The organism is Mycobacterium sp. (assembly GCF_965229105.1).
Classification (GTDB): domain Bacteria; phylum Actinomycetota; class Actinomycetes; order Mycobacteriales; family Mycobacteriaceae; genus Mycobacterium.
Map to the genome: position 1 here is coordinate 1079740 of NZ_OZ245858.1, position 451782 is coordinate 1531521.

General features: G+C 64.6%; 441 protein-coding genes, 3 tRNA genes and 6 pseudogenes (2 of these 450 cut by a window edge). 263 read left to right on the forward strand and 187 right to left on the reverse strand.

Translation table 11 applies throughout. The features are described 5' to 3' along the window. The 5 genes in view from ADBZ9O_RS05160 to ADBZ9O_RS05180 are tightly spaced (at most 13 nt apart) and all read right to left on the reverse strand, a layout consistent with a single transcriptional unit that may run on beyond the window. Positions 1–1322, reverse strand: the 5' portion of a protein-coding gene (locus ADBZ9O_RS05160; protein WP_526529032.1) for a DUF58 domain-containing protein. Its footprint begins 1 nt before the window's first position; the window shows 1322 of its 1323 coding nt (coding positions 1–1322); its start codon is at positions 1320–1322; the stop codon is cut by the window's left edge — 2 of its three bases fall inside, at positions 1–2. Further along, entirely contained in the window at positions 1322–2314 is a 993-nt protein-coding gene (locus ADBZ9O_RS05165) for an AAA family ATPase (RefSeq protein ID WP_526529034.1), read from the reverse strand. Before ADBZ9O_RS05165 ends, ADBZ9O_RS05160 begins: the two co-directional genes overlap by 1 nt. Next, positions 2311–3459 (reverse strand): DUF4350 domain-containing protein, encoded by a 1149-nt coding sequence (locus ADBZ9O_RS05170; RefSeq protein WP_526529036.1) that lies wholly within the window; start codon positions 3457–3459, stop codon positions 2311–2313. Before ADBZ9O_RS05170 ends, ADBZ9O_RS05165 begins: the two co-directional genes overlap by 4 nt. Further along, positions 3456–4112 (reverse strand): DUF4129 domain-containing protein, encoded by a 657-nt coding sequence (locus ADBZ9O_RS05175; RefSeq protein ID WP_526529038.1) that lies wholly within the window; start codon positions 4110–4112, stop codon positions 3456–3458. Before ADBZ9O_RS05175 ends, ADBZ9O_RS05170 begins: the two co-directional genes overlap by 4 nt. 13 nt (positions 4113–4125) lie before the next feature. Further along, positions 4126–5535, reverse strand: a complete 1410-nt coding sequence (locus ADBZ9O_RS05180) for a DUF7847 domain-containing protein (RefSeq protein WP_526532847.1) — start codon at positions 5533–5535, stop codon at positions 4126–4128. Between ADBZ9O_RS05180 and ADBZ9O_RS05185 the strand changes: the two genes are divergently transcribed. Next, positions 5503–5967, forward strand: coding sequence for a GatB/YqeY domain-containing protein (locus ADBZ9O_RS05185; protein ID WP_526532849.1), 465 nt, complete (start codon positions 5503–5505; stop codon positions 5965–5967). The genes ADBZ9O_RS05180 and ADBZ9O_RS05185 overlap by 33 nt on opposite strands. 7 nt (positions 5968–5974) lie before the next feature. Here the strand turns inward: ADBZ9O_RS05185 and ADBZ9O_RS05190 are convergent, their stop codons facing one another. Next, positions 5975–6769, reverse strand: coding sequence for an acyl-CoA thioesterase (locus ADBZ9O_RS05190; protein ID WP_526529040.1), 795 nt, complete (start codon positions 6767–6769; stop codon positions 5975–5977). A gap of 59 nt (positions 6770–6828) precedes the next feature. Next, a complete protein-coding gene (locus ADBZ9O_RS05195; protein WP_526529042.1) occupies positions 6829–7320 on the reverse strand; it encodes an SRPBCC family protein in 492 nt (163 codons plus the stop codon). 822 nt (positions 7321–8142) lie between these two features. Here ADBZ9O_RS05195 and ADBZ9O_RS05200 point away from each other — a divergent pair. After that, positions 8143–8505, forward strand: a complete 363-nt coding sequence (locus tag ADBZ9O_RS05200; protein WP_526529044.1) for a hemophore-related protein — start codon at positions 8143–8145, stop codon at positions 8503–8505. Between the two features lie 58 nt (positions 8506–8563). Here ADBZ9O_RS05200 and ADBZ9O_RS05205 read toward each other — a convergent pair whose 3' ends face one another. Continuing rightward, entirely contained in the window at positions 8564–9397 is an 834-nt protein-coding gene (locus ADBZ9O_RS05205; RefSeq protein ID WP_526529046.1) for a hypothetical protein, read from the reverse strand. Between the two features lie 774 nt (positions 9398–10171). Here ADBZ9O_RS05205 and ADBZ9O_RS05210 point away from each other — a divergent pair. Further along, entirely contained in the window at positions 10172–12676 is a 2505-nt protein-coding gene (locus ADBZ9O_RS05210) for a hypothetical protein (protein ID WP_526529048.1), read from the forward strand. 41 nt (positions 12677–12717) lie between these two features. Here ADBZ9O_RS05210 and ADBZ9O_RS05215 read toward each other — a convergent pair whose 3' ends face one another. The 5 genes from ADBZ9O_RS05215 to ponA2 all read right to left on the reverse strand — a co-directional run bounded on the left by ADBZ9O_RS05215 (position 12718) and on the right by ponA2 (position 18670). Beyond that, positions 12718–13581: a cyclopropane mycolic acid synthase family methyltransferase gene (locus tag ADBZ9O_RS05215; RefSeq protein WP_526529050.1), complete on the reverse strand. Its 864-nt coding sequence runs from the start codon at positions 13579–13581 to the stop codon at positions 12718–12720. Between the two features lie 180 nt (positions 13582–13761). Beyond that, positions 13762–13835, reverse strand: a tRNA-Pro gene (locus ADBZ9O_RS05220). 273 nt (positions 13836–14108) lie between these two features. Continuing rightward, positions 14109–15203 (reverse strand): L-cysteine desulfhydrase Cds1, encoded by a 1095-nt coding sequence (cds1, locus tag ADBZ9O_RS05225; protein ID WP_526529052.1) that lies wholly within the window; start codon positions 15201–15203, stop codon positions 14109–14111. After that, positions 15200–16168 carry a metallophosphoesterase gene (locus ADBZ9O_RS05230; RefSeq protein ID WP_526529054.1) on the reverse strand — a complete coding sequence of 323 codons (969 nt, stop codon included), beginning with the start codon at positions 16166–16168 and terminating at the stop codon, positions 15200–15202. Before ADBZ9O_RS05230 ends, cds1 begins: the two co-directional genes overlap by 4 nt. A 57-nt stretch (positions 16169–16225) precedes the next feature. Then, positions 16226–18670 carry a transglycosylase/D,D-transpeptidase PonA2 gene (ponA2, locus tag ADBZ9O_RS05235; protein WP_526529056.1) on the reverse strand — a complete coding sequence of 815 codons (2445 nt, stop codon included), beginning with the start codon at positions 18668–18670 and terminating at the stop codon, positions 16226–16228. A gap of 300 nt (positions 18671–18970) precedes the next feature. On the opposite strand from ponA2, the gene ADBZ9O_RS05240 reads away from it, so the two are divergent. Further along, positions 18971–19324, forward strand: a complete 354-nt coding sequence (locus ADBZ9O_RS05240; RefSeq protein WP_526529058.1) for a WhiB family transcriptional regulator — start codon at positions 18971–18973, stop codon at positions 19322–19324. On the opposite strand, the gene bagB is transcribed toward ADBZ9O_RS05240, so the two are convergent. Further along, positions 19321–20445, reverse strand: coding sequence for an ATPase BagB (gene bagB / locus ADBZ9O_RS05245; protein WP_526529060.1), 1125 nt, complete (start codon positions 20443–20445; stop codon positions 19321–19323). The genes ADBZ9O_RS05240 and bagB overlap by 4 nt on opposite strands. A gap of 2 nt (positions 20446–20447) precedes the next feature. Next, positions 20448–21467 (reverse strand): ATPase BagA, encoded by a 1020-nt coding sequence (bagA, locus tag ADBZ9O_RS05250; RefSeq protein WP_526529062.1) that lies wholly within the window; start codon positions 21465–21467, stop codon positions 20448–20450. A 43-nt stretch (positions 21468–21510) separates the two neighbouring features. Here bagA and sp36 point away from each other — a divergent pair, with 43 nt between their 5' ends. From sp36 to ADBZ9O_RS05265, 3 genes are read left to right on the forward strand one after another with little or no spacing between them, the layout of a single operon-like run. Next, positions 21511–21672, forward strand: coding sequence for a Sp36 family protein (sp36, locus tag ADBZ9O_RS05255; RefSeq protein WP_526529064.1), 162 nt, complete (start codon positions 21511–21513; stop codon positions 21670–21672). After that, positions 21669–22124, forward strand: coding sequence for a RidA family protein (locus ADBZ9O_RS05260; protein ID WP_526529066.1), 456 nt, complete (start codon positions 21669–21671; stop codon positions 22122–22124). The genes sp36 and ADBZ9O_RS05260 overlap by 4 nt, the downstream gene beginning before the upstream one ends. Then, a complete protein-coding gene (locus ADBZ9O_RS05265; protein WP_526529068.1) occupies positions 22121–22927 on the forward strand; it encodes an MBL fold metallo-hydrolase in 807 nt (268 codons plus the stop codon). The genes ADBZ9O_RS05260 and ADBZ9O_RS05265 overlap by 4 nt, the downstream gene beginning before the upstream one ends. Before the next feature lie 48 nt (positions 22928–22975). Here ADBZ9O_RS05265 and crp read toward each other — a convergent pair whose 3' ends face one another. Together crp and ADBZ9O_RS05275 are read right to left on the reverse strand one after the other, a co-directional pair. Further along, positions 22976–23650, reverse strand: a complete 675-nt coding sequence (crp, locus tag ADBZ9O_RS05270) for a cAMP-activated global transcriptional regulator CRP (RefSeq protein ID WP_005138643.1) — start codon at positions 23648–23650, stop codon at positions 22976–22978. Positions 23651–23754: 104 nt separating this feature from the next. Next, positions 23755–24102 (reverse strand): hypothetical protein, encoded by a 348-nt coding sequence (locus ADBZ9O_RS05275; RefSeq protein ID WP_526529070.1) that lies wholly within the window; start codon positions 24100–24102, stop codon positions 23755–23757. 176 nt (positions 24103–24278) lie between these two features. Here ADBZ9O_RS05275 and nth point away from each other — a divergent pair, with 176 nt between their 5' ends. Genes nth through marP form a run of 4 tightly spaced genes read left to right on the forward strand, consistent with a single transcriptional unit; the run spans position 24279 to position 27594 of the window. Further along, positions 24279–24959 (forward strand): endonuclease III, encoded by a 681-nt coding sequence (gene nth, locus ADBZ9O_RS05280; RefSeq protein ID WP_526532851.1) that lies wholly within the window; start codon positions 24279–24281, stop codon positions 24957–24959. A gap of 19 nt (positions 24960–24978) precedes the next feature. Further along, a complete protein-coding gene (locus tag ADBZ9O_RS05285; protein WP_526529072.1) occupies positions 24979–25635 on the forward strand; it encodes a TlpA family protein disulfide reductase in 657 nt (218 codons plus the stop codon). Next, positions 25625–26410 (forward strand): NUDIX hydrolase, encoded by a 786-nt coding sequence (locus ADBZ9O_RS05290; RefSeq protein ID WP_526529074.1) that lies wholly within the window; start codon positions 25625–25627, stop codon positions 26408–26410. Before ADBZ9O_RS05285 ends, ADBZ9O_RS05290 begins: the two co-directional genes overlap by 11 nt. Next, on the forward strand, positions 26407–27594 hold the full coding sequence (gene marP, locus ADBZ9O_RS05295) for an acid resistance serine protease MarP (RefSeq protein WP_526529077.1): 1188 nt from the start codon (positions 26407–26409) through the stop codon (positions 27592–27594). Before ADBZ9O_RS05290 ends, marP begins: the two co-directional genes overlap by 4 nt. Here marP and ADBZ9O_RS05300 read toward each other — a convergent pair. Together ADBZ9O_RS05300 and ADBZ9O_RS05305 are read right to left on the reverse strand one after the other, a co-directional pair. Next, the gene (locus ADBZ9O_RS05300; RefSeq protein ID WP_526529079.1) at positions 27587–28570 is read right to left on the reverse strand and encodes an alpha/beta fold hydrolase; all 984 of its coding nucleotides are present in this window, start codon (positions 28568–28570) and stop codon (positions 27587–27589) included. The two genes, marP and ADBZ9O_RS05300, sit on opposite strands and share 8 nt — an antisense overlap. Beyond that, the gene (locus ADBZ9O_RS05305) at positions 28570–29079 is read right to left on the reverse strand and encodes a phage holin family protein (RefSeq protein ID WP_526529081.1); all 510 of its coding nucleotides are present in this window, start codon (positions 29077–29079) and stop codon (positions 28570–28572) included. The genes ADBZ9O_RS05300 and ADBZ9O_RS05305 overlap by 1 nt, the downstream gene beginning before the upstream one ends. A gap of 219 nt (positions 29080–29298) precedes the next feature. On the opposite strand from ADBZ9O_RS05305, the gene ADBZ9O_RS05310 reads away from it, so the two are divergent. Further along, positions 29299–29973: a chymotrypsin family serine protease gene (locus ADBZ9O_RS05310; RefSeq protein WP_526532853.1), complete on the forward strand. Its 675-nt coding sequence runs from the start codon at positions 29299–29301 to the stop codon at positions 29971–29973. A 73-nt stretch (positions 29974–30046) separates the two neighbouring features. Here ADBZ9O_RS05310 and acs read toward each other — a convergent pair whose 3' ends face one another. Continuing rightward, complete coding sequence (acs, locus tag ADBZ9O_RS05315; protein ID WP_526529083.1) at positions 30047–32002, reverse strand: acetate--CoA ligase; 1956 nt, start codon at positions 32000–32002, stop codon at positions 30047–30049. A 127-nt stretch (positions 32003–32129) separates the two neighbouring features. Here acs and ADBZ9O_RS05320 point away from each other — a divergent pair, with 127 nt between their 5' ends. Then, a complete protein-coding gene (locus ADBZ9O_RS05320) occupies positions 32130–33743 on the forward strand; it encodes a peptide ABC transporter substrate-binding protein (RefSeq protein ID WP_526529085.1) in 1614 nt (537 codons plus the stop codon). A gap of 40 nt (positions 33744–33783) precedes the next feature. After that, positions 33784–34542: a Fic family protein gene (locus ADBZ9O_RS05325; protein ID WP_526529087.1), complete on the forward strand. Its 759-nt coding sequence runs from the start codon at positions 33784–33786 to the stop codon at positions 34540–34542. 468 nt (positions 34543–35010) lie between these two features. On the opposite strand, the gene ADBZ9O_RS05330 is transcribed toward ADBZ9O_RS05325, so the two are convergent. After that, entirely contained in the window at positions 35011–35868 is an 858-nt protein-coding gene (locus ADBZ9O_RS05330) for an HAD-IB family hydrolase (RefSeq protein ID WP_526529089.1), read from the reverse strand. A gap of 418 nt (positions 35869–36286) precedes the next feature. On the opposite strand from ADBZ9O_RS05330, the gene ssd reads away from it, so the two are divergent. Genes ssd through ADBZ9O_RS05365 form a run of 7 tightly spaced genes read left to right on the forward strand, consistent with a single transcriptional unit; the run spans position 36287 to position 40858 of the window. Next, positions 36287–37375: a septum site-determining protein Ssd gene (gene ssd / locus ADBZ9O_RS05335; protein WP_526529091.1), complete on the forward strand. Its 1089-nt coding sequence runs from the start codon at positions 36287–36289 to the stop codon at positions 37373–37375. Then, positions 37372–38553, forward strand: coding sequence for a TadA family conjugal transfer-associated ATPase (locus ADBZ9O_RS05340; RefSeq protein ID WP_526529093.1), 1182 nt, complete (start codon positions 37372–37374; stop codon positions 38551–38553). The genes ssd and ADBZ9O_RS05340 overlap by 4 nt, the downstream gene beginning before the upstream one ends. Beyond that, positions 38550–39356, forward strand: coding sequence for a type II secretion system F family protein (locus ADBZ9O_RS05345; protein WP_526529095.1), 807 nt, complete (start codon positions 38550–38552; stop codon positions 39354–39356). Before ADBZ9O_RS05340 ends, ADBZ9O_RS05345 begins: the two co-directional genes overlap by 4 nt. Further along, positions 39353–39931: a type II secretion system F family protein gene (locus tag ADBZ9O_RS05350; protein ID WP_526529097.1), complete on the forward strand. Its 579-nt coding sequence runs from the start codon at positions 39353–39355 to the stop codon at positions 39929–39931. Before ADBZ9O_RS05345 ends, ADBZ9O_RS05350 begins: the two co-directional genes overlap by 4 nt. 60 nt (positions 39932–39991) lie before the next feature. After that, positions 39992–40183, forward strand: coding sequence for a DUF4244 domain-containing protein (locus tag ADBZ9O_RS05355; RefSeq protein WP_526529099.1), 192 nt, complete (start codon positions 39992–39994; stop codon positions 40181–40183). Between the two features lie 35 nt (positions 40184–40218). Next, complete coding sequence (locus ADBZ9O_RS05360) at positions 40219–40509, forward strand: TadE family type IV pilus minor pilin (RefSeq protein WP_526532855.1); 291 nt, start codon at positions 40219–40221, stop codon at positions 40507–40509. Between the two features lie 40 nt (positions 40510–40549). After that, positions 40550–40858 carry an Rv3654c family TadE-like protein gene (locus ADBZ9O_RS05365; protein ID WP_526529101.1) on the forward strand — a complete coding sequence of 103 codons (309 nt, stop codon included), beginning with the start codon at positions 40550–40552 and terminating at the stop codon, positions 40856–40858. Positions 40859–41385: 527 nt separating this feature from the next. Here the strand turns inward: ADBZ9O_RS05365 and sftH are convergent. Then, positions 41386–43704: a DNA 3'-5' helicase SftH gene (gene sftH / locus ADBZ9O_RS05370; RefSeq protein WP_526529103.1), complete on the reverse strand. Its 2319-nt coding sequence runs from the start codon at positions 43702–43704 to the stop codon at positions 41386–41388. Between the two features lie 217 nt (positions 43705–43921). On the opposite strand from sftH, the gene ADBZ9O_RS05375 reads away from it, so the two are divergent. From ADBZ9O_RS05375 to topA, 3 genes are all read left to right on the forward strand, one after another. Beyond that, positions 43922–44125 carry a cold-shock protein gene (locus tag ADBZ9O_RS05375; RefSeq protein WP_006243848.1) on the forward strand — a complete coding sequence of 68 codons (204 nt, stop codon included), beginning with the start codon at positions 43922–43924 and terminating at the stop codon, positions 44123–44125. A 130-nt stretch (positions 44126–44255) separates the two neighbouring features. Further along, complete coding sequence (locus ADBZ9O_RS05380) at positions 44256–44834, forward strand: hypothetical protein (protein WP_526529105.1); 579 nt, start codon at positions 44256–44258, stop codon at positions 44832–44834. Positions 44835–44964: 130 nt separating this feature from the next. Further along, on the forward strand, positions 44965–47799 hold the full coding sequence (topA, locus tag ADBZ9O_RS05385) for a type I DNA topoisomerase (protein WP_526529107.1): 2835 nt from the start codon (positions 44965–44967) through the stop codon (positions 47797–47799). A 12-nt stretch (positions 47800–47811) separates the two neighbouring features. On the opposite strand, the gene ADBZ9O_RS05390 is transcribed toward topA, so the two are convergent. After that, entirely contained in the window at positions 47812–49404 is a 1593-nt protein-coding gene (locus ADBZ9O_RS05390; RefSeq protein ID WP_526529109.1) for an adenylate/guanylate cyclase domain-containing protein, read from the reverse strand. A 93-nt stretch (positions 49405–49497) separates the two neighbouring features. Between ADBZ9O_RS05390 and ADBZ9O_RS05395 the strand changes: the two genes are divergently transcribed. The 3 genes from ADBZ9O_RS05395 to ADBZ9O_RS05405 all read left to right on the forward strand — a co-directional run bounded on the left by ADBZ9O_RS05395 (position 49498) and on the right by ADBZ9O_RS05405 (position 51346). After that, positions 49498–50706: a DNA polymerase III subunit delta' gene (locus tag ADBZ9O_RS05395; RefSeq protein ID WP_526529111.1), complete on the forward strand. Its 1209-nt coding sequence runs from the start codon at positions 49498–49500 to the stop codon at positions 50704–50706. 86 nt (positions 50707–50792) lie between these two features. Continuing rightward, positions 50793–50868 (forward strand) — tRNA-Thr (locus ADBZ9O_RS05400). A 61-nt stretch (positions 50869–50929) separates the two neighbouring features. Continuing rightward, positions 50930–51346: a helix-turn-helix domain-containing protein gene (locus ADBZ9O_RS05405; protein ID WP_526529113.1), complete on the forward strand. Its 417-nt coding sequence runs from the start codon at positions 50930–50932 to the stop codon at positions 51344–51346. A gap of 104 nt (positions 51347–51450) precedes the next feature. Here the strand turns inward: ADBZ9O_RS05405 and ADBZ9O_RS05410 are convergent, their stop codons facing one another. Continuing rightward, entirely contained in the window at positions 51451–52653 is a 1203-nt protein-coding gene (locus ADBZ9O_RS05410; protein WP_526529115.1) for an alkane 1-monooxygenase, read from the reverse strand. A 293-nt stretch (positions 52654–52946) separates the two neighbouring features. Between ADBZ9O_RS05410 and ADBZ9O_RS05415 the strand changes: the two genes are divergently transcribed. Beyond that, positions 52947–54569 (forward strand): GMC oxidoreductase, encoded by a 1623-nt coding sequence (locus ADBZ9O_RS05415; protein WP_526529117.1) that lies wholly within the window; start codon positions 52947–52949, stop codon positions 54567–54569. A 116-nt stretch (positions 54570–54685) separates the two neighbouring features. Here the strand turns inward: ADBZ9O_RS05415 and ADBZ9O_RS05420 are convergent, their stop codons facing one another. Further along, the gene (locus ADBZ9O_RS05420; protein WP_526529120.1) at positions 54686–56602 is read right to left on the reverse strand and encodes a PGRS repeat-containing protein; all 1917 of its coding nucleotides are present in this window, start codon (positions 56600–56602) and stop codon (positions 54686–54688) included. Between the two features lie 308 nt (positions 56603–56910). Between ADBZ9O_RS05420 and ADBZ9O_RS05425 the strand changes: the two genes are divergently transcribed. The 3 genes from ADBZ9O_RS05425 (at position 56911) to ADBZ9O_RS05435 (ending at position 58989) form a co-directional block, all read left to right on the forward strand. Beyond that, positions 56911–57276, forward strand: coding sequence for a helix-turn-helix domain-containing protein (locus ADBZ9O_RS05425; protein ID WP_526529122.1), 366 nt, complete (start codon positions 56911–56913; stop codon positions 57274–57276). A gap of 440 nt (positions 57277–57716) precedes the next feature. Next, positions 57717–57941, forward strand: coding sequence for a hypothetical protein (locus tag ADBZ9O_RS05430; RefSeq protein ID WP_526529124.1), 225 nt, complete (start codon positions 57717–57719; stop codon positions 57939–57941). Positions 57942–58047: 106 nt separating this feature from the next. Next, positions 58048–58989, forward strand: a complete 942-nt coding sequence (locus tag ADBZ9O_RS05435) for an acyl-ACP desaturase (protein ID WP_526532857.1) — start codon at positions 58048–58050, stop codon at positions 58987–58989. Positions 58990–59064: 75 nt separating this feature from the next. On the opposite strand, the gene mbp1 is transcribed toward ADBZ9O_RS05435, so the two are convergent. The 3 genes from mbp1 to ADBZ9O_RS05450 form a co-directional block, all read right to left on the reverse strand. Next, positions 59065–59295 (reverse strand): microaggregate-binding protein 1, encoded by a 231-nt coding sequence (gene mbp1, locus ADBZ9O_RS05440; RefSeq protein WP_526532859.1) that lies wholly within the window; start codon positions 59293–59295, stop codon positions 59065–59067. A 77-nt stretch (positions 59296–59372) separates the two neighbouring features. Then, entirely contained in the window at positions 59373–59756 is a 384-nt protein-coding gene (locus tag ADBZ9O_RS05445) for an STAS domain-containing protein (protein WP_526529126.1), read from the reverse strand. Between the two features lie 92 nt (positions 59757–59848). Continuing rightward, the gene (locus ADBZ9O_RS05450; RefSeq protein WP_526529128.1) at positions 59849–60004 is read right to left on the reverse strand and encodes a DUF6131 family protein; all 156 of its coding nucleotides are present in this window, start codon (positions 60002–60004) and stop codon (positions 59849–59851) included. Between the two features lie 125 nt (positions 60005–60129). On the opposite strand from ADBZ9O_RS05450, the gene ADBZ9O_RS05455 reads away from it, so the two are divergent. Further along, positions 60130–60798, forward strand: a complete 669-nt coding sequence (locus ADBZ9O_RS05455) for a response regulator transcription factor (RefSeq protein ID WP_526529130.1) — start codon at positions 60130–60132, stop codon at positions 60796–60798. Positions 60799–60825: 27 nt separating this feature from the next. On the opposite strand, the gene ADBZ9O_RS05460 is transcribed toward ADBZ9O_RS05455, so the two are convergent. Genes ADBZ9O_RS05460 through ADBZ9O_RS05470 form a run of 3 tightly spaced genes read right to left on the reverse strand, consistent with a single transcriptional unit; the run spans position 60826 to position 61840 of the window. Beyond that, positions 60826–61074: a hypothetical protein gene (locus tag ADBZ9O_RS05460; RefSeq protein WP_526529132.1), complete on the reverse strand. Its 249-nt coding sequence runs from the start codon at positions 61072–61074 to the stop codon at positions 60826–60828. A gap of 21 nt (positions 61075–61095) precedes the next feature. Beyond that, positions 61096–61449, reverse strand: a complete 354-nt coding sequence (locus tag ADBZ9O_RS05465; protein WP_526532861.1) for a hemophore-related protein — start codon at positions 61447–61449, stop codon at positions 61096–61098. A 49-nt stretch (positions 61450–61498) separates the two neighbouring features. Continuing rightward, positions 61499–61840: a hypothetical protein gene (locus tag ADBZ9O_RS05470; protein ID WP_526529134.1), complete on the reverse strand. Its 342-nt coding sequence runs from the start codon at positions 61838–61840 to the stop codon at positions 61499–61501. 253 nt (positions 61841–62093) lie between these two features. Between ADBZ9O_RS05470 and ADBZ9O_RS05475 the strand changes: the two genes are divergently transcribed. Genes ADBZ9O_RS05475 through ADBZ9O_RS05485 form a run of 3 tightly spaced genes read left to right on the forward strand, consistent with a single transcriptional unit; the run spans position 62094 to position 65007 of the window. After that, on the forward strand, positions 62094–62651 hold the full coding sequence (locus ADBZ9O_RS05475) for a hypothetical protein (protein ID WP_526529136.1): 558 nt from the start codon (positions 62094–62096) through the stop codon (positions 62649–62651). Positions 62652–62656: 5 nt separating this feature from the next. Next, the gene (locus ADBZ9O_RS05480; RefSeq protein ID WP_526529138.1) at positions 62657–63973 is read left to right on the forward strand and encodes a Dyp-type peroxidase; all 1317 of its coding nucleotides are present in this window, start codon (positions 62657–62659) and stop codon (positions 63971–63973) included. A 14-nt stretch (positions 63974–63987) separates the two neighbouring features. Then, on the forward strand, positions 63988–65007 hold the full coding sequence (locus ADBZ9O_RS05485; RefSeq protein WP_526529140.1) for a hypothetical protein: 1020 nt from the start codon (positions 63988–63990) through the stop codon (positions 65005–65007). A 15-nt stretch (positions 65008–65022) separates the two neighbouring features. On the opposite strand, the gene ADBZ9O_RS05490 is transcribed toward ADBZ9O_RS05485, so the two are convergent. Together ADBZ9O_RS05490 and ADBZ9O_RS05495 are read right to left on the reverse strand one after the other, a co-directional pair. Then, a complete protein-coding gene (locus ADBZ9O_RS05490) occupies positions 65023–65403 on the reverse strand; it encodes a carboxymuconolactone decarboxylase family protein (protein ID WP_526529142.1) in 381 nt (126 codons plus the stop codon). 31 nt (positions 65404–65434) lie between these two features. Continuing rightward, positions 65435–67219: a hypothetical protein gene (locus tag ADBZ9O_RS05495; protein ID WP_526529144.1), complete on the reverse strand. Its 1785-nt coding sequence runs from the start codon at positions 67217–67219 to the stop codon at positions 65435–65437. 32 nt (positions 67220–67251) lie between these two features. On the opposite strand from ADBZ9O_RS05495, the gene ADBZ9O_RS05500 reads away from it, so the two are divergent. Further along, entirely contained in the window at positions 67252–68193 is a 942-nt protein-coding gene (locus ADBZ9O_RS05500; protein WP_526529146.1) for a GDP-mannose 4,6-dehydratase, read from the forward strand. Between the two features lie 68 nt (positions 68194–68261). Here ADBZ9O_RS05500 and ADBZ9O_RS05505 read toward each other — a convergent pair whose 3' ends face one another. From ADBZ9O_RS05505 to ADBZ9O_RS05520, 4 genes are read right to left on the reverse strand one after another with little or no spacing between them, the layout of a single operon-like run. After that, positions 68262–68618, reverse strand: a complete 357-nt coding sequence (locus tag ADBZ9O_RS05505) for a DUF2304 domain-containing protein (RefSeq protein ID WP_526529148.1) — start codon at positions 68616–68618, stop codon at positions 68262–68264. Beyond that, the gene (ppgS, locus tag ADBZ9O_RS05510; RefSeq protein WP_526529151.1) at positions 68615–69316 is read right to left on the reverse strand and encodes a polyprenyl-phospho-N-acetylgalactosaminyl synthase PpgS; all 702 of its coding nucleotides are present in this window, start codon (positions 69314–69316) and stop codon (positions 68615–68617) included. The genes ADBZ9O_RS05505 and ppgS overlap by 4 nt, the downstream gene beginning before the upstream one ends. A gap of 43 nt (positions 69317–69359) precedes the next feature. After that, positions 69360–70217 carry an LLM class flavin-dependent oxidoreductase gene (locus ADBZ9O_RS05515; protein WP_526529153.1) on the reverse strand — a complete coding sequence of 286 codons (858 nt, stop codon included), beginning with the start codon at positions 70215–70217 and terminating at the stop codon, positions 69360–69362. 13 nt (positions 70218–70230) lie between these two features. After that, entirely contained in the window at positions 70231–70974 is a 744-nt protein-coding gene (locus ADBZ9O_RS05520) for an SDR family oxidoreductase (RefSeq protein WP_526529155.1), read from the reverse strand. A 98-nt stretch (positions 70975–71072) separates the two neighbouring features. On the opposite strand from ADBZ9O_RS05520, the gene ADBZ9O_RS05525 reads away from it, so the two are divergent. Next, positions 71073–72083, forward strand: a complete 1011-nt coding sequence (locus tag ADBZ9O_RS05525) for an Lrp/AsnC family transcriptional regulator (RefSeq protein ID WP_526529157.1) — start codon at positions 71073–71075, stop codon at positions 72081–72083. Positions 72084–72141: 58 nt separating this feature from the next. Here the strand turns inward: ADBZ9O_RS05525 and ADBZ9O_RS05530 are convergent, their stop codons facing one another. From ADBZ9O_RS05530 to ADBZ9O_RS05540, 3 genes are read right to left on the reverse strand one after another with little or no spacing between them, the layout of a single operon-like run. Continuing rightward, the gene (locus ADBZ9O_RS05530; RefSeq protein ID WP_526529159.1) at positions 72142–73407 is read right to left on the reverse strand and encodes a polysaccharide biosynthesis protein; all 1266 of its coding nucleotides are present in this window, start codon (positions 73405–73407) and stop codon (positions 72142–72144) included. Next, positions 73404–74738, reverse strand: a complete 1335-nt coding sequence (locus tag ADBZ9O_RS05535; RefSeq protein WP_526529161.1) for a M1 family metallopeptidase — start codon at positions 74736–74738, stop codon at positions 73404–73406. Before ADBZ9O_RS05535 ends, ADBZ9O_RS05530 begins: the two co-directional genes overlap by 4 nt. Beyond that, on the reverse strand, positions 74735–78664 hold the full coding sequence (locus ADBZ9O_RS05540; RefSeq protein ID WP_526529163.1) for a Pls/PosA family non-ribosomal peptide synthetase: 3930 nt from the start codon (positions 78662–78664) through the stop codon (positions 74735–74737). Before ADBZ9O_RS05540 ends, ADBZ9O_RS05535 begins: the two co-directional genes overlap by 4 nt. A gap of 374 nt (positions 78665–79038) precedes the next feature. Here ADBZ9O_RS05540 and ADBZ9O_RS05545 point away from each other — a divergent pair, with 374 nt between their 5' ends. Both ADBZ9O_RS05545 and ADBZ9O_RS05550 read left to right on the forward strand, forming a co-directional pair. Then, positions 79039–80091 carry a TerC family protein gene (locus ADBZ9O_RS05545; RefSeq protein WP_526529165.1) on the forward strand — a complete coding sequence of 351 codons (1053 nt, stop codon included), beginning with the start codon at positions 79039–79041 and terminating at the stop codon, positions 80089–80091. Positions 80092–80152: 61 nt separating this feature from the next. Beyond that, positions 80153–80593: a hypothetical protein gene (locus ADBZ9O_RS05550; protein ID WP_526529167.1), complete on the forward strand. Its 441-nt coding sequence runs from the start codon at positions 80153–80155 to the stop codon at positions 80591–80593. Here the strand turns inward: ADBZ9O_RS05550 and ADBZ9O_RS05555 are convergent. Genes ADBZ9O_RS05555 through ADBZ9O_RS05565 form a run of 3 tightly spaced genes read right to left on the reverse strand, consistent with a single transcriptional unit; the run spans position 80590 to position 82558 of the window. After that, positions 80590–81270 carry a hypothetical protein gene (locus ADBZ9O_RS05555; protein ID WP_526529169.1) on the reverse strand — a complete coding sequence of 227 codons (681 nt, stop codon included), beginning with the start codon at positions 81268–81270 and terminating at the stop codon, positions 80590–80592. The genes ADBZ9O_RS05550 and ADBZ9O_RS05555 overlap by 4 nt on opposite strands. A gap of 41 nt (positions 81271–81311) precedes the next feature. Next, positions 81312–81986 (reverse strand): sensor domain-containing protein, encoded by a 675-nt coding sequence (locus tag ADBZ9O_RS05560; protein WP_526529171.1) that lies wholly within the window; start codon positions 81984–81986, stop codon positions 81312–81314. A gap of 5 nt (positions 81987–81991) precedes the next feature. Further along, positions 81992–82558 (reverse strand): Rv2240c family protein, encoded by a 567-nt coding sequence (locus ADBZ9O_RS05565; RefSeq protein WP_526529173.1) that lies wholly within the window; start codon positions 82556–82558, stop codon positions 81992–81994. Positions 82559–82960: 402 nt separating this feature from the next. Between ADBZ9O_RS05565 and ADBZ9O_RS05570 the strand changes: the two genes are divergently transcribed. From ADBZ9O_RS05570 to ADBZ9O_RS05585, 4 genes are all read left to right on the forward strand, one after another. Next, a complete protein-coding gene (locus ADBZ9O_RS05570; RefSeq protein WP_526529175.1) occupies positions 82961–83650 on the forward strand; it encodes an MspA family porin in 690 nt (229 codons plus the stop codon). Positions 83651–84064: 414 nt separating this feature from the next. After that, positions 84065–84754, forward strand: a complete 690-nt coding sequence (locus tag ADBZ9O_RS05575; RefSeq protein WP_526529177.1) for an MspA family porin — start codon at positions 84065–84067, stop codon at positions 84752–84754. A gap of 2 nt (positions 84755–84756) precedes the next feature. After that, the gene (locus ADBZ9O_RS05580; RefSeq protein ID WP_526529179.1) at positions 84757–85458 is read left to right on the forward strand and encodes a hypothetical protein; all 702 of its coding nucleotides are present in this window, start codon (positions 84757–84759) and stop codon (positions 85456–85458) included. A gap of 252 nt (positions 85459–85710) precedes the next feature. Next, a complete protein-coding gene (locus tag ADBZ9O_RS05585) occupies positions 85711–87393 on the forward strand; it encodes a hypothetical protein (protein WP_526529181.1) in 1683 nt (560 codons plus the stop codon). Positions 87394–87439: 46 nt separating this feature from the next. On the opposite strand, the gene alc is transcribed toward ADBZ9O_RS05585, so the two are convergent. The 3 genes from alc to ADBZ9O_RS05600 form a co-directional block, all read right to left on the reverse strand. Continuing rightward, a complete protein-coding gene (alc, locus tag ADBZ9O_RS05590) occupies positions 87440–88483 on the reverse strand; it encodes an allantoicase (protein ID WP_526532863.1) in 1044 nt (347 codons plus the stop codon). Positions 88484–88512: 29 nt separating this feature from the next. After that, complete coding sequence (locus ADBZ9O_RS05595) at positions 88513–89034, reverse strand: 2-oxo-4-hydroxy-4-carboxy-5-ureidoimidazoline decarboxylase (RefSeq protein ID WP_526529183.1); 522 nt, start codon at positions 89032–89034, stop codon at positions 88513–88515. A 212-nt stretch (positions 89035–89246) separates the two neighbouring features. Next, positions 89247–89735 carry an inorganic diphosphatase gene (locus ADBZ9O_RS05600; protein WP_526529185.1) on the reverse strand — a complete coding sequence of 163 codons (489 nt, stop codon included), beginning with the start codon at positions 89733–89735 and terminating at the stop codon, positions 89247–89249. A gap of 172 nt (positions 89736–89907) precedes the next feature. On the opposite strand from ADBZ9O_RS05600, the gene dacB reads away from it, so the two are divergent. From dacB to ADBZ9O_RS05630, 6 genes are read left to right on the forward strand one after another with little or no spacing between them, the layout of a single operon-like run. Further along, a complete protein-coding gene (dacB, locus tag ADBZ9O_RS05605; RefSeq protein WP_526529187.1) occupies positions 89908–91293 on the forward strand; it encodes a D-alanyl-D-alanine carboxypeptidase/D-alanyl-D-alanine endopeptidase in 1386 nt (461 codons plus the stop codon). Beyond that, positions 91290–92369 (forward strand): Rv3626c family coenzyme F420 biosynthesis-associated protein, encoded by a 1080-nt coding sequence (locus ADBZ9O_RS05610; protein ID WP_526529189.1) that lies wholly within the window; start codon positions 91290–91292, stop codon positions 92367–92369. Before dacB ends, ADBZ9O_RS05610 begins: the two co-directional genes overlap by 4 nt. After that, a complete protein-coding gene (tilS, locus tag ADBZ9O_RS05615; RefSeq protein WP_526529191.1) occupies positions 92348–93322 on the forward strand; it encodes a tRNA lysidine(34) synthetase TilS in 975 nt (324 codons plus the stop codon). Before ADBZ9O_RS05610 ends, tilS begins: the two co-directional genes overlap by 22 nt. Before the next feature lie 21 nt (positions 93323–93343). After that, a complete protein-coding gene (hpt, locus tag ADBZ9O_RS05620) occupies positions 93344–93961 on the forward strand; it encodes a hypoxanthine phosphoribosyltransferase (RefSeq protein WP_526532865.1) in 618 nt (205 codons plus the stop codon). Positions 93962–93991: 30 nt separating this feature from the next. Next, positions 93992–96211 carry a molybdopterin-dependent oxidoreductase gene (locus tag ADBZ9O_RS05625; RefSeq protein WP_526529193.1) on the forward strand — a complete coding sequence of 740 codons (2220 nt, stop codon included), beginning with the start codon at positions 93992–93994 and terminating at the stop codon, positions 96209–96211. Between the two features lie 2 nt (positions 96212–96213). Continuing rightward, positions 96214–96729 carry a cupin domain-containing protein gene (locus ADBZ9O_RS05630; protein WP_526529195.1) on the forward strand — a complete coding sequence of 172 codons (516 nt, stop codon included), beginning with the start codon at positions 96214–96216 and terminating at the stop codon, positions 96727–96729. A gap of 8 nt (positions 96730–96737) precedes the next feature. Here ADBZ9O_RS05630 and ADBZ9O_RS05635 read toward each other — a convergent pair whose 3' ends face one another. Both ADBZ9O_RS05635 and ADBZ9O_RS05640 read right to left on the reverse strand, forming a co-directional pair. Beyond that, positions 96738–97475, reverse strand: a complete 738-nt coding sequence (locus ADBZ9O_RS05635) for an SIMPL domain-containing protein (protein ID WP_526529197.1) — start codon at positions 97473–97475, stop codon at positions 96738–96740. Between the two features lie 95 nt (positions 97476–97570). Further along, entirely contained in the window at positions 97571–98452 is an 882-nt protein-coding gene (locus ADBZ9O_RS05640) for an alpha/beta fold hydrolase (protein ID WP_526529199.1), read from the reverse strand. Positions 98453–98661: 209 nt separating this feature from the next. Between ADBZ9O_RS05640 and ftsH the strand changes: the two genes are divergently transcribed. The 10 genes from ftsH (at position 98662) to ADBZ9O_RS05690 (ending at position 108078) form a co-directional block, all read left to right on the forward strand. Next, entirely contained in the window at positions 98662–101031 is a 2370-nt protein-coding gene (gene ftsH, locus ADBZ9O_RS05645) for an ATP-dependent zinc metalloprotease FtsH (RefSeq protein ID WP_526529201.1), read from the forward strand. 60 nt (positions 101032–101091) lie between these two features. Next, on the forward strand, positions 101092–101661 hold the full coding sequence (gene folE / locus ADBZ9O_RS05650) for a GTP cyclohydrolase I FolE (protein WP_526532867.1): 570 nt from the start codon (positions 101092–101094) through the stop codon (positions 101659–101661). Then, positions 101658–102497: a dihydropteroate synthase gene (folP, locus tag ADBZ9O_RS05655; RefSeq protein ID WP_526529203.1), complete on the forward strand. Its 840-nt coding sequence runs from the start codon at positions 101658–101660 to the stop codon at positions 102495–102497. Before folE ends, folP begins: the two co-directional genes overlap by 4 nt. Further along, on the forward strand, positions 102490–102891 hold the full coding sequence (gene folB / locus ADBZ9O_RS05660; protein WP_526529205.1) for a dihydroneopterin aldolase: 402 nt from the start codon (positions 102490–102492) through the stop codon (positions 102889–102891). The genes folP and folB overlap by 8 nt, the downstream gene beginning before the upstream one ends. Next, positions 102888–103421 (forward strand): 2-amino-4-hydroxy-6-hydroxymethyldihydropteridine diphosphokinase, encoded by a 534-nt coding sequence (gene folK / locus ADBZ9O_RS05665; protein WP_526529207.1) that lies wholly within the window; start codon positions 102888–102890, stop codon positions 103419–103421. The genes folB and folK overlap by 4 nt, the downstream gene beginning before the upstream one ends. After that, positions 103421–103897 (forward strand): DUF3180 family protein, encoded by a 477-nt coding sequence (locus ADBZ9O_RS05670; protein WP_526529209.1) that lies wholly within the window; start codon positions 103421–103423, stop codon positions 103895–103897. The genes folK and ADBZ9O_RS05670 overlap by 1 nt, the downstream gene beginning before the upstream one ends. A gap of 87 nt (positions 103898–103984) precedes the next feature. Further along, positions 103985–105340 carry a DUF6779 domain-containing protein gene (locus tag ADBZ9O_RS05675; protein WP_526529211.1) on the forward strand — a complete coding sequence of 452 codons (1356 nt, stop codon included), beginning with the start codon at positions 103985–103987 and terminating at the stop codon, positions 105338–105340. A 93-nt stretch (positions 105341–105433) separates the two neighbouring features. Continuing rightward, complete coding sequence (locus ADBZ9O_RS05680; protein WP_526529213.1) at positions 105434–106345, forward strand: Rossmann-like and DUF2520 domain-containing protein; 912 nt, start codon at positions 105434–105436, stop codon at positions 106343–106345. Further along, positions 106342–107262: a pantoate--beta-alanine ligase gene (panC, locus tag ADBZ9O_RS05685; protein WP_526529215.1), complete on the forward strand. Its 921-nt coding sequence runs from the start codon at positions 106342–106344 to the stop codon at positions 107260–107262. The genes ADBZ9O_RS05680 and panC overlap by 4 nt, the downstream gene beginning before the upstream one ends. After that, positions 107263–108078 (forward strand): type III pantothenate kinase, encoded by an 816-nt coding sequence (locus ADBZ9O_RS05690; RefSeq protein WP_526529217.1) that lies wholly within the window; start codon positions 107263–107265, stop codon positions 108076–108078. 6 nt (positions 108079–108084) lie between these two features. On the opposite strand, the gene ADBZ9O_RS05695 is transcribed toward ADBZ9O_RS05690, so the two are convergent. After that, positions 108085–109350, reverse strand: coding sequence for an alanine racemase (locus ADBZ9O_RS05695; protein WP_526529219.1), 1266 nt, complete (start codon positions 109348–109350; stop codon positions 108085–108087). A gap of 108 nt (positions 109351–109458) precedes the next feature. Here ADBZ9O_RS05695 and lysS point away from each other — a divergent pair, with 108 nt between their 5' ends. The 6 genes from lysS to ADBZ9O_RS05725 all read left to right on the forward strand — a co-directional run bounded on the left by lysS (position 109459) and on the right by ADBZ9O_RS05725 (position 116040). Further along, complete coding sequence (gene lysS / locus ADBZ9O_RS05700; RefSeq protein WP_526532869.1) at positions 109459–110937, forward strand: lysine--tRNA ligase; 1479 nt, start codon at positions 109459–109461, stop codon at positions 110935–110937. 122 nt (positions 110938–111059) lie between these two features. Further along, positions 111060–111401: a histone-like nucleoid-structuring protein Lsr2 gene (gene lsr2 / locus ADBZ9O_RS05705; RefSeq protein ID WP_526529221.1), complete on the forward strand. Its 342-nt coding sequence runs from the start codon at positions 111060–111062 to the stop codon at positions 111399–111401. Between the two features lie 263 nt (positions 111402–111664). Continuing rightward, positions 111665–114211 (forward strand): ATP-dependent Clp protease ATP-binding subunit, encoded by a 2547-nt coding sequence (locus tag ADBZ9O_RS05710; protein WP_526529223.1) that lies wholly within the window; start codon positions 111665–111667, stop codon positions 114209–114211. Positions 114212–114454: 243 nt separating this feature from the next. Then, positions 114455–114670, forward strand: a complete 216-nt coding sequence (locus ADBZ9O_RS05715) for a CbtB domain-containing protein (RefSeq protein WP_526529225.1) — start codon at positions 114455–114457, stop codon at positions 114668–114670. A 21-nt stretch (positions 114671–114691) separates the two neighbouring features. After that, positions 114692–115498 carry a CbtA family protein gene (locus ADBZ9O_RS05720; protein WP_526529227.1) on the forward strand — a complete coding sequence of 269 codons (807 nt, stop codon included), beginning with the start codon at positions 114692–114694 and terminating at the stop codon, positions 115496–115498. Continuing rightward, the gene (locus tag ADBZ9O_RS05725) at positions 115495–116040 is read left to right on the forward strand and encodes a histidine phosphatase family protein (protein WP_526529229.1); all 546 of its coding nucleotides are present in this window, start codon (positions 115495–115497) and stop codon (positions 116038–116040) included. Before ADBZ9O_RS05720 ends, ADBZ9O_RS05725 begins: the two co-directional genes overlap by 4 nt. On the opposite strand, the gene ADBZ9O_RS05730 is transcribed toward ADBZ9O_RS05725, so the two are convergent. Continuing rightward, a complete protein-coding gene (locus tag ADBZ9O_RS05730) occupies positions 116037–117434 on the reverse strand; it encodes a serine hydrolase (protein WP_526529231.1) in 1398 nt (465 codons plus the stop codon). The genes ADBZ9O_RS05725 and ADBZ9O_RS05730 overlap by 4 nt on opposite strands. Then, complete coding sequence (mhuD, locus tag ADBZ9O_RS05735) at positions 117409–117726, reverse strand: mycobilin-forming heme oxygenase MhuD (protein ID WP_526529233.1); 318 nt, start codon at positions 117724–117726, stop codon at positions 117409–117411. Before mhuD ends, ADBZ9O_RS05730 begins: the two co-directional genes overlap by 26 nt. Positions 117727–117782: 56 nt before the next feature. Here mhuD and ADBZ9O_RS05740 point away from each other — a divergent pair, with 56 nt between their 5' ends. After that, the gene (locus ADBZ9O_RS05740) at positions 117783–118550 is read left to right on the forward strand and encodes an alpha/beta fold hydrolase (RefSeq protein ID WP_526532871.1); all 768 of its coding nucleotides are present in this window, start codon (positions 117783–117785) and stop codon (positions 118548–118550) included. Here ADBZ9O_RS05740 and ADBZ9O_RS05745 read toward each other — a convergent pair. After that, on the reverse strand, positions 118527–118724 hold the full coding sequence (locus ADBZ9O_RS05745) for a hypothetical protein (protein WP_526529235.1): 198 nt from the start codon (positions 118722–118724) through the stop codon (positions 118527–118529). The genes ADBZ9O_RS05740 and ADBZ9O_RS05745 overlap by 24 nt on opposite strands. Before the next feature lie 71 nt (positions 118725–118795). Here ADBZ9O_RS05745 and ADBZ9O_RS05750 point away from each other — a divergent pair, with 71 nt between their 5' ends. Beyond that, positions 118796–119761: a GlxA family transcriptional regulator gene (locus ADBZ9O_RS05750; RefSeq protein ID WP_526529237.1), complete on the forward strand. Its 966-nt coding sequence runs from the start codon at positions 118796–118798 to the stop codon at positions 119759–119761. A gap of 33 nt (positions 119762–119794) precedes the next feature. On the opposite strand, the gene ADBZ9O_RS05755 is transcribed toward ADBZ9O_RS05750, so the two are convergent. The 3 genes from ADBZ9O_RS05755 to ADBZ9O_RS05765 form a co-directional block, all read right to left on the reverse strand. Next, a complete protein-coding gene (locus ADBZ9O_RS05755) occupies positions 119795–120760 on the reverse strand; it encodes a DDE-type integrase/transposase/recombinase (protein WP_526524875.1) in 966 nt (321 codons plus the stop codon). A 35-nt stretch (positions 120761–120795) separates the two neighbouring features. Then, positions 120796–121230: a hypothetical protein gene (locus tag ADBZ9O_RS05760; RefSeq protein ID WP_526528211.1), complete on the reverse strand. Its 435-nt coding sequence runs from the start codon at positions 121228–121230 to the stop codon at positions 120796–120798. 80 nt (positions 121231–121310) lie between these two features. Further along, the gene (locus ADBZ9O_RS05765) at positions 121311–122195 is read right to left on the reverse strand and encodes an iron-sulfur binding domain-containing protein (protein WP_526529239.1); all 885 of its coding nucleotides are present in this window, start codon (positions 122193–122195) and stop codon (positions 121311–121313) included. 37 nt (positions 122196–122232) lie between these two features. Between ADBZ9O_RS05765 and ADBZ9O_RS05770 the strand changes: the two genes are divergently transcribed. Next, positions 122233–122850 carry a carbonic anhydrase gene (locus ADBZ9O_RS05770; protein WP_526529241.1) on the forward strand — a complete coding sequence of 206 codons (618 nt, stop codon included), beginning with the start codon at positions 122233–122235 and terminating at the stop codon, positions 122848–122850. Between the two features lie 82 nt (positions 122851–122932). After that, complete coding sequence (locus ADBZ9O_RS05775) at positions 122933–123724, forward strand: hypothetical protein (RefSeq protein WP_526529243.1); 792 nt, start codon at positions 122933–122935, stop codon at positions 123722–123724. A gap of 11 nt (positions 123725–123735) precedes the next feature. On the opposite strand, the gene disA is transcribed toward ADBZ9O_RS05775, so the two are convergent. The 3 genes from disA to ADBZ9O_RS05790 form a co-directional block, all read right to left on the reverse strand. Further along, positions 123736–124812 (reverse strand): DNA integrity scanning diadenylate cyclase DisA, encoded by a 1077-nt coding sequence (gene disA, locus ADBZ9O_RS05780; RefSeq protein ID WP_526529245.1) that lies wholly within the window; start codon positions 124810–124812, stop codon positions 123736–123738. A 29-nt stretch (positions 124813–124841) separates the two neighbouring features. Further along, positions 124842–126317 carry a DNA repair protein RadA gene (gene radA / locus ADBZ9O_RS05785; protein ID WP_526529247.1) on the reverse strand — a complete coding sequence of 492 codons (1476 nt, stop codon included), beginning with the start codon at positions 126315–126317 and terminating at the stop codon, positions 124842–124844. 69 nt (positions 126318–126386) lie between these two features. Continuing rightward, positions 126387–126950 (reverse strand): copper chaperone PCu(A)C domain-containing protein, encoded by a 564-nt coding sequence (locus ADBZ9O_RS05790; RefSeq protein WP_526529249.1) that lies wholly within the window; start codon positions 126948–126950, stop codon positions 126387–126389. Positions 126951–127194: 244 nt separating this feature from the next. Here ADBZ9O_RS05790 and carD point away from each other — a divergent pair, with 244 nt between their 5' ends. The 8 genes from carD (at position 127195) to ADBZ9O_RS05830 (ending at position 134076) form a co-directional block, all read left to right on the forward strand. Next, positions 127195–127683, forward strand: coding sequence for an RNA polymerase-binding transcription factor CarD (gene carD / locus ADBZ9O_RS05795; RefSeq protein ID WP_526529251.1), 489 nt, complete (start codon positions 127195–127197; stop codon positions 127681–127683). Between the two features lie 26 nt (positions 127684–127709). Then, positions 127710–128372: a 2-C-methyl-D-erythritol 4-phosphate cytidylyltransferase gene (gene ispD, locus ADBZ9O_RS05800; RefSeq protein WP_526529253.1), complete on the forward strand. Its 663-nt coding sequence runs from the start codon at positions 127710–127712 to the stop codon at positions 128370–128372. Beyond that, on the forward strand, positions 128369–128869 hold the full coding sequence (ispF, locus tag ADBZ9O_RS05805) for a 2-C-methyl-D-erythritol 2,4-cyclodiphosphate synthase (RefSeq protein WP_526529255.1): 501 nt from the start codon (positions 128369–128371) through the stop codon (positions 128867–128869). Before ispD ends, ispF begins: the two co-directional genes overlap by 4 nt. Positions 128870–128928: 59 nt before the next feature. After that, a complete protein-coding gene (gene cysS / locus ADBZ9O_RS05810) occupies positions 128929–130302 on the forward strand; it encodes a cysteine--tRNA ligase (protein WP_526532873.1) in 1374 nt (457 codons plus the stop codon). Then, entirely contained in the window at positions 130302–131249 is a 948-nt protein-coding gene (gene rlmB / locus ADBZ9O_RS05815; RefSeq protein ID WP_526529257.1) for a 23S rRNA (guanosine(2251)-2'-O)-methyltransferase RlmB, read from the forward strand. Before cysS ends, rlmB begins: the two co-directional genes overlap by 1 nt. A gap of 70 nt (positions 131250–131319) precedes the next feature. Beyond that, positions 131320–132351 (forward strand): glycerophosphodiester phosphodiesterase family protein, encoded by a 1032-nt coding sequence (locus ADBZ9O_RS05820; protein ID WP_526532875.1) that lies wholly within the window; start codon positions 131320–131322, stop codon positions 132349–132351. Further along, complete coding sequence (locus tag ADBZ9O_RS05825) at positions 132351–133505, forward strand: RES family NAD+ phosphorylase (RefSeq protein ID WP_526529259.1); 1155 nt, start codon at positions 132351–132353, stop codon at positions 133503–133505. The genes ADBZ9O_RS05820 and ADBZ9O_RS05825 overlap by 1 nt, the downstream gene beginning before the upstream one ends. Positions 133506–133527: 22 nt before the next feature. Continuing rightward, the gene (locus tag ADBZ9O_RS05830; protein ID WP_526529261.1) at positions 133528–134076 is read left to right on the forward strand and encodes a cupin domain-containing protein; all 549 of its coding nucleotides are present in this window, start codon (positions 133528–133530) and stop codon (positions 134074–134076) included. Between the two features lie 93 nt (positions 134077–134169). Here the strand turns inward: ADBZ9O_RS05830 and ADBZ9O_RS05835 are convergent, their stop codons facing one another. Genes ADBZ9O_RS05835 through ADBZ9O_RS05845 form a run of 3 tightly spaced genes read right to left on the reverse strand, consistent with a single transcriptional unit; the run spans position 134170 to position 137092 of the window. Further along, positions 134170–135414: an SLC13 family permease gene (locus ADBZ9O_RS05835; protein ID WP_526532877.1), complete on the reverse strand. Its 1245-nt coding sequence runs from the start codon at positions 135412–135414 to the stop codon at positions 134170–134172. Continuing rightward, a complete protein-coding gene (locus tag ADBZ9O_RS05840; protein WP_526529263.1) occupies positions 135414–136334 on the reverse strand; it encodes an MBL fold metallo-hydrolase in 921 nt (306 codons plus the stop codon). Before ADBZ9O_RS05840 ends, ADBZ9O_RS05835 begins: the two co-directional genes overlap by 1 nt. After that, positions 136334–137092, reverse strand: coding sequence for a LamB/YcsF family protein (locus tag ADBZ9O_RS05845; protein ID WP_526529265.1), 759 nt, complete (start codon positions 137090–137092; stop codon positions 136334–136336). Before ADBZ9O_RS05845 ends, ADBZ9O_RS05840 begins: the two co-directional genes overlap by 1 nt. Before the next feature lie 74 nt (positions 137093–137166). Between ADBZ9O_RS05845 and ADBZ9O_RS05850 the strand changes: the two genes are divergently transcribed. The 4 genes from ADBZ9O_RS05850 to ADBZ9O_RS05865 all read left to right on the forward strand — a co-directional run bounded on the left by ADBZ9O_RS05850 (position 137167) and on the right by ADBZ9O_RS05865 (position 140903). Continuing rightward, positions 137167–138123, forward strand: a complete 957-nt coding sequence (locus ADBZ9O_RS05850) for a metal ABC transporter solute-binding protein, Zn/Mn family (protein WP_526532879.1) — start codon at positions 137167–137169, stop codon at positions 138121–138123. Beyond that, the gene (locus ADBZ9O_RS05855) at positions 138110–138886 is read left to right on the forward strand and encodes a metal ABC transporter ATP-binding protein (RefSeq protein ID WP_526529267.1); all 777 of its coding nucleotides are present in this window, start codon (positions 138110–138112) and stop codon (positions 138884–138886) included. Before ADBZ9O_RS05850 ends, ADBZ9O_RS05855 begins: the two co-directional genes overlap by 14 nt. Positions 138887–138951: 65 nt before the next feature. After that, on the forward strand, positions 138952–139791 hold the full coding sequence (locus tag ADBZ9O_RS05860) for a metal ABC transporter permease (RefSeq protein WP_526532881.1): 840 nt from the start codon (positions 138952–138954) through the stop codon (positions 139789–139791). 11 nt (positions 139792–139802) lie between these two features. Next, on the forward strand, positions 139803–140903 hold the full coding sequence (locus ADBZ9O_RS05865) for an Rv3575c family transcriptional regulator (RefSeq protein ID WP_526529269.1): 1101 nt from the start codon (positions 139803–139805) through the stop codon (positions 140901–140903). Between the two features lie 13 nt (positions 140904–140916). On the opposite strand, the gene otsB is transcribed toward ADBZ9O_RS05865, so the two are convergent. Together otsB and kstR are read right to left on the reverse strand one after the other, a co-directional pair. Then, on the reverse strand, positions 140917–141663 hold the full coding sequence (gene otsB, locus ADBZ9O_RS05870; protein ID WP_526529271.1) for a trehalose-phosphatase: 747 nt from the start codon (positions 141661–141663) through the stop codon (positions 140917–140919). A 4-nt stretch (positions 141664–141667) separates the two neighbouring features. Further along, entirely contained in the window at positions 141668–142276 is a 609-nt protein-coding gene (gene kstR / locus ADBZ9O_RS05875) for a cholesterol catabolism transcriptional regulator KstR (protein ID WP_526532883.1), read from the reverse strand. Between the two features lie 319 nt (positions 142277–142595). Here kstR and ADBZ9O_RS05880 point away from each other — a divergent pair, with 319 nt between their 5' ends. Beyond that, complete coding sequence (locus ADBZ9O_RS05880; RefSeq protein ID WP_526532885.1) at positions 142596–144716, forward strand: acyl-CoA dehydrogenase family protein; 2121 nt, start codon at positions 142596–142598, stop codon at positions 144714–144716. Positions 144717–144726: 10 nt separating this feature from the next. Here the strand turns inward: ADBZ9O_RS05880 and ADBZ9O_RS05885 are convergent, their stop codons facing one another. Both ADBZ9O_RS05885 and ADBZ9O_RS05890 read right to left on the reverse strand, forming a co-directional pair. Next, on the reverse strand, positions 144727–145266 hold the full coding sequence (locus ADBZ9O_RS05885) for a hypothetical protein (protein ID WP_526529273.1): 540 nt from the start codon (positions 145264–145266) through the stop codon (positions 144727–144729). Positions 145267–145288: 22 nt separating this feature from the next. Then, positions 145289–146347 (reverse strand): 2Fe-2S iron-sulfur cluster-binding protein, encoded by a 1059-nt coding sequence (locus ADBZ9O_RS05890; RefSeq protein ID WP_526529275.1) that lies wholly within the window; start codon positions 146345–146347, stop codon positions 145289–145291. Between the two features lie 188 nt (positions 146348–146535). Between ADBZ9O_RS05890 and hsaA the strand changes: the two genes are divergently transcribed. Genes hsaA through hsaB form a run of 4 tightly spaced genes read left to right on the forward strand, consistent with a single transcriptional unit; the run spans position 146536 to position 150078 of the window. Next, on the forward strand, positions 146536–147720 hold the full coding sequence (hsaA, locus tag ADBZ9O_RS05895) for a 3-hydroxy-9,10-secoandrosta-1,3,5(10)-triene-9,17-dione monooxygenase oxygenase subunit (protein ID WP_526529277.1): 1185 nt from the start codon (positions 146536–146538) through the stop codon (positions 147718–147720). Then, complete coding sequence (hsaD, locus tag ADBZ9O_RS05900; RefSeq protein ID WP_526529279.1) at positions 147720–148604, forward strand: 4,5:9,10-diseco-3-hydroxy-5,9,17-trioxoandrosta-1(10),2-diene-4-oate hydrolase; 885 nt, start codon at positions 147720–147722, stop codon at positions 148602–148604. The genes hsaA and hsaD overlap by 1 nt, the downstream gene beginning before the upstream one ends. Before the next feature lie 3 nt (positions 148605–148607). Then, the gene (hsaC, locus tag ADBZ9O_RS05905; protein ID WP_526529281.1) at positions 148608–149507 is read left to right on the forward strand and encodes an iron-dependent extradiol dioxygenase HsaC; all 900 of its coding nucleotides are present in this window, start codon (positions 148608–148610) and stop codon (positions 149505–149507) included. A gap of 4 nt (positions 149508–149511) precedes the next feature. Beyond that, positions 149512–150078: a 3-hydroxy-9,10-secoandrosta-1,3,5(10)-triene-9,17-dione monooxygenase reductase subunit gene (gene hsaB / locus ADBZ9O_RS05910; RefSeq protein WP_526529283.1), complete on the forward strand. Its 567-nt coding sequence runs from the start codon at positions 149512–149514 to the stop codon at positions 150076–150078. 116 nt (positions 150079–150194) lie between these two features. On the opposite strand, the gene ADBZ9O_RS05915 is transcribed toward hsaB, so the two are convergent. From ADBZ9O_RS05915 to ADBZ9O_RS05965, 11 genes are all read right to left on the reverse strand, one after another. After that, a complete protein-coding gene (locus ADBZ9O_RS05915; protein WP_526529285.1) occupies positions 150195–150482 on the reverse strand; it encodes a tryptophanase in 288 nt (95 codons plus the stop codon). Between the two features lie 144 nt (positions 150483–150626). Further along, positions 150627–151274, reverse strand: coding sequence for a TetR/AcrR family transcriptional regulator (locus ADBZ9O_RS05920; protein WP_526529287.1), 648 nt, complete (start codon positions 151272–151274; stop codon positions 150627–150629). A 150-nt stretch (positions 151275–151424) separates the two neighbouring features. Further along, positions 151425–152888 carry an aldehyde dehydrogenase gene (locus ADBZ9O_RS05925; protein WP_526529289.1) on the reverse strand — a complete coding sequence of 488 codons (1464 nt, stop codon included), beginning with the start codon at positions 152886–152888 and terminating at the stop codon, positions 151425–151427. Continuing rightward, positions 152888–155242 (reverse strand): CaiB/BaiF CoA-transferase family protein, encoded by a 2355-nt coding sequence (locus ADBZ9O_RS05930; RefSeq protein ID WP_526529291.1) that lies wholly within the window; start codon positions 155240–155242, stop codon positions 152888–152890. Before ADBZ9O_RS05930 ends, ADBZ9O_RS05925 begins: the two co-directional genes overlap by 1 nt. Positions 155243–155251: 9 nt before the next feature. After that, entirely contained in the window at positions 155252–156775 is a 1524-nt protein-coding gene (locus ADBZ9O_RS05935; protein WP_526529293.1) for a class I adenylate-forming enzyme family protein, read from the reverse strand. Positions 156776–156785: 10 nt separating this feature from the next. Then, complete coding sequence (locus tag ADBZ9O_RS05940) at positions 156786–157952, reverse strand: thiolase family protein (RefSeq protein ID WP_526529295.1); 1167 nt, start codon at positions 157950–157952, stop codon at positions 156786–156788. After that, entirely contained in the window at positions 157949–158701 is a 753-nt protein-coding gene (locus ADBZ9O_RS05945) for a Zn-ribbon domain-containing OB-fold protein (RefSeq protein ID WP_526529297.1), read from the reverse strand. The genes ADBZ9O_RS05940 and ADBZ9O_RS05945 overlap by 4 nt, the downstream gene beginning before the upstream one ends. Further along, positions 158698–159594: a hypothetical protein gene (locus ADBZ9O_RS05950; protein WP_526529299.1), complete on the reverse strand. Its 897-nt coding sequence runs from the start codon at positions 159592–159594 to the stop codon at positions 158698–158700. The genes ADBZ9O_RS05945 and ADBZ9O_RS05950 overlap by 4 nt, the downstream gene beginning before the upstream one ends. Before the next feature lie 7 nt (positions 159595–159601). Continuing rightward, positions 159602–160783 carry an aromatic ring-hydroxylating oxygenase subunit alpha gene (locus ADBZ9O_RS05955; RefSeq protein WP_526529301.1) on the reverse strand — a complete coding sequence of 394 codons (1182 nt, stop codon included), beginning with the start codon at positions 160781–160783 and terminating at the stop codon, positions 159602–159604. Then, on the reverse strand, positions 160780–162018 hold the full coding sequence (locus tag ADBZ9O_RS05960; protein WP_526529303.1) for a cytochrome P450: 1239 nt from the start codon (positions 162016–162018) through the stop codon (positions 160780–160782). Before ADBZ9O_RS05960 ends, ADBZ9O_RS05955 begins: the two co-directional genes overlap by 4 nt. A 25-nt stretch (positions 162019–162043) precedes the next feature. Continuing rightward, the gene (locus ADBZ9O_RS05965; protein WP_526529305.1) at positions 162044–162910 is read right to left on the reverse strand and encodes an SDR family NAD(P)-dependent oxidoreductase; all 867 of its coding nucleotides are present in this window, start codon (positions 162908–162910) and stop codon (positions 162044–162046) included. A 295-nt stretch (positions 162911–163205) separates the two neighbouring features. On the opposite strand from ADBZ9O_RS05965, the gene ADBZ9O_RS05970 reads away from it, so the two are divergent. Further along, positions 163206–164672, forward strand: a complete 1467-nt coding sequence (locus ADBZ9O_RS05970; RefSeq protein WP_526529307.1) for an acetyl-CoA acetyltransferase — start codon at positions 163206–163208, stop codon at positions 164670–164672. Between the two features lie 5 nt (positions 164673–164677). Here ADBZ9O_RS05970 and ADBZ9O_RS05975 read toward each other — a convergent pair whose 3' ends face one another. Further along, positions 164678–164872 (reverse strand): ferredoxin, encoded by a 195-nt coding sequence (locus ADBZ9O_RS05975; RefSeq protein ID WP_526529309.1) that lies wholly within the window; start codon positions 164870–164872, stop codon positions 164678–164680. 168 nt (positions 164873–165040) lie between these two features. Between ADBZ9O_RS05975 and ADBZ9O_RS05980 the strand changes: the two genes are divergently transcribed. From ADBZ9O_RS05980 to ADBZ9O_RS06045, 14 genes are all read left to right on the forward strand, one after another. Continuing rightward, positions 165041–166615: an aldehyde dehydrogenase family protein gene (locus tag ADBZ9O_RS05980; RefSeq protein ID WP_526529311.1), complete on the forward strand. Its 1575-nt coding sequence runs from the start codon at positions 165041–165043 to the stop codon at positions 166613–166615. Positions 166616–166863: 248 nt separating this feature from the next. Continuing rightward, positions 166864–167517 carry a TetR/AcrR family transcriptional regulator gene (locus ADBZ9O_RS05985; RefSeq protein ID WP_526529313.1) on the forward strand — a complete coding sequence of 218 codons (654 nt, stop codon included), beginning with the start codon at positions 166864–166866 and terminating at the stop codon, positions 167515–167517. 464 nt (positions 167518–167981) lie between these two features. Then, positions 167982–168734 carry an MlaE family ABC transporter permease gene (locus ADBZ9O_RS05990; protein ID WP_526529315.1) on the forward strand — a complete coding sequence of 251 codons (753 nt, stop codon included), beginning with the start codon at positions 167982–167984 and terminating at the stop codon, positions 168732–168734. Further along, entirely contained in the window at positions 168731–169585 is an 855-nt protein-coding gene (locus tag ADBZ9O_RS05995) for an MlaE family ABC transporter permease (RefSeq protein ID WP_526529317.1), read from the forward strand. The genes ADBZ9O_RS05990 and ADBZ9O_RS05995 overlap by 4 nt, the downstream gene beginning before the upstream one ends. Before the next feature lie 4 nt (positions 169586–169589). Further along, on the forward strand, positions 169590–170954 hold the full coding sequence (locus ADBZ9O_RS06000) for an MCE family protein (RefSeq protein ID WP_526529319.1): 1365 nt from the start codon (positions 169590–169592) through the stop codon (positions 170952–170954). A 28-nt stretch (positions 170955–170982) separates the two neighbouring features. Further along, complete coding sequence (locus ADBZ9O_RS06005) at positions 170983–172011, forward strand: MCE family protein (RefSeq protein WP_526529321.1); 1029 nt, start codon at positions 170983–170985, stop codon at positions 172009–172011. Continuing rightward, positions 172008–173315 (forward strand): MCE family protein, encoded by a 1308-nt coding sequence (locus ADBZ9O_RS06010; RefSeq protein ID WP_526529323.1) that lies wholly within the window; start codon positions 172008–172010, stop codon positions 173313–173315. Before ADBZ9O_RS06005 ends, ADBZ9O_RS06010 begins: the two co-directional genes overlap by 4 nt. A gap of 2 nt (positions 173316–173317) precedes the next feature. Further along, positions 173318–174628, forward strand: a complete 1311-nt coding sequence (locus tag ADBZ9O_RS06015) for an MCE family protein (protein WP_526532887.1) — start codon at positions 173318–173320, stop codon at positions 174626–174628. Further along, complete coding sequence (locus tag ADBZ9O_RS06020; protein ID WP_526529325.1) at positions 174625–175776, forward strand: MCE family protein; 1152 nt, start codon at positions 174625–174627, stop codon at positions 175774–175776. Before ADBZ9O_RS06015 ends, ADBZ9O_RS06020 begins: the two co-directional genes overlap by 4 nt. Before the next feature lies 1 nt (position 175777). Next, positions 175778–177235, forward strand: a complete 1458-nt coding sequence (locus ADBZ9O_RS06025; RefSeq protein ID WP_526529327.1) for an MCE family protein — start codon at positions 175778–175780, stop codon at positions 177233–177235. Continuing rightward, complete coding sequence (locus ADBZ9O_RS06030) at positions 177205–177744, forward strand: Rv1363c family protein (RefSeq protein WP_526529329.1); 540 nt, start codon at positions 177205–177207, stop codon at positions 177742–177744. Before ADBZ9O_RS06025 ends, ADBZ9O_RS06030 begins: the two co-directional genes overlap by 31 nt. Positions 177745–177788: 44 nt before the next feature. Next, a complete protein-coding gene (locus tag ADBZ9O_RS06035; RefSeq protein WP_526529331.1) occupies positions 177789–178343 on the forward strand; it encodes an Rv1363c family protein in 555 nt (184 codons plus the stop codon). 5 nt (positions 178344–178348) lie between these two features. Continuing rightward, the gene (locus tag ADBZ9O_RS06040; RefSeq protein ID WP_526529333.1) at positions 178349–178813 is read left to right on the forward strand and encodes a CAP domain-containing protein; all 465 of its coding nucleotides are present in this window, start codon (positions 178349–178351) and stop codon (positions 178811–178813) included. Next, complete coding sequence (locus ADBZ9O_RS06045; protein WP_526529335.1) at positions 178810–179088, forward strand: fibronectin-binding protein; 279 nt, start codon at positions 178810–178812, stop codon at positions 179086–179088. The genes ADBZ9O_RS06040 and ADBZ9O_RS06045 overlap by 4 nt, the downstream gene beginning before the upstream one ends. A 46-nt stretch (positions 179089–179134) precedes the next feature. On the opposite strand, the gene ADBZ9O_RS06050 is transcribed toward ADBZ9O_RS06045, so the two are convergent. Together ADBZ9O_RS06050 and ADBZ9O_RS06055 are read right to left on the reverse strand one after the other, a co-directional pair. Further along, entirely contained in the window at positions 179135–179374 is a 240-nt protein-coding gene (locus ADBZ9O_RS06050; protein WP_526529337.1) for a fibronectin-binding protein, read from the reverse strand. Between the two features lie 358 nt (positions 179375–179732). After that, positions 179733–180206, reverse strand: coding sequence for a hypothetical protein (locus tag ADBZ9O_RS06055; RefSeq protein ID WP_526529339.1), 474 nt, complete (start codon positions 180204–180206; stop codon positions 179733–179735). A 7-nt stretch (positions 180207–180213) separates the two neighbouring features. Between ADBZ9O_RS06055 and ADBZ9O_RS06060 the strand changes: the two genes are divergently transcribed. Next, on the forward strand, positions 180214–181254 hold the full coding sequence (locus tag ADBZ9O_RS06060; RefSeq protein WP_526529341.1) for a cadherin-like domain-containing protein: 1041 nt from the start codon (positions 180214–180216) through the stop codon (positions 181252–181254). Next, a complete protein-coding gene (locus tag ADBZ9O_RS06065) occupies positions 181251–181532 on the forward strand; it encodes a hypothetical protein (protein ID WP_526529343.1) in 282 nt (93 codons plus the stop codon). Before ADBZ9O_RS06060 ends, ADBZ9O_RS06065 begins: the two co-directional genes overlap by 4 nt. A 15-nt stretch (positions 181533–181547) precedes the next feature. Here the strand turns inward: ADBZ9O_RS06065 and ADBZ9O_RS06070 are convergent, their stop codons facing one another. Together ADBZ9O_RS06070 and ADBZ9O_RS06075 are read right to left on the reverse strand one after the other, a co-directional pair. Next, the gene (locus ADBZ9O_RS06070; protein ID WP_526529345.1) at positions 181548–182318 is read right to left on the reverse strand and encodes an alpha/beta hydrolase; all 771 of its coding nucleotides are present in this window, start codon (positions 182316–182318) and stop codon (positions 181548–181550) included. Between the two features lie 44 nt (positions 182319–182362). Further along, complete coding sequence (locus tag ADBZ9O_RS06075; protein ID WP_526529347.1) at positions 182363–183283, reverse strand: LysR family transcriptional regulator; 921 nt, start codon at positions 183281–183283, stop codon at positions 182363–182365. A gap of 110 nt (positions 183284–183393) precedes the next feature. On the opposite strand from ADBZ9O_RS06075, the gene ADBZ9O_RS06080 reads away from it, so the two are divergent. Further along, entirely contained in the window at positions 183394–184758 is a 1365-nt protein-coding gene (locus ADBZ9O_RS06080) for an MFS transporter (RefSeq protein ID WP_526529349.1), read from the forward strand. Further along, a complete protein-coding gene (locus ADBZ9O_RS06085) occupies positions 184755–185501 on the forward strand; it encodes a 3-hydroxybutyrate dehydrogenase (protein ID WP_526529351.1) in 747 nt (248 codons plus the stop codon). Before ADBZ9O_RS06080 ends, ADBZ9O_RS06085 begins: the two co-directional genes overlap by 4 nt. Here the strand turns inward: ADBZ9O_RS06085 and ADBZ9O_RS06090 are convergent. Genes ADBZ9O_RS06090 through fadD3 form a run of 5 tightly spaced genes read right to left on the reverse strand, consistent with a single transcriptional unit; the run spans position 185498 to position 191254 of the window. Next, positions 185498–186610: a pyridoxal phosphate-dependent aminotransferase gene (locus tag ADBZ9O_RS06090; RefSeq protein WP_526532889.1), complete on the reverse strand. Its 1113-nt coding sequence runs from the start codon at positions 186608–186610 to the stop codon at positions 185498–185500. The genes ADBZ9O_RS06085 and ADBZ9O_RS06090 overlap by 4 nt on opposite strands. 51 nt (positions 186611–186661) lie before the next feature. Next, a complete protein-coding gene (gene ipdE2 / locus ADBZ9O_RS06095) occupies positions 186662–187633 on the reverse strand; it encodes an acyl-CoA dehydrogenase IpdE2 (protein WP_526529353.1) in 972 nt (323 codons plus the stop codon). Next, positions 187630–188586: an acyl-CoA dehydrogenase family protein gene (locus tag ADBZ9O_RS06100; protein WP_526529355.1), complete on the reverse strand. Its 957-nt coding sequence runs from the start codon at positions 188584–188586 to the stop codon at positions 187630–187632. The genes ipdE2 and ADBZ9O_RS06100 overlap by 4 nt, the downstream gene beginning before the upstream one ends. Next, entirely contained in the window at positions 188583–189719 is a 1137-nt protein-coding gene (locus tag ADBZ9O_RS06105) for an acyl-CoA dehydrogenase family protein (RefSeq protein ID WP_526529357.1), read from the reverse strand. The genes ADBZ9O_RS06100 and ADBZ9O_RS06105 overlap by 4 nt, the downstream gene beginning before the upstream one ends. Further along, complete coding sequence (fadD3, locus tag ADBZ9O_RS06110) at positions 189719–191254, reverse strand: 3-((3aS,4S,7aS)-7a-methyl-1,5-dioxo-octahydro-1H-inden-4-yl)propanoate--CoA ligase FadD3 (protein ID WP_526529359.1); 1536 nt, start codon at positions 191252–191254, stop codon at positions 189719–189721. The genes ADBZ9O_RS06105 and fadD3 overlap by 1 nt, the downstream gene beginning before the upstream one ends. Before the next feature lie 112 nt (positions 191255–191366). Here fadD3 and ipdE1 point away from each other — a divergent pair, with 112 nt between their 5' ends. The 4 genes from ipdE1 to fadA6 all read left to right on the forward strand — a co-directional run bounded on the left by ipdE1 (position 191367) and on the right by fadA6 (position 195100). Continuing rightward, positions 191367–192518, forward strand: a complete 1152-nt coding sequence (gene ipdE1 / locus ADBZ9O_RS06115; protein WP_526529361.1) for an acyl-CoA dehydrogenase IpdE1 — start codon at positions 191367–191369, stop codon at positions 192516–192518. After that, on the forward strand, positions 192515–193303 hold the full coding sequence (ipdF, locus tag ADBZ9O_RS06120; protein ID WP_526529363.1) for a (5R,7aS)-5-hydroxy-7a-methyl-1-oxo-2,3,5,6,7,7a-hexahydro-1H-indene-carboxyl-CoA reductase: 789 nt from the start codon (positions 192515–192517) through the stop codon (positions 193301–193303). The genes ipdE1 and ipdF overlap by 4 nt, the downstream gene beginning before the upstream one ends. Positions 193304–193401: 98 nt before the next feature. After that, on the forward strand, positions 193402–193950 hold the full coding sequence (locus ADBZ9O_RS06125) for a TetR/AcrR family transcriptional regulator (protein ID WP_526532891.1): 549 nt from the start codon (positions 193402–193404) through the stop codon (positions 193948–193950). Between the two features lies 1 nt (position 193951). Continuing rightward, positions 193952–195100 carry a steroid 3-ketoacyl-CoA thiolase FadA6 gene (gene fadA6, locus ADBZ9O_RS06130; protein WP_526529365.1) on the forward strand — a complete coding sequence of 383 codons (1149 nt, stop codon included), beginning with the start codon at positions 193952–193954 and terminating at the stop codon, positions 195098–195100. Between the two features lie 71 nt (positions 195101–195171). On the opposite strand, the pseudogene ADBZ9O_RS06135 reads toward fadA6, so the two are convergent. Beyond that, positions 195172–196041: pseudogene (locus tag ADBZ9O_RS06135) on the reverse strand (putative endonuclease domain-containing protein). Between the two features lie 115 nt (positions 196042–196156). Between ADBZ9O_RS06135 and ADBZ9O_RS06140 the strand changes: the two are divergent. Together ADBZ9O_RS06140 and ADBZ9O_RS06145 are read left to right on the forward strand one after the other, a co-directional pair. Beyond that, on the forward strand, positions 196157–196819 hold the full coding sequence (locus tag ADBZ9O_RS06140; RefSeq protein WP_526529367.1) for a SatD family protein: 663 nt from the start codon (positions 196157–196159) through the stop codon (positions 196817–196819). Beyond that, a complete protein-coding gene (locus tag ADBZ9O_RS06145; protein WP_526529369.1) occupies positions 196816–197535 on the forward strand; it encodes a hypothetical protein in 720 nt (239 codons plus the stop codon). Before ADBZ9O_RS06140 ends, ADBZ9O_RS06145 begins: the two co-directional genes overlap by 4 nt. A 69-nt stretch (positions 197536–197604) precedes the next feature. Here the strand turns inward: ADBZ9O_RS06145 and ipdC are convergent, their stop codons facing one another. From ipdC to echA20, 4 genes are read right to left on the reverse strand one after another with little or no spacing between them, the layout of a single operon-like run. Then, positions 197605–198675: a (3aS,4S,5R,7aS)-5-hydroxy-7a-methyl-1-oxo-octahydro-1H-indene-4-carboxyl-CoA dehydrogenase gene (gene ipdC / locus ADBZ9O_RS06150; RefSeq protein WP_526529371.1), complete on the reverse strand. Its 1071-nt coding sequence runs from the start codon at positions 198673–198675 to the stop codon at positions 197605–197607. Continuing rightward, complete coding sequence (gene ipdB, locus ADBZ9O_RS06155) at positions 198672–199433, reverse strand: cholesterol ring-cleaving hydrolase subunit IpdB (RefSeq protein ID WP_526529373.1); 762 nt, start codon at positions 199431–199433, stop codon at positions 198672–198674. The genes ipdC and ipdB overlap by 4 nt, the downstream gene beginning before the upstream one ends. Next, positions 199430–200323 (reverse strand): cholesterol ring-cleaving hydrolase subunit IpdA, encoded by an 894-nt coding sequence (gene ipdA / locus ADBZ9O_RS06160; RefSeq protein WP_526529375.1) that lies wholly within the window; start codon positions 200321–200323, stop codon positions 199430–199432. The genes ipdB and ipdA overlap by 4 nt, the downstream gene beginning before the upstream one ends. After that, a complete protein-coding gene (gene echA20, locus ADBZ9O_RS06165; protein WP_526529377.1) occupies positions 200320–201078 on the reverse strand; it encodes a (7aS)-7a-methyl-1,5-dioxo-2,3,5,6,7,7a-hexahydro-1H-indene-carboxyl-CoA hydrolase in 759 nt (252 codons plus the stop codon). The genes ipdA and echA20 overlap by 4 nt, the downstream gene beginning before the upstream one ends. Before the next feature lie 77 nt (positions 201079–201155). On the opposite strand from echA20, the gene ADBZ9O_RS06170 reads away from it, so the two are divergent. Together ADBZ9O_RS06170 and ADBZ9O_RS06175 are read left to right on the forward strand one after the other, a co-directional pair. Further along, positions 201156–201935, forward strand: coding sequence for an SDR family oxidoreductase (locus ADBZ9O_RS06170; protein ID WP_526529379.1), 780 nt, complete (start codon positions 201156–201158; stop codon positions 201933–201935). 17 nt (positions 201936–201952) lie between these two features. Next, positions 201953–202858 (forward strand): SDR family oxidoreductase, encoded by a 906-nt coding sequence (locus ADBZ9O_RS06175; RefSeq protein ID WP_526529381.1) that lies wholly within the window; start codon positions 201953–201955, stop codon positions 202856–202858. Positions 202859–202909: 51 nt separating this feature from the next. Here ADBZ9O_RS06175 and ADBZ9O_RS06180 read toward each other — a convergent pair whose 3' ends face one another. The 4 genes and pseudogenes from ADBZ9O_RS06180 to ADBZ9O_RS06195 form a co-directional block, all read right to left on the reverse strand. Further along, complete coding sequence (locus ADBZ9O_RS06180) at positions 202910–204211, reverse strand: histidine phosphatase family protein (RefSeq protein WP_526529383.1); 1302 nt, start codon at positions 204209–204211, stop codon at positions 202910–202912. A gap of 194 nt (positions 204212–204405) precedes the next feature. After that, positions 204406–204882 (reverse strand): nitroreductase family deazaflavin-dependent oxidoreductase, encoded by a 477-nt coding sequence (locus ADBZ9O_RS06185; RefSeq protein WP_526532893.1) that lies wholly within the window; start codon positions 204880–204882, stop codon positions 204406–204408. A 15-nt stretch (positions 204883–204897) separates the two neighbouring features. Then, positions 204898–205296, reverse strand: a pseudogene (locus ADBZ9O_RS06190) (DUF8021 domain-containing protein); the annotation flags it as partial. Then, complete coding sequence (locus ADBZ9O_RS06195; RefSeq protein ID WP_526529386.1) at positions 205296–206459, reverse strand: steroid 3-ketoacyl-CoA thiolase; 1164 nt, start codon at positions 206457–206459, stop codon at positions 205296–205298. The pseudogene ADBZ9O_RS06190 and the gene ADBZ9O_RS06195, both read right to left, overlap by 1 nt. Positions 206460–206603: 144 nt before the next feature. Here ADBZ9O_RS06195 and ADBZ9O_RS06200 point away from each other — a divergent pair, with 144 nt between their 5' ends. The 8 genes and pseudogenes from ADBZ9O_RS06200 to ADBZ9O_RS06235 all read left to right on the forward strand — a co-directional run bounded on the left by ADBZ9O_RS06200 (position 206604) and on the right by ADBZ9O_RS06235 (position 213718). After that, positions 206604–207839: a cytochrome P450 gene (locus ADBZ9O_RS06200; RefSeq protein ID WP_526529389.1), complete on the forward strand. Its 1236-nt coding sequence runs from the start codon at positions 206604–206606 to the stop codon at positions 207837–207839. A 36-nt stretch (positions 207840–207875) separates the two neighbouring features. Further along, positions 207876–208895 carry an acyl-CoA dehydrogenase family protein gene (locus ADBZ9O_RS06205; RefSeq protein ID WP_526529391.1) on the forward strand — a complete coding sequence of 340 codons (1020 nt, stop codon included), beginning with the start codon at positions 207876–207878 and terminating at the stop codon, positions 208893–208895. Then, entirely contained in the window at positions 208880–210043 is a 1164-nt protein-coding gene (fadE29, locus tag ADBZ9O_RS06210) for an acyl-CoA dehydrogenase FadE29 (protein WP_526529393.1), read from the forward strand. Before ADBZ9O_RS06205 ends, fadE29 begins: the two co-directional genes overlap by 16 nt. Further along, on the forward strand, positions 210040–211008 hold the full coding sequence (locus ADBZ9O_RS06215; protein ID WP_526529395.1) for an OB-fold domain-containing protein: 969 nt from the start codon (positions 210040–210042) through the stop codon (positions 211006–211008). The genes fadE29 and ADBZ9O_RS06215 overlap by 4 nt, the downstream gene beginning before the upstream one ends. After that, complete coding sequence (locus ADBZ9O_RS06220) at positions 211005–211406, forward strand: MaoC family dehydratase (RefSeq protein WP_526529397.1); 402 nt, start codon at positions 211005–211007, stop codon at positions 211404–211406. Before ADBZ9O_RS06215 ends, ADBZ9O_RS06220 begins: the two co-directional genes overlap by 4 nt. Next, on the forward strand, positions 211406–212575 hold the full coding sequence (gene ltp2, locus ADBZ9O_RS06225; protein WP_526529399.1) for a 17-hydroxy-3-oxo-4-pregnene-20-carboxyl-CoA lyase: 1170 nt from the start codon (positions 211406–211408) through the stop codon (positions 212573–212575). The genes ADBZ9O_RS06220 and ltp2 overlap by 1 nt, the downstream gene beginning before the upstream one ends. A gap of 6 nt (positions 212576–212581) precedes the next feature. Further along, positions 212582–212734 (forward strand): annotated as a pseudogene (locus tag ADBZ9O_RS06230) (lipid-transfer protein); the annotation flags it as partial. Positions 212735–212870: 136 nt separating this feature from the next. Further along, positions 212871–213718: pseudogene (locus ADBZ9O_RS06235) on the forward strand (hypothetical protein). Between the two features lie 55 nt (positions 213719–213773). Here the strand turns inward: ADBZ9O_RS06235 and chsH3 are convergent. Both chsH3 and kstD read right to left on the reverse strand, forming a co-directional pair. Beyond that, positions 213774–214634: an enoyl-CoA hydratase ChsH3 gene (chsH3, locus tag ADBZ9O_RS06240; RefSeq protein ID WP_526529401.1), complete on the reverse strand. Its 861-nt coding sequence runs from the start codon at positions 214632–214634 to the stop codon at positions 213774–213776. A gap of 1 nt (position 214635) precedes the next feature. Continuing rightward, positions 214636–216318, reverse strand: coding sequence for a 3-oxosteroid 1-dehydrogenase (kstD, locus tag ADBZ9O_RS06245; RefSeq protein ID WP_526529403.1), 1683 nt, complete (start codon positions 216316–216318; stop codon positions 214636–214638). A gap of 72 nt (positions 216319–216390) precedes the next feature. Between kstD and ADBZ9O_RS06250 the strand changes: the two genes are divergently transcribed. The 8 genes from ADBZ9O_RS06250 (at position 216391) to ADBZ9O_RS06285 (ending at position 224490) form a co-directional block, all read left to right on the forward strand. Further along, entirely contained in the window at positions 216391–217176 is a 786-nt protein-coding gene (locus ADBZ9O_RS06250) for a 2-keto-4-pentenoate hydratase (RefSeq protein WP_526529405.1), read from the forward strand. Positions 217177–217188: 12 nt separating this feature from the next. After that, positions 217189–218106 carry an acetaldehyde dehydrogenase (acetylating) gene (locus tag ADBZ9O_RS06255; protein WP_526529407.1) on the forward strand — a complete coding sequence of 306 codons (918 nt, stop codon included), beginning with the start codon at positions 217189–217191 and terminating at the stop codon, positions 218104–218106. After that, on the forward strand, positions 218103–219155 hold the full coding sequence (gene dmpG / locus ADBZ9O_RS06260; RefSeq protein WP_526529409.1) for a 4-hydroxy-2-oxovalerate aldolase: 1053 nt from the start codon (positions 218103–218105) through the stop codon (positions 219153–219155). The genes ADBZ9O_RS06255 and dmpG overlap by 4 nt, the downstream gene beginning before the upstream one ends. 18 nt (positions 219156–219173) lie before the next feature. Further along, positions 219174–220157 carry a permease gene (locus tag ADBZ9O_RS06265; protein WP_526529411.1) on the forward strand — a complete coding sequence of 328 codons (984 nt, stop codon included), beginning with the start codon at positions 219174–219176 and terminating at the stop codon, positions 220155–220157. Beyond that, positions 220154–220888 carry a TIGR03943 family putative permease subunit gene (locus ADBZ9O_RS06270; protein WP_526529413.1) on the forward strand — a complete coding sequence of 245 codons (735 nt, stop codon included), beginning with the start codon at positions 220154–220156 and terminating at the stop codon, positions 220886–220888. The genes ADBZ9O_RS06265 and ADBZ9O_RS06270 overlap by 4 nt, the downstream gene beginning before the upstream one ends. A 62-nt stretch (positions 220889–220950) precedes the next feature. Next, positions 220951–223050, forward strand: coding sequence for a RecQ family ATP-dependent DNA helicase (locus tag ADBZ9O_RS06275; protein WP_526529415.1), 2100 nt, complete (start codon positions 220951–220953; stop codon positions 223048–223050). Positions 223051–223181: 131 nt separating this feature from the next. Then, positions 223182–223595 carry a hemophore-related protein gene (locus ADBZ9O_RS06280; protein ID WP_526529417.1) on the forward strand — a complete coding sequence of 138 codons (414 nt, stop codon included), beginning with the start codon at positions 223182–223184 and terminating at the stop codon, positions 223593–223595. A gap of 88 nt (positions 223596–223683) precedes the next feature. Continuing rightward, positions 223684–224490: a hypothetical protein gene (locus tag ADBZ9O_RS06285; RefSeq protein ID WP_526529419.1), complete on the forward strand. Its 807-nt coding sequence runs from the start codon at positions 223684–223686 to the stop codon at positions 224488–224490. A gap of 93 nt (positions 224491–224583) precedes the next feature. Here ADBZ9O_RS06285 and ADBZ9O_RS06290 read toward each other — a convergent pair whose 3' ends face one another. Further along, positions 224584–225477, reverse strand: coding sequence for an IclR family transcriptional regulator (locus ADBZ9O_RS06290; RefSeq protein ID WP_526529421.1), 894 nt, complete (start codon positions 225475–225477; stop codon positions 224584–224586). A 121-nt stretch (positions 225478–225598) separates the two neighbouring features. On the opposite strand from ADBZ9O_RS06290, the gene ADBZ9O_RS06295 reads away from it, so the two are divergent. The 3 genes from ADBZ9O_RS06295 to ADBZ9O_RS06305 are packed head-to-tail and all read left to right on the forward strand — an operon-like array spanning position 225599 to position 228665. After that, on the forward strand, positions 225599–226726 hold the full coding sequence (locus ADBZ9O_RS06295; RefSeq protein ID WP_526532895.1) for a hypothetical protein: 1128 nt from the start codon (positions 225599–225601) through the stop codon (positions 226724–226726). Positions 226727–226728: 2 nt separating this feature from the next. Next, a complete protein-coding gene (locus ADBZ9O_RS06300) occupies positions 226729–227523 on the forward strand; it encodes an SDR family NAD(P)-dependent oxidoreductase (RefSeq protein ID WP_526529423.1) in 795 nt (264 codons plus the stop codon). Further along, positions 227523–228665, forward strand: a complete 1143-nt coding sequence (locus ADBZ9O_RS06305) for a sulfotransferase (RefSeq protein WP_526529426.1) — start codon at positions 227523–227525, stop codon at positions 228663–228665. Before ADBZ9O_RS06300 ends, ADBZ9O_RS06305 begins: the two co-directional genes overlap by 1 nt. Positions 228666–228752: 87 nt before the next feature. Here the strand turns inward: ADBZ9O_RS06305 and ADBZ9O_RS06310 are convergent, their stop codons facing one another. The 8 genes from ADBZ9O_RS06310 to ADBZ9O_RS06345 form a co-directional block, all read right to left on the reverse strand. Continuing rightward, positions 228753–229217, reverse strand: coding sequence for a hypothetical protein (locus ADBZ9O_RS06310; RefSeq protein ID WP_526529428.1), 465 nt, complete (start codon positions 229215–229217; stop codon positions 228753–228755). Continuing rightward, positions 229218–230384, reverse strand: coding sequence for a 3-ketosteroid-9-alpha-hydroxylase subunit A (locus ADBZ9O_RS06315; RefSeq protein WP_526529430.1), 1167 nt, complete (start codon positions 230382–230384; stop codon positions 229218–229220). It lies immediately after the preceding gene. A 95-nt stretch (positions 230385–230479) separates the two neighbouring features. Continuing rightward, the gene (locus ADBZ9O_RS06320; RefSeq protein WP_526529432.1) at positions 230480–231118 is read right to left on the reverse strand and encodes a hypothetical protein; all 639 of its coding nucleotides are present in this window, start codon (positions 231116–231118) and stop codon (positions 230480–230482) included. An 84-nt stretch (positions 231119–231202) separates the two neighbouring features. Continuing rightward, positions 231203–231556 carry a nuclear transport factor 2 family protein gene (locus ADBZ9O_RS06325; protein WP_526532897.1) on the reverse strand — a complete coding sequence of 118 codons (354 nt, stop codon included), beginning with the start codon at positions 231554–231556 and terminating at the stop codon, positions 231203–231205. A gap of 127 nt (positions 231557–231683) precedes the next feature. Further along, positions 231684–232574, reverse strand: a complete 891-nt coding sequence (locus ADBZ9O_RS06330) for a TIGR03619 family F420-dependent LLM class oxidoreductase (RefSeq protein WP_526529434.1) — start codon at positions 232572–232574, stop codon at positions 231684–231686. Further along, entirely contained in the window at positions 232571–233761 is a 1191-nt protein-coding gene (locus ADBZ9O_RS06335; protein ID WP_526529436.1) for a thiolase family protein, read from the reverse strand. Before ADBZ9O_RS06335 ends, ADBZ9O_RS06330 begins: the two co-directional genes overlap by 4 nt. Positions 233762–233818: 57 nt before the next feature. Further along, complete coding sequence (locus ADBZ9O_RS06340) at positions 233819–234877, reverse strand: beta-ketoacyl-[acyl-carrier-protein] synthase family protein (RefSeq protein WP_526529438.1); 1059 nt, start codon at positions 234875–234877, stop codon at positions 233819–233821. A gap of 12 nt (positions 234878–234889) precedes the next feature. Beyond that, on the reverse strand, positions 234890–235894 hold the full coding sequence (locus ADBZ9O_RS06345; RefSeq protein WP_526529440.1) for a Zn-ribbon domain-containing OB-fold protein: 1005 nt from the start codon (positions 235892–235894) through the stop codon (positions 234890–234892). 55 nt (positions 235895–235949) lie between these two features. On the opposite strand from ADBZ9O_RS06345, the gene ADBZ9O_RS06350 reads away from it, so the two are divergent. The 3 genes from ADBZ9O_RS06350 (at position 235950) to ADBZ9O_RS06360 (ending at position 238996) form a co-directional block, all read left to right on the forward strand. Then, positions 235950–236981, forward strand: coding sequence for an LLM class F420-dependent oxidoreductase (locus ADBZ9O_RS06350; RefSeq protein ID WP_526529442.1), 1032 nt, complete (start codon positions 235950–235952; stop codon positions 236979–236981). 97 nt (positions 236982–237078) lie between these two features. After that, positions 237079–237768, forward strand: coding sequence for an acetoacetate decarboxylase family protein (locus ADBZ9O_RS06355; RefSeq protein WP_526532899.1), 690 nt, complete (start codon positions 237079–237081; stop codon positions 237766–237768). A 1-nt stretch (position 237769) separates the two neighbouring features. Continuing rightward, a complete protein-coding gene (locus ADBZ9O_RS06360) occupies positions 237770–238996 on the forward strand; it encodes a cytochrome P450 (RefSeq protein ID WP_526529444.1) in 1227 nt (408 codons plus the stop codon). 78 nt (positions 238997–239074) lie between these two features. Here the strand turns inward: ADBZ9O_RS06360 and ADBZ9O_RS06365 are convergent, their stop codons facing one another. Continuing rightward, complete coding sequence (locus tag ADBZ9O_RS06365) at positions 239075–239875, reverse strand: crotonase/enoyl-CoA hydratase family protein (RefSeq protein WP_526529446.1); 801 nt, start codon at positions 239873–239875, stop codon at positions 239075–239077. 69 nt (positions 239876–239944) lie between these two features. On the opposite strand from ADBZ9O_RS06365, the gene fadD19 reads away from it, so the two are divergent. The 3 genes from fadD19 to ADBZ9O_RS06380 are packed head-to-tail and all read left to right on the forward strand — an operon-like array spanning position 239945 to position 244332. Beyond that, positions 239945–241597: a medium/long-chain-fatty-acid--CoA/3-oxocholest-4-en-26-oate--CoA ligase gene (fadD19, locus tag ADBZ9O_RS06370; protein ID WP_526529448.1), complete on the forward strand. Its 1653-nt coding sequence runs from the start codon at positions 239945–239947 to the stop codon at positions 241595–241597. Then, positions 241597–242718 (forward strand): NAD(P)H-dependent flavin oxidoreductase, encoded by a 1122-nt coding sequence (locus ADBZ9O_RS06375; protein ID WP_526529450.1) that lies wholly within the window; start codon positions 241597–241599, stop codon positions 242716–242718. The genes fadD19 and ADBZ9O_RS06375 overlap by 1 nt, the downstream gene beginning before the upstream one ends. 54 nt (positions 242719–242772) lie before the next feature. Next, positions 242773–244332, forward strand: a complete 1560-nt coding sequence (locus ADBZ9O_RS06380) for an acetolactate synthase large subunit (protein WP_526529452.1) — start codon at positions 242773–242775, stop codon at positions 244330–244332. Between the two features lie 28 nt (positions 244333–244360). Here the strand turns inward: ADBZ9O_RS06380 and ADBZ9O_RS06385 are convergent, their stop codons facing one another. From ADBZ9O_RS06385 to ADBZ9O_RS06410, 6 genes are read right to left on the reverse strand one after another with little or no spacing between them, the layout of a single operon-like run. Then, on the reverse strand, positions 244361–245500 hold the full coding sequence (locus ADBZ9O_RS06385; RefSeq protein WP_526529454.1) for an aromatic ring-hydroxylating oxygenase subunit alpha: 1140 nt from the start codon (positions 245498–245500) through the stop codon (positions 244361–244363). Next, positions 245497–247053 carry an FAD-binding protein gene (locus ADBZ9O_RS06390; protein WP_526529456.1) on the reverse strand — a complete coding sequence of 519 codons (1557 nt, stop codon included), beginning with the start codon at positions 247051–247053 and terminating at the stop codon, positions 245497–245499. Before ADBZ9O_RS06390 ends, ADBZ9O_RS06385 begins: the two co-directional genes overlap by 4 nt. Positions 247054–247065: 12 nt before the next feature. Next, entirely contained in the window at positions 247066–248694 is a 1629-nt protein-coding gene (casI, locus tag ADBZ9O_RS06395; protein ID WP_526532901.1) for a steroid-22-oyl-CoA synthetase, read from the reverse strand. 10 nt (positions 248695–248704) lie between these two features. Beyond that, the gene (fadD17, locus tag ADBZ9O_RS06400) at positions 248705–250237 is read right to left on the reverse strand and encodes a long-chain-fatty-acid--CoA ligase FadD17 (RefSeq protein WP_526529458.1); all 1533 of its coding nucleotides are present in this window, start codon (positions 250235–250237) and stop codon (positions 248705–248707) included. 15 nt (positions 250238–250252) lie between these two features. Beyond that, the gene (locus ADBZ9O_RS06405) at positions 250253–251350 is read right to left on the reverse strand and encodes an acyl-CoA dehydrogenase family protein (protein WP_526529460.1); all 1098 of its coding nucleotides are present in this window, start codon (positions 251348–251350) and stop codon (positions 250253–250255) included. A gap of 30 nt (positions 251351–251380) precedes the next feature. Continuing rightward, positions 251381–252562, reverse strand: coding sequence for an acyl-CoA dehydrogenase family protein (locus ADBZ9O_RS06410; protein WP_526529462.1), 1182 nt, complete (start codon positions 252560–252562; stop codon positions 251381–251383). Between the two features lie 207 nt (positions 252563–252769). Here ADBZ9O_RS06410 and ADBZ9O_RS06415 point away from each other — a divergent pair, with 207 nt between their 5' ends. The 12 genes from ADBZ9O_RS06415 (at position 252770) to ADBZ9O_RS06470 (ending at position 264613) form a co-directional block, all read left to right on the forward strand. Further along, positions 252770–252961 (forward strand): ferredoxin, encoded by a 192-nt coding sequence (locus tag ADBZ9O_RS06415; RefSeq protein ID WP_526529464.1) that lies wholly within the window; start codon positions 252770–252772, stop codon positions 252959–252961. Positions 252962–252974: 13 nt separating this feature from the next. Then, positions 252975–253892 (forward strand): 3-oxoacyl-ACP reductase, encoded by a 918-nt coding sequence (locus ADBZ9O_RS06420; RefSeq protein ID WP_526529466.1) that lies wholly within the window; start codon positions 252975–252977, stop codon positions 253890–253892. Positions 253893–254169: 277 nt separating this feature from the next. Continuing rightward, a complete protein-coding gene (locus ADBZ9O_RS06425) occupies positions 254170–254934 on the forward strand; it encodes an MlaE family ABC transporter permease (protein WP_526529468.1) in 765 nt (254 codons plus the stop codon). Further along, positions 254931–255785, forward strand: coding sequence for an MlaE family ABC transporter permease (locus ADBZ9O_RS06430; protein WP_526529470.1), 855 nt, complete (start codon positions 254931–254933; stop codon positions 255783–255785). Before ADBZ9O_RS06425 ends, ADBZ9O_RS06430 begins: the two co-directional genes overlap by 4 nt. A gap of 9 nt (positions 255786–255794) precedes the next feature. Beyond that, on the forward strand, positions 255795–256997 hold the full coding sequence (locus tag ADBZ9O_RS06435; RefSeq protein WP_526529473.1) for an MCE family protein: 1203 nt from the start codon (positions 255795–255797) through the stop codon (positions 256995–256997). Next, positions 256997–258031 (forward strand): MCE family protein, encoded by a 1035-nt coding sequence (locus tag ADBZ9O_RS06440; RefSeq protein WP_526529475.1) that lies wholly within the window; start codon positions 256997–256999, stop codon positions 258029–258031. The genes ADBZ9O_RS06435 and ADBZ9O_RS06440 overlap by 1 nt, the downstream gene beginning before the upstream one ends. Continuing rightward, positions 258021–259082: a virulence factor Mce family protein gene (locus tag ADBZ9O_RS06445; protein ID WP_526532903.1), complete on the forward strand. Its 1062-nt coding sequence runs from the start codon at positions 258021–258023 to the stop codon at positions 259080–259082. The genes ADBZ9O_RS06440 and ADBZ9O_RS06445 overlap by 11 nt, the downstream gene beginning before the upstream one ends. Next, positions 259079–260512 (forward strand): MCE family protein, encoded by a 1434-nt coding sequence (locus ADBZ9O_RS06450; RefSeq protein WP_526529477.1) that lies wholly within the window; start codon positions 259079–259081, stop codon positions 260510–260512. Before ADBZ9O_RS06445 ends, ADBZ9O_RS06450 begins: the two co-directional genes overlap by 4 nt. After that, complete coding sequence (locus ADBZ9O_RS06455) at positions 260513–261691, forward strand: MCE family protein (protein WP_526529479.1); 1179 nt, start codon at positions 260513–260515, stop codon at positions 261689–261691. Then, complete coding sequence (locus tag ADBZ9O_RS06460) at positions 261691–263406, forward strand: MCE family protein (protein ID WP_526529481.1); 1716 nt, start codon at positions 261691–261693, stop codon at positions 263404–263406. Before ADBZ9O_RS06455 ends, ADBZ9O_RS06460 begins: the two co-directional genes overlap by 1 nt. Then, positions 263406–264119, forward strand: a complete 714-nt coding sequence (locus ADBZ9O_RS06465; protein ID WP_526529483.1) for an Rv1363c family protein — start codon at positions 263406–263408, stop codon at positions 264117–264119. Before ADBZ9O_RS06460 ends, ADBZ9O_RS06465 begins: the two co-directional genes overlap by 1 nt. Beyond that, entirely contained in the window at positions 264119–264613 is a 495-nt protein-coding gene (locus tag ADBZ9O_RS06470; RefSeq protein WP_526529485.1) for a mammalian cell entry protein, read from the forward strand. Before ADBZ9O_RS06465 ends, ADBZ9O_RS06470 begins: the two co-directional genes overlap by 1 nt. On the opposite strand, the gene ADBZ9O_RS06475 is transcribed toward ADBZ9O_RS06470, so the two are convergent. The 5 genes from ADBZ9O_RS06475 to ADBZ9O_RS06495 all read right to left on the reverse strand — a co-directional run bounded on the left by ADBZ9O_RS06475 (position 264600) and on the right by ADBZ9O_RS06495 (position 267663). Then, positions 264600–266099 carry an alpha,alpha-trehalose-phosphate synthase (UDP-forming) gene (locus ADBZ9O_RS06475; protein WP_526532906.1) on the reverse strand — a complete coding sequence of 500 codons (1500 nt, stop codon included), beginning with the start codon at positions 266097–266099 and terminating at the stop codon, positions 264600–264602. The genes ADBZ9O_RS06470 and ADBZ9O_RS06475 overlap by 14 nt on opposite strands. 33 nt (positions 266100–266132) lie before the next feature. Then, the gene (locus ADBZ9O_RS06480) at positions 266133–266297 is read right to left on the reverse strand and encodes a hypothetical protein (RefSeq protein WP_526529487.1); all 165 of its coding nucleotides are present in this window, start codon (positions 266295–266297) and stop codon (positions 266133–266135) included. Between the two features lie 84 nt (positions 266298–266381). Then, positions 266382–266774 (reverse strand): intersectin-EH binding protein Ibp1, encoded by a 393-nt coding sequence (locus ADBZ9O_RS06485; RefSeq protein ID WP_526529489.1) that lies wholly within the window; start codon positions 266772–266774, stop codon positions 266382–266384. Positions 266775–266861: 87 nt separating this feature from the next. Continuing rightward, a complete protein-coding gene (locus ADBZ9O_RS06490) occupies positions 266862–267224 on the reverse strand; it encodes an intersectin-EH binding protein Ibp1 (protein WP_526529491.1) in 363 nt (120 codons plus the stop codon). 79 nt (positions 267225–267303) lie between these two features. Beyond that, positions 267304–267663, reverse strand: a complete 360-nt coding sequence (locus tag ADBZ9O_RS06495; RefSeq protein ID WP_526529493.1) for an intersectin-EH binding protein Ibp1 — start codon at positions 267661–267663, stop codon at positions 267304–267306. Positions 267664–267873: 210 nt separating this feature from the next. Between ADBZ9O_RS06495 and ADBZ9O_RS06500 the strand changes: the two genes are divergently transcribed. Further along, entirely contained in the window at positions 267874–268803 is a 930-nt protein-coding gene (locus ADBZ9O_RS06500) for an enoyl-CoA hydratase/isomerase family protein (protein WP_526529495.1), read from the forward strand. Between the two features lie 90 nt (positions 268804–268893). Next, positions 268894–269724 (forward strand): SDR family oxidoreductase, encoded by an 831-nt coding sequence (locus ADBZ9O_RS06505; RefSeq protein WP_526529497.1) that lies wholly within the window; start codon positions 268894–268896, stop codon positions 269722–269724. Positions 269725–269860: 136 nt separating this feature from the next. Here ADBZ9O_RS06505 and ADBZ9O_RS06510 read toward each other — a convergent pair whose 3' ends face one another. Beyond that, complete coding sequence (locus ADBZ9O_RS06510; RefSeq protein ID WP_526529499.1) at positions 269861–270754, reverse strand: NAD(P)-dependent oxidoreductase; 894 nt, start codon at positions 270752–270754, stop codon at positions 269861–269863. Between the two features lie 67 nt (positions 270755–270821). Here ADBZ9O_RS06510 and ADBZ9O_RS06515 point away from each other — a divergent pair, with 67 nt between their 5' ends. Together ADBZ9O_RS06515 and ADBZ9O_RS06520 are read left to right on the forward strand one after the other, a co-directional pair. Then, positions 270822–270998 (forward strand): hypothetical protein, encoded by a 177-nt coding sequence (locus ADBZ9O_RS06515; RefSeq protein WP_526529501.1) that lies wholly within the window; start codon positions 270822–270824, stop codon positions 270996–270998. Continuing rightward, the gene (locus tag ADBZ9O_RS06520) at positions 270995–271636 is read left to right on the forward strand and encodes a M15 family metallopeptidase (RefSeq protein ID WP_526529503.1); all 642 of its coding nucleotides are present in this window, start codon (positions 270995–270997) and stop codon (positions 271634–271636) included. Before ADBZ9O_RS06515 ends, ADBZ9O_RS06520 begins: the two co-directional genes overlap by 4 nt. A gap of 11 nt (positions 271637–271647) precedes the next feature. Here ADBZ9O_RS06520 and ADBZ9O_RS06525 read toward each other — a convergent pair whose 3' ends face one another. Then, positions 271648–272733 (reverse strand): NAD(P)H-dependent amine dehydrogenase family protein, encoded by a 1086-nt coding sequence (locus ADBZ9O_RS06525; protein WP_526529505.1) that lies wholly within the window; start codon positions 272731–272733, stop codon positions 271648–271650. Positions 272734–272737: 4 nt separating this feature from the next. Further along, complete coding sequence (locus tag ADBZ9O_RS06530; RefSeq protein ID WP_526529507.1) at positions 272738–273769, reverse strand: Rieske 2Fe-2S domain-containing protein; 1032 nt, start codon at positions 273767–273769, stop codon at positions 272738–272740. Positions 273770–273903: 134 nt separating this feature from the next. On the opposite strand from ADBZ9O_RS06530, the gene ADBZ9O_RS06535 reads away from it, so the two are divergent. From ADBZ9O_RS06535 to ADBZ9O_RS06550, 4 genes are all read left to right on the forward strand, one after another. Continuing rightward, positions 273904–274527, forward strand: a complete 624-nt coding sequence (locus ADBZ9O_RS06535) for a TetR/AcrR family transcriptional regulator (protein ID WP_526529509.1) — start codon at positions 273904–273906, stop codon at positions 274525–274527. Positions 274528–274615: 88 nt separating this feature from the next. Further along, a complete protein-coding gene (locus tag ADBZ9O_RS06540; RefSeq protein WP_526529511.1) occupies positions 274616–275935 on the forward strand; it encodes a glycosyltransferase in 1320 nt (439 codons plus the stop codon). Continuing rightward, positions 275928–277157 carry a glucosamine kinase gene (locus ADBZ9O_RS06545; protein ID WP_526529513.1) on the forward strand — a complete coding sequence of 410 codons (1230 nt, stop codon included), beginning with the start codon at positions 275928–275930 and terminating at the stop codon, positions 277155–277157. The genes ADBZ9O_RS06540 and ADBZ9O_RS06545 overlap by 8 nt, the downstream gene beginning before the upstream one ends. Continuing rightward, positions 277154–278122, forward strand: coding sequence for an SIS domain-containing protein (locus ADBZ9O_RS06550; protein ID WP_526529515.1), 969 nt, complete (start codon positions 277154–277156; stop codon positions 278120–278122). The genes ADBZ9O_RS06545 and ADBZ9O_RS06550 overlap by 4 nt, the downstream gene beginning before the upstream one ends. 5 nt (positions 278123–278127) lie before the next feature. Here ADBZ9O_RS06550 and phoU read toward each other — a convergent pair whose 3' ends face one another. Together phoU and ADBZ9O_RS06560 are read right to left on the reverse strand one after the other, a co-directional pair. Then, a complete protein-coding gene (gene phoU, locus ADBZ9O_RS06555) occupies positions 278128–278769 on the reverse strand; it encodes a phosphate signaling complex protein PhoU (protein ID WP_526529517.1) in 642 nt (213 codons plus the stop codon). 89 nt (positions 278770–278858) lie between these two features. Beyond that, positions 278859–279296 (reverse strand): cupin domain-containing protein, encoded by a 438-nt coding sequence (locus tag ADBZ9O_RS06560; protein ID WP_526529519.1) that lies wholly within the window; start codon positions 279294–279296, stop codon positions 278859–278861. Between the two features lie 173 nt (positions 279297–279469). Here ADBZ9O_RS06560 and ADBZ9O_RS06565 point away from each other — a divergent pair, with 173 nt between their 5' ends. Both ADBZ9O_RS06565 and ADBZ9O_RS06570 read left to right on the forward strand, forming a co-directional pair. Beyond that, positions 279470–280462: an Acg family FMN-binding oxidoreductase gene (locus ADBZ9O_RS06565; RefSeq protein WP_526529521.1), complete on the forward strand. Its 993-nt coding sequence runs from the start codon at positions 279470–279472 to the stop codon at positions 280460–280462. A gap of 82 nt (positions 280463–280544) precedes the next feature. Beyond that, positions 280545–281537 carry a GGDEF domain-containing protein gene (locus ADBZ9O_RS06570; protein ID WP_526529523.1) on the forward strand — a complete coding sequence of 331 codons (993 nt, stop codon included), beginning with the start codon at positions 280545–280547 and terminating at the stop codon, positions 281535–281537. A gap of 83 nt (positions 281538–281620) precedes the next feature. On the opposite strand, the gene ADBZ9O_RS06575 is transcribed toward ADBZ9O_RS06570, so the two are convergent. Further along, the gene (locus ADBZ9O_RS06575; protein ID WP_526529525.1) at positions 281621–282112 is read right to left on the reverse strand and encodes a MarR family winged helix-turn-helix transcriptional regulator; all 492 of its coding nucleotides are present in this window, start codon (positions 282110–282112) and stop codon (positions 281621–281623) included. A 108-nt stretch (positions 282113–282220) separates the two neighbouring features. On the opposite strand from ADBZ9O_RS06575, the gene ADBZ9O_RS06580 reads away from it, so the two are divergent. The 3 genes from ADBZ9O_RS06580 to ADBZ9O_RS06590 are packed head-to-tail and all read left to right on the forward strand — an operon-like array spanning position 282221 to position 284435. Continuing rightward, a complete protein-coding gene (locus tag ADBZ9O_RS06580) occupies positions 282221–282736 on the forward strand; it encodes a VOC family protein (protein WP_526529527.1) in 516 nt (171 codons plus the stop codon). Next, complete coding sequence (locus ADBZ9O_RS06585) at positions 282729–283160, forward strand: DoxX family protein (protein ID WP_526532909.1); 432 nt, start codon at positions 282729–282731, stop codon at positions 283158–283160. Before ADBZ9O_RS06580 ends, ADBZ9O_RS06585 begins: the two co-directional genes overlap by 8 nt. A 57-nt stretch (positions 283161–283217) precedes the next feature. Next, positions 283218–284435: a M20 family metallopeptidase gene (locus tag ADBZ9O_RS06590; RefSeq protein ID WP_526529529.1), complete on the forward strand. Its 1218-nt coding sequence runs from the start codon at positions 283218–283220 to the stop codon at positions 284433–284435. On the opposite strand, the gene ADBZ9O_RS06595 is transcribed toward ADBZ9O_RS06590, so the two are convergent. Then, complete coding sequence (locus ADBZ9O_RS06595) at positions 284402–285889, reverse strand: flavin-containing monooxygenase (RefSeq protein WP_526529531.1); 1488 nt, start codon at positions 285887–285889, stop codon at positions 284402–284404. The two genes, ADBZ9O_RS06590 and ADBZ9O_RS06595, sit on opposite strands and share 34 nt — an antisense overlap. An 80-nt stretch (positions 285890–285969) precedes the next feature. On the opposite strand from ADBZ9O_RS06595, the gene ADBZ9O_RS06600 reads away from it, so the two are divergent. From ADBZ9O_RS06600 to ADBZ9O_RS06610, 3 genes are all read left to right on the forward strand, one after another. Continuing rightward, the gene (locus tag ADBZ9O_RS06600) at positions 285970–286593 is read left to right on the forward strand and encodes a flavin reductase family protein (protein WP_526529533.1); all 624 of its coding nucleotides are present in this window, start codon (positions 285970–285972) and stop codon (positions 286591–286593) included. 230 nt (positions 286594–286823) lie between these two features. After that, entirely contained in the window at positions 286824–287900 is a 1077-nt protein-coding gene (locus tag ADBZ9O_RS06605) for a 3-deoxy-7-phosphoheptulonate synthase (protein WP_526529535.1), read from the forward strand. 109 nt (positions 287901–288009) lie between these two features. Then, a complete protein-coding gene (locus tag ADBZ9O_RS06610) occupies positions 288010–288432 on the forward strand; it encodes a nitroreductase family deazaflavin-dependent oxidoreductase (protein ID WP_526529537.1) in 423 nt (140 codons plus the stop codon). 65 nt (positions 288433–288497) lie between these two features. Here the strand turns inward: ADBZ9O_RS06610 and ADBZ9O_RS06615 are convergent, their stop codons facing one another. Together ADBZ9O_RS06615 and ADBZ9O_RS06620 are read right to left on the reverse strand one after the other, a co-directional pair. Next, positions 288498–288878 (reverse strand): PPOX class F420-dependent oxidoreductase, encoded by a 381-nt coding sequence (locus ADBZ9O_RS06615; RefSeq protein WP_526529539.1) that lies wholly within the window; start codon positions 288876–288878, stop codon positions 288498–288500. Between the two features lie 79 nt (positions 288879–288957). Further along, the gene (locus tag ADBZ9O_RS06620) at positions 288958–289587 is read right to left on the reverse strand and encodes a TetR/AcrR family transcriptional regulator (RefSeq protein WP_526529541.1); all 630 of its coding nucleotides are present in this window, start codon (positions 289585–289587) and stop codon (positions 288958–288960) included. 108 nt (positions 289588–289695) lie between these two features. Between ADBZ9O_RS06620 and ADBZ9O_RS06625 the strand changes: the two genes are divergently transcribed. The 5 genes from ADBZ9O_RS06625 (at position 289696) to ADBZ9O_RS06645 (ending at position 296247) form a co-directional block, all read left to right on the forward strand. After that, entirely contained in the window at positions 289696–291282 is a 1587-nt protein-coding gene (locus ADBZ9O_RS06625; protein WP_526529543.1) for an FAD-dependent oxidoreductase, read from the forward strand. Further along, a complete protein-coding gene (locus ADBZ9O_RS06630; protein WP_526529545.1) occupies positions 291279–292142 on the forward strand; it encodes an alpha/beta fold hydrolase in 864 nt (287 codons plus the stop codon). The genes ADBZ9O_RS06625 and ADBZ9O_RS06630 overlap by 4 nt, the downstream gene beginning before the upstream one ends. After that, positions 292139–293113 carry a VOC family protein gene (locus tag ADBZ9O_RS06635; RefSeq protein WP_526529547.1) on the forward strand — a complete coding sequence of 325 codons (975 nt, stop codon included), beginning with the start codon at positions 292139–292141 and terminating at the stop codon, positions 293111–293113. Before ADBZ9O_RS06630 ends, ADBZ9O_RS06635 begins: the two co-directional genes overlap by 4 nt. Continuing rightward, the gene (locus ADBZ9O_RS06640) at positions 293110–294921 is read left to right on the forward strand and encodes a sulfatase family protein (protein WP_526529550.1); all 1812 of its coding nucleotides are present in this window, start codon (positions 293110–293112) and stop codon (positions 294919–294921) included. The genes ADBZ9O_RS06635 and ADBZ9O_RS06640 overlap by 4 nt, the downstream gene beginning before the upstream one ends. A 120-nt stretch (positions 294922–295041) precedes the next feature. Continuing rightward, a complete protein-coding gene (locus tag ADBZ9O_RS06645) occupies positions 295042–296247 on the forward strand; it encodes a Bcr/CflA family efflux MFS transporter (RefSeq protein ID WP_526529552.1) in 1206 nt (401 codons plus the stop codon). A 24-nt stretch (positions 296248–296271) separates the two neighbouring features. Here ADBZ9O_RS06645 and ADBZ9O_RS06650 read toward each other — a convergent pair. Together ADBZ9O_RS06650 and ADBZ9O_RS06655 are read right to left on the reverse strand one after the other, a co-directional pair. Continuing rightward, a tRNA-Thr gene (locus tag ADBZ9O_RS06650) sits at positions 296272–296346 on the reverse strand. Between the two features lie 46 nt (positions 296347–296392). Continuing rightward, positions 296393–297118 carry a hypothetical protein gene (locus ADBZ9O_RS06655; RefSeq protein WP_526529554.1) on the reverse strand — a complete coding sequence of 242 codons (726 nt, stop codon included), beginning with the start codon at positions 297116–297118 and terminating at the stop codon, positions 296393–296395. Between the two features lie 149 nt (positions 297119–297267). Here ADBZ9O_RS06655 and ADBZ9O_RS06660 point away from each other — a divergent pair, with 149 nt between their 5' ends. Beyond that, a complete protein-coding gene (locus tag ADBZ9O_RS06660) occupies positions 297268–297984 on the forward strand; it encodes a response regulator transcription factor (RefSeq protein WP_526529556.1) in 717 nt (238 codons plus the stop codon). Between the two features lie 44 nt (positions 297985–298028). Continuing rightward, the gene (locus ADBZ9O_RS06665) at positions 298029–299501 is read left to right on the forward strand and encodes a sensor histidine kinase (protein ID WP_526529558.1); all 1473 of its coding nucleotides are present in this window, start codon (positions 298029–298031) and stop codon (positions 299499–299501) included. Here ADBZ9O_RS06665 and ADBZ9O_RS06670 read toward each other — a convergent pair. Beyond that, on the reverse strand, positions 299476–299877 hold the full coding sequence (locus ADBZ9O_RS06670) for an HIT family protein (RefSeq protein WP_526529560.1): 402 nt from the start codon (positions 299875–299877) through the stop codon (positions 299476–299478). The two genes, ADBZ9O_RS06665 and ADBZ9O_RS06670, sit on opposite strands and share 26 nt — an antisense overlap. 99 nt (positions 299878–299976) lie before the next feature. On the opposite strand from ADBZ9O_RS06670, the gene ADBZ9O_RS06675 reads away from it, so the two are divergent. Further along, the gene (locus ADBZ9O_RS06675) at positions 299977–301203 is read left to right on the forward strand and encodes a bifunctional glycosyltransferase family 2/GtrA family protein (protein WP_526529562.1); all 1227 of its coding nucleotides are present in this window, start codon (positions 299977–299979) and stop codon (positions 301201–301203) included. Further along, the gene (locus ADBZ9O_RS06680) at positions 301200–303200 is read left to right on the forward strand and encodes an ArnT family glycosyltransferase (protein ID WP_526529564.1); all 2001 of its coding nucleotides are present in this window, start codon (positions 301200–301202) and stop codon (positions 303198–303200) included. Before ADBZ9O_RS06675 ends, ADBZ9O_RS06680 begins: the two co-directional genes overlap by 4 nt. A 47-nt stretch (positions 303201–303247) precedes the next feature. On the opposite strand, the gene ADBZ9O_RS06685 is transcribed toward ADBZ9O_RS06680, so the two are convergent. From ADBZ9O_RS06685 to ADBZ9O_RS06715, 7 genes are all read right to left on the reverse strand, one after another. Further along, a complete protein-coding gene (locus ADBZ9O_RS06685) occupies positions 303248–304375 on the reverse strand; it encodes an NDMA-dependent alcohol dehydrogenase (protein ID WP_526529566.1) in 1128 nt (375 codons plus the stop codon). Between the two features lie 94 nt (positions 304376–304469). Next, positions 304470–305009 carry a nuclear transport factor 2 family protein gene (locus ADBZ9O_RS06690; protein WP_526529568.1) on the reverse strand — a complete coding sequence of 180 codons (540 nt, stop codon included), beginning with the start codon at positions 305007–305009 and terminating at the stop codon, positions 304470–304472. Positions 305010–305011: 2 nt separating this feature from the next. Continuing rightward, positions 305012–305218: a ferredoxin gene (locus ADBZ9O_RS06695; protein WP_526529570.1), complete on the reverse strand. Its 207-nt coding sequence runs from the start codon at positions 305216–305218 to the stop codon at positions 305012–305014. Between the two features lie 4 nt (positions 305219–305222). Then, positions 305223–306587: a lanosterol 14-alpha demethylase gene (gene cyp51 / locus ADBZ9O_RS06700; RefSeq protein WP_526529572.1), complete on the reverse strand. Its 1365-nt coding sequence runs from the start codon at positions 306585–306587 to the stop codon at positions 305223–305225. Beyond that, positions 306584–307408 (reverse strand): SDR family oxidoreductase, encoded by an 825-nt coding sequence (locus tag ADBZ9O_RS06705; RefSeq protein WP_526529574.1) that lies wholly within the window; start codon positions 307406–307408, stop codon positions 306584–306586. The genes cyp51 and ADBZ9O_RS06705 overlap by 4 nt, the downstream gene beginning before the upstream one ends. 14 nt (positions 307409–307422) lie before the next feature. After that, a complete protein-coding gene (locus ADBZ9O_RS06710) occupies positions 307423–308634 on the reverse strand; it encodes a cytochrome P450 (RefSeq protein ID WP_526529576.1) in 1212 nt (403 codons plus the stop codon). Next, the gene (locus ADBZ9O_RS06715; protein WP_526529578.1) at positions 308631–309221 is read right to left on the reverse strand and encodes a TetR family transcriptional regulator; all 591 of its coding nucleotides are present in this window, start codon (positions 309219–309221) and stop codon (positions 308631–308633) included. The genes ADBZ9O_RS06710 and ADBZ9O_RS06715 overlap by 4 nt, the downstream gene beginning before the upstream one ends. Before the next feature lie 183 nt (positions 309222–309404). Here ADBZ9O_RS06715 and ADBZ9O_RS06720 point away from each other — a divergent pair, with 183 nt between their 5' ends. From ADBZ9O_RS06720 to ADBZ9O_RS06735, 4 genes are read left to right on the forward strand one after another with little or no spacing between them, the layout of a single operon-like run. Continuing rightward, positions 309405–310874 carry an aldehyde dehydrogenase gene (locus ADBZ9O_RS06720; RefSeq protein WP_526529580.1) on the forward strand — a complete coding sequence of 490 codons (1470 nt, stop codon included), beginning with the start codon at positions 309405–309407 and terminating at the stop codon, positions 310872–310874. Positions 310875–310882: 8 nt separating this feature from the next. Beyond that, on the forward strand, positions 310883–311647 hold the full coding sequence (locus tag ADBZ9O_RS06725) for an SDR family oxidoreductase (RefSeq protein WP_526529582.1): 765 nt from the start codon (positions 310883–310885) through the stop codon (positions 311645–311647). Continuing rightward, positions 311644–312498 (forward strand): NAD(P)-dependent oxidoreductase, encoded by an 855-nt coding sequence (locus ADBZ9O_RS06730; protein ID WP_526529584.1) that lies wholly within the window; start codon positions 311644–311646, stop codon positions 312496–312498. The genes ADBZ9O_RS06725 and ADBZ9O_RS06730 overlap by 4 nt, the downstream gene beginning before the upstream one ends. 2 nt (positions 312499–312500) lie before the next feature. Next, the gene (locus ADBZ9O_RS06735; RefSeq protein WP_526529586.1) at positions 312501–312938 is read left to right on the forward strand and encodes a carboxymuconolactone decarboxylase family protein; all 438 of its coding nucleotides are present in this window, start codon (positions 312501–312503) and stop codon (positions 312936–312938) included. A 29-nt stretch (positions 312939–312967) separates the two neighbouring features. On the opposite strand, the gene ADBZ9O_RS06740 is transcribed toward ADBZ9O_RS06735, so the two are convergent. Next, positions 312968–313591 carry a TetR/AcrR family transcriptional regulator gene (locus ADBZ9O_RS06740; RefSeq protein WP_526529589.1) on the reverse strand — a complete coding sequence of 208 codons (624 nt, stop codon included), beginning with the start codon at positions 313589–313591 and terminating at the stop codon, positions 312968–312970. 25 nt (positions 313592–313616) lie between these two features. After that, on the reverse strand, positions 313617–314852 hold the full coding sequence (locus ADBZ9O_RS06745) for a cytochrome P450 (protein WP_526529591.1): 1236 nt from the start codon (positions 314850–314852) through the stop codon (positions 313617–313619). 160 nt (positions 314853–315012) lie between these two features. Between ADBZ9O_RS06745 and ADBZ9O_RS06750 the strand changes: the two genes are divergently transcribed. The 9 genes from ADBZ9O_RS06750 (at position 315013) to ADBZ9O_RS06790 (ending at position 323870) form a co-directional block, all read left to right on the forward strand. Then, positions 315013–315624 (forward strand): TetR/AcrR family transcriptional regulator, encoded by a 612-nt coding sequence (locus ADBZ9O_RS06750; RefSeq protein WP_526529593.1) that lies wholly within the window; start codon positions 315013–315015, stop codon positions 315622–315624. 27 nt (positions 315625–315651) lie between these two features. Continuing rightward, on the forward strand, positions 315652–316701 hold the full coding sequence (locus ADBZ9O_RS06755) for an NAD(P)H-dependent amine dehydrogenase family protein (protein WP_526529595.1): 1050 nt from the start codon (positions 315652–315654) through the stop codon (positions 316699–316701). Positions 316702–316723: 22 nt separating this feature from the next. Further along, entirely contained in the window at positions 316724–317992 is a 1269-nt protein-coding gene (gene purD, locus ADBZ9O_RS06760) for a phosphoribosylamine--glycine ligase (RefSeq protein ID WP_526529597.1), read from the forward strand. A gap of 111 nt (positions 317993–318103) precedes the next feature. Then, positions 318104–318871: an SDR family NAD(P)-dependent oxidoreductase gene (locus ADBZ9O_RS06765; RefSeq protein WP_526529599.1), complete on the forward strand. Its 768-nt coding sequence runs from the start codon at positions 318104–318106 to the stop codon at positions 318869–318871. Then, the gene (locus ADBZ9O_RS06770) at positions 318868–319713 is read left to right on the forward strand and encodes an SDR family NAD(P)-dependent oxidoreductase (RefSeq protein WP_526529601.1); all 846 of its coding nucleotides are present in this window, start codon (positions 318868–318870) and stop codon (positions 319711–319713) included. Before ADBZ9O_RS06765 ends, ADBZ9O_RS06770 begins: the two co-directional genes overlap by 4 nt. Beyond that, the gene (locus ADBZ9O_RS06775) at positions 319710–320804 is read left to right on the forward strand and encodes a phosphotransferase family protein (protein ID WP_526529603.1); all 1095 of its coding nucleotides are present in this window, start codon (positions 319710–319712) and stop codon (positions 320802–320804) included. Before ADBZ9O_RS06770 ends, ADBZ9O_RS06775 begins: the two co-directional genes overlap by 4 nt. Positions 320805–321025: 221 nt before the next feature. Then, positions 321026–322303 (forward strand): flavin-containing monooxygenase, encoded by a 1278-nt coding sequence (locus ADBZ9O_RS06780; protein ID WP_526532911.1) that lies wholly within the window; start codon positions 321026–321028, stop codon positions 322301–322303. Next, positions 322300–322938 carry a TetR/AcrR family transcriptional regulator gene (locus tag ADBZ9O_RS06785; RefSeq protein WP_526529605.1) on the forward strand — a complete coding sequence of 213 codons (639 nt, stop codon included), beginning with the start codon at positions 322300–322302 and terminating at the stop codon, positions 322936–322938. The genes ADBZ9O_RS06780 and ADBZ9O_RS06785 overlap by 4 nt, the downstream gene beginning before the upstream one ends. Then, positions 322935–323870, forward strand: coding sequence for an alpha/beta hydrolase (locus tag ADBZ9O_RS06790; RefSeq protein ID WP_526529607.1), 936 nt, complete (start codon positions 322935–322937; stop codon positions 323868–323870). Before ADBZ9O_RS06785 ends, ADBZ9O_RS06790 begins: the two co-directional genes overlap by 4 nt. A gap of 32 nt (positions 323871–323902) precedes the next feature. Here the strand turns inward: ADBZ9O_RS06790 and ADBZ9O_RS06795 are convergent, their stop codons facing one another. Beyond that, complete coding sequence (locus ADBZ9O_RS06795) at positions 323903–324298, reverse strand: hypothetical protein (protein ID WP_526529609.1); 396 nt, start codon at positions 324296–324298, stop codon at positions 323903–323905. A 121-nt stretch (positions 324299–324419) separates the two neighbouring features. On the opposite strand from ADBZ9O_RS06795, the gene ADBZ9O_RS06800 reads away from it, so the two are divergent. Then, positions 324420–326933 (forward strand): YncE family protein, encoded by a 2514-nt coding sequence (locus ADBZ9O_RS06800; RefSeq protein ID WP_526529611.1) that lies wholly within the window; start codon positions 324420–324422, stop codon positions 326931–326933. A 49-nt stretch (positions 326934–326982) separates the two neighbouring features. On the opposite strand, the gene ADBZ9O_RS06805 is transcribed toward ADBZ9O_RS06800, so the two are convergent. Continuing rightward, on the reverse strand, positions 326983–327804 hold the full coding sequence (locus ADBZ9O_RS06805; RefSeq protein ID WP_526529613.1) for a mycofactocin-coupled SDR family oxidoreductase: 822 nt from the start codon (positions 327802–327804) through the stop codon (positions 326983–326985). 243 nt (positions 327805–328047) lie between these two features. Here ADBZ9O_RS06805 and ADBZ9O_RS06810 point away from each other — a divergent pair, with 243 nt between their 5' ends. From ADBZ9O_RS06810 to ADBZ9O_RS06835, 6 genes are all read left to right on the forward strand, one after another. After that, a complete protein-coding gene (locus ADBZ9O_RS06810; RefSeq protein ID WP_526529615.1) occupies positions 328048–329253 on the forward strand; it encodes an acyl-CoA dehydrogenase family protein in 1206 nt (401 codons plus the stop codon). A gap of 4 nt (positions 329254–329257) precedes the next feature. After that, positions 329258–330001: a 3-oxoacyl-ACP reductase FabG gene (fabG, locus tag ADBZ9O_RS06815; RefSeq protein ID WP_526529617.1), complete on the forward strand. Its 744-nt coding sequence runs from the start codon at positions 329258–329260 to the stop codon at positions 329999–330001. 59 nt (positions 330002–330060) lie between these two features. Further along, positions 330061–331218: a thiolase family protein gene (locus ADBZ9O_RS06820; protein ID WP_526532913.1), complete on the forward strand. Its 1158-nt coding sequence runs from the start codon at positions 330061–330063 to the stop codon at positions 331216–331218. After that, positions 331215–332408 (forward strand): acyl-CoA dehydrogenase family protein, encoded by a 1194-nt coding sequence (locus ADBZ9O_RS06825; protein ID WP_526529619.1) that lies wholly within the window; start codon positions 331215–331217, stop codon positions 332406–332408. The genes ADBZ9O_RS06820 and ADBZ9O_RS06825 overlap by 4 nt, the downstream gene beginning before the upstream one ends. Before the next feature lie 196 nt (positions 332409–332604). Continuing rightward, positions 332605–334218 carry a hypothetical protein gene (locus ADBZ9O_RS06830; RefSeq protein ID WP_526529621.1) on the forward strand — a complete coding sequence of 538 codons (1614 nt, stop codon included), beginning with the start codon at positions 332605–332607 and terminating at the stop codon, positions 334216–334218. A 67-nt stretch (positions 334219–334285) separates the two neighbouring features. Then, positions 334286–335524, forward strand: coding sequence for a CaiB/BaiF CoA transferase family protein (locus ADBZ9O_RS06835; protein WP_526529623.1), 1239 nt, complete (start codon positions 334286–334288; stop codon positions 335522–335524). Here the strand turns inward: ADBZ9O_RS06835 and ADBZ9O_RS06840 are convergent. From ADBZ9O_RS06840 to ADBZ9O_RS06875, 8 genes are read right to left on the reverse strand one after another with little or no spacing between them, the layout of a single operon-like run. Then, positions 335517–336980 carry a flavin-containing monooxygenase gene (locus ADBZ9O_RS06840; protein ID WP_526529625.1) on the reverse strand — a complete coding sequence of 488 codons (1464 nt, stop codon included), beginning with the start codon at positions 336978–336980 and terminating at the stop codon, positions 335517–335519. The two genes, ADBZ9O_RS06835 and ADBZ9O_RS06840, sit on opposite strands and share 8 nt — an antisense overlap. After that, positions 336967–338094 carry an NDMA-dependent alcohol dehydrogenase gene (locus tag ADBZ9O_RS06845; RefSeq protein WP_526529627.1) on the reverse strand — a complete coding sequence of 376 codons (1128 nt, stop codon included), beginning with the start codon at positions 338092–338094 and terminating at the stop codon, positions 336967–336969. Before ADBZ9O_RS06845 ends, ADBZ9O_RS06840 begins: the two co-directional genes overlap by 14 nt. Next, positions 338091–339644: a class I adenylate-forming enzyme family protein gene (locus ADBZ9O_RS06850; protein ID WP_526529629.1), complete on the reverse strand. Its 1554-nt coding sequence runs from the start codon at positions 339642–339644 to the stop codon at positions 338091–338093. Before ADBZ9O_RS06850 ends, ADBZ9O_RS06845 begins: the two co-directional genes overlap by 4 nt. Next, on the reverse strand, positions 339637–341205 hold the full coding sequence (locus ADBZ9O_RS06855) for a class I adenylate-forming enzyme family protein (RefSeq protein WP_526529631.1): 1569 nt from the start codon (positions 341203–341205) through the stop codon (positions 339637–339639). The genes ADBZ9O_RS06850 and ADBZ9O_RS06855 overlap by 8 nt, the downstream gene beginning before the upstream one ends. Further along, positions 341195–342664: a class I adenylate-forming enzyme family protein gene (locus tag ADBZ9O_RS06860; RefSeq protein WP_526529633.1), complete on the reverse strand. Its 1470-nt coding sequence runs from the start codon at positions 342662–342664 to the stop codon at positions 341195–341197. Before ADBZ9O_RS06860 ends, ADBZ9O_RS06855 begins: the two co-directional genes overlap by 11 nt. Further along, positions 342664–343464 (reverse strand): enoyl-CoA hydratase/isomerase family protein, encoded by an 801-nt coding sequence (locus tag ADBZ9O_RS06865; protein WP_526529635.1) that lies wholly within the window; start codon positions 343462–343464, stop codon positions 342664–342666. The genes ADBZ9O_RS06860 and ADBZ9O_RS06865 overlap by 1 nt, the downstream gene beginning before the upstream one ends. Beyond that, positions 343461–344282 (reverse strand): enoyl-CoA hydratase/isomerase family protein, encoded by an 822-nt coding sequence (locus ADBZ9O_RS06870; RefSeq protein ID WP_526529637.1) that lies wholly within the window; start codon positions 344280–344282, stop codon positions 343461–343463. The genes ADBZ9O_RS06865 and ADBZ9O_RS06870 overlap by 4 nt, the downstream gene beginning before the upstream one ends. A 51-nt stretch (positions 344283–344333) precedes the next feature. Then, a complete protein-coding gene (locus tag ADBZ9O_RS06875) occupies positions 344334–345185 on the reverse strand; it encodes an enoyl-CoA hydratase/isomerase family protein (RefSeq protein ID WP_526529639.1) in 852 nt (283 codons plus the stop codon). Between the two features lie 92 nt (positions 345186–345277). On the opposite strand from ADBZ9O_RS06875, the pseudogene ADBZ9O_RS06880 reads away from it, so the two are divergent. Beyond that, positions 345278–345376 (forward strand): annotated as a pseudogene (locus tag ADBZ9O_RS06880) (FadR/GntR family transcriptional regulator); the annotation flags it as partial. Between the two features lie 113 nt (positions 345377–345489). After that, on the forward strand, positions 345490–346389 hold the full coding sequence (locus ADBZ9O_RS06885; protein WP_526529641.1) for an enoyl-CoA hydratase/isomerase family protein: 900 nt from the start codon (positions 345490–345492) through the stop codon (positions 346387–346389). Positions 346390–346485: 96 nt separating this feature from the next. On the opposite strand, the gene ADBZ9O_RS06890 is transcribed toward ADBZ9O_RS06885, so the two are convergent. Next, positions 346486–347262 (reverse strand): TetR/AcrR family transcriptional regulator, encoded by a 777-nt coding sequence (locus tag ADBZ9O_RS06890; protein ID WP_526529643.1) that lies wholly within the window; start codon positions 347260–347262, stop codon positions 346486–346488. 303 nt (positions 347263–347565) lie between these two features. On the opposite strand from ADBZ9O_RS06890, the gene ADBZ9O_RS06895 reads away from it, so the two are divergent. The 9 genes from ADBZ9O_RS06895 (at position 347566) to ADBZ9O_RS06935 (ending at position 357374) form a co-directional block, all read left to right on the forward strand. After that, a complete protein-coding gene (locus tag ADBZ9O_RS06895; protein ID WP_526529645.1) occupies positions 347566–348375 on the forward strand; it encodes an SDR family NAD(P)-dependent oxidoreductase in 810 nt (269 codons plus the stop codon). A 15-nt stretch (positions 348376–348390) separates the two neighbouring features. Further along, positions 348391–349401 carry a dihydrodipicolinate synthase family protein gene (locus ADBZ9O_RS06900; protein ID WP_526529647.1) on the forward strand — a complete coding sequence of 337 codons (1011 nt, stop codon included), beginning with the start codon at positions 348391–348393 and terminating at the stop codon, positions 349399–349401. A gap of 128 nt (positions 349402–349529) precedes the next feature. After that, positions 349530–350348: an enoyl-CoA hydratase gene (locus tag ADBZ9O_RS06905; RefSeq protein WP_526529649.1), complete on the forward strand. Its 819-nt coding sequence runs from the start codon at positions 349530–349532 to the stop codon at positions 350346–350348. Between the two features lie 26 nt (positions 350349–350374). Continuing rightward, entirely contained in the window at positions 350375–351583 is a 1209-nt protein-coding gene (locus ADBZ9O_RS06910) for an amidohydrolase family protein (protein ID WP_526529651.1), read from the forward strand. 10 nt (positions 351584–351593) lie between these two features. Beyond that, the gene (locus ADBZ9O_RS06915; protein WP_526529653.1) at positions 351594–353213 is read left to right on the forward strand and encodes an AMP-binding protein; all 1620 of its coding nucleotides are present in this window, start codon (positions 351594–351596) and stop codon (positions 353211–353213) included. A gap of 11 nt (positions 353214–353224) precedes the next feature. Next, a complete protein-coding gene (locus ADBZ9O_RS06920) occupies positions 353225–354067 on the forward strand; it encodes an amidohydrolase family protein (protein ID WP_526529655.1) in 843 nt (280 codons plus the stop codon). Beyond that, entirely contained in the window at positions 354067–355134 is a 1068-nt protein-coding gene (locus ADBZ9O_RS06925; protein ID WP_526529657.1) for an acyl-CoA dehydrogenase family protein, read from the forward strand. Before ADBZ9O_RS06920 ends, ADBZ9O_RS06925 begins: the two co-directional genes overlap by 1 nt. Positions 355135–355136: 2 nt before the next feature. Beyond that, positions 355137–356330: an acyl-CoA dehydrogenase family protein gene (locus tag ADBZ9O_RS06930; protein ID WP_526529659.1), complete on the forward strand. Its 1194-nt coding sequence runs from the start codon at positions 355137–355139 to the stop codon at positions 356328–356330. Continuing rightward, entirely contained in the window at positions 356331–357374 is a 1044-nt protein-coding gene (locus tag ADBZ9O_RS06935; RefSeq protein WP_526529661.1) for an NAD(P)H-dependent amine dehydrogenase family protein, read from the forward strand. It abuts the gene before it with no gap. Here the strand turns inward: ADBZ9O_RS06935 and ADBZ9O_RS06940 are convergent. Together ADBZ9O_RS06940 and ADBZ9O_RS06945 are read right to left on the reverse strand one after the other, a co-directional pair. After that, entirely contained in the window at positions 357371–358612 is a 1242-nt protein-coding gene (locus ADBZ9O_RS06940; protein ID WP_526529663.1) for an amidohydrolase family protein, read from the reverse strand. The genes ADBZ9O_RS06935 and ADBZ9O_RS06940 overlap by 4 nt on opposite strands. An 88-nt stretch (positions 358613–358700) precedes the next feature. Then, positions 358701–359846: a thiolase family protein gene (locus tag ADBZ9O_RS06945; protein WP_526529665.1), complete on the reverse strand. Its 1146-nt coding sequence runs from the start codon at positions 359844–359846 to the stop codon at positions 358701–358703. A gap of 93 nt (positions 359847–359939) precedes the next feature. Between ADBZ9O_RS06945 and ADBZ9O_RS06950 the strand changes: the two genes are divergently transcribed. From ADBZ9O_RS06950 to ADBZ9O_RS06970, 5 genes are all read left to right on the forward strand, one after another. After that, entirely contained in the window at positions 359940–362126 is a 2187-nt protein-coding gene (locus ADBZ9O_RS06950) for a molybdopterin-containing oxidoreductase family protein (protein WP_526529667.1), read from the forward strand. 87 nt (positions 362127–362213) lie between these two features. Continuing rightward, a complete protein-coding gene (locus ADBZ9O_RS06955) occupies positions 362214–363761 on the forward strand; it encodes an aldehyde dehydrogenase family protein (protein ID WP_526529669.1) in 1548 nt (515 codons plus the stop codon). Between the two features lie 32 nt (positions 363762–363793). Continuing rightward, positions 363794–364642, forward strand: a complete 849-nt coding sequence (locus ADBZ9O_RS06960) for a mycofactocin-coupled SDR family oxidoreductase (RefSeq protein ID WP_526529671.1) — start codon at positions 363794–363796, stop codon at positions 364640–364642. 39 nt (positions 364643–364681) lie between these two features. Continuing rightward, a complete protein-coding gene (locus ADBZ9O_RS06965) occupies positions 364682–366130 on the forward strand; it encodes an aldehyde dehydrogenase family protein (RefSeq protein WP_526532915.1) in 1449 nt (482 codons plus the stop codon). Continuing rightward, complete coding sequence (locus ADBZ9O_RS06970) at positions 366127–367332, forward strand: cytochrome P450 (protein WP_526529673.1); 1206 nt, start codon at positions 366127–366129, stop codon at positions 367330–367332. The genes ADBZ9O_RS06965 and ADBZ9O_RS06970 overlap by 4 nt, the downstream gene beginning before the upstream one ends. A 176-nt stretch (positions 367333–367508) precedes the next feature. On the opposite strand, the gene mig is transcribed toward ADBZ9O_RS06970, so the two are convergent. From mig to ADBZ9O_RS06985, 3 genes are read right to left on the reverse strand one after another with little or no spacing between them, the layout of a single operon-like run. Beyond that, a complete protein-coding gene (gene mig / locus ADBZ9O_RS06975; protein WP_526529675.1) occupies positions 367509–369146 on the reverse strand; it encodes a medium-chain acyl-CoA ligase Mig in 1638 nt (545 codons plus the stop codon). Between the two features lie 10 nt (positions 369147–369156). Beyond that, on the reverse strand, positions 369157–369786 hold the full coding sequence (locus ADBZ9O_RS06980; RefSeq protein ID WP_526529677.1) for a cysteine hydrolase family protein: 630 nt from the start codon (positions 369784–369786) through the stop codon (positions 369157–369159). Continuing rightward, positions 369783–370799 carry an aromatic ring-hydroxylating oxygenase subunit alpha gene (locus ADBZ9O_RS06985; protein ID WP_526529679.1) on the reverse strand — a complete coding sequence of 339 codons (1017 nt, stop codon included), beginning with the start codon at positions 370797–370799 and terminating at the stop codon, positions 369783–369785. The genes ADBZ9O_RS06980 and ADBZ9O_RS06985 overlap by 4 nt, the downstream gene beginning before the upstream one ends. 77 nt (positions 370800–370876) lie before the next feature. Between ADBZ9O_RS06985 and ADBZ9O_RS06990 the strand changes: the two are divergent. Further along, a pseudogene (locus ADBZ9O_RS06990) lies at positions 370877–371050 on the forward strand (hypothetical protein); the annotation flags it as partial. Between the two features lie 113 nt (positions 371051–371163). Continuing rightward, a complete protein-coding gene (locus ADBZ9O_RS06995) occupies positions 371164–372723 on the forward strand; it encodes a flavin-containing monooxygenase (protein ID WP_526532917.1) in 1560 nt (519 codons plus the stop codon). 18 nt (positions 372724–372741) lie between these two features. Here the strand turns inward: ADBZ9O_RS06995 and ADBZ9O_RS07000 are convergent, their stop codons facing one another. Beyond that, on the reverse strand, positions 372742–373359 hold the full coding sequence (locus tag ADBZ9O_RS07000) for a TetR/AcrR family transcriptional regulator (protein ID WP_526529681.1): 618 nt from the start codon (positions 373357–373359) through the stop codon (positions 372742–372744). 63 nt (positions 373360–373422) lie between these two features. Between ADBZ9O_RS07000 and ADBZ9O_RS07005 the strand changes: the two genes are divergently transcribed. Genes ADBZ9O_RS07005 through ADBZ9O_RS07015 form a run of 3 tightly spaced genes read left to right on the forward strand, consistent with a single transcriptional unit; the run spans position 373423 to position 375892 of the window. Next, complete coding sequence (locus ADBZ9O_RS07005) at positions 373423–374463, forward strand: phosphotransferase (RefSeq protein WP_526529683.1); 1041 nt, start codon at positions 373423–373425, stop codon at positions 374461–374463. An 8-nt stretch (positions 374464–374471) separates the two neighbouring features. Then, a complete protein-coding gene (locus tag ADBZ9O_RS07010; RefSeq protein ID WP_526529685.1) occupies positions 374472–374843 on the forward strand; it encodes a nuclear transport factor 2 family protein in 372 nt (123 codons plus the stop codon). Next, entirely contained in the window at positions 374840–375892 is a 1053-nt protein-coding gene (locus tag ADBZ9O_RS07015) for a TIGR03857 family LLM class F420-dependent oxidoreductase (protein ID WP_526529687.1), read from the forward strand. The genes ADBZ9O_RS07010 and ADBZ9O_RS07015 overlap by 4 nt, the downstream gene beginning before the upstream one ends. Before the next feature lie 9 nt (positions 375893–375901). On the opposite strand, the gene ADBZ9O_RS07020 is transcribed toward ADBZ9O_RS07015, so the two are convergent. Together ADBZ9O_RS07020 and ADBZ9O_RS07025 are read right to left on the reverse strand one after the other, a co-directional pair. Next, complete coding sequence (locus ADBZ9O_RS07020; protein WP_526529689.1) at positions 375902–376309, reverse strand: lipocalin-like domain-containing protein; 408 nt, start codon at positions 376307–376309, stop codon at positions 375902–375904. 15 nt (positions 376310–376324) lie between these two features. Beyond that, entirely contained in the window at positions 376325–377818 is a 1494-nt protein-coding gene (locus ADBZ9O_RS07025) for an acyl-CoA carboxylase subunit beta (RefSeq protein ID WP_526529691.1), read from the reverse strand. 69 nt (positions 377819–377887) lie between these two features. Between ADBZ9O_RS07025 and ADBZ9O_RS07030 the strand changes: the two genes are divergently transcribed. The 3 genes from ADBZ9O_RS07030 to ADBZ9O_RS07040 all read left to right on the forward strand — a co-directional run bounded on the left by ADBZ9O_RS07030 (position 377888) and on the right by ADBZ9O_RS07040 (position 381071). After that, positions 377888–378910 (forward strand): LLM class F420-dependent oxidoreductase, encoded by a 1023-nt coding sequence (locus ADBZ9O_RS07030; RefSeq protein WP_526529693.1) that lies wholly within the window; start codon positions 377888–377890, stop codon positions 378908–378910. Position 378911: 1 nt separating this feature from the next. Further along, entirely contained in the window at positions 378912–379766 is an 855-nt protein-coding gene (locus ADBZ9O_RS07035; protein ID WP_526529695.1) for an SDR family NAD(P)-dependent oxidoreductase, read from the forward strand. Between the two features lie 69 nt (positions 379767–379835). After that, positions 379836–381071: a cytochrome P450 gene (locus ADBZ9O_RS07040; RefSeq protein ID WP_526529697.1), complete on the forward strand. Its 1236-nt coding sequence runs from the start codon at positions 379836–379838 to the stop codon at positions 381069–381071. A gap of 35 nt (positions 381072–381106) precedes the next feature. Here ADBZ9O_RS07040 and ADBZ9O_RS07045 read toward each other — a convergent pair whose 3' ends face one another. Continuing rightward, positions 381107–382402, reverse strand: a complete 1296-nt coding sequence (locus ADBZ9O_RS07045; protein WP_526529699.1) for an amidohydrolase family protein — start codon at positions 382400–382402, stop codon at positions 381107–381109. Between the two features lie 75 nt (positions 382403–382477). Next, entirely contained in the window at positions 382478–383410 is a 933-nt protein-coding gene (locus ADBZ9O_RS07050; protein ID WP_526532919.1) for an alpha/beta hydrolase, read from the reverse strand. Positions 383411–383475: 65 nt separating this feature from the next. Between ADBZ9O_RS07050 and ADBZ9O_RS07055 the strand changes: the two genes are divergently transcribed. The 3 genes from ADBZ9O_RS07055 to ADBZ9O_RS07065 all read left to right on the forward strand — a co-directional run bounded on the left by ADBZ9O_RS07055 (position 383476) and on the right by ADBZ9O_RS07065 (position 386607). After that, the gene (locus tag ADBZ9O_RS07055) at positions 383476–384105 is read left to right on the forward strand and encodes a TetR/AcrR family transcriptional regulator (RefSeq protein WP_526529701.1); all 630 of its coding nucleotides are present in this window, start codon (positions 383476–383478) and stop codon (positions 384103–384105) included. Between the two features lie 29 nt (positions 384106–384134). Then, a complete protein-coding gene (locus ADBZ9O_RS07060; protein ID WP_526529703.1) occupies positions 384135–385115 on the forward strand; it encodes an SDR family NAD(P)-dependent oxidoreductase in 981 nt (326 codons plus the stop codon). Positions 385116–385176: 61 nt separating this feature from the next. Further along, a complete protein-coding gene (locus ADBZ9O_RS07065) occupies positions 385177–386607 on the forward strand; it encodes an amino acid permease (RefSeq protein ID WP_526529705.1) in 1431 nt (476 codons plus the stop codon). A 9-nt stretch (positions 386608–386616) separates the two neighbouring features. Here ADBZ9O_RS07065 and ADBZ9O_RS07070 read toward each other — a convergent pair whose 3' ends face one another. Both ADBZ9O_RS07070 and relZ read right to left on the reverse strand, forming a co-directional pair. After that, positions 386617–386862: a hypothetical protein gene (locus ADBZ9O_RS07070; protein WP_526529707.1), complete on the reverse strand. Its 246-nt coding sequence runs from the start codon at positions 386860–386862 to the stop codon at positions 386617–386619. A 113-nt stretch (positions 386863–386975) separates the two neighbouring features. Beyond that, a complete protein-coding gene (gene relZ / locus ADBZ9O_RS07075; protein WP_526529709.1) occupies positions 386976–388694 on the reverse strand; it encodes a bifunctional ribonuclease/(p)ppGpp synthase in 1719 nt (572 codons plus the stop codon). A gap of 114 nt (positions 388695–388808) precedes the next feature. On the opposite strand from relZ, the gene purB reads away from it, so the two are divergent. The 3 genes from purB to ADBZ9O_RS07090 are packed head-to-tail and all read left to right on the forward strand — an operon-like array spanning position 388809 to position 392356. Beyond that, entirely contained in the window at positions 388809–390182 is a 1374-nt protein-coding gene (gene purB, locus ADBZ9O_RS07080; RefSeq protein ID WP_526532921.1) for an adenylosuccinate lyase, read from the forward strand. A gap of 4 nt (positions 390183–390186) precedes the next feature. Then, the gene (locus ADBZ9O_RS07085) at positions 390187–391416 is read left to right on the forward strand and encodes a cytochrome P450 (RefSeq protein ID WP_526529711.1); all 1230 of its coding nucleotides are present in this window, start codon (positions 390187–390189) and stop codon (positions 391414–391416) included. Between the two features lies 1 nt (position 391417). Next, entirely contained in the window at positions 391418–392356 is a 939-nt protein-coding gene (locus ADBZ9O_RS07090) for a tellurite resistance/C4-dicarboxylate transporter family protein (RefSeq protein WP_526529713.1), read from the forward strand. 55 nt (positions 392357–392411) lie between these two features. On the opposite strand, the gene ADBZ9O_RS07095 is transcribed toward ADBZ9O_RS07090, so the two are convergent. Both ADBZ9O_RS07095 and ADBZ9O_RS07100 read right to left on the reverse strand, forming a co-directional pair. After that, positions 392412–393725, reverse strand: a complete 1314-nt coding sequence (locus ADBZ9O_RS07095; RefSeq protein WP_526529715.1) for a cytidine/deoxycytidylate deaminase family protein — start codon at positions 393723–393725, stop codon at positions 392412–392414. A 1095-nt stretch (positions 393726–394820) separates the two neighbouring features. Beyond that, the gene (locus ADBZ9O_RS07100) at positions 394821–395174 is read right to left on the reverse strand and encodes a hypothetical protein (RefSeq protein ID WP_526529717.1); all 354 of its coding nucleotides are present in this window, start codon (positions 395172–395174) and stop codon (positions 394821–394823) included. 94 nt (positions 395175–395268) lie between these two features. On the opposite strand from ADBZ9O_RS07100, the gene ADBZ9O_RS07105 reads away from it, so the two are divergent. Next, positions 395269–396702, forward strand: a complete 1434-nt coding sequence (locus tag ADBZ9O_RS07105) for a DUF4214 domain-containing protein (protein WP_526529719.1) — start codon at positions 395269–395271, stop codon at positions 396700–396702. A gap of 16 nt (positions 396703–396718) precedes the next feature. Here ADBZ9O_RS07105 and ADBZ9O_RS07110 read toward each other — a convergent pair whose 3' ends face one another. Continuing rightward, complete coding sequence (locus tag ADBZ9O_RS07110; RefSeq protein ID WP_526529721.1) at positions 396719–397342, reverse strand: hypothetical protein; 624 nt, start codon at positions 397340–397342, stop codon at positions 396719–396721. 52 nt (positions 397343–397394) lie between these two features. Between ADBZ9O_RS07110 and ADBZ9O_RS07115 the strand changes: the two genes are divergently transcribed. The 14 genes from ADBZ9O_RS07115 to ADBZ9O_RS07180 all read left to right on the forward strand — a co-directional run bounded on the left by ADBZ9O_RS07115 (position 397395) and on the right by ADBZ9O_RS07180 (position 413543). Next, positions 397395–398288 (forward strand): phosphoribosylaminoimidazolesuccinocarboxamide synthase, encoded by an 894-nt coding sequence (locus tag ADBZ9O_RS07115; RefSeq protein WP_526529723.1) that lies wholly within the window; start codon positions 397395–397397, stop codon positions 398286–398288. Beyond that, the gene (locus tag ADBZ9O_RS07120; RefSeq protein ID WP_526529725.1) at positions 398285–400390 is read left to right on the forward strand and encodes a S9 family peptidase; all 2106 of its coding nucleotides are present in this window, start codon (positions 398285–398287) and stop codon (positions 400388–400390) included. Before ADBZ9O_RS07115 ends, ADBZ9O_RS07120 begins: the two co-directional genes overlap by 4 nt. A 72-nt stretch (positions 400391–400462) precedes the next feature. Beyond that, a complete protein-coding gene (locus ADBZ9O_RS07125; protein ID WP_526529727.1) occupies positions 400463–401125 on the forward strand; it encodes a cysteine peptidase family C39 domain-containing protein in 663 nt (220 codons plus the stop codon). A 95-nt stretch (positions 401126–401220) separates the two neighbouring features. Next, entirely contained in the window at positions 401221–401709 is a 489-nt protein-coding gene (locus ADBZ9O_RS07130; RefSeq protein ID WP_526529729.1) for a glutathione peroxidase, read from the forward strand. A 68-nt stretch (positions 401710–401777) separates the two neighbouring features. Then, positions 401778–402482, forward strand: a complete 705-nt coding sequence (locus tag ADBZ9O_RS07135) for a DUF2334 domain-containing protein (protein WP_526529731.1) — start codon at positions 401778–401780, stop codon at positions 402480–402482. Positions 402483–402542: 60 nt separating this feature from the next. Beyond that, the gene (locus ADBZ9O_RS07140; RefSeq protein ID WP_526529733.1) at positions 402543–404195 is read left to right on the forward strand and encodes an FAD-binding dehydrogenase; all 1653 of its coding nucleotides are present in this window, start codon (positions 402543–402545) and stop codon (positions 404193–404195) included. Between the two features lie 68 nt (positions 404196–404263). Next, a complete protein-coding gene (locus ADBZ9O_RS07145) occupies positions 404264–406513 on the forward strand; it encodes an MMPL family transporter (protein ID WP_526529735.1) in 2250 nt (749 codons plus the stop codon). A gap of 340 nt (positions 406514–406853) precedes the next feature. Next, positions 406854–407876 carry a polyprenyl synthetase family protein gene (locus ADBZ9O_RS07150; protein ID WP_526532923.1) on the forward strand — a complete coding sequence of 341 codons (1023 nt, stop codon included), beginning with the start codon at positions 406854–406856 and terminating at the stop codon, positions 407874–407876. Continuing rightward, complete coding sequence (crtI, locus tag ADBZ9O_RS07155) at positions 407876–409381, forward strand: phytoene desaturase family protein (protein WP_526529737.1); 1506 nt, start codon at positions 407876–407878, stop codon at positions 409379–409381. The genes ADBZ9O_RS07150 and crtI overlap by 1 nt, the downstream gene beginning before the upstream one ends. Further along, positions 409381–410328, forward strand: coding sequence for a phytoene/squalene synthase family protein (locus ADBZ9O_RS07160; RefSeq protein ID WP_526532925.1), 948 nt, complete (start codon positions 409381–409383; stop codon positions 410326–410328). The genes crtI and ADBZ9O_RS07160 overlap by 1 nt, the downstream gene beginning before the upstream one ends. Before the next feature lie 2 nt (positions 410329–410330). Next, the gene (locus ADBZ9O_RS07165; RefSeq protein ID WP_526532927.1) at positions 410331–410672 is read left to right on the forward strand and encodes a lycopene cyclase domain-containing protein; all 342 of its coding nucleotides are present in this window, start codon (positions 410331–410333) and stop codon (positions 410670–410672) included. Next, entirely contained in the window at positions 410669–410998 is a 330-nt protein-coding gene (locus ADBZ9O_RS07170) for a lycopene cyclase domain-containing protein (RefSeq protein WP_526529739.1), read from the forward strand. The genes ADBZ9O_RS07165 and ADBZ9O_RS07170 overlap by 4 nt, the downstream gene beginning before the upstream one ends. After that, positions 410995–412524, forward strand: coding sequence for an FAD-dependent oxidoreductase (locus ADBZ9O_RS07175; protein WP_526529741.1), 1530 nt, complete (start codon positions 410995–410997; stop codon positions 412522–412524). Before ADBZ9O_RS07170 ends, ADBZ9O_RS07175 begins: the two co-directional genes overlap by 4 nt. Then, positions 412524–413543, forward strand: coding sequence for a DUF5914 domain-containing protein (locus ADBZ9O_RS07180; RefSeq protein ID WP_526532929.1), 1020 nt, complete (start codon positions 412524–412526; stop codon positions 413541–413543). The genes ADBZ9O_RS07175 and ADBZ9O_RS07180 overlap by 1 nt, the downstream gene beginning before the upstream one ends. Here the strand turns inward: ADBZ9O_RS07180 and idi are convergent. Further along, positions 413510–414085, reverse strand: a complete 576-nt coding sequence (gene idi / locus ADBZ9O_RS07185) for an isopentenyl-diphosphate Delta-isomerase (RefSeq protein ID WP_526532931.1) — start codon at positions 414083–414085, stop codon at positions 413510–413512. The two genes, ADBZ9O_RS07180 and idi, sit on opposite strands and share 34 nt — an antisense overlap. Positions 414086–414216: 131 nt before the next feature. Here idi and ADBZ9O_RS07190 point away from each other — a divergent pair, with 131 nt between their 5' ends. Further along, positions 414217–415461 carry a glycosyltransferase gene (locus ADBZ9O_RS07190; RefSeq protein WP_526529743.1) on the forward strand — a complete coding sequence of 415 codons (1245 nt, stop codon included), beginning with the start codon at positions 414217–414219 and terminating at the stop codon, positions 415459–415461. On the opposite strand, the gene ADBZ9O_RS07195 is transcribed toward ADBZ9O_RS07190, so the two are convergent. Both ADBZ9O_RS07195 and ADBZ9O_RS07200 read right to left on the reverse strand, forming a co-directional pair. Then, entirely contained in the window at positions 415433–415978 is a 546-nt protein-coding gene (locus ADBZ9O_RS07195) for a hypothetical protein (RefSeq protein ID WP_526529745.1), read from the reverse strand. The two genes, ADBZ9O_RS07190 and ADBZ9O_RS07195, sit on opposite strands and share 29 nt — an antisense overlap. Positions 415979–416040: 62 nt before the next feature. Continuing rightward, positions 416041–416697: an MBL fold metallo-hydrolase gene (locus tag ADBZ9O_RS07200; protein ID WP_526529747.1), complete on the reverse strand. Its 657-nt coding sequence runs from the start codon at positions 416695–416697 to the stop codon at positions 416041–416043. A gap of 72 nt (positions 416698–416769) precedes the next feature. Here ADBZ9O_RS07200 and ADBZ9O_RS07205 point away from each other — a divergent pair, with 72 nt between their 5' ends. Genes ADBZ9O_RS07205 through purQ form a run of 3 tightly spaced genes read left to right on the forward strand, consistent with a single transcriptional unit; the run spans position 416770 to position 418396 of the window. After that, positions 416770–417423, forward strand: a complete 654-nt coding sequence (locus tag ADBZ9O_RS07205; RefSeq protein WP_526529749.1) for an ATPase — start codon at positions 416770–416772, stop codon at positions 417421–417423. 53 nt (positions 417424–417476) lie between these two features. Next, positions 417477–417725, forward strand: a complete 249-nt coding sequence (purS, locus tag ADBZ9O_RS07210) for a phosphoribosylformylglycinamidine synthase subunit PurS (protein ID WP_526529751.1) — start codon at positions 417477–417479, stop codon at positions 417723–417725. After that, positions 417722–418396, forward strand: a complete 675-nt coding sequence (gene purQ / locus ADBZ9O_RS07215; RefSeq protein ID WP_526529753.1) for a phosphoribosylformylglycinamidine synthase subunit PurQ — start codon at positions 417722–417724, stop codon at positions 418394–418396. Before purS ends, purQ begins: the two co-directional genes overlap by 4 nt. Here purQ and ADBZ9O_RS07220 read toward each other — a convergent pair. The 3 genes from ADBZ9O_RS07220 to ADBZ9O_RS07230 all read right to left on the reverse strand — a co-directional run bounded on the left by ADBZ9O_RS07220 (position 418393) and on the right by ADBZ9O_RS07230 (position 421047). Beyond that, a complete protein-coding gene (locus tag ADBZ9O_RS07220; protein ID WP_526529755.1) occupies positions 418393–419148 on the reverse strand; it encodes an SDR family NAD(P)-dependent oxidoreductase in 756 nt (251 codons plus the stop codon). The genes purQ and ADBZ9O_RS07220 overlap by 4 nt on opposite strands. A gap of 73 nt (positions 419149–419221) precedes the next feature. Then, the gene (locus ADBZ9O_RS07225; protein ID WP_526529757.1) at positions 419222–420019 is read right to left on the reverse strand and encodes a family 1 encapsulin nanocompartment shell protein; all 798 of its coding nucleotides are present in this window, start codon (positions 420017–420019) and stop codon (positions 419222–419224) included. Further along, on the reverse strand, positions 420016–421047 hold the full coding sequence (locus ADBZ9O_RS07230) for a Dyp-type peroxidase (RefSeq protein WP_526529759.1): 1032 nt from the start codon (positions 421045–421047) through the stop codon (positions 420016–420018). The genes ADBZ9O_RS07225 and ADBZ9O_RS07230 overlap by 4 nt, the downstream gene beginning before the upstream one ends. Before the next feature lie 50 nt (positions 421048–421097). Between ADBZ9O_RS07230 and ADBZ9O_RS07235 the strand changes: the two genes are divergently transcribed. Genes ADBZ9O_RS07235 through ADBZ9O_RS07255 form a run of 5 tightly spaced genes read left to right on the forward strand, consistent with a single transcriptional unit; the run spans position 421098 to position 428042 of the window. Then, positions 421098–422399, forward strand: coding sequence for a M18 family aminopeptidase (locus ADBZ9O_RS07235; RefSeq protein WP_526529761.1), 1302 nt, complete (start codon positions 421098–421100; stop codon positions 422397–422399). After that, a complete protein-coding gene (locus ADBZ9O_RS07240) occupies positions 422396–422746 on the forward strand; it encodes a VOC family protein (RefSeq protein ID WP_526529763.1) in 351 nt (116 codons plus the stop codon). Before ADBZ9O_RS07235 ends, ADBZ9O_RS07240 begins: the two co-directional genes overlap by 4 nt. Before the next feature lie 56 nt (positions 422747–422802). Further along, a complete protein-coding gene (locus tag ADBZ9O_RS07245; protein ID WP_526529765.1) occupies positions 422803–424005 on the forward strand; it encodes a cation:proton antiporter domain-containing protein in 1203 nt (400 codons plus the stop codon). Positions 424006–424015: 10 nt separating this feature from the next. Next, positions 424016–426313 carry a phosphoribosylformylglycinamidine synthase subunit PurL gene (gene purL / locus ADBZ9O_RS07250; RefSeq protein ID WP_526529767.1) on the forward strand — a complete coding sequence of 766 codons (2298 nt, stop codon included), beginning with the start codon at positions 424016–424018 and terminating at the stop codon, positions 426311–426313. Between the two features lie 4 nt (positions 426314–426317). Continuing rightward, complete coding sequence (locus ADBZ9O_RS07255; RefSeq protein ID WP_526529769.1) at positions 426318–428042, forward strand: alpha/beta hydrolase; 1725 nt, start codon at positions 426318–426320, stop codon at positions 428040–428042. Here ADBZ9O_RS07255 and ADBZ9O_RS07260 read toward each other — a convergent pair. Beyond that, positions 428039–428644 carry a TetR/AcrR family transcriptional regulator gene (locus ADBZ9O_RS07260; protein ID WP_526529771.1) on the reverse strand — a complete coding sequence of 202 codons (606 nt, stop codon included), beginning with the start codon at positions 428642–428644 and terminating at the stop codon, positions 428039–428041. The genes ADBZ9O_RS07255 and ADBZ9O_RS07260 overlap by 4 nt on opposite strands. A gap of 61 nt (positions 428645–428705) precedes the next feature. On the opposite strand from ADBZ9O_RS07260, the gene ADBZ9O_RS07265 reads away from it, so the two are divergent. Further along, a complete protein-coding gene (locus ADBZ9O_RS07265; protein WP_526529773.1) occupies positions 428706–429500 on the forward strand; it encodes an SDR family NAD(P)-dependent oxidoreductase in 795 nt (264 codons plus the stop codon). Here the strand turns inward: ADBZ9O_RS07265 and ADBZ9O_RS07270 are convergent. Continuing rightward, entirely contained in the window at positions 429497–430936 is a 1440-nt protein-coding gene (locus ADBZ9O_RS07270) for an alpha/beta hydrolase (protein ID WP_526529775.1), read from the reverse strand. The genes ADBZ9O_RS07265 and ADBZ9O_RS07270 overlap by 4 nt on opposite strands. Before the next feature lie 58 nt (positions 430937–430994). Between ADBZ9O_RS07270 and ADBZ9O_RS07275 the strand changes: the two genes are divergently transcribed. After that, on the forward strand, positions 430995–431540 hold the full coding sequence (locus tag ADBZ9O_RS07275; protein ID WP_526529777.1) for an Rv0804 family intramembrane glutamic endopeptidase: 546 nt from the start codon (positions 430995–430997) through the stop codon (positions 431538–431540). Here ADBZ9O_RS07275 and ADBZ9O_RS07280 read toward each other — a convergent pair. Then, complete coding sequence (locus ADBZ9O_RS07280; RefSeq protein WP_526529779.1) at positions 431537–432007, reverse strand: PPOX class F420-dependent oxidoreductase; 471 nt, start codon at positions 432005–432007, stop codon at positions 431537–431539. The genes ADBZ9O_RS07275 and ADBZ9O_RS07280 overlap by 4 nt on opposite strands. Positions 432008–432105: 98 nt before the next feature. Here ADBZ9O_RS07280 and ADBZ9O_RS07285 point away from each other — a divergent pair, with 98 nt between their 5' ends. After that, positions 432106–432498, forward strand: coding sequence for a sterol carrier family protein (locus ADBZ9O_RS07285; RefSeq protein WP_526529781.1), 393 nt, complete (start codon positions 432106–432108; stop codon positions 432496–432498). A 6-nt stretch (positions 432499–432504) separates the two neighbouring features. Here ADBZ9O_RS07285 and ADBZ9O_RS07290 read toward each other — a convergent pair whose 3' ends face one another. After that, positions 432505–433995, reverse strand: coding sequence for an arylsulfatase (locus ADBZ9O_RS07290; protein ID WP_526529783.1), 1491 nt, complete (start codon positions 433993–433995; stop codon positions 432505–432507). 165 nt (positions 433996–434160) lie between these two features. Here ADBZ9O_RS07290 and purF point away from each other — a divergent pair, with 165 nt between their 5' ends. After that, positions 434161–435714 carry an amidophosphoribosyltransferase gene (gene purF / locus ADBZ9O_RS07295; protein WP_526529785.1) on the forward strand — a complete coding sequence of 518 codons (1554 nt, stop codon included), beginning with the start codon at positions 434161–434163 and terminating at the stop codon, positions 435712–435714. Here the strand turns inward: purF and ADBZ9O_RS07300 are convergent. Continuing rightward, positions 435711–437030, reverse strand: coding sequence for a DUF2867 domain-containing protein (locus tag ADBZ9O_RS07300; RefSeq protein ID WP_526529787.1), 1320 nt, complete (start codon positions 437028–437030; stop codon positions 435711–435713). The two genes, purF and ADBZ9O_RS07300, sit on opposite strands and share 4 nt — an antisense overlap. Positions 437031–437061: 31 nt before the next feature. Beyond that, on the reverse strand, positions 437062–437484 hold the full coding sequence (locus ADBZ9O_RS07305; protein WP_526529789.1) for a cupin domain-containing protein: 423 nt from the start codon (positions 437482–437484) through the stop codon (positions 437062–437064). Positions 437485–437593: 109 nt separating this feature from the next. On the opposite strand from ADBZ9O_RS07305, the gene purM reads away from it, so the two are divergent. Continuing rightward, the gene (gene purM / locus ADBZ9O_RS07310) at positions 437594–438679 is read left to right on the forward strand and encodes a phosphoribosylformylglycinamidine cyclo-ligase (RefSeq protein ID WP_526529791.1); all 1086 of its coding nucleotides are present in this window, start codon (positions 437594–437596) and stop codon (positions 438677–438679) included. Positions 438680–438712: 33 nt separating this feature from the next. Here purM and ADBZ9O_RS07315 read toward each other — a convergent pair whose 3' ends face one another. Together ADBZ9O_RS07315 and ygfZ are read right to left on the reverse strand one after the other, a co-directional pair. Then, positions 438713–438892: a DUF3073 family protein gene (locus ADBZ9O_RS07315; protein ID WP_526529793.1), complete on the reverse strand. Its 180-nt coding sequence runs from the start codon at positions 438890–438892 to the stop codon at positions 438713–438715. Between the two features lie 136 nt (positions 438893–439028). Next, positions 439029–440114, reverse strand: a complete 1086-nt coding sequence (gene ygfZ, locus ADBZ9O_RS07320) for a CAF17-like 4Fe-4S cluster assembly/insertion protein YgfZ (RefSeq protein ID WP_526529795.1) — start codon at positions 440112–440114, stop codon at positions 439029–439031. 68 nt (positions 440115–440182) lie between these two features. On the opposite strand from ygfZ, the gene ADBZ9O_RS07325 reads away from it, so the two are divergent. From ADBZ9O_RS07325 to ADBZ9O_RS07345, 5 genes are all read left to right on the forward strand, one after another. Further along, positions 440183–441058, forward strand: a complete 876-nt coding sequence (locus ADBZ9O_RS07325) for an aminodeoxychorismate lyase (protein ID WP_526529797.1) — start codon at positions 440183–440185, stop codon at positions 441056–441058. 282 nt (positions 441059–441340) lie between these two features. After that, complete coding sequence (locus tag ADBZ9O_RS07330) at positions 441341–441661, forward strand: hypothetical protein (RefSeq protein WP_526529799.1); 321 nt, start codon at positions 441341–441343, stop codon at positions 441659–441661. Between the two features lie 85 nt (positions 441662–441746). Then, positions 441747–442649 carry an ABC transporter substrate-binding protein gene (locus ADBZ9O_RS07335; RefSeq protein ID WP_526529801.1) on the forward strand — a complete coding sequence of 301 codons (903 nt, stop codon included), beginning with the start codon at positions 441747–441749 and terminating at the stop codon, positions 442647–442649. Beyond that, positions 442646–443473: an amino acid ABC transporter permease gene (locus tag ADBZ9O_RS07340; RefSeq protein WP_526529803.1), complete on the forward strand. Its 828-nt coding sequence runs from the start codon at positions 442646–442648 to the stop codon at positions 443471–443473. The genes ADBZ9O_RS07335 and ADBZ9O_RS07340 overlap by 4 nt, the downstream gene beginning before the upstream one ends. Then, on the forward strand, positions 443470–444219 hold the full coding sequence (locus ADBZ9O_RS07345) for an amino acid ABC transporter ATP-binding protein (protein ID WP_526529805.1): 750 nt from the start codon (positions 443470–443472) through the stop codon (positions 444217–444219). The genes ADBZ9O_RS07340 and ADBZ9O_RS07345 overlap by 4 nt, the downstream gene beginning before the upstream one ends. A gap of 3 nt (positions 444220–444222) precedes the next feature. On the opposite strand, the gene ADBZ9O_RS07350 is transcribed toward ADBZ9O_RS07345, so the two are convergent. The 8 genes from ADBZ9O_RS07350 to lmeA all read right to left on the reverse strand — a co-directional run bounded on the left by ADBZ9O_RS07350 (position 444223) and on the right by lmeA (position 448511). Next, entirely contained in the window at positions 444223–444519 is a 297-nt protein-coding gene (locus ADBZ9O_RS07350) for a hypothetical protein (RefSeq protein ID WP_526529807.1), read from the reverse strand. Positions 444520–444543: 24 nt separating this feature from the next. Continuing rightward, the gene (locus tag ADBZ9O_RS07355; RefSeq protein WP_526529809.1) at positions 444544–445194 is read right to left on the reverse strand and encodes a nitrobindin family protein; all 651 of its coding nucleotides are present in this window, start codon (positions 445192–445194) and stop codon (positions 444544–444546) included. Positions 445195–445410: 216 nt separating this feature from the next. Then, complete coding sequence (locus tag ADBZ9O_RS07360; protein ID WP_526529811.1) at positions 445411–445713, reverse strand: DUF1416 domain-containing protein; 303 nt, start codon at positions 445711–445713, stop codon at positions 445411–445413. Position 445714: 1 nt separating this feature from the next. Beyond that, entirely contained in the window at positions 445715–446548 is an 834-nt protein-coding gene (locus tag ADBZ9O_RS07365; RefSeq protein ID WP_526529813.1) for a sulfurtransferase, read from the reverse strand. Between the two features lie 30 nt (positions 446549–446578). Continuing rightward, a complete protein-coding gene (locus ADBZ9O_RS07370; protein ID WP_526529815.1) occupies positions 446579–447052 on the reverse strand; it encodes a DUF4395 family protein in 474 nt (157 codons plus the stop codon). A 90-nt stretch (positions 447053–447142) separates the two neighbouring features. Beyond that, complete coding sequence (locus ADBZ9O_RS07375; protein ID WP_526529817.1) at positions 447143–447259, reverse strand: Ms5788A family Cys-rich leader peptide; 117 nt, start codon at positions 447257–447259, stop codon at positions 447143–447145. Between the two features lie 5 nt (positions 447260–447264). Then, positions 447265–447699, reverse strand: a complete 435-nt coding sequence (locus tag ADBZ9O_RS07380; protein ID WP_526529819.1) for a TlpA family protein disulfide reductase — start codon at positions 447697–447699, stop codon at positions 447265–447267. Then, positions 447696–448511, reverse strand: coding sequence for a mannan chain length control protein LmeA (gene lmeA / locus ADBZ9O_RS07385; RefSeq protein ID WP_526532933.1), 816 nt, complete (start codon positions 448509–448511; stop codon positions 447696–447698). Before lmeA ends, ADBZ9O_RS07380 begins: the two co-directional genes overlap by 4 nt. 134 nt (positions 448512–448645) lie before the next feature. Between lmeA and ADBZ9O_RS07390 the strand changes: the two genes are divergently transcribed. The 4 genes from ADBZ9O_RS07390 to pstC form a co-directional block, all read left to right on the forward strand. Continuing rightward, positions 448646–449464 carry a winged helix-turn-helix transcriptional regulator gene (locus ADBZ9O_RS07390; protein ID WP_526529821.1) on the forward strand — a complete coding sequence of 273 codons (819 nt, stop codon included), beginning with the start codon at positions 448646–448648 and terminating at the stop codon, positions 449462–449464. Then, a complete protein-coding gene (mshD, locus tag ADBZ9O_RS07395) occupies positions 449461–450366 on the forward strand; it encodes a mycothiol synthase (protein ID WP_526529823.1) in 906 nt (301 codons plus the stop codon). Before ADBZ9O_RS07390 ends, mshD begins: the two co-directional genes overlap by 4 nt. A 154-nt stretch (positions 450367–450520) precedes the next feature. After that, entirely contained in the window at positions 450521–451660 is a 1140-nt protein-coding gene (pstS, locus tag ADBZ9O_RS07400; protein ID WP_526529825.1) for a phosphate ABC transporter substrate-binding protein PstS, read from the forward strand. Between the two features lie 60 nt (positions 451661–451720). Beyond that, positions 451721–451782 carry the 5' portion of a phosphate ABC transporter permease subunit PstC gene (gene pstC / locus ADBZ9O_RS07405; RefSeq protein WP_526529827.1) on the forward strand. 988 nt of this gene lie beyond the right edge of the window, so only the first 62 of its 1050 coding nucleotides appear in the window; it begins with the start codon at positions 451721–451723; its stop codon lies off the right edge, out of view.

Below are 451782 nucleotides of genomic sequence, written 5' to 3' on the forward strand. Positions count from 1 at the left end.
TAGAGCTTGCCGCTGGCTTTCATCGCCAGGTAGCGATCCGCCAGCGCGGGCGCCAACTCCTCCGGCGGGGCATCGACCACCTCGACGCCGCTGCGCCGCAGCCGGGACGCGATCGCCCGCCGCTCGTTACGGGACCGCTCGGCGGCGGCCGCGTCGTACACCTGCGCGGCATCGGAGCGTCCGGCCGCCAGAGCATCGACCCGTGGGTCGGCGACTGCCGCAACGATCACCTGATGTTTGGCCGACAGCCGCGGCAGGACCGGCATGAGGCCGTCGTCGAGCGCTGACGCGTTCAGGTCGGTCAGCAGCACGATCAATGCTTGGCGACGGGTACGCCGCAGGATGGTGGCAACCATTGCCGCCGAATCGGATTCGATCAGCGCGGGCTGCAGGGGGGCCATTGCTGCGACGAGTTGGGCCAGGAGTTCGGTGCGCGAGGCGCCGACCACCGCCGCCCTGGCCACCTGGTCGTGTGCGAGGAAATCCACGTGATCGCCGGCTCGGGATGCTAAGGCGGCCAGCAGTAGTGCGGCATCAAGTGACCAGTCCAGGCGTGGCCAGCCACCCGGGTCTGACGCGGTCGGATCGACCCCGACTCGGCCCGCGGAGGTCCGTCCGGTGTCGACGACGATGACCACCCGGCGGTCGCGTTCGGGGCGCCACGTCCGGACCACCACATCGGCGCGCCGGGCGGTGGCTCGCCAGTCGATGGACCGGACATCATCGCCGACGACATATTCACGCAGAGAATCGAATTCGGTGCCCTGGCCGCGGATGAGTACGGGCAGCAGGCCGTCGAGCTCACGCAGCTTGGCCAGCCGTGACGGCAGGTGCTTGCGCGACAGGAAGGGCGGCAGGATCCGTGCCGTCCACGGCACATGGTGAGAGCTCTGCCGGCCGGCCAGGCCCAGCGGGCCGATCGACCGCGCCGTCACCACCGCGGACAGCTGGTCACCGCGCCGGACCGGACGCAACCGCGTGTCCACCCGCTGGCGTTGCCCGGGCGCGATATCCACCTCATGCGTGCGGGGTTCGGACCTCGCGCTGGGCGCCCACGCATCGCGCACGAGTCCGCGGAATCTGCGCTTTCCTGTGTTGGTCACCAGCAGTGCGATATCGACAGGCTCGCCGAGGCGCGCGGAGGTGTCACCCGTGCGGGTCAGATCCAAGCGGCTGGTACTGGCTGCCATCGCGATATCCGCGGCGATGACAACCAACAGTGCCGCCAGCATCGCCACGAATAGTGTTGCGGGCCAGGGCGCTACCGCGATGGGCAGGATGCAGATCAGTGCAACCAGCCCGACGCGGCCGGTGAGAACCACTACCGCGGCACCGGAACTGCGGCCAGGATGCCGTCAAGGACACCGTCGGTGGTGGCGCCTTCGAGCTCCGCTTCGGGACGCAGCGCGATGCGATGCCGCAGTGTCGGTTTCGCCATCGCCTTGACGTCATCGGGGGTCACGTAATTGCGGCCCGACAGCCATGCCCATGACCGGGCGGTCCCCAGCAGGGCGGTCGAGCCGCGGGGTGACACGCCGAGTTGCAGCGACGGTGACTGCCGGGTGGCACCCACGACATCGACGATGTAGCCCAGCACCTCGTCGCCGACCAGGACCTGGCGGACCGCGTTGCGGCCGGCGGCCAGTTCGGCGGGTCCGGCCACCGGGCGGATCGAGGACAGATCCCGCGGGTCGAAACCGTGCGCGTGGCGGTTGAGGATGGCGATCTCCTGATCCCGCGGTGGCAGCGGCACATTCAGCTTCAGCAGGAAGCGGTCCAGCTGGGCTTCGGGCAGTTGGTAGGTGCCCTCGTATTCGATCGGGTTCTGCGTCGCGGCCACGATGAACGGATCAGGTAGCAGTCGGGGATCCCCGTCGACGCTGACCTGGCGCTCCTCCATGGCCTCCAACAGTGCGGCCTGCGTTTTGGGTGGGGTCCGGTTGATCTCGTCGGCGAGCATCAGGTTGGTGAACACCGGGCCCTCACGGAACGCGAACGCCGCAGTGCGGGCGTCGTACACCAGGGACCCGGTGACATCGCCCGGCATCAGATCGGGAGTGAACTGGACGCGTTTGAATTCCAGCTGCAGCGCCGCCGCCAAAGTCCGCACCAATAGTGTCTTCGCCACGCCGGGAACACCTTCGAGCAGCACATGGCCTCGGCACAACAGTGCGATGACCAGACCGCTGACGACGGCCTCCTGGCCGACGACCGCCTTGGCGATCTCGGACCGCAAATCAAGGAGCGCAGCGCGGGCCGATTCCGCTGTTGCGGGGGAACCGGTCTGGGTGGAAACGGGGGGTGGCTGCGTCACGAGTGAGCGACCTGCCTTTCGATGTTGTCGAGTGCATGAGCAAGGTGGAGCAGGTCGTCGTCGGTCGCCGGTGCGGGACCGAACAAGTTATGGTGCAGCGCTTGGGGATCGGTCAGGTTACCGGCGCTGCGCGCGATGATCGTGGCGATGATGGCCGGCGGCTGGGCGTTGACACCCAGTCCCAGACGAGGCGAGAGCCGTTGCAAGGTGGCAGTACGCAATGCCTCGGCCGCCCGGTCGCGCGCCCGCCGTGACCGGTAGAGCCGACCGCGGCCCTCGACGGTCTCGGAAGCACGGACCACCACCGGAAGGTCCTCGGTGACCAGCGGGCCCATCCGCCGGATCTTCCACAGCGCGATCAGTGCCACCGCCAGCCAGGCCTGCCAGATCATCCAGCCGACCTGTGGGGGGACGAGGTCGGCAATCGTTGCGCTACCTGAGTTTTCGCCATCCGGGTGCTGCGGCGCATACCAGACCAGATGTGGCCGGGCGCCGGCCAGGTTCATGGCAAGCGCGGCGTTACCTTCACTCAGCAGTGTCGAATTGGTCATGAAATCGGCACTACCGACGACCGTGATGGTGCGCTGGCCGTCGCGATACCGCACCAGTGCACCGCCGTAGCAGCTGGTGACATCGGGGGCATCGTCGGTGGCCTGGTAGGCGTCGGTCGTCCCGAGCGAGACGATCCCGGCTTGTGTCACCTCGCGTAGATCGCAGTCCGGCGTGCCGTTGAGCGTCAGGGGCGGTGCGCGCCGCAGATCTGGTGCCAACGCCTCCCTGGTGCGCGAAGTCGGTTCGATCAACAGCAGATCCGCCGGCGTCTCGCTAAGTCCGCGCAGCCGATCGGGATCGGCGGTGAAGTCGGTCTGTGCGACCAACAACAGCGAGTTGTCGCGTACCGCTTGCGCTGCCTGGGCCGCGGTATCGGCGACTGTCACCTCCACCCCACGGTCGCGCAGCAGGGCGACCAACGCATGCGCACCGTCAGGCGAGGTGGACTCCGGGTCCATCCGACCGCCGGGTCGCGGTGCGGTGAGCCACGCGCTGATCAGGGCGAGGATCGTGATGACGACGAGCGCCAACCCCGCCCACCGCCACGTGCGCCACCGGTGCGAGACGGTCGGAGTCACCGACGTGGACGTCATCGCACCTCCACCCAGGTATCTCCGACAGGTCCCGGACCGGCCTGTGCACCGACGGTGGCGGCCGGTTGCGTCCTGAGGTGTTCGTCGAGCTCGGCGACGGTGCGGTAGGCGACCTGTGTGCCGGGCACTTCGCCGTAGGTGACGTCGTTGAACGTTGTTGCCGCGGTGGAAAGTTCAGCAGCCAACCGGGGGATCGACAGGCCCGCGTCGCGGGCCAGCTCATTCGCGGTGCGGCCAGGCACCGGATCTAGTACCCCGGTCTCCTCGAGCTGACGGGCGATGGCGCGCAGGCGATGCCGGATCGCCGCCGCCCAGTCGCCCCGCGCCGCATACTGCTCGGCAGTTGCGCGGTGCTCGGCAGCACTGAGGTCGGTGGTGCCGAAAAGCTGATAGTCCGTGCCTCGGTTGGTGCGCATCGTGCGCCGGGCAACCCGGATGGCGACAAAGACTGCGACCGCGACGAGGATCAACAACAGCACAATGGTGAGCCAGCCGCCGGGCACCGAGGCGCCTTTGAGGAGAATCCGGTACAACAGCTCATCCAACCAGCCCGATAACCGTTGCATGAACCCCTCTTTGGGGTATATCGGCTTGCTCAGTTCCTGCTGCGCGGCCTCATGGGCGGCATCGCGATCGATGTCTACCGTCGACACAGCGTGCTGATCCTCACTGCCGCGTCAGCCACAGATGATCGGTGGAATCCGACGGTGCACCCGCACCGGCGGCACCGGCGCCGGTGCGCAACACCAGATCGAATGCCTCAGCGCGCATGCGCCGGTCGGTGTAGAGCAGCACGGTGACGCCCGCGACGAACGGCGTCGTGATGATCTGCCCGATGATCGCGCCGATCGTGGCCAACACCGTGCCGAACAGGATGGCCGAGGTGGTATCGGTGCCGGCGACAGCGTTACCGATGGCGAACGGTATCGCTATCGCGCCTGCGACCGCCCAGGTGACCACACTGGCCAACAAGCGAATGCCGAACACCCGAAGAAAGTCGTTGCGCACCAACGCGAAAGAGCGTCGGATGGCAGCCACGATGGGCTGGCGTTCGAGCACGATAGCCACCGGCGCAAAGGACAACATGGTGCCCAGGTAGATCAGGGCGGCCAAGACTCCGAACCCGAGCGGGATTCCGATCACCGCGGCGACTGCGCCGTTGGCGGCGGCCGCGGCGGCGAAGATGATCAACACGACCAGCGCGATCAGCACCACCGCGCCAAGGCCTTCGAGCAAGGCGAGGCCGAGCAACGGCAGGATGCGACCGCGGATCTTGGCCCAGGCCTCGCCGATGGTGATCGACGAGCCGAACACCGAACGACCCACGATGACGGTGAGCATGCCGCTGAGCACGATGGCTGCCAGGGCCTGCACAAGCGCGCTGACCGCCGACGTCGCCGACGCTCCGATCAGCCCGACCTCCGAGGTGCTATCTCCGCGCAGCGCATCCAACTGTCCGATCGCCGCAAGGGGGCCGAGCTGAATGAACAGGCCGAGCACCTGGGTGATGATCACCACGACCGCCGTCAAACCAAGCGTGGCCTTCGGATTACGCCGGACGTAGATGACCGCGCCGTTGAAGATATCGCTGAGGCTCAGTGGCCGTAGCGGGATGATGCCCGGCTTGAAATCCAGCTGCGGTGGCGCCGGATAACCCGGCGGCGGGTAACCGGGATAGCCCGGCGGCGGCCCGTAACCGGGCGGTGGCCCGTAACCAGGTGGCGGCCCGTAACCAGGTGGCGGATAGCCGGGGGCCGGATAACCCGGAGGCGGGTACCCGGGAGCCTGATAGCCGGGTGGCGGTCCGTAACCGGGCGGCGGATAGCCGGCCGGCGGCGGATATCCCGGGGCGCCCTGTGAGGGAGGGCCATAGCCTGGCGGCGGTGGATAAGCCTCTGGCGGCCAACCGGGTCCCGTGGGGGGAATGCTCACCGGCCGACACCCCCGTCGTCGTTGCTCATGGTCACCATCCTGTCGATGACTGCCGAAATTGACAACGTGCTCCCGCACTGGCGCGCTGTCGGGGCGCGTAGCGTTTCGCTCATGGCCGAACTCAAGGACAGGCTGCGGTCTGATCTGACCGCAGCGATGAAGGCGCAGGACAAGCTGCGCACCGCGACCCTTCGGATGCTGTTGGCCGCTATCCAGACCGAGGAGACTGCGGGCAAAGCGCCGCGCGAACTCACCGACGCCGACGTGGTCAAGGTGCTGTCCCGGGAGGCAAAGAAGCGCGGTGAAGCCGCCCAGATCTACATCACGAATGGTCGCGGCGAATTGGCCGCCAATGAACGCGCCGAAGCCAGCGTCATCGACGACTACCTGCCGACGCAGCTCAACGATGACGAGCTGGCGCACGTCGTGAACACCGCGATCGCGCAGGTGACCGAGGAAATCGGGCACCAGCCCGGCCAGAAACAGATGGGCCAGGTTATGAAGGCCGCCAACGCAATTGCCGCGGGTAACGCCGACGGTGCGCGTATCTCGGCCGCCGTCAAAGATCGGCTCTGAGCCTCGATCAGATGCGCCAGAGCGCTTCCTGTGCGGTGCTCGCGATCAGCGTGTCCGCCCGGTCATAAAGCGAACCGTGCACCAGCCCGCGTGAATCGCCGGTGTTGGCGGCGTTGACCTCATACCGGTGCCACTGGTTCGGGTCGAACGACCGGTGAAACCAGACGGAATGATCCAGGCTGGCGGCGAATCCGCTGCCGGGGGTCAGGGGCGTCCCCGGTGGGCGGGCGACCGGAACGGGTCCGAAATCGGACATGAAAGTCAACGTGCACGCCCGGATCAACGCATTGTTCTCGATCTCGTCTTTGGTTCTGATCCAGAACGGTGGCAACGCGAACACCGAGTCGTCCTCGGGTCTGGTCCGGATATCGAAGCGGCTGGCGAATTCGATATCCGGCGTTTTCGGTATCGCCTCGTCGAATTCGACGCCGGGGGTGGTCTCGGGGTACCAGTCGGTGCCCGGTTCGGGGCGGTGAAAAGAGGCGATCATCTCAAGAATGGCCTTGCCGTTCTGTACCGCGGTGACCCGACGGGTATCAAACGACCGACCATCTCGGGTGCGCTCAACCCGTAGTTCGATATCGACGCCGTATTGCCCGCCGCGGACGAAGTACAGGTGCAGCGACTGGGCGAGTTTGTCGGGTTCTACGGTCGCGCCGGCGGCGCCGAGTGCCTGAGCGGCGATCATCCCGCCGAACAACCGTGGGCCGGGGCCGCCCTGCGGGTTGGGGAAAACAAAGACGTCGCCGTCCCGGTCGAACTCCAGCAGTTGCGCAATCCAGCTCTTCTTGACACCTGTCATCAGGTGCCGACCCTAGCGGTTGGGCTGGTGGCGGCGGTAATCGTCAGGTGCTGGTCAAATCACGCTGACTTGGCGAAGTACTTTCTGCCGTCGCTGGCCATCCGGCCGAACCCCAATTGCAGCACCGGTGCGAGTGCTTTGAATGGCAACGCCAGCGCCGGTTTCGGCTCAAGGGCGACCGTCCAGATGAATTTGGTGCCACCTCGCTCCGGGGTGACGATGTAGTCCTCCGCGAAGCGGCGAAACAGCGGAGCGTTCGCTTCATAGATGTAGAACGAATAACCGTGGCCCTCGTCCCAGCGGAAGAAACGCTCGTGCACCTTCGCCGGGCCCAATCCGACTTCACGCAGGGTGCCGACCCCGAATGGTCGAGGTGAGAGCCAGGTCAACGACGAAACCGTCGACCCCCACGCCGATAGTGACTCATCCGAGGCCAACGACTCCCAGACCCGCTCAGGAGATGCCGCGTAATGCTGCTCGTAGGTAAAGACGTGTGGAGCAGTCGTGAACAGGTCCGCATCAGCAGACTCAAGGGGAAACCAGCGCGCCATGCCTGCAGAGCATGCGTGACAGCGGTTCTGATAACAAGTGCGGCGCTATCTCGGTGATCATCGGGCGTGATGTGATGGGCCCCCAGCGGGCGTCGGTGTCCGTGGCGCATCCGATGTGGTCCGAGGGTCAAGCATGCGCAGCTCAACTGTCCTGCGAGTTTACCTCAGTACGCGAAATCTCTTGGGCGCGAGAGTGTTCTAGCGGCGACGAGTAGATTTGTCGGCGTTTCGTTCAGCAACCTAGGGCTGGCATGGGCAGACGCGGACAGACACGTCTGCATCATCGAAATCGACTGCCTTGCAGCGGGTTCAGAAGCGTCTCCGCTTCGATTACCGCGGCTACCAGTCGGGAAGGAAAATTGAAAGGATCACTTTATCGTCCAGTATCTGGTGGGTGGTGGCCGTTATGCTTGTGTACGCAAAGATGTTGCTACGCAACCCAACTTATGAATTCGTTGATAGCGTTCGCGTTGTGTTCACGCCCCTCGATAGAACTGGCAAATCTGATTCCACTCGTGAGTGCCAGCGCTGCAGTGGGGCAATAGTGCAAGCGTCGGCGGCGAGGGCAGAATGCAACTACTGCGGCGGAAGTACGCTGTGCGCGAGTACCGGAAGCGTTCGCGGTGGGTCGGCCCCCGCACCGACCTTCGCTCCGTATCCATGCAGCTACGGCGACCCGTTCTGCGCTTACTGCGACCACTGGAATCCGCAGATCTATATTGATCTATCCCATCGACCGCCCCGGTCGCCCGGCGAGACTGGGGCGGGGTTAGACCAGTGAAATCCGAACAACCATCCCAGACCTCACCGCAAAGGACTCCGATGATGACGAAGCTGCTCAATTTCCGACCCATTCGCCGAACGATCATCGGCACCTGTGTGGCCGCTGCGGCAATGGTGGCCCTGGCCGCACCTGCACTTGCCGATCCGCCGCCCAACTGCACCGCCGGTGACCGGGCCCAGGTCGCTGCCTCTGTCTCGGCGGGCATGTCGGTTTACCTCTTCACCCATCCTGTCGTCAACGACTTCTTCACCGGACTCAAGGGCCAACCGGTGGATACCGTCAAGCCTCAGGTGCAGGCCTTTTTAGATGCCAACCCGCAGGTAAAGGCGGAGGTAGGAGCCATCCGCCAGCCGCTGGCAGATTTCCGTGCCCGCTGCGGAATCGAGCCCGGTCAGGCGTAGCTGCCCGAATAACGGATATGGACCACGAACGTGAGCAGCACCCCGACCTTCTCGTGTTCTATCGGATCCCACCGCTGTTTCTCTGAATGGATCCGCCGCTATCAGCTTCCATCACTTCGCGATATTTCGTGTATCCGCCACCCATAGTCAGGGCCAGGGCGCTGAGAGTTAGCGCGGAGAGCACCGCTCCGCCCGCCGCGGAATCGAATGGCCCGGTTTGGTTCTGGAATAACCCCACTAACACGTAAGCGGCAAGGAAAATCCATACCGCTCCGATGGAGCGGCCGGCCTCATCGGCTCGAACCTGTGCGATCGTGCTTAGGTTCCGCGCGTGGAAAGACCACACGGCGGTTAGGTACATACATACGCAATGCACGATAAACGCCAGCATTAGCATCGTGTCTGGCGCATTGGGACTGCCCTGAATATGCATCATCACCATGCCGAAAATGATCCAGGTATCGAGGGCGAAAAAGGTTGCGAGGATCACCCAGCCAGCTTGGACGGAATAGGCGAACGCGAGACCCAACAGCATGGCACCGCAAAGCGTGAGCAGCATTCCGACCGCACCAAGCGTCCCGAGTCCGGTCGTGCAGCCCTTGTCTGGGATGAGCGGAGCAAAGATGCTGACAGCGAATGTGATCAATCCGACAAAAAGGCCTCCCGCAGCCCAGCGCAGGGTGGATGTCTTGCTGAAAAGAGTGGTCATCCGAGGTCCAGTCCAGCGCAAAGTGTCGGTGGGATGTCTTCGTGCGACGACGGCGATGGTCACGACGGCAGCACACGGGATGGCCACTGCCCCGACGACCTGGACCACGTTGAGTGCCTGATCGGCAGCGACGTCTCCGGTAATGCACGACGTGGCTCCAGCGATCAACTCGATTGAAGTCATCGAACGATTGTGTCAAAGTACGCGGGGGTTTTTCGGCCTCTAATTATGAGGGCTTTTGGCTCTATCTGGAATAGGTTGCAGTTGCTGACATGCGAGGTATCAGCCCGCGAAAAGTGCTGCCAATCATCCGATGTTGAGAACACTTCATACCTGAGTCTGGCGAGTCAAGTATTCGGTACGGTTGTGCCATTAAAATACGGTGCTCGCGGGTGAGCCCAAGCCGTTTTGAATTCAGGTACTGGCAGCTCAACCAGCCGATCGCCACGCGCGCTGAGCTGCGATCCTGAGAAAGCCCAGAAAGGCAATGGGAAGTAAGGACTTTAGGCTCTAGGTGGCCAGAACATCGCATGTGACTGTGATCTTGTTCACCTTTCTTTTGGAATTTGTCATCTCGGGGAGAATGTCGTGTCCAAACAAACGGTTGCGCAGTCGCAGGTAGTTTCTAAGTCAGTCGTTCCGGTTGTCGCGGCAGCTTGTTGCACGCGCTACTTGGGCCGTGTGGGTGCTCTGGCAGTAGCGCTGGGCGTGGGTTCAGCGGTTGCTGCGATACCGGTAGCTCTTGCTGACACGTCAGGATTCTCGGGTTCGACCCGCTCAGGTTCGGACGCATCAACTGGCTCGTCGTCCCCGGTCTCATCCAAGGCGGGCGCAGGCAGCTCGTCGGCCGGCCATTCGTCGGGAGCTCGAGGCGGTGGCGCCAGCACCGGGACCCATGATCGCGGTACACCTCCGCGCCGCCACTCCGAGACCTCGATCGCCAGCGGCGATTCCGACGTGACATCGGCGTCAGCTTCCGCGGCCTACTCTGGCCGTGCGTCGGCGGCGGGTTCCGATGCGGCGGCGTCAACCACCGTCAACACGTCTGAGAGTTCGGCGGGGTCATCTGCCGCGGTGATCAAACCGGTTGTAGCTCCGACAGTGCCGGTGTTGACCGCCACCCCATTTGCGCGGGCCTCGGTCGGGTCGCTTTCCAGGCCGAGCGACACCCCGCTGTCCTGGCGTGGAGTTCTTGGCAATAGCGATTCGCCGACTGCTGCGCTCGCGATCTGGGCCGCGGCAGCGGTCGCGCGTCGTCAGGTGAGCAGCGATTGGGACACCACCCCGTCGGCGGCTGTCACAACCAGCGGAGAGCCGGAGTCTTCAGCGGCGGCTGTCACGGGCTGGTATCCGGGTGCGATTGTGCGAATTTTCATCGGCGACGGCACCGCCGCCAACCCCAATGGCGGCATTCTGCTCGGTAACGGCTATAGCTGGACCGGGCAGACCTGCTCGACTGGTTCCTGCACCGGCGGGAACGGCGGTCTGCTCGGCAGCGGCGGAGCGGGCTACAACGGCGGCAACGGCGGTTCGGCGGGCTGGTTCGGCAGAGGTGGTGATGGTGGCGCAGGTATGTCTGCTGGTGTCACCGGCGGCATGGGCGGTCATGGCGGACTGATCGCAGGCAACGGTGGTGACGGCGGCGTCGGTGGCGTGGGCGCCAACGGCGGTGACGGCGGCGGGACCGGTCTGCTGTCGGTGTTCGGCAGTGGCGGCGCGGGCGGCCGCGGCGGGAGCGGCACCAACGGCAGTTTTGGTGGTGACGGCACCGACGGGATCAACGGCACCGCCGCGTCCAAGAACGGAACAGCTGGTTCGGCTGGCGCCAACGGCGGCGACGGTACCAAGGGTGGCGACGGCGGTAATGGCGGCGACGGCAGTTGGATCTGGGGCCAGGGCGGAGCCGCCGGTTCCGGCGGCTCCGGCGGTTCGGGTGGCGACGGCGGTAAGGGTGGTGAGGGCGGCACCGGCTACTCCTCGCTCGCAAGCGGCGCCGGGGGCGCCGGGGGCGATGGCGCCCAAGGCGGCAACGGTGGCACCGGCGCCGACGGTGGCACCGCCGGCAGCGCGGGCACCGGCCGCCTCCTCGTCGTATTCGCCCTGGCGGGCGCCTCGGGCAGCGCGGGCAGTGCGGGTACCGGCGGCGACGGCAGCGACGGCGGCCTCGGTGGCGCTGCTGGATCCGGGTACGGCCTCGGCGGTTTCGACGGCGGTAAGGGCGGTGCCGGTGGCGACCGCGGTGTCGGCGGAACCGGCGCGGCCAACGGGATTGGCGGAAACGGCGCCAACGGTGGCGCCGGCGGTAGCGCCACCGGGATAAACGACGTCGCCGGTGCGGGTAGCGGTGGCGCTGGCGGCGACGCCGGTCTCGGCGGCCTGGTGGCCGGAAACGGCGGCAAGGGTGGCGACGCTACCGCCACCGGCGACCACACCTCGTCCTCGGCTGGTCGCGGTGGTCAAGGCGGCAACGGTTCAATTGGCAACGGCGGCAACGGCGGTGCCGGGGGCAATGCCACCTCGACAGGTGACGATTCCACCGCGTTTGGAAATGTCGGCGGTAACGGTGGTCAATCCACCCAGGCCAGCGGCGGTAACGGCGGCGCCGGCGGCAGCGCCACGCTGGTCGGAAAGCTTGTCACAGGCACCGGCGGCAAAGTCGCGGCGACAGGCGCTGCCGGTGGCACCGGTGGTGCCGGTGCGGTGGCCGGCGGTGCCGGCGGTAACGGTGGTGCGGCGTCCTCGACCGGGAATGACACCATCGCCGGTGGTGGCGCCGGCGGTAACGGCGGTGCCGGCGCTGTAGGTGGTGCGGCCGGTAGCGGCGGCAACGCCACCATGGTCGGTGACTCGAACAACTATTTCTACACCGGGTCGTTCGGTGGTTACGGCGGTGTCGGCGGCGCCGGCACGACCGGGAACGGTGGCGCCGGCGGTGCCTCTGGTAGCGCTACAACGACCGCTGTGACCGCCACGAGCACTCAGCCCCTCAACGCCTTCGCTGGCGGAATCGCTTTGGACCACCCCGACGTTGGTAAGGGCGGCGCCTCGACCAGCGCCACCGGCGGTGCCGGCGGTGCGGGCGGTAAGGCCAACCTGTTCGGTAAGTCGCCGGGTGGAGTCAGCTTCGGCGGTTCCGGTGGCGTCGGCGGTGCAGGCGGGGGTGCCGGCGGATCCGGCGGCAGTGGCGGCGGCGCGGTGGCGACCGCCACCAACACCCTCGAAGTCCACGGCGGCGACGGCGGTGGGGGCGGCAACGGCGTCGCCGGTAACGGTGGCAACGGCGGTGCCGGCGGCGATGCGACAGCTGTGACGACCGGCACCGGTGGTAACGGTGGCGGCGGCGGCAACTCCACCGGAGGCGGCACCGGTAAGGGCGGCTTCGGTGGAAGTGGTGGTACGGCTACCGCGACGACACCCGTCCAGGGCACCGACGGAGCTAACGGCACACCGTCACCGGTGTAGCCACGTGGCAGTGGCCGCACCGGCTTGTCGCGGACGACAAGCTATTTCGTCAACGTGAACTGACCAACATCGATCAAGCCGCTGCGGAACATGGGCGGGCAGCCGACCAGATACTTCATGTAGCGGTCGTAGACCTCTTCGGACTGGATGGCGATGGCTTCGTCCTTATGCGCCTCCAACGCCGCCGACCAATAGTCGAGGGTGGTGGGGTAGTGCTGCTGCAGCGACTGGAAGCGGGTCACGGTGAAACCGGGCTTGACGGCATGCGCCTCGACCATCCGCACCGACGGGAGCCGGCCGCCGGGGAAGATTTCCTTGACCATGAATAGGCAGAACCGGGCCATCTCCATGCTCAGCGGTATGGCTTTTTCGCGCACCTCGTCGGGATGCAGACCGAGGATGGTGTGCAACAGCATGACGCCGTCGTCGGGCATCGCGTCGTAGGCGAACGTGAAGAAATCGTCGTAGCGGTCGAAGCCGAAGTGTTCGAAGGCGCCGATGGACACAATGCGGTCGACCGGCTCGTCGAACTGCTCCCAGCCGCGCAGCTCCACGCGCTTGGAGCGGGGGCTGTCCGACGCGGCGAACAACTGCTCGACGTGCGCCTGCTGGTTCTCGCTGAGGGTCAGCCCGATCACGTTGACGTCGTAGCGCTCCAGCGCCCGGTTCAAGATCGAACCCCAGCCGCAGCCGACGTCGAGCAGCGTCATGCCCGGCTGCAGGCCGAGCTTGCCCAGCGCCAGGTCGATCTTGGCGATCTGCGCCTCTTCCAGCGTCATGCCGTCGCGCTCGAAGTAGGCGCAGCTGTAGGTCTGCGTCGGGTCGAGGAACAGGCGGAAGAAGTCGTCGGACAGGTCGTAATGCGCCTGTACGTTTTCGAAGTGCGGCTTGAGCTGCTTGGTCATGGCGATCAACGCCTTTCCGGAAGGCCGGTGGCATCTCTGAGGTCCCCCGACCATGCGCTACCCGACGTTCTCGCCTACCAACGGTAGCCGATGGCGCGGGAATCTACTGCAGACCAAGCTGTGTACTACGACGAAAGAAGGCTCTGAACTGGATGACCAGTCAGAGCCTTCTACCTGCAGTCGGGGTGGCGGGATTCGAACCCACGACCTCTTCGTCCCGAACGAAGCACGCTACCAAGCTGCGCCACACCCCGCGTGAAGCTTCGACAGCCTATCGCACCGGCCGACCTGGAAGCCAAACGCGTATCCGGGCCGCCCGGTGGCCACCCAACCTGCGACGTCGGGATGGATCTGGCGTGTCGGTGACGTTATGGATACTGACGCTTTATTAGCATTCCATGAGGAACGGAGACGACTATGACTGCTTTGGGAGCCGCGTTGTACGGCGGGTTCTTCGCATTGGCGGCGTTGTGGCTGTTTTTGACCTCAGAGGGCAGCCCCGTCGGCACCGAACCGGGTGGACCGGGTCAGGGCCAGCGACAGGACCTCTCGAATTCGACCAACCGTTCTGCCGAGTCGCTCGGGTCCAGTCCCATGCTGGTCAGCCACTCGTCGTTGAAGTAGGTATCGCTGTAGCGGTCGCCGCTATCGGCGAGCAGCGTCACCACCGAACCGCTGCGGCCTTCGGCGACCATTTCGGCCAGCAACTCGAATGCGCCGCAGATATTGGTTCCTGTTGACGGCCCGACTTTCCGGCCCAGCACGCGGCTAACGTGTCGCGCAGCGCCAACGGACGCCGCATCGGGTACCGCAATCATCCGGTCCACCACACCGGGCAGGAATGACGGTTCCACCCGGGGCCTGCCGATTCCCTCGATGCGCGATGACGCTCCGGTGACCACGTCTTTTCCTTGTACGAAGGAAGGGTAGAAGGCCGAGTTCTCGGGGTCCACCACGCACAGCCGGGTGGGATGTCGGCGATAGCGGATGTAGCGGCCCAGGGTGGCGCTGGTGCCGCCGGTTCCGGCCCCCACCACAATCCACGCCGGAATCGGATGTTGCTCATCGTGCATCTGCTGAAAGATCGACTCGGCGATGTTGTTGTTTCCCCGCCAGTCGGTAGCCCGTTCGGCGTTGGTGAACTGATCGAGGTAATGCCCACCAGTTTCGGCCGCCAGCAGTTCGGCCTCGGCGTAGACCATGCTGGATTTCTCGACGAAATGGCAACGCCCGCCCTGGGCTTGGATCAGGGCCACTTTGGACGCACTGGTCGATGACGGCATCACCGCGATGAATGGCAGGCCAAGCAGCGCAGCGAAGTACGCCTCGGAGACGGCGGTCGACCCCGACGATGCCTCCACCACGGTGGTGCCCTCGTCGATCCACCCGTTGCACAGCGCGTAGAGGAACAGCGACCGCGCCAGCCGGTGCTTGAGGCTGCCGGTGATGTGGGTGGTCTCGTCCTTGAGGTACAGCTGGACACCGCATTTACTCATCCATGACGACGGCAACGGGTAGCGCAGCAGATGGGTGTCCGCGCTGCGTCGGGAGTCGGCCTCGATGAGCCGCACCGCGTTATCGGCCCACTCGCGGGACCGACTACGGTCTGCGACGGGCGTCACCGCACAGCGGCAGTGGCGGTCGACTGACCACGGCTGCGGTGCCGATCTCCTACATCGGGCCCACCGATCGGCGCGGCAACGAGAGTCAGCAGCGTGGCCTCGGGCCGGCAGCAGAACCGCAACGGGGCGAATGGCGACGTGCCGATCCCCGCCGACACATACAGCCCCATATTGGCGCCCCACTGCGAGGGCCCCTTCACCCGTGAGCGGTCAATGCCGCAGTTGGTCACCAGCGCGCCGTAGAACGGGACGCAGAGTTGGCCGCCGTGCGTATGGCCCGCCATCACCAGCTGATACCCGTCGGCCGCGAAACGATCCAGCACCCGGGGCTCCGGCGAATGCGTCAGGCCCAGCCGCAGATTGGCCGCTGGGCTGGCCGGCCCAGCGATCGTGTCGTATCGGTCGCGCTTGATGTGGGGGTCATCGACGCCGGCCGCCGCGATGGTCAGACCGTTGACTTCGAATTCGCGTCGGGTGTGCGTCATATCGAGCCACCCGCGCTCGGTGAACGCGGCCCGCAGGTCCTGCCAGGGCAACGGCTCACCGTGGATGCGGGCCTCGGGCTTGATCAAATAGTTGGCTGGGTTCTTCATCCGCGGGCCGAAGTAATCATTACTGCCGAAGACGAACACGCCCGGCACCGACAGCAGGTCACCGAGGGCCTGTACGACGGCCGGCACCGCCTTGGGATGGGACAGGTTGTCGCCGCTGTTGACCACCAGGTCCGGCTCCCAGCGCGCGAGCTCGCGGATCCACTCCTGCTTATGGCGCTGATTGGGGCGCATATGCAGGTCGCTGATATGCAGCACCCGCAACGGCGTGGAGCCAGGGCTCAGCACCGGCATCGTCACCTCACGCATCACGAACGCGTTGCGCTCAATGACGGAGGCGTAGCCGATCCCGGCGATGACAGAGCCGAGGGTGACTGCGGCGGCGCTTTTCAGAACAGGCAATGCGGCAGGCATGTCAAAAGCCTACTGCGCGGGCCTGGCATCCAGCGCGTCCTACGGCCGCAGGGCCGTCTACGGCGGCGGTGGAGGTGGTGGAGGTGGCGGCAGCAGCACCGGCACCGTGATCGGCGGCAAGCCGGGGATCTCGACGACCGTCTGGCCGAACTCCGGCGGCAGACCGTCGATCGGCGGCAATCCGACCGGTGGTGGCGGGGGAGGTGGCGCGATCCCGTTGCTGATCTGAATCGTGATGATCGATCCGGGCACTGTCTGACCGGTGGGGGAGGTGCCGACGACGGTGCCGTACGGCGAACTGCTGTTCACCGGATTTGCCTGATCGGCGACCTGGAACCCGGCGACCTTCAAACGCTGGCGGGCCGCGTCCTGGTCGAGGCCGGCGATGCTGGGCACCCGTGAACCGGGGGCGCCATCGACATAACGCGGATCGGTCGGTGGCAGTGCGACGTCACCGAAGTTGGTGGCGATCGGTTTCATTGCGTTGAACCAGCTGCGGGCGGGCTCGTTACCGCCGTAGAGGTTGCCGTCACCGCACTGCCGCAGCGGGAACGAGCACAGCTCACCGGGTGAGGTCGAATCGTCGTAGATGTAGTTGGCGGCGGCCAGCTGATTGGTGAAGCCGAGGAATCCCGACGAGCGGTGCGCCTCGGTGGTGCCCGTCTTACCGGACATCGGCAGGTCCCAGCCCACGGACCCTGCCGCCGACGCCGAGGTGCCCGCGCCGCTGTCGTCCTTGCTCATCGCATTCGCCAAGGTGTTGGCCAGACCCTGCGGTACCACCTGCTGGCAGGTCTCGGTGGTCACCGCGACCTCATTGCCGTTGCGGTCGAAGACCTTGTCGATCGGGCTGGGTGGGCACCACGTGCCACCTGAGGCGAGCGTCGCCGCCACGTTGGACAGCTCAAGGGCGTTGACAGCCAGCGGACCCAGCGTGAACGAGCCCAGGTTCTGGCGCTTGACGAAATCGGCCAGACTCTCGTTGTTATCGGGGTCGTAGGACCGCGCCGTTCCAGGCTGGGCGTACGAGCGCAGGCCCAATTTGACGGCCATATCGACCGTCCGCTGCACGCCAACCTGAGAAATCAGCTTGGCGAACGCGGTGTTCGGCGACGTTGCCAGGGCATCGGTGACGCTCATCGCCCCCCGGTAGTTACCGGCGTTCTGCACACACCAGGTTTCCTTCGGGCAGCCCTTGGCCCCGCCGCTACCGAGACCCTTGGCTTCGAACCGGGCAGGGGCGTCGAGTTGGGCGTTGATTCCCATGCCCATGTCGAGAGCGGCCGCGGTGGTGAACAGCTTGAAGATCGATCCGGCCCCGTCGCCGACGAGGGAGAACGGTTGCGGCTGCATGGTCTCGCCCGCGTCGAGGTTCAGGCCGTAGGTGCGGTTGCTGACCATCGCCATCACCGGGTGTGCATCCTTGCCGGGGCGGATGATGCTCATGACGCTGGCCACACCCGAGAGGTCGGGAGCGGCGATATCGTCGATGGCCGCTTTGGTCGAGTTCTGGACATCGGGGTCGAGGGTGGTCTTGATCAGATAGCCGCCCTTGGCCAGCTGATCCTTGCTGATGCCCGCCCGCGCCAGGTACTCCTGGACGTAGTCGCAGAAGAACGCCCGGTCTCCGGCAGCGATGCAGCCGCGCGGCAGCTCGTTGGGCTGCGGCAGAATGCCGAGCGGCTGCTCCTTGGCCGCGCGCAGCGCCTCCGCCTCTTCTGGGATGTTCTCGATCATCGTGTCCAGCACGATATTTCGTCGTTCGAGCGCACCATCGGGGTTGGTATACGGGTTCAGCGTGCTGGTGGACTGCACCATGCCGGCCAGCAGGGCCGCCTGCTGCCAATTCAGATCGGTGGCATTGACCCCGAAGTAGGTCTGTGCCGCGTCCTGGACACCGAAGGCGTTATTGCCGAAGGACACCAGATTCAGATAGCGGGTGAGAATCTCGGGTTTGGTGAAGGTTTTGTCCAGCGTCAGCGCCATGCGGATTTCGCGCAACTTGCGCGCAGGCGTGGTTTCGATGGCGGCCCGCTTCTCGGCATCGGTCTGAGCGATGACCAGTAGCTGGTAGTTCTTCACGTATTGCTGCTCGAGCGTGGAGCCGCCGCGGGTTTGCGCGTCGCCGGATGCGTACCCGGCCAGACCGGTCAGCGTGCCTTTCCAGTCGACTCCGTTATGTTCGGCAAACCGTTTGTCCTCGATCGAGACGATTGCCAGTTTCATCGTGTCGGCGATTTTGTCGCTCGGTACTTCGAACCTGCGCTGCGAATACAGCCACGCGATCGTGTTGCCCTTGGCGTCGACCATCGTCGACACCGCGGGCACCTGGCCTTCGACCAGTTGTGCTGAGCCATTGGCGACGACATCGGAGGCTCGGTTGGACACCAAACCGATACCGCCGACCATCGGAAACAAGAAAGCCGCCACGAGAACACTGGCGAGCAGGCAGCACCACGCCAGCTTGATGACGGTGACTGCGACCGGGGGGCGGTCTGACATGTCCTACAGAGTAACTATGCCGTCAGCGGCTCCGACGCCCGCGCGGTAAGGCATAGCCCGCATCGTTTACAAGCTGAGAGCAGCCTGAGAAGGGCTTTTACCCGTTTTATTCGATTGACGGCACGGCCGTCCCAAAAAAGTGCCTCCGAGAGTGTTGCGCAAACGGCACCTGACCACCTAACTTGGACACACAGTGCGACACAGGTAACAAAGACCAGCGCAATGTGGCGTAGATCGCATAGGCGTTTTACAGCCGTGGACAGTGCCGTCGGAAGGCGGCTTGAGCGAAGGGGAGCGCTGATGTCCAGTTCTCGGCCCGCACCGCATAAGACGACCACAGTGATGACGCAGTCTGCGGTGCAGAGCGCTGAAGCCGAAGCTCGAATCGCATGGGTATCCATGGCCCGCTGTCGTGGCGCCGATCCTGACGAGCTGTTCGTGCGCGGCGCTGCACAACGCAAGGCGGCAGTGATCTGCAGGCACTGCCCGGTGATCGCAGAATGCGGTGCGGATGCGCTGGACAACCGCGTGGAATTCGGCGTCTGGGGCGGGATGACCGAACGTCAGCGTCGGGCGCTGCTCAAGCAGCACCCGGATGTCGTGTCATGGTCGGAATTCTTCTCTGCCCAGCGCAAGCACCGTAGTGCTGGCTAACTTTTGCCTGCAGTGATCTGATCGGCGATGGCGCGCAGCGCCTCGAGGTCGGAAACGTCGAACGGTAATGACGGCACACCGACGATCGCCACCGACGGATTGGCGCCGGTGAAACGTGACAACAGCCGGACTTCCCGCTTGGCGGTGAGTGCGCGATCGGCATGGACCCGCAGGACGGCCGCGGGCAGCGACTGCGGATCGGCCGCTTCCAGTTCCACGGCACCGTCCACCGCGCGCTCGACCGTCAGGCTGCACAACGTGGGATGGGTCCGGTTGAGGATCAGGCCGGCCAGCGGCATGCTCTCCTGCGATAACCGGTCGATGAAGAACGATGCCTCCCGAAGCGCATCCGGCTCTGCGGCGGAGACCACGACGAACTGGGTGCCGCGCCGCTTGAGCAGCTCATAGGTGCGGTCTGCCTTCTCGCGAAAGCCGCCGAATGTCGAATCGAGTGACTGAACGAACGCCGACGCATCCGCGAGCATCTGGGATCCCAGAATGGTCGACAACGCCTTCATCGCCAGCCCGACAGCGCCAGTGAGCAGCTTGCCGATTCCGCGGCCGGGCGCCAACAGCAGCCGCCATAACCGACCGTCCATGAAGCTGCCGAGCCGTTTGGGTGCATCGAGGAAATCCAACGCATTGCGCGACGGCGGGGTGTCGACGACCACCAGGTCCCAGCGATCCTGAGCCAGGAGCTGGCCGAGCTTCTCCATGGCCATGTACTCCTGCGTGCCGGCAAGGGAGGTGGCCACGGTCTGATAGAACTGATTATCCAGAATCGCTTGTGCGCGTTCAGTTCCCGAGTATTCGGTGACCATCTCGTCGAAGGTCCGGCGCATATCGAGCATCATCGCGTGCAGCTCGCCGGTGACCTCGGGGGCCAGCGGAACCCGTTGCGGTGAGTTACCGAGGTCCTTGATGCCGAGCGCCTGGGCGAGTCGCTTGGCGGGGTCGATGGTCAGTACCACCACCGTGCGGCCGTACTCCGCCGCCCGCAGCGCCATCGCCGCTGCGGTGGTGGTCTTGCCGACGCCACCGGCGCCGCAGCACACCACCACGCGGTTGGATCGGTCGGCGAGGATGGACGCCATATCGAGCGTCTGTGGTGTGCTGCTCATGGCTACCTGACTCCTTGCTGGGCGAGCGCTTCTGCGAGCTCATACAGGCTGCCGAGGTCGATCCCGTCGTTGATGGCGGGTAGCTCGAGTCGCGGCACCTTGATCTCGTCGAGTTGTTCAGCGCTCTCGGCGCGGGCGCGAATCCGGGTGGCATGTTCGATGGTTTCGGTCAACAGCCCGGCAAACTCGGTGTCGGGCAAGGTGATGCCGGCCTGCGTCAGCCCCGCGCGCACGGCGTCGGCGTCGATATCGCCCTCGGCCGCCTTGGCCAGGTCATCGGGCGGCAGGAACAGGGGGATGTTGCGGTTGACGATGACGCTGCCGATCGGCAATCCGAGCTCTTGGAGTTCGTCGATCGCCTCGACGGTTTCCTGTAGGGGCAGTGCTTCGAGCAGGGTGACCAGATGGATGGCGGTCTGCTCGGAGTGCAGCAGCTTCACCACGCCCTCGCTTTGGGAATGCACCGGGCCGCCCTTGGCCAGGTCGGCGACGGCTTTGGTGACATCGAGGAACCGGGCGATCCGGCCCGTCGGCGGGGAATCGACCACCACAGCGTCATAGACCTGCTGCTTTTTCTTATCGACCCGAACCACCGACTCCTTGATCTTGCCCGTGAGCAGGACGTCGCGAAGGCCCGGTGCGATGGTGGTGGCGAATTCGATGGCACCGATCCGGCGCATCGCGCGACCGGCGATACCGAGGTTGTAGAACATGTCGATGTACTCCAGGAACGCCGCCTCGGTGTCGATGGCCAGTGCGTTGACCTGGCCACCGCGTTCCGCAGTGGCGATCTTGAGCTCTTCGTAGGGCAGCGGCGGTACGTCGAAAAGCTGCGCAATCCCTTGGCGCCCTTCGACTTCCACCAGCAGGACTTTGCGTCCACCGGCCGCCAGCGTCAGCGCGAGCGCCGCCGCAACCGTCGATTTTCCGGTACCGCCCTTGCCCGTGACGAAATGCAGCCGGGCCTTCGCCAAGCGGGAGGGCCAGCCGACGTTCATCCCGCCGTTGGGTGTGGTCGCCATAAGTGCATGCTAGCCAAGGCGTTTACCGGGATAAGCTCTGCCCATGAGCGAGCTGACCACGTGGGAGTACGCCACGGTCCCACTACTGACCCATGCCACCAAGCAAATCCTCGATCAGTGGGGTACCGACGGCTGGGAACTGGTGACCGTGTTGCAGGGGCCGACCGGTGAGCAGCACGTTGCGTATCTGAAGCGACCCAAATGAGTGTGACGGCCCGCCTGGCCGAGTTGGGAATCGAGCTACCTCCGGTGGTCAAGCCGGTGGCTGCCTACGTGCCGGCCGTGCGGACCGGCAATCTCGTCTACACCGCGGGTCAGCTGCCGATGAAGGATGGCGCACTACCCGTGACGGGCAAGGTCGGCGCTGAGGTCAATGCCGACGACGCCAAGGCACTGGCCCGGACCTGTGCGCTCAATGCGCTGGCCGCCGTCGCCTCGGTGGTGGACATCGACGAGGTGACGCGGGTGGTGAAGGTGGTCGGTTTCGTGGCATCGGCCGCCGGCTTCAGCGGACAGCCCGGTGTCATCAACGGCGCATCGGAGCTTTTCGGCGAGGTGTTCGGCGAGGCCGGCGCCCACGCCCGGTCCGCCGTCGGGGTTTCCGAACTGCCCCTCAACGCACCGGTGGAGGTCGAGCTGATCGTCGAGGTCCGGTGACCTCCTCGACCGCTTCGCCGTCGGCCGAACACCCCAGGCACCCGGCGTACGGGGTGTTGCGTCCGGTGACCGAGACCGCGTCGGTCCTGCTTTGCGACAACCCGGGCATCATGACGCTCGACGGCACCAACACCTGGGTATTGCGCGCCCCCGGTAACGACGAGATCGTCATCGTCGACCCTGGGCCCGACGATGACGCCCATATCGAGCGGGTGGCGGCGCTGGGGCGGATCAGCCTGGTGCTGATCAGCCACAAACACGGCGACCACACCGACGGGATCGACAAGCTCGTCGAGCGCACCGGTGCGGTGGTGCGTTCGGTCGGCAGCGGATTTCTGCGCGGTCTCGGCGGGCCGTTGACCGATGGCGAGGTGATCGACGCAGCGGGCCTGCGGATCACGGTGCTGACCACCCCCGGCCATACCGCCGACTCATTGTCATTTCTTCTCGATGACGCCGTGTTGACCGCCGATACCGTCCTCGGGCGCGGGACGACCGTCATCGATAACGAGGACGGCAGCCTGCGGGACTATCTGGAGTCGCTGCGACGCCTGCACGGGCTCGGGAACCGCACGGTGTTACCCGGGCATGGACCGGATCTTGCGGATATAGCGTCGGTCACCGAGATGTACCTGGCGCACCGCGAGCAGCGGCTCAACCAGGTGCGCGACGCCCTGCGTGAGCTGGGTGAGGACGTCGGCGCACGCCAAGTCGTAGAACACGTCTATACCGACGTCGACGAGAAGCTGTGGGAAGCCGCGGAAAAGTCCGTCCAGGCGCAACTGGACTATCTGCGGGCGTGATTTCGGCGCGCTAACCCGCGGTGACCGCGGCTCAGCGCGCCCGAATCGCTAACGGGCTCGGCGGGCCAAGCGCTCGCTATCGCTGATCAGCACACTCTTACCCTCGAGGCGGATCCAGCCGCGGTGGGCGAAATCGGCAAGCGCCTTGTTCACCGTCTCGCGCGATGCGCCGACGAGCTGCGCGATCTCTTCCTGCGTCAGGTCATGCGTCACCCGCAGGGCGCCGCCTTCCTGGGTGCCGAACCGCTGCGCCAGCTGCAACAGCTGCTTGGCGACACGTCCCGGTACATCGGTGAAGATGAGGTCGGCGAGGTTGTTGTTGGTGCGCCGCAACCGGCGGGCCAACACCCGCAACAGCTGTTCGGCGATCTCGGGGCGATCAGCGATCCAGGCGCGTAACGCGTCGCGGTCCATGGATACGGCGCGGACCTCGGTGATCGTGGTCGCGCTGGAGGTCCGCGGGCCCGGATCGAAGATCGAGAGCTCACCGAACATGTCGGATGGACCCATGATCGTCAGGAGGTTCTCGCGGCCGTCCGGAGAGCGGCGGCCGATCTTGACCTTTCCGGAAATGATGATGTAAAGGCGGTCACCGGGCTCGCCCTCCGCGAATACCGTGTGTCCCCTTGGGAAGTCGACCGGCTGCAGCTGCTTGGTGAGCGCGGATACTGCGCTGGGTTCGACTCCCTGGAAGATTCCGGCCCTCGCCAGGATCTCGTCCACGTTGCCCCTCTTACCTCTTGGATGGTGTGATTCGCGCTGACCAGCCTCAATTAACAGGCTAGCGAGACAAGTGTAGATGTAGGCAGGTCAACGACGTGCCAACGCTACACACGATTCGCGTGCGGAGTCGCCCGAAACTGCGGATTGGCGTTGGCGTGTGCATAACGGCGGGTCGGCAAACCCGGTTCGTCGTCGATGGAGACGCCCACCGTGCCGAACGTCGTCCGCAGGGGCGGAACGCTCGGGAAATCCGGATTGCGCAGCCGCGGCACCGGGCGCCCGGTGGAGTCGGCACTGGGTGTGGCCGCCTCGATCAGCTTCGCCAGTTCTTTCGCGGATTCCGCCGATTCGTTGGTCAATCCCGACTCGAGCCGCTCGAGCCCAAAGGTCGCCAACATGAGCAACCCAGGGACGCACGCTGCCAGCAACCAGGACACAAGGGAAGTAAACACGCGCAAGGTCTCAGCGGGATCACAACTTGTCACCGGTCCGCACCGGCGCTCACCAGGGGGTTGTCAGTCCTCATCAGTACCCTGACAGGGTGGCAGTGGCGAAGGTGGCTCGACTACCTCAATCCCGTAAGTGGGAGCGCGAGACGCAGCTGGGTCTGACTCGTCGGGCCCGCCGGATGAATCGCACTCTTGCGCAAGCATTTCCGCACGTCTACTGCGAGCTGGACTTCACCACACCCCTTGAGCTGACGGTGGCGACCATCCTGTCGGCGCAGAGCACAGACAAGCGGGTCAACCTGACCACACCTGCGTTGTTCCTTCGCTATCGCAGCGCTGTGGACTACGCGACCGCCGACCGCGCCGAACTCGAGGAACTGATCCGGCCCACCGGTTTCTACCGGAACAAGGCGACATCGTTGATCGGACTGGGTCAGGCGCTCGTGGAGCGGTTCGGCGGTGAGGTGCCCAGCACGATCGAGGAACTTGTCACGCTGCCGGGGGTCGGTCGCAAAACCGCCAACGTCGTCCTGGGTAATGCTTTCGATGTCCCCGGCATCACTGTCGACACCCACTTCGGTCGGCTGGTCCGCCGGTGGGGTTGGACCACCGAAGAAGACCCCGTGAAGGTGGAGAAGATCGTCGGTGAGCTGATCGAGCGCAGCCAGTGGACGCTGCTGAGTCACCGCGTGATTTTCCATGGTCGCCGCGTGTGTCACGCCCGCAAACCCGCCTGTGGTGTCTGCGTGCTCGCCAAAGACTGCCCGTCCTTCGGGACCGGCCCCACCGAACCCCTGCTGGCCGCGGCACTGGTGAAAGGTCCCGAGACCGATCACCTGCTGGCGTTGGCCGGGCTGTAGTACGTCTTTCCCCGCACACATGAGGACATCAACCCGATGGACGATCGTGGTCGTGGCAGGGGTCGCCGTTCTGATCGCGGCGCTGTTGCGCCAACTCGGCGATGACGGCCCCGCGCCCGGACCGGCCGCGCCGCTATCAGCCGACCGCCAACACCGCGACGCCGACACTCCCGAGGCGCTGGCCGGACCCAGACGCAGCGCTGACCTGGCGCCCTGTCCGGTCGGGACGCAGGGCTTAGGCCTACAAAACGTAGGCCCGCAGGAACTGCGCGGTGTCATCGTCGAATGCGCGGCCGACGGTGCCGCCGTAGACGTCGCTCGGGCGTTGGCAGGCCGGCCGGTGGTGCTGAACCTTTGGGCCTATTGGTGCGGTCCGTGTGCGCAGGAGTTACCGGCGATGGCCGAGTACCAACGCCGGGTCGGACCGGACGTGCTGGTGGTGACCGTGCATCAGGATGAGAACGAAACAGCCGCGTTGTTGCGGCTGGCCGAGCTCGGTGTGCACCTGCCCACGTTGCAGGACGGCCAACGCAAGATTGCCGCCGCACTCGGCGTACCCAACGTCATGCCCGCAACGGTGGTGCTGCGCGCGGACGGTACGGTAGCGCAGATCTTGCCGCGCGCCTTCGCCACCGCCGACGAAATCGCCGCCGCGGTCGAGGGTCATGTCAGATGAGAGGAGTGCGGCAGTGAGCGCAGGTGTTCCGCTCACGCCGGACGTCAGCCCAGCCTGGCTGCAGCCCCTCGTCGCGAATATTCACACCGTCCCTGGTGCCTACCGGCGGCGGGTTCCCGCCGATGTGCTGGCCATGATCACGGCCGCGAACAACGAGGCCACCCTCAACGGCGCCAAACGTGACGCCGCTGTGCTGGTGCTGTTCTCCGGTTCGCAAGCCGGGGCCGCCGGCGGTGCGCCCGAGGACGCCGATCTGTTGGTCACCGTCCGGGCCTCGACATTGCGCCACCACGCCGGGCAGGCCGCCTTCCCAGGTGGTGCCGCCGACCCCGGTGATGATGGTCCGGTGGCCACCGCACTACGGGAAGCGCGCGAAGAGACCGGTATCGACACCGATCGGCTGACGGTGCTGGCCACGCTGGAGAAGATGTTCATCCCACCCTCGGGTTTCCACGTCGTCCCGGTGCTGGCGTACTCGCCTGACCCAGGCCCGGTCTATGTCGTCGACGAGGGCGAAACGGCGATTGTCGCACGAGTGCCGTTGCGTGCCTTCGTCAATCCCGAGAACCGGCTGATGGTGTTCAAAAGTGTGAACACCAGCCGCTTCGCCGGTCCGGCTTTTCTCCTCAACGACATGCTGGTCTGGGGTTTTACGGGGCAGGTCATCTCAGCGATGCTCGACGTCGCCGGATGGAACCAGCCGTGGGATACCACCAACGTCGTAGAACTCGAAGATGCGATGGCCCTGGTCGGCGCGGATGGGAACCGACGATGACACCGTCGCAGTGGCTCGATATCGGAGTGGTCGCCATCGCGTTCGTGGCGGCGGTCTCTGGCTGGCGGTCCGGTGCGCTGGGTTCGCTGATGTCGTTCGTTGGCGTGATCCTCGGTGCGGTGGCCGGGGTGCTGCTGGCCCCGCACATCGTCGACAAGATCGACGGGCCACGCGCCAAGCTCTTCGCCACGTTGTTCCTGATCCTGGCGCTGGTGGTGATCGGCGAGATTGCCGGTGTGGTGCTGGGCCGGGCCGTGCGAGGGGCTATCCGTAACCGCGGGGTGCGGTTGGTGGATTCGCTGATCGGCGTCGCACTGCAGATGGTCGTCGTACTGGTCGCGGCATGGCTGTTGGGCAGCGTGGCGACATCGTCCAATCAGCCCAATCTCGCCTCCGCCGTGCGCGGTTCGAAGGTGCTCTCCCAGGTTGAAGCGGTGGCACCGGAGTGGCTGCGCGCCATACCCAAGCGGCTCAAGGGTGTGGTGGACACCTCGGGCCTACCGGAGGTTCTGCAGCCGTTTGGCCAAACGCCGATCGCCGCGGTCGATGCTCCCGATGCGTCACTGGCTACCAGCGCCGTCGTCGGCGCCGTGCAACCCAGTGTGGTGAAAATCCGCGGCGTCGCGCCCGGGTGTCAGAAGGTCTTGGAAGGGACCGGTTTCGTGGTCGCGCCCAACCGCGTGATGTCGAACGCACACGTCGTCGCCGGGTCCGACACCGTCACCGTCGAGTCCGCCGGACAGACCTACGACGCCACCGTCATCTCCTATGACCCCAATGAGGACATCTCGCTGCTCGACGTGCCGAACCTGCCCGCGACGCCGCTTCCGTTCGCGGATAAACCCGCGGCTACCGGCACCGACGCCCTGGTCCTCGGATACCCCGGCGGCGGTGAATTTGCGGCCACCCCAGCCCGGATCAGAGAGACCATCGAACTCAACGGCCCAGATATCTACCGCACCACTACGGTCAACCGTGAGGTCTACACCATCAGAGGTACTGTGCGGCAAGGCAATTCCGGCGGGCCGCTGATCAATCGCGCCGGCCAGGTGTTGGGTGTGGTTTTCGGTGCCGCCGTCGACGACGCAGATACCGGCTTCGTGCTGACCGCCAACGAAGTATCCCGTCAGCTCGCCAAGATCAACGACACCGCCCGGGTGCCCACCGGGGCGTGCGTTACGTAACCTGCCCCGCGGGCCCGGCCGCGCCGTAGACGTGAGCCAGGAACCGGGTCAGATGTTCGTTGACTTCGTCGGGCGCTTCCTCGTGGGCGTAATGCCCGACGCCGGAGAGGGCCACGAATCGCCCGTGTGGCGCGTAGCGCAGCGTCTTCTCCACCGGGTCGGCGAGGACATAGGGGTCGGCGTCGCCGCGCATGTGCAGCAGTGGGATGCCGAGTTGGCGATTCATCGACTTCATGAACCGGCGACCTTCACCGCGGAGCTGGCTGCGCACCGCCCATCGCTGATATTCCAGTGCGCAATGCGCGGCCCCGGGGATCTGGATGGCTTGTCGTAGATGTCCGATGGTTTCCGAAAAGTCTTCCGACGCCGGCCATTTACCGACTGTTCTGCTACGGACCAAGGCCTCCAGCTCGTCGCCGCCGGCCTTGGTGAGCTTGCGTTCCGGCCACATCGGCACTTGATAGCTCAACAACGACGGCAACAATGCCCGGCTCTGGTCGCGGCGGGTCAGCGCGGCGCGTCGCAGCGCGGCCGGGTGCGGGGAGCTGACCAGGGCGATGGCCTTCACCAGCCGGGGATGCAGCACTGAGGTCGCCCAGCACACCAGGCCACCGTCGGCATGCCCGACCAGTGTCGCCGAGGAGTGCCCGAGGGCGCGGATCAAACCGGCAGTGTCACCAGCCAGCGTCCAGCCGTCGTAGCCGCGGGGCGGTTTGTCGCTGCCGCCGTAACCGCGCAGGTCGACCGCCACCACGCGGGCGTCGGTCAGCCCACGCAGTTGATGACGCCAGGACCACCAGAACGACCCGAAACCGTGCAACAGGATGACCAACGGCCGCGCCGTCGGTGGTTCTGGGTCTGCAGCGCCCGACAGCGGCTCCGCCTCGACCACGTGAAACCGGATGCCGTTGGCGTGGACGTCGAGATGACGCCACGGGCCGGCGATTCGGGTGATCGACGGGTCGGGTGGGGCCATTACCAACCCGAGGGGTCAGTGGGCGCAGTGCCCGACGGTGCAGGCACGACGGCTTTTCCGGGTGCCTGACCGGTGAAGGCCGCCTTGGTCTCCTTGACCGACTCGATCGTCTGCTGGGGTCCGCGGATGCGCCGCACCTTCAGATAACCCAATAGCGCCAGCGCCGCGGTGGTCAGCACCATGACCCCGAACACGATCAGGAACGCCACCCAACGCCAGAGCCAGGTGTCGAGAAGCTCGGCGACGAAGAAGAAGAAAAAGAAGGTGGAGTAGAACAGCACCACCAGAGCGAGAATGAAGTAAACGCTGCCGGTCAGGCCCTTTTTGACATCGCGGGTGATCTCCGCGCGAGCGAGTTCCACCTCGGCGCGGACCAGCGTCGACACCTGCGCGGTGGCGTCCTTGACCAGCTCGCCGATCGAAGGATCAGCCGACACCGCATGCGGATCTACCAGCGGGATCGAGGTCACGGTGGCGGGGATGCCATTCTTGCGGTCGCCATTGCTCACGGACGGAGTCCTCCCGGCAGGTCAAAGTCATCGGCTGTCGTCGGGGTTTATCGTGCCATGCCGGGATACAGACGGACGAGTCCGGCCGATCGCCGTGGCCCACCGCGGTGACACGGATGTTGCTGGAGTGGTTGCGGCTACACTCACCCGGAGCAATCACCGGGGTCGGGGACCCTAACAGAGGAGGCAGCCGTGCGGCACCGCTGGCGCGCCCGAAGTCTGATCGCGAGCCTGGCAGTGGCGTTGGGTGGCCTGTCGCTGGTCGCCGCCGGACCTGCTGCCGCCGAACCGGTGACGCTGGGTGGTGGCTCGGGCATCGTCATCGACGGTGAGGCGTACTGCACGCTGACCACGATCGGTACCGACAGCCGCGGCGATCTGATCGGCTTCACCTCCGCGCACTGCGGCGGTCCCGGTGCGGTGGTGGCCGCCGAGGGAGCCGAAGCCGCGGGACCCGTCGGCACCATGGTCGCCGGTAACGACGCGTTGGACTACGCGGTGATCAAATTCGACCGCACCAAGGTGACGCCGACGAACACCGTGGACGGCTTCTTGATCGACGGGCTCGGACCTGACCCGAGAACCGGCGAAGTGGCCTGCAAACTTGGGCGCACGACAGGGGCCTCCTGCGGTGTCACCTGGGGTCCGGGCCAGGATCCGGGCACCATCCTCAATCAGGTGTGCGGCCAGCCCGGCGATTCGGGCGCCCCGGTCACGGTCAACAACAAGCTGGTCGGAATGCTGCACGGAGCGTTCACCGACGACCTGCCCACGTGTGTGGTCAAGTTCATCCCGTTGCACACACCCGCGGTGACGATGTCGTTCAACACCCAGCTGGCCGATATCACCGCCAAGGACAGGCCGGGAACCGGTTTCGTTCCTTTCGGCGCCTGACTTTCTCTGCCGAGCAGACGCAAAGGTCCCCTTTTCGCGAAGAAATAGGGGACCTTTGCGTCTGCTCGCGAGGCTACTTGCTCGCGCGGATCGCTTCGAAGACGCTGGGGTCCAACAGCGTTGAAGTGTCGCCGAGTTCGCGACCCTCCGCGACGTCGCGTAGCAACCGTCGCATGATCTTGCCGCTTCGGGTCTTCGGCAGCTCGGGCACCACATGGATCTCGCGGGGCCGCGCGATGGGGGAGATCTCCTTGGAGACCTCCGCGCGAAGTTCCTTGACCATCACATCGCGGTCTTCGTCGGCGAACCGGGCCTTGAGGATGACGAACGCGCAGATCGCCTGTCCGGTGGTGTCATCACTGGCGCCGACGACAGCGGCCTCGGCGACACCGGCATGCCCGACGAGTGCGGACTCGACCTCCGCGGTCGAGATGCGGTGTCCTGACACGTTCATCACGTCGTCGATGCGGCCGAGCACCCAGATCTCGCCGTCGCTGCCGTACCGGGCGCCGTCACCGGCGAAGTACCAGCCCTGCTCGGCGAACCGCGACCAGTAGGTCTCCTGGAACCGCTCCGGGTCGCCCCAGATGCCGCGCAGCATGGACGGCCACGGCTGATCCAGCACCAGGTAGCCGCTGACCTGCTCACCGTGCGCGGTACCGGGTTGGAGTTGGTTGCCCTCGTCGTCGACGATCTTGGCGGAGATTCCCGGCAGCGGAGTCATCGCCGAACCTGGTTTGGCAGCGGTGACGCCGGGCAGGGGGGAGATCATGATGGAACCGGTCTCGGTCTGCCACCACGTGTCCACGATCGGGGTGATATCGGCGCCGAAAACCGTTCGGTACCAACGCCATGCCTCGGGGTTGATCGGTTCGCCCACCGAACCGAGCAGCCGCAGGCTCGACAGGTCGTGCTCGGCCGGGATCTGGCGACCCAACTTCATGAAGGTGCGGATCAGGGTGGGGGCGGTGTAATAGATTGTCACCCCGTACTTTTCGATGACCTCGAAATGGCGGTGCTCGGTCGGTGAGGCCGGGGTGCCCTCGTAGACCACCTGCGTCGCGCCGTTGGACAGCGGCCCGTACACGATGTACGTATGTCCGGTGACCCAGCCGATATCGGCTGTGCACCAATAGATATCGGTCTCGGGTTTGATATCGAAGACGTTGTAGTGCGTGTACGACGTCTGAGTCAGGTAACCACCCGAGGTGTGCACGATACCCTTGGGCTTACCGGTGGTGCCCGAGGTGTAGAGCAGGAACAGCGGGTGCTCGGCGTCGAACGCTTCCGGGGTGTGGTCGGTCGACGCGGATGCGACGACATCGTGCCACCACACGTCGCGGCCCTCGGTCCACTCGATGTCAATCCCAGTGCGGCGCACCACAAGTACGTGCTCAACGGACTCGGATGCCTCGGTCGCCTCGTCGACGGCGGTCTTGAGTGAGACCGCCTTGCCGCGACGGAACTGGCCGTCGGTGGTGATTACCACCTTGGCTTCGGCGTCCTCGATCCTGGCGCGCAGGGCCGATGCGGAGTACCCGGCGAACACCACCGAGTGCATGACACCAAGGCGCGCACAGGCCAGCATCGCGACGATCGCCTCCGGCACCATCGGCATGTAGATCGCCGCCCGGTCGCCGGATACCAGACCCAGCTCGGTCAGTGCGTTGGCGGCCTGGGAGACCTCGTCCTTGAGTTCGGCATAGGTGATACTGCGCGCGTCCCCGACCGGCTCACCCTCCCAGTGGATGGCCACCCGCTCACCGTTACCGGCCTCGACGTGGCGGTCGACGCAGTTGTAGGCAACGTTGAGCTTGCCGTCGGCGAACCACTTCGCGAACGGCGCCTCCGACCAGTCCAGCACCTCGGTGAACGGGACCGACCAGGACAGCCGATTGGCCTGCTCCGCCCAGAACGCCAATCGGTCCGCTTCCGCTGTGCTGTACAGCTGTTCGGTTGCGTTGGCGTTTTCGGCGAACTCCGCCGACGGCGGATAGGCTGATGGAACCTCGGTGTTCGTATCGGACATGTCTGTGAGCGTAGTCACCCAACGTTGCATAGACGTTGGCAACTCACACTGCACGCTGCGGGGCGGCGGGTGAAATGCGCCGAACGGTCACCGATGACGGGGTCAGCGGTTCGACGCGAACCACATCATGGAGGTCATCGGCTTGCCCCGGATGCGTCGTGTGGCCTCCGCGGTGCTCGCCGCGATGCTGATCTTCACCGGCTGCGGTGGTCAGGCCGCTCCGGAGGGTCTGATATCGGTCAATGCCGGCGAACCCCAACACCCGCTCGTTCCGACGGAAACGGACGAGACCCAGGGTGGCCGCATCGTCGACCGGCTGTTCGCCGGACTGATGTCCTATGACGCGAACGGCACCCCTGTTCCCGAAGTGGCGCAGGCCGTCGACTCGACAGACAACAGGAACTTCCGGATCACCGTGAAACCCGGCTGGAGGTTCACCGACGGGACGCCGGTGACGGCGTCGTCGTTCGTCGATGCCTGGAACTACGGGGCACTGGGCACCAACGATCAGGCGTTGCAGACCTCTTTCTCACCGATCGAGGGTTACGACGCGGTCGCCGAGCCGCGTCCCAGCGCCCAGACGATGGCTGGGCTGAAGGTGCTCAGCGACACCGAGTTCACCGTTGCGCTCAAAGTGCCGATGATCGACTTCGTCCAGCGGCTCGCCTTCCGGGCGTTCTACCCTCTGCCGAAATCCGCGTTCGACGATATGGCGGCGTTCGGACAACACCCCATCGGCAACGGTCCGTATCAGCTGCCGTCGGGTAACGCCTGGCAGCACAATGTGCGGATCGACCTATTGCCCAATCCTGGTTATCAGGGCAGCCGGGTGGCCAGGAACGACGGTCTGCGTTTCGTCGTCTACGCCGACCTCGACACTGCCTACCGCGATCTGCTGGCAGGCAAGCTGGACGTGCTCGACACCATTCCGCCGAGCAGATTGGCCACCTTCCGCGACGATCTCGGTGGCCGGGCGATCACGGCGCCTATCGCCCAGAACCAGACACTCGATACGCCGCTGCGACTGCCACATTTTGGCGGTGAGGAGGGCCGGCTGCGCAGGTTGGCGTTATCCGCCGCTATCAACCGGTCGCAGATTAGCGACCAGATCTTTCTGCAGACCCGTTCGCCGTCAAGGGATTTCACCGCCAGCTCGCTGCCGGGGTTCCAGCCCAACCTGCCGGGGAGCGATTCGTTGAACTTCGATCCTGGCCGGGCCCGGGCCCTGTGGGCGCAGGCTGATCGCATCTCGCCGTGGAGTGGGCAGTACGTGATCGCCTATAACGACGACGGTGACCACCGACAGTGGGTCGACGCGGTCGCCGACAGCATCGGCGACACCCTGCGGATCAGTGCTGTCGGTTCGGCGCAACCAACATTCGCGCAGATCCGCGCGCAGATCAGCGACCGCTCCATCCAGAGTGCGTTCCGTGCCGGCTGGCAGGGAGACTATCCCTCGATGTTGGGGTTTCTCGAACCGATCTTCGTCACGGGGGCGGGGGCCAACGACGTCGACTACTCCGACCGGGAGTTCGACGGCGCGCTCACCGTCGCCCAGGCGGCACCGACCCTGGCGGAGTCCTACGCGCTGACCAATGCCGCTCAGCAGATCCTGCTCGACGATATGCCCGTCGTACCGCTGTGGGATTACCGCGCCGCGGGCGGTCACTCCGCTGCGGTCACAAATGTGACCCTCACCTGGAACGGCTTGCCCGCTTATGAACAGATCGTCTCGTCCTAACGGGATAGCCCCCACCCGCCGCCCGGTAGGGTGACCGGCCGTGACCGGTGATCTGTTGGCTCCGCTGCTGAACCTGCCCGGGGTGGCCGACGCGGCCGAACAGGTCCGCGATGCGCTGAGCAAGGCGCACCGGCACCGCGCGAACTTGCGTGGCTGGCCGGTCACCGCCGCGGAGGCGTCGCTGCGTGCCGCGCGGGCCTCGGCAGTGCTCGACGGCGGGGCCATGCAACTCGACGAGAACTCGGCCAGCGAACCGGTGTTCGCCGGCGCCTTGCGCGTTGCACAGGCGCTGGAAGGCGGCGGTACCAGCCTCATCGGAGTGTGGCAGCGCGCACCACTTCAGGCACTCGCAAAGCTGCACATGCTCGCGGCCGCCGATCTGGTCGACGACGAATCCCAGCTGGGTCGTCCGCGAGCGGTCCCGGAGATCCATGCCCGTCTTGACCTGTTGGTCCGGTTGATCACCGGCCCGACCGTGGTGCCCGCGCCGGTGTTATCGGCTGTCGCGCACGGTGAGCTGCTGGCGTTGGCTCCGTTCGGCACCGCCGACGGTGTGGTGGCGCGTGGGGTGGCCAGGTTGGTGACGATCGGCAGCGGCTTGGACCCGCACGGGCTCGGCGTCCCCGAAGTGCTGTGGATGCGCCGCGCTGCGGAGTACCGCACCGCGGCGGAGGGCTTTGCCTCCGGCTCGGAAAAGGGACTGGCCGAGTGGCTGCTGATGACGTGCCGTGCGCTGCAGGCCGGCGCCAGGGAAGCTGAGTCGATCGCCAACGCCAAGGATCAGGCCGGGCGGAAATAACCTCCGCGGCACAACAATTCAGGCCTCAGCGTGATGAGAAACGGGCGACCAGCCGCCCGTACAGCATGAAGCGGGCGGCGATCCGAATGTATTCGGCGCGCCGCCCGCTAGCACGGACTTCCGGTTACCATGCGTGCGACGGTGGGCTGCGTGGGTCGGCCTCGGCGATCTTGCGAAGCTCGTCGGCTGAGACCCCGCCCAAGGGGTCGTGGTAGCCGATTCACTTATCGCAATTACGCAGGCCCGCAACACTTCTGCCATTATCGCGGCTGTGGCTCCGCGTGGGTGCCGGGGTCCGTGCTGGGTAGCCGGGTGGGGGAGTCCGAGCCTTCTCTTCCGGGTCGACCTTGGCCCTACCAAGCTTCCGTGCTTCCTTTGTACTCCGTGACCCCGGTCACATCAAGGGCCATCGCGAAGAAGTTGGTCAGCGACTCCGGATCGTTATGGCGCCGAACCGCTCAGAACTGGTCAGACCGCGAACCGGCGCAGCAACGCATACGTCAGCGCCCCGGCCGCAAGGGCGCTGATCCCCACCGCGGCGGTGGTGGCGACGGCCGCACCCGATGGTGCGGGTAACCGGTCTCGCAGCGAGACGGGCTTGCTGAAGGTCACCACCGGCCAGTCCCGCGCCGCCGCCTCACGGCGCAGTCCCCGGTCGGGGTTGACCGCGGTGGGGTGCCCGACCGATTCCAGCATCGGCACGTCGGTGATGGAATCCGAATAGGCGTAACAGTGTTCGAGCGCATACCCCTCGCGATCCGCGAGTTCGCGGATCGCATGCACCTTGCCTTCGCCGTAGCAGTAGAACTCGACCTCGCCGGTGTACTTGCCGTCCTCCACGACCATGCGGGTGGCCATCGCATGCGTGGCGCCCAGGGCCCGCGCGATGGGCGCGACGATCTCTTCACCGGAGGCCGAGACGACGACGACATCGCGTCCGCAGAGCTTGTGGTCGGCAATGAGCTCGGCGGCCTCGGCGAAGACCAACGGATCGACAATTTCGTGCAACGTTTCGCCGACTACCGACTTGACCTGTTCCACATCCCACCCGGTGCACATACTGGTGACATATGAGCGCATTCGATTCATCTGGTCGTGGTCGGCGCCCGACATCAGGAACAGAAACTGTGCGTAGCTGGATTTGAGGACGGCGCGCCGATTGAGCAGTCCCTGATCGAAGAAGGGTTTGCTGAATGCGAGTGTGCTGGATTTGGCGATGACGGTCTTGTCGAGATCAAAGAACGCCGCCGTCCGAGTGGGAGCGCCGTGGGGGGCGCGACTTTGCGGGTTTGTTAGCTGCGGGGCGTCCTGATCGGAAGCGGTCACCGTCTCAGGATAGGGCCGACCGTGACACCACCCTGATTAGTGTTCAAACTGGCAGTTCAAGCCACCTGTCGGAGACTGCAATTCTGCAGTGATAGTCGCCCAACTTGTTACCTAGTGAGACTTGCATCAGGGCCTGAGGTCGTGTGTATAGTGAGCATTACTCGGCTTATGCCGGGTGTGCATCAGCCCGACCCCCCGGGGCTGATACACGACGACCTCCGCCTCCTCCCCCCCTGGCGGGGGTCGTCCCTTTTGTGGGGGTAGTTCGCCAGTTTTCGGCGCTAGCGCTTCGCGAAATCCAGAACCCTATTTCCGGTCTAGACCTTTGCGCGCGCAATTTCATCCACAGTTCGAACCTTGTGCACATTCGCTGAAACTGCGGTGGTGCGCTCATTGGGTGACGGTGCACCGTTGAGCGATGAACAGCACAGCGGCCGTCCTGGCGCTCATTTCTGATCCGGCGCTGCGGGATGAAGTCGATCGGGTGGCGGCCGCTGTCGGTGTCCAGGTGATCCATCTCGGGCCGACAGTCCCGGTCAGTCGCAAGACCTGGTCGGCGGCTGCCGCGGTGGTTCTCGACGACGCAGGCGCCGATCGCTGCGGTGCGGCGCTGCTGCCGCGCCGGTCCGCAGTGTTCCTGCTGGTCAGCGACGAGCCAGGTAGCGCCATCTTCCAGGTCGCGATAACTATTGGCGCACAACAGATACTGATGTTGCCGAGCCAGGCCGGCGACCTTGTCCGCGGTATCGCGGCCGCCGCCGACACCGGCCGGTCCGATCGGCGGCGCGGCGAGGTGGTCGCGGTGATCGCCGGCCGAGGCGGCGCCGGGGCGTCCCTGTTCGCCGCCGCCATGGCGAAAGGTGCGGCAGAAGCCCTGCTCATCGACCTCGATCCATGGAGCGGTGGCATCGACCTCCTGCTCGGCGGCGAAGCGGCGACAGGTCTGCGTTGGCCCGATCTCGCCATACAGGGCGGCAGGCTCGATTGGGCGGCAGTGCGAGACGCGCTGCCCCGCCATCGCGGTGTCAGCGTGTTGTCGAGCACCCGGCGTGAGCACGAGCCTGTCGCAGGCACCGTCGACGCCGTCATCGAGGCCGGCCGCCACGGCGGTGCCACCGTGGTGTGTGATCTGCCCCGGCGGTTGACCGACGCGGCGGTGACGGCTCTGGACACCGCCGATCTGGTGGTCTTGGTCACGCAGTGCGATGTGCGGGCATGTGCGTCCACCGCCGCGATGGCTCCCGCGTTGGCTGCCACCAACCCGAACATCGGATTGGTGGTGCGCGGCCCATCTCCCGGCGGGTTGAGCGCGCTCGATGTCGGCGAGATCGTCGGTTTGCCCGTGCTCGCGGCGATGCGTCCGGAACCGCTCCTGGCCGAGAAGTTGGAGCGAAGTGGTCTGCAGCTGCGGACGCGCTCACCGTTGGCCGTCGCCGCCGCGCAGGTCCTCGCGGTGCTGCGGCAACACCCCCATAGCGGTGCCGTCCTGCAGGAGCCGGCCGCATGAGCGCCTCACTGATCGAGCGTGTGCGCGAGCGGCTGGCCGCCGAACCGGCCGCCGAATCGGGCAGGCTGCGGCCCAACGTGGTGGCGCAGGCGATCCGCGCGGAATCAGGCGGTGTTCTTGGCGACACCGAGGTCTTGAGCAACCTGCGGATACTGCAAACCGAGCTCACCGGTGCGGGCATTCTCGAACCCCTACTCGCCGGCCCTGGCACGACAGATGTCCTGGTGACGGCTCCGGATTCAGTCTGGGTAGACGATGGAAACGGTTTGCGGCGCAGCTCGATTGGGTTCGCTGATGAAGATGCGGTCCGCCGGCTCGCGCAGCGGCTGGCCCTCGCTGCAGGCCGGCGCCTAGACGACGCCCAACCGTGGGTCGACGGACTGCTCACCGGTATAGCTGGCGGTCGGTTGACGGTACGTCTGCATGCGATTCTGCCGCCGGTCGCGGTGGCAGGTACCTGCATATCGCTGCGGCTGCTGCGACCCGCCACCCAGGATCTGGCCGCGCTGTCCGCCGCCGGGGCCATCGCGCCCCCAGCTGCGGTGATCCTGCGCGATGTCATGGCGGCCCGGTTGGCGTTCCTGGTGTCCGGCGGTACCGGCGCAGGCAAGACAACACTGTTGTCCGCCTTGCTCGGGTCGATCCCTGCCGAGGAACGCATCGTGTGCGTGGAGGACGCCGCCGAACTGGCACCCCCGCATCCGCATCTGGTCACCTTGGTGGCCAGGGGCGCCAACGTCGAAGGCGCCGGCGAGGTCACGGTGCGTCAGCTCGTCCGGCAGGCATTGCGGATGCGGCCGGACCGCATTGTCGTCGGTGAAGTCAGGGGCGCCGAGGTCGTCGACCTGCTGGCGGCCTTGAACACCGGACACGACGGCGGCGCGGGCACGGTCCACGCCAACAGCCCAGCCGAGGTACCGGCCAGATTGGAAGCGCTCGGCGCCCTGGGCGGTTTGGATCGGGCCGCGCTGCACAGCCAGCTCTCCGCCGCGGTGCAAGTCCTGCTGCATATGGCCCGGACCGGCGACGGACGGCGACGGCTGGCCGAGATCGCTGTCCTGGACCGGACGCCAGGCGCCGTCGAGTGCCGCACGGTCACCGTGTGGCACGCCGACGACGGGACCGGCCCGGGTGCCGACGATTTCCAGCGCCTGGTTCGGCAACGGATGTCGCTATGAACGTTTTCGCCATCAACGACGTCGGACTCACGGTCGCGGCGGTCGCCCTGGCGGTAGCGCTGCTGATCATTCCTGGCTCACCGCGGCGCAGGTTGATCGCTCCGCAGCACCGGAGTTCGGCGCGGCTTCTGCTGTGGGTGGGCACGCCTGCGATTCCGGTTGTGGCGCTATGTGTGCCCCTGGCAACGACTTTGGCTGCTGCATGGGTGTGTGTGACCCTGCTGCTGCGGCACCGAAGACGGGTTGGCAAACAGCGGACCACTACGGAAGGGCGGGCGCTGCAGGGTGCGCTGGAGGTGTTGGTCGGCGAGCTTCGAGTCGGTGCACACCCGGTGCGGGCTTTCGATCTCGCTGCGGCGGAGACCGGAGGAACAGTCGGTGGCGCCTTCCGTTCGGTGGCCGCCCGCGCCGGGCTCGGCGCCGACGTATCCGCGGGTTTACGGGCAGTGGCGGCACGGTCGGAACTCACCTACGAATGGGACCGGCTGGCGGTGTTCTGGCAGCTCGGTGCCCAGCACGGGTTGGCAATCTCCACTCTCATGCGGGCTGCGCAGCTGGATATTATTGAACGGCAACGCTTTTACGCTCGACTCGAAGCGGGGATGGCAGGCGCCAGGGCGACGGCGGTCATCCTCGCTGGGCTGCCGGTGCTTGGCGTGGTGCTCGGTGAACTGATCGGCGCGGCACCGCTGGCATTCCTGTCGGGTGGGGGAGTCGGCGGCGTGTTCCTCGTGGCCGGAGTCGGGTTGTTATGCGTCGGGCTGTGGTGGGCCGACCGCATCACCGATCGGCTGACGACATGAGTGCCGCGGCGTTGGCACTAGCGCTGGCCCTACTGATCGGCGGCGGCCCGACACAGGTCCGGCGCCGGGCGGGAATCGCTCGGCCACAGAATCTTTCGACCCGGCGGGCGGCTCGGATCGATCCGCTCGCGGAAGCGGCCAGCCTTGATGTTCTCGCCGTCTGCCTGGGCGCCGGGATGGCGGTTCCTGCGGCTGTGCGGGCGACCGCACTGTCGGCACCACCGCAACTGGCCGCGTTGCTGCGACGCGCGAGTGACCTGTTGGCGCTTGGTGCAGACCCGGTGACAGCCTGGACGCCGCCCGATGACGAGATCGGTGGTGCCGGCGCAGTGGCACTGATGCGGCTGGCCCGCCGCTCGGCGTCCTCCGGTGCGGTGCTGGCCCGTGGGGTGGCGGAGTTGGCCGCCGAAACCCGGCACGACGTCGACCACACCGCGACCGCGGCGGCCGAGCGGGCGTCGGTGATCATCGCCGGTCCGCTCGGGCTGTGCTTCCTGCCCGCCTTCATCTGTCTTGGGCTCGTTCCCGTGATTGCGGGCCTTGCCTCAGATGTGCTCGGAGCCGGCCTGCTGTGACGGGTCGGTCTTCGGATATCCATTCAGCGAATAGAGAGAGGAAAACTATTGACGAACAACATGATTCAGAGGATTCGTCAGCGGTTGACGCTACTTGTCGTCGACGAGACGGGAATGTCGACGGTCGAGTACGCCATCGGCACCATCGCCGCGGCAGCTTTCGGTGCCATCCTGTACACCGTGGTCACCGGCGACTCGATCGTCGGGGCGCTGACGAATATCATCACCCGCGCGCTGAATACCAACGTCTAGCCGGCGATGACGGGGCAGGCACCGTCGAGGCCGCCCTGGCGATCGCAGCGCTGGTCGTCGTATTGGTGCTGTGCGTCAGCGGGATTAGCGCGGTCAGCGCGCAACTCCGGTGCATCGACGCCGCCCGCGAAGCGGCGCGGTTGGCGGCCAGGGGGGATGAAGCAGCGTCGGCAGTCGCGGTACGCACCATCGCGCCGGCCGGTGCCGCATTGCGGCTCCGGGTCGACGGCGGTTTTGTGGTGGCGACCGTCAGCACCAGGGCGGCGCTGTTGCCGGGGATCACGATTTCGGCGGACGCGGTCTCGGCTTCGGAAGCTACGGGCTGACGGGGAATCCGAGCGCGGGGCGGCGAGCGTATTGGCCGCGGTGTTCATTGCCATCGCGCTGACGGTTACCTACGGCGGTGTCTATCTGGGTGCGGTGGTGATGGCTCGTCACCGCGCCCAGGGCGCTGCCGACCTCGCTGCGCTCGCCGGGGCGAATAGTTTGCCAGCAGGACGCGAGCAAGCTTGTGCCCAAGCGGATGCGGTGGCGAGGGCGATGAACGCGTCGGTAGCACAGTGCACAGTGGATGCCCTCGACGTCGTCGTCACGGTCGAAGTTGCGGTGGGGTTTGCTCGAGGGGGCGTCGGACCGGCGCGTGCCGGCGCTCGCGCGGGGCCACCAACTGGCTAAGTCGCAGTGTCTCTTCGCCATCCGCCGATGGCCACGTTCGCTCGTGACAGTAAAGTGAACTGTGCTCAGCGGTGGGTGGGCGCGCCTGCGCATCGACTTGTGATCTGCGACGAGACCGGCGGCGCCGTCGCCAAATGGGGATGCTGGCGGCCGATCCGGCGCCGGAGTCGACCGCCCCAGCGATCACTGTTTGAATAGCTGGCCGGCTCCGGTAGTACCGGATTCGCTACCCGGTGTCGATAAGCACAACCGGTGATGGGCGCTGGAGTCGAAGATGGCCGCTGGCCACCGCACAGTCGATGCATAGAGTTCGTCTTCCGTCGACGCTTCTGAATCGACACATGTCAGCGTGACTGCTCAATCGTGTGTTAGCTGAACGGCTTGCGCGCATGCCGTCGGCACGGTATTTTTCGGCTGCAGCCCAACCGGTCGGGACAGCGAACGGAGCGCTTTCCTCGACCGTCCGATGCACGTATTGCAGTGTTTGCCGCGCCCAATTGGGTCGTCGACCGTCGAGGGGTCGGTCGTCAACCCAGAGCGGCGAGCACCATGCCGAGGACGGTGATGGCTCCGGCCTTGTCAAGAGGATCGTTGCCGCTACCGCACTTGGGTGATTGCACACACGACGGGCAGCCTGCCGGACATTCACACGACGCAATGGCCGCCGCCGTAGCACCAAGCCACATCGTCGCCTGCTGGTATCCGCGCTCTGCGAAGCCCGCACCTCCAGGGTGACCGTCATAGACGAACACCGTCGGCAGACCCTCCGGACCGACAGCGGTGGACAGCCCGCCGATATCGCCCCGGTCGCAACTGGCCACCAACGGCAGCAGTCCGATCGCCGCGTGTTCTGCTGCGTGCAGCGAACCGGGTATCCGCAATTCGTCGATCCCGTTGCGCGCCAGCGCCTCCGGGGTCAGCGTATACATCGCGGCAACGGTCGGCAGGGTGCTGGTCGGCATATCGAGTTCCACGAAGTCGATCACTTCGCCGGCCAGTGTGCGTCGCAGAAACCCGACCACCGTATGGGAGACGGCGACCGGCACCAGACCGAGACCGATATCGCCCAACGTGGTGCGCGCCCCGGTACCGGTCACCGAGATATCTGTCAGCTCACGCGCAAACGTCGTGTAGCCGGGGTCCTCGGCGTGGACGAACGCCACTGCCGCTTCGAAGTCCAGCGAATCGACCAGATAGGTCTCACCCTGGTGCAGGTAGACCGCGCCCGGATGCACGGTGGCCGGCGCCTGACCCGCGCTGACACCGCCCAGTATCCGGCCCGTTCCGGTTTCCAGGATGGCGATCTGGCCGCCTGTCGAGCCGCGGATATCGACCGCGGGGTGCGGGTCGACGCCCGGTGCCGGGTAGTACTTGCCTGCCCGGCGGCGCAGCAACCCGTCGTCGACAAGGGCCGCGGCCACCGCGTCGGCGTCCCAGCTGCGCACCTCGGCGTCGTCGACGGGTAGTTCGGCTGCCGCGCAGAGCAACTGAGGGCCAAGTACGTACGGGTTGGTGGGATCGATGACGACCCGCTCGATGGGTTTGTCCAGCAGGGCGGCCGGGTGGTGGACGAGGTAGGTGTCCAGCGGGTCGTCGCGGGCGATGAGCACGATCAGAGCGCCCTGTCCTCGGCGTCCCGACCGACCCGCCTGCTGCCAGAACGACGTGACGGTGCCGGGGAAGCCGGCCATCACCACGGCGTCCAGTCCCGCGATATCGACACCGAGTTCGAGTGCGTTGGTGGTGGCCAGGCCCCGCAACTCACCGTCGAGCAGGGCCCGCTCGAGCGCGCGGCGGTCTTCGGCGAGGTAGCCGGCCCGGTAGGACGCGACCTTGCCCGCGAGTTCGGGGGCAATCTCTGCCAACCGCGTCCGCGCGCCGAGCGCGGTCAGTTCCGCGCCGCGCCGCGATCGGACGAACGTCAAGGTGCGCGCCCCTTCGGCCATCAGATCGGCCATCACCCTGGCCGCCTCGGCACCGGCCGAGCGTCGCACCGGCGCGCCGTTCTCGCCGGAAATGTCGGTGCGTAGCGCGGGTTCCCATAGTGCGACTGTCCGTGCGCCCTGCGGGGATCCGTCGTCGGTGACCTCGGCGACGGTACTGCCGATCAGCTCCGCTGCGGTCTGACCCGGCGATGCGGTGGTGGCGCTGGCGAAGATGACGGTCGGCCCGGCGTCCTGGCGTGTGGAGTACCGCGTCGCCAACCGGAGCAGCCTGCGCAGCACCATTGCCACGTTGGAGCCGAAAATCCCACGGTAGTAATGACATTCGTCGACCACGACATAGCGCAGGCCGCGGAGGAAGACCGCCCACCTGGCGTGGTTGCGCAGCATCGACAGGTGGATCATGTCCGGATTGGAGAACAGCCATCGCGAGCGTTCGCGGGCGAACCGCCTGACCTCAGAAGGACTGTCGCCGTCATACGACGTCGGCGCGACATCGGCGAGCTGCGGGATCGCCGTCGTCAGCGCGTGGGCGGTGCGCAACTGGTCATGACCGAGCGCTTTGGTGGGGGCCAAATACAAGGCCCTGGCCCGCGGATCGGCAGCCAGGGCCGTCAGGATCGGTAGTTGGTAGGCCAGCGATTTCCCCGATGCGGTACCGGTACTGATCACCACGTGGCGACCGTGATGAGCGAGCTCGGCGGCGTCAGCCTGATGCGACCATGGCGCGCTGATACCTCGCTCGGTGAAAGCGTGCACCACTGCCGGATCCGCCCACTGCGGCCAGTCCTTCCTACGGCCCTGCCGCGGTGGCAATTCGGCGATATGACGGACCGGATGCTCATGACCGTCGGTGCCCGAAATGGCAGCCGAGAGCAGGTCGCTGCCGAAGTTCGCCGTCACAGGACTGAATTGTTCACCAGTTGGTTGCAATCAGGCTCACGCGGCAGCTCAGATCATGATTTGATAAACACGGTCGCAGCTTCTGTGTGGTGTCAAAGCTTTCGCAGGATCGACGTTGCGATCGCGGTTCCTGCGAAGGATGCGGTCGGAACGGGCCCGGTGCACCGGAAGTCGGTGGGCCGCACCCGGTATGTACAAGGTTAGGAAAGATCGAGAGATGCCACAGGGAACTGTGAAGTGGTTTAACGCGGAAAAGGGCTTCGGTTTCATTGCCCCCGAGGACGGCTCCGCCGACGTTTTCGTCCACTACACGGAAATTCAGGGCAGCGGCTTCCGCACCCTGGAAGAGAATCAGAAGGTCGAGTTCGAGGTCGGCCAGAGCCCCAAGGGGCCACAGGCCACGGGCGTTCGCGCAGTCTGAACGAACCGTATCGACGAAACTCCCCCGACAGTCCCCAGCACAGGGCATCGCCGGGGGTGTTTTCGTTTGACTGGTCTTCTTGCAGGCCTGCCGTCGCAGTATGTGGGGTCAGCTGGCTTACTGTCGTGACGTGAGTCAGCTGTCCTTCTTCTCGGCTGAGTCGGTGCCCCCTGCGGTCACCGACCTCACCGGGATGCTCGCAGCCGCCGGCCAGGTGGTGCTCGTCGGGACGGGCGCGCGGCTGTCGGTGGTCGTCGACCGACCCTGGCGGGCCAGCGCCCTGGCCGAGATGATCAGCGAGGCCGGCTTGGTGCCTGAGATCAGCCGCACCGACGAGGACACCCCATTAATAAGGACAGCGGTCGACCCGCTGTTGGTGTCGATCGCGCGTCAATGGACCAGGGGTGCGGTCAAGACCGTCCCACCGCAGTGGCTGCCGGGCCCTCGTGAGCTCAGGGCATGGACCTTGGCCGCCGGTTGTCCGGAAGCCGATCGCTACCTGCTCGGGCTGGATCCGCACGCTCCCGATACACATTCCACCCTCGCGTCGGCTCTGATGCGAGTTGGGATCGCACCAACCTTGATCGGTACTAGAGGGTCTAGTCCAGCGTTGCGGATCAGCGGCCGCAGAAGGCTATCGCGCCTGGTAGAGAACGTGGGGGAACCACCAGACGATGATGAAGCGTTCACGCAATGGCCACGGGTTTGAGTGCCTTTGGACAGCGTTTGGCCGGGGAGTCGGTTTGCGTAGGCGGGTCCACAATGCAAAATTGGCAGTTGCCCGCCCGGGCGAAAGGCCTTAAAGCATGACAAAAGTAGTGGTTGGAGCGTAAGCGGAGTTGGCTGATGATGGCCCACGCGGCAATAGCAACGGGGTGACTCGACGTCTGGTGATCGTCGAGTCGCCTACCAAAGCGCGCAAAATCGCTCAGTATCTCGGCGCCAACTACATTGTCGAGTCGTCTCGCGGCCACATCAGGGACCTGCCGAGGGCCGCTGCTGACGTCCCGGCCAAGTACAAGTCCGAACCCTGGGCCCGCCTCGGTGTGAACGTCGACGCCGACTTCGAGCCGCTCTACATCATCAGCCCGGATAAAAAGGCCACGGTCGCCGAACTCAAGAGCCTGCTCAAAGACGTCGACGAGCTCTATCTGGCCACAGACGGTGACCGCGAGGGCGAGGCCATCGCCTGGCACCTGCTGGAAACCCTCAAACCGCGCATCCCGGTCAAGCGGATGGTGTTCCACGAGATCACCGAATCGGCTATCCGGGCCGCCGCTGACGACCCTCGTGACCTGGACATCGACCTGGTAGACGCACAGGAAACCCGGCGCATCCTGGACCGGCTCTACGGTTACGAAGTCAGCCCGGTGCTGTGGAAGAAAGTCGCGCCCAAGCTCTCGGCGGGCCGCGTGCAGTCGGTGGCCACCCGCGTCATCGTCCAGCGTGAACGCGAGCGGATGGCGTTCCGCAGTGCCGGCTACTGGGATATCGCGGCTCAGCTCGACGCCAGTGTCTCCGACCCCAACGCGCAGCCACCGGTGTTCTCTGCCCGGTTGGTATCCGTTGACGGATTGCGGGTGGCGACCGGTCGCGATTTCGATTCTCTTGGCGCGGTCCGCAAGCCCGCCGAGGTAGTGGTGCTCGACGAATCCAGCGCTGGTGCCCTGGTCACCGGCCTGCGCGGGGCAACCTTGACGGTGGCATCGGTCGAGGAGAAGCCCTACACCCGCAAGCCGTATGCGCCGTTCATGACCTCGACGCTGCAGCAGGAGGCGGGCCGCAAGCTGCGCTTCACCTCCGAGCGCACGATGAGCGTCGCGCAGCGGTTGTATGAGAACGGCTACATCACTTACATGCGTACCGACTCGACGACGCTGTCGCAGACGGCTATCGATGCGGCCCGTAACCAGGCCCGTCAGCTCTATGGCGAGGAGTATGTCCACCCGTCGCCCCGCCAGTACACCCGCAAGGTGAAGAACGCTCAGGAGGCGCACGAGGCCATCAGGCCGGCCGGTGAGGTGTTCGCTACCCCCGACGGTGTGCGCCGTGAGCTGGAAAACGACGAATTCCGGCTCTATGAGTTGATCTGGCAGCGCACCGTGGCCTCGCAGATGGCCGACGCGCGCGGCACCACCTTGAGCCTGCGGATCGGCGGCGACTCGGCCGATGGTCGGTCGGTCGTGTTCAGTGCCAGCGGGCGCACGCTCACCTTCGCCGGCTTCCTCAAGGCCTACGTGGAGACTGTCGACGACCAGGCCGGTGGCGAGGCCGACGACGCCGAGAGCCGGCTGCCGCAGCTCACCAAGGGTCAGCGGGTCACCGCCGATCAGCTCACCCCCGACGGGCATTCGACCAACCCTCCTGCCCGATTCACCGAGGCATCGCTGATCAAGACGCTCGAAGAGCTGGGGATCGGCCGCCCGTCGACATATTCGTCGATCATCAAAACCATCCAGGACCGCGGCTACGTGCACAAAAAGGGCAGCGCCCTGGTGCCGTCCTGGGTCGCGTTCGCGGTGATCGGCCTGCTCGAGCAACATTTCGGTCGTCTGGTCGACTACGACTTCACCGCCGCCATGGAAGACGAGCTCGACGAGATCGCCTCGGGTCACGAGCGAAGGACCAACTGGCTCAACAACTTCTACTTTGGCGGCGAACACGGTGTCGAGGGTTCGATCGCGCGTGCCGGCGGCTTGAAGAAGCTGGTCGGCGGCAACCTGGAAGAGATCGACGCCAGGTTGGTCAACTCCATCAAACTCTTTGACGACGCCGAGGGGCGTGCCATCAACGTCAGGGTCGGCCGCAATGGTCCGTACCTGGAGCGGATGATTGCCGATCCTGACTCGCCCGACGGTGAACTCAAGCCGCAACGGGCCAACCTCAACGATGAGCTCACCCCCGACGAGCTGACGCTGGAGCTGGCCGAAAAGCTCTTCTCCACACCGCAAGAGGGCCGCTCGCTGGGCATCGACCCGGAGTCCGGTCACGAGATTGTGGCCAAGGATGGCCGCTACGGCCCGTACGTCACCGAGGTGCTGCCGGCCCCCGCTGAAGCTGAGGTGCCGCCGGAGGATCCGGGTGCGGCGCCGGCTAAGAAAGCCAAGAAGCCACCGCCGGGACCCAAGCCGCGGACGGGTTCGCTGCTGCGCAGCATGGATCTGGAGACGGTCACCCTCGAGGATGCGCTCAAGCTGCTGTCGCTGCCGCGCGTCGTCGGCGTCGATCCGGCAGGAGGTGAGGAGATCACCGCGCAGAACGGCCGTTACGGCCCGTATTTGAAGCGCGGCACCGACTCTCGCTCACTGGCGAACGAAGACCAGATGTTCACCATCGATCTCGATGAGGCGCTGAAGATTTACTCGGAGCCGAAACGCCGTGGTGGACAGGGTGCTTCGGCGCCACCGCTGCGTGAGCTCGGCACCGATCCGGTCTCCGAGAAGCCGATGGTGATCAAGGACGGCCGGTTCGGTCCGTACGTCACCGACGGTGAGACCAACGCCAGTCTGCGCAAGGGTGATGACGTGCTGTCGATCAGCGATGCCAGGGCGTCCGAGCTGCTCGCCGACCGCCGGGCCCGTGGCCCCGCGAAGAAGACCGCGCGGAAAGCACCAGCCAAGAAGGCCGCCGCCAAAAAGGCACCGGCCAAAAAGGCACCGGCGAAGAAGGCCTGATCTAGCCAGCAGCTAGGTTTGGCGCGAATACTCGCTGGGCACAGCCAGTTTCATCGGCCGCGCCAGCTGGGTGGGTGCAATTCGGCCACGCAGGTTGACGATCTCGCCGACGTTCCAGCACAGCGCCTCGGAGTCCAGCGCACCGCTGACAGCATTGGCCGATGCCAAGACGTGGCCGTTCTCCAGTTTGGCCAGTTCGGTGAGCCTGGCGGCCTCGTTGACCGGGTCGCCGATGACGGTGTACTCGAAGCGGGCCTGCGCCCCGATATGCCCGGCGATCGCCCGGCCGGCGGATACCCCGATTCCGAACTCGGTACCACCGAGGACGGTGACCAGCTCGTCATGCAACTCGCGGGCGGCGGCCAGCGCGGCCCCGGCACCGTCGGGATGTTCGATGGGCGCGCCGAAGACGCACAGCGCGGCGTCACCCTGGAATTTGTTCACGAACCCGCCGTGGCGGGCCACGGTGTCGACGACCACCCGGAAGAATTCGTTGAGCAACACGACCACCTCGGCGGGATCGCGGGTCGCGGCCAAGTGGGTGGAACCGACCAGGTCGACAAACAGCACGGCGACATCACGTTCCTGGCCGCCGAGCTCGGTACCGCGCTCCAGGGCGCGACGGGCGACATCTTCACCGACGTAGCGTCCGAACAGGTCGCGCAGTCGCTGCCGTTCGGACAACTCGCGGACCATGTCGTTGAAACCGGCCTGCAGCAGGCCCAGTTCGCTGGCGTCGTAGATCTGCATATGCGCGTTGTAGTTACCGCGCTGAACCTCACCGAGTGCCCACCTCAGCTGCCGCAGCGGGTCGGCGATCGACATGGCGACCAGGACAGTGCCCGCCAACCCGATCGCCAGCGCGGCCAGAGCCATCAGCAGGATCGGCGTCAGCGTCTTATCGGAGTTGGTCTGGAACAGCGACAGCTTGCCCGCGCCCACCGACAACACGATCGCCAGCAGGGGAACCCCGGTGCTCAATACCCAGGTCAGGACCTGGCGCAGGATGACACCGGGTGCGCGGAAATTCTCGGGCACCCCGCCGCGCAGCGCCGCGACGGCGACCGGCCGCAGCACCCGCTCGGACTGCAGGTAGCCGATGATCGCGGTCGCAGTGGCGCCCAGGCCTGTCGCGATCGCCAGCACAGGCGCGATGTGACTGGCCATCGACCAGCTGGCGATGATGAAGACAGCGCCGCCGATGCACCAGTTGACCAGGCTGATTGCCGTGCGGTAGATCGGCATCCGAAGAGCCCTGGTGCGCGCCAACGCGGTCGCTTCGTCTGATTGGGCGTCCGAGTCGGTCAACAGGCTGTCCCGGCGCTGCCAGCGCAGTACCGGGACCAGTAGCCGCAGGCTGATCAGCGAACCGATCGCGAAGGAGACCCCCAACACCGCGACGAAGATGGTCAGGTTGAGCGTCGGCAGGTCCTGGAGCTGGATCCGGTCTTCCGGGGGAAGGCCGAATCGCAGGAAGCCGAGGACGAACAGTGCACCGATGATGTCGGCCTGCAACATGCCCAGGCTGAACACCGGCCACGGCGTGCGGACGATCCAGCGGACGAATCCGTTGATTCGCCCCCTTGGTGCCGCCGCGGTGTTCACATCGCTAACCGTATCGGTCGGTGCGCGCCAAACTGAATCTTCGCGGACAGCTGGTGACCGGCAGTGTCACCGCTGACCACTAGTCTTGCGGTGATGTCAGGGGTTTTCGCGCGCTTGGTGGGCCAACACGCCGTCGAGGCGCAATTGGTGGCGGCTGCCACTGCTGCGCGCGGTGATGAGGCTCATAGTGGCGTCACTTCCGGATCCATGACACATGCGTGGCTGGTGACGGGTCCGCCCGGTTCGGGCCGCTCGGTTGCGGCCCTGTGCTTTGCTGCGGCCCTGCAATGCACGTCTGACGGCGTTCCTGGGTGCGGCCAGTGCCGATCGTGCACCACGACGATGGCAGGCACCCATGCCGATGTGCGCAGGATCATCCCCGAGGGGCTGTCCATCGGCGTCGACGAGATGCGCGCCATCGTGCAGATCGCATCCCGACGCCCCAGTACGGGACGTTGGCAGGTCGTGGTCGTCGAGGATGCCGACCGGCTGACCGAAGGCGCGGCCAACGCACTGCTCAAGGTGGTCGAGGAACCGCCACCGTCGACGGTGTTCCTGTTGTGTGCCCCGTCGGTGGATCCAGAAGACATCTCGGTCACGTTGCGGTCCCGGTGTCGGCACGTCGCCTTGGTGACACCGGGCGCGGACGCGATCGCTCAGGTACTGATCGAATCGGATGGGCTGAGCCCCGACGAGGCCCACTGGGCGGCGTCGGTCAGCGGCGGACATGTCGGTAGGGCCCGCCGGCTGGCCACCGATTCCGAGGCCAGGGACCGCCGGAAACGGGCGCTGAGTCTGGCACGGGACGCAGCCACCCCGTCACGCGCCTACGCCGCCGCCGAGGAACTGGTCGCCGCCGCTGATGTCGAGGCGAAGGCGCTGACCGAGGGCCGCAACGAATCCGAGGCCGAGGAACTGCGGACCGCCCTCGGTGCCGGTGGCACCGGCAAGGGCACCGCCGGAACCATGCGCGGTGCCGCCGGAGCGATCAAAGATCTTGAGAAACGCCAGAAGTCGCGACAGACCAGGGCGTCGCGTGATGCCCTTGACCGCGCTCTGATCGATCTGGCCACCTACTTCCGCGATGCGCTGTTCGTCGCCTCGGGTGCTGATTCCGTCGCCCCGAACCACCCGGATATGTCCGAGCGGGTCGCTGCGATGGCGGCCCATGCGTCACCGGAGAAGTTGTTGCGCTGTATCGAGGCGGTGCTGGAATGCCGTGACGCTCTGGCGACCAACGTCAAGCCGAAATTTGCCGTCGACGCGATGGTCGCCACTATGGGCCAGGCCTTGCTGGACTGAGTTTGGGCGGGTCGGTCGGCCTGCCGTAGACTCGTCCCGCCTGGTCGATGAGCGCTTGCGCGAAGAGCGTTGATGTAACCGGGCACGCCGCCCTAGCTCAGTCGGTAGAGCATCTCACTCGTAATGAGAAGGTCAGGGGTTCGATTCCCCTGGGCGGCTCCATTTAGCTGTTCAGCGTCTATTGGCGGCCCCCTGGCCGGCGGTGATGGAATATCCTGTCCGAGTGGCCGAAGTGACGTGGTGGCGATATGTCGTCACCGTGACCGGCAATGCACCCCAGAAAGACATCGCCACCGCGACGGGGATCGATCAATCCAGCATCTCCCGCTGGCAACGTGGTGCTAATTCCCCACGCGCAGAAGCAGTGGTTGCGCTTGCCCGGGCCTACGGTCGGTCGCCGGTGGAGGCCCTCGTCGCCGCGGGTTATCTGTCCAGCAGTGAAGTAGGCGTGGTGGAGCTGACCACACTCACCGGTGACCTGACCACAGTGTCGATCGATTCGTTGTTAAGTGAGATTCGGCGCCGGGTGCTCACCGCGAAGATCTCCGACGCTCAGTCCTGGCCGGTTGGCTGGTCCTCCGATAACCCGGGCGTGGGCCAACCTGAGGATGACGAGCAACGCCGCGATCTCCCCAGCTGATAGGTCTTCGGGCCGAACCCGGGACATCAGCTGCAACAGGTCCAGCCGCACGTTGTGGGTGTCCGGATCACTCATGTCGGCCCGCCTCGTCTCGAAAGAGTTTCTTAGAGAGTGCTTTTGGCGCGGCCATTGCTCGAGATCGCGCGAGGGGCTAACGCGGCCAAGGCGATATCACCGCCGTAGTGTTCGATGACACGGTGGTCCATGACCCGGCGCCAGAGCGGTGGAATCATGGCCAGCACCATCATCGTCCCGTACCCCGCGGGGAGTTGAGGTGCTTCGCCGGCATCGCGCAACGACTGGTACCGGCGCTGCGGGTTCGCATGATGATCCGAATGCCGCTGAAGATGGAACAAGAAGATGTTCATGACGATGGTATTGCTGTTCCAACTATGTGTGGGATTGACACGTTCGTAACGTCCGTCGGGCAGCTTTTGGCGCCGAAGTCCGTAATGCTCAAGGTAATTGACGGTCTCGAGTAGGCAAAAACCCACAATCGCCTGCCCCACCAGCCAGGGCAGCACGCCTGTGCCAAACCACGCCACCAAGACGGCGAACACAACGATGGTCAACAGCCAGGCACTGAGAATGTCATTACTCAGGCTCAGGCGCCGTCGTCCGATATGTGCGAGGCGTTTACTTTCGATGCGCCAGGCCGAGCGCAGGCCTCCCACTGCCGATCTGGGGATGAAGCGGTAAAGGCTCTCCCCGTAGAGCGCGCTTGCGGCGTCCTCAGGCGTGGCGACCCGCGTGTGGTGCCCTCGGTTGTGTTCGACGAAGAAGTGTCCGTATCCGGTCTGGGCAAGCGCCAGCTTGCTCAGCCGCCTCTCCAACCTGGTCCGGCGGTGACCCAACTCGTGCGCGGCGTTGATCGCGATGCCGCCGACCATCCCGACTGTGACCATCAGCCCGAGCTGATCGATGAAAGTCATTGTGAGCCAACCACCGCCACTCCACAGCCAGCATGCGAACGCCAGTGAGAGGTACTGCCCGGGCAGGTACAGATAGGTCACCCAGCGATAGAAGGCATCGTCCTTGAGCCATGTCAACGCACTATCTGACGGATTGTCCGTGTCCTGACCGACCAGTCGATCGAGCAGCGGCAGAATGCCTAGGGTCAAGACTGGTCCAGACCACCAGAATGCCGCGAGTCCGGTTGCCGATACCGACAGCCATGCCAGACCGGCAAGCCCAGGGACGATGGCGCCGAATAGCCATAGATATCGCTTGAGGTGGCTCCAGCTGCGACGGGCGGCTAGGTGGTGATCGTCGTCCAGCTGCGGATCGGATGGCATTAGGGATGCCATAGTTCTGCCCACCTTGCTGACGACGCAGTCAGGCATTCCTTAGCAAATGTTGCTGAGGGCTCCGCCGACCAATTTTACCGCTGAATGTATTAACGCAATATAACAGTTATTGACGCATATGCCCACTAGATGAAGCATGGCAAGGAAAGTTCTTATTATCAGGCCGGAAAACTAGTTCACCGGCCACGCTTCCACCTCGGCTGTCGACCAGCTAACCTGATTACCTTCGCTTTCCCCAACTTTTCGCGGACGCTTTCGGCGAATCTGTGGATAGCGGCAAGGAGTCTGCCTGCATGTCGACCCACTCTCGGAGGCGCTTTTTGGGTGCCGCTGCCGGAATCGCCGTGGGAGCGATCGGTGTCGGGTGCGCCGATCTGGGATCGCGACGTGACCGCCCCGATAACCGGGCGCATTACGACGCGATTGTGGTCGGCAGCGGCTATGGCGGCGGTGTGTCGGCCCTGCGACTCGCGCAGGCCGGCGTGGACACGCTGGTTCTGGAGAAGGGGCGATTTTGGAACAGCCCCGACAGCGACGGTAAGAGGTTCTCTCGGATGCTGCCCGCCGACACCAGGGCGGGTTGGTTCTCCGATGTCCCGCCGAGCTTGGTGCCGTCGTATCAAGGCATTTCAGTGGCCGATGTGGCCAGAAACGCTCCGTCGCCACAACCTGTACAAGCGGGAGTCTGTCAGAAGGTCACCCACGGCGCCCATCAGGTCTATCGCGGAATCGGTGTCGGCGGAGGGTCTTTGGTCAATGCGGCCATCGCCGCGATACCGACGGTGAGCCAGGTCGGGGAGGCTTTCCCCGATATCGACGCCCAACAGTTCCTCGGCACCTACATCGACCGGGCCAAGAACATGCTGCGGATCAACTACCGCGATATGGATTGGTTCGAGCAGACACCGTTTTACCAGTATGCGCGGGTGGGTCGTCAATACGCGGCGGCGGCGGGATATCCCGTCGACTACAACGGTAGTGCATATTCGTTCGACTACATGAAACAGGAAGAGGCGGGCCAGGTTCCGCGCTCGGCACTGGACTTTGAGCAGCAGTATGGAAACAACTACGGCCGCTTCGGCAGTGTCGACCAAACCTATATCGCCGCCGCGCTGGCCACCGGCCGTGTCAAGATCCGCGCGCTCACCGAGGTGACGGGCATCCGGCGGGAAAGCTCCGGGGAGTACGTGGTGTCGGTGCGGGAGATCGACCGGTGGGGCCAAGAGGTCGCACGGGATGAAATCGGTTGCGATCAATTGCATCTCAATGCCGGAGTGCTGGGAACCACCGAGATATTGTTGCGAGCCCGCGAGACGGGAGCGCTACCAGATCTGAGCGACGAGGTCGGCCGCGGCTACGGCAACAACGGGGACATCATGGTTTCTCACCGGCTCAAGGAAACCGACCCAGCGGGAACCCAGCAGTCCCTGCTGGGGATGATCAATATCGACGGCCGCGAGGATCCGGACAACCCGGTGTACGCCAGTGTGTTCTCGATCCCGTTGCCGATTGAAACGTTCGCTTTGGGCTACTACGTCATGGTCAAGACCGGTGACCGAGCCGATATCACCTATGACCGGGGCGCCGATACTGTCGCCATCGACTGGCCTGAGGCTTATACCGATCATCTGCAGGAGCGGGCGAAACTCGTCTTCGACAAGGTGACCGGGGTCAACGGCGTGGAATACCGCGACGATATCTTTGAGGGAAAAGTGTTTGCGCCGAACACCGTTCACCCATTGGGTGGCTGTGTACGGGGTAAGGCCACTGACGGCTACGGCCGGGTGAAGGGATATGACCAGCTGTTCGTCAACGATGCTTCGCTGATCCCTGGCCATATCGGCTGCAACCCCTTTATGACGATCACCGCACTCGCTGAACGGAACATCGAAGGCGTCCTGCAAGGACGCACCTAGCCCACGTGCTCGGCCTTCATCGAGACGTTCTGACAAGGCAGCTGTGACATGACACCGGGGGCGTCGGCATTGCCGACGCCCCCGGTGTCCCCCTCGTAGGGGCCCTGCCTATTTACCTAGGACGAGGTGCCATTGGCGCCGTTCGCGCCTGCGGTCCCGCCGGCGCCGCTGGCTCCCGTGCCACCCGTGCCACCGGTCGCTCCGGTGGCACCCGTGGTTCCGGTGGCACCGGTGCTGCCGGCCTTACCGGCCGTACCGGTGCTTCCCGCGGTGCCGGCCTTGCCGGTACCGCCGAGGAACCCGCCGCTACCTGCCTTACCGCTGGCCCCGCCGGTTCCGCCTGCGCCTGCCGCGCCGCCCGCAGCGCCGGTTCCGCCAGCGCCACCTGTGCCACCTGCGCCGCCAGTTCCGCCAGCGCCACCTGCGCCACCTGTAGCGCCGGATCCGCCTGCGCCACCGAGGCCGCCGACGCCCAGTACGCCGCCACCGCCTGCGGCGGAGCCACCTGCGCCGCCGACTCCTCCGTTGCCACCGTCAGCGCCCGCACCGCCGGTTCCGCCCGCCGCACCGGTTCCGCCGGTTCCGCCGTTGCCGCCGGCCTGGCCGTTGCCGCCGGTCCCACCGGTTCCGCCCGCACCGCCGTTACCAGCTGCGCCGCCGCCACCGAAGATTCCGCCGGTGCCACCGTTACCACCGGCACCCGCAGGTCCGCCAGCAGTGCCCGCTGTACCAGCCGTGGTGCCGTTGGTGCCGGCTCCGCCCGCTCCGCCCGCTTCACCGGTGCCGCCCTGTTCGCCGGACGCGCCGATTCCGCCACTGCCGCCGGCTGCGCCGGCCCCGCCGATAGCTACTCCACCAGTCGAGACTGCCGTGCCGCCGGCACCACCGGCGCCGCCGGTCGTGGTACCGGTTCCGCCCGCGCCGCCGACCGCACCGGCACCACCGATGGCGGTATTGCCGGCACCGGTTGTCGCAGCAGAACCACCGGCTCCGCCGACGCCTCCGTCTGCACCCGGGGTACCGGCACCGCCTGCAGCACCGGCACCGCCGGTGACCAGCGGAGCGCCTACGGCGGCTGCCGTGCCGCCCGCCCCGCCTGCGCCACCCGGGTTACCCGCGCCGCCGGCTACTCCGTTGCCGCCCGTGGCGACCCCCGCCACACCTGCTGCGCCGGCAGTGCCCGGATCGCCGGAGGGTGTCGGGTTCACCCCGTCAGCGCCGTCGCCGCCGACTTCAGTGCCGTCGGCGCCTGTTGTACCGTTTGCAGCCGCTGCTCCGCCTGAGGTGCCTGCTGTGCCAGCCAGTCCGGCACCACCGACACCGCCGGCGCCGCCGCTACCGAATATCGCCAGCGAGCCAGCGCTTCCACCATTGCCGCCTGCCCCGCCGATCCCGCCCGTGCCGCCGGCGCCGCCGGTGCTGAAGTGCGCCAGGAGGCCGGAGTTTCCACCGTTACCACCCGCTGCACCGAGTCCGCCCGTGCCACCGGCACCGCCGCTGGCGAAGTGTGCCAGCAGGCCGGAGTCTCCACCGTTACCACCGACTGCACCGGCACCACCGGTGCCGCCTGCGCCACCATTGCCGATGAACAGTCCAGCGGTACCGCCGTTGCCGCCGGCAACGCCGTCCAGGCCTGACCCGCCTGCGCCGCCGTAGCCGATCAGCAGGCCGGCGTTACCGCCGTTCGCGCCGGTACCGTCCGCGCCGTCGACGCCGTTGGCGATGAAAATGTTGACGATGGGGATTTGACCGGCGATGCCGATCAGGCCGTAGAACGGCTGACCGGCAGGAGCGGCGAACACCGCTGCCAGAGCGTTCGGCGTCGGCACGTTCTGCGTAATAGCGAAGCTGTCACCGATCAGGCTGCTCGTAGTGCCACATCCACTGGGTAGCAGTGCGCACGCGCTGCTGACCGGCGACAATGACGGACTCACTGCAGGTGCGGCTGATGCTGTGCCAGCACCGAACGCCAACGCAGCCCCGGCGCCGGCGAGGGCAATTCCTGCGGCAAAGGGGTAGGCGGAATTTTTCATTTTGAGCTCCTTATTTTGGCTCAGATGAGCCGACTGCATCATTGGGCTTGTCTAGGTGATCCACACCGCCGGCTGCCGCTCCTGTAGCGAAGCGTTCCCCTTTGCTATCAGCCAAGTGTGTATGCATGTAAACATACGCGCATTCGTGTGTGCGTGCAATCAGTTCGAAATATCGCTACTCTCGGCTGGTTCGTTGGACCAGGGTCGGTCAAACCGCAACGACGGAAAATGGGTTTGTCATGCCAACGTCAGTGGACACGGCACAAGACTCCGACCGCGGGGAACTGACATCATGGTGGCAGTACGTCGTGACGGTGACCGGCAATGTCTCGCAGAAAGCCATCGCCGCTGCTACCGGCATCGATCAGTCCAGCATCTCGCGGTGGCAACGCGGAACTACCCCGCGAGCCGAAGCTGTGGTTGCCCTCGCCAGGGCTTACGCGCGATCGCCGGTCGAGGCCCTGGTTGCTGCCGGCTACTTATATAGCGACGAGCTGGGGGTGGTTGAACTTACGACACTGACAGGCGATCTCCGCGGCGCGTCGGTTGACTCATTGCTGAGCGAACTTCGAAATCGCGCAGTTACCGGAACTCCACTCAGCCGCCGGGGTGGCCGGGCGGCTGATCCGCAATGGGGCCGTATGGACGTCGCCGGGCAAATCACCAGCGCGTAGATCGACGCGTTACGGCCAGCTCGGATTTCGGGGTCGGCCGGTAACCCGAACTCCAGCTGCGACACGCGTCACACAAATCGACGAGTTATTGGTGATGGGAACGGTGGGTTCCTGGGCTGGACCGCACCGGGACGAACGTCGCACGCACGGCTGGCGCGGGCGCGCAGGCCGCGGCGATCGACAGAGTGCAGATGCCATCGCCACGATGAACCGCGCACCCACGCATATCGTCCGCTGGTCCGATCACCCTCAGCCGCAACGATATTCGGTTCTGCGACCCCGCCCCGGGCCGGCCACCTCGGCGCTGAGCTGGAACGATCGATACCAGCGAGCACCCGATCACCGGCTCGGGTACCTTGACTGCGCCCATTCGCGGTATGACTGTCAGCCCCGGCGGCGCAATCGATTTCGTCGCCTATATGACACAGCGATAAGTGCGCGTGTCAATATCGTTGATCCCCGCACCTGTACAGTCACCGGCAACCGTCGCCATCGGCGGGTCTGTTACGAAACTTCTACTCAGCGGCAAAGGTGACCGCGTCTACGTCGTCCACGGCGCGGAGATCGCCGCGATGTGCACCGCGACGCGAGAGATCATCGACACCGTCGCCGCCGTCGCCGAGCCGACCTGCAGTACCGAAAGCCAGCACGGGAAGCGAATTTAGGTTGCCGACTTCTCGGCCGGCCGTTCTCCGTAACACCGACCACCTGCCTCGGGCGGGTCCAAAACGAGGGTGAGGTGTGAGGTTGCGCGACTTGACCGACGCGGAAATGCTCAAGGAGCTCGAGCCGGCAGCCGAGGATGGCATCAACCGGCATTTGGCCGTGGCCACCGAGTGGCATCCGCATGATTACGTGCCGTGGGATCTTGGCCGCAACTTCGCGGCAATGGGTGGTGTCGATTGGTCTGAAGAACAATCGCAGCTGAGTGAGGTCGCCAAGGCGGCGATGATCACCAACCTCCTTACCGAGGACAACCTGCCCTCTTACCACCGCGAAGCCGCAGAACACTTCACCCTCGACAGCGCATGGGGGACGTGGGTGGGCCGTTGGACCGCCGAGGAGGCTCGGCACAGCATCGCCCTGCGTGACTATCTTGTCGTCACCCGCAGTGTCGATCCGGTCGAGCTTGAGCGCGCCCGGATGGCACACATGACCAACGGATTTGGGGCGACTGAGACGGAGGAGGAACAACACAAAACGGACTTCCTGCTGTCCCTTGCCTACGTTTCTTTTCAAGAGCTCGCCACCCGGATCAGCCACCGCAATACCGGCAAGGCCTGCAATGAACCCGTCGCCGACCGGTTACTTCAGCGCGTCGCTGCCGATGAGAACCTGCACATGATTTTCTATCGGAACATGTGCGGCGCGGCCCTTGACCTAGCGCCCGACCAGGCGCTGAAAGCCGTCGCTGCTGTTGTGGAAAACTTCCGGATGCCCGGCCAGGGCATGCCCAACTTCCGCCGCAACGGTGTGCTGATGGCCAAACATGGCATCTATGGCCCGCGCCAACATCTCGACGAAGTCGTCACCCCCACCCTGCGTGCCTGGCGCATCCTCGAACGAGACGACTTCACCTCGGTGGGTGAACAACGGCGCGACCAACTCGTGGCTTACCTGGCCAAACTCGAATCTCAAGTGGTCAAATTCGAAGATCAACGCGACCGCCTCCTGGCCCGTCAAGCGCGGAAAAACGTACCGCAGCCGATCTGACGCAGCCGCTGCGGCGGCTTTCGTTCGCAGACAAATCCGGCCCCGATGGAATCGGAGCCGGATTGGGTGGGTGAGTTACTCAGCAGCCTTCTGGCGCGCCTCGGCGGCCTTCTCCGCGGCCCGTGAAGCCTCGGCTTCGGCCTCTTTCTTGGCCACGTCGCGCTGCGCCTCAGCCTTGTCCTGCTGCGCGCGGCCCTCTTCACGCAGACCGTCCTGACCACTGACAATGCCGATGACCTCTTTGGCCTTGCCCTTGACGTCCTCGACTACGCCCTTGACTGCCTCTTCGGGTCCACTGTCGCCCATGATCGTCCTTCCGTCGTTGGTGTTGACCGGGCTAATACCCAGTGCGTCCGAAGAACGAAACCCGACTGTGGCCGCGGTCACTCCTGCGTGCTGAGAAGCGCGTCGGGGAGGGTGGCGTACACCGCGATGATCTCGGTGATGCCGGTCAGGGCGAGCGGCCTGGCAGTGGCCGGTCCATGGGCGACGACGGCGAAGGGGAGATCGACACCAGTCGCGTCGCTCGTGGAGATGAGCACGCTCATCCCGGCCGAGCCCAAGAATTCGACGGCGGTGAGGTCGACGATCAACGCCGACGGCTGGGCACCAAGTGCTGCGTCGACCGCGCCCTGCAGGGTGTCAGCGGTCAACATGTCCAGGGCGCCGGCTACCGACAGCACTGCAATACGCCCGGACCAGGTCTGCTCGACGGTGCAATCGGACGCCGCGGTGACGCGCTCGGATGCGATGGAATGGTGTGCCATGGTGACCTCGCAATCGCTCAGGGGAGTTCGAGAACGGACGGCGGGGCGGCGTCCGCGAACACCGCCCCGCCGTCGGTTCAAGAAGGGGAGGGTCAGAAGTAGTGGCGCCGACCGCCCACTGCGCGGCCCGTGGAGCCCATGACCGCGAGTACGGCGCCAATGACGAGCAGGATGATCCCGATGGTCCACAGGATCGAGATCTTGAGTACGAATCCGGCAATGAGGAGGACGAGTCCGAGGACGATCATGAGGCGGCCTTTCTGAGCTGCGCCGACTAGCGCTTCCTGGGCCGAGCGAGTGCTCGACGCTGAGGCCTACTCCACCACCCCAAAGGGGGGTGCCGGTACACCCCTAGGGAGGTAATGTTCTCCCCGTGTCCGAACAGCGAAAGTCCCCGATCACCGTGGCACTTGTCGACGACTACGACGTCGTGCTGATCGGCGTGGCGAATATGTTCGACAGGTACCGCGACCGGGTGATCGTTGCCGAAATCGATGCGAACAAAGGCGTCGTCGACGATGTCGACATCGTCCTCTACGACTCGTTCGCCCAACCGGAATCCGATCACGAAGAGATCGCCACCCTGGTCGCCAATCCACGGGCCCGCCGAGTTGTGGTGTACACGTGGAACTTTCATCCTGATCTGATCGAGAGCGCGCGAAAGCAGGGTGCCCACGGGTATCTCTCCAAGACGCTGCCCGCGCGGGATCTGGTTGCCGCGCTAGAGGCGGTACATGCGGGTGACACGGTGATCAGCGATGTGCCACCGCGGACCCGCACTGCTGTTGGGCTCGACTGGCCCGGCCGCGGTGAAGGGCTCAGTGACCGGGAGTCGGAAATCCTGGCACTGATCACGCAGGGGAAGAGCAATGCCGAGGTGGCCGCACTGACGTACCTGAGCCCCAACACCGTCAAGTCCTACATCCGGACGATCTACCGCAAGATAGGTGTCGGTAGCCGGACCCAGGCGGTGCTCTGGGGCGTAGAGCATGGCTTTACGCCCGATCATCACCGCATCGACCATTGGCGCGGTGGCCCGTAGGAGCTCTCCCGCGACGAGTCGAACTGCTCAGTTGTCGCCTGGGACCGCGGTCGCCGGCGTGGGCGCCTTGACCGTCGGGGTGAACTTGTTGCCGCCGCCCGGTTCGAGGCCCTTTTCCGTTGGCGTCGCGGACGGCGCCGTGGTGGTGGTCGTCGTGGAAGTGGTCGGTGCCGGCTTCTCCTCTTTGGAACAGGCAGAAAGTCCGCACATGGCGGCGAGCGCGATGGCTGCCGTTGCGGCCGCCACGCGGCGACCAAGTGTTCGGCGAGTGCTCATGAGTGCAGTCCTCTCAAGTGACTAGGTTTGACCGGGCTCGATTCCGCAACGTTCACGGAAGTCCTTGAGGGGCTGGCGGATAGCTTGGAGCTCGGCCTTCGCCTGCGGGTTGCCCTCGAGATAATCCTGCACTCGGGGCCGAATTTGATCCAACGGTTGCCCTTTGAGCCCGGTGAAGAACGCGTTGATGTCCGGATGGGTGAAGAGGTAAACGCTCATCGAGGCAGACACCCCTGCGGCGACCTGCGCTCGATCACCCGCGGTGCAATTAGGTGGTGGGTCGCCCAGTGCGGGCGCGGCAATGGCCAGCGCCGTGGCGCCGGCGAGTAGCGCACCGCAGATCACACGTCGGGCCCGCGGAGCGCTGAACATCATTGTCATGGTCTGATTCCTTTGCCTCAGGGGGACTGCTGTTCTGGGCTGGCTAGCCTCGACCGGGTCTGCCGCCGCCTCCGCCGATGATCGGGCCACCGCCCACCCCCGGACCACCGGGGCCACCGGGACCACCGGGTCTGACGGGGGGCAAGTCGATGTAGATCTGTGGGTCCCAGTCGTCGTAGTAGGCGCAGAGCGGGTCGGCATTACTGCACGGATACGGGTCGAAGGTTGGTGCAGGTGCGGAACCGCCGCGGACGGTTCCGGTGCTGGAGCACAGGGTGCTTCCGCCGCTGTAGTTGCAGTCGGCGCTCGCCGAGGGCGCCCCCACGATTCCCAGGGTGCTTGCCGCGCTCAGTATCGGAAGCAGGTACACCAATTGCCTTTTCACGATGACCCCCGTCGTCGACATCGGCTCCGAACGATCGCGAGATTACTCTTCCACGGCCAGAAATAACGCGTGTGTAGGAAATCAGTTCTTGGCTTCTGCAGACTTAGGCTGTGGGGCGAGATGTAGCAAATTTGACCCTTGATGAATTCATATAGTCCTCTTACCCAACGTCTTTGCGTTCGCGACGATTTTCTCGTGGGGATCCGATCCTGGTGTTATGTTCGGCCCATCCTGCGACCGAGCTGGAGGGGCAATGTCGTCGAATTCTCAGTGGAGCACGCCTGCGGCGATGGCCATCCCGAAGGAGGGGTACTTCGAGATTGAGCGGGGGCGCTACGGGCCCACCTACCCCAGAACACCTGCCTGCTATGGCTTTTCGATTATCGCCAAGGTCAAAGAAGGCCGCGAGGAAGCGGTTCGGGCCTACGGTAAGCAGATCGAAGAAACCATCGCGGCCAGTCCCGAGGCGTTGGCACCTCTCAAGCTGCACTACTTGCGGTGGAATCTTTTCGATATCGGCTCTGGGCTGCACTTTCAGTACATGGGCATCTTCGACACCGATTTCGACAAGTACACCGAGGACGCGATCAAGTTGTTCAGCGCCACCGGGGTCACCACCGTATTCACGAATCTTGAAGGCTTCCCAGAGGATTGGAAGACCAACCCGGAGGCGTTCATCTCATTCGTCCGCGACCACCAGTGCCCGAGCTTCCTGGAATACGGCGAATACCCCTACGTCACCGCTGATGAGATCAAGAAAGCGTTGCGCCTCAAAGACGCATTCTCGACCATGCTCGACCAGATGCAATAGCGGCGATGCTCGAGTTCGACGATATTCAGCACATACTGCTGACCCGCACCCCGGCGATGACGGGGCGCTATGAGTTCCTGTCCTTCGAGGACCCGGCCGGGGGGAGGGCCTGGCTCTCGGAACTGATCGACAGGGTGGATTCGGCCTCGACCGCGCTGGCGTCGATGGATAGCACAGACCGGTGGATCACCGTGGCGTTTACCTGGAACGGGTTGCGCGCGTTGGGAGTACCGGACGTCTCGCTGGCGACATTCCCGGACGAGTTTCGCGAGGGGATGGCTTCTCGCGCTGACATCCTCGGGGATACCGGCAGCGCGCATCCGGACAACTGGATCGGTGGCCTGGCGGGTGATGATCTGCACGCCATCGTCATCCTGTTCGCCCGTGACGACGCCGAACACGCGCGGTGTATCGCCGAGCACGACAAGCTGATCTCGCGTTGTCCAGGGGTGCGGAGTTTGTCGGTCCTTGACCTGAATGCAACCCCGCCGTTCAACTACGCACACGACCATTTCGGGTTCCGTGACCGGTTGTCCCAGCCGGCGATCGAAGGATCCGGTGAGGATCCGACGCCAGGATCGGGCGTGGCACTCAAACCGGGCGAGTTCATTCTGGGCTACCCGGATGAGGAGGGGCCGCCCGTCAACCTTCCGCAACCGGAGGTGCTCTCCCGCAACGGCAGCTACATGGCCTACCGCAGACTCCAAGAGCATGTCGGTCGGTTCCGCGACTATCTGCGGGACAAAGCACCGACTCCCGACGGCCAAGAGCTGCTCGCCGCGAAGTTCATGGGCCGCTGGAAAAGTGGTGCGCCTTTGGTACTGGCACCTGACCGCGACGATCCCGAGCTTGGTGCCGATCCGTTGCGCAACAACGACTTCAATTACAAAAATGAAGATCCGCAGGGGTATGCATGCCCGCTGGGCTCCCACGCGAGGCGCCTCAATCCTCGGGATACCGCGCACAATATGAACCGTCGCAGAATGATCCGACGGGGTGCTACCTACGGACCAGCGCTTCCCGACGACGCGCCCGATGACGGCGTGGACCGCGGCATCGCCGCATTCATCATCTGCGCCAGCCTGGTGCGGCAGTTCGAGTTCGCCCAGAACGTCTGGATCAACGATCGCAGCTTTCACGAACTCGGCAACGAACACGATCCGATCTGCGGAACCCAGGACGGCACACTCGATTTCACCGTGCCCAAGCGGCCGATCCGCACGGTACACAAAGGGCTCCCGGCGTTCACCACCCTCAAGGGTGGTGCCTACTTTTTCCTGCCAGGTATCAACGCCCTCCGCTACCTGGCTGCTCTGACCTAGAAAGGGACAGTGCGATGAACGCTAAAGCGCAGGCACGTACCTACAACCAGTGCCACGTCCCGCGCAAGCGTAACGGTCAGCGGCGCATCAGCATCTACTGGACGTGGAGCTACCCATGGGAAGCTCAACGCGGCGCCACCACAATGGAGAATCGCTTCTCGACGATTACCGAAGTTCGGAATGCGTTGTGGCCCAGCTACGAAATACCCGAGTACGACGAAGCGCACTTTCTACAGGGCATCGCAGGGACGCTGGAGTTGTTCCATCGGTCGACATTGGCCTTCCAACAATTGGCCGGTGACACCACAGGCCATCCCGTGGCGGTCTTTCAGCGCATCGACCAGGCCGGGTACCGACTGCCGATCGACGAACGCATCCTCGATGACACCGACACGCTGATGGTGTTCGGGCTCGATCATCTGCTCTCCGAACAAGAAGCCGCACCCCAGGAGATCGAGGCCATCCAGACGTGGCTGCACCGCGAGGGCACCTGCCTGCTGTTGGCGCCACACCACGACGTCGGCTTCACCGACGATTACGCGCAACGCCAAGTCGAATACGCCCATCATGGTGACCCCCTGGTCCCACGCCAGCAACGGTTTGGGCAATACACCCGATCGTTGATGAAGGCGCTGGAGGTACCCGTCCACAACACCTGGGGACTGCGGCCCGCCGTCGTCGATGGCACCACCGAGATAGCACCGCTGGCCGCGTTCCGTGACCTTGACGCATTACACCTGCTGGACAACGTCACCACGCTGAACTTCCACCCACACCTGCCGCACTACGAACTCACCGCCGCGGCCAGCGCATCGCTTCGGGTTCTGGGCCGCCAACGTGTCGACCCGAACCGACCGCACCCCTTCACCGACGCCGGAAACACCGCCTTCAACGCGCTGATCTGGCTGCCACCCAAGGCGCAGCGCTCCGGTGACATCGTGCTGATCGACTCCACACACTTCACTACCCTCTTCGGCGGAACCGACAGCCTCAAAAACCTGTGGCACAACCTCGCCAACGCGCCGATGGGCTGATCCCCGGGAAGCGGGTTACTTTCCCAACCCCTTCAGCGCCGCCGCCTTCGCGGAGTTTGCGGCCGGGAATCCGGCGTAACCGCTGGAGTGGTAGATCACCTCGGCCAGTTCGTCCTCGGTCAGTCCGTTCTGCTTGGCGATCCGAAAGTGTGATTCGAGTTCTTCTTGGGCGCCCAGTGCGATCAGGATCCCCAAGGTGACCAGGCTGCGGTCCCGGCGGGCCAGTCCGTCGCGGGTCCACAGCCGTCCGAAGATGCCCTCAAGGCCGATATCCATCAGTTCGCCGGCGAAACCTGCCGAGCCGAAGTCGACCTTGTCGTTGGGAACGTCGTCGGGCAGCATGCCGGGCAACATCTCCCGCAGCACCTGAACGCCCTGGTCACGTAAGTTAGTCATACGAACTACTTTCGCACAGGATCGCCGCCGATCACACCGGTGCGACGTAGCCCACAGGGCCTGAGGCCAGGCATACCGAAAGCGCCGCGGTATCGGCACGTGCGGTGATGGTCTTACCCGCACCGGAAAGACGCACGAACACCCGATTGAGGCCTGGATGCACCGGTACCTTCGCCTCGGTGCCTTCGTCGAGCGACAGGGTCATCGATCCGTTGCTGTTGGCCAGGTAGTTGATCTCGGTGGTCCACTCCGCAGGCAGTAGGGGCCCGTCCAGTGGAATCTGCACCGGCAATTCGGTCTGCACCAGATAGCCGCACTGCGGTGTCGGCCCGGGCGCCATGGTGCGCACCCAGGTGACCTTGGCATCGACAAGCCGACCCGACATGTCCAACATGCGCAATTCTGTTGTGCTGGTGCTGAATTCAGGACGATCTCGCAGCAGGGCGAACATATGGCTGGTCAGGTTCTCCGGCCAGGCCACCCGTTGCAGCACCAGCGGGTCGACTTCCTGATCCAGCATCGGCGCGTCGGAACGGGACTGTGCCGTGGCTAGGCCGAGCCGGGCGTTGTCCAGATAGGACTTCGTCGGATTGTCCTGCCAACTGATCAGGAACGTCGACGTCGAATACAGACTGCTGGCCAGAAACGCCACCGAGGCCGCTGACGTGATGGCCGTTCGACGCGCCGATGCGTTCAGCCACTGTGCATTAGGCCGGTTCGGCGCGCAGAACGCGACCGCGGCCAGCAGTGTCAGGACTACCACCAGATCGGGCAGGTAGCGCAGGGTCTGGGCCAGTTCCAGCGCGGTGAATTTCGACGACCGCATCAGGTAGATCGGCACCTGGCAGGCGATCGCATACCCGACCGCGACACACCACACCGCGCCTATCCGTTGTTTACGGATCAGCGACAGTGTCACCGCGGCAGCCACTGTCAGCCAACCAAGCACCATCACGGCCAGCGGTGGTGTCGCCCACGGCGATGCCGGCGCCCATCGCTGCCATTCCCAAGGGCCACCGGCCAGCCCGGGCACGATCCCGTGAGTGATCGAGCGCTGCAATAGGTTCCATGTCATCGGTAGATCTGAACTCCACCGCTGCTGGTCCACGACCACGATGTACAGGACGATCCAGGCGGCGGTCAGCGCCAGCATCGCCACCCACAGCCGGACACCCCGCCTCCACACGACCCGCAACGGCTGCTGCTCACCTCTGACGTATTCGAGCAGCGCTGCGACGGCGAACGCGACGAAGGGGATGACCGCGGCCTTCTCGAAGAACAGCAGGCCCCCGAAGAAGACCAGCACGCCCGTGATCGCATATCGGGGATTTCCGCTGCGCACCAACAGAATTGCATCACCACACACCCACGCCAGCGCGGCCACCATCGGCAGCGAATTCAAGGCGGCGGCCCACCACGAGAAACCGGGAACACCCAATGGGGTGAACAACGCGAAGGTCAGCGGCAGCAGCAGCACGGGGCGCCACCCAAGGATCACCCGCAGAGTGCGCAATAGCGCCAGCGATGCCACCAACTGCAGCACTACCAGGCTGATCGCCGGCCCCCACCAGTTCAACGGTGACAGCCGGGTGATTGCGCCTGCGGCGAGGAAGGCGCCGGGCATCACGTGGCCGTCGTGATCGTCGAACAGATATTGCCCGGACAGCAGGTTCTGCGTGCCCGCCCGGCCCACCAGGATCAGGTCATCCCAGTAGAAGTAGCCGCCGAAGGCCAGCACCGCGCGGACCACCAGCGCGACCGCGATCAGAGCGCAGGCGCCACCAGCGACGGCGTTGACGGATCGACGGGCAAGCATGCGTCTTTCATACCCTCGGTATCGTTGGCGCAATGCGCGCACTGGTCACCGGAGCAGCCGGCTTCATTGGATCGACCCTGGTCGATCGCCTACTCGCCGACGGGCATTCTGTCGTCGGACTCGATAATTTCGCCTCCGGGCGGGCCGGCAACCTTGAACACCTCGCCGATGAGCCGGAATTCTTCTTCGTGGAAGCCGATATCGTCAGCTCCGACCTGAACGCGATCCTCGATGAATACCACCCCGAGGTGGTGTTTCACCTGGCTGCTCAGATCGACGTGCGGCATTCGGTCGCCGATCCGCAGTTCGATGCCTCGGTCAACGTCGTCGGGACCGTCCGCCTCGCCGACGCGGCGCGGCGCGCGGGGGTCCGCAAGATCGTGCACACGTCCTCCGGTGGGTCGATCTACGGCACGCCGGAGGAGTTCCCCACCAGCGAAAAGGTGCCCACCGACCCGTCGTCGCCGTATGCGGCGGGCAAGGTCGCCGGCGAGGTCTACCTCAATATGTTCCGCAACCTGTACGGGCTGGACTGCTCGCATATCGCGCCGGCCAACGTCTACGGGCCCCGCCAGGATCCGCACGGGGAGGCCGGCGTCGTCGCCATCTTCGCCCAGGCGATGCTCTCCGGGAAGCCCACCAAGGTGTTCGGCGACGGCGGCAACACCCGCGATTACGTGTTCGTCGATGACGTGGTCGATGCGTTCGTCAAGGCGTCCGGCACCGCCGGCGGCGGGCTGCGGTTCAACACCGGTACCGGGGTGGAGACCTCCGACCGGCAACTGCACACCTCGGTCGCCGCAGCCGTCGGCGCCCCCGATGACCCCGAATTCCAGCCGGCGCGCCTCGGTGACCTGAAACGGTCCTGCCTGGACATCAGCCGTGCCGAAGAAGTGCTGGGCTGGCGTCCGGTGGTGGGGCTCGACGAAGGTGTCCGCCGCACGGTGGAGTACTTCAGGAACCGGGAGAACTAGGCGGACGTCGCCGACTGTGCAGGAAGCCGTCGCGAATTCAGCGCAATCGCACCGATATCCTGCACACGCTAGGAGGCGTCCGTTGTTGGCTGGGTCGGACGTTGCGCGCCTTCCAGCGCCACCGCCCGCGCCAGCCGGGCGTACTTGAGCTCCAGATCCTTGAACCGCAGGTAGGTGCTCAGCGTGGTGAACACGAACGCGATGATCAACGCGTATTCCATCAGGTCGGCGCCGCGATCGACGCCGAGCCAGTTGGCCACCACCGTGGTGTCATCGGGCCGCAGAATCGCATAGACCGCCGCGAAGACGAAGAGCACGTAGCCGACCTTCACCCAGGCCTTGGATTTGGCGCTGGTCCGTGAGCGCAGCAGGTAGACCAGTAGGGCCAGGATCGCCAGGATGAGCAGCGCCTGAATCCAATTCATCGTCGCATCCGCCCTCTCAGGAAACCGTCGAAGATGATGTTCACGCCATTGAGCAGCGGCTGGCCCTTGCTCAGTGAGTAGTCGGTGTAGAGGATCTCGACGGGCTCCTCGGCCGCGCGCCATTTGTTTTCGACGATGAGCGCGATGATCTCGCTGGCATGGCTCATCCCGTTCATGGTGATGTTGAGGCCGTCAGCGACCGTCTTGTTGAACACGCGCAGCCCGTTGTGGGCATCGGTGAGGCCCAGCTTCCGGCTGCTCGGGCTCAGCAGGGCGGCCGCCTGCAGAATCACCCGCTTCAGGACCGACATCCGCGGCGGGGGACCTTGTGCGAATCGGGTGCCGATCACGATGTCGACGTCCTCGGTGCTGAGCCGCTCGATCATCGACACGACATCTTTGACGCGGTGTTGTCCGTCGGCGTCGAACGTGGCGAATACCGCCGCGCCGGGTTGGCTGCGGGCGTATTCGATACCGGTCTGGATCGCCGCGCCCTGACCGAGGTTCACCGGATGTTTGACGACGTGCGCGCCGGCCGCCAAGGCGGCTGCTGCGGTGTCGTCACGGCTGCCGTCGTCGACGCACACCACGTTGGCGAAGGTAGAGCGGACTTCGGCGATCACCTCGCCGATGACGCTCGCTTCGTTGAAGGCGGGGACGACGATCCAGACGTCGGAATAGGGCGTTTCGATGCCCACAGGCTACGCGCCGGTCATGTCCGCATCGATCCGGACGCGGTCATCACAGCACCGCGTCGGCCAGGCGGTCCAACTGGTCGATGTCAGCGACACAGGGATAGAAGACGAGTCCGTCGAAGCCCAGGTCGCGGTAGGCGCGGACGGTCTCCATCGCATCCTGGGGCGCGGTGAGCATGTCGGCAGCGTTGAGGGCCGCGTAATCGGGATTGAAGCCGTAGTAGCGCTGCAGGTGCGCGCGACCGGCGTTGACGGTGTCGGCGTCGCCGAAGGTGAAGTTGACGCAGGCCTGAAGCCACGGGCGCTGCGTGCGGCCCGCCTCCGTCCACGCCGCTCGCACACGCTCGGCGATCACCGACTGGCTGGCGTATTCGCGCAGCGCCCCCGCAGTCCAGCCGTCGCCGATCGTCACGGCCCGGCGAAATGACGCGTCCACCCGCCCACCGAAGAGCAGCGGAATACGCACCGGTGCCGGGCAGAGCGCCCTGTCACCGGTGATGACCTTGGCGTCGCACGCCTCGCGCAGCAGGGCGGCGACCTCGTCGAGGATGCGCCCGCGCCGCCGAAAGTCCACCCCGACGGCGGTGTAGTCGTCGGTCCGATTCCCGATGCCCAGACCGAGGGTGAGCCGACCACCGGACGCGTCGGCGAGAGTGGTGGCCTGCTTGGCCAACAGCACCGGCGGATACAACGGAGCTAGTAAGACATTGGTCATCAAAGCGATATCGGTGGTCACGCCCGCGGACACCGACAGTGCGATGATCGAGTCGAGGCCTTCGTAGACCAGTCGGTCGATCGCGGCCAGCTGGGCGAAGCCGCGCTGCTCGGCTCGGCGGGCCCACTCGGCGGTCAACGGCCCCGCAACGTGCGCGATGTGGCTGGGCAATCCGATTCCGATGTGCATGGGTGGTTACTCCTTAAGGGTTCATTGATTCGAAGATGTCGGCGTAGTGGTTGTCGCGACTGGCGAAGCGCGCGCGTGCAGCGGCATCAACAACGACCTCGACCGCGTCGGGCCGGTTTTGCAGAAGCGAAAACGTCTCGGCGACAAAGGCATCCAATGACATCGCGTCGGCGCCGTCGCGTTGCCCGGCGAGCATGTCGGTCTCCACCCGCGGCGGAATGATCTCGATGACCTGGACCGGGGTGCGGCGCAATTGATGTCGCAGCGACTCGGTGTAGGCGTGCAGACCCGCCTTGGTCGCCGAGTAGCTCGGCGCGTCTGCTTTGGGTACGAACGCCAAAGCAGAGGTGACGTTGACAATCGCGGCGTGCTGCTGTCCGAGCAGCGTGGGCAGCAGTGCCGCGGTGAGTCTGATGGGCCCCACCAGGTTGACGGCCACCGTGGATTCGGCGATGTCAGTCACCCCGCCGGTCCGCAGATCCTCGGTCTGCATGACGCCCGCGTTGTTGACCAGGACGTTCAGGCCGGGGTGGCTGTCGACAAGTTCGACGGCCAGGTTGGTGATGCTGGCCCGGTCGGCCAGATCCAGTTGCCGCCATTCGATGCCCGGGTTGGCGCTGGCGATGGCCTGTAGCGGCTGTCGACGCCGACCGGCGATCACTACCTGGTTGCCGGCCCGATGCAGGGCTTCGGCCAGGCCGCGGCCGATTCCGCTGCCGCCACCCGTGACCAAGACGGTGTTGCCGGTGATGTCCATGACTCCAGGCTGCTGGTTACCGCACCTCAACACCCATCATCTGAGCAGATACGTATAGAAATCCTCATTGGTATCGCCGGAAGCGCATCATTTACTTCATGCTCGATCAATTAGACGCACAAATCCTGCATGCCCTGCAGCTCGCACCCCGGGTGTCGTTTCGCCGGATCGCCGCCGTGGTCGAGGCCACTGAGCCGACGGTCGCCCGGCGTTACCGCCGGCTGCGCCGGGATGGCGTGGTGCGCGTGGTCGGGCTGGAGAACCAGCGGGTGGACGGCGACGCCAGCTGGGTGTGCCGAATGCGTGCCGCACCTGACCGCATACCGCAGCTCGCCGAAGCCCTGGTGCGTCGGCCGGACGTGTCCCACGCCAATGTGCTGGCGGGATGGACCGACCTGGTGTGCGTCATCCGTGCCTCACTGAGTGATGACAGGGAGGATTTGCTCCTGCGGTTACTGCCACGAACGACCTCGGTCACCGACCTGACCATCGACCTACTGCTGCATACGTTCGGCCGCCCTGCGAGCGCACCGTGGACCGGCTACGGCCAGACGCTCTCCGATCGCCAGGCCGAGGAGATCCTGGCCGAGCGGACGGTCCCGATCTCCTTCGATCGACTGTCGCTGCCCGTGCCCGAGGACCGGCCGATCCTCGAGGCGCTCGCCGAGGACGGTCGAACGCCGCAGTCGAAGCTCGCCGCACGCGCCGGCTGGTCGGTGGCGCGGGTGGGTAGGCGAATGGCGGCACTGGAGGCGTCCGGCGCGCTGCTCTACGACGTGGACGTGTTGTCCGAACGACTCGGCTACCAGCTCAGCGCCATGCTGTGGCTGACCGTGGCGTCCAGCGCTTTGGACCGCGTCGGCGAACGCATTGCGGCGCACTCCCAGATTGCGTTTGCCGGCGCAACCAGCGGAGCCAAGAACCTGATGGCGATTGCTATCTGCCGAGACACCGACGATCTCTACCGGTATCTCAGCGAGGAACTCGGGCAGATCGAGGAGATCCGCAGCTACGAGGTCGACATCCGCACTCAGCGACTCAAGCAACACGGATCGCTCGTGACCCACGGCAGGCTGGTCAATCCCCGTCCCACCCGCACTGCGCGCTGAACGTCCGATCCTTCTCTGCCGCAAAGAAATTGCCGCAGAGGCTCGCCTTCTGCTCGGTTCAGGTTCCGTTGGTTAGGCTGTCACGGCCAGGTACTCGGCTCAGCGCCGCCAGATGTACCGCGATCCCGACGACCGGCCCGCACAGCAGCGCGATGATGGTGCGGGTCTGCAGTTCCAGCGGCAGGGTCAGCAGGAGCGCGGACGCGACGGTCGCACAGATCCACCCGACGGAATAGGCGCGATGCAGGGCCGCCGCGGCTGCCGCGGCGCCGGTGATCGTCAGCAGCGCGATGGCCACCGCGCCGGCGGTCAGCCAGGCCAGCAGCGTTCCACTGGCGATGTACTCCGAACCGAACCCTGTGCGCAGCAGCCACGGTCCGGCCCACCAGGCCAACACCACCCCGACGGCCCCGACCGCGATCACCATCGCGCCAGGGCCCAACAGCGCCCGTACGCGGTGTTGTCGTTGGTCGACGAAATGCGCAATCAGATTGCCCTGCATCGCCGTCAGCGGGACCAGCAGTGGGGCGCGGGTCAGCGTGACCGCAAGAATCACCACCCCGCCCGCGGAACCCAAGTCCCCTGAGGTGGCCTTCAGTAGCACGGGGAAACCCATCACCAAGATCGCGCTGGCCCCCGCAGCGGCCACTGCGTGGCCGGCACCACGCAGGAACGAGCGGGTGTCCTCGTATGCGACGAGGTGTGCGGCGATGCGTGTGGTTGGCGAGGCGAGTAACAGCAGAAGCCAGGCAATCGCGCCGCCGACGGTGGCCCACAAAAAGCCGACCAGACCCCACCCGATCGCAACGGTTGCCACCGCGACAGCGACCCGGATGACGGCATCGGTCACCATCAGCGCGCCGTACTGCGCCCAGTGGTTATTGCCCGCCAGCATGCCCAGCAAGGTGGTGTGCACGCAGAAGCCAGCCAGTCCGACAGCGAGCAGCACCACCGACAGCACCCGCGATTCGGCGAACACATGCGATAACCACAGGGGAGCGGTCACCGCGATCGCCACCGCGGCGAGCAACCCGACGACGCCGCCGACACGGAGCGGCCTGGTGATCGGGCGGTGCGACGGATCGACATGCTTGGCCAGCCGGATCTCGCGGGTGGTCTGTTGCAACAAGCCAAAGGCAGCGCCGCTCACCAGACCGAAAGCGCCCCAGAACACGCCGAATATCGAGAAGCCGGCGGGATCGAGATCGCGGGCCGCCAGGTAGAGCACGGCGTAACCGCACACTGCGGTGACAGCGGTGGCGACCCCGACTTTGGCGACGCTACTGCGGGTGACCGGACCGGTCGGTACAGCGGCGTCTGTCACGAACCGTTTTCCAAGGGCGGGACCGCAGTTGAGTACAGCCAGGCATCCCACAGTGGGCGCAGTGAGGTGTCGGTGTAGCTGGCGGCCAGCCCGGTGAAATCGTCGGTCACGGCGGTGGAATGGCGGTAGCGCGCCGTCCAATCCTGAAGCAGCGCAAAGAATTTCTTATCCCCGATGACGCCGCGCAGCGCGTGCAGCGTCAACGCACCACGTTTGTAGACCCGGTCGTCGAACATATCTCGCGGGCCGGGATCGGTGAGCAGCAGATTCTGCGCCGAGCCGCGCAGACGCTGGTGGTACTGGCGGGCCAGGCCGTCGGCGCTGAGGGCACCGGACTCCTGCGACCACAACCATTCGGCGTAGCAGGCGAAGCCTTCGTGTAGCCAGATATCGCGCCAGCGCCGCACCGTCACGCTGTTGCCGAACCACTGGTGCGCCATCTCGTGGGCGATCAGTCGCTCCGAGCGCCGAGAGCCGTCGCAATGGTTGGCGCCGAATATCGAAAGCCCCTGCGCCTCAAGGGGAATTTCCAGGTCGTCATCGGTCACCACGACGGTGTATCCCGACGACAGGGGGTAAGGGCCGAACAGTTTGACGAATAGTTTCATCATCTGGGGCTGTCGGGCGAAATCGTGATCGAAGTTGCGCTTCAATCGAGCCGGAAGCACCCCGTAGAGGGGTACCACCGATTTGCCCAGCTTGTAACTCTCATACATGCCGATCTGCAACGTGGCCAGATACGTCGACATGGGCTCGGCCTGCTCGTAGGTCCACGTGGTGAGACCCGCGCGGACCCGGCGGGAAACCAACTCGCCGTTGGCAATTGCCCGGTAGGGGCTGTCGGTGCTGATCTGGATCCGGTAGCTGGCCTTCGCGCTGGGGTGGTCGTCGCAGGGAAACCAGGACGCCGCGCCGTTGGGTTGGCCCGCGACCAGCGCGCCGTTGGAGAGCTCCTCGAAACCGACTTCACCCCAATAACTTCGAATGGGTTTCGGCGATCCGCCGTAGCGGATAACAATCTTGAGCATGGCGCCGGCCGGCAGTGGGGTGGCCAGAGAGATGTTCAGCTTGTCGCCCGAGGTGCTGAAATGTTGTGGCCGCCTGCCGTTCACCGACACCTTGGAAACCGCAAGGGCGTGCGACAGGTCAAGGGAGAAGGTGCGCAGCGCCGCGAGCGTAACCGCGGTGATGGTGGCCGTACCGGACAGTCGGTTGATCGCGACCTTGTACTCCAGGTCCAACTCGTAGCGCGACACCCGGTAGCCGAAGTTACCGTTGTCGGGCAGGTAGGGGTCGATCACTGGCGCATCGGCCGGTTTCTTCTTTCTCACGCGGCAGGCGCTTTAGGGCTCGGGTCGGGGCTTGACTTCGCCGCTTCGCGGGCCTTCTTTCGTGGAACCGGCCACGGCGCAATCGGATTGCCCTGCCAACGGCTGTGTGCCGGGACTTCGTCGCCGCGCATCACCAGCGACGCAGGCCCGACGGTTGACCCGGCACCCAGCTTCGAGGCGGGCAGGGCCACGCAGTGCGTGCCCAGCGTCGCGCCCTCTTCGATGATCACAGTGTCCAGGCGCATGATGCGATCGTGGAACAGGTGGGTCTGCACGACGCAGCCCCGGTTGACGGTGCTGCCTTTACCGAGGGTGACCAAGTCCGCCTCAGGGAGCCAATAGGTTTCACACCACACGCCACGGCCGATCTTGGCGCCCAGGCCGCGTAGCCACAGGTTCATCACCGGGGTACCGCTGGCGGCGCGGGCGAACCACGGTGCGGCGACGGTCTCGACGAAGGTGTCGGATACCTCGTTGCGCCACACGAACGAGGACCATAGGGGATGCTCGACTGCCCGGATCCTGCCGATAACAACCCATTTCGCCAGTACAGCGATCCCACCTGCGACGGCTCCCGCCACCAGCAGCACTACACCGCCCAACAGTGCGGTCCAGCCGAAGCCGAAGTTGCCCGCCAATGACTGCAGAGCGGCCAGCACCCCCACGCCGATCAGGAAGGTCACCATCATCGGGATCAGTCGGCAGGTCTCGACCGCACCGCGCATCACCTTCAACCGCGTCGACGGGTGGAATGTCCGCAGCACATCGGCTGCGGTCGGCTGGCGCCGCAGCCGGACCGGCGGACTGCCCAGCCACGACGATCCACGCTTGGCCTTGTGTGGGGTGGCTGACAACACGGCCACCAGACCGTCCTCGGGGACCCGGCGTCCCGGTTGGGTGATGCCGGAATTGCCCAGGAATGCCCGCTTCCCGATGGTGGTCTTGGCGACGTGGATCCAGCCGCCGCCCAGCTCATAGGACGCGACCATGGTGTCATCGGCGAGGAAGGCGCCGTCTTCGATGACCGTGAATTTCGGCGTCATCAACGCAGTGGAGATCTCGGTGCCCTTGCCGACCGACGCGCCAAGGAGCCGCAACCACCATGGTGTCAGGAGGCTGGCGTAGAGCGGGAACAGGTAGTTGCGGGCGGAGTCCATCAGCCGTTCGGTGGTCCACAGCTGCCAGCCCACCCTGCTGCGCACCGGGTGGTATCCCTCGTTCATCGCGACCGACATCAGCCGCACCCCGATCACCGTCGCGCCCGCGTAGACGAACACCGACACCAGGGTCGCCACCGGCACCCACGGCAGCGCCGACACGATAGCGTCGCCCAGCGTCGCCGAATCCGCCATCGCCACGGCCAGGACTGCGAAGCCGACAGCCAACGCGACCAACGGGATCGCGCCGAGCAGTATCGACGTCAGGCCGTACATCGCCACCCAGACCGGCGCCCTCGGCGGCCGGTGATCGGGCCATGGATGGCGGGCCTTACCGGACTTCATCGCCGGTGAACCCATCCAGTACTGACCGTTCTTGACCTTGCCGACCACCCCGGACCCGGCTGCGACGTCCGCGTTCTTCCCGACGACCGCGCCGGGTAGCAGTGTGGTGCGCGCGCCGATGGTGGCGTCATTACCGATGGTGATGGTTCCGACATGGAACAGGTCGCCATCGATCCAGTGCCCCGACAGATCGACCTCCGGCTCGATGGAGCTGCGGTGGCCCAGGGATAGCATCCCGGTCACCGGGGGCGCCGAATGCAGATCCACGCCCTTGCCGACCTTGTTACCCAGCGCGCGGGCGTAGTACACCAGCCACGGCGCGCCTGCCATGTTCTCGGCGCCGCTGGCATCGGCCAGACGTTCAGCCAGCCACACCCGCATGTGTTCGGATCCGCCGCGACGGTAGGTGCCGGGTTCGAGTGCGGAGAGCAGCATCTGGGAGAACAGCACCGCGATGCCCATTCGGCCGAACGGGCTGATGAAGGCGATGAATGCGGCGACGACCCACCACCAACTGATGGGAACAAGCCACGGCATCGGATGAAATGCACTGACCACGTTGTTGAGCAGGGCCAGCCACGTCACCCACTGCAATGCGGTCAGCGTGGTCAACGGCAAAGACAGCGCCACCTGCGCTGCCTGGGTGAACAGCGGGGTCGGCTTCACATCCCGTGGGACGACCGTGATCGGTGGATCCAGTTCGTCGAGGAAACCGGCCAGCGAACCGAGCCGGGGATGGTCCATCAGCTCGGCGACGGTCAGTGTGGGATAGCGCTGGCGCAGCGCGGCGACCAATTGTGCCGCCGACAGCGAGCCACCGCCGAGGGCGAAGAAATCGGCTTCCGGTCCGTCGATTCCCGCGCCGAGGACGTCGCGCCACAGACCGGCCAGCCACCCCATGGTGCCGCCGAGATCGGGTTCCTCGTCTTCCGCACCTGCGCCTGGTGGGGGCCAGGGCAGCGCGTTGCGGTCCACCTTGCCCGACGTGCGGGTGGGCAGTTCGTCGAGCAGGACCAGCCGCGGTACCAAGGCCGCAGGCAGCGACTCGCTCAGCGCGGCGCGCGCGGCGTTGACGTCGAACGCCGGGTCGGCGCTGGCGATATAGCCGACCAGCAGCGGGGTGCCGCTGGCGGTCCGGCGGACCGCGGCCGCGCCACCGGACACCCCGGGCAGGTTGACCAGCGCAGAATCGACCTCGCCGAGTTCGATGCGCCGACCGCCGACCTTGACCTGATCGTCGGCGCGGCCCTGGAAGTACAGGCCGTCTTGTTCCAGCCGGACCAGGTCACCGCTGCGATAGGCCCGATTCCACTCCAACGTCGGCATGGCGGCGTATTTTTCGGCGTCTTTTTCCGGGTCTAGGTAGCGCGCCAGCCCGACGCCACCGATCACCAGCTCGCCTATCTGACCGATCTCGACGGGATTACCGGCCTTGTCGACCACGGCGAGGTCCCAGCCCGGCAGTGGCAACCCGATACTGACCGGGCTGCGGCCATCCAGTTTCGCGGCGCACGCCACCACGGTGGCCTCGGTGGGGCCGTAGGTGTTCCACACCTCACGCCCGTCGACAGCCAACCGCTCGGCGAGCTCGGGCGGGCAGGCCTCACCACCAAAGATCAACAGCCGCACCGCTTCCAGTGCTTCGGCGGGCCACAGTGCGGCCAGCGTCGGAACCGTCGACACCACTGTCACGTCCCGCGAGACCAGCCACGGGCCCAGGTCCATCCCGCTGCGGACCAGCGAGCGAGGTGCTGGCACCAGGCAGGCGCCATAGCGCCAGGCCAGCCACATCTCCTCACATGATGCGTCGAACGCCACCGACAAACCGGCCAGCACCCGGTCGCCGGGCCCGATCGGGTTGTCCCGCAAGAACATCTGGGCTTCAGCGTCGACGAAGGCGGCGGCGTTGCGATGGGTCACGGCCACGCCTTTGGGGGTACCGGTGGACCCGGAGGTGAAGATGATCCAGGCGTCGTCGCGACTCAGCGGTGCCGTCGCGCGCCAGCCGCGCGACGAACCCGTGCCGCGAATCAGCCCTGCCTCGGTGATCACCGCGACCACGCCGGCCTCGGTGAAGACGAGGTCGGCGCGCTCCGGTGGATCGTCGGCGTCGACCGGTACGTAGGCCGCACCCGCGGCGAGTGTCGAGAGGATCGCAACGTAGAGCGCATAGCTGCCCGACGGCATCCGGATGCCGATCCGGTCACCACGGCCGATGCCGCGGGCCGCCAGCCAGTTGACGCTGTCCTCGATATCGGCGATCAGCTCGCTGTAGGTGAGTTGAACCGTGCCGTCGTCAAGGGCCGGCGCATCGGGGAATCGCGCCGCCGTCTCATAGAGGATGTCGACCAGAGTCCGCGCTTCCGGCGCCTGCGCCGACAGGAGGTACTGCGCCGGAATGAGCCCCGCAAGTTCCGCTGCCACAGTAGGAAAATACTAAGCGGTATCGGTGACGCGCCCGCGCCGGACACGGTGAACGATGTCCGCCGCGACCCCGAAGGCCGGCGCAGCGGCGACATACCCCGTGTAGTACCCGCACTGCGGCGTCCCTTTACTGCCCACGGACGGGCCGCCGGTCACCGAAATGCCTGGTAGCGCAGTTTCCGCCACCGTTGCGGTGGGACTCGTTGGGAAAATGGGTAGACCACCTGCCACAATGGTGGCAGAGGGGAGTATTCCTTCGCTGCGGTGTCGTCATCACGTTGTCCGTAATCGGACGGCCGGCGCCGTGGATCGCTTGCAGGTCAAGCGGTGGAAGAGACCTCGGCCGTTTTGTTGACGACCGGAGGCCCCACCGTATGAACGTAACCCAGCTCGAATGGATCGTCACCCTGGGTGTGACGATCGCAATCCTGCTGTTCGACATCATCTATATCGCCAGGCGACCGCACGAACCGACGTTCAGGGAATGCGCGATCGCGCTGTCGTTCTACGTCGGCCTCGCCGTCGCCTTCGGCATCTGGGTGTGGTTCTTCCACGGCGGGCAGTTCGGGCTTGAGTTCTTCGCCGGCTGGCTCACCGAATACAGCCTCTCGGTGGACAACCTGTTCATCTTCCTGATCATCATGGCCAGCTTCAACGTGCCGAGGAAGTACCAGCAGGAGGCGCTGCTGATCGGCATCATCCTGGCGCTGATCTTCCGCGGAATCTTCATCGCCCTCGGTGCCGTTGCGATCGAGCAGTTCTCCTGGATCTTCTACATCTTCGGCGCGTTCCTGGTCTACACCGCCTGGAACCTGGCCCGCGATAAGGAACACGATGACGACGGTGAGAACACCGTGGTCAAGTTCGCCCGCCGCCACCTGAGCCTCACCGACAAGTGGGATGGTCTCAAGCTCTGGGTCAAGGAAAACGGCAAACGGGTGATGACGCCGATGTTCCTGGTGATCGTCGCGTTGGGCACCACCGATCTGCTGTTCGCGCTCGACTCCATCCCCGCCATCTACGGGCTGACCCGCGAGCCGTACATCGTCTTCACCGCCAACGTCTTTGCGTTGATGGGTCTGCGCCAGCTGTACTTCCTGCTCGGCGACATGCTCAAACGACTCGTCTACCTGTCGCAGGGGCTGGCGTTCATCCTGTTCTTCATCGGCGTGAAGTTGGTGCTGCACGCACTGCATGAGAACGAGGTGCCGTTCATCAACGGCGGCGAGCCGGTTCACGTCTTCGAGATCCCGACGCTGTGGAGTCTTGGCGTCATCATCGTGACTCTTGTCATCACGACGATCGCCAGCCTCTACAAGACGCGCAACGATGACAAGAAGGACGACGCTAAGAAAGACGAAGCCAACAAGGATGACGCCACGAAGGGCGAGCCGGCCCGGGAAACGGACGCAGCGGCCACGGAGTGAGTTGAACTCGTTCTGATTGCAAGAGTCGACGGGGCGTCGCAGTACCCCTAACGTGGGCTGCGTGTCCGCCAACGAACGAGCCGTACCCCGCGCGCCCCGGGTTTTCGTCGCCGACTCAGCTGAGGCTGAGTGGGTTGAACTGACCTCGGACGTGGCGCCCGCGGTGCGGATCACCGCATCGGACCTGCAGCAGGCCCAGCGGGCCCGGACCCGCATTCGCAGCCGAGAGGACAGCGTGTCGGTGGTCCTCGACGTCACCGTGTTGGTGGCCGAGGATTACCGGTCCGCGCGTCGCGGGATGGCGAAGGAACCGGATGACGCTCCGGACTCGGTGCGGTACACCGGCACGCTCGACGGTCTGGCCGGCTTGATCGCCGATATCTTCGTCGCGGGTGTCGCCGACGGCGTCACGCTGATTTCCGCAGCGCCGGACCAGGACATCCGGGCGTTGGCCGAAGCCACGCGGGCTCGCCTCGCGGTCCGTCTGAACGCAGCCGCTTAGGACTCCAGTTCACCCGCGATCGTGCGTTCGATGCTCGCGACGGCTGCGGCAGGCAGGGCGATCAGCCCGGTCAGTTCGGCGCGCGCCCGCGAATAGGCGTTCTGCCGCTCCTGCTGCGTGGCAGCCGCGTCGCCGGCCAGTCGCAGCAGGCTCTGAGCCTTGGCCAGGCGTTCCTGATCAACAGAGGAGAAGTCGCTGCGTCGGCGACGCGTCGCCTCTGCCTCGGCGATATCGAAGGCACTGACGTAATCGTGGACGGCGTCGCGGTATTCGAGCTGTGCTGCCCGGTCACCGAGAATCTCCTCGACAGTGTCTGGCCGGAGCAGGTCCGCGCGTCGCTTTGCCTTGTGAAACGCCACGGTCAGCGGGTCACGCAGATCGGTCATCACCGGAAAGTCCAACAGCTTGGCGATATCCAATTCGTAAGCCAGCCAACGATTGTCGGTATCGGAGTGCTCGGCCTCTACCTTCTGCACTTCGCGTCGGCGCAGTGATTGGTCGTCGCGGGAGCGACCCGACGCTTCAGCCATCGCGATCTTCGTCTGCTGTTTGATGCGGTACCGCTCAAGGCGACGCTCGGCCCGCCGCTCGTTGGCCGCCGAAATCGCACGAACACCACCGCCGATCACCCCGCCGAGCGGAAAGATCAGCCACCAGTAATGCAGCACCGAGTCCACTCAACCCAGATTAAGCCAAAACCGGGGACACACTTACTTGGTCAAGCCGGCAACGCGGATTCGATCCTGTCGGCGATGGTGCCCGCCTGGGTGACTGTGGACCCTGCTGCCGTACACGCCTGGACGTCGATGACCACGTTGACCGCGACCGAGAGCACCCGTTGGCAGGCCCGCGTCTGATCACCGCTGCCCCGCGTCACTGGAATAGCGAGCCGGTTGTCGGTTTTGGTGAGGTCACCGGATAGCCATTTGGGCAACGGGGTTCCGTTGAGGGTGATGTTGACGTGGTGGTTGGTGCATTTCGACCACCGGTCCGCAGATTCGGTGAAGAACTTCCTGGCGTCCTCAACCGAGTGATAGGTCACCACCGACTGCACGACGAGGTCATCCCACTGTTCGGCATTGGGTGTCCGCATCATCACTTGCCGCAGTGCACTCCACCCGCTGTCGCCGTACACCCCGACTTCGTCTACCTGCCACACGCCAAGACAATTGAGGTTCGGGAGCAGTTGCCGGTGATCGCCCATCTGGGTGACGAGGGCCTGTGGCGTCATCCCCGAGGTTGCCATGACCGCGTCGATATCCTTGGGGCTCAGCAGCATTGCCTCCAGCGCACTCGCCTCGACCATCCTCGGTGGTGCGATTGCCGGAGCCGCAGTCGAGCATCCGACCAACGTGAGCAGAAGTACCAGCGCACCGAATGCGCGATTAATCACCGGTATCAGGCGTGTGTACCGGCATTGGCACAGGCCATCTGGGCGTTACCAGCGTCCTGGTTCATATCCGTGGCCGTGACGTTCATGTAGTCGCCTGTGGTGCGCAGCCCCATCTTGACCAGGAGTTTGGTGGCACCGAAGGACCATGACCGCATCGGATCGGCGATTTCTGGTGCGACACCTGGTGTGTTGGCGGCGGACATCGCCAGGGACGCGGCCTGGCGAAGTGCGGTCCGGCCGGTCAGGTTGCTTTGATCGACAGCCGGGTCTGCGTAATCCGGACGCACTGTGCCGTCGATCGAGTCGGCGAAATCACCGTAAAACGACGAGGCGGTGTCCAACGCTACGGCGAACTGGGAGCAGGCCGCGACCGCGGGATCGGAGCCGTCGGCGCTGTCCACCGGAACCGATGCGGGATCCCCGCCCGGGTAATACTGCGTCACCTGAGCCGCCGGGTCCGGGGCGGCCGGGTCTGGGGCTGCCGGACCGGGCTGAGCCGCGTCACCGGGCTCGGCGGATGCTATCGGCCCGATCGCCAGCCCGAAGCTGAACGCGCACAACGATATTGCCAATGCTCGCCGGTAAGCGTGTGGTGACCTCAACGATTGCCTCCGTGGTAGTCAGCCTCCCTGCATGGCTGGCTCCTACACGGTCGATGGGTCACATGTCCGGCAGCTGAACGGGGGCCCAATGGCTGATTACACATCAGAACTCATTGGGTGTATTAAAACTGGGAATGGCAATCGCGGCTCAGTATCGGCTGTATACCCCACAATTTCAGGTTTCGGCGAGAAGGTTCGGAACGCTTATTGGATTGCAATGCGGCGTGAGTTGTTGGCATTGAGTTCACCGTTTGGCAACTCGACCCGTCCATGATTCGTCGCGACAGATCCCTTGGATTCATTGGATTTGGACCACGACCTAGTTCTTCTGGATCCTTTGGGATTCAGTCCACGAGAGGCGCTGCTACAAGTATGTTGAATCGTTTCGCCACCCTGGCTGCTGTCTGCACGTTGGCCTCTGTCGGTGCGGCGCCTCTGGCGTTGGCCGACCCGCCGCCCCCGGATCCCGCGGTGCAGCCCGTCGGTGACGCGGGCCCCCCGCCGGACACCGGCGCCGTTCCGTCCGCGCCGCCAGGAGTGCTGGTCACTCCCGACGGCTGGACCGTGACCATATCTGGTAGCAACGAGAGCCAGCTTCCGGTGGCACCGCTGACGACCGCGATCTCATCGCGCGAGTACCTCGTCGGTGGCACGTTCACCGGTAAGGTCTCGGGTTCCGGCAAGACGAAGCTGACCGGCGGAACGATGGAAGCCGGGGTCCAGATCGGTTGCGGCATCATCTCCGACGAGGAGGAGATCAACCCGGGCGTCTCCTTCACGCCGGGTATCGGCATCCCGCTGACCGGCTCAAATACGCCCACCTTCGGTACCGGCATCAGCCTGCAGGGCAAGGTCTACCTCAAGCCCGGCACCGTCAACATCGTCCCGCTGGACAAGAAGTCGTTTAAGGGCACGGGTACCCGCGTCACTGTCACCGGTGTCCGCGTGAAATTCGATCAGTGCGCCGGCCAGTCGTTCATCCGGTCGTATGCGACGCTGACGAGCTCCACCGACAACACCGACGACGTCGTCACCTATCTGGGCGTCACCAAAGCCGTCTGACGCATACTGCGTAGCGTGGCTGAGCCGGTCCAGCCGGCTCGGCCACGCTCTGGCTCTGTCATCTCCCGCTCGATCATCTGCTCGTTCGTGCGCCTACCGGACCCGTATTGCGGGTCCGGCTTTTTGCGTGCTTAAATGCGGGCGAAATGCCCGCCGAGGAATTGCTTAGCAGAGGCAGAATTATTACGTGCGTCCGCCAAAAAACTCACAGCAACTTCGCAGAATTAGGGCACTTTGTCAAAACGCTTATTGGATTGCAATGCGGCGTGAGTTGTTGGCATTGAGTTCACCGTTTGGCAACTCGACCCGTCCATGATTCGACGCGACAGATCCCTTGGACTCATTGGATTTGGACCACGACCTAGTTCTTCTGGATCCTTTGGGATTCAGTCCACGAGAGGCGCTGCTACAAGTATGTTGAATCGTTTCGCCACCCTGGCTGCTGTCTGCACGTTGGCCTCTGTCGGTGCGGCGCCTCTGGCGTTGGCCGACCCGCCGCCCCCGGATCCCGCGGTGCAGCCCGTCGGTGACGCGGGCCCCCCGCCGGACACCGGCATCGTCGCATCCGCCGAGCCCGGGGTTGTGACCACTCCGGACGGCTGGGTTCTGACTGTGGCCGGTAAGGATGAGACCGAGCTTCCAGTGGCACCGCTGACCACCGCCGTCTCCTCGCGCGAGTACCTCGTCGCAGGCACCTTCACCGGGAACGTCACGGGCAGCGGTAAGACCACGCTGTCCGGTGGTGTGCTGGAGGCCGGCTACCAGATCGGCTGCGGTATAGAGCTCGGTCAGGTCAGGCTCATCGGCTCGATCGGTCTCAGCACCTCGGGTTCGAACATCACCGGCGGTCTGGTTCCCACCGGCGTCTCGATGCCGATCTCGGGCACACTGGAAATCCACCTGAAGCCGGGCACCGTCACCAACGTGTCTGTCGACAAGAAGACGTTCAAGGCCGCGCCAGCTCGCGTGACGCTCAAGGATGTTCACATCAAGCTCGACGGTTGCGCCGGTCAGTCTTTCCTCCGGTCGTACGCCACGCTGACGAGCTCCACGACGGACACCGACGACGTCGTCGCCTACTACGGCGTCACCAAGAGCGTCTAATCGTGGTTGTCAAAACTGCGGTGGCGAACATCGCGGTACTCGGTGTTCTTGCGGTCGGAGCGGCGGTCGCCTCCATGGCGACCGCCGCCGCCGACCCGCCCCCGGTGGATCCGGCTCTGCCGGTAGTGGATCCGGGGGCGCCACCGCTACCACCGCCGGCACAGGGGCCGACGATCCCGGTACTCGGCGCGCCATTGGGGCCTGAAGGTTTCAATATCCTCGCGCAGAACGGATCTGAGGCTGCTCCCGGCGCGTTGGGTACCCCGGTAACGCTGGACACCAACCCCCAGGCGCTGCTCGGGCAGAATGTAGCTCCCTCGGCGCCTGGACAGGGGGCGCCAGGGGCCCCGATCAATTTGGACGCGATCAACAACGCTTACATCCTGCCGCAGAACGAGAAGCCAGCGGCTCCCGGCCAGGGCACGCAGGTCGGAGTGGCGCCCGGTGACGAGAATGAGCATCTCGGCCGGATCGACTATCTCAAGCAGTGGCACGACCTGTACAAGAACGGCAATCTCAAGGGCTCGCTGCTCGGCCAGGCGCCGCAGGAACAGCTCGGCGAGCCGCTGCCGGGAACTGCTCCGCCGCCGGGAACCAACATCCCGCCCGGGCTGGTGCAGTTCCAACCAGATCCGGCGGCGCCGGTGGCTTCCGACCCGGCGGCACCGATTCTGCCTGTGGTTTTACCGCCGCCGGCAGGCTGATCGACACCGCGGGTGATCTCAGAACTCCAAGAGTTTGCTATTGACGGTGCGTCCGCCCCCGCATTTGCCATCTGCGGGGGCGGGCTCATTCGTCAGCCCTACCCTAATTCTGTTGTATAAGAATGCTTTATGGCGGGGACCAAGGTCTTCGAACAATTAATGTTCGGCAAAATCTGGCCGAAATGTACGACCTCAATATGTTTGCTGGTATAGCGTTATCCACAGTTCCCCCACATGCCTGAAGGAGTTCCCGTGAGGACTATGTTGATGCAGCCCACAGCCGCTGCACTGTGCGCGGTGTGCATTGCTGCGCCTCTCGCCCTCCCCGATGGCAGCGCTTTCGCTGCCGCCCCAGGGCGCGATCTGGTCGCTGCCGCATCCGCGGTGAAGCTCGCGGCGGCAACTGCGACAACGTCGAGTGCCCTGCCTGCCACACCGACCGCGCTGGAGGTGCTTGGTCTGCAAATTCAGACGGCTAACAACATCTTCGCGGCGGGCACCACCGGCGCCCAGGCGCTGCCGACCGGCTTCCCTTTGACTGCGGCGCAGTACGTTTCGGTCTTTACCGCACTCAACGCCTACATCAAGGTCGGTAGCACGGTTGCTGTGCAATTGGTCAACGGGCAGTTCGAGCAGATCGCCCCGTCATTCCAGACGAACCTGGCCGCGGCCGTCGCTGCGTTGCAGGGGCTCCCGCCGTCGATTGCTGCGTCACTGCAGTACGACCTCGGCGTCATCCAGGCCTTCTTCGCCACGCTGGGCACCGGGGGTACGGTCCCTGAGGCCAGCGCCACTGTTGACGCCAAAACCGTAGCCGTATCCGCCGTGACATCCACCGCGCTGCCGGCTGATCCGACGCTGTTGGAAGTGCTGGGTCTGCAGATCCAGACGGTGAACAACATTCTCGCCGCCGGGACCACTGGCGCGCAGGCGTTGCCAACCGGCTTTCCTTTGACTGCGGCACAGTATGTTTCGGTCTTCAACGTGCTCAACGCATACATCAAGGTCGGCAGCACGGTAGCCGCCCAATTGGTGAACGGGCAGTTCGAGCAGATCGGGACGTCATTCCAGACGAACCTGGCCGCGGCGAACACCGCGTTGTCCGGGCTCGCTCCGTCGGTCGCGGCCTCACTGCAGTACGACCTCGGTGTCATCGGCAACTTCTTCACCACCCCGGGGGCAACCGCTACCGCAGCCACCAAAACAGCCGATGCCGTCGCCACCACCGCGACTGTGACGGCGACGGCGCTGCCAGCCACTCCGACGCTGTTGGAAGTGCTGGGTCTGCAGATCCAAACCGCGAACAATATCTTCGCGGCGGGCACCACCGGCGCGCAGGCGCTGCCGACCGGCTTCCCTTTGACTGCGGCGCAGTATGTTTCGGTCTTCAACGCCGTGAACGCCTATATCAAGGTCGGTAGCACGGTCGCTGTGCAATTGGTCAACGGGCAGTTCGAGCAGATCGCCTCCTCGTTCAAGACGAACCTGGACGCGGCGAACACCACGTTGGCCGGGCTCGCCCCATCCATCGCGGCGTCACTGCAGTACGACGCCACCGTGGTGGGTAACTTCCTCGCAGGCGGTGGCACCGCGACACCAGCGACAGCGTCTGCGGTCAAGGCAGCGGTCAAGGCAGCTCCGGCCGATACCGACACCACCGAGGTGGCCGCGGTGAAGACCGAAGCGCCCACGACGGCTTCACCGTCGGCGACGGTGAAGAAGCCGGCACTGCAGGGTGGCTTCCTCAAGCAGCTCCAGAGCGCGGTGGACAACGAAGTCGGCGGTGGCAAGGTCAAGGTGACCCCCACCGGTACCGGGGCCGACGCCGGTAGCGATTCCGGCTCCTCGGCCCCGAAGCCCGTCAAGCACAGCGACGGAAAGAAGGCGTCCGGTGCGGCGAAGTCGGCCGCCAGCGCGTCGAGCGACAAAGCGTAGAACGCAAGGGATTGCGTCAGCTTGGTCTGCCAGCGTCTAGCTTCGATTAGGCGCTGGCAGTCCATTTGTCGCGTACGGCCTGCAGACCTGCGTCGGTCAACGCACCGAACAGGCGCAGTCGGGCCATGCCGCCATCGGGGTAGATATCCAGCCGCGCATCGGTGACCGGGCGATCATCCTCGATCAGGAAACGATGCCGGGTATCGGGCTGCAACTCCGTGGTGGGCAGCAGATCGAACCAGGCGCCGTCCCCGTCACGGCCAGACAACCGGGCCGACCCTGGCGCGTTGCCGATGAAGTACGACGTATCGATCTCGGCGGCGTTGAGAGTGCCCTGGCTCGCCAAATGCACCTGCACCCAATCGTTTCCGGTGTCCCGTCGGCGCGAGGTCTCCCAGCCTTCGCCCATCGTCCTGGCGTTCCCAGGTAGCAGCAGGTTATTCGGTGAGCCGTAGAACATGTTGGAACAGGCCGTTATTCGGCCACCGTTCTCCAGTGCCGCCATATCGATGGTCATCTTCTCGGCGAACTTCGGGTCGAGCAGGCCCTCGCCGTGGACGCGGAACCGGGCCACCCCGCCGTCGGGATAGATCGACAACCGCACGTGCGTCCACCGTGACGTCGAGTCGACTTTGAACGGATTTCGGGTGTCGCCGTTGACTCCTGTGCGATCCACAAGCGTTGTCCAGTGCGTCTTTTCGACCAGTTCGTCGACCGACGGATAGCCTGGAAGATGAGCCGCTTCGACCGAGATCTGCGGGGGATAGTTGCCCGTGAACCAGGCGGTGTCGACAACGACGCCGCGCACGATACCCGGCACGCCAAGGCGTACGACCGCCGAATCGCAGGCATCCGGGCCCGCGCCACGGCGCCTGCGGGTTTCCCAGCCGTCGTAGATCTGACCCTTGTGGCCGAACGTCGCAGGGCGGAACTCGGCGGGCGCGGGCTTGATCAGGTTCTCCCGCTCGGCGAACAGGTCGTCATTGGCCCACACCACTGCGCCACCCGCGGGCCGAGCCGCAAGATCGGGAAAGGACAGAAAGTGCGAATTCGATGTCGGACCGGTCGGTGCTGTGCTCACCGGCAGCAGCTTAACGAAACTGGGTCATCGTGCCCGACTCACCAGTTCTGGTAGCCACCTTCGGGTCCCAGCATCCTTTCCAGTCGGGTCCGGTTGATCCTGGCCAGCTCGTTGCGGACCACTTTGCGTTCGGTCTCCACACTGTGATGGCACCGGTCGGCGATGGCGGTCAACACATCGGCGGGACCAAGTCCGTCCACGTACATCACCAGGCCGAAACCGAATTGCTCGGTGTAGCGCTGCGCGGCCGTCCACAGTTCGGCCATCACCGCAGGATCGTCATCCCATACCGAGCACTGCTCAGCATGGGATTTGGCGCTGCGCGGCCGACGCCCGATATGCGGATACGCCTCGAGGATTTCGTCGATGGACTCCTCCGGCAAGGCGAACAGCAGTGCGTCCGCCCGTCGGAACAGCGCGTCGTGATCGGCGTAGTCACGATCGCTGGCCAGGTCCCCGGCGAGCTCTAGGCTGTTGCAGCACTCGTAGAGCGCATGCACAGCCTTTCGCCGGGGCAACGCGTTGAACGCGTCCAACCCGATCCCCTGATGCAACAGCATCTGGCCATGATCGAAGCCTCAGGACACGCGCAGGTTACCCCGTGTTACAGCCGGGCTAATTCCTCCGGATGTGACCAACCCGACGAAACGATTCAGGACCTGATTGAGCTACTTCTCCTCATCGCTCGTCCCTCGCTCTGCATCGGCGCAGCTCAGGGTCTGATTGAGCTACTTCTCCTCATCGCTCGTCCCTCGCTCTGCATCGGCGCAGCTCAGTGCGTGTGCGGGACGAAGCGTTCCTGTGAGCGAATGACCTCGGCCTCGGCCTCGGCTTTGCCGACCCAGTCCGCGCCCTTGACGAACTTGCCCGGTTCCAAGTCCTTGTAATGCATGAAGAAGTGCTTGATCGAGTCGAGCTCGTCGGTGGGCACGTCACCGATGTCCTGGATGTGGTCCCAGCGGTGGTCCCCCGCGGGTACGCAGAGGACCTTGTCGTCGCCGCCGGCCTCGTCGACCATCTTGAACATGCCGACCGGGCGGGCTTCGATCAGCACACCGGGAAAGACCGATAACGGCAGCAGGACCAGGGCGTCGAGCGGGTCGCCGTCCTCACCCAGAGTGTTCTCGATGAAGCCGTAATCGGCCGGGTATGCCATCGGGGTGTAGAGGTAGCGATCCAGTCTGACCCGTCCGGTCTCGTGGTCAACCTCGTACTTGTTGCGCTGTCCCTTTGGGATTTCGATGGTTACGTCGAATTCCACCGTCACGGCTCCTAGTTATTGGGGTCTGTGGTGAGTCCCACGGTCGTCGGGAGAACCCTAACGTTGCGACGATGCGGCCGGGGCGCCTGGTGACGATATGGCGAGGAACGAACCCTCCTCGGAGCGATACCCTGCAGTACGGGTATCCCCCGCGTAGTCAGTCAGGAGAGCCATGCGTCCCACCCGGTGGCGGCGATCCACGCATGTCGTGATCGGTGTCGTCGTTCTCATCGTGGTCGGCGCAGTGGTCGCGGTGGCAGCGCTGGTGACCGGCGGGCACACGCCAAGCGAAGCCCAGTCACCGCCACCTCCGCCGCTGGTCAGCGCCAATCCTGCCGTGGTGGCGGTGGCCGACGATGCTCCGGTGCCCACCCCGAACGGGATGGCGATGGCGCTGGCTGCGCCGGTGGCCGACCCCAACCTCGGGGCGATCACGGGCCGCATCACCGACGCCAAGACCGGCGCAGTGCTGTGGAAGCAGGGCGATGACATCCCGATGCAGCCCGCGTCCACCAACAAGGTGCTGACGACGTCAGCGGCGCTGCTCACCCTTGACCGCGACGCCCGTGTCACCACCCGGGTGGTCGCTGCCGACCAGACCGCACAGTCAGGAGTGGTCGTCCTTGTCGGCGGCGGTGATCCGACGCTGTCGGCCGCACCACCCGGTCAGGACACCTGGTATCGCGGTGCGGCGCGGATCAGCGACCTCGCCGACCAGGTGCGGCGCAGCGGTACCAAGGTCACCGCTGTCCAGGTGGACACCTCGCTCTACAGCGGTCCGGAGATGGCGCCAGGCTGGGATCCCGCCGATATCGACGGCGGCGATATCGCACCCATGGAATCGGTGATGCTCGACGCCGGCCGTATCCAGCCGACCACCGCGGACTCGGGCCGGTCGCTGACGCCTGCGCTCGACGCCGGGCGGGCATTGGCCGTCGCGTTGGGCGCCGACCCAGCCACCGTCACCACCGCGCCCGGCCCTGCCACCGGGAAAGAGCTCGCGACTGTGCAGTCGGCGCCGCTGATCCAGCGGCTCGGGGAGATGATGAACGACTCCGACAATGTGATGGCCGAAAGCATCGGCCGCGAGGTGGCGCAAGCGACGCGCCGCCCGGCCAGTTTCGCCGGTGCGGTCGACGCAGTCACCGCACGGTTGGCGGCGGCCAATGTCGATCTGACCGGTGCGACGCTGATGGATTCCAGCGGCCTGTCGGTCGATGACCGACTGACGGCGACGACCCTGGACGAGGTCGTCGGTGAAGCCGCAGGCCCGGATCAACCCAAACTGCGACCGCTGCTGGATCTGCTGCCCATCGCCGGTGGCAGCGGCACACTGTCGAACCGGTTTCTCGATCCCGCGACCAACGGCGCGGCGGCGGGCTGGCTGCGCGCCAAGACGGGCTCACTGACGGGTACCAACGCGCTGGCCGGGGTGGTGACCGATTCGGGTGGCCGGGTCCTGACGTTCGCTTTCCTGTCCAATAACGCCGGGCCAACGGGTCGGCTGGCGATCGACGCGCTGGCGGCCACCCTGCGGTCCTGCGGATGCAATTCATGAGCGCCGCATCGCGTTCCGGTGGACTGGATGTCGCCGGTGCCGTGGATTGGAAGTTCGCGGCCGATATCGGTGGGCGACTGGCCAGGCCTGCGCCGCCGGCTACCGAGTACACCCGCAACCAGGCCATCGACGAGCTGGCCCTGTCCTCCCGTGCGGCCGAGCCGCCGGTACGCGATGTCACCAGACTCCACACCAACGGGCCGGTGCCCGAGGCCCGGATCGTGGACCGCCCGGACTGGATCCGCGCGGCGACCGAATCGATGCGCGTGATGACGGGCGGCGCGGGCGGGGCCGCCAAAGCTGAGGTCAAGCCGAAGGGAGTCCTCACCAGCCGGGTGACCGGCGCACAGACCGGTGCGGTGTTGGCGTTCGTCTCCTCGGGCATCCTCGGTCAGTACGACCCGTTCGGGGTGGCCGGCGGTGTCCTGCTGTTGGTGTATCCGAATGTCATTGCCGTGGAACGGCAATTGCGGGTCAAACCCGCCGACTTCCGGCTGTGGGTGTGCCTGCACGAGGTGACCCACCGGGTGCAGTTCACGGCCAACCCATGGCTGGCCGACTACATGTCGGGTGCTCTGGGGGTGCTGACCCAGGATGTCGGCGACGATATGACCGCCGTGGCCGGCCGGCTGGCGGCGCTGGTCAAGGATCGCCGCAGCGGTATCGACGGTGACGGGTCCAATTCGGCGGGCGTCCTCGGCGTCATGCGCGCGATGCAGTCCGAGCCGCAGCGCAAAGCCCTCGATCAGCTCCTGGTGCTCGGCACGCTGCTCGAAGGCCACGCCGATCACGTGATGGATGCGGTCGGTCCGGCGGTGGTGCCATCGGTGAGTACTATCCGCCGCCGATTCGAAGAACGCAGGCAACGCAAGCAACCACCGGTACAGCGAGTATTGCGGGCGCTGTTGGGTATTGACGCGAAGATGTCGCAGTACACCAGGGGTAAGGCGTTCGTCGACCATGTGGTGGGCCGGGTCGGGATGGACCGCTTCAACACCGTCTGGACGAGTCAGGACACCCTGCCGCTACCCGATGAGATCGACCTCCCGCAGCGATGGATCGACCGGGTGCTCTAACGCAGCCCGTGCACCGGATCACGGCTGCGGTAACGACTTTCGCGACCACCCATCTGCCTGCGGCGAAGAGCTGGTGTGTGGCGCTGTCCGGTGGCCCTGATTCGTTGGCCCTGACCGCAGCCGCCGCGCGGGTGCTGCCGACGACGGCGCTGATCGTCGACCATGGGCTACAAGCGAATTCATCCGACGTCGCGGAGACCGCCCGCCGCCAAGCGCTCACGCTGGGCTGTGTCGATGCGAAAGTGCTTGTCGTACAAGTGGGTACCGCAGGTGGGCCGGAGGCCGCCGCTCGCACAGCACGTTACGGCGCGCTGGCCGATGCGCGTGCCGGCGCACCGGTGCTGATCGGTCACACCCTCGACGACCAGGCCGAGACGGTGCTGCTTGGCCTTGGTCGCGGCTCGGGTCCGCGGTCGATTTCCGGCAGCCGAGCGTATGACCCGCCGTGGTGTCGTCCGCTGCTACAGGTGCGTCGCGCCGAGACCGAGGCGGCCTGCGCGGAGCTGGGGGTGGCGCCCTGGCGCGATCCCCACAACAGTGATCCGCGGTTCACCCGGGTGCGGCTGCGCACCGAGGTGCTGCCACTGCTCGAAGAGGTGCTCGGCGGCGGGGTGGCCGAAGCGTTGGCCCGGACGGCGACGGCACTGCAGGAAGACGCTGACGTCCTCGACACGATGTCAGCGCAGGCCTACGGCGACGCCGTCAGATCTGAGGGCCTGGAGACAGCTGTGCTCGCGCCCCTGCCGACGGCGATCCGGCGACGGGTGATCCGCGCCTGGCTGCGCGCCGCGGGAGCCACCGCGCTCAGTGACAAACAGCTGCGCGCCGTCGAGGCGTTGGTCACCGAATGGCGCGGTCAGGGGGGTGTGGCGGTGGGTGCCGGACTGCCGCGGGAGCGATTGTTTGCCGAGCGGGAAGACGGCGTCTTGACGCTGCGTCGCGCGCGCGTCTGAGGTTCCTTTGGTTCTGGAGGCATCCCGCTGGTTCTGAAAAGGAAAGCGTGGCACGCTGTGCTCGTGCCAGCGCATACTGCCGAGCTGTACCCGGGAGACATCAAGTCGGTTCTGCTGTCTGAGGAGCAAATTCAGGCCAAAACCGCTGAGCTTGCCGAGTTGGTGGCCAAGGATCACCGTGATAGCGGCGGTGACCAGGATCTGCTGCTGATCACCGTGCTCAAGGGCGCGGTCATGTTTGTCACCGATCTGGCCAGGGCGATCCCGCTGCCCACCCAGTTGGAGTTCATGGCCGTCAGCTCCTACGGTTCGTCGACGTCGTCATCCGGTGTGGTGCGGATCCTCAAGGACCTCGACCGCGATATCAACAACCGCGACGTGTTGATCGTCGAGGACATCGTCGATTCCGGTCTGACGCTGTCGTGGCTGCTACGTAACCTCGCCACCCGGCACCCCCGCTCACTGCGGGTCTGCACGCTGCTGCGCAAACCCGATGCTGTGCGCACCGATGTCGAGATTCAGTACGTCGGATTCGACATCCCCAACGAGTTCGTCGTCGGGTATGGACTGGACTACGCAGAGCGGTACCGGGATCTGCGCTACATCGGCACACTGGACCCGAAGGTCTACACCGAATAGACCTCGCGTCGGTCACGGAGAGGCAACCGGATGACCCGGACCGCATTACGTATCTGCCCGCTGTGCGAAGCCACCTGCGGGCTGACGCTGACCGTCGATGATGACCTCGGCCTGGTGACATCCGCCCGCGGAGATGCCGATGATGTGTTCAGCGCCGGGTTCATCTGCCCGAAAGGGGCCAGCTTCGCCGAACTCGACGGGGACCCGGACCGGCTGAGCCGTCCGCTGATCCGCCGTGACGGGGTGTTCACAGAGGTCAGCTGGGATGAGGCGTTCGCCGTGGTGGCCGACCGGCTGGGGGCGGTGCTCGCCGAACACGGTGGCCGCTCCGTCGGCGTCTACGTCGGCAATCCGAATGCCCACACCGTCGCAGGCGCGTTGTACGCCCCACTGGTGTCGAGGGCGCTGGGTACCCGCAACGTCTTCACCGCCAGCACACTCGATCAGATGCCCAAACAGGTCGCGCAGGGTTATCTGTTCGGCAATCCGTTCGCGTTCACCGTGCCTGATCTGGACCGCACCGATCACCTCGTCATCATCGGCGCCAACCCGTTGGTCTCCAACGGAAGCCTGGCGACGGCGGCCGATTTCGGCGGCAAGCTTAAGGCGCTGCGCCGCCGCGGTGGACGACTGACCGTGATCGACCCGACGCGCACCAGAACCGCGACGTTCGCCGACCGGCACCTGGCGCCACGTCCCGGCACCGATGCCGCGTTGATGTTCGCCGTCGTGTACGTCCTGTTCGACGAAGACTTGATCACCTCCGACCTGGCCGGTGTCAACGGTGTGGACAAGGTCAGGGAACTGGCGGCGGGTTTCGCGCCGGAAGCTGTCGAAAAGCATTGCGGCGTCAGTGCACACGACATCCGCGAACTGGCCCGCGAGATCGCCGCCGCACCGACGGCGGTGGTCTACGGCCGGATCGGCACGTCGACCGTCGAGTTCGGCACCCTGGGCAGCTGGCTGCTCGACGTCCTCAACACCCTCACCGGCAACCTGGACTCCCCAGGGGGAGCGATGTTTCCGATGCCGGCGGCGGGTTCGGCTCCGCGGCCCGCGCGCCCGGGTCGCGGTTTCAGCACCGGACGGTGGCACAGCCGGGTCTCCGGCTACCCGGAGACGGCCTCGGAACTGCCGGCGGTCGCGCTGGCCGAGGAGATCGACACGCCCGGGGACGGTCAGATCGCCGCACTGATCACCATCGCGGGCAACCCCGTTCTCTCCGCCCCCGACGGCGACCGGTTGGCCCTGGCCCTCGACGGGGTCGGCTTCATGCTCAGCATCGACCCGTACCTCAACGAGACGACCGTGCATGCCGACGTGATCTTGCCCCCACCCCCACCGTCGCAGAGTCCGCATTTCGATTTCCTGCTCTCGAACGTCGCGGTGCGCAACACCGCCCGCTACACCCCGCCGGTGCTGCCGCTCGATCATGGCCGACCCAGCGAGGCGGACATCCTGTCGAAGATCGCGTTGATCGTGTACGGCCTTGGGCCGCAAGCGGACCCGGCACTGGCCGACGATCAGGTCATCACCGCGACGCTGACCAAGGAGGCTGCCGACGCCGATTCACCTGTGGCGGGTCGCGACGTCGACGAACTCAAAGCGATGCTGCCCATCGGACCGGGGTACGAGCGTCGGCTCGACATGATGTTGCGGCTGGGCCCCTACGGAGACGCGTTCGGTGTCAAACCTGACGGGCTGACCCTCGAATCGCTCAAGGCCGCCCCGCACGGGATCGACTACGGGCCGCTGCAACCGCGGCTGCCCGAGGTGCTGCGCACCGCGTCCGGCATGGTCGAGCTGGCACCCGAGGTGCTCGTCGCCGACGTGGTTCGGCTGCAGGAATCCCTGGATCGCGATCCCGGCGATCTGGTCCTCATCGGCAGGCGGCACTTGCGGTCCAACAACAGCTGGATGCACAACGTGCCTGCGCTGGCCGGTGGGACCAACCGGTGCACATTGCAGATCCACCCCGACGATGCGCGACGTCTCGGCCTGGGTGACACCGCGGTCGTGACAGGCCCTGGCGGCGTGCTGACGGTACCCGTCGAAGTGACTGCTGACATCCGCCCCGGCGTGGTGTCACTGCCTCACGGCTGGGGCCACGGTAAGGACGGCACCCGCCTCGGTGTGGCGGCCACACAGCCGGGGGTCAACGTCAATCAGCTCAACGACGGCAGGTTGATGGATCCGCTGTCGGGCACCGCGGTGCTCAACGGTCTCCCAGTGGCAGTGTCCGCGAATTAGCCATGCGCCCAACGGGTTGCGCGCATCGGGTCTGGGTGGTCTGCGCCATGGTGGTGGCGCAAGCGATGATTGCAGGTTTCTGCGGCGACGAGGTCGCCTCTGCCGACCCGACCGCTGCGGTGACGACGATCAACGGCAGCGTGCCGCCAGGAACCGTGCTCCCGCTGCAGGACACCTCGACGATGCTCGACACCGTCAAGGACGACGGGAACCGGTTGGTCGTCTGGCAGGGGATCCGCAAGGCCGGCACCCGCGTCCCGATCCACGTCCACGAATACGGGGGTCTTACCTGCGTGCTCAGCGGCACGATCACGGATTTCATGGAGGGAAGTGAGCCGATGACGTACCCAGCCGGGACGTGTTACTACATGCCGGCGCACACGCCGATGAGCGCGGCGAACCTCGGGACCGAGGATGTCCGACTGACCGACACCTTCACGCTCCCGCCGGGTGAGCCGACCCTGACCGTGTTGGAGCCGGGTTGGCAGGAGTGGACGTCACCCGACGCCGCCGGCTGACCGGCCGCCTAGACGAGCTCCCAGATCACCGTCACCGAGAAACTGACCGTCTGCTGACCGGGTGATAGCGGTACCTCGGAGGTCGCCGACATCCGCGGCATCGGAACCGGCGGGGTGGGGCCGCCGCCGGCCACCTCCGATATGGACATCACCTTGCCGAGTTTGAGCCCGGATAGCTCGGCGTACTGATCGGCGCGGTCCTTGGCGTCGTTGAAGGCCCTGGTGCGGGCATCCTTGACCAGCTGAGAATCATCGTTGATGGAGTAGTTCACCGAGTTGATCCGCGTGGCGTCACCGCCGGTGCTGACGATCAGGGCCAGGACCCGTGACGCCGAACCGAGGTCGCGGATTTTCACATCGATGGTGTTGCTGGCCTGATAACCGACGATGGTGGACGTGGTGTCGCCGCTGTACTGCGGTTGCAAGCTCACGCCGGTGGTGCTGATGTCCTTCTTGTCGATCCCTGCGGCGACCAACGCGTCGATGACGGCCTGTTGGCGTTCGTTGGTCTGGTTCATCGCGGTGGTGACATCGGCGGCGACGAAGGTGATCGCCGAATTCGCCGTCAACGTGTCCGGTGTGCCTTCGACCTGACCGTCGCCGACCACGGTGACCTGCCGAGGATTTTCACCGGGCGGCGATGCTGACGGGCTGGCATCGCAGGCTGACAGTGCCAGCACCGTCAGACCGGCGAGGAGGACAAGGGAGATACGGCGCAGCAGTGTGGTTTTCCCGACGTTGGGCATGTCGACACCATAGCGGCGGACATGAATCTTCCCGAGCACCGAATGTAACCCCCTGGCGATGCAGGAGCCTGATCTCCGCCACCCCGTTACGCTCGCTACAGCCCGGCCAGGAACTCCAGCAGGATCCGGTTGACCTCGTCGGCGCTGTCCTGTTGCACCCAGTGACCCGCACCCTCGATGAGCTCCTGGCGATAGGGCCCGACGGCGACCTCGCGCGCCCGCTCAGGGCGCATGGTGGACAGGAAGGGGTCGGCGGTCCCGCCGACGAACAGCGCTGGCACGGTGATGGTCGCCTGAGCCAACTGCAGCGTCGTGGCCCAGTTTCGATCGTAATTGCGGTACCAGTTCAAGCCACCGGTGAACCCGGTGCGGGTGAATTCGGTGACGTAGTAATCGAATTCGGCGTCGGTGAGCCAGTCGGGCAGCGGCGCGTCGGGACTGCCTGCGAACATCCCGCGCATGGTGGCCGCCGGGTCGGTCGCCATGGCGGTATCTGCGGGCCCGTATTCCTGGAACTGCAGCATGTAGAAGTCCTCGCCGAACTTCGTCCGCCACTTCTGCGTTGGCAGGCTACGGGCCCGTGGCACCGGCGGCACACTCAGCCCTGCGACCGCGGCGACACGTTCGGGATGCAATAGGGCGGTATGCCAGACCACCATGGCGCCCCAGTCGTGGCCGATGAACACCGCCTCGGCGACGTCGATATCGTCGAGCAGGGCGACGAGGTCACCGGTCAGCGCATGGATGTCATAGGCCTCGACCGCGTCCGGACGCGATGACCCGCCGTAGCCGCGCTGATCGGGCGCCAACACGTGGTAGCCGGCGGCCGCCAGTACGGGGATCTGGTGGCGCCACGAGTAGGCCAGCTCGGGAAACCCGTGGGCGAGGATGATGACGGGATCTCCCGGCGTACCGGCCTCGGTGACCCGTAACCGAACTCCGTTGACATCCACGATCCGTTCGGTTGGCATCGGCACCTTCTCTCCACGTTGTCTCCAAAGTTGTCTCCAAAGTTGTCTCCAAAGTTGTCTCCAAAGTTGTCACCAAAGCACAGGAACGTAGCTCCCCGGGAGCGACCAGGAAGAAGCCCGGCGCGGGCGCGGGAACCGCTGGACGTTGGCGTAGCGGTAGCCTGAAGTACTCCACGCGCGCTCGAAAGGACTTGGCCGGACACGGTCGATGCTTGATGAACCGAAAAAACGTGATTCGCACGCTGACAGCGATCGCTGTCGTCCTGCTGCTCGGGTGGTCCTTCTTCTATTTCAGCGATGACACCCGGGGATATAAACCCGTCGACACATCGGTGGCAATAGCCCAGATCAACAGCGAAAACGTCAAGAGCGCCCAGATCGACGACCGCGAGCAGCAGCTGCGTCTGGAGCTCAAGAACGGCAACGGCGACACCGCCGACTCGACCAAGGTCCTGACCAAATACCCCACCGGCTACGGCGTCGAACTGTTCGACTCTCTGACCGCCAAGGGCGTCCAGACCAACACCGTCGTCAACCAGGGCAGTGTGCTCGGTTCGCTGCTGATCTACCTGCTGCCTCTGCTGTTGCTGGTCGGTCTTTTCGTGATGTTCTCGCGCATGCAGTCCGGCGGGCGGATGGGCTTCGGCATGGGCAAGTCGAAGGCCAAAATGCTGGGCAAGGACATGCCCAAGACGACGTTCGCCGACGTGGCAGGTGTCGACGAGGCGGTCGAGGAGCTTTACGAGATCAAGGACTTCCTGCAGAACCCGTCGCGGTACCAGGCGCTCGGTGCCAAGATCCCCAAGGGTGTGCTGCTCTACGGCCCGCCCGGCACCGGCAAGACCTTGCTTGCGCGGGCCGTCGCAGGCGAGGCTGGGGTGCCGTTCTTCACCATCTCCGGTTCAGATTTTGTCGAGATGTTCGTCGGCGTCGGCGCCTCCCGCGTGCGCGACATGTTCGAGCAGGCCAAGCAGAACAGCCCCTGCATCATCTTCGTCGATGAGATCGACGCTGTCGGTCGCCAGCGCGGCGCGGGCATGGGCGGCGGTCACGACGAGCGCGAGCAGACGCTGAACCAGCTGCTGGTCGAGATGGACGGTTTCGGTGAGCGCGCAGGCGTGATCCTGATCGCCGCCACCAACCGGCCCGACATCCTGGACCCGGCCCTGCTGCGGCCCGGCCGCTTCGATCGTCAGATCCCGGTGTCGAGCCCCGATCTGGCCGGTCGCAAGGCCGTGCTTCGGGTGCATTCGGCGGGTAAGCCGATGGCTCCCGACGCCGACCTCGACGGGCTGGCCAAGCGGACCGTCGGGATGTCCGGTGCCGACCTGGCCAACGTGATCAACGAGGCCGCGCTGCTGACGGCCCGCGAGAACGGCACCATCATCACCGCGCTCGCCATGGAAGAGGCCGTCGACCGGGTAGTCGGTGGACCGCGCCGCAAAAGCAGGCTGATCAGCGAGCACGAGAAGAAGATCACCGCTTACCACGAAGGTGGCCACACCCTGGCCGCCTGGGCGATGCCCGACATCGAGCCCATCTACAAGGTCACCATCCTGGCCCGCGGGCGCACCGGCGGACATGCTGTCGCCGTCCCCGAGGACGACAAGGGTCTGATGACCCGCTCGGAGATGATCGCCAGGCTGGTGTTCGCGATGGGTGGTCGCGCCGCCGAAGAGTTGGTGTTCCGCGAGCCGACTACCGGTGCCTCCTCCGATATCGAGCAGGCCACCAAGATCGCCCGCGCGATGGTCACCGAGTACGGCATGAGCACCAAGCTCGGCGCCGTGAAGTACGGCACTGAGCACGGTGACCCGTTCCTGGGGCGATCCATGGGCACCCAGTCCGACTACAGCCACGAGGTCGCCCGCGAGATCGACGAAGAGGTCCGCAAGCTCATCGAGGCGGCACACACCGAGGCGTGGGACATCCTGACCGAGTACCGCGATGTGCTCGACGTGCTCGCCGGCGAGCTGCTCGAAAAGGAAACCCTGCACCGCGCCGAGCTGAACGCCATTTTCGCTGATGTGAAGAAGCGCAAGCGCCTGCCGGTGTTCGACGACTTCGGTGGACGCATCCCCTCGGACAAGCCACCCATCAAGACCCCGGGTGAGCTGGCGATCGAGCGAGGCGAGGAATGGCCGCAGCCTGTGCCGGAACCTGCCTTCAAAACCGCCATCGCCGAGGCCACCAGGAAAGCGAATGCCAACGGTTCGAATGGGGCCAATGGCTCCAACGGGACCAACGGCGCCAACGGAGCCAATGGAGCCAATGGAGCCAATGGCGCACCGCACGGCACGCCGGACTACGGCGCCCCGGCAGGTTGGCATGCGCCGGGTTGGCCGCCAGCACCCCAGGCCCCTGGCCAGCCGCAACCCCCGGCGGGACCGCCCCCGCAGGGCTATTGGTATCCGCCGCCGCCCGCCGGTCCGCCGTCGGGAGGGTGGCCGCCTCCGCAGAACTATCCGGGTCAGCCGTACCCGTATCAGCCGTATCCGCCACAAGGCCAACCCGACGCCGGTGCGGCGCCAGGTGAACGGCCAGGCGATGATGCACGTCGGCCCAACCCGCCGACGCACGGTTGATGACGAACGGAGGCTCCGATGACGCAGCCCAATTCCCGCACGGTGACGGTGAACGGATCGATGGTGTTCGACCAGCAACGAGCTGAGGCCGCTGTTCGCGAGCTGCTCTATGCAGTCGGTGAGGACCCCGATCGTCAAGGGCTGGTGGATACCCCGGCGCGGGTGGCCAGGGCCTATCAGGAGATGTTTGCGGGCCTGTACACCAATCCCGATGACGTACTGAACACCACCTTCGACGAGAACCACAATGAACTCGTCCTGGTCAAGGACATTCCGATGTACTCGACCTGCGAGCACCATCTGGTGGCCTTTCACGGGGTGGCCCACGTCGGCTACATCCCGGGTGTGGAGGGCCGGGTCACCGGGCTGTCGAAGCTGGCGAGGGTGGTCGACCTCTACGCCAAGCGTCCGCAGGTGCAGGAGCGGCTGACCGGTCAGGTCGCCGACGCGCTGATGCGCAAGCTGGACCCGCGTGGCGTCATCGTCGTCATGGAGGCCGAGCATCTCTGTATGGCGATGCGGGGGATCCGCAAACCGGGGGCCAGCACCACCACGTCGGCGGTGCGCGGCCAGTTCAAGACCGATAACGCATCCCGGTCTGAGGCGCTGGATCTCATATTGCGTAAATGACGCAAAAAAAGAGGCCCAGCGTGCAGGTGATGGGTGTCGTCAACGTCACCGACGACTCTTTCTCCGACGGTGGCCGGTACCTCGACACTGACCGTGCTGTGGAACACGGGTTGCGGCTGGTCGCCGAGGGTGCCGCCATCATCGATGTCGGCGGGGAGTCGACGCGGCCCGGTGCGGTCCGGGTAGATGCGCCGGTCGAGCTGGCGCGCGTCATTCCTGTGGTCGAAGGTCTTGCCGCGCAGGGCATTACGGTCAGTATCGACACCATGCACGCGGCGGTGGCCAAAGCGGCCCTCGACAGTGGCGCAAAGATCGTCAACGATGTGTCCGGCGGTCGCGCCGACCCGGCGATGGCCGGGGTGCTCGCCGAGGCGGGGGTGCCCTGGGTGCTGATGCACTGGCGTTCGCTCACCGGTGATGTTTCCCATCAGGTGCCCGCTTACGGCGACGTGGTGGCGCAGGTGCGGACCGATCTGCTCGCCGCCGTCGATGCCGCAGTGGCCGCAGGGGTGGACGCGGCGAATCTGGTGATCGACCCCGGGCTGGGTTTTGCCAAGACAGCGCAACACAATTGGGCGCTTCTGCAGGCGCTGCCCGAACTGATCGGCACCGGTATCCCGGTGCTCATCGGGGCATCGCGCAAACGATTTCTCGGTGCGCTGCTGGCCGGTCACGACGGATCCGTTCGTCCGCCGGATGGTCGCGAAACAGCAACGGCTGTCATCTCGGCCCTGGCTGCCGTCCATGGCGCCTGGGGGGTACGCGTGCACGATGTGCGCGCCACGGTGGACGCACTGGCAGTGGTCCGGGCCTGGACGGAAGGAACCGATGGCTGATCGAATTGAACTGCGCGGCTTGGCTGTTCGAGGGAATCACGGAGTATTCGACCATGAGCGCCGCGACGGGCAGGATTTCGTCATCGACATCACCGTGTGGATCGACCTCGCCGCCGCGGCGGCCAGCGACGACCTCGCCGATACCTACGATTACGGCGTGCTGGCCGCGCGCGCTGCCGATATCGTCGGCGGACCGGCCAGGAATTTGATCGAGACGGTCGCCGCGGAGATCGCCGAGGATGTGATGGCCGACGAACGGGTGCACGCCGTCGAGGTGGTGGTGCACAAACCGCAGGCCCCCATCCCGCTGACGTTCGCCGATGTCGCGGTGGTGGCGCGACGATCGCGGCGCGGCAGTCGCGGCTCGGTCCTGCCAGCAGGCGGTGCGCTATGAGCCGGGTGGTGCTGTCCATCGGGTCGAATCTCGGTGACCGGGTGGCCCGGCTGCAATCGGTGCTCGACGCGCTGGGGGAGCGACTGCGTGCGGTGTCACCGGTTTACGAGACCGAGCCGTGGGGTGGGGTGGATCAGGGGTCGTTCCTCAATGCGATCGTGATCGCCGACGACCCCGCGCTGGATGGGCCGGGCTGGTTGGCCTTCGCGCAGGACCTTGAGCTGGCAGCGGAGCGTGTGCGCGGGCAGAAGTGGGGCCCGCGCACTCTGGACGTCGACCTGGTCACCTGCCATCAGGGTGGCGACGAGATCTATTCGCGCACCGATGGCCTCACGCTGCCGCATCCACTGGCGCATCTGCGGGCCTTCGTGCTGATCCCGTGGCTGGATGTGGACCCGGATGCCGAGATCACTGTCGCTGGGGAGATGCGGCCGGTGGTGCGACTGCTCGACGACCTGGATGCCGGTGACCGCGACAGCGTCCGGCTGACCGCAGTGGTGTTGAACCCCGCGCTGGAGCCTGACCGCTGATGGGCCCGACCAGGAAACGTGATCTGGTCGCGGTGGTGATCGGCGCCGGTGTGCTCAGCTTCCTGGCAGTCCTGCTGCTCTACCGGTGGTTCCCGCCACTGACCGTGTGGACCGGCCTGTCGCTGGCCGGTGTCGCGATCGCCGAAGCGGTGTGGGGAGTTCAGGTCAGGACAAAGATCAGCAACGGGCAGATCGGTTCCGGCGCAGGGCGACTGCATCCCATTGCCGTGGCGCGCAGCGTCGTCATCGCCAGTGCGTCGGCGTGGGTCGGCGCGGGAGTTCTCGGCTGGTGGCTCGGAATACTGGCTTATCTGCTGCCGAGGCGCGAAACGCTGCGCGTGGCAGGCGAAGACACGACTGGGGCGGTGGTGGCGGCCGCATCTGCCTTCGCTCTCATTGCCGCCGCCCTATGGCTGCAGCATTGCTGCAAGTCGCCGATGGATCATTCCGAAGGTGCTGACCGCGAGCCGGATTGACGGTGTTGACCTGTCCTGGGGAAGCTCGAGCAGAATCGCCGGAGCACGGCGACACGCGCAGTGACCTCGCACAGGTACAGTCAGCCCATGACCGTTCTGTCCCGCGGCGCCCGGGCACGGCGCGGCGGCCGCAGGCCGGGTTGGCTGCTGTTGACGGTGTTGCTGGTCCTGGCCATCGGGGCCAGTTCCGCCCTGGTATTCACCAACCGGGTGGAGCTGTTGAAGCTCGCCGTCATCCTGGCGTTGTGGGCCGCTGTAGTCGGCGCCTTCGTGTCGGTGATCTATCGCAGGCAGAGCGATGCGGATCAGGCCAAAGTGCGGGATCTGAAGCTGGTGTACGACCTGCAGCTCGACCGGGAGATCTCCGCGCGGCGTGAGTACGAGCTGTCGGTGGAAACCCACTTACGCCGAGAGTTGACGGCGGAAATGCGCGCGCAGGCCGCCGACGAGGTGGCTGCCCTCCGCGCCGAACTGTCGGCCCTGCGGACGAATCTCGAAATACTGTTCGACGCCGATCTGGCGCACCGGCCGGCGATCGAGTCCGACCGGGCGTACGCCGAATGGACCAGGACCGCGGAAGGCTCGAGGCCTGATCGAGTGGCGAGCAGCCGGATCACGATGGTGCCACCGGATACGACGCGGGACACCGACAGCACCAGGACCGCGGAGAGTCCCATCATCGACGTGCCGGAAGAGCCGTTGATCGGACCTGTGGAGGGCCCGCAGACCGATGAGGCGGCGCTGGAGGCGGCCTATCGCGGATCGCATCGGCGCCCCTCTGAGGACAGCGGCTGGCTGCGTGCGCAACAGACACCGGTGCAGCCACAGCCACAGCCGCAGCCACAGCCGCGTCGGCAACAGCCGCCCCCACGACCGGAACCGGCCCGCCAACAGCCCCGACCCGCACCTCAGCCCCAACCGACACCTCAACCCCAACCCACGCCGCCGCCTCCCAGCTGGGCGGTACCGGCGCCATCCGGCCCGGTGACATCCGAGCCCATCGCGATGCCGCCTGCCCCGACACCGCCGGCTCAGACACCGCCGGCTCAGGTGCCGCCGGCTCAGGCGCCGAGCCCGGTTCCCGCCACTGAGGACGAGCGACGGGGCAGGCATTCCGGTCAGCAGGGTCCGCCGCCCCCGCCGGAACGTCGCGGCAGGCATTCCTCGCAGGGCGAAGGTGGACCCGCACCCCGGTTGGCACCCGCACCGCAGCCGACGACTCCGCCACCCACACCGGTACAAACCCCGGCCACGCCCCGAGCCGAGACGCCGCCACCTCCCCGGCACCGCAGCGCCGAGGAAGTGCGCCAAGCTCGGGACAGTCAAGCTCAGGGCATTCAAGAAGAGGAAGCGAAGGCCGGCGGCACCCCCGCCGCCGAGCTGTTGGCCCGGTTGCAGGCCGGTGCGACGCAGGGCGGCGGGCGTCGGCGCCGCGAGGACTGAGTTTCCGGCCGCTTGAGATAAAGTTTGGGCGACTGTCCGGTACCCGATCTGCGCGGACCGGAACGAATCAATGACGTCAGCGAGGTCGTCTGCGTGGGAAATCCCGGTGGAATCCGGCCAGCCCGGCTGAAGGTGGGAATCATCTCGGCGGGCCGAGTGGGGACGGCGCTCGGCGCAGCGCTGGAACGGGCCGAGCACGTCGTCGTCGCGTGCAGCGCCGTCTCGAATCAGTCCTTGAGCCGTGCCGCGCGCCGCTTGCCCGACACCCCGGTTCTGCCGGTCCACGAGGTCGCCGACAACTCCGAACTGCTGCTACTCGCCGTTCCCGACGCCGAACTGGCGTCGCTGATATCCGGCTTGGCAGCCACCTCATCGGTCAAGCCGGGGACCATCGTTGCCCACACCTCTGGTGCCAACGGCATCGCGGTCCTCGCGCCGCTGGCCGAGATGGGTTGTGTGCCGCTGGCGATTCATCCCGCCATGACCTTCACCGGCGGCGACGAAGATATCGCTCGCCTTGGCGATACCTGTTTCGGCGTCACAGCGGCCGACGAGATCGGTTATGCCATAGCGCAATCGTTGGTCCTGGAGATCGGCGGTGAGCCCGTTGGGGTGCTCGAGCAGGACCGGACGCTCTATCACGCGGCGCTGGCCCATGCGAGCAACCACATCGTCACCATCATCGCCGATGCGCTGGAGGCGCTGCGCGCTGCTCTGTCAGGTCAGGAACTACTGGGCCAGGAACTGGTGGGGGACAACCCCGGTGGCATCGCCGAACGTGTGATCGCGCCACTGGCCCGCGCAGCGCTGGAGAACACGCTCCAACGTGGCCAGGGTGCACTCACCGGTCCGGTTGCCCGTGGTGACGCCGTCGCCGTCGCGGGCCACCTCGCCGCGCTGCGCGACCTCGATCCCGACCTTGCCGAGGCATATCGGGCGGTGGCACTGCGGACCGCACAGCGGGCGCACGCACCGGATGCGGTTTTCGAGGTGCTGACCCGATGAGGACCATCCCGCCGAAATTCCGGGCGGGCGAACTCAACGTCTACCCGTCGCCGAGTGCGGTCGCCGATGTCAGCAGGGCGCTGCGGCATACGGGCCGGCGGGTGATGCTGGTCCCGACGATGGGCGCCCTGCACGCCGGACACCTTGCCCTGGTGCAGGCGGCCAAGCGCATCCCCGGATCCGTTGTGGTGGTGTCGATCTTCGTCAACCCGCTGCAGTTCGGCCCCAATGAGGATCTCGACGCCTACCCGCGCACCCTGGAGGCCGACCTCGATCTGCTGCGCACCGAGAATGTCGAAATTGCGTTCACGCCGACCGCGGCTGCGATGTACCCGGACGGGCCGCGGACGTCCGTGCACCCGGGGCAGCTGGGCGCTGAGCTCGAAGGGGCCTCTCGGCCAACGCATTTCGCGGGGATGCTGACTGTGGTCCTGAAACTTCTGCAGATCGTGCGCCCGGACAGCGCGTTCTTCGGCGAGAAGGACTACCAGCAGCTGGTGCTGATCCGGCAGATGGTCGCTGACCTCAACGTCGATACCCGCATCGTCGGGGTGCCGATCAAACGGGAAACTGACGGGCTGGCCATGTCATCGCGCAACCGCTACCTCGACCCCGTGCAACGGGAGCAGGCCATTTCGTTGTCCGCGGCACTTCTGGCCGGTAAGTACGCGGCCTCAGGTGGCGCGGCCGCCGCCGTCAGCGCAGCCCGGGCGGTACTCGAGGCGGTCCCCGACCTCGAGATCGATTACCTGCAGGCCCGCGGGCTCGGGCTGGAGCCGTCACCGTCGGCTGGACGGGGAAGGCTGCTGGTTGCGGCGCGCCTCGGTAACACCCGCTTGTTGGACAATATGGCCGTCGAGCTCGGCGAGGGTTTCGTCAGTATCGCGGGGCACCCCGAAATGCCACGGGGGAACTGAGTGCTCCTCGCGATCGATGTCAGAAACACCCACACCGTCGTCGGGTTGATGTCCGGTTCCGGTGACCATGCAAAAGTCGTGCAGCAGTGGCGCATTCGTACTGAGCCCGAAGTGACCGCCGATGAACTGGCACTGACCATCGACGGTCTGATCGGTGACGATTCCGAACAGCTGACCGGAGCCGCTGGGCTGTCCACGGTGCCGTCGGTGCTGCACGAGGTCAGAATGATGCTCGACCAGTACTGGCCGTCGGTCCCGCACGTGTTGATCGAGCCCGGCGTCCGCACCGGAATCCCGCTTCTGGTCGACAACCCCAAAGAGGTTGGCGCCGACCGTATTGTGAATTGCCTTGCCGCATACCACAAGTACGGGTCAGCGGCCATCGTGGTGGACTTCGGATCATCGATCTGCGTCGATGTCGTATCGGCCAAAGGGGAGTTCCTCGGCGGGGCGATCGCACCGGGCATCCAGGTGTCATCGGACGCTGCGGCAGCGCGTTCGGCGGCGCTGCGTCGCGTCGAACTGACCAGACCCAGATCGGTGATCGGCAAGAACACCGTCGAGTGCATGCAGGCCGGTGCGGTGTTCGGGTTTGCCGGGCTGGTCGACGGAATTATCCGGCGGATCCGCGAGGATATCGACGGATTCGCCGGCGACGATATCGCGGTGGTGGCGACGGGCCACACCGCCCCGCTACTGCTGCCCGATCTGCAGACCCAAGCGCACTACGACCGGTATCTGACCCTCGATGGGCTGCGGCTGGTGTTCGAACGTAACCGCGACAGTCAGCGCGGCAAGATCAAACCTGGCCGCTAGTCCACTTTAGAAGAACGTCCGGATCAGCTCGACCACCCTGTCGTCGGCGTCGAGAACCGGGATCAGCGCCCACTTGTCGAAGACAGTGCAGGGATGCGATATGCCGAATTCCAGCCAGGTTCCGACATCGACACGCTCGGTGTCACCGTGGCCCAACCGCAGAAACGCATGCTGGTCGTTGAGTTTGGTCACCGCGCTGTCCGGCAGCGTCCGCGGCACCGGCAGATCCTGATCGAAGGACACGTCGCGGCGGCCCAGGGTGAGCAGGGCCAGATCGGGTTCTGGCCGCGAGCACACCTGAGCCCACACGCTCAGCGCAGGACGCAGCGCCTGCGTTGACACCCCGACCCGGGTCAGTGGTGAGGTCCGCCGGTAGAGACCGTCGTCATGGGTGAGGTACGCGCCGCTTCGCAACACAGTGCAGACCGCCAGCCCGTCGGGCCATCCGGTCCCCAACACGTCGGTGACCAGGTCGAAATGGGTGCTGCCGCCCGCGGTGACCAGCACCACATCGGACTCGAAGGCCCCCGCCAACCGCAGCACCGTCGACCGCAACCGCCCGAGGTAATCGTGCACCACGTCGCGTGCCGCAATATCGACGTCGTGGCCCAGCGCTGCTTCATAGCCGGCAACCCCGACCAACCGCAGCTGGGGACAGGACACCACCGCAGCAGCGACGGCGTCGATATCGCCGTCGGTGCGGCAGCCCGTGCGGGTGCCGAACGCGCCGACCTCGACGCAGACATCGACCGGGCGGTGCGCGCCCGCGGCAGCCAGTTCGGCGCCCATGATCTCCACGCCGCGAACGGAGTCAACCCAGCAGACCAGATCGAAATCTGGATCACTATCCAATTCTGCTGCCAGCCAATGCAACCCGGCTGAATCCACGAGCTCGTTGGCCAGGATCAACGCACTGATCCCGAAAGCGCGGAACGTGCGCACCTGACTGATGGTCGCGGCAGTGATGGCGTACGCCCCCGCATCGAGCTGCCGCGCACACAGCTGCGGTGACATGTGGGTTTTGCCATGCGGGGCCAGCTGCACGCCGCGCTCGGCGCACCACCGCGCCATGGTGGCCAGGTTGTGGGTCAACGCATCGGCGCCCAGCACACACACCGGGCCGAGCGGTCCCGCCTCGAACAGCTGAGGTTTCGCCGCACAAATCTGCGCCGGCGTCTGGCCGCTCCACCCTGCCGGCAGCCCTTTGAAACGCCAATCGATGGGTTCGTCTGCCAGCGCCGCAAGGGCTGCGGCACTGATGGTCGCCGTCACGCGTTCAATTTAAGCGCCAACAGTCCATTAAGCTGGCTCGTCGTGAGCTCTGCGGATACTTCGAATTCGACAAACGAGGATGCCGCCAAGTCGTCTTCTGAAGCCGACCTGCCCGAGCAGTTCCGGATTAGGCAAGCCAAGCGTGAACGGCTGCTGGCCGAAGGCCGCGAACCTTATCCGGTGGAAGTGCACCGGACACACACCCTGGCAGAGATCCGCGCCGCCTACCCGGACCTGGCCGCCGACACCACCACAGGTGATGTCGTCGGGGTGGCCGGCCGGGTGGTCTTCGCGCGCAACTCGGGCAAGCTGTGTTTCGCGACGCTCCAAGACGGTGACGGCACCCAACTGCAGGCGATGATCAGCCTCGCCGGTGTGGGTCAGGAGTCCCTGGACGCCTGGAAAGCCGATACCGACCTCGGAGATATCGTCTTCGTGCACGGCGAGGTGATCAGCTCGCGCCGCGGCGAATTGTCCGTACTCGCCGATTCCTGGCACATGGCATCGAAGGCGTTGCGGCCGCTGCCGGTGGCACACAAAGAGATGAACGAGGAATCTCGCGTGCGCCAGCGTTATGTCGATCTGATCGTGCGGCCTGAGGCCAGGACTGTCGCGCGCCAGCGGATCGCGGTTGTCCGAGCGGTGCGGTCGGCACTGGAACGGCGTGGATTCCTCGAGGTCGAGACGCCGATGCTTCAGGTTCAGGCCGGTGGCGCGGCGGCGCGCCCGTTTGTCACGCACTCCAACGCACTCGACGCCGACCTGTATCTGCGAATCGCGCCGGAGCTTTTTCTGAAGCGCTGTGTGGTCGGCGGATTGGACAAGGTTTTCGAACTGAATCGCAACTTCCGAAACGAAGGTGCGGATTCTACCCATTCGCCGGAATTCTCGATGCTTGAGACTTACCAGGCATACGGCACCTATGACGATTCGGCAGATGTCACCCGTCAAGTAATTCAGGAAGTCGCAGATGAGGCGATCGGTACCCGTCAGGTGCCACTGCCGGATGGCGAGCTCTATGATCTGGACGGCGAATGGCCGTCGATACAAATGTATCCGTCTTTGTCGGAAGCGCTCGGGGAAGAGATCACCCCGGAAACATCGGCCGAGTACTTGTGGACTATTGCCGATCGCCTCGATCTTGAGATCGCCAGAGACCGCGGATACGGGCACGGCAAGCTCATCGAGGAGCTGTGGGAGCACACCGTCGGTGACACCCTGTGGGCGCCGACATTCGTCAAAGATTTTCCCGTCGAGACAACACCTTTGACACGCCAGCATCGCAGCATCGAAGGTGTCACCGAGAAATGGGATCTGTATGTGCGAGGCTTTGAACTCGCCACCGGATACTCCGAGTTGATCGACCCGGTTATTCAGCGCGAGAGGTTCGCGGCGCAGGCCAGAGCTGCCGCGGCGGGTGATGACGAGGCCATGCAGTTGGACGAGGATTTCCTCGCGGCGATGGAGTATGCGATGCCTCCGACGACCGGGACCGGAATGGGTATCGACCGCTTGTTGATGAGTTTGACGGGCTTGTCAATTAGGGAGACCGTTTTGTTCCCGATTGTGCGGCGACACGTCAACTGAACTGCCCGATTGCTCGCGTTGTTGAGCAATGATGATTCATATGGCACATTAGATAGTGGGGGGTTGGTCATCCGACAGATGATTACCCACAGCGTGCGCATAGAAGAAGGATAAGTGAGCTAATGGCTAAGAAAGTTACCGTCACGTTGGTCGATGATTTCGACGGTGAGGGTGCCGCTGACGAAACAGTGGAATTTGGCCTCGACGGTGTCACCTACGAGATTGACCTTTCCAACAAGAATGCAGGAAAGCTTCGCGCTGATCTCAAGCAGTGGATCGAATCAGGCCGCCGCGTCGGGGGTCGTCGTCGTGGCCGCGCACCCGGTTCGGGTCGTGGCAGAGCGGCAATCGACCGCGAACAGAGCGCCGCAATCCGCGATTGGGCCCGTCGTAATGGACATAATGTGTCCACGCGCGGTCGGATCCCCGCCGACGTCATCGACGCGTTCCACGCCGCCTCGTAACTTCTTCTTGCGGCTCTCTTTGAGGCCCGTGGTTATCGGCACTTTTCGCTAGCGGCGAACCAGCCAACGCTCCAAGCGGGAAACGAATCCGCTTTTCCAGGCGTTGCTCTGTTGCGTCTACTCGGACTTTCCCGTCGGCTTGGGGACCCGAGGTGGGACACCCCGGGCGAACGCACATTAGAGTGGGCGGCAGGTGCTGTGCACTTCTCGTGTGCGGGAGCCCGCGCTATACGCGCCATGTATATGAGAGCAGGTAACCACGGATGTTCGAGAGATTTACCGACCGTGCCCGCAGGGTCGTCGTCCTGGCTCAAGAAGAGGCCAGGATGCTCAACCACAACTACATCGGGACCGAGCACATCCTGCTGGGCCTCATCCACGAAGGGGAAGGCGTAGCCGCCAAGTCCCTAGAGTCGTTGGGTATCTCACTGGAAGGTGTCCGCAGCCAGGTCGAGGAGATCATCGGCCAGGGCCAGCAGGCTCCGTCCGGTCATATCCCCTTCACGCCCCGCGCCAAGAAGGTGCTCGAGCTGTCGCTGCGCGAAGCTCTGCAACTCGGCCACAACTACATCGGCACCGAGCACATTCTGCTCGGCCTGATTCGTGAGGGCGAGGGCGTCGCCGCCCAGGTGCTGGTCAAGTTGGGTGCCGAACTGACGCGCGTGCGTCAGCAGGTCATCCAGCTCCTGAGCGGATACCAGGGCAAGGAGACCGCCGAAGCCGGCACGGGTGGCCGCGGTGGTGAGGCGGGTAACCCCTCCACATCACTGGTCCTCGACCAGTTCGGGCGCAACCTGACCGCCGCCGCTATGGAAGGCAAGCTCGATCCCGTCATCGGCCGCGAGAAGGAAATCGAGCGGGTCATGCAGGTGCTGAGCCGCCGCACCAAGAACAACCCGGTGCTGATCGGTGAGCCCGGTGTCGGCAAGACCGCTGTCGTCGAGGGCCTCGCGCAGGCCATCGTGCACGGCGATGTGCCCGAGACACTCAAGGACAAGCAGCTCTACACCCTTGATCTCGGTTCGCTGGTGGCAGGCAGCCGCTATCGCGGTGACTTCGAGGAGCGCCTCAAGAAGGTGCTCAAGGAGATCAACACCCGCGGCGACATCATCCTGTTCATCGACGAGCTGCACACGCTCGTCGGCGCAGGTGCTGCCGAAGGCGCGATCGACGCCGCCAGCATCCTCAAGCCCAAGCTGGCCCGTGGCGAACTGCAGACCATCGGTGCGACCACCCTCGACGAGTACCGCAAGTACATCGAGAAGGACGCCGCGCTGGAACGCCGCTTCCAGCCGGTCCAGGTCGGCGAGCCGACCGTCGAGCACACCGTGGAGATCCTCAAGGGTCTGCGCGACCGCTACGAGGCGCATCACCGCGTCTCGATCACCGACGGCGCCATCGTCGCTGCGGCGACACTGGCCGATCGCTATATCAACGATCGGTTCTTGCCGGATAAGGCCATCGACCTGATCGACGAGGCCGGTGCCCGGATGCGTATCCGCCGGATGACCGCTCCGCCAGACCTGCGCGAGTTCGACGAGAAGATCGCCGACGCGCGCCGGGAGAAAGAGTCGGCGATAGACGCCCAGGACTTCGAGAAGGCTGCCAATCTGCGCGACCGCGAGAAGACCCTGGTCGCTCAGCGCGCCGAGCGGGAAAAGCAGTGGCGCTCAGGTGATCTGGATGTTGTCGCCGAAGTCGACGACGAGCAGATCGCCGAGGTGCTCGGCAACTGGACCGGTATCCCGGTGTTCAAGCTGACCGAGGAAGAAACCACTCGGCTGCTGCGGATGGAAGATGAGCTGCACAAGCGGATCATCGGCCAGGAGGATGCCGTCAAGGCAGTCTCGAAGGCGATCCGGCGTACCCGGGCCGGCCTGAAGGATCCCAAGCGACCCTCCGGTTCGTTCATCTTCGCCGGTCCGTCCGGTGTCGGTAAGACCGAGCTGTCCAAGGCGCTGGCCAACTTCCTGTTCGGCGACGATGACGCGCTCATCCAGATCGACATGGGCGAGTTCCACGACCGCTTCACCGCATCGCGGCTGTTCGGTGCCCCTCCGGGCTACGTCGGCTACGAAGAGGGCGGCCAGCTGACCGAGAAGGTGCGGCGTAAGCCGTTCTCGGTGGTGCTGTTCGACGAGATCGAGAAGGCCCACCAGGAGATCTACAACACGCTGCTACAGGTGCTGGAAGACGGCAGGCTCACCGACGGTCAGGGTCGCACGGTCGACTTCAAGAACACCGTGCTGATCTTCACCTCGAACCTCGGTACCTCGGATATCTCCAAGGCGGTTGGCCTCGGCTTCACTCAGGGTGGCGGCGAGAACAACTACGAGCGGATGAAGCTCAAGGTCAACGACGAGCTCAAGAAACACTTCCGCCCGGAGTTCCTCAACCGTATCGACGACATCATCGTCTTCCACCAGCTGACCAAGGAAGAGATCGTTCAGATGGTGGAGTTGATGATCGGCCGCGTCGGGAACCAGCTCAGGGCCAAGGACATGACCATGGAGCTGTCCGACCAGGCGAAGTCGCTGTTGGCCAAGCGCGGATTCGACCCGGTGCTGGGAGCGCGCCCGCTGCGGCGCACCATCCAGCGCGAGATCGAGGATGCGTTGAGCGAGAAGATCCTCTTCGACGAGGTCGGACCGGGTCAGAATGTCCTCGTCGACGTCGAGAACTGGGACGGCGAGGGTGCCGGCGAGGACGCGGTGTTCACGTTCGTTGGCGTGCCCAAGGCAGAGAAGGTCGAAGAACCCGATCTCGCCAAGGCCGTCACCACCGGCACCGGAGCGGCTGCTTCGGAATAACACGTCAGTCGAAAAACGGGCGGTTACCCTCACCGGGGGTAACCGCCCGTTTGCGTATCGGCCCAAATACCTGGTCGTCAGTCGAGGTATGGCGCGCTAACCGTCGCCAACGTCGTAGGATCCTGGTGTAATCGTTGAGCGAAGGAATCTGGTGGGAATCCAGAACGGTCGCGCCACTGTCAAAGTCAGACCCGACGCTCAGCACCTGGATACGGGACGCGTACTCCCGAAAGGAAACTGGATATGACTTCTTCTGAAACGCACCGGGGCAGGGCGACTGCGGTCGACCTGTCGGCTACCAAGGCCGCGGTCTGGCTGTCGTTGACCGCCGTGCTGGCGCTGATGGTGCTGTACTTCGTCGGCGTCGACCAGGGGGCCACTTCGGTCTTCGGTGACAACATGTACATCCACGAATTCGTGCACGACGCACGCCACCTCCTCGGCTTCCCCTGCCACTGACGCAGGGATACGCCAAACACAATGGAAAAGCAGATTATCGGGCGCGGCCTCCTGGCCGGCGCCCTCGCAGGTGTGCTCTCGTTCCTGTTCGCCAAGGTCTTCCTGGAGCCCATCATCGGACGGGCGATCGACTTCGAAGACGGCACAGCGTCCGCGCACGAAGCCATGGAAACAGCCACAGCCACCGGCGGCCACAGTCACGGTGATGCGGGTGGTGAGCTCTTCACCCGCGGTATCCAGTCGACCATCGGGATGGGCTTCGGTGTCCTGGCGTTCAGCGTCGCGATGGGCGCGCTGTTCGCCGTGGTGTTCTGCGTGGCATACGGCCGCGTGGGCAATATCTCCGCTCGCGCACTGTCAGTGGTCGTGGCCGGCGCAATGCTGGTCTCGCTGTGGATCGTGCCTGCGCTGAAGTATCCGCCCAGTCCGCCGGCCACCAGCCTCGACGAGACCATCGCCCAGCGCACCATGCTCTACCTGCTGATGGTGGGTCTTTCGGTGATTTTGATGGTCGCCGCGGTGTACGCGGGGCGGCAGCTGACGCCGAGGCTTGGGGCGTGGAACGCGACGTTGGTCGGCGGCGCGGGCTACCTGGTCGCGGTCTTCGTGGTCATGGCGATCCTGCCGACGATCAACGAAACGCCGGGCCCCATGGTCAATGACGCGGGAGTGATTGTCTTCCCGGGATTCTCGGCCGTCGATCTCTACGAGTTCCGCCTGTACTCGCTCGGTACCCAGGTGATCCTCTTTGCGACCATCGGACTGGTTTTTGCCGCCCTGGTGTCGCGGGTCGTGGATGGCAAGCGGCAGGAGACCGTTTCAGTGTGAGTGAGGTCGTCCGGCTGACCTTCGTATCCCATGCAATGACGGATGCGATGGCAGCCGGGCGATTTCCCACCGACGAGCCTTTGAACGCCATCGGGCATCGGCAGGCCGACACCGCGATCGATCTCGGACCCGTCGACAGTGCGGTATGCGGGCCGGAGAAACGCACCAGGCAGACCGCCGAACTCCTCGGGTTGTCGGCACGGGTCGATCAGCGACTCGCCGATTTGGACTGCGGCCGATGGCGCGGTGACGTCCTCGGTGGCGTCAAACCCGATGACCTCGCCGTCTGGCTCACCGATGTCAAGCGGGCACCGCACGGCGGTGAGTCGATTGTCGACGTCGTCGCCAGAGTCAGGGACTGGATGGGCACCCTGACGGCCAACCGCTCACGGCTGGTCGCCGTCACGCACCCCGCCGTCATCCGAGCGGCCGTTCTGGTCGCGCTCGACGCACCACCAAAGTCGTTCTGGCGCATCGATATTGCGCCGGTCAGCCGTACCGTCCTGCACTTCCGCGGGCATGCCTGGACGCTACGCAGCTAGCGGACCGGGTCCGGTGCGATCGGGATCAGCGCGAACATCTGCTTGATGATCGTCATCAGCCAGGCCGCGGTGCCGGAACCGTGAAAGCGCGGCCAGTTCATCTGCAGACTCAGGACCCAGGCCTGTCCGGTCCGGTCCTCCGCGTACCAACTGAACGTCAGATCGCCGGGCAGGTTGCCGGCTTTGGCGCCGATATAGGGCCACTGCTTACGGTCGAGGTCGATACCGGGGATCGCGGTCATGATGTCGCGCACCGGAGCGGCGGGTCCCACCGCGATCTTCTGCAGGGCGGCGTGCACCCGGCAGATGTCCTCGGCGCTGCCGTACCACTCGGCACCGTAGGCGCTGCCAGGTGAGCGAGTGTGCAACGGATCCGGTACGTAGGGACGGGAACTGGCGTCCTTGAGCAGCTCGGCGCGACCCGCTGGGTCGGCGTACTGCCACTTGTCTCGCAGATCCGGGATGCCCCAACCGATGGAGAACAGCTCGTGCATCGTCGGGAAGGGGGTCATGCTGGCGGGATCGTGATGGCCCGCATCGGCGAGTGCGCGTTCCACAGCGGGTTTGCCAACCCGTTCGATCAGCATGTCGGTTGCCATGTTGTCGCTGTTGGAGATCATCTTCTGGGCCGCGGTGCGCACCGAGATGTGGGTGCCGGGCGGAAGCTTGTCGAAACCGGACGAACCGACGGCCTTGCCGTCGGCGGTGATGGTCAGTTGGTCATCCCAGGACAGGCGGCCCGCGGTGATTTCCTCGGCGACGGCGTAGAGCACATAGGTCTTGAAGATGGACGCCAGCGGTAGCGACTCCGCGGTGTTGGTGCCCGCGAATTGCGTACATTGGCCATCGTTGACCCGCGACACCCGATAGGCATAGCGGGCACCGGTTTTCGACAACACGGCATCCACATCAGCCCAGGATTTGATCTCCGGGGTCTGGGTGGTGACCTTGAACCTGTCCACCAGCAGGCTGGAGTCATCAGTGTGCAATTCGATGTCCTGACGGGCGCCGTAGGACGACACGATATGCAATGTGGCTGCACCAGCACCGATTTCGACACCGGCCACGGAATAGGGCCGGTCGTACCACATTCCGTCCATGGTCGTCTCGACCGGATCGACGATATCGGGCGTGGCCAGGGTCCCGATCCCGACAGGGCCGATGGGCCAGTCGGAGTTGAGCATGTCCATCACCTGCCGGGCACGGACACCGGGCGGGGTGTTGGTGCTGATCTGGACACCGCCCACATCGCCGGCATTGGCCGACGGTGTGGCGTCGGTACCGCAGCCGTTGACAAGGGTGGCGACGAGGGCGGCGCTACAAAGCAACGCCGCCGCGCGACGTGGCCTGCGGCCCGCGCTCGTGTGGTTAGGCGTCTGCGCTTGACCCGGCAACGTCCAACACAACCTCGAACTCCAGCAGTGATGCCCCGGTAGCGACGGGATTTTTCTGCTCACCCTTATGTGCTTCCACGGCCGGGCCCGACGCCCAGGCCTGGAACGCCTCCTCGGACTCCCATTGGGTCACCACGAAGTAGCGGTCCTCGCCCTTGACCGGGCGCAGGAGTTGAAATCCGAGAAAACCGGGCTGGTTGTCGACAGCATGGGCACGGTGAGCGAACCGCTTCTCCAGCTCTGGCCCGGCGCCGGCGGGTACCGCAATTGCGTTGATCTTCACCACGGACATGGCGTTAGGCTACCGCGCCTCACATCGGCCTCGGCTAGGCACGCAAGATGACGTACATGAACATCGACATGCTCACCCACCGCGGTGGGCAGGGTAATCCGATGGTGCTGACGCACGGGTTGATGGGCCGCGGCAGCACGTGGTCGCGGCAGCTGTCCTGGTTGACCCGGCTCGGCGCGGTCTACACCTATGACGCGCCGTGGCACCGGGGCCGATACGTCACCGATCCACACGTGATCAGCACCGAGCGCTTCGTCGCCGACCTGGCCGACGCGCTGGCACCGTTCGGCGCACCCGTGGCGGTGATCGGCCATTCGATGGGCGGTCTGCATGCCTGGTGCCTGGCGGCGGAACGGCCCGACCTGGTGTCGGCACTCGTCATCGAAGATATGGCGCCGGACTTTCGCGGCCGGACCACCGGGGCCTGGGAGCCGTGGCTGCATGCGCTGCCAGTGGAATTCGAGACCGCTGACGCGGTCATCGAGGAGTTCGGTCCGGTCGCCGGCCGGTATTTCGTCGAGGCCTTCGATCGCACCGCGACGGGTTGGCGGCTCCACGGCCGCGTCGAGCGGTGGATCGAGATCGCTGCCCAGTGGGGGACCCGCGACTTCTGGGACGAATGGCATGCTGTGCAGGCACCCACGCTGCTGATCGAAGCGGGGAATTCGGTCACCCCACCCGGGCAGATGCTGGAGATGAGAGTGACCGGCAACCGGGCGAATTATCTGCAGGTGCCCGGTGCCGGCCATCTTGTCCACGACGAGGCGCCGCAGGAATATCGGGATGCGGTCACGTCGTTCTTAGCGACCGTGTCCAGCTCCTGAGGTCGGCCAGGTCGGCTGTTGTTCGAAGCGGGTACGGATGGCGTCCAGATCATGGCCGATCCGGCGGGTGTCGGAATCGCGGTCTTCCAGCAGGCGGGCCACGGTCGCGGTGTTGTAGCGGAGACCGTCGAGGTAGTGACGCAGCGAGTGCAGGAGGTTCATTGTGGTTGTCATGGCAGTAAGTCTTCGACAATCTATATCCCGCCAACAGTGGCAGTACTGTCCCGGTGCGTTAAGATACTGCCATGCTTGAAACTGTCTCGGTGCTGGTCCTGGACGGATTGGCACCCTTCGAATTCGGGGTGATCTGCGAGGTCTTCGGTATCGACCGCTCCGCAGACGGGGTGCCGAACTTCGATTTCAAGGTGTGTGGGCCGCAAGCGGGTCAGCCCGTACGGATGTCCATCGGCGCCAGCCTGACCCCCGACCACGACTTCAGCGCGCTGGCGGGAGCCGACCTGGTGGCGGTCCCTGCGGTGATCGGGCTGGAGTACCCGAAGGAGGCCCTTGACGCCCTGCGCGCCGCGGCCGCGGCCGGCTCGACCATCCTCACGGTCTGCTCCGGTGCGTTCGTCGTCGGTGCGGCGGGGCTACTCGACGGGCGGGCTTGTACGACGCACTGGATGCACGCCGACGAGCTGGCGCGGATGTATCCGACGGCCAAGGTCGATCGCAATGTGCTGTTCGTCGATGACGGAAATCTGATCACCAGCGCGGGCACGGCGGCCGGTATCGATGCCTGCCTGCACTTGGTACGCCGCGAACTAGGCAGTGCCGCAACCAATGTCATCGCCCGGCGGATGGTGGTGCCACCGCAGCGCGACGGTGGTCAACGTCAATACATCGACCAGCCCATCCCGGTGCGGTGCTCCGAAGGGTTTGCGCCGCAACTGGATTGGATTCTGGCCAACCTCGACAAGCCGCATACTGTCGCCACCCTTGCCGGCCGCGCCCATATGTCGGCTCGAACCTTCGCCCGCAGATTCGTGGAAGAGACCGGTACCACGCCGATGCAATGGGTGACCGATCAACGGGTCCTCTATGCGCGCAGGCTGCTGGAAGAGAGCGATCTGGATATCGATCGGATCGCCGATCGGGCCGGGTTCGGCACCGCAACGCTGCTGCGGCACCATTTCCGGCGGATCATCGGAGTGACGCCGTCGGATTACCGGCGCCGCTTCGCCTGCGACGACTGCGCGGTTACTGCGTGATTTCGGCGCGCTGAGCCGCGCTCACGGGCGTTGTCAAGCTGCGTGGAGTCGGTCGGGATTGTTTTCGGCGGGGAGGTTGATGCCGACGATGGGGCTGGGCTGTGTTGTGGATGGGCGGTTGCGGAATCGTTCTGGGTGGGCGTCGTAGTAGGCCTGTAGGGCGTGGTCGCGGCAATTCCAGTGCCGCGTCCAGGTGCCGTTGTGGACCTCGTCGGGAGTGAACAGTGCGATGCCAGTGTGGCGGTGATGCTGGTTGTACCAGGACACATAGGCGTCCACCCACTGCCGGGCGGTTTCGAGGTCGTCGAAGACGCCCGGGTAGTTGGGCCGGTATTTCATCGTGCGGAATTCCGATTCGGAGAACGGATTGTCATTGCTGACCCGCGGCCGGTTGTGCGTCTGGCCGACGCCCTGATCGGCCAGCAGGTCCTTGAGGAGTGTCGAGCGCATCGCGGGTCCGGAATCGGCGTGCACCACCGTGGGCAGTCCGTGGTCGGTGAACGCGGTCTCGAACATGTCCACGGCGAGGTCGTCGCACTCGCGTTCCTCGACCCGCCAGCCCACGATCTTGCGGGAGTAGATGTCGATGACCGAGTACGCCTTGAACGCCACCCCGCGCCACGGGGTGCGTAGATCGGTGATGTCCCAACTCCAGATCTGTTGCGGTCCCGTTGCTTTGAGCACCGGCGCGACCCGCGGCGTCTGGTTCGTCGCCCGGGTCGGTGCGATCGGCCGCACACTTTGATCGGTGATGGCTGCGGCGATGCGCCACCACGACCGCCGCGAGGCCAGCATCGTGCCGGCATCCCAGGTCGAGGCGAACGCCTGGTCCACCGAGGTGCCCGCGAGCCAGCCGGCGATGATCTCGTCGCGGATCGCGGTGCGGTCGGCCTCACCGATACGCGACGGGTAGGCCCGGTCCCGGTGCGGCAACGGGTCGGGCACCGGGGTGCGCGGATGCGATCGGTAATGCCACGTCGAACGTGACAGATCGATCATCGCCAGCGCCCGGCGCTGCGATCCGATCGCCGCGGTCAGCTCGGCGACGAGTCCGTTCTCGGCGTCGAGGAAGCACCGAGATCGTGGATCGTCGGGGTCACGTCGGGCTCGTGCACGTTCATCTCGTGCAAGAGCCCGATAGCTTTTCCCAACGCCTCGTTGGTCACCTCGAGCTCGCGCACCCGTGCCTGCAGCCGGACCAGTTCGATCTCGTCGCGATCGTGCTTGTCCGCCTCCGCCTTGGCCAACGCCCTGCGTTTCGCTGGGGGAACTGTCATGGCTCCACCTTCTCGCGGAATCAGTCCCCGGTCGAGGTCACCGTCGAACAACGCCGACTGCCACCGCCGGAACTGGCGGTTCGACACCCCCACAGCAGCAAGGAACGGCCCCTTCTGCCCACGACCCAACAGCTGGTAGTCCACGACAAGCTCACGAATCTCGGTGGGGGTGAACCCCGGACTGATCGACATAACCCAACCTCTTCACACTGGCTGCAACTGACTCACAACCAGCCTGGCAAAGAGGGTCACCACGGCTTACCGCGCCGAAATCACAGCTCGGCGTCCCCTTCGCCGGCGAGCGCGAAGCGGCCGTCGGAGGTCTGCTCGACGAGCCCGTCCACCAACAACGAACCCAGCGCCCGGTCGCGCTGCGCGCCGTCGGTCAGCCAGGCCACATCCAATTGCGCACGGGTCACTGGTATTTCGCTGCCCCGCAACACATCGAGCAGGCGCCCGCGGACCTGCCGGTCGGTTCCGGCGTACGTCTGCCCACGCTTGGGCGGGGCAGTGGACGGCGGAAAGCCGGCGGCCCGCCATGCGCAGTGACTCAATGGGCACAGCCCGCACTTTGGCGATCGCGCGGTGCAGATCAGCGCGCCGAGCTCCATCAGTGCCGCCGAAAAGCGCGGTGCGCTCGCATCGGCGGGTAACAGCGCGGCGACCTCGGCCTCATCGCGAGTGGCCGACGCCGGGCCCGCATCGGCCGAGCCGTGCACCGCGCGGGCCACCACGCGTCGCACATTGGTATCGACCACCGGAACCGACTGCTGGTAGGCGAAACACGCGATCGCCCGAGCCGTGTAACTCCCCACGCCGGGCAGGGTCAGCAGAGTGGCTACATCGTCGGGCACCACATCGCCGTGGACAGTGGCGATCACCCCGGCGCATTGGTGCAGGCGTTGGGCCCGTCGGGGATAGCCCAGCTTGCCCCAGGCCCGCAGCACATCGGCCGCACTGGCCGCCGCGGTTGCCGACGGGGTGGGCCAGCGGGCCACCCAGTCCAGCCAGATCGGCAATACCCGCGACACCGGCGTCTGCTGCAGCATGTACTCGCTGACCAGGATCTTCCACGCTCCGACCTCGGGATGCCGCCACGGCAGGTCGCGGTGTTCGCGGTCATACCAGTCGATCAACTCCGATGCACTGACACTCATTGTGTCGCCGTCAGATACTGGGGGCACAATGTGCACCATGCCGAATACGAGCCCCGTAACCGCCTGGAAAGCACTCAAAGAGGGTAACGAGCGATTCGTCTCGGGCCAGCCGCAGCATCCCAGCCAGAGCATCGAGTACCGCGCCAGCCTGGCTGCAGAACAGAAGCCGACCGCCGTCGTCTTCGGCTGCGCCGACAGCCGGGTCGCTGCCGAGATCATTTTCGACCAGGGCCTCGGCGATATGTTCGTCGTCCGCACCGCCGGCCATGTGCTCGACTCGGCGGTGCTCGGCTCTCTGGAATACGCGGTCACGATCCTCAACGTGCCGCTGATCGTCGTCCTTGGCCATGACAGCTGCGGGGCGGTCAAAGCCACACTGGACACGCTCGACGGCGGACAGGTGCCCAGCGGGTATGTCCGCGATGTCGTCGAGCGGGTGACGCCGTCGATCCTCCTGGGCAGGCGCGACGGCCTGACCAGGGTTGACGAGTTCGAAACCCGGCACGTCGTCGAAACTGGCGCCCAGATCATGGCGCGGTCGACGGCCATTTCCGATCGGGTCAACGCTGGCACGCTTGGCATCGTGGGACTGACCTATCACCTGGCCGACGGCAAGGTTCACCTACGCAAACACGTCGGCGACATCGGCGAATAGCACAGCAAAGTCACACCAGTCACATTGCGACACGCCGAGGCGGGTCGGACGGCTCGCAGTGACCTGGCCTTACCGTGAGAACGTGCTGGATTTGGAACCGCAAGGCCCGCTGCCGACGCAGATCTACTGGCGGCGCCGTGGGCTCGCCATCGGCGTTGCGGTTGTCGTCATCGCACTGGTAGCGGCGATTGTCTTCATGGTCCTTCGGGGCAGCGCGTCCACCGAAACGAAACCCGCCGCCGACAATAAGCCGAATACCGCGCAGGGTCCGCTCGCGCCGACACCGACTCCTGAGGTCAAGACGCCCGTCGTCCCGCCGGCTGAGGAAGTTCCGCCCCCGACACCTACCGCAACCGCGGCCGTCGTGCCGCCGCCGGTTCTCAAAGAGGGTGACGACTGCCCGGACTCGACACTGGCCGTCAAGGGGATGACCAGCCAACCGCAGTACACGATCGGCGATCAGCCCAAATTCACCATGGTCGTCACCAATATCGGCCTGGTGGCCTGCCAGCGCGATGTCGGCGCGGCGGTTCTGGCGGCCTACGTCTACTCCTTGGACAACAAACGCCTCTGGTCGAATCTGGACTGCGCGCCGTCCAACGAGACGCTGGTCAAGACATTCAACCCGGGTGAACAGGTCACCACCGAGGTGACCTGGACCGGTATGGGCTCCGAAGCGCAATGCCCCCTGCCGCGTCAGCCGATCGGGCCCGGCACCTACAACCTGGTGGTCCAACTGGGCAACCTGCGTTCGGCGACCGTGCCGTTCATCCTGGCCGACGCGGGCGCACCGCCACCCGCCGATGCTCCGGCTCCGGCGCCGGAAGAGGTTCCGCCGCCGGCTGCTGACGTACCGCCAGCACCTGCGGGCTGACGCCCGACGGGTCAGGCGAGCCGGTCGGCGATCGTCGACTCGGCCAACTGCGACAGTCCTTCGCGGACATGTCGTGCCCACATGGAGCCGATCCCCTCGACGGATTGCAGATCGTTGGCACTGGCGGCCAACAGGCCCTGCAGCGAGCCGAAGGTACGTACCAGTAGGTCGACGTGGGCGAACTGCAGTCGCGGGATACCGGCCATCGCACGGTATCCGCGTGAGCTCAGCGCCGAATCCTGCGCCTCCACGGTCGACGGGTAGCCGAACACCTGCGCCAGCGCGGTGAAATCGAGTAGCTCGGCGTCTGACAGCCCGTCCAGCGCCTCCAGCGTGCCCGCTACCTGGCTTTTGGAGGGCGCATCGGGGCTGGCGTGATAGTCGCGCACGATCAGCTCACGCGAGGTGTCGTTGCCGCCGAGTAGCTCTTCGAGCTGGAGTCGCAGCTGGCGCCCGTCAGTTCCGAGCTCGACGGCATCGGAGTCGATCTCCACGCCGATCCGGCGAACCATCTCCAGGCGCTGGACCACGGTCATCACATCGCGCAGCGTCACGAAGTCTTCGATCTCGGCGGTGGAGAGCTGCCTGCTGACCTCGTCGAGTCGGGACTTGTAGCGTTCCAGGGTCGCGATCGCCTGGTTGGCCCGCGACAAAATGGTCGCCGAATCCGCGACGACGTGCCGTTCGCCGGCCACGTAGACGGTGACGATGCTCATCGAGTGGCTGACCGAGATGACCGGGTAGCCCGTCTGGATGGCCGTCCGTTCTGCCGACCGGTGCCGGGTACCGGATTCGTCGGTGGGGATCGACGGGTCAGGGACCAGCTGGACGTTGGCTCGGACGATCCGGCTGCCGTCGGTGGACAGCACCACCGCACCGTCCATTTTGGACAGCTCGCGCAGCCTGGTGGGCGCGTAGCGGACGTCGAGCGAGAAGCCGCCGTCACAGATGGACTCGACGCTGTCGTCGTAGCCGAGCACGATCAGGGCGCCGGTGCGGCCGCGCAGAATCCGCTCCAGCCCGTCGCGCAGTGCGGTGCCTGGCGCGAGCCGTCCCACAGTCTCACGCAGGGTCGGGCGCGCGCTCACCGCACCAATAGAGGTACCGATGCCGGGCGTCACAGCAATCCATTGTCCTCTGTGGCGTCGTGCAGCGAACTACCGTCCACCAGTTTGAGGTCAGGACGGGCCGGCGGCCGCACGTCGGGCGGTTTGCTGGTGGGCCGGACGGCGATGCGCAACAGCGCCTTGAGCGCATCGCCGATGGTGCTGACTTCGATGGTCTTGAGCCCCTTGGGCGCCTTCACGCCGGGCGGCACGATGGCGGTGGTGAAGCCCAGGCGCGCGGCTTCGGCCAATCGGCGATCCAGTCCGGTAACACGTCGCAGATCGCCCGCCAGACCCACCTCGCCGATCACCACGGTGGAGGTCGGCAGGCACAGGTCTGCGAACGCCGACGCGATGGCGATGGCCACTGCCAGATCGGAGGACGGATCGGTCAGCCGCATCCCGCCGACGGTCGAAAGATAGATGTCCCGCTGGCCGATTGCCAGCCCTGCTCTGGTCTCCAGCACTGCGGCTGTCATCGCCGCCCTCGACTGGTCGATACCGCTGACGGCCCGCCGCGGCGACGGCGCGGTCTGCATCCCGACCAATGCCTGGATCTCGCCGATCAAGGGTCGCTTACCGTCCATCGTCACCGTCACCGCTGTGCCAGGCACCGGCTCTGGACGTTGATCGAGAAATAACCCCGACGGATCGGCGACGCACTCAATTCCGTTGTCGTGCACCAGGAAACAACCGACTTCATCGGCTGCGCCAAATCGGTTCTTGATACCGCGAACCATCCGTAAGGCGGTGTGCCGGTCGCCCTCGAAGTGCAGGACGACATCGACGAGATGCTCCAACGAACGCGGCCCGGCGATAGCGCCGTCCTTGGTGACATGGCCGACCAGAATGATCGCGACACCAGGACCGCCCGCGGCTTTGGCCAGGCCGGTCAACGCAGTGGTCACCGCACGCACCTGGGTGACGCCACCGGTGACGCCGTCGTTGTCGGTGGTGGAAAGTGTCTGCACCGAGTCGACGATGACCAGGCTGGGTTTCACCACATCGATATGCCCGATCACCGTGTCCAAGTCGGATTCAGCGGCGAGGTAGACGTCGTCGTGGGAGCACCCGGTGCGCTCGGCGCGCATCCTGATCTGGCCCGCGGATTCCTCACCCGAGACGTACAGCGCGCGTCGTCCCGAGGTGGCCCAGCGGTGCACGACCTCCAGGAGCAGCGTCGATTTACCCACACCAGGTTCACCGGCCAGTAGCGTCACCGAACCCGGTACGACGCCGCCGCCAAGCACTCGGTCGAGTTCGCTGACGCCGGTCGGCAGATGCCGCGTCTGGTCGGGATCGATAGCGCTGATCGGAACCGCAGCCGACGTCGGCGCTATCTGGCGCCTGGCGTTGCCACCCATCGAGGTGAGCGCGGCCACCTCGTTGACGGTGCCCCAGGTACCGCACTCCGGGCAGCGGCCGACCCATTTGGCCATGACATGGTGGCATTCCGAGCAGCGGTACTGCGAACGCGCTTTGGCCACGTCGTGACGGTATCGGGCCGGTCCGACAGTTCCCCCGGTGACGCGCTGGAAAGCTCGAATCCGGTGGGGCTAGTGCGCGTCCGCCGCGTCTTCCTGACGCGGGGCGTTGCCCGCCGAGATCGGCACGGACAGCGTGGTCTCACCGGCCTTGGCGAAGGTGAACGTGAAGCTGTAGGTCAGGCCATTGCGGATCGGCTTGGTCAAGGCGACGCTGGCGTCCGAGGCGTCAGCAGCCTCGACTGAGCTCAGGGGCGTGACACCGTCCGGCGTCCCGACGATCAGCACCCCGTTGGGGGCGATCTCGGTGCTGCCGGTGACCGTGACCGCGCCTACCTCCGAGGTGATCCCGAGGAGTTTGTCGCCCTGATCAGGCGAGAGATTGGACGCGATGAACATCAGGTCGACGTCCTGCCCTGGCTCCAGGGCGTCTCCGGTCTCGACGGCCTGGATGTGCACGTTACGCAGGGTGATGTTGTTGGCCGCGCCGGTGGTGCCGTTGACCGCGGGCGCCTGGGTGGCGGTCTGCGATATCTGGCCTGCGCTGCATCCGACGAGAGCAGTGGCGACGAGCAGGCCGCCGACGGCCAGTCCGCCACGGGTGACGGAGGCCCGGCGGGTATCAAAAGGTTTCACTCAAAGCCTCCTGTTTGCGGCCGCCACGGATCGGCCTGTGGACAGTAGTGACGCAGCCTAGTACGCAGCGTAGTAATCGGCGGCCACAGGCGGTAGCCGAGGGCGATTTTAGTTGCTCTTCCTGCACGTATTCGTCACCCTGTCAACCCCCATGCGTAACCCGTTGTGCCCCTGACCTGCACCGTTGTTCCGCGCCTGTCCGGGCGTCGTGCTAGTATGGGTGAGCGAAAGGGGCTCCAAACTGATGATTTTCAAGGTCGGAGACACCGTTGTCTATCCACACCACGGTGCTGCATTGATCGAGGCGATCGAAACCCGGGCTATCAAAGGCGTGTCGAAAGAATATCTCGTCTTGAAGGTGGCTCAGGGAGACCTCACCGTTCGAGTTCCCGCTGAGAATGCCGAGTACGTCGGCGTGCGCGATGTCGTCGGACAGGAGGGCCTGGACAAGGTCTTCCAGGTGCTACGGGCGCCGCATACCGAGGAGCCGACCAACTGGTCGCGTCGGTACAAGGCGAACCTGGAGAAGCTGGCTTCCGGTGATGTGAACAAGGTTGCTGAGGTCGTCCGCGATCTGTGGCGTCGCGACCAGGAGCGCGGGCTCTCCGCAGGCGAGAAGCGCATGTTGGCCAAGGCCCGTCAGATTCTGGTCGGCGAGCTGGCGCTCGCGGAGAACACCGATGACGCCAGGGCGTCGAGCATCCTTGACGAGGCGCTGGCCGCCGCATCCTGACGGCGGACCAACCTAGAGACACAAAGATGGGGCGAGTGGTCGCCATCGTTCCGGCCGCAGGGTCGGGTGAGCGATTAGCCGCAGGTGTGCCGAAGGCGTTCGTCGAACTCGGTGGGCGGACGCTCATCGAGCGGGCCATTGATGGCCTACAGCAATCCGGTGTGGTCGACGCGGTGATCGTGGCCGTCCCGCCGGACCGTATTGACGAGGCCAAGCTGATTCTCGGGGCGTCGGCGACCGTGGTCGTCGGCGGTGCCGATCGCACCGAATCGGTCCGCTTGTCGCTGGCAGCTGCTGGGGATCCAGAGTTCGTCCTGGTGCATGACGCTGCCCGGCCACTGACCCCTCCCTCTTTGATCGCCAGGATCGTCGAATCGCTGCGCGGCGGTCACACCGCAGTGGTGCCCGCGCTGCCGTTGGTAGACACCGTCAAGGCGGTGGATGCCAACGGGGTGGTGCTCGGCACCCCGGAACGCGCAGGCCTGCGTGCAATCCAGACCCCGCAGGGGTTTTCCACCGCGGTGCTGTTGCGCGCCTATGAGCGCGCAGGCGGGGCCGCGGTTACCGATGACGCGTCGATGGTCGAGAACATCGGTGGCCAGGTGCAGACCGTGCCCGGTGATCCGCTGGCCTTCAAGATCACCACCCAGCTGGACCTGATTCTGGCCGAAGCGCTGGTCAGCCGATGACCGAGCTGCCAAGGGTCGGGCTGGGTACCGATGTCCACCCCATCGAGGCCGGTCGGCCGTGTCACCTGCTCGGTCTGCTTTTTGCCGACGCCGACGGGTGCGCAGGCCATTCCGATGGTGATGTGGCCGCCCACGCCCTGTGCGATGCGCTGCTCTCAGCAGCCGGTTTGGGCGATATCGGTGGCATTTTCGGTGTCGACGATCCTCGCTGGGCCGGGGTGACCGGTGCCGACATGCTGCGACACGTGCGCGAGCTGCTGACCGCTGAGGGCTTTCGGATAGGGAACGCGACGGTGCAGGTCATCGCCAACCGGCCGAAGATCGGGCCGCGCCGTGCCGAGGCGCAGGACGTCCTCTCGGATGTGCTCGGCGCACCCGTTTCGGTCTCGGCGACCACCACCGACGGTCTCGGTCTGACCGGCCGCGGCGAGGGCTTGGCGGCGATCGCCACCGCCCTAATCGTCGCCGATGGGAATACCGCCCGTTTGGGCCGGTAAGCTGGCACGTCGTGACCGCACGCGGGGCCCATCTGGATGGGTTGAGATTGCACGACACCATGTCAGGTGCCGTGCGCGATTTCGTCCCCGTGCGCCCCGGTCATGCCTCGATCTATTTGTGCGGCGCCACCGTTCAGGGCTTACCGCATATCGGTCACGTCCGTAGCGGAGTGGCCTTCGACGTGCTGCGACGCTGGCTGACGGCCAAGGGCTACGACGTCGCCTTCGTCCGCAATGTCACCGATATCGACGACAAGATCCTCACCAAGGCCGCCGCGGCGGGCCGGCCGTGGTGGGAATGGGCGGCCACCCACGAGCGGGCATTCTCGGCGGCCTATGACGCGCTGGGCGTGCTGCCGCCCTCGGCTGAGCCGCGGGCCACCGGACACATCACGCAGATCGTCGAACTGATCGAGCGTCTGATCGACACCGGCCACGCCTACACCGGTGCCGGGGACGTCTATTTCAACGTCTTGAGCTACCCCAATTACGGCGCGCTGTCCGGTCACCGCATCGACGACGTGCATCAGGGTGAGGGCGCTGCCACCGGTAAGCGCGATCACCGCGACTTCACGCTGTGGAAGGGCGCCAAACCGGGCGAGCCGTCCTGGCCGACACCATGGGGTCGCGGTCGCCCCGGCTGGCATTCTGAGTGTGTCGCGATGGCTCACGAATATCTGGGCGCCGAATTCGATATTCACTGCGGCGGAATGGATCTGATTTTTCCGCACCACGAGAACGAGATCGCGCAAGCATGCGCGGCCGGCGACGGGTTCGCCCAATACTGGCTGCACAACGGCTGGGTCACCATGGGTGGCGAGAAGATGAGCAAGTCGCTCGGCAACGTCTTGTCGATACCTGCTGTGCTGCAACGTGTTCGGCCCGCGGAACTGCGCTACTACCTGGGTAGCGCCCATTACCGGTCCATGCTGGAGTTCTCCGAGAACGCACTGCAGGACGCGGTCAAGGCCTACACCGGTATCGAGGAATTCCTGCACCGGGTCCGTACCCGCGTGGGGACTGTCGTGCCAGGTGCCTGGACCGAGAAATTCGCCGCAGCCCTCGATGATGATCTGGCCGTTCCGATGGCGCTGGCCGAGGTGCACAGAGTGCGCGCCGAGGGCAACCGTGCGCTGGACTCCGGTGACCACGAGGCCGCGTTGGCGGCCGCGACATCGATCCGCGCCATGATGGGCATCCTCGGCTGCGACCCGCTCGATGAGCGGTGGGAGTTGCGCGACGAGACATCGGCGGCGCTGGCTGCCGTCGATGTCCTGGTGCACTGGGCACTGGCGGGACGCGCCAAAGCACGCGAAGAACGGGACTGGGCTCAGGCCGATCAGATTCGGGATCGGCTCAAGGAGGCAGGTATCGACGTCACTGATACCGCCGACGGACCGCAATGGTCACTACTCGACGGAGATAGCAAGTAATGGCCGGCAATTCACAGCGCCGCGGCGCAACGCGTAAGGCCGGCACCAAGAAGGGGCCGACGGTCGGTTCGGGCGGTGTCCGACGTCGTGGGCTGGAGGGTCGCGGCGCTACCCCGCCTGCCAGTGAGCGGACCAAACATCCCGCGGCCAAACGGGCCAAGGTGGCGGCGAAGTCGTCGCAGGGTCGCCCTCGCTCGAAGAAGACCGACGACACCGAGATGGTGTTGGGTCGCAACCCGGTGTTGGAATGCCTGCGCGCCGGTGTGCCCGCAACAGCGCTGTACGTGGCGCTTGGCACTGATTCCGATGAGCGTCTGACTGAATCGGTCACGCGCGCAGCAGATTCCGGAATCGCGATTCTCGAAGTGCCGCGTATCGACCTGGACCGGATGAGTACCAACGGTCTGCATCAGGGTGTCGCGCTGCAGGTTCCGCCCTATATCTACGCCCACCCTGACGATCTGTTGCGGTCGGCCACCAACGGCGCGTTGCCCGCCTTGATGGTCGCGCTGGACAACATTTCCGATCCGCGCAACCTCGGCGCCATCGTGCGATCGGTCGCCGCCTTCGCCGGAGACGGGGTGCTGATCCCGCAACGAAGGTCCGCCTCGGTGACCGCGGTGGCCTGGCGCACGAGTGCCGGCGCGGCCGCCCGGGTCCCGGTGGCCCGCGCCACCAACCTGACCCGCACGCTCAAGGACTGGCAGGACGCCGGCCTGCAGATCGTCGGGCTTGATGCCGGCGGTGACACCACGCTCGACGATCTCGACGGCACCGGGCCGATGGTGCTGGTCGTGGGATCAGAAGGCAAAGGCTTGTCCAGGCTCGTGCGGCAGAACTGCGACACGATCGTGTCGATTCCGATGTCCGGGCCCACCGAATCGCTCAACGCCTCGGTGGCTGCCGGGGTGGTGCTCGCGGAGATCGCGCGTCAGCGCAGAAGCTGACTGGCCGGGGATTGAACTCTCGGTAACTACGCCCGCAGATCTGTGTGTAGCGGGTTAGCGTCGGATCATGATGCTCTCCCGCGGAACTGTCGCTCGGACACTCGGCGTTGGTGCCGTCGTCGCCGCACTGGTCGCACCGACGACTGCCGCCGCCGAGTCGTCGGACTTCGACCTGCAGGCGCACCGCGGCGGTCGCGGCGAGACCACCGAAGAGTCGTTGCGTGGATTCGCGAAAGCACTCGAGCTTGGGGTGAGCACCCTGGAACTCGACATCGTGCTGTCCAAGGATCGTCAGCCGATGGTGTGGCACGATCCGGTGATCCAGGCCGACAAGTGCATCGACACCAGGCCGCTATTCCCTGGTGACCCGCAGTTTCCGTACGTCGGAAAGATGGTGGTCGACCTCACCTCACAGCAGCTGAACACTCTGAACTGTGGAAAACAGCTGGCTGCCTATCCCGATGCAGAAGTCGTCACCGGCAACAGGATCGCCACCCTGCCGCAGGTCTTCGCGCTCGCTGACTCCTACGGGGCGAATGTACGCTACAACATCGAGACCAAGGTCGAGGCCGAGAAGCCTGAAACATCGGCGCCACCACAGGAATTCGTCGATGTCATCCTCGGTGCAGTCCGGGCGGCAGGCAAACTCGATCACGTCGAGATCCAGAGCTTCGACTGGCGGACCCTGCCGATGGTGCGCGCGCAGGAGCCTGCAGTACCGTTGGTCGCACTGTGGGATGAGACGACCTGGGTGCCCGGGTCGCCGTGGCTGGGCGGCATCGATCCGGTGGTGGTGGGCGATCCGATCACCGGGGCAATCCTCGTCGGGGCCAACATCCTGTCACCGGGCTACTCGGTGCCCTACGGGCTGACACCGAAGGACCCCGGCTTTGCCCTGGTGGCCGATGCCGCGTTTGTGAATCGCGCACATGCGTTGGGGCTCAAGGTCATTCCGTGGACCATCGACGATGCCGACACGATGAACGCTCAGATCGACGCCGGGGCCGACGGCATCATCACCGACTATCCGAGCCTGCTGCGGCAGGTGATGACACAGCGCGGGATGCCACTGCCGTCCGCGTACCGCAAGATTGGTGGTTGATGACGCCTCTCGAACCGCCACGCGCGGTATGCCCGACGCACGTCGAAGACGCTGTGCTGCAGCAGTGCATCGCTGCCAACGCCACGCAGCTGCAGTGCAGTTACTGCACGGTCGAGAGCGCGGTACCGGTCGCTGCTTCGCTGGAGATCTTCATGACCGCGTTCGTCATCGGCGTCGGTGTTTTCTATCGGCCGCAACACTTTCACACGGAGGCCGATGCACCGCCGGACGCCGCCGTCAGTGCCGAGGATGTGGCTCGGGAGATTCTGCGGATCGCCGGTGTCTCGCATCCCGACCTCATCGACGACGTCGCCACGACGCTCAGCGTGACACCGGCATGGATTGCGCGAGAACCCAAGTACGGCAGTCGGGTCGAGCAATTGGCGTACAGCTGGGAGACCTTCAAACATCTGGTGAAGTACGAGCTGCGGTACTTCTTCGCCAACCGCAGCACGGGGTCCGGCGACGTCGCGGGCATGACCGCCGAGCAACTACTGGAGGCGGTATCCGACGTCGGCCAGAACACCCCGACGGTCTGGCCGGTGTCGTGCCCGACGCCGATCTACCGGGCGCGAATGGCGAGGTCGAAAGACGAGGCATCGGAGTGGCTACACGCGTCCGATCTTGGGGCACCGCCCTCGGCGAAGGCCGCCGCAAATCGGATGAGCCCCGCCGGAATCAGCATCTTCTACGGCGGCACCGACCGGGTGACGGCGATAGCGGAGGCGGGGTCCCATACCTTCTACCGTTATGTGGTGACGGGGGAGTTCAGCCCGATGCGGGAGATCAAGCTCGTCGATCTTACGAATCTCCCTGACCCGCCGAGCATTTTCGACGCCGCCAACCACAAGAACTACTTCGGTCTGAGCTTTCTGCACAGGTTCGTGCACGACATCACGCTGCCGGTCGAACTCGACGGACGTGAGCACATCGACTACGTGCCAACCCAGGTTTTCACCGAGTACCTGCGGTACGCCTTCCCTGACGATGTCGACGGTCTGATGTTTCCGAGCACCCAAGGCCCGGGGAACAATGTCGTCATCTTCGTCGGTCCGGACGAATGCGTGGACAAGGGGACCGAAACCGATTCCACCTGGCTCAGTCTTGACACGAGCACTGTAGCGATCAGCCGCGTGATGACCGTGGCGCGTTGACGTCCGATTGAGAGGGAACCCCATGACGGAGTTCAGACGAATCGTCACCGGCCACGATGCCGCAGGCAAGGCCGTCGTCGTCACCGATGCCACGCCGCCACGGATGGTCGAGGTGGGTGGTCTTGGCGGCGCGAAGTTCTTCGAGGTGTGGAACACCCGCGAGACACCCGCGTTGATCGACCGGCAGTCGGGCGAACCGGACGAAGCCGGTCTGGTGCTGGCTCCACCCAAGGGTGGCACCAGAATTCGGGTCATCGACTTTCCGCCCGAAAGCGATGAGATCCGGCAACTCAGCGCGGACGACGCACGTGAACAGTTCAGCGCGATCGGCGGCGAGCACGCTTCGACATCTAGCGCCCGGCATCCGCTGATGCACCGCACGGAGACCCTCGACTACGGGATCGTGCTCGACGGCGAGCTCACGCTGATCCTCGACGACGATGAGCGGACGATCCGGGCCGGCGACATCGTCATCCAGCGCGGCACCAATCACGCCTGGGCCAACCGGTCCGGCAGCCACTGCCGAATCGCGTTCATCTTGATCGACGGCGAATTTACGGACGGCCTGTGATGCGTCTGCGGCCGTTACCACCCGAGGGGTGATTGCCGTGGTGCTGAACGCCTTTGATGTACCCGCACCAGACGTGCCGGCCTCGGAGAACGACTAGACCCCTACCAACTGCACGCCCGCCCACAACGCCACCACCGCGAGAACCAACGTCACCGGGACGGTGAGCAGTCCGAGGCGGGTGAAGACTCCGACATGGGGCGGGGCGTCGTTCGCATTGAGCACGCGGCGCCACAGCAGGTTGGCCAGCGAGCCGACATATGTCAGGTTCGGGCCGATGTTGACCCCGATCAACACCGCCAGCACGGCGGCAGGCCCACCCGCGGCCACCAACGGCAACATCACCAGCACCGCGGGCAGATTGTTGACCAGGTTGGACAGGATCGCGGCCACCGCGGCGATGGCGAGCAGAGCGGGCAGGGTGTCCCCACCGGGTATCAGATGACCCATCCCGGCCGTCAAACCGTTGACCATGACGGCCTGCACGACGACGCCGAGCGCAAGCACGAACACCAGGAACGGCAGGTTGACCGAACGTGCGATCCCGAGGGGTGTACTGCGACGCTGCGCCAGGCTGCGGATTCCGAGCACCAACGCACCACCCAGGGCGGCCCACACCGGTTCGACACCCAACAGTGAGGTCACCGCGAAACCTGCCAGCGTCAACGCGAGTACCACCAGGACGAACTTCGGCAAGTGGGGTGCCTCGACGGCCTCAGTCCCGGCCGTGGGCACCAGCTCGCGAGCGAAGAAGCGCCGGAAGATCAGGTACTCGGCGGCGATCGCCACCAACCAGGGCGCGGTCATCAGCACGGTGAACCGGGTGAACGACAGACCGGCCGCGGTGAAGGCCAGCAGATTGGTCAGATTGGACACCGGCAGCAGCAGCGATGCGGTGTTTGACAGGTGCGCAGTCGCGTAGGCGTGCGGTCGCACCGGAACTCCCAAGGTACGGACGGTGGCCAACACCACCGGTGTCAGCAGCACCACCGTCGCATCCAGGGATAACACGGCGGTGATGACGGCCGCGATCACGAACACCTGCCGCAACAGCACATCTGGGCGCCCGGAACTGGACCGCGCCATCACCGCGCCGAGCGCCTCGAACAGGCCTTCGTCGTCGCAGAGCTTGGCAAGTACCAGAACAGCGGCCAGGAAGGCGACGACAGGAAGTAGCCTCAGCGTCTCCGCCGTTGCCTCATGGATCGAGATCGCCCCGACCGCAACAAGAATCGCCGCTGCGGGCACCGCGGCCACCGCTTCTGACCAGCCGTGCGGGCGCGCGATGGCGAAGACCAGGACAGCCGCCAGCAGCACCAGCGACAGAATCAATACGAACATCAAGCCCAGGGATCCTCGCGTCGCCAGACCGTCGGCAACTGCAGAGCGACACCGTCGGCATCGGCCAACTCGCCAAGCACCCGAAGCGATACGTCGAGATCATCGGTAGCAAATGGCAAGGCCCGCAACGGCTTCGACAATGGGCGGAAGAAATCATCCCAATGGATGCCGATGACGGTGCGGGCACCGACGGCGCGCACGGTCTCGGTCCAGTACTGCTCCAGGTAATCACGCGATTGCAACCCGAGCTGACCGACACCCAGATAGGCCACCTCGGCGCGCTGGCCCTGCAGAGCACCGGGCAGATGGCCTGCGCTGCCCTGCACCAGCAGCCTGCGACCGGTCGGCCGGTGGTTGATCAGCACCGACCACGCCTCGCCGCACCGGTACGCCGAGACCCGCGCCGGTGCGGTCAGCGGTGCGGTGATGGCCCCGGGGAACCTATCGGGTGGGCAGTGGTGCGATTCGATCAGCGTGACGTCGAAGGATCCGACGGTGATGGGTGTCCCGGACGCGGCCACCACGATCCGGTCGGGCGCCAAACCGTGCCCGCGGGCCAGATTGGCCGCCGAGGTGCCGCCGATCAGTTGCGCGCCGGTCCGCTCGGCCACCAGCGCGGAGTCCATGGCGTGGTCGAAGTGGGTGTGCACGGGGATGACCGCGTCCAGTCGGCGAACCCCAGCCCTACTCAGGCAGCCGTCGACCCGCGCATCGGACGGTGACAGTGCACGCAATCCCACGCCTGCCAGGCTCGGCCGGGAGAAGAACCCGTCGGTCATCACCGCCGAGGTGCCATCGTCGATCAGCAGCGTGGCCACACCGAGCCAGGTGATGGACAGCGGTGCCTCGGGTGCTGCGGGGGCCACGGTGAATCGGTGCCGGTGAGTGGCGAGATCAGGTCGCCCAGGCTTCAGTCGCATCAGAGGAACGTCCGCAATGTCACGCCGTCAGCGGTCAGCCGCTCGCGTACGGCGGTGGCGATCTGCACGGCACCTGGTGAATCACCGTGCACGCAGATGGATTCGGCGCGCACGGAGACCGTCGAGCCGTCGTCGGCAGTCACCGTGCCCGAACCGACCATGGTGGCCACCCGATCGGCGATCTGCTGTGGATCGTGCAGGACGGCACCGGGCTCCGCGCGGGGCACCAGCTGGCCGTCCGGTCGGTAGGCGCGATCGGCGAATGCTTCGGCGACGGTGTGAAGCCCGATTCGTTGGGCCTCGACCAGGAACACCGAGCCGGGGAGGCCCAGAACCGCGAGGCCGGGGTCGACGGCGTGCACGGCGTGGGCGACTGCGAGCGCCTGCGCTTGGTGTTTGACGATCGTGTTGTACAGCGCGCCATGGGGTTTGACGTACCCCACGGTTGTGCCTGCCGCTACGGCAAGCGCCTGTAACGCGCCGATCTGGTAGATGACGTCGGCGCTCAGATCCTCCGGTGTCACGTCGATGAACCGCCGACCGAATCCCGCCAGATCGCGATAGCTGACCTGAGCGCCGATGGAAACGCCCCGCTCTGCGGCAGCCCGGCAGACATTCAAGAGCCCCGCGGGATCACCGGCATGAAACCCGCAGGCGATATTGGCGCTGGTGACGATGGCGAGCATCGCGTCGTCGTCACCGAGTTGCCACACCCCGAAGCCTTCGCCGAGGTCGGCGTTGAGGTCGACTGCAAGCACGTGGTCAACCCTAGCGCTGGAGTTATGGCCCCGGTGGCGGGACCATAATGGAAACGATTATCATTACCGTTGTGATGCTCAACCTTCCCGCCAAACGCGCGCTCGCCGCGCTGATCACCGTCGTCTTACCGCTGGTCGCAGCCTGTTCTTCAGGCAGCGGGCAACCGGGCGCCACCACCTCGGCGCCCGGCGCCGACGCACCGTCGTGCCCCGTTGCGCCGGTGAAAGTGACCGTCAGCGTCGACCAGTGGGGTCAGATCGTGGGCCAACTCGGCGGCCAGTGTGCGACCGTCACTACGGTGCTCGCCAACTCTTCGGTCGACCCGCACGACTACGAGCCGTCGCCCGCTGACGCCGCCGAATTCAGCGGTTCGCAGCTGGTCGTGATCAATGGTGACCACTACGACGAATGGGCCGAGAAGCTGGCGTCGACGTCAGCGCCTGACGCCCCGGTCATCAACGCGTTTGCCCTGTCCGCACCGCCTGCTGCCGGCGCCGCCCCGAACCCGCACGTCTGGTACAGCCCGACCACCATCGATGCCGTCGCCGATGCGGTGACCAAGGAACTCAGCACCCTCGCACCGAAGGCCGCCGACTACTTCGCCGAGCGCCGTGCGGCATTCACCGCTTCGATGCAGCCATACACCACACTGGTCGCCGACATCCACAAAGAAGCCTCGGGTAAGTCCTACGCCGCCACCGAGACGGTCTTCGACCACATGGCACAGGCGTTGGGTCTGACCGACAAGACACCGGTCGGGTACCAGACGGCGTCGGCGAATGAGGCCGACCCGGCGCCCGCCGACCTGGCGGCATTCCGTCAACTGCTCGCCGAAAAGGGGGTCGATGTGCTGATATTCAATACGCAGACCGAGGGTTCCCTGCCCGACGATATTCGTGCTGCGGCAGAACAGGCGGGGGTCCCGGTGGTCAACGTGACCGAAACAGTTGCGCCGGGCTCGGTTTCATTCGAGGCTTGGCAGGTGGACCAACTCACTGCACTGGCCAAGGCACTCGGTGTCAGCCCCTAGCACCGAACCCGCACTGTCATTCGACGATGTCAGCGTCGTCCGCGGCGGGCGGCTGATCTGGTCGGAGGGCACCTTCGACGTGCCCGCCGGCGGGATCACCGCGGTCATCGGCTCCAACGGTTCCGGAAAGACGACACTGCTGCAGGTGATCTTGGGCCTGATCCGGCCCGCCTCCGGTGAGGTGCGGGTGCTGGGCAAGGCACCGGGCGAGGCCACCGATTCGATCGGTTACGTCCCGCAGAACTATGCGGCCGCAGCGGGTAACGCAGTGCGCTCCTGTGATGCGGTGCTGCTCGGGCTGACCGGTAAGCGGTGGGGGTTCGCGCGTGCCACCGCCACGCAGCGCCGACAGGTCGAGGAGATCATGGCCGCCGTCGGTGCGACGCCATTCGCGCACCGCAGGCTTTCGCAGCTCTCCGGTGGCCAGCGGCAACGCGTCGCGATTGCCGAGGCGCTCGTCGGACGACCCAAACTACTGATCCTCGACGAGCCACTCACCGCGCTGGACCTGCGCAACCAACGGGAGATCGTCACGTTGTTGGCAAGGGTCCGAGACGAATTCGGCGTCACCATCCTGGTGGTGGCACACGACCTCAATCCACTCCTGGGTGTCCTGGACAGCGCCGTCTATCTGCTCGACGGGCACGCACATTTCGACCTGATGAACCAAGTGGTGGACGAAAGCCTGCTGAGCCATCTCTACGGCACGTCGATCCAGGTCGTGCACACCCCGCAGGGTGACCTCTACATGCGGAGCATCTGATGCGGACCACCGTGATTGCCCTTGGCTACCAAGACAATTGGTGGCAGATCCTGACATCGGCCTTCATGCGCAACGCGCTCGTCGGCGGCACCCTGGTAGCACTCGCGGCGGGGTTGATCGGCTACTTCATCGTGGTGCGCAATACGGCATTCGCCGCACATGCGCTGGCGCACATCGGTTTTCCCGGCGCCACCGGTGCGGTGCTGGTGGGCCTTCCCGTCTCGGTCGGCCTCGGGGTGTTCTGTATCGGCGGTGCGTTGGTGATCGGCGCGCTCGGTAAACGGGCCGACGACCGAGAGGTGGCTACCGGTACCGTGCTGGCCGCGGCCACCGGCCTTGGCCTGTTCTTCAGTTCACTGGCCACCAGGAGCAGCAGCACCGTGACCAACGTGCTGTTCGGTAACCTGCTCGCGGTCTCGCACGAACAGCTGATCATCTTCGCCGTGTTGGTGGCCGTGCTTGCCGCGGTCATCGCGTTCATCTACCGACCGCTGCTGTTCGCCTCCGTCAACGCCGAAGTCGCCGAAGCCAGGGGAGTGCCGGTGCGGGCGCTGTCGGTGGTCTTCATGGTGCTGCTCGGCCTTGCGGTGACGATGGCGGTCCAGGCGGTCGGCACCCTGCTCCTGTTCGCTTTGGTGGTCACTCCGGCCGCGACGGCCATCATGCTGACGGCCAGGCCCAGTACGGCGATGGCCGTGTCGACGGTGCTGTCGATCTTCGGTGTGTGGACGGGGCTGGCGATATCGGCGATGTTCAATATGCCGCCGAGCTTCCCGATCGTGACAATCGTGTCCGTGATCTGGCTGGTGGTGTGGCTGGCTGCCCATCGCAAAGAGGCACCCGCGAAAGCGCCCCCTGCGGCGCACGGCGCGGCTGCCGCCGAATCTGTGAGGCTGATGAGCTAGCGTCACAGAGCATGTCCAGGAGCCCCGTTCCACGGCGACGGGCGACGCTGGCCTCGTTGGCGGCCGAGCTGAAGGTCTCCCGCACCACCATCTCCAATGCGTACAACCGCCCGGATCAACTGTCGGCAGATCTGCGGGACCGGGTCTTCGCGACGGCGAAACGCTTGGGTTACGCCGGGCCCGACCCGGTGGCGCGCTCGTTGCGCACCCGCAAGGCCGGTGCTGTCGGCCTGGTCATCACCGAACCGCTGACCTATTCGTTCAGCGATCCTGCCGCACTGAATTTCGTGGCCGGCCTCGCGGAATCCTGCGAGGACGTCGGGCAGGGTTTGTTGCTGGTCGCCGTCGGACCCAGCCGCACGCAAGCCGAAGGCACCGGTGCCGTGCTGGCCGCCGGTGTTGACGGGTTCGTCGTCTACGCCGCCGCCGATGACGATCCCTACCTGCAGGTGGTACTCGAACGTCAGGTGCCCGCGGTCCTGGTCGATCACCCCCGCGATGTACCGGGGGCATCGCGGGTGGGCATCGACGATCGCGGTGCCATGCGCGAACTCGCCGATTACGTGATCGGGCTCGGTCACCGCGAGATCGGGCTGCTGGCAATGCGACTGGGCAGCGAACGCCGGGCCGATGAATCCACCGCCACGCTGGTCTCCCAGGAACGATTGAGCAGTACGCATTTTCAAGTCCAAGCCGAGCGGATCGGCGGAGTGCGGGATGCGATGACCGCCGCCGGACTCGACCCGAATGAGCTCACCATCGTGGAAAGTGCTGAGCACGAGGCGACATCGGGTGGTACCGCCGCCGAGCTGGCGCTGGCGACCAACCCGCGGATCACCGCGCTGATGTGTACCGCCGACGTGTTGGCCCTCTCAGCCATGGACTATCTGCGTGCCCGCGGGATCTACGTGCCAGGACAGATGACCGTGACTGGCTTTGACGGTATTCCGGAGGCGCTCAAGCGTGGGCTTTCGACGGTGAACCAGCCCAGCCTGGAGAAGGGCCGGCGGGCCGGCGAATTGCTGCACCACCCACCGCGATCGGGGTTGCCGGTCGTCGAGATACTGCCCACCGAGATGATCCGGGGCCGGACCGCAGGACCGCCGGGCTAGCGGCTGGGCCTGGCTAACCGCGTGAAGCCAGCAACAGCTCCAACGCGGCTGCGACATCCTCGGGTGACTCGACGCTGAACCCGGCCGCGGTGTCACCGGGGCCGACCTTGACTCCGATATCACCGGCGCGCATCCGGCGGAACGCCTTCTCATCGGTGACGTCATCGCCGAAGAACACCACGGTCGTCGCGCCGTTGCGGTCGCGCAGGATGTCGATCGCCTCGCCCTTATCGGTGGAGATCACCGCGAACTCCAGCACGGCCTTGCCTGCGGTCTGTTCGGCATCCCAGCTTTCGGCGGCCGTGGCCGCTTGGCGAAGCGCTGCCTCGCCGTCGATGGCCGACGCGTTGCGGACGTGCAGGGCGACGCTGGCCAGCTTGGGTTCGACGGTGACCCCGGGATGGCGGGCGGCGATGGCCGTCAGTTCGTCGGTGATCCGGCCCAGTAACGCGGTGTCGATCTCGTGGGCGAAGCCTGTATCGAATTCGGCGCCGTGACTGCCGACCAGATGCACTGCGCCGCCGAGTCCCGACAGTGTGGCCAGATCCCGGAGCGCGCGCCCGGAGATCAGGGCGGCAGTCGTCGATGGCAGATCCGCGAGGTCGCGGAGGGCTTGCGCTGCGGCGGGCAACGGGCGGGCATCAGCGGGATGGTTGACGATCGGGGCGAGCGTGCCGTCGAAATCGGAGGCCACCAGAAGATGCGGAGCCCGCGCGGCAGAAACCAGGGCGTCGACGACGTCGGCGGGCAACGAGCTCACCCTTTTAGATCTTAGGGTGCTCCGCATCGCCGATCAGTAGCCGGACGGCCAGATCGAGGCGCTTGCTGACATCGGTCGCCGACGCACGTCGGGTCAGCCAGGCGAGCAGATTGGACAGCCACACATCGGAGATCACCCTGGCGATGTGGTACTGGTCCTCGGTCGGTTCGCCGTCTGACATGGCCCTGGCGAACATGCTGTCGATGATCTTCTCGACGTGATCAACCTCACCGGCCGCCGAGGCGTCGGCGAACACGTAGGCCCGGGTCATCGCCTCAGTCAGTAGCGGGTTGCGCTGCATCGCCCGGTTCAGCTTGCTCACCATGAAATTCAGCCGCTGATAGGCACTACCGCCCGCTGCCACGGCCGTGCGATCGGTCTTGGCGTCGATGCGCTCGAACTCGCGGCCCAACGCGGACACCAGCAGGTGCACCTTCGACGGGAAGTAGCGGTACAGCGTCCCGACGGCAACATCGGCGCGGTCGGCCACGGCACGCATCTGAACTGCCTCGTAGCCGCCTTTGGAGGCGATCGCCATGGTGGCGTCGAGAATCCGCTTCCGGCGTTCGCGCTGCGCTTCGGAACCCAGTTCGGATTCGGCGAGGACCGCCACGGTCAGGACCTCACGCGGCTGCGAACCGGACCCTTGGGTCGACTTGGCACCGGCCCGGGTATGTGCTGGCGTCGACATTCGGAAGACAGCCCCCTCTTTTCACGTATCGGCACAAAACGATACGCATGCCGGACCTGAATTGCTCACCTCCGCGATGCCCGAGGTTTCCGAGATCCCCGGGGTGAGAGTTCTTTTTAGTAGAGATTGTCCTGCCGCGATGGCGTTCGACTTGACGTTCGATCGCTGGCACTATTAGAACACGTTCTAGTGGGCCGTATTGGTCTTCACCGCATGAAAGAAGAGGCCCGCGATGGCGCAGATTTCTCAGACCGACACCGCCGAACAGTTTGCCGCGCGCGAAATGGTGCGGGACTGGGCGGCGGGATCCGGTGCGATCACCGCCATCCGTGAGATTGAACAGGGCAAGCCAGACGCGTGGCGGCCGGTGTACTCAGCGCTCGCCGAGCTGGGGTTATTCGGCGTCGCGGTGCCCGAAGAGGCGGGTGGCGCCGGCGGCAGCATCGGCGATCTGTGCGCCATGCTCGACGAGGCGGCCTGCGCTCTACTGCCGGGACCGGTCGTGTCGACCGCGCTGGCGACGCTGATGCTCGACGGGGCCGGCGGCGCCGAGCTGCTGGAATCGCTGGCGGCCGGGGAACGGACAGCGGGGCTGGCGCTGGCCGCAGAACTCACCTTCGATGCGGATAGCGGCCAGGTCAGCGGCACCGCCGAGCATGTTGTCGGCGCAGATAGTGCCGGAGTCCTGCTACTGCCCACCGCGGATGCCTGGCTGCTGGTCGACGCCACCGCCAACGGTGTGGAGCTCGAGCAGCTGATCGCGACGGACTTCTCCCGGCCGCTGGCACGGGTGGTCCTGACGTCCGCGCCGGCCATCAGGCTTTCGGCCACGCCGCAGCGGATCCGCGACCGGGCCGCGACGCTGTTCGCCGCCGAAGCGGCCGGCGTCGCCCGGTGGGCGTTGGACACCGCCGTCGCGTACGCCAAGGTGCGCGAGCAGTTCGGCAAGCCGATCGGCAGTTTCCAGGCGATCAAGCACATGTGCGCCGAAATGCTGGTCCGTGCCGAGCAGGCCGCCGTGACCTCCGCCGACGCCGCGCGGGCGGCAGTCGACAGCGATCACGACCAGTTGGCGGTATCGGCTGCGGTCGCCGCGGCCACGTGTATCGCCGCGGCCATCGACAATGCCAAGGACTGCATCCAGGTCCTCGGCGGTATCGGTTTCACCTGGGAGCACGACGCCCACCTCTACCTGCGTCGGGCGTACGGCATCAGCCAGCTGCTCGGCGGCCGACAGTTCTGGCTGCGCCGGATCGCCGCGTTGACCACCGGCGGGTTGCGCCGTCGCCTTGGGATCGATCTCAGTGAGGTGGCCGATCAGCGGGCCGGCATCGCCGCCGATGTCGCCGCGGTGGCGCAGTTACCCGCCGAGCAGCGTCAGGCGGCGCTGGCGGCTGCCGGCCTGCAGGCCCCGCACTGGCCTGCCCCCTACGGCCGGGACGCCGCCCCCGCCGAGCAGCTCCTCATCGACCAGGAACTGGCGGCCGCGGGGGTGGATCGACCCGACCTCGTCATCGGATGGTGGGCGGCGCCGACCATCCTGGAGCACGGCACGCCCGCGCAGATCGAGCGGTTCATGCCGGGCACGCTGTCCGGCGAGATCTACTGGTGCCAGCTGTTCAGTGAACCGGGTGCGGGCTCAGACCTTGCCGCGCTGCGCACGAAAGCTGTTCGCGCCGAGGGTGGTTGGCTACTGACGGGTCAGAAGGTCTGGACCTCGAACGCGCAACGCGCGCAGTGGGGGGTATGTCTGGCGCGGACGAATCCCGACGCCCCGAAACATAAAGGCATCACCTACTTCATCGTCGATATGACGGCACCGGGCATCCTGATTCGACCGCTGCGCGAGATCACCGGTGAGGCGCTGTTCAACGAGGTCTTCCTCGATGACGTCTTCGTTCCCGACGAGTTGGTGGTCGGCCAGGTCGACGGGGGCTGGGCGTTGGCCCGCACCACGCTGGCCAACGAGCGCGTCATGATGGGCGGTGGCGGCAAGCTCGACAAGGGGATGGAAGACCTGATCAGTGAGGTCGACGGCCTCGATCTCGATGTCGCGGAACAGGATCGGCTCGGGGCGTTGATCGTCGCCGCCCAGATCGGCTCGCTGCTGGATCACCGGATCGCCGAGATGGCGGTCGGCGGCCGGGATCCCGGTGCGCAATCCAGTGTGCGCAAGCTGGTGGGCGTGCGCTACCGGCAGGCGTTGGCCGAACGGATGATGGAACTCGCCGAGGGCGGCGGGATCGTCGATTCCGCCGAGTTGCGGTATTTCCTGAACACCCGGTGCCTGACCATCGCCGGTGGCACCGAGCAGATCCTGCTGACACTGGCGGCAGAGCGACTACTCGGCCTGCCCCGCTAGCTCGCAGCAGCTAGAAGCGCGTCTGGCTGCAGGTGCTCGGTGAGGTGATGTTATGCCCGCCGTAGACCACCTGGATCGTCGAGCAGACGATGTAATCAGCATCGGTCTTCGGTCGGCCGGTGGCCCAGTCGGTGGGGCGGGTGTTGCCGACGATCCGGTACTTCTCCACCGGTCCGCCGCCGAAGTAGATCGTGGTGAACTCAACGGGCCCAATGGATTTGAACATCCTGGTATTGGGCGCGTTGAAGTCGGAGTCCAGATAGTTGTTGCGGTCCATGGAGCGCAACGTGGTGGTTTGGCGCGCCCACAGGTCGTCCGGGAATCCGGTCGGCCCGTCGGGGGTCATCAGATTTGCACTCGCGGTGAAGTAGCACTGCGCATCGGCGAGTACGCAATTGGCGGTGGTGTGCGTCTCCAATTGCGTACCGTCGCCCATCGGGAAGGACGTGTTGGCGGTATCCGAGGCCGCCGCGCCGATCGCGGGCTGCGCCAGCGCGGCGACGAACAACAGACCCGAGGCTGCTGCTGCGATCCTGGGGAGGCACTTCATCGTGGAAAAGGTAGCGCCGTTGTCACTCGTCATAGGTCACTTCCACCGAATCGGATGCCGGTAGCGCCTGGCAGCCGAGGATCAGGCCCTCGTCGAGATCGGACTGCTCCAACACGTCGTTGATCTCCATGGCCACCTCACCGCTTTTCTTCAGCACCGCGCATGCGCCGCAATGGCCTTCGCGGCAGGAGAACGGCGCGTCCAGTCCCTTGTCGAGCAGTACGTCGAGCAGCTTGGCGCTGCGTGGCCAGCTCAGCTCGTGGGTTTCACCGTCGAGGGTGACGACGGCGGTGGCCGGTGGCTCGTCACTGTCGTCGTCGGAAATCGTGATCGCTGCGAACGGATCGGAGTCCAGCGACCGGAACACCTCGACGTGCACCTGTTTTTCCGGCATCTTCAGCGCATCCAGTGCGTCCTGCGCGGCCCGCATGAACGGCCCTGGTCCGCAGATGAACGCCTGCCGGGAGGTGTGACCGGCCATCAGCCGGGCAAGCGCTGCCACGCTGGGCAGTCCCTGCACCGATTCCAACCAGTGCACGACCGAGAAGCGGTCGGGGTATTGGGCCACCAGCTCGCGAAGCGCGCCGGCGAAGATCACCGATCCTTCGTCGCGGTTGGCGTAGATCAGCGTGACCTGGCCACGGCCCTGAGACAGCGCCGACTTGCAGATCGCCATCATCGGGGTGATTCCGCTACCGGCAGCGATCAACAGGAAATCGTCGTCGAGTGTCTTGGGCACGAACGTGCCCGACGGCGCCAGCACGTGCATGCGCATGCCCGGGTGGGCGTGGTCGCACAGCCAGTTGGACGCGTAGCCATCGACGGTCCTTTTGACCGTGACGGTCAGCGCGTCATCGCTGTGCGGTGAGCTGCACAGCGAATAGCAACGCGCCACCGAGCCGGTGCGGTCGCTGGGGATCCGCAGGGTGAGGAACTGACCAGGCGCGTACCGCAAACGCTCGGCAGGTACCGCTCCGTCGGCCGGAACCGTAAAGACGATCGACCGCGCGTCGGCGGTCTCGGTGATCACATCGGCCACCTGCAGTTCCAGCACGTGGGTGCCGAGTGGTTCGTCGGTCACGGCGTTACTCACCTCTTCCCGCTGCTTTGCTGCATAACTAGAACAGGTTACAGAAATGCCCCTCCGCAGGTCTAGCCGCTGCAGGCATAGGCTGCTCGACACGAATCGTAACGTGTTCTAGTCTTTACCTAGTTTCACTACCCTGATCGATAGCCCGCATCGATTTCCGCACCGTGGGAGGCAATGCAGTGACGTCCATTCAACAGCGTGACGCGCAGTCGGTTCTAGCCGGCATTGATGACCTGCTCCCGCAGCTGCGGGATCGGGCTCAGGCCACCGAGGACCTGCGTCGCATCCCCGACGAAACAGTCGGGCAACTCGATGAGGTCGGTTTCTTCAAACTGCTGCAACCCGAGCAGTGGGGCGGCTTGCAGTCCGATCCGGCGGTCTTCTACGAGGCGGTCCGCAGGATTGCCAGCGCGTGCGGATCCACCGGTTGGGTGTCGTCGATCATCGGCGTGCACAACTGGCACCTGGCGCTGTTCGACCAGCGGGCCCAGGACGAGGTCTGGGGCGACGACCCGACCGTGCGCGTGTCATCCTCGTATGCCCCAATGGGAGCAGGCGTTGTGGTCGACGGCGGCTACCTGGTCAGCGGCGCGTGGCAGTGGTCCTCGGGCTGCGAGACGGCGACGTGGGCGTTCCTGGGTGGTCCGGTGATCAAAGACGGAAAGCCGGTCGACTTCGGCAGCTTCCTGATCCCGCGCAACGAGTACCGCATCGACGACGTCTGGCATGTGGTCGGGCTCAAGGGCACCGGCAGTAACACCGTGGTGGTCAAGGATGTCTTCGTGCCCAGCCACCGGTTCCTGTCGTACAAGGCGATGAACGACCGCACCGCGGGCGGCCTGACGAACAACACCGCGCCGGTATACAAGATGCCTTGGGGCACAATGCATCCCACTACCATCACCGCTCCGATCATGGGGATGGCGTACGGCGCGTATGACGCACACGTCGAACACCAGGGCAAGCGCGTACGCGCCGCCTTCGCCGGTGAGAAGTCCAAGGACGATCCGTTCGCCAAGGTGCGCATTGCCGAGGCGGCCAGCGATATCGATGCCGGCTGGCGCCAACTGATCGGCAACGTCGGCGACGAGTACGCACTTCTCAAGGCGGACAAAGAGATTCCGTTCGAGCTGCGTGCCAGGGCCCGTCGTGATCAGGTGCGCGCCACCGCTAGGGCGATCGCTTCCATCGATTTGCTGTTCGAAGCGTCCGGTGCCACGGCACTCGAAACCGACAAACCCGTGCAGCGGTTCTGGCGTGATGCTCATGCCGGTCGGGTGCACGCGGCAAATGAACCCGAGCGGGCGTACATGATCTTCGGAAACGAGGCGTTCGGGCTGCCGCCGCAGGACACGATGGTGTGATGACGTCCTTCATCGAAGAGGTCGCGTCCCAGACCGAGGTCACGTTCGAGTCCACTTCGCGCTATGCGCAGGTCCGCGAGGACATGAAGTTGCACTACCACGAGGCGGGCGTCGGTCATTCGCAGACGGTCGTGTTGTTGCACGGCGGTGGCCCGGGTGCGTCCAGCTGGTCGAACTTCGGGCGCAATATCCCGGTGCTGGCCAAGCAGTTTCACGTCATTGCGGTGGACCAGCCTGGCTACGGCTTCTCGGATAAGCACACCGAACACGAGCAGTACAACCGCTACAGCTCGACAGCGGTACTGAACCTCTTCGATCATTTGGGTATCGAGCGGCCCGCGCTGGTCGGCAACTCACTCGGCGGCGGCACCGCTGTGCGGCTGGCACTTGACCATCCTGACCGCGCCGGCCGGCTGGTACTGATGGGCCCGGGCGGTCTGAGCGTGAACCTGTTCGCGCCCGACCCCACCGAGGGTGTCAAGCTGCTCGGGAAGTTTGCCGCGGAGCCCACGCGGGAGAACATCGAGAAGTTCCTGCGCATCATGGTTTTCGACCAGAAGATGATCACGCCCGAGCTCGTCGACGAGCGCTTCGCCATCGCCAGCACGCCGGAGTCGCTGGCGGCCACCAGGGCGATGGGTAAGTCCTTCGCCGGGGCCGATTTCGAACTCGGCATGATGTGGCGCGAGGTCTACAAGCTGCGCCAGCGAGTTCTGCTGATCTGGGGCCGCGAAGACCGCGTCAACCCGCTCGACGGTGCGTTGGTGGCGCTCAAGCAGATTCCCAAGGTGCAACTGCATGTCTTCGGGCAGTGCGGGCATTGGGCGCAGCTGGAGAAGTTCGACGAGTTCAACAAGCTCACTGTTGATTTCCTGGGGAGTTAGACCATGAGCATCAAGGCGCTGGGGTACATGCGCATCGAGGCGACTGATGTGCCGGCATGGCGCGAGTTCGCGCTGAAGGTGCTTGGCATGGTCGAAGGTGACGGTGCAGAAGAAGGCGCGCTCTATCTGCGCATGGATGAGATGGCGGCCCGGCTGGTGATCGTGCCGGGCGAGCACGACCGTCTGCTCATCTCCGGCTGGGAGGTCGCCGACGCGCCCGCTCTGCAGGTCCTGCGCGAGACGCTGGCCAAGGCCGGTGTCGATTTCACCGAGGGCACCCGCGAGGAGAAATCCGAACGGCGCGTCGAGGGACTGATCCGGTTCAACGACCCCGCGGGCAATGTCCTTGAGGCGTTCCACGGCGCCCAGTATCTGGGCCGCCGGTTCGTCAGCCCCTACGGCCACAAGTTCGTCACCGCCGAGCAGGGCCTCGGGCATGTCGTGCTCACCTGCGACGACGATGCTGCCGCCCAGGCGTTCTACCAGGACGTGCTGGGCTTCCGACTGCGGGACTCGATGAGCCTGCCGCCGCAACTGGCCGGCCGCCCGGCCGACGGCGATCCAATCTGGTTGCGCTTTTACGGCTGCAACCCGCGCCACCACGCGCTGGCTTTCATGCCGATGCCCAACCCGACCGGCATCGTGCATCTGATGGTCGAGGTCGAAGAATCCGACGACGTCGGCCTGTGTCTGGACCGCGCGCTGCGCCGCAAGGTGAAGATGTCAGCGACGCTGGGCCGGCACACCAACGACAAGATGCTGTCCTTCTACATCAAGACCCCCGGCGGATTCGACATCGAATTCGGTTGCGAGGGGCTCGAAGTCGAAGACACCAGCTGGGTCGCCCGGGAAAGCACCGCGGTCTCGCTGTGGGGGCACGACTTCAGCGTCGGCTTCAAGTAGTGCCGTGACCGCAGACTTGGACCCGCGCACATTCCGTCATGTGCTCGGTCAGTTCTGTACCGGCATCACCATCATCACGACGGTGCACGAAGGAGTGCCGGTCGGGTTCGCCTGCCAGTCCTTCGCCGCCCTCTCGCTTGACCCTCCTCTCGTATTGTTCTGTCCGACAAAGGTTTCCCGGTCCTGGCAGGCCATTGAAGCCAGCGGTTCGTTCTGTGTGAACGTGCTGACTGAAAATCAGAAACACATCTCCGCCCGCTTCGGCTCGAAGGAGCCCGATAAGTTCGGCGGTGTCGACTGGCATCCCTCGAAGACGCACGGCGTTCCGATCATCGACAACTCACTGGCCCATATCGAATGCACAGTGGCGTCGGTACACGACGGCGGCGACCACTTCGTGGTGTTCGGAGCGGTGCAGTCGTTATCGGAAGTGCCGAAGGTCAAACCGCGACCGCTGTTGTTCTACCGCGGTGAGTACACCGGCATCGAACCCGACAAGAACTCGCCCGCCCAATGGCGTGACGACCTCGAGGCCTTCATCACGGCGACGACGCCCGACACCTGGCTTTAATCTCTAACCCCTCTGCCTCTAACCCCTCTACCGCGAGCGAGCGTGTTTGCACGCAACACGCCGAGCAACTGCGTACAAAGGCGAGCGTTCGCGCCTGCGGAGGCGAGTGGCCGCAATCAGCTCGACAGCGGAGCGGGAATGGCGGTCGGAATGCGTGCAAGGAGCGGACGCAGCCGAACTTCGTGCGCATAGCCGTCATAGCGATCTAGCCATTTGGCCACCTCGGTTATCACGGTTGGGCTCAGGGTGATGCGTTTGGTGGCCGCCACAGTGAGAACACGTTCAATCGCCGGGATGTAGTCACCGCTGCCCAATTCGACGAATAGCAGCGCACGCTGAGATCGGTGGACGCTCGCGCCGGCCGCGTCGGCCAGCTGCCAGGCCAGCTCAGTGTCTGAAATCATCGGTGTGCCTTCGGTCTGTCGTGTCGATCGATGTAGCTGCGTGACGTTCTCGCGCTACACATATCTATTGGCTGTAGGTTAGATTCGGGCTATCGGCGACTGACTTTCGGTGTAATCTGTGCCAGGGTTGCCGACCGTGCAGAGCTACGAGACGCGATGTCCTATGGTGGGCGGCACCCTGAGGCTCATCGGCAGAAATGCAGGTAATACGAACTGTTTCAACATCGTTCGATGAGAGGGGTCGCCGGGATCGGCCAGGTCGAAACGGTCAACCAGGACGAACTGCACCATGGTCAACCATTGGGCGACGGCAGTCATGTCCAGGTCGTCGCGGATTTCACCTCGGTCCATCGCTTGTTGGAAGATGGGTGTCCACATTTCGGCCGTGAGGTTGGTGGCGAGTGCGGACCCACCGTCGATGGGCGTGTTCTGTCCGCGCTCAGCGGGGCTAACCAGGAGTCGGACGAGGGGATCCTTCCGGCCGCGGTCGACCAGGTAGACGAGGCCCTCGACGAACTGCTCGGCGAAGGTTTCGTAGCCGAGGACGAACGTTCGGGCGCGCTCGAACAGCACTCTGGACCGCCGCTCGATCAGTGCTCCCAGTAGCGCATCGCGATCACGGAAATACCGGTAGACGGTGGGTCGGGAGACGCCGGCTTCGCGACCGATGTCGTCCATCGTGGTTTTCGCGATTCCGTAACGGGTGATTACCTGTTCGGCTGCCAACAGCAGTTGCTGACGCGCTTCGTCGGCATCGGTGCTGAGACCCGATCCACCCCTATTGCGTGCCATGCGACCCCATATCAATCATCCGCGAAACTAACCGATGATACATGATCCATGAATTGTCAGGCGTAAATTCTTTCCGCCGTCCGAACCCCGCTGGAAGCTGCCAACTCGCGGAAAAGCCCACGACTTCCTTGAAGAGAGCACTTTTCATCGTCATGCGCTTCGATCAGCATCATCTACCGGGCCAACCTGGTAGATGGATTTGAGGCTCTGATAGGTCTGAAGTCCCTCAGGTCCTAGCTCGCGTCCCATCCCGCTGTCCTTGACGCCGCCGAACGGGGACCGGATATCGAGCTCATAACCGTTGACGCCGATCGAACCGGTGTGCACCTGGCGGGCGATATCGGTGGCGCGGTCGGTATCTGATGACCAGACGGTGCCGGCCAACCCGAACCTGCTGTCGTTGGCGATGCGCACAGCATCTCTGTCGTCGCGGTAGGGGATCACCACGACGACGGGCCCGAAGATCTCCTCCTGGGCCAGGCGGTCGGCGTTGTCGACATCGGCAAAGACGGTGGGCTCGACGAACCATCCACCCAGATGATCAGACGGCACCGAGCCGCCGGCTACTAGCTTCGCACCACTGGATTTGCCCACCTCGATGTAGTCGATCACTCGATCGCGCTGTCGCCTGCTGACGAGTGGTCCGACTTCGGTGGACTCGTCGAGTGGGTCGCCCACGATCAGCCCGGAGGCCATGGCGGCAAGGGCCTCGACGATCTCGGCGTAACGCGAGACCGGCGCTAGGATGCGCGAACTGACGTGGCACGTCTGGCCGTTGTTGACAAACGATGCTGTCCGCAGACCCGCGATGGTCGCTTCAAGATCGGCGTCGTCGAGGATGATGGCGGCCGATTTGCCGCCGAGCTCCAGAGTGACGGGTCGCAGCAGGCGCCCGCACACCCCGGCGATCGACCGCCCCGCCTCCGTGGAACCGGTGAACGCCACCTTGTCGATGCCCGGGTGGCTCACCAGATGCGATCCGGCAGCAGCGTCACCGGGCACCACACTCAGCACCCCGGCCGGCAAACCAGCCTCCTGGGCTGCTTGAGCGAATGCCAATGCGTCCAAGGCGGTTTCGGGCGGAGCCTTCAGGACGACCGGGCATCCGGCTGCCAGCGCCGGCGCAATCTTCATGATGGCCAACCCTTGCGGGTAATTCCAGGGAGTGATGGCACCGACCACGCCGACCGCCTCTTTCCGGACGATCGTGTGGCCGATGAAACTGGGGCGGATCTCTTCGACATCTTCGCGGGCGGCCAGTCTGGCGTAGTAGCCGACCAGGGCGGCGGGAAACAGACCGTTGACCGGACGGGACAACGTAATGGGCATCCCATTCTCGCGGCTGACCAGTTCGGCAGTGCCATCGGCCCGCGAACTGAGTGCGGTGGCAAAGCGTTTCAGTGCTGCGGCGCGCTCGACGGGGTCACTGGATCGCCACTGATCAGCCTCGGGGGAGTGTGCCGCGGCAACAGCGTCGTCGATATCGGATTCGGTTCCGCAGGGCCCGTCGCCGAGAGGGCGACCAGTGGCTGCCTCGGTAATCGGGATCACCTTGGCGGCCGAACGAAATTCACCACCGATGAACAACTGCGCGGACGGGATTGAATAGGTCATCAGGAGCTCTCTGTGGCGTGTTTAGATGGGGCAGGTGGTGCCGAAAGGGCGCCGTCGACGATAAGTTGTTCGATATCAGACACTTCGAGACCCAGGATCCGCTCGATGAGCTCGCGCGTGTGCTCACCCGGCATGGGGGCCGGCCGCAACTGGGCAGGGCGGATATGGCGGAACAATGCGGGTGCCGTCTCAGTCGGCAGTGGATTGTCCAGCAGCGGATGGATCATGTCGGTGTAGAGATTCCGCAGCACCACCTGTGGGTCGGTAAGGACATCCGCGGCCCGGTTCATCGGCCCAGCCGGGATGCCGGCGCCCTGCAGCAGGTCGGCCACGGTGTTCTGGTCGTAGTCGCGCGTCCAGCGGGAGACCGTGGCGACCAACTCATCGTCGGCGAGATCCGTGCCAATGAGCTTGGCCAGCGCGTGTCGATCGGACTCGTCGGTAATGGTGATCACGCACCACTCGTCATCTCCGCGGCAGGGGAATATGCCACTGATGCTTGGGCTTTTGGTAACCGCTAACCCTGCTGCCCGGGCGGCCTCGACGGTGTAGATCGCGCCGAGTTGGTCGACGGCAACCTCGGCCTGCGATACGTGGATATGTGCCCCTGTGCCGGTGGCTGCGCGTCGCAGCAGTGCGGACACCGTGGCGATTGCGGTTATTCGCGCGACCACGTGGTCGGGGAAAACTGTGGTGGTGTCCCAGAACGGGTGCCTGCTTGCTCCACCTGTCTCGGCGGCCCACAGTCCGGTGATGCCGGTGGAGGCGCGCACCAGCGGTCCGTATCCCATCCTCGTACTCCACGGGCCGTTGTCGCCGTATGCGCTGCTTTCGGCGAGCACGATTCGCGGATTTAGTTCTTGGAGCTGTTGATACGAGAATCCGAGCGCGGCAAGCGTACCCGGCTTGAAGTTGGCGAAGACGATGTCGGACTCCGCGACCAGACGCCCGAAAAGCTGGGCACCAATGGGATTGCGCAGATCTAGGCCGAGGCTGTACTGGTTGCGGTGGGTCCAGGCGAATGATTCGCTGATGGCCTGCCCAGGCCGCGTCTGGCGCAACCCATCGGGGTAGGCGACGCTCTCGATCTTGATGACTTCGGCGCCCAGATCCGAGAACAATCGAGCCAGTTCGCCACCTGCGACGATCACACCGAGGTCCAGCACCCGCAAGCCAGAGAACGGACGGCCGGTCTCGGACCCCAGCGGAAGCGGCGGCAGCTCGGCGCGGGCGGGCCAGTTCGGTGGCACGGTGGCGCTCGCCGGAATCCACCGCACGCCGGCCCGAGCACCGTCAACGACGACGCAGCCGTTGGGGACGGACAGTGTCACACCTGGCGCCGGTTCGATATCTGTCAGTGCCGAGGTGGCCCGGAAGTGGGCGGAGGCGAGAGCTTCCGCCGGTGTTGACACCGCGGCCACCGGAACGCCGAATTCTGTTCCTGTCGTGACCAGCTCGTCGACGGTGTGGGTGGCGAATGTCTCGGCGATCAATGCGCCGATCTGATCGAAAGCGGCGAACCGAGCGCCGATGCCGTCGTACTTGGGATCTTGGAATTCTTCGGGTTCGCCTAGCCAGGCCCGCAGGCCACGCCACTGCCGCGGAGCGAGCACACAGATTCGTACCCACCCGTCCTGGCAGGAGAAAATCGGGTAGGAATCTTGGCTTTTCGGTCGCCCCCGCCGGGTGGCATTGACTTTCCGCGCCGCCGCAGCCTGCCCTTGGGCGCCAAACGGCGGATCGAGTGTCTGTAGGACTGCTTCGTAGCGGGAGAAGTCGATGTAGTCGCCGAGACCGCTGCTGCGGCGGTGGTAGAAGGCGGCGAGCACTGCCCAGGCAGCTTGCGCCGCCGCGGCGGCCGAGGCGATTCCGTGAGGTGGGAGCACAGGCGGGCCGACGGGTGGTCCCGATCGGGACAACACACCGGACATCGCATAGAGCACGGCGTCGCTGGCCCGCCACGAGGCGTGTGGCCCGGTGGTACCGAAGTCGGTCACCGACATCGATACCAACTGGGGGTATCGGTCGGCCAGCGCCTCGCACGAAGTCCCGAATGCAGCAGTGCCTCCGGGGATTCCAGAGTCGACGAGGATGTCGGCGCCACTTGCCAATTGCGCAAAGCGGTCCCGGTCTGCATCGATTTCCGGGTTGAGCCGCACCACGTGCTTGTTGACGTTGGCGAGCAGGAACGCCACACTGACCCCCGCGACTGCAGGAAGGCTGGCGCGGGCGGTTCCCCCGGTGGTCGATTCGACCTTGACCACTTCGGCGCCGAGATCGGCGAGAAAGCGAGTGACCAGGTCGGCGTCACCGTCTGAAAGATCGAGCACGCGAACAGAATCGAGCAGTTGCACGTCTGATCCCTACCGGGCTCGCGGAAAGCGTTCGGCCACATCGTGGTACTCCTCGCGGACCGTCTTCTTGGCGAGTTTTCCGCTGGGCAGCCGGGGAAGTGGCTCCGAACGCAGCACCACGTAGCGGGGCACCTTGTAGTCGGACAGCAGACGTTCGCAGTGGGCCACCACAGAGCGCTCGGTCAGGTCGGCACCGGGTGAGACGGTGATGATGGCTGCCGGGGTCTCGCCGAATCTCGCATCCTTGGCCGCGATCACTGCCACCTCTGCCACGCCGTCGAGTGTGCTGATGGTGGCCTCGAGCTCAACCGGAGAAATGTTGATACCTCCGGAGATGATCAGATCCTTCATCCGGTCGACAAAGGTGATGCGCCCTGCCTCATCGCTTGTGCCGAGATCGCCGCTATGCAGCCAGCCGTCCCGAATAGCGGTGGCCGTGGACACGGGATCGTCCCAGTAGCCCGGTGTCACGCCGGGTCCCTGTATGACGATCTCTCCGGCCTCTCCGGGATCAACAGGGGAACCGTCCTCGGCGACCACGCGCACCTCGGTGAAGATCGACCCGACTCCACAGGAGCCCGGGTGCTCCAGTGCTTCGGATTTCAGCGTGGCGGTCGAAACCCCGCCAGATTCCGTCATCCCGTAGATCTGCCGCAGCAGCACGCCTTTGTCAGCCCAGGTCCTGAGCAGGTCGGTCGGAACGGCCGCACCACCGACGATGGCCGTCTGTAGGGAGTTCAGATCGGCGGCGGCGAACTCCGGTGCGCGCGACATGGCCTCGAAGATCAGCGGAACACCGAAAATCGCTTTGACAGCGTGCTTTTCGATCAGGGTGACGGCACGTGACGGGTTGAGGTCCCGTTCGACGATCAGGGTGCCACCCAGCACGGCGGTCATCAGAACCCCGTAGACCAGCCCTGGTGTGAAGGCAAGCGGCAGGACCAGCAGTGTCACGGTGCCGCGGCAGAAACCTTCGTCGGTGAGTGTCCGTTCCAGGGCGATGTTCATCAGCGTCTGGTTGGTCAGGATGACACCTTTGGACAGTCCGGTCGAACCGCTCGTGAAGATGACGGCGATCGGATCGTCGACGTCGCCGTCGACGCGGAAGTCGTCCGCTTCGCCCGAGCGCTCGGCGGCGACCCCGTCCAGGTCGAAGATGACGAAGTCGCGGCCACCGCAACGGGCATCCTCGGCTACTCCGGCCAGGGCCGTGGCGGCGACTAGCGCACTGATCCCGGCGTCGTCGGCGACCTTGCGGACCTCGGCGGGCTTGAGTCGCGAGTTCAGCGGTACGAGGATGGCACCGGTCGTGACGATGGCCAAGGCGACCACCGGCCAGTACAGACAATTCGGGGCTAACAACCCGACGCGGTCGCCGGGTTTGACGCCGTCGTCGGCAAGCCGCCGAGCCAGCCGACTGGACCAGCCGTGTAGCTCCCGGTACGTCAGGGTCTCGTCGTCGACGATGATCGCCGGCTTGTCGCCCTCGGTCCTCGCCCACCAATGCACGGCGGAGCTCACAGTCGCGGCCATCTTCCTCCTCTTAAACGGTGGCTGGGGAGCCGAAGACAGTGGAACTGACCAGCGGCGCCATCGGCCCGCCGATCAGGAGTGAGATATCCGCGCCGGCAACCGGATTGGGCGATCCGCCACGGATCTGCCGGACCGATTCGGCGACCAGACCGATACCGTGCACGAAACCCTCGGCGATATTGCCGCCTGCGGTGTTGATCGGGAGCACCCCGGTTTCGACGGTGAGGTTCTCGACGGTCATGAACTCACCCGCGGCCGGGCCGGGAGGACACAGACCCAGATCGATCATCGATGCGACGGCGGGACCGGTGAAATTCTCGTAGACCTGAGCGACGTCGACATCGGCAGGGCCGATTTGGGCGGAGCTCCACAGCCGCCGCACCAGAGCGGGATGGAACCCGGCGCTGGTGTAGTTCACTTCGTTCTCCACCGACTCGGTCCAACCGGCAGATGCGCCCTGGACGCTGGCCAGGATGTAGGCGGGCGTACCACGATACTGGTCGACGCGATCGGACCGCACAACGAGAATTGCTGCGGCGCCGTCATTTTCCCTGGAGCAGTCATACAAGTGCAGAGGCTCGGCGATCAACCGGGAACCGTCGTAGATCTCGATGTCCAGCGGCTGGCCGTAGGCGACCGCGCGCGGATTGCTCTGGGCGTGGTGGTAGCCGGCCAACGACACCGCATGCAGTGCCGATGCTGGGATGGCATCCACCTCCAACAGACGCTGGGTACGCATGGCGCAGACCTGAGCCGGAGCGACCATGCCGTGGGCCGAGTACAGATGTCCCATATGGCCCTTGTTGAACGCACCCCGACCATCGGTGGCCTCGCTAAGGCCACGATAGACCGCCACACAGTCGGCTTGGCCGCTATACACGGCTGCGGCGGCGCAATTGACCGCAGCGGCGACCGCACCACCGCCTCCTCCGGTGATCTGCGACGACCATCGAACCTCATTCACACCCAGCGCGGCGCCAAGCTCAAGGCCTTCGCTGGAATCGCCTGCATAAGAGATAAACCCGTCGATCAACCGGGAATCGGCACCGGCATCCGCACACGCCGCCAGAATTGCCTGCAGTACGAGTTGTGCCGAAGTCAGCGGACTGGAGCCCCGTTTGAAGTAGTCGGTAGCCCCGACGCCGACCACTGCGGTCGCACCCCGGAAACCTGTCATTGCTGCTCCTCGCTCAACTGCCAACGCATCAACGGCCAGTGCCGATCGTCCGGTGGCTGCTCGATTGTTCCGTGAACGGGGGCGCCGATGCGCGGAGTGACGCCGTCTGCCTCGACGAGAACGCCGACCACTCGTCGGCCGCCGGCCGCCGGTAATTCGACGAGCACGTTGACGAACGGCAGGTGACCTCTGCTCTCCGGCGTGAACGGCTGCCAGGTGCGTGTCCAGGAGTAGATGGTGCCCATGGGTTCCACTGCCTCCCAACCCATATCGAATGAGTGGCAGGCCGGGCAAATGGGGCGCGGCGACCACGTCCAGGTGGCGCAATCCCGACAATGCTGCAGTAGCAACTCGCCCACGCGTAACCCATCCCAGTGCGGGCTGTCCAAACCGTCGTCCGACGGCCCCGTGAGGTCGATCCAGGGCGGCGTGTCGGGGATATTGCGGACGCTGAAGACACGCCAGGTGCTGTCGGTGAAACGCACCCATCGCGACCGTAGCTCGGTCCAGGTGTCATCGGGCGCGGTGTACCTGATGATGGCGTCGTAGCGGCCATCGTCCAGATCGGTGATCGAACGGACCTCCGAGCTCGTCAGTCGAGCCGGCAGGTCTGACGAGCCGATGAGTTGCCCGATCCGATCGGGCAGGAAATCGGCAAGTACCGCCTTGTTGTCGCCAGCGGCGACCGACTTGCCATGCAGCTCGACGGTGCGCTGCAGATCGGCAGGAAGCCTTGTGCGCCAGGTCATTTTGAGCCGCCTAGTTCGTATCGCACGTCGGTACGGTCGTGCTGGAAACCGGCCAGGCGGCACGCGTTGACCAGCCTGGCATCACCGGAATCGACGTAGATGATCAGCCCGGTCAGGCCGGCTTCATGGGTGACTGCCGCCGTGCCGTCGAGCAGACCGCGCAATGCGGGGCCATCGGCAGCGGGAGCGGCCGAAAACTTCGACACCGTGGCGCAACTCCCGAACTCCTCAGACGGTATCGGCGCCACGTCCAGCGCGACAACGCCGGTGATGGTGCCCGCGTGGCGCAGCGCGTAAAGCGGGTCAGGTCCGCCGAGCGTCGATGCCCAGTCGAGGTGTTCTAGGCCATGTTCCCTGATGCGCTCCAGTACCGGTGCCGCTGCGGTGTCGCGGACGGAGTCGGTCGGCCGGATCAGCTTCCACATCCGCCGGGTACGGGGAATGAGGAACCGATTACTGAGGCGGCCACTCGCGGGATGGTTTCCGCGTGCCCACGCGCCGATCACATTCGCACCGGTGCCCAGCCACCCTCCGTCACCGGAGGTATCAAGCCCAACCTGTTCCAGCAGTAGCGTGGTGATGCCGATGGAACGGAACCGGGGATCGATGACCAGGACGCCCTTGGCGGTGGCATCCGGTGACACCTCAAGCCGTAGGAGACCCGCGATGCGTTCCGGCTCGTCGGGTGCAGACATCGCGATGGCGTGCGGCAGCATCCAGATCAGCAGATGCCGAAGGCGCTTATCCTGCTGCGCTATCGCATGTTGGACATCATCGAAATCGATGGTGCTGTATTCGGGCTCGGTGTCATAGGCGGCGGCGCGCGCGAGCATCTCCGCCAATTCCACCGACTCAGCCGGGTTGAGGTTGGTGCGCCATTCGTATTTGATCATTGTGTGGTCACGCCGATGCGGCGCGGCCTGCGGCCAGCAGCTTTTTGATCTCGCGCCGGAACAGCTGGTTCGCGACTTCGTTGCGGCCCAGCAACATTCCACCGGCATCCGCGCTGCCCATACCGCGCTGTGAGTTTCGGAGCAGGGGGAAGTCTTCGTTGTGCAGCACCGCCAGCAGAATCTGCCAGTTCTTATCCCAGCGTTTGTTCCAGTGCTCCTCTTCTAGACCCGACTCCTCGACTGGCGGCACCATCAGACGCTGCTCCATGCGTGAGAGGCTCGGGTCGGTGGGATGCGGCCGGAAGGTCAGCAGCTGGAAATGGTCGGGCTGACGCAGCAGGGTGCTGTTCGGCAGCAGGAAGTGGGTTTCGGTGACATAGGGATCCAGCGGCTGGTCACCGGGGTCCTCTTCCAGCCAGCGGTCGATCGACTTACGTGGCGCGATGAAGCGCAGGTGCCGCCCGAAGTCCTCGAATGCCATCACATTGGTGTGGATCACTTTGCCTGCGGTATTCGGATGCGCGTACTGAATGTGGTAGCCGTCCAGGAACGCGTCCTGCATGATCTTCCAGTTGGTCGGCTCGTCGAATCCGCCGGCTCGGAAGCAGACCAGCTTCTCGAGCTCGTACCCGGCCAGGATGGCGTCCATCTCCGGCCCGAGCCACGCGGCGACGTCTATTTCGGCACCTGCTTTGTCGACCACCCAGATGAATCCGTGGCGCTCCTCGCAGGGGACTTCGACCAGTCCGTGTTCGGCCCGATCGATCTCGCCGAAGGTGTTGTCGCGAGTGACCATGCGCAAAGCGCCATCTGGGTCGTAGGACCAACGGTGGTAGGGGCAGGAGAAGAACCGGCAGCGACCCTTTTCGTTCTCCTCGAGCAGTGCTCCGCGGTGCCGGCACAGATTGACGAAAGTCTTTACCGATCCATCTCTTTGCCGCACGGCGATGATGTTGTTGCGCGGCATCTGTGCTGTCAGGAAGTCGAAGGGTTTGGCGATTTCGGATCCGAGGGCGAGGATCGAAGGCACCGTGCCGAAGATGAGATCGCGTTCTTCCTGGGCGAGCACGGGATCGGTGAACTCGTGCGCCTCGAAGTCGACCACCGCGTCGAACTTGTCGGTGGTGTCGTTGCGCAGTAGCTCCAGCGCGCGGCGAATGCGGTCTTGACGTGGCAGTGAAGTGGTCATTTCGCGTACTTCGCCTCTGGTGTGAAGGTGATGGGCATGCGCGCACACCCGCGAACCTGGCTCGAATGGAAGACCGGAGGGTCACTCTCGACCAACTGGTAGTCCGGAATGCGGCGGTGCAGCTCTTCGAGCGCGACGATCAATTCGAGCCGACCGAGATGTGAACCGAGGCAACGGTGTACGCCCGCACCGAAGGCCATATGACGGTTTGGCGTGCGCTCGATATCGAAACGATCGGCATCGGGGAACTCGGCCTCGTCACGGTTGGCCGAACACAGCATCACGATGAGCTGATCGTCCTTGGCGATGTGTACCCCGCCCAGTACAACGTCTTTTGTGGCGCGCCGTCCCGGCACGACAGCGGCCTCATAGCGCAGGATCTCCTCGACTGCCCTGGGGATCGTCTCCTTGTCGGCGATGATCTCCCGGCGCTTGTCAGGGTGCTGCGTGAGGTGGAAGATCGACCACGCCAGCGAACCCTGCACCGTGTGCAATCCACCGATCAGCAGGAGGAAGAACATCCGGTTCAGCTCTTCATCGTTGAGCAGCCGATCGCCATCAGGCAATTTGACCTCGGTGTGAATGAGCGTGGAGGTGATGTCGTCGCCGCGGTTCATCCGGCGATCCTCGATGATCTTCTGGAAGTAGCCGAACATGGTCAGCCCGGCCATCATCCGCGCCTGATTCGATTCTTCCTCCGTGCCACCAGGTTTGCCGAAAAGAACGGAGTCGGTGGCTTCGGTGAACAAGGGGGCGTCTGTCAACGGCCAATCCATCAATGCCAGAAAGACGCGGGCGGGCAACTCGTGGGCGAATTCGGAGATGAACTCCGCCTCGCCCTTGGGGCCGAAGCTGTCGATGAGTTCGTTGACCGTGGCCCGGATCTCGTCGGTCAGTCGTTTCATCCGTTGCGGGCTGAACAGTGGCTGCAGGGCCTGGCGGTACGACGAGTGTTCCGGTGGGTCGAGTTCCAGCGGGATGAACTTTCCCATATCGCTGGTGGTCAGGTTGTTCGGAAAACTGGAGAAGGTTTCCGCGTCGGTGAGAACCTGATGAATCTCCTTGTAATGCGTGACAATCCAGTGTCCGCCCCACGTCGTGGAGTACACCACCGGACCGAGCGCGCGCAGTTCGGCCATCCGTTCTTGGATGTTGTCGACGGGGAAGGCCAGTGCCGGATCGTAGATGTCGAAATCCACGATCAGGTTGGTGGGCACTCGTTCCAGAGTCGTCATTGCAGGGTTCCGTTCGTTTAGGTGCTCAGAGGGCGGGTTCGGGATTCAGGTCCTCTTCGAACCACATCCCGACCCGGGAGAGTGTGCCGCCGTCGGTTGCCCCGATCGTGGCGCCCGAAATGTAAGCCGAATCGTCGGATACTAGGAACAGGGCGACCTTGGCATTATCGGAAAGTGACGGTGGCCGTTGCAGTTTGAGGGGAATCGGGGAGACGCTGGGATTCCAGGGTCCGGACACTTCCTCGTAGGACTGGCCCACTACAGGCGAGCCGGGAGGCATGAGGAAGTTCGGCGACATACCATGCGTCGGAGCGATGGCATTGACCCGAATGCCGTATCGACCGAGATCGAGGCTCAACCCGCGGACCAAGCCGTTGACCCCGGCTTTGGTCGCGGAATACATGGCGATGCTGTGGTACGCGACCAACGAGGCCGCCGACGAGGTGGCGAGGATGGTGCCGCCGCCATTGGCTTTGAGATGGGGAACTGCAGCCTGAGCGGTGTAGACGACACCGCTGAGGTTCACTCCAACCACGTGTTGCCAATCGGCGTCGGTGAGGTCCTCGAACGCCACGAACTCGCCGCCTGCAACGGTCGGTACGCCGCCACGCGACACGACGCCGGCGTTGGCCCAGGCGATATCCAACTTGCCGAAGGATTCGACGGTTGCCGTCACAGCCGCGGTGATCTCGTCGCGCTGTGCCACGTCAGCGGTGAGCGCAATGGCCTCGCCGCCCTGCTGTTCGACCAGTTTCAGTGTTTGCTCAGCGCGGTCAGCGTCGATATCGACGATGGCTACTTTGGCGCCCTCCGCGGCGAAGAGTTGGGCCGAATGCCGTCCAAGTCCCGACCCGGCGCCAGTGATGAGCGCGACTTTGCCCCTGAGTTTCATGGCTCTCCTTCGATCGGCATTGGCCGAGGATTCTTTGCTTCGACTTGCGGCAGGTGAGGAACTTCAGTTCGAACTGAAGTCCGGCGCTTGTGACCTCTGCCACCTTCGTGTAAACCTTACGCCGATAGGTATAAGACGTCAATCACAGATTGTCAGCTGACACGAAAGCTCTCCATATTCGCAGATGGGCGTCAATATCCACTCAAGCTTGCGCCCTGAAAAGGGCTTCTGCGCTAAATCTGAAGGTCAAATGTGGCCCGGCGTTCACTGTCGGTCAGCGAAAGGATGTCGCGAAATGGATGGTCGAACTCCGGTGCTCGTCGCAGTCGGCCAAGCGAGTCAGCGGGACGGCGCAGAGTCGATGTTGGACCCGGTCGGCCTGATGGCTGTGGCAGCCCGTGATGCTGCGGGCGCCGAGCTGCTTGCAGCGGTTGGGGCACTTCGCGTCGTCAACCTTCTCTCGTGGCGATACCGCGACCCAGGTCGGTTGCTGGCTGACATGATCGGAGCCAACCCGACGCAGACGACCTATAGCGGCGTTGGTGGAAATACACCGCAGTCCCTGGTCAACCAGGCCTGTCTCGATATTCAGGCGGGCCGAGCAGATGTGGTGATGCTGGCCGGCGGCGAGACATGGCGAACCCGGATGAAACTGCGCGCCCAAGGCGTGAAACCGGACTGGCCGCGCCAGGACGAGGCCGTGGCCAAAGCAGAGTCCGGTGCCGATGTGCCGATGGCCGGTGAGGCCGAGGAGCGTATCGGACTAGACCGGCCCGCCTACGTCTATCCGCTGTTCGAAGAGGCGATCAGGCAGGCCAACCGGGAGAGCGGCGAGGAGCACCGCAGACGTATCGGCGAGCTGTGGTCCCGGTTCAGTGCGGTGGCCGCCAACAATCCTCATGCGTGGACGCGCACACAATTCACCGCTGAGCAGATCTGGGCGCCGTCGCCGGACAACCGGATGGTGACTTGGCCCTACACAAAGTTGTTGAACTCCAACAACATGGTCGACCAGGCTGCTGTGCTGATCTTGACATCGACCGAGGCGGCGAGCAGGCACCGGATCCCGCGGGAACGATGGGTTTTCCCTTACGCCGGAACGGATGCTCATGACACCTACGCCATCGCCGAACGCGAGAAGTTGCACCGCTCGCCAGCCATCCGGATAGCGGGCCGACGGGTGCTCGAGCTGGCCAACACCCACGCCGACGAGGTCGACATCGTCGATGTCTACTCGTGCTTTCCGTCGGCTGTCCAGGTTGCAGCTACCGAACTTGGCCTTTCGCTTGTTGATTCGGCGCGTCCCCTGACTGTGACCGGCGGACTGACGTTCGCCGGTGGTCCGTGGAACAACTACGTGATGCATTCGATTGCGACCGCTGCGGAACAGTTGATCCAGGATCCGGGGCGAACGGCATTGATCACTGCCAACGGCGGTTATCTGACCAAGCACAGTTTCGGGGTGTACGGGACCAAGCCTCCGGTCGGTGAATTCCGGTGGGAAGATCTGCAAGCGACTGTCGACCGGTCTCCGCGCCGCGCAGCGTACGCCAGCTGGGAGGGGATCGGTCGAGTCGAATCCTGGACCGCGCCGTTCGATCGCCGCGGGGTCCCGGAGCGGCTTTTCGTCGCGGTCCGCACGCCCGACGATGCGCGTGTCCTGGCTGTGGTCGACGCTTCTGAGGCTGCGTTGGCGGTGTACGACGATCTCGCAGGCGCCGCGATCAGCGTGCGGCCCGATGGAACCGCGTCCCTGAAATGACGCGCCTAGTCTTCTTCGATGATGAGAGCCAGCTCGGGGCAGGCCGCTACGCCCGCCTGGACCAGGCCCTCGTCGCCGGGTGCGACGGTGCTCGGCTCGAGGGTCGAGTAACCCTCGTCGTCGATCGGAAACAGATCCGGATCGACCACATAGCACTGCGCATGGCCGGAGCACTTGCTGCGTTCGAGGCGAACTTTCATGGCCTCCACTTCCGTCATCTCGGGCAGATAAACCTATACCCTTTAGCTTATAGGGCTGACTATAGGCCCGACTGGCGGTAACGTCCAGGACGCAAGCGGACATCATTGCTGGGACCGCACAGTAAAACTTACGATGTTAGGTAACGGCATCCGGAAGGACTGGAATCAATGTCGATCGACCAAGCTGCGGTAGGCACGCCAGGCGGCGAACATTCCGATCGGACACTGCAGATCAATGTGCATTGCCCCGCCGACGGCCGCCTTGTCGGCGTCGTGGATGAGCTGGATGCGACCGATGTCGCCCGCATCTGTCATGAACTGCGTGCGGCACAACCAGATTGGGAGGCCCTTGGCCCTAAGGGCCGCAGTGGATACCTGTTGAGGTGGCTAGACTGGCTACTCGATAACGAGCAGCGGCTCATTGAACTGGTGCAGGCGGAGACTGGTAAGTCCTGGGCTGACGCCTCGATGGAGATGGCCGTGGCGGTGGACGTGATCAACTATTTCACCAAGAACGCGAGGGCATTCCTGGCCGATCGATCAGTCAAACCCGCAGGGCCTGCCAATGCCATTCGCCGACTGCGGGTACAGGTTCGTCCCCATCAGCTGGTGGGCCTGATCACGCCGTGGAACGGCCCGTTGGCCGGGCCAATGATGGATGTGGTCGGGGCGCTGGTGGCAGGTGCCGCGGTGGCGAGTAAGCCGTCCGAAGCCACACCGCTGACCTGGTCTGAGGTCGTCCGCGGTTGGCGTGAAGATGTCGGTGCGCCACCGGTGATCGCCGCAGTGACGGGCGCCAGTGCGGCCGGTGCCGCCGTCGTCGACGAAGTCGACATGGTGATGTTCACCGGATCGGCGCGTACCGGGCGAGCCATTGCCGTGCGCTGTGCAGAACGTCTGATCCCCGTCAGTCTGGAACTCGGCGGCAAGGATGCCTTCATCGTCCTCGCCGACGCCGATATCGAACGCGCCGCTACGGCAGCAGTCTGGGGGGCGATGACGAATTCGGGTCAGGCGTGCATCGGGGTGGAGCGGGTCTACGTCGAGGCGCCGGCCTACGAGAAATTCGTCGGACTGCTCACGAAGAAGGTTGCCGCGCTGCGTCAGGGCATGGATGCTCCCGGTAGCTTCGCCAGTGACATCGGCGCCATGGTGACCGCCGACCAGGTCGATCTCGTGGCCGACCACGTCGACGATGCGGTCGCCAAGGGTGCCAGGGTGCTCGTCGGCGGTAAGCGCGGTCGTAACGGCAATTTCTTCGAGCCGACCGTGTTGGTCGATGTGGACCACTCGATGAAATGTATGCGAGATGAGACGTTCGGCCCCACGGTGGCCGTCATGAAGGTCGCCGACGAGGACGAAGCCATCACCTTGGCCAACGACTCCGAATACGGCCTCAGTTCGAGTCTGTGGACGGCCGATCGTGCACGTGCGGGCCGATTGTCGCGCCGTATCGAGGCGGGATCGGTATCGGTGAACAACGCACTCGTGGCGACATTCCAGTTGCCGGTACCGATGGGCGGCTGGAAGAGCTCTGGACTCGGCAGTCGGTTCGGTGGTGCACAGGGCGTCCTGAAGTACTGCAGGCAGCAGTCCGTGGTGGAGGAACGCATCTCGCTCAGGTCCGAGCCGTTGTGGTATCCGATTGTGCCGTCGAAGTCGCGCATCATCGCCAAAGCCAGCCGGTTGCTTGGTGCGCACGACTGGCGGCGGCGTCTGGGGCGCGCAGGTAAGTCCAACTGACGCCGTAGCCGCGATAACCTTACCTCCTTAGATTCACAGCTTCGGCTCTCTGAGTTGGATGATCGCGAAAAAGACCAAGGGCCAAGTCATGTCGCCGCCGGAGAGCAGGTGCCTAACCTGACACATTCATCCGTATACTCACTTCAGCGGATTCGGTTTCCCTAGGGTCCACACAATGTTGGGTGGGAGGTTCGCGGTGCCGATAGACGTCAGTCGTCCACTCAGGTGTCTGGTTCGGGGCTGCTGACATGGCGCGCCCTTCCAAAGCCCTGATTACGCGGGAAAAGGCCGTTGCGGCTTCGATCGAGATCATCGACCAAGACGGTCTCGATGCGTTCAGCCTGCCCCGTCTCGCCCAACACATGGGCGTCAGCGCTCCGTCGCTGTACCACCATTTTGCCGACAAGAACGAAATCATGACCGCGATAGCCCGCCATATCGCAGGCGCCTCGGTGATTAGGCCACGACGAACTCCCGGGCCGGACTGGCCCGAATATCTGGTGACTCTGGCGTTGAACTTCCGCCAGGCGGTCCTGCGGCACCGTAACGCGGCACCGGTTCTCCTTGAGCATCTTCCGCGGGAAGTGCTCCTCAAACCCTATGAGGAGGCCGCGGAGTTCCTGGAAGCGTCCGGGGTATCTGTGCGCTTACACGCACTCATCCTCGATGGCATGGAATCCCTGTGCATCGGTGCGGTACTTACTGAAGCGCGGCGGACCGGCCGCAGCTCGAGGTCGGTGTTCCCCACTTTCGACCATCAAAAGTTCCCGCACTTGGCAGCAGCGCTGAAGGCCAACGACCTGACGATCAAGGAATTGTTCGCCGAACGCGTCCGCAGTTTTCTGTACGGCGTTGTCAACGGAGAGGGCCGCGGCCTCGCCGCGGAGCAGTCAACGGCCTAGACCTTCTCTGCCGGTCTCTACTTCCTGACTGGCGAATTGTCTGGCTGGCAGCGTAATTGGAGATTCCGCTTCGGCGGCAAACTGTGATCCTACGCCGCCTGTGCCCATCGCAGAAGGTTTCGTGCACCGCCGGACTCCCACGAGGGCCGTCATTGCCGATTGCTGTGAAGTCGCCGTGGATCTGACCTATCCACTCAGCGGGCGCCCCACGCGCTGACGCGAGCGTCGAAATAACTGTCGCAGAAGGCGACTTGGCAAGTAAAACTATTGGGTATAGATTGTGCCAACGTGATCTAAACCACTTGCCTTTAGGTTTAGTCAAGCCGAACACAGTTTTGCAGCGAGTCACGGAGGTGTCTTATGGGTTGGCCCGTGCAAGGCGGTCTCCGGGCCGGTCCAGTGCCGACAGGCGTGATTCTGCGGTGAGTCGAATTAGGCAGGGGTTAAACAGGATTCCCTCGACGATGGCCGGCAAGCCGATCAACGCGGTGGGTGGCTTCTTCGCGATGGCGCTGGATGTTTTCATATCGATTCCGCGCCGACCGTTCGCCTGGCGTGAGTTTCTGCTGCAGGCATGGTTCGTGGCGCGCGTGTCGCTGGTGCCGACGTTGATGTTGGCGATTCCGTTCACGGTCCTACTGGTCTTCACCTTCAACATCCTGTTGGTCGAGTTCGGCGCTGCGGACTATTCGGGCACCGGCGCCGCCTACGGAACGGTGACCCAGATCGGCCCGGTGGTGACGGTGCTAGTGGTCTCAGGAGCCGGTGCCACTGCGATGTGTGCCGACCTGGGTGCCCGCACCATCCGGGAGGAGCTCGATGCGCTTCGGGTGATGGGGGTCAACCCGATCCAGGCACTGGTGGTCCCACGTGTGCTGGCAGCCACGGTCGTGGCGACCCTGTTGTCCTCGGTGGTGATCTTGGTGGGACTCGTTGGGAGCTTTGTCTTTGCGGTGTTCATCCAACACGTGACCCCGGGTTCATTCGTCGGTGGCCTGACAGTCATCACCAAGGCGCCCGACGTGGTGATTGCCCTGATCAAATCGACGTTGTTCGGCCTCGCCGCCGGGTTGATCGCCTGCTACAAGGGCATCTCCGTCGGCGGCGGCCCCGCCGGGGTGGGCATCGCCGTGAACGAAACGGTGGTCTTCACCTTCGTGGCGTTGTTCGCCATCAACATCGTCGCGACAGCGGTTGGTGTAAAGGCGACGCTGTGAGCACGGCGTTGCCGAGCAGGCAGAGACCGCAGCTTCGGCGGGTCGCCGATCGTGCCACCGACGGCTTGGTGCGGATCGGCGATCAGGCGCGGTTCTATTTTCACACCCTTGTGTCCATTCGTGATGCGGTCGTGCATTACAACGGTGAGACCGTCCGGCTGATCGCGCAAATGGGCATGGGCACAGGAGCTTTGGCCGTCATCGGGGGCACGGTAGTCATCGTGGGGTTCCTGACGCTGTCCACCGGAGCGCTGGTGGCGGTTCAGGGCTACAACCAGTTCGCCAACGTAGGCGTCGAGGCGCTGACCGGATTCGCATCGGCGTTCTTCAATGTCCGACTGATCGCCCCGGTGATCGCAGGAATTGCCTTGGCCGCCACGATCGGGGCGGGCGCGACCGCTCAACTGGGGGCGATGCGGATCAGCGAGGAGATCGACGCGCTGGAGGTGATGGGGGTGCGCGCGGTGGCGTACCTGGCTTCGAACCGGGTACTTGCCGGGGTCGTCGTCGTGATGCCGCTTTACTGCGTCGCGATGCTCACCGCGTTCTTGGCCGCCCGCGTCGGCACCACCGTGGTGTACGGCCAGTCCAGTGGTGTCTATGACCACTACTTCAATACGTTCCTGAACCCGACCGACATCATCTGGTCGTTCTTCCAGGCCGTCCTGATGGCGCTCGTGATCATGCTGGTGCATACCTATTACGGGTTCACTGCGTCCGGTGGTCCGGCCGGGGTGGGGGAGGCCGTGGGACGCGCTGTTCGCACGTCGATGATTTCGGCAGTGCTTGTCGTGCTGTTCGTTTCGCTGGCCATCTACGGCCAGTCCGGCAACTTTCATCTGGCCGGGTAGCGGGATGGAGCCCACACAGCGCGCACACCGCATCCGATCGTTGTGGTGGGCGGCCGGCATGTTCGCCACCATCATCGCGTTGGTGGCGCTGTGTTCGGCACTGTTCGCCGGGACCTTCAGTAGCTACTTGCCGGTGACGTTGATTTCGGAGCGGACCGGGTTGGTGATGGAATCCGGCGCGAAGGTCAAGTTGCGGGGCGTCGAGGTGGGCCGGGTTGCAGGCATCGCCGGGGGGCACGAGCCGGTCGGTCTGCAGTTGGAGATTTTTCCCGATCAAGCCCGGCGCATCCCGGCCAACGTGGCGGCCGAGATCAAGGCCACGACCGCCTTCGGTGCCAAGTACGTCGACCTGATCTACCCCGACCACCCGAGCGCACAGCGACTGAGCGCTGGTGAGGTGCTGCACTCACGCAACGTCACCACCGAGGTCAACACCGTGTTCGACAGCCTGGTCGGACTGCTCAACCAGATCGATGTGTCGAAGCTCAACGGGGTGCTGACCGCGCTCGCCGACGGAGTGCGAGGTCAGGGCGAACGAATCGGGCAAGCCACCACGGACGCCAATCAGGTTCTGCAGGCGATCAATCCGCGGATGGACACTGTGGCGGCGGACTGGCGCTCGTTCAAGGGCTTCAGCGACGCCTACGGTGCCGCCGCGAAAGACATCCTGTCCACCCTGGACGCCGCCAGCACCACTAGTGCCACGATCGTCGACCGCTCCAAGGATCTCGACGCGTTGCTGATGAACACGATCGGGTTCTCCGACAGTGGTATCGGTCTGCTTGCACCGAACAAAGACACCCTCGTGAACGCGGTCAACACTCTCGAGCCGACGACGGCTCTGCTGCTGAAGTACAACGCCGAATACACCTGCACGATTCAGGGCGCAAAAGTCTTCCTGAACAAGGCCGGTAACGAATGGTTCGGCGGCGACGGTCGCACGGTGTTCCTGGATGCCGGTATCTCATTCGGCGACGACCTGTACCGCTACCCGGAGAATCTGCCGGTGGTGGCGGCCAAAGGCGGGCCAGGAGGTAAACCCGGCTGCGGGTCGCTACCCGATGTGGCCAAGAACTTCCCGGTTCGCCAACTGATTACCAACACCGGTTACGGCACCGGGCTGGACTGGCGGCCCAACCCCGGCATCGGGCAGACCTGTGCGGTCGACTACTTCCCCGTCACGCGGGGAGTCCCCGAAGCCCCGCACGTGGGCCAGTGTCTGCCCGGACCAGCGCCAGGGCCACCGCCCCCTTACCCGGGCGGACCTCCCTACGGAGCGCCGTGGTACGCCGCCGACGGGACCACTCTTTATCCAGGCCTACCGGCAGGTCCTGTACCGGTGATGCCTCCAACACCTCCATCGCCATGACCCCCGCACCACCGAGGAAAGCACAGCCGTGAACACCAATCTGAGGCGCGCCACCATCAGCTTCACCATCTTCGTGGTGGTATGCCTGATCGGCACGGCGGGGCTGCTCGCGATCTTCTCTCAGTTCCGCTTCTCCGACGAACAGACCTACCGGGCCGACTTCACCGATGTCAGTGGGCTGAAGAGTGGGGACTTCGTCCGCATCGCCGGAGTCGAAGTCGGCAAGGTCACGAATATCTCGATCAACCAGGACTCCCAGGCCGTCGTGGAGTTCTCCGCGGACCCTTCCGTCGTGCTCACCACCGTCTCAAAAGGTGCGGTGCGCTGGGAAAATCCCATCGGCGACAGATACCTGGCTCTGCTGCAGGGCGGCGCCGGCTCGCAGCGGTTGAACCCTGGAGAGACGATTCCGGTGAGCCAGACCGAACCTGCGCTGGATCTGGACACGCTGCTCGGCGGCTTCCGCCCGCTCTTCCGGGCATTGGACCCGCAGCAGGTCAATACGCTTTCTTCCCAGCTGATTTCGGTCTTTCAAGATGAAGGCGCCACTGTCGGATCTTTTCTCAGTCAGGCTGCCTCCGTCACCAGCACCCTGGCCGACCGTGACGAACTCATCGGGCAGGTGATCAACAACCTCAACGTGGTCGTGGGATCCTTCGGAGGGCAAAGTGAGCAGTTCGCCAAAGCGGTTGACTCACTCGGGCAACTCACGCAGGGATTGGCCGCCCACAAGTCCGCCATCGCCAACGCGGTGGCCTACACGAACGCCGCGACGGCAACGATTGCAGACCTACTTGTCCAGTCGAGAAAGCCACTGAAAAATACTGTGGTGCAAACTGATCGGGTCGCTGCTATCGTGGCCGCCGACCACGAGTGGTTTGACAACTACCTCGCCACGATTCCGCAGTCCTATAAGGTTCTCAGCAGGCTGGGGATCATGGGGGATTTCTTCACCTTCTATCTCTGCGACCTGGTGTTGAAGGTCAACGGCAAAGGTGGGCAGCCGGTCTACGTCAAGTTGGCCGGTCAGGACACGGGACGGTGCGCACCCAAATGAAGCCATTCCAGGAACGCAACCGATTTGTCATCGGCGCCGTGGGCCTTTCGCTGATCGTCGGTATCGTCGTGTTTGCGCTGCGGTACGACAAGCTGCCCATCCTTAACAGCACCGAGCACTATTCGGCCCTCTTCGCCGAAGCTGGCGGCCTGAAATCCGGTGCAGCAGTGCAGGTTGCGGGTTATCGCGTGGGCGAGGTGTCGTCCGTCGACCTGGATGGTCCCCGGGTGCTGGTCACCTTCGACATCGACGGTGACGTGCGACTCGGTGAGCAGACCGAAGCGAACATCAGAACCAAGAGCCTGCTCGGCTCGAAGGTACTGGAGGTCACTCCTCGCGGCACGGGTCAGCTCAGCGACACCATTTCTCTCGAGCGCACAAGATCCCCGTACCAGCTCCCCGACGCGCTCGGCGACCTCGCCTCGACCATCGACGGATTGGACACCAACGGGGTCTCGGATGCCCTGGCCACGCTGGCGGACACCTTCAAGGACACCCCGCCGAACGTGCAGGCTGCGGTCGAGGGCGTTGGTCGGTTCGCGCAGACGCTCAATGGTCGGGATTCGGCGTTGCGGGCGCTGCTGGCGAACGCGAACAAGGCCACCACGGTGCTCTCGCAACGTGCGGACGAGGTGGCGGGCCTCGTCGCCAACAGCGACGCGCTGCTGGCCGAATTACGGACGCAGAGTGACGCTTTGGAAGAGATATCGGGAAATCTGTCAGCGTTGGCCCGACAGTTCTCGGGCTTCATCGCCGACAACAAGACGCAACTGCGGCCCGCTCTCGACAAACTGAACGTGGTGCTGTCGATCGTCGACAGCCGCAAGGCCGGCCTGCAACAGGCGATCAAGTATCTCAATCAGTACGCGATGTCGCTCGGGGAGTCCGTGGCCTCCGGCCCCTTCTTCAAGGCGTACATCGCCAATCTGCTTCCCGGACAATTCGTTCAGCCCTTCGTCGACGCTGCCTTCTCCGATCTGGGTCTGGATCCGAACGTGCTGCTGCCGTCCCAGCGCACGGACCCCCAGACCGGCCAGCCGGCCACCCCCGCGTTACCGGTGCCATACCCCCGCACCGGCCAGGCGGGTGAGCCCCGGCTGAATCTGCCCGATGCGATCACGGGCAAACCCGGGGATGAAGGGTGCGGACCGCCTGGCCTTCCGCTGCCCGGCCCGACTGGGTGTTATCCGTACCGCCAGCCCCCACCGGCGCCCGCACCCGGAGGTCCGCCACCCGGCCCGCCGGCGTTGGAGCCCGACGAAAGCACGCAGGCCACGCCAGCGCAGATCGAGGGAGGTCAGTGATGATGAAGTCGCGGGGCTTGAGGATCGGTACCGCCGTTGCGCTCGTGCTGCTGCTCGCCGCTGGAACCACACTGCTGGTCCGGGACGGCTTGGCGCTGAACCGTTTCCACGTGGTGGCCTACTTCGACAACAGCAACGGGTTGTTCGCAGGAGACGAAGTGCGCATTCTCGGTGTGCCCGTCGGTCGCATCGAGAGTATCGAACCCCAGGCGCAACGCGTGAAGATCGCGTTCTGGGTCGACGACAAGTATCCGGTTCCTGCCGATGTCAGGGCTGCGATCGTGTCTCCGCAACTCGTCACCTCGCGCGCAATCCAGCTCACTCCCGCCTACACCGACGGACCGAAGTTGACCGACGGCGCGACCATTCCAGAGACCCGCACGGCGGTCCCCCTTGAATGGGACGATCTCCGCCAGCAACTCGAGAGACTGACCGATGCCCTGCAACCCACGCAGCCAGGCGGCGTGAGCACCTTGGGCGCGTTCATCGACACCGCCGCCAACAACCTGCGCGGGCAGGGTACGAACATCCACGACACGATTGTCAAACTCTCGCAGGCACTGTCGATCCTGGGTGATCACAGCAACGACACATTCTCGACCATCAAGAACCTGTCCGTGGTCGTGTCCGCACTGCGCGACAGCGCGGACCTGCTTCGGCAGCTCAACGACAATTTCGCCGCGGTAACCGGAGCACTCGCCAGTTCGCCCAATGCGGTGGGCGATGCCATCAAGGACCTCAACGACGTCGTCGGCGACGCGACCCAGTTCATCTCCGACAACCGTGAGGCGATGGGCACCGCGACCGACAAGCTGGCATCCATCACCGGCGCCGTCCACGACAGCATCGACGACGTAGAGCAAGCCCTGCACCTCTTCCCCAACACCCTTCAGAACTTCATCAACATCTATCAGCCCACCCAGCAAGGCATCACCGGGGCACTGACGCTACAGAACTTCGCCAACCCGATCTCGTTCCTGTGCGGTGGAATTCAGGCGGCATCCCGGCTCAACGGCGAGGAGTCCGCGAAACTCTGCGCTCAGTATCTGGCGCCCATCATCAAGAATCGCCAGTACAACTTCCTGCCGCTCGGCGCGAACTACCTCGTCGGTGAATCGGCACGCCCCAACGAGCTGACGTATTCGGAGGACTGGTTACGACCCGATTACCGACCGCAACCCAGCAGTGCACCCGCCGCGCCTGCCGTGGCCGCGCCAGAGCCCGATGCAGCCCCCGTCACCGTACCTGCCGCGCCCACCGATCCGTCTGCAGGACTGACCGGCTTGATGGTCCCCCCGGGGAGCGGTTCATGATGCTGCAATCTTGGCGGATGGCGAAGCTGTGCAGTGTGTTTGGTGCGCTGTCAACGGTGCTCGTCGCGGTCTGCACGGGCTGCGAATGGAGTGGGTTGAACTCGTTGCCGATGCCAGGCACCGAGGGTGGTGGCCCAGGCTCGTTCGTGGTGCAGGCACAACTGCCCGACGTCGGCTACATCCAGCAGAACTCCCGGGTGCGGGTGGGTGACGCCAACGTGGGTACGATCACCAAGATCGAACGTCAGGACTGGCACGCCTTGGTCACGATCACCCTCAACGGTGACGTCAACCTCCCGGCCAACGCGACAGCCAAAGTCGGTCAGACCAGCCTGCTCGGTTCACTGCACATCGAATTGGCACCTCCTACAGATGTTCCACCGGAAGGTAGGCTGCACAACGGTTCTCTGATCCCGCTGACGAGCGCAGGCGCCTACCCGGGTACCGATCAGACCCTGTCGGCACTGTCCTTCATGCTCAACGGAGGCGGGATCGGCCAAGTGCAGGACATCACCGCGGCATTCGCCACGGCCTTCAAAGACCGAGAGGCCGACCTGCGCAGCCTGATCGACCAGATCGACCAGTTCACCGCCCATCTGAACGCGCAAACCGGTGACATCATCTCCGCCACAGAGGGCTTCAACGGTCTGGTCGGTCAGTTCGCCGATCAAAAGCCGGTGTTGGATAAAGCGGTACGCACCATTCCCGACGCACTGGCCGTGCTTGCGGACGAGCGCGAACAGCTCGCGCACGCCGTCGACGCGTTCGGCAAGTTCAGCGCTGTCGCCGCCGACACCGTCAACAAGAGCAAGGAAAACGTGGTCAAGGAACTCCAAGAGGTCGGACCCGTCCTGCAGTCGCTGGCCGACACCGGGCCCGACCTAACCCGTTCCCTGGACTTCATCGGCACATTTCCGTGGCCAAAAGGGCCGTTGGACAAGTGGATTCGCGGTGACTATGCCAACATCACCGCGATCGCCGATCTGACGCTCAGTCGCATCGACAACAACATCTTCACCGGCACCCGGTTCGAAGGCGAGCTCACCGAGTTGGAGATGCAGTGGGGGCGGACGATCGGCCAGTTGCCGAGCCCATATACGGCTACTAATCCGTTGGTCGCGCCGTACCACCTCAATCAGGGGCCGTGACATGCGAATGGCCAAGGGGGTCAAGATTCAGCTGGCTGTCTTCTCCACAGTCGCGTTAGTCGCAGGCACGGTGATGATCTTCGGTTACATCAAGGTTCCCGCCATGCTGGGGATCGGCAGGTACACCGTCACGATGGAACTGCCACAGGCCGCCGGGTTGTACCAGACGGCGAACGTCACCTATCGCGGCACTGAGGTCGGACGGGTCAGCGCCGTGAACCTGACAGACACGGGCGTAGATGCCGTGCTCTCTCTGCGCTCTGATGTCCGCATCCCTTCCGATCTCGTCGCACAGGTACACAGCACGTCGGCGATCGGCGAACAGTACGTCGCCCTGCTACCCCGCACCGACAATGCGCCGCCGCTGAAGGACGGTGACGTCATCGGAGTCGGAAATACGACCGTCCCAACGGATATCGGCACACTGCTTGACGCAGCGAATCGAGGGTTGCAGGCGGTGCCCAAGGACAACGTCAAGACGGTCATCGACGAAAGCTCGGCCGCCGTGGGTGGCCTTGGCCCCGAGATCTCCCGCATCGTCCAGGGTTCCACTGCACTGGCCATCAAGGCCCGCGAAAACCTGGACCCGCTCACCTCCCTCATCGACCAGTCCAAACCGGTGCTCGACTCCCAGGTCGACAGCGCCGAATCCGTCCGGGCGTGGGCGGCTCATCTGGCTGACCTTACTCACCAACTCAAGACGAACGACACGTCGCTCGCCGGTCTCATCACCCAAGGTGGGCAGGCGGCCGACCAGGCTCGCCAGCTGGTGGAACGGTTGCAACCCAGCCTGCCGCTCCTGATGAACAACGTGCTGGGCATCGGCCAACTCGCGCTCACCTACAACCCGGGAATCGAGCAACTGCTGGTCCTGCTGCCCATGGGGGTGGAAGTCATGCAAGCGGGCACGGTCGCCAACCGGGACAGCAAGCACCCCGGGCTGGTGCTGTCCTTCAACCTGAACCTCAACCTGCCCCCACCCTGCACCACCGGTTATCTCCCGGCCCAGCAACAGCGCACACCGTCGTTGACGGACACCCCGGACCGGCCGGTGGACGACCTCTACTGCCGGATCCCGCAGGACTCGTGGAACGCGGTACGCGGCGCGCGCAACCTGCCGTGTATGACCAAGCCGGGCAAGCGCGCACCAACCGCGAAGATGTGCAAGAGCGACGAACAATACGTGCCGCTCAACGATGGCTTCAACTGGAAGGGTGACCCGAACGCCACCCTATCGGGGCAGGACATTCCCCAACGGCCACCGGCGGATTCACCGGCGCCGCAAGGAACTTCACCGCCAGGAGTATCGGTCGCGGCAACCCCACCGATCGCGGCTGCCTATTACGACCCGGCGACGGGGGGCTATCAAGGCCCCGATGGCCGCAGCTACACGCAGTCAAACCTTGCCCCGAACAACGGAGGGACGACATGGCAGAGCATGCTGACACCGCCGAACTGACCGACAGACCGCCCCGGCGCCAACGACCTTCAGTCACTGGTGTGGCAATCGCGGCGGGTGGCGTCGTCGTCATCGCGTTGGGATCGATGGTCGGCTGGCAGGGGTACCGCGCAGCCGAAGTTCGGCAGGCTCAGGAGACGCGAAATGCGATCGTCGCCGCAGCTCGCCAGGGCGCCATCGACTTGACCACCATCGACTTTGCAACGGTTGACACCGATATCAAACGGATCCTCGACGCCTCGAGCGGTACCTTCCACGACGACTTTGCGCAACGCGCGCAGCCCTTCATCGATGCCGTCAAGCAGGCGCAGTCGAAATCCGAGGGCACCGTCAGCGCTGCAGGTCTGCAGACTCAGAACGGTGAACAGGGTCAGGTCCTGGTGGCCGTATCGGTGAAGACGTCCAATGCCGCTGCCCAAGAACAGCAACCGCGCGCCTGGCGAATGCGAATGGATGTTCAGCGAGTCGGCGACGAGTTCAAGGTATCCAATGTCCAGTTCGTACCCTGAGCACGGCGAGCCGATACGAGACCACCATCAGAATGGAACCCGCCATGTCTCTGGTCACTGACCACACCACCGACGTACCGGTTGATGCGGCGCAGCCTCGGCCGTCGTCTCATCGGACCGGTTGGGCTCGCACCATCGCGTACGGACTGTTACCTGGTGCCGCTCTCATCCTGGCTCTAGGTGCCGGTTACCTTAAGTGGCTGGATAATTCGGCCCAACAGGCAGATGACGCCGCCGCCCAGTCTGTGCAAGCCGCCACCGATTCCACAATAGCGATGCTGGCCTACCAACCGGACACCGTCGACAAAGATCTTGGTGTTGCAGCCGGCCGATTGACTGGTCCGTTCCGTGACGATTACACCAAACTGATCGACGACGTCGTGATCCCTGGTTCGAAAGGGAAGCGGATCGGCTCGGTAGCCACTGTCCCGGCTGCCGCATCGGTATCGGCGACCGAAAATCACGCCGAGGTGCTGGTATTCGTGAACCAGACCACAACCATCGGTAACGGGACGCCCACCAATTCGCTTTCCAGCGTGCGCGTCACGCTCGACAAGATAGGTGATCGATGGCTGGTCTCGCAGTTCGACCCCGTCTAAGCGCGGTGTCGTCGACTGTTGCCGCACTCGGCTTGGTTGCCGCCATCAGCATGCCGGTCGCCCATGCCGACAACACGCGCCTCAACAAAAGCGTCGTGACCAACGTCTACACACTTCAGCACCAGGCCGGCTGCACCAACGACGTCAAGGTGAACCCACAACTCCAACTGGCGGCGCAGTGGCACGCCGATGACGTGTTGAACAATCATGACCTCAACGGTGACGTCGGTTCTGACGGCTCCACGGTCCAAAGCAGAGCTCAGGCAGCGGGTTTCACAGGGGAGGTTGCCGAGACCGTCGCAATCGACCCTGCTCTGGCCATCAACGGGATCGAGATCTTGCACCAGTGGTATTACAACCCCGCCTCCTACGCCATCATGGCTGACTGCAATCACACCGCGATTGGGGTGTGGTCGGAGAACAGTCTCGACCGAAGCGTCGTGGTGGCCGTCTACGGAGCACCGGCATGATCACCGCCCCGGTAGCGGCGCGTCGTGCCGGCCGACGCACCATTCTGGTGGCGGTGATCGCAATGGTAATGCTGGGTACCGCCGGGCAGTCCGGTGCCGATCCCGACGACAATCCGTGTCAGATGGTGGCAGGTCTGCTCTGTAAGTTCATGCCGCTGGCGCCGGAGCTCGATGGTGATATCGACTTGACCAAACAGCAGCCGCCCGCCGATCCGTCGGTGCCGGAACCCGATATGCGCGCCCCTGCCGACATCTGTGCCCGGGGCTGCATGTGAGCACCACATCGACTATGGCCGCCGGGTCGAGGTTCGAGTCCGGAAATCAGATACAGCCGGCCGAGCACGGATCCAGCGGCGGCGCCGAATCCGGGTTCAGCATCGGCGGCTGGTCCTTCGTCAGATCGATATCGTGGTCGAGCTGCGGCGCGATGGGCAACATATTGCACAGCGGTCCCAGTGAGCAGGCGGGCATCTCGTCATCGGCGACGGCGGGGCCGGCAGCGACGAAGGCTGTAACTGTCAGTCCGCCGGCGAGCAGCGCGAGGATGCGGCGAATGGACACGCAGTAGACCCTACCCAGCCGCGATAGAGATGCTCGGTGGTTCGGCGCAATGACCTGTGGTGACTCATCCAGCAGTGTGGGTAATTGCTGCGGGAAACATGGGTCGGTGAGCAAGCGCGGCCATCGGGCAGTGCTGTGGCTAATATACTGTGTGTTGTGGGCGGCACAAAATGCCGAGGCCTTCAGATTCTAGCAACTAAGTTAGAGAGTCTCTCTAGAGGCTGTATAGTGCAAAATGCGCACCAAAAATGCGCATTAGATGCAACTATTGCTAACGACGAGTTCAATCTCGAGATAATTTTCGGCAAATATTTAGACCGAATGCGCTAAGTCTGCGCCTTCACTGTCAACTCGTCGGCTAGGGTCCTGCGCGATCCGACGCGGCATCCTCGCCGTCTCGACCAACGAGAAACGTGGAAACATTGTCTTCAGCAAAATTTGTGTCGCGGGTGACAGCGCCGGCTTTCGTGGTGGGGCTCGGTGTCGCCATCGCGACCGGCGCTCCAACGGCCTCGGCCGAAACAGCACAGTCCGGTAGTTCCCCTTCGTCGGATTCGGCGGCCAAGTCGACGTCGAGTTCGGCCAAGACCCGTCCGTCGGTCGCCGCTAAACCGAGCTCGAGTCGAGGGGCGGCATCGGTCAGTGGTGCAGCACCGGCGGGTGCTGCCGCGGGGACGCCGGCAGTGCGTGCGGGTTCACTGCGGGCGACCAGTCCGGCATCGAAGCTGCTGGAGGACAGGAAGGTGCTTGTCTCCGAAGGGTCGTCGGTGGTGACGGTGCAGATCGGCGACCCGGGTACTCCTGCGCCGGTGGCGCCGGCCGCGGTAGCCACTCCGCGGGTGACCAGCGATCCGGTTGAGCCGGCGGGCGTGGGAGAGGCGTTGGTAGCGCTGATCGGAGCGGTAAGCCGCGAGGTCGAGCGGGCGTGGGTGAACACCGCCCCGACCACCCTCGCACTGCAAACCTCGTTGTCGGTGAATGGGGTGGTGACCGGTGACCTCGACGCCACCGACGCCGACGGGGATGCGTTGACCTACCGGATCGTCAAGGGCCCGCAGCACGGCACCGTGGTAGTCAATGCCGACGGCACGTACACCTACACGGCCACCGATGCATTCGCAGCGACAGGGGGCGTCGACTCGTTCTCGATCGGCGTCGATGACGGCCACCGCGCGCTGTTCCAGATCGATTCCACGGGAACGCATTTGAGTTTGTTCATCAAGACTGGGCAGACGTCGACATCGCTGTCGCCGACGATCGGTGCCCCGGGTAACTGGGCTACCCGATCATTCGAAGTGGTCAACTTCAGCCAGTACGCGTTGCGATTCGAAGGCTATGCCTACAACAACGGTGGCGACAGCGGCCCGGAAGTCGGGTCCATCCTGCAACCCGGGCAGGTCGCCGTCTTCACGGTCAACTTCCTGCTGACCGAACAGACAGGCGTCACCGCGGTGTATCGGACTCTCGGCGCGGATGCACGGACTTATGACGCGAAGCTTATTGTCAGCTTGGGCGACGCCGTTACCGGGTGCGGGGCAAAAGAGGGCGGGTCGAAGGGTGCGGGCGCCTGCGGCGCGCACGACAATATCGTCACGTTCTTGGACGCTCCGGACACGGTCATCACGATCGACGCCGCGACGGACCCGACCAGGGCAGCCTCGGTGCTCAACAAGTTGTGCGGCACCGATTGCCGGGTCAGCTGCGACTTCACGCCCACCAGCGACGACTTCATCCCGGCTACACTCCGCGCATGGTGGTGGGGGCAGTGGTGGGAAACATCAACACCTATCCCAAGATCTCGACGACCTATACCTACAGCTATACCAAGACCGTGTCCGACAGCTACACGGTTGGCGGAGAGCTCTCCGGGTCAATCTTGAAGCTGGTCAACGCAAAAGTCAGCGCGACCTACGCGCATTCAGTGGTCCAGAGCTTCACGTTCACGCAGGGATTCGGAAATATTGACATCCTCCCAGGCAAACAGGCCGCTGCCGTGGGCTCGGTGCCGGTGTTTCGTGTGGCGGGCAACTTCGTCGTGATCGAGGGCAACACCACCTACAACATCAATAACGTGTACTTCGACTATCCCGATGACACCGGGACGCGGCCAAACCACGTCGATATCGAGACAGTCGATTACGGCAAGCCCTTTGTGTAAGGGGCGCTGAACCCCCTAGCCGGTGTTGGCGGCGACGAACGCGATGATCGTCGCCGCCACCTGCTGGTGCACGGTCTCGTTGAGCAGGTCGTGCCTGGCGCCGGGGAACTCCGTCAGCGTCAGGCTGTCGACCTTGTCGACCCAAGTCCGCACACCGTCGATCGGGATAACCGGATCGTCGGTGCCGTGCACGGCAAGTGTCGGGGTGGTCAGCCCCGGCAGGTCGGTGGCGAACCGGGCGAAGGCCTTGTCCAGCTCCTCGACGAGGCGCGCCCAGCCGGCTTCGGCGTCGGTGAACGCCAGCGGGTCGTTGATGATGGCGTCGAGGTAGAACGGGTCGGCGGACAGTGACTCCGGGGTCAGCTCCAGAGATTCGTCACTCAAAGCCGGGTTGGGGGACAGCGGTGCTGCCGAGACGATGGCGGCCCGATATCGGCCGGACTGGTCGAGCAGTCGCCACGCCGTGGCCGCCGCCCCGAACGAATGCCCCGCAAGGACCAGCGGCAGACCCGGCTGCTCGCGCTCGGCGATCGCGGTCAACTCCTCGGCAAGCTGCGAGCTGACTTCCGTCGATCCGAAATCGCCGCGGGGGCCCGGTGACTGACCGTGCCCCAGCTGATCCGCCGCCCACAGGTCGATTCCCGCAGCGTTCAACGTGAACCCGAGCCGGTGGTAGAGCCCACTGTGTTCGCCGAAACCGTGCAGAAAGATGACTGCGGCGCGCGGCTCGGGTGCGGCCCAGTGCCGGTAGTAGATGCTGCCGTGCGCAGTCTCGAAGAAGGGCATGGGGATACTGCAACAGGCCTGGCCCTGGCGCGCAATATTTGGCGTCATCGCGAGCCGAGGAGCACATCTCGCTCTTCATGCATCCGGACCCTGATGGCGTCGACCACAGCGGCCACCTCCGGCCTGCGCAGTGTCTCGGCCCTGGCGACCAGCCAGTAGGTCAGTCGCGCCGAGATCGTGTCGGGCAGCACCCGCACCAGATCGGCGTGCCGGTCGGCCATGAAACACGGCAGCAGGCCAAGTCCTGCCGCCGCGCGCGTTGCTTCGACGTGCACGAAAACGTTGGTGGAGGTGACAGATTCGCGCATCGTCGGGGCCACGGTCCTGGCCAGATCCAGATCGTCGACGGCCAGCATGGAATCGATGAAGTAGACCAGGGGATGGTCGGCCAACGCATCGACGCCGCGGGGAGCGCCGTGCTCTTTCAGATAATCCACCGAGCCATACAGGCCAAGGCAGTAGTCGCCGAGCCGGATTGCCTCGGCCCGGTGGACCTGTGGTTCCCCGACCACCACCTCGATATCGAGCCCAGAGCGCTGCTGGGTGGCGCGGCGGGTGGTTGCGACGATCTCGACCGCGACGCCCGGATGCCGGCGTTGTACCTGAGCGGCCGACGGAGCCGCGATGTAGGCGCTGAACCCGTCGGTCGCCGATATCCGCACCACCCCCTCCAGCGTCCGTGGGGCACCGGGTTCGGCCGCGGCCAATGACCGCAGCGCTGTTTCGACGGTCTCGGCGGCGGCCAGGGCGTCGCGCCCCAGCTCGGTCAGTTCCCAGCCGCCGGCGGTCCTGGCCAGCACGCGTCCGCCGATCGACTGTTCGAGTGCGGCGATGCGGCGCGCGACGGTGGTGTGGTCGACCCCGAGCTGTTCGGCAGCGGTGACGTAACGGCCGGATCGACCCACTGCCAACAACACCAGGAGGTCATCAGCGCTGAGTCGCTTCAGGGGGTGAGTACCGACCATATCTGCATTTTTGCAGATCGTCGCTGCAGGTTTGGGCATTGCAGGCGCAGGGAACCTGCATGAATACTCGGCTACATGTGGGGCGCATCACAATCAACAAGGAGTGTCCGATGACAACTGCTGTTGCGGACCGGGTACCAACCGGGCTTCGCCGGGTCGTCGCCGCGTCGATGGCGGGCACGGTCGTGGAGTGGTACGAGTTCTTTCTCTACGGCACCGCCGCGACGCTGGTGTTCAGCAAGATCTTCTTCGACCAGGCGGATAGCGATCTCAGCAATATCCTCGCCGCCTTCGTCACCTACGCCGTCGGGTTCATCGCCCGCCCGCTCGGTGGCATCGTCTTCGGCCATTACGGCGATAAGTACGGACGCAAGAAGCTGCTGCAGTTCAGCCTGCTGCTCGTCGGTGCCTCGACGTTCCTGATGGGCTGTCTGCCGACGTTCGGCCAGGTGGGTTACTGGGCTCCCGCACTATTGGTGGGGCTGCGCTTCCTGCAGGGATTCGCCGTCGGTGGGGAATGGGGCGGAGCCGTCCTGTTGGTTGCCGAACACAGCCCCAACCATCAACGCGGATTCTGGGCCAGCTGGCCGCAGGCCGGGGTCCCGGCGGGCAACATGCTCGCGACGGTGGTGTTGTTGGTGCTCACCGGCACGCTCTCGGACGCCGCCTTCCTGTCCTGGGGCTGGCGGGTCGCGTTCTGGCTGTCCGCGGTGGTGGTTCTGGTCGGCTACTACATCCGCACCAAGGTCACCGACGCGCCGATTTTCGTTGCGGCACAGGAGGAAGCCGAGCGCGTCAAGGCGACGTCGTTCAGCGTCATCGAGGTGCTCAAGCGCTACCCGCGCGGTGTCTTCACCGCGATGGGCCTGCGGTTCGGCGAGAACATCATGTACTACCTGGTGGTCACGTTCTCGATCACGTATCTCAAGGTGCAGGTGGGTGCCGACACCAGCTCGATCCTCTGGTATCTGCTCGTCGCGCACGCGGTGCACTTCGCCATCATCCCGTTGGTCGGTCGGTTGGCTGATCGCTTCGGCCGCCGTCCGGTGTACTTCGTGGGCGCGGTGCTCGGCGCCAGCTGGGGCTTCTTCGCCTTCCCGATGATGAACAGCGGAAACTATGTGGTCATCACGGCCGCGATCACCCTGGGCCTGATGATCCACGCCTTCATGTATGCCCCGCAACCGGCGATCATGTCCGAGATGTTCCCCACCAGGATGCGGTATTCCGGTGTCTCCCTTGGCTATCAGGTGACATCGATCGTGGCCGGCTCGCTGGCGCCGATCATCGCGGTCAAGCTGCTGGACATGTACGACTCGTCGGTGCCGGTCGCGCTGTATCTGGCCGGGGCGTGCGCCATCACCCTGGTGGCGGTGATCTTCACCAGGGAGACCAAGGGGATCGACTTGAAGAGCCTCGACGTTGCCGATGCAGAAGACGTGGCCAGAATCGATGCGGCGAAGGCCAATGCGTGAGTGACCTGGCCGGCCGCAGTGCTCTGGTGACGGGCGGGGCAAGCGGCATCGGGGCGGCCTGCGCCCGTGAGCTCGCCGCCCGCGGCGCCGTGGTCACCATCGCCGATGTCGACGATGTGGCCGCCAAGGCCTTGGCCGATGAGATCGACGGAAAGATCTGGGCGATAGATCTTCTCGACGTCAGCGCACTCGAGACGGTGACGTTGGAGACCGACATCCTGGTGAACAACGCCGGTATTCAGCACATCGACCCGATCGCCGACTTCAAGCCGGAGAAGTTCCGTCGGATGCTGGCCCTGATGGTCGAGGCGCCGTTCCTGTTGATCCGCGCCGCGCTACCGCAGATGTACGCACGCGAGTTCGGCCGCGTCATCAACATCTCGTCGGTGCACGGCCTGCGCGCCTCGGCGTACAAGGTCGCCTATGTGACGGCCAAACACGGACTGGAAGGACTGTCGAAGGTGACGGCCCTAGAAGGCGGGCCACACGGGGTGACGAGTAACTGCGTGAACCCCGGCTATGTCCGAACCCCGTTGGTGACCAGGCAGATTGCCGACCAGGCCCGCACTCACGGCATCCCGGAGGATCAGGTGCTGGCCGAGATCCTTTTGACCGAGAGCGCGATCAAGCGCCTCGTTGAGCCAGAAGAGGTTGCCGCACTGGTCGGTTGGCTGGCATCCCCGACGGCCGCCATGGTGACCGGCGCGTCGTACACCATGGACGGCGGCTGGTCAGCTCGCTAACAGAGCCACCGACCGATGCGGGCCAGTGCCTCGTCGATATCCGACGTCGGCCCGGCGAACGACATCCGGACGAAGGCGTCACCCCGGACGGTGTCGAAATCGATACCGGGGGCGATCGCAACGCCGGTGTCGGCCAACAGCTTCGAGCAGAACGAATGAGAGTCGTCGGTGAAATCCGAGACATCGGCGTACACGTAGAACGCACCGTCGGTCGGGGCCAGCCGCTCGATCCCGATGTGGCGCAGCCCGTCGAGCAGATGCGCGCGGTTGGTGCTGTAATGCTCCAGCTTGGCGTCCGACTCGGCTATCGACTCCGGGGTGAACGCCGAGACGGCCGCGATCTGGGACAGCACCGGCGGGCAGATGGTGAAATTCCCGGTCAACCTGTCCACGGCGCGCTGCAACGATTGCGGCACCAGCAGCCAGCCCAGCCGCCAACCTGTCATTGCGTAGTACTTTGAGAAACTGTTCACCACCACGGCGTCCCGCGATGTCGTCCACGCGCAACTCGTCTGCGGCGCACCGGGATACACCAACCCGTGGTAGACCTCATCGCTGATCAGGCGGGTGTCGGTCTGTGCGCACCAAGCCGCGATGGCGGCCAGCTCGTCGGGTGGGATCACCGTGCCGGTGGGGTTGGCCGGGCTGGCCACCACCACGCCGACCACAGGCGGGTCCAATGCGGCCAGCATCTGCGCGGTCGGCTGAAACCGCGTTTCGGGACCGCATTCGATATCGACGACTTCACAGCCCAGCGCAGTCAGGATATTGCGGTAACAGGGATAGCCAGGACTGCTCACGGCGACCCGGTCGCCGACATCGAAACACGCCAGGAACGTGAGCAGGAACCCGCCGGAGGATCCCGTCGTCACCACCACATCGGCCGGGTCGACGCCCAACCCGTGCAGATCGGCGTAGGAACCGGCGATGGCTTCCCGAAGTTCGGGGATGCCGAGCGCGACGGTGTATCCCAGCTGGTTGTCCGCCAGCGCGGCGACGGCTGCCGCCCGCACCGCCTCGGGTGCCCCGGTACTGGGCTGGCCCGCCGACAGGTTCACCAGATCGCCATGGGTCCGCTGCCGCTCGGCTGCGGCCAACCAGACATCCATCACGTAGAACGGCGGGATGCCCGCCCGCAGCGCGGTCTTCACCTGGTCAGGTTACGTGCGCGCGGCGGCATCCGAGAAGACTTCAGACTCCAGTCTTTGCAGGGCTGCCGCCGCAGTACCGAACAGTTGTGAACTACCGTGCGCGCGTTTGAAATACAGCTGGATATCACTCTCGGCGGTGATGGCGATGCCGCCGTGCATCTGGATGGCCTCACCGGCGACATCCCGGAAGGCCTCGGTGGCGGTCACATGGGCCAACGCCGCGGTGGCCGGCGAGGGGTGTTCGATCGCCTCGGTCACCACGGCCCCGGCGGTCTGCACCTTGACGTACAGATCGGCCATCCGGTGCTTGAGAGCCTGGAAGCTGCCGATCGGGCGACCGAACTGCACCCGGCCCTTGGTGTACTCGACGGTCAGTTCCAGGGCGCGGGTGGCGGCGCCGATCTGCTCGGCGGCCAGCAAGAGCAACGCCGTATCGCCCAACCCCGGGTCGGACCCGATCGCGACGGTATCGCCTGCCCGCAGCCGCGCCAGCCGCCGAGTGGGGTCCATTGCCGTCAAGGGCTCGGTATCGAAGGAGGTCCAGCGGTGTAGGTCCCCATCCTTGGCGGCGATGACGATATCGGCGACGTCACCGTTCAGCGCGTAGTCGGCATCGAAGACCACGGTGCCGATGGCAGCGCCCGCGGCGAGCTGTTCAAGGGTGTCGGTATCGGGGGTGTTGGCGGCCAGCAGCGCCAACTCGGCCAGGGTGGTGCCAAGCAGCGGCGTCGGCACCAGGGCGCGCCCCAGTTCGGTCATGACGGCGGCGGCGTCGGCGAGTTCGCCGCCGGCACCGCCGAGCTCCTCGGGTATCACCAACGCGGCGACGCCGACCTGTTCGCACAGCATGGTCCACAGCGCTTCGTCGTAGCCGCGTTCGGAGTCCATGGCGGCCCGAACTGCTTCCGGTGGAGCATGTTTGGTGACCAGATCGCGGACGGTCTGGGTCAGGAACTCACGTTCAGGGTTCGTTTGGGTCATGAGAGTTCTTCCAGTAGCCGACGCCGGTATGCGGTGGGTTCGCCCCAGGCCGAGCGCAGAGCCTGCACCCGCAACAACAGCAGCGAGAGGTCGTGCTCCTGGGTGTAACCGATGGCGCCGTGGGTCTGCAGCGCTGAGCGGGCCGCCAGCAACCCGGCCTCGGTGGCGGCGACCTTGGCGGCGCTGACATCGCGGGCGGTGTCGGGTGACTGCGCGCTCAACGACAGGGCGGCCCCGTAGACAAGCGGCCGGGCCATCTCCACGGCGATGTGGACATCGGCCAGTTTGTGCTTGATGGCCTGATACGAGCCGATGATGCGGCCGAATTGGGTTCGCTGCTTGGCATATTCGACGGAATCATCCAGTAGTGCCTGCCCGGCACCGACCAACTGGGCGGCCGTGGCCAGCGCGCCGAACTCGGCGGCGCGGTCGACGTCGGCGGCCCAGCGGTCGCCGGTGGCCGTCACATCGAACAATCGTCGGCTCGGGTCGACCGATGCATGACCATCGCCCGCCTCGGCGGCGCTCACCTGCCCGTCGGATGCCACCAGGACCAAGCCGGCGAAATCGGCGTTGACAGCCCTGGGCTGCTGGGGCGCAATCGCCACCGTCGCGATGAGTTCACCGGACGCGAGTTGACCGCTGCGCTCGTCGGCGGCCATCAAAACCGGTGCAACAGCGATGGATTCGGTGATCGGACCGGGAACGCCCCAGTATCCCAGGCGTTCGCAGGCCACGACGAGATCCACCGGGTCTGCCCCGATACCGTCGTATTCTTCGGCCACCATCAGCGCGGTCACGCCGAGGTCGGCCAGGGTGGACCACACCTTGCGCCCGGGGCCGGTGTCGTCGGCCGACCAGGCCCGCACCGCGGCGGGTACATCGGCCGCACCGAGCGCCGCATCAATACTGGCGGCGAAATCCCGCTGCTGTTCGTCCAGGTCGAATTTCATTTGCCTTTAGCCTCTCGCGGCAGCCCAAGCAGCCGTTCGGCGATGATATTGCGCTGAATCTCGTTGGTACCGGCGTAGATCGGGCCACCGAGGGCGAACAGGTAGCCCTCGGTCCACGGGTCGGTCAGCTCACCGTCGGCCCCACGCAGGTCCAGAGCGGTCTGGTGCAGCGCGACATCGAGTTCAGACCAGAACACCTTGGTGACCGACGATTCCGCACCGAGTTCGCCGCCGGCGGCGAGTCGGGTCACGGTGCCGAAGGTGTGCAGCCGGTAGGCCTGTGCCTTGATCCAGGCGTCGGCGACCCGATCGGTGAAGGCGGGATCCTTGTCGGTCTGCCACAACTGCACCAGGCGCTCGGCGGGCGCCAGGAAGCGGGCCGGGCTGCGCAGTGACATCCCGCGCTCATTGCTCGAGGTGCTCATCGCCGATCGCCAACCGTCATTGGCCTCGCCGATAACATCGTCGTCGGGCACGAAGACGTCGTCGAGGAAGATCTCACCGAACCCGGTATCACCACCGAGTTGGGCGATCGGCCGGACCGTGACACCGTCAGCTTTCAAGTCGAACATGAAGTACGTCAGGCCGTGGTGGCGCGCGGCGTCGGGGTCGGAGCGAAACAGCCCGAACGCCCTGTCGCCGAACGGCGCTCGTGAACTCCAGATCTTCTGGCCGTTGAGCTTCCACCCGCCATCGGTCCTGGTCGCCGTCGACCGCAGCGATGCCAGATCGCTACCGGACTCCGGTTCAGACCAGGCCTGCGCCCAAATCTCTTCACCGCTGGCCATTTTCGGCAGGATCCGATCCAGCTGTTCCTTGCTGCCGTGCGAGAACAGCGTCGGCGCCAGCATCGATGTGCCGTTGGCGCTGGCCCGGCCGGGCGCGCCGGCGCGGAAATACTCTTCCTCGTAGACGATCCACTGCAGCAGCGTGGCATCGCGGCCGCCGTACTCCTTCGGCCAGGCGATCACCGAAAGGCCCGCGTCGAAGAGCACCTTGTCCCAGCGACGATGCTGCTCGAACCCCTCGGCGGTGTCATACGACTTGGTCGGGAAGTGAGCCTTGTTCGCGGCCAGGAAGTCGCGGACCTCCTGACGGAAGTCTTCCGCATCAGTCCCAAAGTCCAGGTCCATCAGGCTCTTTCCCTTAGCAGTGGTTTGACGACCTTGCCGCCGGGGTTGCGCGGCAACACCTCGACGAACCGCACCGATCGCGGCGCTTTGAAATTGGCCAGATGTTCACGGGTGTAGGCGATGACGGCCTGCTCGTCGAGCTCGGCATCCGGTCGCAGGACGACAAACGCCCTGCCGACTTCGCCGAGCCGTTCGTCGGGAACTCCGATCACCGCGGCATCGGCCACTCCGTCGAGGCGGGCCAGTACCTGCTCGATTTCGGCGGGATAGACATTGAAGCCGCCGCAGATGTACATGTCCTTGAGCCGGTCGGTGATGCGTAGGTTGCCCGCCGCGTCCACGCCACCGACATCGCCGGTGTGTAACCAGCCGTCACTGTCGATGGCCGCCGCCGTCGCGGCCGGGTCGTCGAGGTAACCGAGCATCACATTGGGCCCCCGCAGCAGCACCTCCCCGGTGCCGTCCTCGGCAGGAGAGTCGATCCTTAGCTCGAAGCCCGCGATCGGCCGGCCGCAGGTGGTGGCCACGGTGACGGCGTCATCGTCGGCCCGACACATCGTGCCGAATCCGCTTGCCTCCGTGAGCCCGTAGGCGGTCAGGACGATATCGATATCGAGTTCGGACTGCATCCGCTCGATCAGCACAACGGGAACAGTGGCCGCACCGGTCACGGCGAACCGTAGCGACGTCAGGTCGTAATCGCCGCGACGGGGATGGTCGAGCAGCGTCTGATAGATCGTCGGCGGCCCCGGCAGCACGGTGGCGCGGTGATCCTGCACGGCACGCATCGCCTGTTCCGGGTCGAAGGTGAGCTGTGGGATCAACGTGGCTCCGGTCTGCAGGCAGGCCAGGATGCCGGCCTTGTACCCGAAGTTATGGAAGAACGGGTTGATGCACAGGTAGCGGTCGGCACTGGTGACCTGGCCACATGCCGCCCACGCCGCCGGCGCTGACAGCGATTGGCGATGTGCGCACAACACGCCCTTGCTGCGGCCGGTGGTGCCGGAGGTGAACAGGACATCGGAGACGTCATCGGCGGTGACGGCGGCAGCGCGGGCATCGGCAGCTTCGAGGTCGGTACCGCGCGCGACGAATTCGTCCCAGGATCCGTCGGCCTTGTCCAGCGGCACCCGGACGATATGCCGCAGCGCGGGCAGCGCCGCGCGGTCGAGGTCGGCCACCCGGTCGGCGCCGAGGAACTCACCCATCGCGATCAGCAGCGGTGCCTCGGTGCGGGCGAGGATATCGCCGGCCTCGCTGGCGGTGTAGCGGGTGTTCAGCGGCACCACCACCGCGCCGGCGTAATGCGTGGCCAGACACGCGACCACCCAGTGCCAGGTGTTGGGCGACCAGATGCCGACCCGGTCACCTGCGGCGACGCCGAGATCGATCATCGCTGCCGCGGCCTGTCGGACCTCGGCGCGCAGCTCGGCGAACGTGAGGGTCTTCTCGTCCGTGATCAGCGCAGCATGATCGGGAAGCTCGCGCGCGATCCGGTCCAGCACCGCAGGCGTGGTCTGCGGGACGGTCGTCATCGATGCTCCTGTGTCATTTGTCCAGCTCCTCCGCGCCTCGTTCCGCAGGCTCCACAGAGCGCGTCGTCGCCGGGCTAACAAAGCAAGTGCTTGGTAGGTTAGCCTACAGGTTATGCAAGAGGTCCAGGAATTCCGGGCCGAAGTCCGTGAGTGGCTGGCCGACAATCTTGTCGGTGACTTCGCAGCACTCAAAGGACTCGGTGGTCCCGGGCGCGAGGATGAAGCGTTCGAAGAGCGGCTGGCGTGGAATCGCCACCTGGCCAAGGCGGGGTTGACCTGCCTTGGCTGGCCCGTCGAGCACGGTGGCCGCGGTCTGTCGGTGGCGCACCGGGTGGCCTTCTACGAGGAGTACGCGCTGGCGGACGCCCCGGACAAGGTGAACCATTTCGGCGAAGAGCTGGTGGGCCCGACGCTGATCGCCTACGGCACAGCCGAACAGCAGCAGCGGTTTCTGCCGCACATCCTCGATCTCACCGAGCTGTGGTGCCAAGGCTATTCGGAGCCCGGCGCTGGCAGCGACCTGGCGAACGTCTCCACCACCGCGGTGCTCGACGGGGACCAGTGGCTGCTCAACGGTCAGAAGGTCTGGACGTCGATGGCGCACCTGTCGCACTGGTGCTTCGTGGTGGCGCGCACCGAAAAGGGCTCCAAGCGCCACGCCGGGCTGTCCTATCTGCTGGTGCCGCTGGATCAGCCCGGTGTCGACATCCGTCCCATCGTTCAGCTGACCGGAACCGCGGATTTCAACGAAGTCTTCTTCGATGACGCCCGTACTGATGCCGACCTGGTGGTCGGGGAGCCCGGTGACGGCTGGCGGGTGGCGATGGGCACGCTCACCTTCGAGCGTGGGGTCTCCACCTTGGGTCAGCAGATCCGTTATGCGCGTGAGCTTTCCGGTCTGGTCGAGGTGGCCGAGCGCAACGGTGCGGCCGAGGATCCGTTGATCAGGGAACGGCTCACCCGGTCCTGGGTCGGGTTGCGGTCGATGCGGTCCTACGCGCTGGCGACGATGGACGTCGAGCGACCCGGGCAAGATAATATCTCGAAACTGTTGTGGGCCAATTGGCATCGCGATCTCGGTGAGCTGGCCATGGACATCCGAGGTAAGGCAGGTCTGGTGGCGGCGGACGGCAACGTCGACGAATGGCAGCACCTGTTCCTGTTCTCCCGCGCCGACACCATCTACGGCGGGTCCAACGAGATCCAGCGCAACATCATTGCCGAGCGGGTGCTCGGCCTACCGAGGGAAGCTAAGGGTTCATGAGTCTCGCCGAAGTACCGAAAGAGATTGACGGACATGGTCTTTTGGCTGGCAAGGTGGTGCTCGTCACAGCGGCCGCCGGTACGGGTATCGGTTCGTCCGTCGCGCGCCGCGCCCTTGCCGAGGGCGCGGACGTCGTGGTGTCGGACTTTCACGAACGCCGACTCGGGGAGACCCGCGACGAACTGGCCGCCCTCGGGCTCGGTCGGGTCGATTCGGTGGTCTGCGATGTGACGTCCACCGCGGCCGTCGACGCGCTGATCACCGCTGCCGTCGAGAAGCTGGGCCGAATCGATGTGCTGGTCAACAATGCCGGTCTCGGCGGCCAGACCCCGCTGGTCGAGATGACCGATGACGAGTGGGACCGGGTGCTCAACGTGACGCTGACGTCGGTGATGCGGGCGACCCGCGCAGCGCTGCGCTACTTCCGCGATGCCGGCCACGGCGGGATCATCGTCAACAACGCGAGCGTGCTCGGCTGGCGCGCCCAGCATTCGCAGTCGCATTATGCGGCGGCCAAGGCCGGGGTGATGGCGTTGACCCGTTGCAGCGCAATCGAAGCCGTGGAATACGGGGTGCGGATCAATGCCGTCTCCCCGAGCATCGCCAGGCACAAGTTCCTGGAAAAGACCTCGTCGGCCGATCTGCTGGACCGGTTATCGTCCGACGAAGCCTTCGGCCGGGCCGCCGAGCCGTGGGAGGTGGCGGCCACCATCGCATTCCTGGCCAGTGACTACTCCAGTTACCTGACCGGTGAAGTGATCTCGGTGTCCAGTCAGCGGGCCTAGCATGCTCAGTAGCCAAGCAAGCGCTTGGTTGATACTCTCTTGTGGTGGAGAAGGAAGCGCCGACCCGTCGCGATGAGCTGCTCGGGCTGGCCGCGACGATGTTCGCCGAGCGCGGACTTCGCGCGACGACGGTGCGCGATATCGCCGATTCCGCGGGCATCCTCTCCGGCAGCCTCTATCACCACTTCGCCTCGAAAGAGGAAATGGTCGACGAGGTGCTGCGCAGCTTCCTGGACTGGCTCTTCGAATCGTATGAGCGCATCATCGATACCGAACCCAACCCCCTGGAACGGCTAAAAGGGCTGTTCATGGCCTCTTTCGATGCCATCGAGAACAGGCACGCCGAAGTCGTCATCTACCAGGACGAAGCCAAGCGCCTGTCCTCTCAGCCGCGGTTCGCCTACGTCGACGAACGCAACAAAGAGCAGCGCAAGATGTGGCTCGATGTGCTCAACCAGGGCATTCGGGAAGGTTATTTCCGACCCGATATCGACGTCGACCTGGTGTACAGATTCATCCGCGACACCACCTGGGTGTCGGTGCGCTGGTATCAGCCCGGTGGGCCGCTGACGGCCGTCGAAGTCGGCCGCCAGTATCTGTCCATCGTCCTCGGCGGAATTACCACAAGCGAAACAAAGGGAGCCTGAGATGCCTGAAGCGTATGTCGTCGAAGCCGTGCGCACTGCGGTCGGTAAGCGCAACGGAGGGCTGGCCGGAGTGCATCCGGTCGACCTCGGCGCCGCCGCCTGGCGCGGACTGTTCGAGCGGACCGACGTCGATCCCGGTGCGGTGGACGATGTCATCGCCGGATGCGTCGACGCCATCGGTGGGCAGGCAGGCAACATTGCGCGGTTGTCGTGGCTGGCGGCCGGTTTCCCCGAAGAAGTGCCCGGTGTCACGGTGGATCGGCAGTGCGGATCCAGTCAGCAAGCCATTTCCTTTGGCGCGCAGGCGATCATGTCCGGCACCGCCGACCTGATCGTGGCCGGTGGCATGCAGAACATGAGCCAGATTCCGATCTCGTCGGCCATGGTCGTGGGCGAACAGTTCGGCTTCACCTCGCCCACCAACGAGTCGAAGAGCTGGCTGCACCGCTACGGCGATCAGGAGATCTCGCAGTTCCGCGGCTCGGAGATGATCGCCGAGAAGTGGAACATCACCCGCGAGGAGATGGAACAGTTCGCGTTCACCAGCCATCAGCGCGCGTTCGCCGCGATTCGTAGCGGGTACTTCGACAACGAGATCCTCCCTGTCGACGGGTTCGCCATCGACGAGGGTCCGCGCGAATCGTCGCTGGAAAAGCTGGCGACGCTCAAGCCCCTGGTCGAGGGTGGCCGGCTGACGGCGGCGATGGCCAGCCAGATCTCCGACGGCGCCAGTGCCGTGCTGTTGGCTTCAGAACAAGCCGTCAAGGACCACAATCTGACACCGCGCGCCCGTATCCACCACATCAGTGCGCGCGGCGCTGATCCGGTGTTGATGCTGACCGGACCGATTCCCGCTACGCGCTATGCATTACAGAAGGCCGGACTTTCGATCGACGATATCGACACCGTCGAGATCAACGAGGCGTTCGCACCCGTGGTGATGGCCTGGCTCAAGGAGACCAAGGCCGATCCCGAAAAGGTGAACCCGAGCGGCGGCGCGATCGCCCTTGGCCATCCACTCGGTGCCACCGGTGCCAAGCTCTTCACGACGATGCTCAACACCTTGGAGCGCACCGGCGGTCGGTACGGCTTGCAGACGATGTGCGAGGGCGGCGGGACCGCCAACGTGACCATCATCGAACGCCTCTGACACCGCCCGCGAGCGTGAATCTCACGACGCTCCAGGCCGGTTTTCCGTCGTCACATTCACGCTCGCGGTAGTCACCACGCCAGGCCCCGCTCCCGAAGCGCATTCGCGACGCGGGCGACGTATGTCGCCCGGCGATATTTCAGCAGGTCGCGGCTAGCTCGGACGGTGAACCAGCCCAGTGCCGTCATCTCGAACTCTTTGTCGATGTCACGTTGCCGAACTGCCGGGTCGGTCCAATGCTGTGGCCCGTCATACTCGATCGCCACTTTGACCTCTTCGTAGGCCATGTCCACGCGTGCGATGACGTCGCCATACTGACCGAAAACGTTGACCTGCGTCTGCGGCGCGGGCAGGCCGGCGTCGGTCAACGCCAATCGCGCGACGGTCTCTTGTGGCGATTCCGCGCCTCCGTCGACAAGCAGCGGGACCGCGCGCAGACGACGGAGCCCGCGTGCGCCGGGGTGCGCGGCTGCGACGGATTCGATGTCGAGGGCCTAGATACCCGTTGCGTTCGCGAGCGTGTCAAGTCGTTGGACGGCCTGCACTCGCTGCACCGTGTGTCGACCGAGGTCGAATGCCGTTCGCGCAGCGGTAGTTACCGCCATCCCACGGATCGCGAGCGACTCCCCGTCGGCGAGTTCTTCGGAGCGGACGATCAGCCCCGCGGGTGACTTCCGGTTGTCGTGGATCAGCTCTGCGGGCCGTCGCGCGTCGACCCATTTGGCGCCGAGCATCGCAGCGGCCGATTGTCCTGCGATGACGCCGCGGCGTCGCGACCACAACCAGGCGGCTTCTGCGCGCTGTTGTGCCGTCGGCTCGATACCTCGCGGCGCGTAGACACCGGGATAGAGCTGTTCATAGCGCCTGCGCATCACCCGTTCAGTGATGGCGGCGTTCGACAGCGCTTCAGCGCCCACGAACGGCCACGGTAGCTCTGCCACCACTCAATGATGTGGATCGGCGAGGCTGGCCGTACGCCGCTATCCACAGCCCGCCCCTGACTGCATCGGTGAAGTCATTTACTTCATTAAATCAAAATGAAGCTATTATCTTCATATGAGGGATATGAAGCTGGAGGCTTCATCGCGATCGCCTCGGCTTTGTGCCGCCGTTATCGGCGATGTCGTGGGCTCGCGGTCGGCTAACGACCGTGGTGAGCTGCACCGGGCGATCATGTTCGCGCTGGCCGACGCCGCCGAGGCAGCGGTCGACCCGCCCGTCCTAACGGTCGGCGATGAGTTTCAGGGTGTCTACCGCACGGTCGGCGCGGCTATCGATGCGGCGCTGTCGATCCGACTTGCGCTGGCGCCCGCCGTCGACATCCGATTCGGCATCGGCTGGGGCGCCATCACTGTGCTCGACGAGGCCACCGGCATCCAGGACGGCCCAGGGTGGTGGGCGGCCCGTGAAGCCATCGAGTGGACAGCGGCCGCGCAAACCCAGCCGGGCCTGGCCCTGGTCAGAACCGCGTTCCGCACGGCGGAGCCCGACGGCCCCGACACAGCACCCGTCAACGCCGCGTTGATGTGTCGGGACCATCTGCTTGGATCGCTCGATGAACGGTCGCAGCGGATCTTGACGGGCCTGCGGGCCGGCCGAACGAAGAAGGAGTTGGCCATGGCGGAGGGCATCAGCGCTTCTGCGGTTTCCCAGCGTGCCGGCCGCGCCGGGATTGACCTGATTATTGCTGCATCACAACAACTTCGGCTCATCGAATGAGCGCGCTGGCCGTCTTCTTCGTCGCGATCGGGATCGCCGACATCTGCCGCAGGATCACCGACCGGCGATGGCTTACGCTGTGCTGCGGACCTGTGGCCGCTCTCGTCTGCGCGTTGCTCGCCGGGCTGTGGCATACCGGTGATCTCGTGCTGGTGGTGATCGGCGCGGCCGCCATCGTCGGTTGGGTGCTGCTCTGCGCGCGCACCGAAGTCGACGGTGCCCGCCCCGCCGCGGCGCTGCTGGTGTTCGGGGCTGCCGTCGCGGTTCTCGGTGCACTGGCCGGGTGGGCGTCGCCGGTGGGCGGGTTGGTGAGTCGCTGGCTGCCCTGGGTCGGCCTCGACAGCGTCGATCCGACGCATGCCGTCATGACCGCGGGTGTGGTGCTACTCCAACTCGTCACCGGCAACCAGCTGGTGCGCCTGGTACTCGGTTCCGTGGGCGCTGTCCGGCCTGCCGGTGAGCCGCAGCCCTCGGACCGGCTCAAAGGCGGACGGCTGCTCGGCCCGATGGAACGGTTGCTCATTCTCGGCCTCGGGTTGGGCGGCCAGCTCGCTGCGGCCACCGCCGTGATCGCAGCCAAGGGCATCATCCGGTTTCCCGAGCTGAATTCCCAGCGCCGTGAAGGAGATTCGGGCATCGACGAGCTGACCGAGTATTTCCTGGTCGGTAGCTTCGCCAGCTGGTTACTGGCGCTGGCCGGGATCGGTCTGGCCTGACCGTCAGCCGCGAGTGCGACCGTGACGACGCAAATCAGCCCACGAGCGTCGTGACGTTCACACTCGCGCCTATGCGATCAGGCCCGCAGCCGCCTGCAGGTGCTTGATCGCGTCACGCACAATGGTGTCGATCAGCTCGGCACATGACGGCAGGTCATCGACGATGCCCGCCACCTGACCCGAGGCCAGCACACCCGCGGCAGTATTGCCTTCGACCAGCCCGGCCTTCAACAGCATCGGCGTATTCGCGGCCATCACAATCTGTGACCAGGTGAGCTCTTTACCGTGCCGCATGGCCAGACCGTCGGTGATCATCGACCGCCAGGTCATCCCCGACATCTTCTTGAATTTCGCGGCGTTGCCGATCGCCGCGCTGAATCCCCTTATCCGGGAGCCGCTTTCCAGCTTCTCGACCAGGCCGGTGCGCAACACCCGATGTGGCATACCGTCGACGCGGGTCGAGACGACTGTGCCGCCGAGCGCGGAGTCCAGGTACTGCTGTTTGACCGAATCGGGCACCGTCGAATCGGAGGTCAACAGGAAGCGGGTGCCCATCGCCACCCCTGCGGCACCGTAGGACAACGCGGCAGCCAGGCCGCGGCCATCGAAGAAGCCACCGGCAGCGATGACGGGAATGTTGGTGTCCTTCAACGCATCCAGTACCGAAGGCAGCAGTAGCGTGGTGGCCACCGGGCCGGTGTGTCCGCCACCTTCGCCGCCCTGGACGATGACGGCGTCGGCGCCCCAGCTGGCCACCTTGCGCGCATGCTTGGCTGCACCGACCGACGGAATCACCACCGCACCCGCCTCTTTGAGGCGGGCGATCAGGTCGGGCTTGGGTGCCAGCGCGAACGACGCCACCTTCACGCCTTCCCTGATCAGCAGGTCGACGCGCTCGCCGGCATCGCCGGCATCTGCGCGCATATTGATACCGAACGGTTTGTCAGTGGCGGCTTTGACCTTGGTGACCGCGGTCTGCAGTTCCTCCAGCGTCATCGTTGCCGACGCCAGGATGCCCAGACCACCGGCGTTGGAGGTGGCCGCAACCAGCCGAGCACCCGCCACCCAGCCCATCCCGGTCTGCACGACGGGGTGGTCGATACCCAACAATTCGGTCAGGGGGGTGCGCAGCGTACTCATCGGACTTCTTTGTCCCGCAGCGATTTCGGGTCGAGCTGATTGATCAGCTGCAGTTCGTCGCTGGTCGGCAGTCGTGTGGTATCGGCCTCGTCGAGTCCATGCACCTCGAACGACGTGGCCTCGCGGACCGCATCGGGCTCAACCCCCGGGTGTAGCGACACTGCCCGCATCTGATGCTCGGGACCGTTGAAATCGAATACCCCGAGATTGGACACCACCCGGAAGACATTCACGAATCGGTAGGCCGGATTATCGGGATTGCCGTCGCGTTTGAAATTGACTTTGTCCCAACCGATACCGGAGACGATATCGACAGACTCGGAGAACACCCGGGCGGAGTGATTACCGACGAAGTAACTGGTGGCGTGGTTGATGGTGTTACCAGGTGCCCCGCGCACACCGAACATCTGCCGGGTCGGATGCTGCAGCGGCCCGAATGCCGACAGGTTCTGGTTGCCATAGCGATCAATCTGGTTGGCGCCCATCACCACATGACGCCGACCCCAGGACAGGGTTTCGAAGACCCGGCCGAACGGCATCCAGCCTTCGATGGCTGCGGGTGCGCCGATCGCCGGTGTGTCGGCGATCAACGACGCCTCACCGTCGGACAACACGATATCGGGGGAGAACGTCAACCGTGCCAGCCTGGCGCCGATAGAGACCACCGTCGTCATCGGGCTGACCATGATTTCGCCTGCGTCGCGGAACAATTCGGCGCACGCGACGACGCACACCTCGGCCCGGGTCACTGCACTCACTTGGCATCTCCCTTCGTAGCCGACTCTGCGAACGCGCGTACTGCAGCCTGGTAGTCGGCTTCACTACCCGAGAGGTAGGTGTCCACGAACTGCTGCCAGCTCTCGTCAGATCCGGCGGCCTCGGCATAGTGCCGTTGGAACTTCTCGTCCCGCCCGTAATCGGGTGCCGCGGTGGTGAAGTGCGCACCCAGCGGTGCTTCCACCACCGAGTCCACCATCATCCGGTTGATCAGTAGCGCCTGCGGCGGCACCGCCTTCACCAGTTCCTCAGTGGGGACCACCTTTTCGACCGACAAATAGCGGCGCTGCGCGGCCATCAGGAAGAGGTCGTCGAAGTACGGATCGATTCCGGTGTAGGCGGCATTACCGCGGGCATCGCCGAGATTCAGATGCACAAACGCCGCATCCAAATTCAGGGCAGGCATCGCGATCAGCTCTTCGAAAGAGCCGTCGGTGGCGTAGGGCGAGGTGACGGTCTTGAGCTCGTCACCCCAGAACGCCCGGACGTCGCTACCGAGTCCGGCCCGGATGGGCAGAAACGGTAGCCGCTGGGCCGCCGCCTGCAGGCCGCACCGAAGCATGCCTTCGTCCATCTCACGTGCTTCGATGGCGCCGGTGGTACGGGCCTTTGCGAACCACGGGTCGTAGAACGGCGGTGAATCCAGGGAGACGAAGCCGTAGTAGACGCGCTTGACTTTGCCCGCCGAGCACAGCAGACCGAGGTCGGGGCCGCCATAGGTGACCACCGTCAGATCGGTGACATCGGTGCGCAGCAGCGCCCGGACGAACGCCATCGGTTTACGTCGTGAACCCCAGCCGCCGAGGCCGATCGTCATCCCACTCTCGACCGACGCGACCGCGTCATCGGCAGTCGTTGTCTTGTCGCTCACGATTTTTCACCCTTGGCTGTCCCGGCGAACGCATCCCGATGCTCATCGGACACGCCGGCCAGGTTGAGTTCGAAGGTAAACCCTTGTTCCATCCGGTAACTCGAGTTCACCCGTTGGACGTCAATGAGATTGAGTGCTTCCTTGGCGGCGCGGATCACCCGGGTGTCCTTGATGGCGATATCACGGGCCACCCGCAGCGCAGCTTCGTCGAGGTCCGCTCGCGGTACCACCTCGTGTACGGAACCGAAGTGGTGCAGCGTCGCCGCATCCACAGTGGCAGCGGTGAAGAACAGTCGGCGCATCATGTGTTGGGGGACCAGCCGGGACAGGTGCGTCGCGGCACCCAACGCGCCACGTTCGACTTCGGGCAGTCCAAAGGTGGCGTCATCGGACGCCACGATGACATCGGCGTTGCCGATGAGGCCGATACCGCCGCCGACGCAGAAGCCGTTGACGGCCGCTACCACCGGAACTTCGCATTCGTAGACGGCCCGGAAGGCGTGGAAGCAGCCGCGGTTGGCGTCGATGAGCGCGCCGAATCCTTCGGTGTTCTGCATTTCTTTGATGTCGACACCGGCGTTGAAACCACGGCCTTCCGACCGCAGGATCACCACATGGGTGCTGCGGTCGCGGCCGGCTGCGGTGATGGCATCGCCGAGTTCGAACCAGCCCGCAGAGGGGATGGCGTTGACGGGTGGGTAGTCGACGGTGACCGAGACGATGCCCGGTTCGACTGTTTTGGACGTGATTGTCATGGAGATTCCTGGGTCGCTTCTGGGCTCTGTAGCCGGGGGTGGTCCCTGAGCAAGCACTTGCTTGGTACGCTAGCACAGTGACCGAGACGGCTGAGAATGTTCCGTTCAATCTCGGACTCGCGGGGCGCGTGGTCCTGGTGACCGGCGGCGTGCGAGGGGTCGGTGCCGGTATCAGTGCGGTATTCGCCGGCCAGGGAGCGACGGTGGTGACCTGCGCGCGCCGCCCTGTGGAGGGGCTGCCGTATGAGTTCCATCCCTGTGATGTGCGCGACGACGACTCAGTGGCCGCGCTGATTGCCGCCATCGTGGCGGCCCACGGCCGACTAGATATCGTCGTCAACAATGCGGGCGGATCGCCCTACGTGCTGGCTGCCGATGCCTCGGCCAAATTCAGCACCAAGATCATCGAACTGAATCTGCTTGGCCCGCTGTTTGTCTCGCACCATGCCAATGAGGAGATGCAGACACAGGCCGGCGGTGGCTCCATCATCAACATCGCCAGCGTCAGTGGCCGCAGGCCGACGCCGGGAACTGCGGCGTACGGCGCCGCGAAGGCGGGCGTCGAAAGCCTGACCACCACCCTCGCCGTCGAATGGGCGCCGAAGGTGCGAGTCAACTCCGTCGTCGTCGGCATGGTCGAGACCGAGCAGTCCGAACTGTTCTACGGCGACGCCGAGTCGATCGCCGCGATCTCCGCCAATGTCCCGCTCGGCAGGCTGGCCAAACCGGCCGATGTCGGATGGGCCACGGCCTTCCTGGCGTCGGATGCGGCGTCCTATATCAGTGGCGCGTCACTCGAGGTACACGGCGGGGGAGAGCCCCCGCATTACCTCGCTACCACCAGTGCAATCAAATAAACAGGGAGACAACGGATATGGGTGTGGTTGACGGCCGGGTTGTGATCGTCACGGGTGCTGGCGGCGGTATCGGGCGCGAGCATGCGCTGGCATTTGCCGCAGAAGGTGCGCGCGTGGTGGTCAACGATATCGGCGTGGGCCTGGATGGTTCGGCCGCCGGTGGGGGTAGCGCCGCCCAGGGTGTGGTCGACGAGATCGTCGCCGCCGGTGGAGAAGCCGTCACCAGTGGAGCCAATGTCGCCGACTGGGAGCAGGCGGCGGGTCTGATCCAAACCGCGGTCGACACCTTCGGTGGACTCGATGTGCTGGTCAACAATGCCGGCATCGTGCGCGACCGGATGTTCGCCAACACCAGCGAAGACGAGTTCGACGCGGTCATCGCTGTTCACCTCAAGGGGCACTTCGCCACCATGAAGCATGCGGCGGCATACTGGCGCGCCAAGTCCAAGGCGGGCGAGACAGTGGATGCCCGCATCATCAACACGAGCTCCGGTGCGGGCCTGCAAGGAAGCGTTGGCCAGGCCAATTACAGTGCGGCCAAAGCAGGTATCGCCGCGATGACCCTGGTTGCCTCGGCGGAGATGGGCCGCTACGGCGTCACCGTCAACGCGATTGCGCCGTCGGCCCGCACCAGGATGACCGAAACCGTCTTCGCCGACATGATGTCGACCCAGGGGGCTGAGTTCGACGCGATGGCGCCGGAGAACATTTCGCCGTTGGTGGTGTGGTTGGGCAGCGTCGAATCCCGCGATGTGACCGGCACGATGTTCGAGGTCGAAGGCGGGATCATCCGCATCGCCGAGGGCTGGGCCCACGGCCCGCAGGTCGATAAGGGTGCGCGCTGGGATCCCGCCGAGCTCGCGCCGGTGGTCACCGAACTGCTGGCGAAGGCCCGTCCCCCGGTGCCCGTCTTCGGCGCCTGAACGCACGCGACCCCGCCTCCTGACGAGGCGGGGCCGCATGGTGTGGCTATGTCAGGCAGCGTCTTTCGCTGACCTGGCGCCGGTGCCCTTCTTACCTGACGGTCCGGCCTTGGTGGCCGAACCCGTATCGCCGGCGTCCGGCGCTGCCTTGTCGCCAGTGCTGGCGGCGGCCTTGAGCGTCTTCACCGGCTCGGCCTTGTTGCCGTCGCTGAGATCGGTTGCCCCGTTGGCACGGGTAGCCCCGGTTTTCTTGGGCGCGACGGCCGTCTCGGTGGCGGCCGACGTCGGTGCACTGAGCTGGACTGCCTTGGTCGAGGCCTGGCTCGCGTTGGATTGCCCGAGTCCCCCGAGTGCGGCTGCGACGTCCTGAACCGTGCGGACGACGAATGTGGCTGTCGCTGCGGCCACATCGCCGACACCCTGCTGAACTCCGGCGATGATCCCCGGGATATTGAGGGCGAGAATCGGTGCGCGCAGGTTGTACAGCGCGGTCTGCGGCGCCACGATCAGATCGCGGAAGTTGACGAACATCTGCTGTCCGAAGGTAGCCTCCGCGACATCTTGGCCGGCCCAGCTCTTCAGCGTCCAACCGCCCTCGCCATTGCTGTCGACCACGACGATGTCGGTGTTCTTCAGCGGGTGGGTCAGCGCCAGCAGGATATCGGGATTATCGACGTTCATCAGTGTCCAGAACATGATCGTCGCGCCATGAGAAAACACAGCGGGATCCGAGTCGTCGCCATCCTGCTGCGCGATCTGGCCGAGGGCGCCGTCGACGCGGGCGTCGAACTCATTGCCGTCCTCAGAGCCGGGAATCCGGACGAAACGCAGCCCCAGCGTCCATGCCAGCGGCGCGATGATGTAACCGATCCGGCCCAGGCCACCGGCTTCCGGTGAGCCCTCGAAGAACCCCGCGCTGATCTCCTGGAGTCCGTTGAGGACGACGACGTCATTGTTGAAATCAGGATGGTACGGATCGCCGGAAATCGTCACCTGGCTCATATCGCCACCATGGTTGACCAGTGCCGCGAACGGTGTCGCGGTCTGCTGGGTGCGGACCATCGTCGATGCGTAAATCCCGGAGTAGGTCCCCAGGTTGTTGAGGGTGGTCGCGACGGCCTTGCTCTGGCTCCACCCGGTCGCGGGGCCTGCCGGGTCGGCGGGAGTGCCGGTCAGGGGAGGTCCGGGGACTTTGGTGTCGATGAATCCGGACGCGTTGCCCTGGGATTCGCCGTGTCGAATGAACGTGACGGTCAACGCTCCTGCGGGAAGCGCTATCCCGATCAGAAGCGCAACAGCTGCAACGACAGCCGTGACGACACCCAGAACCTTCCGGATGATCGATTTCTGCATCAATAACTCCATCGTTAAGGGCAAATGTGCGGCCGCGTGCGCCCTGAAAGGCGTGTGGCCGCGATCACATTAACACTTACGCTACGGGCGGTAGCGGAATGGTGGTTTTTTGGATGCATAACAATCCACCCCCGCAGTACCTGCGGGGGTGGTGATGGCGCGGCATGCGCGCGCCTGGGGAATCGGTGAGCGACCTACGGGTCGCAGATGACGATCGGAATCTTGCGGTCGGTGTAGGACCGGTAGTTGACGAAATCGGGATACATCGCGTCGAGTTTGGGCCAGTACTCGTCGCGCTCGGCGTCGGTGGCATCTCGGGCCGTGAGCGCGAAGACACCGTTCTTGGTCTGAAACTTCATGGCGGGGTTCGCCTGCAGGTTCAGATACCACATCGGATTGTTGGCGCGACCGCCTTGGGATGCGACCAGGACGATCCGCTGACCCTCTTGCAGGAACAGCAGCGGACTGTCCCTGGGCTCACCGGTTTTGCGGCCGGTCGTGGTTAAGATTCCGACCTCCGAGCCACGCAGGAACTTGTTGCCGAACTTCCCGTTGGTCTTCTTGAAGATCAGGGTCTGGGCCTTCGACATCCACTTGATCGCGGTGCCGACCTTGGCCGAATTCAGACTCTCTACCTGCTTGGGCTTGAGCGGGCGGGGCGGATTGGCCATCGATATTTCCCTATCGCTGATGAAAGTGCGGAGCTGTGCCCGGATGTGGTGGATCCGCGCTTGGCCGTTGGCGGACTCGGCGGGTATCAGGAAAACCTCGTCGACGTGGGAGGCGACTCGACGGCCGCCCACGGATACCTTTGTCAGCACGTCGAATCGGGCCCGCAGCTGGTCGCCGTCGAAGGTGAATTCGGGTGGGGTCGTCGCGGCGATGATCTTGTACTGCGGACCGCGATTGAGGCTGCGGCGCAAGTGATCTCCCGAGAAACCGGTCTTGAGGCCGACTTCGATGCGGACGCAATCCGGAGCAAACGGCACATCGTCGGCCCGATGGCTGGCCAGGGCGTCGATATAAGCCTGCGCGGCCGCGATGCGGTCCGCGTCCGACACGGGAGAAAGTGGCACGGACCCCACTAAATCCGCTCGATGATGGTGCCGGTGGAGAGGGCGCCGCCGGCGCACATGGTGATCAGAGCGGTGCTCTTGTCGGTGCGTTCCAGTTCATGTAGCGCTGTGGTGATCAGGCGGGCGCCGGTGCTACCCACCGGATGACCGAGCGCGATCGCACCGCCGTTGACGTTGACCTTGTCCATATCGGGGTTGTGCACCCGCGCCCAGGACAGCACCACCGATGCGAAGGCTTCGTTGATTTCGACGACGTCGATATCGCCCATCTTCATCCCGGCCTTCTCCAGCACCTTGGCGGTGGATTGCACGGGACCGTCGAGGTGGTAGTACGTCTCGGAGCCGACGTTGGCCTGGCTGATGATCCGCGCGCGTGGCTTCAGGCCGAGTGCCTTCGCTTTGTCCTCATCCATCCACAGCACCGCAGCCGCGCCGTCGGAGATCTGTGAGGACGTGCCCGCGGTGTGAATTGCGCCTTCCATTACCGGTTTCAGCTGCGCCAGGCCCTCAAGCGTGGTCTCGCGCAGCCCCTGGTCGCGGGTGACGGGCGCCCAGTCGGACGTCGGCTGCTTGTTCTCGTCGAGCACCGGAGCAAGGATCGGGGAGATCTCCCGGTCGAATCGTCCTTCGGCCCAGGCCACTTTGGCCTTCTGCTGCGAGGCATAGCCGAAGGCATCGATGTCTTCGCGGGTGATGCCGCGGCGCTTGGCGATGCGCTCGGCGGCGGTGAACTGGTCGGGCATATCGATATCCCACGACTTCGCGCGGATGATCGAGCGGTCCGGCCCGGCGTTGGCACCCAGGCCCACCCGGCTCATCGCCTCAATCCCGCAGGCGATGCCGATGTCGATGGCTCCGATGGAGATCAGCCCAGCGATCAGGTGGTTGGCCTGCTGCGCGCTACCACACTGACAGTCGACGGTGGTGGCGCCGACGTGCTCGGGCAGACCGGCCTGCAGCCAGCTGACCCTGGTGATGTTGTTGGACTGCTCGCCGAACTGCGTGACGCAGCCGCCGATGAGCTGTTCGACGTCACCTGCGTCTATGCCGGCTTTCTCTACGACAGCCTTCTGGACAGCTCCTAGGAGCTCGGTGGCGTGCAGACCGGACAGCCAACCATTGCGCTTCCCGATCGGGCTGCGGGTGGCTTCGACGATGACAGGGTTACCCATTCCGCCAGGCTAGAACACGTTCCATTACTCTGACAAGCTGCGATACTGCCACGCCTTTGATCTGCGGTGAAGCCATGTTTTACTGGCACTAGAACACGTTGCAGTTAGGAGAGCCCCTGTGCTTCCACGGAAAGGGACCCCCACATGATCCCGTCAGACTTCGACTTTCTCGATCCTGACATCAACCTCGTCGCGCTGCCTGTCGCGGAACTCGCTGAGCTGCGCAAGTCCGAGCCAATCCACTGGGTCGACATACCAGGAGGCGCGGGCGGCTTCGAGGACGACGGCTACTGGCTCGTCACCAAGCACGCCGACGTCAAGGAAATATCGCGACGCAGCGACATCTTCTCGAATTGGCAGAACGGCGCGATCCCGACGTGGCCGAAAGAGATGAAGCGCGACATGGTGGAGATGCAGCGCAGCGTCATGCTCAATATGGACGCGCCGCACCACACCCGGCTGCGCAAGATCATCTCCCGCGGTTTCACCCCGCGCGCCATCGGGCGACTCCAGGACGAGTTGGCTCAACGCGCCCAGAACATCGCGAAGGCCGCGGCCGCAGAAGGCAGTGGCGACTTCGTCGAACAGGTTTCGTGTGAGCTGCCATTGCAGGCGATCGCCGGTCTGCTCGGCGTGCCGCAGGACGATCGCGACAAGTTGTTCCGCTGGTCCAACGAGATGACTGGCGGCGAGGATCCCGAGTTCGCCGACGTCGATCCGGCGGTTTCCTCGATGGAACTGATCATGTACGCGATGGCCATGGCCGACGAGCGGGGCAAGAACCCGACCGATGACATCGTCACGACGCTGATTCAGGCCGATATCGACGGCGAGAAGCTCTCCGATGACGAGTTCGGCTTCTTCGTGATCATGTTGGCGGTCGCAGGCAACGAGACCACCCGTAACTCGATCACCCACGGCATGATCGCCATGGCGAACAACCCGGATCAATGGGAGCTGTACAAGAAGGAACGTCCAGAGACCGCCGCTGATGAGATCGTTCGCTGGGCGACGCCCGTCTCGGCCTTCCAGCGCACCGCGCTCGAGGACGTCGAATTGTCCGGCGTGCACATCAAAAAGGGTCAGCGACTGGTGATGTCGTACCGTTCGGCCAACTTCGACGACGACGTTTTCGAGGATCCGACCGCCTTCAACATCCTGCGCAGCCCGAACCCGCACGTCGGTTTCGGCGGCACGGGTGCGCATTACTGCATCGGCGCCAACCTGGCCCGGATGACGATCAACCTGATCTTCAATGCCGTCGCTGACCATATGCCGGACCTGCGGTCCGTCGGTGAGCCCGAGCGGTTACGGTCGGGATGGCTCAACGGCATCAAGCACTGGCAGGTCGACTACACCGGTGCTAGCTCTGCTTCGTAGGTAATGCTCAGATTTCCCAGGATCAAGGAGGATTCAGTGGATTTCAGTCCGGACGAGGGACAGCAGGCGGTCGCCGATGTGGTGACTTCTGCTCTTGGGCGTGACAACAGTTGGCGGGCACTCGTCGATGGCGGTGTCATTGCCTTCGGCCTGCCCGAACGTCTGGGCGGCGACGGGCTAGGCCTGCCAGAAGTGACTACGGCGCTCACGGAGATCGGCCGACACGGCACGGTCAGCCCCGCGCTGGCCACCCTCGGTCTCGGTCTGCTGCCGCTGCTCGATGTCGCTTCCGATGAGCAGCAGGATCGCTTTCTGTCGAGCGTGGCCAACGGCGGTGTGCTCTCGGCGGCGCTGAACGAGCCCGGTGCGGCGCTACCGGACCGACCTGCGACGGTATTCCGCGATGGCCGGCTGTCCGGTACCAAAATCGGTGTGCCCTATGCAGATCAGGCCGACTGGCTCATTGTGACGGCCGATGGTGGGGTCGTCGTCGTGTCGCCGGAGGCCGACGGGGTGACCTTGACCAAGACCCCGACATCCAACAAGTCCGACGAGTACGTGGTCGAATTCGACGATGTCGCGGTGCCGGAGTCGGATGTGCTCGCCGGTGCCGAGCCTCGCCGCATCAACCAATTGGCGCTGGCGGCCACCGGTGCGTTTGCGGCGGGACTGGTCGCCGGGGCTCTGCGCCTGACCGCTGATTACGTGGCCAAACGCGAGCAGTTCGGTCGGCCGCTGTCGACGTTCCAGACCGTTGCCGCACAGCTAGCCGAGGTCTACATCGCTTCCAGGACAATCTCGTTGGCGGCCACGTCGGTGGTCTGGCGGTTGTCTGAGAACCTCGACGCCGACAACGATCTGGACGTGTTGGGTTATTGGCTGACGTCGCAGGCGCCGCCGATGATGCAAATCTGCCATCACCTGCACGGCGGAATGGGAATGGATATCACCTACCCCATGGACCGCTACTACTCGACCATCAAGGATCTGACCCGACTCCTGGGCGGCCCGGCGCATCGTCTCGAATTGGTTGGAGCGCAATGTTCATCGAACTAACTCCGGAGCAGCGGCAGCTGCAAGCCGAAATGCGGCAGTACTTCACGACCCTGATCACGCCCGAGGAAGAGCGGGAGATGGAGGTCGATAGGCACGGCAAGGCCTACCGGGCGATCATCAAACGGATGGGCTCTGACGGCAAGCTCGGTGTCGGCTGGCCCAAGGAGTTCGGCGGGCTGGGTTTCGGGCCGATCGAGCAGCAGATCTTCGTCAACGAGGCCGCTCGCGCCGACGTGCCGTTGCCTGCCGTGACGCTCCAGACTGTTGGGCCCACGCTGCAGAAGTACGGCAGCGAGCTGCAGAAGAAGAAGTTCCTGCCCGGCATTCTCGCCGGCGAGGTGCACTTCGCCATCGGCTACTCCGAACCGGAGGCCGGGACGGATCTCGCTTCGCTGCGGACCAGTGCGGTGCGCCACGGTGACGAGTACATCGTCAACGGCCAGAAGATCTGGACCACCGGCGGCCACGATGCTGATTACCTCTGGCTCGCGGTCCGCACTGACCCGGAAGCCGTTAAGCACAAGGGTATTTCGATCCTGATCGTCGATACGACGGACCCCGGATACTCCTGGACGCCGATCATCCTGTCCGACGGTGCACACCACACCAACGCCACTTACTTCAACGATGTGCGGGTCCCCGTCGAGATGCTGGTCGGCGAGGAGAACGCCGGTTGGCGGTTGATCACCACGCAGCTGAACCACGAGCGCGTCATGCTCGGGCCGGCGGGCAAGGTGGCGGGCATCTATGACCATGTCCATGCGTGGGCGTCCAAGCCCGGCGGCGACGGAGTCACGCCGATCGACCATGAGGACGTGCGCCGCCTACTCGGTGAGATCAAGGCGATCTGGCGCATCAACGAGCTGTTGAACTGGCAGGTCGCCGCTGGCGCCGAGACCATCGAGGTGGCCGATGCGGCTGCCACAAAGGTGTTCGGCACCGAACGCATTCAAAGAGTGGGACGGTTGGCCGAGGAGGTAGTCGGCAAGTACGGCAACCCGGCCGAGCCGGCGACCGCCGAATTGCTGGAATGGCTTGACTCGCAGACCAAGCGGAATCTGGTCATCACCTTCGGTGGCGGTGTCAACGAGGTGATGCGCGAGATGATCGCCGCCTCTGGACTCCAGGTACCCAGGGTTCCGCGGTGACCGTCGACGATATTCGGGCAGCCGCAGAGCGGGTCAAGGCCGAAGGTAAAAGCAAACCACGCGTAGGTCGTCACCCGGTGAATCAGCCAATGATCGATCACTGGACTGACGCCATCGGTGACAAGAACCCGATCTACGTCGATGAGGCAGCCGCGAAGGCGGCCGGCCATCCCGGCATCGTCGCGCCACCGGCGATGATCCAGGTGTGGACCATGATGGGCCTCGGTGGCGTCCGGCCCGACGACGATCCGTTGGGCAAAATCCTCGAATTATTCGACGACGCAGGCTATATCGGTGTGGTCGCCACCAACTGCGAGCAGACCTATCACCGTTATCTACAACCGGGTGAAGAGGTCAGCGTCGCCGCCGAACTGACCGATGTGGTCGGTCCGAAGCGGACCGCGTTGGGTGAGGCGTTCTTCATCACCCAGACCATCACGTGGTCTGTGGGCGACGAGGACGTCGCCGAAATGATGTGGCGCATCATGAAGTTCATCCCGGCAGATCGTGAAGGTGACGCCGCCTCCGCGACATCGGTGCCCGACGATCTCGATGCCGACAATGCCATGCGGCCGGCCTCGTCGAAGGACACCAAGTTCTTCTGGGACGGCGTCAACGCACACGAACTGCGTATTCAGAAACGCGATGACGGCACGCTTCAACACCCGCCGGTGCCCGCGCTGTGGCTCGACAAGGAGCAGGAAACCGACTACGTCGTCGCCGCCGGTACCGGCACGGTGTTCAGTTTCGTCGTGCACCATGCGCCCAAAGTGCCCGGCCGGACGCCGCCGTTCGTGATCGCGCTCGTCGAATTGGACGAGGGTGTGCGAATGCTCGGTGAGTTGCGCAATATCGACCCCTCGACCGTGGAGATCGGAATGCCCGTCCGCGCAATCTATATCGACTTCCCGGCCAATGATGTCGGCCCGGCGTGGACCAACTACGCGTGGGAGCCGGCCAAATGAGTGCACCCGTTCTAGAAGTCGGCACCAAGCTGCCTGAACTCAAGCTCTACGGCGACCCCACGTTCATCGTCTCCACCGCGATCGCCACCCGCGACTATCAGGACGTGCACCACGACCGGGACAAGGCGCAGGCCAAGGGTTCCAAGGACATCTTCGTCAACATCCTGACCGATACCGGCCTGGTGCAGCGGTTCATCACCGACTGGGCCGGCCCGTCGGCAGTGATCAAGTCGATCGGGCTGCGGCTCGGGGTGCCCTGGTATGCCTACGACACGGTGACCTTCACCGGTGAGGTGACTGCGGTCGACGGTGATCTCGTGACGTTGAAAGTTACTGGTAGCAACAGTCTTGGTGATCATGTGATCGCCAACGCGACATTGACGGTTGGGGGTGCGTGATGCCGGGTGGACTCAGCGGCAAGGCGGCGATCGTCGGTATCGGCGCCACCGACTTCTCCAAGAACTCCGGTCGCAGCGAATTGCGGCTGGCGTCGGAGGCCGTGCTCAACGCGCTCGATGACGCAGGTCTGACACCTGCCGACGTCGACGGGATGACCACGTTCACGATGGACTCCAATACTGAGGTAGCCGTCGCGCGCGCCACCGGTATCGGGGACCTGAAGTTCTTCTCGAAGATCCATCACGGCGGCGGTGCGGCGTGTGCCACGGTGCAGCAGGCGGCGATCGCAGTGGCCACCGGTGTCGCGGATTGCGTTGTGGCATACCGGGCCTTCAACGAACGCTCCGGTATGCGGTTCGGCCAGGTGCAGATGCGGTTGGTGGAGAATGCCGACTCGACCGGGGTGGACAACTCGTTCTCGTACCCGCATGGACTGTCGACGCCGGCCGCGCAGGTGGCGATGATCGCCAAGCGGTACATGCATCTGTCTGGCGCCACCAGTAAGGACTTCGGTGCGATCTCCGTTGCCGACCGTAAGCACGCCGCCAACAATCCGAAGGCGTACTTCTACGAGAAGCCGATCACCATTGAAGAGCACCAGAATTCGCGGTGGATCGCCGAGCCGTTGCGACTGTTGGACTGCTGCCAGGAGACCGATGGTGGCGTCGCGCTGGTGATCACGTCGCCGGAGCGGGCCAAGGACCTCAAGCACCGGCCTGCCGTCATCGAAGCTGCCGCGCAGGGGTCGAGCCCCAATCAGTATTCGATGGTCAGCTACTACCGGCCTGAGCTCGACGGCCTGCCCGAGATGGGTCTGGTCGGTAAGCAGATGTGGGCGCAGTCTGGTCTGAAGCCCACAGATATCCAGACCGCCATCCTCTATGACCACTTCACGCCGTTCACGCTGATTCAGCTGGAGGAGTTGGGGTTCTGCGGCTGGGGCGAGGCCAAGGATTTCATTGCCGACGGCGCTATCGAGATCGGCGGGCGACTGCCCATCAACACCCACGGCGGCCAGCTCGGCGAGGCCTACATTCACGGAATGAACGGGATCGCCGAGGGTGTGCGCCAGCTGCGCGGGACGTCGGTCAATCCGGTACCGAACGTCGAGCATGTGCTCGTGACGGCGGGCACCGGCGTGCCGACGTCGGGCCTCATCCTGGGCTGAGTCGCCCAGCTCGGCGAGGCCTACATTCACGGAATGAACGGGATCGCCGAGGGTGTGCGCCAGCTGCGCGGGACGTCGGTCAATCCAGTACCGAACGTCGAGCATGTGCTCGTGACGGCGGGCACCGGCGTGCCGACGTCGGGCCTCATCCTGGGCTGAGTCGCCCAGCAGGTCAGACCGGCCGCCGAACGTAAAGCCAGCTAAACACTCGCTGGCGAGCGTTAGCCTAGGCAGTCACTCGCCGGGCTGTGGATGCCGGTCGGGCCGATTTCTCGCGCCGCCGCACACTCTGCGTATGGGAGAACCGTTTCTCGGTAGCGAGGCGATTGCTGCCGGTTCGCTGACGAAGTACCAGTTGCACAGTCGCTATACGCGGCTCGCCCGGGATGTCTATGTGCCCCGGAATGCTGCGGTCACTGCCGTCGTCCGCGCCAAAGCAGCGTGGCTGTGGACGGGCAGGCGCGGCGTTGTAGCGGGCGTCTCCGCTGCTGCGATGCACGGCAGTAAATGGGTCGACGCTCAGCTGCCCGGCGAGGTCATCCACACGAATCGTTATCCGAATGCTGGCGTGCGGGTGCGGGGTGACCATCTGGTTGACGAAGAGATCACGGCCCCGTCGGCGACGTCGCAGTGACTACTCGCGAGCGGACCGCGCTCGACCTGGCTTGCTGGTATCCACGGTCTGCTGCGGTGGCCCACATCGATGCATTAGCCAACGCGACGAAGTTGAATGTTGCTGACGCCTGCGCCCTCCTTGGTCGGTACGACGGCCGACGGGGGATCGAGAAAGCACGCATTGCACTGGATCTCGTGGACGCGGGTGCGCAATCACCAAAGGAGACCTGGCTGAGATTGCTTCTGATCGATGACGGTTTGCCGCGGCCAGAGACGCAGATCCCCGTGCTCGACGAGACTGGTGATGCGTTCGCGTTCCTGGACATGGGCTGGAGACAGTGGAAGGTCGCCGCCGAGTACGACGGCGAACAGCACCGGACAGACCGTTCGCGATACGGCTGGGATGTCAGACGGCACGAGAAGATCCAGCGTCAAGGCTGGATCGTCATTCGGGTACTGGCGGGCGACCGTCCCGCGGACATTCTGCGGCGCGTACACGAGGCGATTTCGAGCCGAGCATCGGCCTAAGTCAACATTCGCCGCCGAAAATCAGCCTAAGTCAACATTCGCCGGCGCCTAAGACCTAGACCGGAACGAACTCCACCCCGGAGAGCACCGCAGCGTTATCGCGACCCGGCGCAGTCACCGTCCCCGTGTAGCCGGTGTCGCTCTTCCAGGCGTTGACCCGCAGCGTCTCACCCGGGATGACCACGCCGGCGAATCGGGCACCGAAGGAAGCCAACTGCGTGGCGTCGCCGTCGAGCACGGCGTCCACCAATGCCTTGCAGGTCATCCCGTAGGTGCACAACCCGTGCAGAATGGGCTTCGGAAAGCCTGCGGCAGAGGCGAATTCCGGGTCAGAGTGCAGTGGATTGCGGTCGCCGCACATCCGGTACAGCAGTGCCTGTTGCGGCAGCGTGACGATATCGAGTTCCAGCTCCGGTGCGCGATCGGGTTCCCCCGCTGTTGACGCTGGTCCTCGCTCACCGCCGAAACCACCCTCGCCCCTGGCGAAGATCGAGCGCTTCTGGGTCCAGAGCAGTGTGCCGTCGGGCGCTGACACAGTGGTTTCAGACCAGATCACCGCGGCCTTGCCCTTATCCCAGATATCGGTGAAGCGGGTGACGGCGACGCCGGTGCCGGACGCGGGAACCGGTCCCGGCACGCTGATGGCCTCGCTGGCGTGTAGCACCTTGGACAGTTCGATATCGATGCCGGGGAATTGCACCGTCGGCGCTTGGGTCATGTGGAAGCTCTGGGCCACATTGCCGAACGTCGGCAGCACCTGCGGGGTGTTGTCGGTCAGATACCGCAGCTCGCGCTTATCGAGCGGATTCGCGCCCGCGCCAAGGCCCAGGTGATAGAGCTGAACATCGGAGCTGGTCCAGCTGAACTCCATGGGCTCCAGCTCGGCGCCGATGGCGAGATCGAGATCGATTGGCATATTAGGCCTTTCCAGCGATATGCAGTGCGGCCAGGTAGCCGAATGCCATCGCGGGCCCGATCGTACCGCCGGGCCCCGGATAGGTGTGGCCCATCACAGGGGAGCTGACGTTTCCTGCGGCATACAGGCCTTCGATGACGGAACCGTCGTCGCGTAGGGCGCGGCCGTGCACGTCGGTGCGCACCCCACCCTTGGTGCCCAGATCGCCCGGGACCATCTTGGCCGCGTAATACGGGCCGTGGCTTAGCTCGCCCAGGTTCGGGTTCGGCTTGTTTGTCGGGTCGCCGTAGTACCTGTCGTAGGCACTTTCGCCGCGATGGAAATCCTCGTCCACACCATTGCGGGCGAAGCCATTGAAGCGTGCGACGGTCTCGGCGAGGTCAGCGGCGGGCAAAGAGGTCAATTCGGCCAACTGATCGAGGGTGTCGGCCTTGACCACGACGCCGGACTCCAGCCATTTCTTCGGGATGCGCTGTCCCGGCTGCAGGCCGGCGAAAATATAGCGATCGCGGTACTGCTGGTCGAAGATCAGCCAGGCCGGCACGTTCTCACCGGGGCCGGGGCCCTGGCCGTATTGGCCGCCGTACATCCAGTGGCAGGCCTCGACGTAGGGCATCGACTCGTTCATGAACCGCTTGCCGGACATGTTGACGATGATCGAACCGGGGGAGTTGCGCTCGGAGAGGGCGAACCACGGTGCGCCGACCAGCGGGACCGTCGGGCCCCACCAGGCGTCCTCCATCAATTCCAATGCAGCGCCCTGCTTTTCGGCCGCCAGAATGCCGTCGCCGGTATTGGCCTTCGCGCCGACAGTCCACTCGGTGGTGATCGGCGCCCGCTGGTACTTGACCCGCATCTGCTCGTTGTGTTCAAAGCCACCGCTACCGAGAATGACCGCCTTGCGGGCCCTGATCAGTTGCGGCTCAGCCGATTCCGGCCCGGTGGAGTCCCGGACCCACACGCCGCGTACCACCCCGTCCTCGACGTACAGATCCGTCAGTGCGGTGTTCAGCTGCACAGGGACACCGGCTTGTTGCAGGCCGATACGCAGCGGAGCGATCAATGCGCGGCCCATGCCGACGAGGTTCTGCCCGGTTGCCTTGGCCCACGTGGTTCGTGCACCGATCTTCACACTGCGCAGCACACCCTTGGGGTGCCGTTTGAGCATGTTCAGGCGCACGTAATCCTGTTGCATCACGACCACATTGAGCGGCACCTTGCCGTACGCCGGTTCGAGCCCGCGCATGTCGGCGCCGAGCTTCTTGGCGTTGAACGGCTTGGGCTCGACGGACCGACCACCGGCCCGACCGCCAGGGGCCTCTGGGTAGTAGTCGGAGTAGTTGGGCACCCAGCACAACTTCAAGGGGGAGTTCTTGATCACGAACGACAACATCTCGGGCGCGCGCTTGAGGTAGGTGTCGATCTTCTCGGCTTCGACCACGTCCCCGACGATGCCGTGCAGGTACGTCGCAGCCGCCTCGGGCGTGTCCTTGACCCCATCCCGCTTGAGAATCTCGTTGTTCGGAATCCAGACGCCACCGCCCGAGCGCGCGGTCGAACCGCCATAGTGTGCGGCCTTCTCAACGACTACTGTTGATAATCCCTGGTGAGCGGCGGTGAGAGCAGCGACCATACCGGCGCCCCCACTGCCAACCACCACGACATCGAACTCCTGCTCCGTCATGTAGAACACGTTATAGAATTGCCCGGCCTGGGAACAACTGCCCCGGTCGAAGAAACGAGGGGACTTCACAAAATGCTCGCTTCCCAGACGCGTGCAGAGCTTGCCGCCGCCCTTGCTGAGGCTGAGCGGAGTCGGGTTCCGATGGATCCGTTGACCGCGGGTTATCCCGATATTGATGTGGTGGATGCCTATGAGATTCAGCTGCTCAATATTCGGGCGCGGGTGGCTGAGGGGGCCCGGGTGATCGGGCACAAGGTAGGGCTGTCCAGTGAGGCGATGCAGAAGATGATGGGCGTCGACGAGCCGGATTATGGGCATTTGCTGGCCGATATGGAGGTCTTCGAGGACCGTCCGGTCCCGGCGGGGACGTTTTTGTATCCGCGGGTGGAGGTCGAGGTGGGTTTCATTTTGGCTGATGATCTGCCCGGGGCGGGGTGCACTGAGGATGACGTGTTGGCGGCGACGGCGGCGTTCGCCCCGTCGATCGAGTTGATCGACACCCGGATCAAGGACTGGAAGATCAAACTGTGCGACACGATCGCCGATAACGCCTCGTCAGCGGGGTGGGTGCTCGGTAAGGAACGGGTATCGCCGAAGGATATTGATATCCGCACTATCGATGCGGTGTTGACCTGCAACGGTGAGGTGGTCGCCGAGGGCCGCAGTGATGCGGTGTTGGGTAATCCGGTGACTGCGGTGGCCTGGTTGGCCCGCAAGGTGGATCAGTTCGGGGTGCGGTTGCGCGCCGGTGACGTGGTGTTACCCGGTTCCTGCACGCGGGCGATAGATGCACGCCCCGGAGACCATTTCGTCGCTGACTTTGCCGGGCTAGGGTCCGTTCGGCTGTCTTTCGATTAACGAGGAGCTCACATGCCGAAGAAGGCCTCAGTGGCCATTGTCGGGTCGGGGAACATCAGTACCGATCTGCTGTACAAGTTGTTGCGTTCAGACTGGCTCGAGCCGCGCTGGATGATCGGCATCGACCCCGAGAGCGAAGGCCTCGCGCGGGCCCGGAAACTGGGTTTGGAGACCTCCCATGAGGGGGTGGACTGGCTGCTGAACCAGCCCGAGAAGCCGGATCTGGTGTTCGAGGCGACGAGTGCGTATGTGCATCGTGCTGCGGCACCGAGGTATGAGGCGGCCGGGATTCGGGCGATTGATTTGACCCCGGCCGCGGTGGGGCCGGGGGTGATTCCGCCGGCGAATCTGCGTGCGCATTTGGATGCGCCGAACGTCAACATGGTGACCTGTGGTGGGCAGGCCACGATCCCGATGGTCTATGCCGTGTCCCGTGTGGTCGATGTGCCGTATGCGGAGATCGTGGCGTCGGTGTCCTCGGCGTCGGCGGGGCCGGGGACGCGGGCGAATATTGATGAGTTCACCAAGACCACCAGCAGCGGTATCGAGGTGATCGGTGGCGCCCAGCGTGGCAAGGCGATCATCATTTTGAATCCCGCAGAGCCGCCGATGATCATGCGGGACACCATTTTCTGCGCCATCCCCGAAGATGCTGATCAGGACGCGATCACCGCGTCGATCAAAGAGGTCGCCGCGCAGGTGCAAACCTATGTGCCCGGCTACCGCCTGCTCAATGAGCCGCAGTTCGATCCGCCGTCGATGCATTCCGGTGGCCAGGCCGTGGTCACGGTATTCGTCGAGGTCGAAGGCGCCGGCGATTACCTCCCGACCTACGCAGGCAACCTCGACATCATGACCGCGGCGGCGACGAAGGTCGGCGAAGAGATCGCCAAAGAGTCATTCGCAGTCGCAGGAGGTGCTCAGGCATGAGCGATATTTTCTTTAATCCGATCTGGGATGTTCGGATGACCGATACCTCCCTGCGGGACGGGTCGCATCACAAGCGTCATCAATTCACGAAAGACGAAGTGCAGTCGATCGTCGCGGCACTCGACACCGCGGGGGTGCCCGTTATCGAGGTCACTCATGGTGATGGTTTGGGCGGGTCGAGCTTCAACTACGGGTTTTCCAAGACTCCTGAGCAGGAGTTAATCAAGCTGGCCGCGGAGACGGCCACCGAGTCGAAGATCGCGTTTTTGATGCTGCCGGGTTTGGGCACCAAGGACGACATCGCCGAGGCCCAGCAGAACGGTGGGTCGATCTGCCGGATCGCGACGCATTGCACCGAGGCTGATGTGTCGATTCAGCATTTCGGGTTCGCCCGCGACCTCGGGTTGGAGACGGTCGGGTTTTTGATGATGGCCCATACGATCCCGCCGGAGAAGTTGGCCGCGCAGGCCCGGATCATGGCCGATGCGGGGTGTCAGTGCGTGTATGTCGTTGATTCTGCGGGTGCCCTGGTGCTCGAAGGGGTGGCTGATCGGGTGGCGGCGCTGGTCGCGGAGCTCGGTGATGACGCCCAGGTCGGTTTTCATGGTCATGAGAACCTCGGGCTGGGGGTGGCTAATTCGGTGACCGCGGTGCGTGCTGGGGCTAAGCAGATCGATGGCAGTACCCGGCGGTTCGGGGCGGGTGCGGGTAATGCGCCGGTGGAGGCGATGATCGGGGTGTTCGACAAGATCGGTGTCAAGACTGGGATCGATTTCTTCGAGATCGCTGATGCCGCCGAGGATGTGGTGCGCCCGGCGATGCCCGCGGAATGCCTGTTGGATCGCAACGCGTTGGTGATGGGGTATTCGGGGGTGTATTCCAGTTTCCTCAAGCACGCCATCCGCCAGTCCGAGCGTTACGGGGTGCCCGCGCACAAACTTCTTCACCGGGCCGGTCAGCGCAAACTCATCGGCGGACAAGAAGACCAACTCATCGACATCGCCCTAGAACTCAAACGCGAAATGGACGCAGCGGCCACTCCCAGCTAGCCCGGGCAGGATGGCGCGGTGAGTACTGCCACCAAGCGCCGGATCAGCTCCTTGGAACTGCTGCTGGTGACGTTGACGGTGCTGGCCCTATCTGCGGGCACGGTCAGCGTCTTCGTCGCCGAACGCCCCGATCTGAGTACCGCCGCGACCGTGTTCTGCGGCGTCTTCGTCCAGGCGCTGCCGTTTTTGGTGCTCGGTGTCATCGTCAGCGGGCTGATCGCCACCTTCGTCACTGCCGAGCGACTGTCGCGCTGGCTGCCGCGTAATCCGGCGCTGGCCGTGGCTGTCGCAGGCATCGGCGGTGCCGCGCTGCCGGGTTGTGAGTGTGGCTCAGTTCCGGTGGCTCGCCGACTGTTCGGACCGGGAACCCGGGGGGCTGCGGCGCTGACCTTCATGCTGTCCGCGCCCGCCATCAACCCCGTCGTGCTGGTCGCCACGGCCGTGGCGTTCCCGGGCCAGCCGGCGATGGTGTTGGCGCGGTGTGTGGCCTCCCTGGCCACGGCGGTGGTGATGGGTCTGCTGTGGTCGCGTTTCGGCCGCAGCGAGTGGGTCACCCGCGATCTGCCCGAGCCACCTGCGCAGGGGTCGTCGCGGTGGACGGTGTTCAGCGAGGCGGCGCGCCACGACTTCCTGCAGGCCGCGGCCTACCTGGTGATTGGTGCTGCCGCGGCGGCGGCGTTGCACGTGCTGGTGCCGGCCTGGGTGTTCGAGCATCTCGCGGGCAATCTCGTCATCGGGGTGCTCACCATGGCCTCGCTCGCCGTCGTACTAGCCCTGTGTTCGGAGGCCGACGCATTCGTGGCCGCGAGCCTGACGATGCTGCCGCTGGTGCCTCGGCTGGTGTTCCTGGTGGTCGGGCCCGCGGTCGACGTCAAGCTGGCGGCGATGCAGGCCGGGATGTTCGGCCGCCGGTTCGCGGTGCGGTTCGGGCCCGCGACGTTTGTCGTTGCGACCGTGATTGCGACGATCGTCGGGCTGGTCATCCTCGGAGATGGCCGATGAGCCGCGCCACGCAGAACCTCCTGCTGCTCCTAGTCGGACTCGCCACGGTGGTCATGCTGGTCAAGGGCACCTACCTGAACTACGTCAAACCAGCACTGTTCCCGTGGCTGATCGCCGCCGCCGCCGTGCTCATCGCGCTGGGTCTGGCGGCGATCGTTCGGGATCTGCGACAGGCGGGCCGCCAGGCGGACGACGACGCCGATCCCGACGAGCCCCACAGCGACCACCGGCACCAGCCCTGGCTGGTCTGGCTGCTGCTGATCCCCATCGCGATGGTGGCCTTTGTGGTGCCGCCCCCGCTCGGGGCACAAGGCGCCAGTTCGCCGGCCGTGGTCAGCGCACCGCAGCGCCGGGCGTTCCCAGCGCTACCCGCAGGCGATGCGCCGACGGTGTCGCTGCCCGAGGTCGTCATGCGGGCGGCGGCCGACTCCACGAACTCGCTGGACGGCCGGACGATCACCCTGACCGGCTTCACCATGCATCGGCCCGACGGCGGTGTGGACCTCGGTCGCGTCGTCATCGTCTGTTGTGCTGCCGACGCTCAGCTGGCCAGGGCGCATCTGACCGGTGCTGGCGTCCCGGCCGTCGCCGCGTACCCGGACGACACCTGGGTGCAGATCAAGGGCCAGGTCGTGCCGGGCTCGTCGCACTCCGATGACGGTTTCGTGCCCACCTTCGCCGTTACAACCGTCACCCGAATCGACAAGCCGGCCAACACGTACGCCTACTAACCGAACGCGGTAGAACGTGTTCTAGAAATTGTGCTGTCGGAGTCGCAGGGCACGATGGTCAGATGACCCAGCCGGCAGCCACCCGCGAGCAGGCCCAGGCCATCCTCGAACAACTTGCCGGGCCCGCGGCGGTGCTGCGCGATGACCAGTGGACAGCCATCGAGGCACTGGTGGTGCAGCGGCGCCAAGCACTGGTTGTGCAGCGCACCGGCTGGGGTAAGTCGGCGGTGTATTTCATCGCAGCCAAATTGCTGCGGAGGTCCGGCCACGGCGCGACGGTGATCGTGTCCCCGCTGCTCGCGCTGATGCGCAACCAGGTCGCGGCGGCCCAGCGCGCGGGCGTCCGCGCGGCCACCATCAACTCCGGAAATGTCACGGAATGGGACGAGATTCATCAGCAGGTCAACAGCGGCGATATCGATGTGTTGCTGGTCAGCCCGGAGCGGCTCAATAACCCAGATTTTCGCGATAACGTACTGCCCGCACTCGCCGCTGACGCCGGCCTTGTGGTGGTTGACGAGGCTCACTGTGTTTCGGACTGGGGCCACGATTTCCGGCCCGATTACCGTCGGATCCGTACGCTGATCGCCGAACTGGGAACGGATGTACCGGTTTTGGCGACCACGGCGACGGCCAATGACCGGGTTGTCGAGGATGTCGCGGCACAGCTGGGGGTCGGCGGCCGGGACACGCTGGTGTTGCGCGGTGGTCTTGATCGGGAGTCGTTGCGGCTGTCGGTGGTACACGCGGGCGGTGGTGCGCAACGCACGGCCTGGCTCGCCGAACATCTGACGGCTCTGCCGGGCTCCGGCATCGTCTACACCTTGACCGTCGCGCAAGCGCACGACGTCGCCGCACTGTTGCGTGAGCATGGGCATGAAGTCGCGGCGTACACCGGTTCCACGGAAACCGCTGAGCGAGAGCAACTTGAGGCCGATCTACTGGGTAACCGGGTCAAGGCGCTGATCGCCACTTCCGCCCTGGGGATGGGTTTCGACAAACCTGACCTCGGTTTCGTCGTGCATCTCGGTGCCCCGTCATCGCCCATTGCCTACTACCAGCAGGTCGGCCGCGCGGGTCGCTCGACTGATAGCGCCGAAGTGATACTCCTGCCCGGCCGCGAAGACCAGGACGTCTGGCGATACTTCGCCTCGGTGGCATTTCCTTCAGAAGCCATGGTGCGCAATGTCATCCGTGAACTCCAACCAGACCGGCCGCAGTCGACACCGGCACTGGAGCCGCTGGTGGACCTCGGTCGGACCCGGCTGGAAATGGTTCTGAAGGTGCTCGACGTCGACGGCGCGGTGCGCCGGGTCAAGGGCGGCTGGATCGGTACCGGCGAAGCGTGGAGCTATGACGAACCGAGGTATCGCAAACTCGACGAGGCACGCCGCAGCGAGCAGCAGGCGATGCTCGACTATCAGAGCACCGACGAGTGCCGAATGACGTTTCTGCGCAGGCAACTTGACGATCCCGAACTCAAAGACGGCGAGCGGTGCGGGCGGTGTGACAACTGTGCGGGGTCACACTTCAGCGCCGCAGTGGATGAGGGTGCGGCGGCGGCCACCCGCGAGCGGCTGATGCGCCCCGGGGTGGAGATCAGCCCGCGCAAGCAATGGCCATCGGGCCTGGGCAAGCTCGGTGTCAATCACAGTGGCCGGATCAGCGACGGCCCAGCCCCCGGTCGGGTGATCGGGCGGCTGACCGATCTGGGCTGGGGGCCGCGGCTGCGCCGCCTGCTCGACGAGCCCGATGGTGAAGTGCCGCAAGATGTCGTGGCGGCGGCGGTGAAGGTACTGGCGTCGTGGGACTGGCAGACCCGGCCCGCCGCGGTGCTCGCCATGGATTCAGACGCCCATCCGATCCTGATCTCGTCGCTGGCCCGCGAACTGTCGAGGCTGGGCAGGCTGACCGACCTGGGCACCCTGCAGTATGCGCCGGAGCGCCGACCGGTGACGGCGGCCAATTCGGCGTATCGCGTTGCGGCGCTGACGGCATCGTGGCTGCCACCGGACGCGGCGGCAATCGCCGCGGCGGCCGGCCCCGTGCTCCTGGTCGACGACCGGACCGATACCGGGTGGACGTTGACCATGGCTGCCCGGCTGGTCAAGCAGGCCGGGGCGCCGGCCGTGCTGCCGTTCGCATTGGCCGCCACCAGCTAGGTTTCGCAGAAAAATTGCACTATGCCCCGTACCGGGGGTGGCCCCGCGGTAACGCGGCGAGACGCCGCAGCGAATCAACCTTCAGCAGTGGAGCGTCCGCATCGACGCGCTCTCAGACGAAGGAGTTTTGGATGTCCTACACCGTGACCGGGTTCCGTCGAATCGCATTGGGGCTGTTCGCGGCGATTGCAGCGTGCGCTGTGTTCACCATTCCCGCGGCCAGTGCCGATCCTGAGGTACCCCCGGCGCCACCCGCACAGCCCATCGGCGACTGCAATTCAGCCACGCTGGCTAAGACCATCAGCTCGGTGACCGCGTCACTCTCGGACTATTTCGCCGCGCACCCGGATGTCAACCAGGCACTCATCGATGCCACCAGGCAGCCGGCGTTCATCGCCGTCGGGCAGTTCGACGGGTACTTCAACGATCATCCGGATCAGGCCAACGACCTGCGGGCAATCCAGGCGCCACTGGCCGCGTTCAAGGACCGCTGTGGCTTGCAGGTATCGCCGACGGATGCGCTGACTGTGCTGGCTGACGTCTAGAGGCGGGCGGTTGTCGTCGCCGTTAAGCGCCAAAGTGCAGTAGTGCACTACTGCATGCGTGACGTGGCCGCGTGGCGAAAATCTCGGTATGCAAAAACAAGCGATGGGTGCCGCGAACGGCTCGGCGGTCCGTTCCCACCTCACCATCACCGGGGCAGTGGCCGGCGTCGGCATTTTGGCCTCGAGTTTCGTTGTAGCGCCGCCAGATTCGAACTATGCGCGGACCGAAGTCCGTGCGGTGCAGTTGGCCTCTTTCACGCCGCGCCTTTCTGCGGCCGACCATCCCCGACCGTTTGTCGAGACACCCACCTCGGTCGCGCTTGTTCCGCTCGATATTGATTCGTCGACCGATGTCGCGACACCCAGACCACAGGCGAATAACACCGCTGTGGTGGTTGCGAACGCCGACGGCGATATCGAGGATATTTTCGGCCAGCTGGGAGCCTTTGTCGGAGGCTGGGCCCTTCTGATCGGTTTCGTCGCGTTGGCGGCGGTAGCGGTGGTTTTCGTCGCTCCGGTGAACTTCATCGTCAGCCTCGTGCAGCAACTGTTCGAACCTCAAGCGGCCATGGGTGTAGCGCGCACCGCGAAGGGTGATATCACCGAGAACGCCAACACGACCGCCACATCGACCACGTCACTGGCACCTACACCGTCCGTACGGGCCACTACCGCCAAAGCGAAACGGGCGGATGCACGTGGTTCGGCTACACCGGCGAAGTCCGCACTGGCGAAGGCGGATGTACAGAAGGCGACACCACCAACTCTCCGGCACAGTTCCCGATCGGCGACCGACCAACAACGCAATCCGGCGCAGCACCGTCCGGATTCGGCAGGCCCGTCCGCCAAGGGCAGTGGCCCCTCGCGCCACGGCTCAGCGAAGAGCTCTGATTGACGCCGATGTGGCGCCAGCCCGCTGAGGGGACGGGCTGGCGCCACATCGGGACCTGCATCGTTTCGGCCCGGGCGGTCTATCCCCAGCACGGCGTCATTGACGCGATGGCTTCACGCCACCCAGCTGTGCGGTCACCACATCGGCGGTCGCCACCAGGGCGCGGGCCCTGTCATCGATCTCGTTGTCCGTCAGCGACTTTCCGATGTGCATCGATGCCACCATCACCTGACGGCGGTAGTGGTCATAGACCGGGGCAGATATCACGCTGATGTCGTGGCGTGCGGGTCCACCGGAGTTGTCATCGCGCAAGTACACGCGCTCGCCGATATCGGACACCAACTCGCCGAGCAGAGCCCGCAGCTCGTCGGGCAAATTGCTCGACATGCCTGCCATCAGCGAATACAACCGCCGGCCGCCGGGGGTCAGGCGCTCCACCAGATAGCCGGCTGCCCGACATTCGCTGATCACTCGGTTGAGCCGGTCGGTGTCGGTCCGCAACGGGATGGTGGGCTCCTTCGCGAGCCAGTCGCGCTCGGCCTCGTCGTCCCACAACACGAACATCAGCCCTACCGGCGGAGCGAACGGGTAACTCTGGCCCACCTCCACACCGGGCGCGGCCCCGGCCGGTGCCACCAGATCCAGCAGCGTGATCCGGTCGTTAATCACCCCGGACAACGCAGCGGTGACCCCGAATCGGCCGGCTAGTTGGCGTAGCTCGTCGCGGGCCGCGGGGCTGACCCTCATCGACTCCTGAGCTCGGTGCCCGAGCATGATCAGCGCAGGACCCAGCCGATAGGTCTTGTCGTCGGGATCACGAACCAGGTAACCGGCGGCAGCAAGCGAGACCGCGATCCCGAGGCAGGTCGGCTTGCTCAGGCCGAGGCGCCGGGCCAGTTCCGATAGTCCGAATCGATCATGCGGGTGCGCGGCGAGGAAATCGAGAATGGCTGTGACGCGCTCGGTCGGGGGAGAGGCCCTATCAGTCATGCGTACCGCCCGCCGGGAAGGAATATTGACTCGAAATGGAACACGTTCTAGTGTCAGGTCGGAAACTCTACCAGCTCGGTCCAATATTGGAACAGTAGAGGTTTTGGGAGGGCAAGTGTCCATGTTTAGCCAGCCATTGATCGATGCGATCGCCGAGGCCGAGAGCCTCGTCGCCGCCGCTCCGTTCATCGAATCCGAGGCCGATCTCCTCGAGGGTCTGCAGTACTTCGCCGGCTGCGTCGCGGCATGCACGCATGTGGCCTTCGACTACGACCGGGAGCATCCGTTCCTGCACAGCGGGACGGGGCCCTTCACCAAGATGGGCCTGGATAACCCGGACACCATGTACTTCGGAACCCGGGTGCAACCCGGTCACGAGTACGTCGTCACCGGCAAGCGCGGGACCACCACCGACGTGAGTTTCCAATTGCTCGGTGGCGAATACACCGACGCCAATGTCCCCGACAGCGAGACCGCTTTCGACGACCGCAAACTGGATATCGCACCCGACGGCACCTTCGAGTGGAGGTTCACACCCGACGTGCCCGCCCAGCTGGTGATTCGCGAGGTCTACAACGACTGGGCAGCGCAGCGCGGCTCATTCGCGATCGCACGCACTGACACCGCGGGTACCGCCCCGCCGGCACTGACCCGTGAACTCATCGAAAAGCGTTATGCCGTAGCGGGTAAGCAACTGGTGCAACGGGTCAAGACCTGGTTGCAGTTCCCGAAGTGGTTCTATGACGACCTGCCGGTGAACACGCTGACCGCCCCACGGTTGACCCCGGGCGGGCTGGCTACTCAATACTCGTCGGTCGGCCACTACGATCTGCCACCCGATCAGGCGATCGTCATCACGTTGCCGGTGACCGATGCGCCCTACCTCGGCTTCCAGCTGGGCAGCCTCTGGTACATCTCGCTGGACTACATCAACCACCAGACCTCACTGAACGGTACTCAGGCGCAGGCAGATCCGGACGGCAAGATCCGCATCGTCGTGTCCGACTCCAACCCCGGGGTGACCAACTGGTGCGAGACCCTCGGCCACGCCAAGGGCTACCTGCAGTTCCGCTGGCAACGGGTATCACGTGAGCTGACCGCGGCCGACGGCCCGACTCTTGAGGTGGTCGACCTCGACAAGGTGGCCGCGGCGCTGCCGTACTACGAATCAAACAAGATCTCAGAAGAAGGCTGGCGGGAGCGGATTGCGCTGCGCCAGAAACTAGTTGGCGAACGGATGGTGGGGTAGTCATGGCTGAAAATGCCGGAGGGCTTCTAAAAGGCAAAGTGGTCGTGATCAGTGGCGTCGGACCAGCGCTGGGTACGACGCTGGCGCGCCGATGCGCCGAGAATGGCGCGGACCTGGTGCTCGCCGCCCGGACGGTCGAACGTCTCGAGGACGTTGCCAAGCAGGTAACCGATTTGGGCCGGCGCGCGGTGTCGATCGGCACCGATATCACCGATGAAGCTCAGGTCGCCAACCTGATCGAGGAATCGATCAAGGCGTACGGCAAGGTGGACGTGTTGATCAACAACGCCTTCCGAGTGCCGTCGATGAAGCCGTTCGCCAATACGTCGTTCGACCACATTCGCGAGACCATCGAACTCACGGTGCTCGGCGCACTGCGGCTGATCCAGGGCTTCACGCCGGCGCTGGCCGAAGCCAAGGGCTCGGTAGTGAACGTCAACTCCATGGTGGTCCGCCACTCCGACCCCAAGCAGGGCGCCTACAAGATGGCAAAATCGGCGCTGCTGGCCATGTCGCAGTCCTTGGCGACGGAGCTTGGCACCCAGGGCATTCGGGTGAATTCGGTTCTACCGGGCTATATCTGGGGCGGAACACTGCAGGGCTACTTCGAGCACCAGGCGAGCAAGTACGGCACCACCGTCGAGGAGATCTACAACGCCGCCGCGGTCAACTCCGACCTCAAACGGCTGCCGACCGAGGAGGAGGTGGCTTCGGCGATCCTGTTCATGGCCAGCGATCTGTCCAGCGGCATCACCGGTCAAGCCCTTGATGTGAACTGCGGGGAGTATCACTTCTGATGAGCGGCAAAGACTTTCTTTCCGTCGAGGCGCTACACGCCTCGGCGACAAAGGCCACCGGCATGGATGATTTCGGTGCCGATGACGACAACTACCGTGAAGCACTCGAGGTGCTTCTCGAATCGTTTCGCAACGACGCCGACCTGACCGAGCTCGGCAGCAAGATGTCGCGGTTCTTCGTCCGAAATGCGTTGGTGGCCAGGCTGTTATCCGAGTCCGCCTGGAAGCAGTACCCCCAGCACGTCGATGTCCAGATCGAACGGCCGATCTTCGTCACCGGGCTACCCCGGACCGGAACCACGGCGATCCACCGGTTACTCACCGCCGATCCGTCGCACCAAGGTCTGCAATTATGGCTGGCCGAGTTCCCCCAGCCTCGGCCACCGCGCGAGACTTGGAAGGACAATCCCGTCTTCCAGCAGCTCGATGCGCAGTTCACCAAGGCCCACGAGGAGAACCCGGATTACACGGGCCTGCACTATATGACCGCTGATGAGGTCGAGGAATGCTGGCAGCTGCTGCGACAGTCACTGCATTCGGTGTCCTACGAGACGCTGGCGCATCTGCCGACCTATTCGCGGTGGTTGGCCAACCAGGACTGGACCAAAGCCTATGGGCGGCATCGTAAGAACCTTCAGCTGATCGGGCTCAACGAGCCGGAGAAGCGGTGGGTGCTGAAGAATCCGAGCCACCTGTTCGCCTTGGATGCCATCTTCGCGACCTATCCCGACGCCCTCATCGTGCAGTGTCACCGGCCGGCAGAGACCATCATGGCCTCGATGTGCTCGCTGGCTCAACACACCACCGAGGGCTGGTCGAACACCTTCACTGGCGCGGTGATCGGCGAGGACGCACTGGAGACCTGGTCGCGCGGACTGCGACTCTTTGACGCCGAACGGGCCAAACACAACCCGGCACAGTTCTACGACCTCGACTATTTCGAGTTCATCAAGGATCCGTTCTCCGTCGTCGAGGCCATCTACCGCCAGTTCGGGCTGGACTACACCGACGGCGCCCGTACCGCGATGGAAGAGATGCACGCCGAGAGCCAGAAGGGTCCGCGTGCGCCGAAACACACGTATTCGCTGGAGGATTACGGTCTCACGCCGGAGGCAGTCAAAGAGCGCTTCGCCGGCCTCTGACACATTTTTCGCGAGCAGACGTAAAGGTCCAGCGAATCGGCGAAATCGCGGGGTGTTTACGTCTGCTCGCGCAAAAAAAGGGGACTGTCAGCCGTCACCCGGTGAGGGTGCGCTGGAGACCTTCTCCAGACAACCCTCGGCGACCGCGTGTTTGATGCTGTCGCCCAATTTCGGGCAGGACTTGCTGCGACTGCTTTGACCACCGCACGCGCGCACCTCGGCGAAATACGCGCACCTGGCCGTCGCCTCTGAATTCCACTGCACCGCAGTGTATTCCGGACCCAGTTTCTTGACGGATACGGTCACATGGCAGAACCGGCAGTCGACCGGAGCCAGGCCTGAATGCAGATACCGGTCGCGGTCCCGTTCGGTTGCCGCACGTACTGCTGCCGCCCGGTCCGGGTCCGCCGCGAAATCCGGTGCCTTGCTCCACGATCCGGTGCCACCAGCGGGCCCGCCATGGTCATGGTCGTCACCATCATGGCCGCCATGGAGGAGCACCATCGATCGGGCCAGCCGATCGACGTCCGGTGCATCCTCGTGGGTGGTCATTTAGGAAACCTGGGTCGGTTGGTCCGCGCTCTTCTCAGATTCCTGACGCTTGAGATTTTCTTCGACCTCTACCTGCCACTTTTCGTTGGCTGCGGTGGTGTCGACCTCGACCTCGAAACGGTCGGTCATATCAGCGGAAACGTCTGCTGCATCGACATAGAACTGCTGATACCAACGCCGCATCTGATAGACCGCGCCGTCCTCCTCGACCAACAGCGGGTTGTCGATGCGGGTCTTGTGTTTCCAGATCTCGACATCCTGCAGAAAGCCCTTGCTGACACCCTCGGTGAAGACCCTCGCCAATTTGTCGGTGGTCTTCTCGTCGAGGCCCTTGGGCTTCTCGACGATGACGCCCCATTGCAGCACGAACGAGTCCTGGCTCACCGGGTAGTGGCAGTTGATCAGGATCGACTCGGCCTTGAAGCCGCCGTAGTTGTTGTGCAGCCAGTTGATCATGAACGACGGACCGAAGTACGAGGCCTCCGAGTCCAAGTGAGCCTCACCGTAGGTGGTGCCCATGTCGTTGATATCGGCCCTGCCGACGTTGTGCAGGTACTGCGATGCGATATGGCCTTCGAAGACATTCTTGAAGTACGTCGGTAACCCGTAGTGGATGTAGAAGAAGTGCGCCATGTCGGTGACGTTGTCGATGATCTCGCGGCAGTTGGAGCCCTCGATGAGCATCGAGTTCCAGCGCCACTCGGTCCACCCGTCGTCGGAGAACTCGGGGATCTCGGGGATGCGGACCTCGGGGTCGGGCGCGTTGCCTTCATGGTCATGCCAGACGAACAGCAAGCCGCCGCGAACATCGGTCTCCCATGCCCGGGTCCGAGCCAGGCGCGGGGTGCGCTTGGCGTAGGGAACCAGCTTGCACTTACCGTCGCCGCCCCAACGCCAGTCGTGGAATGGGCAGGCGACCTCGTCACCTTTGATGGTGCCCTGCGAAAGGTTCCCGCCCATATGGCGGCAGTACCCATCAAGAACCTTCAGCTCACCCTGCGAGTCGGCGAAGACAACCAGCATGGTGCCGAAGATCTCGATGCCGTGCGGCTCACCGTCGAGGAAGTCTTGTACCGGTCCCAGGCAGTGCCACCCGCGGGCATAACGATCGGGCAGCGCGCCAGTGTCGATCTCGCGAATGCCACTGTGGGCTGTTTCAGTCGTCACGTCGCGCCTCCAGTCAGTGCTTCTAACTAGAACACGTTACAGTTTTCCCCCGGGAATGCGCAATGTCATCACTTCTACCTGCGCAGAAACGACTATTAAGGCTCGGTGAGCCCGGTCCGCAGGGCGATCTGCTGCATTTTGCCGACGTTGGTGACGAACTGATCGGTGGTCGGGTCGCCGATCGCACTCTGAAATTCCAGTCGGACCAGCGCCCGGCCCTCGGTGAACAGCAGCAGAGTGGCTGCCTTGTCCTGGCCGGCGTAATTGCCGGTGATCAGTACTCCGTCGGTGCCTACCGGTACGGGCTTGGGTGTGCTGCCGTTGATTAGCGCACCGAGCGTTCCCGACGACTCCCGCAGCGTCGCCGTCGCGGTCGCGGCATCTTTGTAGACCAGGAACGTATCGATGATCGCCCTGGTGTCCTCGTCGTTGACGAAGAAGGCACTGGCTCCTGGTGAGCCGTTCGGCTGCGATTCCTGTGACCGTTGAGTGAAGGTGTCGTCGGCGTCACTGAGATCAGCGGCGGTCAGCAGCAGCCGGCGGTAATCGGTGGCGTCGGCTTGTCCACTGGGTGCGGGTTTGGTGGGCGCTGCAGCGGTGGTCGTCGTCGACAGCCCCGACAGAGTGCTTTGCGCGGGGGTATTGAGGTCAGTGCTCGAGCAGCCGCTGACGCCGATCACGAACACGGCAGCTGGCACGGCGAAGCGCAGGGATTTCGGGGTTATGCGAGGCAAGGTGAAAGGCAACATATCTGGTGTCAATGGGGTGTTTGAAAACGAATACCCACCAACGGTACGCGAAGCGAGCGACGCCGCCCGCTACACGGGTTGCGCGCTCGCCGTTGCCCGGTCCAGCTCCCAGTAGGCGCGCAGGGCGATGATCTTGCCGTCATCGTTGACGCGATAGGTGAACACCCCTTCGGCAATCACCCGGAAACCGCTCGCCACGATGACGATGTTGCCGACGTTGGCTTCCTCGTTACCGCACTGGTAGGTCTGGCTGAAGTTGAATTCCAGCTGGCTCGGGGCGATAGCCATATCGAAGAATTTCGCGATCGCCTCTCTACCGCGGTGCCCATTGCCTTCGGGATCGAAATGCGACGGGCCGATCGGGTCTTCGATGATGGCGTCATCGGCGAACAGCGCGAGCCAACCCTCCTTATCGCCTGCCATCGCCGCTTCCCTGGAGCGCTTACCGGCCAGATGCGCGGGAGCTTCGGGATCGGTGACCCTCACCCTTTCACCTCGCTCGCTCCGGTCCTCGCTCGTACCTCGCTGCGATCCTCACTCACTCCCACGCTCACGAGTTCTGCCAACCCGAGTGGATGTAGGTGTCTGCGAAGCGCTTCATCGAGTCGATCTTCTTGTCGACCGGTGCGTCAAAGGCAAGGCCTTCGAACACCCACGGGATGCCGATGTAGTCGGTGACGCCGGCTGCGACCAGATCGCGGTGGCCGTCGACACCGAATTTGTCGATACACACGGCCTGGTATTCGAACGGGTCGTCGGCCCGTCCGGCGTCGGCCAGCAGCTTCTTGAGCTGGCTGATGGTCTCGCCCAGTTGGTCGCACGTCATCATCGCGCTGGTCCAGCCGTCGCCGATCCGGACGGCGCGCTTCAGTGCTACGTCGGTGTGCCCCCCGACATAGAAGGGCACCGGCGCCGCCGGCGCGGGGCTCATCTGCAGCCGGTCGAAATCGTAGAAGTCGCCGTGGAATTCGACCATGCCGCCGGCAAGCACCAGCTTGATGACGTCGATCATCTCGTCGACCCGTTTGCCTCGCTTGGCGTAGGGCACCCCACACCACTCGAATTCCTCAGGAGCCCAGCCGATCCCGACACCGAAGCCGAACCGGTTGTTGGTCAGGTTCGCCACCGAACCGACCTGGCGGGCCAGCAGCAGCGGATTGCGCGAGCCGAGCTTCATCACGTTGGTGTAGAAACGCAGCTTCGACGTCACCGCCCCCAACGCACCCGCCAGGATCAACGGATCAACCCATGGCGAGTTCTCATCGAACATCCGCTTGCCGTCGGCGGTGTAGGGATAGTCGACGGACTGTTTCTCGAAGTAGAAGATCGAGTCCGGGAGTGCGATGCTGTCGAAACCGAGTTCCTCAGCGGCCTTGGCAATGTCGATGAGCTGGTCGAGCGGGCTGAACGCGATGCTGACGGTGTATTGCATTTTCGTCATTCTGCGGCTGGCTTGTCCGCTGGTTTATCCGAGGAGACCACCCACATCGAGTAGTACTGCGAGCCACCGCCGTAGGCGTGACCAAGCGCTTTGCGTGCACCTTCGACCTGATGGTCACCGGCCTTGCCCATCACCTGGATGGCGGACTCGGCGAACCGGATCATCCCTGATGCGCCAATCGGATTCGACGACAGCACCCCGCCGGACGGGTTGAACGGGATCCGCCCGCCGATGGCGGTCTCACCGGCCTCGGTGAGCTTCCAGCCGCCACCTTCCGGGGCGAAGCCCAAGTTCTCCAGCCACATCGGTTCGAACCAGGAGAACGGCACGTACACCTCGGCGACGTCGATCTCGTCGATCGGGCTGGTGATCCCCGCGTCTTTCCACAGTGCCGCCGCGGCATCCCGGCCGGCCTGGGGGTTGACCTGGTCGCGACCCGAGTACGCCAGCGGTTCGGTGCGCAGGGCGGTGGCGTGGATCCAGGCGACGGGATTACCGTTCGCGAGATGAGCATCGGCGGCCTGCTCATCGCCGATCACCAGGGCGCAGGCGCCATCCGATGACGGGCAGGTCTCGTCGAAACGGATGGGATCCCAGAGCATCTGGGATGCCAGCACCTTCTCCAGCGTGATATCGGGCTGATGCAGATGCGCCAGAGGATTCTTGGCACCGTTGAGCCGGTCCTTGACCGCCACCATGGCGCCGATGTGCTCCGGGGCGCCCGAGCGGCGGATGTATGCCCGCACGTGGGGCGCGAAGTAGCCACCCGCGCCAGCGCCGACGGGTTTGGTGAACGGCACCGGAATCGACAACGCCCACATGGCATTTGACTCGGACTGCTTCTCCCATGCCATCGCCAGCACGCGCTTGTACTTGCCCGACTGCACCAGGCTGGCCGCAACGATGGCGGTCGATCCCCCCACGGAACCGGCGGTGTGTACCCGGATCAGCGGTTTGTTCGTCGCGCCGACAGCGTCTGCCATGAACAGCTCGGGCATCATCACGCCCTCGAAAAAGTCCGGCGCCTTGCCGACGACGACGGCGTCGATATCGTCGAAGGTCGAGCCGGAATCGGCGAGCGCACGGTCGATGGCCTCGCGCACCAGGCCGTTCATGGTGACGTCTTTGCGCTTGGCGACGTATTTGGTCTGCCCGGTCCCGAGCACAGCTGCCAGTTGCTTAGCCATTTGCGCCACTCCTGCTCATCGCTCGTGCCTCGCTCTGCATCGTCGTCGGCGCGCCCATCAGTTCTTTCCCTCCATGACGGCGACCAGATTCTGCTGCAGCGCAGCACCACTGGTGGCATGTGCCAACACCCGCTGCGCTGATCCATTGAAGATGTGTTGCGCGGCATAGCCGATGCGTTCCAGCCCGGCGACGAACATCGGGTTGGCCGCCAGCGCACCACCGGACGGGTTGATTGTCGTCGATCCGCCGAGCCCGATCGCCTCGGTCAGGATCAACTGCTGATGGGTGAACGGCGCATGCAGCTCGGCCACGTCGATCGACCCCGCGTCACCGCCGGTGGCGGCAGCTGCCGACGCCGCCGTGGACGTCGAGGTGGTCAGATCGCGGGCGCCGAGGATCGGGGTTTCGATTCGATGCTCGATCCCGGTGATCCAGGCGGGGTTCTCCCGCAGTTCGCGAGCCTTGTCGCCGCTGGCCAGCACGATCGCGGCAGCACCATCGGTGATCGGCGCGATGTCGTGGCGGCGCAACGGATCCGCGAAGAACGGGCGCTCCAGCAACTCTTCAATCGAGTGCGCCGACGTCTCTCTGTCCACCCGCTCCGAGTAGCCGAAGGAATCCAGCGCGACCTGCGCCATCTGCTCGGCGGTCCATTTGCCCGCATCCAGGCCGAAGCGGGCCTGCAGGCCCGCCATCGACACCGAGTCAGGCCACAGCGGCGCAACGGTGTAGGGGTCGGTCTGTAGCGACAGCACGCGCCGAAGCACACCGGCGCTGGACTTGCCGAAGCCGTAGACCAGCGCGGTATCGACCTGCCCGGTGAGGATTTTGATGTAGGCCTCATACAGCGCCCACGCGGCGTCCATCTCGACGTGTGACTCGTTGATCGGCGGCACTGCGCCGATGGAATCGATCGCTGAGATGAACGAAAAAGCCCGACCGGCAAGGTAATCCGAGGATCCCGAGCACCAGAAGCCGATATCGGTCTGCTTGATTCCCAGTTCGGCATACAGCTCAGCGAAACACGGCATCAGCATCTCGACGCCGTTGGTGGTGCCTTCGGTACGGCGCACATGGGGGGCGTGCGCAAAGCCCACGACAGCTACGTCAGTCATTGCTCGTGCCCTTTACAGGTGGTGCTTGTAGGAGTCGTACTCGGCGTCGGGCTCACCCGTGGGCCGGAAGTGGTCGATATTGTCGATGCCGAGACCCCACTCGTCGCGAGGTTTCCACACCGCCTCGACCCGCATGCCCATCCGGACATCAGCCGCCTCGATTTCGAGGATCAGGTGCAGGAACGCGATATCGGCGCCGTCGAGCAGGATGTATGCCGCGACGTACGGCGGTTTGATCCGCTGGCCGGCGAACGGGATGTTGATGACGGCGAATGTGGTGACCGTGCCGCGGTCCGGCAGCTCGACGTATTCGGTGATCTGTTGTCCGGTTGCCGGATCTGCTTCCCGCGCAGGGAAGTACACCTTGCCCTTGGTGCCGTCCGCCGCGACGGTACGGCCGCCGATCAGTTTGCCCTCCTCCAGCGCGCGTAAGAAGACGCTCTCGGGAACCGAGGCGGTGTGCTGGATCTCGACCGACGTCGGGACCACCAGCAGCGTGACGGGGTCACGCTCGTCGGTGCTTTCCGGCACATCTTCTAAAGAGTCGCCCAGTTCGAAGTAGGCGATGTCGGTGATGGACCCGACGGGCTCGTCCACCCAGTGCGCGTGCACGCGGGCTCCGGTGCTGATGGCGTCTGAGGATTCGGCGTTGACGGCGTGCAGCAACGTCGTATCGGCGCCATCGAGCTTGATCAGTGCCCACGCGAATGGGCGATCCAGCGGTTGGCCCTCCAACGGCGTGGACTGCCAGGTCCACGATTCGACGGTACCGACGCTGCTCACCGGTACGATCTCCGTCAGCTGTGCATAGGTGACAGGGTCGTATTCGGCCGGCGGCACAAATATCCGACCGTCCGATCCCCGGACACCGACGATGCGGCGTCCGCGCAGGGCGGTGAAGAACGCCCCTAGCGTCGGACCGACCGAACGGGTGTAGTCGAATGAGAGTTTCAGCGGTGCGGAAAGCGGCGGCTCATGCTGATCGATCAGCGCCGGGCTGCTCTGACTGGCGGACACAGCGTCGAGTAGAACAGGTTCTAGTAATCGTGGCAAGAAAGGGTCGTTCGCTGATATGAAACTCGGACTCCAGCTCGGATATTGGGGCGCGCAGCCGCCGACCAACCATGCACAGCTCGTCTCGGCGGCCGAGGCGGCCGATTTCGACATCCTGTTCACCGCCGAAGCGTGGGGTTCGGACGCCTACACGCCGCTGGCGTGGTGGGGGTCGGCGACGTCGCGGATGCGCCTGGGTACCTCGGTCGTCCAGCTGTCGGCCCGCACGCCCACGGCCTGCGCCATGGCGGCGCTGACGCTCGATCACCTGTCCGGCGGCAGGCACGTTCTCGGACTCGGGGTTTCCGGGCCGCAGGTCGTCGAGGGCTGGTACGGCCAGAAGTTCCCCAAGCCGCTGGCCCGCACCCGCGAGTACATCGACATCCTTCGCCAGGTCTGGGCTCGTGAGGCGCCCGTCACCAGCGCAGGCCCGCACTATCCGCTGCCGCTGACCGGCGAAGGAACCTCGGGCCTTGGCAAACCGCTGAAGCCGATCGTGCACCCGCTACGTGCGGATATCCCGATCATGCTGGGTGCCGAAGGCCCGAAGAACATCGCGATGTGCGCCGAGATCTGCGACGGCTGGCTGCCGATCTTCTACAGCCCGCGGCTGGCGCCGATGTACAACGAGTGGCTCGACGAAGGGTTTGCCCGGCCGGGTGCCCGGCGCAGTCGCGAGGACTTCGAGATCTGCGCCACCGCGCAGGTCGTGGTCACCGACGATCGGGCTTCGGTGCTGGAGATGATCAAGCCGCACCTCGCGCTGTACATGGGTGGGATGGGCGCCGAGGACACCAACTTCCACGCCGATGTCTACCGGCGGATGGGCTACTCCGAGGTGGTCGACGAGGTCACCAAGCTGTTCAGGTCCGGTCGTAAGGACGAGGCTTCCAAGGTCATCCCCGACGAACTGGTCGACGACGCCGCGATTGTCGGCGACCTGGACTACGTGCGCAAGCAAATTGCCACGTGGGAGGCAGCCGGGGTGACGACGATGGTTGTCGGCGCCCGAACCGTCGAGCAGATCCAAGAGTTGTCCACCCTGGTGTAGACACTTCTTGCGAGTTGTCTAGAACACGTTCTAGATTAGGCGGGTGACCGATACCGAGCCCGTCTCCCAACACACGATTGCCGGCACGGTGCTCACCATGCCGGTCCGGATCCGCAAGGCTGACAATCACGTCGCACTGTTCTCGGTGCCGTCGGCCGCCGCCCAGGCGATGATCGACTACAGCGGCATGAAGGTCTTCGAATACCGGCCGGGGCGGGCCATCACGATGTTGATGTTGGTCCGCTATATCGACGGTGACCTGGGGCAGTATCACGAGTTCGGAACCGCCGTCATGGTCAACCCGCTCGGAGTCGGCGCCCCCAAAACCGGCCTGCGCGGGTTCGGTGACGCCGCCGCCTTCATTCACCACCTTCCGGTGGACCAGAGCTTCACGCTGCAGGCCGGGCGCACCATCTGGGGATTTCCGAAGATCATGGCGGACTTCACCGTCCGCGAGAACAAGACCTTCGACTTCCAGGTATCCGAGGGCGGCAAACTCATCGCGGGCATCGAGTTCAGCCCCGGGCTGCCCATTCCCGGGGCCTTGACCTCGAAGCCCCAGATGTTGACCCAATACAGCCATTTGGATGGCATCACCCGCGAAATCCACTCGGAGATGCACAATTCTGGGATGCGCGCCCGCATCGGTGGAGCCCGCCTCCGGCTCGGTAATCACCCCTACGCCGACGAACTCAGGTCGCTCGGATTACCGAAACGGGCATTCGCCAGTCAGTCTTCTGCCAATGTCGAGATGATTTTTGGCGACGCGAACACGATCACGGAGTGAGATGACTTCCACTATTGCTAGCCCGCTTTCGGGAACAGGCCTCGACGTTGACCTGACCGACGGCAACTTCTATGCCGACGGCAACGCCCGTGAGGCGTACCGCTGGATGCGGGCCAACGAGCCTGTGTTCCGGGATCGCAATGGGTTGGCGGCCGCGACCACCTACCAAGCCGTGCTGGATGCTGAACGTAATCCAGAACTGTTCTCGTCCACCGGCGGCATCCGGCCGGACACGCCAGGGATGCCGTACATGATCGATATGGACGACCCGGCGCATGTGTTGCGGCGCAAGCTCGTCAACGCCGGCTTCACGCGTAAGCGCGTGATGGACAAGGTGCCGTCGATTGCCACGTTGTGCGACACCCTGATCGACTCGGTCTGCGAGCGCGGCGAATGTGATTTCGTTCGCGATATCGCCGCCCCGCTGCCGATGGCGGTGATCGGCGACATGCTGGGCGTGCTGCCCGAAGAGCGTGGCACGCTGCTGAAGTGGTCCGACGATCTGGTCTCCGGGCTGAGTTCGAACATCGACGAGATGACCATTCAGGCCACGATGCAGGCCTTTGCTGACTACAACGCGTACACGGTGGACATGATCGCCAAGTGTCGCGCTGAACCGTCGGACAACCTGTTCTCGATTTTGGTCAATGCCGAGGTCGAGGGCCAGAAGATGGCCGACGACGAGATCGTCATGGAAACCCTGCTGATTCTCATCGGCGGCGACGAGACCACCCGGCACACGCTCTCCGGCGGCACCGAACAACTGTTGCGCCACCGCGATCAGTGGGACCGGCTCGTCGCGGATCCGGACGGGCTTCTCCCCGCCGCGATCGAGGAGATGTTGCGCTGGACGTCGCCGGTGAAGAACATGTGCCGCACGCTGACCGCGGACACCACGTTCCATGGCACTGAACTGCGCCAGGGCGAGAAGATCATGCTGATGTTCGAGTCGGCCAACTTCGACGAGGCCGTATTCGGCGATCCGGACGACTTCCGCATCGACCGTAACCCCAACAGTCACTTGGCGTTCGGCTTCGGGGCGCATTTCTGCCTGGGCAACCAGCTGGCCCGCCTTGAGCTGTCGATGATGACGAAGCGGGTGCTGCAGCGACTGCCCGATCTGCGGCTGGCTGACGATGCGGCGGTGCCCCTGCGGCCGGCGAACTTCGTCAGCGGTCCTGAGGCGATGCCGGTGGTGTTCACGCCGGTGGCGCGGGTGCTCGACTAAGCCGCAGCGGCATCGCGTTTGTGAATCCTCGGCGATTTTCGTGCCCTGCGAAAATCGCCAACGTTTCACGAACGCGGCCTACTTCATCTGGAAGTTCGGCGCCCGCTTCTCTTTGAAGGCCAGTGGGCCCTCCTTGGCGTCAGCGGACAGGAAGACGTCGATGCCGATCTTCGTGTCGATTTTGAACGCGTCGTTCTCGTGCATGCCCTCGGTCTCGTGGATCGACCGCAGGATGGCCTGTACGGCCAGCGGGCCGTTCTTGTTGATCACCTCGGCGATCTCCAGTGCCTTCTCCAGCGCGCCCCCGTCGGGCACCACGTAGCCGATCAGCCCGTAGGACAGGGCCTCGGCGGCGGTGATGTGCCGACCGGTCAGCAACAGATCGCAGGCGATCGTGTACGGAATCTGCCGGACCAACCGGACGGCTGAGCCGCCCATCGGGTACAGGCTCCACTTGGCTTCGGAGATACCGAATTTGGCACTCTCACCGGCGATGCGGATATCGGTACCCTGCAGAATTTCGGTACCACCCGCGATGGCGGGACCCTCGACCGCGGCGATCAGCGGTTTGGTCAACCGCCGACCTTTCAGCAGGCCGTCGATGCGCGTCGGGTCGTACCCGCCGCTTTTGAAGGAATCGCCGGGGGGCGCCTTGGTGGCGGCCTTGAGGTCCATCCCGGCGCAGAAGTAGCCGCCGGCTCCGGTCAGGATGCAGGAGCGGATGTCGGGATCGCTGTCGACGCGGTCCCAGGCATCGACCATTATCGAGAGCATCTCAGTGGAAAGTGCGTTCCGGGACTCTGGTCGATTCAAAGTCACGATCAAAGTGTGTCCGCGCTGCTCAACGAGGGCGTCGGGACCTTTTTCGGACTCGCTCACAAGGATCTGCCTTCCAGCTTCGATGCCACAGACTTGTCTCGAAATGTAACACGTTCTAGTTTATGTCTTGTGGCCCTGAATATCGCCGATCTTGCCGAGCACGCCATCGACGCCGTGCCAGACCGTGTCGCCCTCATTTCGGGCGATCAATCGATCACCTACGCCGAGTTGGAGGAGAAGGCGAACCGCTTCGCCCACTATCTCATCGACCATGGCGTCAAGAAGGACGACAAGGTCGGTCTTTACTGCCGGAACCGCATCGAGATCGTCATCGCGATGCTGGGCACCGTCAAGGCCGGCGCGATCCTGGTGAACGTCAACTTCCGCTACGTCGAGGGGGAGTTGCGCTACCTGTTCGACAACTCGGACATGGTCGCGCTGGTGCACGAGCGCCAGTACTCCGACCGGGTGGCCAACGTGCTGCCCGATACGCCGAACATCGCCACGGTGCTGGTGATCGAAGACGGCAGCGATGCCGACTTCCACCGCTATGGCGGCGTCGAGTTCTACGCCGCGCTGGCCGAGAGCTCACCCGAGCGGGACTTCGGCCCGCGCAGCGAGGACGATATCTACCTGCTCTACACCGGCGGCACCACCGGCTTCCCGAAGGGCGTGATGTGGCGCCACGAGGACGTCTACCGAGTGTTGTTCGGCGGCACCGACTTCGCCACCGGCGAGCCCATCAAGGATGAGTACGACCTGTCGATCGCGGCGGCCGCCAATCCACCGATGATCCGGTACCCGATCCCGCCGATGATCCACGGCGCCACGCAGTCAGCCACCTGGATGTCGCTGTTCTCGGGCCAAACCAGCGTCCTGGTACCGGAATTCAACGCCGATGAGGTCTGGCGGGCGATCCACGAGCACAAGGTGAACCTGCTGTTCTTCACCGGTGACGCGATGGCCCGGCCACTGCTGGACGCACTGCTGGCTCATCAGGAGAAGGGCAACCAGTACGACCTGTCCTCGCTATTCCTGCTCGCCAGCACCGCCGCACTGTTCTCGACCAGCCTCAAAGAGAAGTTTCTCGAACTTCTGCCCAACCGCATCATCACCGACTCCATCGGCTCATCGGAAACCGGTTTTGGCGGCACCAGCGTGGTAGCGAAGGGCGAGTCGCACACCGGCGGCCCGCGAGTGACCATCGACAAGAACACCGTGGTGCTCGATGAGGACGGCAATCCCGTCGAGCCGGGGTCGGGGGTGCGCGGCATCATCGCCAAACGCGGCCACATCCCGGTCGGCTATTACAAGGACGAGAAGAAGACCGCGGAGACGTTCCAGACCATCAAGGGTGTCCGCTACGCGATCCCCGGCGACTACGCGCAGGTTGAAGCCGACGGCAGCGTCACCATGCTCGGTCGTGGTTCGGTCTCGATCAACAGCGGCGGCGAGAAGATCTACCCCGAAGAGGTCGAGGCCGCGCTCAAGGGTCATCCCGACGTCTTCGATGCGCTGGTGGTCGGGGTGCCCGACCCTCGTTTCGGTCAGCACGTCGCCGCCGTCGTCCAGCCGCGGGAAGGCACACGGCCGACACTGGCTGAACTCGACGCGTTTGTCCGTAGCGAGATCGCGGGATACAAAGTGCCGCGCAGTCTTTGGTTGGTCGACGAGGTCAAACGCTCACCGGCTGGTAAGCCCGATTACCGTTGGGCCAAGGATCAGACTGAGGCCGGACCTGCCGATGACGTACACGCCAAACATGTCGGAGCAGGCGCCTGATGCGGACAGAATTGTGCGATCGGTTCGGGATCGACTATCCGATTTTCGTCTTCACCCCGTCGGAGAAAGTGGCCGCCGCGGTCACCCGCGCCGGTGGTCTCGGGGTCCTGGGCTGCGTCCGATTCAACGACGCCGACGACCTGGAGAACGTCCTGCAGTGGATGGACGAGAACACCGACGGTAAGCCGTACGGCGTCGATATCGTCATGCCCGCCAAGGTGCCGACTGAGGGCACCTCGGTGGACATCAACAAGCTCATCCCGCAGACGCATCGCGACTTCGTCGCGAAAACACTTGCCGATCTGGGTGTTCCGCCGCTACCTGAGGACGAAGCCCGCTCCGAAGGTGTGCTCGGTTGGCTGCATTCGGTCGCACGCAGTCACGTCGAGGTGGCGCTCAAGCATCCGATCAAGCTGATCGCCAACGCACTTGGCTCCCCGCCCAAAGATGTCATCGATCAGGTGCACGAAGCGGGAGTGCCGATCGCCGCGCTGGCGGGATCGGCCAAACATGCCCGACGACATGTCGACAACGGCGTCGACATCGTCGTCGCCCAAGGCCACGAGGCCGGTGGGCACACCGGCGAGATCGGTTCGATGGTCCTGTGGCCGGAGATTGTCGACGCGGTCGCGGGTAACGCTGCAGTGCTGGCCGCTGGCGGTATCGGCACGGGTCGGCAGGTGGCTGCGGCGCTGGCGCTCGGTGCGCAGGGTGTCTGGATGGGCTCGGCATTCCTGACAGCCGCGGAGTACGACCTCGGTGTCCGGTTGCCGTCGGGTCGATCGGTGATCCAAGAGGCGATGTTGGCCGCGACGTCCAGTGACACGGTGCGGCGTCGGATCTACACCGGTAAACCGGCCCGATTGCTCAAGAGTCGCTGGACGGAAGCCTGGGACGCCGATAACGCTCCCGAGCCGTTGCCGATGCCGCTGCAGAACATCCTGGTCAGCGAGGCTCATCAGCGGATGAGTGAATCGGCGGATCCCTCGACCGTCGCGATGCCGGTCGGCCAGATTGTCGGTCGGATGAATGAGATCCGCCCGGTTGCCGACATCATCGCCGAACTGGTCACTGGGTTCGAGGACGCGACCAAGCGCCTCGACGGAATCCGCGAGGGTTAGCCGCCACGGTCGCCCCCTGCCATCCGCTGCCCCCGGGAGGCTAGGTTTGGGATCGTGAACGGCGCGCAGGCTCTGATCAATACCCTCGTCGACAACGGCGTCGAGGTGTGCTTCGCCAATCCCGGTACCTCCGAGATGCACTTCGTCGCTGCACTGGACACCGTCCCACAGATGCGCGCGGTGTTGGCCCTGTTCGAGGGCGTGGCCACCGGCGCAGCTGATGGCTACGCCCGAATGACCGGTGGGCCAGCCGCGGTACTGCTGCACCTGGGGCCGGGACTGGGTAACGGGTTGGCGAATCTGCACAATGCGCGGCGCGCACACGTCCCGATGGTGGTCATCGTCGGCGACCATGCCACCTATCACAAGAAGTACGACGCACCACTGGAATCCGATATCGATGCGTTGGCGGGCACCGTGTCCGGCTGGGTGCGACGCACAGCACGTACCGAGGATGTTGCCGCTTACACCGAAGCGGCGATCGCCGCCAGCAGGCCGGGCCACATTTCGACGCTGATCCTGCCCGCGGATGTGTCGTGGAGCGAAGGTGTCCAGGTCGAGATCCCGTCGATCGCCGTGCCCATGCCGCCGTCGCTGACAGATGAAGCGATTGCCCTGGCGGCCAACGCTTTCCGTTCCGGTGAGTCGACAGTGCTGCTGATCGGCGGTGACGCCACCCGCGGCCCGGGGTTGGCTGCGGCCGCGCGGATCGCCGCTGCCACCGGGGCCAAGCTGCTGTGCGAGACCTTCCCGACGCGGTTGGAGCGCGGTGCCGGTGTGCCCGCGTGTGAGCGGTTGGCCTATTTCGCCGAGGCGGCCGAAGCTCAACTCTCCGGTGCCAGCCACCTCATTCTGGCGGGCGCGCCATCGCCAGTGTCCTTCTTCGCGTATCCGGGCAAGCCCAGTGATCTGGTGCCGTCGGGGTGCGCGGCGCAGGCCATCGCCGGTCCCTTCGGCGCGACAGACGCGCTGATCGCGCTGGCGGACGAATTGGCTCCCGGCACGGTCGCTCCCGTGGCACCGGCAACCCGCCCCGCGGTGCCGAGCGGCCCACTGACGGCCTTCTCCGCGGCCGATGTCATCGGGGCACTGCTGCCGGAGCGGGCCATCGTCGTCGATGAAGCCAATACCTCCGGCGCTACGCTGCCCGCCGCCACGGCCGGGGCGCCCGCCCACGACGTGCTGACCCTGACCGGCGGTGCGATCGGTTTCGGCCTGCCGACGGCCGTCGGCGCCGCGGTGGCCGCGCCCGATCGGCCGGTACTGAGCCTGCAATCCGACGGATCGGCGATGTACACCATTTCGGCGCTGTGGACACAGGCGCGGGAGAACCTCGACATCACCACGGTGATCTACAACAACGGCGCCTACGACATCCTGCGCATCGAACTGCAGCGGGTGGGCGCCCAAAGTGCGGACGCACCGGGCCCGAAAGCTCGTGAACTGCTCGACTTGGGCCGTCCAGCAATCGATTTCAGCAAAATCGCGGAAGGAATGGGGGTGCCCGCGCGGCGAGTCACCACCGTCGAGGACTTCGCCGCCGCGCTGAGCGATGCGTTCGCTGAGTCAGGCCCGCACCTGATCGAGGCCGTCATCCCATCGCTGATGGGTTAGCCGCGGAAACGCCGTCCTACCGACAGCGTCAGTTCTGAGTGGTGTCAGCGCGAACCGCGAGATTGCCCACCACTTCCTCGTGCCAGATGTCGTAGGCGTGGGTGGTGTCGACCTCCATCTCGAAGCGGTCGGTCATATCCGACGAGACGGCGGCCAGATCTACGTAGAACTGCTCGTACCAACGGCGGTGTTGGTAGACAGCGCCGTCTTCCTCGGTGAGCAGCGGATTCTCGATCCGGGTCTTGTTCTTCCAGATCTTGACGTCATCGAGGAAGCCTTCCCCGAACGACCGATTCATCCCCGCGGCGAGCTTCTCGGCTTTATCGGCGGGCAGACCGGGCATTTCGCGCACAGCCACGCCCCACTGCAGCACGAACGAGTTATGGCTGACCGGATAGTGGCAGTTGATCAGCGCCACTTCCACGGTGAACCCGGGGCCAAGGTCGTTGTGCAGCCAGTTGATCATGTATGCGGGACCGAAATACGTCGCCTCCGAGCGCAGATAGGTTCCCTCCCAAAGCTTGTCGAAGTTCGGTGTGAAGTCGGGCCGTGGCTTGGACTCCATGAACTGGCTGGCGGTGTGGCCTTCGATGACGTTCTTGAAGTACGTCGGATAGGCATGATGGATGTAGAAGAAATGCGCCATGTCGACGTTGTTGTCCACGATTTCCCGGCAATGCGAACCTTCGATGCGGATCGAACTCCACTGCCACGGCGACCAGACGCCGTCGTCGTAACCTTCGATCATCGGAGGCGCCAACTCGGCCGGCGGCGTGGACCCTTCCGGGTCATGCCAGACCAGCAGTTGGCCGTTGACCTCATGGGTCTGCCATTTGCGGGTCCGGGCCAGTCGCGGGGTGCGCTTGGCATAGGGGACTAAAGCGCATTTTCCGGTCGAGCCTTGCCACCGCCAGTCGTGGAATGGACACGCCACATTGTCGTCCTTGATCGACCCCATCGACAGGTCACCGCCCATGTGCCGGCAGTACCCGTCGAGCACATGTAGTGCGCCCGTGGAGTCGCCGTAGACCACCAATTTGGTGCCGAACGCCTCGATACCGTGGGGTTGACCGTCGCGGAAGTTCTCGGCCAGGCCAAGACAGTGCCAGCCGCGGGCGAACCTGGTCATCGGCACACCGGCATCGATCTCGCGAACCTGAGCTGTCATGAGTTGCCTCCTGATTGGTTGACCATGTCCATCACCGCAAGGTGGCTGAAAACCATGCTGGTGCCGATCGGGTTACCGCCGCCCGGGTATGCCGTACCGCTGGGAGCCGCCATGGTGTTACCCGCCGCGTACAGGCCGGGGATCACCCGGCCTGAGGTGTTGAGCACCCGGGCGGCGGTGTCGGTGCGCAACCCACCCTTGGTGCCGAGATCAGACACGCCGAATGCGGCCGCGTGAAACGGCGGACGGTCGATCGCGTATAGCGGCGGTGCGCCACCCGAGAAAGCCCGGTCATACGGCTCGTCGCCACGCCCGAAGTCCGCGTCGACACCAGCGGCGACGAACTCGTTGAACCGGGTCACGGTCTCGATCAGATTCTGTGGCGGCACGCCGATTTTCCCGGCCAGCTCCGCCAATGTGGGTGCGGTATGCCATAACCCGGCGGCGACGTACTGCTCCGGTTCAACCATGGAGACGCTGGTGGACTGTACCGGCGGCACACCATCGTCGGTATCGTCGTAGACCATCCAGTACGGCAAGGTGACCGAGCCGTCGTCAAGCGCGGCCAGCACCTCGCGCCCAAGTCTGTCGTAGGCCTGCGACTCGTTGACGAAGCGCTGACCGTCGGCGTTGACGAAGATGCCACCGGTAAACCACAGCGAGAACGTCGAACGGCCGTCCGGATGCGTCAGCCCGGGTGACCACCACGCCTGATCCATCAGATCGGTGTCCGCGCCCGCAGCGATACCCGCCAGGTGTGCCAATCCGGTATTTCCCCAGGGCCCCATGGTGTCTCGGGCCAGACCCGGCACGCCGTACTCGGTGCGCAAATCGTCGTTGTTCTCAAAGCCGCCCGCGGCCAGCAGGACGCCGCGTCGGGCCCGGATCGCTCGGCGTTGCCCGCCATGTTCGACGATCGCGCCCACCACAGCGCCATCAGCGACCACCAGCTCGACCAGGGCAGTGCTCAGATACGTCGTTGAATGCTCGTATGCCTTTGTCGCAGTGAGGAATCGGGCGATGAGCGCCCGTCCGCCGATGAAGTAGTCTTCCGGCACCTCGGTGCCGAGCCGGTCGGTATCCAGCGGACCACGGACCAGTTCCCGAAGGTCCGGGGCGGCTGCCACCTTGAGTCCCTTGGCGGCAATATGCCGCAGCCCGTCGCCGCGCGCTTTCGGTGCCTTACCGAAGTAGTCGGGCCATGGCATCACCTTGAACTTCAGTAGCTCGTCGGCTTCTAAGTACTCGACCAACGGAGCGCCGCCACGGACGTAGGCCTCCTGTAGGGCCAACGGTGTGCGATCGCCGACCACCGCGGTGTAGTACTCGAGCGCATCATCGATGGTGTCATCGGCACCCGCCCGCTGCAGCACCGCGTTGCCGGGGAACCACATCCCGCCGCCACCGGAGTAGGCGGTGGTACCACCGAACTTCTCGGTAGCCTCGACCAGGATGACGTCGAGACCTTCCCGCGCAGCGGTGTAGGCGCCGGTGACGCCGCCCGCTCCCGAGCCGGCGACCAGGACGTCGCATTCCTCATGCCAATCAGACATCTCGTCCCTTCATCAGGCCTGACGTGCGCGGCCGTGCGTGGCGAACTCGCGGTCCAGTGCCTGCCGGTCGGCATCGTCCATCCGGTGGTACTCCGGCTGCCCACGAGTCACCCATTGGTACACCGGATCGTCTGTCAGCCAAGCCTGTTTCTGCAGTTCGCGCTTGAGCACTTTGTTCGAGCCGGTGGCCGGCAGGTTGGCCGACACGCGCAGGAGCCGTGGGACGCCCTTTTTGCCCAGATCGTTCTGCGTGACCAGGAAGTGGGCGAAACCGGCGATATCGAATGATCCCGGTTCGGCGACCTCGATCGCGGCCATCACCAGATCGCCCGAGCGTGGATCGGCGACGGCGTAGACCCCGGCCGCGATGACGGCGGGGTGGCGACGCAGCACCCGCTCGATGGTCAACGCCGAGATGTTCTCCCCGTCGACCCGGATCCAGTCGCCGCGGCGCCCGGCGAAGTACAGGAATCCGTCGGCGTCGATATAGCCGAGATCACCCGTCCAGTACCAGCCGTTGCGGACCCGATCGGCGTCAGCCGCATCGTTTTTGTAGTAACCCTCGAAATCGCCGGCACCTCGCTGGTCGACGATTTCACCCACCGCCGCATCGAAGTTGCACACCCGGCCGTGATCATCGAGTTGAGCTGTTGCACAACGTATTTGGGTCTCCGGGTCGATAACCACGACCCCGGGGTGTGACGGCCGGCCCAATGCGGTCGGGGGAGCGGCAGGGTCCGGGGTGGCCACGGCGCCGCCCTCGCTTGACCCGTAGCCCTCGAACAATTCCGCGCCGAACCGCCGCCGGAACTGAATCTGGTCCTCGGGCGAGGCCTCGGTGCCGAAGCCACGCGTCAGAGTGTTGTCGGCGTCATCGTCGGCCTCGGGGGTCGCCATCAGATACGACAGAGCTTTCCCGACGTAGGTGAAGAAGGTTGCACCGAAGAACCGCACATCCGGTAAGAACCCCGACGCCGTGAAAGTCGGTGTCAGGCAGACCGTGGCACCGCTGGCCAGCGCCGGCGCCCACAGCGCCATCAGGGCGTTGCCGTGAAACAGCGGCATGCAGCAGTATTCGACATCGTCGCGGTGATGGCCGTATTTCTCGGCCGCAGTGTGGGCGATTCGGGCCAGTCGGCCCTGGCTACACCGGACAGCCTTCGATGTCCCGGTGGTGCCTGAGGTGAACAGCAGCAGCATGAGTGACGCGGAGCCGACACCGGGGGCCACCGCGGGCTCGGCCAGGTGCTGCTCGACGCGCTCCAGATAATCGGGATGATCGACCACGAGGAATCGGGTGTCGTCGAGTCCGTGCTCGAGATCGCGCAGGCGGCGCAGACCGGCGGTGTCGGTGACGATCAGCTGACAGTCGGCGTGGCGGACATCCGCGGCGAGGTCGGCGGACCCGCGCGTGGGATTGAGTCCGACGATCGTCGCGCCGGATAGCGCAGCCGCACCCAGCCAGAACACGAAATCCGCTGTGTTGTCGAGTAGTACGCCGATATGATACGGGCCCGTCACGCGAGCGGCACCAGCCAGCGCGCCCCGCGCGGCCGACTCCCGGACCACCTCATCCCAGGACCACTCGCGAGAGCGGGTGCGCAAACCGGGATGCCCGTCGCCGCAGCGATCGAGCAGCATGGTCGCGATATCAGGGTGCGCAGACACGGCGGTCACGGTCCTGCCGGATCTGGTGGACTGGATCGCCGCAGTCCACGCCCTGTGCCGATAGCTGGCGCTTGAGGATCTTGAAGGTCTCGGTACGCGGCAGCTCGGTGCTTGTGCGGACGTAGGCGGGCCATTGTTTGGGGCCGAGATCGCTTTGGTCGGCTAGGAAGGCCCTGAACTTCTCGACATCGAAGGCCTCGCATTCGGCCGCCGTACGCAGTACCAGGGCCGCCATCACCTGATCACCTACCGCTGGATCGGGGATCGGGTACACCGCGACTTCGGTCACTTCGGGATAGCGCATCAGGATCCGTTCGATGGGTGCGGTCCCGAGATTCTCCCCGTCGACGCGCATCCAATCGCCAAGGCGCCCACCAAAGTAGGCGAAACCATTCTCATCGCAGTAGGCCAGGTCGCCACTGTGGTACACCCCACCGCCCATGCGTTCGGCTTCGGCCTCCGGATCGTGGTAGTAACCGCGGAACTGGCCGGGGCCAGCGGTATTGACCAGCTCGCCGATCACTCCCGGCGGGCAGGGTTCGCCGGTATCGACGTCGACGATCGCCACCCCGTCGACCAACGGACCCAACGCGCCCTCCGGGGTGTCCGGAGTGCGGGCGATCGACACCCCGCCCTCGCTCGAACCGAAGCCGTCCACCACGGTCACCCCGAAGCGCCGCGCGAACCGGTCCAGATCCCTTGGCGCTCCTTCGTTCCCGTAGGCGAACCGCAGCGGGTTATCGGTGTCGTCATCGCGGGGCGGGGTGGCCAGGATGTAGGACAGCGGCTTGCCGACGTAGTTGGCATAGGTGGCACCGAACCGGCGGATATCGGGAAAGAACTGGGAGGCAGAGAATTTGCGGCGCAACGCTATTGATGCTCCGGCCGCCACCGCGGGGCCCCAGCCCGCCATGATGGCGTTGGAGTGAAACAGCGGCATCGACAGGTAACACGTGTCGGCCGGTCCGAGCCCAAACCGCTCCGCGAGCATCTCGCCGGGGAAAGCCACCTTTTCATGGGTGCACCGCACGGCCTTCGGGTTGCCGCTGGTACCGGAGGTGAAGATCAGCATGAACAGATCGTCGGGGTCGGCATCCTGGAAATGGACGGCCGATCCGCGATGGGCGGCGAGTTCGTCGGCCCACTGCGGTGATTCGATATCGATGGTATCGATGCCGGTCTGCGCGCCCTCCCCATCGGCGATCACAAGCTGGCAGTCCGCATGATCGATATCGCGTTGCAGCGCAGCACCCCGGCGGGTCGGATTCAACCCGACCGGGACCAGCCCGGACAGCGCGGCCGCCACCAGCACCGTGGAGAAGAACGGCGTGTTACCCAGTAGCACTCCGACATGCGGCGGCCGGTCCGGGTCGAGCCGGGCCCGCAACGTGGCAGCCAGATCGGCGGCATCCTGAATGTGGTTGCGCCAGCTGACAAAGGAGTCAGCTGCGCGCACCCCCCTGTCATCGACATCGGTCAGTCGCTGTACCAGCCGGGTGACGGTCGGTTTACCCAACGGGACGGGCCACCCTCAGACCGGCGTGTCGGCCAGCTCGCGGCCGATCTGTAGCAGTTGCCCGGTCGCGCTGCCGAGAGTGAATTCGGACTGCTTTGCGGCCAGGAAGTACCGGTGCACGGGATGGTCGATGTCGATGCCGACACCGCCGTGCACGTGCACTGTGGTGTGTGCGACTCGGTGCCCTGCGTCGGCGGCCCAGAATGCGGCCGTGGCCACCTCGGTATCGGCGGGCAGGTCCTCGTCGAGGCGCCAGGCTGCCTGCGTCAGTGTCAGGCGCAGGCCTTTGACATCGATGTAGCCGTCGGCCAGCCGCTGTGCGACGGCCTGGAAGCTGCCGATCGGGCGCTCGAACTGTTCTCTGGTCCTGGCGTACTCGGCGGTGAGTTCCAGGGCGCGCTCCAGCACACCCAGCTGAAACGCGCTGTGGCCCAAGGTGAGCTGTGTTTTGAGCCAGCTGACGACCTCACTGCCCCCGACCAGTCGATCCGCGCCGAGGGTGACACCGGAAAGGTCGAGTTCGCCGACGCTGCCCTTGCCGGTGGTATCGAGGCTGATCACCGATACCCCGGGATCATCGGCGGCGACCAGGAAGACCGCCGTTCCCGAATCGCTTTCCGCGGACACCAGGAACGCATCGGCCACGGGTGCAAAACCGACCGGGGTCCTGGTACCGGTCAAGGTGTGGCCGTCCCCGGAGGCAGTCGCGCGCACCGGGCCCTGACCGAGTTCGCCGTCGAGGGCCACCGTCAGGATCTTGTCGCCGCTGACCGCTGTCGTACCCCAGTTCTGCTGCAGGTCAGCCGATCCGAATCGGGCCAGTGCGCCGGCGCCCAGGACTACCGATTCCAGGTACGGCACTGCGGCGATCTGCCTGCCGAGCGCGGTGAGTATTGCCGCTTGTTCCAGCACGCCGAAACCTCCACCGCCCAAAGCTTCTGGTGCGGCGGTGGACAGGATGTCGGCATCGATCAGCTTGCGCCACAGCGCCTTGTCGAACCGCTGATCGAGACCGTCGAGTTCGCGCTGGTGTGCTGGTGTGCACACCGCGTCGACGATGGTGCCGACCAGGCCCGAGAGGTCCTGTACGGCTTCGTTGGTAGTGAAATCCATGGATCGTCCTTACGGGAGACTGGGCTTGGGTCAGCGGTTGACGCGGGGCAGGCCGAGGCCGACCATGCCGATGATGTCGCGCTGGATCTCGTTGGTACCGCCACCGAAAGTCAGAATCAGGGCGGAGCGGTGCAACCTCTCGACGCGACCGCGCAGCAGTGCGCCGGGCGAATCGCTGCGAACGGTGGCTGACGGTCCGAGGATCTCCATCAGCAGGCGGTATGCCTCGGTGGCCAACTCGGTGCCGAACACCTTGGCCGCCGATGCGTCCGCCGGTGATGGCGCGGCATCGGTTGCCGACGCCAGTTCCCAGTTGATCAGCTTGAGCACCTCGACCTTGGCCAGTACCCGCGCCAGGTTCAGTTGCACCCACTCGTGGTCGATCAGTCGCTCGCCGCGGGCGTCCTTGGTGTTCTGAGCCCATTCGCGAACCTGGTTGAGCGCCAGGTAGATCGGCTGAGCCGAGACCAGGGCGACGCGCTCATGGTTGAGCTGATTGGTAACCAGTTTCCAGCCCGCGTTCTCCTCACCGACGCGGTTGGCGACCGGAATCCGGACGTCCTGGTAGTAGGTGGCGCTGGTGTCGACGCCGGACATCGTGTGCACCGGAGTCCAGGAGAAACCCTCGGCGGTGGTCGGCATGATCAGCATCGAGATGCCGCGGTGCTTCTTGGCTTCCGGGTTGGTCCGTACCGCCAACCAGACGTAGTCGGCGTAGGCGATCAGCGAAGTCCACATCTTCTGGCCGTTGACCACGTAGTCATCACCGTCGCGGACCGCCGTCGTACGCAGCGCCGCGAGGTCGGTACCCGCACCGGGCTCGGAGTAGCCGATCGAGAAGTGCAGTTCACCCGCAGCGATTTTGGGCAGAAAGAAATTCTTCTGCTCATCGGAACCGAACGCCATGATCGTGGGCGCGACGCTGTTGATCGTCAGGAACGGCACCGGGATGCCGGCGATCGACGCCTCGTCGTTGAAGATCAGTTGGTCCATCGAAGAGCGGGCCTGGCCGCCGTATTCCACCGGCCAGCCCAGTGCCAGCCAGCCGTCCTTACCCATCTGCGCGACGGTGTCGCGGTAGACGTTTCCGCTGCCCATCTCGCCAGCGGAGGCGTTGAGCGCCTCCAGCCGTTCGGGGGTGGCCAGCTGGGTGAAGTAGGACCGCAACTCGCGGCGCAGCTCCTCCTGCTCGGGTGTGTACGTGATGCGCATCGGCCGTCCTTCGCTCGGTGTTGCTGCCCGTCAAGGCTTACTGGAGCTCCCGATCAACCTCGGGAGAAACTCCTGGAGACCATCCTTCTTGTGATCCTCGTTGTAACACGTTCTAGTCTTGGGGTCCAGACTGGCATTCGGCCAGAGCGGTCTTATCCTGATGCCCACCTGCTGCGACTGCGTGGGCGTGAATCTGAGGAGGTTGGGATGCGGGTAGAAGTCGATCGCGATCGCTGCGAGGGCAATGCGGTTTGTGTGGGAATTGCCCCTGACCTGTTCGACCTCGATGACGAGGACTATGCCGTGGTGTTGGTCGACGAGGTCCCCGCCGACCAGGAACAGCTGGCCGAGCAGTCGGTCGCCGAGTGCCCACGAGCCGCATTGATCCGGAAAGACTAGAGGTATTCGTAAGTTGACCGCTAAGACGCAGACCATCGACCTGTCCGGCAAGGTCGCCGTAGTCACCGGGGCGGCCGCCGGCCTGGGCCGGGCCGAAGCGATCGGGTTGGCCAGGGCGGGCGCCACCGTCGTCGTCAACGACATGGCCAAGGCCATCGACGCTTCCGACGTGATGGACGAGATCATCGCCGCCGGGTCCAAAGCGGTGACCGTCGCCGGCGATATCAGTCAGCGGTCCACCGCCGATGAGCTGGTCGCCACCGCAGACGGTCTGGGCGGCCTCGATATCGTCGTCAACAACGCAGGTATCACCAGAGATCGAATGTTGTTCAACATGACCGACGAAGACTGGGATGCCGTCATCGCGGTGCACCTGCGCGGTCACTTCCTGCTCACCCGCAATGCGGCGACGTACTGGCGCAACAAGGCCAAGGAATCTGAGAGCGGCACGGTGTACGGACGGCTGATCAACACCTCCTCTGAAGCCGGTCTGGCGGGTCCTCCCGGCCAGGCCAACTACGGGGCGGCCAAGGCAGGTATCTCGGCGCTGACGATGTCGGCGGCCCGCGGTCTTGAGCGCTACGGGGTGCGGGCGAACGCAATCTGCCCCCGGGCCAGGACGGCCATGACCGCCGGTGTGTTCGGGGCGGAGCCAGATGTCGCCGACGGCGAAGTCGACAGCCTCTCACCCGAGCATGTGGTGACACTCGTGCGGTTCCTGGCCTCCCCGGCGGCTGAGGCCGTCAACGGGCAGGTTTTCATCGTCTACGGACCGGACGTCACCTTGGTGGCGGCGCCGAGCGTCGAGAAGAAGTTCTCTGCCGCCAGCTCCGCCTGGAATCCTTCCGACCTCAGTGAGACACTGCAGGAGTACTTTGCTGCTCGCGACCCGGAGCTGTCGTTTTCGGCCACAGCGCTAATGGGCAACTGATGTTGTCAAACCGCTGCTCGGACGGGGTTTTGGGACTAGAACACGTTCTAGAATGATCTAGGTCACACTGGCCTTGACCTGGACAGATTGGCGCTTCTGTCTCTTGTGTCGGTTCTTTGACACTGCGAACGTGTTCTAGTTACGATGACTCGGCTCACCCAGCTTAGCGTGTCCGCAGGGCGCTGTAAGGTCCAGCGAACCAGGTACTACGCAGGCTTCGCCAAGGCGGCGTGAATCGGGAAGCCGATGCACATCCGCAACGAGAAGGGAACCGAGGTTGTTCGAACAGCTCGCGGTTCCAGCTCGGGCCGTGGGCGGGTTTGTGGAGATGTCCATGGACACCTTCCGAGCGATGTTCCGGCGGCCGTTTCAGTTCCGTGAGCTGATCGACCAGACCTGGATGATCGCTCGCGTCTCGCTGGTGCCGACACTGTTGGTGGCGATCCCCTTCACCGTGCTGGTCGCGTTCACCCTGAACATCCTGCTGCGGGAAATCGGTGCTGCGGACCTATCCGGCGCGGGCACCGCGTTCGGCACGGTCACCCAGCTGGGACCGGTCGTCACCGTGCTGGTGGTCGCCGGTGCCGGCGCCACCGCCATCTGCGCCGACCTCGGCGCGCGCACCATTCGCGAGGAAATCGACGCGATGCGGGTCCTCGGTATCGATCCGATCCAACGCCTCGTCGTGCCGAGGGTGTTGGCGTCGACGTTCGTCGCGCTGCTGTTGAACGGCTTCGTCTGCATGATCGGACTGGCGGGCGGTTATGTGTTCTCGGTCTTTCTGCAGGGTGTGAACCCGGGTGCCTTCATCAACGGCCTGACCATCCTGACCGGCCTGCCCGAGTTGATCTTGGCCGAGATCAAAGCCCTGCTGTTCGGGGTCTTCGCGGGTCTGGTGGGGTGCTACCGCGGTCTGACCGTTCAAGGTGGCCCCAAGGGTGTTGGCATCGCCGTCAACGAAACCGTGGTCTACGCCTTCATCTGCCTGTTCGTCATCAACGTCGTCATGACGGCCATCGGTGTGCGGGTGCTGGCGAAATGACCGGTATCGGCAACTACGACGCCAGCCTGCGGCTCCGGCGAATCCTGGCCGGGGTGCCCAAGGCAGTCGACGGCTTCGGTGAGCAGGCGTTGTTCTACGGTGAGTCGATTCGTTACATCCCGAATGCGGTGACCAAATACCGTCGGGAGACCGTCCGGTTGATCGCCGAGATGACCATGGGCACTGGCGCTTTGGTGATCATCGGTGGCACGGTTGGGGTTGCGGCGTTCCTGACGCTGGCATCCGGCGGTGTGATCGCCGTCCAGGGCTACTCCTCACTGGGCAATATCGGCATCGAAGCCCTGACCGGCTTCCTGTCGGCATTCCTCAACGTGCGCATCGTGGCTCCCGTCATCGCCGGTATCGCGCTGGCCGCCACCATCGGGGCCGGTACCACGGCCCAACTGGGCGCCATGCGGGTGGCCGAGGAGATCGACGCTGTCGAGACGATGGCCGTGCACTCCATGTCCTACCTGGTTTCCACCCGGATCGTCGCGGGCCTGATCGCGATCATCCCGCTGTACTCGCTGTCGGTGCTGGCCGCATTCTTCGCGGCGCGATTCACCACGGTGTTCATCAACGGGCAGTCCGCAGGTCTGTATGACCACTACTTCAACACGTTCCTCATTCCCACCGACCTGCTGTGGTCGTTCCTGCAGGCCATCGTGATGTCGGTGGCGGTGATGCTGGTCCACACGTTCTACGGTTACAACGCATCCGGCGGACCGGTCGGGGTGGGGATCGCCGTCGGTAAGGCGGTGCGCACCTCGCTGGTGGTCGTCGTGGTGATCACCCTGCTCATCTCGCTCGCCGTCTACGGCGGGTCCGGCAACTTCAACCTCTCCGGGTAGCGGGCCGACATGGCCGAGGGCGGAACGAGGCGTACACACGTCAGGGTGGCGGCGGCCGTACTGGCAACGCTGATCGTGGCCGCGGTGCTGTTCACCTATCTGGCCTATACGGCCGCATTCACGTCCACCGATACGGTGACGGTGATGTCGCCGCGGGCCGGCCTGGTGATGGAAACCGATGCCAAGGTCAAGTACCGCGGTGTCCAGATCGGCAAGGTCACCTCGATCGATTACACCGGCGATCAGGCGAAGTTGACGCTCTCTGTGGATAGCGGCCAATTGCCCTTCATCCCGTCGAACTCAGAGGTGCGGATCGCGGGTAACACCGTGTTCGGCGCCAAATCGGTGGAATTCATCGCGCCGAAGGATCCGACCGCGCGCACCATGGCGGCCGGTGCCACCGTCCAGGCGTCCTCGGTGCAGCTTGAGGTCAACACCCTGTTCCAGACGCTGACCGAACTACTGCAGAAGATCGACCCGGTGAATCTCAACGCGACGCTGACCGCGTTGGGGGAGGGGTTGCGCGGTAACGGCGATAACCTCGGCGCGACGATGGCCGGGATCAACACCTACCTGACCCAGCTCAACCCGAAGCTGCCGACGGTGCAGTCAGATCTCAAACAGGCCGCAGCCGTTGCCAATATCTACGCCGATGCGGCGCCAGATCTGGTGACAGTGCTCAACAACCTGCCCGCGATCAGCAAGACCGTCGTCGATCAGCAGGACAACCTCAACGCCACACTGCTGGCCGCAACCGGGTTGGCCAACAACGGGTACGAGACGCTGGCACCCGCGGCCGACGATTACATCGCGGCGATCCAGCGCGCCAGGGCGCCCGCCAAGGTGCTCGGCGACTACTCGCCGGAAATCGGTTGCGTGCTCAGGTCTTTGGTGACGGCCGCCGATACGTTCGGCCCGATCATCGGTGGCACCCGACCCGGCCTGTTCGTCTCGTCGAACTTCTTGCCCGGTGCCCCCGCCTATACCTATCCCGAGAGTCTGCCGGTGGTCAACGCCTCCGGCGGCCCGAACTGCCGTGGCCTGCCGGATATTCCGAGCAAGCAGATCGGCGGTTCGTGGTACCGGGCCCCGTTCCTGGTCACCGACAACGCGTACGTGCCGTTCCAGCCGAACACCGAGTTGCAGTTCGACGCGCCGTCGACCCTGCAGTTCCTGTTCAACGGTGCTTATGCCGAACGGGACGACTTCTGATGAACCACAACAAGAATCTGGTCAACGTCGGCATCTTCACCGTCGTGATGCTGCTTGTGGCGGCCGGACTGGTGGTCGTCTTCGGTGAGTTTCGGTTCTCGTCGAGCAACACCTTTCATGCCAACTTCACCACGGCCTCACGGCTGAAAACCGGGCAGGACGTCCGCATCGCCGGGGTCCCCGTGGGCAGTGTCACCGAGATCAAATTGGCGCCGGACAACAGTGTCGATGTCACATTCGACGTCGACAAGCGTTATCAGCTCTACACCTCGACTCGTGCGCTGATTCGCTACGAGAACCTGGTCGGCGACCGCTTCATGGAGATCGCTTCCGGCCCAGGCGATCTGCGCAAACTTCCCCCCGGCGGCAGTATCAACAAGGATCACACCCAGCCCGCGCTCGATCTCGATGCCCTGCTCGGTGGCCTGCGGCCCGTCCTCAAAGGACTCGACGGCAGCAAGGTCAACGAGGTCACCAACGCGATCATCGAACTGTTGCAGGGCCAAGGCGGCGCGGTCTCGGAATTGCTGTCCTCCACCAGTTCGTTCACCAGCGACCTGGCCGCGCGCGATCAGCTCATCGGTGACGTCATCACCAACCTCAACACGGTGCTGGCGACAGTCGATGAAAAGGGCACCCAGTTCGACACCAGCGTCGACCAACTGCAACAGCTCATCACCGGACTCGCCCAAGGTAAGGACCCCATCGCCGGTGCGATCGGGCCGTTGGCGTCGGCGTCATCGGACCTGACCGAGATGCTGGAAACGAGCCGGCGCCCACTACAGGGCGTGGTGGAGAATCTCGAACCGCTTGCGGCCAAGCTCGATGAGCGCAAAGACGATGTCAACAAGGTCATCGACCCACTCGCCGAGAACTACCTGCGGCTCAACGCACTCGGCGCCTACGGCTCGTTCTTCAACATCTACTACTGCTCGATCCGGATCAAGATCAACGGACCTGCGGGCAGCGACATCCTGATTCCGTTCGGCGGACCGCCGGACCCGTCTAAGGGGAGGTGCGCTCCTGCCAAGTAATCCCGACGGGCACAACCCCGTCCGAACCGGTGTATTCGGCATAGTCCTGGTGGCATGCCTCGTTCTGGTGTCGTTCGGCTACACCCAGCTGCCGTTCTTCCCGCAGGGCAAGATCTACAACGCGTTCTTCAACGACGCCGGCGGTATCACCCCCGGTAACGATGTCAACGTCTCAGGTATCAAGGTCGGCAAGGTGTCTTCGGTCGGTCTGGCAGGCACCGCGGCCAAGGTCACGTTCTCCGTCGACCGCAACGTGCGGGTCGGTGATCAGACGCTGGTGGCGATCAAGACCGATACGGTGCTCGGCCAGAAATCTCTGGATGTCACCCCGGCCGGTACCGGTACGTCGACCACGATTCCGTTGGGGCGCACCACTACTCCCTACACGCTGAATGCCGCGTTGCAGGATCTCGGCGGTAACACCGCCGCCCTGGACAAGCCGCAGTTCGAGCTGGCGCTGAACACCTTGACCGACACTCTGCGCGATGCGACCCCGCAACTGCGCGGTGCCCTCGACGGTGTCACATCGCTGTCGCGCAGCCTCAACACCCGCGACGAAGCGCTCGGCCAGCTGCTGCAGCACGCGCAGTCCGTCACCAAGACGCTGGGCGATCGGGCCAAACAGGTCAACCAGCTCGTTGTCGACGGTAATCAACTCTTCGCCGCCCTCGATGAGCGCAGACAGGCACTGAGCACCCTGATCGCCGGTATTGACGATGTGTCCCAGCAGATTTCGGGATTCGTCGCCGATAACCGCAAGATCTTCGGCCCCGCACTGTCGAAACTGAACTTGGTACTGGACAACCTGAATTCGCGTCGCGACCAGATCAGCCAGGCGCTGGCCAGGCTCCCGGGATATGCCACCGCGCTCGGTGAGGTGGTGGGCTCGGGCCCCGGCTTCCAGATCAACCTCTACGGTCTGCCGCCCGCGACGCTGTCCGAGGTGCTGTTCGACTCCTACTTCCAGCCCGGCAAGCTGCCTGACAGCCTGGCCGACTACCTGCGCGGTTTCATCGGCGAGCGCCTCATCATCAGGCCGAAGTCACCATGAGTGCGATCACGCGGAACCGCGGAACTCTTATCGCTGTCATCACGGCACTGGTCGTGGTGCTGGCCGTCGCACTGTTCGTGCTGTGGCCCGGCCGTGGCACGCACAAGGTGGTGGGGCTGTTCTCGACGGCGGTCGGTCTGTACCCCGGTGACGACGTCCGCGTCGTCGGCGTCCCGGTGGGCAAGATCGATTCGATCGAGCCACGGGCGAATGACGTCAAGATCACCATGTCGGTTAACGACGACGTGAAGGTGCCCGCGGACGCACACGCGATCATCGTGTCGCCGAACCTGGTGTCGGCGCGCTTTATTCAGTTCACTCCGGCGTTCGATGCCGGTGCGCCCGGCGGCGGCGGTCCGGTGCTGGCCGACGGTGCGCAGATCGGGCTGGATCGTACCGGTGTGCCGGTGGAGTGGGATGAGGTCAAAGAGCAGCTGACGGCGCTGTCCTCACAGCTCGGTCCGCAGGCGGGTGGACTGCAGGGTCCGCTCACCGCATTCGTCGATCAGGCCGCGTCCACCTTCGACGGCAACGGCGACTCGTTCCGCAATGCGCTGCGCGAGCTGTCGCAGACTGCGGGGCGCCTGGGGGATTCGCGGGCCGACCTGTTCGGGACCATCAAGAACTTGCAGGTGCTCGTCGATGCGCTCTCACAGAGCAATGAACAGCTCGTGCAGTTCTCCGATCACGTGGCGTCGGTGTCGCAGGTGCTCGCTGACAGTTCGAAGGGTCTGGACAACACCCTCGGCACCTTGAATCAGGCCCTCAACGATGTCCGCGGTTTCCTCGACGAGAACAACGAGACGTTGATCGGCTCGGTCAACAAGCTGACCGCATTCACCAAGATCATCTCCGATCAGTCCGACGACCTCGAGCAGGTTCTGCACGTCACGCCCAACGGTCTGGCGAACTTCTACAACATCTACAACCCGGCACAGGGCACCGTCGGCGGTCTGCTGTCGCTGCCGAACTTCGGTAATCCGGTGCAGTTCATCTGCGGCGGCATCTTCGACGTCGGCGCCAACCCCGACAACTACAAGCGCGCCGAGCTGTGCCGCGAGCGGATGGGGCCGGTGCTGCGCAGGATCGCGATGAACTATCCGCCGATCCTGTTCCACCCGATCAACAGCATCACCGCCTACAAGGGACAGATCATCTACGACACTCCGGCCACCGAGGCCAAGGCGCAGACGCCGGTGCCGTACCTGCAATGGAATCCAGCCCCCGGCGTGACTCCGCCGGTGATCCCGCCCGGTGCCACGCTCGGCGATATGCTCCTGCCGCCACCCGCGGTCGAGGGTCAGGTTTCACCCGGACCGCCGTTCATCGTCGGAAGCGGACCGCTGCCCGGCCCCGCCGCAGACCCCGGCGCACCGGCTCCGGGAGGCGCCGCTGTCCCCGAGGCACCCGCACCGGGGGGTGGTGGCTAGATGGCACGACAGATGTTCCGGATCGGCCGCCGACTGGTGGCACTGGGCTCAGGTGTCACCCTGCTGGCCGGCTGTTCATTCGGCGGGCTGAACTCGCTCGATATGCCCGGTACCAAGGGGCACGGCTCCGGGTCCTTCACCATCACCGTGGAGTTGCCGGATGTGGCGACGCTGCCCCAGAACTCACCGGTGATGGTCGATGACGTCACCGTGGGCAGCGTGTCCGGTATCGACGCGAAGCAGCGTCCGGACGGCACGTTCTTCGCTGCGGTCAAACTATCGCTGGACTCCGACGTACACCTGCCCGGTAACGCAACCGCCAAGGTGGCACAGACCTCGCTACTGGGTTCCCAGCACATCGAGCTGGCCCCTCCGGCGAACAAGCCTGCCGACGGCAAATTGGTCGAAGGCAGCAATATCCCGGAGTCGCAGGCCGGTCGCTACCCCACCACCGAAGAGGTGCTCGCCTCCCTGGGCGTTGTGGTGAACAAAGGCAATCTTGGTGCCCTCCAAGACATCACCGATGAAGCGTTCGCAGCGGTGGCCAATCGTGCGGGTACGTTCGCCGGTCTGATCCCCAGGCTGGCGGAGTTGACCAATTCGCTCAATCAGCAGACCGCCGACATCATCGCCGCCGCCGAGGGCCTCAACCGGTTTGCCGGAATTCTCGCGCAGAACAAGGACAGCCTGGGCCGGGCACTGGACACGCTGCCCGACGCGCTGAAGGTGCTGAACAAGAACCGGACCACCATCGTCGATGCGTTCGGGGCGTTGCGCAGCTTCGGCACCGTCGCGGCGCGAATCCTCTCGGAGACCAAGACCGACTTCGCCGCCGACCTCAAGGACCTCTACCCGGTCATCAAGGCGGTGGCCGACAACGCCGACTACCTCGTCTCGGCGCTGCAACTCGGTCCGACCTTCCCGTTCAAGTCCGACAACATCAGACAGGCCGTGCGTGGCGACTATCTCAACGTGTTCGTCACCTTCGACCTCACGGTGCGGCGCCTCGGTGAATCCGTGTTCACCACATCGGCTCTCGACCCGAATATGAAGCACATGAGCGAGGTGATCAACCCGCCGGACTTCCTGATCGGTGAGATGGCGAACCTCTCGGGGCAGGCGGCCGATCCGTTCAAGATCCCGCCGGGACCTGCGACCCAGGGGGCGGGGGCCAAATAATGCTCGATCGCTTCGCCAAAATTCAGCTCACGATCTTCGCGATCGTCACCATCCTCACCGTGGGCGCCATCTCGGTGTTCTATCTGCACGTGCCCGCGGCCGTGGGTATCGGGTCCTACAAGGTCGATGCGAATTTCGTTGCAGGCGGTGGCATCTACGAGAACGCCAACGTCACCTATCGGGGTGTCACAATCGGGCGGGTCGAGTCGGTCGCGCTCTCCCATGACGGTGTGGTCGCCAACATGCGGCTCAACACCGATACTCCTGTACCCGATAACGTCACCGCCACGGTCAAGAGCGTGTCGGCGATCGGAGAGCAGTACATCGATCTGGTGCCGCCGGCTGAGGCGTCAAAGGCGATGCTGCGCAACGGTTCGACGATCGACCGCGCCAATACCGCGATCGGTCAGGACATCGCCGGCCTGCTGAAATCGGCGGATTCGCTCGTCAACAGCGTGAGCAACAGTCGGCTCCAGGATCTGCTGAAGGAAACGTTCAAGGCGTTCAACGGATCTGGGCCGGAACTGGCGCGGCTGATCCAGTCGTCGCGGCTGCTGGTGGATGAGGCGAACAGCAATTACGGCCAGACCGCGGCCCTGATCGACCAGGCAGGCCCGTTCCTGGACGCGCAGATTCGTAGCGGCGATGACATCAAATCGCTGGCCGACGGATTGGCCAGGTTCACCACCGAAGTGCGGCAGGCAGATCCGCAGCTGCGGACGCTATTGCAGACCGCGCCAGGGGCTGCCGACTCGGCCAACACCGCGTTCTCGGGTATCCGGCCGGACTTCCCGATGCTTGCGGCCAACCTTGCGAACCTGGGTCGCGTCGGGGTGATCTACCACAAGTCGATCGAGCAGGCGCTGGTCATTTTCCCCGCGCTGCTGGCCGGCCTCATCACCGTGGCTGGTGGTGTGCCGACTGACGAGGGCGGCAAGCTCGACTTCAAGGTCGACCTCGGCGATCCACCGCCGTGCTCGGTCGGTTTCATCCCGGCCACCCAGATCCGGACGCCGTCCGACGAAACGGTCCGCGACCTGCCCAAAGATCTGTACTGCAAGACGGCCCAGAACGACCCGGCCGTCGTGCGTGGTGCGCGTAACTACCCCTGCCAGGAGTTCCCCGGCAAGCGTGCGCCGACAATCCAGCTCTGCCGCGATCCGGTCGGGTATGTGCCGATCGGTAGCAACCCGTGGCGCGGCCCGCCGATCCCGTACGGGACGCCGATGGGCCAGTCGGAAGACAACCACTACGAGCCGGACAGCCGGAATATTCTGCCGCCCAACAAGTTTCCCTATATTCCACCCGGCGCGGATTATGACCCAGGTCCCCCGGTGCAATTGCCGCCCGGAGTTCCTTCCGGTCCGGGACCTGCACCCAACGCGCCGTTCCCGCTGCCGGTGCCACCGAATGACAATGGGGCACCGCCGCCTTGGCCGTTCTTCGCGCCGCAGGATCAGATCGTGCCGCCGTACGCGCAGCCGGGGCCACCACCACCGCCGGTGGCGCCGCAGGACGTGCCGGCCCCGCCGGATGCACCGCTGCCCGCTGAGGCACCCCAGCCGCAGGCCAGTGGTCCGGCGTACGCTTCCTACGACCAGAACGGGACGTTTATCGACCCGGCGGGCGGCACGGGTGTCTTCGCCCCAGGCGATGCCAAACAACTCCCCGCCGAGAATTGGGTGGATCTGATGCTTGATCCGAGGCAGGCGTAATGGTGGAATCTTCGCCTGCTTCTCCTTCTCGTCCCGGGCACACCGACGAGGCGCCGAAGCAGGTTCGTCGACGCGCGTCCCGCGCGGCCGGGCCGGCCGCAGGTACCACAGGTGCGGCTCTCACCGAGCGGGTCGAACGACCCCTGGAGCCGAAGGCACGGCCGCTTCGCCCGGCCTTGCCACCGCCTCGTAGGCAACCGAATCGAGTGCTCTTCGGTTGGTTGGCCGCCGCATCCGCTGTGGTCGTCGCAGCGATCCTCGGTGGGGCGGTGTTTGCGCTACTGGTGGCGCAGCGCGATGCGGACGCGGTTGCGGCCCGCGATCAGCGCTTCGTCGACACTGCGTCGCAGACGGTGCTGAATATGTTCTCCTACAACCAGGACAATATCGACGCCAGCGTGAACAGGTTCGTCGACGGAACGAGCGGCCCGTTACGGGATACCTTGAGCCAAGGCAGCAATGTCGAGAATCTCAAGGCGATGTTCCGCGATACCAATGCCAGTTCTGAGGCTGTCGTCAACGGTGCCGCCCTGGAAGCCGTCGACAGCACCAACAACAATGGTTCGGTTCTGGTGGCGGTGCGGGTGACGGTCACCGACCTCGACGGGGTGAACAAGCCTTCGCAGGCCTACCGGCTGCGTGTGGTCGTACACGAAGATGACAACGGACGCATGACGGGTTATGACCTGAAGTATCCCGACGGAGGTAACTGATGCGTCGCCTCACCGGCTGGCTGGCCAGGTTGGCCGCCGCTCTGGTCGTCGTGGGTATCGTTGCGCTGGCAGGGATCTGCGGTTCGTTGTACTGGAACCGTGTCGAGCTGCGGGCGGATGCGACCACGCGCACCGAACTGGCGCCGCTGGCAGCCGATCAGATTCCCAAGGTGTTCGGGTACGACTATCAGACTGTCGAGCGGAGCCTGACCGACGCCTACACCCTCCTGACGCCGGACTACCGTCGTGAGTTCGAGGACCGCGCCAACAAAGACATCATCCCGCAGGCTCGGCAACGTCAGGTTGTCAGCCAGGCCCAGGTCGTGGGAGTTGGAGTCCTTGAAGCGCAACGCAATTCGGGCTCGGTCATGGTGTACATGAACCGCACCGTGACCGATAAGTCGAAGCAGCCGGCATATGACGGTAGCCGGCTACGCGTGGACTATCAGAAGGTCGACGGGAAGTGGCTGATCAACTACATCACTCCGATGTAGGGGCGTCAGCGTCTGGTGTCTTTCCTGCCAGCGCGTCGAGAAATGACCGGGCCCAACGGTCGACGTCGTGGACCAGAACTTGGCGCCGCAGCGCGCGCATCCGGCGCCGACCCTCCTCAGGAGCCTGGCTCAGCGCCTGTTCGATGCCGTCCTTGACACCCTCGAGGTCATGCGGGTTCACCAGGTAGGACTGTCTCAGTTCCGCTGCCGCACCGGTGAATTCGCTCAATACCAGCGCGCCGCCGAGGTCGCTGCGACACGCGACGTATTCCTTGGCCACCAGGTTCATCCCATCGCGTAGCGGGGTGACCAGCATGACATCGGCGGCGACGAAGAACGCGATCAGATCATCGCGGGGGATGGGACGATGCAGGTATTGCACGACCGGGTGACCGACCTCGCCGTACTCACCGTTGATGTGACCGACCTCGCGCTCGATATCGTCGCGCAACACCCGGTAGCTCTCCACCCGTTCCCGGCTCGGGGTGGCAAGCTGTACCAGCACGGTGTCATCCCTGGGGACGCGTCCTTCTTCGAGCAATTCCGAAAACGCATGCAGCCGAACGTCAATGCCCTTGGTGTAGTCCAGTCGGTCGACACCGAGCAGGATCTTGCGGGGGCCGCCGAGTTCGGCGCGGATCTCGCGGGCGCGACGGCGGATGTCGCGGTTGCGGGCCTTCTGGTCCAGCTCGGCGGAGTCGATGGAAATCGGGAAAGCGCCCACCTTGACGGTGCGGAAACCTATTTGAACTTCACCGAGCCGAGACCGGACGCCAATGGTCGCCCGGGAAGTGTTGGCGCCGAGGAGGCGTCGGGCAAGCACCAGAAAGTTCTGGGCGCCGCCGGGCAGATGAAAACCGACGAGATCGGCACCGAGTAGACCCTCGATAATCTCGGTGCGCCAAGGCATCTGCATGAAAAGCTCGATCGGCGGGAACGGAATGTGAAGAAAGAAACCGATGGTCAGGTCGGGGCGCAGCTTGCGTAGCATCTTCGGGACCAGCTGCAGTTGGTAGTCCTGCACCCAGACCGTCGCACCCTTGGCTGCCGCGCGCGAGGTGGCCTCAGCGAATCTGCGGTTGATCTCGACGTAGCGGTCCCACCATTGGCGGTGGTAGATCGGTTTGACGATGACGTCGTGATAGAGCGGCCACAAGGTGGCATTCGAAAAGCCCTCGTAATACTCGGCGACATCGGCGGAAGACAACGCGACCGGGTACATCCGCAGATCATCTTCGATGATGGGTTCACCATCGGGCGCGTCGTCGCTATCCTCAGCAACGCCGGGCCAGCCGATCCACGCGCCGTGACGGCGACGCAGCAGCGGCTCAAGGGCGGTGACCAGCCCGCCAGGGCTGCGCTTCCACGAGGTGGTTCCGTCCGGGTGCCGCTCCATATCGATCGGCAGCCGGTTGGCCACCACCACGAAGTCGGATTCCCCGAATTCAGATGACGAGGATTCGGTTGTTGAGGAGTCGGTTGACAAGGAGGTGGTGGCGGCGTCCTCCCCGGGCGACACCTAGGCCTCTTGCTTTGCCGGTCCGATACCCAGCATGGACAGGAAGACGCGACATTCGTCAGCATCGGTTGCGTAGGCGGCGACAACGCGCCTGGCCTGGCGTGCGGTGCTGTCGGCCAGGGGTTCCACTTCGCCGAGTTCGGCGGGGTCAGATTTAGCAGGCATTACACAACTGTAGGTGACGTGAGGCTGCTGCGTTACCGGGTGGGTACGAAAAGTGCAGTTGGGCGACGTTTTGCCGCCCAAATGTTACGGGCTGGACGACAGGGTCGAATGCGGTACCACCGGCGGCACCGCGTCTTCCTCAAGCCCGTAGCACGCGCCTGAACTACGGCCGCCGACACACGGCACACCGTCAACCTCAGGAATGCTCTGCGGATCGCCAGGCGTGGATTCCGTCAGCTGACCCGAGTAGTCGGGAGTGACCACTCCCGGAGTCGGGAAGTTACCGCCGGGAACATTCGGGGACAGCTCCGGAATGCAGTTATCGGTGTAGAGGTCTTCGGTCTCACCGGCCGGGCAGGCGGCAAAGGCCGGACCCGACGCCGGCGCGGCGAAAACTGCGACGGCGGGTGCGGCGGATACGGCGAGCGCGAACGCGCTGCACAGCATCAGTCGTCTGGGACCAGAAAGAGTAGACATCGGCGAGCTTTCTCTCGTGCGGTTGGAAGGCACTCTAGTGCCGTCCAACCGCTGCCGCCGCGCAACACTCGGCGGCGGGTTCGAGAATTACGGGCTGGAAGAGATGCTGGAATGCGGCGTGACGTCGGGGATGTCGGCCTGGTTCTCCTCGAGGCCGAGGATTGACCCGGAGTTTCCACCGGTCACCGGAATGCCCTGAACCTCGGGCAGAGTGCCACCCGGAGTCGCGGTGGCGTAATTGCCGCCGGGGACATTGGGCGTCATCTCGGGGACACAGTTGTTGGTGTACAGGTCCTCGGATTCGCCTGCGGGACAGGCGGCAACCGACATGGTGCCGGACGGCGCGACGAGGAAAGCGACGGCTGGCGCCGCCGCCACGGCGATGGCAAAACCGCCGGCAAGCACGAACCGACGGGTCTGCCCCGCAAAAGTGGCATTCAAAAGGGTCATCTCACACTTTCTGTCGGCGATACCAGAGTCACCTTAGTAGCAACTCCTGTAACTCCGCTGTGTGATTTGGGGACTCTGCCTAGGGACTGGACGACAAAGTCGACTGAGGTGCGACGTACGGATTCTGCTCCTCAGACAGGCCGATGCACTGTCCGGTGTTGCGTCCCGTGCACGGAATGCCGTTGATCTCGGGCACGCTACTGGCGTCACCCGGCGTGGAGTAGGTCACGCCACCAGGCTGGTTTGGCGACATCTGCGGGGTGCAGATATCGGTGTAAAGGTCCTCGACCTCGCCGTTCGGGCATGCGGCGATGGGGGCAGACGGTCCTGCGGCGGGGACTGAGAACAGCGCGACCGCGGGCGCGGCCGCAATCGTGACGATGAATCCGCCCGCCAGTAGGAGGCGTCGTACAGGAGTGGTGAAGGGCGCCTTCGACACGGTTCGTCACGCTTTCTGTCAGTTTGCTGGCAATCTGGTGCAAAAGCATTGTAAGGACAGCCCGTCAATTCCGCAGTCGTTGCGTCGGGTGGGCGGGTGTTTTCCGCCCCGCGGTCGGCCGGGAGAGTGTCGGTCGTAGTGTGCATGCCGACCCAGTATGGACAACAGTATGCGGATCTAGTGACCCTCAAAAGAGAGACAGGTGGCGCGATGGCCCAGCCAGATCTTGCCGGCGACAAATCGGTCGACGGTGATGACTTCGTGGCCTACGAGGCCCTCGATGAGGGACGGATCGCCCGGATCTGGCTGAATCGACCGGCCGAGCACAACGCGCAGAACCGCACGCTGCTGGTTCAGCTCGATAACGCCTTCCGTCGGGCCGAAGCGGACGATGACGTGCGGGTGATCATTCTGGCCGCACGCGGCAAGAATTTCTCCTCCGGCCATGACCTGGGTTCGGATGCGGCGATGGCTGAGCGCACGCCAGGACCCACCCTGCACCCGAGCTTCACCATCGACGGTGGTACCCGCACTCCCATCGTCGAGAAGCTCTACCTGCAGGAGTGGCATTACTTTTTCCAGAACACGGTGCGTTGGCGTGACCTGCGCAAGATCACCATCGCGCAGGTACAGGGAAATGCGATCTCTGCCGGGCTGATGCTGATCTGGGCGTGCGACCTGATCGTCGCCGCGGACAACGCGAAGTTCAGCGACGTGGTCGCAGCGCGCCTCGGTATGCCCGGTGTCGAGTATTTCGCGCACCCTTGGGAATTCGGACCGCGTAAGGCCAAAGAGCTTCTCCTGACTGGTGATGCGCTCGATGCGGATGAGGCGCATCGGCTGGGCATGGTGTCCAAGGTCTTCCCGGTCGAGGAATTGGCCGATAAGACACTGGAATTCGCGCGCCGGATCGCCAACAAGCCCACGATGGCGACCCTCTTGGTGAAGGATTCGGTGAACGCCGCTTCCGATGCCATGGGTTTCACCGAAGCCTTGCGGCATGCATTTCACATCCACGAATTGGGGCACGCGCATTGGGCTGCGCACAACGAGAACAGGTTCCCGGTGGGCCAGCCGCCGGATGTCGAGGACTGGCGCACCGCGGGCAAGACACAGATCGCGCGGCGCGACATCCCCTGAAACGGGGCTCGCTCCCGTCACCGGGGGCGTGCATGGTTCCATTACTAGAACCTGTTCCAGTTTCTGTTCGGTGTCTGCTAAGGGGTCGGTGTGCAACTGTCTGTCGAAAATCGGACGTACCTCGTCACCGGCGGTGGCAGCGGGATCGGTAAGGGCGTAGCGCAGGCCCTGGTCGACTCCGGTGCCAACGTCATGATCATTGGCCGCGATGCCGATCGGCTCTCGGCTGCTGTCGACGAGATCACCGCCGCCGGTGGTCCTGGCACGATCATCTATGAACCCGCCGACGTGACGAACGAGGACGAGGCGGCCAGGGCGGTCGAGGCCGCGACGGCATGGCACGGACGGTTGCACGGCGTGGTGCATAGTGCCGGCGGCAGTCACACCATCGGCCCGATCACGCAGATCGACTCCGAGCTATGGCGCAGCACTGTCGACCTCAACATCAACGGCACGATGTACGTGCTCAAGCATTCCGCACGGGAAATGGTGCGTGCCGGTGGCGGATCGTTCGTCGGAATCTCGTCGATCGCATCCAGCAACACGCATCGGTGGTTCGGTGCCTACGGCGTGACGAAGGCGGCCATCGACCACCTGATGCAGCTCGCCGCCGACGAACTGGGTGCGTCCCGAGTCCGGGTGAACAGCATCCGGCCCGGTTTGACCAGGACGGAATTGCTTGCGCCCGTTATCGATTCGCCTGAGATTAGTACGGACTACCGCATCAATACGCCGTTGGAGCGCATCGGCGAAGTAGGCGATATCGCCAACGCGGCCATCTTCTTACTCAGTGATGCGTCCGACTGGATCACCGGTCAGCTGATCAACGTCGATGGCGGCCAAATGTTGCGCCGTGGTCCGGACTTCTCGGCAATGCTTGAGCCCATCTTCGGTGCGGACGGGCTACGCGGAGTCGTCTAGTTCAGGCCAGCGCCCCCGGCGGCTGTTGTCTGAACCGCCGAGGACTAGGTGAGGGCGGCAGTCCGGACTCCCGCTTCGCCCATTGAGTAGTACCCAGGCGCTAAACACATTGACGGTTTCGAATGGGGTGGGCCAACTAGTCCCGCAGGCCCGCATCTCGGTCGGACAGCGTGGCCAATGCCGACCAGTCGAGCTCGCCACCGCCGCTGGCCAAAAGTGCGAGAAAGCGGTCGCGCAGCAGGCTCGCGACCGGTAGCGGAACCTCTAGGTGCTCACCGGCTTCGAGCACGAGTCGGACATCCTTGAGGCCGAGGCGTGCCGCGAACCCGGCCGGCTCGAAGTTTCCCTTGGCGATCAATCGGCCGTAGGTCGAATACACGGGTGCGCCGAACAACGTCGACGTCAGAATGTCCAGATACTGCTCTTTGTCGACGCCGCCCTTGTGTACCAGTGCCATTGCCTCGCCAAGGGATTCGATAACCGACCCGATCATGAAGTTGCCGCTCAACTTCACCAGGTTGGCAGCCTCGGGGCGATCGGACACCGTGAAGGTCTCCTGGCCGATGGAGTCGAAGAGCGGTGCGACGCGTTCGATCGTGCTGCTGGCGCCCGCGGCCACGATGAACAGCTTGGCGGCGGCCGCGGCTTCGGGTCGACCGAATACAGGCGCCGAGACGAACATCTGCCCCGAATCGGCGTGCGCCCTGGCCAGCTGCGACGCCAGCCCAACACTGATGGTGCTCGACGAGATGTGGACCGCGCCTGGTGCGAGTGAGTCCAGGATGCCGCCGGCAAGGTCGACGTCGCCGAAAGCGGCATGCTGGACGGCGGCATCATCGGCGAGCATGGTGAAAACAACATCACCGGTGCATGCGGCGGCGACCGACTCAGCGCGTTTGGCGCCCAGTTCGACCAGTGCGTCGACCTTGGCGGGGGACCGGTTGTATGCCGTCACCTCGTAGCCGGCCTTGAGCAGATTGCCGGCCATCCCCGAACCCATGTTGCCGAGCCCGATGAATCCAATTCTCATATGTCCACGACTCCTATCATTGTCCAACATTCTGCAGCTGCGGCTTTGCCCGGTATATGAAGGACAGATGAGGATCTCGACGACGCCGTTGCCGACGGGCAACAGCCCGGGCATCGACACTGGGCCAGAGGTGTCAACCGCATTGGGTGGGGGTAAACGCGCGGCGGTGATCGTAAACATCGGCAGCGTCAGGGCCGCGACGACGCTGGTCGCGGTGGGACGGCGGTTGACGTGTATCGAGTGATAGCCGCCGCGCTCGGCCTGATCTGGGCGGTCCTTGGGCCTGCTGGGATCGGAGCGACGACACCCGATGATCCGGTGGCACCTGTCTCATCAGGGGCGAGTGCTGCCGGTTTCGTCGATGTGCGCTCGGTGGTGCCCGACGCTGTCATCGACCTGCGCTACGCAACGGCCGACAACTTCGTCGGTCTGCCGCTGTATCCGGCCGATGCTCGCTGTCTGGTGCACGAGTCCCTGGCACCGGGACTGGTCGCCGCGGCGGCCGCTTTGCGGGCCACTGGTGACCGGCTGACATTCTGGGACTGTTACCGGCCGCACCAGGTCCAGGTCAGGATGTTCGATGCGGTGCCCAACCCCGCCTGGGTGGCCAAGCCTGGCCCTTACTCCCGTAGTCACGAGTCCGGGCGGTCGGTGGACGTCACCATCACCGGCGCCGATATGGGTACCGGCTTCGACGACTTCTCCGCGCGGGCAACCGCTTTCGCGACCGACGGGGTCAGTGCTGTGGCCCAGTCGAATCGGGCGCGGTTGCGCCAAGCGATGGAAACCGGTGGGCTGGCGGTGTATTCGGGGGAGTGGTGGCATTTCGACGGGCCTGGCGCCGGTGTGCAGCGCCCGATCATCGACGTGCCGGTGAACTAAGAGCTGGCGTCTTAGAGCTTGAAACGCCCAGCGAATCCCCGCAGCGGTACGTCGGCACTGGTCAGCAGCCCCGGTGGGGCGGCAACGACCGAGGTGATGGCGTGTAGTGCAGGCATGCCAGTGACGGTCATCCCGATCGAGGCGAAGTTATCCGGGTTCGACAGGTCGACACCTGGTTTCGGGAAGATCATGTGTTTGTTGTAGACATACGGATCGCCCTTGATCTGAGTGATGTAGCAGCCCTTGATGTCCCAGCTCGGGTCGGTGTGTGGCGTCATCTGCCATTCCAGGTGCGTCTCTACCCTGGGTACACCGTCGACCATGCCCTGGTATTTGATATAGCTGCCCCCGAGCGAGCCCTTCGGCATCAGGTACCAGCCCAGGTCGACATCCTTGGTGCATGCGCCGAGCTCGAAGCTGAACTTCACCTCGTCGAGTTCGAGACCGAAACAGTCGGCCATCATCAGCACGCTGTCGGCGAAAACGCGGGTGTACTTCTCCAGTCGGTCGGGGATGCTGGGATCGTCGACCGGCAACCCATACCCGACCTCGATCCAGGTGTCCTTTGAATGATGGCAGGACACGTCGACCGACTCCAGGGTGGTGACGTTCTCGATCTCGGCGACGTCGGCAGAGCACACCACCCCGAGGATCTGGTTGACCCCCGGGTTCATTCCGGTGCCGTAGAACGTCGACCCGCCTTTGGCGCATGCCTCGGCGAGTAGCTGTGTGACCGGCTTACCCGACGGGTGCGGGTGATTGGTATCGCGGTGCCAGCCGGTGATCCAGTCGGCAGTCGTGACGATATTTATGCCTGCCTCAAGCACTTTGACGTACAGATCCTCGTCGGGGAAGACGCCGTGAAAGGTCAGCACATCGGGTTTGGCTGCGATGATGTCGTCGATTGAGCCGGTCGCGATCACGCCGATGGGAGGCAGGCCGGCGATCTCCCCGGCGTCTCGACCGACCTTTTCCGCTGTGTAGCAATGTAATCCGATCAGCTTCAGATCGGGTTCGTCGGCGATGCGCTTGATCATCTCGGTCCCGACATTGCCGGTGGCGACCTGGAATACCCGGATCGGGGTGGTGGCGGTCATCTGGTTAGCCCTTCTCGCTGAGTGACGCAACACGAAGGTCCGCGGCGCTGCCGCCGCGGCCATCGGGATAGAACTGCATGGCCCATGTGCGGATCGCGGTGAAACCCTCGAACTCGGCTGAGGACAGGGCGGGTGGATCCGAATAGCGTTGGTGTGACCAGATGTGGACGTCCTGCCGGAACTGCCGGATGACCTCTTGGCCGAACTCTTGGGCCTTCAGTTCGGCCCGTGGGGTGTCCTTGCCGGGCGTGCGGCCGATATAGACGGTGAAGCGCACGTCTGAGGTGTGTTCGTCGACCGGTGTGATCGCCGAGATCGTCCGGTTGTCGATCATTCCCGAACTCTTGGTGACCGCGATCCCCAATCCGCCGTTGATCGCCTCGACCCCACTGCGGACATCGTCGATCGACTGGTTCTCGTCGCCTTCGAAGGTGATGGTGAAATCCACATACGACACGGGTGCGGCGAAGTCGTGGCGGGTGAACACCGGCACGATGGGGGTCTTGTGCACGAATTTGAAATGCGCGAAGTCGACACCGTTTTCGAGCACGTACTGCGGATGCAGTTCCAGATTCGGCTCGTAGATGCTGGCCCTGGGGTAATAATCGGCGGCGCTGCTGCCGTCAGCGAAGCTGGCGAACACATCGGGGGCGTCGAAATACGGTGCGCAGGCGTCGATGTCATGCCAAATGTAGACCGCGTCGTTGCGTTCGGAGACCGGATAGGTGCGCATCCGTCGACCACGGTTGGGTCGATTCTCATACGGGATGCAGACATTTCGACCGTCGTGGTCCCATTGCCATCCGTGGAAGGGGCATTCGATGACCTCGCCCTCGACATGGCCACCGAATCCCAGGTGAGCGCCGAGGTGTTCGCAGTAGGCGTTCATCACGGTCAACTGCCCGGACTGGGCGCGCCACGCCACCATGTCCTCGCCGAAGTACCTCATCCGGTGGACATCCCCGACACCGATCTCGGTGGACCATGCGACCTGGAACCAACCCGTCGGCTTCATCGACAGCGGCGGCTTCGCCATCTCGGGTGCCCCTTCGCGGTTGTCATGTCCTTCATCGCTGACCGATCATCGAATAGTAGAGCCGTCTACGAAGTTATGACAGAGGGTTCTACGAAAAAGCCACAATGTGCCGCCCGCCGATTACTGTCGGAGCGATGAGTCGACCGGGGACCGCGCAGCGCCGGCCTAACCGGCGTGGCCATGCGACCCGGGAGAACATGCTGGAGGCCGCCCTGCGGGCGCTGGCTACTGGCGACCCGGGTTCGGTTTCGGCCAACCGCATTGCCAGAGACATCGGTGCCACCTGGGGCGCGGTGAAGTATCAATTCGGCGATGTCGACGGGTTCTGGGCCGCTGTCCTGCATCGGACAGCGGAACGCCGAGGGGACGTGCCGGCGTTGACGAACCCCGCCGCACCCCTGCATGAACGTGTGGCGACGATCATCGACATCCTCTACGACGGCTTGACCGCGAGGGATTCGAAAGCGATCGAAAACCTGCGGATGGCGCTGCCCCGCGAGAAAGCCGAGCTCGAACGCCTCTATCCGCTGACCGCGGCCGAACTCTCCTCATGGGGGCAGGGCTGGATCGCGTCGTGCCAGACCGCCTTCGCCGCCATCGATGTCGATCCCGAGCGGATCCGCGAAGTGGCGACGTTCATCCCAGGGGCGATGCGCGGGATCGTCTCCGAGCGGCAACTCGGCGCCCTCTACGACCTGGATCTCGCCCGCCGCGGACTGACCAATGCGATCGTGGCCTACCTCGAGGGATCGCGCTGAGGGACACCCATGACTGCCGCGAGTCACACGGCTATGAGCGCTATCCTGGCGCTCGCTGACTGGCCCGACTCTGAAGGAAAATGCGCCAATGCCGACACCGACTCCACTGACGATCATGTTCTGGCCGGAGTCGGCGTACGGCCCCACAAATCAGTGCATCGGACTGGCAGCGATTCTCCGCGACCGTGGGCACCGCATCGTGTTCGCCGCCGAACGCTCCTGGGCGGGCAAGCTCGCCCCCTTCGGCTTTGTCGAGGAGCTCGTCGACCTGGCTGAACCGGACCCGGACGCCAGCGAAGAGGATGCCGGGAAATTCTGGACCGATTTCATCGCCGAGACCGCGCCGGAGTTCCGCAAACCCACGGTCGATCAGCTCGAGACGTTCATCGCGCCCACCTATCAGGCCCTCATCGACGGTGCCAAGTACTGCGAGCCGCGGCTGCGCGAGATCATCGCCAAACACCGACCGGATGTCATCGTCGAGGACAACGTGGTGCTCTTTCCAGCGTTGACCACCTCGGGCGCACCATTTGTGCGCATCGTGTCGTGTAGCCCGTTGGAAGTTCCCGGCCCCGGGGTGCCGCCACCGTTCTCCGGGCTCCCCAGCGCAGACCCGGCGCAGTGGGACACCTACCGTGCCGAATTCGACCGCACCCTCCGCGCGATGTGGGCCGACTTCAATACCTGGGTGCAGGCTCAGGGCGCCGACCCGTTGCCGGAGCTGGAGTTCATCCCGCGTGCCAACGCGGCCAACCTCTACGTCTACCCGGCCGAAGCCGACTACCTCGGCGCCAGGCCACTCGATGACAGCTGGACCCGGATGGACTCCAGCGTGCGCGAAACCGACGACGAGTACCTCCTGCCCGCCGAGGTTGCCGACCGGCCAGAGGGCAGTGCGCTCATTTACCTGTCGTTGGGCTCGCTCGGTGGTGCCGATGTCGATCTGATGCAACGCCTGGTCGACGTGCTCGGCACCACGGCGCACCGCTTCATCGTCAGTATGGGTCCGCAGGCCGCGCGGATCACCTTGGCGAAGAACATGATCGGTGCACAGATGCTGCCGCAGACGAAAGTCATTCCCCAGGTCGACCTGGTCATCTCACACGGCGGGAACAACACCACCACCGAGGCGCTGCACTTCGGCAAGCCGCTGATCGTGCTACCGCTGTTCTGGGACCAGTACGAAAATGCCCAGCGGATAGCCGAGCTCGGGTTCGGCATCCGGTTGGAAACCTACGCCTTTGCCGATGCCGAGCTGACCGATGCCGTCGAACGGTTGCTCGCTGACACCGCTCTGCGAGACCGGCTGACCGCCGTGGGTGCCGATATCCGCGCCCGCGACGGTCTGCGGGTGGGCGCGGACGTCATCGAACGGGTCGGCGTGCAGCACCGGGCGTCAGGTGCCTGAAAAATCAGAGCCTGACGTCCTCGATACGCTCGAACTCGTTGAAGGCAAGCGTCTCTCGATCGTGCGCACCGCTATTGGCTTGTCCGCCGAACCGATGGTGAGTGACGCTGATGGGCCCTGGCGGCGTGCAGTGCCAGGGGATGGCGTATCGGAAGCGCTGCTGAGGGTGCTGACAGCGGTACCAGGGTTGGCCACCCGCGGCCGATTCACCCTGCGCTCATGGACCCACCAGGGCGCGACGGGCGAGCGCCCCATGGGCGTCGATCAGACCAACGAATCGGTGATCGTCGGCACCACCCCGCAGGCCGCGGTGGTGAAGTGGGCGACCCACCTGCAGGACGGTCCCCATCCGGCGCCACAGCGGATCAGCGTGCTGCGCGACGCCGGGTTCGGGGGCATGCCCACACCGTGGGGGTTGGTCACCTGGCAGCCGGCCGACGGTGTTGAGACCTTGGCGGTCAGTGTCGACGAGTATGTGCCCGACGCAGTCGACGGCTGGACCTGGGCCGTCGAGGTGATCACCGCCGCCGCCAGGGACAACCACGTCGAACCCGCGCTGGCGGCTGCCGATGATGTCGGCCGGCTGGTCGCCGAACTGCATGCGGCGCTATCGGCTACCGCATCGTTCGCCACCCGCGAGGATGCCACCCGGTGGCGCGACTCCGCCTTTGTCACTCTCGAAACAGCCTGTGCGCTCAGCGATTCCGCCAGTTCCGCCGTCCTGTCCGACCGGCGTGTGGAGATCGAGACCGCGCTCGACGGCCTGGGCGCACTCGGAGGCTGCCCCGTCATCCAGGGACACGGTGACCTGCACGTGGGTCAGGTGCTGCTCACCGAGTCGGGTTATCTGGTGACAGATTTCGACGGTAACCCGGTGCTGCCGGCGCAGCAGCGGGTTCTCCCGATTCCTGCAGCCCTCGACGTTGCCGGGGTGGTTCAGTCGTTGACCCATGCCGGGATCGTCGCCCGTAAGTACACCCCGCTGGACGAGTCGACTTTGACCGAGGTCATCAGATTGAGTCGCGGTGCGTTCCTGGCGTCCTATGCCAGTCGGTTGGCTGAGCTCAAGCACGCTGATCTCTATGACCCGGCCCCACTCCACGCTTTTCGGATGCAGCAGGTACTACGCGAGATTATCTACGCAGCAAGACATTTACCGCGCTGGAGCTATGTTCCCGATGCCGCCTTACCCGCTCTGCTCAACGAAGGGACCGCACCGTGAAGCCCGACGGTTTCGTCGCCGATCTGTACCGTAAGCCCGAGGTGCTCGACCGACTCGCCACCACATTGGCCGCAGGCAATCCGTGGGCATCGGTGCTACCGCCGGATATCAACCGGGTGGTGCTGCTGGGCATGGGGTCATCGGCGTATGCCGGCGGGGTTGCCGCTGCTCGAATGCGCGCGCAGGGGATCGTCGCGACTTCGGAGCTGGCGTCTTCGCAATTGTTACCCAGTTGGGGCGCAGGAACTTTGGTGGTGGCTACCTCGGCCAGCGGTGGTTCGGTCGAAACTCTGGACGCGCTCACCCGCCTGCCGGCGACCGTGTCCACAGTGGCGCTGACGAATACGGCGGATTCGCCGATTACGCAGCAGTGCGGCGGGGTGGTCCCCCTCGATGCCGAAACCGAGGTCGGTGGCGTCGCCTGCCGCAGCTATCAGCACACGTTGGCCCTGCTCTTGGCGTTGGAATGTCAGCTGGCCGGCACTGACACCGCCCCGCTCGCTGCGGCCGTCGCCGCGGCTGCCACCGCGACCGCGCATCTGCTGGACACCGAATCAGACTGGCTTCCAGCAGTTTCTGAGCTGCTGCTCGGACCGTCGGGCACCCACCTCGCAGCACCGGCCCACCGGTTCTGCTCGGCTGCGCAGGGCGCGCTGATGTTGCGCGAAGGCCCGCGGTTGGCTGCGGTCGGGTGTGAGACCGGCGACTGGAGCCACGTTGATGTCTACCTGACCAAGACCACCGACTACCGACTGCTGGTCTTCGCCGGATCGGCGTGGGAAGCGCAACTGGCCGAGTGGACGACAGCGCGGGGCAGCACTGTTGTCGGCGTCGGTGGAACCGTCCCCGGTGCGCACTATGAGCTGCGTTACCCCGGTGATTCAGATGACCACGTGCGATTGCTGACCGAGGTGTTGATACCGGAACTGATCGCTGCCCGTGCGTGGCAGGCGGGTTCGGTTTAGGTCGGTCAGGCCACGCTGCCGGTTGCCTGGTAGATGACGCGTCGAGCCAGTTCGACCGCGTGGTCGGCGAAGCGCTCGTAATAACGACTGAGCAGCGCGACGTCGACACCGGCGGCGACGCCGTGCTGCCAGTGGTGATCCTTGAGTACCTGAAAAAGGTGGCTGTGCAACTCATCGATGGCATCGTCATCATGCCGGATCTGAGCGGCCTTCCGCGGATCTCGCGACAGCACCACATCTCGCGCGCTGTAGCCGAGATCTACTGCAACACGACCCATTTCGGTGAAGTAGGGAGCGACGTCCGCCGGCACCGCGCAACGGGGATGCCTGCGCCGCGCGATGGTGGCGACGTGCAGCGCGAGCGCGGCCATGCGGTCGACGTCGGCAGCGTTTTTCATCGAGCTGACGACCGCGCGCAGATCGCCGGCGACGGGTGCCTGCCGCGCGAGCAGCGCCAGTGCACGGTGCTCGGTGGAGACCCCTAGTTCGACGATGGCCTCGTGAGCGCTGATCACTTCTTCGGCGAGGGTCAGATCAGGACCGAGCAGCGCACGCGTTGCGCGTTCCATGGACTCACCCGCCAGACCGCACATGTCCCCGACTTGTGCGAGCAGTGCAGAGAGCTCTTTCTGGTAGGCGGTCCGCATGATTCCAAAATAGGCCGTGACCGGCGCAAATTTGCCGGTATGGCTGGTTAACAGCTAGTGAAACGCTGGCGAATGCTGCATCGGGAGGCTCAGGTGAGCGACGGGAGGTTGACGACGATGGCCTCCTGGGTGCTGCGTGCGATGACGACGACGGCTTCGTGCTCGGGGTCGTTGTTCTCTTCGCGGTGTGGCGTAAATGGCGGGACGAAAACGTAATCGCCAGGCCCGGTCTGAATTCTGGATTCCTGCCGGGTGTTCTCGTCGATGAAGACGAATTCTGGATGTCCGCTCACCACATAGATCGCCGTCTCGGCCTCGCCGTGGTGGTGGTCTCCCGAGGAGGTGGCTGGATGCACGTGCGTCTGGCCCATCCAGAGCTTCGTGGAGCCGACCCGCCCGTTGCTGATCGCCTCGAAACGCTGCATACCCGATGTCTGCGCAGTGTCTCCGTAGACGTCGGCACCGCGGATGTGCCTGACATTCGGGTGTGGGTGCGGCAGGTCGGGATGAAAGGCGTCTGTAGTCACAGTGCCGACGATAGCCCGCCCGAAGCGTCCAGCCATTTCGCTCAAAAAAGGTCCCCTGAACTGAGGACTTCGGTCTCTGTTCGTCATCGGTTGTGATCGGCCACGATGGGGCCAGGTGGTCAGGGGACAGGTGATGAGGCGACAACGAGCGTGGCGAAGGGAGATGAGTATCGGTGAATGGGCATTTCCCGATCGATGAGACGCTTCACGCGGCGTTGTCGTTAGCGGCCCGCGCGCCGTCGGTGCACAACTCTCAACCGTGGCGCTGGCGGATCGGTGATCAGAGCCTGCACCTGTATGCCGTCCCGGAACTGCAGTTACCCCGGACAGATCCTGATGGCCGCGATCTGATGCTGAGCTGCGGGACGGTACTGAACCACTGCGTCGTCGCCCTGGCCGCGTTGGGTTGGCAGGCGAAAATCCATCGCTTCCCCAACCCCGCGGATCGCGATCATCTCGCGTCGGTCACGCTCGGCCCGTCCCGCCCGACAGAAACAGATATCGCCCTGGCTGCGGCGATCCCGCGGCGCCGGACAGATCGGCGTATCTACAGCAGTTGGCCGGTCCCCCGCGGTGATATCGCGTTGATGGGTGCACGCGCCGCCCGGGCGGGCACGCTGCTGCGGCAGATCGAGGCCACCGAGGCTCTCAACGCGGCGGTGGCTAAGTCGGTGCGCCAGCATGCGACCGACGATGGCTACGCCAGGGAGCTCACTGAATGGAGCGGCCGCTATGCGTCCACCGCCGGCGTGCCCGCGCGGAACACACCGCCGTCGGATCCGACCGCGACACCGCCGGGCCGGGTCTTCGCCGGTACCGCTTTGGCGCAACCGGTTGATGTGACACCGGATGCCGATCGTGGTGTCTTGGTTGGGTTGGGTACGGCGGCCGACGACGACATCGCCCGGCTGCGGGCTGGGGAGGCCACCAGCCTGGTCTTGCTGACCGCCACCGCACTGGGTCTGGCCAGCTGCCCGATCACCGAGCCACTGGAGGTAGCCGAAACCCGTCAGGATCTTGCGGCAGAAGTTTTCGGTGCGAGCGCGTTCCCGCAGATGCTGTTGCGGATCGGCTGGGCCTCCCTCAACGCTGATCCGTTACCGTCCACACCGCGACGGCCGCTGTCAGAAACCGTTGACTGGCTTCATCATTCGCGGCAAGGATAACTCTCGGTAGACCACGACCGCCCGGGCGGCGTTACACCAACTAGTGTGATTGGCATCCAAGCCGATACGCACCGGGAGTTCAATGTTGCACCACATCGGCGGCGCGGATGTCGGCGACGGATTGCGGCGCCGAATTCTGCTCTCCTATCTGGGCATACTGCTGACGCTCTATGCCGTGGCCGTGGCCTCTTCGCTGGGCTCGCACGCTGTCATGCTCGAATCGCGCGGGGAGATGGTGGCGGTCGTGCTGTGCGCCGCCGGGATGCTCGCCACGATTCGCCACCCGTTGCTCGGTATCCGCTATCTCGTCGCGGTGACGTTGATGTGCGCAGCGCCGGTCGTGGTTCTGCTGTTTCACGAGCAGTCCGTCGCGCAAGTCTGGGCCCTGGTACCGCTGATGTTCGCCGCGGTATTCATCCGGACATTTCACTCGGTGCGTGCGACGAGGGTGGCGTCGGCCCTGATCGCTCTCGCCGCAATCCTCGGCTTGCTGGTCGCGCCCGCGGCGGTGCCGGTGCTGTGGCTGTTCTTCTTCGCGGTCTGCATCATCGGGGCCGCAGAGGTCGTCGGGTTGGTCAATGCGGCACTGCTCGAAACCGCCCTTCGCGATCCGTTGACATCGGTCTGGAACCGCGCCGGTGTGCACCGCCAAGTGGGCGACCTGATGGCTAAGGCGCGCCGGCGCAACGAAAGCGTTGCGGTGATCGTCTTTGACGTCGACGATTTCAAACGTATCAACGACAGCGATGGGCATGCCGCTGGTGATCGGGTGCTGAGTCACCTCACGGCGTCGTGGGCGGCCCAACTGCCGGAGTCGGCGGTCATCGGGCGACTCGGCGGTGACGAATTCGTGGTTGTGCTATCGGGATACGACCAGGACCGGGCTCGGCTGCTCGCCGACGAACTCACGGCAGGGCAAGTCGCGGGAGTCACCGCCGGAGTCGCCGCTGGGGATGCAGCGCCAGCAGGCTTCGTCAGTCTGTTGACCGCTGCGGACGACGATCTTTACCACCGTAAACGCGGCCGGCGCGACGGTCAGGTTCCGCGGGTAGCACCAGGGGTGCCGGACAAGTAGATCAGCACCCGATCGCGATTCACTGCGACGTGCTCGTACGCCAAGCGTTGCGCAAAGATGCTGGGCGACAGTCGTATCGATCTCTACTGATCGTAGCGATGATAGGTCGCCGACATCGAGCCGTCGGGATCAAGGCGGCCCAGAATCGCCTCGGCGATGTCAGTGAGCTGGTGCACCTGGTCACCGGTCAACGCGTCGATGACGTTGTCCCTGACGTTGGCCACGTGTCCTGGGGCGGCCTGCAGAACTTTGCGCCAGCCGTCGTCGGTGAGACGCGCATTGGTCGCCCGAGCATCGTCTGGACAGGGAAAGCGTTGCACCAGGCCTCGGCCTTCGAGCCGCTTGACCACATGGGACAGTCTGGGGAGCGTGGAATTGGTCTGCGCTGCAAGCGCACTCATTCGCAGCGTCCGATCCGGTGCCTCCGACAACATCGCCAGCACGAAGTACTCGAAATGCATCAACCCCGCGTCGCGGCGTAGCTGGGTGTCGAGGACGCCCGGCAGCAATTCAAGAACCGACGCGAACCGCACCCATGCGGCCTGCTCGGCGGGACTCACGCCCTTGGCGACCATCCACTCAGCATCTCATACATGTTGTAGCTACAACTATGGTGTGTTAACGTCATAATTGTAGCTACAACTAATTGCAACCCGTGTTGCCATGCAGGGAGTGCCGAGCCGATGTCCGTTTCGCCCGTCCGCCTCAACCATGCGGTGCTTTTCGTGGCAGATGTCGACCGCGCTGCGCAGTTCTACATCGACGTGTTCGGTATGCAACTGGTCAGTCGCGAGCGGGGTATCAACGCAGCCTTCCTCCGGTTGGCGCGTTCGGGAAACCACCACGATCTGGGACTGTTCGAGATAGCCGGAGCGGTTCCCCAGCCCCGGCGATCGGTCGGCCTCTACCACCTCGCGTGGCAGCTCGACACCGTCGATGAACTGGCCGAGTTTCGCGAGGTCCTGCGCGGTGTCGGCGCCTATACCGGCGAGTCGAGCCACGGTGCCACCAAGAGCGTCTACGGCGCAGACCCCGACGGCAACCAGTTTGAGCTCATGTGGATGCTTCCGCGTGCACAGTGGGGACGCTACGAAAGCGCCGCAGTTGTCGAAAAGCTTGATCTTGCAGCAGAACTCGAATCCTGGTCCGGCATCCGAACAGCCGGCAACCTCAACAAAGGAGCAACACGTGATGAGTAATGTGGCCAACCTCGACGCGCGACTGAGCCCGCACGCCCCCGCTGTGCTGAGTCTGTTCCGGGTGGTGTTCGGTCTGTTGTTCCTGTGTCACGCCGCCGGGCACCTCTTCGGCTGGCCTGCGGGCCCCGCAGCCACAACCGGCCAGTGGCCGTATTTCTATGCCGGGTGCATCGAATTGGTCGCCGGCGTGCTGATCACGCTCGGATTATTCACTCGGATCGCTGCGTTCTTCGCATCGGGCACGATGGCCTTCGCTTTCTTCACCCAGCATCTCCCTACCGGGGTCATCCCGATGACCAACGGCGGGGAACTCGCCGTCCTGTACTGCTTCGGGTTCTTCTTGCTGATCTTCACGGGAGCAGGCTCCTTCGCACTGGACAACCGCCGCAACCACGCGTCGCGACCGACGCTCACCAGGCGCTGACCACCCCACACGTGCGACGATTCCGGTGGTTGTCGAACCCCTTGTTAGGAGCTCACCGTGGATGGCGCAATGCAATCCGCGCTGGCGCAGCTTCAGCCGTCGGCCCTTGACCTTCTGCAGGAGCTGGTCCGCTGCCGGTCCGTCGGGGCGGCCACGCCAGGGACCACCGAAGCGTTGGGTGTCCTGACTCGATATCTCGACCGGGCAGGCGTGAGCGTCACTGTCTGCAGGTCAGAGGCAGGCGTGCCGACCCTGCGGGCCCGCGTCGAGGGCTCGAGACCGGGTGTCAACATTCTTCTTCAAGGGCATATCGACGTGGTACCGGCAGATACCGGATGGCAGCGCGATCCGTTCGCGGCCACCATCGAAGACGGCGAACTCCATGGCCGCGGTGCCTGCGATATGAAGGCTGGAATCGCCTGCTTCGCGGGGGTGATCGCGGCGCTGCACGCCACCGGCTCCCTCGATCAGGGCAGTGTGACTCTGCTCATCGACGTCGACGAGGAAACCGGAAGCGATCTCGGTCTGATCCCGTATATCGCGGAGTACGGGCTGGCCGAATACGACTGGGCAATCTGCGCGGAACCCACGGGGCTCCGCCCCTACCTCGGCAATCGAGGGCTGCTGTGGATCCGGGTGACGGTCGACGGCGTTGCCTCGCACGCGGGTATACCGTCGGCGGGGCGAAATCCCATCCCGGTGGCGGCCGACATCATTCGACGGCTGCCGCACGAGGCGGGGCCTGCGGGGCCCTACGGCATCCCGGCATCCCCGCTGACGGTGACGACGTTCAACGCTGGCACCGTGGTGAATTCGATCGCCGACAAAGCTGTGTTCACAATCGACCGGCGGTTGGTTCCCGGGGAATCGCCGACCGCGGTCTTCGCGGAGATCGAGCACGCGGTACAGGCTGCGGCTGAAGAGCACAGCGATTTCGCCATCTCCGCCGAGGTGACGAAGGTGTGGCCGCCGTGCCTCATCGACGAGGACGGTCCGCTGGCGCGCGCAGCCCACGAGGCCGCCCTGCTGGTTATCGGGGACGGCGTTTTCGGCTTCGACGAAGCCTGTAATGACGCCTCGTTTCTGAGTGAAAGTGGTGTGCCGACGGTGATTTGGGGTCCGGGTGATCCTGCGTTGGCGCACACATCACAGGAGAAGGTTGCCCTCGCCGACATCTCGCGGGCCATGGAGATGTATGTGCTGGCGATCGAGCAGCTGACCTCCGGCGAGACGAGCCGCCATCAGGGTTGCGCGGTCTCGACCGACGACCAGTAGCTCCGTTCGCGCGCAGTGAGCTCGCTGCTGGTGATCGCACCGAACGCGGCGGCGTCCTTGGCGAAGCGGGCCGGCGCGTCTGACCTGGCGTCCTGGCCGTCAAGTCGAAAGCTACTGGGAGCCAGCGGACCGAACAACAGAGCCCGACGCAGCTGCGGCCAATTGACCAGGTGCGGTTCGACACCGGCCGCTCGGGCAAAAGCCATGGCAGCCAAATTCATTCGAGTCTTCTGGGATTGTCCGCGGCGCGACCGGTAGGTGGCGATCGCTGACCGCTGCTCGGTGTCGCTGGGCGTCGGGATGGCGCCACCCCACGCGTAGGCAATCCATCTGGCCTGCAATTCCAGCGGCACGAAATATCCACCGGACTGGTCCCACATACCCACCAGAGCAAAGCCGGGCAGATCCGGATGAAACGTGTAGCGATCAGCATCAAAGTGCGTGGCGTCCAGGTCGAGCGTCGCGCGGATCTCCGCACTCAAGAACGGCAGATCCAGCTCGAACCCGGTGCCGAGCACAATCCCGTCGAAATCCTCGGCACTCCCGTCGGCGAAGGTCACGGTCGTCGCAGTGATGGACTGCATCCAGGGCCGGATCCTGATCCGGCCTTCGGCCACCAGTGGCAGGTAGTTCTGGTTGAGGGTGACACCGGCGGTGAATATCGATGGATCTGGCGTGGGGGCGCCGTACTGCTGAGGGCTGCCACCGGCCTCGACCACGATTTCCTTGAGCTGGCGGTCGACCTCCGTTGGCGGCAGGGTTTCGCTGGCCAGGGTGCCGTACCTCGTGAAGATTCGGTGATCGGAGGGAACTCCGGCGGCGAACTTCGGCAGCACATAACGCTGCCGCCGCTGGGTGATCACCACCTCCGCCGCGCCGAGCTGGGCCAGCTCGGTCGCTATCTCCAGCGCACTGACCGCACAGCCGGCCACCAGGACGCGCTTGCCGAGGTACTCAGACGGATCCCGGTAGTGGTACGTCGACCTCACCCCGGCGCCGCCGGTGAACGCCTCGAGTCCGGGAACGGAAGGGACAGCAGGGGAATGGAACCTGCCGGTGGCAACCACGACCCGGTCGAAGTCCTCGTCGACACCGCCGTGGGTGATTCGCCATCTGCGGTCGATCCGGCTGACCAGGTCTACCCGGGTGCCGAAACGAATAAGTGAGGTCAGGTCGAACGCCTCGGCGAAGCGATGCAGGTAGCCAAGAATCTCGTGGCAGGACGGAAAGACTGCGCCGGTCTGGTGGTCCACATCGCTGAAGGCGGTCAAGACACGACTAGTGTTGGTGTGCATGGTCGGCCACACGCCGCTGCGGCCGACGAGCCCCGCCCACTGTCCACCGAGAACCGGGCTCTGCTCGAAGATCGTCGGGTCGAACCCCTGGGCACGCAGCCAGCGGGCAGCGACCAGGCCGCCTGGCCCGGCGCCGATCACGGCGACACTTCCCGTCACCGGGGAACTCTCGCACGTACGTGCCCGACAATGGGGGCAAATGCTAGACGCAGCAACGATTTACGATCAGGAGAAATGCAATGGCCGGCGCAGGGGCACATTTTTACCGGACGGCTGACGGAACGGGGCTGCCGCACGACCCGTTCAACGCGATCGTCGGACCTCGCCCGATCGGCTGGATCTCCAGCCAGGACGCACAAGGAGTGCGCAACCTGGCTCCCTATAGTTTCTTCAACGGCTTCAACTACCATCCACCGATCGTCGGATTCTCGTCGATCGGCTGGAAAGACAGCGTGGCCAACATCGATGCCACCGGCGATTTCGTCTGGAATCTGGCCACCCGCGAGCTCTCGGTGGCGATGAACGAGACCGCCGCCACGCTGCCACCCGATGAGGACGAATTTGATCGCAGTGGGCTGACCGCCGTCCCCTCAACCATGGTCACATCGCCTCGGGTGTTGGAAAGTCCCGTCAACTTCGAATGCAAACTCACCCAACTCATTCAGCTGGAGAATACCGCCGGTGAAGGAGTCGGTAGCTGGCTGGTGCTGGGGCAGGTGGTGGCTGTGCACATCGACCGGCGGTGGCTGGTCGACGGCGTCTATGACACCGCTGGACCCCGGCCCATCCTTCGGGCCGGCGGACCGGCGAATTACTCAGAAATTGGGCCAGAGAGCGTGTTCACGATGACTCGACCGACGTGATGGACAACGGCTGACGGCACGCAGGGTATGGTCGTGAGCGTGAATATCGGCACGCGCGGCTATTGGCGCTTTATCTCGGCTCCGGGTGGAGCCTCAGATAAGGCGCATTAGACCACCGCGCTACGCCACCCGGAGCCCAGCAGTGACCACACGGTCACTGCTTTTGTCATTTCAGGGCACCGGAGCTTTTCGCGGGTTGCCCTGATCACCATCACAGGAAGCCCGAGATCGTGACCATCACCAACAGCACTGTTGTCGAGAGCACCTCCGATCAGCGGATCGTGTCCTTTCGTGCCGTTCCGGCACCCGATCAGATGCGTGCGGAACTTCCGCTCACGCAGGACGGTGCCGCTGCAGTGCGGCGCCATCGTGACGAGATCACCGACATCCTGGCCGGTCGTGATGACCGACTCCTCGTGATCGTCGGGCCCTGCTCGGTGCACGACCCGATAGCAGCTCTGGACTATGCGCATCGGTTGGCTCCCCTGGCGCGTCGCTACGCCGATCAATTGAAGATCGTCATGCGCGTCTACTTCGAGAAACCACGCACCACGGTCGGCTGGAAGGGGCTGATCAACGATCCCGGGATGGACGGCAGCTACGACGTCGAACGGGGCCTGCGCACCGCACGAGCGCTGTTACTCGACATCAACGCCCTCGGCCTGGCCGTCGGCGGCGAATTCCTCGAACCCACCAGCCCGCAGTACATCGCCGACACCATCGCGTGGGGAGCGATCGGGGCCCGAACCACCGAGTCGCAGATTCATCGCCAGCTTGCCTCGGGGCTCTCGATGCCGGTCGGGTTCAAGAACGGCACCGATGGAAACGTCCAAGCCGCCATCGATGGGGTGAAAGCGGCTGCGGCGCAGCACGTTTTCTTCGGTATCGATGGTCTGGGTCGGGGTGCGGTCGTTGAGACGGCAGGCAACCCCGATTGTCACCTGATTCTGCGAGGCGGCTCGACCGGCCCGAACTACGACGCCGATTCGGTTGCGGAGGCCATTGACAGCCTGGCTGCCGCGCGGCTGCCAGGTCGGGTGATGATCGACTGCTCGCACGCCAACTCGGGCAAAGATCATGTCCGCCAGGCGGAGGTCGCTGGTGAGATTGCCGGTCGGATTGCGGCCGGAGAGCGTGGTATCAGCGGTCTGATGTTGGAGAGCTTCCTGGTCGCGGGGGCGCAGCCCGTCGGGGGAGAACTCGTCTATGGCCAGTCGGTCACGGATAAGTGCATGGGCTTCGATGTCACCGCCGACGTGCTGGCGCAGTTACATCAGGCCCAGTGCCAGGCGCTGGAAAGCGATTAGGCGCGTAGCTATTTCGCTGCTGGAGCACCCAAAAGGGCCTGGTGACAACCATCGGCTATCGGCAGCGACTATTGTCCCTGGGCAACACACATTAGATCCGGGAGCCGTCATGCCAGCGTCATCTTCGAGGGAAGACCACCCCAACAACGCCCCTGGCGTCCCGATGTTGTTTCCGCCGTGGTTGGAGCGGTTCCAGATCAAATATGTGAATCCGATGCTGCGGCCGCTGTCGAAACGGATGCCTGGTTTTGCGGTGATCAAGCATCGCGGCCGCACATCAGGCAAGGAGTACGAAACCATCGTCACCGCGTACCGCAAGGGCAGCGTGCTGGCGATCGGGCTGGCCCACGGCAAGACCAACTGGGTGAAGAACGTCCTGGCGGCGGGCGAGTCGGATATCCACGTCGCCCGCAAGGACCTGCATTTGGTGAACCCACGAGTCCTGCCCGCGGGCACGGTCGATCCGACGCTGCCGCGGATGGCTCAGGTCGTCGCGAAGCGGTCCGGCGTTTTCGTCGCCGATATTGCCTGAAAGCCGTTTGAGCCGGCCCGTCCTCACCCGCGACCGTCGGGCTGGTCGTTGTTCTTTTGCGCGCCCTACCCGTGCACTCGATCGATCTCGATCAGGGCGCTGACCCGGGGTCGATTCCGGTCCGGGTATGGCTTTCCCTGATATTGCTCAGAGAGCGCGTCGATGTCCGTGAGGCCATCGTCATCGTGGATATCGACGACGTGGCCGATGACGGTGACGTGGGTGTACCAATCGCTTTGGTCGATCACGGTGAGTGACACTCGCGGATCGTTGCGCATGTGTTGGAGGCGCTTTCGACCGACATCCATGTTGACCAGCACGTGATCGTCTCGCAGGAGATACCACGTGGCAGCGGATACCGGTTGTCCGTCGCGCCGGACCGTGCAGATGACGGCTGGATTGGGCTTCGACAGCATCTGCTTGGCGTCATCTGTGAGTGGTGACATCTGATCCTCCTGGAGGTGGTGGGCACTGCAGGTGATCAGGGTGCCCGCTTCTGCGGAGTTGAAGCCACAGGGCGCTCCGTCAGTTCGGCGCGTCCTCGTTGGCAAGCCGCTGCGCGGCGTCATACAGCATTTGGGCGTGCAGGCCGAACATGGCGGTCAGGTCGATTGAGTCACCGCCGATCTCCTTGGCGATGAACAAACCGTCGGCGCCGGCGAGTGCATACAGCGTCAGTTGCCGGACTGCGGCCGCACCGAGATCGGGTGCGAACTGACTAATGGTCTCTGATATCTGCCGAGACGCCTGTTCGCGCACCTCGAGGAACATCGAACGGGCCCGCGGTTCGACGGGTCTGCGTTCCAGCGCCAGCATCAACCCAAGCCGGATGAAGTCCGGGGTGTCCAGCATCGCCTTGGCGACTTGCCTTGCCAAGGCGGCGAATCGGTCGCGGTCGTCATCGCCTGGAGGCATCTGCCAGGCGACCAGCCACTGAGCGAAGCTGCGCTCGATCACCGCGGCAATCAGGTCGTCTTTGTCTTTGAAATGCCAGTAGATCGAACTCGCGGGTAGGCCGCATTTAGCGCTGACCAACGCGATGGAGGCGCCCTCATATCCGCGCTCGCTGGCAATTTCCGACGCGGCATCCAGGATCCGGTTACGCGATTCTTCACCATTGGCGCGACGGCGACGGGGCTTACGTTCCTCGGCCACTTGAGCGGTTCTCCTGACATCTGTGCCTTGACTCACACTAGTCAATCAGCTTACCGTAGTGATCACTACGGTAATAAATCACCCTGCTGAGCTAGAAACGAGGTCGTCGTGACCACTGCACCGACGTACGACGTCGCCATCATCGGTTACGGGCCCACGGGTGCGACTGCCGCCAACCTTCTGGGCCAGCTCGGAGTCAAAGTGGTTGTCATCGAACGTGATCCGGATATCTACCAACGTGCTCGGGCGATCTCGACCGATGACGAAGTGATGCGAATCTGGCAGCGGGCCGGTCTCGCCGAGCAGTTGGCAGCCGACATGCTGCCCGATCGGCCCCTGCACTTCGTGGACGCGGGTGGAAACACCTTCATCGAACTGAAAACGCCGTCACATGACTGCGGGCACCCGTCGCAGCAGTTCCTGTACCAGCCGGCGGTCGACACTGTGCTGCGGGAAGGTGTCAATCGGTTTCACAACGTCGACGTGCTGTTGTCCCACGAATGCAGGCATGTGTTGGCCGCCGACGATGACGTCGAGTTGACGCTGGCAGACCTGACTACCGACTCGCTCATCCGCATCCGCGCGTCCTATGTCATCGCCGCTGATGGCGGATCAAGTCCTACCCGCGGCCAACTCGGTATCGGCTATACCGGGCGCACGTACGGTGAGCGTTGGGTCGTCATCGATACCGAAGTCCTCGAGCAGTGGCCGGGCCATGACAGCCTGCGCTTTCACTGTGATCCGGTGTGCCCGACCGTTGATTGCCCCACCCCGCTGGGGCATCACCGGTGGGAGTACCCGGCTCGCGGCGACGCGACGGATGCAGAATTGGTCAGCGACCCGGCGATCTGGCGCATTCTGCGCGGCCAGGGCATCACCGACAAGCACGTACGGATTCTGCGCGCGGTGATCTACCGCCATCACGTTCGGATTGCCGACCGGTGGCGGGTGGGCCGGGTATTCCTGGCCGGCGATGCAGCGCATGCGATGCCGCCGTGGATCGGACAGGGAATGTCGGCCGGGGTTCGCGATGCCGCCAACCTGTGCTGGAAGATCGCCGCGGTGCTCGACGGTTCGGCGCCCGACGCGGTATTGGATTCCTATCAGGCCGAACGGATGCCGCATGTTCGCGAGGTCACCAAGCGGGCAGTGCGGGTCGGCAGAATTATCACCGAACCGCGCCCAGTGCTGGCTGCACTGCGAAACACCGTGATGCGCGCGGTGATGAAGATTCCCTATCTGCCAGCGAAATTGCATGGCGCCATGTGGATTCCCGATGCCCGTTACCGGGATGGCTACCTGTGGGGCCGGGCACCGGCGGTGGGCTGGCAGCTGCCGCAACCATGGCTGATCGACGAGAAGGGCGTCGGCGTTCGCCTCGATGACGCTTTGCGGGGGCAGTGGGCTCTGTTGCATACCGGTGCCACGCTTCCTGTCGGCTCTCTGGCATGGATCAGGTTAGGCGCCAATGCTTTTCGCCTTACCGGACCAGAGGGCTACCCGGCGCCGAACACTCTGGTCGACGGTGGAGGCACACTCGTCGACTGGCTGACCGGCAAGGGGGCGCAAACCGTGGTCGTGCGGCCTGACGGATTCATCTATGCCGCAGCGGGTCCTGGGCAATCGCTGCCCAAACCGCCATCAGATCTTCGTCTCGCCGAGAAGAACCGCCAGCCTCAAGGAAGCGCCTCATGACTACCGCAACGATGACTGAAACTGCTGTCACAATCGGCGGCAGAGAGATGTTCTACGCCGAGACCGGGACCGGTCCCGCGGTGGTGCTGCTCCACGGTGGCGGCCCCGGTGCCTCCGGGGTTTCGAACTTCTCGCGCAACATTGATGCGCTCGCTGGTGATTACCGTGTCCTGGTACCTGACCTGCCCGGCTACGGTCGCTCCGCCAAAGGAGTGGACGGCAACGACCCGTTCGGGTTCCTGGCCAACAGCATTCGTGGATTGCTGAACGAGCTACACATCGACTCCGCGCATCTGGTCGGCAACTCCTACGGCGGTGCGTGTGCCTTGCGGCTGGCGCTGGACACCCCCGAGCGGGTCGAGAAGATGGTGCTGATGGGCCCCGGTGGTATCGGTACCACCCGTGCGTTGCCGACCGAGGGGTTGGGAAAGCTCTTCGACTACTACGGTGGGCAGGGGCCCACTCGGGAAAAGTTGAACGCGTTCATCCGCGAGTACCTGGTGTTCGACGGAGACGCAGTGCCCGACAGCGTGGTCGAGTCGCGTTATCTGGCAAGCATCGATCCCGAGGTGATCGCGAACCCACCCCTGCGTCGGCCTTCGGGGCCGATGGCGTTGCGCACGCTATGGCGAATGGACCTCACCCGTGATCACCGGCTGGCCCGGCTCACGACGCCGACACTGGTGGTCTGGGGCGCCGCCGACCGCGTCAACCGTCCCGCGGGTGGCCAGATGCTGGCTCGGATCATGCCCAACTGCGACCTGCTGCTGGCCGCGAACGCCGGACATTGGGTGCAATGGGAACGAGCGGAATTCTTCAATGGCGTCACCCGCGCCTTCCTGGCCGGGGGCGCGCAATGAGTTCGGTATTCGGCAACGTAGCTCTGGGCTACGTGGTGATCGAGAGTAACCGCTTCACCGACTGGCGCCGATTCGGCGAAGATGCCGTCGGGATGCACTGCGACGAACTCGACAGCGACACCATTCGTTTCCGTCTCGATGACCATCAGTGTCGATTCCTGCTGCGGCGTGGGCCGGCTGAGGACGTGACCGCGATCGGCTGGCGCCTCGATGATCACCGCACCCTCGATGAAGTGATCGCTCGTGTCACCGCGTATGGCCTGCCGGTGGTCGAGGGCAGCTCGCAGGAGGCCGCGCTACGAGGGGTGCAGCGACTGCTGCGGTTCCCCGGACCGAAGGGGCTTGCGCAGGAGGTGTTCACCACGGCCTCAACCAGCCCTGCGCCGCCGCGCATTCGGCACCGCGGGTTTGTCACCGGCGCGGGCGGTATCGGCCATGTGGCCATCACATCGACCAAACCCGATGCGCTACAAGCTTATTTCGGGATGGCGTTCGACGCCAGACTGACGGATTTCATCGACGAGACGATCAGCGGCATGAAAATGAAGATCCGCTTTCTTCGAGTCAACGAACGACACCATTCGGTGGCGATCGCCAATGTTCGCAGGCTCCCGATAGATCCGATCCGAACCCGGGTGCAGCATCTCAATGTCCAGGTCTCCGAGCTCGATGACATGGTTGATTCGTATCAGCGCGTGTCGACACTCGGCTTCGATATGGCGCTGGGCATCGGGCAGCACACCAATGACCGTGAACTGTCGTTCTATGCGAGGACCCCATCGGGTTTCGAATGGGAGGTGGGTTGGAATCCGGTCACCGTCGATGAAGACACCTGGGAACCCACCACGTATCAGGGCATCAGCATCTGGGGACACACCCGGACCGGACAGACAGTCATCGAGAAGCTGGCTCAATTCAAAACCGCTGCAGCGTCATTGACGCGCCGGGAGCACGTAGGGAGCGGTGCATGACGACATCAATTAATCCGCCAATTCCGCCAATCGCGGCGAGTGGTCCATCCCGGCGTAGGTTCCTGGCCGCCACCGGCGCCATGGCGGTAGCCGCGCCACTGCTCTCCTCGTGTTCCTCTACAGAGGCCCGCTCCGGGGAGGTGGGTGCTTCACCGGCCAAGCTCGCCCCACCTCCGCGCGGTACCCGCCCCAATATCGTGTTCGTATTCACCGACCAGGAAAGGTATTTCGACAGCTGGCCGTCCGGGATGAGTTTGCCCGGGCGGGAGCGGCTGGCTGCCAGCGGTGTCACGCTGCACAGCCATTACGCACCGGCTGTCATGTGCACCAGTTCGCGTGCGGTGCTGTTGACGGGACTGCAAACTGCCGATAACGGCATGTTCGAGAATGCTGACCTGCCCTACGTGAACGCCATGAGCACGACGGTGCCGACGATCGGTCACCTGCTGCGTAAAGCCGGCTATTACACGGCCTATCAGGGCAAGTGGCATCTCGATGCGGCATTCGACATCGCCCCACCCCAGCACGTTCTGACCGAACGGATGGAGGCATACGGTTTCTCGGATTTTGGGTTACCGGTCGATTCGCTGGCGCATGATCTTGGCGGTTACACCACCGACGGGATCATCGGTACGACCGCGCAGTCATGGCTACGCGACAAGGGGCGACCCTTGGCCGACGACGGTAAGCCGTGGGCGCTGTTCGTCAGCCTGATCAACCCGCACGACATCATGTACTTCAACACCGACGAACCCGGTGACAATGTCCAGGACACCGGCAAGCTACTGATGCACGCCGCCCGCGCACCGAAGCACGCGATGTATCAGCAGCGCTGGAACACGGCATTGCCCGCCAGTCTCGATCAGCCGATGGACCAGCCCGGCCGGCCGGCCGCGCACGGTGAATTCCTCAAGGCCTGGGGATATACACTCGGTGCCATCCCGCCGGAGCCGGCTCGCTGGCAACGCTTCATCGACTTCTATCTCAACAGCATCCGCACTGTCGACCAACAGATTTCGATGTTGTTGACCGAGCTGGACGACCTGGCTCTGGACGGAAACACGATTGTGGTGTTTACCTCTGACCACGGTGAGATGGCCGGTGCACACGGGCTGCGCGGCAAGGGACCCTTCGCGTATCAGGAGGCCATTCACCTCCCGATGCATATCGTGCACCCTGACATCAACGGCGGCCAGGACATGCGCGCGCTCACCAGTCATCTCGACGTGGTACCCAGTCTGCTCGCGATGGCGGGGGTGAGTTCGGAAGCCGCGGTCGAATATGCAGGCCGGCCACTGCCCGGCAAGGACTTCAGCTCAGCCTTGTCCAATCCCGGCAATGCCGACATTCATGCTGTGCGAAACAGCGTGCTATTCACCTATAGCGGGCTGGCCACAAACGACAGCGACGCAGTAAAGCTGTTCGCCGAAGCGAAGGCGACCGGTCAGGATCCGCGACAAACCATGGCGGCCAACGGATTTAAACCTGATCTAAACAAACGCGGCAGTCTACGGACGATGTTCGACGGCCAGTACAAATTCAGCAGGTACTTCGCACCTGCGCAACGCAACGTACCGACAAATCTGGACGAGCTCTATCGCTTCAACGACGTCGAACTCTATGACCTGCACGCCGACCCCAACGAGATGACTAATCTGGCGGCCGCCAAGGGTGATAACGCCGACCTTGTCCTGAAATGCAGCGCCGAGCTCGAGGCGGTGATCAAGGCGGAGATCGGTGTAGACGACGGCCGCGAGATGCCGAACTTCGCCGATATCGACTGGCAGATCGACAGGATGGACCTGTAATCCGCGGCGTCGAAAGTGCACAAAGTTGCACCCAACCTTGTCGATCAGCCAGAGTGCCTCACTGTCACTAGTCTGATCTGACGTTCATTCGAAGATCGACGAAGTTGGGGAAGAAGCGCCGTGGCATCCGTCGTGACCGCACCGGCACCCCCACGTTCCTTCACCATCGCCCTGGGGGCGATCACCGCGCTCGGCCCGTTCGCGATCGATACCTACCTGTCGTCGCTGCCGAGCATCGGCACCGAGTTCGCCGTGTCGCAGGGGGTCACGCAGCTGACCCTGACCGGCTACCTGCTGGCGTTGGGGCTGGGCCAGTTCGTGTCGGGTCCACTCACGGATGCCTTCGGCAGGCGTCGACCGTTACTGGCCGGGCTGACCTTGTTCGTGCTGGGCTGCCTGCTGGCTGCGGCGGCGCCGTCGATGGCGGTGCTCATCGCCGCCCGCGTGGTCCAAGGCGTGGCGGGGTCCCTGGTCTTCGTGGTGGCGCTCAGCTCCGTCGGCGACCGGGCCAAGGGCGATGCGGCCACCCGGCTTTTTGCGGCGTTGATGGTGGTGGCGATGACGGGACCGATCGTCGCGCCGGCCATCGGGGGAGTGATCGAACAAGTACTCGGCTGGCGGGCGGTGTTCGTCGTGCTGGCTGCACTGGGTGGTGCGGCGACCGCGTTGGCGTTCTTCGTCCTGCCCGAATCGCTACCGATTGCCGATCGAGCTCCCATGCGCCTCGGTCCGGTGTTGGTCATCTACGGCCGACTGTTGACCCGGCGGCGATTCCTGCTGCCGTGGGCGGCGATGTCGGTCGCGTTCGTCTTCCTTTTCAGCTACATCGGTGGCGCGTCCTACGTGTACCAGGGGCACTACGGTCTCAAACAGGCCGAGTTCGGGTTGGTGTTCGGCCTGACCGGAGTCTCTGCGCTGCTGGGGGCGTTGGCAGCACACTTCCTCGCGCACCGCATCAGCACCAACCGGCTTGCCGTCGTCGGTGCGTCAATCTCGTTCGCTGGCACGGTAATAACGTTGGCAGCCGCGTGGCTGGACCTGCCCCTTGCTGTGGTGGCCGGCGGGATCTTCATCGGCATCGTGGGGATAGGTTCTCTCGAAGCCGCCCTGATGAGCATCTGCATGACGGCCGCCGGCGAGAACAGGGGGTCGGCGTCGGGGCTGATCGGCGCGGCCCAGTACCTGCTTGGGGCCGCGGCAACGGCCGCGGTCGCGGTGGTGGTGGTACGCAGCGCCGGAGCATGGGCGACGGTGATGTCCGTAGCAGCTGGACTCTGTCTGATCCTGACAGCGGTGACGGTGCTGGCCCATCGCCGCCAGGACTGAGCGTGCACAGTCGGGCTTGAGGTGTGGAGCCCCCGGTCAGGATTGAACTGACGACCTTCGCTTTACAAGAGCGGTGCTCTACCACTGAGCTACGGAGGCGTGTACCGAGCCGCAATCGGGCTCAGCGCGTAGACAGCTTATCGGGTCACTCGTCGTGGTCGATGACCCGCTGCGACGGGACGGGGCGGGTGGTCGGGCGCCGCCCGAATTGGCGGGGCAGTGGGATGCGGTCGGCGATATTGCTCAGCGGGTTGACCACCTGGCTCAGCGTGGTCACGGCGTCGCGCAGTAAGTCGATCGTCGGTGCGAGCGACTCCAGTCCGGGCGCCAGCCTGTTCAAGGTGTCGGCCACGTCGGCGAGCTGTTCCAGCGGGCCGTCGCGCGCGGTCAGTTTCTCCACCAGCCCACCTTCGGCGAGAAGCCGGTCAGCCAGGCCATCCTCGGCCAACAGGCGCTCGACCAGGCCATCTTCGTCAAGAAGTTGATCGACCAGCCCGCCCGGCGCCAGCGCACGCTCCAATCCGCCACCTTCGGCGGTCAACCTGTCCAGGACGCCCCCGGGTGCAGTGGCGCGGTCGATCAGGCCGCCGGGGCGCATCAGGCGATCGATCGGGCCGTCGGGCGCCAGGGCCTTGCCCAGGGGAGCGTCATCGTCGATGAGTTTGGCGATCCGGTTGGCCCGGGCCACTTGCTCGTCGAGGCCGAACAGATGCATGACCGAATTCGGTCCGACCGGTGCGGCTGTCTCGCCAAGTGACTGCTTGACCAGGCCCAATGCCCCCTCGGCGATACCGAGACCGGCTTCGGTCGCGGCGAGCCCGATGCGCACCGGCGCGGTTGCCAGCGTGACGAGGCTCTTGCCGAGGTTCATGCAGGCAAGTCTAGGGGGAGGTGTTTGCGGGGACCGGCGGTATCGCCGACGTCGCACCGACGCTGAAACCAACCCTGAACCCGACTCACAGGAAGTACACAGGGACCATCCAGCGTTATTGCAAGCAACTAGGAGGACATTAATTGCTTATGGCAGCCCCATTGATCGATTCCAAGCCGGAAGCACGCGTGCTGGTCGTCGACGACGAGACGAATATCGTCGAGCTTCTGTCTGTGAGTCTGAAGTTTCAGGGCTTTGAGGTGTACACCGCCGCCAACGGCCCCGCCGCGCTGGACCGAGCCCGCGAGATCAAGCCCGATGCAGTCATCCTCGACGTGATGATGCCCGGCATGGACGGATTCGGGGTGCTGCGCAGATTGCGCGCCGACGGGATCGATGCTCCGGCACTGTTCCTGACCGCCCGGGACACCCTGCAGGACAAAATCGCAGGTCTCACACTCGGCGGCGACGACTACGTGACCAAGCCGTTCAGCCTCGAAGAAGTGGTCGCGCGCCTTCGGGTGATCCTGCGACGCACCGGCAGGGGCGTCGAAGAGCCGCGCACCGCCCGGCTGAGCTTCGCCGATATCGAGCTCGACGAGGACACCCATGAGGTGTGGAAGGCCGGCGAACCGGTGGCCTTGTCGCCGACCGAATTCACCCTGCTGCGCTACTTCGTCATCAACGCGGGCACGGTATTGAGCAAGCCGAAGATCCTCGACCACGTGTGGCGCTACGACTTCGGCGGCGACGTCAACGTCGTGGAGTCTTACGTTTCCTACCTCCGACGCAAGATCGACACCGGGGATAAGCGCTTGCTGCACACCCTGCGCGGTGTGGGTTACGTGCTACGTGAGCCGCGTTAGCGGTTAGCGGTCCAACTTCAAGTGACTGGCGGACAATAAAACGCATGCCCAGCCTTCGGCGACGAGGTGTCCCACTCCGGGTAGGCCTCGTTGCGGCCACCTTGGTTCTGGTGGCATTCGGCCTGTTGGCCTCGGGTATCGCCGTCACGACGATCCTGCAACACGACCTGATCGGCCGCGTCGACCAGACACTGATCGATGCGTCGCGCGGCTGGGCCCAGGCCCCGCGCCGGATGCCGCCGCCCCCGAACGAGGGCCCGAACCCGGGCCGCCCGCCGTCGAATTTCTATGTCCGCGGCGTCGGAGATGACGGCCGGGTCTGGATGGCGGTCAATGACCGCGATGCCGACCCTGAATTACCCGACGATAACGACGTGGGTCCGGTGCCGACCACGGTCGGGTCGATCGACGGGTCCCATGTCGAGTGGCGCGCGGTCTCGGTGCGCGGACCGCACGGTGAACTGACCACGGTCGCGATCGATCTGTCCGACGTGCAATCGACGGTTCGCTCGCTCATCTACGCCCAGGCCGGGATCGGCGTCGCGGTCCTGTTGGTGCTCGGCATCGCCGGGTACGCCGTCGTGCATCGCAGCCTTCGGCCGCTGGCCGAGGTGGAGCAGACTGCCGCCGCGATTGCCGCCGGTGAGTTCGATAGCCGTGTGCCGCAACGTGATCCGCGCACCGAGGTGGGCCGTCTATCGCTGGCGCTGAACGGAATGTTGGCCCAGATCCAGCGCGCGATGGCGTCATCGGAATCGTCGGCCGCGCAGGCCCGCACCTCCGAGGAACGGATGCGTCGTTTCATCACCGATGCCAGCCACGAGTTGCGGACCCCGTTGACCACCATCCGCGGTTTCGCCGAGCTGTATCGCCAGGGCGCCGCTCGTGATGTCGAAATGCTGATGTCGCGTATCGAGAGCGAATCCCGCCGGATGGGGCTACTCGTCGAGGATCTGCTACTGCTCGCCCGCCTGGACGCACAACGTCCGCTCGAACAGCGGCGGGTAGATCTACTCACGCTGGCCACCGACGCGGTGCACGACGCGCAGTCGATTGCACCGGCCCGCACCATCGCAATGGACGTTTTCGACGGGCCAGGAACACCCGAGGTCATCGGTGACGAGGCGCGGCTCCGGCAGGTGCTCGGCAACCTGGTGGCCAACGCGCTGCAGCACACACCGGAAACTGCGGGGATCACCGTGAGGGTCGGTACCGTCGGCGACTGCGCGATCCTGGAAGTTGCCGACAAGGGCCCGGGGATGACCCAGGACGACGCGCACCGGGTGTTCGAGCGGTTCTTCAGGACCGATTCTTCGCGGGCGCGCTCCAGTGGCGGCACCGGTCTAGGCCTGTCCATCGTGGATTCGCTGGTGTTCGCCCACGGGGGCGCCGTCGAAGTGCGCACCGAACCCGGTCGCGGCTGTTGCTTCCGCGTCAGCCTGCCCCGGTTCGCCGACGTCCCCGCTCACCCGGCGGAGTTCGACCAGCCCGCTAAGGAGCAGTCAGCGCAGCTGTGATCTTGGCCTGCGCCTCATCGAGTGACTCCGGGGACGGGCTGGTGTCCGCGCCGCTGATATCGAAATCGCCCATCGTGTACGCGGGGAAGACGTGCACGTGCAGGTGTGGAACCTCGAGTCCGGCAATCAGAAGTCCGGCGCGCTGCGCGTTGAAGGCGCTGGTCACGGCGCCGCCGATGCGCTGGGACAACGCCATGAGCCGGCCGAAGACTCCCGCGTCGACATCCTGCCATTGGTCGATTTCGGCTCGTGGGACCACCAGGGTGTGCCCCTGGGTGACGGGCGCGATCGTCAGGAACGCGACGAACTCGTCGTCCTCGTAGACGAAGCGGCCCGGGAGTTCCCGGTTGATGATCTTGGTGAAGAGGGTGGCCATGACGCCCAAGCATATGGGCGGCCGCCCCGAAGTCTTTTCGCAGCAACCTCACAGCCTCGATGCAGTGCCGTGGCAGCTTGCCACGAGACCGTGAGGACCATGACCGAACTGGCGCTGCCGTCGCCCGGCACTGACGCCAGCACGGATCCCGGACACACCGGGCAATACGTCCTCGACATCGTCATCCCGGTCTACAACGAGCAGGTGGATCTGCCGAGCGCCGTCCGCCGGCTGCATCGCTTCTTGGTCGACGAGGTGCCCTATCGGGCGCGGATCACGGTGGCGGACAACGCAAGCACCGATAACACGCTCGAGGTGGCCCGAGTGCTGGCCCGGGAGTTGCCCGACGTGCATGTCATGCATCTGGAGGCCAAGGGCCGAGGCGGCGCACTGTGCGCGGCATGGATGGGCTCGCCCGCCGAGGTCGTGGCCTATATGGACGTCGACCTTTCCACCGACCTGGCCGCCCTGATGCCGCTGGTTGCCCCGCTGGTTTCCGGGCACTCCGATATCGCCATCGGCTCCAGGCTCGTCCCCTCGTCGCGGGTGGTGCGCGGACCCAAGCGTGAGTTCGTTTCCCGCAGTTACAATTTGATACTCCGTGGGGTGCTTGGCGCCCGGTTCTCCGACGCCCAGTGCGGTTTCAAAGCCCTGCGCTCCGAGGTGGCGCGGCGGCTTCTGCCGTTGGTCGTCGACACTGGCTGGTTCTTCGACACCGAACTCCTGGTGATCGCCGAGCGCGCTGGGCTGCGTATCCACGAAGTCCCCGTCGACTGGATCGACGACCCCAACTCCCACGTCGATATCGTCAGCACCGCCCTGGAAGACCTGCACGGCTGCTGGCGGATCGGGCGAGCACTGGCCAGCGGGGCGCTGCCGGTGCGGGAGCTGCAGGCGAGTCTGGGCCGCGAACCGCTGGTGGAGGGTGTTCCGCGTGGGATGGTCGGCCAATTGGTGCGCTTCGGCCTCATCGGCATCATCAGCACGATCGCCTACGCACTGCTCTATCTGCTCATCCATCCCGTCCTCGGCGCGCAGGCCGCCAACCTGACCGCGCTGCTGCTCACCGCGATCGGTAACACCGCGGCCAACCGGGCTTTCACGTTCGGGATCCGCGGGCGGACCGACGCGGCGCGTCACCACCTGCACGGCCTGCTGGTCTTTGTCTTCGGGCTCGCGGTCACCAGCGGATCACTTTTCCTGCTGCACCGCATCGACCCGACCGTCGGCAAGGTCACCGAGCTGTCTGTTCTCGTCGTGGCCAATTTGGTGGCCACCCTCGCGCGATTCGTCGCGCTGCGACGGGTCTTTGCGACGCGCACATGACGACGACAACGACATTGCCGACGCTGGATAGCGCGCCGGATGTGGCTCTTGAACCGCCCAGGGCGCGGCTGTCCTACTCGTGGGCGCTGATCGCACTGCTCGCCGCAACTGCGGTCCTCTACCTGTGGGGTCTGTCGGTATCAGGCTGGGCGAACTCGTTCTATTCGGCAGCAGCGCAGGCGGGTTCGCAGTCCTGGAAGGCCTTCCTGTTCGGTTCCTCGGATGCGGCGAATTCCATCACCGTCGACAAGCCGCCGTTGTCGCTGTGGCCGATGAGCCTCTCGGTCCGGGTCTTCGGTCTGAATTCATGGAGCATCCTGGTACCGCAGGCGGTGATCGGGGTGGCCGCGGTGGCACTGCTCTGGGACACCGTGCGCCGGCCATTCGGCGAAATTGCAGGCCTCGCGACCGGTTTGGTGTTTGCACTGACACCGATTGCGGTGGCCATCTTCCGGTACAACAATCCCGACGCGCTGTTGGTGCTGCTGATGATCGCCGCGGTGTGGGCGATGCTGCGCGCGATCGGCGACGGCCGCACCCGCTGGGTGGTGATAGCGGGGCTCTGCGTCGGTCTCGGTTATCTGACCAAACAACTTCAGGTCATGCTGATCCTGCCCGCACTAGGGGTGGTGTATCTGGTCGCGGCTCCGCACCGGTTGCGTACCCGGTTATGGCAGCTGGCAACGGGTTTGGCTGCCGCCGTAGCCGGGGCGGGCTGGTGGGTATTGCTCGTGCAGCTGTGGCCGGCCAGTGATCGGCCCTGGATCGGTGGCACTACGCATAACTCGATCATGGAGTTGACGCTGGGTTATAACGGTCTTGGGCGGTTGTCCGGGGACGAGCCCGGCAGCACTGCCGGTCTGGCGCTTGGCCCCGCCAACGGGTCCAAACAGACTGCGGCGTCGTTGCATATGTGGGGCGTGCCCGGTATCGGTCGACTCTTCCAGCTGGCGCAGGCCGGCCAGATTATTTGGCTGCTCCCCGCGGCACTGCTGTTCGGTGCGGTGCTGTTGATCTGGCGAGTCCGGGCGCCACGTACCGACGGGATGCGCGCTCAGGTGCTCACCTGGAGTTTGTGGTTGATATGTACCGCCGCGGTTTTCAGTTTTATGGAAGGGATCTTCCATCCGTATTACACCGTCGCGCTGGCACCGGCCATCGCTGCGCTTGTCGGGATCGGCACAGAAGTGTGTTGGCAACACCGGCAACAGGTTTGGGGTCGGATCGCCCTTGCTCTGGCCGTCGCGGCCACGGCGGGCACCGCGTTCTTCGCGCTGAGCTACTACCCGCTCTACAGTCCGTGGCTCAAGTGGCTGGTGCTAGGTGTCGCCGCGATAGCGTTGGGCTGGCTGGCCCTGGCCCGCGTGGCATGGGCGGAGCGCGCACCGCTGCGGACCGCCGCTGTGGTCGCGATCGTGTCGACGGCATTGCTTGCCCCGGTGGCCTATTCGTTGACGACGGTGATTCAGGGCAACTCGGGCGGCCTGCCGTCCGCAGGCCCGACGCTGCGCTCACGCATGCGGGTGAGTTCGAATTCTCCGCTGGGCGCCCAGCCTGCTCAGATCATCGAGGCGACAGGTCCTGCCTTCCTGCGGCCCGTCGGTGCGCCGGGACGGCCTAACCATGTCGCGGGATGCAGCCTGCTGGACTCTGGCACACCGGCACCCGAGGTCATCGCGAAACTCACCGAGAATGCCGACAACTACCGCTGGGTGGCCGCGACGGTCGGTTCGATGTGCGCCGCCGGATATCAACTGGCCAGTGGCCGCCCGGTGATGCCGGTCGGCGGGTACAACACCACCGATCCGGCGCCGGCGCCGGATCAGTTCCTGAGGCTGGCGCTGGGCAAGCACATCCACTACTTCATCATCACCAATCCGGTGGAACAGGATAAGTGGGGACACCTCAACGATGCCGCCCTGATTCAGCAGTGGGTGCAGCGCAACTTCACCCCGATGAAGGTGGGCCGGGTGTTGATGTACGACCTGACGCAATAACCCCGCGGGAGCGTTGCGGCTCCCACGGGGTTACTGGTGAAGAAGTGTTACCGGTCGGCGTCGGTGTACCGGATGACACCGCGGATGTTGCGGCCCTCCAGCATGTCCTTGTAACCGTCGTTGATCTGCTCCAGCTTGTACTGGGTGGTGATCATGTCATCGAGGTTGAGCCTGCCCGCCTTGTACATCGACAATAGCTGCGGGATGTCGAAGTGTGGGTTGCCGCCACCGAAGATGGTGCCCTGCAACCGCTTCTGCATCAGGGTCAGCATCGCCAGGTTGAGCGAGACGTTGTTGTCCATCAGGCTGCCGATGGCGGTCAGCACACACGTGCCGCCCTTGGAGGTCAGGTTGACGTAGGTGTCGACGTCTGCGCCCTTGAGCTCGCCTACGGTGACGATGACCTGCTTGGACATCAGTCCCCAGGTGACTTCGGCGATACCGGCGAATGCTGAGTCGGTGTCGGGGTAGGCGTGCGTGGCACCGAACTTCAGTGCTGCGTCACGCTTCCACTCCACCGGCTCGATGACGAAGATGTTGCGAGCACCCGCGTTCGCCGCGCCCTGCACTGCCGACATGCCGACACCGCCGACGCCGATGACCGTGACGTCATCGCCAGGCCGGATATCGCCGGCCTTGACCGCAGAGCCGTAACCCGTCGTGACACCGCAGCCCACCAGGCAGGCGACCTCGAACGGGATCGACTTGTCGATCTTCACCACGGAGCTCTTGTGCACCACCATGTACGGGCTGAAGGTGCCCAGCAGCGTCATCGGGAAGACGGGCTGGCCCTTGGCCGTGATGCGGTGGGTGTTGTCGGAGACTGCCATGCCGCCGAGCAGGCCCGCGCCCAGATCGCACAGGTTGCGCATACCGGCCTGACAGGACGGACACCGCCCGCACGACGGGATGAACGATAGTACGACGTGGTCGCCCACCTCGATATCCTCGACACCGGGGCCGACCTCGGTGACGATGCCCGCGCCCTCATGGCCGCCGAGCACCGGGAAACCCATCATCGGGATGTCGCCAGTCACCAGGTGGTGATCGGAATGGCACATGCCCGACGCTTCCATCTGGATCTTGACCTCGTCCTTGACGGGGTCACCGATCTCGATCTCCTCGATCGACCACGGCTGGTTGAACTCCCAGATGAGAGCACCTTTTGTCTTCATCAGTACGTGCCTTCCGCTAGAGCCAGTGAAGCCAGACTAGAGCCATTAGTTAGTTCCGTCACAAGCACCCCCAAGCAACTGCTCGGTCGGGAGCTCACCAGATGGGAACGGGGCTCTGGCCGAGGGGGTAGTAACCCGGCAATTTCTCGCCGGCGATGCTGCGCTCGATGCGCTTCTGCATGGTCGGGGTCAGGTCGCCGCTCTCGATCAGCTTGATGAAGGCCTTCTGCACATGACCGAAGTCGAAGAAGTCGCGCTGCCATTCGATCTTCAGATCGTCGTTCAGCCGGAACCAGCTGCCGCCGATGCCGTAGATCTCGTCGCGGGTTCCGTCGCCCTTGTTGGCGACCTGCTTCCAGAACCCCACGATCTCGCCGAGCTTCTCGTCGATCAGCACCTTCTGGTACTCATAGACCCAGTTCTCCAGGCCTTCCATCTCCAGGCCCAGGGCGACGTCGCGGATTTCGTCTTTCCCGACACACATCACGTCCTCCTTGGGACCGATGTTCCAGCCGTAGGTGGCGTCGTCGGTGTAGAACTCCGCAAGCAGTTTCCAGTCGCCCGCTGCCTCGCCATCTTTGTTGGCCTGCAGCCAGCGTTCGACCCAGTCCTCTAACTCTTGCCGTGACGCCATTGTCAGTCCTTCTCTCGAATGGATATTGCTTGTGTGGGACACATTTCGATCGCCCGCTCGACGTCCTGGCGGATGTCGTCGGGTGGTTCTGAATCGAGAATCTCGACGACGCCGCGTTTGGGCACCGAGAACACGTCCGGCGCCTCGAGCTCACACATGGCGTGGCCCTGGCACAGGTCCTCGTCGAGTTCCACCCGATAACAGCCCATCAGTTCAGGCCTTGACTCGCCTGCGGGAGTAGCGCACCTTGGCCGGCTGGGCCAACTGCACGACCATTTTGGAGTGGTCGTTCTGGTAGCTCTCCGACGGTTGGGACATCTCGAACTCGTACTCGCGCAGCAGCACCGAGAAGATCGCTTTGATCTGCATCTGCGCGAATGCCGCGCCGACGCAGCGGTGTTTACCCGCGCCGAACGGGATCCACGTCCAGCGGTTGATCAGATCTTCCTGCCGTGGCTTCTCGTAACGGTCGGGCTCGAAGTCGTCCGGGTTGGGGAAGTCCTCGGGAATCCGGTTCGAGATCGCCGGCGATGCGGCCACCATCTGACCTTTGTGGATCGGGAAGCCCGCCACTTCGAACTCGTCCTGGGCGACGCGCATCAGGATGATGAGCGGCGGATGCAGACGCAGCGTTTCCTTCAGCGAGTTGTCGAGCTTCGGGATCTGGCGCAGCGCATGGAAACTCACCTCTTGGCCGTCGGCGTAGAGGTCGTCCAGTTCCTGCTGAACCTGGGCATAGATCTCGGGGTGGCGCAGCAACTCGATCAGCGTCCACGACGAGGTGCCCGAGCTGGTGTGGTGACCCGCGAACATCAGTGAGATGAACATGCCGGTCACCTCGTTGGCGGAGAAGCGGGGATTGCCCTCGTCGTCCTTGATCGAGACCAGGACGTCGAGCAGGTCGCGGTCTTCCTTGCCCTGAGGTGGGTTGGCGATGCGCCCGTCCATGATCTCCTGCACCAGCGCAACGAGGTTGACGCGTGACTCGTCACGAATCCGGAAACTCTCGATGGGCAGGTAGGGGTCGACGTAGCACAGGGGGTCAGTGCCGCGTTCGAGTTGGTGGTAGTAGTGCGCGAACCGACTGTCGAGCTGCTGGCGGAACTTCAGCCCGATCAGACACGCCGTCGAGGTGTAGATGGTCAGCTCGGAGAAGAAGTCCAGCAGCTCGATCTCGCCTTCATCGCCCCAGTCGGCGATGATCTTGTTGACTTCGTTCTCGATGGTGGCCGCGTGGCCTTTCATCTGCTCGCCGCGTAATGCGGTGTTGTGCAGCATCTCGGCCCGCCGCTCGGGGTCGGCGTCGAACACCACACCCTCACCGAAGATCGGCGTCATGAACGGGTAGGCCTCTGCCTGGTTGAGATCGCTGTCGCTGGAGCGGAAGAAGAATTCGTTGGCCTCGGCACCGGACAGCATCACCACCTGCTTATCGGCGAGCTGGAACCATCCGGCGTCGCCGCACTCGTCGCGGATGCGCTGCATCAGGCCGATCGGGTCGGTCCGGAACTCTTCGAGGTGGCCGTGTTCCTCGCCCTCTCCACCGGAAACGCGTTGTACTTCTTTAGTGATGGTCATGACGGCATTCCCTCCTCGCCAAGGGCGAGCTTCTGGCGATCTTTCGTGGTGGCCAAGGGGGCCTCTGGCTGCAATTCCATGTTGGCGATGAATCCGCCGCGTGGTGTCTCCGCGACAAAGCTGATGGCGCGGGCCAGATCCGAGGCGCGCAGGAAATAATCGTGGCGGGCCTGACCCCACTTGGCCCAGTCTTCCAGTGCAGGGCCGATGGACTCGGCGGGCAGACTCCAACCCATCGAGGTTTTCGTCGGGCCCGGGTGCACGATCGATGCCCGGACGCCGGTGCCTTCGAGTTCCATCTGGTAGTTGGTCACCATCGCGACCAACGCAGCCTTGGCCGCTCCGTAGGCCCCCATGTGCGGACGCTGCCGCAGTGCGACATCGGATCCGACGAAGATCAGATCACCGCGTTGGCGCTCGATCATGCCCGGTAACACCGCGCCGGCAAGGCGATTGGCGCCGACCAGATGGATCTGCAGCTGTGAGTTGAAGTCGTCGCTGCTGATATCGGCGAGCTTGCCGAAGTACGTGTCACCGGCGCCGGCGACCAGCACCTCGATCTCGCCGAGGGCTTCGACAGACTGGGAGACAAACGATTTCACCGAATTCGGGTCGGTTACATCGAGGTGGAATCCGACCGCTTCGCCGCCGTCGGCGCGGATCTTGCCGACGAGGTCATCGAGCTTCTCCACCCGGCGGGCGCCGAGCGCGACCGGAAAGCCACGCGCCGCGAGTTCGATGGCGGTGGCTTCTCCGATGCCGGCTGACGCGCCGGCCACGATGGCAGGTCGGCGTTCGGGTAGTGGTGCGAAACGGGGCATAGTATCTGGGCCTTTTACCGGGTCGTGAGAGTCATGGGCAGGTGGGCGAAGCCGCGGACATTGCTGGAGTGCACGCGTACCGAATTGGCCTCGTCCACTTCGTATCCGCGGATGCGTTTGAACATCTCTTCAAGTGCGACACGGGCTTCCATCCGGGCCAGGTGCGCACCAAGGCAGAAGTGCGCACCGCTGCCGAAGCTTTGGAGCTTGGCGCCGATGTCGCGGCCGATCAGGTAGTCATCGGGATTTTCGAAAGCGCGCTCGTCGCGGTGCGCCGAGCCTGGCAGCAGCAACAGTACGTCCCCGTCGGGGATGGTGGTGTCATACAGCGTCAGTTCGCCGGCCACGGTCCGGGCCAGAATCTGGCTGGACGTGTCGTAGCGCAGTGTCTCCTCCACCCACAGCGGAACTCTGGAGAAATCGTCGTAGATCGGCGCGATCTGGTCGGGGTTGCGATGCCCCCAGAAGGCAGCATTGGCAAGGAGTTTGGTGGTTGTCTCGTTACCCGCGATGACCATCAGGAACATGAATCCGATGATCTCGTCCTCGGTGAGGCGGTCGCCGTCGATCTCAGCCTCCAGCAGCGCCGACGTCAGATCGTCGGTGAGCTTTTCGCGGCGTTCGCGCACCATCTCCTGGTAGTAGACAATCAAATTCAGCGACGCTTCGACTGCGGCCGCAGGGACATCGGTGACGCCTTCGTCGCGGTGCATCACACCGTCGGCCCAGGCGCGAACCTGGTCGCGGTCCGGTTGGGGCACACCCATCAATTCGGAGATGACGTCCATCGGCAGTTTGCCTGCGAACTCATTGACGTAATCAACAGTTCCGCCGGCGCTTTTCTCCATCATTACGTCGAGATGCTGATTCGCGATCTCGGTGACGCGCGGCTCCAGTTCGCGAATTCGCCGCGGCGTGAACCCCTTTGACACCAACGTGCGCAGCCGTAGGTGCGATGGATCGTCCATCGCCAGGAACGACATCGTCTTGGCCGCGTGCGGTCCGCGGGATGCCGGATCCAGCGAGACGCCGAATTTGTTGGACAGGGTGGTGCTGTTACGGAACCCCTGCAGCACATCTTGGTGCCGCGACAGAGCCCAGAAGCCGAGCTCGTCGTTGCGGTACAGCGGTGCCTCGTCACGAAGCCGCTGGTAATAGGGGTACGGATCTTCGTGGAAGTCGTAGTTATACGGATCCAGCAGGATCTCTGATGCACTGACGGTCATGGAGCTTCTCCCAAGATGAGGCCAACCGCGTAGGCCAACCGATCGGCGATCTGGTGGTAGGTGAAGTAGCCGCTGCCCGCCTGTACCAGCGCACCGAAGAACGTCATTTCCAACGCCGACAACAGGCGCTGGTCGGGGTCGGGGCCGTACGCCGAGGTGATGCGACGATGAATCTCGGCGCCGATGCGTTCCCGAACGCGCCCAACGGCGTCGTCATTGCCGCCACCTAACAGCGCTGTGGTGCAGGCGGCCGCGACCTCTGGCTCGTCGGCGACGGCCAGGGCCATGCTGCGCAGTGTCCGCTCGACCCGACTCGGCATGGGCTCGTTGACGTCGGTGAAGTAGGGGGCCCGTTTGATGAGGTCCAGGTAAACCTCGGCGATCAGATGGTTCTTCGAGGAGAAGTAGGTGTACGCGGTGGCGGGCGCGACTTTGGCGCGCGCGGCGACGGCACGCACAGTCAGATCGCCGTATGAGGACTCGCGCAGCATCTCGATACCGGCGGTCAGGACCTTGCGAAAGGTCTCTTCCTGCCTGCGGTTGCGAGGGCTCTCCGCTGTGATGGCTACCACTGCGTCACTGGACACATGTCCAACTTATCTGACGGCAGTGTCGCTAGGCAAGCGGTGCAACTCAAAAAGGCCATGACATGTATCGATGCAAATAATACCCGTCTTCATCGAGAACACCCTTGCGACGGGCGCGCATCGAAGGATATGGTGCCACGGGCATACAGCCGGACACTTGTCCAGAAATTTAGGGGTGATCCGATGGCCTTACTGGGTGATCGCGAAAGTCGACTGTTCATCGATGGCAAGCTCGTCGCCGGCGCCGGGGGCACGTTCCCCACGGTCAACCCGGCCACCGAGGAAGTCCTGGGGGTCGCCGCCGACGCAACGGTCGGCGATATGGGCGACGCGATCGGCGCAGCGCGGCGGGCGTTCGACGATACGGACTGGTCCACCAACGTCGAGCTGCGAGTGCGGGGCATCCGTCAACTGCAGCAGGCGATGCGTGACCACGCAGAAGAACTACGGGAATTGGCGATCGCCGAAGTCGGTGCGCCCCGCATGCTGACGTCGATGGCCCAGCTTGACGGTCCGATCGAGGATCTCAGCTTCTGCGCGGACACCGCCGAGAATTACCAGTGGACCACTGACCTGGGCATCGCGGCGCCGATGGGCATCAAGACCCGCCGGACCATCGCGCGGGAAGCGATCGGTGTCGTCGGTGCGATCACCCCATGGAATTTCCCCAACCAGATCAACCTCGCCAAGCTGGGCCCTGCGCTGGCGGCGGGAAATACGGTGGTGCTCAAACCGGCGCCCGACACCCCGTGGAGTGCGGCCGTCCTCGGTCAGCTGATTCTTGAGCACACCGACATCCCGGCCGGTGTCGTCAATATCGTCACATCCAGTGACCACGGCGTGGGTGCATTGCTGTCGCGGGACCCGAGGGTCGACATGGTCTCGTTCACGGGGTCGACCAACACCGGACGCGCCGTCATGGCCGACGGCGCGGCCACGCTGAAGAAGGTATTCCTCGAGCTCGGGGGCAAGTCGGCCTTCCTGGTACTCGACGACGCCGATCTCGCGGGTGCGTGTTCGATGTCGGCCTTCACCGCGTCGATGCATGCCGGCCAGGGTTGCGCCATCACCACCCGCCTGGTGGTACCGCGGGCTCGCTACGACGAAGCCGTCGAGGCGGCGGCCGCTACGATGGCGGGACTCAAACCGGGCGACCCGACGGACGCGGGCACCATCTGTGGTCCGGTGATCTCTGCGCTCCAACGCGACCGCATCCAGGGCTATCTGGACTCGGCGACCACCGAAGGTGGCCGATTCGCCTGCGGCGGTGGACGTCCCGCCGATCGCGATACCGGCTTCTTCATCGAGCCGACGGTTATCGCCGGGCTGGACAACAATGCCAAGGTCGCCCGTGAGGAGATCTTCGGCCCGGTGCTGACGGTCATTGCCCACGATGGCGACGACGATGCTGTGCGGATCGCCAACGATTCCCCGTATGGGTTGTCGGGCACGGTGTTCTCCCCGGATGAGGAGCGCGCCGCCGGTGTGGCTGCGCGGCTGCGCGTCGGGACGGTGAACATCAACGGCGGCGTCTGGTACTCGGCGGACGTGCCGTTCGGTGGTTACAAGCAGTCGGGTATCGGCCGGGAAATGGGACTCGCGGGCTTTGAGGAATATCTCGAGCTCAAGGCAATCGCCACAGCATCGAATTAGGAGACACAGTGGGACTTTACGGAGATCAGTTCAAGGAGAAGGTCGCGATCGTCACCGGTTCTGGTGGTGGCATCGGCCAGGTGTATGCGGAGGCACTGGCTCGGGAGGGGGCCGCCGTCGTCGTCGCCGACATCAACATCGAGGGCGCCAAGAAGGTTGCCGACGGGATCAAGGGTGAGGGCGGCAACGCGCTCGCTGTCCGGGTCGACGTATCTGATCCTGAGTCGGCCAAAGAGATGGCGGCGCAGACACTTTCCGAGTTCGGCGGCATCGACTATCTGGTGAACAATGCCGCGATCTTCGGCGGGATGAAGTTGGACTTCCTGGTCTCCGTCGACTGGGACTACTACAAGAAGTTCATGAGCGTGAACATGGACGGTGCGCTGCTGTGCACCCGCGCCGTGTACCGCAAGATGGCCAAGCGTGGCGGTGGCGCGATCGTCAATCAGTCGTCCACAGCCGCGTGGCTGTACTCCAACTTCTACGGGTTGGCCAAGGTCGGGATCAACGGTTTGACCCAACAGTTGGCCACCGAGCTGGGCGGCCAGAACATCCGGATCAACGCGATCGCACCGGGCCCCATCGATACCGAGGCCAACCGGACCACGACGCCGCAAGAGATGGTCGCCGATATCGTCAAGGGAATTCCGTTGTCGCGCATGGGCGAACCCGAGGACCTGGTTGGCATGTGCCTGTTCCTGCTTTCCGACCAAGCCAAGTGGATCACCGGGCAGATCTTCAACGTCGACGGCGGACAGATCTTCCGGTCATGAGTACTGGCCTCAAGCTCGGTTACATCGGCCTGGGAAATCAGGGCGCGCCGATGGCCAAGCGGCTCGTCGACTGGCCCGGCGGTCTCATCGTTTTCGATGTGCGCACGGAGTCGATGACACCGCTGGCCGAGTTGGGTGCGGGGCTGGCCGACAGCGTGGCCGACGTCGCGCAAGCCGATGTCATCAGTGTCACCGTGCTCACCGACGCGCAGGTGCGTGACGTGGTGGGACAGCTTGCCGCGCATGCCAAACCGGGCACGGTCATCGCGATTCATTCCACGATCGAGCCCACCACCGCCAGCGAGCTGGCTGAACAGTTGCGCCCCAGCGGTATTCACATTGTCGATGCTCCGGTCAGCGGTGGCGCCGGTGCCGCAGACAAGGGTGAGCTGGCCGTCATGGTCGGTGCGGACGACGAGGCCTACGACCTGGTCAAGCCTGTGTTCAAGCAGTGGGCCTCGATGGTGGTCCGCGCCGGCGAGCCGGGTGCGGGTACCCGGATGAAGTTGGCTCGCAACATGCTGACGTTCATCGGCTTTGCTGCCGCATGCGAGGCGTCGAAGCTGGCCGAGGCGGCGGGGATCGACCTGCAGAAGCTGGGCCGGGTGGTGCGCCACAGCGACGCTCAGAGCGGCGGCCCGGGTGCCATCATGGTTCGCGATGACACCAAACCGCTTGAGCGGGAACACTTTGTCTACGACATGTTCATCCATACCCGCGGACTGGCCGAGAAGGATCTGAAACTGGCCCTCGGGCTGGGTGAGGCCACCGGTGTGGAACTGCCGTTGGCGGAGATAGCGTTGCGCGACCTGGCCGCCGGACTCGGTGTGCCGAATACAACGAAGGATTAGGCATGGACGAACTGCGTCAAAAAGGCCTGGCGAAGATGAACGAGGTCTATGGCTGGGAGATGCCCGACTCGCCTGGTGACTACTTCGCGCTGACCGCTGACCATCTCTTCGGCACGATCTGGAGTCGTCCCGGTCTGTCCATGCGGGACAAACGCATCATGACGCTGACCGTGGTTACCGCGCTGGGTATTTCGGACTTGGCGGAGATCCAGGCGAATGCCGCGTTGCACAACGAGGAGATCAGCGCCGACGAGCTCAAGGAGATGGCGATCTTCCTCACCCATTACCTGGGTTTCCCGCTGGGCTCGAAGCTCGACGGTGCCGTAACCAAGGTCATCGCCAAACGGAAGAAGGCGGCTGAAAAGGGCGAGGGCGAGGACAAGAAGGCCAACGTCGACGACGCTCTGCGGATGCACTCCGGCAAGGGCCGCGAGGACTGACGCTGTGCGATTCGGGCGCGCGAAACCGCTCAGAGCGCGGCTGTGCGCGCCCGAATCGCTCGGGTGGTGACCGCTGATCCGACCCAGCGGCGCAGGTAGGCCCGTAGTTGCTCACCTGTTCGTGGTGGTCGGCCGGGGTCGATGACGAATGACTGGATGATGCGCAGCAGGTGCTCGGCCAGTTCGTCGAGATCGGCTTCGTCATAGCCCAGCTGCGACCAGTCGACGTCAAAGCGGTGCAGCATGGACTTCGCGAATTGCACCGCGATATCGGAGGTCACCGATTCGGTGTGGGTGGTGGCGCGCCCAGGCTCGATCAGCAGGCCGATGTGCTTATCCGCGGGCAACCACTCCAGTGCAGTGGCGATCGCTTCGGTGACCGCCTCCACCGGGTCTGTCACGCCCTGCAGGTGCGCGGACAACCGGTCGAGAAAGTCGCCCGTCGTGTGCACCGCCGCCGCCACCAACAGGGCATCGGTACTGGGGAAATAGCGGTAGACCGTCTGCCGCGTGACGCCAAGGGTGCGGGCCACGTCGGCGATGCTGATATCGGCGCCGCGCTCGTCGATGGCCTTGCCCGCGGCGGCGAGGATGCGCGCGATGGCTTCTTCGTCGGTGGCAGGGGCAGACCCTGACCAGCCGTGGGTGCGCATGGACAGATGATAGCCAGCCGGTAGGTCAACCCGAGTAGCTGACCCGCAACTCCTTGACGCCGTTGATCCAGCCCGATCGAAGCCGTTGGGGTTCGGCCAGTTTCGAAATATCCGGCACCTGGTTGGCGAGCTCGTTGAAGATCAGGTTGATCTCCATGCGGGCCAAGTTTGCGCCGATGCAGAAATGCGCGCCATTGCCGCCGAAGCCCAGGTGCGGGTTCGGATTCCGCTGGATGTTGAATTGGAAGGGGGAGTCGAACACTTTTTCGTCGTAGTTGGCCGAACTGTAGAACAGCCCGACGCGCTGACCCTCGCTGATGGCAACGCCGCCGAGTTCGGTATCGGCCAGCGCAGTGCGTTGGAAGCAGTGCACCGGGGAGGCCCATCGAACGATCTCGTCGGCCGTGGTGACGGGGCGCTCGCGCTTGAAAAGTTCCCACTGCTCAGGGTTTTCGAGAAATGCGTTCATCCCGTGGGTCATGGCATTGCGGGTGGTTTCGTTACCGGCGACGGCCAGCAGGATGACGAAGAAGGCGAACTCGATATCGCCCATCGCCTCACCATCGACGTCGGCCTGCACGAGTCGGGTGACGATATCGTCGGCAGGATTTCGCCGCCGGTCCTCGGCCATGGTGTAGGCGTAGCCCATCAGCTCGGCATTGGCGACCGTCGGGTCGGAGTCGAAATCCGGATCGTCGGTGTTCATGATGCAGTTGGTCCAGTGGAACAGCTTCGCGCGGTCGGATTCGGGCACGCCGAGCAGATCGGCGATGGCCAGCAACGGCAGGTTGGTGGCGATATCGTCGACGAAGTTGCCGTCGGCCTTCTGGGCCGCAGCGGCGACGATCTCGCGAGCGGCGGTCGATAGCTTCTCCTCCAGCGCGGCCACCGACCGCGGGGTGAACAACCGGGACACGATCTTGCGCAGTCGGGTGTGTTCGGGTGCGTCGTGATTGATCAGCAGCGCCTTGGTCAACTCGAGCTGCTCGCTGGTGACGCCGTCGGGAAGACGCATCACCGCGCCCTTGCGGTTGGTCGACCACAGCTCGCTGTTGCGCGAGATCGCTTTGATGTCCTCGTGCCGGCTGATCACCCAGTAGCCGCCATCGTCGAAGATCGAGTCCGACTGCTCGTTCCACCAGACGGGCGCGGTGCGGCGCAACTGCGCGAACTCGTCGACGGGAATGCCCCGCAACAGGACATCAGGGTCGGTGAAGTCGTATCCCTGGCCGAACGGGCTGACGCTTTCCACGGTGGTCACGACGAATCGCCTCCTCTTGTGACGTGAGACACGTATACCGAGACCATACACCTTTGAATTGTGTGTATGGCCGCTGGAATCACGCAGTGGGGGACCGATCGGGTACTGAGGGACGTACCGTATAGGTTACGGTAGGGGCTCGACGGCAATAGGAGATGGCGTGGCGGATGATGCTCGGCCCACGTGGTCGCGTGATCTGCTGGTGGACACCGCCGTCGAATTGCTCAGCGCGGGTGGCCCGGCGGCCGTCACCGTCGATGCCGTCACCCGAGCGGCGCAGGTGTCCCGGGCGACGCTGTACCGCCAATTTCCCAGTGGCAGCGAACTATTGGCGGCCGCGTTCGGGCAGGTGATTCCCTCACCCACACTGCCACCGGACGTCGGTTCAGTAGACGAGCGGCTGGTTGCGGTGCTGCTCAACCTGGCGGCGGGGGTCAAGGCGGCGCCCCTGATCGTGACAGCCATGTGCTGGCTGTCGGTGGAGCGTGGCGGCAGCCGTCTGGAGGACACCGTGGTGCCGGACGGCACCGACGGCGAGGAGCACCGACTCCTGTGTCAGCGCCTGCTGAACTGGTGTACCTCACCGCTGGACCAGGTCTTTGACAGCGCCAGGGCCTGGGGCGAGGTTGGTCACGTCGACCGGAAGATGGCCTTCGCGCTTCTGGTGGCACCGGTGATCGTCGGCTGCGGCGACCGGCCCAGGGACTGCGCCGTCGCGGCCGTCGAAGCATTCATGAAGGCGGAATCGTCATCCCCGGCATTGGATAGATGAAGCACTCGACAGACAGGGGGCATATTCGTGATTCGCGTCGTGCAGTGGGCGACCGGAACCGTCGGCAAGCACGCGGCCACCGCCGTGCACCGACATCGCGACTGTGAGCTGGTCGGCGCTTACGTCTACAGCCCCACCAAGGCCGGCCGCGATATCGGCGACATCTGCGGTATCGGCCCGATCGGGGTGATTGCCACCGCCGATCCCGAGGAGATCGTCGCTCTTGACGCCGACTGCGTGCTCTACATGGCCCAGGGCGAAGGCAATCCGACGGGCGCTCTCGACGATATCTGCCAGCTGCTCGAATCTGGTAAGAACGTCATCTCGACCGCCGTCACCGCCTTCATCTATCCGCGCAGCGCAGGAGAAGAGGTCGTCGAACGACTGGAGGCCGCCTGCGCCAGGGGTGGCACGTCTTTCCACGGCACCGGAATCGAACCCGGCTGGGCCGCAGAAGTATTGCCGTTGACGATGTCGGGTCTCTTCAGCCGCATCGACGCACTGCTGGTGCAGGAATTGCTGGACTACTCCAGCTACGGCAGCGCCCCGATGCTGTTCGACATCATGGGCTTCGGGAAACGCCCCGACGAGCCAGTGCCGATGGGTGACCCCGCAGCACTCCGGCCGACGTTCGGCGCGCCGCTGATGCTATTGGCTGATGGGCTCGGTGCCGAGATCGAAGACTTCGAATTCCACCGTGAGGTCGCGGTGACTGATCGCGATATCGAGGTCAAGGCGGGGCGTGTCGCAGCGGGCACGGTCGCTGCGCAGCGATTCGGTTTCAGTGCGGTCATCGGTGGTCGCCGCGCGCTCACCGTCGAGCACATCACCCGGCTCGGCGACGACCAGGCGCCGCACTGGCCCACGGGCCGAGGCTGGAAGGTCACCGTCGAGGGCAGTCCGTCGATGGTCCTGGAATCACGCATCGCGACCCACGGCGAGGACGAGACCGACCAGGGTTGTCTGGGGACTGCCATGCACGCGGTGCACGCGATCGGGCCCGTCTGTGCGGCCACCCCCGGCATTCGCACGTTCCTGGACCTGCCGACCATCATCGGGCGGCACGTGCTGGGCTGACGGACCGATAAAGTGAACACTCGTGCGCGTCCTCGTTATCGGATCCGGTGCCCGTGAACATGCGTTGCTGCTCGCATTGCGGCGCGATCCCGCCGTCGAGGCGCTTGCGGTAGCCCCGGGTAATGCCGGCACCGCGGCGATCGCCGACCAGTACGAGGTGGACGTCTCATCCGGTGACGCGGTCGTGGCGCTGGCCCGCAAAGTGTCCGCCGACCTGGTGATCATCGGTCCCGAGGTACCGCTGGTGCTCGGGGTTGCCGATGCGGTACGCGCCGCCGGTATCGCCTGTTTCGGACCGTCGAAGGACGCCGCCCGGATCGAAGGTTCGAAGGCTTTCGCCAAGGACGTGATGACGGCGGCCGGGGTGCGCACCGCTGTCAGTGAGATCGTCGACAACCCCGCCCATCTGGATGCCGCACTGGACCGATTCGGGCCCGCCGCCGGGGAGCAGGCCTGGGTGGTCAAGGACGACGGACTGGCAGCAGGCAAGGGCGTCGTGGTGACATCGGATCGCGATACCGCTCGCGCGCACGCCGCCTCCTTGCTCGACGACGGCCATCCTGTCCTGCTCGAATCGTTCCTGGACGGTCCTGAGGTCTCGCTGTTCTGCGTGGTGGACGGTGAGACGGTGGTACCCCTGCTGCCGGCGCAGGATTTCAAGCGGGTCGGCGACGGTGACGCCGGGCCCAATACCGGCGGGATGGGTGCGTATGCGCCGCTGCCGTGGCTGTCGGAGGAGATCACCGCAGCCATCGTGACCGAGATCGTCGAACCGGTTGCCGCCGAGCTGGTCCGCCGGGGTAGCTCATTCTCCGGCCTGCTGTACGCCGGCCTGGCGATCACGTCCAAAGGTCCCTCGGTCGTCGAATTCAACTGCCGCTTCGGCGATCCCGAGACGCAGTCGGTACTGGCGCTGCTGGACTCGCCGTTGGGTCAATTGCTCAACGCCGCGGCCACCGGCGAGCTCGCGACGTTCGAGGGCCTGCGCTGGAAAGACGGCTCCGCTGTCACCATCGTGATCGCCGCGGAAAACTATCCCGGCCGCCCCAGGGTCGGTGATGTGATCACCGGGTCCGAGGCCGATGGGGTGCTGCACGCGGGCACCAGCCGCCGTGCGGACGGCGCGATCGTCTCCGCAGGTGGACGAGTGCTGGCAGTGGTCGGCACCGGTGCAGACCTGGATGCGGCACGGGCCGACGCCTATGCCACGGTTGCGTCGATTCGCCTGCCGGGCAGCCATTTCCGCACCGATATCGGACTGGCCGCCGCGCAAGGACACATCCAGCTCTGAGTGCGGTTTGCGCGTTGGCGCAAAGCCGACCGGAACTCATGCCGTATGGCTTACAGTTGACCCGTCCGTCGGGGTCTGACTGTCAGCGGACCCGCACTTTTTGGAGGTCCGTTGTCCGAGATCGAACGTGTCGCAGTCGTCGTCGGCGGCGCATCGGGAATCGGCTGGGCAATCGCCGAGGGTCTGGCCGCGGAGGGTTATCGGGTGATCTTCGCCGACGTCAACGGCGAAGGTGCGGCACACAGGGCCCGTGAACTCGGCGCCCCGCATTCGTCAGCGGCGGTCGACGTCACCGATGAGAGCACCGTCGCCAAACTCTTCGAACAGGCGGGACCCGTCGACGTCGTCGTCAACACTGCCGGTTTCGGCGACTTCGGGCGGATCACCGAACTCGATATGGACCGGTTCCGCGCCGTCATCGACTGCTGTCTGACGGGCGCTGTGATCGTCGCCAAATACGCGGGGCAGAAGCTGCGCGACGGTGGCTCCCTGGTCTCGATCACCTCGCTCAATGCCCGCCAGGCCGCCCCGGGGATGAGCGCCTACTGCTCGGCGAAGGCTGGGCTGGCGATGTTCACACAGGTGGCGGCGTTGGAGTTCGCGCCGCGCAATATCCGCGTCAACGCCGTCTCGCCGGGCTTCGTGCACACCCCGCTGACTGAATTGGTCACTCTCGCTGAGGGAGTGCTCGAGGACTATCTGGAGAACACGCCGCTCGGTCGGGTCGGCAACCCCAAGGATGTCGCCGACGCCGTGCTGTATCTCTGCTCGGACAAGGCGTCCTGGCTGACCGGTGAGGTCCTCGACATCAACGGCGGTGCGCATCTCAAGCGCTATCCCGATGTGCTCGGTCATATCGACCGCATGGCTGTGTCTTGACGGCGACGCCGTCGTTTACCGGTAAGCAGGCGATCGTCACCGGCGCCGGCTCGGGGATCGGCGCGGCCCTGTCGCGGGCGCTGATCTCCGCGGGCGCCGAGGTGCTCTGCACCGATATCGACGCGGCCGCCGCCACCCGCACCGCCGATGCGCTGGGTACGAAGGCCCGCTCGATGCGCATGGATGTCACCGATGCGGCGGCGGTACAAGCCGCGGTCGATGATGTCGTGGCCCGGACCGGTCGTCTCGACCTGATGTTCAACAACGCGGGTATCACCTTTGCCGCCGATACCGAGAAGCTGACGCTGGACCAGTGGAACGCGATCATCGACGTCAACATCCGCGGGGTGGTGCACGGCGTCGCCGCTGCCTATCCGGTGATGATCCGGCAGCGGCACGGACACATCATCAACACCGCGTCGATGGCGGGCCTGGCCGCGGCCGGCCTGATCACCAGCTATGTGACCACCAAACACGCCATTGTCGGGTTATCCCTGGCACTGCGCACGGAGGCGGCGGCGCACGGTGTCGGCGTGCTGGCGATCTGCCCGACCGCGGTGGAAACCCCGATCCTGGAAAAGGGCCTGCCCGACGGTTTCGACGGCCGCGCGTTCTACAGCAGCGGGCAGGGCAGCAAGAGCTTTTACGATCCCGACCGGCTGGCACGCGACACCCTGCACGCGATCGAGAAGAACAAGGCGCTACTCGTGGTGCCCCGAACTGCCCACGCCGCGTGGCTCTTTGCCCGGCTGGCACCTGGTGTGCTGCAGCGGATGTCCATCGGCTTTGTCGCCAAGCAACGCAGACAACAACTTTCCGTATTGGAAGGAGAAGTTCGATGACGTCAGCGGTGTCGATACCCCGTTACCCCACCGAGGTCACCAGTGCGTGGCTGTCGTCGGTACTGAGCGGTAGCGGCGCCCCGGTGGACGTCCGCGATGTCGATGTCACGCCGGTTGGCACCGGCCAGACCGGTGCCACCTATCGCATCGCGGCCACCTACGCAGGGAATCCCGGTGACCTGCCGGGCACCTTCATCATCAAACTGCCCGCTCAGGACGACACCGTCAGAGACCGGGTGGTCCTGGGCTATCGCAGTGAATGTGCCTTCTATCAGTCGGTGGCGCATCGGGTGCAGGTTCCGATTCCCCAGTCCTTTCACTGCGAGATATCCGAGGACGCAGCCAATTACGCGCTGCTGTTGACCGATGAGGCACCCGCCGTCCAGGGTGATCAGATCCTCGGTTGTGGTGAGTCGCAAGCGCTGCTGGCCGCCAGGGCGATCGCCGGTTTGCATGCCCCGACCTGGAACCAGGACGAATGGCTGACGTTCCCGGGTCTGGCGATGTCGATGTTGGACGACGCCTCGAAAAAGGGTCTTGGTGATGTCGCCATCTTGAGCGCAGACATCACGGTCGAAAAACTCGGCGCGAAGTTGAGCGCGGCCGACCAGGAGATCTTCGTCGAGGCGATGGCATTGGTCACGCCGTGGCTGACCGATATCGGCCGATTCAGCCTGATCCACGGAGACTATCGGCTCGACAATCTGCTGTTCCACCCCGACAACTCGGCTATCTGGGTCGTTGATTGGCAGACGCTCGGCGTGGGTCTACCGGCGCGCGATCTGGCGTACTTCGCGGCCACCAGCTTAGAACCCGACGTGCGGGCCCGAGTCGAGGACGATCTGGTGACGGCCTATCACGAGGCATTGCTGAGCTACGGCGTCACCAACTACGACCGCGAAACATGTTGGTATGACTATCGATACGGCATGATCCAGGCTCTGCTGATCTCGGCGCTGGGGTTCGCGTTCGCTGTCGGCACGGACCGGGGCGACGATATGGTTGCCACGATGTTGCGGCGCGGCTGCCAGGCGATCCGCGAACTGGGCACCGTGGATCTGGTGCGGGCCGCGCATGCTGCGCGTGGGTAACCGTTCCTCGCCGAGCAGTCGCAAAGTACCCCCGACACGCCGCACGCGAGGGGATTTTTCTGGCTGCTCGCGGGGGATGTGTTGACGCGCGTCAGTAACCATTGACGCGCGTCAGAAAGGTCGATAGTGTCTCCGATCACACAGGAGGTGCGATTGTGCTTGGCTCACGTCCGCGTACCGCGGTCATCGGTGCGGGTATCAGCGGTCTGACGGCGGGAAAGATGCTGTCGGACTACGGTATTCCGTACACGACATTCGAAGCATCCGACCGGATCGGCGGGAACTGGGCGTTCGGCAACCCCAACGGGCACAGCAGTGCCTATCGCTCACTGCATATCGACACGTCCAAACACCGGCTGGCCTTCAAGGACTTTCCGGTTCCGGAGCACTTCCCGTCGTTCCCGCATCATTCCGATATCAAGGCATATCTCGACTCCTACGCCGATGCGTTCGGGCTGCTGGACAATATCGAGTTCAACAACAGGGTGGTGCACGCCCGACCACATGACGGTGGCTGGGAAATCGAGGATCAGGCCGGCGCCACAAGGCAATTCGACCTGCTGGTGGTGGGCAACGGTCATCACTGGGACGCCCGGTTGCCAGATTTTCCCGGCACGTTCACCGGCGAAGCCATTCACTCGCACCACTACATCGATCCTCACGCCCCGGTGGAGATGACGGGTAAGCGGATCCTGGTCGTCGGGATCGGCAACAGCGCGGCGGATATCACCGTCGAGCTCTCGTCGAAGTCCCTACAGAACACGGTCACCTTGTCGACTCGATCCAGCGCGTGGATCGTGCCGAAATACATTGCCGGCCAACCTGGTGACAAGTTCTTCAAGACCTCGCCGCACCTGCCGCTGTCGTGGCAGCGCAAAGCTGCGCAACTGTTTGCGCCACTGGTGGGCGCCGACCCGACGAAGTACGGATTACCAGCGCCCAATCACAAACTCTTCGAAGCACATCCGACGCAATCGGTCGAGTTGCCGCTGCGGCTCGGCTCGGGAGACATCATCCCGAAACCGAATGTTGCCCGCCTCGACGGTGACACCGTTCATTTCGAGGACGGCACCAGCGATACCTTCGACGTCATCGTCTACGCCACCGGATACAACATCACCTTTCCGTTCTTCGACGCTGACGTCGTCGACGCCCCCGATAACCAGATTCGGCTCTACAAGCGAATGTTCGCCCCCGGTATCGACAATCTGGTCTTCATCGGCTTCGCGCAGGCCATCCCTACGTTGTTCCCGTTTGTCGAATGCCAGTCGCGGGTGCTCGCCGCCTACGCGGCAGGGAAGTACGCGCTGCCCCCGGTCGCCGAGATGGAGCGGGTGATCGATGCAGACCAGCAGATCCATGCCGGACACTGCACCGACCGGCCGCGGCATACCCAGCAGGTGGACTACTTCTATTACGAGCACGATATCCGCACGCGTGAGCTCAAGGCCGGACTGAAACGTGCTGCCGCACAGACGAAGGTGCTGGCCGCCGGATGAGATCGCAGACCGACCGGCGACCTCCGCAGCGCAGTGATCTACGTCGGGAGGCGATCCTCTCGGCCCTGGATCGCTGGCTGCAGGGCAGCGACCTCGACGCCATCAACGTTGCCGAGATCGCGAAGGAGGCTGGGGTCACCCGGTCGGCGTTCTATTTCTATTTTGAGAACAAGGCTGCGGCGGTCGCGGCCCTGATGGAACAGATGATCGACGAAACCTTGTCCGTCAACCATCTTTTCACCACCGCAACTGGATCACCGCAGGACCGCGTCCGGACCATGCTCGACGGGTTGTTCGCGATGGGGGAGCGCCACCGGCACCTGTTGAAGGCCATGTTGGAGGCGCGCGGAACCGGCGGCTCCATCCACGAGATCTGGGATAGTGCCAGGGCATCCTTCGTCGACTCCGTCGCGGCCATGATCCGATCCGACCGAGCCGCAGGCCGGGCGCCGGACGGCCTTGACGCCGCGGTGCTGGCATCGGTGCTGCTGGAGGTCAACGACCGGATATTGGAACGACTCACCCTTGGCGGCCCGTTGATGCGGGCTCAGTTGATGGACGGCGCCGCCGCCATCTGGCTCAGCACGCTCTATGGCATCACCTGGATGCCGGAATGGTCTCAGGAGACGGCATGACATTCACCGAGATGCAGTTCAGTTCTGACGGTACCGTCTGCAGCGCATGGTATTTCGCCGCTGAGTCAGATGCACTGTCCGGGCCGGCCGGTAAGCCGGTGGTGGTGATGGGCCACGGTTTCGGTGGTACCAAAGATTCCGGTCTTGCCCCGTTCGCCGAGAAGTTCAGCGCGGCGGGCCTGGATGTGGTGGCCTTCGACTACCGTGGGTTTGGAGCCTCCGAAGGTGATCCGCGGCAACAGATTTCCATCAACCGCCAAGTCGCGGACTACCAGGCGGCAGTGGCCTTCGCGCAACGGCTGCCCGGCGTCGATGCTAATCGTGTCGCCCTGTGGGGGTCGTCGCTATCTGGTGGGCATGTGATCCGGGTGGCGGCCGGCCGCGACGATATCGTCGCCGTTATCGCGATGACACCGCTGACGAATTCGTTGGCGACAGGGCGTGCGGTGATCGCGCAGTACAGCCCGGTGACGGCGCTGCGGTCAACGGTGGACGGGGTGCGCAGCCGACTGGCCGTGGCGCGCGGTAAGGCGCCGATCATGATGCCGGTGGTCGCGCATCCGGGCGAGCCTGGGGCATTGGCGTTATCCGGTGCCTACGACAGCTACGTGTCGATGGCAGGCCCGACCTGGCGCAACGAAGTCGATGCAACAGTCGGACTCGAACTGTCGATGATCAAGACCAAGGCGTACGCCAAGGCGCTCCGGGCCAAGCTGCTGGTGCAGATCGCCGATTTCGACCGCTTTGTACCGGCTGACTCCGTCGCCAAGACGGCGGTGCAAGGCAGGGGACTGGTGCACCGCTATCCGTGTGATCATTTCGACGTCTGGCCCGGCCACGACTGGTTCGACAAGGCCGCCGGCGATCAGGTGAGGTTCCTCCAGCGTTCGACGGCGGCCGAACCCGTGCGAGTTTCGGCGGTCGCGCTCTAGCTGGGCAGGCAGATTATTGTTTGCTATGTAAGTCATTCAGTGCGGCATAAGAGCGAAAAATTGTCGACAGTATCGATACTGCCGACATCGGCCCAGGCTGATGCGGAAACAGGGACGCGTTTGCGCGAGTTATCGGCATAGCCGAACGCGACATGAACGGCAAGGTAAATTTGCTGCATGAGGTCGCCGCGGGGCGGCTGAAGGGTTACGTTGATCTCCGGTTGGCCATTGCTACGTTGCCGGAGGAGATCGATGGACGGGTTGAAGATCGCATCGCGCGGCGCGGGTGCGGTGGTCGCGGCTGGCTTGTTTGTCGCCATCGGCAGCGGCACCGCTCTCGCGGCACCGGACGATTCATCGACCGGTTCGTCAGCGTCCTCAGGTGTCAAATCGGTGGGTACCAAATCGACACATTCGGGCTCAAACACACAGGCCGGTCAGCGGTCGAAGCCTGCGCAATCAGCAGGCGCCTCGACAGCGTCGACAAAGTCCATCGTTTCGGCTGCGGTAGCCGAGGCTCCGACCCTTGTCCGTGCGACCACCGCCCGGGTGACGCGGACACCAAAGTCGTTGGTGAGCAACGAGTCCAGTCAGTCGGAATCAACGACGTCGCCGGCCGTCGTCGCTACGCAAGAACTGCCAAGCGCCCAGGTCGTGGCGACGGCTGACCCTGCGCCCACCATCGCCAGCGTGGTGCATGAGTTGCTCAGCGTTTTCGGGCTGACTGCTGCGCAGACTTACCCTGTCGTGCCGAGCGGCGATCCGGCGTCCTGGTCATTGTTGGCGTGGGCGCGCCGCGAAATCGGCAGGGTGCTGTCCGATGGCGAGCTCAGTTCGTCGCCGGTGCAGATCCAGCAGACGGTGACGTCCACAGTCGTCGGCTCGGTCAACATCACGAACCCGTACAACGACGCGGTCGGCTACCAGGTGGCCACCGGTCCCGCCAAGGGGACCGTGGTGGTGAACTTCGACGGTATCTACACCTATACCCCCAGTGCCGCGCTCGCTGCGGCCGGTGGTGTCGATACCTTCACAATTGCATACCACGACAACAGTTTCCATCTCTTTGGCAGCCCGACCAAGATGGTTACCGTGACCGTTGCGGTCACGGGCCCGCAAGGCGCCATCATCAACACGAATGGCACCGGAGCGCAGTCGATCGTGCTCAGCGGCAACGGTAAACGGGGATTTGTCCTCAACACTGACAACAGAATCTCGGTGGTCGATACCGATCCGACGAGCACAACCTACAAGACGGTGATCGCGACCATCCCCTTTACCAAGTCCATTACCGACGCCGACGGTGTCACCGGGACCATCGTCCCGAAGGTGATCGCTCTGGCCGCCGACGCGACGGGTTCGACGCTGTACATCGCATCGACCGATACCCCCAGCGGGGCGGGCGACCATACGCTGACGGTCGTCACGCTCACCTCTGGCGTGGTGGCCGATGGCGGGCCGCTGATCACCAGCTCGGTAGTGGGTAGCACCGACACCGGCGACGCACCAACCGATCTGGCGCTCTCGGCGGACGGCTCTCGCGTCTACGTGTTGACCACTGGCACCGCTGGCGGGTCGACGGTGAAGGTTATCGATCCGACGGCTATCGGAACGGTCGGTGCGATACTCGGCTCGGCGGCAGCAGGCGCGGGGAGTAACGCCCTTGCCGTGGACGCCAACGGCAAGGTCTACGTCCTCAACGCCGGTGATGGCACCGACACCGGTACGGTGTTGGTGATCGATCCGGCGAACGGAAACGCAGTCACGACCATCAAAGTGGGTGGGAGCCCACGGGATATCGCGTTCGGCACCGGCGCCACCGGTGCCGGTAGCTATGCCTATGTGGCGAACTACCTGAGTAACAGCGTCTCGGTGATCGATACCAACGCGGGCTCGGCGACCTACAACCAGGTGATCGCCACCATCACCGTCGGCGGCGAGCCGAGCGCCATCGCGGTCAGCGCCGACGGCAAGCACGTGTACGTCGCGCAGTCCTACACCAACAGCGTCGCGATCATCGACACCGCGACCAACACGTTGACCGGACGCATCGACACCACGGCCGGTGGTACGCCGACCGGTATCGCCCTCTCTTCGGATGGCACAAGGGCATTCGTCACCAACTTCCTCAGCGACACCATCACCGACCTCTCCATCACGCCCACGTTGACCCCTGTGCCGCCGAGCACCGATCCGGGGCTGCTTGGCTCGACACACGGCTTTCAGGTGTACAACCTGAGCAGCCAGCCGATCACACTCACCAAATTCCTGACCGACGGCAAGGTCCAGGCAGGGGGCCCGGGCGTCGGGACAGTCATCGCTCCGGGCTCTTACGTGGACTTCGAAGTGATCGTCTACGGGTTCAAGAACAACCTCGTTGAGCCGGTCTTCAGTGTGCCGACGGCATCGGCGCCGATCGATGTGGTGCTGGAGAACGTCAACACCACCCGGCATATCGCGCGGTGCGGCAGCGGCGGCGATCAGTGTGCGGCGCTGGGTGACTACAGGGTCGCGTTGATGGATCCCCCCGGGACCGTCATCACGCTCGACGCGAATCAGAACAGCCAGGCGCAGCAGATCGGCCAGACACTCAGCGATCTATGTGGCAGCGCCATGGCGACATGCAACTTCACCGCGACTTCCGAACTGCTGACTCACGACAAACTCAAGCAGTACGGGAACGGGCTGGAAAATCAAACGTCGAACCCCATCATTTTGAAGACGACCACCACTCGGACGGTCACCGAATCCATCCAGGACAGCGTCCAAATACAGATACAGAATGTCGAAAAGGCCATCTTCGAGAAGGTCACCGTGCAAGTGCAGGTCAAGTTCCAGCACACGTGGACCGAGGCGAAGACCTTCAGCCAGGAAATCGACGCCACCGTGGACCCCGGCTACGGGGTGCAGATCTGGACTTCCGACCCGATCTACCGCGACTACGGCAACTTCACCCTCAAAATGGGCAACACCACCTGGAACCTGAACAACATCTACTTCGACAGTGCCCGTCCCGGCGGCACTTCCACCTATGTGGTGACGCAGACGAAGCTGGCCGACTAGGCAGAGGGTGCTGGAAGACGACTGTGGCTCATTCCGTCGCAGCCGTGCGCTAGAACACCGTCGCACCCAGGTCGACGGCGATCTTGGCGGCGGTGACAAACCGGGATTCGTCGCTGGCCAGCCAGCTCACCGCATCCGAGATGTCTTCGGGCTCGGCGATGAAGTCCGGCAGGAACGGCGTGACCATGCTCATCAGATTGGGGTTCGCTTCGCTGGCCCTGGTCAGGGCGCCCATCATGTCGCCGGTGCCCATCGGGGTGTTGACGGCGCCCGGATGCAGGCTGTTGCAGCGGATCTTGTACTGACCGAGTTCGGCGGCGAAACCGCGCGCCATCCCCGTCACGGCGTGCTTGCTGGCGGTGTAGTGAATCATGAACGGCTGCATCTTGATCCCGGCAGCCGAGCTGACCAGGATGATCGACCCGCCACGGCCGCCGTCGATGATTTTCTGGGCGCCGGCGATCACCGCGTTGAACGTGCCGTTGACGTTGATGTCCATCACGTCCTTGAACGACTCCGGGGTGATCTGGTTCCACGCCTGGGGAGCGGTGATCCCGGCATTGGCGACGATGACATCGAGGCGCCCGAAATCGGCGACGCCGCGATCGACGGCCTCGGTGAGCGCGTCCAGGTCCCGAGTATCGGCCACAGTGGCGTGAATGCGTCGTCCGGTCGCCTCGACCAGACGTACGGTCTCGGCGAGATCCTCTGGCGTCGCCGAGTCATAGGGCACGCTGGGTGGAAGGGGACCGGCCAAGTCGACGGCGATGATGTCGGCGCCGTCGTTGGCCAGTCGGACCGCGTGTGCGCGGCCCTGGCCTCGTGCTGCACCGGTGATGAAAACGACTCTGCCCGACAGTCTTCCGCTCACATACGCTCCTTGACGTTGGTTATCCCGACGCGGTGGCGCCGTCGGGTCGGGTAGTGGTTAGGCTGGCGACGCGGCATACGTCAACAGCCTTATCGAAACACTCACAGTAATGCTTATGATAAGTGTCGCTCGACGAGACAGTTCGGGTACGAACTGGCCAGATAGCCTAGCGAGCGTGACATTCGATGCTCAGTTTGTAAAGTTGCACGCGAACGGGCCACAGATGCGAGGAGCATGCCGACGATGACCGCCCAGAATGCGGCTGCCGCTGAGGTCAGTGCCGAGGACTTCCGGGAGATTCTGGCGCAGACCCGCCAGTTTGTCCGGACGGCAGTGGTACCACGCGAGTCGGAGATCCTCGATGAGGATCGGGTGCCCGATGATCTGCGCGAACGGGCCAAGAAGATGGGCCTGTTCGGGTACGCGATCCCGCAGGAGTGGGGTGGCCTCGGTCTCAATCTCATGCAGGACGTCGAACTGGCGATGGAGTTCGGCTACACCTCCCTGGCGCTGCGGTCGATGTTCGGCACCAATAACGGCATCGCGGGGCAGGTGCTGGTGGGTTTCGGCACCGACGAGCAGCGGAGCACCTGGCTCGAAGGCATTGCTTCGGGCGAGGTTGTCGCGTCCTTCGCGCTGACCGAGCCGGGCGCCGGATCGAATCCGGCAGGGCTGCGGACCAAGGCTGTGCGTGATGGTTCCGGGGCGAACGCGGCGTGGGTGATCAACGGACAGAAGCAATACATCACCAACGCGCCGACCGCCGATCTATTCGTGGTGTTCGCCCGCACCCGGCCCGCCGACGCCGACGGAGCTGGGATCGCGGTCTTCCTCGTCCCGGCCGATACTGCTGGTGTCGCGGTGGGAACCAAGGACGCCAAGATGGGTCAGGAGGGCGCGTGGACCGCCGATGTGAACTTCTCTGACGTGCGGGTTCCGGACAGTGCGTTGGTCGGTGGCAGCGAAGATGTCGGTTATCGCGCCGCGATGGTCTCGTTGGCCCGCGGGCGGGTGCATATCGCCGCGCTGGCGGTGGGGTCGGCGCAGCGCGCACTGGACGAGTCGGTCGCGTACGCAGCGACAGCCACCCAGGGCGGCACGCCGATCGGAAATTTCCAACTGGTGCAGGCGATGATCGCCGATCAGCAGACCGGTGTGATGGCGGGCCAGGCACTGGTCCGCGAAGCCGCTCGCAAGTGGGTGGCTGGCGAGGACCGTCGGATCGCGCCGTCGGCGGCGAAACTGTTCTGCACCGAGATGGTCGGCCAGGTCGCCGATCTCGCGGTGCAAATCCATGGCGGCGCAGGGTACATGCGGGGCGTGGCCGTCGAGCGAATCTATCGGGAGGTTCGACTCCTGCGGTTGTATGAGGGCACCAGTGAGATACAACGACTGATCATCGGCGGGGGTCTGGTCAAGGCCGCGCAGAGACAACAGAAGGGCAGGTAGCCGGATGGCGTTGTTGCTGGATGGTCAGACCGCGGTGGTGACCGGCGGTGCGCAGGGGTTGGGTTATGCGATCGCGGCGCGCCTCGTCGCAGAAGGCGCCCGCGTCGTGCTCGGGGATCTTGATCTGGACGCGACCGAAACTGCCGCGACGGCACTCGGTGGTGACGGCGTCGCTATCGCGGTCCGCTGCGATGTCACTTCTGGTGACGATGTGGAGGCTTTGATCAGTGCCGCGGTGGAGCGTTTCGGCGGCCTGGACATCATGGTGAACAATGCGGGCATCACCCGGGATGCGACGATGCGCAAGATGACCGAGGGCCAGTTCGATCAGGTCATCGCCGTGCACCTGAAGGGCACCTGGAACGGGCTGCGCAAGGCTGCGGCGATCATGCGGGAGAACAAGAGCGGCACGATCATCAACATGTCCTCGCTGTCGGGCAAGGTCGGGTTGGTCGGTCAGACCAACTACTCCGCGGCCAAGGCGGGCATCGTCGGGATGACGAAGGCGGCCGCGAAGGAGCTCGCTCACCTTGGCGTGCGGGTGAACGCGATCGCGCCGGGGTTGATCCGCTCGGCGATGACCGAGGCGATGCCACAGCGGATCTGGGACGAGAAGGTGGCCGAGGTACCGATGGCCCGCGCTGGTGAGCCTGATGAGGTCGCGAAGGTCGCACTGTTTTTGGCCTCGGATTTGTCGTCGTATATGACGGGCACGGTGATGGAAGTGACCGGCGGGCGGTTCATGTGAGCACCCGAGAAGCGGTGATCTGTGAGCCGGTGCGGACGCCGATCGGACGCTACGGTGGCATGTTCAAGGCGTTGACCGCCGTCGAACTTGGCGTGGCGGCACTGCAGGGTCTACTGCAGCGCACGGAGATCGATTCCGCTGCAATCGATGACGTCATCCTCGGGCACTGCTACCCCAACAGTGAGGCCCCCGCGATCGGGCGGGTGGTGGCACTCGATGCGGGTCTGCCGATCACCGTGCCGGGTATGCAGGTCGACCGCAGATGCGGGTCGGGTCTGCAGGCGGTGATCCAAGCGGCGTTGCAGGTCACCAGCGGGAGCAACGATCTGGTGATCGCCGGTGGTGCGGAATCGATGAGCAACGTCGCGTTCTACTCCACCGATATGCGTTGGGGTGGAGCACGTTCCGGGGTTGCGGTGCACGACGGGCTGGCCAGGGGCCGTACCACCGCCGGCGGACGGGATTACCCGGTACCCGGCGGCATGCTGGAGACCGCCGAAAACCTGCGCCGCGAATACGGCATCACCCGCGCCGAACAGGACGAGCTGGCCGTCACCTCGCATCAGCGGGCCGTGGCGGCGCAGAAGAACGGAATCCTGGTAGAGGAGATCATCGCAGTCACGGTGCCTAGCAGGTCCGGTGACGAGGTGATCGACACCGATGAGCATCCACGCGCGGACACCACGGTGGAGTCACTGGCCAAGCTCAAACCTGTTCTGGGCAAATTGGATCCGGATGCGACGGTGACGGCAGGCAATTCCAGTGGCCAGAACGACGCGGCGTCGATGTGCATCGTGACGACTCCGGAGAAGGCCGACCAGCTGGGTCTGACACCGCTGGTGCGGCTGGTGTCCTGGGGGGTGGCCGGGGTGGCACCCAACATCATGGGGATCGGACCGGTACCCGCGACCGACATAGCGCTGGCCAAAGCCGGCCTGGCATTGAGCGATATCGATCTGATCGAACTCAACGAAGCCTTTGCCGCACAGGCTCTTGCGGTGATGCGAGAGTGGAATTTCACCGCGGCCGACCGGGAGCGGACCAACGTGCACGGCTCAGGTATCTCACTGGGGCATCCTGTCGGTGCGACTGGGGGCCGGATGCTCGCCACTTTGGCGCGCGAATTGAACCGCCGCGGCGGCCGCTACGGTCTGGAGACGATGTGCATCGGTGGCGGCCAGGGCCTGGCCGCGATATTCGAGCGGGTGGGTAGATGACCAGACTGGCGCAGACACTGGGTCTTTCGGAGATTCAGGCCGAAATCCTCTCGACGGTAAGGCAATTCGTCGACAAGGAAGTCATTCCGCACGCCCAGGAGTTGGAACACTCCGACACCTATCCCCAAGCCATCGTCGATGCGATGAAAGAGATGGGTCTGTTCGGGTTGATGATCCCCGAAGAGTATGGCGGCCTCGGCGAGTCGTTGTTGACCTACGCCCTGTGTGTGGAGGAACTTGCGCGCGGCTGGATGAGCGTCTCCGGGGTGATCAACACCCACTTCATCGTCGCGTACATGATCCGCCAGCACGGCACCGACGCGCAGAAGCAGTACTACCTGCCGAAGATGGCCACCGGCGAGACCCGTGGTGCGTTTTCCATGTCTGAACCCGAGCTCGGGTCCGACGTGGCTGCCATCCGCACGCGCGGTGTGCGCAACGCCGATGGCGGCTACACCATCACCGGGCAGAAGATGTGGCTGACCAACGGTGGCAGTTCGACCCTGGTGGCCGCCCTGGTGAAAACCGATGAGGGAGCAGACAAGCCGCACCGCAACCTGACTGCGTTCCTCGTCGAGAAGCCCTCAGGTTTCGGGGAAGTCGTTGCCGGACTGGTCATTCCGGGCAAGTTGGACAAGCTGGGTTACAAGGGTATCGACACCACCGAGCTGATCTTCGACGGTTACCAGGCCGCAGCGGGTGACGTCCTGGGGGGGAAGCCCGGTCAGGGTTTCTACCAGATGATGGACGGCGTCGAGGTCGGCCGTGTCAACGTCTCGGCGCGGGCCTGCGGCGTGGGTATCAGGGCCTTCGAACTGGCCGCCCGATACGCCCAGCAACGACACACCTTCGGCAAGCCGATCGCCGAACACCAGGCCATCGCGTTCCAGCTCGCCGAGATGGCCACCAAGGTCGAGGCGGCACATCTGATGATGGTCAACGCCGCCCGGTTGAAGGACTCCGGTGAGCGCAACGACGTCGCCGCGGGGATGGCGAAATACTTCGCCAGCGAGGCCTGCGCGGAGGTCACCCAGCAGAGTTTTCGCATCCACGGCGGATACGGCTACTCCAAGGAATACGAGATCGAACGGTTGATGCGGGATGCGCCGTTCCTGCTCATCGGTGAAGGCACCAGCGAGATCCAAAAGAACATCATCAGCAAGAGACTGCTCGCCGACTACCGAATCTGAGCCTCGCCCTTTTCTGGCGAGCAGACACAAACGCCCAGCTTTGAGCCCATTTTCGGGGGTGTTTGCGTCTGCTCGCGCGACGGGGGTGGGTCGATCTGAGTGCGCGTTATTGACGGCAGTTTGCCAAAACTGTCCACTCCTTCCTGTGAATGCTCTAACTTGACACTTGTCAACGAAACAGAGCTTGGGAGTACGCGTGGCGCGTTTATCGGTGTGGATGGGTGCAGGAGCGGTTGCGGCGGGAGTATCTGCCGCGATGATTGCTGGAGCGGAAACTGCGAGCGCCGATACGGGGGCGGACACCTCTAAGGCCGGGGCAAGCGCGAGTTCGTCGGACAAGAGTGACTCACCGGGCCCGCGGCGATCCAACAGCCGCTCTGGCGATTCATCTGGTGCCAACAAGACCAGCAAAGCCACCAAAACCGACAAGGTGCAGGCGGCGCCGAAACCGGCGGTGGGAACCCCCGCCACCACGGTGAGCTCGCCTGATCCCAGCGAGACCGCGGAACCGGCTGACACCACGCCGGCGAAAGAGGTCACCGACGCCCAACCCGCGACGTCACCCGCGGTCGCACAGGTCAGCCCGTCCAGTAAGGCTTCTGAACCGCGCCTGGCAACAGCGGTGCTCAGCTCGGCAGCCTCGGCGATCACGGCCACCGCGGCAGAGGTGCCGGCCGCGCCGGCCGGAGCTTCACTCAACGATCTGCTCGGGTCGCTGCCCGACCTGGTCCAGTCGATCGTCTACGACTTCGTCGGGGTGGTCGTGACGATCGCCTCAGGGCCGCCTGTGGTCCCGCCCGGCAGCAAGGTCACCGTGCGCAGTTCCACCTTGGAGCTCGCGGAAGGACACACCGTACCGGCCGACTGGTACTACCCGGACACCGACGAACCGCCGCAGCGAATCATCCTGCTGCAGCACGGTTTCCTCGGGGTGAGTGCGATGTACAGCTGGACCGCAGCGTTCCTGGCGGAGAGCACCAACAGCGTCGTCGTCGTGCCGACCCTGTCGTCGAACCGATACGTCGAGGGTGGTTTCTGGCTCGGTGATGACCAGGTGTACCGCGCGACAGCCAACTTGTTCCTCGGCGATCGCGATGCGCTGACTGCCAGCGCGTTGGCGGCGGGCTACGGTCGCCAGTACGGCGCCGGTGTTGCCCTGCCGGATCAGTTCGTCCTGGTCGGACATTCGCTCGGCGGCGGGGTGGTCTCCGGTGCTGCCGGCTATTACGCGGATGCGATCATCGCAAGCGGTGCCGAGAATCATCTGGCCGGCGTCATTCTGCTCGATGCGGCGCCTCCGGGAGACACCCTGCCCAACGCGCTGGACAAGTTGCACGGCCTCGACACCTACATTCCGGTGCTGGAACTGGGCGCACCCAAGGCTGCGATCAGCAAGGTGGACGTCGCCCTGAACGAAGACCGGCCGGGCAACTTCAACGGCATGGTGCTCACCGACGGCAAGCATCTGGACGCCATGCAGGGCGGCACCTTGATCATCCAGCTCGCATCGCATATCTATCAGGGCTTCCCGACACCGCAGAATCAAGCTGCCGCGCAGACCCTCATCGCAGGCTGGACCAACGACATCTTCGCGGGGCGGATCGACCCGTCCACCGGCAAGTGCGAAGGCGTTGGTTGCCAAGGCATCTACGGTGACCTGGGCGAAACGGTCCCATTGGCCACATCGGCTGGGCCAACGAGTGGCGTTGTGATCGGTCAGGCTGCCCCCGCGCCGGTACTAGAGTTCCAGCCGGTGTCAGCGACCGCCCGCATCGACGATCTGAGGACAACTCGCACAGTGGACGTCTAGTCCCTTCGCCGAGCTGACGTCCGTACAGTAATGACGACAGTAAGTTCGGCGGCGAAGGCGGGATGTCATGGTGGACGCTGGTGCGGCTCACGATCCGGGTGAGCGCACTGGCGTTCTGGGGGCTGGCGTCCTGGAGGGCATCAGGGTGCTCGACTACGGTCGCTTCATCGCCGCGCCCTGGTGCAGCGCGATCCTGGCCGATATGGGTGCCGATGTGCTGCGCGTGGAGAAACGCGAAGGCGGCGAAGACAGATGGGTGCAGGCGGTCACCGAAAGCGGCGAGGGTGGCACCTTCCTGCAATGCAATCGCAACAAGCGGTCGCTGACACTGGACTCCACCACGCCCGAAGGTGCGGAGATCACCCGCAGGCTGGTGTCGCAGGCCGATATCGTCGTCGCCAACATGCCTGCTGCGGGTATGCGTGCCAGCGGCCTGGACTACGAGACGCTACGCGGGATCAAGCCGGACATCATCCTGGCCAGTGCCACGGCGTTCGGTGAGGGCGGACCGTACAGCGACCGGATCGGTTTCGACGGTGCCGGCCAGGTGCTGTCCGGGGCCACCTACCGGCAAGGCCTGCCCGAGCAGCCGATCCGAACTGTGGTGCCCTACGCGGACTTCGGCACGGCACTGACCCTGACGATCGGCGTGATGATGGCTCTGTATCACCGCGACCGCACGGGAGTCGGGCAGCATGTGGAGGGGGCGCTGCTACCGACCGCGTTGATGTTGTCGAACGCGTTTGTGATCGAACGCGACCTGCTCGGCGTGGACAAACCCCGGATGGGAAATCGCGGCACGTCGGTCGCGCCATGTGATCTCTACCGCGCCAAGGACGACGGGTGGGTGCTGCTGCAGATCGCCGGTCAGCCGATGTTCAAGCGGTGGTGCCGACTGGTCGGACGCGAAGAACTATTCGATGATCCGCGGTTCGCCGACGATGATCTGCGCTGGGAGAACGGCGACACCCTCAACGACATCATGGCCCACTGGTGTGCCGAGAGGACCAAAGCCGAGATCCTCGACCTGCTGCAGGTTGCGAAATTGCCCGCCGCACCAATGCATTCCACGCAGGATGTCCTCGACGATCCGCATATCCAGGCGATGGGTTATCTGCACCGGGTACCGTTCCCGGGCGCAGCCCGTGACGTGCCGATCATCGAAACACCGTTCCGGATGTCGGCGACGCCTGGCACCATCCGCCACCGCGCTCCGCTATTGGGCGAACATGCCGACGATGTCCTGCGCGAAATCGGTTATGCAGGAGAACAGATCGCAGGCTTGCGGGAGCGCTCGATCATCTGATCGTGTAGTCCTGCGTGCGTATCCTCCGGGTGCGCCGCCGGTAGGTGCTCATCAGCCATGGCCAGTTGTGCGTATCGTGACCACGGTCATCGAGGTACCAGCTGCGACAGCCCTGCCATACCGTACGAATCTGTCGCGCGGCGATGGCACCCTGAAATCGGATGCTGGCCCTGTCGCTGATCTCCAACACTGTGCCGGCCCGCGCTGAGATGGTCCGCACGGCGGCGATGATATGGTCGGCCTGCGATTCGAGCATGTAGATGATCGACCCCGAGCCCAGATTGGTGTTGGGTCCGTACACCAGGAACATGTTGGGAAACCGCGGAACGGATATTCCCAGGAAGGCATTGGCCCGCTGCGCCCAGGTCTCGGACAGGCTGACGCCACCACGGCCATAGATCGCGATACTCGACACGAAAGGTGTTGTGGTGAAACCAGTGCCGAATACGATCACATCGGCGGTGTGGGTCCCGGCTGCGGTGACGATACCGGTTTCGGTGATTTGGTCGATCGCCGCGGTCTCCACCGTTACATCGGGACGCCCAAGGGTGTCGTAGTAGTCGTCGGAAATCAGGATCCGTTTACATCCAATGCGCAGATCGGGTTGGAGTTCGTCACGCAGGACGGGATCGGCAACCTGGGTCCGCAATACTCTGCGATGGAGCCGGCCCAGTAGGTCGAGCACCGCCGGCCACCTGGTGAACATCGCCGTCACGAATTCGAAATAGGTCCAGATGGCCAGCCTGCTAGCCGATTTCAGGATTGGCAGTGCGTGGTACCGACGGTGCAACCGCTGGGAGTAGATGGTGTCAGCCTTGCTGAACACGTAGGGCGCGGTGCGCTGGAACACGGTGACGTGAGCGGCCTCGGGTGCGATGGCCGGGATCACTTGAATGGCACTGGCGCCGGTACCGATGACAGCGACCCGTTTGCCGGTCAGGTCGACGTCATGTCGCCAGCTACCGGTGTGGAACGCGGGACCGCGAAAACTGTTCAGCCCAGGCAGGTCTGGCGCGGCGGGGACGGTCAGCTGACCGACGGCGGGAACCAGGACCTCAGCGTGTGCACGACGGCCATCGGCCAGTTCGATCTGCCAGTCCGTGCCGGACCAGCTGGCGCTGACGACCTGTGCGCCGGTCACGATCTTCCCGGCGATGCCGGCCCCGTCGACACACCGCCGCAGGTAGGCCTGTATCTCAGCCCCCGGTGCGAACCGCCTCGACCAGTCCACGTTCTGCGCGAAGGAGAAGCTGTAGATATGCGATGGCGCATCGCAGGCCACGCCGGGATAAGTATTCTGCCACCAGGTGCCGCCGACGTCGGGCGCCTGCTCGTACACCGTGAAATTCTCAAATCCCGCCCGCTGCAATTTAAGTGCCACGCCGAGACCGCCGAAACCGGCACCGATGATGGCAATGCGGACGTCGGCGCCCGCCGTCTGGTCAGCGATCGGCATCGGTATAGCGGATGACTCCGCGGATATTGCGGCCCTCGAGCATGTCGCGGTAGCCGTCATTGATCTCTTCGAGCCGGTACTCGCGGGTGACCATATCGTCGAGGTTGAGCTGGCCGAGCGTGTACAGCGTCAGGAGTTCGGGGATGTCGAACTGGGGGTTCCCCCCTCCGAAGATGCTGCCCTGCAGGCTCTTCTGCAGCAGCGTCAACCCAGCGAGATTCAGTGTGACATCAGTGGCCAGGACGGCACCCATCGCCGTCAGTACGCAGGTACCCCCTTTGGCGGTCAACGACATCCAGGATTCGACGTCGCGTCCCTCGGTTCTGCCGACGGTGACGATCACCTTCTTACACATCCGTCCCTCGGTCACCGTCGCGATACCGGTCAGCGCGGTGGCCACATCCGGATACGCGTGGGTGGCGCCGAACTTCAGGGCCTGATCGCGTTTCCACTCCACCGGGTCGATCGCGAAAATCCTTCTGGCGCCGGCGATCTTTGCCCCCTGTAGTGCGGCGTTGCCGACACCGCCGACACCGACGATGACGACATCGTCACCAGGTCCCACTTTGGCGCTGCGGACCGAGGATCCGTAGCCAGTGGTGACCCCGCAGCCCACCAGGCAGGCCACCGCGAAGGGGATGGCCGGATCGATCTTCACCACCGATGTCTGATGCACCACCACATAGGGGGAGAACGTGCCGACCAGCGACATGGGAATGACGTTTTGTCCCTTGGCCTGCACCCGGAACGAACCGTCGGATACCGAGGCGCCGGATAGCAGACCCATCCCGAGATCGCACAGGTTGCGCATGCCGGCCTGACACGCCGGACATGAGCCGCAGGCCGGGATGAACGACATCACCACGTGGTCCCCCACCGTGAGTCCTTCGACGCCGTCGCCCACCTCGGTGACGATCCCGGCACCCTCGTGCCCGCCGAGGATGGGGTAGGCCGCGGTCGGGATATCACCGGTCAGCAGGTGGTGGTCGGAATGGCACAGCCCGGCCGCTTCCAACTGCACCTTGACCTCACCTTTGCGTGGGTCGCCGATCTCGATCTCCTCGATCGACCACGGCTGGTCCGCATCCCAGACCAGGGCGCCTTTGGTCTTCATCGTCGGTCTCCATTCGTCGGTGGGGGAGATGCTTCTGCCAATAGGGCACGTAACCGCGGCACATCGACCTTGCCTGTCGACCCACGCGGAATGGCACTGTCATCGTCGAGCAGCCGCCAGACAGTGGGCACCTTGAAGGAGCTCAGTCGCTTCTTGGCCGCAGTGCGCAGCGCGGCAACGGTGACGGTTGCGGTATCGCAGGCCACGGCCGCGCCCACCTGATCACCCTCGGGGCCAGGGATATTGGTGGCCCACACATCGCGCACCCCGCTGACGCCGCGCAGCGCCTGTTCAACCTCGGCGGGATAGACCGTGGCCCCGTTCACCTTGAACATATCGTCTGATCGACCCTGGTAGAACAGGAAGCCGGATGCGTTGAGATGGCCGAGATCACCGGTGGAGTAGAAACCGTCGGCGGTGAACACCTCTTCGCGCGAACGCCCACAGAGACCGCGCATGACGTGGCGGCCGCGGATCTGGATCATGCCCGGTGTGCCGGTCGCGACCACTGCGCCGGCATCGACGTCGACGATGCGAACGTCCATACCGGGGAACGGTTTACCGCAACTACCCCACGACTCGGCGGGCATATCGGTATCGGCCGGATATCCACAGTAAGGACCGAACGATTCGGTCATTCCGAAGAGATTCGCCCTGGCACCGGCGGGTGCGCGCACCTGCGGGGGCAGCAATGCCTCCAGGCTGCCGGGCCGAAGGGCCGACAAGTCGGCCCCCGCGGTAATAGCTTGGCGCGCAATAATTTCAGCTTGATTGGGCCAGCCACGGAACAGGGTGACCCGTTCACGTGCGAGCAGCCGCAGCGTCTCCGCTGGCTCCGGCCAAGGCTCGGTGACCAGCGTCGCACCGGCCACCAGTGCGGTCAGTATTCCGGCGCTCAATCCGCCTACCCAGAAGAAGGGCATCGGCAGATACAGCCGGGTGTCCGCGGTGATGCATCGGGCCGAAAGACCGGCAGCCACGGCAGCCAGGGCATTCCCGTGGCTGTGTATGACCCCTTTCGGGGTACCCCGGCTACCTGAGGTGAAGACGATTGCCAGCGAATCAGCGGGCCGCACCGTGGCGGCCAGTGCATCAACGAGCGGTAGGGGGCCGGGATCGTCGGGTAAGTGGTTGGCGGACAACACCTGTCGCAACGCAGGAAGAAGCGACGGCGCACCGCGTACTTTCTGGGCCAGTTCCTGGAGGTAGCGGTGGCCGCGAAACTCCTCTACCGCGATCAGATACTGCACCGAGGCGGTCTGCAGTTGCGCGACGAGCTCGGGCGGGCGGAGCAGAGTGCTCAGTGGGACAAGGATGGCGCCGATCCTGGTCACGGCCAACGCAATCTGAACCCAGCGCGTGCCATTGGGCATGACGAGCCCGACACGGGTGCCCTTGGTGATGCCGGCGGCGATCAGTCTGGCAGCCAGCGCGCGGGTGCTCTGATCCAGTTCGCGATAGCTGAGTCGATCGTCCGGGTCGATCACCATCGACTTCTCCGGGGTCGCTCCCGCGTGCCGTCGAAGGACGGCGTCGACGGTCTCAGACATCGAACAGTCTTGCCAGACTGGGCATATCGACCTTCCCGCTGGACAGCAGCGGGATATCGGCACGTTGACACGTCACGAACACCCTTGGCACTTTGAACGCGGACAGTTGCGTGCGCAGCGCGCGGCGGACGGCGCTCTCGTCGAACTCGCTGGGGTCCTCCAGAGCGATCAGCGCGGCGACCACCTGGCCGCGTTGCGAATCAGGCAGTCCCAGAACATGAACCGAGACCTCGCCGGTGATACCGGCGCACGCTAACAGCAGGGTCCGCTCCACCTCGGCGGGGGTGACATTGGCACCTGCGGTTTTGATCATCGACCCGGCCCTGGCGACGAAGTAGTAGAAGCCGTCGTCGTCGGTGCGCACCAGGTCACCGGTGTGAAACCAGCCATCAGCATCGAAACACTCCTCGCGGCTGCGACCGTAATACCCCTGCATGAGATAGCGGCCGCGAATGCACAGCTCGCCGATTTCGCCACTCTCGCCGACTTCGACGTTGATGATCGTCGCTTCGAATCCCGGCGCCAACCGGCCATAGGATCCGCGCCGATGCTCGGGTTGGTCGGTTTCGTCGCCGGAGAGCAGCAGCACACCGCCGGCCTCGGTCATCCCGAGCATATTGTGCCGAAGCATGGGGTCGTGGGGTCGACACCCCGGCGCCATGATCGGATACAGATTGCCACGGGTCGCCGTGAACTGACGTGTGGCAAAACTCGGGTGCCGGGTCAGATGTGTTATGGCGGAGACGAATCCGTTCGTCATGGTGGGTTGCTCGGCATCGATCAGGTCGAGAGTGTCACCGGGGTCGGTCGCGTTGGAGCAGACCAGCGTCGCGCCGGCAAGCACTGTGGCGAGCAACCCGAAGGCGAATCCACCGATCCAGAAGAACGGGGAGTTGCTGAACAGCGTTTCCGATTCTGTCAGCCCGCGGATCTCGTTGAGATTGCGCTGGTGGCCCAGCAGGGCACCGTGGGTGTGCACCGCCCCTTTGGGTGGTCCGGTCGAACCGGAGGTGTAGATGATGGCCAACGGATCGGCCGCGCTGACATCGACTTCGAGCCCGGTCTGGACGTGGTCGCCCACAGTTCCGATGAGGACCGCCGGCGGCTCGGTGCCGACGACAATATGCCGCAAGGCCGGTACCAAACTATGGAAAAGTGGCTCCGCGGAGGCAAAGTCGACGCCACCGACGGCCTCGTCCAGGCGGCTGATGTAGTCGTGCGAACGGTACGACGCGGCGGTCAGCATGATCGCGATATCAGCGCTGACCAGTTGGTCACGCAACTCCGAGGTGGTCAGGAAGGTGGAGAAGGGCACCACGACGGCGCCGATACGCGCGGCGGCCAGCATGGCGACAACAAACTCGACGCCGTTTGGGTACAGCAACCCGACGTGGGTGCCCTTCCCGGCGCCCAAGCCGATCAGCCGCCGGGCAAGTCGGGCCGAGCGGTGCTCGGCATCGACGTAGCTGATTCGCACGTCATCGCAGACGAGCAACGGCTTGGTGCCGCGGCGCCGCTGGTCGCGGAGCACGCCGCCGACGGTCAAGGGATCAGCGGCCATGCCCGAAATACCTTCGAACCGCCCCGAGGTCGGGCTTACCGGAGGGGGTCCGCGGTATGTCGTCGACGATCACAAAATCGGTGGGTATCTCATAACGGGCCAGCCGCGTCTGGAGGAACTCGACCAATTCGCCATCTGCCACCTGGGCGCCCTCGCGTAATTCGAGCAGTGCCACCGGAGTTTCACCAAGGCGGTGGTCGGGTTGGCCGACCACCGAGGCGCCGCGTACCGCCGGATGGCTCTCCAGTGCGGCCCGGACGTCATCGGGCATCACCTTGAAGCCACCGCGGATGATGGCCTGGTCGGCCCGACCGAGGATCCACAGAAATCCGTCGCCGTCGATCCTGGCCAGATCGGTGGTGTGTATCCAGTCCGCGTCGGCGCCGAGCTGAGCGGGTCTCACCTCGAGCAGACCCTGCTCACCTGGCGGCGCGGGGTCTCCGTTGTCATCGACCACCCGCAGGTGTGCACCTGGGTTGGCCCGTCCGACACTGCCGCGCTTATCAGCCCAGTAGCGCTGATGGTCGGCCAGCGTCCAGCTCGCCACCCCACCACCGAATTCGGTGGCGGCATAGGAGGTGAGCACCGGGATGCCGAACTTCTCGGTGAAAGCATCGGCGTCATCGGCCGATAGCGGTGCGGTACCGGAGGTGACGGCCCGCACGCTGGCCAGGTCTGCCCGCGTCAGTTCCGAATGCAAGACCATCCGCAGCGCGGTCGGCACCAGCGAGACAGCACGCGGTTGGTGCTCGCGGATGGCCTGTGCCCACAGATCCAGATCGAATCTGGGCAATAACACGAACGGCCGCGCCTCGGCGATGCACAACAGCACCCGGAAAACGCCGCCGACATGGACCAGCGGAGAGTTGACGATGGCTACACCGCGCCGGAGTTCGGTTGGTGTCTTTGACTTTTCGGGTGCGGCCCCCATCACGCTACGGGCCAGCATGTCGTAGGTGAGGTCGACCCGCTTAGGCGGCCCGGTGGTACCACTGGTCAGCATCCAGACCGCGACACCAGGTCGGCCGGGATCGGCTTGCGCCGTCCCGACGGTGATCGTGGGAACCGCATCGAGATCGGCGATCGTGACCACCGTCGTGCCTGGTGCCGGCTGCACCAGGCGGGCGATATCGTCGGCCAGCCCGATGACGAGCGGCAGGTCGAGCGCCCTGATATCAGCTCTGGTCCGATCGTCACCGCGGGATGGATTGATCACGACCACCGTGCCACCGCTGAGTAGCACCCCCAGCACAGCGGCGACGTGCACGGGCTGATTACGCAGCAAAATGCCGACGTGGGGATGCCGATTCTCGGTGTATTGAGTTGCCAGCACGGCGATCTGACGGGCGTAGTCGCCGAGCTGCCCCCAGCGCAGCCAGAGGCCGTCGTACTGGATTGCCTGTGCCGCCGGATCCAAATCGAGGACGTCGGCGATTCTTCGGGATAGCGGATGTGTCATCAACGGATCCGCGGTGCACCCTTGGCGATGTTCGGCTGGGCCGCAAGTTCGGCCTTGCCCAGCGGGTTGCCGAGCCGCGTATAGATGAGACCCTGGTCGAGGGCCGCCCGGTACGGTTTATCCAGGGACTCCCAGATGGCCTTGACGGTGCCCTGGGTGGCTGAGGGTGGTTTGGCCGCGATCGTGGCTGCGATCTCGTTGGCACGAGCCCAGAGTTCCTCTTCGCTAACCACTTCCGTCACCAGGCCGATCCGCAGCGCGGTCTCGGCGCTGACCCGCTCATCGTTGCCCAGCAACGCCATGCGCAGGGTGTCGCCGAGGCCGATTCGACGCATCAGGCCGATCGGCTCCAGCGCCGACACCAGGCCCGCTGTCACATGCGAGTCGAAGAAGGTGGCACCCTGCGAGCAGATGACGACATCGGCCTCGTTGACGAAGTACAGCGCCCCGGCCGTGCACATGCCCTGGACGGCACACACCACGGGCTTCCACATCTTCTGCCACTTTGGGCTCAGCAGCTCACCGGGGTCTTCGTGGTTCCAGACATTGTCCGGCTGTCCGTAATCGGACTTCATATCCAGGCCCGCGCTGAACGCTCTGGTTCCCGCAGCCCGAAGCACCACGGCGTTGGTGCCCTCGTCGAGTTTGACGATCCGCCAGACCGCCTGCATCTCCTCGCACATGGTGCGGTTGAACGTGTTCAGCCGGTCCGGCCGGTTCAGCGTGATGGTCGCGACGTGGTCGGTGCGGTCGAATTCCAGCGTTACCGTCTCGAACGGTTGCGCCGCCTGGGTGCTCATCGGCACTGCCAAACGGGGGCGCGCTTCTCGGTGAACGCCAGCGGGCCTTCCAGGGCGTCCTGGGTGCGAACGACCCGTTCGCGGAAGGTCTCGGCCAGGATTTCACCCTCATGCAAGGGTAAGTCCAACGTCTTGTGAATCGCCAATCGGGTGCCCCGAACTGCCAGGGGCGCATTGGAATTGACGATATCGGCGATCTCATGTGCACGTTCGAGCAGTCGATCGTGTTCGACGATCTCGGTGATCAGGCCCAGCTCATAGGCGCGATCCGCACTCATTCGTTCGTGTTTGCCCATCAATGCCATCCGCAGCGCCACCGAGCGGGGCAGTGCGCGGGCCAGGCGCACCATCTCGCGCCCGGCCACCAGACCGATGCTGACGTGCGGATCGAAGAACGTCGACTTATCCGAGGCGATGACAATATCGCCGGTAGTGACCCAGTCGAGCCCGGCCCCGCAACAGATCCCGTTCACCGCGACCAGTACCGGTTTCGCCATCTGCCGAAACGGCGGCGTACCTTCCTGCGGAGCCTCCCACTGCTCGTAGGTCGACAGGTAGGGCTTCTCGTTGAGAACCTTTCCATCGGTGGGTATCTCGCTGACATCCGCGCCCGTGCAGAATGCCCGTCCCGCCGCAGTGACGATCATCAGCCAGATATTGTCGTCGACTTCCACCTGCGCGTACGCGGCCCGCAGTTCGGTGATCATGAACGGGCTCAGTGCGTTGAGCGCCTCGGGCCGATTCAACGTGATGGTGGCCGTATGACCGTTCGTCTCGTATGTGATCGTGCTGAACGGTCCCGCCGATGGTGCGGACATCTGGATCCCTTCGATTGCGCAGGACTGGGCTTTGCGGAATAGGCCACGAGCTCAGCGGCCTTGGAAGTCCGGTTCGCGTCGTTCGCGAAACGCCGCCAGGCCCTCTTTGAAGTCTGCAGTGCGACAAGAAAGTTCGAGGTTGTAGAGTTCCTGCGTCATCGATTGGCCCAGGGTGGCATGCTGGCCGTACGCGAGCGCCTGTTTGGCCATCCCGATGGCGACGGTCGGTCCGGCAGCCAGCCGGGTCAGCAGGTCCTCCGCTGTGGCGTCCAGCTCATCGGGTGCCTCGGCGCTGTGGATCAACCCCCAGTCGGCAGCGTCGGCGCCACTGACTTTCTCACCGAGCAACAGCATCCGCTTGGCTCTGGCCAGCCCGGCCAGCCGGGGCAGGAGCCAGGTAGATCCCGAGTCTGGGCTGAACCCCCGATTCACGAACGGCTCCCACAGCGTGGCACTGGATTCGGCCACCGTGAAATCCGCCGCCAGCGCCAGGTTGGCGCCGAAGCCGACGGCCCAGCCGCGCACGGTGCAGACCACAGGCAGGTGGATCGAGGCGATCAGCTCGATGGCACGGTTCGCGGTGGTCGGGATGCGGCGCACGAGATCACCGGTCCGAGGTCGTTGACCGGAGCTGTTGGTGGCCACCCAGTCGACGCCGGTACAGAAATCCTCACCCGCGCCACTGATGGCGATGGCGCGCAGGGCGTCATCGCCGGCGGCATCGGTGAGGATGGCGACCAGCGCGTCGATCATGCTGCGGTCCAACGAATTGCGCCGCGCCGGGCGGTCCAGGGTGATCCGCAGGATAGCAGCGTCGCGTTCCGCGGTCACCGCACCGTGGGAGTCGTCGGGCGGGGGGTGGGAGCCGTGGGGGTCCGGATGGGTAACTTCGCTGTCACTCATCGCTGCTCCGGACCTTTCCTAAACCATACGGTTACCCATACAGTAGGCGATTCAATTACTATCCTGTACAAGTTAGCAAGGAAAGGCCACATGTGAACCGGATCCGGCAACCACGGGTCGCCGAGATCGTGGCATCGCGGCTGCGCGACGACATCCTGCCCTCGCAGGAGAGCCTGTTCGGTCAGTTCGGTCAGTTCGGCGTCAGGCACCAACGCCCTTGCCAATGGGGCGGATAAGCCCATCGAGGCGAAGCTCATTTCCCACGCCGATCTGACCTTCGGCACTACAGGAAGGAATCTGGACGATGACCGTCTCGGACAGCACCGATGATCGCGTTCTCTTCGAGGTCGATGCGCAGCACCGCATCGCCACCATCACCCTCAACAACCCCACCCAACGCAACTCCTATGACGCGAGTATGCGTGACAGCGTGGCGCGCTGCCTGGATATCGTCGCCGAGGATGACGACCTGACAGTGGTGCTGCTGCGCGGCACCGACGGCGTGTTCAGCACCGGGGCGGATATGAACAACGCCTACGGCTGGTACGGCGACAAGCACTCGCAGTCGGACGCGCCGCCGCCCAAGTCACGCCCCAGCCAACGAAGGCGTCTTACCGTGGACCGCAAGTCATTTGGCTTCTATCACAATCTGATGGGATTCCCGAAGGTGACGGTGGGTGAGATCAGCGGATACGCACTCGGCGGCGGATTCGAGATGGCCTTGATGATGGATATCTCGGTGATCGCCCGCGACACCCGAATCGGCATGCCCGCCACCAGATTCCTCGGCCCGGCTCTGGGCAGTCTGCATATGTTCTTCCACCGACTGGGCCCGGTGCAGTCCAGACGGTTGTTACTGACGGGCGACATCATCGAGGCGGGCGCTTTCGAGCACCTCGGCATTTTCACCGAGACATGCAGTGCCGCGGCGGTCACCGCAAGAGCCCGGTACTGGGCGGAGAAGGTAGCGAAGATGCCCGCCGACGGCGTGGTGATCGCCAAGGAAGCGTTCCGGATGGTCGAGCAGAGTCAGGCCTATCAGGGCGAAGAGGTGGCGAGCTACCTGTTCCACGCCTACGGCACGAACCTGCAGTTCTCCCCGGGTGAATTCAACTTCGTCAAGACCAGAGCTCAGCATGGCACCAAAGAAGCATTCCGGTTGCGCGACGAACACTTTCACGTGCCGGAGCCTGAGGGCTTCTGACGTCTGGACCCCGGAAACCGCCGACTGTAACCACACGGCGGTCGGACACGCGATGTACCGCCACCCCGTTACGTTCGGCGGGGTTCGACGGCCAAACTAGCTGGCTGCGGCCGCCTTGCGTTGGCGGGTGGCGGGCTTGGCGGTCTTGGGCTTCTTGGTGCCGGCGCGGGTGCCGTTGATCAGCCCTTCGGCATGGTCGAGCAGGCAGTTCAGCGCGTACTCGAAGTTGGAGTCATCGGTGGTGGCGATCCGGTGCAGGCCGTCCGCGGTGGCCTTGGCCAACAGCGGTGTGCTGTCGGGGTCGATGGCCATCCGGTCGTCGAGCTGGGCCCCCGCTCCATCTCCGATGGCGAGGTTCTTCTCGTAGAGTCGCTGCAGCACAACCGAACCACGGACGTGCACCGAGACCGCGGAATATGTTTCGAAGGCATCCTCGGCAGACAGGCCCGCCTCGACCAGGCTGGCGATCGCCTTCTCCACTTCCAGGACGCCGAGTTGGGCGGCCCTAGGACTCAGCGCCGAGCGGATCAAGATCAGGTCGCACAGGATCGGATTGCCCATGAACGTCTTTCGCATCGTCCACGCGTAATTGCGCAGCGTCTCGCGCCAATCGTCGGCCTCGATATATGGCGTGGCGAATACGTAGGTGCGCAGTGCCCGATCCGTCATCGCGTTGAGCAGGTCGTCCTTCTTGCGGAAGTACCAGTAGATGCTCGTCACGCCGACCCCGAGGTGACGGCCAAGCAAAGGCATACTCAGGTTGTCGATACCGACCTGCTCGGCGAGTTCGAAGGCGCCCTTGATGATGTCATCGGGGTTGATGGAGCCGCGCTCGCGTCGTTGCCGCTTATCGGCGGTCGCCTGCTTTGCCACCAGGGCACCTCCATCGACATTCATCCCGCTTGTGCAGGCTCGCCGCGTTCTGGGGCGATCGGTCAAAATTTACCGGCTATCGGCGGGCGAACGAGTCCACGAGTGCGTGTCGCCACTCAACAGCCCCGTCAACCTTACCGGTAGCCATCCCGTCGGCCGGACCTTGCGCGGCCGGCTGAGATGAGCGACACAGCACAAGAACGATGTTCACCCTGGTTCTTGCGCTCCTACTGTAGCTCTTATAGTAAGTAGTTTGGTATTAACCGCGGCGGAGATTTCCAGCGGTGATATAACCGAACCACCATGGATCTGGGACTCAGGGACGCGACGGCAGTGGTGGTCGGTGGCAGTCGCGGGATGGGGCTGGCGGCAGCGAGGTGCCTGGCTGATGACGGGGCTCGCGTGGCTGTCCTGGCACGGTCGCGCGATGGTCTCGACGAGGCGGTGGCCGACTTGCTCGGCCGCGGCAGCCCTGATGCGGTCGGGATCGTCGCCGACGCGGGCGACGGCGCGTCCGTCGAGCATGCCTTCGAGGAGGTCGGGCGGCGCTGGGATGGCGAGCTCAACATCCTGATCAACTCCGTCGGCCCGAGCGTCCAGGGCAGTTTCGAGGTGCTCACCGATGACCAGTGGTTCGAGGCCGTCGACGACGGAGCGATGTCGATGGTGCGCTGTGTCCGGTCGGCGCTGCCACTGCTGCGGAAGGCGGTCCATTCAGGGGGGTGGGCGCGCATCGTGAACTTCTCGGCTACGTCGACGCAACGTCAGAGCGTCGTCCTGCCCGCCTACACCGCGGCGAAATCCATGCTGACCAGCGTGTCCAAGAACCTGTCACTACTGCTGGCCAAGGACGAGATCCTGGTCAACGTCGTCTCCCCGGGCAGTGTCGCTTCGGCCGGGCTGATCAACTGGGCGTCGACCGTCGGGGTCGACGGTGATGATCCCTATGCGTTGATGGCGGCCATCGCCGAGCACTACGGGCATCCGGCCCACCTGCCTCGCGCCGGTCTGCCAGAGGAGATCGGTCCCGTGGTGGCTTTTCTGGCATCTCGGCGCAATTCGTATATGACCGGCGCGAACGTCAACGTCGATGGTGGCTCCGACTTCACCTGAATCCAAGGAGGCCCAGTGGCCAACGCACGGGACGCCCGCACCTGGGCGCAGAGCAGTCTGCGCGGTATCGGAGACTCGCTCTACACGCCGTTCAGCGGTCCCGACGGCGAGGATATCGATTGGGCGGCCTACCGAACTCTGGTGCGCCACTGCGTATCTGACCTTGGTCATCCAATGCTGTGGTGCACCAGCGGGGTAGCCGAGTTCTGGTCGTTGACTCTCCCCGAGCGAAAGCGCTTGCTAGAGATAGCGATCGAAGAAGGACGCGCAATCAATCCAGATCTCGTTGTGCAGGCCTGTACCGCCGCCATGTCGCCCAAGGACTGCGTCGAGCTGACCCTGCACGCGCAGGCGGTAGGCGCCGATATCGCCTATCTCCAGACCCCGATGATGGAGGCGCACGGTGGGGAGGGGGTTCTTCGCTTCTTCCACTACGTGGCCGATCGCACCGATATCGCGCTGGGCATGTTCAACTCGCCTTCGTCGGGCTATGTGCTCACCGCAGCCGAGAGCGCACGCATCTTCGCCGAAATTCCGGCGGTGTGTGCCACCAAGGAGGGCGCCTTCCGCCCGCAGAACAGTCGCAGGCTCCACGAGCTGGCGCCGGACCTGGTGATCTGGGAATGCGACCTCACGGTGTATCGGGCCGGTTGGCTGCGCGCCGGCATCGTCTGCCCTGCCCAGTTGGGCACGGTCGGATATCTGCACGAGACGCCACAGCGCCGGATACTGGCTCCATACTGGGACCTCGTATACAACGACAAGCTCTCGGAGGCAATCGATTACGCCCGCGAGTCGGGGATGGACCAATTCGACCTGGACATGGGCTCGGTGTTCGTCTGCTACCCCGGCCGGGCCGACTACTTCACCCATTGGGGCGGCGCCTTCAAGCATGCCGCCGCACTACTGGGACTGCCCATCGGCGACTATCCACATTCGCGGGCGCCGCAGGCGGAGTTACCGGCACGTGCCAAGGATCAGATCGAGGCCGCTTACCGGCGCCTCGGACTGCTCGAAAACCCTTAGCGGGCTGGCGTTTCCCGATGGTTGGGCGGGGCGCGGACGGTGGTTGCGGAACCCACTACCGATAGGTATACAGTATGAGCCAGTGTTAGCGCCGTTTCCGCAGGCAAAATATCGGGAGGATCGACTCGATGAGCGTTGCCGATGACAGTGCAGTGCTCTATGAGGTACGCGCTTCCGGCGTGGCCATTCTGACCTTCAACCGGCCGGAACGGATGAACGCCTGGGGTGGGGCGCTGGCATCGGGTTTCTATGCCGGCATCGATGCCGCCGAGTCGGATCCGGCGGTGCGGGTCATCGTCATCACCGGCAGCGGCCGGGCCTTCTGCGCCGGTGCAGACATGGGCGGACTGAGCACGATCTCGGCCGTCACCGTTGAGTCGGCCAATCAGACCGATGTCAGCGCACTCGTCGCCGAGAAGCACCCCTACTTTCTGACGCAGCTGAGCAAGCCCGTCATCGCGGCCATCAACGGTTCGGTCGCCGGTATGGGGTTGTCGCAGGCGCTGATGGCCGATATCCGCTTCGCCGCCGCCGGGGCGAAGTTCACCACGTCGTTCGCACGGCGCGGGCTGATCGCCGAGTACGGCATCAGCTGGATCCTGCCGCGGCTGGTGGGCTGGGGTGCCGCCACCGAACTGTTGCTGAGCGGACGGACATTCTTCGCAGAAGAGGCCGCCGAGCTCGGGTTGGTCAAGGAAGTCGTGCCGGGCGAGGAACTGATGAGCCGGGTCCTGGCCTACGCCGACGAGATGGCAGCGAACTGCGCACCCAGCTCGCTGGCGGTGATGAAGCAGCAGCTGTACGCCGACGCAGGCATGCAGATCGTCGAGACCAGCAACAAGGCCGAGAAGTTGATGCACGATTCGATGCAGCGGCCCGATTTCATCGAAGGCATCACCGCCTTTTTCGAGAAGCGCACCCCGAATTTCCCGCCCTTGAGCGTGTGACGTTGGACCCGAGAGGACACCAGAAAATGACGCTGGATTATCGCGCAATCGACTGCGACAACCACTATTACGAGCCGACCGATTCGTTCACTCGGCATCTACCCAAAGAGTTCAAACGTCGCGGCGTACAGATGTACCAGGACGGCAAGCGCACCTGGGCGGTGATGGGCGGCAAGGTCAACACGTTCATCCCGAACCCCACGTTCGACCCGATCATCGAACCGGGTTGTCTCGACCTGTTGTTCCGTGGGCAGATCCCCGAGGGTGTCGACCCGGCATCGTTGATGAAGGTCGACCGGATCTCGGAACATCCTGAGTATCGGGACCGCGAGGCGCGGGTGAAGATCCTGGACAAGCAGAACCTGGAGACGGTGTTCATGCTGCCGACCTTCGCCTGCGGCGTCGAGGAAGCGCTCAAAGGCGATGTCGAAGCAACGATGGTGTCGCTGCACGCCTTCAACCTGTGGCTCGACGAGGACTGGGGCTTCGACCGGCCCGACCACCGGTTCATCTCGGCGCCGATGATCTCGCTGGCCGATCCCGACAAAGCGGTCGAAGAAGTCGAGTTCGTGCTCAACCGTGGCGCGAAGATGGTCCTGGTGCGGCCGGCGCCGGTGCCCGGTGTGGTCAAGCCGCGGTCGCTGGGCGACCCGCTGCACGACCCGGTCTGGGCGCGACTAGCCGAAGCCGGTGTGCCGGTGGGCTTCCACCTTTCCGACAGCGGTTACATGGCGGTTCCGGCACTGTGGGGTGGCAAGGACACCTTCGAGGGGTTCGGCAAACGGGATCCGTTGGACATGGTGATCATGGACGACCGGGCGATCCACGACACGATGGCCTCGCTGATTGTGCACCAGGTCTTCACCCGCCACCCGAAGTTGAAGGTCGCCAGCATCGAAAACGGTTCGTACTTCGTCTACCGGCTGATCAAGCGGCTGCAGAAGGCGGCGAACAGCAACACGAAGCATTTCAAAGAGGATCCGGTGGAGCAGCTGCGTAACCACGTCTGGATCGCGCCGTACTACGAGGACGACGTGCAGATCCTGGCGGACACCATCGGGGTGGACAAGATCATGTTCGGCTCGGACTGGCCGCATGGCGAGGGGCTTGCCGATCCGATGACGTTCACCGCCGACATTCCGCAGTTCCCCCAGTTCTGTGCCGAGGACACCCGAAAGGTCATGCGGGATAACGCATTGACCCTGCTCGGCGCCGACATCACCGCCAACGCGTAAGCGCGCGCACGTGAGCGAATGGACTCTCGGCGCGGTGCTCGATGCGGTCGCCGAGGCAGTGCCGGACCGGGTGATGACGATCTGTGGCGACAGGCGCAGCACCTTCGCCGAATCAGCGGAGCGAACCCGCAGACTGGCGAATTATCTTGCCGCGCAGGGCTTTGGTGCACATACCGAGCGCGGTGACCTGGGCAACTGGGAGTGCGGCCAGGATCGGGTCGCCCTGATCATGCACAACGACCTGTACCCGGACATGGTCATCGCATGTCTGAAGGCGCGCGCCATCCCGGTCAATGTCAACCACTACTACACGCCGCGTGAAGTCGCCGACCTGCTGGCCTACGTCAAACCCCGCGGCGTCATCTACCACCGGTCGCTGGGGGCGAAATTCGCCGACGTGCTGCCCTGTGACGGCGCCGACCTGCTGATCTCGATCGACGACGGCAGCGACTATCCCGAGTTGCCAACTGCCGTCACCCTCGATGATGCACTGGCGCGGGGTGATTCGGACCATGGCAATACGCCGTCGCCGGATGACCTGCTGATGATCTGTACTGGCGGGACCACCGGACGTCCGAAAGGCGTGCTCTGGCGCCAGAGCGACATGTACGTGTCATCGATGAACGGCGACGATCACGCGGCGGTCGACGAGATCCACCAGAAGGTGCGCAACGGTGGTGCCCCATGGTTCGCGGTGTCCCCGTTGATGCATGCGGCCGGCATGTGGACGGCGTTCTCGGCGGTCCTGTCCGGGATCACTGTGGTGCTGTCCGACACCCAGCGCAAGTTCGATCCGGCGGTTGTGCTTGAGACTGCCGAGCGCGAGAAGGTCGGGCTGATGACGATGGTCGGAGACGCCTATGCCGCCCCGATCGTCGAGGAACTCGGTCGCCGCAGCTACGACCTGCAGTCGCTGTTCGCCATCGGGACCGGCGGTGCGGCCACCAACCTCAAACACCAACAGGCGCTTCTGGAATACCTGCCGCAGATCACGCTGATCAACGGCTACGGATCCTCGGAGACCGGCAATATGGGCTTCGGGCACAGCCAACGCGGCACGCATGCCGACACGTTCGCGTTCCGGGCCGGTGGACTGGTGCTGTCCGAGGACTACGCCAGATTCCTCGACGCCGGTGATCCCGATATCGGCTGGGTGGCGCGGACCGGCCGGATTCCGTTGGGCTACTTCGATGATCCTGCAGCCACCGCCACGACATTCCCCACCGTCGAGGGACAGCGGCTGGTCATCTCAGGGGACCGGGCATCCGTCGAGGCGGACGGGACGCTGAGACTGTTCGGTCGGGACTCACTGGTGGTGAACACCGGCGGAGAGAAGGTGTTCGTCGAGGAGATCGAAGAGGTGCTGCGGGCGCATCCCGATGTCGCCGATGCCTTGGTGGTCGGCAGGGACAGCGAACGATGGGGCCAGGAAGTGGTGGCGCTGGTGGCATTGCACGACGGCGCCCGCGTCGAGCATGAGGTGTTGTACGCGCACTGCACAGCAGAGCTGGCGCGGTTCAAGGCGCCAAAGGCATTCATCATCGTGGGTCAGATTCGCAGGCTCGGCAACGGTAAGGCCGACTATCGCTGGGCTAAAACCATTGCGACACAGTCGGCAATAGCGGGATAGGGACGATTGCGATGACGAAAACCGCTCAGCGAACCATCGACTGTCTGGTAAATGTGCACTTCGGTGAGACCGAACATCAGCCGCAGTTCATGACGAAGGTGCGTGACGATTACTTCAAGGGTCCCACGTCGATGTTCGACCCGGTGGACCTCACCGAACTGCTCGACGAGATGGATACTCACGGCGTCACCAAGGCGATTCTGATGGATAACATCGCCAAACCGTCGGTGACCGCGCGAAAGTTCGTCGAGGCCCGTCCGGATCGCTTTGCGCTGGCGATGGGCGGGTTGAATCTGCTGCGCCCGGTCAGTTCGCTGCGTGAGCTGACCGCGGTGGTGGCCGACCTGCCCGTCGCGTATACCGTTGTTGGACCCAGCTTCTGGGGTGATGGGCAGTACCCGCCCAGTGATGCCGTGTACTACCCGCTGTACGCCAAGTGCGCGGAAATCGACCTGCCGTTATGTGTGAACACCGGTATGCCAGGCCCGCCGATCCCCGGTGAAGTGCAGAACCCGATTCACCTCGACCGGGTCTGCGTGCGCTTCCCGGAACTGCGGTTGTGCATGATTCACGGGGCCGACCCATGGTGGGATATTGCGATCCGGATGCTGATCAAGTACGAGAACCTGCGGCTGATGACATCGGCATGGTCACCGAAACGCCTGCCCGAGAGTCTCCTGCACTACATGCGCACTCGTGGACCGAAGAAGGTCATCTTCGCTTCCGACTGGCCGGTACTGCGCCAGAGCCGGGTCATTCCGGAGGCCAAGGGGCTTGACCTACCGCCTGAGGTGCTGGACAACTACCTGTACAACAACGCCGACGAATTCTTCTTCGCAGGAGCGCAGAGCTGATGGATCGCTACGAGTTACGACGGCTGGACTACAGCCTGACCGAAGACCACAAAGACCTGGCGACAGCGTATCGGCAGCTGCTGAGCAGCCACTGTTCCATCGAAGTGGTCTGGGCCGCACAGGAATCGGGCTTCGACAAAAGCCTGTGGGAGCGGCTGTGCGCCATGGGGGCCTCGTCGATGGCGATCGGCGAGGCTGCCGGCGGTGACGGCGCCACCCTGGTGGACCTGACGCTGGTGGCCGAGGAACTGGGCCGGGTACTGGCACCGGTGCCGTGGATCGACCATGTCTGCGCGGCGCGGCTGTTGGAGCGGCTGGGGAACGTTGACGGTCGCCCCGGACAGGTAGACGACGAAGTCGTGACCGGCGCCCGGATCGTGAGTCTCGACCCGCAGCTGCAGCCGCGACCTGGCGCCCGGCTGATCCCGGCAGGTTCGGTTGCCGACGTGATCATCGTCAGGGACGGCGATTCAGTGGTCCAGTTGGGCTTCGCATCCCGACCCGACCGGGTGAACAATCTGGGCCAGATGCCGATGGCGTGGGTGGATCCCGCTGCCGCGGACAGCACGACGGTGCTCGGCTCGGGTGCCGATGCGGTCGCGGCCTACGAGACAGCGCTCGACGAGTGGCGGGTGCTGACCGCGGCGGCCCTCACCGGCCTGGTGGAACAGACGATGACCATCGCAACGGATTTCGCCAAATCGCGCTACACCCTTGGGGTGCCGATCGGAACGCTGCAGGCGATTTCGCATCCGCTGGCCAATATCGCCATCGTCGTGCAGGGCGGGCGCAACCTGTCCCGTCGCGCAGCGTGGTTCTTGGACAACGAACCCGCCGAACGACCTGAGCTGGCCGGATGCGCCTTCGTCTACATGGCCGAAGAAGCGGCGAAGGCGGCGACCATGGCGGTCCACATCCAGGGCGGCCTCGGTGTCTCCGTGGAGGCAGCGGCATCGGCATATCTGGTGCGCGCGCGAGGCTGGGCCCTGGCCGGCGGCGATCCTGGGGCCAGCGCTCGCAGGGTTGGCGAGATCATCGCGGCTCGCGAATCAATTCAGGAGGTCTGACAATGGATTTCAGCCGGGTAGAACTCGACGACGACGACCAGGCCTTCCTCGACGAGGTCAGGACTTTCCTGGCAGCGCACGTGACCGAGGAGGTCCGTCGCCGCGACCGTGAGACCGGTGACAACTTCGACGAAGCTGTCCACCTGGCGCTCGGTGCCGCTGGCTATCTCGAAGCCGAGTGGAAGCCAGTCGAGGAGGGCGGGTTCAGCCGGATTCGTCGCCGCATCTGGGAGCTGGAGAAACGACGGGCGCATGTGCCGTGGGTGACGTGGGGTACCACCGCCATGGTGGCCCGCTCGGTGGCCGCATTCGGCAAACCAGAGTTGGTCGCGGAGGTGATGCCAGGAGTTTTCAGCGGAGAAGTCCGAATGTGCCTGGGCTACACCGAGCCTGAAGGTGGTTCCGACATCGCCACCTGCAAGACCAGGGCGGTCCGCGACGGCGACAGCTGGATCATCAACGGCTCCAAGATGTTCACCACCGGAGCCCATAACTGCCAGTACACCTTCCTGATCACCAACACCGACCCGCAGGCCCAGAAACATAAGAGCCTGACCATGTTCCTGCTGCCGCTCGACCTGCCCGGTATCGAGATCCAGGGCATCCGGACCGTCGACGGTGACCGGACCAATATCGTCTATTACAGCGATGTCCGGGTCTCCGACAAGTATGTGCTCGGTGAGGTCAACGGAGGCTGGACGGTACTGCGCGGACCATTGGACGCCGAACACGGTGCGGTCGCCTCGGCCGACGACGGACTTGCCGATGTGTCGATCATGGCGCATCAGGGTGGATTCATGGCGGCGGCAGTCGATGCCGTCGCCGCCAACGTCGCGCAGGCAGGACCAGGCGGTGACCGGCCGATCGATGACGGTTCCGTCGCCTACCGGCTCGGCCGCAGTGCCGCCCGGCTGGAGGCGTCGCTGTCGGCGTCCAGCATTTTCGGCAGAGTGGCGTTGGCGCAGACCATGCGGGATATCGGCTCGGACCTGATGGATATCGCCGGGCCGGCTGCGTTGTTGCCCATCGAGACCGAGGGTGCCGCCGATAATGGTGCCGCGGAATACCTTTACCGGTTTGCCCCGCTCGCCGGGATCTACGGCGGAACGCTGGAAGTGTTCCGCAACATGATCGCCCAGCACGTCCTCGGCCTCGGTAAGCCGAACTATTCACCACCGTTCACCAAGGTGTCTTAGATGCTGCGTGTCGTGCAATGGACGACGGGCAATGTCGGCAAACAGTCGGTGCAGTGCATCGTCGCGCACCCGGATTTCGACCTCGTTGGTTGCTTCGCCTGGGCGCCGGACAAAGTCGGTCGTGATGCCGGCGAGCTTAGCGGTCTTGGCCCGACCGGTGTCCTGGCCACCGCCGATATCGACGCTCTACTGGCCCTGAAACCGGATTGCGTTGTGTACAACCCGATGTGGATCAACGTCGACGAGCTGGCGCATATCCTGGAATCGGGTGTCAACGTAGTGACCACAGCCGCGTTCATCACCGGACATTCGCTGGGGGAGGAGCGCAGGCAGCGCATTGTGCAGGCATGCCACCGCGGTGGCTCGTCGATCTTCGGCTCGGGGATCAACCCGGGGTTGGTTGACCTGCTGGCGATCGTCGCCGCCGGGGGCTGCGACCGCGTGGACAAGGTCACCGTCATCGAAGAGGCGGATATCAGCGGCTACGACTCACCCGCCACTGAAATCCCGGTCGGGTTCTCCTATCCGATCGACACTCCCGGGTTGTTGGCGATGACGACCAAGGCCACCGATGTCTTCATCGATGCCGTGCATCTGCTCGGCGATGTGCTCGGCATCGAGTTCGACGAGGTCGTCTGCGAAGCCGATTACGCGCAGACCACCGCAGATGTCGATCTCGGATCCTGGACCATCAACGCGGGATGTGTTGCGGGCATCGCCTTTAGCTGGCACGGAAAAGTGGACGGCCGCAGCGTCGTTGAGCTGCGCTTCGTTTGGCGTAAGGGGCAGACCCTTGACCCGGACTGGCCGATCTATACCGGTCACCGGATCAAGGTCGACGGCTGCCCCAATATCAACGTCAAACTCGATATCTCACCGCCGCCTGATTTCAAGGGCACTACTGTCAACGATTTCATGCGGTTGCCGATGATTCTGACCGCGATGCCCGCGGTCAACGCCATCCCCAAAGTGGTAGCCGCCGAGCCGGGAATCATCACTTACGCCGATATCCTCCCGCTACCAAGGGGTTTGGTCTCGCTCTAAACCTGAGCAAAGGCCGGTGGTTTGACCGCTGCCGGGTCGGGATTGGCGATGGGCAGACCCATGAAACGCCTGGCGTTATCGCCCATAAAATCGTAGGTCCGCCGCACGTCCATACCCTCGGCGTACTTCCAGAAACCTTTGGGCTCAGCGAGTCCCTCGGGATGGGGGTAGTCCGAACCGAACATCACCTTGTCCCAGCCGACGGTGTTGACGACATCAGAGACACAACCCTCCCAGAACGGGCTCACCCAGATATTGCGCCGGAAGACGTCGTGCGGATGTTCTGGGAAGTTCTGCGGCATCTTCTTGTACAGATCTTCGAAATCTGCGAACAGCGGGAAAATCCAGCCGCTGCCGTTCTCCACACTGGCGATCCGCAGCTTGGGGAAACGGGTCAATGTGCCGTGGCAGATCAGGCTGGTGATCATATCGGCGATCTCGCGGTGGCCCAGCGCCATCCAGCGAAAAGCACTCTGCTTCATGAAGTTCTGCGTGTGCGGCGGTTCCCACCTGCCGATGTAGTCGTCCAGTGGCGGGTAGCTCGCATGTAGCACGATCGGCAGGCCGGCGGACTCGACATCGCGCCAGAATGGATCGAATTCCGGGAGCGCGGGGGAACGCCAGCCGTGCAGGCCGTTGACCGGACCGGGTTTGATCAGTGCCACCTTGGCACCGTTGGCGAGCAGGTATTCGAGTTCACGCTGGGCGGCGTCGACCTCCGAGAGATTGATGATCGGTGTGGTGAACACTCGCTCGTCGTAGTTGAACGTCCAGTGCTCCGCCATCCACTGGTTCAGCGCATGAATGATCGCCAGCGTCAGCTGAGGGTCATCGGCCGAGGCGTGCTCGATCAGGCTGGCCAGCGTCGGGTAATTCAGCGCCTCCACCACACCCTGGCGGTCGAGTTCTCTGACCCGCTCCTGCGGGGTCCGGGTCGCGGCAGGCGCTTCGATGGCGGCGCCCTGCATCTCACGCAGGGTCTGCCCGTCGGTGTTCTCACCGGCGAAGAACTTCTCGTGCGCACCCGGTGCGGCGACCCGCTCGAAGGTGGGGTTCGGGATGAAATCGGACACCCGGTTGTTGATCACGATCCGGGTCTGGCGACCGAAGGTGCCGTATTGCACCGCGTATCGGTACTTTTCGGGCAGGTACTTGGTCAACGCCTCTGCGGTTTCGTACATGTGCTGGTCGGCATCGAAGATCGGCGCGTCCCGGAATGGTGCGGCGGGTTCGGTCATAGCGGCTTCCTTTTCTCGGGCGAGCAGACGGATAAGTCCATCCGGCGTCAGCGTGTTGAGGGACTTATGCGTCTGCTCGGCAAAAAACTCAGGTGGTTAAAATGGTGGCGGCGGCGGTACCGGGTGCGCCGTAGAGCTGGGCGAACCCGACCTTCGGCGACCCGGGAACCTGCCGGTCCCCGGCCTCGCCGCGGAGTTGACGGACCAGCTCGTGGATCTGGCGCAGACCCGACGCGCCGATGGGCTCACCGTTGGCGATCAGGCCACCGTCGGTATTGATGGGCATCGTGCCACCGATCTCGGTGGCACCGTCGGCGATCAGCTTCTCCTGCTCGCCGTCGGCGCAGAAACCACACTCGGCCATGTGGATGATCTCGGCGCCTGCGTCGGTGTCCTGCAGTTGGATGACGTCGACGTCGTCGGGGGAGACTCCGGCCCGCTCGAAGGCGGCGCGAGCGGCATAGACGGTGGGTGCGACATCGGAGTCGACGGGGGCGAAGGTGGTGTTCACTTCGTAGGCTCCGTAGCTGCGGGTGCGCACCTCGACAGCATTGAGGTAGACCGGTTTCGTGGTGTAGCGATGCGCGATATCCGCGCGGCACATCACCACCGCGGCTGCCCCCTCGTCAGGCGCGCAGAACATGTACTGGGTGAGCGGATAGTTCAGCATCGGGGCATTGAGGATCTGCTCCTCAGGAATGGGCTTGCGGCGGAACGCATTCGGATTCAGTGCACCATTGCGGAGGTTCTTGTTGACCACCTTGGCCAAGGTCGCGTGCGAGATACCGTGGTCATGGGTGTAGCTGTTGGCTTTCATGCCAAAGAACTTGGTGGTCAGGTACTGTCCGTTCTCGGCATACCACCGTGGCATGCCGACCAGCGCGGGATCCTCGGTGAACGCCCCTTTGGGATGCTTGTCCAAGCCGACGGCGATACCGATGTCGTAGTCGCCGAGTCGGATACCGTCCGCGCACGCCTTGGCTGCGCTGGCGGCGGTGGCACAGGCGTTGAACACGTTGGTGAACGGAATTCCAGACAGCCCGACCATGCCCACGATCGCGTCGGGGTTGGCGACCGTCCAGCTGCCACCCGTGGCGGCCTGGACGTCCTTCCACTGGACCCCCGCGTCGGCGACCGCGGCGAAGATCGCGTCAACGCCCATCTCCATCGCGGATTTTCCCTCGAATCGACCGAACGGGTGAAGGCCCACGCCGATGATGGCCACGTCGTGCATGTGCATAACCTCAATACTCGATGTGAAGTGCAACCGTAATACTTACAGTATCGTATCTAGTGGGACTGGATTCCCCTACCCGGAAGGCACTCAATGGTGGCTCCTGTTGTCGAGCACAAACCGACGTTCTGCCGGATCTGTGAACCGCTGTGCGGCATGATCGCCACCGTCGAGGACGGCCGCCTGACATCGCTGCGCCCCGATAAGGACCATCCGTTGTCCTCGGGATTCGCCTGCCAGAAGGGCATCGCTTTCGCTGAGGTCGTCAATGACCCCGATCGGGTCACCGTGCCGCTTCGACGCGGGGCCAATGGTTTCGAACCGGTCAGTTGGGACGAGGCGATGTCCGATATCGCGGCCCGGTTGACCCGGTTGTACCGCAGGCATGGATCGGGCGCATTCGCTTGGTACATGGGCAATCCGGCGGCGTTCAGTTACACCCACCTGTTCGGGGTGATGGCCTTCATCAAGGGGATCGGCCGGCGCAGCCACTACCTCACGTCCTCGACCCAGGACACGAGTAGCAGGCTGATCGCCAGCCAGTTCCTTTACGGGGCGCCGCTGGCTGTGCCGATCCCCGACCTGATGCGGACCGATCTACTCGTCATGCTGGGTGCCAATCCCATTGTCTCCCATGGCAGTTTCCTGACCGCCCCGCGGATCAAGGACCGCATGCACGATATCGTCAAGCGTGGCGGCCGAGTGGTGGTCGTCGATCCGCGAAGGACCGAAACGGCCGCCCAGTTCGAATGGCTCGGTATCGTGCCGGATGGCGACGCATATCTGCTGTTGTCGTTGCTGCAGGTGATGTTCGCCGAGGGGCTGGCCGCCCGCGATCTGGCGGCATCCCAGGCCGACGGGCTGGACTGGCTGGAGCAGCAGTGCGCGCGGTTCACCCCGGAAGAGACCGAATCCTTCACCGGTATCCCGGCAGCCGAGGTGCGCACGCTGGCAAGGGATCTGGCCAACACACCCCGCGCGGCGGTCTATGGGCGTTTCGGCGTCAGCGTCGGTCGCAACAGCACCCTGACGTCGTACCTGATCGATGCGGTGAACCTGGTGGCAGGCACGTTGGATCAACCGGGCGGCAGTGTCTTCAGCGTCCTCGGCATTCCCGGTCAGCGTCTTGGGATGGTGATGATGGGTGCGGTCCTGCGGTTCAACTACCGCCACAAACGAACCAGGGTGGGCAATTTCAACGCCGTGATCGGTGCCGAGCCCGCAGCGCTGATGGCCAAAGAGATCACGACTCCCGGTGCGGGCCAGATCAGGGCGATGTTCGTCAGCGCCGGAAATCCGGTGCTGTCTGTCCCCAACGGTGATGAGTTGGAAGGGGCGTTGGATTCACTTGACCTGATGGTCGGATTGGATTTCTACGTCAATGAGACCACCGCGCACTGTGACTACGTGCTGCCAGTCACCACGATGTACGAGCGTGACGATTTCGCCGTGACGTTCCAGACCTTCCAGGCCACCCCGTTCCGGCAGGCGACCGCGGCCGTGGCCGAGCCGCCGGGACAGGCTCGCTCGGAGTGGGAGATCATCGATGAGCTGATGCGCCGGATGGCCAGCTGCACTCCAGCGTTCGCCGGTCTTGGCCTCGTTCGCAAACTACTGGGCGTTTTCGGCGTTGAGTTTCATCCGCGGCCGGTGATCGACATGATGATCCGGCTCGCCGAGGGTGGCGACCGCTTCGGTTTGCGCCGTGGCGGCCTCACCTTTCGTCGACTCACCGAGGAGCGGCCGCACGGGGTAGTGATCGCTCCCCATCTCAAGACCGGTGTGCTGAAAAAGGTTGTGGTCTACCGGGGCGGGCGGGCCCGATTGGTTCACGACGGTATCGCCGCCGAGGTCGCCGCCTTGTCACGGCGAGCCGCCCCGGCCGACTATCCGCTCCGGCTGATCGGCATGCGTGAGGTGCGCTCGGAGAACTCGTGGATGCACAACTCGCCACTGTTGATGCGCGGCAACAGAATTAGTCGAGCTCTGATGCATCGTGACGATGCGGCTGACCTGCAGATCGCTGATGGTGACACCGTCGCGGTCGGGTCTGCCCACGGTCGGATCACCCTCCCGGTCGCGTTGACCTCCGATATCGTCCGGGGAACGGTGGCGATTCCGCACGGCTGGGGGCATAAGGGCACCGGCGGCTGGAGCGTCGCCAACAGCGCGGGCGGCACCAACGTCAACCACTTGATGTCCACTGATCCAGCCGATGTGGAGGCGTTGGCCGGGATGTCGATGCTGACCGGTATTCCGGTCAGGGTGGAGCGTGTCTGACCGCTGTTGGCCTAGGATACTGTAAACGTTACAGTTGATCGTTCCACGTGGGTTCGAGCGGCGCCGAAGTGCAGGAGGTGGCAGGTGATGGAACCACCGGGCCTGATGGCGGATCAGTCGACCCCGAGCGTGGAGATCGGCAGGCGCGCCGCGGGACGTGCCGAAATCCGGATGCTCATTGATGGTCAGCTCACCGAGTCCGCCTCCGGAGAGCGTTTTGACAATGTCAGCCCAGCCACCGGTCTGGTGCTGGGGCAGACGACATCGGGCGGCCCCGAAGATATGGACAGGGCGATCGCCGCCGCGCGTCGCGCCTTCGACAACACCGACTGGTCGACCAACAAAACCCTGCGCAAGCGTTGCCTCGAGCAATTACAGGTGGCCATCGAGGCGGAACAAGAAGACCTGCGCGAGGAACTGATCGCCGAAGCCGGCTGTCCGGTGATGACCACTCAGACCGCTCAGCTGGACTGGCCACTGGCCGAGTCGCTGCGCTACCCGGCACGCCTGATCGACGAGTTCGATTGGGAGCGAACGCTCCACGGCGGCGGCCTGTTCGGTGACCGCAATGTGCGCACCGTGGTCAAGGAAGCCGTCGGTGTCGTCGGCGCCATCACCCCGTCCAACTTCCCGATCGAGGTCATCCTCAACAAGCTCGGCCCGGCCCTGGCGACCGGAAACACCGTAGTGCTCAAGCCCGACCCGAATACACCGTGGAATGCCACTCGCCTGGGCAGGTTGATCGCCGAACACACCGATATTCCGGCCGGTGTGATCAACGTCGTCCCCACGTCGTCGAACGCGGTCGCGGCGCGACTGGGCGAGGATCCCCGTGTCGACATGATCTCGTTCACCGGATCGACAGCGGTGGGCCGGGGTCTGATGCGCCAGGGTGCGGACACGATGCGGCGCACCTTCCTCGAACTGGGCGGCAAGTCCGCCCTGATCGTCCTCGACGACGCTAACCCCGCTGCCCTGGTACCCAGCGCGGTCGGTGTCTGCATCCATGCCGGACAGGCCTGCGCGTCGACCACCCGGATGTTGGTACATCGATCGCTCTACGACGACGCGGTGGCCAGCGTGACTGCCGTATTCGACAATGTCCCGGTCGGCGACCCGGCACATGCCGACACCCTGGTCGGGCCGGTGATCAGCGCGGCGGCCAAACAGAAGATCCTCGCTGCCTGCGCGCAGGCGCGGGAGTCCGGTGCGGAAATCACCACCGGCGGTGGGGCTTACGAGAGTCTGCCAGAGCATCTGCGTGGTGGCCATTACGTCGCGCCGACGGTGATCGTCGGTGTCGCAAACAGCGCGCCCATCGCCCGGGACGAGATCTTCGGACCGGTGCTGGTGATCATTGCTTTCGACGACGATGACGAAGCCGTGCGGCTGGCCAACGACAGTACTTTCGGGCTGGCCGGTGCGGTGATGTCGCGGTCCACCGAGCGCGGCATGAGCGTTGCGCGTCGGATCCGAACCGGTGCGATCGGTGTCAACGGCGGGATGTATTACGGCGCCGACGCTCCGTTCGGTGGCTACAAGAGCAGCGGGATCGGCAGGCAGTGCGGTATCGAAGGTTTCGAGCAGTACCTCGAGACGAAAACCATCGGTGTGCGGATGCCCCGCCTGAAATGACATGACGCAAACAGCGAAAAGGGATGGAACACATGGGGAAGCTGGATAACAAGGTAGCGGTGGTCTCCGGCGCCGCGCGGGGCCAGGGGCGCTCACATGCCATCAACCTTGCGGCCGAGGGCGCCAGCATCATCGCGCTCGATATCTGCGAGGACCTGCCCGGCAACACCTATCCGCTGGCGCGGCCCGAGGATCTCGAAGAGACCGGGAAACTCGTCGAGAAAGAGGGCGTGGGGGTCTACACCGCCATCGTCGACGTCCGCGAGCGGTCCGCGGTGTGGAAGGCCATCCAAGACGGCGTCGACGAACTCGGCCGCCTCGACGTGGTGGTGGCCAATGCGGGAATCTGCGCGATGGGTAAGGGTCAGACCATCCAGTCGTGGTCGGACACCATCGACACCGACCTGGTCGGCGTGTTCAACGTCATCCAGGCCAGCCTGCCGCATCTCAACGACGGTGGATCGGTGATCGCTACCGGTTCCCTGGCCGCCCTGCTCGGCAGCTCGACCACCCAGGGTCCTGGGGGGTCGGCCTACAGCTTTGCCAAGCAGATCATCGCGCGCTATGTCAACGATCTGTCGATTCAGTTGGCCCAAAGGATGATTCGGGTCAACGCCATTCACCCCACCAACGTCAACACCGATATGCTGCACAACGACGGGATGTACCGGGTGTTCCGACCCGACCTGGCTGAGCCGACGCGCGAAGAGGCCGAGGCATCCTTCCCCGCCATGCAGGCGATGCCGGTGCCCTATATCGAACCGCAGGACGTCTCCAATGCGGTGGTGTTTTTGGCCAGCGACGATTCCCGCTACATCACCGGGACCCAACTGCGGGTCGATGCGGGCGGATTCGTCAAGGCGAAACCCTATAAGGGCTGAGCGACGGTGACCGCCACTTTGCCCGCGGGCGTCGAGGACATCCTGGCTCTGCAGCGGCGGGCTTTCGTCGCCGACGGCCCACCCGGTGTCGAGCTGCGCCGCGACCGGATTGACCGGCTGCTGGCTCTGCTGCTGGAGAATACCGATGCCTTCGTGGCGGCGATGGCAGCCGACTTCGGCACCCGATCGAAGGCGGCGACGCTCTTCACCGAGGTGGTCGGCATCATCCCGGTGATCGAGCACACCAGATCCCATGTTGCGCAGTGGATGCGACCTGCCAAGCTGATGCGTGGCGCCCGATTGTTCGGGCTGAAAGCCGAGGTCGAGCCCACCCCACTGGGCGTCGTCGGCATCATCGGCCCGTGGAATTTTCCGGTGAACCTGGTATTGCTGCCTGCTGCCGCCGCCTTCGCGGCGGGTAACCGGGTGATGATCAAGATGTCTGAGATCACTTCCCGCACAGCAGGGCTGATGGGGCGGTTGGCCCCGAATTACTTCGATCCGAGCGAACTGGCGGTGGTCACCGGTGGTCGCGACGTGGCAGCGGCGTTCACCAGATTGCCATTCGATCACCTTTTCTTCACCGGATCGCCAGATATCGGCGTCCTGGTGCAGCAGGCCGCGGCGCGACACCTGGTCCCGGTGACCCTCGAACTTGGTGGAAAGAACCCCGTGGTGGTGGCCCTCGACGCCGATATCGACCGCGCGGCAAAACGTGTCGCGGCGGCGCGGATGGTCAACGGTGGCCAGGTCTGTGTGTGCCCGGACTACGTGTTCGTCCCGCAGGAGCGACTGCAGACATTCCTGGCGACCGCGCGCCAGACCTTGCGTGAGATGTTCCCTACGGTACTGACCAACGGTGACTACTGTTCCTGCGTCAACGAACCGAACTACGACCGGGTACTCGGTCTGCTCGATGATGCCTACGCCAAGGGCGCCACCGTCGAGCCGGTCGCGCCCGACGGTGAACTGCTCCCCGACCGCGCCAGCCGCAAGATCGCGCCCACCATCGTCCATGGGGTCAACGCCGAGATGCGGATCACCGCCGAGGAGATCTTCGGACCGGTGCTGGTCGTGATGGGCTACCAGCGGCTATCCGAGGTCGTCGACTACGTCAACGATCGGCCGGCGCCGCTGGTGGCGTACTGGTATGGACCGGACAGCGACGACTTCCACACCTTTGTCCGCAGCACCCGCAGTGGCGGTGTGGCTCGCAATGACTTTGCTGCCCAGATGATTCCGTCGGCGGCGCCGTTCGGGGGTGTCGGACGCAGCGGGATGGGGGCTTACCACGGTAAGGCCGGGTTCGACGCGTTCACGCACTATCGGTCGGTGGTGGGATCGGATCTGCCATTCAGTATCACCGGTTCGGCATCTCCGCCATTCCGGGCACCAATGAAGTTCTACGCTGACGCCACCCTACGGATGGCTCGTAACCGGACGCACCGCCGTCTGGAACGGCGTCGGCTGGAGGGGAAGAAGATATGACGACAGCCACGTTGGTGTTCGATCCGTTTTCGGACGATTTCTTCAACGGCCCGTATAAGACGTATCGTCGTATGCGCGAAGAGGCACCGGTCTATTACAACGAGCAGTACGACTTCTATGCACTCACCAGACACGCCGATGTTGCTGCGGCATATAAGGATTACGAGTCCTTCTCGTCGAGCCGCGGTGTCGATCTGGCGATGGTGCGCAAGGGCGAGGTGACCGAACACGGATCGATCATCGCGATGGACCCACCCGCCCACCGTCATATGCGCAGTTTGCTGAACAAGGTCTTCACGCCGCGGGCGATTCAGGCGCAGCGACCGATGGTCAGCGCACTGATCGACAAGTACCTTTCCGTCATCGACCGCAACGGTTACTGGGATATGGTCCAGGACTTTTCGGCGCTGTTCCCCGTCGAGGTGATCACCACCATGCAGGGGGTTCCAGCGGAGGATAGCCAGCGGGTCCGGCTCTGGATCGATGAGTTGCTGCATCGTGAGTCCGGTCAGGTAGAGATGAGCGAGTCCGGGGTAAAGGCCGCCGTCGATATGGCGGTCTACTACTACAAACTCACCAAGAGGCGCCGCGGTGAGCTCGGCGACGATCTGCTGAGCAAATTGATCACATCGGAGATCGAGCGGGACAACGGTGAGATGGGCGTCCTGACGGATATCGAGATCACCGAGTTCGCCACCCTTTTGGGCGGCGCCGGTGCGGAGACGGTGACCAAGCTGATCGGGAATGCGGCGGTGGTATTCGGTCAGAATCCTGAGCAATGGCAGAAGCTGCAGGACGACCGGGACAAGATCCCGTTCGCGGTGGAGGAGTTGTTGCGCTACGAGGCGCCCGCCCAATACAACGTGCGATGCTCCCTGCGGGAGATCACCCTGCACGGTGTCACCATTCCGGCGGGTAAACCCGTGTTTCTCGTTGGTGGTTCGGCCAACCGGGACCCGGTGGCCTGGACCGACCCAGACACATTCGATGTCGACCGGGACAGGACCCAGGCGCAGAATCTCGGTCTGGGCTATGGCATCCACAGCTGCCTCGGTGCCGCACTGGCCCGGATGGAGAGCGCAATTGCACTGGAGAAATTGCTCGACTTCATGCCCCGCTTCGAGGTGGACTTCGCGCGTTGCCGAAGGGTGAACATGCAGAACGTCGCAGGCTGGAGCAATGTGCCAGTTCGGGTGCTGTAGCGAGGTGCGGTGATCGAAACACCGCTGGCCACTTTTGCCACACGAGTCCCTGGCCGAGTAGGGGTTGCTTTCGGCCGCCTCTGAGCGACAACGGGATCAGCCGCGGGTGCGGTATGGCAGTTGTCGCTCGGAGCCGGGCAGGAGCTATACACCCCCTGCGAGCTGCCTCCGGCCCATTACGGTTGCGCAGCTTGCTCTTTGGCCCACCGATAGTCGGCCTTACCGGCGGGACTGCGTTCGATCGCCGGTCGGAACACCACTGCTTTCGGCAACTTGTACCGGGCCAGCGAGGTGCCGGCATGGGCGATCAGCGCTTCGGCATCGGCAGTCGCACCGGCAACCAGAGCCACCACGGCCACGACTTCCTGACCCCACCGTTCACTCGGCCTGCCGGTGACCACGACATCGAACACGTCGGGATGTGACGCGACCGCCGTTTCGACTTCTTCGGCGAAGATCTTCTCACCGCCGGAATTGATCGTCGCCGAATCCCGGCCCAGGAGCTGGATCGATCCGTCCGCCAGGTGCGTGGCGCGATCACCGGGTACGGCGAAGCGGATGCCGTCGATGACAGGGAAGGTGGCAGCGGTCTTGACGGGGTCGCCCTTGTAGCCAAGCGGTACCGGTCCGCGCTGAGCCAACCAGCCGACACCGTCGTGGCCCGGAACCAGCACGCCGCTGAGATCCTCGGAGACGACGAACGTGTCAGGACCCGGCTGGAATGTCCCGGTCGAGACCGCGCCCGTGGCGGACATGTGGGTCATCTGCGCACCGGTCTCGGAGGAGCCAACGCCGTCGATGACCAGCAGGCCCGGTTTCGCGTCGATCAGGCGCTGTTTGGTGGTGGGCGTGAGCAGAGCACCTCCGTTGGCTGCCACTGCCAACGACGAGACATCCGCTGCGCCTGTCTCAATCGCTTCAGCCAGCGGCCGGGCCATCGCATCGCCGACGATGGTCACCACGTTGACCTGGTGTGCGGCGATCTCGGCGGCAACGGTGTGCGCGTCGAGTCGGTCTGTCACAGAGGAGAATACGATGGTGCGTCCGGTGGTCAAGGCCGTCATCACGGCCCACTGTGCGGCTCCGTGCATCAGGGGCGGCAGGACCATCACCGTCACCCCTGGGGCGTCCTTTGCTTTCTCGACGATGTCGTCCACCGAGGTGAAGACGCTGCCGCTGTAAAGGTCTCGACCGCCGAAGGATCCGATGAAAATGTCGTGTTGACGCCACAGCACACCCTTGGGCATACCGGTGGTGCCGCCGGTGTAGAGCACGTAGAGGTCATCGGGTGAGGAAGTCACCGGCGGCGGTGTCGGTGCGCTGGCCGCCAGCACGGTCTCGTAATCCACTGCGCCGTCGAGCAGTGGGTTGCCGGAATCGTCGGCGATCTGGATCAGGACCCGAAGCCCGGGTAACTCCGGCAGGATCTCCGCGACCCGCGGGGCGAAGACGGCGTGATACAGCAGTGCGGTGGCACCGGAATCGTTGAGCAGATAATGCAGTTCGTTCTTCACGTAGCGGTAGTTCACGTTGAATGGCGCGACGCGGGCGCCGAACGCCCCGAGAAGGCCTTCGACGTACTCCGGGCCGTTGAATGCGTAGATGCCGAGCAGATCTTGGCCCGCCTGGTGGCCCGCCAGGTCCTGGCGTGGGGTGTGTGCGCCGAGGCCTTGCGCATGTAGGTAGGACGCCAATCGGTTGGCGCGGCTCATCACCTCGGCATAGGAATACCTGCGCTCACCCTGGATCAGAAAGGTGCGATCCGGGATGGCCGTCGCGATCGCGTCGGCCACCGCTGGAACGGTGAATTCCATGACTTCTCCGTCAGTTTGAGGTTTGCAAAGCTTGAATCAGGTCGTCGGTGGTGGTGATGGTGGCCAGCAGCGCCAGGGTGTTGTCGATGATGGCCTCGCCGTACTCGCGGGGGATACCCGCCACGCCATCGCGCGGTAGCACCACGTTGTAGGCCTTATTGACGGCGTCCATCACAAGATTGGGGATCGCGACGTTCAGGGAGACGCCGACGACGATGATGGTCCGCACCCCCAAGTTGCGCAGGATCGCATCAAGATCGGTACCCCCCATGGGGCCGATACCGTGCCAACGCCGGAGTACGAGATCGGTTGGTTCGGGACCGAATTCGGACAGCAGGCTGGCGCCTTCACTGCCCTCGTCGATGGCCACGCCCGTGGCCGCCCCGGCAAACAGGCGCGCATTGTGGTTGGACCCCCGCCCGTCGGGGCGCCGCTGCACCAGGCAGTGCACCACCGGAATCCCGGCGGTCCTGGCGACAGGCAGCAGCCGCGCGATATTGGGCAGCGCAACTCCGCGCGCCTCGAGTGCCAGTGCTGCCAGACCCGCGTTGGGGCCGACGACGGCGCCCTGCAACTCCTGGGTGACCACCGCGAGATCACCTGCGGCGAGCAGGCCGGCGAGTCGCTCAAGGCGTGTCACACCGGCACCTCATGGGGTGGGGTGGCGGGAACGTCGTAGAACTGCGTGGCCCATTTACGCATCGCCAGATAGGGTTTGGCATCGATCTTCGATAGCGCCGGATGCTCCACATACTTCTGCCAGCGCCAGATGTCGACGTCCTCCCACACCGTCTTGAGGAACTGACGTTCCACCTTCTTGCGGACCTCCTCCGGCGGCACATCGGAGGTCTCCCCGGGAACCTTCGGCCACCAGATCGAATAAAACATGTCCGACACCTCGTCATCGACCGGGGTGCAGGCGAAAATCAGCCGGTGATTCGACGACCCCTCGAAGACGCTCATGGCGAACCCGAGCCCGGAGAAGTGGCTGTGGATACGCAACGCCATCGCCTCGGGGTCGTCGCTGTGGACATCGGGCCAGCCCGTCAGGAACCGCCACTCTTGGTCGACATTCTCCCAGTGCAGACAAACCGGAGTGACCGACGCGCCGTGCACATACCGGAAATGTGAACTGTCAGGCCCATTCTCGGCAACGATCTGCGGGTGTACCGGGATGGCATCGGCCCGGCTGGAGAACTCCGGGTACGGCCGGTAATAGGCATCCGGGTCGGTCTCGAACTGAGGGAATTTCCAGAAGATATCGGGAAGCTCCCACTGTGGTTCTTGCCCGTGGGGCTGATACCACATGAAGATGCAGCCGTACTGCTCCTTGACAGGATACGAGCGCAGCCGCAGACCGCGATTCGGTTTGTCGGGCTGGTAAGGGATATAGCGGTTTGTGCCGTCCGGGCCCCATTGCCAGCCGTGGAAAGGGCATTCCACACAGTCGCCGACCACCTTGCCGCCGTGGCCGATATGGGCGCCTAGGTGTTTGCAGTGCGCCTCCAACAGGTGAAGCTCGCCGGCCTCGTCACGGTAGAGCGCCATGTCCTCGCCGAAGAATTTCACCGCACGGACATCGCCGTGTGTGAGCTCTGCGGTCCAACCGATCATGAACCAGCCGGTGACCTTCCAGGTGAACGGCACTTTCATGGTGGCGACCCTCCTCGGGCAGGGTTGCGCAGAATCGGCTGCACTCCGTAGATAGGTACTGTAATACTTACAGTATTATGGGCACGAGTAATCTGCGGACTCCACGCACGGCACTGGTGATGCGTGCAAGCGGATTCGTCGGCTCGCATATCACCCGTCAACTCGTCGGACGCGGCGACGTCTACTACTGCGTGGTGGAGGCACGGGCGATGTCGCCCGATCCCGCGCCACTGATCCGCACGAGGGCCGCGCAGTTCTACGCGCAGCGGTATGCGCAGATCAGAGAGGTAGTCGATCAGTGAGTGCACAACAACCCGGCAACTACGAAGCAGTGGTTATCGGGGCCGGCTTTTCGGGGCTGTACATGCTGCACCGGCTGCGCGAGCTCGGGATCCGTGCCGTCGCATTGGAGAAGGCCGAGAATGTTGGCGGGACATGGCTGTTCAATCGCTATCCGGGCGCTCGTTGCGATATCGAGAGTATCGAGTACTCCTACAGTTTCTCCGAGGACATCCAACAGGAATGGGAGTGGACGGAGACGATGCCGGCCCAGCCGGAGATCGAGGCGTATCTGAACTTCGTCGCCGACCGACTCGACCTGCGTCGTGATATTCACTTCCACACCAAGGTCGTCGCGATGACCTTCGACGAGGAGGCTGCCGAGTGGCGGCTGGAGACAGCTACGGGTGAGCAGTTTGTTGCCTCATTCGTCATCGCGGCATCCGGAATCCTCTCAGTGCCACTGGAACCCGATATCCCGGGGATGGACACCTTTGCGGGGGAGTCGCTGTACACCAGCCGCTGGCCAAAGGGCGGTGTCGATTTGTCGGGTAAGCGGGTTGGCGTCATCGGTACCGGCTCCACCGGTGTGCAGCTGATACCGGTGGTGGCTCGACAAGCGCGCGAACTGACGGTGTTCCAGCGCTCGGCGGCGTTCACGCTGCCGTGGGAGGTGCGCAAGTTCGAGGCCGGCGAACTCGACGAGATGAAAGCGAACTACGCCGAGATCCGCGCCGAGCAGCGGGCTCACCCGGTAGGAGCCGCGCGCCTCTCGGCCTTTTCATTGTTGCTCGGGATGCTGCTCAGGCCGGCCCTGAAATCGGCTTCAGCCGAGGACCAACGACGCGCCGTGGAAGAAGGCGGCGTGATGGGCGCGCTCAACTGGGGCGACGTGTTCTTCGATATCGAGGCCAACCAGAGGGCGACCGAACTCTATGGCGAAGCGGTCGCCCGCATCGTCAAGGATCCGGCGACGGCGGCGGCGTTGGTGCCCACCCACCCCTTCGCCTGTAAGCGACCGATCATCGATCAGGGCTACTACCAGACCTACAACCGGGACAACGTCACCCTGGTCGACCTGCGTAAGGACCCGATTCGTGCGGTCACGTCAGCGGGTATCGAAACCGAGCAGGGTGAGCACGAGCTGGATGCGATCATCTACGCCACCGGCTTCGACGCTATGACGGGCGCCCTGACCCAGATGGACATCCACGGTCGCGGTGGCATCCTGTTGCGTGATGTCTGGGCCGACGAAGGCCCAGTGTCCTACCTCGGTCTGCAGATCGCCGGCTTCCCGAACCTCTTCACCGTCCAGGGTCCGGGTGCACCGGCCGCGGCCACCAATTTCGTTGCCGCACTGGAACAACACGTCGAGTGGATCGGCGACTGTATCGCCGACCTCAAAGCCACGGGTGTCCGCACCATCGAGGCGACGCCGGACGCCCAACGCCAGTGGATCGAGCACACCACGGAACTCGTCGCACCCACCGTACTCATGCACCCGTCGTGCAATTCCTGGTACAACGGGGCCAACGTGCCGGGCAAGAAGCGCCGGTACATGGGGTACGTCGGGGGCATCCCGGAGTATCGCCGGCGCTGCGACGAGATCGCGGCAACCGGTTACGCGGGCTTCGATCTAGGCTGAGCGTGATCGACGAGATCGTCAGCTCGGCGGGCCGTACTCCCGGATGACGCGCTCGCGGGCGTACCCGAGTTCGCGCGACAGGTCATAGTGCTCGGGCAGCACAATCCAGTGGAAGGCGATACCGAATCCCGCCGCGCTGATATCGCTGACAGCCTTGTCCAGGTCGATGTCCGGGCGGACAGACCCGTCGACAATTCCGCTGCGCAGTCCACTGTCTACCGCGTCGACGCCACGCTCGAACCAGGTCTGCAGCCGGCTCCGCACCGGGGATGTGGTCTTGACCGCTTCGAACGTCATGACGAACATCGCCCGAAGAAAATTGCGGTCCCGCGCATACATGTCCTGGATGCGACCGAAGTGGGCCACCGCGTTCTCCATCCCGGTGGCGCCCGGTTGAGGACCGGGCAGCACCTGTTGGACGTAGCCGTGCTCGATGAACGCGTCCAAGATGGCGTCCTTGCTGCCGTAACGAGCGTGCACCATGGCACGGCTATAGCCGGCCCGACGCCCGATCTCCGCGGCAGTGGTTGCCTCCCAGCCCTTTTCGGTGACCAGCTCGGCGGCGGCTTCGACGAGGCGACGACTCGAGGCCTCGACGCGCTGCGGCTGGGTGAGTCCGCGCGCGGGAGAAGGCATCGTTGCATATTAGACGGGCGACAACTATGTTGCTTGTCTATCGTCAAATATCAGAGGAGCGCGATGGTGACTCCGGCGTCCGGCCGGGTGCCTGCCGGTATCGACGACGTCGACGCCACATGGCTGGCCCGCGCACTGGACCGTGACGTGACCGGTGTCCGCGCCGAACAGATCGCGATGGACAGTGGGTTCTCGTCGCTGCTGTATCGACTGCACCTCACTGGCAACGACGTGCCTGCCACGGTGATCGTCAAGCTCGCGGCGCAGTCCGAGGCGCGTGGCGCCATGGAGATGTTGGGCGGTTACCGCCGGGAGCTCGCCTTCTACCGCGACGTCGCCGACCGGTCGCCGCTCGACACACCGCGCGTCCACTTCGCCGCGGGCGCCGTCGATTCCGCTGACTTCGCTTTGGTGATCGAGGATCTCGCAGACTGGGAGAACGCCGACCATCTGGCCGGGCTGTCGCTGCACCGGGCGCAGCTGTGCATCGAGCAACTGGCCGGACTGCACGCCTGGTCGCTGACCGCCGAGCTGCCAGATGAATTCCCCAGCATCGACACCCCGATGGCCCGGGATATCTTCCTCCCGGTATTCGGCATGGGATGGCAGGTCTACCTTGCCAATTCGTCCTCGCCCGTGCCGCCGGCGGTGGCACGCTTCGCCGAACAGTTCGCACAATTGGCCCCACAGGCGCTGGATGCGCTGGGTTCAGGATCGATGTTGCTGCACGGGGATATCCGGGCCGACAATCTGTTTTTCGACGGAGAGCGCCTGAAAATCGTCGACTTTCAGATGGCGTCCCGCGGCGTCGGCACGGCCGATATCGCGTACCTGGTCAGTCAGGGCCTCCCGGCAGAGGTCCGTCGCGGGCAGGATGAGAGCCTGGTCCGCCAGTATCTCGACCACCTCGGTGTCCCCGGTTATACATTCGCCGACGCGTGGCGGCATTACCGGTTCGCTGTTGCCTACCTGATGGTGCTTCCCGTCATCACCCTGGTGGGCTGGGATGCCCTACCGCAACGTTCCCGCGCCCTGTGCATCACGCTCGTCGACCGTGCAGTGGCGACCATCGACGATATTCATGCCCTGGAGGTATTCAGGTGAGTACAGCGGTGCGCACTGCACGCGAAGTGGTAGAGCAGTACAACCTGGTGGTCTGGAACCACAGGGATTTCGCGTTGGCGGAAGAGCTGATGGGCGAAACCGTCATACGCCATGAGGTCGGCGAGGCGACGGTGCTGACCCACGCGGAGGCGGTGGCGCGCATTGTCGACCACTGGGCGATGTTCGAGACGATTCGCTTCGACCTCAACGTGGTCGTGGCCGGGGACGACGGCGAACACGTCGCGATCGTCTATCAGTCGCCGATGAAACTCAAAGATGGGACCGAGACGACCATCGGGAGCATGGAGATATTCCGTGTGGTCGACGGCAGGATCACCGAAGTCTGGAATTGTGGCTACAAACAAGGAGTTTGGCAGTGACACGTGTACTCGATGAACTGGGCTACTACCTGCTGGCGGGAGCCGGTGGAGAGGGTCCGGCCGGGCTGATGGACGAGGCCCGCCGCGGAGAAGAGCTGGGCTTCGGCACAGCATTCATCTCGGAACGGTGGAACGTCAAGGAAGCCTCGTCGCTGACCGGTGCCGCCTGTGCTGTCACCAACCGGATGCAGATCGCCACGGCGGCAACCAATCACAACACCCGCCATCCACTGATCACCGGCTCGTACGCCACCACCATGCACCGACTGTCCAAGGGCCGGTTCACTCTTGGCATCGGGCGGGGTATCGCCGCGATGTACAACGCCTTCGGCGTGCCTGCGGTGACCACCGCGCAGATGGAGGACTTCGCGCAGGTGATGCGCAAGCTCTGGCACGGTGAGCTGATCTTCAACCACGACGGGCCCATCGGGAAGTATCCGGTGCTGTTCCTGGACCCGGATTTCCGGGAGGACATTCGTCTGGCGATCGTCGCCTTCGGCCCTCAGACGCTGGCCCTGGGTGGTCGCGAGTTCGACGACGTCATCCTGCACACGTATTTCACGCCGGAAACCCTGCAGCGTGCGGTGAAGACCGTCAAGGATGCCGCCGAGCAGGCCGGCCGGGACCCGGCTAGCGTCAAGGTGTGGTCGTGCTTCGCCACCGTCGGTGATCACCTGCCCGAGGAACTGCGGCTGAAGAAGACCGTCGCGCGACTGGCCACCTACCTCCAGGGCTACGGCGACCTGTTGGTCAGCACCAACGGCTGGGATCCGACTGTGCTGCAGCGGTTCCGGGAGGACTCGGTGGTCACCTCCGTGCCCGGCGGTATCGACCACAAGGCCACCGCCGAGCAGATCGAACACATCGCCACGCTGATCCCGGACGAGTGGCTGGAACCGTCGGCTACCGGGTCGTCGGCGCAATGCGTCGCCCGGATCCGGAAGGAATTCGACTACGGCGCCGATGCAGTCATCATGCACGGCGCCACTCCGGATGAGCTGGAACCGATCGTCACCCAGTACCGGGTCAGTGGTTCGGGTCCGTCGTGAAGGTGTGCTTCACTCCTTCGCGGGGGTAGCCCGCCGCCAGATCAGTGTGCTGTGCGTGGTGCGGTCTGCTTCGGTCGTGCCGGCCGACAGGATGAGCAGGCCGGGCTCCAGGCGCACCTGTCGGATCTGGGGTTGTAACAACAGCTCTGGCATGGTGGCCATCCGCATCTCGTGGCGCACCGTCGACGCGTTCTCGTCGACGTGGAACGGGCCGCTGTAGGCGATGTAATCGGTGATTTCGGTGTCCGCGGTCTCCTCCGGCGCCAGTTGAGCCGACATGAACCCGTCGTCGGTGTAGAGGATCAGCCCGCGCGGATTGCTGCCCATCGGGTAGCGGGTTTCGCCGGTGGCAGTATCGCGGGAAGCGAAAGACTCCAGCTCCCAGCTGCCCAGAATCGCGTTGCGTACCAGTGACATCGGTGCCTCCTATGGTCAGGGCAAAATTGCGGTGCGGGTGACGGGTTCGGCGGCGGACTGCCTGCTGGACAGTCCGCGTTGCAGCGCAGTCAGCAGCGCATCGCGGGTTTCCCGCGGGTCGATCAGTTCGTCGAAGCCCAGGTTCTCCGCTGAGGTGAAAGACGCTTGTAACTCACTTTTCCGTAGTTCGGCAGTGGCGGCTTCCCCGGCGTGGGAAGCCACACCTAACGCAGCCGCACTCATGGCGCCCATCGTCGCACCGGGATAGCCAAAGGTGGCGACCTGGTCGTCGAAACCCAACAGCGACATCACCATCGAGCCGAACCCGTACGCCTTGCGCAGCGTGAGGTGCAATTTCACCGTAGTGGCCATCGTCTGAGCGGCGAACATCCGTGCGCCGCTGCGCAGAATGCCGCTGCGCTCGGACCGGCTTCCCGGCAACATGCCTGGGTTATCCGCCAGGAAGATGATCGGGAGATGGAACGAGTCGGCGACCATGACGAAATGTGCTGCCTTGTCAGCGGCGTCAGCGTCGATGGAGCCGGCCATCACATTGGGCTGGTTGGCGACAACCGCCACCGGATGTCCACCCAGATGTGCCAGGGCGCAGACGATGGCGCGGCCGAATCGCGGTTGCACCTCGAACCAGTCGCGCTGGTCGAAGACCACGTCGAGGACGGCCCGCATGTCGTAGACCCGCCGGTTATCCCTGGGCACAATATCGAGAAGTTCCGGGGTGGCGCGCGCCGCGGTTGACTCACCGGCCGGCAGCGATGGCGGATACGACCATGCGCTCGAAGGGAAATAGCCCAGGTACCGGCGTACCGCATCGAGCACGGCCGCGTCGTCGTCGGCAAGGTTGTGCACCACACCGCTGGCGATCGCGACCTTGGGACCGCCCAGGTCCTCTTTTGAAATGTCCTCTCCGGTGGACTCTTTGACCACAGGTGGCCCCGCAGTGAAGATCGCGCCGTGTGCGCTCATGATTCGGAAGTCGCAGACCGGAGCGACGAGTGCCCCATGACCGGCGGACGGCCCGAGGACCGCGGCAACAGTCGGGACGCGGCCCGAGCATTTGGCCTGCGCGATCAAATCTGTGGGTGATCGACCGCTATGTCTACCTGGCCGAAATCCGGCTCCCTCCAACAACATCACCAATGGGATCTTGTTCCGCACGGCCAGCTCGGCGATCCGGTATCGCTTGGAGTTGCTAACCGGACCAATGGTGCCCGCGACCGTGGTGAAATCCTCGGCGCCCAGCATGATCGGTGAACCGTTGACCTCGCCTGCGCCGGCGATGATGCCGTCCGCGGCCACGTCACCGCCCGCCAGGGTGCCGAGTTCGCGGAAGCTGCCGGGGTCGACCAGCGCGTCGATGCGGGCGCGGGCATCCAATTTGCCCGTACTGCGATGCTTGGTCAGCCGATCCTGGCCACCCATCGCGTAGGACTGCCGCCGCCGCCGGGCCAGGTCGGCCAGGGTGTCATCCCAGTCCTGCGCCCCGGTCATATGACAAACCAGGTCATCACAACTCCTCAGGCGTTGACCATACTGAATTGCTTACTGTAGCTTCGCCAAGTGCTCAAGATAGACCGTGGGATACCCAGTCAACTCGACCGAGTTCCCACGGTGGCTCGCGCACTCGAAGATGCTGGCTACGACGGCTGTTGGACCGGGGAGATCAACCACGACCCCTTCCTTCCGATGCTGCTTGCCGCCGAACACACCTCGACCATCGAACTCGGTACCAGCATCGCGGTCGCTTTCGCCCGTAACCCGATGACCGTGGCCAATGTCGGCTGGGATCTGCAGTCGTACTCCAAGGGCAGATTCATCCTAGGGCTCGGCACTCAGGTGCAGGCCCATATCGAGAAACGCTTTGGGATGCCGTGGAGCGCACCCGTTCGCAGGATGCGGGAATTCGTTGTCGCGTTACGGGAGATCTGGTCGTGCTGGCAGGACGACACCAAGCTGAGCTTCGAGGGGGAGTTTTACACGCACAAACTGATGACGCCGATGTTCACCCCCGAGCCGTCGGAGTTCGCGGCGCCGCGAGTGTTCATCGCAGCGGTTGGCGAGGCTATGACGCAGATGTGCGGTGAGGTGGCCGACGGTCTGCTGGCGCATGCCTTCACCACCAGGCGCTACCTCGACGAGGTGACGGTTCCCGCGGTGGAGCGTGGCCTGGCACGCAGCGGCCGCGACCGCGCGGAGATCCAAATCTCCAGTCCGGTATTCGTGGTCACCGGCCGCGACGAGGCCGAAATGGCCACCGCCGCTGGCACCTTCCGCAAACAGATCGCGTTCTATGCGTCAACACCGGCCTACCGTCGCGTCCTGGATCTGCACGGCTGGGGCGAGCTACAACCCGAGTTGCGACGACTTTCCCTTCTCGGTGACTGGGATGCGATGAGTGCGCTGATCGACGACGAGGTGCTGGCCGCATTCGCGGTCGTCGCGCCTATTGATGCGGTAGCGGCGGCGCTCGCGCAGCGGTGCGCCGGAGTGATCGACCGGGTGTTGCCGGGATTTCCGGCCGGTACGACGGAACCGGTAATAGCGGGAGTTCTCGAGGAATTGCGTAGTCCGAGAGGGACATGAGATGGACAGAATCAACGGGAAGACGATCGTGATCACCGGTGCCGCCCGCGGAATCGGCTACGCCACTGCGCACGCGCTGCTCGCACGCGGCGCCAGGGTGGTGATCGGCGACCGAGATATCCCCCTGTTGGAAACTGCTGTCGCGACGCTCACCTCCGCCGGCATGGTGTCCGGTCACCCGCTCGATGTCGCCGATGCTGAGTCGTTCGGGATATTCCTCGCCAAGGCCCGCGCCGACGGTGGCGGACATATCGACGTGCTGATCAACAACGCCGGAGTGATGCCGGTTGGACCGTTCCTATCGCAAACCGAACAGGCCATTCGCACGTCGATCGAAGTGAATTTCTACGGTGTCCTCAACGGCTGTCGGCTGGTGCTGCCGGAGATGGTGGCCAGGCGCGCCGGACACATCGTCAACATCGCCTCGCTGGCGGGGGTGGTCGCCGTACCCGGACAGGTGGTCTACGCGGGTACCAAGTTCGCCGTCGTCGGACTTTCGGTCGCACTCGCCGATGAGTTCGCCTCCCACGGCATCGAGGTCAGCACCGTGCTGCCACCATTTACCAAGACCGAGCTGATTGCAGGCACCAGAGAAACCGCATCGAGTAAGCCGGTCGCGCCAGAGGCGATCGCCGCGGCCATCGTCGACGTGCTGAACAAGCCGAGAACCCTTGTCGCGGTGCCACGTCCGATGCGTTTCGTGGCACCGGTGCTGGCGATGCTGGGCCCGCGCGCGCGGCGTTGGCTGAACCGGCGCACCGGTGCGGACCGATTGTTCCTCGACCTGGACGTCGCTGCACGGCACGCGTATGAGGAGCGGGCGCAGGACGCGTTGGGTGTGCTCGGCGACACGTGATGTGGGCCGTCCGAAGCACTATTTGATCTCACTACTGTATCTATTACCGCAGTTGCTACAGTTAGCACCATGCAAAACCTGACTACCGACAGTGTCGCCGCGGTGTTGGCCGATCCGACGGCGTATGCGGATGAGCCCAGACTGCATGCGGCGCTGACGCAGCTGCGGGCCACCGATCCGGTGTGTCTGGTCGACGTTCCCGGCTATCGCCCGTTCTTCGGGATCACCAAACATGCCGACATCATGGCGGTCGAGCGTGATAACACCGTTTTCACCAATTCGCCGCGCCCGGTGCTCACCACCATCGAGGGCGACGAGCAGCAGGCGATGATGGGTGTCAGCACGCTGATCCATATGGATGGGCCACAGCATCGGGTCATCCGGGCGATCGCAGCTGACTGGTTTCGGCCGAAGGCCATGCGCGCGTTGAAGGTTCGTATCGACGAATTGGCCAGGACGTTCGTCGACGGGATGCGTGATGCCGGCGGTGAGTGCGATTTCGTCCAAGAGGTGGCGGTGAATTTCCCGCTGTACGTGATCATGTCGCTACTCGGCCTGCCGGAGGCGGACTTTCCGCGCATCCTCAAATACTCCCAGGAGTTGCTCGGCAACGATGATGCGGAGTTCCAGCGCGGTGCCTCGATGGAGGAGCGCGGCCTGGCGCTGTTCGAGATGTTCAGCTACTTCAACGAGGTGACCGCCCTGCGGCGTGCGACACCGACAGAAGACCTGGCCTCGACGATCGCCAACGCCCGTATCGACGGCGAACCACTATCCGATATCGACACGGTGTCCTACTACCTGATCATTGCCACCGCGGGCCACGACACCACCAGCGCAACGATTTCCGGCGGTATGCACGCCCTCATCGAAAATCCCGACCAACTGCAGCGGCTCCGTGACGACCCTGCTCTGATGGCGCTGGCGACTGAGGAGATGATCCGTTGGGTGACACCGGTCAAGGAGTTCATGCGTACCGCGCAGCAGGACACCGTGGTCCGCGGTGTGCCCATCGCCGCGGGGGAATCGGTTCTGCTGTCCTATGTTTCGGCCAACCGTGACGAGGATGTCTTCGCCGATCCGTTCCGCTTCGATATCGGCCGCGATCCCAACAAGCACATCGCTTTCGGGTTCGGCGTGCACTTCTGCCTCGGCGCGGCACTGGCGCGGATGGAGATCAACAGCTTCTTCAGCGAGCTGATCCCGCGACTGCATACCGTCGAACTCAACGGCAGGGCCGAGCACACCGCGACGACTTTCGTCGGTGGACTCAAGCACCTGCCGATCCGCTACACCCTGCGCTGACTGTTTCGCCCAAAGGTGAGGTTGGGCGTTCGTTGTTATTTCTGTGATGCGGTGGCGTTGTCGAGTTTGGCTGCCCAGTCGGCGAAACTTGTTTTGTCGCCGGTGCGTTCGTGGGACAGGGCGCGGATTTCGACGTCGTGGCCTTCGGCGGCTTTGCGTAGCGCCCCCACTCCTGCCTGGTCTTTCGGGACATGGGTGAACGGCTCGAAGTGGTAGAGGCGCATCGCGTTTTCGTGCGTCATCTTGTTGATGTCGGCATCGGGCACCTCATAGGTTTTGAACACCGCATCCAACTCTTCGGGGGCACCGGGCCACATCGAATCCGAATGCGGATAGTCCATCTCCCAACAGATGTTGTCGATCCCGATCTCGTGGCGTAACTTCACCCCGACCGGATCGGAGATGAAACACGTCATGAAATGCTCCCGGAACACCTCCGAGGGCAACTTCCCCCCGAAATCCTGATGCGTCCACGTCGAATGCATCTCATAGGTGCGATCCACCCGGTCCAGGAAATACGGAATCCACCCCGTCCCACCCTCAGACAACGCGATCTTGAGACTCGGATACTTCTTGATCGGCGCCGACCACAACAGGTCGGCGGCGGCTTGCACGATATTCATCGGCTGCAACGTGATCATCACATCCATCGGAGAATCCGGCGCCGGGATACTCAACCGCCCCGAAGACCCGATATGCACATTCATCACCGTCTCGGTATCCACCAACGCCTCCCACAACGGCGTCCAATACTCATCATGAAAGGACGGATAGCCCAGGGCTGCCGGGTTCTCGGTGAACGTCAACGAATGCACCCCCTTAGCCGAGACCCGCCGCACCTCCGCCGCACACAACACCGGATCCCAGATCACCGGGATCGCCATCGGGATGAACCGCCCCGGATGGGCACCGCACCACTCGTCGATATGCCAATCGTTGTAGGCCTGCACCAACGCCAGCGAAAAATCTGAATCCTCGGTGGCGAACAACCGGGCCGCGAACCCCGGAAAGCTCGGGAAGTTCATCGTGGCGAGGACCCCACCGGCGTTCATGTCCTTGACCCGCTCCGCGGCGTCGTAACAGCCCTTACGGATCTCATCGAGACCCTGCGGTTCGAGGCCGTATTCCTCTTTCGGCCGACCGGCCACCGCATTCAATGCCACGTTCGGGATCACCGTGTCCCGGAACTGCCACGTATCAGACCCATCAGCGTTATGCACCAACCGCGGCGCCTCATCCTTGTACTTCTCCGGCAGATGCCCCGTGAACATGTCCGGCGGCTCAATGATGTGGTCATCGACACTGATCAAAATCATGTCGTCCTTGTTCACGGCGCATCCTCTCCCGACGGGCTTACGGTATGCCCTTACACTAGCGCGGACTTGTGTAATGCGGGGTGAGACGGGTTACGCCGTGAGAAGTGGTGCCATCCAGTTGAGTTCGGCGGGCAGTTGCTCGCTCCAGAAGCCGCCGTCGTGTCCGCCGGGGGAGAAACCGCCTGCCGGCGGATTTGGCAGCTGCGCAATGAACTGTTTGGTGGCCGAATAGAACGGATCGCTGTTACCGCAGTCGATCCGAATCGGGATCGATGCCAGCGCAGGCAGTCCGAAGACGGTGTTCGCGGCGAAATCGTCGGAACCGTCGAAGGCTCCCGGTGCGGTGGCGCCCGACGCTGTCCACAGCGCGGGACTGACGGCGGTTATCGCGGCGGTGCGGGCAGGTCCGAGTCGCGCGCCCAGCAGCAGCGCGCCATAGCCGCCCATCGACCATCCGAGGAATCCCACCCTGGACGTGTCAAGGCCCTGGGTGGCCAGCATCGGGATGAGTTCGTCGAGCACCATCGCCCCGGTGTCATCACCGGATGCCCGGTTGTGCCAGTAGCTTCCAGCCCCGTCGACGCTGACGACGGCGAACGGCGGCAGGCCGGCGTCGACGAGCTGGGCCAGGCCCTGCTCGACCCCACCGGCCATCACACTGGACGCGCTTCCGCCAAGACCGTGCAGTGCGATAACCGGCCGCAGTGCCGTCGTCTGCCCCGGCGGCCTGGCAATCGCCCAATTGGTGTTGATACCGCCGCGCGCTGCTGAGGCGAATGACCCGGTGACCATCGTCGGCGCCGCGGTGGCCGCGGGTGCGGGTTCCAAGGGGAGTGGCGGAGCGGGCGGAGCCAGCGGCGCGCCGACTCCGGTCATCGTCACCGGCGGTCCACTGCCAGTGGGGGCCGAGTCGAGTAAACCGCTGAATGCGGTGATCCCGGCGGCGGCCGCGCCCCCGACGACCGCACCGGCACCGAGACGCAGGACGGTCCGACGGCTCAGGTCTGGCATGCGCGCCATCATGCCATCGGGGTGGGGTTTGCCCGAAAGTGCCCGCGTGACCTGGGCTGCTGGCAGCATGACTATCCGTGACAGCAGCAGTCACTCCAAAAGGAGAGCGTCGACGGTATGCACTGGTCAGTGCTGCCGCCGAACTGCTGTGTGAGGGCGGTTTCGAAGCTGTCCGGCACCGCTCGGTCGCCAACCGGGCCGGGCTGCCGCTGGCGTCGACCACCTACTACTTTTCTTCCCTTGAGGATCTGATCGCCGCAGCTGTCGAACATGTCGGAATGCAGGAGGCGACGCTGTTACGCAGCAGGGTGTCCACCCTGTCGCGGCGCCGCCGGGGTGCCGAGTCGACCGCCGATGTGCTGGTGGACCTTCTGGTTGACGACTCCCCGGGCAGCGACCCCAGTGAAAAGCTGATTTCCCGCTATGAGCGCTATATCGCCTGTGCACGCCAACCGGCCCTGCGTGACGTCCAACGCCGGATCCTGCGGCTGCGCAGCGCCGCCGTCCGCGAGGCGGTCGAACGCTCGGGCCGCAGCGTGCGTGCCGAGCTGCTGTCGGCGCTGATGTGCGCGGTGGACGGGGCTGTGGTCTCAGCCCTCGTCGGAGACGGCGAGACACCGCGGGCTACCGCCAGGGCCACCCTGATCGACGTCATCGATGTGCTCGCGCCCTACGACATCGGAGCCAGGCGGGCCGCCCGGGTTTGAGTGGAGAACGTCGGGGCTACCTTTTGCTCATGAATTTCGCCACCGCGGCCGTCGACGCTGTTCTCGATCGTTCCGTGGTCATCGGCTACACAAAATTGGGCTCGTATCTGCGCAGATTGTGGTGGGCCGCTGATCCAGGTGAGCAATCACTGGCCGGTAAGCGGGTCGTGGTCACCGGTGCCACCTCGGGCATCGGCCAGGCGATGGCGCAGTCCTTCGCCGAACTCGGGGCCATTGTGCATCTGGTGGGCCGCAACGCAGACAAGGTGCAGCATTCCGCGTCGGAGATCCGTAACCGGGTCCCGGCCGCCGTCATCGTCGACGAGGTCTGCGATATCTCCGACCTGGACGCTGTCCGGACGTGGACCAAGAGCCTGGCCGGCCGGGTACCCGCCATCCACGGACTGGTGCACAACGCCGGACTGATGCCGCCGGAACGTGCCGAAACGGCTCAGGGCCACGAGGTACAACTGGCCACGCATGTGCTCGGCCCGCATCTGATGACCGAGGAGCTGCTGCCGCTGCTGCAGGCCGCAGGTGGCGCGTCGGTGGTGTGGATGTCTTCCGGTGGCATGTACACCTCGCCGCTGGTCGATGATGACCTGGAATACCGCTCCGGCTACAGCGGTATCAAGGCCTATGCCCGCACCAAACGCATGCAGGTGGTGCTCGCCAACGCGTGGGCCCGCCGGCTGGCAGGTTCGGATATTCGGGTCGAGAGCATGCACCCCGGGTGGGCGGAGACGCCCGGCGTCGCCGAGAGCCTGCCGCTGTTCCGGATGATCACCCGCCCTGTCCTGCGGGATGCGGCCGACGGAGCCGATACCGCCGTCTGGCTGGTGGCGACCAGGCCGAGATCGACACCGAGCCACTTCTGGCATGACCGCGCGCAGCGGCCCACCACCATCGGCTGGCAGCGCGACGAAGACCCGGCCAAGGTGACGCGCTTTCTGCACCAGGTTTCTGCACTGACCGCTACGGCCGACTTCTGGCCCGATTTCGCGGACTGACCGGGGCGGGTTTAGGCCACACCGAACCTGGGAAGTCCACAGCGAATTCTCAGGAGGCCCGATGTCCACGCAGGAAACTGTCGAACCGGATTCTCAACCCGAGCTCAAGCGGGTGATGGGCCCTGGGCTGCTGTTGCTGTTCATCGTCGGCGATATTTTGGGCACCGGGGTGTACGCGCTCACCGGCGATGTCGCCGCCGAGGTGGGCGGGGCGGCGTGGTTGCCCTTCCTGGTGGCCTTCTTGATCGCGATGGTCACCGCGTTCAGCTACCTGGAGTTGGTCACCAAATATCCACAGGCCGCGGGAGCCGCGCTGTACACCCATAAGGCATTCGGGATTCACTTCGCCACCTTCCTCGTGGCGTTCATCGTGATGTGCTCCGGTATTACCTCAGCCTCGACCGCATCGCGATTCTTTGCGTCCAACTTCTTCAAGGGATTCGGAATCGACTGGGGGACAGCAGGAATCATCGCTGTAGCGGTGGTATTCATGGTGATCGTCGCCGCGGTCAACCTGCGCGGTGTCGGTGAGAGCGTGAAGCTGAACGTCGTACTGACCATCGTTGAGATCACCGGGTTGATGATGGTGATCTTCGTCGGGTTCTGGGCGTTCACCCAAGGCGGCGACGTTGACTTCTCCCGCGTCGTCGCCTTCGACACCGCCGACGATAAGAACGCGTTCCTTGCGGTGACCACGGCGACGTCGCTGGCCTTCTTCGCGATGGTGGGTTTCGAGGATTCGGTGAATATGGCCGAGGAGACCAAAGACCCGGTGAAGATCTTCCCGAAGATGCTGCTGACCGGTCTCGGCATCGCAGGCGTCGTCTACATCATCGTCGCCGTGGTGGCGGTCGCGCTGGTTCCCATCGGCACGCTGGAAGCCAGCGAGACACCGTTGGTGGAGGTGGTCAAGGCCGGGGCGCCCGGTCTACCGATCGAGCAGATCCTGCCTTTCATCTCCATGTTCGCCGTCGCCAACACGGCGCTGATCAACATGCTGATGGCCAGTCGACTGATCTACGGCATGGCCAAACAACACGTACTGCCACCGGTGCTGGGCACCGTGCACGCCACCCGACGCACGCCCTGGGTCGCGATATTGTTCACTACCGCAATCGCTTTCGGGCTCATCCTGTACGTCACGGCGTTCGCTAACGATAAGGCGATCTCCACCCTGGGCGGCACCACGTCACTGTTGCTGCTTGCGGTGTTCGCGGTCGTCAATGTCGCGGTTCTGGTGCTACGCAAGGACGTTCAGGCAGATGGCGCGCATTTCAAGACGCCGACCTGGCTGCCCGTCGTCGGCTTCGTCACGTCGCTGTATTTGGTGTTGCCGCTATCCGGTAGACCCCTGCAGCAGTATGTCCTGGCCATTGCCCTGGTCATCCTGGGCGTGGTGCTGTTCGGGGTGACGCTGGCGATCAACCGCGCCTTGGGAATTCGCGGCCCTGGAATCACTGACGTCGAGAAACTGGATTCCGGGCCGCGGTAATTCGACTGTTCAGCCGGGGAGTCCCTGCTCCTCGGGCGGCAGGGCCGCGGGGCCCTTGATGGCCGGGGTGGCTACGGGAAGTTCGGCTGCCGTCGCGGCAGGCTTCTGGGTGACGGTGACGCCGGTCGACATCTCCGAACTGGTGACCGATGCCGGGCTGGCCTGCGACGCCATGATGGTGCCGCCAAGTACGCCCAAGGCGACGACGGCACTGCCGCCGATCATTGCCGCGAGCTTCGTTTCTGTGCGCTTCATGCTCAATAACTCCCAATCCATGGCGAATCTATGCAATGGGTTACAAGCCCTTAGGCTCGCTAGCTATTCCCCTCAGTCAAAGAATGGCAGTTTTGTAACAAACGTTCAGGAAGCTATTGCACGTCCGGACGTAACTTCTCCAGCCGGGTCTGCAGTTGGGCCGCCCGATGCGCATTGCCCGTCAGTGCGACGTACTGCTCACCGAACTGCGCCAGCAACGCGTCATCGAGCCTGCGCACCGCACCCGCCGGATACCGGTAGCCCATCCGCGCGTTGACACCGCCCGAGTCGAAGCTGTTGAGCATCGCCTCGAGCTCGTCGAGTGAGTCGATGCCGAGCTCCAGTAGCAGTCCCGATATCCAGGCGTAATGCTCGGTGCGGGACCAGCCCGCGTCGGGGAAGCGGTTGCCCAGATAGGTGGCCAGCACGGGCGTGGCGATCCTCGGATCGGTGCTTTCGTCGGTCCGCTCGGCGGGCGGCGAGGATTTCAGCCGTTCGCGAATGGCGCTGAACTCGCGGTCCGCGAGCTCCAACAGTCCCGCTGCCAACGTGAATCGCCGATCCAGGTCAGGGGCGTCCTCTTCGGGGATCGAGCCCTTGTAGCGGATGTCGTGTTCGAATTCGGCCCACGCATGCTGCAGGACGGTCCGAACCTGAATCGAGGCCGGATGCTGTTCGGTTTCGCCCGCCACCAGCAGATGTCGGCTGGCGTACCCCCAGCGACCCTCCCTGGCGGTCTCCTGACCCATATCGCGATCGTCGAGCAGTTGCATTTCTTCGCCGAGCAGGTTGGCCACCGTCGTGACGTCATCGCGCAGATACGTGATGATCCGCAGGCCGATCTGGTCAGTGATCTCGGCCAGCGGATCGGTGTACAGCCGTTGACCGTCCGAGCTGCGGTCGGCCTTCTCGGCGAAGGACGCGACGCTCTTGGTGCGCGCGGTGATGCTGAGATAGTTGATACCGGCGTCATCGAGCAGGGTGGTGACCAGCTCCAGATACCTGTCCGTGGCACCGACCAGTGCGGGTCTGCGTTCGGCAAACGCTGTGACGGCGTCCCGAACCGCACCGGGGGTCGGTTCCGGCGGTGCCGGGAACAGGTCTGGCGGAAGTGTCGGGGTGATCGTGGTGCCGGTCTCCGCGTCACCGTAGATCGTGATGTCGGCAGGTCGATGCGTCGCGAACAGTGCGACGTAGGCGCAGACGACCGCGTCGACCGGATCCTCGACCCGGCGCAGCTCGCTCTTGCGGGTGGCCTGCTGCACCTGCTGGCGCATCTCGCGCCAGGTCTCGTTATCGCCGACGCGCAGTGCCGGGGACGCCTGCGCCAGGCTCTCGATCAGATCCATCAGCCGGAGCAGCTCGGACCGCAGCTGCGCCAGGTTCCGGCCCGGTTTCTGCTTGTACTTCAGGGTGCGGCCCAGCCGGAACAACGCGATCGTCGCCGGGTGGGGGTAGACCTCGATGGCTCTTTTGTTCGACTCCGAATGGGTGTCGATATCGAGGTCAAGGGCCGCCGCCAGCCGTGCCGCTCGTGGTGTGCCTGCGAATTCCGGTTTACCGGTGTTCGTCGGGTGCGCCCCCGCCTCGAACTTCGCGAAGTCTCGATTCAGTGCGGCTTCGCTGGGCCGCTGGCCCGTCGCATTCGTGACCACCAGTGGGGCGTCGAACGCCACCAGGCAGTCGTCCTGGACATACGGTGCCACCGCGGTCCGGATGCTGGCGTCGTCCTGGGCTGCGCCGACATGCACCAGCCGGCCCTCATCATCGACGACTGCGATACCTGTGGGCTTGCGCTCGCCCCAGGCGAGGTCGATGCCGACGAAGAACACGCTGCACACTCTGCCTTATCCGGTACCAGATGAGCCCCAGTAAGCTGGGCATTCGTGAGCATTCACTCCGACAGCATTCCCAACGTACTGGCCTCCCGCTACGCCAGCGCCGAGATGGTGGCGATCTGGTCACCTGAGGCGAAAATCGTCGCTGAACGCCGGTTGTGGCTGGCTGTGCTGTCCGCGCAGGCCGAGCTCGGGGTCGCGGTGCCGCCCGGAGCTGTCGCCGACTACGAGCGGGTCATCGGCGATGTGGACCTGGCGTCGATTGCCGCCAGGGAACGGATCACCCGCCACGACGTGAAGGCGCGGATCGAGGAATTCAACGCACTCGCCGGCCATGAGCAGGTGCACAAGGGTATGACCAGCCGCGACCTCACCGAGAACGTCGAACAGTTACAGATCCGTCGCTCACTGGAACTGGTGTTCGCGCACGGGATTGCGGTGGCCGCCAGGTTGGCCGACCGCGCGGTGACCTACCGGGATCTGGTGATGGCCGGACGGTCGCACAACGTCGCCGCGCAGGCCACCACGTTGGGCAAGCGCTTTGCATCCGCGGCCCAGGAGACGCTTGTTGCTCTGGTGCGGCTGCGTGAACTGATCGACCGTTACCCGCTGCGCGGGATCAAAGGACCGATGGGTACCGCACAGGACATGCTGGACCTGTTCGACGGTGATGCCGCGCGATTGGCCGCGCTGGAATCACGGGTCGCTGGGTTCCTGGGTTTTGCGGCTGTGTTGGACAGCGTCGGGCAGGTGTACCCGCGCTCGCTGGATCACGACGTCCTCTCGGCACTGGTGCAAGTGGGTGCCGGCCCGTCCTCGTTCGCACACACCGTGCGGCTGATGGCCGGACATGAACTAGTCACCGAGGGCTTTGCCCCTGGGCAGGTCGGCTCGTCGGCGATGCCGCACAAGATGAACACCCGATCATGTGAACGGGTCAACGGCCTTCAGGTGGTGTTGCGCGGATACGCCTCGATGGCGGCGGAACTCGCTGGGGCGCAATGGAATGAGGGCGACGTGTTCTGCTCGGTGGTCCGCCGGGTGGCGCTGCCTGACGCCTTCTTCGCCGTCGATGGGCAGACCGAGACCTTCCTGACGGTGCTCGACGAGTTCGGTGCCTACCCCGCGGTGATCCAACGCGAGCTGGATCGCTACCTGCCGTTCCTGGCCACCACCCGGATCCTTATCGCGGCGGTGCGCGCCGGGGTCGGCCGCGAGACCGCCCATGAGGTGATCAAGGAACATGCCGTTGCCGTCGCGTTGGCGATGCGCGAAAAGGGTTTGGAGCCAGATCTTTTGGACCGATTGGCGGCCGACCCGCGGCTGCCGCTGGATCGGGCGGCACTCGATGCCGCACTGGCCGATAAGGAAGCCTTCACCGGCGCCGCGGGCGATCAGGTCGACCAGGTGGTCACCGCCGTCGAGCAGCTGGTGAGTACGTATCCTGACGCCGCCAAGTACACCCCCGGCGCGATCCTCTAGCGCCATGGGGTCTCTGGTGGGGACAGACCTGACTGACCTGGATAACTTCGCAGCGGGGTTTCCGCACTCGCTATTTGCCCGACACCGTGCGGAGGCCCCGGTCTACTGGCATGAGCCCACCGAACACACCCCGGACGGTGAGGGATTCTGGTCGGTTGCGACATACGCGGAAAGTCTTGCGGTACTCCGTGATCCGGTGACCTACTCATCGGTCACCGGCGGGACGCGGCCGTTCGGCGGAACGCTACTGCAGGACCTGTCGATCGCAGGCCAGGTGCTCAACATGATGGATGACCCACGGCACGCGCAGATCCGGCGACTGGTCAGTTCGGGGCTGACGCCGAGGATGATCGGCCGTATCACCGATGACCTGCGAGCCCGGGCTCGTCGACTGGTCGGCGGGATTCCGGCGGGCGGTACCTTCGATTTCGTGGTCGAGGTGGCCGCGGAACTTCCCATGCAGATGATCTGCATACTATTGGGAGTGCCTGAATCCGAACGGCATTGGCTGTTCGAGGCCATCGAGCCGCAGTTCGATTTCGGCGGTTCACGCAGCGCGACAGTGTCGAGGATCTCGGTGGAGGAAGCCGGATCGCGAATGTACACCTACGGCCAAGAGCTGATCGCGGCCAAACGTGCCGCACCGACCGACGATATGTTGTCCATCGTCGCCAATGCGCTGGCCGACGCGGGTACGGGTGCGCTGATGTCGGATCTGGAGCTCTATCTGTTCTTCAGCCTGCTGTTCAGCGCGGGTGCCGAAACTACGCGCAATGCCGTGGCCGGTGGCCTGCTCGCCTTGGCCGAAAACCCTTCGCAGTGGGCCGCTTTGCGCGCAAACACCGGATTGCTACCGTCGGCGATCGAGGAGATGGTGCGGTGGACGTCACCGTCACCGTCGAAGCGTCGGACCGCCACCCGTTCTGTTTCACTCGGTGAGTGTGAGATAGCCGCCGGCGACAAGGTGCAGATCTGGGAGGGCTCGGCAAACCGCGACGCTGCCGTCTTCGCCGATGCGGACACCTTCGATATCGGCCGAAAGCCCAACCCGCATCTGGGTTTCGGGCAGGGTGTGCACTACTGCCTGGGCGCGAACCTGGCCCGGCTGGAGCTGCGAGTGCTGTTCGAAGAGCTGCTACCGCGCTTCGATTCGGTACGGGTGGTCGACCCCATCGAATGGACCAGGAGTAACCGGCACACCGGGATTCGTCACCTGATGGTCGAACTTGCTTGACGTGAAACCACCGCCGGACGTTTTCGCGGCGGTGATGGCCACGGGCGTCGTGTCGATCGCGGCCGCCGATCACGGGTACCGGTGGATCAGCCTGCTGCTCGCCATTGCGGCCCTCATCGCACTGCCCGTGCTGATGGTGCTCTCGGCTCGATCGGTCGGAAACCTCTTCACCATCTCCGATCCCGACGTCTTGGTGCGACTGTTCAGCTATGTGGCGGCATGCGCCGTGCTCGGCGCCCGGTTCGCGGAGAACCACGTCGCCCTGTGGATCTTCACGGGCATGGCGCTACAGGGCTGGTTGTCACTGGCCCCCGCGGTGGCCACGCGGATGTGGAAGCTCCGATGGATGGGGCTGCGCGACCGCGCCCACGGCGCCTGGGAGCTGGCCAGCGTGGCCACCTCGGGTGTCGCTATCGTGGCCGCTGACCTCCGCATTCTCTTTGTGGCGCTGCTATTCTGGGTGCTGGCCATCGTCGTGTACGGAGTGATGACGGGTCTGATCCTCCTGCGGGCCCTGCACGAGCGGCTGAACCCCGGCGGCTTCGAGCCCGACGGCTGGATCCTGATGGGCGGGCTGGCCATCGCGACGCTGGCCGGCGACCACATCCACCGCGTGTGGGCCTCCGACGTGATCGAGACCATCACCCTGATCACGTGGGCGTTGGCGACGTTGTGGATACCGGTACTGGTGTACTTCGGAATTCGACGGATCAACTCCGGTCCAGGCGCGCTGCAGTTCCGCGGTGTGTGGTGGGCGATGGTGTTCCCGCTGGGCATGTACTCGGCGGCGACGTTTGCGATGTCGCGCGAGACGTCGGTCGCCGCCCTGGCCACGGTGTCCCTGGTGTTCTTCTGGGTGGCGTTCGCTGCGTGGGTCATCGTCGCCTGCGCCGGTCTGTTGCGTCTCTTGCGATTTCGGCCCGCTCCGGGTTCCCGATGAGGTCCTGCCGAACCTGGTCAGCCGGACTTCGTCGCGTCCACCGCGTGGCCGACGCTCAGCCCACTGGTTGCGGGTCGGCCGGGTCGGTCCACGGCGCCATGATCTGGATCATCTCTCGCAGTTCGGCTTCCGTGCCGGTGGTTGGCGGCAGGTAGTACTGGAACTGGCTCGGGGATGTGACGGGAATGTCTCCCTCGATGGTCAGATCGTAGATTCCGAGATCCTTGATGGTGGTGGTCTGGTCGGGACTTGGCGCGTGAAGCCATACGAAGGTGCCGTACTTCGGGTTGGTCAGCGATCGGGCTCCGGCATCCTTGGTTGCCGGGTTGGCCGCCAACTCGAATCGAGCCTGCGAGTATCCCTCGACGACGTTCATGAAACCCGTGTTGATGGGGCTCACGTCGAAGGTGTCCGGTGCAGCAGCGACGAGGTTCCCGAATGGATCGATCAGCGCGACGGCATTCACAGCCAACGGCTGCGCTGACACCAGGTCCTCGAGAAGTCGACGTAGTGCATCGTCAGGACGTCGATAGTCCGCCAACCGCATGGTGAATGCCTGGGGAAATAGGGTCGTCAGTGTCTGGCGAACCGGGGACGAGTTCGGCAGCGTGGCAGGATCGATCATCTTCGACGGGTCCAGATTGGTCGACTTGCGAACGTTTTCCACCACACCGCGACTCTCGATGAATACATCCAGACACCCGGCAGCCGTCGCCTGGGAGACAGGAAGATCCGAATAGATCGGGGCCACGGACCCGGTGTGCGCCCGTTCGTCGGTGATGGCGTAGTAGCCGAACGTCTGCTTGGCCAGGGGCCGGAAACGTTCAGGCAGACCGGTGAACTCGGCATCGAGGGTGTAGTTGACGCCAGCGACGTCGTCAAAGGCGATCACCCCGACATTGAAGCCGGCGGTCATCAGGGAACCGGCGCATTGCGCACACGGATCCAAGGAGGTGACCACCGAGAGCTGTTCGGGGGGCGGCAAGGACAGGCGTCCAGCGTTCGCGTAATACCAACTGACCAACTGACGTTCGCCGTGCGCCGTCGGATCCCAGGTAAACGAGGAGTCCGTTTCGTGAGGCAATTGCCGTATCACGTTGTTGTGCAACGCTTGGATGACCCGCCCGGTGGTGGTTTCGACCAGCAGCCCGCCGACGGCGAACGTGCGTTGCTTTAGTGCGGCCCGCACCATGTCGAGTACCACACCGGCTGCTTGCTCGGCATCGCCGACCTGCGTTGGAAATGGCGGGTCGGTCGCGGGGATGAGATAGGTGACGGGCGGGGTGCCCAGGCGAAGTGTAGTGCCCGCCGGATCCGCGTGCGCGATCGCCGGCGCTACGAATGCCGTGATGGCCCCGAATGCCGTCAAGGACAGGAAATTCCGGCGGTTCAGTGACGCTAGGGCGGAGCCGGAGCCGTTGGGGTGCATGTGGGGTGATTCAATTCGCATGGGCGGTGTCCGTTCTCAGTCGTCGCCCCAAGATCATTGACCTGACACCAGGTGTTTCATCCCGTCTGATGTCGTCGGTTCCGCAACTCGGCGGGGCAGGTCATGCCGGGCTGGGAGTGTGATCGTCAGCGTTGTCAGTTCCGTCAATCCGTCACGCGCCGGAAGAATACAGCGTTCGTCACCGATCTGGCTCGTCGATCGAAGAACTTTCTTCTGCTGTGCGCCAGTAGGATTCGTCCTGAGATATCACGTCACCCTCGGATCTGCAGGGGCGCCAAGTCCCAACGCTTCCGGTTTGTGCCGGATCGGCAATAGGTCACGAATTGCTAGGAAATTTGCTGAGATGTATTCCAGTTCTTGAGTGTTCACTTAGATTCATGATTGCGCTGGGCAAATCGGGCCAGTTCAGAAGGCACCGAGAAGGCAATTTCGGGGAATCGGTTATCGGATGCAGGAAAGTCGCCTGATTTGGCTGTGATCGAACGTCCTGGTGCGGGGCGATCTTCGATGCCCGAGGGTGCCGTCAGTGGGCCAGTGAAATGCGCATTTACGAGCGGGTAAATTTTTCGGACGTCTTCATGCGCCCCGGTCAATTGGTCTTGTATGTTCGGCTCCAGCGCAGTCTATGAGGGGGCTGTCTCAGACGTAAGGAAGACCTGTGGCTCGTTCTGTGCGTGCACGTCATCGCAACGACCAGCGGCGAAATGGCGGTCCGTTACCCGTCGTTCATTGGTTGCAGCTGGGCGCGGTGGCCGTCGGAGTGGGCTTTGCAGTAGCGGCAGCACCGGGCACTGCCTACGCGGATGACGGTGCAACGTCTTCTAGTGCAGATTCGAATCGCAGTACGTCACAGGCATCGAAGTCCAACGACACATCGCCTGGGGTCAAGGCCGGCGGAAAAGCGTCTGCGCATGGGGGACAGCTGATTTCGCATTCCCGCGTGGTTAGGCCCGCTCTGAAGGACACGTCATCGGATAGTACTCCGAAGTCCTCGCCGGCGACGACGACTGTTGACTACGCAACGATCTCCGCTTCGGAGAACTCCAGTGGCGCAGGGACATCCGTGGGTTCCGCCGCCTCGCCGTCGAAGGCGGTCACCACGGCTCGATCTACTGTCGAAAAGTCGATCTTCCTGGCGAACGCGACGACGACCAAGGCGACAGGCACTGCTACGACTTCGGTCGTGTCGTCGGCCACCGCGGCGCCCGATATCTTCGGTCGGCTGTCCGCTTTCCTGGGTCTCCCCGGGGCACCGGCCACCACTGACCCGACCATAGCCGCGATACCACTGTTTACCCGCCTGACCCTTGACGACCTGTTCGGAGGCTCGGTGCCGTCGGGTGTTTCCGATCCGGCGGCGGTGGTCACCGGGCTTTTCCGCCAGGTGCTCCGCACGGATCCCACGGCTGCCGAGTTGCAGACCTATGTGAATCTGTGGAACCTGACCGGGATCAACGGTGTCGTGGCCGGGCTCTACAGTTCCACCGCCTTACGCCAGGAAGAAGTGAACAATTATTACCTCGAGCTCCTGGGTCGGAATGCAACGGCTACTGAGTTAGGTTGGGGTGCAACCGCATTGACGTGGGGTGTGCCGGAACCGTTGTTCACGGCGACCATTGCCGCCACTGATGAGTTCTACCTGCACAGCAGCACCGGTGGCGGGGTGAACGGCGTCGTGGCCTCGGCCACCACGTTCGTACAGTTGATGTATCGATCAATGGTGGGACAGGCAGCGGACGCGAGCGATCTGCAGGCATACGTGCCACAACTGCAGGCTGGTCTACCCACGGGGCTGGTCGCGGTGGGCTTCGTGACCAGTGATGAGTTCAGGTCGGCGAAGATCCAAGAGGTGTATCAGGTCGTCTACGGCCGCACGCCCACCGACGCGGAGCTATCCAGCGCCCTCAAGAACTGGTTCCTCGACGGTGGAGTGTCAGGGATTTCCACCGTGGAGCTTGCCAGCGCCGCCAACGTCGACCGCATCGAGAACGGCGATGTCACCTTGCCGGATATGGTGGCCGTCGCCCAGCTACAGCAGATCCTGCTCGCGGCCTATACCGAGACCCCCGAGGGGTTCGTGAACCTGGTCAACACGCTGCTCAACGTCAGCAAGGACAACCCCTGCACCGCTACCAGCACCACCTGCAACCAGGCGCTCTACAAACTGCTGACCACCGGCGGCGCGGTTCGCGGTATCCCGAACGAAAGCCTTCAGGTCACGGCCATCAGCGTGCCCGTCGCCCAGCTGACCCCCACGCAGAATGAAATCGATCTCAAGAAGTCACTGGAGTTTCCGCTGCAGGACCCCGATCAGCTCGCGACCTATTTTGCCGGCGGCACCATCGTTCCCGGCGGGAATCCTTCAAACGTCATCGTCACCGCGGACAACGGCACTTACATCCTCGACGGACACCACCGGTGGTCGGCGGTGTACCTGATCAATCCGAACGCTCAGATCAGCACGGTTGATACCGGCTACGTTCCCTCGCCGCAGGACGGTCTCAAGGAGGCCCAAGTCGGCGTGGCAGCACAGCTGGGCTATCTCGCGACCTCGACCGGCGGCGGTATCAACGTCTACACCGTGGACCGGGCGGTGTTCGATGAAACGATCGCCGGCTTCATCACCTCGAACCCTAAGCCCGAGAACATCCCCAAGGTCATCAAGGTCTTCACCGATTATCTGGGCCTGAAAGGGCAGACCGACGCGGAGAAGATGACCAGCATTCAAGATTATCTATGGTCGAACGTCCTGCGGATGCGGGCGGACAACCCCTTTATCCCGAATGCCACCAGCCGCGAGGTCATGCCGCAGACGGATCCGCTGCAGCCGACCCTGGCGCAACTGCAGAGTGGATCGTTGAGCTACACCTTCTCGACGATTTCCTACCTGGGCTGATACGCGCGTCAACGACTCACCACTGCCGGGGGGTGCGAATACCGGCGGAGCGCAGTTCGAGGGCGGCCAGCCCGCGGATCGCGATGACGTCTTCACGGCGCCACGCCCCGACCGGGTCGAGGCTGACCGACGCGAGTTTGCGCAGCGGGCGGTTGGCCAGCGCGCGTAGGGCCAGCAGCTGTTCACCAGCCGGAGTCGACGCCAGGGAGATCACCAGCAGCTTGCGTCGCAGGAACCGGATCCGCAGATACAGCCAGGGCATCGCCACCGCCAGAATCGGTGGCGCCGCCACGGCAAATGCCAGGACCCAGGCCAGCCAACTGGCGGTGGTGTCCAGGTTGTGGCCGGCGCCCGCCAGATCCAGCGCGGCCCGACTGGCCGCATCCAGCGGTTTGCTCAGGGTGTCGCCGATCAGGGGAACGTCATCAGTGCTGTTCCCGGCCGACTCCAGATTGTGCGCGATCCCGTTCGCCCCGCTCTCGACCTGCCTGCCGACTTCGGCGATGGTCGCCACCGCGGAATGCACCGCCATCCCGACCAGTACCCAGATGACCGACCACAACACGATGAACAGATCGCTGAAGAGCTGCATCAGCAATCGGCTCGGTGTGGTGGCGTACGGCAGAAACCGCGATCTCATGGCGTCGATCCCAACACGTCGGCCGTCATCGCGCGGCCGATAGGCTGACCCGGTGCGCCCTTCCCTCTCCGAGTACCAGCACCTCGCCAGCGGCAAGGTTCGCGAGCTGTATCGCATCGACGACGACCATCTGCTGTTCGTGGCCTCCGATCGCATCTCGGCCTTCGACTTCATCCTGGACACCGAAATACCCGATAAGGGCCGGATCCTGACGGCGATGAGCGTGTTCTTCTTCGACCTGATCGAGGCACCGAACCACCTGGCCGGCCCACCGGATGACCCGCGCATCCCCGACGAAGTGCTGGGTCGTGCCCTGGTCGTGCAACAGCTGCAGATGCTGCCGGTGGAATGCGTGGCTCGCGGCTATCTCACCGGCTCGGGCCTGATCGACTACCAGAAGACCGGCAAGGTCTGCGGTATCGCGTTGCCGCCGGAGCTCGGTGAGGCCAGTAAGTTCGCCGAACCGCTGTTCACCCCCGCCTCCAAGGCAGAGATCGGCGAACATGACGAGAACATCACCTTCGCCGATGTCATCGAGCTGGTCGGCACCGTGCGTGCCAACCAGCTGCGGGATCGAACGTTGCAGACCTACATCCAGGCCGCGGACCATGCGCTGACCAAGGGGATCATCATCGCCGACACAAAATTCGAGTTCGGGGTTGACGCGGACGGCAACCTGCGCCTGGCAGACGAGGTTTTCACCCCCGACTCGTCGCGGTACTGGCGCGCGGACACCTATCGCCAGGGCGTCGTGCAGCCCAGCTTCGACAAGCAGTTCGTCCGCAACTGGTTGACCAGCCCGGAATCCGGTTGGGACCGTTACGGTTCGGCAGCGCCTCCGCCGTTGCCCGCGGATATCGCCGCCGCCACCAGGGATCGTTATATCGAGGCTTACGAACGTATTTCGGGACTGAGCTTCAGCGACTGGATCGGACCAACCGCATGACCGAGATCGCCCCGCCCCCCGTCGCGAAGCGAGTCGACAGCCGCCGCGAGTTTCACGGCGACGTCTTCAACGACCCGTATGAATGGCTGCGCGATAAGGCTGATCCTGAGGTGCTGGCCTACCTCGAAGCTGAGAACGTCTACACCGATGCGGTCACCGACGCCTTAGAGCCGTTGCGGCAGAAGATATTCGACGAAATCAAAGCGCGCACCAAAGAGACTGATCTCTCGGTGCCGACCCGTCGCGGCGACTACTGGTACTACGGCCGCAGCTTCGAGGGTAAACAGTACGGTCTGCAATGCCGTTGCCCGGTGGGGGATCCGGACGACTGGAGCCCGCCGGTGTTCGACGAGAACACCGACGTTCCCGGTGAGCAGGTGCTGCTGGACGAGAACGTCGAAGCCGACGGCCATGAGTTCTTTGCGCTCGGCGCGGCCAGCATCAGCCTCGACGGCAACGTCCTGGCGTACTCCGTCGATACCAAGGGCGACGAGCGGTACACGTTGTGCTTCAGGGACTTACGCACGGGGGAGAACTATGACGATGTGATCGTCGATATCTCTGCAGGTGTGACGTGGGCGGCCGACAACCAGACCGTCTACTACCTGACAGTCGACGAGGCGTGGCGTCCCGACACTGTCTGGCGTCACCGCCTGGGTGCGGGCCTGCCCGCCGAAAAGGTGTTCCACGAACCCGATGAGAGGTTCTGGTTGGGCGCCGGTCGGACGCGCAGTGATAAGTACGTCATGATCGCGGCGGGTTCGAGTATCACCTCGGAGATGTTCTACGCCGACGCAGCCGATCCCGGCGCGGAGTTCGTCAGCATCCTGCCCCGGCGCGAGGGGGTCGAATACTCCGTCGAACATGCAGTGGTCGGAGGTGAGGACCGATTCCTCATCCTGCACAACGACGGTGCGGTCAACTTCACGCTGACCGAGGCGCCGGTCGCGGACCCGACTCGCCAGCGCACACTGATCCCCGGCAGCGATGACGTCCGGCTCGACGGGGTGGATGCGTTCGGCGGCCATCTGGTAGTGAGCTACCGCAGCGAGGCACTGCCCCGGATCCAGCTCTGGCCGATCACCGCGGCCGGTGAGTACGGCGATGTGCAGGAACTGACATTCGAATCCGAGCTGACCGCTTCGGGTTTGGGTGGCAATCCGAACTGGGCTGCCCCACGACTTCGGATCGCCGCCACCTCGTTCGTCACGCCCGTTCGGGTTTATGACCTGGACCTGGCCACCGGCGAGCGCATCCTGCTGCGTGAGCAGCCCGTCCTCGGCGACTACCGGCCCGAGGATTATGTGGAACGCCGCGACTGGGCCATCGCGCAAGATGGTGTGCGCGTTCCTATTTCGGTCATCTATCGAGCGGATATCGAGTTTCCCGCCCCGGCGCTGCTATACGGCTACGGTGCCTACGAGTCGTGCGAGGACCCACGCTTTTCGATTGCCCGCCTCTCGCTTCTGGACCGCGGCATGGTGTTCGCCATCGCCCACGTGCGCGGCGGCGGCGAGCTGGGTCGGTTGTGGTACGAGCACGGCAAACTGCTCGAAAAGCGCAACACCTTCACCGATTTCAATGACGTCGGACGCCATCTCGTCGAGGAGGGTTTGACTCGACCGCAGAACCTGGTGGCGCTCGGCGGCAGTGCCGGCGGGCTGTTGATGGGTGCGGTGGCGAACCTGGCGCCGGAGCTGTTCGCGGGCATTCTGGCGCAGGTCCCGTTCGTCGATCCGCTGACCACGATCCTGGACCCGTCGTTGCCCCTGACGGTCACCGAATGGGACGAGTGGGGGAACCCGCTGGAAAGTGCCGATGTCTACACCTATATGAAGTCGTACTCGCCGTATGAGAACGTCGAGGCGAAGGAGTATCCGGCGATTCTGGCGATGACATCGCTGAACGACACCAGGGTGCTCTACGTGGAACCGGCGAAATGGGTTGCCGCGCTTCGGCATACCAAGACCGACAACCATCCGGTGCTGTTGAAGACCCAGATGAGTGCCGGCCACGGTGGAATCAGCGGTCGCTACGAGCGCTGGAAGGAAGTGGCGTTCCAGTATGCGTGGCTTTTGGACGCCGCGTCGAAAGGCGACTGACCGCTCGACAGGATCGTCCGGGGACAAGAATCCACCAAGGATCTTTTGAGGGCTGCTGGCCAAGCTTTGCGTATGAAGCTAACCACCATCGGCACCGCCGTCGCGATCGCGCTTTCTGCTGCCACGATTGCCCTCGCTGGTCCTGCCAGCGCCGCGGATGCCATGCACGGAGACCCCGTGGTCGGCGCCGAGAACTGGAGCAAGCAGCACTATGACGACTGCACCCTCATGGCCACCGCGCACCTGATCGGGCATTTCACCGGAGACACCCCGGACGAGGAAGACATCATCGCGGTGGCGGGGAAGACACCCAGCGGCGAGGGGCACGGGCCGATTTACATCAAACCGGCCAACCTTGATGACCCCAACACCGGCGACGGTGCCGCGACCACTGACATGCCAGCGCTGATGGCCAAGTATGGCGTCGATGGCACCTATACCGACGACGACGTGTCCGCGCACAGCGGAATGGCGACCGGGATGGTCGCCCTCGAGCGTTACCTGGACGTCAGCGGCGCTGTCCTGGCGGTCGCGGACGCCGACATCATCTGGGATCAGCCCGGTGAGCACTACGGTCCACACGCCGTGATGGTCACCGGCGTAGACACCTCGGCGGGCATCGTGCACCTCAACGACAGCGGCCCGGAAGACGGTGCCGACGAGCAGGTGCCGATCGATCAGTTCGAGAAGGCCTGGGGCATGTACGACCATCAGCTCGTCGTCGCAGTTGACTAGCTGGCTGCCACCACGGGATCTACGGGCGGTCATCCTCGCTGAGACTGCGCGGCTGGTCGCCGGCTTCGATACCTGTTGGTGTTAGCGTCAGCGCCATGAGCCTGAGCGATATCGCCCTGACCACCATCGACGGCCAGTCCACCTCGCTGGCGGACTACGCCGACCGTGCCGTGCTGATCGTGAACGTGGCGTCGAAATGCGGACTGACCCCGCAGTACACCGCGCTCGAACAGCTCGCCCGCGATTACGGCGACCGCGGGCTGACGGTGATCGGCGTGCCGTGCAACCAGTTCATGGGCCAGGAGCCCGGCGACGCGCAGGAGATCCAGACCTTCTGCTCGACCACCTATGGCGTCACGTTCCCGCTGCTGGCCAAGACCGATGTCAACGGAGCCGGCCGCCACCCGTTGTATGCCGAGCTGACCAAAACCCCGGACGCAGGCGGCGAGGCGGGCGACGTGCAGTGGAACTTCGAGAAGTTCCTGATCGCGCCCGGCGGTACCGTCGTCAACCGGTTCCGGCCGACAACGGTCCCCGATGCCCCTGAGGTCGTTGGCGCCATCGAAGGTGTCCTGCCCGCGTAATCTCGGGCTTAACCTGCGGTCCGAGTGTCAGCAACCGTCTAGAAACCTGCGGTTGCGACACTGAGGCCGTGAACGGGCAACTCATCGTCTCGGTCTCGGGCATCAGCGACAGAACACTCGCCGATGTCGACGAGTTATGCGCCCGCCTTGACGAGCGCGGCGTCGGCGTTTCGCTGCTGGCCGCACCTCGACTCAGAGGTGGTTACCGCCTCGACCGCGACGCCGCCACGGTGGGATGGCTGACCGATCGTCGTGCCGGCGGTGACGCGATCGTGCTGCACGGTTACGACGAGGCCGCCACCAAGCTGCGACGGGGTGAGTTCGCGACCTTGCAGGCACATGAGGCCAACCTGCGGCTGATGGCTGCCGACCGGGTACTCGAACATCTCGGACTGCGCACCCGGCTCTTCGCCGCACCGGGCTGGTCGGTATCGCCTGGGGTAGTCAAGATGTTGCCGCGCAACGGTTTTCGACTCCTCGCCGGACTATCTGAGATCACCGATCTGGTGCGGGACACCAGCGTGCGGGGTCGGGTACTCGGGATCGGTGAAGGATTTCTGACCGAGCCCTGGTGGTGCCGGACGCTGGTGATGTCCGCCGATCGGAGTGCGCGCAGGGGTGGCGTCGTGCGGGTTGCGGTGGCAGCCCGCCAGTTGCGAAACCCGGGGCCGCGCCAGGCGATGCTCGACGCCGTCGACCTGGCGTTGATGCACGGGTGTGTTCCTACCGTGTACCGCTGGTTGCCGGACTCCGCGCTAGAGGACGCCGCGTGAAAGACGCTTGAGTGACACGGCCCGACACCGGCACAGGGTTGGTCGCTAGCGTGTAATGCCATGGACGCCGACGTCATCGTGATCGGGGCCGGACTGGCTGGGCTGGTCGCGGCAAGCGAGCTTGCCGAGCATCCCAAGATGGCAGGTAAGCGGATTCTCGTCGTCGACCAGGAGAACGGTGCCAACCTCGGCGGGCAGGCGTTCTGGTCGTTCGGCGGGCTGTTCTTCGTCGACAGCCCCGAGCAACGCAGGATGGGTATCAAGGACAGCCACGAACTGGCCCTGCAGGACTGGCTCGGTACCGCCGGGTTCGACCGCGAAGAGGACTACTGGCCGCGGAAGTGGGCGCATGCCTACGTCGACTTCGCCGCCGGTGAGAAGCGCAGCTGGTTGCGCGAGCGCGGACTGCAGATCTTCCCGCTCGTGGGCTGGGCCGAACGCGGCGGGTACGACGCCCGCGGTCACGGCAACTCGGTACCGCGGTTTCACCTCACCTGGGGTACCGGCCCGGGCCTGGTGGACGTCTTCGCGCGCCGGGTGAAGAACATTCCGATGGTCCGGTTTGCGCACCGCCATCAGGTCGACGAGCTGATCGTCGAAGGCGGAGCGGTCACCGGGGTGCGCGGCACAGTACTGGAGCCGTCAACGGCGGCCAGGGGAGTGGCATCATCCCGAAATGCCTTGGGCCAGTTCGAATTCAGGTCATCTGCGGTCATCGTCACCAGCGGTGGAATCGGCGGCAACCCCGACCTGGTGCGTAAGAACTGGCCGGCGAGTATGGGGCGCGTGCCCGGTCAGCTGCTGGCCGGGGTCCCCGCCCACGTCGACGGCCGGATGATCGGCATCACCGAATCCGCTGGAGCGCGGGTGATCAACCGCGACCGGATGTGGCACTACACCGAAGGCATCACCAACTACGATCCGATCTGGCCGAATCACGGCATCAGAATCCTGCCCGGACCGTCGTCGCTCTGGCTCGATGCCGCAGGCAGACGGCTGCCGGGCCCGCTGTACCCCGGGTTCGACACCCTCGGGACACTCGAATACATCGCGAAGTCGGGTTACGACTACACCTGGTTCATCCTCAACGCCCGGATCATCGAGAAGGAGTTTGCGTTATCGGGGCAGGAGCAGAATCCGGATCTGACCTCGCGCAGCATCCGCAAGGTGCTGGCCAGGGTCCGCCCCGGTGCCCCACCACCGATACAGGCGTTCGTCGATCGCGGTGTCGACTTCGTCAGCGCAACGACGTTGCGCGAGTTGGTCTCTGCGATGAACGCGTTGCCCGACGTGGCCCCTTTGGATTACGCAGAGGTCGAAGCCGAGGTCACCGCACGCGACCGGGAAGTCGCGAACCGCTTCAGCAAGGACGGCCAGATCACGGCTATCCGCGGGGCGCGGGCGTACCTTCCCGACCGCCTGTCCCGAGTGGTCGCGCCACATCGACTGACCGATCAGAAGGCCGGCCCGATGATCGCCGTCAAACTGCATATTCTGACCCGTAAAACGTTGGGCGGGTTGGAGACTGATCTCGATGCCCGGGTGCTGCGCAGTGACGGAACACCGCTGGCCGGCTTGTACGCGGCGGGCGAGGTCGCCGGTTTCGGCGGTGGCGGAGTACACGGCTACCGGGCGCTGGAGGGCACCTTCCTCGGTGGTTGCATCTTCTCCGGCCGCGCGGCCGGGCGAGGCGCGGCAGCCGATATCAGCTAAACGCTGCGAAAGCGCGATGGGGCATGATGTCGTTCTCGACGACGCCGCCGGCAGCAGGGAGGTTGATCATGCTGCACCGGATCACTCTGCTGGCGATTGCCGCCCCGCGTCGTGTGCTCTTCGTCGTCGGCGTCCTGATGGTGGCCGCCGCCATCTTCGGCCTGCCGGTGACCAACTCCCTGTCCGCCGGAGGGTTTCAGGATCCGTCGGCAGAGTCCTCGCGTGCCGCCCGCCTGCTCACCGAACGGTTTGGCCAAGGCGACGTGCAACTGCTGTTCATGGTGACCGCACCCGACGGGGTCCGCGGCGCCGACGCTCGTGAGGCCGGGTTGGACATCGTCAACCACATCAAAGATGCACCATATGTGGTCGATGTGGTGTCAGCGTGGACGGCGCCGCCGCAGGCGGCCGCTGAGTTGATCAGCGAGGACGGCCAATCGGGGCTGGTCGTCGCGGGGATCACCGGCGGCGAGAAGGACGCACCGCAGCGCGCTCAGGTGATTGCCGATTCCGTGTCGGAGTCGGTTGTGCCGAAACACGCCAAGGTAACGGTGCTCCTGGGCGGGTCGGCGATGGTTTATGCGCAGATCAACTCCCAGACCTCCGCGGATCTCCTGGTCATGGAGATGATCGCGGTTCCGGTCAGCTTCCTGGTGCTCGTGTGGGTGTTCGGTGGCCTGTTGGCCGCCGCCCTGCCCCTGTTGGTGGGTGGTCTGGCGATCGTCGGGTCGATGTCGGTGTTGCGGTTGGTCGCGTTGACCACGGATGTGTCGATCTTCGCGCTGAGCTTGGCCGCGGCCCTTGGTCTCGCGCTCGCCATCGACTACACACTGCTGATCGTCAGTCGCTACCGCGACGAAATCGCGGGCGGCTCCGAACCGGAGCACGCGCTGATTCAGACGATGCAGACCGCGGGCCGCACCGTGGTGTTTTCCGCGACGACTGTGGCGCTGTCGATGTCAGCGATGGTGCTGTTCCCGATGTACTTCTTGAAATCGTTTGCCTACGCAGGCGTCGCGACGGTCGCGGTCTGTGCGCTGGCCGCGCTGGTGGTAACGCCTGCGGCGATGGTGTTGCTCGGGTCGCGTCTGGACGCATTCGACGTCCGCCGCGGGCTGCGGCGTCTGCTGGGCCGCGAGGAACCACAACCCGTCGCGGTGGAGCGACGCTTTTGGTTCCGATGGGCGAAACGGGTGATGGGCCGCCCGGTGGTGATCGGACTGGCCGGATCCGCGGTGTTACTCGTGGCTGGATTGCCGTTCCTAGGCATCAACTGGGGCTTCCCCGATGACCGCGTTCTACCGCAATCGTCGTCGGCCCGTCAGGTCGGCGATGTGATGCGCGACCGATTTTCCGATAACTCGACAACCGCGGTGACCATCGTGATCCCCGACGCCACCGGCCTGGCCCCAGAAGACATCGACACCTACGCGACGCAGTTGTCCAGCGTCGTCGATGTCACATCCGTGAGTGCCTCCACCGGTACCTTCGCCGCCGGGAAACGAATCGGGCCGTCAGGACCAGTCGGGGGGCCTACCGGCGGGTTCACCGATGGCAGCACATTCTTGACCGTCGGCAGCAATGCGCCCCTGTTCTCGGCGGTGTCGGAAACTCAGCTCGATCGTCTCCATGAGATCGCCCCGCCGGGTGGTCGCGCAGTCGAGTTCACCGGCATGGCGCAGATCAACCGCGACAGCGTTGAGGCCATCACCGCACGGCTGCCGCTGGTCCTGGCGATCATCGCGGCCGTCACCTTGGTGCTGCTGTTCCTGCTGACGGGCAGCGTGGTCCTTCCGATCAAGGCGCTCATCCTCAATCTGTTGTCCCTCACCGCGGCGTTCGGCGCGCTGGTCTGGATTTTTCAGGACGGGCACCTGAATGCGCTGGGGACCACCCCGACCGGCACCTTGGTCGCGAATATGCCCGTCCTTCTGTTCTGCATCGCTTTCGGGCTGTCGATGGACTACGAGGTGTTCCTGCTCTCGCGGATCCGGGAGTACTGGCTGGCGAGCCAACGTAGCCGCCGTGACAACGACAAAAGTGTGGCACTGGGGCTGGCCAGCACCGGACGGGTCATCACCGCGGCCGCACTGGTCATGTCGATCTCCTTTGCGGCGCTGATCGCCGCTCAGGTGTCCTTCATGCGGATGTTCGGGGTGGGCTTGACGCTGGCTGTTGCCGTGGACGCCACCTTGGTCCGGATGGTTCTGGTACCGGCGTTCATGCGTGTCCTCGGGCGGTGGAACTGGTGGGCACCGCCGTTCATGACCCGCCTGCACAACCACATCGGCCTCAGCGAGACGCCGCCAAATCGGTAAAAGCCCAGTTCAATGGCGTTCCGAAATTATCTTCTCCGTCAACCCAACCAAACCAGCGCTGACTACGAATGACGTGTGCACGCTTAGGTGCCGCGTGAGCGGATACCCGGGGTGCGCAAGGACTGGCCGGACATGGTGATGGTGATCGAGGAGCGCTGAATTGCGGGACAGCCGAAGTGACGATTACGCGGTGCCGACCGGGTTCGCCTGGCAACGGGGGCAGACCAACGGGGGTGACCACGGCGCGCGGGCCCATGTTTCGTCCAACCACCGCTCGCGGACCCACCGGACCCACACCGGTGGCGCAAGCACTACCGGTTGGCGTGAGGACATTCGCGTGATGGCGCGGGCGCATCTCATCGAATTCGTTTCCCGTCAATGCGACGCCGACCTTCGGAGCGCCAAGGTGGACGCCGCGGGTGAGGTGCTGTCCAGCTTCGTCGACGGCGGCAAGTATGTGCGGTCGACCTTCATGTATCTGGGCTGGCTATCGGGTGCGCAGGAGGATGACGCGGCGTTACGTGCGTCGGCCAGCCTCGAGCTTTTCCACGTTTTCGCCCTCATGCAAGACGACGTGATGGACGAGTCGGCACTACGGCGCGGGCGCCCGTCCGCGCATGTGTCGTTCGGCCGGTGGCACCAGGAGCGCGGTCTGACCGGTTCGCCACACCGCTTCGGCGATTCCGCGGCTGTTCTGCTCGGCGACCTGTGCCTGGTGTGGGCCGCGAAGATGCTGCGCGAGAGTGGCCTTGACGCCGCAGCGCTCGCCCGCGGCTGGCCTCGTTACGACGATATGCGGATCGAGTTGGCCATCGGTCAGTTCGCCGATCTGGTCAACGACTCCAACGCCTTTCCGACGTTCGAGCAGGTGCTCGACGTGTTGCGGCGTAAATCGGGCAACTACACCGTGCGACGGCCGCTGGAGATCGGCGCGGCGATGGCCGGCTGCTCGCCCGAGGTGATCAGCGCGCTCGGCGGGTACGGCGCCGCCATCGGTGAAGCGTTTCAGCTACGTGATGACCTTCTCGGGATAGCTGGTTCGCCAACGGTGACCGGCAAGTCCGCCGACACCGATCTGGCGGCACAGAAAGCGACCAGCGTCGTCGTCGCCGCCCATCACCTGGCCGACGCCGGCCTGCGGCGTCAACTGGAGGAGCTGATGAGCACCAGGGGGCTGGGGCCCGCCGATGCCGACCGGTGGCGAGCATTGATCATCGCCAGCGGCGCCGTGCAATGGATTGAACAGATCATCGATGAACGACTGAGTCGGGCCATAGGTTGCCTTGACTCGGCACCCATTCCCGAAAAGACCCGCGCGGCACTGGAAGACATGGCCGTCGTATGCACCCAGAGAGCCGCCTGATGCGCACAGTCCAAGGTAAAACCGACCACGTCGTTGTCGTCGGCGCCGGCTTGTCCGGTTTGTCAGCGGCGCTCCAGCTGGCCGGTCGCGGTCGCAAGGTCACGGTGGTCGAACGGGGAGAGCACCCCGGCGGCCGGGTGGGGCGGGCCGATATCGCCGGCTACCGCCTCGACACCGGGCCCACGGTGTTGACCATGCCCGACATCATCGATGACGCGTTCGCGGCGGTCGGTGAGTCGTTGGCTGATCGGGTCGAACTTCTACCGGTGCATCCCGCTTACCGAGCGGCGTTCGCCGATGGCTCCGCCCTGCAGGTCCATACCGAACCGACCGCGATGGTCGAGGAGATCGAACGGTTCGCCGGACGTCAGCAGGCGGATGCGTATCTGCAATTGCGCTCGTGGCTGACCAAGCTCTATGACACGGAGTTCAACGGGTTCATCGGGGCGAACTTCGACTCGCCGCTGTCGCTGGTGACTCCGCAACTGGCCCAACTGATTGCATTGGGCGGATTTCGGCGCTGGGAGAACGTGATTCGCCGGTTTATCAAGGATGAGCGGCTACTGCGGGTGTTCACCTTCCAGGCGCTGTATGCGGGCGTGCCGCCGCAGAGCGCGTTGGCGGTATACGCCGTCATCGCCTATATGGATACCGTCGCCGGGGTGTACTTCCCCCGCGGCGGAATGCGGGCGCTGCCCGATGCGATGGCTGCGGCCGCCTCCGATGCCGGGGTCGAATTCATCTATGGGGCAAAGGTATCCGAGCTGGAGTTCAGTGGTTCCCGGGTCACCGGTGTGCGTGTCGAGGCGGGAGATCGGATCAGTGCGGACGCCGTCGTCCTGACCACCGAACTCCCTGACACCTATCGGCTGCTCAAACGCACGCCGCGCCGCCTGCTGAAGTTGCGGCCGGCCCCGTCGGCCGTGGTGGCTCACGTCGGTTGCCGGGCCCTCGGTGACGAAATCGGGCACCACACCATCCTGTTCGGCGACGCCTGGAAGCAGACCTTCCGCGACATCATCTCCGACGGCCGGGTGATGGGCGATCCGTCGCTGCTGGTGACCAGGCCGACAGCGAGCGACCCGACGTTGGCACCGCCGGGCCGGGATCTGCTCTATGTCCTGGCGCCTGCCCCGAATACCGAAGTGGGCAAAATCGATTGGGATGCCACCTCATCTGGTTACGTCGAGCACATGCTGGGTGCGGTCAGGGATCGGTTGCCTCAACTCGGCGATGACGTCGACGTCTTGCAGGTGGTCACCCCCGCCGATTGGGGTCGTCAAGGGATGGCGGCAGGCACCCCGTTCGCCCTGGCCCACACCTTCGGTCAGACCGGGCCGTTCCGGCCGGCCAACACCGTACGCGGCGTCGACAACGTGGTGTTGGCCGGTTCGTCGACCGTGCCGGGTGTGGGTGTGCCGACCGCCGTCATGTCCGGCCGGCTGGCCGCCGACCGGATCACCGGAGTGCCGACTCGACAACCGATTTCGGAGGTGCATCGATGATGATCCGGTCTGAGCTTGACGCTGCCGGCGTCCAAGAACCATCCCTGCGTGAGGCCTATCGGCAATGTCGCCAGATCAACGCCCGCGACGGGAAGACCTTTTTCCTGGCCACCCGTCTCCTGGCGCCACGGCAACGACCGGCCGTGCATGCGTTATACGGGTTCGCCCGTCGTGCAGACGATATCCTCGACGATTTCGATACCGTCCATGACACGCAGTGGCGGTCCCGACAATTGCAGCAGCTGTCCACCCACCTGTTCAACCTGCTGGTCGAAAACCACAGGTGCGACAAGGATCCCACGTTGACAGCGGTCGCGGACACCGCACGCAGGTATGACATCGGCTGGAACCTATTCGACGATTTCCTGACCTCGATGCGGATGGATCTGACGGTCACCGATTACGCCGATCGCGCCGCGCTCGAGCGGTACATGTATGGCTCGGCGGAAGTAATCGGCCTGCAGATGCTGCCGATTCTGGGAACCGTTGGGCCGCGGGAGGACGCCGCTCCCTACGCCGCCGCGTTGGGTAAGGCATTTCAGCTGACGAACTTCATCCGAGATGTCGATGAGGACCTCACTCGCGGGCGGGTCTATCTGCCTGCCGATGAGCTGGCCGCGCACGGCGTCGACCGGGAATTGTTGCAGTGGTGCCACACTGAGCAGCGGACCGACCCCCGGGTGCGACGGGCCCTTGCCGAGCAACACTCGATCGCCCGCGGCGTTTACAGCCAGGCGGAGCACGGGGTCGACTTACTGGCCCCGGCGTCGCGGCCGTGTGTGGCGGCGGCATTGTCGCTGTATGCGCAGATTCTGGATCAAATCGAGCGGAGCGATTTCCAGATCTTCGGTCGACGCGCTGTCGTCGGTAAACCCCGGCGACTCGCTGTCGCCGCTACCGGTATCGTCCGGGCGTGGGCCGCACGGCTGCGCTATGAGAGCAGGTGAGCGTGGACCGCTGGCAATACCTCATCGTGCTGGCCTCCTGCCTACTGATCACGGCCCCGCTCGAGATCTTCGGCGCCGGCGTTTACCGCCAACCGCGCCGCGCCGTCGCCGCAGTATTGCCGGTTGCGGCGGTGTTCCTGCTCTGGGATGTCATCGCCATTGCCGCCCACGTGTGGTGGTACAACCCGCGCTACATACTCGGATTGGCAATCGGTGACCTACCGCTGGAGGAAATACTGTTCTTTGTGGTGATCCCGATATGCGGATTACTCACCTATTCGGCGGTCGATACCCTGCTCGCTGAACTGCAGCGCCGGTTCAGCCGTAAGGCGGAACACCGGTGAGCGGTCTCGGGTACACCTTGCCCGCGGTCATCGCGGTGGTGGTTGTCTGCCTGTGGGAAATCGCGGTCCTGCGCACGGGATTGTTTCGTCGAACGGCGTACTGGATTTCCATGGTGATCGTCGTTGGCTTTCAGATACTTGTCGATGGTTGGTTGACCAAACTCAGTGCGCCGATCGTCATCTACGACGAGCGGCACACCAGCGGTATCCGCTTTCCCTTTGACATTCCGATCGAGGATTACCTTTTCGGCTTCGCCCTGGTAACGGCAGTGCTGTTGCTGTGGGAGCGCAGTCGAACCCGACCCGACGCGATGGAGCGCCTATGAGTACACCGGACCGGCACCGAGAGACACTGCCCGCCCAACCAGGTCGCACAGGCGTTGGGGGGCAAGAGAAAACCCCGCGGGTGGTGGTTGTCGGCGCGGGCATCGCCGGTCTTGCCGCCGCCGTCGCACTCAGTGAACGCGGAGTCGGCGTCGATATCGTAGAAGCCACCGACTACGTTGGCGGCCGGGTCGGCGGATGGTCTGAGATGCTGGCCGACGGCTCGGTGACGGGTATGAATCGCGGCTTCCACGCCTTCTTCCGTCAGTACTACAACCTGCGGGCACTGTTGCGCCGGGCCGACCCGCATCTGTCAGCGCTCACCGCAGTCGATGACTATCCACTGATCGACGCAGCGGGACATCGCGACACATTCCGTGGGCTGCCACGAACGCCGCCGCTGAACGCACTGGCATTCGCGTTGCGTAGCCCGACATTTCGGCTCCGCGATCTGATCCGACTCGATGCCAAGGCCGCTGCGCCACTGGCAGAGGTATCTGTCCCGCAGACCTACTACGACCTCGACGCCTTAGACGCCGACACTTTTCTGCGCGACATCAGGTTCCCGGACTCGGCACGCCACCTGGCCTTCGAGGTGTTCGCCCGCAGCTTCTTCGCGCGCCCTGAGTACCTGTCCGCAGGCGAACTCGCCACGATGTTTCACATCTACTTCCTCGGCTCCAGCGAAGGTTTGACCTTCGATGTCGCCAATGCGAATTTTGATGTCGCCCTGTGGAACCCGTTGCGCAGGTACCTGGAAGGAAACGGTGTCAGGTTCCACACCGGAGTCTCCGTGGCCGGCCTGTCGCTGGATTCTGGCGTCAACGTCCGCTACGGGTCGGGGCAGGCGATCACCGCCGATGCGGTGGTGCTGGCCACCGACGCGGCAGGCTTGCGGCAGATAGTCGCCGAGTCACCCGAACTCGGTGATGAACAGTGGCGAGCGCGCGTCGCCGGTATGGGTAATGCGCAACCGTTTGTCGTGTTGCGCTTGTGGTTGGACCGGCCGGTACGCGATGACCGGGCGGCATTCGTGGGAACCGGTGGACGACCGCCCCTGGACAACATCAGTGTCCTGGAACGATACGAACGCGAGGCGGCCATCTGGGCGGCCCGCACGGGTGGGTCAGTCGTTGAGCTGCACGCCTATTCGGTGACCGACGCCGATGCCTCCGTTCGAGATGCCCTGGTGGCGCGCATGCACGAGCTGTACCCGGAGACCGTCGGAGCGGTGATCGTCGACGAACGCCAGATCCGACGGGAGGACTGCCCGCGCTTTGCCCCTGGGGACTTCGCCCAGCGACCGACCGTGCAGACACCCGATCCGCGAGTGATGCTGGCGGGAGACGGAATTCGCATCGATCTGCCGGTGGCACTGATGGAACGCGCCGCAACGACCGGGTGGATGGCCGGCAACCACCTCCTGCACGGTTTCGGCCTGGCTGGACATGAACTGCACACCGTGCCCAATCGCGGCCGCTCGCCGTTGCTGCGCCGGTTCGCGGCCCAATCTCGGGGTGACCGGTGATCGCGACGGCACAGGCATTGCGCGGAAAACTCGTCAAGGCGTGGCCTTTTCAACTGCTGCCAACGACGCAATGGTCAACACAGGTGCCGACGTACGCCGAGGCCAGTCCGGCAGTGATCCGATCGGCGCTGACCCGGGCACAGCGCCGGCCGGGGGGCAACTGGTATGCCTTCGCGGCCAGCTCGCAGGTGGGTACCAAGCCGTGGGGCACCCGAGTGGCCGGTGTGTCGTTAGTCGCGTGGCGCGGTGCCGACGGTGGACTATTGGTCGCCCCCCGGGCCTGCCCGCATCTGGGCGCTGATCTGGCCACCGCGCGGACAGACTGCGGAACGCTGGTGTGCCCGTGGCATGGATTGCGCCTATCGGAGCGGCGACACGGCGCGTGGAAACCGTTCCCGGCGCACGACGATGGCGTGCTGTGCTGGGTACGGCTCGATGACCCCAAGGGCCTGGGCGGTCCCGCGGATCAGAAGCCGACCGATGCGCCGATCCCGATGCCTCGACCCGACGATCCCGCGATCGCCGCGGTGGCGCGGCTCGAAGGGGTATGCGAGCCCCGCGACATCATGGCCAACAGGCTTGACCCATGGCACGGTGCCTGGTTTCACCCGTACTCCTTCACTCGACTTGAGGTGATCAGCGCACCTCCAGCAGATGACGAGTTGCCCGACGAGTTGGACCGCTTCCTTGTCGCGGTGACCTTCCGGATCGGCCGACTCGGCGTGCCGGTGATCGCCGAGTTCACCACGCCTGGACCGAGGACCGTCGTCATGCGCATCATCGACGGCGAGGGCCAGGGCAGCGTCGTCGAAACACATTGCACCCCGCTGGGCCTAGGGCGTGATGGGTTGCCGAGGACCGCTGTCGTTGAGGCGGTCATCGCACACTCCGACCGGCGGCACTTCGGCAAGGCAAAGAGCGCGGCCCCGGCGCTCAGACCGCTGATGAGGCGCTCAGCGAAACGCCTGTGGCGTGACGACTTGGCCTATGCAGAACGGCTTTTCGAGCTGAGGACGTAGTGTTGCGCGCCCGCCGCCGCAGCGTCGAGTTGCGGTACCTGTTCGACCGCCCACGGACTGATCGACCAGCCGAACTGCGCCACCGCGCACAGCTGATCCCACGGAACCCACGCCGAATCCATGATCTCGGCGGGGTCGGCGTCGAGCGTCCCGATGGCGCGGGCGCAGAACACCGGACAGACCTCGTTCTCCAGCACCCCGTCGGATGCGACCGCGTGGTAACGGAATTTGGGCAGGACGCAGCGCAGTTGCGCGATCTCCAGGCCAAGCTCCTGGCGCGCCCGGCGCACCACGGCGTCGGCGAGTGCTTCCTCTGGCGCCGGGTGCCCGCAGAACGAGTTGGTCCAGATGCCGGGGAACGTACGCTTTTCCAGTGCCCGTCTGGTCACCAGCACCCGGCCGTTCTCGTCGAAGAGGTAACAGGAAAAGGCCAGGTGCAGCGGTGTCGATTGGTGATGCACCGTCGACTTCGGGGCAGAGCCGATAGGCCTGCCTGCATCGTCGAGAAGAACTACCAACTCGTCACTGCCCACTGAACTCATGTCCACCACTGCGCCCATCTCCATCACCGCGCCTCCCATCTGGAATCGAGGAGTCCTCCATTGCTAGGCAGACATTCGTTGCCGGCGCAGCTACGGATTGGTATGTCCGCTCAGGTCAGTCCAGGTCTGCGATGGCAGTAATCCTGGCCTACACCTCACCGGCTGTCGGGCATCTCTTTCCCTTTTGTGCCTTGTTGAACGAGCTCAGCTCACGGGGACATCAGGTGCACGTTCGCACGCTCGCTGCCGGGGTGGATTTGTGCCGTCGGCTCGGTTTCGATGCAGCGGCTGTCGACCCCCGCATCGAGTCACTGCAGAGCCGCGACTGGACGACAGGGAGTGCGTTGCGGGTGGTGGGCAAGACTCTCGACGTCCTGATCGGACGGGCCGGCATCGAGGTGGCCGACGTCTCCGAGGCTGTCCGCGACGTCAAGCCAGATGTGCTGCTTGTCGATGCGAACTGCTGGGGGGCCATCTCGGCGGCCGAGACCCTGCCCATCCCCTGGCTGGTCTTCAGCCCGTTCGTGCCCTACCTCGAAAGCCCGGGATCGCCGCCGTTCGGCCCGGGAGCCGCGCCGCGCACCGGTTGGTCCGGCACCGTGCGCGACGCCGGCATCCGGTCGGTGACGTCCACTGTTTTCGACCGCCCCTTCCGGGCCGGTATCAACCCGGTCCGCGCGGCGCTGCGACTACCACCGGTGCACTCCGCCGATGAACTGCTACGCCGCGCTCCGGCGATCCTCGTCGCTACCGCCAAGCCATTCGAGTACGTACACACCCAGTGGGGTGACTCGGTTCACCTCATCGGACCAGCGGATTTCGAGCCGCCGTCGGGGGTTCGACCCGAGTGGCTCGATGACATCACCCGCCCCGTCGTCTTGGTGACGGCGTCGTCGGTGCGCCAGGCCGATGCCGCATTGGTCCGCACCGCGCTGACTGCCCTGCAGGACACTCCGGTGCACGTCGTCGCCACGCAGCCCGCCGGAGTCATCGATACCCCGGCACACCCGCACGCGACGCTGACCCGATTCGTTCCGCACGCGGCGCTCCTGGATCGTGCGGTGTGTGTGGTTACCCACGGCGGGATGGGGATCACCCAGAAGGCGCTGAGCCGCGGAATACCCGTGTGCGCCGTGCCTTTTGGTCGTGATCAGTTCGAAGTGGCCCGCAGGGTGGAGATCGCCGGAGCGGGCACCAGGTTACCGGCGCGGCGCCTCAGCGTTGACCGCCTGCGTCACAAGGTGAATGCGGCGGTGACCATGACGGCGGGCGCGGCGCAGGTGGCAGCCGGGTTCGCCGCCGCCGGCGGTATGCGCCATGGCGCAAACCTGGTGGAACGCCACCTTGCTAGCGCGGCAGGTCGATCGTCGTGGTGACCGATACCAACTGGGGAGTGGCTGGCGCAGAGGAGAATCCAAACCGCACCGGCGGGTGCAGGTCGGCGATACCCGCAACATCTGCGCCGCGGAACTCGCCGGTCACCTCGATGATGCGGTGGGTCCGTCGCACCCCGTAGTACTCGCGCCTGCCCTGTCCCGCCGATCCCGCGGTGTGTACCCCCGGCATCAACCGGGCGGCCACGGGGTTGATGGCGCGCAGCCATATCGGTGCGGTGGCCATCGGCGCGGGCACCCACCGCAGCAGCCAGTCGAAGGCGGCCGGCCCACCGATCCGGCAGGTGACCGCAAGATCGGGTGCAGTGACAGCGAATGTGGTCGCCGTCTGCGTCGCGGCCACCGGCCCGATCAACACATGGTCGAAAGAGTAAGTGGCCGAGACAAAGTCGGCGATCTCACCGCTGGGCGCCAGGAGTAGTCGTTCGCCGTCGGCGGTTTCGACCATCACATCGGCGAAACGCCCGAATGGCGAGGTGAGCCATGATCCGACGACCATCCGCACGCCTGCGCCGGTCCCGAATCCGGCGATATGGCCGGTGAAGACGACCCGGCTGGCACCTAGAACGCTAACGAGCTCTCCTCCTGCAGCACCCGGAAATCGGTATCCGTCATCTCCGAGAGCCGCCCGTAATAGATACCCCTGGCCTCGGGCGCGACGACAGCCTGATGGATGGGTACCGCATGGGTCGGGGCGACGGCGCGCAGATAGTCGATGGCCTCGGAGATCTTCATCCAGGGTGCCGCCGCCGGGGTGGCCAGCACCTGCACCGGTTCGTCGGGGACGAATAACGCGTCGCCTGGATGCATCAGCCGAGCCGGGTGGGTCTCGTCGCCGATCAGATACGAAATATTGTCGATCACAGGGATTTCCGGGTGAATGACGGCATGCACGCCGCCCACTCCGCGGATGGTCAGACCGTCGACGCTGACTTTGTCGCCGACCTGCACGGCCGTCCATGCGCCGCCGAGTTGGGCTGCGGTCTGCGGGTCGGCATAGAGCTTGGCACCGGGATTGGCCGCGACCAGTGCAGGTAATCGGGCCGGATCGGCATGGTCAGGATGTTGGTGGGTGATGAGGATCGCCGACAATCCCGTGATGCCTTCGAAGCCGTGCGAGAAGTTACCGGGGTCGAAGAGAATGGTGGTGTGCGAGTCCGAGGCGGTCCCCGCGAAGCTCGCCAGTAAGCATGAATGGCCGAAATGCGTCAACTCCATGCATACGATTGTGCGCTCAGGGGGTGGCGGATGGTTCGGGACGCTTTTCGGGGGTTCGTACGCGGGATTCAAGTGGGGTCGTTGATCGCCGCCGGATTGGTGTTCGCGCCGTCTGCCGCGGCGGTGCCACAGACATGCCCGCCGGTCTGCGATCAGATCCCCGCCACTGCCTGGCCTGCACCCGAGTCGATCCCGCTGAACGGCGATTACCACTGGCCGCTGTTGGCGCAGGTGGCGGCACCGGCGCCCGCATCGCGGTTCCGATTCGAGGACATCTGCAGCTCTCCGCAGTTACCCAACGACCGGCGCGCGTTCGCGGTGGCGGCAAAAGCGGTGGTCGTACGGCCCGCCGGGCAGTGGCAGCTACAGGCTCAGATCATCCATTGGCGGGGCGATACCTCCGCTGGCGGAGAATTGGCCCAATCGGTGTTCAGCGCGGCCAACCTGGCGTTGCGGCTCTGCCCGGTGACCGCGCCGCAGTTCAGTGTGTTGTTCACCACCGATGCGGCCGACCGGATGGCCGCGGTGCTCACCGGACCCGGTGTCGTCGCACATCAGTACATTTTTTCGCATCCGCAAAGCAGCACGATCAGTGAGCTGGTGTTGTGGGAGACCCCAGGTCCAGGTGGGACGCGGCAGGTGGTGTGGCCCGCGACGGCGGATGCGCAAGTCTTCGACGCCATGTCGGCACCGTTGTGTGAGGCCTACCTGTCATCGTGTGGGTAGAGTTGACCTGGTAATTCAGCCGCAATTCAGCACTGAGCAGCGAGGAGCCATGCGTGGCCCGGGTGGTTGTACACGTGATGCCAAAGGCCGAGATTCTGGATCCGCAGGGACAGGCCATCGTCGGCGCCCTGGTCCGGCTGGGACACGCCGGTATTTCAGAAGTTCGGCAGGGCAAGCGCTTTGAACTTGAGGTCGATGACAGCGTCAGTGATGATGCACTCACCGAGATCGCCGAATCGCTGCTCGCCAACACCGTGATCGAAGAATTCACGGTCAGCAGGGAAGCGGGCAGCGCGCAGTGACCGCACGGGTTGGTGTCATCACTTTTCCTGGCACCCTCGATGACATCGACGCCGCGCGCGCGGCCCGGCTGGCCGGTGCCGAGGCGGTCAACCTGTGGCATGGCGATGCCGACCTCAAGGGGGTCGACGCGGTGATCGTGCCCGGCGGGTTCTCCTACGGTGACTACCTACGCTGCGGGGCGATCGCCAAGTTCGCCCCGGTGATGGGCGAGGTCGTAAAAGCGGCGGGTCGGGGAATGCCGGTACTGGGTATCTGCAACGGCTTTCAGGTGCTGTGCGAGGCGGGGCTGTTGCCAGGTGCGCTGACCCGCAACGCCGGTCTGCATTTCGTCTGCAAGGACGTCTGGCTTGAGGTGTCGTCAGCGTCATCGGCGTGGACCACCCGCTACGAGCAGGGCGCCGATCTGCTGGTGCCCTTGAAATCCGGCGAAGGCCGCTATGTCGCCTCTGAGCAGGTGCTCGACGAACTCGAAGGTGAGGGCCGTGTGGTCTTCCGCTACCGAGAAAACCTGAACGGCTCCATGCGCGATATCGCCGGCATCAGCTCGCCGAACGGACGAGTCGTCGGCCTTATGCCGCATCCCGAGCACGCCACCGAGGCGCTCACCGGCCCCTCCGATGACGGGCTCGGGATCTTCTACTCCGCGTTGGACGCCGTCCTGGCGGCTTAGGCAGCAGCTATCGGCGCGATCGCTTTCAAGCCGCCGCCGACGGTCAGCACGGTGCCGTTGACGTAGCTGGCAGCGGGGGAGGCCACAAACGTCACGGCGTTGGCGATCTCGTCAGCCTCGGCCGTGCGCCCCAGCGCAGTGGTGCGGCCCAGCCCGTCGATCAGCTCCGACTCGAACGCCTGGGTTCCCAACGTCTGAGTCGGGCCGGGGGCGACCGCGTTGACTCTGACCCCGAGGGCGCCGAATTCGTCGGCCCAGAGCTTGGTGAGCAGTTCGAGGGCGGCCTTACTGGCGCCGTAGATCCCTGCCCCGGCGGCCGGTGTGCTCGCGACGACGGTGGTCACGTTGATCACCGACCCGCTGCCACGCTCGATCATGCCCGGCACCAGCTTCTGCACCAGGATGTAGGGCGCCCGCAGGTTGGTGTTGATCTGGTCGTCGAAGTCGGCGTCGGCAGTGTCGAAGGTGGAAGCGAAGCGGTAGATGCCCGCGTTGTTGACCAGGATGTCCACAGCGCCCGCTTCATCGGCCAGACGGCGGACGTCATCGGCGTTCGCGACGTCGGCAGCGACGAAACGCGCTTTGCCGCCGGCATTTTCGATATCCTGCACGGCTTTCGCCCCGCGCTCGGCATTGCGACCGTGTACGACCACCTCTGCGCCTTGCGCAGCCAACTGGACGGCGATCGCGTAACCGATGCCTGCGGTGGCACCGGTGACCAGTGCCGTCTTGCCGTTCAAAGAGTTTGTCATGGAGTCTGCAAGCCCGGTTTAGGACCATTTATTCCAAAACTGAGTTCTTTCCAAAACCAAGCCGGCGCCACTGTTACGGGCTGAGCGCCACCGATGCCTCGGCGGTGTAGCAGAGGAACGTCAGGGTCTCTTCCAGATACAGCGCCACGGTGGCGGCATCGTGGGACAGGTAGCCGATCGACACGTCGGTACCCAGCTGGAGGTCGAAATCACCGCCGCGGGTGCTCAGCACGAACGCGCCGTCGATGGCGGGCGCCCAGATGATCTCACCGTCGACCAGTCGGTTGAGGTGCTCACGGATCGGATAGCCGTGGGCGGTGGTCTCGCTGACCTGGGTGTAGACGTCGGCCGACAGCAGCACCGAGTACGGCCCGTCGACACCGGCCAGTCGCAGCTCTGACAGCGCCTGGGAGATCACGTCGGGGATTTCTTTGGGGTCCGACGGCAATGCCAGCGCGGGGTTGGAGCTGCACTTGCGGATGCCGCCGATCGACGCCGCTTCGTACCCTTCGAAGATCGCCCGGTCCTCGACGAAGGCGAGCTTCTTGGCGGCGTCCTTGACCGGATCCCAATCGGAATCCTGCGAGCCGCGCTCGACATCGTCGATATCTGAGCGGTTCACCGTGAACGGCACCCGCAACCGGACCAGTGGTCGGGCGTCGCGCAGATGCGATTGAACGCCCTCACCGGGCGGGGCCACGTCCAGCAGATGGCCGGTGCTGATGGCGGCGGTCACCGGGCCGCCCGGTTCGCTGACATCCACCACCCGTCGACCGGCGATGTGTCGCTTGAACGTTCGGGTGGCCTCCAATTCGATTTCATCCCAAGCGGCTTCGGTGATCGGGGCCAATTCACGGTAAAGGTTGTTCATTGCGGTTGTCCTTTCAGACTGCCGATCGACAGTGCACCCGCGGCGGGCGCAACGGCGGTAGAAGATGAGGCGGGTGGGAGAGATGACGCAACGCCGGGTAGCGGGGGCAGGTCGTCGAGAAGATCCGCGGCCGGGGTGAAGAACATGCCGCCGGTGATCGCGGTGGAGAAATCAAGGATGCGATCGGTGTTACCGGGCGGGTCACCGATGAACATGTTGCGCAGCATCCGCTCGGTGACCGCAGGGGTGCGCGAGTACGCGATGTAATAGGTGCCGAACTCCGCCTTGCCTAGCTCGCCGAAGGGCATGTTGTGCCGGACGATCTTCAACTCGTTGCCGTCGGCATCGGTGATCACGTTCAACGCCAGATGCGAATTGGCGGGTTTGAGATCGTCGTCCATCTCGATGTCTTCGAGCTTGGTGCGGCCGATCACCTTTTCCTGCTCAGCGACGGGCAGAGCTTCCCATTCGGTCATCGCATGAAGGTACTTCTGCACGTGGACGTAGCAGCCGCCGGCGAAGTCGGGATCTTCGTCCCCGATCGCGGTGGAGTTGATCGCGAGTGCACCGCTGGGATTCTCGGTGCCGTCGACGAACCCCATCAGGTCGCGGTTGTCGAAAAATTTGAAGCCCTGGACTTCGTCGACGACGGTGAGGGCGCCGGACATGGAGTCGAGGATGCGGTGGGCGAGTTCGAACGCAAAGTCCAATGACACCGCCTTGATATGGAACAGCAGATCGCCCGGTGTCGCCGGGGCATGGTGGCGGGGACCCTCGAGCTCGATGAACGGATGCAGTTCGGCGGGCCGGGGTCCGGCGAACAGCCGATCCCAGGCCTGCGAGCCGATGGACGTCACCAACGACAGCAGTTTGGCCGGGTCGCGGAAACCTACCGCGCGCACCAGACCGGACAGATCGCCGAGGGCGTCATGCACGGCTTCTTCGCCGCCATCGTTGATGGTGGCCACCAGAAATATGGCTGCGGGCGTCAGTGGTGCCGTAACGGCCTGTGGCAGTGGGGCGGGCACGGTCAGACCCTAACGTGAAACTAGTTGCCGATCTGGATAAGGATGTCCATATGTCCGCCAGTGCACAGGGTCTGTGCGATTTCATCGATTCCTCACCGTCACCGTTCCACGTCTGCGAGACGGTGGCGGCGCGGTTACGTGCCGCCGGGTACCGGCAGTTGTCTGAAGCGGCCGCCTGGCCGGGCGGCGGACGGTACTTCGTGGTGCGCGCTGGTTCCCTGGTGGCCTGGGACAGCCACAAGCCCGAATTACCGTTCCGCATCATCGGCGGCCACACCGACAGCCCGAACCTTCGGGTCAAACAACATCCCGATCGGACGGTCGCGGGCTGGAATGTGGTGGCGTTGCAGCCCTACGGCGGCGCCTGGCTGAATTCGTGGCTGGATCGCGATCTGGGGATCTCCGGGCGAATCTCGGTACGGCACAACGATGTCGAGAACGGGGTGGCGGATCGACTGGTTCGCATCGACACCCCGCTGTTGCGGGTCCCGCAGCTGGCCATCCACCTGTCCGACGATCGCAAAGGCGTCAGCCTGGACCCGCAGCGCCACGTCAACGCGGTCTGGGGTCTCGGTGACACGTCACGATCCTTCCTGGCGTATGTCGCCGAGCAGGTGGGTGTCGATGTCGATGACGTGCTGGGTTTCGACCTGATGACCCATGACCTGAACCCGTCGGCGGTCACCGGCGCCAGGGGCGAGTTCGTCAGCGCACCGCGATTGGACAACCAGGGCACCTGCTACGCCGGGCTGGAAGCGTTTCTCGCCGCCGAGCCGCGGGGCTTCGTCCCGGTGCTGGCGTTGTTCGACCATGAAGAGGTCGGCTCGACATCGGATCACGGTGCCCAGTCGGACCTGCTGATCACGACGCTGGAGCGGATCGTGCTCAGTGCTGCGGGCGGCGCGCGGCAGAGTTCAAGCTCGCGGGAGGATTTCCTGCGCCGCCTGACGGGCTCGATGGTTGCCTCGGGGGACATGGCCCACGCCACCCACCCGAACTATCCGGAGCGCCACGAGCCCTATCACCTCATCGAGGTCAACGGCGGGCCCGTGCTCAAGGTGCAGCCCAATCTGCGTTACGCCACCGACGGGCGCACCGCAGGGGTGTTCGAACTGGCCTGTCGCCAGGCCGGGGTGCCGCTGCAGCGTTATGAACATCGCGCCGACCTGCCGTGCGGATCCACCATCGGCCCGATGACCGCGGCCCGCACCGGTATCCCGACCGTCGACGTCGGCGCCGCCCAGCTGGCCATGCACTCGGCCCGCGAGTTGATGGGCGCCGACGATGTCGCGGCGTACTCGGCGGCATTGCAGGCTTTTCTGTCACCGGATCCTTCTACAGTCGCGCCATGAACCTCTCCGTTGAAATGATCACGTTCGACTGTGCGGACCCCGACGCCCTCGCGGCTTGGTGGGCCGAGGCGGCCGGCGGAACGGTGAACGCCGTGATGCCTGGCGAGTTCGTCATCGTGGCGCGTGACGCCGGCCCGCAGCTGGGCTTCCAGCGGGTCAGTGCCCCCACCCCGGATAAAAACCGGGTACACATCGATTTCACCGCAACCGAGGTCGACGCCGAGGTCGCCCGCCTGGTCGAGCTCGGCGCGACCGAGACCGGTCGCCACGATATGGGCGGCGGGTTCCGCTGGGTGGTGCTCGCGGACCCGGCAGGCAACGCGTTTTGTGTGGCCGCCGGGCACTGACCGTGGCGAGCTGACACACTCGGACAGGGCCAGCTCGCGCTGGCAAGATCACCCACGTGTTGCTGTCGCTGATCGCAATTGCGCTCGTCCTGGCTGCCTGGGCGCTGTCTGCTAAGCGCCTGGAACGGTGGCGCATCACCTCGCCGCTATTTCTTCTACTTGCCGGCGCGGTCGTCGAATACACCACCCACGGCTCGCTGGCCGACACCCTCAATTCCCACACCGCCGAGCAGGCCGCCAAGATCATCCTCGCGGTACTGCTGTTCGTCGACGCCAACGCGATGCGCGCCGGGCTCTTCGGCGCCCATCCGCGTTCGGCCACCCGGCTGTTGTTCGTGGCGCTGCCTCTGAGCATGGGATTTGCTGTGCTGCTTGGCCTTTGGCTGTTGCCGGGGCTGTCGCTGGCGACGGTGGTGGTGATCGCGTGCATCGTGGTACCGATTGACTTCGCCCCTGCCCCGTGGATCGTGCGCGACGGGCAGGTCCCCGGCCGGGTCAGTGATCTGCTCAATGTCGAGGCCGGTTACAACGACGGCATCCTCTCGCCGATCTTCATCTTCGCCCTCGCCGTCGCCGACGAGCAGGTGCAAGCGGGCTCGGTGTGGGGGCAGTTAAGTGCCGCTCTCCCGCACTCGGCGAAGGCCGTTTTCGTCGGGCTGGTGGTCGGGGCTGGACTGGCGATTGCCACCAACGTCGCCGAGCGCAACAACCGGATGACCGAACAGTCCAAACGCATCATCGTGGTCGCCGCACCCGCCCTGGCCTACACCGTGACTGTCGGATGGCACGGCAACGGTTTCGTCGCGGCATTCCTGTGCGGTATCGGTTACCACTATTTCCGGCATTCGCCAGATGCCGAGAGGGAGCTGGAGCTGCTGGAGGACCTGAGCTTCCTCCTGACGGCCGCGATGTGGTTTGTCTTCGGTGGGGTGGCGTTGCTCGCCTACTGGCAGGCCGGCCTGACCGTCGGCGTGGTGGTTTTCTGCGTGCTCGCGCTGACAGTGGTGCGGATGCTGCCGGTGCTGGTGGCGATGCTGGGCTCGAAGTTCAGTTGGGGAGAGCGGCTATTGCTGGGCTGGCTGGGCCCGCGCGGCGCCGCAGCCATTGTTTTCGGGCTGCTGGCGTTCAATGTGCTCGACGATCCCGCCGAGCACACCGTCCTGCTGACCATGGTGGTGGTGGTGCTGGGCAGCGTCCTGTTACACGGATTCGGGGGCCCCGTCGCGGCGCGGGCGTTCGCCCGCCGGCAAAGCGAATAAACTGTCTCCCGTGACATCCGCGCACTCGCACGAAGTCGATACCGTCGAGCGCGCCTCGGCGTCGCCCGATCAGCCGCAACCATTCCGTGAGCTCGGGCTCAAGGATGACGAATACTCCCGGATCAGGGAGATCCTCGGCCGGCGCCCCACCGACGCCGAGCTCGCCATGTATTCGGTGATGTGGAGCGAGCACTGCTCCTACAAATCCTCCAAGGTGCACCTGCGTTACTTCGGGGAGACCACCACCGACGAGATGCGGGCCGGCATGCTGGCCGGTATCGGCGAGAACGCCGGCGTCGTCGATATCGGTGATGGCTGGGCCGTCACGTTCAAGGTCGAATCGCATAACCACCCCTCCTACGTGGAGCCCTACCAGGGTGCCGCGACCGGCGTCGGTGGCATCGTCCGCGACATCATGGCGATGGGCGCCCGTCCCGTCGCGGTGATGGACCAGCTGCGTTTCGGCGCCGCCGATGCGCCCGACACCCGACGCGTCCTCGACGGCGTCGTCCGCGGTGTCGGTGGCTACGGCAACTCGCTGGGCCTGCCCAACATCGGCGGCGAGACCGTGTTCGACGCGTCCTACGCCGGTAACCCGTTGGTCAACGCGCTGTGCGTCGGCGTACTGCGCAAGGAAGATCTGCACCTGGCCTTCGCCTCCGGTGCCGGCAACAAGATCATCCTGTTCGGCGCCCGCACCGGCCTCGACGGTATCGGCGGTGTGTCGGTGCTGGCGTCGGAGACCTTCGGCGGCGATGAGGGCGAAGGTCCCGGCCGCAAGAAGCTGCCGTCGGTTCAGGTCGGCGATCCGTTCATGGAGAAGGTGCTGATCGAATGCTGCCTTGAGCTCTATGCCGCCGGGTTGGTGATCGGTATCCAGGATCTCGGCGGTGCCGGATTATCCTGTGCTACTTCCGAACTCGCCGCCGCAGGCGACGGCGGTATGTCTATCGAGTTGGAGAAGGTACCGCAGCGAGCCAAGTACATGACCCCGGCGGAAATTCTCTCCAGCGAATCGCAGGAGCGGATGTGCGCCGTCGTCGCGCCGGAGAACGTGGATGCGTTCATGGCGGTCTGCCGCAAATGGGAGGTGCTGGCCTCGGTCATCGGTGAGGTCACCGACGGCGACCGGCTGCACATCACCTGGAACGGCGAGACGGTGGTCGACGTGCCGCCGCGCACCGTGGCGCTCGAGGGCCCGGTGTACCACCGCCCGGTCCAGCGCCCCGACACCCAGGACGCGTTGATCGCCGACACGTCCGCCTCGATACCTAGGCCGGCCACTCCTGACGAGCTGCGCGCGACTGTGCTTGCGCTGCTTGGCAGTCCGCACCTGTGCAGCCGGGCGTTCATCACCGAGCAGTACGACCGATATGTGCGGGGCAATACGGTGCTCGCCGAGCATGCCGACGGCGGTGTGCTGCGCATCGACGAAAAGACCGGGCGCGGAATCACTTTGTCGACTGATGCGTCGGGTCGCTACACCCAACTCGACCCCTACACCGGCGCACAGCTTGCCCTGGCCGAGGCTTACCGCAATGTCGGCGTCACCGGCGCCGTACCGGTCGCGGTGACCAACTGCCTGAACTTCGGCTCGCCGGAGGACCCCGGCGTCATGTGGCAGTTCTCTCAGGCGGTTCATGGACTCGCCGATGGTTGTGCGGTCCTTGGCATTCCGGTGACCGGCGGTAACGTCAGCTTTTACAACCAGACCGGTTCGACGGCGATCCTGCCGACCCCCGTGGTGGGTGTGCTCGGTGTCATCGACGATGTGGCCCGACGGATCCCGACCGGGCTGGGTAACGAGCCAGGCGAGACGTTGATTCTGCTCGGCGACACCCATGACGAGTTCGACGGCTCCATCTGGGCTCAGGTCACCGCCGATCACCTCGGCGGGGTGCCCCCCAAGGTTGATCTGTTGCGCGAGAAGCTACTGGCCGAGGTGCTGGCCGCGGCGTCACGCGACGGTCTGGTCTCGGCCGCACATGACCTGAGCGAGGGCGGCCTGATCCAGGCGGTCGTCGAGGCCGCACTGGCCGGCGAAACCGGTTGTCGCATTGTGCTTCCCGAGGGGGCAGATCCGTTCGTCTTCTTGTTCTCCGAATCCGCGGGCCGGGCGCTGGTCGCCGTGCCGCGCACCGAAGAGAGCCGCTTCCGCGCGATGTGCGAGGCGCGAGGCCTGCCCGCCACCCGGATCGGGGTTGCGGACCAGGGATCTGACGAGGTCGAGGTCCAAGGTCAGTTCTCGGTGTCCCTGGCCGAGCTGCGCAGCACGTGGGAGGGCGTGCTCCCGAAGCTGTTCGGGTAAGCAGGTGTCGACGACCCCGGCCGCGCCGGTCGAGCAGCACCAACGCCACCCACTGCTGGAATGGGCCTGGAGCCTGCTTCGGCTGGATTTCGTGGGTATCGGATTCGGGGCGTTGTTCTTCTGTCTGTCGTTGACCCCGTCGCTGCTGCCAAGGGACTGGCTGTTCGCCGGACTCATCGGTGGTATCAACGCCGCGATCGGCTACGGGCTGGGAGTGGCGATCGGAAAGGCGTTCCGGCGCTTCGTTTTACGTGGTCGGTCGTGGTGGCCGCCGACGAAGAAAGTGCAAGCCGGGCTCAATACTTCGGTGGTGGTGCTCTCGGTCGTCGTCAGCATCCTGATCGTGATACCTGCCGCCGCCTGGCAGCGGCAGGTATCGACCTTGCTGGGGATGGAAGGTCCAGCCACGCTGGGCTACTACCGCACGTTGATCATCGCGGTCATTGCCGGCGGGGTATCGGTGGGCGTGGCCCGGGTGGTGCTTGATGCGATCAAACTCCTGGCCCGGGTGTTGATCCGGCGCTGGCATGTCAACGACGAAGTGGCGCTGTTCATCGGAACCGCGGTGGTGGCGGTTCTGGTCATCACGTTGGTCAACGGTGTATTGCTGCGGGGGTTTCTGGCCGGGGCAAGTGGTGTGTTCCAGCCGCAGAACTCCACCACCGGCGACGGTATCGAACAACCGATGGCCCGAGAACGGTCAGGCAGCCCGAACTCGTTCGCCCCCTGGGACACCCTGGGATTCCAGGGCCGCAACTTCGTCGCCGCCGGTCCTGATGCCGCAGAGCTCACCGCGATCAACGGCGCCCCTGCCAAGGAACCCATCCGTATTTATGCAGGGCTGCAGACTGCGGACACCGATGAGGGCCGGATGGCCGTCGTGAGTAGCGAGCTCGAACGCACCGGCGCATTCGACCGGAAGCTGCTGGTGATCGTTCCGACCACCGGCACCGGCTGGGTGGACCCGATCGCCGCACGGGCCATCGAGACGATGTACAACGGCGATACCGCGCTGGTCGCCGTGCAGTACTCCTATCTGCCGAGTTGGATTTCGTTCCTCGGCGATCAGCAACGCTCGATGGACGTCGGTCGGCTGCTGGTGGACACCGTTCACGACAGGTGGGTCCAACGACCGCCCGAGCAACGACCCAAGTTGGCGCTCTACGGCGAGAGTCTCGGTTCGATGGCCGGGCAGGGCGCCTTCGGCTACCTGCCGGACATCGTCAGGATGGGTTTCGACGCCGTGCTCTGGGTGGGGCCGCCGAACGCAAGCCCGCTGTGGAGCGCGTTGGAGCAACGGCGCGACCCCGGGACACCGCAAGTGCGGCCGCGATACGACAACGGGCGCACCGTGCGCTTCGCCAACGGGCCCGATATCGCGGAGATCGCTGCACCGCCCTGGGAAGGCACCCGAGTGCTGTTCGTCCAGCACCCCTCGGATCCGATCACCTGGTGGTCGCCGGATCTGATGTTCAACAGGCCAGATTGGCTGGTCGAACCGCCAGGCTTCGACCGGACGGCGTCGATGCGCTGGTATCCGATAGTGACGTTCTGGCAGGTGGCCGCAGATATGACCAATGCCGCGGGAATGCCTGGCGGACATGGCCACAACTACGGCTACTCGGTGCTCGACGGCTGGGCCGCGGTGATCCCGCCCGATGGCTGGACCGTCGCTGACACCGAACGGGTCCGCGCCGCGCTGGAAAAGTCGGGCGGCCCGGAGTACTAGTCCGGGTCGATCTGCAGCCCGCTGGCTACGGCGCGGGCCACCAGATCTTCCGGATCGTCTTCGATCCCAACCTGTTTGAGATCGCCGCCGCTGGCCAGTGAGGCGATGCCGTGCACCAGCGACCACAACGGCACTGCGGCATCGAGAGGGTCCTGACCCGATATCAACCCGGCCTGCTGGCAGCGGGTGACCGCGTCGAGAAGATCGCTGAACGCGGCTTCGCCCGCGACCTGCAGACCGGGATGATCGGCCTTGGATACTTCGCTGCCGAACATCACCTGGTAGTGGTCGGGGTGCGTAACGGCCCACCGGACGTAGGCCCTGCCGAGTTCGATCACTTGTTCCCGCACGTCGGTGGTGGTGCCCTTGACCGCGGTCAGGGCCTCGTGGAGTTCGACGAAACCCTGTTCGGCGACTGCTGCAAGGAGATCGGCTTTATCGGTGAAATGCCGGTACGGCGCCGCCACACTCACACCGGCGCGCCGGGCCGCCTCGCTCAGGCTGAACCCCTTCGGTCCCTTCTCTGCCACCAAGGTCAGCGCTGCGGCAGTGAGGGCGCGTTTGAGATCCCCATGGTGATAGGTCTTGCGTGCGCCCGACATGTTGACGATATTAACATTCCGCCCTATGTTAAAGACATCAACATCGAGATGAGGGAGCGTCATGGCGAACGACAGCAACACCGGATGGGCCGTGATCACAGGCGCCAGTTCGGGTTTCGGAGCGATTTTCGCTGAACAACTGGTGCGACGGGGAATGTCGCTGGTGCTGGCCGGTCGCGATGAGGAACGACTGGCCGCGGTCCGGCAACGGGTGCACGGCATTGCGCCGGACGTCGATATCGAACTCGTGGTTGGCGATCTAGCCGCGCCCGCAGGATTGGATGCGCTGCTGGCCCACCTCGACGCCCGCCCGGTCGACGTCCTGGTCAACAACGCCGGCTTCGGGACCTACGGCGCCTTCGCCGACACAGACCCCATCCGCGAACATGAGCTGATTGCCGTGAACATCGCCGCGCTGGTCCGGCTGACCTATGCGGTGCTGCCGGGAATGCTGGAGCGCGGCCACGGCGGCATCCTCAACGTCGCTTCGGTGATTGCGTTCCAACCCGGCCCGTACCAGACGGTCTACGGCGCCTCGAAGGCCTTCGTGCTCTCCTTCAGCCAGGCGCTGTGGGCGGAGACGAAAGGCACCGGCGTCATGGTCACCGCGTTATGCCCCGGGCCCACTGAGACGGGTTTTGTCAGCGCCCTGGGTTCTGACGTTTCCCATACGGCGATCTATCGGAATCTGGCCAAACCCGAACCGGTGGTGGCTGCCGGCCTACGCGCGCTCGACCGCGGGCGGCCGGTCGTCGTTCCCGGGTTACGCAATTGGCTGATGGCGCAGTCCGGGCAGTTCTCGCCAGGTTGGCTTGCGGCGCTGATCGGTAAGCGTCTGCTGCGACCCGCGCACTAGCCGGCAGCGACCGTCGTCTGAGGCGTCTTGATCTGACCGGCCAGCCAGGGCAGGGCATCGGAGAACGCCTGCGCCGCGAACTGCCAGGTGTGGTAGCTGACCAGCGTGTGCACCGTGCAGGCGATGCCCACGCCTGCGCCAACGGTGCAGAGATCCTCGGCCGCACCCGTCTCGTCGGTGTCCTTGAAATCGTCGTTCCCGCCGAAGCCCAACGGCGAATTCGGCTTGGGTCTGTCGCCGAACTGCGGTGATGTTGATGTGTCGGACTGTGGTGTCACGGTGTCTTCGAACCAACCGGAAACCCCGGTGTAGGGGCCGTGGGCCGTCATCACCGTGGCGGGATCGAACGCCCCCCACTGCCGTGCGTCGCCGCCGTACAGTCGGTCGATCGTCTGCTCCTTGGTGCCTGCGGTGGGGCCGTGATCGCCGGCGATATCGACGAACGCACTGAACAGATCGGGGTGCATGACCGTCAGGTCGATGGCGCACGTGCCACCCATCGACCACCCGATGACGCCCCAGTTCGTTGCCTGCGTGGACGCCCCGAACTGGGAACTAACATAGGGCCGAACGTCTTTGGTGAGATGGTCGGCAGAGTTCCCGCGGGGTCCGTCGACACATTCGGTGTCGTTGTTGAACCGGCCGCCCGAATCGACGAAGACGAATATCGGTGCGAGGCCACCGTTGTTGTGCGCGTAGCTGTCGATCACCGGCATGATGTTGCCGCTGCGCATCCAGTCGGCCGGGGTGTTGAACTCACCGGCGACCATCATCACGACGGGCAGGGCCGGTGGCGTGGCTCCGGCGAACCAGGCCGGTGGCAGGTACACGTACTCGTTGCGGTGTGTGAAGCCGCTCGCGGTGTCCGGGATGGTGACCTCGACCAGTTTGCCGGTCGTCGGCGAGGTATTGCGCAGGCCGGGAAGCGACGCGAGATCGGTCTGGTTCGGTAGTGGTCCCGCCGTCCAAGAACCCCAGGCCGCCTGCACGCTCGGGTAGTAGCCCACCCAGCGGTTGAGCTCCACCAGCGTGGTCACCAGAGCCAACGGGATCAGCACCAGCGACAGGGCACGACGCCACCACTGGGCGCTACGCCAGCCGAAGATCGCGATGGCGATCGATGCCGTGCACACCGCAAGCCAGATCCACAGTTCCAGCGGGGCCGGATCCGATGCCAGGCCTTGGGAGTTCATGTAGGTCCGCGCGGTCAGCGCGCCCGCCACCCCGAGGGCGACGCTGAGCGGGATCCACCACGACCGCCAGCGCCGCGTGCGCCAGCCGATGACAACCAGCAGCGCGATGACGGTGATGATCTCAATGGTGATCGGCAACCAGCCGCCGAGCAGGGATAACCCGTGATGGAAATTGGGCTTCGTCAGCAGTTGTGGTGCGGGAGTGGGGATAGCCGGGGACGGCGTTGGCGACGCGGGTGGCACGGCCAACATCTTCGTCGCGTTCACTGTGAGCCCGGTGTGTGCCGCATATGGTGGCGACATGGGCCGGTGCGATCACCCGCTGGTGAAAGCGGGCTTCGGGACGGCTGTCGCCGCGCTGACCCGAACTCCGACCGGGCTTACCGGTGCCGAGCTGCGTTCCGGAATCAGGGTGGGCGTGGTGGCGGCGTCGATCGTGGCCGCGGGAGTGGCTGCCGGCGTGGCGCTCCCGGCCGTGCGGGCCGGCATGGTGGCGCGCATCCTTCCGCAACCCGCGTGGAAGTGGTTACTCGTCGATATCCCGATCGGCACGGTATGGACCGAGGAGGCCCTGTACCGCGGCGCGGTGGCCACCGTCGCCACCGATGTCGCCGGACCGGCCCTTGGCCGATTACTGCAGGCATTCATCTTCGGGCTGTCGCATATTCCCGACGCCCGAGGTGCCGGTGAACCCGTGCTGGGGACAGTGCTCGTCACGGGTACCGCCGGCTGGGTATTCGGTTGGCTGGCAACGCGTTCCGGCAGCTTGCTGGCACCCGCGTTGGCCCACCTGGCGATCAATGAGGCCGGGGCGGTGGCCGCGCTGCTGGTGCAGCGGCGCCGCTAACTGGCTGTGGTGGGTACGTCGCGACTATCGGCCTTGAGTAGATGAGGCTCGGTCTCGGTGTCGTCGATACCGAAGCTGATGATGCGGTGCGGGGTGATCCGGATGATCGCCGTATCGAGCTGATCACCGTTGGGTTCGGTTGGGGCGTCAGCAGTTTCGGCTTGCTCGGCGGTTCCCCGGATTTCCAGGCAGCGTACCCGCCATGGGTCCCGCGACGCGATATCGTCGACGACAAATGCAACGGCAGGCTGGGAACTGATATTTCGGAACTTCCGGCTCTTCGACATCCCGTAGCCGACGATATCGATGGTGCCGAGTTGCTGGTTGTAACTGAACCCGACCGGGCTGTTCTGGGGGGTGCCGTCGGGCGCTACGGTGGCCAGCCGACCCAGATCCGCCGCATTGAGGTATTCGATCTCGTGTGGTTTGAAAGGCTGTGGTTTGAAAGGCTGTGGTTTGAAAGACATAGCCCGACGGTAGGACGTCAACGACGGTTGAGGTCAAGGGTTCCCACCCGCGGATCCAGGTGTCCAAGCGCCCCTCGTTTCTTCTGCGAAACTAGGTGATGGCCGCACGCAGTACTGCCGATCCGGTAAAGACGCGAAACGCAGTCCTCGCTGTCGAACAGTGGTTGCGTGACGACGCAGAATCCGAGGCGCCGGCGCGCGCCGCGATCGCCGACGCCGTCCGGTTGACGGCCAGGACGCTGGCCGCCGCGGCGCCGGGCGCGTCGGTGGAGGTGCGGGTCCCACCGTTCGTGGCCGTTCAGTGCATCGCCGGGCCCCGACACACCCGCGGCACTCCACCCAACGTCGTCGAGACCGACCCGAGGACATGGCTGCGGCTGGCGACCGGACTGATCACCGTCGATGACGCCGCCCAAACCGGAATCCTGGCGTTGTCGGGATCCCGCGCGAGTGAAGTGGCCGCGTGGCTTCCCCTGGTGGCGCTGCGCTGACCAGGCTCAGGAGTCGGGGATACCGGCCTGCAGCTTCGCCATCACCTGTTCGAGATTGAAGCTGGCCGACTTCTGCCGCTGCGGGAACTCGACAAGGGACTGCAGCATGTTCGCGACGTAGGCCTGGGCCGGGGTGAACACAAACACCCGTTCCAGCATCCAGTCGAAGTACGTATTCGACGTGATGTCGGCCCGCTCGTACGGGTCGGTTCGCAGGTTGAACAGCTTCGGGCCGCGCAGCACGACGTACGGCTCCAGCCAGATTTGCAGGGTGCCTGCGACCCGTTGCTCCATGAAGACGATCTTCCAGTTGTCGTACCGCAGTGCCGTCAGGTCGCCGTCATCGGATACGTAGAAGAAGTGCTTGCGTGGGCTCTCATCGGTGGCGCCGGTGATGTAGTCGAGCTGGTTGTGCCCGTCGAGGTGCACGTGAAAGCTGGTGCCGTTGAGCTCGCTACCGCCACGCAACTTCTCGGCGATATCCGGCTCGCCCGCGGCGGCCAACAGTGTGACGAACCAGTCGTTATGGCTGACGATGCCGTTCAGCACGGTGCCAGCGGGGATGTGGCCGGGCCAGCGCACCACAGCAGGCACCCGGTAGGCGCCTTCCCAGTTGGAGTTCTTCTCGTTACGGAAGGGCGTCATCCCGGCGTCGGGCCAGCTGTTCATATGCGGGCCGTTGTCGGTGGAGTACATGACGATGGTGTTGTCGGCGATGCCCAACTCATCGAGGGTGCCCAGCAGATCGCCGACGATATCGTCGTGGTCGAGCATGGTGTCGTGGTACTCGGACTGCCACTGACCGGCCCGGCCGATACTCTCCGGCTTGGGGTGCGTCCGAAAGTGCATGTGGGTTGAGTTGAACCATACGAAAAACGGTGTCTCGGCCTCATGCTGGCGCTTGATGAAATCGATTGCGGCGTCCCGGAATTCCTCGTCGCAGGTTTCCATCCGTTTCTTGGTGAGCGGGCCGGTGTCCTCGATGCGCTGGGTACCGTCCGCGTTCGCCCAGGTATGCATGACACCTCGCGGCCCGAACCGCTTGCGGAACTCCGGGTCCTTCGGGTAGTCGACGTTCTCGGGTTCCTCCTCGGCGTTGAGGTGATAGAGGTTGCCGAAGAACTCGTCAAAACCGTGCGCCGTCGGCAGGAATTCGTCTCGATCGCCGAGATGGTTCTTGCCGAACTGGCCGGTGGCGTAGCCCTGCGCCTTCAGGGCGGTGGCGATCGTCGGGTCCTCGGCCTGCAATCCCAGTGGCGCACCTGGCATGCCGACCTTCGTCATCCCCGTGCGATAAGGGTTCTGCCCGGTGATGAAGGCGGCCCGGCCCGCGGTGCAGCTCTGCTCGCCGTAGTAGTCGGTGAAGCGGACACCTTCTGCCGCGATGCGGTCGATGTTCTTGGTCCGGTAACCCATCACGCCGTCGCTGTAGCAGCTCAGGTTGCTCTGACCGATATCGTCGCCCCAGATGATCAGAATGTTCGGTTTGTCGGTCATAGCTGTCCCCGTCCATCTTTCGGCGTCGGCGTGACGCACTTCATACGGACTGTATTCCCGATCGGCGTGTTCGCAACGACACACTGCGCGATGCGGTCATGAACGCCAGGTGACCGTAGACTCAACAAAGTCAGCGAACCGCGTCGAGGGAAGCAGCCCCTAATCGTGACTGGCCAACAGTTAGACCAGGAAGAAGAAGCTCCCCGCGAAGAATGCGGCGTGTTCGGAGTATGGGCACCCGGCGAAGAAGTCGCGAAGCTCACCTACTACGGCCTCTACGCCTTGCAGCACCGCGGCCAGGAGGCGGCGGGTATTGCCGTCGCTGATGGCTCGCAGGTGCTGGTATTCAAGGATCTCGGCCTGGTCAGCCAGGTATTCGATGAGCAGACCCTGGCCGCCATGGAGGGTCACGTCGCCATCGGGCACTGCCGTTACTCGACCACCGGCTCCACCACCTGGGAGAACGCCCAGCCTGTCTTCCGTAATACGGCCGCAGGTACCGGCGTCGCGCTCGGTCACAACGGCAATCTGGTGAACACCACCGAATTGGCGGCCCGTGCGCGCAGTGCCGGTTTGGTCGGGATGCGAGGCGCGGCGGCCGCGACCACCGATTCCGACATCCTCGGCGCACTACTGGCGCATGGTGCAGCGGATTCGTCCCTCGAGCAGGCCGCACTGGCACTACTGCCCACCGTCCGTGGCGCGTTCTGTCTGACGTTCATGGACGAGAACACCCTCTACGCAGCGCGCGACCCGCACGGAGTACGGCCGCTATCTCTCGGTCGCCTCGACCGCGGCTGGGTGGTCGCCTCCGAGACGGCTGCGCTGGACATCGTCGGCGCATCGTTCGTCCGTGATATCGAGCCCGGCGAACTGCTGGCGATCGATGCCGACGGCGTCCGCTCGACCCGATTCGCCAACCCGACCCCCAAGGGCTGCGTCTTCGAGTACGTCTACCTGGCCCGGCCCGACAGTGTGATCGGCGGCCGGTCCGTGCATTCGACCCGGGTGGACATCGGTCGCAGGCTGGCCAGGGAAAGCCCGATCGACGGCGACCTGGTGATCGGTGTCCCCGAGTCCGGCACTCCCGCCGCCGTCGGTTACGCCCAGGAATCAGGGATTCCGTTCGGGCAGGGCCTGATGAAGAACGCCTACGTGGGACGCACCTTCATTCAGCCCTCGCAGACCATCCGGCAGAACGGCATTCGGCTCAAACTCAACCCGCTCAAGGAAATGATCCGCGGCAAGCGGCTCATCGTCGTCGACGACTCGATCGTCCGCGGTAACACCCAGCGCGCGCTGATCCGGATGTTGCGGGAAGCCGGCGCCCTTGAGGTGCACGTCCGCATCGCGTCGCCACCGGTGAAGTGGCCGTGCTTCTATGGCATCGACTTCGCCTCGCCCGCCGAGCTGATCGCCAACGCCGCAAACGCCGACGGGGCACAGTCGGAGATGATCGACGCCGTCCGTCACGCTATCGGCGCCGACACGCTGGGCTACATCTCCTTGGAGAGCATGGTCAGCGCCACCGAGCAGCCCCAATCCCGGTTGTGCTGTGCATGTTTCGACGGTAACTACCCGATCGAGCTGCCCAGCGAGACGGCGCTTGGCAAGAACGTCGTCGAGCACATGCTCGCCAACGCCGCGCGCGCCGGTGCAGGCCCAGTCGGCGCGGTTCAGTCGGAGAACGACAACGCGTCGGCGCTGCGCCGACCCTAGCCCAGCAAGCGATTCACCCGCCGCCGCAGCAGAATTCGCCGTACCGGCCAGACCGTCAGGGCATAAAGCCGGCCAGGCAGACCGCGGGGGCACAAGGTGACCCGCTGATCGAAGGTGCTGCCGCCGCCTGCGTGCGGACTGACCCGCAGATCCAACCAGGCATCACCGGGCACCCTTCCCCGATCGCGAAGCCGGACCGCACTTTTCGGTTCCGTCGACTCCACTCGCCAGCGGCCGCGGTTGGTGTCCATCACGGTGTCGTAGACCTGGTCGGGGGCAATAGTGGTCGTCGTCGTGACCGAATCGGACAGGACGATCTCACCTGACCAGGCGGGGTCGCTCGGCAGCGGCTCGGCGGGGCTGGCCGAACTCCATGTCGACTCGAACTCACCTCGGTTGATGTGGTCGATGGCCAGCTCAACGGATTCGCGGTACCCGGTCGATCCGTTCGGGGGTGCCGGGATCAACGCCTCGAAATCGCGTTCTCCGACGACGGCGTCACAGTGCAGCGATTCGACCAGCGGCCGGGCCAGTCCCGACGGGATGGGCGTCACCAGTCCCACCCACCAGCTCACAATCGTCGGCGTCAGGAACGGCAGAACCAGGATGTGCCGCCGACGAAGACCCGCGACCTCGGCGTAGATCTGCATCATGTCGCCGTACTCCAGCACATCGGGTCCGCCGACATCCCAGGTGCGTGAACAGGGCACCGTGACGGTGGCCGCCTCGACCAGATAGTGCAGCACGTCGCGCACCGCGATCGGCTGGACCGTGTTGTGCACCCATTTGGGGGTCGTCATCACCGGCAACCGATCGGTGAGGTGGCGGATCATCTCGAACGAGGCCGAGCCGGAACCGATGACGACACCGGCCTGCAGCACGATCGTCTCGACACCGGAGGCGATGAGGATATCGCCGACCGCGGTCCTGGACTGCAGATGCCGGGACAACTCAGCTCCCTGCGGGTGCAGACCGCTGAGATACACGATCCGGCGGACACCGGCCTTCTTGGCCGCAGTGGCGACGTTATTGGCCGCATCCCGCTCGGCGGTCACAAAGTCGTCCGAGGTGCCCATGGCGTGGGCCAGGTAGTAGACGACGTCCACACCGTCGAACGCCTCGACGAGGCTGCTCGGGTCGGTCAGGTCACCGCGGGCGACCTCGACATCGCCGTGCCAGGGGACGTCGGACAGTTTCTTCGGATCTCGGGCCATAGCGCGCACGACGAAGCCGCGGTCGATGAGTTCCGGGATCAGCCTGCTGCCGATGTATCCCGTCGAACCCGTGATCAAGCAGCGAAGACCGTCTGTACTCATAGCGTTGATTCGTAGCCGTTAAGTGCTTGGATCAAACGCAACCTGGGTCGGGGGCGTCGTCAGAGAGCGGGCTACCCGCCGGATCGATGTACAGAATCCGCAACACCAGGGGGTCGGGGCCGAGGTTGCGGCCGATGTGAACGTTGCCGGGACCGGTCGCCTCGATGATCGGATCGCCCGCGTTGTAGATGCCGTCGAGCGTGCAATCGGCTTTGAGGTGGGTCAGCGTTCCGTCGAGGACCACGCCGAACACCCTGCCTTGATGCCAGTGCCAGCCGGTACTGCCGCCGGGGGCGATGGTGATGTCCCGGGTGATGTAGTCATGGCCGTCGGCGGTGGATTGGGAAAGCACCACCGCGCTGACGCCCTCGCCGGGTGTAGCCGCCGCGTGAGCGGGTAACAGCATTGCTGTAACGAGTGTGAGCAAGGTCATGAGAAGGCGCGGGACGGTCATGGTGAGACAGGGTGACACGGATCATAGGAAGAACGCCAGGAAACGCACAGTGAGCCAGGGTTGCCGGGCGGATACCGGCATGGGTTCCGGCCCGGTAGATTGAGGCCCGATGACGGATCGCGCTGAAGACCCCGCCTTTTCCCAGGCCATCTCCTATGCGTCGGCTGGAGTGGATATCGAAGCCGGCGACCGCGCCGTCGAACTTTTCAAGCCGCTCGCCATGAAGGCCACCAGGCCTGAGGTGCGGGGTGGTCTCGGAGGGTTCGCCGGGCTCTTTGCTCTGCGGAGTGGATACCGGGAACCACTGCTGGCTGCCTCGACCGACGGGGTGGGCACCAAGCTCGCCGTCGCCCAGGCGATGGACAAGCACGACACCGTGGGACTCGACCTGGTTGCCATGGTGGTCGACGACCTGGTGGTGTGCGGCGCCGAGCCGCTGTTCCTGCAGGACTACATCGCCGTCGGGCGCACAGTCCCCGAGCGGGTGCAGGCCATCGTGGCCGGTATCGCCGACGGATGTGTGCTGGCCGGCTGTGCGCTGCTGGGTGGTGAGACTGCTGAGCACCCCGGGTTGATGGATCCCGACCACTACGACATCTCGGCCACCGGTATCGGGGTCGTCGAGGCCGATAACGTGCTCGGGCCGGAACGCGTTCGGCCCGGCGACGTGATCATCGCGATGGGCTCATCGGGCCTGCATTCCAACGGATATTCGCTGGCCCGCAAGGTGCTGTTGGAGATCGACCGGATGGACCTGGCCGGGCACGTCGAAGAATTCGGCCGCACCCTGGGTGAAGAGCTGCTGGAGCCCACCCGCATCTATGCCAAGGACTGCCTGGCGCTGGCTGCCGAGACGCAGGTCCGGACGTTCTGCCACGTCACCGGCGGCGGGTTGGCGGGCAACCTTGAGCGGGTAATGCCGCCGGGACTGACCGCCGAGCTGGAACGAGGCACGTGGACGCCGGCTCCGGTATTCGGTCTGATCGCCCAACGGGGACGCATTGACCGTGCCGAAATGGAGAAGACGTTCAACATGGGCATCGGCATGGTCGCCGTCGTCGCGCCGGAGGACACCGACCGCGCACTGGCGATTCTGACCGCCCGTCACCTGAGCTGCTGGACCCTCGGCACCGTGAAGAAGGGCAGCAAGGACACGCCGCGCGCCACATTGGTCGGGAGGCACCCGAGGTTCTGACGACCTCGGGTGAGAGTCAACGTCGAGTGAGATTCAGCGTCGCCAGCTGTCCTGGTCGCGCCAACTGTCGTCCGCGTCATCCAGTTCATCGGGTTCGCTTGTAGGCGACCCACCCAGCTCCTCTTGGAGCCGACTGAAATCGGTCTGCGGGGAGCTATATTTCAGCTCTCGAGCAACCTTGGTCTGCTTTGCCTTAGCCCGGCCGCGGCCCATGGGGGAACCCCCTCGCGCAATAACGGAGCGGCCCAACATGCAGGCGGCTCCGATCTGTGTGTTTATTATCCTGCGATTACTTTACCGTGTCCCGACGCCGAGCGCTGGCAGGCCCGGCGGCGGTGAACATCACAGGTCATCTCTTCTGCCCCCGCAGCCGATCGATGGCGACGCGTCCAGCGCCCGCGACGTCGGTCGGCGGCAGTGATTCGGCATCGATCACCGCTGCTACGGCGACGTCTCCGCCGGTCAGCAGTTCGGTATCGACGGGCAGTGCGCGCTTGACCACAGCCAGCGCCACGGGTCCGAGATCGACGTGGTCGACGACCGTCCCGAGCCGTCCAACGGCGCGCCCGCCCGCGAGCAGCGGATCGCCGGTGGCAGGGCGGTCGCCGGAGCCATCTAGGTGGACCAAGACGAGCATTCGCGGCGGCTTACCCAAGTTATGCACCCGCGCGACGGTTTCCTGGCCGCGGTAGCAACCCTTGTCCAGGTGCACAGCCCGGCCGATCCAGCCAACTTCGTGCGGGATGGTGCGTTCGTCGGTATCGACGCCCAGGCGTGGCCGCAAAGCTTCTACCCGGTGGGCCTCATAGGCCCACACGCCTGCGCGCCGCACACCCGCTTCGGTCAGCCGGCTCAGCCACGAGCTCACTTCGTCCCTCGGCACGACCAGATCGAGTTCGATGGAGCCGTTGTCGTCTGAAGGCATCCGGCGCAGGAAGCCGCCGCCGGGTAAGGCCACCGCAGCGGCCTCGTCGGGCAGCGCCGCGACGCCCAGCGCGGTCAGTACAGCTGGATCGGTCAGTCGCGGACCCAGCAGCGACAGCACGGCGAGTTCGGCGCTGGCCGGGGTGACCTGTGCCCAGAACACCATTTTGGTCAGAAAGGCCAGCAGCGGTTCGCCCCGCCAGGGCTCGGTGTCCAGATAGGTGACACCACCCAACTCGGTCTGGATCCAGTGGTCCTCAACCCGGCCCTGGCCGTCGAGGCTGAGGTTTTCAGTGGTGACGCCGTCGGGAATGGCCGCAACATGCTGAGACGAGATGGTGTGCAGCCAGCTTTGGCGCTCGGGACCTGCGAGGGTGATGACGGCGCGGTGCGAGCGATCCACCACCACGGCGTCGGTCGATGCGGCCCGCTGCTCACCGAGCGGATCGCCGTAGTGCCAAATGGCACCGGCGTCGGGCCCAGATGTGGGGGCGGGAACTGCGACTGTCACAAGGCAACACTACGGTCCACAGCCCCGGCTTATTCCCACCCTTCGCTCCGTAACTACGCTGTGTGCCCATGTCTGTGCTGGTCACGCTCGACGGCGGGTCGGTAGACCCGCAGAGCCCTCTGCTCTACGCCGACGATCTGGCCGCGGTCCGCGGGGACGGCGTCTTCGAGACGCTGCTTGTCCGCACCGGCGGACCATGCCTCGTCGAAGCGCATCTGCGTCGCCTCACCCACTCGGCAAAACTCCTGGAATTACCTGAACCGGACCTGGCGGCCTGGCGGCACGCGATCGGCATCGCGGCACGGGAGTGGACAGCCGCCGGTGACGCCGAGGGTGCGTTGCGTCTGGTCTACACCCGTGGCCGGGAAAGCGGGTCACCGCCAACGGCATACGTCACGGTCAACCCGTTGGCCGACCGGGTGGCGGTGGCGCGCCGCGACGGGGTGTCGGCAATAGCGCTCGAGCGCGGCTTGCCCGCGGTCGGCACCGATGCCATGCCGTGGCTGCTGGCCGGCGCCAAGACGCTGTCCTACGCGGTCAACATGGCCGCACTACGGCACGCCGCACACCAGGGCGCCGATGACGTCATCTTCGTCAGCTCCGACGGATACCTGCTCGAAGGGCCCCGCTCGACGGTGGTGATCGCCACCGACGGTGAGGACGGCGCAACCGGCCCCTGCCTGCTCACCCCGCCGCCGTGGTATCCGATCCTGCGCGGTACCACTCAGCAAGCATTGTTCGAGGTGGCCCGCGCCAGGGGCTACGACTGCGACTACCGCGCGCTTCGCCCGGCGGATCTCCTTTCCGCGCAAGGTGTTTGGTTGGTCTCCGCTATCACACTCGGAGCTCGGGTGCACACCCTCGACGGTCAGCCGCTGCGATTTGCACCCATCGCGGCCGAATTCGCAGGTCTCGTCGATGCCGCGATCGTGTGCGATCGCTGATGGCGAAAAACAGTTGTCGAGCCGCGAGGACGCGAGTAAGTTCGGCGGTACACAGGAGAGGAGGTGGTCCGCGAAATTGATAGCTTCATGGACATGTGAGGTGGCTGCCCGCTAGCAGCACCAGGCGAGGAAAATCACCTGCGAGCGCCGGCGAATTTCCTGCAGCCACCCGACCCCCGAGCCCCCGGTTTGTCCAACCAGGAACTAACGGCTCGGGGGTCGTTCCATGTCGGGGATCTTTAGCCGCTTGGCGGTGCGGGCATCAACGACGAGCAGGCCTGCATGGCCGTGTCCCACGTGTCCTGGTCCACCCCCGGCGGTGCGGGTGGCGTGCCGGGCCCACCGGCGGGCATCCCGGAAGGCGGCGGACCAACAGGACCACCAGGACCACCGGGACCACCCCCGGGCGGTGCGGGTACCCCGTTCTCGGTCATGCACTGCATGAAGGCGTCCTGGGCCAGTGACGTTGTCGGGGTTGCCGATGCGGCGGGTGGATCGGACGAACAACCCACCACTGCACCCAGCAATGCCGCACCGGCGGCAGCGGTCAGGGCGACACGACGAAAGCCAGATATCACGGTGAACTCCTCTGAGGTCGATTGATCATCGGAGTTGACGGTAGAAATGCTGGCTGAGCGTGGGTTATCGATCAGTTATCAGCAGGCTGTGACTGCATATCGGTGTCGCCGTGAGCCGATACCTGGCGGTGCCGCGCCGGGTGCGCAATGATGCCGCGATGCAGATGACTTCAATGCTGGTCCCCGTGTTGGCCGCCGCCGGTCTACTCACCCTCGCAGGCTGTGCACCTGCCGATGAGAAACCGGCCGCAACCGGCGCCGCGGACACCTGCGATAAGGCCTCGCTGACCACGCTGTCGTCGGGCACATTGACCTTCGGTACCGACCAGCCCGCCTACCCGCCGTGGTTCGTCGACGACGATCCGGCCAACGGCAAAGGCTACGAGTCCGCGGTGGCCTATGCGGTCGCCGACAAACTCGGCTACGCCACGGGCGACGTGAAATGGGTGCGGGTGCCGTTCAACGCCGCAATCGCGCCCGGCCCCAAGACCTTCGATGCCAATCTCAACGAGTTCTCGATCACCGACGAGCGCAAGCAGGCGGTCGATTTCTCCTCGCCCTACTACGACGTCACCCAGGTTGTCGTGAGCCTCAAGTCGTCACCGGCGGCGGGCGCCACCACCGTCGACGCACTGCGCGGACTCAAGCTGGGCGCCCAGGTCGGCACCACCAGCTACACCTCGGCGCAGGCGGTCAAACCGACTGTGCCCGTGGCGGTCTACAACAACAACGACGATGCCAAGGCCGCCCTGATCAATGGCCAGATCGATGCGCTGGTCCTTGACCTGCCCACCGCGTTCGCGGTGCAGAGTGAACTGACCGACGGTGTCATCGTCGGCCAATTACCCACGGGCACAGATAAACCCGAGCAGTTCGGCATCGTGCTGGACAAGGGCAGCCCGTTGACCGCGTGCGTATCGAAAGCCGTCGACGGATTGCAATCCGACGGGACGCTGGCCAAGCTGCAACAGCAGTGGCTGACCGAAGCCGGTGCCGCGCCGGTCCTTAAGTGACAGCACTGGCAGCCGAACGGCTGGCCTATCGGCGCTCGCGCACGCGCCGCTCCACCCTGATCGCGATGGCCTCAACGCTGGTCTTCGCCACGGTGGTCGCGTTCGCGACGATGTCGTCACCGGGGTGGCCGCGGGTCAAGGACTCGTTCTTCAACGTGCGCATTGGCTGGGACAGCCTGCCCGCACTGCTGGAGGGCCTGTGGCTCAACATCCGGGTGTTGATCGTGTGTCAGGTGCTGATCCTGATCGTGGGCCTGGCGCTTGCGGCCGCCAGGACATTGCGGGGCCCGGTGTGGTTTCCGGTGCGCGCGTTGGCAACTGGCTACGTCGACCTTTTCCGGGGGATGCCGCTGCTGATCCTGCTGTACCTGGTCGGCTTCGGTTTGCCCGGGCTACGGCTATCGGGTGTGCCCAATAATCCGGTCTTGCTCGGTGGGCTGGCGCTGGTGCTGGTGTATTCGGCTTACGTCGCAGAGGTGTTCCGGGCCGGTATCGAATCCGTGCACCCGTCACAACTGGCCGCCGCGAAATCGTTGGGGCTCAACTATCGGCGCACCTTGCAACTCGTCGTACTGCCACAGGCCGCGCGCCGGGTCACCCCGGCGCTGCTCAACGATTTCGTGGCACTGCAGAAAGACTGCGGGCTGATCTCGGTGCTCGGCGCCGTGGATGCCGTGCGGGCCGCGCAGATTCAAGCGGCGACCTCCTACAACTTCACGCCGTACGTGGTCGCCGGCCTGCTGTTCATCGCGTTGGCAGTGCCGTCCGCGCGGTTGGCCGATTGGGTGGCGCGGCGGTCGGCGACGCGTCAGGGTGCGATATGACCCAGCCGGTGCTGTCGGTGCGCGATCTGGTCAAGGCCTACGGGGATCGCACGGTGCTCGACGGGATCAACCTGGACGTGGCCGAGCATCAGGTAGTGGTGCTCATCGGTGCGTCCGGATCGGGGAAGTCGACCCTGCTGCGGTGCATCGATCTGCTCGAGGACATCGACGACGGCCAGATCCTTCTCGACGGTCGCGATATCAGCGATCCGCGGCTCGACGGTGATATCGCCCGCCGGGCGATGGCCATGGTGTTCCAGTCCTACAACCTGTTTCCGCATATGACCGTGCTCGGCAATGTCACGCTCGCACCCCGGGTCGTGCACGGCACCAACCGGCGCGACGCCGCCGAGCGCGGCCGCGAACTACTGGCCCGGGTGGGATTGTCGGATAAGGCGGACGCCTACCCCGACAAACTGTCCGGTGGACAGCAACAGCGGGTGGCGATAGCACGGGCACTGGCATACGACCCGCGGCTCTTGCTGCTCGACGAGATCACCAGTGCCCTCGACCCCGAGTTGGTCGGCGAGGTCCTCGAACTCGTCCGCGAGTTGGCCGAGTCCGGCCGGACCATCGTGATGGCGACCCATGAGATGGGATTCGCCCGCCAGGTCGCCAGCACGGTCGCCTTCTTGGACGGCGGCCGCATCATCGAATCCGGTCCGCCCGAGCAGGTCCTCGGCGCACCGAGAGAAGAGCGCACCCGCCAGTTCCTGCGCCGCATCACCGACGCGGGCCGGTTGTAACCGCTAGGGGCCCGCAGGTCCCGGTGCGAGCGACGAGCACGCCTGCATGGCCTGCTCCCAGGTGCTCGGGTCGACACCATTAGGGGCGGTGACCGGGCCCGGCTGCGGGCCCGCAGGTGAACCGGCCGGCTCGATGACACCGTGCTCGCCGAGGCAGTGCGCGAAGGCGCCGTGTTCGGCGGTGGCCGGCGTACTGGTGTTGGATCCGGGTGCAGGCGCGGGGGTGGAAGATCCGCAGCCGACCACACCGCCGAGCGCAACGCCGGCAACGAGGACGAGTGCAGGCAAGCGAAAACTCACGGATCTCCTGGGAAGGTTTGGTGTCTAACCTGCGAAGCGGGTCAGCCGTGCCGACAGATGCGGGACCAGTCCGCCGTCGGCGTCGATTCGCTCCTCGACGTAGGCCAGATCGCCGCCGTCGATGATGCCGTAGAGCCGCTTGGCCCCGCCGACCAGTCGACCCGACTTGCTGCGGGCCAGTGCGTCGGTCGCAAGTTCCCATGACGACTGGTTCAGCGGCCTGCCGTAGAACAGCTCGACATAGCCGGCCGAATGCGCCAGCAGGAGCTCGATGGCCTGTGTTTCGCTGGGATCGGCGGGGTCGTCGACGAACCGCCAGTAGCCGGTTTCCCGCAGATCGTGGCCGTCGTAGTCACCGGATTCGGTCAGCCGCCACGATCGGGCTTCCCAGTTGAGGTAGTCGCCGCCGTCGTGCGAGACGACGATCTGTTGGCCGAACCGGTAGTCACCGTCCGAGCCGTGTCCCTCGCCCTCACCGCGCCACACACCGACCAGCGGCAGCAGCGCCAGAAGCGCGTCGTGCAAGTTGGCACCTTCGCGCAGATTCGCGGTATCTGCGGGCGCCGGGAGGTCGGCGAAGGACGGAATGTTCCGCGCCGAGGTGGCTTGCGCGCGTTCGGCAGCCGCAGCTACCGCCCGGTCCGCCGAGCCTGGCGTCGGTGCACTATCCGTCACGACTCGTCAGTGATGAGCCGGTACAGCGCATACAACGCGAACCACGTGATGACCACGACGGCCGCGACAAGCATGATCTCGAAGAACAGCACCACGGGAGTGAGTCTAGTTCCTTTCCGGGCGGGTAAGACCTCTGGGCCCAGCCACGAGCGTGCGTGATTGCGCACAGTCCTGCGGCGTGTCTGCTGGAGACACGCACGCTCGCGAAATGCCGAGCTAAGCGACCTTGACGTCGACTTCGTGGATCCCCGCGCCCGACGGTGCCACCACGGCGTCACCGTTGCCCAACTTCGACAGCGCACGCACCCGCCAGGTGCCGGGTGCGGCGAAGAACCGGAAGTCACCGGTGGCCGACGCGACGACCTCGGCGGTGAACTCGTCGGAGCTGTCCAGTAGGCGGACGAAAGCGCCACCGACCGACTGGCCGGAGCCATCGACCACGCGGCCGGTGATCACCGTCTCCTTTTCCAGGTCAACACTGGCAGGCAAGGTCAATCCTTGTTTCGGTGCAGAGCACATATCAGCTTCCCAACTCGATCGGGGCGCCCACCAGGGAGCCGTATTCAGTCCAACTGCCGTCGTAGTTCTTGACGTTTTCGTGCCCGAGGAGCTCGGCCAGCACGAACCAGGTGTGCGACGAACGCTCGCCGATCCTGCAGTACGCGATGGTCTCCTTCTGTCCGTCCAGACCGGCGTCGGCGTACAGCTTGGCCAGAGCATCGTCGGATTTGAAGGTGCCATCTTCGTTGGCGGCCTTGCTCCACGGAACGCTGATGGCACCGGGGATATGACCGGGACGCTGGCTGCCTTCCTGCGGCAGGTGCGCCGGCGCGAGGATCTTGCCGGAGAACTCGTCGGGGGACCGGACGTCCACCAGGTTCTTGGTGCCGATGGCGGCGATGACCTCGTCGCGAAAGGCGCGGATGGAAGTGTCTGGATCCTTGGCGGAGTAGCTGGTGCCCGGCCGGTTCACCGCGTCGGCGGACAGGGGGCGGCCGTCGAGCTCCCACTTCTTGCGACCGCCGTCGAGCAGCTTGACGTTCTCGTGGCCGTAGAGCTTGAAGTACCAGTAGGCGTAGGCCGCGAACCAGTTGTTGTTTCCGCCGTAGAGGATCACCGTGTCGTCGTTGGCGATGCCGCGCTCGGAGAGCAGCTTGGAGAACTGCTGGGCATCGACGAAATCGCGGCGAACCTGATCTTGCAGGTCGGTTTTCCAGTCCAGCTTGACCGCACCGGCGATATGGCCGCCGTCGTAGGCGCTGGCGTCTTCGTCAACTTCCACGAAGACGGTGTTGGGCGCGTCGAGATTGCTCTCGGCCCAGTCGGCGGAGACCAGGACGTCGGAGCGTGCCATGGATTAGATCCTTTCGGTAAGCGGGAGGTGTCAGGCGGGCGTCGCGCGCAGACGCGCAACAAGGGGATAGAGCTGGCAGCCCAGGCAGATGCCGAAGGCCGCGTTGAGGAAGGCGGCGAACAAGGCCAATGACGTGGCCACGACGCCGAGGACCGGGATGCCGAGGGCGAAGCCCGCGGTGCCGACCACCGCGAAGATGAGCCCGACCAGCTGGGCGAATTTCAGCGGCGGTTGTGGTTCACGTTCGGTGACCGGACCGAGCCGCGGTGCGATCAGGGCGGCGAAAATGCGTCCGTACGGATGCTGACGCGGACCCTGGACGGCACCGATGGCGAAAACCACCGTCTGCAGTCCCAGGATGACCGCGGCTGCCACCGGGCTGACGGCGGCGGTGAGCAATGTCACAAGGAGCACCGTGGTGGTGACCCAGGCGGCGAATCGGGGTCCGCGCACGTCAACGTGGGCGGGCGCCTGGACCTGCGCGAATGGTTTGGTGCTCGGCATGAAAATACTCCTGTTGTGTGGTTTGGGGCTGGTCTTGAGCAGGCCATCAGGCCTCCTCCGAGCGCGGCGCGATAAGACGGGCGCGGCTACTCAGCAGCTACAACAACAACAGCAACAACCCGCGGTGCGGCACAGATCAACTGCGCGGCGTTTGGTGAGCGAGAGCTCAAGGCGGGTTGACACGCCCCACACCTTACCCAAAGACATAGCGGTCAAGCCAATAACGGTTCGAGCGCGGATCGCAGGTCAGCGGCCTTCGGCACGCCAGAGGTGCGGTACCTCAACCGGCCGCCCGAATCGAAGATGAACGTCGTCGGCAGCGACAGCACCGAAAGCTTGCGTGCAGCGGCCGGATCGGCGTCCATATCTATCTCCACGTGCGCTACCCCGCCGAGATCCGCACATACCTGGTTGACGACCCGGCGCACACCAGCGCACGGCCCGCACCACACGGCGCTGAAGTGCACGATCGTCGGGCCGGTCAGCGAAAGGCCCAGGTCAGTGGTGTCCGGCTGGTCTGCATCGTCGCCATCGGATGCCGATGTGCCGCGCAGAACACCCGAGCGTCGGTTGATCAGCCAGCCGACCAGGCCTGCGAGGCCGAGCGCCACCACGATGGCAATGGCCGTGATCAGCACGGGAGTCATGACTGTCTAAACCCGTCGAGTGTGATCGTTACTCCCTCGGCGATGCCTTCGATGATGACGTCGGAGCCGCGGACACCTTGGCTGGTCGGCCGCACGCCGAACGGCAGCTTTTGGTCGGGCAGGCTCGATGCGAAGGCGGCAAGCACGGCAGCCTTGTCCTCGTCCGGGACCGCTTGGTCGGCGGTGCCGGGTCCGGTGAGGATGCCGGTCGGGGTGAAGACCAGCGTGGTCTGATCGGCACCTGTCATCGAAAGATCGACCGAGATGCTGACGCGTTTGTCGAATCCTGTTGAGCGAGGGGTGCCGGTGAAGACCAGGCCTTGACTGCCCGAGATGCCTGATTCGGTGGTGCCGCCGGTCGCGTCATTGGATTCCTTGGGCGGTGCCTCGACCATCAGATCGCTGATGCCGATGAACCGGCCCAGATGTGCCGAATCGATGATGATGCGGCTTTCCAGCTTGCCCACTGGAAGCTTGGCATCGGGCCTGATCAGCCACGACGCTTCTGTCAGGTCGATCGAGTGCAAGGTGCCCTCCAGGGAGGCCTTTCCAACCCTGGGGTGCTCAACGTCGTTGGCTTTGATCTCCACTTCGTCGTAGTGGTGATGCATCGCCTGGGGAATGAAGGGGAAACCGAGGATGGCGACCGACGGATCCCATTTCAGCTCGGCCGAGCTACGGACGGTTCGAGCCACCCGATACTCGGCGAAGATCGTGGTGCCGAAGTCGGCGCCGACGGCCCCGATCACGACGGCGAGCACCGTCACGCCGAGCCCGATCAGCAATTTGCGCACGTCGACATTCTGGCCCAGAAGGTCGCCAGAACCGCGCCACTGGGGCCTCTGAGCCGCCCGCCGCCCCCTTAGCGCGGCTAAACAGCAGGTTGCAAGCTATCGTTAGGGCACCTTGGCCGGTAACAGTGATGTGTCGGCCATGAATCGGGGAGATGATCTTCCGATCGCTGGAGGGCCTATTGGATCTGCTATTGCTCACGGTCGACCCTCATCCTGAGGCTGTGTTGCCCTCTCTGTCGCTGCTCGCACACAATGTGCGGTCGGCGCCCACTGAGGTTTCGTCTCTTCTAGAGGCCGGCACCGCGGATGTGGCGATCGTCGATGCGCGCACCGACTTGGCCGCCGCGCGCGGTCTTTGTCGACTTCTCGGCACCACCGGCACTTCGGTGCCCGTCGTCGCCGTCGTCAACGAGGGCGGCCTGGTTGCCGTCAACGTCGAATGGGGTCTGGACGAGATCCTGCTGCCCAGCACCGGACCTGCCGAGATCGACGCACGGCTGCGCCTGCTGGTCGGCCGTCGCGGCGGCATCGCCAATCAGGAAAGCGTCGGCAAGGTCAGCCTCGGCGAGTTGGTCATCGACGAGGGCACCTACACCGCACGGTTACGTGGTCGCCCGCTCGATCTGACCTACAAAGAATTCGAACTCCTCAAATATCTCGCGCAGCACGCCGGCCGGGTATTCACCCGCGCCCAACTGCTTCAAGAGGTGTGGGGTTACGACTTCTTCGGTGGAACGCGCACCGTCGATGTCCACGTGCGGCGGTTGCGGGCCAAATTGGGCACCGAATACGAGTCGCTGATCGGAACCGTCCGCAACGTCGGCTACAAGGCGGTTCGGCCGGCTCGGGGCAGGCCCGTGGCGGCGGAGTCCGATCTGTCCGATGACCTCGGCGATGACGGGGACGGCGATTTCGAGTCGGCCCCCGACAGCGTGCCGGACTCTTTGTCGGACCCGCTCCGCAGTCAGTGACCCGGCTCGAATGGCGGACGTCGATATCGACGGTCGATCAACGGCAGATCCGTGACATCATCGACGCCGCAACGCAATTCGATGCGGTGCCGCCTGTCGGCGAACAGGTACTGCGTGAGTTGGGTCATCAGCGGACCGACCATCTCGTCGCCACCGACGGCGCCGGTGACGTGGTCGGCTATCTCAACCTGACGCCGGAGATGGCCGAACTCGTGGTGCATCCGCGAGCGCGTCGCCATGGTGTCGGCTCGGCACTCATCGCCGCCGCCCAGCAACGCTCCGAGGGGCGCAGCCGGTTCTGGGCCCATGGCACCCTGCCCGCTGCCAAGGCGACCGCCGCCGCCCTTGCCTTGGTGCCCGTCCGCGAGCTGATGCAGATGCGCCGTTCGCTGCGCGATATCGGCACCCAGGAGATTCCCGACGGCCTCGAGATCCGCACCTACGCCGGCCCGTCCGATGACGCCGAGCTACTGCGCGTCAACAACGCGGCCTTCGCCTGGCATCCAGAACAGGGCGGCTGGGACGAGGCCGATCTGCAGGAGCGTCGCGGGGAGAGCTGGTTCGATCCCGAAGGCCTGTTCCTTGCCTTCGATAGCGGCTCGGATCGACTGCTCGGCTTTCACTGGACCAAGGTTCACCCCGAGGAGCCTGGGCTTGGCGAGGTCTACATCGTCGGGGTCGATCCGCAGGCCCAAGGCAGGGGACTGGGCCGCACGCTGACCCAGGTCGGGGTCGCTTCCCTGGCCCGCGTGCTGGCCGACGAGCAGGATCCGACGGTTCTGCTCTACGTCGAATCCGATAACGCCGCCGCGGTGCACACCTACGAGCGGCTGGGGTTTGTCGTTCACAGTGTCGACACCGCCTATGCGGCAAATATTGACGCCAGCAACACCAAGGCTTGATTCACAGCCGGTAGACACCCTACGTTCGCGGCGCTGTTCACCGTTCGTTCATCTGCCATCGGGTTTTAGTCCACAACCAGCGAATACCTTGCCGAAGGAATGGCACTGGCAGCTGGGCGACCGTCCCGGCGGGTCCTTGATGAAAGCGGGATAGGTGAAGCGCAATAGTTTCGGCAAGACAGTTCTAGCGACCGTGTCAGCGACGGCAATCGCCGGATTGACTCTGACCGCCTGTGGTAGCGACAACAACGCGGGCACCAGTAGCTCTGCGGCTGGGACATCCGCTGCGTCCGGCACGTCGTCCGCGGCAGCGGACTGCGGCGGCAAGGCCGCGTTGACAGCAGAGGGCTCGACCGCCCAGCAGAACGCGATCGCCGTGTTCAACCAGGTCTGGGGCCAGAAGTGCGCCGGTAAGAACCTGTCCTACAACCCGACCGGGTCGGGCGCAGGTGTCACACAGTTCATCGCCAACCAGGTCGACTTCGCTGGTTCCGACTCGCCGCTGTCCGCGGAACAGGTCGACCCGGCCGCCGCGCGTTGCGCAGGCAACCCGGCCTGGAACCTGCCGCTGGTGTTCGGCCCCGTCGCGCTGGGCTACAACCTGCCGGGTGTCGACAAGCTCGTCGTCAACGCCGACGTGCTGGCCAAGATCTTCAGCGGTGCCATCACCACCTGGAATGACCCGGCGATCGCCGCGCTCAACAGCGGCGCGACCCTGCCCGATACCAAGATCACCCCGATCTACCGCTCGGACTCGTCGGGCACCACCGACAACTTCCAGAAGTACCTGACGGCTGCGGCACCGCAGACCTGGACCAAGGGTGCAGGCAAGGAGTTCCAGGGCGGCGCAGGCGAAGGTGCGCAGAAGACCGCGGGCGTCGTGCAGGCGGTCCAGGCCACCGAAGGTTCGATCGGCTACGTCGAGAAGGGCTTCGCCGATCAGGCCAAGCTGACCGTCGCGCAGATCGATACCGGCAATGGCCCGGTCGAGCTGACCGATGACACCGCCAAGACGGCCATCGACACCGCCAAGTTCGCGGCCGAGGGTAACGACCTGAAGCTCGACCTGAACTCGCTGTACGCCACCAAGGAAGCCGGCGCGTACCCGTTGGTGCTGGCCACCTACGAGATCGTCTGCTCGAAGGGTTATGACGCGGACACGGCTGCTGCCGTGAAGTCGTTCCTGACGGTCTCGGCCAACGACGGCCAGGCCGGGCTCGCCGCAGCCGGCTATGTGCCGCTGCCGGACAAGTTCAAGGAGCGTCTGCTGACCTCGGTGGACGCCATCCAGTAAGTCTCTCGCCCGCCCATCCAGTAGCTGCTTTGCGAACCGGCCTAAAAACGGTGAGGATGTATGACCAGACCGATAAGTGATGGGGTCGATGTGACACTGCCGAATCCCGCCGGTGCCGGATC

Bases quoted from the DNA above. Each gene is read 5' to 3' on its own strand.
- ADBZ9O_RS05170 (WP_526529036.1), bottom strand. From the start codon at position 3,459: ATGACGTCCACGTCGGTGACTCCGACCGTCTCGCACCGGTGGCGCACG.
- ADBZ9O_RS05185 (WP_526532849.1), top strand. From the start codon at position 5,503: ATGGCCGAACTCAAGGACAGGCTGCGGTCTGATCTGACCGCAGCGATG.
- ADBZ9O_RS05190 (WP_526529040.1), bottom strand. From the start codon at position 6,769: ATGACAGGTGTCAAGAAGAGCTGGATTGCGCAACTGCTGGAGTTCGAC.
- ADBZ9O_RS05195 (WP_526529042.1), bottom strand. From the start codon at position 7,320: ATGGCGCGCTGGTTTCCCCTTGAGTCTGCTGATGCGGACCTGTTCACG.
- ADBZ9O_RS05200 (WP_526529044.1), top strand. From the start codon at position 8,143: ATGATGACGAAGCTGCTCAATTTCCGACCCATTCGCCGAACGATCATC.
- ADBZ9O_RS05205 (WP_526529046.1), bottom strand. From the start codon at position 9,397: ATGACTTCAATCGAGTTGATCGCTGGAGCCACGTCGTGCATTACCGGA.
- ADBZ9O_RS05215 (WP_526529050.1), bottom strand. From the start codon at position 13,581: ATGACCAAGCAGCTCAAGCCGCACTTCGAAAACGTACAGGCGCATTAC.
- ADBZ9O_RS05230 (WP_526529054.1), bottom strand. From the start codon at position 16,168: ATGCCTGCCGCATTGCCTGTTCTGAAAAGCGCCGCCGCAGTCACCCTC.
- ponA2 (WP_526529056.1), bottom strand. From the start codon at position 18,670: ATGTCAGACCGCCCCCCGGTCGCAGTCACCGTCATCAAGCTGGCGTGG.
- ADBZ9O_RS05240 (WP_526529058.1), top strand. From the start codon at position 18,971: ATGTCCAGTTCTCGGCCCGCACCGCATAAGACGACCACAGTGATGACG.
- bagB (WP_526529060.1), bottom strand. From the start codon at position 20,445: ATGAGCAGCACACCACAGACGCTCGATATGGCGTCCATCCTCGCCGAC.
- bagA (WP_526529062.1), bottom strand. From the start codon at position 21,467: ATGGCGACCACACCCAACGGCGGGATGAACGTCGGCTGGCCCTCCCGC.
- sp36 (WP_526529064.1), top strand. From the start codon at position 21,511: ATGAGCGAGCTGACCACGTGGGAGTACGCCACGGTCCCACTACTGACC.
- ADBZ9O_RS05260 (WP_526529066.1), top strand. From the start codon at position 21,669: ATGAGTGTGACGGCCCGCCTGGCCGAGTTGGGAATCGAGCTACCTCCG.
- nth (WP_526532851.1), top strand. From the start codon at position 24,279: ATGAATCGCACTCTTGCGCAAGCATTTCCGCACGTCTACTGCGAGCTG.
- ADBZ9O_RS05285 (WP_526529072.1), top strand. From the start codon at position 24,979: ATGAGGACATCAACCCGATGGACGATCGTGGTCGTGGCAGGGGTCGCC.
- ADBZ9O_RS05290 (WP_526529074.1), top strand. From the start codon at position 25,625: ATGTCAGATGAGAGGAGTGCGGCAGTGAGCGCAGGTGTTCCGCTCACG.
- marP (WP_526529077.1), top strand. From the start codon at position 26,407: ATGACACCGTCGCAGTGGCTCGATATCGGAGTGGTCGCCATCGCGTTC.
- ADBZ9O_RS05300 (WP_526529079.1), bottom strand. From the start codon at position 28,570: ATGGCCCCACCCGACCCGTCGATCACCCGAATCGCCGGCCCGTGGCGT.
- acs (WP_526529083.1), bottom strand. From the start codon at position 32,002: ATGTCCGATACGAACACCGAGGTTCCATCAGCCTATCCGCCGTCGGCG.
- ADBZ9O_RS05320 (WP_526529085.1), top strand. From the start codon at position 32,130: ATGGAGGTCATCGGCTTGCCCCGGATGCGTCGTGTGGCCTCCGCGGTG.
- ssd (WP_526529091.1), top strand. From the start codon at position 36,287: ATGAACAGCACAGCGGCCGTCCTGGCGCTCATTTCTGATCCGGCGCTG.
- ADBZ9O_RS05340 (WP_526529093.1), top strand. From the start codon at position 37,372: ATGAGCGCCTCACTGATCGAGCGTGTGCGCGAGCGGCTGGCCGCCGAA.
- ADBZ9O_RS05345 (WP_526529095.1), top strand. From the start codon at position 38,550: ATGAACGTTTTCGCCATCAACGACGTCGGACTCACGGTCGCGGCGGTC.
- ADBZ9O_RS05350 (WP_526529097.1), top strand. From the start codon at position 39,353: ATGAGTGCCGCGGCGTTGGCACTAGCGCTGGCCCTACTGATCGGCGGC.
- ADBZ9O_RS05355 (WP_526529099.1), top strand. From the start codon at position 39,992: ATGATTCAGAGGATTCGTCAGCGGTTGACGCTACTTGTCGTCGACGAG.
- ADBZ9O_RS05375 (WP_006243848.1), top strand. From the start codon at position 43,922: ATGCCACAGGGAACTGTGAAGTGGTTTAACGCGGAAAAGGGCTTCGGT.
- ADBZ9O_RS05395 (WP_526529111.1), top strand. From the start codon at position 49,498: ATGTCAGGGGTTTTCGCGCGCTTGGTGGGCCAACACGCCGTCGAGGCG.
- ADBZ9O_RS05410 (WP_526529115.1), bottom strand. From the start codon at position 52,653: ATGGCATCCCTAATGCCATCCGATCCGCAGCTGGACGACGATCACCAC.
- ADBZ9O_RS05415 (WP_526529117.1), top strand. From the start codon at position 52,947: ATGTCGACCCACTCTCGGAGGCGCTTTTTGGGTGCCGCTGCCGGAATC.
- ADBZ9O_RS05420 (WP_526529120.1), bottom strand. From the start codon at position 56,602: ATGAAAAATTCCGCCTACCCCTTTGCCGCAGGAATTGCCCTCGCCGGC.
- ADBZ9O_RS05435 (WP_526532857.1), top strand. From the start codon at position 58,048: ATGCTCAAGGAGCTCGAGCCGGCAGCCGAGGATGGCATCAACCGGCAT.
- mbp1 (WP_526532859.1), bottom strand. From the start codon at position 59,295: ATGGGCGACAGTGGACCCGAAGAGGCAGTCAAGGGCGTAGTCGAGGAC.
- ADBZ9O_RS05445 (WP_526529126.1), bottom strand. From the start codon at position 59,756: ATGGCACACCATTCCATCGCATCCGAGCGCGTCACCGCGGCGTCCGAT.
- ADBZ9O_RS05450 (WP_526529128.1), bottom strand. From the start codon at position 60,004: ATGATCGTCCTCGGACTCGTCCTCCTCATTGCCGGATTCGTACTCAAG.
- ADBZ9O_RS05460 (WP_526529132.1), bottom strand. From the start codon at position 61,074: ATGAGCACTCGCCGAACACTTGGTCGCCGCGTGGCGGCCGCAACGGCA.
- ADBZ9O_RS05465 (WP_526532861.1), bottom strand. From the start codon at position 61,449: ATGATGTTCAGCGCTCCGCGGGCCCGACGTGTGATCTGCGGTGCGCTA.
- ADBZ9O_RS05475 (WP_526529136.1), top strand. From the start codon at position 62,094: ATGTCGTCGAATTCTCAGTGGAGCACGCCTGCGGCGATGGCCATCCCG.
- ADBZ9O_RS05480 (WP_526529138.1), top strand. From the start codon at position 62,657: ATGCTCGAGTTCGACGATATTCAGCACATACTGCTGACCCGCACCCCG.
- ADBZ9O_RS05485 (WP_526529140.1), top strand. From the start codon at position 63,988: ATGAACGCTAAAGCGCAGGCACGTACCTACAACCAGTGCCACGTCCCG.
- ADBZ9O_RS05490 (WP_526529142.1), bottom strand. From the start codon at position 65,403: ATGACTAACTTACGTGACCAGGGCGTTCAGGTGCTGCGGGAGATGTTG.
- ADBZ9O_RS05495 (WP_526529144.1), bottom strand. From the start codon at position 67,219: ATGCTTGCCCGTCGATCCGTCAACGCCGTCGCTGGTGGCGCCTGCGCT.
- ADBZ9O_RS05500 (WP_526529146.1), top strand. From the start codon at position 67,252: ATGCGCGCACTGGTCACCGGAGCAGCCGGCTTCATTGGATCGACCCTG.
- ADBZ9O_RS05505 (WP_526529148.1), bottom strand. From the start codon at position 68,618: ATGAATTGGATTCAGGCGCTGCTCATCCTGGCGATCCTGGCCCTACTG.
- ADBZ9O_RS05515 (WP_526529153.1), bottom strand. From the start codon at position 70,217: ATGCACATCGGAATCGGATTGCCCAGCCACATCGCGCACGTTGCGGGG.
- ADBZ9O_RS05520 (WP_526529155.1), bottom strand. From the start codon at position 70,974: ATGGACATCACCGGCAACACCGTCTTGGTCACGGGTGGCGGCAGCGGA.
- ADBZ9O_RS05525 (WP_526529157.1), top strand. From the start codon at position 71,073: ATGCTCGATCAATTAGACGCACAAATCCTGCATGCCCTGCAGCTCGCA.
- ADBZ9O_RS05545 (WP_526529165.1), top strand. From the start codon at position 79,039: ATGAACGTAACCCAGCTCGAATGGATCGTCACCCTGGGTGTGACGATC.
- ADBZ9O_RS05570 (WP_526529175.1), top strand. From the start codon at position 82,961: ATGTTGAATCGTTTCGCCACCCTGGCTGCTGTCTGCACGTTGGCCTCT.
- ADBZ9O_RS05575 (WP_526529177.1), top strand. From the start codon at position 84,065: ATGTTGAATCGTTTCGCCACCCTGGCTGCTGTCTGCACGTTGGCCTCT.
- ADBZ9O_RS05595 (WP_526529183.1), bottom strand. From the start codon at position 89,034: ATGCTGTTGCATCAGGGGATCGGGTTGGACGCGTTCAACGCGTTGCCC.
- dacB (WP_526529187.1), top strand. From the start codon at position 89,908: ATGCGTCCCACCCGGTGGCGGCGATCCACGCATGTCGTGATCGGTGTC.
- ADBZ9O_RS05610 (WP_526529189.1), top strand. From the start codon at position 91,290: ATGAGCGCCGCATCGCGTTCCGGTGGACTGGATGTCGCCGGTGCCGTG.
- tilS (WP_526529191.1), top strand. From the start codon at position 92,348: ATGGATCGACCGGGTGCTCTAACGCAGCCCGTGCACCGGATCACGGCT.
- ADBZ9O_RS05625 (WP_526529193.1), top strand. From the start codon at position 93,992: ATGACCCGGACCGCATTACGTATCTGCCCGCTGTGCGAAGCCACCTGC.
- ADBZ9O_RS05630 (WP_526529195.1), top strand. From the start codon at position 96,214: ATGCGCCCAACGGGTTGCGCGCATCGGGTCTGGGTGGTCTGCGCCATG.
- ADBZ9O_RS05635 (WP_526529197.1), bottom strand. From the start codon at position 97,475: ATGCCCAACGTCGGGAAAACCACACTGCTGCGCCGTATCTCCCTTGTC.
- ftsH (WP_526529201.1), top strand. From the start codon at position 98,662: ATGAACCGAAAAAACGTGATTCGCACGCTGACAGCGATCGCTGTCGTC.
- folE (WP_526532867.1), top strand. From the start codon at position 101,092: ATGGTGTTCGACCAGCAACGAGCTGAGGCCGCTGTTCGCGAGCTGCTC.
- folP (WP_526529203.1), top strand. From the start codon at position 101,658: ATGACGCAAAAAAAGAGGCCCAGCGTGCAGGTGATGGGTGTCGTCAAC.
- folB (WP_526529205.1), top strand. From the start codon at position 102,490: ATGGCTGATCGAATTGAACTGCGCGGCTTGGCTGTTCGAGGGAATCAC.
- folK (WP_526529207.1), top strand. From the start codon at position 102,888: ATGAGCCGGGTGGTGCTGTCCATCGGGTCGAATCTCGGTGACCGGGTG.
- ADBZ9O_RS05670 (WP_526529209.1), top strand. From the start codon at position 103,421: ATGGGCCCGACCAGGAAACGTGATCTGGTCGCGGTGGTGATCGGCGCC.
- ADBZ9O_RS05675 (WP_526529211.1), top strand. From the start codon at position 103,985: ATGACCGTTCTGTCCCGCGGCGCCCGGGCACGGCGCGGCGGCCGCAGG.
- panC (WP_526529215.1), top strand. From the start codon at position 106,342: ATGAGGACCATCCCGCCGAAATTCCGGGCGGGCGAACTCAACGTCTAC.
- lsr2 (WP_526529221.1), top strand. From the start codon at position 111,060: ATGGCTAAGAAAGTTACCGTCACGTTGGTCGATGATTTCGACGGTGAG.
- ADBZ9O_RS05710 (WP_526529223.1), top strand. From the start codon at position 111,665: ATGTTCGAGAGATTTACCGACCGTGCCCGCAGGGTCGTCGTCCTGGCT.
- ADBZ9O_RS05715 (WP_526529225.1), top strand. From the start codon at position 114,455: ATGACTTCTTCTGAAACGCACCGGGGCAGGGCGACTGCGGTCGACCTG.
- ADBZ9O_RS05720 (WP_526529227.1), top strand. From the start codon at position 114,692: ATGGAAAAGCAGATTATCGGGCGCGGCCTCCTGGCCGGCGCCCTCGCA.
- mhuD (WP_526529233.1), bottom strand. From the start codon at position 117,726: ATGTCCGTGGTGAAGATCAACGCAATTGCGGTACCCGCCGGCGCCGGG.
- ADBZ9O_RS05740 (WP_526532871.1), top strand. From the start codon at position 117,783: ATGAACATCGACATGCTCACCCACCGCGGTGGGCAGGGTAATCCGATG.
- ADBZ9O_RS05745 (WP_526529235.1), bottom strand. From the start codon at position 118,724: ATGACAACCACAATGAACCTCCTGCACTCGCTGCGTCACTACCTCGAC.
- ADBZ9O_RS05750 (WP_526529237.1), top strand. From the start codon at position 118,796: ATGCTTGAAACTGTCTCGGTGCTGGTCCTGGACGGATTGGCACCCTTC.
- ADBZ9O_RS05755 (WP_526524875.1), bottom strand. From the start codon at position 120,760: ATGATCGATCTGTCACGTTCGACGTGGCATTACCGATCGCATCCGCGC.
- ADBZ9O_RS05760 (WP_526528211.1), bottom strand. From the start codon at position 121,230: ATGTCGATCAGTCCGGGGTTCACCCCCACCGAGATTCGTGAGCTTGTC.
- ADBZ9O_RS05765 (WP_526529239.1), bottom strand. From the start codon at position 122,195: ATGAGTGTCAGTGCATCGGAGTTGATCGACTGGTATGACCGCGAACAC.
- ADBZ9O_RS05770 (WP_526529241.1), top strand. From the start codon at position 122,233: ATGCCGAATACGAGCCCCGTAACCGCCTGGAAAGCACTCAAAGAGGGT.
- carD (WP_526529251.1), top strand. From the start codon at position 127,195: ATGATTTTCAAGGTCGGAGACACCGTTGTCTATCCACACCACGGTGCT.
- ispD (WP_526529253.1), top strand. From the start codon at position 127,710: ATGGGGCGAGTGGTCGCCATCGTTCCGGCCGCAGGGTCGGGTGAGCGA.
- ispF (WP_526529255.1), top strand. From the start codon at position 128,369: ATGACCGAGCTGCCAAGGGTCGGGCTGGGTACCGATGTCCACCCCATC.
- cysS (WP_526532873.1), top strand. From the start codon at position 128,929: ATGTCAGGTGCCGTGCGCGATTTCGTCCCCGTGCGCCCCGGTCATGCC.
- rlmB (WP_526529257.1), top strand. From the start codon at position 130,302: ATGGCCGGCAATTCACAGCGCCGCGGCGCAACGCGTAAGGCCGGCACC.
- ADBZ9O_RS05820 (WP_526532875.1), top strand. From the start codon at position 131,320: ATGCTCTCCCGCGGAACTGTCGCTCGGACACTCGGCGTTGGTGCCGTC.
- ADBZ9O_RS05825 (WP_526529259.1), top strand. From the start codon at position 132,351: ATGACGCCTCTCGAACCGCCACGCGCGGTATGCCCGACGCACGTCGAA.
- ADBZ9O_RS05830 (WP_526529261.1), top strand. From the start codon at position 133,528: ATGACGGAGTTCAGACGAATCGTCACCGGCCACGATGCCGCAGGCAAG.
- ADBZ9O_RS05835 (WP_526532877.1), bottom strand. From the start codon at position 135,414: ATGTTCGTATTGATTCTGTCGCTGGTGCTGCTGGCGGCTGTCCTGGTC.
- ADBZ9O_RS05840 (WP_526529263.1), bottom strand. From the start codon at position 136,334: ATGCGACTGAAGCCTGGGCGACCTGATCTCGCCACTCACCGGCACCGA.
- ADBZ9O_RS05850 (WP_526532879.1), top strand. From the start codon at position 137,167: ATGCTCAACCTTCCCGCCAAACGCGCGCTCGCCGCGCTGATCACCGTC.
- ADBZ9O_RS05860 (WP_526532881.1), top strand. From the start codon at position 138,952: ATGCGCAACGCGCTCGTCGGCGGCACCCTGGTAGCACTCGCGGCGGGG.
- ADBZ9O_RS05865 (WP_526529269.1), top strand. From the start codon at position 139,803: ATGTCCAGGAGCCCCGTTCCACGGCGACGGGCGACGCTGGCCTCGTTG.
- ADBZ9O_RS05885 (WP_526529273.1), bottom strand. From the start codon at position 145,266: ATGAAGTGCCTCCCCAGGATCGCAGCAGCAGCCTCGGGTCTGTTGTTC.
- hsaD (WP_526529279.1), top strand. From the start codon at position 147,720: ATGACGTCCTTCATCGAAGAGGTCGCGTCCCAGACCGAGGTCACGTTC.
- hsaC (WP_526529281.1), top strand. From the start codon at position 148,608: ATGAGCATCAAGGCGCTGGGGTACATGCGCATCGAGGCGACTGATGTG.
- ADBZ9O_RS05915 (WP_526529285.1), bottom strand. From the start codon at position 150,482: ATGATTTCAGACACTGAGCTGGCCTGGCAGCTGGCCGACGCGGCCGGC.
- ADBZ9O_RS05920 (WP_526529287.1), bottom strand. From the start codon at position 151,274: ATGGCACGCAATAGGGGTGGATCGGGTCTCAGCACCGATGCCGACGAA.
- ADBZ9O_RS05925 (WP_526529289.1), bottom strand. From the start codon at position 152,888: ATGACCTATTCAATCCCGTCCGCGCAGTTGTTCATCGGTGGTGAATTT.
- ADBZ9O_RS05935 (WP_526529293.1), bottom strand. From the start codon at position 156,775: ATGGCCGCGACTGTGAGCTCCGCCGTGCATTGGTGGGCGAGGACCGAG.
- ADBZ9O_RS05940 (WP_526529295.1), bottom strand. From the start codon at position 157,952: ATGACAGGTTTCCGGGGTGCGACCGCAGTGGTCGGCGTCGGGGCTACC.
- ADBZ9O_RS05945 (WP_526529297.1), bottom strand. From the start codon at position 158,701: ATGACCTGGCGCACAAGGCTTCCTGCCGATCTGCAGCGCACCGTCGAG.
- ADBZ9O_RS05950 (WP_526529299.1), bottom strand. From the start codon at position 159,594: ATGATCAAATACGAATGGCGCACCAACCTCAACCCGGCTGAGTCGGTG.
- ADBZ9O_RS05955 (WP_526529301.1), bottom strand. From the start codon at position 160,783: ATGACCACTTCACTGCCACGTCAAGACCGCATTCGCCGCGCGCTGGAG.
- ADBZ9O_RS05960 (WP_526529303.1), bottom strand. From the start codon at position 162,018: ATGACGACTCTGGAACGAGTGCCCACCAACCTGATCGTGGATTTCGAC.
- ADBZ9O_RS05965 (WP_526529305.1), bottom strand. From the start codon at position 162,910: ATGAAACTCAGGGGCAAAGTCGCGCTCATCACTGGCGCCGGGTCGGGA.
- ADBZ9O_RS05970 (WP_526529307.1), top strand. From the start codon at position 163,206: ATGGATGGTCGAACTCCGGTGCTCGTCGCAGTCGGCCAAGCGAGTCAG.
- ADBZ9O_RS05975 (WP_526529309.1), bottom strand. From the start codon at position 164,872: ATGAAAGTTCGCCTCGAACGCAGCAAGTGCTCCGGCCATGCGCAGTGC.
- ADBZ9O_RS05980 (WP_526529311.1), top strand. From the start codon at position 165,041: ATGTCGATCGACCAAGCTGCGGTAGGCACGCCAGGCGGCGAACATTCC.
- ADBZ9O_RS05985 (WP_526529313.1), top strand. From the start codon at position 166,864: ATGGCGCGCCCTTCCAAAGCCCTGATTACGCGGGAAAAGGCCGTTGCG.
- ADBZ9O_RS05990 (WP_526529315.1), top strand. From the start codon at position 167,982: ATGGCCGGCAAGCCGATCAACGCGGTGGGTGGCTTCTTCGCGATGGCG.
- ADBZ9O_RS06000 (WP_526529319.1), top strand. From the start codon at position 169,590: ATGGAGCCCACACAGCGCGCACACCGCATCCGATCGTTGTGGTGGGCG.
- ADBZ9O_RS06010 (WP_526529323.1), top strand. From the start codon at position 172,008: ATGAAGCCATTCCAGGAACGCAACCGATTTGTCATCGGCGCCGTGGGC.
- ADBZ9O_RS06015 (WP_526532887.1), top strand. From the start codon at position 173,318: ATGAAGTCGCGGGGCTTGAGGATCGGTACCGCCGTTGCGCTCGTGCTG.
- ADBZ9O_RS06020 (WP_526529325.1), top strand. From the start codon at position 174,625: ATGATGCTGCAATCTTGGCGGATGGCGAAGCTGTGCAGTGTGTTTGGT.
- ADBZ9O_RS06025 (WP_526529327.1), top strand. From the start codon at position 175,778: ATGCGAATGGCCAAGGGGGTCAAGATTCAGCTGGCTGTCTTCTCCACA.
- ADBZ9O_RS06030 (WP_526529329.1), top strand. From the start codon at position 177,205: ATGGCAGAGCATGCTGACACCGCCGAACTGACCGACAGACCGCCCCGG.
- ADBZ9O_RS06035 (WP_526529331.1), top strand. From the start codon at position 177,789: ATGTCTCTGGTCACTGACCACACCACCGACGTACCGGTTGATGCGGCG.
- ADBZ9O_RS06045 (WP_526529335.1), top strand. From the start codon at position 178,810: ATGATCACCGCCCCGGTAGCGGCGCGTCGTGCCGGCCGACGCACCATT.
- ADBZ9O_RS06070 (WP_526529345.1), bottom strand. From the start codon at position 182,318: ATGCCCTTCTTCGAGACTGCGCACGGCAGCATCTACTACCGGCACTGG.
- ADBZ9O_RS06075 (WP_526529347.1), bottom strand. From the start codon at position 183,283: ATGGTCGGTACTCACCCCCTGAAGCGACTCAGCGCTGATGACCTCCTG.
- ADBZ9O_RS06080 (WP_526529349.1), top strand. From the start codon at position 183,394: ATGACAACTGCTGTTGCGGACCGGGTACCAACCGGGCTTCGCCGGGTC.
- ADBZ9O_RS06090 (WP_526532889.1), bottom strand. From the start codon at position 186,610: ATGGATGTCTGGTTGGCCGCAGCCGAGCGGCAGCGGACCCATGGCGAT.
- ipdE2 (WP_526529353.1), bottom strand. From the start codon at position 187,633: ATGACCCAAACGAACCCTGAACGTGAGTTCCTGACCCAGACCGTCCGC.
- ADBZ9O_RS06100 (WP_526529355.1), bottom strand. From the start codon at position 188,586: ATGAAATTCGACCTGGACGAACAGCAGCGGGATTTCGCCGCCAGTATT.
- ADBZ9O_RS06105 (WP_526529357.1), bottom strand. From the start codon at position 189,719: ATGGACCTGGACTTTGGGACTGATGCGGAAGACTTCCGTCAGGAGGTC.
- fadD3 (WP_526529359.1), bottom strand. From the start codon at position 191,254: ATGACGACCGTCCCGCAGACCACGCCTGCGGTGCTGGACCGGATCGCG.
- ipdE1 (WP_526529361.1), top strand. From the start codon at position 191,367: ATGCAAGAGGTCCAGGAATTCCGGGCCGAAGTCCGTGAGTGGCTGGCC.
- ipdF (WP_526529363.1), top strand. From the start codon at position 192,515: ATGAGTCTCGCCGAAGTACCGAAAGAGATTGACGGACATGGTCTTTTG.
- ADBZ9O_RS06125 (WP_526532891.1), top strand. From the start codon at position 193,402: ATGTTCGCCGAGCGCGGACTTCGCGCGACGACGGTGCGCGATATCGCC.
- fadA6 (WP_526529365.1), top strand. From the start codon at position 193,952: ATGCCTGAAGCGTATGTCGTCGAAGCCGTGCGCACTGCGGTCGGTAAG.
- ADBZ9O_RS06140 (WP_526529367.1), top strand. From the start codon at position 196,157: ATGAGGGATATGAAGCTGGAGGCTTCATCGCGATCGCCTCGGCTTTGT.
- ADBZ9O_RS06145 (WP_526529369.1), top strand. From the start codon at position 196,816: ATGAGCGCGCTGGCCGTCTTCTTCGTCGCGATCGGGATCGCCGACATC.
- ipdC (WP_526529371.1), bottom strand. From the start codon at position 198,675: ATGAGTACGCTGCGCACCCCCCTGACCGAATTGTTGGGTATCGACCAC.
- echA20 (WP_526529377.1), bottom strand. From the start codon at position 201,078: ATGACAATCACGTCCAAAACAGTCGAACCGGGCATCGTCTCGGTCACC.
- ADBZ9O_RS06175 (WP_526529381.1), top strand. From the start codon at position 201,953: ATGGGTGTGGTTGACGGCCGGGTTGTGATCGTCACGGGTGCTGGCGGC.
- ADBZ9O_RS06180 (WP_526529383.1), bottom strand. From the start codon at position 204,211: ATGCAGAAATCGATCATCCGGAAGGTTCTGGGTGTCGTCACGGCTGTC.
- ADBZ9O_RS06185 (WP_526532893.1), bottom strand. From the start codon at position 204,882: ATGGCCAATCCGCCCCGCCCGCTCAAGCCCAAGCAGGTAGAGAGTCTG.
- ADBZ9O_RS06195 (WP_526529386.1), bottom strand. From the start codon at position 206,459: ATGGGTAACCCTGTCATCGTCGAAGCCACCCGCAGCCCGATCGGGAAG.
- ADBZ9O_RS06200 (WP_526529389.1), top strand. From the start codon at position 206,604: ATGATCCCGTCAGACTTCGACTTTCTCGATCCTGACATCAACCTCGTC.
- fadE29 (WP_526529393.1), top strand. From the start codon at position 208,880: ATGTTCATCGAACTAACTCCGGAGCAGCGGCAGCTGCAAGCCGAAATG.
- ADBZ9O_RS06220 (WP_526529397.1), top strand. From the start codon at position 211,005: ATGAGTGCACCCGTTCTAGAAGTCGGCACCAAGCTGCCTGAACTCAAG.
- ltp2 (WP_526529399.1), top strand. From the start codon at position 211,406: ATGCCGGGTGGACTCAGCGGCAAGGCGGCGATCGTCGGTATCGGCGCC.
- chsH3 (WP_526529401.1), bottom strand. From the start codon at position 214,634: ATGCCAATCGATCTCGATCTCGCCATCGGCGCCGAGCTGGAGCCCATG.
- kstD (WP_526529403.1), bottom strand. From the start codon at position 216,318: ATGACGGAGCAGGAGTTCGATGTCGTGGTGGTTGGCAGTGGGGGCGCC.
- ADBZ9O_RS06250 (WP_526529405.1), top strand. From the start codon at position 216,391: ATGCTCGCTTCCCAGACGCGTGCAGAGCTTGCCGCCGCCCTTGCTGAG.
- ADBZ9O_RS06255 (WP_526529407.1), top strand. From the start codon at position 217,189: ATGCCGAAGAAGGCCTCAGTGGCCATTGTCGGGTCGGGGAACATCAGT.
- dmpG (WP_526529409.1), top strand. From the start codon at position 218,103: ATGAGCGATATTTTCTTTAATCCGATCTGGGATGTTCGGATGACCGAT.
- ADBZ9O_RS06270 (WP_526529413.1), top strand. From the start codon at position 220,154: ATGAGCCGCGCCACGCAGAACCTCCTGCTGCTCCTAGTCGGACTCGCC.
- ADBZ9O_RS06275 (WP_526529415.1), top strand. From the start codon at position 220,951: ATGACCCAGCCGGCAGCCACCCGCGAGCAGGCCCAGGCCATCCTCGAA.
- ADBZ9O_RS06280 (WP_526529417.1), top strand. From the start codon at position 223,182: ATGTCCTACACCGTGACCGGGTTCCGTCGAATCGCATTGGGGCTGTTC.
- ADBZ9O_RS06285 (WP_526529419.1), top strand. From the start codon at position 223,684: ATGCAAAAACAAGCGATGGGTGCCGCGAACGGCTCGGCGGTCCGTTCC.
- ADBZ9O_RS06290 (WP_526529421.1), bottom strand. From the start codon at position 225,477: ATGACTGATAGGGCCTCTCCCCCGACCGAGCGCGTCACAGCCATTCTC.
- ADBZ9O_RS06295 (WP_526532895.1), top strand. From the start codon at position 225,599: ATGTTTAGCCAGCCATTGATCGATGCGATCGCCGAGGCCGAGAGCCTC.
- ADBZ9O_RS06300 (WP_526529423.1), top strand. From the start codon at position 226,729: ATGGCTGAAAATGCCGGAGGGCTTCTAAAAGGCAAAGTGGTCGTGATC.
- ADBZ9O_RS06305 (WP_526529426.1), top strand. From the start codon at position 227,523: ATGAGCGGCAAAGACTTTCTTTCCGTCGAGGCGCTACACGCCTCGGCG.
- ADBZ9O_RS06310 (WP_526529428.1), bottom strand. From the start codon at position 229,217: ATGACCACCCACGAGGATGCACCGGACGTCGATCGGCTGGCCCGATCG.
- ADBZ9O_RS06325 (WP_526532897.1), bottom strand. From the start codon at position 231,556: ATGGCAGGCGATAAGGAGGGTTGGCTCGCGCTGTTCGCCGATGACGCC.
- ADBZ9O_RS06330 (WP_526529434.1), bottom strand. From the start codon at position 232,574: ATGACGAAAATGCAATACACCGTCAGCATCGCGTTCAGCCCGCTCGAC.
- ADBZ9O_RS06335 (WP_526529436.1), bottom strand. From the start codon at position 233,761: ATGGCTAAGCAACTGGCAGCTGTGCTCGGGACCGGGCAGACCAAATAC.
- ADBZ9O_RS06340 (WP_526529438.1), bottom strand. From the start codon at position 234,877: ATGACTGACGTAGCTGTCGTGGGCTTTGCGCACGCCCCCCATGTGCGC.
- ADBZ9O_RS06350 (WP_526529442.1), top strand. From the start codon at position 235,950: ATGAAACTCGGACTCCAGCTCGGATATTGGGGCGCGCAGCCGCCGACC.
- ADBZ9O_RS06355 (WP_526532899.1), top strand. From the start codon at position 237,079: ATGCCGGTCCGGATCCGCAAGGCTGACAATCACGTCGCACTGTTCTCG.
- ADBZ9O_RS06360 (WP_526529444.1), top strand. From the start codon at position 237,770: ATGACTTCCACTATTGCTAGCCCGCTTTCGGGAACAGGCCTCGACGTT.
- ADBZ9O_RS06375 (WP_526529450.1), top strand. From the start codon at position 241,597: ATGCGGACAGAATTGTGCGATCGGTTCGGGATCGACTATCCGATTTTC.
- ADBZ9O_RS06385 (WP_526529454.1), bottom strand. From the start codon at position 245,500: ATGACAGCTCAGGTTCGCGAGATCGATGCCGGTGTGCCGATGACCAGG.
- ADBZ9O_RS06390 (WP_526529456.1), bottom strand. From the start codon at position 247,053: ATGTCTGATTGGCATGAGGAATGCGACGTCCTGGTCGCCGGCTCGGGA.
- casI (WP_526532901.1), bottom strand. From the start codon at position 248,694: ATGCTGCTCGATCGCTGCGGCGACGGGCATCCCGGTTTGCGCACCCGC.
- ADBZ9O_RS06405 (WP_526529460.1), bottom strand. From the start codon at position 251,350: ATGGATTTCACTACCAACGAAGCCGTACAGGACCTCTCGGGCCTGGTC.
- ADBZ9O_RS06410 (WP_526529462.1), bottom strand. From the start codon at position 252,562: ATGCGCATCACGTACACACCCGAGCAGGAGGAGCTGCGCCGCGAGTTG.
- ADBZ9O_RS06415 (WP_526529464.1), top strand. From the start codon at position 252,770: ATGCGGGTAGAAGTCGATCGCGATCGCTGCGAGGGCAATGCGGTTTGT.
- ADBZ9O_RS06430 (WP_526529470.1), top strand. From the start codon at position 254,931: ATGACCGGTATCGGCAACTACGACGCCAGCCTGCGGCTCCGGCGAATC.
- ADBZ9O_RS06435 (WP_526529473.1), top strand. From the start codon at position 255,795: ATGGCCGAGGGCGGAACGAGGCGTACACACGTCAGGGTGGCGGCGGCC.
- ADBZ9O_RS06440 (WP_526529475.1), top strand. From the start codon at position 256,997: ATGAACCACAACAAGAATCTGGTCAACGTCGGCATCTTCACCGTCGTG.
- ADBZ9O_RS06450 (WP_526529477.1), top strand. From the start codon at position 259,079: ATGAGTGCGATCACGCGGAACCGCGGAACTCTTATCGCTGTCATCACG.
- ADBZ9O_RS06455 (WP_526529479.1), top strand. From the start codon at position 260,513: ATGGCACGACAGATGTTCCGGATCGGCCGCCGACTGGTGGCACTGGGC.
- ADBZ9O_RS06460 (WP_526529481.1), top strand. From the start codon at position 261,691: ATGCTCGATCGCTTCGCCAAAATTCAGCTCACGATCTTCGCGATCGTC.
- ADBZ9O_RS06465 (WP_526529483.1), top strand. From the start codon at position 263,406: ATGGTGGAATCTTCGCCTGCTTCTCCTTCTCGTCCCGGGCACACCGAC.
- ADBZ9O_RS06470 (WP_526529485.1), top strand. From the start codon at position 264,119: ATGCGTCGCCTCACCGGCTGGCTGGCCAGGTTGGCCGCCGCTCTGGTC.
- ADBZ9O_RS06480 (WP_526529487.1), bottom strand. From the start codon at position 266,297: ATGCCTGCTAAATCTGACCCCGCCGAACTCGGCGAAGTGGAACCCCTG.
- ADBZ9O_RS06485 (WP_526529489.1), bottom strand. From the start codon at position 266,774: ATGTCTACTCTTTCTGGTCCCAGACGACTGATGCTGTGCAGCGCGTTC.
- ADBZ9O_RS06490 (WP_526529491.1), bottom strand. From the start codon at position 267,224: ATGACCCTTTTGAATGCCACTTTTGCGGGGCAGACCCGTCGGTTCGTG.
- ADBZ9O_RS06500 (WP_526529495.1), top strand. From the start codon at position 267,874: ATGGCCCAGCCAGATCTTGCCGGCGACAAATCGGTCGACGGTGATGAC.
- ADBZ9O_RS06510 (WP_526529499.1), bottom strand. From the start codon at position 270,754: ATGAGAATTGGATTCATCGGGCTCGGCAACATGGGTTCGGGGATGGCC.
- ADBZ9O_RS06515 (WP_526529501.1), top strand. From the start codon at position 270,822: ATGAGGATCTCGACGACGCCGTTGCCGACGGGCAACAGCCCGGGCATC.
- ADBZ9O_RS06525 (WP_526529505.1), bottom strand. From the start codon at position 272,733: ATGACCGCCACCACCCCGATCCGGGTATTCCAGGTCGCCACCGGCAAT.
- ADBZ9O_RS06530 (WP_526529507.1), bottom strand. From the start codon at position 273,769: ATGGCGAAGCCGCCGCTGTCGATGAAGCCGACGGGTTGGTTCCAGGTC.
- ADBZ9O_RS06535 (WP_526529509.1), top strand. From the start codon at position 273,904: ATGAGTCGACCGGGGACCGCGCAGCGCCGGCCTAACCGGCGTGGCCAT.
- ADBZ9O_RS06540 (WP_526529511.1), top strand. From the start codon at position 274,616: ATGCCGACACCGACTCCACTGACGATCATGTTCTGGCCGGAGTCGGCG.
- phoU (WP_526529517.1), bottom strand. From the start codon at position 278,769: ATGCGGACCGCCTACCAGAAAGAGCTCTCTGCACTGCTCGCACAAGTC.
- ADBZ9O_RS06570 (WP_526529523.1), top strand. From the start codon at position 280,545: ATGTTGCACCACATCGGCGGCGCGGATGTCGGCGACGGATTGCGGCGC.
- ADBZ9O_RS06575 (WP_526529525.1), bottom strand. From the start codon at position 282,112: ATGGTCGCCAAGGGCGTGAGTCCCGCCGAGCAGGCCGCATGGGTGCGG.
- ADBZ9O_RS06580 (WP_526529527.1), top strand. From the start codon at position 282,221: ATGTCCGTTTCGCCCGTCCGCCTCAACCATGCGGTGCTTTTCGTGGCA.
- ADBZ9O_RS06585 (WP_526532909.1), top strand. From the start codon at position 282,729: ATGAGTAATGTGGCCAACCTCGACGCGCGACTGAGCCCGCACGCCCCC.
- ADBZ9O_RS06600 (WP_526529533.1), top strand. From the start codon at position 285,970: ATGGCCGGCGCAGGGGCACATTTTTACCGGACGGCTGACGGAACGGGG.
- ADBZ9O_RS06610 (WP_526529537.1), top strand. From the start codon at position 288,010: ATGCCAGCGTCATCTTCGAGGGAAGACCACCCCAACAACGCCCCTGGC.
- ADBZ9O_RS06615 (WP_526529539.1), bottom strand. From the start codon at position 288,878: ATGTCACCACTCACAGATGACGCCAAGCAGATGCTGTCGAAGCCCAAT.
- ADBZ9O_RS06630 (WP_526529545.1), top strand. From the start codon at position 291,279: ATGACTACCGCAACGATGACTGAAACTGCTGTCACAATCGGCGGCAGA.
- ADBZ9O_RS06635 (WP_526529547.1), top strand. From the start codon at position 292,139: ATGAGTTCGGTATTCGGCAACGTAGCTCTGGGCTACGTGGTGATCGAG.
- ADBZ9O_RS06640 (WP_526529550.1), top strand. From the start codon at position 293,110: ATGACGACATCAATTAATCCGCCAATTCCGCCAATCGCGGCGAGTGGT.
- ADBZ9O_RS06655 (WP_526529554.1), bottom strand. From the start codon at position 297,118: ATGAACCTCGGCAAGAGCCTCGTCACGCTGGCAACCGCGCCGGTGCGC.
- ADBZ9O_RS06660 (WP_526529556.1), top strand. From the start codon at position 297,268: ATGGCAGCCCCATTGATCGATTCCAAGCCGGAAGCACGCGTGCTGGTC.
- ADBZ9O_RS06665 (WP_526529558.1), top strand. From the start codon at position 298,029: ATGCCCAGCCTTCGGCGACGAGGTGTCCCACTCCGGGTAGGCCTCGTT.
- ADBZ9O_RS06670 (WP_526529560.1), bottom strand. From the start codon at position 299,877: ATGGCCACCCTCTTCACCAAGATCATCAACCGGGAACTCCCGGGCCGC.
- ADBZ9O_RS06675 (WP_526529562.1), top strand. From the start codon at position 299,977: ATGACCGAACTGGCGCTGCCGTCGCCCGGCACTGACGCCAGCACGGAT.
- ADBZ9O_RS06680 (WP_526529564.1), top strand. From the start codon at position 301,200: ATGACGACGACAACGACATTGCCGACGCTGGATAGCGCGCCGGATGTG.
- ADBZ9O_RS06685 (WP_526529566.1), bottom strand. From the start codon at position 304,375: ATGAAGACAAAAGGTGCTCTCATCTGGGAGTTCAACCAGCCGTGGTCG.
- ADBZ9O_RS06690 (WP_526529568.1), bottom strand. From the start codon at position 305,009: ATGGCGTCACGGCAAGAGTTAGAGGACTGGGTCGAACGCTGGCTGCAG.
- ADBZ9O_RS06695 (WP_526529570.1), bottom strand. From the start codon at position 305,218: ATGGGCTGTTATCGGGTGGAACTCGACGAGGACCTGTGCCAGGGCCAC.
- cyp51 (WP_526529572.1), bottom strand. From the start codon at position 306,587: ATGACCATCACTAAAGAAGTACAACGCGTTTCCGGTGGAGAGGGCGAG.
- ADBZ9O_RS06705 (WP_526529574.1), bottom strand. From the start codon at position 307,408: ATGCCCCGTTTCGCACCACTACCCGAACGCCGACCTGCCATCGTGGCC.
- ADBZ9O_RS06710 (WP_526529576.1), bottom strand. From the start codon at position 308,634: ATGACCGTCAGTGCATCAGAGATCCTGCTGGATCCGTATAACTACGAC.
- ADBZ9O_RS06720 (WP_526529580.1), top strand. From the start codon at position 309,405: ATGGCCTTACTGGGTGATCGCGAAAGTCGACTGTTCATCGATGGCAAG.
- ADBZ9O_RS06730 (WP_526529584.1), top strand. From the start codon at position 311,644: ATGAGTACTGGCCTCAAGCTCGGTTACATCGGCCTGGGAAATCAGGGC.
- ADBZ9O_RS06735 (WP_526529586.1), top strand. From the start codon at position 312,501: ATGGACGAACTGCGTCAAAAAGGCCTGGCGAAGATGAACGAGGTCTAT.
- ADBZ9O_RS06740 (WP_526529589.1), bottom strand. From the start codon at position 313,591: ATGCGCACCCACGGCTGGTCAGGGTCTGCCCCTGCCACCGACGAAGAA.
- ADBZ9O_RS06775 (WP_526529603.1), top strand. From the start codon at position 319,710: ATGACGTCAGCGGTGTCGATACCCCGTTACCCCACCGAGGTCACCAGT.
- ADBZ9O_RS06780 (WP_526532911.1), top strand. From the start codon at position 321,026: ATGCTGTCGGACTACGGTATTCCGTACACGACATTCGAAGCATCCGAC.
- ADBZ9O_RS06785 (WP_526529605.1), top strand. From the start codon at position 322,300: ATGAGATCGCAGACCGACCGGCGACCTCCGCAGCGCAGTGATCTACGT.
- ADBZ9O_RS06790 (WP_526529607.1), top strand. From the start codon at position 322,935: ATGACATTCACCGAGATGCAGTTCAGTTCTGACGGTACCGTCTGCAGC.
- ADBZ9O_RS06810 (WP_526529615.1), top strand. From the start codon at position 328,048: ATGACCGCCCAGAATGCGGCTGCCGCTGAGGTCAGTGCCGAGGACTTC.
- fabG (WP_526529617.1), top strand. From the start codon at position 329,258: ATGGCGTTGTTGCTGGATGGTCAGACCGCGGTGGTGACCGGCGGTGCG.
- ADBZ9O_RS06820 (WP_526532913.1), top strand. From the start codon at position 330,061: ATGTTCAAGGCGTTGACCGCCGTCGAACTTGGCGTGGCGGCACTGCAG.
- ADBZ9O_RS06825 (WP_526529619.1), top strand. From the start codon at position 331,215: ATGACCAGACTGGCGCAGACACTGGGTCTTTCGGAGATTCAGGCCGAA.
- ADBZ9O_RS06835 (WP_526529623.1), top strand. From the start codon at position 334,286: ATGGTGGACGCTGGTGCGGCTCACGATCCGGGTGAGCGCACTGGCGTT.
- ADBZ9O_RS06840 (WP_526529625.1), bottom strand. From the start codon at position 336,980: ATGCCGATCGCTGACCAGACGGCGGGCGCCGACGTCCGCATTGCCATC.
- ADBZ9O_RS06845 (WP_526529627.1), bottom strand. From the start codon at position 338,094: ATGAAGACCAAAGGCGCCCTGGTCTGGGATGCGGACCAGCCGTGGTCG.
- ADBZ9O_RS06850 (WP_526529629.1), bottom strand. From the start codon at position 339,644: ATGTCTGAGACCGTCGACGCCGTCCTTCGACGGCACGCGGGAGCGACC.
- ADBZ9O_RS06855 (WP_526529631.1), bottom strand. From the start codon at position 341,205: ATGGCCGCTGATCCCTTGACCGTCGGCGGCGTGCTCCGCGACCAGCGG.
- ADBZ9O_RS06860 (WP_526529633.1), bottom strand. From the start codon at position 342,664: ATGACACATCCGCTATCCCGAAGAATCGCCGACGTCCTCGATTTGGAT.
- ADBZ9O_RS06865 (WP_526529635.1), bottom strand. From the start codon at position 343,464: ATGAGCACCCAGGCGGCGCAACCGTTCGAGACGGTAACGCTGGAATTC.
- ADBZ9O_RS06870 (WP_526529637.1), bottom strand. From the start codon at position 344,282: ATGTCCGCACCATCGGCGGGACCGTTCAGCACGATCACATACGAGACG.
- ADBZ9O_RS06875 (WP_526529639.1), bottom strand. From the start codon at position 345,185: ATGAGTGACAGCGAAGTTACCCATCCGGACCCCCACGGCTCCCACCCC.
- ADBZ9O_RS06885 (WP_526529641.1), top strand. From the start codon at position 345,490: ATGACCGTCTCGGACAGCACCGATGATCGCGTTCTCTTCGAGGTCGAT.
- ADBZ9O_RS06895 (WP_526529645.1), top strand. From the start codon at position 347,566: ATGGATCTGGGACTCAGGGACGCGACGGCAGTGGTGGTCGGTGGCAGT.
- ADBZ9O_RS06905 (WP_526529649.1), top strand. From the start codon at position 349,530: ATGAGCGTTGCCGATGACAGTGCAGTGCTCTATGAGGTACGCGCTTCC.
- ADBZ9O_RS06910 (WP_526529651.1), top strand. From the start codon at position 350,375: ATGACGCTGGATTATCGCGCAATCGACTGCGACAACCACTATTACGAG.
- ADBZ9O_RS06920 (WP_526529655.1), top strand. From the start codon at position 353,225: ATGACGAAAACCGCTCAGCGAACCATCGACTGTCTGGTAAATGTGCAC.
- ADBZ9O_RS06925 (WP_526529657.1), top strand. From the start codon at position 354,067: ATGGATCGCTACGAGTTACGACGGCTGGACTACAGCCTGACCGAAGAC.
- ADBZ9O_RS06930 (WP_526529659.1), top strand. From the start codon at position 355,137: ATGGATTTCAGCCGGGTAGAACTCGACGACGACGACCAGGCCTTCCTC.
- ADBZ9O_RS06935 (WP_526529661.1), top strand. From the start codon at position 356,331: ATGCTGCGTGTCGTGCAATGGACGACGGGCAATGTCGGCAAACAGTCG.
- ADBZ9O_RS06940 (WP_526529663.1), bottom strand. From the start codon at position 358,612: ATGACCGAACCCGCCGCACCATTCCGGGACGCGCCGATCTTCGATGCC.
- ADBZ9O_RS06945 (WP_526529665.1), bottom strand. From the start codon at position 359,846: ATGCACGACGTGGCCATCATCGGCGTGGGCCTTCACCCGTTCGGTCGA.
- ADBZ9O_RS06950 (WP_526529667.1), top strand. From the start codon at position 359,940: ATGGTGGCTCCTGTTGTCGAGCACAAACCGACGTTCTGCCGGATCTGT.
- ADBZ9O_RS06955 (WP_526529669.1), top strand. From the start codon at position 362,214: ATGGAACCACCGGGCCTGATGGCGGATCAGTCGACCCCGAGCGTGGAG.
- ADBZ9O_RS06960 (WP_526529671.1), top strand. From the start codon at position 363,794: ATGGGGAAGCTGGATAACAAGGTAGCGGTGGTCTCCGGCGCCGCGCGG.
- ADBZ9O_RS06970 (WP_526529673.1), top strand. From the start codon at position 366,127: ATGACGACAGCCACGTTGGTGTTCGATCCGTTTTCGGACGATTTCTTC.
- mig (WP_526529675.1), bottom strand. From the start codon at position 369,146: ATGGAATTCACCGTTCCAGCGGTGGCCGACGCGATCGCGACGGCCATC.
- ADBZ9O_RS06985 (WP_526529679.1), bottom strand. From the start codon at position 370,799: ATGAAAGTGCCGTTCACCTGGAAGGTCACCGGCTGGTTCATGATCGGT.
- ADBZ9O_RS06995 (WP_526532917.1), top strand. From the start codon at position 371,164: ATGCTGCACCGGCTGCGCGAGCTCGGGATCCGTGCCGTCGCATTGGAG.
- ADBZ9O_RS07000 (WP_526529681.1), bottom strand. From the start codon at position 373,359: ATGCCTTCTCCCGCGCGCGGACTCACCCAGCCGCAGCGCGTCGAGGCC.
- ADBZ9O_RS07005 (WP_526529683.1), top strand. From the start codon at position 373,423: ATGGTGACTCCGGCGTCCGGCCGGGTGCCTGCCGGTATCGACGACGTC.
- ADBZ9O_RS07020 (WP_526529689.1), bottom strand. From the start codon at position 376,309: ATGTCACTGGTACGCAACGCGATTCTGGGCAGCTGGGAGCTGGAGTCT.
- ADBZ9O_RS07025 (WP_526529691.1), bottom strand. From the start codon at position 377,818: ATGACCGGGGCGCAGGACTGGGATGACACCCTGGCCGACCTGGCCCGG.
- ADBZ9O_RS07035 (WP_526529695.1), top strand. From the start codon at position 378,912: ATGGACAGAATCAACGGGAAGACGATCGTGATCACCGGTGCCGCCCGC.
- ADBZ9O_RS07040 (WP_526529697.1), top strand. From the start codon at position 379,836: ATGCAAAACCTGACTACCGACAGTGTCGCCGCGGTGTTGGCCGATCCG.
- ADBZ9O_RS07050 (WP_526532919.1), bottom strand. From the start codon at position 383,410: ATGATGGCGCGCATGCCAGACCTGAGCCGTCGGACCGTCCTGCGTCTC.
- ADBZ9O_RS07060 (WP_526529703.1), top strand. From the start codon at position 384,135: ATGAATTTCGCCACCGCGGCCGTCGACGCTGTTCTCGATCGTTCCGTG.
- ADBZ9O_RS07065 (WP_526529705.1), top strand. From the start codon at position 385,177: ATGTCCACGCAGGAAACTGTCGAACCGGATTCTCAACCCGAGCTCAAG.
- ADBZ9O_RS07070 (WP_526529707.1), bottom strand. From the start codon at position 386,862: ATGAAGCGCACAGAAACGAAGCTCGCGGCAATGATCGGCGGCAGTGCC.
- purB (WP_526532921.1), top strand. From the start codon at position 388,809: ATGGTGGCGATCTGGTCACCTGAGGCGAAAATCGTCGCTGAACGCCGG.
- ADBZ9O_RS07085 (WP_526529711.1), top strand. From the start codon at position 390,187: ATGGGGTCTCTGGTGGGGACAGACCTGACTGACCTGGATAACTTCGCA.
- ADBZ9O_RS07110 (WP_526529721.1), bottom strand. From the start codon at position 397,342: ATGAGATCGCGGTTTCTGCCGTACGCCACCACACCGAGCCGATTGCTG.
- ADBZ9O_RS07120 (WP_526529725.1), top strand. From the start codon at position 398,285: ATGACCGAGATCGCCCCGCCCCCCGTCGCGAAGCGAGTCGACAGCCGC.
- ADBZ9O_RS07125 (WP_526529727.1), top strand. From the start codon at position 400,463: ATGAAGCTAACCACCATCGGCACCGCCGTCGCGATCGCGCTTTCTGCT.
- ADBZ9O_RS07130 (WP_526529729.1), top strand. From the start codon at position 401,221: ATGAGCCTGAGCGATATCGCCCTGACCACCATCGACGGCCAGTCCACC.
- ADBZ9O_RS07140 (WP_526529733.1), top strand. From the start codon at position 402,543: ATGGACGCCGACGTCATCGTGATCGGGGCCGGACTGGCTGGGCTGGTC.
- ADBZ9O_RS07145 (WP_526529735.1), top strand. From the start codon at position 404,264: ATGCTGCACCGGATCACTCTGCTGGCGATTGCCGCCCCGCGTCGTGTG.
- ADBZ9O_RS07150 (WP_526532923.1), top strand. From the start codon at position 406,854: ATGGCGCGGGCGCATCTCATCGAATTCGTTTCCCGTCAATGCGACGCC.
- crtI (WP_526529737.1), top strand. From the start codon at position 407,876: ATGCGCACAGTCCAAGGTAAAACCGACCACGTCGTTGTCGTCGGCGCC.
- ADBZ9O_RS07160 (WP_526532925.1), top strand. From the start codon at position 409,381: ATGATCCGGTCTGAGCTTGACGCTGCCGGCGTCCAAGAACCATCCCTG.
- ADBZ9O_RS07175 (WP_526529741.1), top strand. From the start codon at position 410,995: ATGAGTACACCGGACCGGCACCGAGAGACACTGCCCGCCCAACCAGGT.
- idi (WP_526532931.1), bottom strand. From the start codon at position 414,085: ATGAGTTCAGTGGGCAGTGACGAGTTGGTAGTTCTTCTCGACGATGCA.
- ADBZ9O_RS07190 (WP_526529743.1), top strand. From the start codon at position 414,217: ATGGCAGTAATCCTGGCCTACACCTCACCGGCTGTCGGGCATCTCTTT.
- ADBZ9O_RS07195 (WP_526529745.1), bottom strand. From the start codon at position 415,978: ATGGTCGTCGGATCATGGCTCACCTCGCCATTCGGGCGTTTCGCCGAT.
- ADBZ9O_RS07200 (WP_526529747.1), bottom strand. From the start codon at position 416,697: ATGGAGTTGACGCATTTCGGCCATTCATGCTTACTGGCGAGCTTCGCG.
- ADBZ9O_RS07220 (WP_526529755.1), bottom strand. From the start codon at position 419,148: ATGACAAACTCTTTGAACGGCAAGACGGCACTGGTCACCGGTGCCACC.
- ADBZ9O_RS07225 (WP_526529757.1), bottom strand. From the start codon at position 420,019: ATGAACAACCTTTACCGTGAATTGGCCCCGATCACCGAAGCCGCTTGG.
- ADBZ9O_RS07235 (WP_526529761.1), top strand. From the start codon at position 421,098: ATGTCCGCCAGTGCACAGGGTCTGTGCGATTTCATCGATTCCTCACCG.
- ADBZ9O_RS07240 (WP_526529763.1), top strand. From the start codon at position 422,396: ATGAACCTCTCCGTTGAAATGATCACGTTCGACTGTGCGGACCCCGAC.
- ADBZ9O_RS07260 (WP_526529771.1), bottom strand. From the start codon at position 428,644: ATGTCGGGCGCACGCAAGACCTATCACCATGGGGATCTCAAACGCGCC.
- ADBZ9O_RS07265 (WP_526529773.1), top strand. From the start codon at position 428,706: ATGGCGAACGACAGCAACACCGGATGGGCCGTGATCACAGGCGCCAGT.
- ADBZ9O_RS07275 (WP_526529777.1), top strand. From the start codon at position 430,995: ATGGGCCGGTGCGATCACCCGCTGGTGAAAGCGGGCTTCGGGACGGCT.
- ADBZ9O_RS07280 (WP_526529779.1), bottom strand. From the start codon at position 432,007: ATGTCTTTCAAACCACAGCCTTTCAAACCACAGCCTTTCAAACCACAC.
- ADBZ9O_RS07285 (WP_526529781.1), top strand. From the start codon at position 432,106: ATGGCCGCACGCAGTACTGCCGATCCGGTAAAGACGCGAAACGCAGTC.
- ADBZ9O_RS07290 (WP_526529783.1), bottom strand. From the start codon at position 433,995: ATGACCGACAAACCGAACATTCTGATCATCTGGGGCGACGATATCGGT.
- ADBZ9O_RS07300 (WP_526529787.1), bottom strand. From the start codon at position 437,030: ATGAGTACAGACGGTCTTCGCTGCTTGATCACGGGTTCGACGGGATAC.
- ADBZ9O_RS07305 (WP_526529789.1), bottom strand. From the start codon at position 437,484: ATGACCGTCCCGCGCCTTCTCATGACCTTGCTCACACTCGTTACAGCA.
- purM (WP_526529791.1), top strand. From the start codon at position 437,594: ATGACGGATCGCGCTGAAGACCCCGCCTTTTCCCAGGCCATCTCCTAT.
- ADBZ9O_RS07315 (WP_526529793.1), bottom strand. From the start codon at position 438,892: ATGGGCCGCGGCCGGGCTAAGGCAAAGCAGACCAAGGTTGCTCGAGAG.
- ADBZ9O_RS07325 (WP_526529797.1), top strand. From the start codon at position 440,183: ATGTCTGTGCTGGTCACGCTCGACGGCGGGTCGGTAGACCCGCAGAGC.
- ADBZ9O_RS07330 (WP_526529799.1), top strand. From the start codon at position 441,341: ATGGCCGTGTCCCACGTGTCCTGGTCCACCCCCGGCGGTGCGGGTGGC.
- ADBZ9O_RS07345 (WP_526529805.1), top strand. From the start codon at position 443,470: ATGACCCAGCCGGTGCTGTCGGTGCGCGATCTGGTCAAGGCCTACGGG.
- ADBZ9O_RS07360 (WP_526529811.1), bottom strand. From the start codon at position 445,713: ATGTGCTCTGCACCGAAACAAGGATTGACCTTGCCTGCCAGTGTTGAC.
- ADBZ9O_RS07365 (WP_526529813.1), bottom strand. From the start codon at position 446,548: ATGGCACGCTCCGACGTCCTGGTCTCCGCCGACTGGGCCGAGAGCAAT.
- ADBZ9O_RS07370 (WP_526529815.1), bottom strand. From the start codon at position 447,052: ATGCCGAGCACCAAACCATTCGCGCAGGTCCAGGCGCCCGCCCACGTT.
- ADBZ9O_RS07375 (WP_526529817.1), bottom strand. From the start codon at position 447,259: ATGTCTTTGGGTAAGGTGTGGGGCGTGTCAACCCGCCTTGAGCTCTCG.
- ADBZ9O_RS07380 (WP_526529819.1), bottom strand. From the start codon at position 447,699: ATGACTCCCGTGCTGATCACGGCCATTGCCATCGTGGTGGCGCTCGGC.
- ADBZ9O_RS07390 (WP_526529821.1), top strand. From the start codon at position 448,646: ATGATCTTCCGATCGCTGGAGGGCCTATTGGATCTGCTATTGCTCACG.